This is a genomic window from Paenibacillus sp. LjRoot153, from assembly GCF_964253085.1.
Taxonomy (GTDB): domain Bacteria; phylum Bacillota; class Bacilli; order Paenibacillales; family NBRC-103111; genus Paenibacillus_E.
This window is the reverse complement of sequence record NZ_CAXUQH020000001.1, coordinates 3,401,613-3,862,985: the sequence shown is the minus strand read 5'-3', so window position 1 is coordinate 3,862,985 and position 461,373 is coordinate 3,401,613. Positions and strand designations below refer to the sequence as shown.

The following is a 461,373-nucleotide window of genomic DNA, read 5'->3' as shown; positions in this document are numbered from 1 at the left end:
AATGCTTTGCGCAGCCCAATTTCCATCTGCATTTTTTTGGTGACCGCTACATTCATCTCAGGTGTATAAAACTGAAAATTATTTTTACCTTGTTCTTTCACACGGTACATCGCGGTATCTGCATTTTTTATTAATGTTTCAATATCGCTTCCATCAGAAGGATAGAGACTAATACCAATAGAAGGTGTAACGAATAACTCATGTTCAAGGATGGTAAAGGATTGTGAGAAAATACGAACAATTTTATTAGCATTTTTTATCATCTCATCAGCAGTTGTATGCGCCCAAAGAATAATAAATTCATCGCCACCTTGGCGAGAAACCGTATCTCCTTTACCAATGCAAGCTTCGAACCGCTTCGCAACCTCAATCAATAATTTATCTCCCATAGCATGGCCAAGCGTGTCATTTATAAATTTAAAACGATCTAAATCAATAAACATGATCCCCATGCTTTGTTGGTTTTCATGCGCTTGGTCTAAAGCTAGCTCGAGACGATCGTTTAATAGAAGCCGATTCGGCAGACCCGTTAAGGGATCACGATACACCATCCGATTAATTTTTTCTTCGGTCCTTTTTCTTTCAGAAATGTCCCGAATTATGCAGCTAAAGCACGGGCTTTCTTCTTCTTTCCAAACTGCAAGCGAAAGTTCAATCGGAAACTCGCTTTGATCTTTTCGTAACCCTAGCAATTCATATGTCATTCCAAGTTCATTCGCTTCGCCAGTGGCAAGGAAACTCTCCAAACGCTCTTGATGTGCTGCTATGAACCGTTCTGGGAAAATACGATGTAATCCTTCTCCAATAAGCTCTTGTTCTTCATAGCCAAAAATGAGATGTGCACCCTTATTACAGGATATAATTGTCCGATTATGATCAGCTAGGATAATTGCATCATGAGCAGATTCTACAACGGAGCGAAATCTTTTCTCCGACATCATCATCTGTGATTCAAATCGTCTATCGATGAATGTACTGATGAACGCTAGCCCTAGAATGAATAAAATACCAAAACCTATCAAATAGGCCAGTAATTTCGTATCGAACGTAAGGTCTGAAACGATGTGCGCATGATCATGCTTGAAAGTTGCTGCTGCCATACCAGTGTAGTGCATACCACTTATCGCTAGGCCCATGACCAACGAACTACCTAGCTTCCGCAACATTATACGTGGTGAACTGGCATTCTGTTTTACCGAGAATAACAACAGGAGTGCAACTAAAGAGACAACGTATGCAATAATGGCAGAAAGAGCCCATAAATAAGGATTATATTCAATAGTTGCCCCCATCACCATTGCTTCCATGCCAATGTAATGCATGGATACGACCCCTGTAGCAATAAAAGTAGCTCCAATAAATACGTGTGGTTTGCGCATAATTGGTCTACTGATGATATATAAAGCTAACCAAGATGCAAGCAATGCCGGAACTATGGAATAAACCACAGTAGATAATTGGTATGTAACAGATATTGGTAAATGAAAAGCTAGCATTGCGACAAAATGCATCGACCAAATACCCATTCCCATTGCAAATGCACCGCCAGCTAACCAAGCATGCCTCGCTGATCTTTTTGCCTTATGGATTCGAATTCCGAGATCCAATGCAGCAAATGATGCAATGATAGCAATGAGAATTGAAAAAATGACAAAGGGAATGTGATACGTACTTGAGATTGTTTCCACAGTGATGTCTCCTAACTTAAGGCAATGATAATGATAGCTACAGGAGTCATTGAATCAAATCGATAAGCCTAAGCATAATTTTTTTATTTGAATCTATTATATTCATTTTACCATGATTTACTTGGTGCCTCTATACGTTTATGTCGGATATACTCGAAAATCTGCAATTCTTACATCATAACGTAATTTTCAAGTAAAAAATGCGCAAATAAGCATCCATTACAACGCATTGTAATGGATGCTTATTTCATATATTAACCTACTTAATAATTAACGCCATTAATATTATAACAAGAGTTCCGCTTCGTCACCTGTTTTTACGCCTGCTGCATTTCCTTCGTCTGTATCAATATGCATATCCAACGCAAACTGGTCTGATACTCGGGCAATCACATCTTCAAAAATTAAAGGCCTCTCTCCCCGCAAATGCACGCGTAGAAGCTGTTTATCTTGAATCCCCCATTGATTTGCATCGGAGGAATGGAAGTGAATATGTCTGGCCGCGACAATGACTCCCTGCTCCAAAGTAACTTCTCCTTTGGGGCCAATTACACGTAATCCTGGCGTTCCGTCAATTTGACCTGATTCGCGCACTGGCGGATGGATTCCTAGCATGAAAGCATCCGTGCGTGAAACCTCAATTTGCGTTTGTGGTCGAATCGGACCGAGAATTCGGACCTTATCGAATTGTCCTTTCGGCCCAATAATAGCAACAGTCTCATGTGCTGCGAATTGTCCTGGTTGCGAAAGATCTTTGAAACTCGAAAGCTCATACCCCTCACCGAAAAGTGAAACTAAATCGGTTTGCGAAAGATGTATATGTCTTGCTGAAACACCAATTGGAATCATGGGCATAGGTATACTCATCCTCTCATTTAAATCATAATTGTCAGTATTACCGATCAGCAAAAAAGACATACGGAATTTCACCCGTATGCCTTCTTAGGAAAATGTTATTTAAACTCAGTAAGCAATTTACTGAAGTCAGCTTCGGAAAGCTTAAGATCTTGTTTCGTTAGACCTTCTTTAGCAAAGCTAGGGATGGAATCTTCATAGCTCTTCTTATCTTTGTTTTGGTAGATGATACCTGTTAACATGGAGTTTGTTTCCATGATTTTTGTCATCGCCATCACGCGGTTTGTGTAATCATAGTCTGGAATCTCATCCAAATCTACGATATTCTCTTTGAACCAGTCATATGTGTTTACTTTGTTGAAAGTAACGCATGGGCTGAATACGTTGATCAAGGAGAACCCTTTGTGGTTCAAACCAGCTTCAATAACAGCTGTTAACTGTTTCAAGTTACTGGAGAATGATTGTGCTACGAAAGAAGCACCAGCAGCCATTGCAATTTCAAGTGGTGAAATCGCGGACTCGATTGTACCGGATGGTACACTTTTCGTTTTGAAACCTTCCGCACTACGTGGAGATGCTTGACCTTTCGTCAAACCGTAGATTTGGTTATCCATTACGATGTAAGTAACATCAATGTTACGACGAATAGCATGAACAGTGTGCCCCATACCAATTGCAAAGCCGTCTCCGTCTCCACCAGAAGCAATAACTGTCAAATCGCGGTTAGCCATTTTCACGCCTTGTGCGATTGGCAGGGATCTTCCGTGAATACCGTGGAATCCGTATGCATTGATATAACCTGAAATACGTCCCGAACATCCGATACCTGAAACGATTGCTAAGTTTTCTGGCTCTAAACCAACGTTAGCTGAAGCACGCTGAATAGCCGCTTGTACGGAGAAATCTCCGCATCCAGGACACCAGTTAGGCTTTACATTGTTACGAAAGTCTTTTAATGTTGCCATGCTAAAGTCAACTCCTTACATTTTTGTTCAATTTCTGCTGGCAAGAACGGGTTACCGTTATATTTAAGTACGTTTTTGATTTTATCTGCATGGCCAACATGTAATTTAATTTGATCTGCCAATTGACCTGTAGCGTTGTTTTCTACAACGATAACTTGTTTCGCTTTTTCAACAAGCGGGCGAAGTTGGTCAGCTGGGAACGGATGAATCAAACGTACAGTTGCATGGTTGGTTTTGATGCCTTCCAATTCAACACGACTTCTAGCTTCATCAATTGTTCCACCAGTGGAACCCATACCGATAATAAGAAGGTCAGGATTCTCGTGTGGTGCATCAAATTTGATAGCATCTGTCACTTGAATATGTTTCAACTTCTCAAGACGCTTATCCATCATGCGTTGACGATTTTCAGTGCTTTCGGAAGGACGACCTGTTTGGTCATGCTCTACTCCCGTAACATGGTGAATACCGTTCTTCACACCAGGGATTACACGAGGAGAAACACCTTTCTCCGTGAACTCATAACGTTTGAATAACTGATTAGGTTCTTGTTCAGGTGCTTCAGTTACAAGTGCACCGCGATCAATCACAATACGGTTATAATCCAGCATTTCTGCAGATTGTTTACCAAGGGAAAGCTGAAGATCTGTCATCAGAATAACAGGTACTTGGTATTGCTCAGCAAGGTTGAAAGCTTCGATAGTATCATAGAAGCACTCTTCAATCGTACTAGGGGACAATACGATTTTCGGGATTTCACCGTGCGTTCCGTAAACCATTGCGTTTAAATCAGATTGCTCCTGTTTAGTAGGAAGACCAGTACTTGGACCGCCACGTTGCGTATCAACGATTACTACTGGAGTTTCTGTCATACCTGCAAGACCAATAGCTTCCATCATTAGGGACAAACCAGGACCAGCTGAAGCTGTAAGCGCACGTGCACCTGCGTAGTTAGCACCGATAGCCATTGTACATGCTGCAATTTCATCTTCCGTTTGAATAACTGTTCCACCCAATTTAGGAAGTACTTTTTGCAAATACTCCATGACTTCGGATGCTGGCGTAATTGGATAAGCCGGCATGAAGCGGCAACCTGCAGCCACAGCTCCTAGAGCAATTGCATCATTTCCGATCATGAACAATTTTTGTTGTCCATCAGCAGGCTCAAGTTGGAAGTCAGCGATAGGTCCGCCAGCTAGTTCAAGTACGGATTCTGCACCTTTGCGAACTGCTTCAATATTCTTCTCAACGACTGCCGCGCCTTTACGGCCAAATTCTTCTTCAACAGCTTTATTAAACACGTCAATCGGCAAGCCAAGTAGAGCCCATGAAGCGCCTGACGCGGCCATGTTCTTAAATAGGGAAGTTCCTAATTCCTCTGCAATTGCAGTGATCGGTACTGGGAACAATCTAGCTTTGATTCCTTCTGGCAAAACAGGGTTAAATTTAGCATCCGCAACGATTACACCATTGTCGCGAAGTTCGTGTGCGTTGAAATCGATACTTTCTTGGTCAAACGCAACAAGAATATCCAAGTCGTCTGAAATTGCGCGAATCGGTTTGGTGCTGATGCGAATCTTGTTATTTGTATGTCCCCCCTTAATCCGTGAAGAGAAATGACGGTACCCATACAAATAGTAACCGAGACGGTTCAATGCAGTAGAGAAAATGCGGTCTGTACTTTCGACCCCTTCACCCTGCTGACCTCCGATTTTCCAAGATAACTGACTAATCACCGTACGTCCACTCCTTTTGATTGTAGCTGCGTGAAGAAAATTTGATAAGCTGATTGTTTAGTAATTTATGATGTTGCAATAAAAAAATTCTTTCACTTGTCATCCAAATTCTATGCCTTTACAGAGTAAATTGCAAGAGGTTTCACCGTTTCTAAAAGATAGAGTTTTTAGATTGTATCCATATCAATATTAGATTGATTTCCACTTATTCATTGCGGAAGGTTCCGCAACATGAAATTCCGCCAGTTCCCATACAAAAACGCATCCACTTGCGACTCTGTATAGTTTTTACACAAAGCTTCTATAATATTTCCGTAATCTCCAACATGTCTTAAATCTTTCACCCATTGTTCGATCCCATCAAAATCCGAACCAAAACCAATTTGGGACTCACCGCCTAATGCACAGATATGATCAATATGTTTCAGAATCGTTGAAATCTCTACTGTCGTTTTCAAGTTATCTAGAAAGTAAGGAACAAAGGTAATTCCCATAATACCTTTGCATTGTATGATAGTTTTAATTTGATCGTCTGATAAATTTCTTGGATGAGGACATAGGTGAAAAGCGTTAGAGTGTGAAGCGATAAATGGTTTTTTGTATACTTCTACAAGCTCCCAGAAACCAGCTACGGATAGATGTGACACATCGACTATTATACCCATAGTTTCTATTTCTTTTAACATGAGCTTCCCTTTTTTTGTAAAACCGCCCTTTCTTTGTTCCATGATGCCATCCGCCGCCCAATTTGCGTAATTCCAGGTGATTCCTGCACAACGAACGCCTAAGTAATCAAGAATTCGTAAGTAGGTTAGATTACCTGCGAGAGCATCCATACCTTCTATTGTCAAAATTGCACCAATCTCCTCAGATTGCTCCAAGTCTAACCAATCCGAAGCAGTTCGAATAAATCTCATTTGCGGATGGCTTAAAATCTTCCGATGAAATACATCAATCATTTGCAAAACATGCTCAAAGCTAGGGTTGGGGATGGATTCTGAAAGATAGATCGCAAAACATTGTACTTTAACACCTGCTTGCTGCAGCTTTGGAAAACTTACATCCAATTCTAATACATCCTGGTTAAATTCAAGTTTACCATTCTGATATAGCTTCGTTAATGCGTCACAATGTCCATCTACAATTTTCATTATATTACCCGCCTCCTGACATCGCACTTTATGTCTAAACAGCACAAAAACCTCTATACAGAGGTTTCATAGGTACTGTGATAACATTTCGATTTAACTGGCAGTCAGTCATGAAAGTCAACACTTATACAGTTGCCTTACCGTCTACCGAGGCTCGACAATCAATTTAATAGCTGTCCGGTCCTCCCCATCAATTACGATATCCGTGAAGGCTGGTACACATATTAAGTCGACTCCACTAGGCGCCACAAATCCTCTTGCGATAGCTACTGCTTTGATGGCTTGGTTCAATGCGCCTGCACCTATCGCTTGAAGCTCAGCGGCTCCACGCTCACGCAAAACGCCTGCCAATGCACCTGCTACGGAGTTTGGATTGGATTTTGCTGAAACTTTTAACACATCCATGAATAGTACCTCCTCGGAAATGATGGATAGCTTCCAATACCCATCATATTCACCAGGTACACGAAACATGCTACCTCATCCCATTAATACGGATATCACTAGCATTTTTACTACTAATCCATAAATACCTGATCCTCATCATATCTAATCAAGTTAATCCCTTTAGCTAATCCTGTCTGATCGTTTAATTCTATAACAACGGCATGGAAATGCCATTTTCCTTCATCTGTAATGAAACGAACGGGAAGCTGCGTCTTAAACTTCTGAAGCACCGCGTTACGTTCTACCCCTAGAATGCCATCACGAGGCCCTACCATCCCGACATCCGTCACATATGCTGTACCTTGAGGCAATACACGATTATCATTTGTTTGAACATGTGTATGGGTTCCAACGACCGCAGACACCTTACCGTCCAAATGCCAACCCATTGCGATTTTCTCCGAAGTAGCTTCCGCGTGGAAATCGACAAAAACAAATTTATGTTTTTTCTTATCGGCTTCCAATATTTCATCCACTTTACGGAATGGGCAATCAATTGGCGGCAAGAATGTTCGACCTTGTAAATTAATAATAAGAAGTTCTTGGTCCTTCACTTTGATGACTGTTTGACCTTTACCTGGTGTACCTGGCGGGAAGTTCGCAGGACGTACCATTTTATCGTCACGATCAATAAAATCGAAGATTTCTTTCTGATCCCATGTGTGGTTTCCCATTGTAATGGCCTGAATACCCATTTCGTATATTTCTTTGGCAATTGCTTGTGTAATCCCTTTACCAGCGGCTGCATTCTCCCCGTTGGCAATGAAGACAGCATGTGGATGTAATTGTTTTAGTCTTGGCATGATATTCTTCAATGCTTTTCTTCCTACAGAACCTACGATGTCACCAATAAACACAATTTTCATAACGCAAAACGAGCTCCTTTATATGACCAAATTTAACTATGTTGTCTTACTGATCTATTCCATTCGGCCTTGAAAATAAGGAAAAGTGGCTATAATAGCCACTTTTCGCATTTGGTTCTTATTTAGCGTATTCAACTGCTCTTGTTTCACGAATGACCGTAACCTTAATATGTCCAGGATAATCGAGTTCACCCTCGATTTTCTTCGTAATATCACGGGCTAAACGGAACGCTTCAGTGTCATCCACTTTCTCCGGCTGTACCATGACACGTACTTCACGACCTGCTTGAATGGCGTATGATTTCTCAACACCTTCAAATGATTCTGAAATCTCTTCCAGCTTCTCAAGACGTTTGATATACGTTTCTAGCGTTTCTCTTCGAGCACCAGGTCTCGCCGCTGACAATGCGTCCGCAGCACCGACTAACATAGCAATTACTGAAGTTGCTTCCACATCACCGTGATGTGAGGCAATACTATTAATTACGATTGGATGCTCTTTGTATTTCTTGCCTATCTCAACACCGATTTCGACGTGAGACCCTTCCACTTCATGGTCTAACGCTTTACCAATGTCATGAAGCAGCCCGGCACGTTTCGCCAAAGTTACGTCTACCCCGAGCTCTCCGGCCATTAAACCAGCCAGATACGCTACTTCCATGGAATGTTTCAACACGTTTTGTCCGTAACTTGTTCTGAACTTTAGGCGCCCCAAAATTTTGATCAAGTCAGGATGCAAACCGTGTACCCCAACTTCAAACGTCGCTTGTTCCCCATATTCGCGGATACGTTCGTCCACTTCTTTGCGAGACTTCTCAACCATCTCTTCGATACGTGCGGGATGAATACGTCCATCCGCTACAAGTTTCTCAAGTGATGTGCGAGCAATTTCACGACGGATTGGGTCAAAACCAGATAAGATTACTGCTTCAGGCGTATCATCAATAATAAGGTCAATACCGGTCAAAGTTTCCAAAGCTCGGATATTTCTACCTTCACGACCGATAATGCGACCTTTCATTTCTTCATTAGGCAACGAGACAACGGATACCGTGGTTTCCGCTACGTGATCTGCAGCACAACGCTGAATAGCAAGTGTGATGATCTCACGTGCTTTCTTATCGCCTTCTTCTTTGGCTTGTTGTTCAATCTCTTTGATTAGCTGAGCAGTTTCATGACGAACTTCTTGCTCTACATTAGTAAGAATGATACTCTTAGCTTCTTCCATTGTAAGACCAGAAATTCGTTCCAATTCGGAAACTTGGCTTTTATAGAGCTGATCAATTTGTGTTTGTGTATCCTCGATTCGCTTCTCTTTGTTGGCTACTAGCTCTTCTTTACGCTCGAGAGACTCTAATTTTTTATCCAGCGATTCCTCTTTTTGCAACAATCGTCTTTCTTGTCGTTGAATTTCATTCCGACGTTCACGAATGTCTTTTTCAGCTTCGGATCGTAGTTTGTGCACTTCGTCCTTTGCTTCCAGAACCGTTTCTTTTTTCAGTGCTTCTGCTTCCTTTTTGGCAGATTCTTTTATCTGCTCAGCGGCTGTTTCAGCACTGGAAATTTTCGCTTCTGCAAGAGATTTACGGATAAAATAACCAATCCCTAAGCATGCAGCTCCAACAACGAGAATGATCGCGATCCAGATGGCAGTCATCATCTTGTTCACCTCCTCGTTGGTTTCTCCAAGGTGTTAGCCTGGGGTACCTTCGGTTTTTTAATCCGATTCAATTGTTTGACTAGTCATACATACCCTTAAAATGTAAGAGTATGGCTTTTAAATGAATGCGCACAGTGCGTTAGGGCACTATAGTGCTAATAATCCATAATCAACAGTGTAAAAATTGGCGGTTTTTACATCTGTCTTCTCAAAATCAATGAAATTAGTATGATTTTGAATACATTATGAAAATATACACTGTTATTTTATCTTTTGTCGAAGAAGCTTGTCAAGCGAATGTCCAAGAGTTGATTATTTAGACCCAAAATCCACGAGCAGATAGTTAACAACATTAAGTAAATCTGAAATTAATTAACGTCGTTAATAATTATCGAAACCCTCATCCGAAAATGCCATTTCTTCCTCATCCGTTTCATTGCTTATGAGCCCCAAGACCTTAGTAACAGTGGCACCAGTGTAACCTCTTCGCATTAGAAATGCCGCAGTCTTCCGCTTTCTATCCATCAGTTTTCCTGAGGTTTGTTTCCATTTCGTTCTCGCTATTTTTAGTGCTCCCTCGTACTCATCTTCCGGATTTATCGACTCCATGGTACTTTTCACCACATCTTGATGAATCCCTTTTTGTTGAAGTTCTTGTCGAATCAGATTCCGTCCTTTGCGTTGAGAAATTACCCTATTGTCCGTCCACATCTTAGCGAATTCTTCGTCATTGATGTATTTATTTTCAATAAGCTTATCACTCGCCCAATCTATAATAGGCGCTTCAAAACCCTTCTCTTTCAATTTACGTTTCACCTCTGAGAGGGAATGGGGACGCCTTCCTACCATGTGAAGGGCCTTCACATAGGCCATATTTCGCTCTTCATCTAAAATGATAGCTTCAATCGCTTTCTGATATAGGGATTCCCCTTTGTTCAAACGGTGCTTGATCAGAATATCTTCATGAACAGAAAAAGCGTATTCCTCATTCAGATAAATGTTATAGCGATGTCTTCCTTGTTTTTGTTTTTCCACTTTGGTTATTACCTGTAATTCTTCCTCTTCATGATTCATCTCAACAATCCCCCAAATGGAGAAAAAGCACCCCAACACAAGGTTAAGGTGCTTCATCCATCCTATTTTTCAAACCTATTCAAAAGCTGTTTCCAACTCGTCTTCTTCTTCATCCGTGTTCGGACCAACTACTTTAATCAAGTTGCTATTTTCTCTAATTCTTAGTTCAATCGTTTCCGAGATCGCTTTGTTATCTTTCAAGAATTGTTTAGCGTTCTCACGTCCTTGACCAAGACGCTCACCTTCATAAGAATACCAAGCGCCGCTCTTATTTACGATATCCAACTCAGTTCCGATATCAATAATGCTACCCTCGCGTGAGATACCTTCACCGTACATAATATCGACTTCAGCTTGTTTAAATGGAGGTGCTACTTTATTCTTAACGACCTTAATTCTCGTACGGTTACCAACCATGTCGTTACCTTGTTTGATAGTCTCAATACGACGAACATCCAAACGAACTGAAGAGTAGAACTTCAATGCACGACCACCCGGAGTCGTCTCAGGGTTACCGAACATAACGCCAACCTTTTCACGTAATTGGTTGATGAAGATAGCGATAACTTTCGATTTATTGATTGCACCAGACAGCTTACGAAGCGCTTGTGACATCAAACGTGCTTGAAGACCTACGTGAGAATCCCCCATGTCGCCTTCAATTTCCGCTTTCGGTACTAATGCTGCAACGGAGTCGATAACAATAATATCTACCGCGCCACTACGAACTAGTGCTTCTGCGATCTCAAGCGCTTGCTCACCCGTATCTGGCTGGGAAAGTAACAGTTCATCTATATTAATACCAAGCTTGCTTGCATAAGAAGGATCCAACGCATGCTCCGCATCGATAAAGGCAGCTTGTCCGCCCACTCTTTGTACTTCAGCAATCGCGTGTAAAGCTACAGTTGTTTTACCTGATGACTCTGGTCCGTAAACTTCAATAATTCTTCCGCGTGGGAATCCACCTATTCCAAGTGCGATATCCAGAGCAAGCGCGCCCGAAGAAATCGTTTCAACTTGCATATGTGTAGATTCTCCAAGTTTCATAATGGAGCCTTTTCCGAACTGTTTCTCAATTTGACGTAATGCATTATCTAGCGCGGCACGACGATCTGACAAAACAACCACTTCCTTCTATCATTATAGGTATATGATAACTTGTTTTGGCATGTTTGCCAAGCATTTTTTCGAACATACATTCGTTTTTTTGCGAACAAACAAAAAACCGTAACAAAGTTATCGCTTTGCTACGGTTCTTCCGTTAACTAACTCTGATTATAGAGGATTTCTAGCTTTCTTTCAACTGTTTCCACAATTGATAGAGTGCACGCTTAGCAGCCCTATGTTTAATTGACTCTCTATTGCCTGATAGTTGGAGAGTAAATACTTCCGTCTTCGCATGCTTTTGTGCGAATCCAACGTAGACAAGACCTACAGGCTTCCCTTCAGACGGGCTTGGACCCGCCACACCGGTCACCGAGATGCCAAAGTCACTACCAGTCTTAACAAGCAACTGTTCGGCTAAAATGACAGCTGTTTCGCTGCTAACAGCTCCTGGGGCACCTTCCCCCTCCAATATCTCCATCGGCACGCCTAACAACTTATGCTTTAAAGCATTCGAGTAAACGATGATACCGCCTAGAAATGATTCTGAGCTACCTGGTACTGCCGTTATTAAATCACTGAGTAAACCTCCCGTACAACTTTCAGCAACCGCCAGTGTCTTCTTACTTCCTGCTAGTAACTGCAAAACAGTAGTCTCGATAGGGACGTCCTTAACGGCATAAAGATACTCACCAAGTCGATTCGTAATTTCAGCCTCCGTAGCTTGTAACTTCAATTCGCCTTCTACTTCCGTATTTGCACGCGTTGTTAAACGAATAGTTACTTCACCTTCTTTGGCGTAAGGGGCAATTGTCGGGTCGGTTTGCGCTTGAATCAAATCTAACAGCTGATGCTCCAAATTGGACTCACCTATACCTGCAAACTTCAACATTTTCGAATAAAGCGGAACTTCATCTGTCATTCGTAATTGAAGCCACGGCACCGCATATTTTGTAAACATTGGTTTCATTTCTTTAGGCGGTCCTGGTAAAAGCACGAAATGTACCCCCTCGAATGTGAGCGCATTTCCCACTGCCAAACCAGTCTCATTACGTAAGGGATCGCTGCCTTCTAGCATAAGTGCTTGGCGCCGATTACTTTCCACCATATGAATCCCTCTTGAAGCAAACATCGCAGATATGGCCTCCATCGAAGGCTCGTGAAGCACCAAATGACGTCCCGTCAGTGTAGCTAATACTTCCTTAGTCAGATCATCCTGCGTTGGTCCTAGTCCTCCTGTACAAATCACGACATCAGCTCGTGATGCAGCTAATCGAAGACTGTCTAACAAGCGCTGTTCATTATCCCCAACGACAGTTTGAAAGTAAATATCAATCCCTAGTGCTGCACATTCTCTAGAAATAAACTGCGCATTGGTGTTCACGATTTGACCAAGCAGCAACTCTGTTCCTACCGCAATGATTTCTGCTTTCATCTACGAAACCCTCCTTAAAATGAGAAAACCTCTAACGTGATCGCTCGTTATTGATCGACCGCGTTTAGAGGTAAGTTACATGTAACTATGACTTTTCCGAAAAATCTATGACGTGTTTATTTTTAACGAAATATTCCACACCTGAATAAACGGTAATAATTGCTGCAGCCCAACTAGCTATAACATCAAAGGGAAAATCTAGAAACGTAAATGGAAAATTATTAATTAGCAGTGCAATGATGGCTGTAATCTGAGCCGCCGTCTTCGCCTTACCCCATTTGCTGGCCGCCATGACAGTACCCTCTAAGAGAGCAATTTGACGAAGTCCAGTCACTGCCCATTCTCTGCTAATAATGACAATAACAATCCAAGCATCAACTTTATCCATTTCTACTAGTGAAACAAGTACAGCGGTAACAAGCAGCTTGTCTGCCAAAGGATCCAAAAGCTTGCCCAAATTCGTAACAAGATTACGTTTCCTAGCAATGTAACCATCTAAGCTATCGGTACTCGCAGCAATAATAAAAATTAAAGCAGCAATAATTTGATTATACGTTATGCTAAACTCCTCTATCCGTATTTGAGGAAATTTTACCTTAATCAACAAAAAGAACATGATGATCGGTACTAATAAAATTCTCGCTACGGTGATGCGGTTAGCTAAGTTCATGCAATTACCTCCCCGGATAAGTCAAACTCGTAGGAGTGGGTAACACGAACCTTCGCAAGTTCACCAATGTTCAATTTCGCATTCGAAACGAATACTTCACCATCAATTTCTGGTGCGTCGAATTGGGAACGACCGATATAAACATCGCTTCTTCCATCGTATCTTTCAATAAGCACGTCGATTTCTTGTCCAATTCGGCGACCGCCGCGGATATTCGAAATTTCACGTTGAATTTCCATTATCGCATTAGCACGGTATTCTTTCACATCATCCGGAACTTGATCCGGCAGTCTTGCTGCAGGCGTATCATCTTCCATGGAGTATGCAAACACACCAAGGCGATCGAACTGAACATCACGCACGAATTGTTTCAAGTTCTCAAAATCTTGTTCAGTCTCACCAGGGAAACCAACGATCAAAGAAGTACGCAAGGCAACATCCGGAATGGATTCACGAATTTTACGAACGAGTTCGCGCGTATCCTTCTGACGACCTGGTCTGCGCATACGTTTAAGAATGGAATCTTCACTATGCTGTAATGGCATATCAATGTACTTGCACACTTTAGGATTCGTTGCCATCACTTCAATCAACTCATCACTAAAGAAGCCTGGGTAGGCATAGTGCAGACGCACCCACTCAATACCTTCTACTTCACTTACTTTGTTCAACAAAGTAGGAAGCATGAAGCTGTCATAGATATCAGTTCCATAGTTGGTGGAATCTTGCGCAATTAAACTAATTTCCTTAACGCCTTGAGCTGCAAGGTTTGCAACTTCTGCAACGATCGATTCCATGCTTCTGCTCTTAAAGGCACCGCGCATAATTGGAATGGAGCAGAATGTACAAGCGTTATCGCAGCCTTCTGCAATTTTCACGTAGGCTGTGTAACGAGGTGTCGTCATCAGTCTTGGCAGGTCAGCGTCATAGTTAAATACCGGATTCCCAACTAGAACCGGTTTCTTCCCTCTAAGCGCTTCGTCCACAATGTGATTAATTTTATCAAAATCACCCGTACCTACAATCCCATCGATCTCAGGCATTTCTTCCATTAACTGCTTTTTGTATCGTTGTGTTAAACAGCCTGAAACGATTAGCGCCTTGAGATTCGCTGTTTGCTTCAGTTCTGCCATATCCAAAATTGTATTTACGGATTCTTCTTTAGCAGCATCAATGAACCCGCAAGTGTTCACGATAATGACTGTAGCATCTTCCTTGTTGTCTACAAGTTGGAAACCACGGCCATGAATTAAACCTGACATAATCTCGGAATCAACTAAATTCTTCTCGCATCCGAGAGTAACTACCTTAACCTTTTCTGTCATGAAAGAAACAACCTCCAATAGTCCTAAAAAACACTCCCTACCAGTATAATACAAGCCAATTGGGGTGTCAAAATGTAAAAACCCCCTGCAACCAGGGGGTTTTCCTTCAAGTAACCATATATTCCTGATTATTTCATATTAACAAACTGCAAATCCAATGGAATATCGGCTTTCCGAAGCAGAGCGATAACAGCCTGTAAATCGTCACGACTCTTCCCAGTTACACGAATTTGATCCCCTTGAATTTGAGTTTTCACTTTCAATTTTGAATCACGAATCAGTATATTAATTTTCTTGGAGTTGTCTTGATCGACACCTTGTTTCATGCTGATTTTCTGTCTAACTGTGGAACCAGCGGCTGGCTCTACTTTGGAATATTCGAGATTTTTAATCGAGATTCCACGCTTGGTCATTTTTGCATGCATAATATCAAGGACGTTCTGGAGCTTAAACTCATCATCCGAAGTGACAACAAGCTGATCTTTGTCTAGTTTAATGCTGCTTTTGCTTCCTTTAAAATCAAAACGTGTCAACATCTCTTTCTCTGCTTGTTGAATCGCATTATTTAGTTCTTGCATATCCACTTTGGATACAATATCAAACGAACTCTCTGAACTCATCTACATCCCAACATCCCTTCCATCAAATTACATTAGCATTATAGCAAGAACACGTAAAAAAGGAAATATCCTACCGCCAATGGCTTCGAATATTTCCCATCAAACTATTTAATTACCCGGGAAAGCGCAGGAACTGGCAAAATGCTAGCTTTTTTGCAAATTCAGCTGAACCCGCTTCGGATTCGGCGTATCGCCAACAGGAACGAGAGTGCCATTGACCATGAGCTGCAATGCACTAGCTGCTCCAACATTCAAAAAAGCTGAACTTGCTAAATCAAATGTATCCGTTTCACCGGCATTATACAGTTTCTGTCTTAGCAATGCCCCCTTATCACCCTCAGGGGTAAGTGCATTAACAGCGATCCAGCAAGATCCGGTAATTTTGAATTGAATATTCAAATTTGCAGTACCTGTAATGATGTAATTATCTACACCCTTCTCAGTAGCGCTAAATTTCACCTGCACAGCAGGCGGTGTAGGCGTCGGAGCTAGTGTTGGTGTTGGGGTTGGCGTTGATAACACGGTTGCTTTACCATCCCCAGTAGCATTAACAGACGTGCTCGGCGAAGGGTTCGTTGAGTCTGTAATACGCGGCGATTGCGTTTGCGTTGGCTTCTCATCCGCTGGCGTTCCCTTATAATTCTTATATGTATAATAGTATACGATCCCGAATATGAGCAAAATAAAACAGACAAACATTAAGCTCGAAGCCCATCGGCTCATTTTCTCTGTATTACGAACACTTGATCTATTTTTGCGAATCGCTTCGACAACAGGCTTCTCTATCGTTGGGGCAGGAAGCGTTGACTGATACATATTCAGAACTTCATTCGGATCAAGCCCCAATGCTTCCGCATAACTTTTAATAAAAGCCCTCACATAGAAACTCCCTGGCAGCACCTTGTAGTTTCCTTCTTCAATGGCTTCTAGATAGCGCTTGCGGATCTTAGTAACTTCCTGGAGATCATCCAGCGAAATCTTTTTTTCCAGTCGAGTTTTGCGCAAAATGTAGCCTAAGTCAGACATATGGTCACCTCCCCGAAGGAATTATTTATCCTGTTATTGACGTTTGAAACATTAAAAAGGTTCGGACGTATACGTAAACGAATCATAGTTAATTTCTTCATCCGGGCTGTTGCGAAGCTCGATGATATAATCGAAGTGATTATAGGTGTATTCCGATTCGCGAATAAAAATGTCAGGATGCTCGATAACTTTTGTTGAAGGCAGACCCATAATATCTTGCAAAAGACTGTAATGCTTTTCGTTGGAACGAATCGTCGAAACAATACCGTCAATGATATAGACATTATTTGGGGCCATTTCATCCTCAGAAAGCTGACTGCGAACGGTTTGTCTCAATAAAGTAGAGGAAACAAAAGTCCACCGTTTGTTCGCACAAACACTGCCTGCAATAATAGACTCCGTCTTCCCAACACGTGGCATGCCACGAAGTCCAACAACTTGATTTCCTTCACGCTTGAATATTTCACCAAGAAAGTCAACTAACAAGCCTAATTCATCACGCGTAAAGCGAAATGTTTTGCGATCGTCGGAGTCTCGTTCTATATACCTGCCGTGGCGAACAGCCAAGATATCAACTAATTTAGGAGGTCTCAAAGCAGTAATAGTAATATTATCTACTTTTCTCAACATTTTACCCATTAAATCAATTTTTTCTTCATCATTTGTTTGTAGAAGCATTCCACGTGTACGATCTTCAACCCCATTAATCGTCACGATGTTAATATCCAACATCCCCATCAATGAAGCAATATCACCTAATAAACCGGGACGGTTCTTGTGAATTTTGTATTCCATATACCATTCTTTTACGTCCAATTCTTCCACCTCATCATCATCTCTGTCACACATATCTTGTAATGAACCAGACTGTTCATGTCCATTTAATTAATTTCTACAAATTCCGCCATAATCCTGCTCAAAAAAACAAACAACTCTGACATTATTTCATTTTTAGTTCCTTTAGCTCTTGCGTATTGTAATTTTGGATACCTTTTTGCCAAGCATGTGTTTTCATCATTGCAAGCCGGTTATCAAAAATTTGCGTCCAATTGAGATCGGCGGTTAACGCTCCGGAAAAGTCTATTACTGATACACCCAAAGATTTCGCTTTCTGCAGTTGATCTTCACTCACTGGACTGTAAAAAATAACCCATGCTGCGTGATGTTGATGTACTTGGAAGGTCAATTGTTGAAACCACTGGTTGTTGTTTAGCAATACAATGTGATCGGCTTCTTCTGAAGGCGCCCATGCGGATGGAATCGGGCGGTCACTTTGTGTTACCCATTCTATGACCACATTTTGAAATAAAAGATCTTGAATGGCCTTATTCTTCATCGCATCCATCTGTTGAGAGTCCAATTGGAGCAAAGATGCCTGCTCATTCACGGTAACTGCGCTGCCCTCTGCAAATGGCTGACTTTGTAAAAAAGTCCATTTACTCGTAGTAGCTCCTAATGCCATCTTCTCGTTGGCTGATGGAAATAGTTCATTTCCAACAACGTATATATAATCATATGATTTCGATTTCAGTTTCGAAACCACATTATCATCCAGCGCATTCAAATCTTTAACCCAGTCGTAGGCAATCGAATTTGCGTCGCGCCAACTCTTTAATGTTTGACCTAGTACGTCCTTTGCTGATGCCGATAACCCGCTACTTGAGAGCATCAAAACAGACATTTTCTGATCAAGTATTTCTTGCTTAATGACTGGAATTCCACGATTTCCGCAACCAGCAAGCAGTGATAATAGGATTAAAATTAGTAATAATCGAGTCTTATGCATACAATAATAATTCCTTTCCAGCTTATAAAGCATGCAAAAGCCTCCGAAAGAGGAGGCTTTCACATCATACCCTATTGAATTGTAAAACGGTTATTAACCTTTGTCTACTAATTTTACCATGAGGCGCGCAAGAGTATGCTTTTCTTGTTCATCCCCAGCATCCCACAACTCTTTGAGAACTCGTTCTTGCTCATTTTGAGGATCCACCTTGTCTGCCAAAAACTCCCCAATTTGAAAAGCCAGCTTGGAGATGGTTTCATCACTCATCCCTGCATGTCCAGCCTGACTCACGCGTTCAGCCAAAAATTCTTTCCATTTGTCGAACACCTTAAGTACAGTAGCCATTGTAAGAAGCCTCCTTTGAGTTATGAGAAATGGTCATTACATACGTAATATGCGCTTCTCAATACAGAATTATGCGTGGGCTTCTTTGCAATGAATACAGGTAGGTACTAAGTAAGCCAACCTCCGTTGGGAGAAATGATTTGTCCAGTAATATAACCAGATTCAGGCAAGGCTAAGAAATAGACAAGCGATGCTACCTCATGTGGAGACGCGAGCCGTCCAACGGGAATATCGTTGGTAATGGCATCGATTTCCTCGGCCTGAAAGCCGGCCATCATATCAGTCTGAACAGCCCCAGGTGCTACAGCATTCACCGTAACACCGGATGGAGCAAGTTCTTTGGCTAGAGCTTTCGTAAACGCATTAAGTCCACCCTTGGCCGTTGAATATAAGACCTCACACGAGGCACCTGAGATGCCCCATATCGAGGATACGTTAATGATTCTACCATACTTTTGTTTGACCATCGCGGACATAAACGCTTGTGTACAAAGGAAGGAACCCTTGAGATTCACATTCATGACACGATCCCAATCTTCTTCCGTCACATCAGATAGCATCCCATAATGAGAAATACCTGCATTATTCACGATGATGTCTGGTATCATATTCATTTGTTCCAGCTTATCTCTCATTTTGAGAATCTGCTCATGCGATTGAATATCTGCTGATACAGTTAATACGGTTGCCCCTTGCTTCATGCAAGAACGAGCAATTTCATTGGCTGCTTCATGTGAATCCCGATAGTGAATGACAATCTGCATGCCTACCGCGGCGAAACGCTGGGCTATTGCAGCGCCAATCCCCCTGCTAGCTCCCGTAATCAGCACGGTCTGTTCACTAAATGGTTTTACAACACTCACGACGGTTCACGACTTTGTACGATAGAAACAGCTAGCTTACTCCAGTCAAAATGCTCGCGGAATCGCCGATTCACATCTTCCAGCGTTAGCTGCTCATATACCGGTAAGATATCGAAGAGATCGATCCCTTTGAACCGATATTTGGTATATTCATTCGCTATCGATTCAGGTGAGTTCATCATTCGGAGGAAACTGCCTATCTTCTTCTTCCGACTGCGTTCGAAAGTGACACTATCGAGTCCAGCTTCTTTTCTTTTTTCAACCTCGTCACGAATCCTTGCAATAAGCTGTTCCGGATCTTTGGTATCCCCCCCAACAATGGAAAAAGCATACCCATCACTACAGTTATATTCATGTCCGAAATTATCAGAAATTAACTGATCATCATAGAGTGTTTGATAAATATCAGAGCTGGAGCTAAATAAGATATCCAACATTAATTTGGTCGTCAATTCTCTTACCAATAAAGGCTTACCAGTAACTGCTGGTGCCGCTTCCTTGAAGCCCATTAAACATTTCGGCAACGAAACGGGAAGTAAAATAAGCCTGCGGGCTTCCTTGACTTCAACTGGTTCCTCAGGGAAGAACCTTTGGATTTCACCTTGTGGTGGAAAGGTTTTAGCCGCTTGATTGTCTTTGACTAAGGTTATAACCTCTTGCGGATCTACGCCTCCTACAACGAATAAACTCATGTTGCTCGGATGATAGAACGTGTTATAGCACTCATATAATGTCTCTTTTGTGATTTCTGCTATTGACGCAACAGTTCCGGCAATATCAATATGAATCGGATGCTTCGCATACAAGGATTCGATCAAGCCATAATAACTTCTCCAGTCCGCATTGTCCTCGTACATTTTAATCTCTTGTCCGATAATCCCTTTTTCCTTTTCTACATTCTCATCCGTAAAATAAGGGTTTTGCACAAAATTAATTAATGTCGTTAAGTTTTCTAAATAGCGATCTGTCGATGAAAATAAGTAGGCCGTTCGATCAAAGCTTGTAAAAGCATTGGCCGATGCACCATTCGTTGCAAACGTTGCAAAGATGTCTCCTTCGGGTTCCTCGAACATTTTGTGCTCTAGGAAATGTGCAATACCGTCTGGTACCCGCACTTCATCTTTACCTTGAACTTGAAAGTGGTTATCAATAGACCCATATTGGGTTGTAAACGTTGCGTACGTTTTCTGGAAACCTGCTTTGGGTAACACGAACACATGCAGCCCATTATCAAGCTTTTCATGATAAATGGTTTCGTCAAGATGTGGATATGGCATACTCTGCATGGTTTACTCCCCCTTCTGATCCCGTAAAAAGTATATCGTGTCCAATTGAACTCGTTTCGCAACTTCTGCTATAGCCGGTATATCTACTTGCTCGACTGCAGAAATTAAACCCGCTACCGTTCGTTCTTTTCCTGACAAAATGGCATTAAAATCAAACGAGATCAGCTCAAACGCTGAATCTTGTATTTCGCGCAATTGATTGGAAATCATCGCTCTTGTTTGACTCCATTCAATGTCAGAGATTTCACCTTGTTCCAAGGCTTTCAGTTGTTTACGTATGATATCCACGGCTTTCTCATAGTTCGCCATCTCAATACCAGACTGAATCGTCAAGATCCCTTTATGTCCATCAAAGCGAGAAGAGGCATAATAAGCTAGGCTCGCTTTCTCACGAACATTCGTAAATAATTTGGAATGCGGATATCCGCCTAGAACCCCATTATACATAAGTGCAGCAGGGTACTGATCGTCGCTGTATGAAAGGTTCGTTCGAAGACCCATATTCAGCTTACCTTGGTTAACATCCAATTGTTCTACTATCATTTTCACTTCACCTGTTACGCCACGCGGCGCTGATGTGACATAACTGACATCTGCATTCCGCTCAATCGCGAACGATTGCTTCACAATTTCTTCTACTTCACTAAGTGTTGTGTTGCCAACAACATAAATGTCCATTGGCGAAGTTTGGAGCCATTCTTTATATTGTTCGTAAAGCTGCTCCGCATTCATACCGTCGAGATCTTCTATTTTCCCTAATGGATGAAGTCGATAAGGTTCTCCGCTGCACATTTCTTCCATACAACGTTCAGCGGCATAGCGAATTTTATCATTTACGACCGATTCAATTCGTTTACGAAGTGTTTGCTTCTCTGCGTCTACATATTTCGTGCGAAAATGTTGATCCTCTAATGCTGGACGAGTTAACGTTTCTCCCACAAATTCAAGTCCTTGTTTCAGTAAAGAATCCGCTGATTTGACGAATCGATCATTGATAATGTCCATTCGCAACTGAACGATTTGGTAGTCACCACGCTTATAAATATCAAAGCCAAACCCTGCACCGTATAAATCATCTAAATACTCCCTGAATTGCTTCGTTTCAGGACGGAGCTCTGTACCCCTGCGAAGGATAAAAGGAGTTAATGCAGTACTTGTGACCGACTCTTCATCTAATTGACGTCCTATGTATACGGAAATGGCAAATGTTTTGAAACGATCTGTCGGTAGAACGTGAATACGGATATGCTTCCAACTGCTACGCTCAAATTGAATAGGCTTCAAAGGTCAGTCTCCCTTCTATGTCCGTGTAATAAATCCATTATATTCCTATACGAAGAGGAGAAGCAACCAAATCTGGTTCCTTCTCCTTGTCCAATTTACACACAGAAAATGTGTTTACCAATTTTTTTAATTTGTTTTCTTGTCCAAATCCATTTAGACGTTGCCGTTTCTGGGTTGAAGTAATAGATACAACCACCTGTTGGGTCCAATCCATTCAAAGCATCCCTTACGGCTTTTTTGGATGATTCATTCGGTGTTAACCATATTTGACCATCAGCTACGGCTGTGAAAGCACCCGGTTGAAAAATAACACCAGATACTGTATTCGGAAAACTTGCCGATTTCACTCGATTTAAAATAACTGCCGCTACAGCAACTTGTCCTATGTATGGCTCACCACGCGATTCACCATTGACAGCATTGGCCATTAAGTTAATATCCTGTTCCGAATAACCAAGATTGTTGGAGGGAGTTAAATTTGCAGGCGTATTCGTACCTGTCCCTTTATTGTTAGCCCCCTGATTGTTACTCGCCGTTTCTGGAGCTGAAGGTTTCCAGCTCTTCGTTGCTTCCCAGAGCCTCAATTTGGTTTTCGGTCCAACGATACCGTCTACCTTCATGCCAAACTCACCCTGGAATCGCTTCACTGCTGTTAAGGTCTTATACCCATAATCACCGTCTATGCTGCCATTATAAAATCCAATGAATTTCAACCTGCCTTGTAATTCATTCACATCAGAACCCGTGGCACCATAGCGTACTTCATTCTTACTAAATGTTTCTTCCGTTGGCGGATTGAATTTGCCCTTCAATTGAAAAGAAATTACCAAGACAAAAACGATACAAAATGTAATGACAATTAGTCGTTTATTCATTCCCCTTCTCAACCTCACTTTTCAAATTACAACCTTTTCTTGCTTATTATGAGAAAGTGAGTCAATGATTATACAAATAAAACACTCCCCATAGGAGAGTGTTTGGTTAATGCGAATTAAGAGCTAATCCTGTTATGATGATATTGTTCAAGTGAGATCAGTACTTCACGCGGTTTACTACCTTCATAGGGGCCTACAACCCCTTTAGCTTCCATTGCATCAACAAGCCTTGCAGCACGCGTGTAACCGACTCTCATTCGCCGTTGAAGTAATGATACGGATGCTTGCTTCGCTTCCAAAACAATTTGAACCGCTTGATCATACAACTCGTCCTCAAACTCATTCTGCTGCTCCGGCATTTCTTCAACCTGTGGTACGAGCTCCTCCCGATAATTTGCTTGTTCCTGCGTTCGTACGAAACCAACAACCTGTTCAACCTCGCCATCGGAGAGGAATGCCCCTTGAATACGTACAGGCTTGGATGCACCAACTGGCAAGTAAAGCATATCTCCACGACCGAGCAATTTCTCCGCTCCTACCATATCCAAAATCGTTCGCGAATCCACTTGCGACGACACACCAAATGCGATACGGGAAGGAATGTTGGCCTTGATAACACCAGTGATAACGTCGACGGAAGGACGTTGTGTCGCAATAATTAAGTGAATACCTGCAGCCCTCGCCATCTGAGCAAGACGACAGATTGAATCCTCGACGTCATTAGCTGCAACCATCATTAGATCTGCTAACTCATCCACGATAATGACATAGTAAGGCAGCGGTGCTGCAGTGCCACTCTCCGTTAACATCGCATTATAGCCTTCAATATTTCGTGTCCCACTCTTGGAGAATAGCTCATAGCGTTTCTCCATCTCGACAACGATTTTTTTGAGCGCTAGGGATGCTCGCCGTGGGTCCGTAACTACAGGTGCTAATAGATGCGGTATTCCATTATACACATTCAACTCAACCATCTTCGGATCGATCATTAGGAACTTCACTTCATTTGGCTTAGCTTTATACAAAATGCTGGTTATTATCCCATTGATACAAACTGATTTGCCTGATCCGGTAGCACCAGCAACTAGTAAATGGGGCATTCTTGCCAGATTGCCAACAATCGGCTGACCCGAAATATCTCGTCCAAGAACAACGGATAAGCGTGAGCTAGACTCCTGAAAAGCAGTCGTTTCCATGACTTCTCGCATCGTAACAATGGAAACTTCTAAGTTTGGCACCTCGATACCAATCGCTGATTTCCCTGGTATAGGTGCTTCCATCCGAATATCCTTTGCTGCTAGTGCTAGCGCAATATCATCAGTCAAAGAAACAATTCTGCTAACCTTCACACCAACATCAGGTTGGATTTCATATCTCGTTACCGCAGGACCTCTTACCACCTCAAGAACCTTAGCTCGAACACCGAAGCTTTCTAATGTGGCCTCAAGCTTCCTTGCATTGGCCTTGTAGTCCGCCATTTCGCTTCCCTTTCCTAGGGCTGGTCTTGCTAACAAATCAAGCGAGGGTATTTCATATGGACGAGTCGCGATGACTGGGGCATCTTGAAACTCAAGTGTTACTGGCTCATTCTCATCTCCATCCACACTAGTTGGAACAGTTGTAGTACCATTTGGCACTAAAGGAGCTGTTGGTCTAACCACTTGTTGTGCTTCTTGAATAACCTGTTCTTGGAAATCTCGAATAATAGGTGCACCTGCGGGATCACCTGTATTATGTATCGGTTCAGCCGTTGGATGTACAGTGCTCGAGTAAACAACTTCCTCCCCGACCAATTCAGCTTCTCCATCTGACAAATTATCCTCGATATCATCTCGTTCTCTTGCTGCAGATTTCTTGCGATTCTCCTTAATTGGTCGGAGGAGCTCCATAAACAATGGCGTTTTCTTTGCCCTCTTGACTGGTTGAAAAACTTCTTCATCAAATTCATCATCAACCGGTACATAGGCTGGTTTCTTCACCTTAGTAGGCGCACTTCCCGCTGACGCTGCCTGTGACTGTGGTTGACGTCCTTCTCGATCTTGTAACCATTCCTTCATTCTGTCTTTAAAATTTTGTCCTACATTACTGAAACGGCCCTTCACGATATTACCTAGATCCACATAAGAAACACCTGTCGCTAGAATAAAACCCATAACAAAAAGCATATATTGGATTAATCTGGCTCCAAGGTAATCAAATAAGAAATAGAGGATACTGTATAAAAAAGCGCCTACCATTCCTCCGCCAATACCATGTTCCAAGGCTGCTCTTCCAGCTTCTGTAGGGTGCAACCCCTCTAGCATGGCAGACCATGTCGAAGAAATGACTTTACCCGATGTAAAATCGTTGTTAGGATACAGCTGAGCAAATAAATCAATATGATTCTTGATTAATAATCCAAGAATGAACAACAAAATGCCCGCTTTCTTAGGAGTTACCATTTGTGGCCAAGCTCGTTTGATCATAGCGTATAAGGCCACATAAATGAAAATAAGCGGTATGAGTGAATACCATGTCCCCACAAAAAAACGAAACAAATAAACCAATGAATTTCCCACATGACCTTGATGTGCAAGGGCAATGACCGAGAAAATCAAGATGAGGATTCCATACAGCTCGAATAATAAGCTGGTCTTTACAGCCTTCGTCTTTTTCCTGCGTTTCGCCAAGATTGTCACCCCCAAGTCCACATTATACCATATTTGACTTGAGGGATGATACGGGAACAAAACCTATCGAGTTGAATTAAGCGCTAACTGAGGTTGGTAGGAAATGATACTGCCTGGCGTATAGTGTTCATTCAAATAGTCTTGTGGATTACAGCTATACAACCTTACAATACGTGCTTGATAGCCACTTAACGGCTCAATTTGCATCATAAAACCATCTACTTCAATATCTAAATATTGTGGGCTATAAGCATCGAATCCTTCAAAAATAACTTCCATCGGAATTACGGAGTAATGGATCACTGAACAAGCCCCCCAGAGTTCGCCACTTTCTTCGCTTCGATCCGGTTGTTCAGCTCACGAATGGCATCACCGATGCCACCTACTTGATTGATTAAACCATATTTGACGGCATCGATGCCAATTACCGTTGTACCGATATCTCTCGTCAGTTCACCTGTCTTAAACATAAGCTCTTTAAACTTCTCTTCCGTTACGTTGGAATGTTTTGTTACAAAGCGTACAACACGTTCTTGCATTTTATCTAAATATTCAAAGGTCTGCGGTACGCCAATTACCAAACCATTTAATCGAATCGGATGAATCGTCATGGTCGCAGTTTCGGCTATGATCGAATAGTCCGCAGAGACCGCAATTGGAACGCCAATGCTATGTCCGCCCCCTAAAACCAAAGCTATCGTTGGTTTAGATAACGTCGCGATCATTTCAGCAATAGCTAGACCTGCCTCCACATCGCCGCCTACTGTGTTTAAAATGATCATTACGCCTTCAATTTTGGAATTCTGCTCGGCAGCCACAAGTTGAGGAATTAGATGTTCATATTTGGTCGTTTTATTCTGAGGTGGTAGTACAATATGCCCCTCTACCTGCCCAATGATCGTTAGACAGAAAATATTCGATTCGCTAGAAACCGTATTCGTTTGTCCCAATTGTTGGATATTTTCGAGAACGGCATTTTTCTTGGCTTCCTCTGTCCCTTGTTCCTGTTCCTTCGAGCCTGGTGCTGATGCCACTTCATAATCCCCTTTCAAATTATGCTACAAAGACAAGTTGTTCAAGATCTTCCATAGTATGAATAAACTTGTATACTTTCATGCATACTTCACTTTGCAGCAACAAGAAAAAGCTCCCTCCAATTGGAGAGAGCTTTACTATTTGCATAGGCTCAAGTGACTTGTTCGAGTACCTAAACTTCCATAATGATTGGAAGAATCATTGGTCTTCTTCTGGTTTGTTCATATAAAAAGCGTCCGAGAACATCTTTCACATTAGTTTTTAAAGATGCCCATTCATTTACATTTTCATTCATAAGTTTAGTTAACGTATTGGTTACGATTCGATTGGCTTCTTCAAGAAGTCCTTCGGATTCACGAACATAAACAAATCCGCGTGAAATAATATCTGGACCGGACAAAATTTTGCCATCTTGTTTACTTAGAGTAACCACGACAACAAGAATTCCATCTTGCGACAGTAATTTACGGTCACGCAATACGATATTGCCTACATCCCCTACGCCTAGTCCATCAATTAGGATGTTGCCGCTTTGAACTTTCGAACCTTTGCGTGCAGCCCCATTTTGAATTTCTACCGTATCACCAATATCACACATGAAAATGTCTTCTTTAGGAATGCCGACAGATTCGGCAAGGATAGCATGTTGACGCAGCATGCGATATTCGCCATGAATTGGAATAAAGTATTTAGGCTTCATCAGGTTCAGCATAAGCTTTAATTCTTCCTGACTACCGTGACCTGAAACGTGAACACCAGTTACTGATCCTGGTCCGTAAATCACGTGGGCACCGATGCGCATAAGCTCATCAACCGTTCTGCCAACGTAACGCTCATTTCCTGGAATCGGAGTTGCCGCAATAATAACCGTATCCCCTGGTAAAATATCAATTTTACGATGGGTTGAACGTGCCATTCTTGTTAGAGCAGACATCGGTTCACCTTGGCTACCCGTGGAAAGGATAACTACACGATCAGCTGCAAGCTTATTAACTTCCTCTGGCTCAATTAACATGCCATCTGGAATATGCAGATAACCCAATTCGCTAGCAATCGAAACCACGTTTACCATACTGCGACCAATTACTGTCACTTTGCGATTCGTTGCTGCAGCTGCATCAAACACCTGTTGAACACGGTGAATATTGGATGCAAATGTCGCAATGACAACTCTTTGCTTCGCTTTACGAAACACTTCTTCAATCTCAATCCCTACACCGCGCTCAGAGCCTGTGTAGCCAGGACGTTCTGCATTCGTACTGTCTGAAAGCAAGGCAAGAACGCCTTTCTTTCCGATCTCAGCCATACGATGCAAATCTGCATATTGTTCATTAACTGGAGTCTGATCAAACTTAAAGTCTCCTGTATGAACAACAACACCTTCTGGCGTATCAAGTGCGACACCCACAGAATCCGGAATACTATGATTGGTTTTAAAGAAAGTTGCCGTAAGAACGCCTAGGGGAAGAACAGATTCCGAATTGATTAGAATTCGGTTCGTCGTTCCGAGCAAGTTCGCTTCCTTCAGCTTAGCTTCAATAAGCCCCATCGTTAACTTCGTAGCATAGAGGGGAACGTTAAGATGTTTCAGCACGTAAGGTAAGCCACCAATGTGATCTTCATGGCCGTGAGTGATGATGATGCCGCGTACTTTATCCCGATTTTCTGTTAAGTACCCGATATCTGGGATGACAATGTCAATTCCGAGCATGTCCTCCTCAGGAAATTTCAAACCACTGTCAATGACAATAATATCGTTCGCATACTGAACGCAATACATATTTTTTCCGATTTCGCCCACGCCGCCAAGAGCGAAGATCAAAAGTTTATCAATATTTTTTTTGGACAAGAATATACCTCCTTCATAGATTGGACGACGAATTTTAAATGAAAAAACCGAACTAGTCACTTGCAACCATTATACATGAAAAAAAACAGCAAATACAAGTTAATACTGAATACGTTTAGATTTCCCAAAAAAAGAAAACCGATGCCGGAAGCACCGATTCATTAGGCATGATCATACAAAAAGTGATTGAATGAATTGTCCTTCTTGCTCGGATACACGAACTAACGGAAGTCGAACGCCGCCTGTTTCAATGCCCTTAAGTGCCAAAGCATGCTTAATTGGTGCAGGGCTCGGTGCACAAAAGATACCAGTGAATACAGGATGAAGCTTACGATGAAGCTCAGCAGCTTGCTGAATGTTGCCTTCTAAATAATACTTTATCATAGTTTGCATTTCTTTTCCAATCACATGACTCGCGACACTGATAATCCCTTCACATCCAATAGCTAAAGAAGGCAAAGTATTACTATCATCTCCACTATATACGAGGAAATTAGGGGTAGCATGTGTAAGTATACGTGTCATTTGATCCGTATTCGAGCAATCTTTGGTCGCCACGATATTCGGTATTTGGGATAGACGAATCGTTGTATCCGCATCCAGGTTCACACCAGCTCTGCCAGGCACATTGTAAAGCACAACCGGCGTATTAACAGCCTCTGCTATGGCTTTGAAATGTTGATACAACCCCTCCTGTGAAGGACGGTTGTAATAAGGCGCAACGAGAAGTAAAGCATCCACGCCCAGCTGCTCTACTTTACGCGAAAAAGCGATTGTATGAACAGTGTCGTTGCTTCCAGTACCTGCAATAATTTTACAACGCCCAGCTGCTACACGAACGGAAAGTTCAATTAGTCGCAACTTTTCATCTTCTGATAACGTTGGCGACTCCCCTGTCGTCCCACAAATCACAAGGCTATCCGATTGTTGTTCTTCAATTAAATAATTAATTAATGGCTCTACTTGTTCCCAGTTGACCTGCAACTGATCATCAAATGGAGTAACCATTGCCGTGACTACTCTTCCAAAACTCACGTGGTACGCCTCCTGACTTTCTTGATTTATTTAAATAAATTGAATTTTCGATGAAGTGCACGAACTGACTTGATCATGTCCACACCTTGAACAAGCACCCAGATGGTTGTGTTCGAATCAGCAGATTGCAGAATTCGGATATCTTCCACGGTTAAGGCTTCAACAATATGCGCCATTATTCCAGGTACACCATTCATTCCGCCACCAATCACGGACACCTTTGCACAGCCACTCGTGTACTTGGGTTCGTAACCCTGCGCCTTTAGTAATTGAACTGCACGTTCAGCTTCATTATCAAAGACAGTATATACAACGCCTGAAGGGTTCACATTGATAAAATCAACACTAATCTGATGCTGGGCCATCGTTTTGAATACACGAAGCTGAAGATCAAATTCGCCATCAACGGCAGCGACCTGGATCTGTGTTATATTCGTGAAATGTGCAATCCCCGTAACAAAGCGATCTTTAACGTGATTAATGTCTGTTGACAAGTTGTCAGAAGCAGTGACCAGCGTTCCTTCTTCCTTAGTAAAGGTTGATCTCACACGAATCGGGATATTCGCTTGCATAGCAACTTCAACAGCTCGCGGATGAATGACTTTAGCACCATTGTGTGCCATATTACAAATCTCACTAAAACTCACACGTTGTAACGGTTTAGCATCTTCAACGATTCTTGGATCCGCTGTCAAAATACCATTGACATCTGTGAAGATATCCACAATTTCTGCCTTAAGTGCGGCGCCAAGTGCTGTTGCTGATGTGTCACTGCCACCGCGGCCTAATGTAGTTAACTCATCATTACTTGTTTTCCCTTGAAACCCTGTGACAATGACAACCTGATCTTGCTCTAACAATTCAATAATCCGATTAGGCTTCATCGCGATGATCTGAGCATTACCATGATTCTCGTTCGTGATCAGACCTGCTTGCCCACCGGTCAAAACCGTGGATCGAATTCCTGTTTTGTTCAATAAACTACACAAAAGTACTGCAGATATTAATTCTCCGCAGCCCATCAACATATCGAGTTCCCGTGCTGGTAGCCCCTCCCCATTCTTCCGAACGAGGTCTAGGAGCGTGTCAGTCGCATAGGGTTCCCCTTTTCTTCCCATCGCTGATACGACAACAACTAATTTATAATGTTGGATTAGTGCATCTTGAATATGTCCAATAACGTGTTCTCTAGCCTGTGCGGTGGAAAGCGAAGTACCTCCGAATTTCTGGACAAGAATTCGCATGAGTTTCCCCCATTTTCACTGCTCAAATAGGCAGTATGCTGATTATTGCTCTATAGCAATATATTCAGCAATTTGTACCGCATTCCAAGCAGCACCTTTTAACAAATTATCTGAAACAATCCACATGTTAAGCGCTTTAGAATTACTCAAATCACGGCGTACACGCCCTACGAATGTTTCGAGCTTACCTGCAGCATCTGTAGCAAGCGGGTACTGTTGTTCTGCCGGATTGTCAACGAGTACAATTCCAGGGGCATTTGCGAGTAGTGTTTTTACATCTTCAATATCAAAATCTTCTTTCAATTCTACATACACAGATTCAGAATGCCCGTAAACAACTGGAATACGCACGCATGTAGCTGTGACTTCAATGGACTCATCGCCCATAATTTTCTTCGTTTCAAGAATCATTTTCATTTCTTCATTCGTAAATCCATTATCTAAGAATTTATCGATTTGCGGAATAGCATTGAAAGCAATTTGATGCTTTACTGGCAAGGAGCCAACTGGTAAAATATCAGGATTTGCCTCATTACCTGCTAGTACTTCTTTAGACTGTCTAAGCATTTCATTAATTGCTTTCGCACCCGCACCGGAAACGGCTTGGTACGTGGAAACGATAATACGTGAAATCCCATAACGATCATATAGCGGTTTAAGCGCTGCAACCATTTGGATCGTAGAACAATTCGGGTTCGCTATAATCCCTTTATGTTCATTGATTTTCTCAACATTTACTTCAGGAACAACAAGTGGTGTGTCTGGGTCCATTCGGTACGCACTTGTGTTGTCAATACAAATCGCACCCACTTCAACTGCATGCGGAGCCAGTGCTTTCGTGACATCGCCTCCTGCACTAAAGAGCGCAAGATCAACGCCTTGAAAGCTTTCAGGAGTTGCTTCTTGCACAACTACTTCTTGACCTTTAAAAGCAATCTTTACACCCGCAGAACGAGCTGAAGAGAGTAATTTCAATTCCTTGATGGGGAAATTCCGTGCTTCTAGTAGACGGATGATTTGCTCGCCGACGGCGCCTGTAGCGCCTACAACTGCAACATTAAAAAGCTTCTGGTTGGACATATGCTGGTCTCTCCCCCTCAAGTTGACATTTATCAGTTAGTATTGAAATCTCTCAATAATCATGGGCTGCAATTGTTTGCCTTCCAGCGCAGCTTCACAAGCTTCCATAATCAAGTCCATCCGGGCCACCAACGAATTTGGTTTGGCTCCTGGTGCATCTTGACCATAAGGTACAAAGTAAATATTTTTCGTAATCAAAAGTTTCGCAATATTCATTGCATTTAGACCCAAACCATCATTCGTTGAAATCGCTAATACCAGCGGTCTCAAGTTTCTCATTTGTGCTTTAGCTGCCATAAGAACGGGACTCTCTGTCATCGCATTTGCTAGTTTACTAGTTGTATTACCCGTACAAGGAGCAATCACCATCACATCCAATAACTTGGATGGACCTAGCGGTTCTGCATCTACAATGGTAGAAATAATCTCATTACCCGTAATATCCTTCAGCATTTGCTGCCAATCAGCAGACTTACCAAAGCGAGTGTCGGTCGTCATAATTGTATTCGATACAATCGGAATAACACGAGCCCCCGCATCTACAAATCTCTTAATTTGAGGCATGACCTCTTCAAGTGTACAGTGAGAACCGGTTAATGCATAACCGACTGTTTTCCCTTGCCAATTCATTCCACATCGCTCCTGTCTTTGAAGTCTTCCTCGATCAGCTGACTTAAGGTGTTAGCCATAATACGACCAGCTGTTTTGGGGGCGACGATTCCAGGTAAACCGGGCGCTAGCATCGCTTTAATGCCTCTCTTCTCGGCAAATCGAAAATCCGTTCCGCCGGGTCTTGAAGCTAAATCGATAATAAGCGCGCGATGTGGGATATTGGTAATAACTTGCGCTGTGACTATCATAGTCGGAATTGTGTTAAAAAGCAAGTCAATATTCCCCACTTCCGGGTACAGATCCTTCGTATAAAAAGGCTGAAAACCCATCTCCCACGCCCTTGCATAATGCTCCGGCTTCCTGACGCCAACCTTGACGGTTGCCCCTAATCCTTGCAAAGTTTTGGCCATTGTGAACCCTGTTCGACCAAAACCCAAAACCATACAAACGGATCCATGAATTGTAATATCGGTGTTCTGGATGGCCATCATAAGCGCACCCTCTGCAGTTGGAATCGAGTTATAAATGGCAATATCATCACGATCTAATAACTCCACAAGCTCAATATCATGTGCTAAAACGAGCTTCTTCAAATAGCTCTTCGCCATACCTGTATATACCTTGGCATGTTTCGGCAATGAAGATATATGCTCATCTGTCAAAATCATCTCTTCACTTGAGAAAATAGATTCCACTTGTCCTGTCTCATCCGTACCTACGACTGGCAATATGAGTGCATCCACATGTTGAAACAATTCCGGATTTAACTTCACATTCGTAACACCGTGAAATTGCCTCCCGAGATTGTCAAATCCGAGTAATATAACGGTAGCGTCTAACTCAGTAAATTTCTGAATTACTTCAAGTTGCCGGGCGTCTCCCCCCATAATAGCAACCGAAATCCCAGTAAGCATTCTTGCTTACACCCCTTCCTCGGTCCGTTTCGATACGTTATAGTATGCGTTCGCCTAAGGATGGGTGACTTCCGTCTTTGTATCCTCTGAAACAAGAAAGAACCCCTTCCTAAGAAGAGGTTCTTTCTGTTTATGTAACTGGCAGTATTAGCGCCCCGTATGACCGAAGCCACCTGAGCCACGTACCGTTTCTGACAACTCATTGACAACGGTCAATTGTATATGTGGTACACGCTGGAATACCATCTGAGCGATGCGTTCATTCCGTTGAATAACGAATGGCTCCTGACCATGATTAATCAACAATACTTTTACCTCACCGCGGTAATCCGCATCAATGGTTCCCGGTGAATTAAGCGTTGTAATACCGTGTTTATAAGCAAGACCGCTTCTAGGGCGAATCTGTGCTTCCAGTTCAGGCGGCATGCTAAGCGCGAAACCAGTTGGAATCAATTGACGTTCACCAGGTGCAAGTACAATTGGCTCACTAACTGCAGCATGCAAATCATAGCCGCTAGCGGCTTCAGACATTTTCTGTGGTAGGAGAATGTCATCTTGACCTTCGATTCTTTTCATTTGCACTTCAAAATCAAAGAGAGACAAGCTGATCCCTCCTGAAGCCGCTAATTACATCATCCGCATTCCCGACCATGGACAGAGCAAACGGTGTTGCAAATAAAGTTTTCGTCAGTTGACGAATATGATCCATGTTCACACTTTCAATACGTTCAATCATTTCATCCAAACTATAATGCTTACCTGTCATCAATTCATTTTTACCAAAACGGTTCATCCGACTGCTTGTGCTTTCTAAACTCAGAATAAGGCTGCCTTTCAGCTGCTCTTTCCCCTTCTTAAGTTCATTATCTGTCATTCCGTTAACGGCAATATCATGAAGCAGTTCCATCGTCACTTTCAATACTTCTTCCGTTTGCTTAGGTGCTGTTCCTGTATAAATTGTAAACATCCCGCTATCAATATGTGAAGAGTGATAGGAATATACTGAATAAGCTAATCCACGTTTCTCACGAATTTCTTGGAACAGTCTTGAGCTCATACCGCCACCAATGGCATTATTCAATAAAACCATCGGATACAAATTTTCCTCTTGCAGCGACAGTCCAGGTAGCGACAAGCAAATATGATTTTGTTCTGTTTTCTTCGCATGGAAAATCAACTCGCTAAGGAAATCTGGAGCATCATAGCTTGTTTCAACACCTGATTGTGAGAAGTCACCAAAATGCTTTTCAATTAATTCCTTTACACTATCATCAATATTTCCGGCAATACTCAGGACTGTATTCTCTGTATTGTAATTTTGTTTGAGATAAGAACGAAGATCATCAGACTTCATTTTGGACAAATTGTCTTGCGTTCCTAGAATCGTATAGCCCAAAGCATGCGTGCCATATGAAGCCTTCGCTAGCAAGTCATGAACGAGATCATCCGGTGTATCTTCATACATGGAGATTTCTTCGTAAATGACGTTCTTCTCTTTTTCCAACTCACCCTCATCAAAGGTTGAATGAAAGAACATATCTGAAAGTACATCCATCGCTAACGGTAAATGTTCATCCAGTACTTTAGCATAATAGCACGTATATTCTTTGGACGTGAAGGCATTCACATTCCCACCGATGCCATCAAAGATTTCTGCGATATCTTTCGCCGAATGACGTTCCGTACCTTTGAACAACATGTGCTCGATAAAGTGTGAAATACCATTGTTCGTTTGTGATTCATTGCGTGAGCCTGTTTTTACCCAAATCCCGAATGTTACCGATCGAAATGTGGGGATTTGTTCCATAACCACTCTAAAGCCATTATGTAAGCGATATTTGATCACCAAGGTTCCTCCTCGAAATGGTACACCTAAAAGTCCAATTCTCCTATTATACTTCCTCAGTCTAACAAAAATGTGCCTAGGACTCAAATTAGAAGCAGTAAATCATGACTATTTCATGATTTGCCCCTGTCCGGTGATCCTTTTGGAGGAAAGAAGGTCTGATACGGTACCTAATACCAGCCCTTTTTTCTTAATCAGACTAATCATTCCTGGCAACGCATCACGTGACGACACCGTTGGGTGCATCAGGATGAGTGTCCCAGGTTCAACATTGTTGGATAATCGTTCAAGAATACGACCTGCTCCTGGATTTTTCCAATCTATCGTATCAAAGGTCCACAACACCGTTTGCAGCTTAAATTCTGAGGCAACTTGAATCGTTTCTTGATTGAAATAACCTGAGGGAGGAGCAAATAATGAGTTTTTAACACCGAGTTGCTTCAGTAAATCTTCTGTTTTCGAAATCTCTTCTACCGCCTTACTCCGCGATATCATACGCATGTCTTTATGTGAATAGGCGTGGTTTGATACCTCGTGTCCTTCGCTTAGAATACGTTTGGCCATCTCTGTATTTTTCTTTAACCAAGAACCATCAAAGAAGAATGTCGCATGGACATTTTCTTTACGCAGCGTTTCTAACATGCTAGGCAAAAATTCATTACCCCATGCGACATTAATCATAAATGAAACCATTGGTTTCTTCGAATTGCCTTTATACACAGGATTGGGAGCAAGGTCGTCTAATTGAATACTTGGCTCTACTTCCTTCATCACATAATCAATTTGATTGGGTGTCAATTGATGCTCCGCTAACTTCAGAGTCTCCTCAATATCCACTTCAAGTCCATTGTAACCAGGGATAGCTTTCCATACGGAATCTACTTTTGCATTTATTGGAGCGACCTTGCGGTTCTCTGCTTCTTTGGTTATCGTTTCTAATAATGTAGATTTATTGGTAGAAGCAAATACTGGACGTGTTTCAACCCTCGTTTCAACACTCCCACGATCATCATGAACCTGATTATTTTTTACACTATGTATATAGGTTCCAACACTTGGGATCGTGTTCACACTAATTAGAACCATAGCCAAAAAACTCCCAAGTAACATCCATTTTTTGTGGAGCATACACAGGTCCCCTTTCTTCATCACCTGATTGTATGAAGGTTTGGACAAGAGTAGAACCCGTGCATGTCCTCATAGATATAAAAAGCAAAAAAGAGACAGATAGATCTGACTCTTTATCCTGAACTATGAATGAAACGCACTCACGAATTACGAATCTCTAGCTTTGTGCAGAGACCTGTGAGGTTAACGTTGCTTTGCGTGAAAGATTAACTCTTCCTTGTTGATCGATTTCAGTAACTTTGACAGTAATTTGATCGCCAACGTTAACAACATCTTCTACTTTTGCTACACGCTCTGTAGAAATTTGTGAAATGTGTACTAGACCTTCTTTACCAGGTAGAATTTCAACGAAAGCGCCGAATTTCTCTACGCGTTTCACTGTACCAAGGTAAGTTTCGCCAACGATAACTTCACGCACGATACCCTCAATAATGGAACGAGCTTTCTCGTTCATTTCTTGATTCGAAGATGCAATGAATACGCGTCCGTCTTGCTCGATGTCGATCTTCACGCCAGTTTCCTCAATAATTTTATTGATGATTTTACCGCCAGCTCCAATGACATCACGGATTTTATCCGGGTTAATGTTCATTGTGAGAATTTTAGGTGCATATTGAGAAAGATTTTTGTTCGGTATGGAAATACGTGATACCATTTTATTCAAAATGTGCAAACGACCTTCTTTGGCTTGTTGCAATGATTGTTGCAAGATGCTGCGGTCGATTCCGTCAATTTTGATATCCATTTGTAAAGCTGTGATCCCCTCGGCTGTACCAGCAACCTTGAAATCCATATCACCAAGGTGATCTTCCATTCCTTGAATATCGGACAGAATAGAGAATTGATCACCGTCTTTGATGAGACCCATTGCAATACCTGCAACTGGCGCTTTAATCGGAACACCTGCATCCATAAGCGCAAGTATACTTGCACAAATACTTGCTTGGGAAGTTGAACCGTTAGATTCCAACACTTCAGACACAAGACGAATTGTGTAAGGGAACTCAACTTCGTTCGGAATGATCGGCTCAATAGCTCGCTCACCTAATGCACCATGTCCAATCTCACGACGGCCTGGTGGACGCAATGGTCTTGCTTCCCCAACGCTGAACGGCGGGAAGTTATAATGATGCATGAAACGCTTCGTTTCTGTCAGATCTAAGCCATCCAAGATTTGAACATCACCCAATGCACCTAACGTACAAATGCTTAGTGCTTGTGTTTGTCCACGTGTGAACAAGCCAGAACCGTGTGTACGCGGCAGCAAGTTGACATCACATTCAATCGGGCGAATTTCATCAGGTTTACGTCCGTCTGGTCTCACTTTATCATGTGTGATTAGGCGACGAACTTCCTCTTTGACGATATCATAAAGCGTTTCTTTCACGTCACCTAGAAGTCCTGGAGTTTCTACATATAACGCAGTGAAATGAGCTACAGCATCAGCATTCACTACATCAATAGCTTCTTGTCTTGCGTGCTTTTCAGGAATTTTAATCGCATCAACTAATCTAGCTTGGGCAAATTCGCGAACCGCGCTATTCACTTCAGCATCAACCGCATGGAGTTTCACTTCCATTTTCGGCTTACCAACCTGCTCAACTAGTGCTTCAATCGTCGCAACGATTTTGCGAATTTCATCATGACCGAACATGATCGCTTCAAGGACAACTTCTTCTGAAACTTCTTTCGCACCTGCTTCAACCATCATAATTGCATCTTTGGTACCAGCAACTGTTAGATGAAGATCACTTTTCTCCGCTACTTCACCAGTTGGGTTAATTACGAATTGACCATCAACGCGACCAACAATTACGCCGCCTACTGGTCCGTTAAAAGGAACATCAGAAATCGCAAGTGCCGCGGACGTACCGATCATTGCTGCCATTTCTGGCGGGCATTCTTGGTCAACACTCATGACGATAGACACAATTTGAACATCATTACGGAAGCCTTCTGGGAAAAGAGGACGAATCGGACGATCCGTTAAACGGCTCGCAAGAATCGCTTTCTCACTAGGACGTCCTTCACGCTTAATAAATCCACCTGGGATTTTACCAACCGCATATAATCTTTCTTCGTAGTTCACTGTTAACGGAAAGAAATCTAAATCTTTCGGTCCGCTGGAAGCCGTTACTGTGCTAAGCACAACCGTATCGCCATAACGAACAGTTACTGCTGCATTGGCTTGTTTGGCTAGTCGGCCTGTTTCAAGAATGAACGGCTTACCGCCAAGTTCCATTTGTACCCTTGTCTCCATAAAATCCTCCTAAGGCATGGTTTAAATTTCAAAATATGTGTTTGATAAACATGTACAGAAATTGTATGATCCAGAGACCAATCCGGATCTACTCCGTATGTATACAAAATAGACAAGCTATGGAGTTATCCTCTATTTCTGCGTTATGTCTAGTATTTCCTTCTTTTCCCGTTTTAAAAATACAAGAAAAAGCAACCTTTTGCTGCTCTCTGCCAGAGCTTTATTAAGCCTAGCAAAGGAGCAACAGGTTGCTTCTCATTGTCGGTTTTATCGACGCAAACCAAGCTTTGCAATCAAAGCACTATAGCGGCTTACATCTTTGTTTTTAACATATGCTAGCAACTTACGACGTTGTCCAACCATTTTAAGCAAACCACGACGGGAGTGGTGATCTTTCTTGTGTGTACGTAGGTGGTCTGTAAGGTTAACAATGTTTTCTGTAAGGATTGCTACTTGTACCTCAGGTGAACCTGTGTCGGTATCGTGTACTTTGTGTGTTTGAATCAGTTGCGTTTTGCGCTCTTGCGTAATTGCCATAATCGTTCATCTCCTAAATTCTAATTAGTATCCCCGCTAGCCTAGAAAGCGCCGATGAAAACGTCAATCCAAGCTAAGGTTCATGCCAAATGAACACGTCCATTCGACAACGTTATTCAGTATATCACAATTGACCAGTAGAAGTAAATGTATGATTACGTCTCTAACGTCAATTTCTGTCTTGCTTCTACCGCATCAAGTTTAATTTGAGCAACTAAATCTTCTAGTGAAGTGAATTTACGTTCTGGTCTAAGAAAAGCAATAAGCTCAACCATGACGGTTTCTCCATATATTTGCTCGGAAAATTCGAATAAATGCGCTTCAAATGATGGTTTTAGTTCTCCAGTCTCAAATGTTGGTTTCACACCAATATTCATGACACCTTGATAAATTTCCCCGCGGACGGTCGCTTTTATCGCGTAAACGCCGTTCGTCGGACTGACATACGGTTCTTCCAATTGGAGATTAGCTGTAGGGAAACCAAGTGTTCTCCCTCTCTTCGCACCATCAACTACAGTACCACTTATGCTGTATGGTCGTCCTAACAACCTAGTCACCGTTTCCAATTCTCCAAGCTGCAAAGCTTCACGTATACGCGTACTGCTCACTTTTTCACCATTCATATGAAAAGGTCTCACCACTTCAACAGAGAATTTCCCGTGACTCAACTCACAGAGTGAATCCGGAGTACCTTTACCTTGAAATCCAAAGGTAAAATCAAAACCACATATGACGCTATCCACGCCAAGACGATCAAGGACTTGATCGACAAATTGTTCCGGAGATAGTCGCATGAGCGAGGCATCAAACGTTACAATGTAAGCATGATTTATACCCATGCTTTCAAAAATCTCCATCTTCTTTTTCATGGGAGTCAGGAGATCCACGTATTTATCTTGACCCATTACCGCTCTAGGATGAGGATAGAAGGTCATGATGGCAGACTTGAGTCCAAGGTTCCTTGCCGTAAGCAAGGCTCGTCCAATAACCTCACGGTGACCTAGATGTACACCATCAAAGTCACCTATGGCCACCACTTGTTTTCCTACAAACTGTGCTAACTGATCCAAATCCATCGGATATGATATTGGTATTATTTGCATAAAAGTTCGTTCACCTACCCATTTCAACCCGTCCCGCGACGTTATGATTAAAGGAATACTTTGGCCGGGACCAAGACGTGGCTAGTGCTTTTCCATTCAAACAGACCAAGAAATCGTTCATCTGGTGAATAGGCCCGAAATATGGTTTGTGATGCATCTGCATGAGCCACTCGATTCGCAGCTAGAGCTATTTTCTTACCTTGCAAGGAATGAAGTGCTTCTTGATCAGTGAGGGTAATAGATGGAATGTGTGAGATGGCAATGTCCATCGGAATCATAAGCTGTTGTAATGATCCTTCCTCTTTCAATTGAACAATTTGCTCAAAAGTTAAACATTGCTCCTTACGAATATTCCCTGTTGACGTACGTATCAAACTTACCATAACCGCCGGATATCCGAGTGCTTTCCCTAAATCTACACACAACGTTCTAATGTAGGTACCTTTGGAGCACACGGCTCGGAAACGAATTTCAGGATGCTTCTGATCCAAGTTGAGCTCGAGAATCTCGAGTTCGAAAATCGTCGCTTTCCTAGCTTTTCGTTCAACTTCCTTACCTTCTCTCGCCAATTCGTAGAGACGTTTGCCATCTACTTTAACAGCAGAGAACATGGGAGGAATTTGCTCGATGTCTCCTACGAAGGATTCAAGTACGCCACGTATTTGACTTTCTCCGAGTGATACATGTGGTACTTCTTCCAAGACAGTCCCAGTCATATCTTCGGTATCTGTAGATAACCCGATACGTAAAACAGCTTCATATTCTTTTGGCAACTCTTGAATATATTCAACCATACGTGTAGCTCGACCAATGCAAAGCGGCAGTACACCTGTCACTTGTGGATCAAGCGTACCTGTATGACCAATTCTTTTAATACTTAGAATCCTTCTAACTTTGGCGACAACATCATGTGATGTAAAGCCCGCTGGTTTCCAAACAGGCAGTATACCTTCTAGCGTCATTTCAGCTTGTCCCCTACTTCCTCAACCATTCTAGCAATTGCTTCATCTAACGTACCATGGATTGTACATCCTGACGCTCGAACATGTCCTCCGCCGCCAAGTGACTGTGCAATAGCAGCAACATCGACTAGTCCGGAGGAGCGCAAACTTACTTTAATGACACCAGATGCTTTCTCTTTAATCAGCATGCCCACTTCAACACCCTCAACATTACGAGGATAATTCACTAACCCGTCCAAATCATCGCTTGACGCACCTGTTAACTCTAAGTCTGCAAGCGACACAGCAAGCCAAGCAAGCTTTCGGTCATATGCAAAGGAAAGTGTTGATAGCGCTTTTTGGAGAAGTACAATCTGTGCATACGTCATTCGTTCAAGTACAAGTTCAGCGATTTCAGCACCCTTGACTCCTAACTCCAACATGGAGGCTCCGATTTTCATAACCTCTGAAGATGTATTCGAGTATCGGAAGCCACCTGTATCTGTTAGCAAGCCAGTATAAATACACTCACCGAAAGAAATATCAGGTTGCAGTTTCATATGTAACGCCAAATCGTACAAAATTTGAACGGTTGCCGCGGCGTCATGCTTGATTAAATGACAGGAACCAAATTGATCATTCGTTGGATGATGGTCAATATTGAGCAAATGAACCTGCTCATCAAAAAGAGTGCTGATCCTACCCATTCTGGAGAAATCAGCACAATCAACACTTATGATGGTTTGATAAAGTCGGTTCGGTGCCTGTTCACTATAATCAATCGTATGTTTACTACCTGCTAAGTAGGAGAATTTAGAGGGCATAGCGCCCTCATTGATCATTGTGAATGACTTTCCAAGCCGACTTAAAATCCAACCTGTTGCATACGTTGAACTGGCAGCATCTCCATCCGGCTGGATGTGAGATACAACCAAGAAATCATCATGCTGCTCGATAAATGCAGCTGCTGCTGCCAGCTGCTGACAGTATTCGGTGGCATGGTTCATTCTGTTATTCATACGTTTGTATTTCCTTCCTGATTGAGCTTATACAACAATTGGTCAATGTGACTACCATAGTCGATAGAAGCATCAAATTTAAACTGAAGCTCTGGAATCTTACGTAAACGAATTCGCTTGCCTAATTCAGAGCGAATATACCCTGAAGCAACAGAAAGTGCCTTAAGGGTGGCAGCTTTCTCTTCTTCAGTTCCCATTACGCTTAAATAAACACGAGCAAGGGACAAATCATTCGTCACTTCAACACCTGTAACGGTCATGAAACCAATACGAGGATCCTTCAGCTCAGCTTGAATGATCTGACTAAGCTCTTTCTTAATCTGTTCGCCAACTCGACCTACACGAACTCTAGCCATTTATTATCACCTCTCAACGGACTCCATGATAAAGGCTTCGATGATGTCGCCCTCTTTAATATCATGATAACGCTCAAGAGATATACCACATTCATAGCCTTGTGCAACTTCTTTTTGATCATCCTTGAATCGTTTCAAGGAATCAATTTTGCCTTCATGAACAACAATTCCGCTACGTACTAAGCGAGTTTGTGCATTACGAGCAATTTTACCTGAAGTTACGTAACAACCTGCAATTGTTCCTGAACCTGTAATTTTGAATACATTACGTACTTCAGCTTGACCAAGAACAACTTCCTTGAAGATTGGATCCAGCATGCCTTTCATCGCTTGCTCGATTTCTTCGATTACGTTGTAAATGATGTTATGCAGACGGATATCAACTTTCTCTTGATCAGCTGTTGCTTTCGCAGCAGGCTCAGGACGAACGTTAAATCCGATAATAATCGCATTGGATGCAGAAGCCAGAATAATATCAGATTCCGTTACTGCGCCAACCCCATTATGAAGAATCTTAACGCGTACACCTTCAACTTCAATCTTCTCAAGAGAGCTTTTCAGTGCTTCTACAGAACCTTGAACGTCACCTTTGATGATCACATTCAGCTCTTTCACTTCACCGTCTTTAATATGCTTAAAGAGGTCTTCCAGTGTAACACGTGAATTAGCTGTCATCTCGGATTGACGAAGTGCAATCGCACGACGATCCGCGATGTCTCTTGCTTTACGCTCATCTTCATAAGCCAAGAACGGATCACCAGCTTGTGGAACTTCTGTCAGACCCGTGATTTCAACCGGAGTTGAAGGACCCGCTTCTTTCAAACGTTTACCTTTATCATTTACGATCGCACGAACACGACCGAAGCATACACCGGCAACGAAGCTATCTCCAACTTTTAACGTACCGTGTTGAATTAGGATTCTAGCTACTGGACCTCTTCCTTTATCCAATTCAGCCTCAATAACAGTCGCTCTAGCACGCTTGTTCGGGTTAGCCTTGTACTCTTGTACTTCAGCTACAAGCAAAATCATTTCAAGCAAGTTTTCAAGACCAATACGTTGTTTTGCGGAAATTTCGCAGAAAATCGTATCGCCGCCCCACTCTTCTGGAACTAACTCATAAGCCGTTAGAGCTTGCTTGATTTGGTCTGGATTAGCGCCTTCTTTATCAATCTTGTTCACGGCAACAATGATTGGTACACCAGCCGCTTTAGCATGACTAATTGCTTCTACGGTTTGTGGCATTACACCGTCATCTGCTGCAACAACGATAATCGTAATATCCGTAACTTGAGCACCGCGGGCACGCATCGTAGTAAACGCTTCGTGACCAGGTGTATCCAAGAATGTGATTTTCTTATGATTAACTTCAACTTGATAAGCACCGATATGCTGTGTGATTCCGCCTGCTTCGCCTTCTGTTACACTCGTCTTACGAATGGCATCAAGCAATGTTGTTTTACCGTGATCGACGTGACCCATGATTGTAACAACAGGTGGACGTTCGAGCAAATCAGCCTCGTCATCGATTTCTTCGAAAGTTTCGAAGTTATCTTCTTCGACTTTGATTTTGATTTCAACTTCAACACCAAATTCGGTCGCAATCAATTGAATGGTTTCCAAATCTAGTTCTTGGTTGATCGTTGCCATTGTACCAAGGAATAAAAGTTTCTTAATTACTTCAGAAGCATCTTTGTGAAGTAATTTCGCTGTCTCACCAACAGTCATATTACCACGAACGATGATCTTCTTAGGTGTGTTATCCACTTTTTCTTTCTTAACCATGTCTTGTTGGTAACGACCTCTGTTGTTTCCGCGTTGGTTGCCTCTGTTGTTGCCACCAGGACCACGATTACCACCAGATCGATTATCGTCAAAACGTTTTGGTGTTGGTTTGGATTTCTTCGTTGTGATCACGCCAGCTTTTGCTGCTGCATCATCCAACTCAGCCGCTGTTGCACCAACATGAAATTGTGGTTTAGCTTCTTGAACAACCGGTCTTCCACTTTGGTTGTTGTTGCGGTTCTCGAAAGGCTTGGACTGACGATTAGGGCCAGCACTGCGATTCGGACTAGATTGTGGACGTCCGCTGTTCGCGCTTTGACCACTACTTGCGCCAGCGCCGCCAGCGCCTTGATTCGGACGTGAGCCTGCATAGTTACTATTCGTGCGAGGTGCTCCGCCTTGTCCTTGACCTTGGCTATAGCCTTGGCTAGCTGGACGCCCACTATTGTTGTATCCACCGCTGCTTCCACCTGCAGGACGTTGTCCACCAGGATTAGAACCTTGGTAACCACCCGTACGTTGCCCACCTTGGCTAGAACCTTGGCCTGCTGGACGTTGTCCACCGGGATTGGAACCTTGGTAACCTGTACGTTGTCCACCTTGGCTGGAACCTTGACCACTAGGACGTCCACCGTTTGGATTAGATCCTTGATAGCCCGTACGTTGTCCGCCTTGGCTATTATTAGGACGATTTCCTTGGTAGTTGCTGCTTTGACCACTTGGACGTGATTGTGGTGGGCGACTTGACGTATTTTGTGTAGACTGACCTTGTTGTGGAGACGTAGCTCCAGTTGATGTAGTCGGTTGACTAGTTGATTGTTGCTCAGTAGTAACTGGCTTAGCGGCCGGGGTTACTGCACCTTTATTCTCTTGTGCTGGAGCCTGCGATGCAGGATTCTGATTCGTCGTAGATGAACTCACATTTCCTCCGTCCGTAGCTGCTCGTTTGGCAGCTGCATTAGCTTTGATATCTCTAAAAAACTTTTCCACACTGCTAACTGCGTCATTCTCCATAACACTCATATGGTTGTTAACAGGTATATTTAATCGTTTGAGAATGGTAATAATTTCTTTGCTGCTCATATTGAGCTGCTTCGCGTATTCGTACACGCGTGTCTTGTCTTTATTATCTTGTTTATTGGTCAATATGTTTCACCTCCGCAGGATTTTCTTGACTCTTCTGCAGCATCTGCGCGAAGCCTCCGTCCAATACACCTATGGTGACACGCATTTCTTTCCCAATGCTGCGGCCCAATTCATACTTCGTACCGACTTCCATGAGCTTAACCCCATAAAATAGGCATTTATCTTGAAATTTCTTACGTGTATTAGCAGAAGCATCTTCCGCCATAATAACTAGCTTGGCCTCACCCGCGCGAATGGCTTTGAATACACCTTCATCACCCGTTACGAGTTTCCCGGCTCTCATCGCTAATCCTAATTGATTTAAAAATTTAGGATTCATCTTCAGATTCCTCCTCCTCTTTCGAAGAAAGGAATTCATCTTCTACACGAATGAAATCTTGTTCCAGTTGGTCATAAATGTCTGCGCCTACAGCATGCTTCAGAGCTCTATCCAGGGCTTTGCTTTTCTTTGCCAATTTAAAACAAGAAACTTTACCGCACAGGTAGGCACCGCGCCCAGACTTCTTCCCTTTAAGATCAATGAGAATGTCATCCTCAGGCGTTTTGACGACGCGGATCAATTCCCTCTTCGGCATCATTTCCTGACAGGCAACGCATTTTCTCAGAGGGATTTTTCTCTGCTTCATTCCGATCACCCCTTGTTCCAAACAAAAACTTAATCGATGCTAATTGAATCTTGGTGCATCTCTTCCGAGTAAGTTTTCACTCTGCCATATTCTTGTTCTGCTTGTGTTTCACTCTTGATATCGATTTTCCAGCCTGTTAGCTTAGCAGCTAAACGGGCGTTCTGTCCTTTGATCCCAATTGCCAGAGAAAGCTGATAATCAGGTACAATGACTCGTGCCATTTTTTCATTTTCATGAATCTGAACTTCAAGCACTTTAGAAGGGCTTAGCGCATTCGCTACATACTCTTCTACGCTTTCCATCCAGCGAACGATATCAATTTTCTCTCCGCGCAGCTCGGTTACAATTGTTTGTACGCGAAGTCCTTTAGGACCTACGCATGATCCGACTGGATCAACCTCTGGATTACGAGAATGAACAGCAATCTTTGAACGGAAGCCTGCCTCACGTGCAACGGAACGAATCTCTACTACGCCATCGAAAATTTCAGGAACTTCAAGCTCAAATAGACGCTTCAACAACCCTGGATGTGTTCTCGACAGAATAATTTGAGGACCCTTTGTCGTGTTCTCAACTTTCGTAATATAAGCTTTAATACGATCTCCCTGTTTGAACTTATCCGTAGGCATAAGCTCCGTAAGTGGAAGAACAGCTTCTACTTTGCCAAGGTCAACATAAATATTACGTTGGTCTTGACGCTGCAGGATACCCGTTACGATATCTTCTTCTTTATCAATAAACGCATTATAAATTAAGCCACGCTCGGCTTCGCGGATACGTTGCGTTACAACCTGTTTAGCAGTTTGTGCTGCGATACGTCCAAAATCACGAGGCGTCACTTCAATTTCAACAATATCATCCAGTTGGTAGTTCGGATTAATTTCACGTGAAGCATGAACCGAAATTTCCAACCTTGGATCCAATACGTCCTCTGTTACGGTCTTCCGTGCATAAACCTTAATAAGACCCGTATGTCGATTGATATCTACACGAACGTTCTGTGCCGTGTTGAAATTACGTTTATAACTTGAAATCATCGCCGCTTCAATAGCATCAATGAGTAGCTCCTTGGAGATACCCTTCTCTCGTTCAATTTCCGACAGCGCTTCAATAAAATCCGTGTTCATTTGAACTGAGTCCCCCCCTTCAATAAGTAACGATTACTAAAATACGATAGCGAGACGTGCACTAGCTACTTTGGCAACCGGAATGCTGACTTTCTTTTTACCAATCTCGATCACGAGTACTTCCTCGTCATAAGACTGCAACAACCCTTCAAACTCCTTAGAACCGTCGATCGGTTCATACGAGGTAACAAATACGTGACTATTAACGGCCTTATAAAAATCTTGAGTTTTCTTAAGCGGACGTTCTGCTCCAGGAGAAGAAACTTCCAAGAAATAAGCATCAGTAATCGGATCTTTCTCATCCAATTGAACACTTAAGTATTCACTGATGCGGCCGCAATCATCTATATCAATTCCGCCTTCTTTGTCAGCATAGACGCGAAGGAACCAATTGCTGCCTTCTTTGACATATTCAATATCAACGATTTCAAACCCATTTTGTTCAACAAAATCCTTCAGCATGTCCTCAATGATGGATTTGATTTGCTCTTGTGTAGCCACAGATATGTGTACCTCCTAAATTGACTTCTCCTTGTCGTATCCCGAAAAGTCCTATATCAAAATGTAAAGAGTGGGTTTCCCCACTCTTTAATCACAAGATGATATCCTCATTATTGCCAATAAAAATTATACCATAACCATTCTTTGCATTACAATAGCAAACTTGTTAATCATTTTCACTTGACAGCTGATTTTTAGAACAAGGAAAGCTGATTGGATTCAGGCATACCACGGAAGCACCCCATAGAAGTCAGCAGCTCTATGACGGTTTTAGAAGCTTTAGATTTATTCTGGAAATCCTCAATTGATAGGAAATCGCCTTCTTCCTTGGCGGCAGCAATATTCTTAGCAGCATTTTCGCCAATTCCCGACATCGCAGCAAACGGTGGAATTAAAGAATTGCCATCAATAATAAACTTCGTTGCATCGGAACGATAGATATCGATCGGCTTGAAACTGAAGCCGCGTGACGTCATTTCCAGAGACATTTCAAGAATTGAAACCATGGCTTTCTCTTTCGGCAGAGCTTGGAAACCTTTCGCTTCGATCTCAACTAATTGTCTGAGAATCGCATCATATCCTTGGCAGAGCAGTTCAAGATCAAAATCAGCAGCACGAACACTAAAGTAAGTAGCATAGTAAGCAATCGGATGATACACCTTGAAGTAAGCAGTACGAACGGCTGAGATAACGTAAGCTGCAGCATGCGCTTTTGGAAACATATACTCAATCCGTTCGCAGGATTCAATATACCAAGCGGGAACATTACAACGCTTCATCTCATCTTTCCATTCGTCAGTCAAGCCTTTCCCTTTACGAACGCTCTCCGTAATTTTGAAAGCAAGACCTGCATCCATTCCCGCCTTATAAATCAGATAAAGCATGATATCATCCCGACAACCAATAACAGTCTTAATGTTACAAATCCCTTTTTTGATAAGCTCTTGCGCATTCCCCAACCAAACGCCCGTTCCATGTGACAAACCTGAAATTTGCAATAAGTCAGCAAAAGAAGAAGGCTGCGTTTCTTGAAGCATCTGACGGACGAATTTAGTACCCATTTCGGGAACGCCATACGTAGCCACCGGCGAACGAATCTGATCCGGTCTTACGCCTAATGCATCCGTGGAATTGAAGATACTCATGGCCTTGGCATCATTCATTGGAATCGTTGTTGGATCGACGCCAGTCAAATCCTGAAGCATTCTCATCATCGTCGGATCGTCGTGTCCCAGAATATCTAATTTGAGCAAGTTCGCATCGAAAGCATGATAGTCAAAATGTGTTGTCATCCATTCTGAATTCTTATCATCTGCAGGGAACTGAACCGGCGTAATATCATCGACCTCAATGTAATCAGGAACAACAACAATACCGCCTGGATGCTGCCCCGTACTTCTTTTGACCCCTGTACAGCCTGAAGCCAATCGAGCAATTTCTGCACCGCGCCATTTCTGGCCTTGTTCTTCTTCATATTTCTTCACGAATCCGAAAGCCGTTTTCTCAGCAACAGTACCGATAGTCCCTGCACGGAATACATTCTTTGGTCCAAAGATCTCCTTCGTGAAGTTATGCGCAACCGGCTGATAAACCCCAGAGAAGTTCAAATCGATATCGGGAACTTTATCCCCTTTAAATCCTAAGAATGTTTCGAACGGAATGTCATGCCCATCCCCTTTTAAATTCCCGCCGCAGGAAGGACATACTTTATTCGGCAAATCGAAACCACTTGGTACACTTCCGTCAAGGAACCATTCGCTGTGCCTGCAGGAAAGACATATATAGTGAGGTGGCAAAGGATTAACCTCTGAAATCCCCAACATCATGGCAACGACAGAGGAACCAACTGATCCCCGAGAACCTACCAGATAGCCATCCGCGTTTGATTTCTTAACCAGCCGTTCTGAAATCAAATAGTTGGCAGAAAATCCGAATTTAATAATAGGAACAAGCTCTTTCTCTAATCGAGCAATAATGACTTCAGGGAGCTCTTCACCATACATACTTTTCGCAGTATTATAACATGTCGTACGAATCTCTTCGTCAGCACCTTCAATAATAGGTGTGAATAGCTTGTCTGGGAAAAGCTCGATAGTTTCAAAACGATCAGCAAGATCATTCGTACTGCGAATGACAACTTCAATCGCCTTCTCTTCACCCAAAAACTTAAACTCTTCGAGCATCTCTTTCGTTGTACGGAAATGTGCGTCAGGCTTCTTCATCGATTTCAATGGGCTAAAACCTGTAATTCCATTAATCGTAATATCCCGACAAATTTTTTCACGTGGATTCAGATAATGAACGTTCCCTGTCGCGATGACCGGCTTACCCGTTTTATAACCGATTTCACATACACGCCGAACAGCATCCTCTAGATCTTCTTTAGAACCAACCAATCCTTTTTCTACGAGATGCATATTATAGCTAACTGGTTGAATTTCGAGAATGTCATAAAACTCTGAAACTTGCTCAGCCTCTTCAATTGATTTGTTCAGTACAGCTTCGAAAAACTCACCCTTTTCACAACCAGAGGTAACCAAGAGCCCCTCTCTGTGCTCAACTAACACACTCTTGGGAATCGTCGCAGCTCGCTGCAAGTATGTGGTATGAGACATGGAGATCAGTTTAAATAAATTTTTCTTACCAACTGGGTTTAATGCGTATATACAGCAATGAAATGGACGCTGATTAGATAAATCTTTACCTACATAATCATTCAATTTCGCAAGGCTCGTAATCTGACGATCATTAGCCTCATTAATTAAATGATAAAGCACATAACCCAGCGCAATCGAGTCATCAATCGCTCGGTGATGATTATCGAGACTTACTTTAAATTTATCAGACAATGTATTTAATCGATGATTTTTCATAGATGGGAAGAGAAATCTCGCAAGCTCTAACGTATCAAGTACCGAATTCGTAACCTCAGGTAGGTTCATGCGCTTTAAATTCGCTTGAAGAAAGCCCATATCGAAACGCGCGTTATGCGCTACTAGCACGCAATCGCCAATAAACTCTATAAACTTAGGAAGCTCGTCCTCTATATCTGGAGCATCCTTCACCATATCATCATTAATATTCGTTAACTGCTGGATGTTATAAGGAATTTTCTCGTGCGGATTAATGAATGTGGCGAAACGATCAATCTCTTTGCCATCTTGCATTTTCACGCCAGCCAACTCAATAATGCGATTATTTATTACCGAAAGCCCTGTGGTCTCCACGTCGAAAATAACATAAGTCGCTTGTTTCAGGTCAAGATCTCGACCATTCATAACAATAGGGACAGAATCATTCACGACATTCGCTTCAACACCATATATCACTTTAATGCCATGCTTTTTGGCCGCTTTCCCAGCGTCAGGGAAACATTGAATATTACTATGATCCGTAACAGCTATTGCTTTATGTCCCCATTTGGCCGCCATTTTCACATATTGGTCTATCGGCGTCAGTGCGTCCATCGTACTCATCGTTGTGTGCAAATGAAACTCTACACGCTTCTCAGCAGCGTCATCCATACGATCCCTTGGTGCCATCACTTCGTATAGATCATTCGGTATCATGACAAGCTCTGGGATTTGCATGAACCGATCATACTCTACTTTTCCTCTGGCCCGAATCCACGTACCATTGGCAAGTAGACTCATGATCTTCACATCGTCTTTCGTTTTCGCGAAAACCTTCATAGCTAGTGAATCACTGAAATCCGTAATATTAAAAGTAAATAACGTATTTCCATTTCTTAATTCTTTGACATCTAAGCCAAATACTGTACCTTGTACAGCAATTTTCTTCTCTTCTTCTTGGATATCTTTAAGTGGAGTTGGAACTTCCTTTATATCAATGCCCATGACTAGCTTCAAGTCACCCTCTGGTAAAGAAGATTCTTCTTCCTCCATATCGATGGACATCATGATTTCTTGTGTATATGTTTTTTCACCTTGTTCACGTTGCTTTGCAAATTTCTCATATTCTGCAACGATTTCTGTAGTGTCACTTATTGCATACTTGACAGATAGTTCTGTTTGAAAAAAATTATGAAAAAAATTCCGAATAAACATATCGATATTCTTTTTCTTCGCTAATTCTAGTCCTATAGCATCCAACATGATCAACGATAGTGCATTACCCTGTACCTCGAACCTAGCTTTCGACATCCAACCATTTACAGAAGGGACTTCTCGCTGTAACCATTCCATAAATAAACCCCAGTACTCCTCAACGAGAGCAGCAGGTTCTGTCTGTTCAAATTTCCAAATAAACCGAATTTTTGCGATCTGTGCGAACTTCTCTTGGATCATTTTACAAAATGAACGATAAATGTTCAGAGGCACAAGGTCATTTTTCACCAAATAGAACGTCCAGTCACGATTTTTCCGACTAATTTCTACTTGATCAATGTAGCCTTCTGTAAAATATGACCGTACAACATCGGCTGGAATCTCGGCTTGCTGCATCAAAAGCTCAAAGCGATTCCGTTTATCAGCCAAATTACTCATGAACAGCCTCCCCATAAAACATACCAAGGGCAATGGAGTTAGACCTCCATATGCCCTTGATTGTAATTAATAGCTTCGACCAAAGACAACTGTATGCTTGGAAGGATCACCACACACAAGACAAGTCGATTTGGTTTCGGATGGTGTGAACGGGATATTACGGCTTGTTGCTCCTGTTTCTTCCTTCACTTGCGATTCACAAGCGTTAGATCCACACCAGCCAGCCAAGGCAAATCCGCGTTTCGTCTCCAAAAATGTCTTAAATTCATCGATCGTATCTACCGCAATATAATGCTCGTCACGGAATTGCTTCGCTTTATCATACATCTGCTGATGAATCTCAGCAAGTAAATTTTGAACTTCTTGCACGAAGTCCGACTGTTGAATAATTTTCTTTTCTCCACTTACGCGAGAAACGAGAACAACTACACCATTTTCCATGTCGCGAGGACCGAGTTCTACACGAATAGGAACGCCGCGCATTTCGTACTCATTGAATTTCCAACCTGGACTTTGATCAGCACGGTCATCCACTTTAACGCGAACGCCAGCTTTCTTCAGATCCGCAAACAGCTCGTCAACGCGCCCAATTACTTGTTCACGTGTTTTGGGAGGTCCAATTGGAATCATGATGACTTGCGTAGGTGCAACCTTCGGTGGTAGCACTAATCCGCGATCATCCCCGTGAACCATGATAAGTGCGCCAATTAATCGCGTACTAACTCCCCATGAAGTTGTATGTGCAAATTGGTGTTGATTCTCACGATCTAAGAATTTGATGTCAAAGGCAACTGCGAAATTCGTTCCTAGATAATGTGATGTCCCTGCTTGAACAGCTTTGCCATCCTTCATCATAGCTTCAATGGAGAATGTATCTATGGCACCTGCAAATTTCTCAGATGGCGTTTTTTGTCCTACGATTACTGGAATCGCTAGGAAATCTTCCGCAAATTGACGATAGACATCTAGCATTTGCATCGTTTCACGGCGAGCATCTTGCTCATCTTCATGCGCAGTATGTCCTTCCTGCCACAAAAACTCAGTTGTACGGAGGAACGGCAACGTACGTTTCTCCCAACGAACTACGTTTGCCCATTGATTGATTAACAATGGAAGATCACGATAGGAGTTAATCCATTCGGCGTACATGTGCCCAATCATCGTTTCGGACGTAGGACGTATAGCCAAACGCTCTTCTAACTTCTCTCCACCTGCCTCAGTGACCCACGGAAGTTCTGGATTAAAGCCCTCGACATGCTCTTTTTCCTTTTGGAAAAAGCTCTCTGGGATAAACAACGGGAAGTATGCGTTGCGATGACCCGTTTCTTTAAATTTGCTATCCAACTCACGCTGAATATTTTCCCAAATTTCATAACCATCCGGTTTAAACACGATACACCCACGAACCGGGGAGTAGCTCATTAAATCTGCTTTCTTAATAACATCTATGTACCATCGGGAGAAATCTTCTCCTTGCGGTGTAATTTCTTTGACAAATTGCTTATCGTTTGACATAAACCCTCCCACAGATTAGGACTAACCCTTAATCAATCGTAAAATATCATTGTATGTAACAGCGACCATCAACAGCATTAGGAGTGCAAAACCAACAAAATGAACCATACTCTCTCGGTTCGGGTCTATCGGTTTCCCTCTCAATGCTTCTAAGCCCATGAAAAGCAGTCTGCTTCCATCTAGCGCAGGGATTGGTAATAAATTAAAAATACCTAGATATAAGCTTAATGTGGCTGCCCAAGAAATTAAGTAAGTCAGTCCCATTTTAGCAAATTCAGCAGATACCTGAGCTGTTCTCACAGGACCCCCGAGATCATCTAATTTGAATTGAAGCATAACCAGTTTTTGCAAACCTGTTACGATTCCAATGGTTGTACCCACAACCTGATCATAGGTCCCTGTAAATACTTCCCCCAACGTTGCACTTCTACGATCACCGCTAATGACAACACCAAGCTTCCCAGCTCCTGCTTCCATTTCTGGTGTTACTTGAAGTGTAATTGGATTACCTGCGCGATCTATCACCCATGTCATGGGCTTCCCTGCAGAAGATTGTATCGAGGTAACGAGTTTCTCCCGATCATCCCCTATAGGCTGCTTATCAATGGACATGATGATGTCGCCCTTCTGCAGACCTGACTTCTCACCTGCTTTGCCTGCAAGAACAGAATCCAGTTTCACATTCGTGAAGACACCAGACATAATCACCACAATGAAGAACAAGACAATGGCCAAGATAAAATTCATGACTGGTCCCATAACGATAGCAATGGCACGTTTCCCAACGGATTTAGAGCCAAATTGACGATCATAAGGAGCTATTTGCGTTTCTGTCCCCTTCGTCACCATCATGGCTTGCGGATCAATCGGATAAGTCACTTTCTCACCGTCAACATCAAGGGATATGCGGAGAGCTCTCTCTAAATCAATGTGTTCCACGACACCCATGATGACGTTAGAACGACGATCTAATTGATCAAGATATAAAAATGTAACTTCATTCTGTTTGTTTAATTTAATTGCAACCGTCTGTCCAGGATTTACTTGGACAATTTCCGGGTCTTCCCCTGCCATACGAACAAATCCACCAATCGGTAAAATCCTTAACGTATAACGGGTTTCCCCTTTTTTATATGAAAATATTTTGGGACCGAAGCCAATCGCAAATTCACGAACTAAAATACCTGCACGTTTTGCAAAGTAAAAATGACCCCATTCATGAATCGTAACAAGAACGAAAAACAGCAGAATAACCTTTAACCCAACTTCAATAGCCGACAAGTCGTATTTCCTCCTTCGGGTTTTCTTCAGAAAACTACCTTATGTAGTAGCAATGACCCGACGCTTTCGGTAAGTGAGCCTACCTTCTAAGCATCTACTTCAGATCAGCTGTTCTTGTTCTTAGATTACCACTATTGAACGGCCGAATACAAGCTATGCCCGCACAGGTCATTATACGAACTATGTGAAATATTTAGACTTTGCTTTACAAACTCGCTGTCGGAAATTGAAAAGAAGAGCTGAGCCATGCAAGCTGACCTCATCTCTTCCTGACATTTAGAAACGGATAGACGCTGCAAACGATCTAGCCCATTGATCTTGTTCGTGAATAACCTCAATTGTTGGGTTAGCATATGGCTCATGTTTTTGCAAAGATGCTTCGATAATGTCCTCAATCTGTAGAAATGAGATGTCACCCTTAAGGAAACGAGCCACCGCAATTTCATTAGCAGCATTATACACGGTTGGTGTAATTCCACCTTGTTTACCACTTTCAAATGCCATGCGCAAGCAAGGAAATCGTGTATAATCCATCTCACGGAAATGAAGTTTACCGATTTCGGCTAGGTTTAATCTTGTTGTTGGAGTTGGATAACGATCTGGATACGTTAACGCATACTGAATGGGAACCCTCATATCAGGATTTCCTAACTGAGCGATGACACTATGATCGACAAATTCAACATAAGAGTGAATCACACTTTCAGGATGAAGCAACACTTTGATATCCTCATAAGCCAACCCGAAAAGCCAATGTGCTTCCATGACTTCAAGACCTTTGTTCACCATCGTAGCGGAGTCAATCGTGATTTTTGCACCCATCGACCAATTCGGATGCTTCAGTGCATCCTCCACGGTAACACCAACTAATTGTTCCCGCATGCGATCACGGAATGAGCCGCCTGAAGCCGTAATCGTAATTTGAGCAATTTGAGAACGTTTCTCACCATTCAAACATTGAAATATCGCAGAATGCTCACTATCAATAGGTAATAAGGCAACCCCTTTACGAGAAACGGCTTCAGTTACAATGTGACCCGCACTCACTAGAGTCTCCTTGTTAGCTAGTCCAATATCTATACCTGCTTCAATAGCGGCTAATGTTGGTCTTAAACCTTGACTCCCCACTAGTGCACTTACAAGTAAATCCGCATCTGTGCCAGCAGCGACCTCCAACAATCCAGCTTCACCATAAAGAACCTTAATACTTGATGGAATTTGACTAGCAACAGTTTCGGCCAATTCCTTCGTAGCAACAGACACGAGCTTAGGTCGAAATTGTTTAGCCTGCTCAACGACAAGATCACTGTTATACCCAGCTGATATCGCTTCAACTTGAAACTTTTCTGGCGAATGTTGGACAAGATCCAAGGTTTGAGTACCAATGGATCCTGTTGATCCCAAGATGGCAATTTTCTTCATATGTTCAACTCCGCTCATGAGAATTAGTTAGGAATCAAATTGAGCAGATAGATAAAGGGGAAAACAATTAACCAACTATCCATCCGATCGAGTACGCCACCATGACCTGGCAGCAGAGTTCCCGTGTCTTTAATTCCTTTAACACGCTTATATGCGGATTGAATTAAATCACCAATTTGTCCTACTACAGCAATAACAAATCCTAATAATAGTGCTTTCCCTACACTTAAGAGATCCGGTGCGTACAAAGCAAAGCATACTGCCAATATCATCGCAATAACTACTCCACCCAGTGCTCCTTCGATCGACTTTTTAGGACTTATTTGTGGCCATAGAGGGTGCTTACCTAACTTCGAACCGACAAAATAAGCACCTGCATCGGATGCCCAAATACAAACGAACACCATGATCGTCCAGAACAATCCATTATCCGCCAGGCGAGCCTCGATCATATAGTTGAAACCAAACCCAATGTAAACGACACCTAGTAAAATCACAGAAACTTGATCAATCGTTATTTTGTTCTTGGAAGCTACTGTAATGAAAAGCAACAAAAACATGGCAAACCAAATAACAGCTGTAAACGAAAATGTCCATGTTATACCTAACAATCCCCATGGGATCGTTAAACATAGAAGTGCTAAGAGCCCAGCAACAGCTGTAAGTTTAAATGGCATATACCCATTCATTTGTAAGTACTCGCGGTAACCAATTATCGAAACGAGTACGATTAAGCCTGCATACCACAAATCACCAAGTATTAAAAGTGTAATAAATGCAAGACCGGCAATAACGCCAGTTATGATCCTTTGTTTCAAGTTGAATCCCCCTAGATGAACAACGTCTATCTCTAAGCCATCCCATTTAGTGAAAAACGATTACACAATCAGATGTTAAATACCGCCGTATCTTCTTCCGCGGCGCTGATATTCAGCAATGGCTTGCATAAATAAGTCCTCTGTGAATTCTGGCCAATAGGCATCTGTGAACCATAATTCCGAATACGCTAATTGCCATAGTAAAAAATTGCTCAATCGCAATTCTCCACTCGTACGAATCAACAAATCGGGGTCAGGTAAATCTGACGTTAACATATAGGATGAAAAGAGTGACTCGTCTAACTCATCCAGGTTCAAGTTTCCGTTTTGCAGATCCTTCATCATATCCTGAACACCTGTAATGATTTCCTTACGTCCGCCATAATTTAAAGCAAAATTCAAAATAAGACCCGTGTTATCTTTCGTTCGCTCGATCGCACCTTCTATAGCTTTCAACGTATAGTCAGGTAGACCATCTTTCCAACCGGTCATTCGAATACGCACGTTGTTCTGAATTAATTCTTCAATTTCCAAAGGGAAAAACTCTTGAGGCAGCTTCATTAGAAACTCGACTTCTTCTTTCGGGCGTTTCCAATTTTCAGTGGAAAAAGCATACATGGTTAATACTTTGACACCAATATCATTCGCTGCCATAGTAATCTTCTTTACATTTTTCATGCCCGAATGATGGCCCGCTACACGAGGCAAGCCTCTTTGTTTGGCCCATCGACCATTTCCATCCATAATAATCGCAACGTGCGCAGGTACTTTGTCCAGCTCTATTTCAGTTGTTCCATTCTCTGGCATACGTGTTGGATTTAACCATTTCTTAAATAGCTTGAGCACAGTTGTTCCTCCCAACTAGGGAAAGATGAAAAACCCCCAGCAAATGATTACCCGGGGGCATATCTATCTTATACTTCCATGATTTCTTTTTCTTTAGCAGCCAAAACTTTCTCAACTTCAGCTACGAATTTGTCGGTAAATTTCTGAATGTCCTCTTGATGCTTACGGGACTCATCCTCAGAAATACCTGCTTTCTCAAGCTTTTTAATTTCGTCGTTTGCATCACGGCGAATATTACGAATTGCGATTTTGGCTTCTTCGCCAAATTTCTTCGTCATTTTCACCAAGTCGCTACGACGCTCTTCTGTTAATGCAGGAATAACAATACGAATAACGATTCCGTCATTCGATGGTGTTAAGCCTAAATCCGACTTCATAATTGCCTTCTCAATAGAAGACATAGAGCTCTTATCCCATGGTTGAATGAGAAGAGTACGTGAATCTGGTGTTGTCAAATTAGCTAATTGATTAACAGGCGTCATTGCGCCATAGTATTCCACTTGAATACGGTCTAATAACGAAGGCGTTGCACGTCCCGCACGAAGAGAAGTCAAATCTCTTCTTAGCGCTCCAATTGCTTTGTCCATCCGATCTTCTGCGTTCTTCTTCACTGATTGAGGCATGGTTTATACGCTCCCTTTAACTGTAGTCCCAATTTTATCGCCAAGGACCACTCGTTTGATATTCCCTTTTTCCGTGATATTAAACACAACCAACGGAATGTTGTTATCCATACAAAGGGAAGATGCAGTGGAGTCCATGACACCAAGGTTATTGCTTATAACTTCCATATAGGTTAACGTTTCGAATTTCTTCGCTGTTGGATCTTTGAATGGATCAGCCGAATATACACCATCCACTTTATTTTTGGCCATAAGAATGACTTCTGCTTCAATTTCTGCAGCTCTCAAGGCAGCCGTCGTATCCGTCGAGAAGTAGGGATTACCTGTTCCCGCGGCGAAAATAACTACTCTACCCTTTTCAAGATGGCGCATAGCTCTCCTGCGTATGTAAGGTTCAGCAACTTGTTGCATAGTAATGGAGGACTGGACTCTTGTTGGTACCTCAAGGTTTTCCAATGCATCCTGCAAAGCAAGTGAATTCATGACAGTAGCCAGCATTCCCATGTAATCCGCTGTTGCCCGATCCATTCCTTTCTCACTACCCGCGATTCCACGCCAGATATTCCCACCGCCAACAACAATAGCAACTTCAACATTTAACTCTACAACATCCTTCACTTGTTGAGCAATGGAGGTAATCACTTCTGAATCAATGCCATATCCCTGCTGTCCGGCTAAAGCTTCGCCGCTCAATTTAAGCACTATTCTTTTATAAAAAGGTTGACCCAACTTGTATGACCTCCGTTTCCATGCATAACTCCATGTCTTTAAGGGCTAAAAAAGAAGGAACACCAAGTGTTCCAACTTTTTGAATACCTATTATAGTTTAACTTGGGACATAACTTCTTCCGCAAAGTTTTCTTGTTTTTTCTCAAGACCTTCACCAAGTCCGAAACGAACGAAACGACGAATGGAGATGTTCTCGCCGATTGCAGCGATTTTCTCGTTCAACAATTGGTCGATTGTTTTGTCTGGATCTTTAATGAAAGATTGCTCCATTAAGCAGAACTCTTCGTAGTATTTACCGATACGGCCTTCGACCATTTTATCGATGATTTTTTCTGGTTTACCTTCGTTCAAAGCTTGGTTACGAAGAATTTCTTTTTCTTTTTCCAAAGCTTCTGTTGGTACTTCTTCACGACGAACATACGATGGGTTTGCTGCTGCAATGTGCATAGCAATGTCTCTGCAGAACGTTCTGAATTGCTCTGTTTTACCAACGAAGTCAGTTTCACAGTTGATCTCAACAAGAACACCAACTTTACCACCAGCGTGGATGTATGATTCTACAGCGCCTTCTGTAGCAATACGTCCAGCTTTGTTAGCTGCTGCAGAAAGACCTTTCTCACGAAGAAGTTCACCTGCTTTAGTGATATCGCCGTTTGCTTCTTCAAGTGCTTTCTTGCAATCTAACATCCCTGCACCTGTTTTTTCACGTAATTCTTTTACTTGTGCTGCTGTAACTGCCATGTAAGAAACCTCCTGTGAAATAGTTATTGTTTATATGTAACACCAGTTTATTCTTTAAAAAAAGGGTGGTGACAGGCTGTTACACCTTCCAACCACCCTTTTCACATTGCTATAATTTAAGCTGTTGTTTGCTCGCCTTGGTGTGCTTCGATAACTGCATCAGCAATTTTCGCTGTTAACAATTTAACTGCGCGAATCGCATCATCGTTACCTGGAATCACGTAATCAATTTCGTCTGGATCGCAGTTTGTATCAACGATACCAACGATTGGGATACCCAATTTACGAGCTTCTGCTACAGCAATACGCTCTTTGCGAGGATCGATAATGAAAAGTGCACTCGGCAAACCTTTCATGTTCTTGATTCCGCCTAGGAATTTCTCAAGACGCTCTTTCTCTTTGCGAAGAATGATAACTTCTTTCTTAGGAAGAACTTCGAAAGTGCCATCCTCTTCCCATCTTTCAAGAGTTTTCAAGCGATCGATACGTTTTTGAATTGTTTGGAAGTTAGTCAATGTACCACCCAACCAACGTTGGTTGATGAAGTACATGCCACAACGTTCTGCTTCTTCAGCAACGGAATCTTGGGCTTGTTTCTTAGTTCCTACGAAAAGGATTGTACCATTGTCTTCGGATACGGATTTAACAAAGTTGTAAGCTTCCTCAACTTTTTTAACCGTTTTTTGAAGATCGATGATGTAAATACCGTTTCTTTCAGTAAAGATATACTTGTCCATTTTCGGGTTCCAACGACGTGTTTGGTGACCGAAATGTACGCCAGCTTCTAAAAGCTGTTTCATGGAGATAACTGCCATCCCCAATCCCTCCTCTAAATGGTTTATTTGGTATCCGCCGCCCCTCGCATCTTTGCATAAAACCTACCGAAGTAAGCACCATTATGCAAATTGACGGGCGTGAGTTTTTAACACCGTGAATAAATATACCACAACTGAAAACAAGGTGCAACCTTTTATCCTGAATGTCATTCTTCCCTTGAATTGGATAGTTTATGTATAAGCAAACAAAAAAAGATCTCTATACAAAGATCCTTTTGCTACGTAAACTATTGAACTGTAATAAGATTCGTTACAATTGTCGACATCTCCATTTTACCCTCAAACTCGTGGTATCCGACTTGAATTTTGGTGTTTCCACCTTGTTTATCGAGTTCAGTAATGAATGCCTTACGATCCGAAATTACACCTGCTCGAAACAATAAATCAGCAACTGTCGAAGCATCTAGGTTTTGCTGAACATAAAGAACGATCTTAGAAGAAGCCGCAGGCGGGGATGCTTTAGGCTGATCTTGTGGTTTCGTTGCTGCTAACTTATCCGATTCTTCTTTTAGCTTCTTCTGGATGGCTGCATCTAATTCCGCTTGGGTGTACATTTTCACATTTTTCTCAAGCACTAAATAGTATTTTGAGGCCTCTTCCTTGAGCTTCTGAGGATCCATCTCCTCCAAAGATATACCAGTCTTGCTTGGACTACTAGGACGAATCAGCATCACTTGAAGAAGAATACCGCCAACAATAATACCTATCCCAATACCAGTAACTAAGGCTCTATTTTTAAACACGGGTCCGTTCCTCCTGTCTTGAAAGCTGAAGGATCAAACTGACCTCGCCTTTATTCATACTTAGCTTTTTGGCAATAGCCTCCACGCTTTTCCCTTGATCATGTAAAGTAAATAATTCGGAATATCTGCTCTTCATACTTAATCCTACATACGCAGGCTCTTCTGGAAGAGGATCAGGAGCAATCTCGATTACGTTTACAGATGCAGGAATCCCATGATTAGGTGTGTTTAAAGCACTAAGCATTTCAGCCGGAGAAAGAACTGGTTGCTGATTCACATGAAGAGTCGTAAGTTCTTTGGACAGTTCGTGCTTTTGTCGCTCCAAAGTTTCCAAACGGCCAGCTAACTTAGCAAGCTCCACTTCATAATCTTGTTTTGTCTTTGAAAATAGATCAAGCATCGCTTGATTTTGTTCATCCATTTCAGCCGCGAAGTGTTCTATCGTATCTTCGATTTCCTGCACAACCGTAGCATTTGCGGATGAAGCCGTAATTTGTTCCTTCGGTATAAATCTCGCATAAACAATCATCACAAGACCGAGAAGGATGACATATAGCACCGGCTGCATAACCATAAAGTTCACCTTTTCCTATAGCAAGTTAGAGGGAGAAGTCAATGTGATGACCTTTATAAGGATGGTCTGGATGGTGTTCCGGACCCATAGAAAGATTATCTAATTGCCCTCTTTTCTTACTTTTACCTATTTCCGTTTTTTTCTGTTCACGACGATCCATAATATCAGCTCGCCCACTCTCTTCGAGTTTGCTTGCCCGCCCTCGATCACGTTCCGTTGTTTGTGTAGCTTGGTTTTCTAGAATTGTTCCATCTTGCCGCGGCTTCTGCATCAATTGATTCTGCTTAATACCAGCCTCATCGTTCTTGTGTACAGCGAATTGTAAATCGATGGCTTTAAAACTCATCGTCTACTCCCTCCACACTTACACATTTGCACTCATGACAATGTCGCCATCACTTAATCGGAATGTCATACGGTTCGTAGGATCTTTAATAAATTTGGTGTAACGACCAATGACGATTTTGGTACCACCATAAATCGTCGAAATAACTTGAACCTTGGCATTCTCAGAATCCTCTAGAGATTTCTCAATTTCCAAAATCCGCTCCTTGATCGATACTTGTTCGTCCACTGACTGCTTCTTCGTATTATTAAGTTTAATACGCATGGCTAGCTTATCAGGGCTGAGCTGACCCGCGGCAGCTAATTGATCCAACAAAGTAAGCGCTTTACTCGTTTTCTCCATATTCTCACTCAGTGACTTTAGTTGGTTACGAAGTTGAATCATCTCATTACGCAATTCTGGCAGAACACCGACTTCAATCACAGTTGCCGTTGACATTGAATTCCCAATTGTTCGAGCCGTAACGCGTTCTCCAGCTTGAATTGTCCCACCAACGATTAAACCTTTTGCCCCCACACAGTTGACACTTCTACCCGCTCTTACCGTCGAATGCATGATGCTTTGGGAAACGTTTAGGTCACCAGAAACTTCAATCGTTGCATCTTGAATGAAAGAACTCTTCACATTCTTCCCCGCTTTGATCAAAGCTTTATTTTGCCCAACAATGCCTGCCGAAATTTCAATTGATCCTTCTGCTTCAAGCTCCGCGGCTTCAACACCACCAGTAACACGAATGTCTCCAGCTGCACGAATTTTAAAACCAGGCAAAACATTTCCTCTTACAACAACTGTTCCGATAAAGTCAATGTTGCCAATATTATAATCGACATCCCCATTAATCTCATAAACAGGGAATACATTTATTTTATCTCGATCCGTTCGGACTACCATGCCATCAATCGTTGCGTATAGCCCCATCTGCTCCGCATCTGTTACAACATTTTTACCTACTTTGAATCTAGCTTCTTTGCCTGATTTTGAAAAAAGCGTTTCACCAGTTACAGCACGACCAGGCGTACCAGCTGTAGCTAAAAACCGTTGACCAATCAATTGACCTTTTCTAACATTATGAATGGATACGACTTCTTTATAATTGACCCGGCCGTCTTCCAGCTCCAAGGGTTTTTTTTCATTGTCATCGAAGTCAAAAGACAATTTAATATAGCCATTTTGACCATCAACCTGTTTAGTTCCTGTTGCAATTAATGTCTTTTTAAGTAAAAAAGATTTTGGATTTGCTGCAATTTCTGCAAGCACAACTTGATTTACACCATGAATAATACGATTTTTTTGAACCATGTCTAATAATTGCCCAATTGAGACTTTAAACGTATCTTCTGTATTACTGATAAGTAGATGAGCAGATAACTTGTCATCTGACACAGTAATACTAATGAAGAAATCCAAAGGCATGTTCCCTTCACTCACGGACATACCACCTTTCCATACTTTCAGAATAAGTTTAATTATCTTGAAAAAGTTGATTTTTAAATCGTCCGAGCACACCTTTTAGTCTTAAGATCGCTTTAGAATGCAATTGAGAAATGCGAGATGGTGATAAACACATGACCTCAGCAATTTCACTTAATGATAATTCTTCAAAATAAAATAGTGAAACAACGGTTCTTTCTTTTTCTGTCAAGCGATCTATTGCTTTCGCCAATGACTCTTTCAGATAAAACTCGTTTACTTGAGACTCTGGGTTTTTGGCTTTCTCATCAACAATGAGGGATAATCTGGTTTCTGATTCTTCTTCTCGTATGGGATCATCAATCGAACAAATCGTCGTAACAGAGATATCCTGTAACATCTGTTGAAAATCTTGCTCGCTAATTTGTAAAAATGTGCTTATCTCCGAATCTGTAACAGATCGAAGATATTGTTGTTCGAGTTTCTGATAAGCGTCTTCCACTTTTTTAGCTTTTTCTCTAACAGACCTCGGAACCCAATCTCCTTGTCGTAAGCCATCAATTATTGACCCGCGAATTCTCCATGAAGCATAGGTTTCAAATTGTAACCCTCTTGCATAATCGAACTTCTCAATAGCATCAATTAATCCCATAACTCCAAAGCTAGATAAGTCATCTTTGGATACACTTTTAGGAAGACCAATGGCTAACCTGCCAGAGACATATTCAACTAATGGTAAATAGTTCTCAATTAGAGCTTGTCTCGCAGCTATAACCCCTTGTTCTTTCCATTGTTTCCACAAATCAATATTCGCAAGCTGAACTTGCTTTTGATCAATCATAATTAATGATACACCATCCTTAATCTTCAGACATTCGCCTCAAGGCACCCGCCAGTTGTTCAGGGTCCAAATTATTCTTGGTGACTAGCTTAGGTGGATTCAATGGTGAAAATTGCATATCATTAGAATGTGCATCTTTTGTCTGATTCGTGTGGTTCGACTTCATTAATTGGCGTGTTTCCTCATCCTCATCGGGTGTGCTCAAATCTAAGTTTTGACCAACCTCGGATGAGGAGTTCTCGAGTGATGATACCTCAAGTGAAGAAACAGGTCCAATTAATAGTCCTAAGACCCATCTAAATCCAAATGTTACAACGAATAAAATGAGAAAGCTATATCCGGCTTTGATGCAGGATGACAAAAATAGATTGTTGCCTATCGACAAGGTGAACGTAAAAATTCCAACTAACAAAGCAACGATGAGATTTATTCGTATAGTTCCAATCATCATTAAATTTCCTTTACTCCTAATTGAACACTACGGATCAGGAGGATCCCTGTCGCACTAAAGAACTCAATCGTACGACCATAATTAGCTCCTGTATCCTCTGCCAGAATAGGAATCTTGTAACGATTTAACATTTCTTTACAAGATTCTACATTTCTCGGTCCGATTCTCATCGTATCATTATTTCCGGCAAATGCAAACATTTGAGCACCACCAGCCAGCTTGGCTTCAAGCTTGCTTATGTTGGCTCCTAACTTTTCCATTTTCGAAATAAGCTCTGGAATAGCCGTATCTGCGTACTTAGCAATGTTCAATGAACCTTCTCGCGCTATTTCAGATGAAGGCAGCATGACGTGTGCCATACCTGCTACTTTTGATCGGCTGTCGTATAGGGTAACTCCTACACATGAACCTAATCCTGTTGTCTTCAAAACTCCAATTTGATGAGCAACATTTAAATCAGCCATACCTACTTTAATTAAGTTTTCTAGCGTCATGGAGAGACTACCCCTAATGCCGAAAAGATTTTACCAAACGATTCAGGATCAGGGATTAAGAAAAAGTGCCCTTGCACTTCATTCTCCCCTTCCAAAAATTTAGTATCAATGAGAAGAGCCTGGTCTCCCATTTGACCAAATTGCAATAAACCATAGCTTAAAATTGCACCAGCCATGTCGATCGCCAGCGCTGGAACCGTCGGCTGCATATTTAAATTCGTAAAATCGGCAAGCGAGGATAAATAAGAACCGGCAAGTATGTTTCCAATTTCATTCAGTGCTGATAACTCTAACTCTGAATACTCTTCTTGATCAGGTATTGACAAACCAACCAAATCATGAAGCATATTTTTGGCAGCGTCCAAGTCAAGAATGAAAAACATATTTCCCGGGGCATCCCCTTCAACACGTAAGAAAATGGCTAATACGACAGTCTCAGCCCCGCCAACACTTTCGCAGATTTCTTCGAAAGGCAACATTCTTACTTTTGGAACCAACATATCAATCGGCTTATCAAGTAAGGTAGAAAGCGCAGTCGCTGCATGTCCTGCACCAATATTCCCTACTTCCTTAAGCACATCTAATTGAAAATCCTCTAATTGGCTAAAAACGTCCACAAGCTATTCCTCAAATCTTTCTAGTTGCTGAATTTCACTACGATTCAAAACTTGCTCTAGGTTTAGAAGTACCAATAATCGACTCTCGCCTACACGAGCGATTCCATCTAAGTATTTCGCTTTAATGCCACCAACAACTTCTGGCGGTGTATTAATATTATCTGTATCGACATCAATAACATCATTGGCCGAGTCAACAATCAAACCCACTTCAAATTCAGCTGCAGAAACGATAATAATACGAGTTGCATCCGTACTTGCTACCTCTTCAAGACCAAATCTAGCGCGTAGATCAATAATTGGAATTACGATACCTCGTAAATTAATAACACCTTTAATAAATTCTGGCGCTTTAGGTACACGTGTCATTGGTTGCATTCTTTCGATCGTTCTAACCTTTTCTACTTCAACACCATACTCTTCCGATCCAAGTGCGAAGACAATTACTTTTTTTTCTTCTCCCATTGTCAAATCCTCCTTAACGAATATGGTTTATTTAATCAATGCATTAGGATCAATGATCAAAGCAACTTGTCCATCCCCAAGGATGGTTGCTCCAGAAATTGCGAAAATACCCGTTAAATATTTACCTAGTGTTTTTAACACGATTTCTTGTTGACCAATAAATTCATCCACCATAAGTGCTACTTGCTTATCGCCTTTGCGAACAACAACGATTTCTGTTTCTTCTTCCAAATCCTCATTAAAATCAGGCACTTGGAATAATGTGCTCAAGGACAATAATGGAATGACCGTTTTGCGATAATCGATCATTTTTGTACCTTGGATGTTACGAATTTGCGACTTCTGAATGGCTGAAGTTTCAACAATAGAAGATAATGGGATCGCATATTTCTCGCTGCCTAAACGTACTAACATCGCCGAGATAATGGAGAGTGTCAGTGGCAGCTGCACGGAAAACTTACTTCCGAAGCCTGGTTTAGAATCTACCTGAACATGTCCGCCTAGCATCTGAATCTTTGTTTTCACGACATCTAAGCCTACACCACGTCCAGAAATATCTGAAATTTTCTCAGCCGTACTGAACCCTGATGCAAAGAGCAGGTTATACACTTCATGATCTGTTAATTTAGCTGCTTGCTCTGCCGTAACGAGACCATTTTTCAATGCAGTTTTCAAAACTTTATCTCGGTAAATCCCTTTACCATCTTCTTCGATTTCAATAAAAACATGATTCCCACTGTGGAATGCACGAAGTTGTATGGTGCCTTGCTCTGGTTTACCCACGGCTACACGTTCACTGATCGATTCAATACCGTGATCAACTGCATTTCGCAATAAATGGACTAACGGATCACCAATTTCATCAATGACAGTTCGATCTAACTCTGTCTCAGCTCCTGTAATCACAAGTTCTACTTTTTTGTCTAAGGATTTAGCTAGATCTCTAATCATACGTGGAAATCTATTGAATACCGAATCTACTGAAACCATCCGAAGCTTCAAAACGATATTTTGCAAATCACTGCTAACACGGGACATATGTTCAACCGTCTCGGTTAGATCATTCCGTTTCACTTCACTCGCTAATTGCTCGAGTCGAACGCGATCAATCAATAGCTCACTGAATAAATTCATCAGTGTATCTAAACGTTCAATATCAACACGAATCGTGCGGCTTGCAACAGGAGCTCCGCCTGCTGCTGGTTTAGCAGCACCTACATTCGTAGCAGGTTCTGAAGCTCTGGATGCAGCTCCTTCAGTTGAAGGCACCGAAGTCGCAACAGCAGAAGCAATTTCTTGGCGAGCTGTTTCAATCTCTGCCATCGGACGGGATAATTCTGCAAGAGATTCTGTATCTACGGTTATAATAACAGCAGAAGCAATTTCAGAAACATTTAAAATTTCTTTCTCAAGCGTTGCTTGATCAACTTTGGAGATAAAGTACAATGAGAACGAGCGATCAAACTTCTCTTGTTCGATTTCTTGAACGGAAGGCGTCGACTTAATAATTTCGCCCATTCTTTCCATAGCATCGAATACCATATAAGCACGTGCAGCTTTTAACACACAGTTTTCATTAACACTGACTTCGATATAAAACACTAAAAAGCCAGAATCGATCGACTGTTGAAGAATTGAGTATTGAAACTCATCCACTTCAATGCCTTTAGCTGGTTCTTTTACGGCAACTGTAGTTGTAACCGCTGGGCCTTTTTTGTAGTCACCTGTCACGATGGATCTTAGAGAGGTAACAATTGGACTTACATCCGCTTTGCCTGTTCCGCCTTGAATAATATCTTCAACCATGGATTCCAAGGAGTCCAAGCTTTTGAAAATACAATCAAATATGTAAGAATCCATATCAATTTTGCTATTACGGACAAGGTCAAGCACATTCTCCATATCATGCGTAAGTGCTGCGATGTCCTCGAATCCCATTGTTGCAGACATCCCTTTTAACGTATGAGCCGAACGAAAAATGTTATGTACAATGCTTATATCTTTCGGATTACTTTCTAAATTAAGAAGATTTTCATTCAATGATTGCAAATGCTCTTTTGATTCATCGATAAACATCGATAGATATTGACTAAGTTCCACTTCCACACACCTCCAATAGAATCATCCAGTAACCAATGTTTGCTTTAGTTCATTTCATTCTGTATGCACCTAGATAAACGAACCGCAATTTCCTGCTGAGGTAACACATGCATTGCAGCTTGATTTTCTACAGCGGCTCTTGGCATTCCATACACGACACAAGTTTCTTCCGCTTCGGCAATAGTTGTTGTAGCCCCCGATTGTTTCAACGCAAGCATCCCTTTGGCTCCATCACTTCCCATACCAGTCATCAAAACGACATGTCGTTTTAACTCATTCAAACTTAGTAAGGATTCAAACATCACATCTACTGATGGTCGATGACCTGAAACAGGTTCATCTTTTGTTAATCGAATTTTGTAAGTTCGGTTCGAATCTTTGTGAATAACCATATGCCATCCACCTGGTGCCACATAGGCAGTCGCTGTTTGAAGCACTTCACCATCAGCAGCTTCTACAACTCTAATTTGAGAAATATCATTCAAACGTTGAGCAAGTGATTTGGTGAAGTTTGGCGGCATATGTTGAACTATTAAAATTGGTGCTGGAAATCCTGCAGGAATATTGGAGATAACTTGATGTAATGCTCTCGGACCACCAGTTGAAGTCCCTATGGCAACTACATGAGTAAAATGTGTCGTAGTTGGGATAGTCTGAGCAGCTGAATCTGATTGTTTTAAATTGTCTTTCAGCATCTTGGATCTCAAAGACAATGGATTAACCTTTGTTACTGGCGACTGCACACTTGCTTGTTGGCTGACATTCATTTTCGAACGTACGGCGATTAGCAGTTTATCATGCAGCAATAGCTTAACTTTATACAAATCCAGAGAGATGGATCCCGATGGCTTTCGAATAAAGTCTACTGCCCCCAACTCCAATGCTTTAATCGTCTCAGAAGCGCCCTCTTGCGTTAAAGAGCTCAGCATAATAACGGGAGTTGGCTGCTCTTCCATGATGTGTTTAAGCGCATCCAATCCATTCATCACAGGCATTTCGATATCCATTGTGACAGCATCCGGTCGAAGCAGCTTAACTTGTTCAATTGCTTCTTGACCATTCTTAGCAGTACCAATAACTTTAAATTGCGGATTCTCTGAAATTAAATCACTTACTATTTTTCGCATAAAGACGGAGTCATCTACGACAAGAATGTTATATATTGCCAAGCTGCTTCCCCCCTCTATCTGCTTATTCGACACGTTTTTCAAAATTCCTATTTCAGAAGTTTCAACATTTTATTTAAAAAGCTCTTGACACCGGTTGAAGGCGTTTCAATTACGCGATATCCCTTAATATAATTATCCGTAAGCGTTTTGATGCTCTTTGTTGCCGTTGAATATGGAAATGCGATTGAGAAAGGAATTTGCCTTTTCACTGCTTTAGAAACAACCGGATCATCATCAACAAACCCTAAGGTTGGAATTTGAATATTTAAAAATTGTTTTGCTACTAAAGAAATTTTGTCAGCTGTCTGCTTGCCTTCTCGCGCATCTGTAACCCGATTAATAACTAGTTTAAATGAAACGTCGTGGCCCATTGAATTCACCATCTTGATAATGGCATAGGCATCTGTAATCGACGTTGGCTCAGGAGTCGTAACCACGATGGCTTCTTCAGCCGCAAGTATGAATTTTAGCGTTTCTTTGGATAGGCCTGCACCCGTATCGAAAATGATAAAATCCACATAGCCGTTCAGTTGCATAACTTGTTCAGCAAAATAATCTAATTCTTCTTCCGTTAATCGCAGTAAGTCATTAAAACCAGATCCACCCGCGATGAACTCTAAATCATTCGAACCCTTTTGGATGATTTCCCAAATCGTCTTATCTTTCTTTAATAGGTGATATAAACTATAAGTTGAAGATACACCCATTAATACATCAATGTTCGCGAGTCCAATATCTGCATCGAATACAAGCACCTTGTAACCCAAAGACTGCAGTGATAAAGCGAAGTTTAGCGTAAAATTGGATTTACCTACACCACCTTTTCCACTGGTTACGGTAATAATCCTGGTTGTTCTTGTGCCTTTATCACCTTGCGTCTGAACCAGATTCCGCAACCCTTCTGCTTGATCCTTCATGTTCTAGGCTCCTCCAATAACAAATCAATGATTTGCCACTCGTTCATTTCCGCAATATCATCAGGTACGCTTTGCCCAGTTGTCACATACGAAAGCTTGAGAGAAAACTCATGAACAACATTCAAAATGGCGCCATAGGAATCCGTTTCATCCATTTTGGTAAAGAGTACTTTGTCCAATTTGAATTTACTAAAATTATTTGTTATGGCCCGCAAATCACGATATTTGGTTGTTAGGCTTAATACTAGTATGGTTTCACTATTCCCTTGCGTCTTCAGTAAAGAATTCAATTCTGAAACATACATTTCGTTACGGAAGTTACGTCCAGCCGTATCCATGAAAATGATGTCGCATTCTGCCAGATTTTGAAATGCTTTCGTCAAATCCTGCGGTGAAAACACAACTTCAAGCGGCACATTTAAAATGGTTGCATATGTTTTTAGCTGCTCAATCGCAGCAATCCGATAAGTATCTGAAGTAATGAACCCAACTTTACGATGGTATTTCAATACTTGCTCCGCGGCCAACTTCGCTATCGTGGTCGTTTTACCAACACCAGTAGGCCCAACGAAATGAACAACTCGTGTTTGAGTAGAAATATGCTTACTATGATCCGTTTGAAAAATCTCGCCTAATTTCGAACGAACAAGTTGGTGAGCTGCTTCTTCTGTAACAGGTTCATCTGCAAGTTGAAAATCTGTCATAACCTCATCCATAATCTGTCGCACAAGCGTTGGATTCACCTCTTGGTCATACAGTCGCTGCTCAAGCTTTTGCAACGCTTCTGGAAGCTTATCCCCATCGGTCCCTTGTGTAAGCTTCTTCATCATTTCTTTCATTTGTTTGAGTTCATCCATCAATTGTTCATCTTTAACCGACGCCCTTGTTGATGGTTGTACAGAAGAAGGTGAATAAGCTTGATGTTGCGCAGGATTCATAACTTTCTCCCGCTGAGGCATGGCATTTACCGCTACTGGCTCGCTCTTTACTGCCATAGGCGCTAATACATCAGGAACATCTGGAAAATCAGATTGGTAACTTGTTTTAATTTGAGCTGCATGACTATTCACAATGGGCTGCGGAGGCGACTGCGGTGCTGCTCGTTGCGGAGCAGGCGCAGGTTTGGCATTAGCAGCATCAATGGCTGCAATGACTTCTATCTTTTTCTTCCCAAACATACCAAGAAAACCGCCAGTCCGAATTTCTTTCGTATTCAGAATAACCGCATCCTTGCCAAGATCCGTGCGGATTTTTTGCAAAGCGTCTGGCATGGAATCAACAACATATCTTTTTACTCTCATAAATTGACTACCCCCATGCTTTGGATTTCAACGCTAGGCTCTAATTCACTATACGAAAGAACTGGTATATCTTGCAGTGTTCGTTCTAAAAGCTGTCTAACATACATCCGAATCGTTGGTGAGGTTAAAATGACTGGTTGCTGCCCCGATTGGATTAATTTCGTAACTTGTTCAGTCACACGATGATAAATAATTTGTGATGATGAAGGATCTAATGCCAAATAGCTACCTTGATCTGATTGTTGCACGGAATCTGCAATTTTCTTCTCCACCGAAGGGCCTACGGTAATTACTTTCAATGAATCCCCATGTGAAGTAAACTGCTGTGTGATTTGACGAGATAGTGACTGCCTCACATACTCGGTTAAAATCTCAGGATCTTTCGTATACGTACCATAATCCGCAAGTGTTTCTAAGATTGTGACCAAGTCACGAACAGATATTTTCTCACGGAGAAGCTTAGATAAAACTTTCTGAATATCTCCTACTGATAACACGGAAGGAATTAGATCATCGACTAGCGCAGGATACGATTCTCTTACATTCTCGATAAGCGCCTTCGTTTCCTGACGACCCAAGAGCTCATGAATGTGTTTCTTAATGATTTCAGTTAAATGTGTTGCTACTACGGAAGGCGGATCTACGACTGTATAGCCGGATAGTTCAGCTCTCTCTTTGTTTGTTTCATCAATCCAAATTGCTGGTAACCCAAAAGCCGGTTCCGTTGTTTCAATACCTGATATCGAATCATCATCAAACCCTGGACTCATAGCCAGATAGTGATTTAAAAGTAGTTCGCCGCGTGCAACCGTATTGCCTTTAATTTTGATGATATACTCATTAGGTCTCAATTGGATATTATCTCGAATTCGAATGACAGGTACTACAACACCAAGCTCCAATGCACATTGACGACGTATTAAAATAATTCGATCTAATAAATCACCGCCTTGCTGTGTATCTGCAAGAGGGATTAGACCATAGCCAAACTCAAACTCAATCGGATCTACTTGAAGTAAGGAAATAACACTTTCTGGACTTCGTACTTCCTCAATCTGTTGTTCTTCAACCAACTGCTCTTCTTTAATTGCTTCTCTTTCCAAATTCTTTTGCATTTTGAATGCGGCATAAACCAATAAGCCAGCTATCGGATACGTTGTAAACCAATGGATCGGAGTAAAAGTACCTAATACAACTAATGTACCGGCAACGATATACAACAATTTAGGCTGAGCAGTTAATTGTTTAGTAATATCATGACCTAAGTTACCCTCTGAAGATGCGCGAGTAACAATGATACCTGCAGCCGTTGAAATTAGTAGTGCCGGAATTTGGCTAACCAATCCATCACCGATTGTTAATATCGAGAACGTTTGCAAAGCTTCTGCAAAATCCATCCCCTTCATGGTCATCCCGATAATAAATCCGCCAATTAAATTGATAACGAGGATAATAATCCCGGCAATCGCATCACCTTTGACAAATTTACTGGCACCATCCATGGCACCATAGAAATCTGCCTCACGCTCAATTTTTTGTCGTCTTTCTCTTGCTTGAACCTCATTGATCAAACCAGCATTCAAATCGGCATCGATACTCATTTGCTTTCCAGGCATTGCATCTAAAGTAAACCTAGCTGCTACCTCGGCCACGCGCTCAGAACCTTTGGTAATAACAATAAATTGAACTAAGACAAGGATGAGAAACACAACGAATCCCACGACGATATTGCCCTGTGCAACAAATGAACCAAAAGTTCTGACCACGTCGCCTGCTTCAGCATGCGCCAAAATATTACGAGTAGTAGAAACGTTTAGTGCCAATCGAAAGAGTGTAGTAATCAATAGTAAGGAAGGGAAAATCGAGAACTGTAGCGCTTCTTGTGTATTCATGGCAACCAAGATAATCATCAATGCTATAGATATATTAATAATTAGTAAAAAGTCCAGCAAAGGGATCGGAACCGGTACAATCATCATCAACACGATGCCAATAATACCGACTAGAACTAATAAATCCTTGATTTTCATCAGATTGCACCTCCCTCTACGTTAATTCGTCTTACCCTTCATCTTATATACATACGCTAGTACTTCTGCCACAGCTTGGAATAAATCTGCTGGAATCGCATCACCAATTTCCACCTGTGCAAAAATCGCTCGAGCAAGCGGCTTATTTTCCATTGTCATAACGCCATTCTGTTTGGCGACTTCCTTAATTTTTAATGCAACGTAATCTGCCCCTTTTGCAATAACCGTAGGAGCCTGCATGTTTTTTGCATCATATTTCAATGCAACAGCGAAATGAATTGGATTTGTAATAATGACATCTGCTTTAGGAACTTCCTGCATCATGCGTTGCATGGCCATTTGACGCTGTTTGGCACGAATCTTGCCTTTGATGTGAGGATCGCCTTCACTTTTCTTATATTCGTCCTTAATATCTTGTTTGGACATTTTGAGACTTTTCTCATGTTCATATTTTTGATAGATAAAATCAAAAATGGCTAAAACAATTAGAATAGCACCGATTTTGATTCCCAAGCTTAGCGTAACCGAAGCAATAAATGAAAATGTACTCTCCAAAGGCGTGTGACCTAACCCCAACAGCCTTGCTTTTTGTGCCATCAAAGTGGTATAGACTGCATACCCGATAATCAACATTTTCATAGTCGACTTTAGAAAGTCCATGACTGTTCGCATAGAAAAAATCCGCTTAAAACCACTGATTGGATTAATCTTGTCAAACTTCATCATTAACGGATCTCCGATAAACATAAAACCAATTTGTGCGTAATTCGCAATAAATGCGATAAGAACTACTAATAAAAAGATTGGAGCGACTATCGTCAGGCCTTGTACGATTAAATCCATGAATAACACTTGTACATTCCCTACGGTTAAATCCATGCCTAATTGATTCTCATAGACATCCCGAAAGATATGGATAATCCTACCTTTCATGAAAGAACCAAACATTAGAAAAGCTACGAATGAAAAAAGTAAAATGGAAGCCGCGGGCAAGTCCATACTTTTAGCAACTTGACCCTTTTTTCTGGCATCCTGTCTTTTTTTGGCAGTAGCAGGCTCCGTTTTTTCCCCAGCAAACCATTGTAAATCAAGTTGTAGACGAAGTTGTTGGGACACGGTTCTCCTCCTACTTAGGTGTAGTCTGCGGCGAACCGCCCATAATATGAAGCATTTGCTCCATATAGTCAAACATAGTTCCGAACAATTGTTGAAATTGTGAAATTAACTCTGGAAATACAATCACAAGCAGGAAAAAACCAAGAATCATTTTAAGTGGTGCGCCTATTACAAAAATATTGAATTGCGGTGCAACCCTAGTCAGAAGTCCTAAACCTAAATCAGTTAGAAATAATGCAGCAACTATGGGAGCTGCGAGTTGGAAGGATAGATAAAACATTTTGGAAAGCGATTTAAATAAAAAATCCGAAATTTGTCCGTCGTAAATGCGGCTAAATAATGCGTTATCAATTGGTACCCATTTGTAACTGTCAATGATCGCTCTAATCAAAAAATGATGACCGTCAAAAGACAGAAACAACAGTACAGCAATCATATATTTTAAATTGCCAAGCATCGGTGTTGACACACCCGATAAAGGATCAATAACGCTTGCCATACTAAAACCAATTTGCATATCCATAAATGAACCAGCTGTTTGAACAACGGTGAAAAATAGATAAGCGAGAAAACCTAATATGATCCCAATTAGCATTTCACGAATAATCAATAGCAGGTAAACACCATCAATCGGCATGGACTTCTCCATCCCCAATGTAGCGAAAATAATCAATGATATAAAAATGGATAGCCCCACCTTGAATATCATTGGAATATTTCTCGAAGAGAGAATAGGAACCACGACAAAAAATGATGTAATTCGACAAAAAATAAGCAGAAAAATAGGGATTGTTTGAATAATTGTTGGCATTTCACTCACAACCTAACCAACGAATTTGTAAAGATTGTTGAGTAGATTAAAGGTAAAATCAACTAATGTATTCATAATCCATGATCCGAAGATAAGGATTGAAAGCAGTACAGCAACGATTTTCGGAACAAAGGCAAGCGTCTGTTCTTGAATCTGTGTCGTTGCTTGAAAAATACTGATGGCCAAGCCAACGATTAATCCTATAAGCAGCATTGGCGCACTAGCTTTAAGCACGGTGTATACAGCCTCGCCAGCAATTCGTATTACAAACTCCGAACCCATCTAGATTCCCTCCGATATCTTGGTTATTAACCGTAGCTTAAGAGTAACGATCTCACCACAAGATACCAACCATCTACAAGAATAAAAAGAAGGATTTTGAATGGAAGTGAAATCATCACGGGCGGGAGCATCATCATCCCCATTGCCATTAACGTGCTAGATACAACCATATCTATGACCAAGAATGGAATAAATATCATGAATCCCATTTGGAAAGCTGATTTTAATTCACTAATGGCATAGGCAGGTACTAGTGATGTAAGAGGTATGTCTTCAACACCTGTAGGTGCTTTAGCTTTGGAGTAGTCAAGAAACAGCTTCAAATCCTTCTGACGCGTATGTTTAAACATAAATTTCTTCATCGGCAGTGATGCCGTTTGAAAAGCCTGCGTTTGATTGATTTCACCTTTTAAGTACGGCTGAAGTGCTGTTTGATTAACTTCCCCTAATGTTGGAGACATAATAAAAAAGGTTAAAAACAGAGCGAGTCCGATTAAAACCTGATTAGGTGGCATTTGTTGAGTTCCTAATGACGTTCGAACAAAACCCAAAACAATAACAATTCGTGTAAAACTCGTCATTAAAATAAGGAAAGAAGGGGCTAGACTTAATACCGTTAGCAACAAAAGGAGCGTTACGGTATTCGATGATCCCCCAGTAGCCGTGCTTGTCCCGATATTGACATTTAATCCTGGAATCGGATTCGTAAGATCAGTTTCGGCTGCAGAAGCAGTTAATGACAGTAGGAACATGGATATCACAGTGAGCAGTAATAAGCCAATTATTTTATTTCTTTTCATTCTTCATTCAACCGATCTGTTTGTTTTTGATCAGACAACCATTCTTCTACATGCTTATTTCGATCAGTTACACGTTTTAATTTATCATGAAATACTTGTTGAAACGAAGAAGTAATCTCTACTTCCTCTTCGATATCGTTCTTTTTGCGGGGGATCTTGTTGATCCACTTGCTAATTGTGCCAAAGCCCATTCGATCATCCTGCGATGATTGTAAGAGCTCTGTGATATAAGCCACTTCATCAGCGTCAATGATTTTATCCAATAGCTGAATGTTCTCACCAACGCCAACAACGAAGAGCGAATGTCCAACCTCTACAATTTGTATAGATTTGTTTTGACCAAGGGGAACTCCACCTAAAGAGCGAATCGAGTTCCCAAACATTGTACCTTTATTTTTCTTAGCCACATACCTCATCAATACATAGAAGAGAATAATAATAAATGCAAGAACTAAAATCACCTTAACAACCATCAATAATGAGTCCGCTGAGCCCATTGAACCAGGATAGTCAGAGATTGGAATCTCTTTATTCGGTTCAGTTTCGGCAAATACGACTTTATTTGTGCAGAACATGGCCATAAAACTGAGAATAGTTAAGTATGTTTTATTCGATTGAAGTCTTTTCATAAGAACAACCCTTTCGGTTTATGTAAGACTCAACCGAATCCAGACGGTTTAACCTAGAGTCTTTTTGATAGCTTCGATTACGCGGTCAGCTTGGAATGGTTTAACAATGAAGTCTTTCGCCCCTGCTTGAATGGCATCAATAACCATGGCTTGTTGACCCATCGCAGAACACATAATCACTTTCGCGTTTGGTTCAATTTTCTTGATTTCTTTTAAAGCTTGAATACCATCCATTTCAGGCATCGTGATATCCATCGTAATTAGATCTGGTTTCAACTCTTTATATTTTTCGATGGCTTGTGCTCCATCATTCGCTTCGCCACATACTTCATACCCATTTTTAGATAAAATATCACGAATCATCATTCTCATAAAAGCTGCATCATCCACAATTAGAATACGGTTAGCCATTGAAAATATCCCCCTAAAATTAAATTATTGTAATTTTTGAATTCGTTCCCATTGATTAACAATGTCAGTGACACGAACCCCAAAATTCTCATCGATAACTACAACTTCACCTTTGGCAATCAACTTATTATTCACCAAAATGTCTACCGGTTCACCAGCAAGCTTGTCCAATTCAATGATAGACCCCTGAGACAGTTCTAAGATGTCTTTAATCACCTTATTCGTTCTGCCCAACTCAACAGTTACCTTAAGTGGTATATCGAGAAGTAAATTTAGGTTTGTATCATCAGTTTGCGAGTACGAGCCTGATTGCAAATTACCAAACTGAACAGGCTGAACATTCACATTACGATTTGGCATACCACCAAACGCAGCTGGAGGCTGTTGTTGATACATCGGCTGCTGTGGAGGATACATCGGTTGTTGTGGTGGATACATCGGCTGACCCATTGGGGGCTGCTGATACATCGGCTGCTCATACATCGGTTGTTGGTATACAGGTTGCTCATACACTGGTGCTGGTTGTGATTTAGGAGCTTCTTGCACAGGTGGAGCTACTACTGGTGGTGCTTGCGCCGCCGGTGCAGCTTCCATTGCTGATTCAGTATCACCACCACCCATTAAGATCGATACCATTTCTTTGGCGAAAGGAACAGGCAATAACTGCATAATATTGGAATCAATAAGATCGCCAATGGCAAGTCGGAACGATATCTTTATAAATACGTCCTCGTCAGGCAGTTTTCCTTCTCCTTTCGACAAATTTAATATGTCGATTCCTGGTGGGGAGATATTGACAAATCGATTAAAGATAGTAGACATGGATGTAGCTGATGAACCCATCATCTGATTCATGGCTTCTTGCACCGCGCTGATATGAATTTCGCTAAGATTTTCATCACCGCCAGTGCCGTCTCCACCCATCATAAGATCAGCGATAACTTGAGCATCTTTGGTTTGAATAACAAGCAAGTTAATACCATCGAAACCATCAACATAATTCACATGTACAGCAACATGAGGTCTTGGAAACTGTTCTTCCAATTCTTCTTTACCAATTACAGACACCTTAGGTGTCGTAATATCAACTTTCTTTCCCAATAGCGTCGATAACGCTGTCGCCGCGCTGCCGAATGTTATGTTACCTATTTCCCCAAGTGCATCCTGCTCGAGCGGGGATAAAAAATCTTCTACTTGTGGAGGCCCATGAAATGAAGAGACAGAACTTTCTTCAGATGATTGTCTCAATAAAGCGTCGATCTCTTCCTGCGACAAATAATCTCTGTTATTCATCATATTCTTCTTCTCCTTCATTCACGATTTCTGTAATTTGTACAGCCATCTTCCCTTTTACGGTACCAGGGCTTCCGAGATATTTCAGCTTCTCGCCCACTTTGACTTGAAGCGAATCTTCGACGGATTTATGCAGAGGGATTACATCGCCTATTGTTAAACCTAAAAAATCACGGATAGAAATTTCAGACGATCCCAATTCTGCAATGAGAGGTAGCTTGGTTTTCTCCAAGCGTGATTGAAGTGCTTCCACTTCTTCAGGTGCTCTCGTCTTCTTCTGGGAAACAAACCAGTGATGTACAGAAAGCCGAGGCATGATAGGTTCAATAACAACATGAGGAATACATAAGTTGATCATACCTGTTGTGTCCCCGATTTTGGTGCTCAGCGATATTAATGCAATCGTTTCATTGGGAGAAACAATTTGCATAAACTGCGGATTCGTTTCTAGCGCCTCTAAACGAGGTTGAATATCAATAACGGTCTTCCATGCTTCTTGCAAGCTGTCAAATGCTCGACTAAAAATACGCTCCATAACAATCGTTTCAATCTCGGTTAATGCGTTAATTTTGGTTGGCGTCGTACCTGCTCCGCCTAGTAAACGATCCAACATAGCAAAGGCAACATTGGGATGTACCTCAAGTACCATTCGACCCTCTAAAGGCTCTGCTTCAAAGATGTTCAAAATGGTCATTTTCGGGATCGAACGAATAAATTCATCATAGGGCAATTGTTCAACCTGGACTACACTAATTTGCACGAAAGTACGCAGCTGCGCTGAAAAATATGTTGTTAAAAATCGCGCGAAATTTTCATGAATCCGAGTTAAGCTACGAATATGATCTTTAGAGAAACGTACTGCTCTCTTAAAATCGTAAGCCCTTACCTTCTTCTGAGTATCCTCCTTCTTAAGTTCATCTGCATCCATTTCCCCAGAGGACAACGCAGCCAGCAAGGCATCGATCTCATTTTGCGATAAAACATCAACCATTCGAGTCACCTCCTTTAAGCAAAATCATTTATGAGTTACTGCAGCACTTTATCAGTTATCCAAATTTGTTTGATTTTACCTTCATGCAATAATGGGTTTAGTTTGTTCATTATTGTAGAAGTTAAACTATCTGAACCTTTGCTTCCTTCAATTTGCTCCTTCGTCATATCACCAAGAATCTGGACAATTGTTCCCTTAACGGCAGAATCGAGCAAACTATCGAACTCAGTTTTAGCCTTTGAATTTTCCATTTCAAACGCAAAACTTATTTTAATAAAATTCTGACTGCCTGATAAGTTCGTTAAAATATCCTTAATGATAGAAGTATTCGCCTTAACAGTCTCCGCTGATGGCGCTTTCGTCGGTTTCACACTCGCAACTGCATCCTGTGCTTTCACAGCAGGATCTGTGGATTCATTATTCTTCTCCATAAAGTTCCACAACACGAACGCTGCAGTGAGAATTAGTGTGATAGCAATAAGGATGGAAACAATGAGTATAAATATTTTGTTCTTAAACACTTATGAACCCTCCGTATCCCTGGACTGTATTGTCGCTCGGACGGAACCAATTTCTTGCATGTAGGTCCGCACTAAGCTTACCACAACCTCTGCCTTTTCGAGAACTGTGATTTTCTTGCCTGTCGTCAACGTAATCATCGTATCCGGAGTTTCTTCGATAAGCTCAATTAGTATTGCATTCAAGATAAGCGGTCTGCCATTTAAACGAGTGAGAGAAATCATCGTTCTCCTCCTGAATCAGGGTAAGGGGAGCTGAGCTCCCCCTTCTATCATTCAACTACTGATTAATGCTTCAGATTAACAACTTCTTGAAGCACTTCATCTGATGTTGTAATAATTCTGGAATTCGCTTGGAAACCACGCTGAGCAATGATCATTTCAGTAAATTCACCAGTTAGGTCTACATTGGACATTTCTAGTTGCCCAGAGATGAGTGTACCCGTTCCCGCTTCAGGATCACCAGCAGAACCAACTGTAATTTCTGGCTCTGGATTTGCGTTTGCAGTCATTCGATACAAGTTACCACCGATTTTCTCAAGACCAGCTGGATTGATTACTTTCACAACGCCAACTTTTTGCCCTGTATTGATTGTTTCACCATCGGCATTTACGCCAATAATGTCACCATTTTGAGCAATCGAGAATGATACGATATCATCTGGAATGACAATGGGACCTGCATTTTCAGCGCCCATAACATGAAGCCCCTCAGAATTTACAAGGTTCCTATTCGGATCCACTGTAAAGTTCCCAGCTCTAGTCAAAAAAGGTACATCAACTTGATCGGCATTTCCAACTGCGAAGAAGCCGTCGCCATTCACGCGTAAATCTGTTACAACATTTGTCGTCATAGCGCTACCAGCTGTATGCACAGTATCAATAGCTGCCAAACTAACACCTAAACCAACTTGCTGTGCATTCACACCACCGCGGTTCTCATCCGGCGCACTTACGCCTGAAACTGTCTGGCTAAGAATGTCTTTAAACATAACACGGCTACCTTTAAATCCGATGGTATTTACGTTAGCGATATTATTTCCAATAACGTCTAACTTCGTTTGAAAACCACGCATACCTGAAACGCCTGAGTACAAAGATCTTAACATGAGTAGGCCTCCTAAATCGGATGTAAGTAATTTAAATGCGAGTTGCTTCTTTCGATCCACAACTCCAGGCTTCCTAAACGGTCGAGCCCTGTAAACCTATGAAATTATCATTGCGCTATCGATCTGAGTAAACACATGATCATTCATTGCTTGGCCATCTAACGCAGTTACTACGGTTCGATTGGGTACATTTACGATATACCCATTCCCTGCCAAGATCAGTAGTGCGTCTTTGGCACCCTTGGATGCAGCTTTATCAATGGCATTGTTCATTTTCTCAATTTGCTCTGGTTTAAGTTGAATGCCACGTTCTTTTAACCTGACCTCAGCATGATGACTAAACCTTACAAATTGATCTTGGAAAATTTTCTGAAAAGTAGGATTTCCGGTAATCGGTACCTGCTGCGATGGAGTTCTTCTTGTTGAACTGGGAGAAACCGCACTAGGATAAAGTTGGCCTATGGATATTCTCTCTGTCATTGACTATCTCCAGCATTTTCTATTTTCTTTAACTTATCTAGTGAAACTTCCACACCATTGACAGTGGCAAATTGATTCCCATCTTTAAAAGTTATCGAATCTACTATGCCAGACATCTCAGTCGCAGTACCTGATGAATCTGTTCCCGTCCACGAAATGGACTTACCAATCAAGCCTGACACGAACCCTAAGGATTGCCTCATCAGTTTCATTTCACTTGCCATATTCGTCAATTGCTCAACAGAAGTAAATTGAGCCATTTGTGCGATAAACTCTTTGTCCTGTAAAGGCTGTGTTGGATCTTGATTCTGAAGCTGTGTAATCAAGATTTTCAGGAAATCGTCCTTGCCAAGGGTCGTGCTATCCTTTTCCTTGGTTTTCGCGTTATTCCCTGTATTGATCAGATCAGATACATTACCAACAATTGGGTTTGTAGCCATACGTTCACCTCCAACAATTCATTCTACTTCAGTTTAGGCAATGACATCGAAGGAATTACCGTTTGCATTGTTGCGAAGCTGTGCGATTTGCTCCATATCTTCTTTAAACTCAATAGCATCCACTTCAATTTCACCCGAGCGATTTTTGGGTTGTCGTTGTGATTGATTAAAGGTTTGTGGTTGACGTTGTTCTTGGAACATGTTTGAAGACATATTTTGGCTTTGAGTAACTTCTAGTTTCTCAACCTGTAAGCCTTGTGTAAGTAACGCTTGACGTAATTGAGGCAACTGGCTTTCTAACATTTGTTTGCCTGCCAAGGTATCAGCTGCAAACTGAGCAAATAGTTGTCCATCATGCATAGAAATTTTCACATCAACATGTCCTAAGTTTTTAGGAAATAAAGATAGTTTAGCCTCAGAAAATCCTTCTGACATCGTAACTTTCATGTTCTTCAACACATGTGTAGTCATCTCTTCCGTGAAATTAGCGGCTGTTAACACAGGTACTGGTGTTTTATCTGCTGCAATCGTCACTTGCTGAGATTTCTGTAAATCAGCGATCGTTACGACCGAATTTGTTCCCGCAGTAGTCTCAATTGGCAGATCAACTAGTGGTCGAATTGCATTTTCCGAAATCTCATTTGACTGTTCACTTACAACTAATGGAATATGCTTAATTGCAAATTTCTCTTGTTTTGGCTGAAGCGATTGCAGATTTACGGAAAGACTAGTATCTAGCACCGATGAGTCATTTTCACGTTTGTTTATGTACTTGTTGGAAGCAATTCTCCCATTCGGTGAAGTGTGATCCTTAGCTCCAGTGACAGGCACGTTTGACTCAATTGAACTATTAGAAACGTTACCGACTGTTAACTTCTGAGCGTTTCCTACTCCTGCTAAAATTTCTGGGAGTATTGGTTGAATTGTACTCGCGAGTTCTGAATTCAAGAAGTTTAGAATCGGGTTGTCTGGCTGCTGTTTGGATAAAGTTGACAGTGTTAACAACGTGTTCTGTGCTTTCAGACTCAGAGATTCATTTGTTGGCTGTTGCCACAATGCAAGATTTCCTGCCGCGAGTGTGTTTGGCGTGTTACTGAGTGCAGCTAACAAATCTTCTGCATCATTAAACCACTTTTTCACTTTAGGCTCTTGCAATAATTTGTCAGCAAGTTCTGGATTAGTGTTCATTGCTTCTATAAGAAGTTCAGGTAATGTACCATCCGACGAAGTCAATTTTGATTCTTGAGGCACATCAGTTTGGATCGGCATCACCAAGGTTTGAAGCATTTGCAACATCATACTCATTGAAAGGTCAGTCTCTAAAGGTTGTCCTTCAACCGTTGCTACATTCTCCTGTGCGGTTTGGTCAGAAAGAAGTGCTGAAAAGCTGTCTGTCGTTCCATTTCCTTTAGAAGTCCCTTTACTTGCTGTTGTTGCAGTGGATGCAGTTGTTGCTCCTGGTTGCGCGACAGGTACTGAAGTCATTTGTACGTCCATTTTTTCACCTCCCTTCCTAATCTAACTGCAAGTTACGGAACAAGCTTTGCAGCAATCGAAGCTGCAATTTCCTTGTTCGCATCTGAGAGGGCGGACATCACTTTAGAACGTGATGAATTATCCATCCCACTTAAAATGGATAAAACTTTTGCTGGGTTTGATTTGTTCATCTCGAGCAGGACGTTTGATGCACTTTTTGGTGTCATATTTGCAAAAGTTTGTCCAAGATCCGACGTACTTACCGTACTTGTCGCTGCCTTGGCATCATTTGTGTTATTCGTGGCTAATCTTTCTTGTAGAGCAGCTATTTCTTTGTCACGAACTGGCACAATATCTTTTAAACCGATGGAAGCAGCGGCTGCTTTAGAAGCATCCATTTTTTCAAGAATCGCTCCTCGATTATCTGCTTTCATCATTGAGAACACCAGTACCATCTCACTTGGAGTCAATGCCTCAATGATAGGTGCTACTTTACTAGGAGTCATTTTTGCGTACATATTTGCAAGCTGTGTGATTTGATTCGTGTACTCTTCTTCCGATTGAGTTTTATCTTTTAATTTCTCCTCAAGTTCGGCAACCTTCGCAACTGCTGCCTTTAGAGAAACGTCTTTATTCTCCGTCGTCGAATCCGCTTTTTGCAATGCTGCTGTCAATTCAGTTACTCGGGCATTCAGCTTCGCTATCTCATCTTCTTTAAGCTTTACACTTTGCTCAGATGATGTTGCTTTACCTTCAGCTGTCACTGGTGCAGTTTCTTTTGGTGCTGGGACTATTAGCCCCACGACAGGTGTATTGTGCAATGCTTTTTGAATACTACTTTTGATATCATAATCAAAAATTGAAAGCAGCACGAAGAGTAGAACCGCCGTAAACACAAAGGGGATGACAAACCATATCAAAAATCGCTCCAGTGCACTATAAGATGCACCCTCTACGCTTGTATCGGCCATCTCTTCGTCCCTCCTTTTCTAGCTTAATACGATAAACGCCTGAAACGATTCGTAGCCATTTCATCAAGAGCATCCTGCTCTTTTTTTGCGATCAAGACTTGGAATTGGTTATGTGCTTTTTCTCTTGCTTTGGTCCATACTTTTTCATCTATCATTTTCACAGACAAATGCTCTTGCTTCTCAGTTACGATATGTTTAGCTTGTTTAACATCCTGATGCTTTCGAGCAATTTGTCTATCCACATGATTCATGTAGCTCTGCATGAGAAGCATGTTCGATATCGATACAGAATGACTCGTTGCTTGAATCATTTCATTGTGTAAGCTTTCCTTCTGCTCGAACAATCCATTTAAGCTCGTTTCTTCATTCCTTAACTGCCCCATTGCCTCAGATAAAATCCATTCTGCTTGAGTTCGTTCATTATTCTTCAAATCGACAATTTGCTGGAAAGAGTAGCGAAAACTCATCTAGGACCCTCATCCCTTATAAAATTCTTGGATTAATCGTTCTTGAGCTTCTTCGTATGTTAGCTTTTCACTTGTTCGTTGTTTCGTGAAATTCCAAATGGCTTCGATATTTTCCATAGCAATATCAATATTTGGATTAGAACCTTTCTGATACGCCCCAATATTAATAAGATCTTCCGAATCTTTATATATAGAGAGAAGACGCTTAAGTTGATCGGCAGCTTCCATATGTTCTGATGGTACAATTTCTTTCATAACTCGACTTACACTTGATAATACATCGATCGCAGGATAATGGCCTTTGTTCGCAATGCTTCGATTCAGGACGATATGACCATCTAATATTCCTCGGACCGCATCTGCAATGGGCTCGTTCATATCATCACCGTCGACAAGCACCGTGTAAAATGCAGTAATGGAACCCTTCGCACCTGTACCTGAGCGTTCTAACAGCCTAGGCAGCATAGCGAACACTGATGGCGTGTATCCACGTGTGGCTGGAGGTTCACCAACGGCAAGTCCCACTTCACGTTGCGCCATTGCAAATCGTGTTACGGAATCCATCATCATCATGACATTTAAGCCGCGATCTCTAAAATACTCAGCAATACTTGTCGCAATCATAGCGCCTTTAATTCGAATTAATGCAGGTTGGTCGGATGTTGCCACAATGACAACTGATCTCGCCAATCCCTCTGGACCTAGATCACGCTCAATGAAATCCAACACTTCTCTGCCACGCTCTCCAATGAGAGCAATAACATTGACATCGGCTGAAGTATTTCGGGCTATCATCCCCATTAAAGTACTTTTCCCAACGCCAGACCCTGCAAAAATACCAACACGCTGCCCTTTACCGATTGTCAATAATCCATCGATACAACGAACACCAACAGAAATTGGATTAAGTACACGTGGGCGTGTTAACGGATTACTCGGTGCATTGTTCGTCGAATATTGCGCCATCCTAGAAGGCAGATAGGAGCCATCTAAAGGTTGACCTAACCCATCTAAAACTTTACCCAATAACTCATGTCCAACCTGGACTGTTAATGGTTTCCCCGTGCCAACAACATCGCAACCAGGTCCAATGGCATCGAGATCGCCAAGCGGCATTAGAATAACTTTGTTGCTTCGGAAACCGACCACTTCCGCTTTTAATGGTTTATTTGATTTATGCGGATAGATATAACAGAGATCACCTATACTGACATCAGGACCTTCAGATTCAACCGTAAGGCCAATAACTTGCGTTACTTTACCGTTTACCCTAATTGGATCAATCGTTTGTAAAATTTCTTTGTATTTATCCACTTTCGGGATCGATGTCCGTGTCATTATGATTCCTCACTTTGCAAGGCTAGTTGCTGGAGCGCTGACTTAATCTCTTTCAGCTGAGTATCTAGTCTAGCATCAATGCTTCCGTACGAAGACCGGATAACACATCCTTGATCTTGCACCGAAGAATCCGGAATAATTTCGAGCTCAGCCTGCGAATCAATCGAAGTGATCAATTCTTCTCTTGCGTCCTGGATATACGCAAATTGAGAAGGTGCCACACATAAAGTAATAATCCCTTTTTCACGTCTGCGTGCCAGTATTTTTTGAATGAACTCTATCACCCAACCAGGCTCGAGAGAAAGTTGACGCGCAATAATTTTTTCAGCTATGGATGTGCTTAATTCAATTAGAAAAGGTTCCGACTCTTGGATGATTTGTTGTTTCAGCTTGTAAGATTGTTCAAGAATGGAACTAGCTTCAGCAAGCATATCATCATATTCTTTTCGAAGAGCACTCTCCGCTTGGACAACGCCTTGACGGTAGCCATCATCATAGCCTGCTTGTTTCGAGGCATTCACTAACTCAACATCTTCAGTGCGCTTACTTTCCCACCAGCTTGCAATGTCTCTTTCTGTTTCTTGGCGGATTAAGGCACACTCTCGCTTTGCCTCTTCAATCTGTTCACTGGCAAATGCTTCTGCATCCTCCAAAATTTGATTCTTTAGTAAGGTTGCATCATTGATTTCAAGTAGCATTTCCTCAGACATACCATCATCGACAGGTGGTGAGTCAGTATTAACGACTGTAAGAGCTGAAAGCGTTTCAACAATCTTTTTATCTTCTATCGGATAATATGCGAATGATTTAATGACATTAGACAATAATATCATCTCCTCCACCACGTGCGATGATGATTTCACCCGATTCTTCTAAACGACGTATCGTAGCCACGATACGGGTTTGTGCTTCTTCCACATCACGTAATCGAACAGGTCCCATAAATTCCATTTCTTCTTTGAAAGTCTCCGCCATACGCTTGGACATGTTTTTGAATAACACATCGCGAACCTCTTCACTCGCAACTTTAAGAGCAAGCTGCAAATCAGCATTTTCAATGTCGCGGATAATCCGTTGAATGGAACGATTATCAATATTAACAATATCCTCGAACACGAACATCCGTTTCTTAATTTCTTCGGCAAGTTCTGGATCTTGGATTTCTAATGAATCGAGAATCGTACGTTCCGTTCCACGATCAACACCATTCAAGATTTGAACGATAGATGCGATGCCACCAGCATTTGTGTAATCCTGTGTAACAGTCGAGGAAAGCTTCTGTTCCAACACGCGTTCAACCTGCGAAATAACTTCTGGAGATGTACTGTCCATTAGTGCAATCCGTTTAGCAACATCGGCCTGTTTCTCCTGTGGGAGTGACGACAAAATGATAGATGCCTGTTCAGCTTGCAGATAGGACAAAACGAGTGCAATCGTCTGCGAATTCTCATTTTGAATGAAGTTGAGAATTTGAGCTGGGTCTGCTTTCCGTGCAAAGTCAAATGGTCTTACTTGAAGTGTAGCTGTCAAGCGATTGATGATATCCAGCGCTTTTTGAGAACCTAGTGCCTTCTCCAAAATATCTTTGGCATAGGCAATACCACCTTGAGAAATAAATTCTTGTGCCAAACAAATTTGGTGAAACTCAGCTAGAATTGAATCCTTTTCCAAAGTGTCTACTTTACGCACATTCGCTATCTCGAGAGTTAATTGTTCAATCTCTTCTTCACGTAAATGTTTGAATATTTGAGCAGAAACCTCAGGGCCTAAACTGATCAAAAGAATAGCTGCCTTTTGTCGTCCGGTCAACCCTTGTAAAGCGGCTCTTGCCATACAAGTGCACCTCTATTCGTCTACTAACCAAGTACGCAGCAAGTTAACAAATTCTTCCGGCCGCTTTCTTGCAAGCGTTTCGAGCTGCTTGCGCACTTGATTGTCATTCGTTACATTTTCAATATCAATCGTTGGAAGTTCTGCCTTTTGAGAAGCAACATCCATTTCTTGTTGAACCAGAAGTTGTTGTGCTGCTTTTTTGCGTTTTCTAATTGCAAATCCAATAAATGCTCCAATTGCTAGTGCAGCAAGCGCTAATGCTCCATAAGTCAAGTAAGTAGATGTCTTAGTAGCATTCGCATCGGAAGTTCTTGCAAAAGAATGTGCAAAAACAGTAACTTTTTTCTGTAATTCATCGTCTGTATAAGTAGTTTTATTATCAGCTAGTGCAGTTCTCACGATATTCACTAGCGCATTCTGAATGGCTGTTTTCGTTTCAGCAGTTAAAGAGTTCGGATCATCTCTTACTGGAGGCTCGATGCCGACATTAATACTTACATCCTTCACTACATAAGGTGTTGAAATAATGTCATTTGTAATTCGGTCCACTTCGTAATTGACTGTTTTACTATTCTTCTCTGAGTTGGAGTTTCCATTGGTTGATGATCCTGGATAACCCGGAACATCCGTTTCACCAGTACCAGGAACCCCGCCTGTCTCTGTGCCTTTATTTTGATAGGACTCATTCGCTTCTTGAAGAGAAATTTCAATTCCTTTTTGATCCACTTGATTAGGCGCTCGTACAAGTTGTTCCTTGGTTTTCTTCTGATCAAAATTCATCGTTGTAAATACACTGACACTAACTTTATCTCGTCCAAACATCGTTCCAAGCATGGAGTTGATATTCTTCTGTAAATCATTTCGGAACTGCGTATTAATATCAGTATCTCTCGGCGTATTATTAGCTTCTCCACTAAACTTATATGAGAGTAAATTTTGATCCGAAATGGAGATATTCTCAATTGGGAGATTCTTTATACTATGTGAGACTAGATTATAAATCGTATCCACTTTGGGTTGATCTAACGAATAACCCTGCTTTATTTGCAAGACAACAGAAGCAGTTGCCTTCTCCGCCTGTTGCTGTAGAAATGGACCTTCTTCTGGAAGAGATATGTTAACCTTAGAGCTCGAAATGGCTTGGTTCGCATTAATAAGCTGTTGAAGTTCACCTTGAATGGCACTTAAATATTTCACTTTAAATTCATTATCCGTGATGCCGAATGAACTGCTTCCGCTAAACACCTCAAACCCCAAGGAGCCGTTCTTATTCAATCCTTGTGACTCTACTGCAAGCTTTACATTAGCGACTTCACTTGTAGGCACCTCTATACTTTTACCATCTGCACTCAAATGATAGGGTATTTTCGCTGTATCCAGATATGATTTAATATTAGCTGCATCACTTGGCTGCAGTTCTGTATAGGCCAATGAATAATCTGTCTTTGATAGATTAACACTAATAATTGCAGCTGTTAGAATCAACAAGAACACAGTAGCTATAAAAATAATTTTCGTCGTTCGATTATAACGATTCCAGTATTGCTTCACCTTTTCCCAGTACTGGAGCAGGTTCTCGTTCACTCTGTCACCTCATTGACCCAAATTTAGCAGCATCTCTATATAGTTACAGCTGCATTCTCATGATTTCTTGGTACGCCTCGATCACTTTATTTCTGACTTGAACAGTAAGTTCGAGTCCTAATGAAGCTTTCTCAGAGGCAATTGTCAATTGATGTACATCTGAAAGTTCCCCTTTAATGAAGCTTTCGTTCAACTGATCGACTTGCTTTTGCTGTGCATTTAAATTGGACATAGCATCATTCAGAAATGAACCGAATTTCTTACCAAGATCATCTGCTCCCTCACCCGCGTTATCCTTAGGCTGAATGGAACTCATTATATTTATTGGACTGTAACTAATTTTATCAATCATCCTGCAATCTCCTATCTACCAATTTCCAGTGCTTTGGTAATCATCGCTTTACTAGCATTTAATGCCGTTACATTGGCTTCATAAGATCTCGTTGCTGAAATCATATCAACCATTTCTTTGGTAATATCCACGTTGGGCATGTAGACAAATCCATTGGTATCTGCATCTGGATGAGAAGGATTGTACACTTGTTTTAACGGAGATTTATCTTCAAATATCTTATTCACTCGTACTCCCTCACCAGTTCCATCGGCCATCGCTGAATTCAGTGACTGGGCGAAACTCGGCTGAGCTTTCGTCTCGAATGATACCAACTTTCTCGTATAAGGCATCCATTTTCCATCAACAAACTTTGCTCTTGTCGTATCTGCATTGGCAATATTGGATGAAACAACATCCATACGCAGGCGTTGTGCAGTTAAAGCAGAGGCACTAATGTCAAATCCGTTTGTAAGTCTCATCGTTTATTACCTGCCCCCAATGACCGTACGTAGTTTTTTGAAATCACTGTTCATCTGTTGAATCATCGTATTGTATTTAAGTTGATTTTTGGCCATCAATGACATCTCGTAATCCATGTCCACATTGTTCAAGTTGTTGTTTATTGCCGTCGAATTATCTGATATAACTTCGGAATTTGGTAACTTAGTAGATTTCCCTATTACAAAATGCCTTGGATCTGTACGAAAGCCATCTATTGAATTTGTATTCGCATTCATTTGTCCTTGTAAGAGCTCTTCAAATGCAACATCGGAACGTTTAAAGTTAGGAGTATCCACATTGGCAATGTTATTCGCCGCCACTTTTTGCCTTAGCGTCGATGCATCCAGCGAACGCTCCATCATATTCCAACTAGGCTTGTCTAATATAGACATAAACGATTCCCCTTCACTCTAAATAATATACAGTTACTATTTCAACATCGGGAGAATCGATTCCTTCTTATTTCGACATTATTCTCAATTTCCGATACAAAATAGTTCTATATGTAGAATTATGTAAACCTTTGACTTATACTCTTTATCATCTAAGATATTACGTTAAGTTACAATAAGAAAAAAGCCCTATCTTTTTACCAGATAGGGCTTTACCATATATCATCACAATTTTGACTTCATCTGTTCAATACTTTGCATGAGTTGTTCATTTAAAATACGGATATAAGTGCCTTTCATTCCAAGTGATCGCGTTTCAATCACGCCAGCACTTTCCAGTTTACGCAGGGCATTTACAATAACTGAACGAGTTATACCCACACGATCTGCAATTTTACTCGCCACCAATAATCCTTCCTTACCATCTAACTCCTCGAATATATGTTCAACAGCTTCCATTTCACTGAAAGACAATGAGCCAATTGCTACTTGAACAACAGCTTTGCTGCGGGCTTCCTCTTCAATTTCTTCCGCGCGTTCTCTTAATATTTCCATTGCAATAACCGTTGAACCATATTCTGCAAGAACCAGATCATCATCAATAAAGTGACCTTCACTTCGACTTAGAATCAAAGTACCCAAACGATCGCCACCACCAATAATTGGCACCAAAGTTGTATGCGTCGCTGGAAACATATCTTTCATCTGGTCTGTATAATAAAAATACGGACTGTCTGGCTCCGATGTAGATGAGGTCTCCTCGATTTTAAGCAACAAATTATTAGATTCAATTGGGAATCTGCGCTCAATTAGAATCGTTTGATTCATTTCAGGAGATACAGGATCATTCGTAACCGCATAGCCCAAAATTTTACCTTTGCGGCTGACCACATAAATATTTGCGATGACGACATCTCTCAGTACTTCTGCCATATCCATAAAGCTAACCGCATTGCCCGCTTCTTTTTGGAGCAAACGATTCAGCCTTCTTGTTTTATTTAATAAACTCATGTAACTGCCTCCTACTAACTGCAACCTGCTTAGTTCTTATAAGATATACTGACTTAAATCTCTATTTTGAACAATACTGCTTAGTTTCTCACGTACATAAGCTGGATTGATCACAAGCGACTCTAATGTAATTTCAGGTGCTTCAAAAGATAAATCTTCAAGCAATTTTTCTAAAATTGTATGTAAACGACGAGCTCCAATATTTTCCGTTTGTTGATTGACTTCAACAGCAATACGAGCAATTTCATGAATAGCTTCCTCTGCAAACTCAACCGTTATACCTTCAGTTTGCAATAAGGCCGTATATTGTTTAGTCAACGCATTCTTCGGCTCTGTTAAAATCGAAACAAAGTCTTCTAATGTTAAATCGCTTAGCTCGACTCGAATTGGGAATCTGCCCTGCAGCTCTGGAATGAGATCAGATGGCTTTGCAATATGAAAAGCTCCTGCCCCAATAAATAACACATAATCTGTTTTAACAGGGCCATACTTGGTCACAACCGTGGAGCCTTCAACGATAGGCAGAATATCTCTCTGAACACCCTCACGCGAAATATCCGGTCCACTTCCACCGCGGCTGCTGCTTGCTATTTTATCAATTTCATCAATAAAAATAATACCACTTTGCTCTGCGCGGTTGATCGATTCCTGGATCACATCGTCCATATCAATTAGTTTCTGCGCTTCTTCTTGTGTTAGAACTTTTCTAGCTTCTTTCACAAGCAATCTCCGTTTTTTCATCTTTTTGGGCAGGAGACTCCCGAACATTTCTTGCATATTCATCCCTGCTTGCTCATTGCCTTGACCACCAAGCATATCAAGCATGGAAGGTGTTGCGTCTTCCACTTCAATTTCAACATGATCATTTTCTAATTTACCATTGGATAATTGTTCGGCGACTTGAGCTCTTTTAGAAGCCAGATTCGAATCAGGCGGCGTCTCTTCTTGCTCATCCTTGTTTTGCCCGCCAAACAACATCTCAAGCGGATTACGCTGTGTTTTGGTACGGGTAGGACTTGGAGCAAGCAAAGTAACTAATCGCTCATTAGCGAGCTTCTCCGCACGATCCTTGACCTTTTCCATTCGTTCTGCTTTGACCATACGTACAGATGTCTCAACTAAATCACGTACCATTGATTCTACATCACGACCCACATATCCCACTTCAGTGAATTTCGTAGCTTCAACTTTAATAAAAGGTGCGCCAACCAACTTCGCAAGTCTCCGCGCAATTTCTGTTTTCCCAACACCAGTAGGTCCAATCATGAGAATGTTTTTCGGCACAATCTCATCTCTCATGCTTTCATCAACAAGATTTCTCCGATATCGATTTCGCAATGCAATCGCAACGGATTTCTTCGCTTTTTTCTGCCCCACAATGTAACGATCCAGTTCATGAACAATTTGTTTAGGGGTAAGAGAGCTGTTTGCCATATGTGATACCCTCCTTAAATGTAGGCCAAAGTTAATTGATCAATTGAGAGCGTGTGCTATTTTTTTATACAAACATACGTTCTAGTTTATTCAATCTCTTCAACAATAATATTATGGTTGGTAAACACACAAATTTCAGCTGCTGTGGTCAACGCCGCGTGGGCAATTTCCTTCGCACTAAGCTGAGGTGCATGTCGGTGCAGCGCTCTACCTGCCGATAGTGCAAAACTCCCGCCAGAACCAATAGCCAAAATGCCATCATCTGGTTCAATTACTTCTCCATTGCCCGAAAGCAACAAAAGTCCCGAGGCATCCATGACAATCATCATGGCTTCCAGTCTCCGCAGCACACGATCCTGACGCCAATCTTTCGTTAGCTCAACTGCTGCCCGTTGAAGATTACCATGGTGTTCTTCCAGCTTGCCTTCAAACTTCTCAAAGAGTGTTATCGCATCTGCTACAGAACCGGCGAAACCAGCAATGACTTTCCCTCTATGTAAACGCCGTACTTTTTTGGCCGTGCTCTTCATGATCATACTATTGCCAAATGTTACTTGCCCATCACCGGCTATAGCTCCCTTACCTTGATGACGAATTGCAAATATCGTTGTCGCATGAAACGTTGCTTGATTGGGTTCCATTTCGATTCACCCCTCTATAAGAATCAATTCCGTTAAGAGATCTCTCCATGCCTATGGGTCGCAAAAATGAGAGAAACCTCTAGCGAGGTCTAAAGGTTGAGTAGACCGCATCTAGAGGTAAATGTATGATCAAACGAATGAAAAATGCAATAAAACATTAATTTATAGTAACACAGTGGATCATCTCATGACAACTTATTCAACGATTGTTTTCTCAAAATTCTGAATACTCTCTAAAGCGCGGTTTGCCAGCTTTTCGTATTTTTCTTTTTTGTTCCGAATACGCTCCGGCAGAGCAGGAAGTAAACCAAAATTTGCATTCATCGGTTGGAAATGTTTGAAGTCTGCAGTTGTAATATACTGTGCCATACTTCCTAATGTCGTTTCAGTTGGCAAGACTACACAGTCTTGTCCTTTCGCCATTCGACCTGCATTTAGTCCAGCAATCAAGCCAGAAGCAGCCGACTCCACGTACCCCTCAACACCTGTCATCTGACCTGCAAAGAATAGATTCTCACGACGTTTGTATTGATAAGTAGGCTCTAACAGCTTAGGTGAGTTAATGAACGTGTTGCGATGCATAACACCATAACGCACGAACTCTGCTTGCTCAAGACCTGGGATTAGCTGGAGGACACGTTTCTGCTCTCCCCATTTCAAATGCGTTTGGAAACCTACCAAGTTGTATAGGGTACCAGCTGCATTATCTTGACGAAGCTGCACTACTGCGTGAGGCATTTTACCTGTGTGCGGATTGATCAAACCAACAGGCTTCATTGGTCCGAATAACACAGTTTGTTTACCGCGTTTCGCCATCACTTCCAATGGCATACAGCCTTCAAAATAGATTTCTTTCTCGAATTCCTTTAATTCCGCGACTTCAGCTGTAATAAGAGCATCGTAGAACACGTTGAACTCTTCTTCCGTCATCGGACAGTTCAAGTATGCTGCTTCCCCTTTATCATAACGAGAAGCCAAGTATACCTTATTCATATCTATGGAATCTTTCTCAACAATAGGTGCTGCCGCATCATAAAAGTATAAATACTCCTCACCCATTAATGCTTTGAGTTCTGCAGCTAAATCTGGAGATGTCAGTGGTCCCGTAGCAACTACTGTGATTCCCTCTGGGAGTGTTTGAAGTTCTTCATTACGAACCTCAATCAATGGGTGATTGCGTAATGTGTTGGTGACTGCTTGAGAGAATCCATCGCGGTCAACCGCTAAAGCGCCTCCAGCAGGTACTGCATGCTCATCAGCACAAGCTAGAATGAGAGAGTCCATCCTTCTCATCTCTTCTTTTAGAACACCAACTGCATTCGTTAGACCATTGGAGCGTAGAGAGTTGCTGCATACAAGTTCAGCGAACTGATCCGTTATATGAGCAGGAGTTTTCCTTACATTACGCATTTCATATAAAGTAACAGGCACGCCTTGACGGGCAATTTGCCATGCGGCTTCACTGCCTGCCAATCCTGCGCCAATGACTGTTACTCTTTGATTTTCTGGCAAAATCAGACACCCCTAATCTTTCATATCATCTGTGTGATCGGATTCGTCAACTGCCTCTTCCTTATGATCACATTGTGTACATTGAATCATAACACCGTTCTTGCTTCGCTTCTCAATCATCATTGAGCTACATGCTGGACATGGCCGATTGACCGGTTTATCCCAGGAAACAAAATCACAAGTTGGATATTGATCGCAGCCGTAGAATACGCGCCCCTTCTTACTTCTACGCTCAACTATTTTACCCGCGTGACATGTTGGGCAAGTAACGCCGATATCCTTAATGATCGGCTTCGTATTCCGGCAGTCTGGGAAACCAGAGCATGCTAGAAATTTACCGAAACGCCCCATTTTATAAACAAGATGCTTTCCGCATTTCTCGCATATTTCATCCGAAACTTCATCTTGAATCTCAATTTCTTTCATTTCTTCTTCTGCAAACTCTAAACGCTTTTCAAAGGAAGTATAGAAAGTATCCAGTACTCGGACCCAATCCTCTTTCCCTTCCTCGACAAAGTCCAACTCTTCTTCCATATGAGCTGTGAACTCGATATCCAGAATCTCCGGGAAAAACTCTTGCATTAATTGAATGACGAGCTCACCTAACTCTGTGGGCACAAATTTCTTCTCTTCGATCGCCACATAGCCACGTTTCTGTATCGTTTCTAGTGTAGGTGCGTAAGTACTTGGTCGCCCAATACCCATTTCCTCAAGTGCACGAACTAAACGTGCCTCTGTATACCTTGGAGGTGGTTGCGTAAAGTGCTGCTTCGGTTCTACACTCTGTTTCGGCAATGAATCGCCTTTTGACAGCGGAGGCAGCAGTTTATCTTCTTCTGTCGTCCCGTCATCATTGCTTTCTACGTATACTTTCATGAACCCAGCAAACTTCATTTTCGATCCATTCGCTCTAAATACAGTCTCTCCTGCGTTTAAATCAATCGTCATCGTATCCAAGATCGCGGATGCCATTTGACTTGCAACAAAGCGATCCCACACCAGCTTGTACAATCGATACTGATCTTTACTCAAGAACGCTTTCATTTGATCAGGTTCACGAAGTACGGAAGTTGGTCGAATTCCTTCATGCGCATCTTGTGCATTCGCATTTTTCTTCAAATACTGACGAGGCGTCTCAGGGTAAAAAGTTGGGCCATACTTCGTCATAATAAAGTCTTTGGCTTCTTCTTGAGCAATAGGAGAAATCCGCGTAGAATCCGTACGCATATAGGTAATTAAACCGACGGTACCTTCTTTTCCTAAATCGATACCTTCATATAATTGCTGCGCCACAGACATCGTTTTGGAAGCACGGAAATTCAGTTTACGCGCCGCTTCCTGTTGCATAGAGCTTGTAATAAAAGGCGGGGAAGGGTTACGTTGACGTTCTTTCTCTTTCACTTCTTTTACAATAAACGCTTCGTTACCCATAGCAGCAAGAATCAAATCGACATCTTCTTGTGAGTGAAGTTCTTTTTTCTCACCATTGTGACTATGATACTTAGCTTCAAATACAGTTTTGCCCGCATCAAGAACCGCTGTAATCGACCAGTACTCTTCTGGTTCAAAAGCTTTAATTTCATTTTCACGGTCTTGAATTAACTTAACCGCTACCGATTGTACACGACCCGCTGACAGTCCTTTCTTCACTTTTTTCCAAAGCAAAGGACTGATTTTGTAACCAACAAGTCGATCCAAAATTCGACGTGCTTGCTGGGCATTTACTAAATCTTGATTGATGCGTCTAGGCGTTTTAAAGGCATCCTTAACGGCTTCCTTCGTAATCTCATTAAATACAACACGACAAAGTTCATCTGGACCAACGTCGAGATAATGGGCTAAATGCCAAGCAATCGCTTCACCTTCGCGATCCGGATCCGCCGCTAGATATATTTTTTTCACTTTTTTACTTGCGTCTTTGAGTTCTTTAAGGATAGAACCCTTTCCGCGAATTGTTATGTATTTAGGCTCAAAGTTACGGTCGACTTCTACGCCAATTTGGCTTTTCGGAAGGTCGCGAATATGACCCATCGATGCTTTCACGATGAACTTACTGCCTAAATATTTGCCGATGGTTTTGGCTTTTGCTGGTGACTCTACAATGACTAACGAATCTGCCATGGTTCGTCCTTCCTCCCCTCTTGGTTTCAAGGTAAGTTTACTTGGCGAGAAGCAAAACTTCGTGATTAGCCTATGCTCGAATGTATGTTGAACCCGGAAGCTGTTTAATCGCCTTTTTCAATACCAAAGATAACAGAACTCCATGCAAATGTCCAAACGTAAATTGAGTATCTTCTAATAGAGTGTCAATTGAGACAGGTGCATCTGACAACTTTCGTACAATTTCGACCTCATCTTCTGAGAGAATGAACGTCGTTTTTTGCTTCAAAGCAACATTTATTTCATCTACATTTATCATGTGTTTATACTCTTCGACAATCTCTTCAACACAGGTGACTAATTTCGCGCCATCCTGCAAAAGCTTGTGAACACCACTGCTTTGTCGTGAGTTAATTGGACCCGGAACCGCGAAAACATCTCGTGAAGCATCTAATGCACACTCAACCGTGATCAATGATCCACTATCCTCTGCTGCCTCTACAACCGTAACACCCAAAGATAATCCCGCGATAATTCGATTCCTCTGTGGGAACATACCTGGGTGCATACCAGTGCCAATCGGGTACTCAGAAATAATTACACCCTCTTGTTCTATATGGCGGTATAACAATGCATTCTCACGTGGGTAAATGGTATTAATCGCACAGCCAAGAACTGCAACAGTTTTCGCTTTTCCCTGCAGTGCGCCAATATGAGCTTTGCTATCTATTCCTCTTGCTATCCCACTTACAATACCAAATCCTGCTCGCGACAGTGAAGCTGCCCATTCCTCAGCAATTTTCTTCCCATACAGTGTAGGGGTTCGTGTACCCACAATACCAAGCAAGCGACCATGTAAGATCGAAGGATCTCCTTTTATATACAAAACCCATGGTGGCTGAGCAATTTCTTGCAGAATTAACGGATAATCCTCATCTAAACGTGTCATGATCCGGATCGCTTGACTTCTATATTGGTGTATCTTTTGTTCAATAAACGCAGGGGTCAATCGTGTCGCAATAGTTTCTGCTATGGTTCTCCGGATTCCACACGAGGCGATATCACCCGCTGTCAACTCCATTAAAACACGAAGTTCAGGGAAACGACTTAAGAGTTGGTGAATCGTTTTCCACCCAATGCCCTCAAGCTCGTGCAAGCCAATTAAACAGTTGCGATTATCCATTAGTATATACACTCCTTCCAAGAATGACAAATCTATGCATGTCGATAAAAATAAAAAAACCTCCCAAATCCCAATAAAGGGAAATGGAAGGTTGCTTACCTTCGTGAAACGAAGCTTATTTTTTTGTGATAACTTTATCAAGCATACCTTTTTCTTCAAGTACGCTAACAAGTGTTGAACCCATTTCGGATGGTGTAGCCGCTACGCGAATACCGCATCTTTCCATAGTTGCAACTTTCTCTGCAGCAGTACCTTTACCACCAGAAATGATGGCACCAGCGTGGCCCATACGTTTTCCTGGAGGCGCTGTTTTACCGCCGATGAAGCCAACAACTGGTTTCGTCATGTTTGCCGCAACCCACTCTGCTGCTTCTTCTTCAGCCGTACCGCCGATTTCACCAATCATGATGACAGCGTACGTATCTGGATCTTCGTTAAAACGTTTAAGAATGTCGATGAACTCGGATCCTTTAACAGGGTCTCCACCGATACCAACTGCGGAGGATTGTCCAATTCCGCGCGTTGTCAATTGGTGAACAGCCTCATAAGTCAATGTTCCAGAACGCGAAACAACGCCTACGTGACCTGGTGTATGAATGTATCCTGGCATAATACCGATTTTGCACTCGCCTGGTGTAATAACACCTGGACAGTTAGGTCCGATAAGAACTGTATTCTTACCTTCTAGGTAACGCTTAACGCGTACCATGTCAAGAACAGGAATACCTTCCGTGATACAGATAACCAATTCAAGCTCAGCTTCAATCGCTTCGATGATGGATTCTGCAGCAAATGCAGGAGGTACATAGATAACGGATGCCGTTGCACCAGTTACTTTTTTCGCCTCAACAACAGTGTTGAAAACAGGCAGCTTAACAAGCTCACCATTTTCCAACGTGATATCTACAGTAGTACCGCCTTTACCAGGAGTTACGCCTCCCACCATTTGCGTGCCGTAGTCTAGACCGCCTTTGGTATGAAACAAACCCGTAGCGCCGGTAATCCCTTGAGTAATGACTTTTGTATGTTTATTGACCAAAATACTCATGATCGATTGTTCACATCCCTTATATATTTTTCAAACCGCTCAGGTTTGATTATTTAACAAGTGCAACGATTTTTTGTGCGCCATCCGCCATGGAATCAGCAGCAACAATGTTCAAACCGGATTCGTTAAGAAGCTTTTTACCAAGCTCTACGTTAGTTCCTTCAAGACGAACTACGAGTGGACGGGAAAGTCCTAGCTCTCTTGCAGCAGCTACTACACCTTCAGCGATTACGTCACAACGCATGATACCACCGAAAATGTTAACGAAAATCCCTTTAACTTGCTCATCGGAAAGGATGATTTTGAAAGCTTCAGTAACTTTCTCTTTCGTAGCACCGCCCCCTACGTCTAGGAAGTTAGCAGGGTCTCCGCCGTAGTGCTTGATAATGTCCATAGTGGCCATAGCAAGTCCAGCGCCGTTAACCATACAACCGATGTTTCCATCAAGTGCGATGTAGCTCAGGTCATATTTGGAAGCTTGGATTTCTTTCGCATCTTCTTCTTCAAGGTCACGAAGTTCAACGATGTCTTTGTGACGGAATAGAGCGTTAGAATCAAAGTTTAATTTCGCATCTAGTGCCATAACGTCGCCAGAGCCAGTTACAACCAATGGGTTGATTTCAGCAATGGAAGCGTCTTTCTCAACGAATGCTTTGTAAAGAGCAAGCATGAACTTAACTGCTTTGTTTACAAGCTCATTCGGGATGTTAATTGCATAAGCAAGTCTACGTGCTTGGAAAGATTGAAGACCGATTGCTGGGTCAACCACTTCTTTGAAAATTTTCTCAGGAGAGTGCTCAGCTACTTCTTCAATTTCCGTACCGCCTTCTTCGGAAGCCATCAAAACAACGCTGCCTGTTGCACGGTCAACAACAACACCAACGTAATATTCTTTCTTAATGTCACAGCCCTCTTCGATCAAAAGGCGTTTAACTTCTTTACCTTCTGGACCTGTTTGGTGAGTGACAAGTACTTTACCTAGTATTTCGCTAGCATATGTACGAACTTCATCGAGGCTTTTGGCTACCTTAACGCCGCCTGCTTTACCGCGACCACCGGCATGAATTTGTGCCTTAACAACGACAACGGATGTTCCAAGTTCTTTTGCTGCTTCAACTGCCTCATCAACAGTAAATGCAACCTTTCCGTTAGGAACGCTGACTCCGTACTGTCTCAGGACTTCTTTGCCTTGATACTCATGGATATTCATTTCCTAAATCCTCCTATCAGTATGGACTTTCTATACGTGCTATACAGGGAAAAGTGTAATTTCCAATTGACGTTGTGCACGAGAATATATCTTGCTACCGGAATTAGTATCACACTTCTTCGCAAGCCCTAACCATTGTATCACATTATTTTCGACAGTTTCTTTATTTTTTTCGTGAATCCATTCAAATTTATCTTTCACTGTGAAAAAATTTAACTATCACGTCACAAATAAAAAAAACGTATTTCTCATGTACTGAAAAATACGTCATGCTTCAACTAGATTAATAAAACGATGTTGGTGTTGTATTTACCCGAGGTTCGCGCTCTGCTTGCTTAATAAAACGCATTTCATTCGCTGAAAAATTACAAATTAAGCACTGTATCGTTGGCTCAGGCTCAGGAATGACGCCAGGATCATGGAATTCGGTAATATTCCCGGATAGTGCATCCTTTAAAAAAGACTGCGAATAGCTCGTGATTACATTAAATTTAATGCGATTTGAACGGCAATTGGGACAAAAATATGGTTTTTCCTGCATATCATCACCTCATCTTCCAGTATGTGCATGTCGCACATTTTTAAAACGTGAAAGTGCATCGACAATATTTGCGTAATTTTACCAATTGCGATTATAATAAAAGAAATTAATCGATTAATGAGGAAGCACCTTTTATCCAATTCGAACTCAGTTCTTGCGACTGTGAATTCCATGGAGAAGAAGGTGTTTTTTATGTATGGCAAAGTTATGAGTGCTTGTTTACAAGGAATTGAAGGACGCACGATCGAAGTAGAAGTCGATATTTCGAGTGGCTTACCTCAAATAAACCTAGTTGGCCTCCCTGATTCAGCGATTCGTGAATCCGTGGAACGCGTTCGTTCTTCGATTAAAAATTGTGGTTTCACCTTCCCTATGGACCGGATTACTGTAAATCTCGCTCCAGCTGACTTGCGCAAGGAAGGCTCGTCTTTCGATCTTGCGATTGCTGTTGGCATTCTCATTACTACAGGCCAAGTGCATGTTGAAGGCTTCGCTTCCACATTATTTCTAGGAGAACTAGCGCTAGACGGTTCTCTTCGTCCTATTCCCGGTGTTCTGTCCATGGTCCATGCAGCCAAGAAGACGGGAATTAAGCGAGTTTGTCTATCAACTGCTAACGCACAAGAAGCTGCTTTAATTGAAGGTGTTGAGGTTTGTGTCATTACGAATCTATCTGATTTCAAAAATTGGAACAAATGTTCCCACGCCGAATTTATTTATCAATCAGCTGAGCGTGAATCAACCGATTTTTCTAACTCCGTCATTAGTCCCCTTGGTTATGTTGAAGATTATGCTGACGTTAATGGACAGCATCAGGTCAAGCGTGCCATGATGATAGCTGCCGCAGGCATGCACAATCTACTCCTCCTTGGACCTCCAGGTACTGGGAAAACGATGCTTATCAAACGTCTGCCTTCTATACTTCCGCCTTTAACAGACCGTGAAGCACTCGAAGTTACGAAGATTTACAGCGCTTCTGGCAAGCTGATAGACCGTTCCACACTGATGCGTGCAAGATCGTTCCGCGCTCCACACCACTCCATCTCAGCTGCCGGTCTCGTTGGCGGTGGAACCATCCCCAAACCCGGTGAAGTGAGTTTATCTCATCGTGGTATTCTCTTCTTAGACGAGCTTCCGGAGTTTACTCGAAACGCACTTGAAGTACTCAGACAGCCACTTGAAGATCGCTATGTGATGATTGCCAGAGCAAGAGCCGTGTACACATTCCCGTCCCATTTTATATTAGCCGCAGCCATGAACCCCTGCCCATGTGGCTATTATGGTGCTGAAACAGAAGCTAATGCTTGCATCTGCAGTCCCGCTAAGATCGTTCAGTATCGCTCCAAAATTTCAGGTCCGCTTCTCGATCGAATTGATCTCCATATTGAAGTCCCAAAGCCCAGCTATGCCCAACTTAAAGATAACGCTGCTAATTTGTCGTCTGGTGAAATGCGAGCTAGGGTCATGCAGGCCCATATGCGACAGCAGCAGCGTTATGCAGGAACAGATATTCAGCATAATAATGAATTGAGCGGAAGATTAATGCGTGAGATTTGTCAATTAACACCTGAATGTGATCAGCTATTGCGTACTTCATTTGACGCATTGGGCTTAAGTGCACGCGCGCATGATCGGATTTTGCGGCTAGCGCTCACGATTTCGGATCTAGACGGTTGTGATCGCATTCTCCCCGCTCATCTTGCAGAAGCTATCCAATATCGGAATTTAGATAAAAACCAACGAATTGATGAGATTGTGATCTAAGCAAATTTGTGGGTAGAGTCACATTGAATGAGAAAAGCCCTTTGACTTGTCATTGGCTAACTGACTGTTAAAAGGCTTCTTGTATATGTATAATTCTCGGATCCGTGTTACTTTCCGACATTTCAACTGCGATGACATCGAATTGAATCGATTGCTCGTATTTCTGAAAGCGATGCATATAAAATTGTGCAATTTCACGAACCTTCGCCTGCTTGCGGTAGTCCACGGATTCTTTGGCCGTACCGAATCGGTTAGACGGACGTCTTGTTCGCACCTCAATAAAAATGAGCTTATTCGACTTCTCTGCAATGATATCGATCTCGCCAGAACGACAGCGCCAATTCCGCTCAACAATCTGATACGCCTGCTCTACGAGATAACTGAACGCCAGTTCCTCACCTTGTCTTCCCAACATTTTGCGATCATCTTTATGAAGTTTGCTCATCAATCTAAACCTCGCGAAGGCTTCATCCGCTGATCGGATCGATAAATAAAACTTAGCACTTCAGCTACTAATTGGTAAAGTTCCGGCGGTATTTCTTGATCTAAATCAAGTTTGGATAGCACCTCAACTAACGATTTATCCTCTTGAATCGGAATGCCACTTTCCTTCGCCTTTTGCAAAATAGCTTCAGCCATATGCCCTTTCCCTTTGGCTATGAGGGTTGGGGCTTTCTGTGCCTCTGGTGAATACCGCAGCGCTACTGCTTTCTTTATCGGGGTAAGCTGTGATTCTCCGAGCGTTTTTTTTTGGGGACTCATGCGCGTACATCAACCCCTTTATAGGTCATAGGGCGATAAAGTTCACTTAAATCTACGCGACCGTCCAAAGATCCTATTTTAGTTACCTCTTCCTTACCTTCTTGAATTTCAGGAGGCTTTGGGTATGGCGAACATTTTAACGAAATAAACTGATAACCCACGCTATTCATGGCAGTGGCAATCTCATCTTTGGATGACTCCATCAAACCAGCTAGAGCCGGATGATCATTGTGAATGTTCAATGAAACAATTTTGTTCACTACTTGAACATCGAGTAACGTATTGCCCATCACCTTCATCTGAAGATCAAACAAAAGACGACAGTTGCTTGCATCTACCTCGCCACGGCTTCCTTTACGGGATTGTATATGAATAGCTGCTGTTTGCTGACCCGTGTTGTCCAGGAAGGGGACAAACATGGTCATTTGGGTAAACATTGCATTCTTGTCATTCGTCAACATAAGCTGCTGCCCCGTAATTTGACTGACCGCTTGCTGTGCCGCTTCTTTAAGTGGCGCAGGTGTATCGTCAGATGCTGTAAGTTGAAGCAAAAGGCTTTTCAGGGTTTCTGTGGCTGGCTTAGCGATATCGCCTTGTTGATCTTCAGAGGTGTTAGTGCGAATTAGCGAAAAGGAGTCATCCGTCGCTTGTTGGCGCACTGGCACAGCATTGCCGCGCTCGTCTAGCTTGGCGGCCACATGCGATTCATGCTCAACGCCAACGGCTTTGAGCATCTTGCTGATCCAGTTTGTCTCTAGATCAGTATTGGGCGTTTCTAGAGGCGCACTAACTTGCGCCTCTTTAGGGGCAAGCCCGCCCTCCTGCTTCGCAGGGGGGGCTTGCACAGGCACAGGCGCTGGCGAACCCGCTTGCAGCGGTTCGCCTTGTTTCACAGGCTCAGCGCCGTGCGCATGAGCATGGACGGTATCGGCCGCCGGCTTCGCCGAGGCGGCCAATGTCGCCGCGCCAGCAGGTGGCGGCGCGGGAGGCTCTTCGCCCGCTGCTGGCACGGCGGGCGGGGCTGCAATGGCAGCGGCCGCAGGCTCGCTGCCACGCGGCGCAGCCACGGTAGTGCCACCAGCCTGCGGAGCAGCTGGTGCATTCGCCTGCGGCGGCGCAGCCGCAGGCTCGTCCGCGGCGGAGGCTGGCGCAGCCGGCTCCGCAGGACGTACAGCGGCGGCCGTCGCCCGCAGCTCCTTGAGCAGCGACACAACCTGCTTGGCGGTATCCGCCGCAGGGTGTGTCGGGTCTTGCTCAAGCAGCGCGTTCGCCTGCTGCTCGAGCTTCTCCAACACCTGGCCCGCCGGAGGGCCAGTCGTCACTTGCTTTAAGGCATCCACTGTCGCAGGTGTAAGCGGCAACCCCTTTTTAGAGGCTAACACGGCCGCTTGCAGCCACTCTTCCTTATTGCCCCCTTGGGGCATCTCACGCATCACTGACTCAAATGCCTTTACATTTTCCTTGGACACGGGAATGCCTTCTTGCTGTATCTGCTGAACCATTTGACGATTGCCTGCCGTATCCTTTATCTCAAAAGCCTTCAAAAGTTCACCCAGCGAGTCATCCGCGATCTGCACGTCAGAAGCAACAAGCGGCTTCAAAATAATTTGACCGCCCTTAGATTCCGGTTGAACCTGCAGCATGGTAACATCACCTTGTTTGAGAGGAGTTTCCAATTTCGCACGAACTTGTGTTCCACCTATATTTACTAGCGCTTCTTGTTCACTCAGGAGCTGAAGCACGACACCTTTGACAATTTGTCCAACTTTTAATTCGAGCGTCTTCGGATCAGCCGCCGTTAAATCCCCTACCAAGTTACGAATTAATCCACTAATATTCACACAGCTCACCTCAAATCTAATTACACGTATGTATATTATCGGCGTTTGATGCCACTTTCGTTACATCTTAATATTTAGATGAAATCAAATAAGAGCTGTTCGTTTTGCACTTCGTTCTCTTGCGCTTCTAGCTGAGCCATAATTTTACGAATAAATAATTTCCTATGTAGCGGCGTCGGCCCGTATCTCATGAGCATCTCTCGATGGTGCTTTGTCGCATAACCTTTATGTACGGCAATTCCGTATTCTGGATACTGCTCGTCCCATTCCGCACACATTCGATCTCTCGTCACTTTGGCGATGATGGAAGCAGCCGCGATGGATTGACTTAACGCATCCCCATGAATGATGGCCGATTGCGGTAGATCTATGTCCACATTTTCAGCATCAACTAGTAAATAATCCGGTACTTGATCCAGTTTCTCTACCGCTCGCTTCATGGCTAGTCTTGATGCTTGTTTGATATTTATTGCTTCTATGTCATCTACGTTGACAATGCCAACACCAACCGATATAGCCTCATTCATTATCTGATCGAACAAAAGTTCGCGCTTCTTCTCCGATAGCTTCTTGGATTCATTTACACCTTCAAGTACATGTCCCATCGGAAGAATAACCGCGGCAGCCACGACATCCCCAAATAGGCAACCGCGACCAACCTCATCTATACCTGCTATTGCCGTGAAACCTTGCTGCCATATGTCTTTCTCATGTTCTAGCACTATCTCGGCCCCTTTCCCATGCCTTCATTATAAGGGATCACCACTTCTTCAAGCCACACCCATTTTTTTCAACTTTATCTCTACAAAAAAAGAAAAACCCAAGGCTCAGCCCCAGGTTCTTCCTGATTCATCATCATTAAAATGGTCGTTCCAATGAAATACGTCCCATTTTCCCTGCTCTCAGATCACGAATAATAATGAGGGAAGCTTTGTCCAAATCGACTTTTCCCCCGCTCACGATAGCGCCGCGCTTACGCCCGATCGCTTCCATGACCTTCACCATTTCTTGAATATTATCCATATCTTCCGGTAGTTCCTGAACACCAAAGCGCTCTTGGATACCAGCTCCATAATGCTGAACCATATATTTAATGGTAAACAAAGCTACGTCATCTAAATGCAGAAGCTCTTCCTTAATTGCCCCAGTTGCAGCCAAACGCATGCCAACCATCTGGTCTTCAAATTTAGGCCACAAAATCCCCGGTGTATCGAGCAGATCCATCTCGGTGCCAACCTTGATCCATTGCTGACCTTTGGTCACACCAGGCTTATCACCCGTCGCAGCAATCTTCTTACCCGCCAACTGATTAATAAGAGTGGACTTACCGACGTTCGGAATGCCAACAATGAGCGCTCTAATCGCACGGGGATTAATCCCTTTACGCAGCATCGTCTCAATTTTATGAGCCCACAGCTGTTTGACGCGAGGCAGAATCTCCTTGACATGCGTTCCGTTCGCAGCGTCAATTGGCAAGGCAGGTAAGCCTTGATCTGCAAAATATTTCACCCATTCTGCCGTTACTTGCGGGTCAGCCAGGTCATTTTTGTTGAGCAATACGAGACGCGGCTTGCCTTTTAAAATCTCATCAACCATCGGGTTCCGGCTGGATAGCGGGATTCGGGCATCCAAGAGCTCAATCACGACGTCAATCAGTTTAAGCTTTTCCTCAATCTGTCTGCGAGCCTTGGTCATGTGACCGGGAAACCATTGAATGGTCATTTCTCTTCACCTCAAAAATGTATGAAACTAATTTTCTTCACCGGCCAGAAAATCACTTCTGCACGGCCTACGATTTTATTGTAAGGCACAAAGCCAACACTTTTCGTACGACTATCTTTGGAATTCGGACGATTGTCACCCATGGCAAAAATCTCGCCTTCCGGCACTTTTGTTTCCGGGAAATCCAGTAAAGTATTGTAAGGATGGCCTTCTTTAACCGCTTGATCAATAGCAGCTTGAATAAATGGTTGTGCCAGTTCTTCACCGTTAATGTACACCTTGTCCCCAACTACCTTCACGGTTTCTCCAGGTAGGGCGATGACACGCTTAATATAATCTTTGCCTTCAGGTGCGTGGAAAACGATGACTTCGCCTCGCTTCGGATCACGAATATCGTACACAATTTTATTGACAATCAATCGCTCTCCCGTAAAGAAATTCGGATGCATCGAATCTCCATCAACAATAAATGGGGAGAAGAGGAACCAACGAATAATAATAACAAGCACACCTGCGATTACTAACGCTTTTATCCATTCCCACGTTTCACTTTTTGTTTGTACGGTCTTTGCTGGAGTAGCACTGATCGGCTGATTGGGTTGCATTTGATCGTTATGTTCCATCACTGACGGCCTCTCTTCCAGTTTTGGTATGATCTCTATTATGTCCTATTATGTACAGAAAAAATGAAAAGGAGACTTGACTGAACAAGCCCCCCATTTTACTATCGAATTTCTTTAATTCTTGCTGCTTTACCACGAAGACCACGCAGATAATAAAGTTTCGCACGACGAACTTTACCACGGCGAGCCACTTCAATCTTGTCAATCTTCGGAGAATGGAATGGGAAAGTTCTTTCCACACCCACACCGTAAGAAATTTTACGAACTGTAAACGTTTCGCTGATTCCACCGCCGTGGCGTTTAATAACAACACCTTCGAACAGCTGAATACGCTCACGTGTACCCTCGATAACTTTTACGTGTACTTTAAGTGTGTCTCCTGGACGAAAATTAGGAATATCCGTACGGAGTTGCTCTTTCGTAATCTCTTGAATAAGATTCATAGTTGACTCCCTCCTTCCACACAGGTGTTCATTCCGCTAATAGTTAGTAAAATCTAAGTTGTTATGCGTAGAGGACCACCAGACTCGAACTGTTGAAAAAATCACAACAGAATATATAATATCATAGTCCCAGGATTAATTCAATAGAGAAGATTCCGAGGACTTATATATTTTGTTCTTGCTTTTGCTTTTTCCACTCAGCCACCCATAGCTTTTCCTCTTTGGACAATATTCTGCCCTCAAGTAAATCTGGCCGGCGCTCTAAAGTCCGGATGAGTGACTCTTTGTTCCGCCATTTCTTCACATTGGCATGGTGACCCGATAAAAGCATCTCAGGAACTTCCCAATCTCTGAACTTGGCGGGGCGTGTGTAATGAGGATATTCCAGAAGTCCCGTTGAGAAAGAATCCGTCACAGCAGACATCTCGTTCCCGAGTACCCCAGGTAGAAGTCTCACTACACTGTCTATAATGACCATAGCGGGTATTTCACCACCGGTTAGTACATAATCACCTACAGACAGCTCGTCCGTCACTAGATACTGTCTAATCCGTTCATCATATCCCTCATAGTGGCCACAAATAAATACAAGATGCTCTTCACCAGCTAGTTCTTCCGCTTTCTTCTGGGTAAAGGTCTCCCCCTGTGGACATAACAAGATGACCCGCGGCTTGACAGCTACTCCTTCAGCTGTTTGATGCGTTGGCAAATCTTCAACGGCACCAAAAATCGGTTCTGGCTTTAGTACCATCCCCCCGCCGCCGCCATAAGGGTAATCGTCAACCGTATTATGCTTATTCGTGGAATAATCTCGAAAATTAACCGTGCTCAAGGAAACGATTCCTTTATCACGCGCTTTCCCTAAAATACTAGAAGAGAACACGCCTTCAAACATTTCTGGGAATAAGGTTAAGACATCAACTCTCATTCCAATAACCCTTCCATCAGATGAATTCGAATTGTTTTGTTCGGAATATCCACGTTAAGAATGACATCATCAATAACGGGAAGTAATAGCTGCTTACCTTTAGGTAAAGCAACCACCCAGACATCGTTAGCTCCTGGCGTTAGTATTTCAGAGATCAGCCCCAGCTCTTGCTCATCTTCTGTAACAACTTTACAACCGATGATTTCGTGATAATAATACTCTCCCTCTTCCAGCGGCTTTTGATCCTTAGCCTCAATCTTTAGCAGGGAGCCTTTAAATTTCTCAACATCATTAATATTCGAGAATTGACTGAACAAGACAATAAATACGTTTTTATGTAAGCGGGACGTTTTCACTGTCACCGGCGTTTGCTTATTTTGAGAGTCTACAATGATTAATGAATTTCCCACATCGAACCGTTCTGGAAAATCTGTTTCAGGCACGATTTTTAACTCCCCACGTATCCCGTGGCTATTTACGACTTTACCAACCGTCACTAATTTCTCCGTCATATGTGCTTGCCCAACCTCCACATTAAATTACCTTCTTTTCATATGCGAAAAAAGGCTAGGAATTGAATCCTAACCTCATTTCTTATGAAACGATTTCAACGGCTACCCGCTTCGTTTCTTTCACAGCTGCCGACGTGACAACTGTACGGAGCGATTTCGCAATCTTGCCTTGCTTGCCAATCACTTTACCGACATCGTCGGGATGAACAGAAAGCCTGTACTCGATCTTGTCCTCTTTCTCCACCACAGCGACACGTACCTCTTCCGGATGATCGACAAGAGCCTTAGCAATAACGGTGATAAGATCCTTCATGAACCCACCCTCCGAAAGATAACAGATTACTTCTGTAATTTCAGCTCGTGAAACTTAGTCATCAAACCTGCTTTTGAGAACAGGCTGCGAACTGTATCGGACGGTTGAGCGCCAGTTTGAAGCCATTTAAGCGCTTTTTCCTCATCAAGAACCACAGCTGCTGGTTCAGCAATTGGATTATAAGTACCGATTTCTTCGATAAAACGACCATCACGCGGGGAACGGGAATCCGAAACCACGACACGGTAGAAAGGAGCTTTATGAGCGCCTACACGTTTAAGACGAATACGTACTGCCATTGAAAAATCACCTCCTACTTAGAATAAACACCATTATTTAAAAGGGAAATTTAAATCCCTTGCCTAACTTTTTCATGCCTTTGGCACCTTTCGGTCCCATCATACCCGAGAATTGCTTCATCATCTTACGCATATCATCGAACTGCTTGATGAAACGATTGACTTCCTGCACCGTATTCCCGCTCCCTGCTGCAATCCGCTTGCGACGATTTGCATTCAGCAGCTCAGGCTTACGCTTCTCTTCGGTTGTCATCGACTTCACAATAGCTTCAACGCGAGCCATTTGCTTCTCGTCAACCTTCATATCTTTCATGCCTTTAATCTTGTTCGCTCCAGGCAGCATATCAAGAATTTGGTCAAGTGGCCCCATCTTCTTCACTTGCTCCATCTGCTCAATGAAGTCCTCGAAGGTGAATTCAGCGTTGCGCATTTTGCGCTCCATCTCTTTCGCCTTATCCATATCGATACCAGCTTGCGCTTTCTCAATTAAGGAGAGCATATCGCCCATACCGAGAATTCTTGAGGCCATACGGTCAGGATAAAATGGTTCTAAAGCATCCATTTTCTCACCGCTGGCTACGAACTTGATCGGACAACCTGTTACCGCCTTGACGGATAACGCAGCACCACCGCGCGTATCTCCATCTAGTTTGGTTAACACAACACCGGATAATTCAAGCTGTTGATGAAAGCTTTCTGCCACATTGACAGCGTCTTGCCCTGTCATCGCATCGACAACTAGCAAAATCTCATCTGGGCTCGTAGCTTCACGAATATTCTTGAGCTCGTCCATAAGGTTTTCATCAATGTGCAAGCGACCTGCTGTATCGATAATCACATAGTCATTACCGTTATCCTTCGCGTGTTGAAGACCCGCTTTGGCAATCTCGACAGGGCTCACTTTATCACCTAGTGAGAAAACCGGCACCTTCAGTTGTTCACCCAGCACTTCCAACTGCTTAATCGCCGCGGGACGATAAATGTCACACGCAACAAGAAGCGGTCTGTGATTCTGTTTCAACAACATTTTAGCTAATTTGCCTGAGGTCGTTGTTTTACCAGCCCCTTGCAAACCAGCCATCATAATAACCGTCGGCGGTCGATTCGAACGTGCTAGCTTACTTTGTGTACCACCCATAAGGGCTGTAAGTTCTTTGTTCACGATATCGATAACAACCATGCCCGGCGTGAAAGATTTCAGAACTTCTTGTCCGATCGCTTGCTCTTTCACTTTCGCAATAAAGTCTTTCACAACTTTAAAGTTAACGTCCGCTTCAAGCAGTGCCAATCGTACCTCGCGAAGCGCTTCGCCTACATCTTCTTCCGTCAGCTTACCTTTGCTTCTCAGCTTGCCGAACACATTCTGCAATCGGTTTGCTAATCCTTCAAATGCCATGCGCTTCACCTCCTGCTTCTAACTAAGGTTTCAATCCATGCCTACTATTGTATCAAAAAGCTCTGTCACTTTCCTCTTTAGCGCCGGATCACAATCACTCAATCCAGCATCTAAATCTTGACGCAGCTTCATGCGTTGTTCGTGCTTATGTAACAGCTTTAACTTACTCTCATATTCCTGCAGTGTCAATTCCGCACGTTTGATATGCTCATAGACCGCTTGGCGGCTGATCGTGAAGTTCTCAGCAATCTCCCCGAGGGAGTAATCATCATGGAAGTACAGTTCAAGAAATGTTCGCTGTTTATCGGTCAACAATGCTTCATAGAAATCAAACAGCAGGTTAATGCGATTCGTTTTCTCCAACATAGGATCGACAGTCATAATCTACCTCCGTAAAGGTTGCACACTTGACACCAGCACAACAGAACCTATCATACTGAATTCCAAGATGATTGTCAAGCATTATACCTTGTCAGTATTTTCACCTATCCATTTACCAAAAAGCGCATGCACAAACTGCTCGGAATCGAACTGCTGGAGATCATCCATCTTCTCACCAAGCCCTACATATTTAACCGGTAACGAGAGTTCTTGACGGATCGCCACGACGATCCCCCCCTTAGCTGTTCCATCTAATTTGGACAATACTAAGCCCGTTAGACCTGTTTTATCACCAAAAAGCTTAGCTTGGCTAAGTGCATTTTGACCAGTCGTTGCATCCAGAACAAGAATAACTTCATGGGGAGCATCAGGCACTTCGCGTTGGATCACACGATAAATTTTGTTAAGCTCCTCCATCAAATTCACTTTGTTCTGCAAACGCCCCGCCGTATCGCATAAAAGAATGTCTACACCGCGTGTTTTGGCTGCTTGTACAGCATCGTACATAACCGCGGCAGGATCTGCACCGGATTGTTGCTTAATCACATCAACACCTACGCGCTCACCCCAGGTTTCAAGCTGCTCAATGGCGCCTGCACGGAACGTATCACCAGCGGCCATCAGCACCTTCTTCCCTTGAGATTTGAACATGTGAGCCATTTTACCGATCGTCGTCGTCTTACCTACACCGTTAACACCAACGAACAGGATAACCGTCAAGCCATTAGGATTGATGTTTAGCCCGGCATCCGCATCCCCTTTTAACAACTCAATCAGTTTTTCTGAAAGGATCGGTTGAAGCTCGGCCGGATCTTCAATTTTACGTTTTTTTACCTCAGCACGAAGTTCATCAATCAACTTGAGAACCGTATTCACGCCAACGTCTGCGCCAATTAGGATCTCTTCCAGTTCTTCGTAAAAATCTTCATCTATTTTCTTGCGTCGGCTAAATAAATCATCGACACGGTTCACGAACGCATCCCGCGTTTTCGTTAAACCTTCCTTAAATTTATTGGTTACTGCTTCAGCTTTACCTGAAATGCTTTCTTTCAATCGTTTAAAAAAGCTCATAGTTCCTCCTAAATATATCCCCTATTTCTATTCTTATGACGCCGTCATCGTAGCTTCTTCGTCTTCTAGTCGAACCGATACAAGCTTAGAAACGCCGCCTTCTTGCATGGTGACGCCATACAACACATCTGCTTCTTCCATCGTTCCTTTACGGTGTGTAACAACGATAAATTGCGTCATTTCCGAAAATTCTCGCAAATACTCGGCAAAACGAGATACGTTCGCCTCGTCTAACGCGGCTTCTACCTCATCCAGTACGCAGAATGGCACTGGTTTTACACGAATAATGGAGAACAAGAGAGCAATCGCAGTCAATGCACGTTCGCCACCAGATAGCAATTGCAGGTTTTGCAGCTTTTTGCCTGGCGGCTGAGCCACAATCTCAATACCCGTGTCGAGCATGTTCTCAGGCTCCGACAGAATTAAATCTGCGCGGCCACCACCGAATAGCTTCGCAAAGACAACCCCAAAATGGGAGCGAATTGCATCGAACGTCGTTTTAAAGCGTTTGGACATTTCTTGATCCATCTCACGAATGACTTGGTACAAGGTTGTTTTCGCTTCGATCAAATCATCCTTCTGCGAACTCAAGAACTCAAAGCGTTCAGATACACGCGCGTACTCCTCAATTGCACCGAGGTTCACATCACCTAGCGATGTTATTTCTCGTTTCAACTCGCGTACTTTACTCTGTGTTCCCTGAATATCCTCAGGTACGGGATAACGCATTTTCGCCAGCTCGTAGCTAAGCTCATATTCTTCGGCAAGCTTTTTGAGCAGATTCTCAAGCTCCACATCTAATCGCGTCACGCGAACCTCGGTTTGATGAAGATTTTCTTCCACTTGCTTCAGCTGGATACGCTGCGTACGTGTCTCATTTTCGCCGAGTTCGAGCTTCTGTAACCAGTCCATACGCTCTGCACGCTTGAACTCGATACTTTCGGAGCATTGCTGCTTCTTAAGCTTCAAATCATTTAAGAGCTCAATTTGCAGGACAGTTTCTTGTTCAAGTGTTGCCATATCACTTTCTAACTGAGTTAATAGGCCGCGATTGACTTCTATCTCACGCTCCACATCACTTAGATCCTGTTGTAAACGTCTTTGTTGATCTTGAAGGGATTGCTTCTCTTGTGAAGTCGATGCCACTTTCACCTTCAAATCTGTCAATTGGCTTTGCAGCTCTTCTTTTTCGGATTCACTTGCTTTACGTGAGCTCTCGGCATCACGAATCGCTTGTTGAAGCGAAGCTTCCTCTTCTTGAAGCTGTGCGAGAGTTGCTTCGCTTTCGACCTTCTTGCGGCTAAAATCAGTTCGTTCACCCATGAGCGCGCCTCTGTCTTGGCTATCCAACGTCAACTGCTCTTCAACTGTACGGCTTTCCGATTCCAGCGGATTCAATTCCGCGCGAATTTGCTGCTCCGTAATGCGCTGCTGCTCACCCAGTTGTCGAAGCTGTTCGACCTTCAGCATTTCATCGGTAATTTCTCGCTTCAATGAGCTGGATTGACTTCTCAGACCACTAAGCTGCTCCTCAGATGTTGCGATCTCAGCATCAAGTTCTTCGATTTGACGCTGACGCCCCAACAAATTCGTCGATTTCTTCTGTAAGCTTCCGCCCGTCATGGAACCACCTGGATTAACAACATCTCCTTCGAGCGTCACGACACGGTAGCGATACTGCGCTTTAGCCGCGATATGGTTAGCATCTTCTAGACTCTCAGCTACGACGACATTCCCTAATAGGCTGGAGAATATATTTGTATACGTCGAATCGAAAGAAACGAGATCAACTGCAATCCCAACAAAGCCCTTCGAGGCTTTCAACGTCTGACTCTCATGGTCAGATATCGAGCGTCCGCGAATAACATTCATCGGCAAGAAAGTAGCTCGTCCCATTTGACGACGCTTCAAGAAGGCAATCGCCTCACGACCATCTGCTTCTGTCTCAACGATAATATTTTGCAGGGCACCACCTAGTGCTGTCTCAATGGCAATTTCCACATTTGCAGGCACTTTGACAAGCTCAGCAACCGCACCTCGAATACCGCGCAAATCTTTGCGTGTTTTCGCTTTAAGTACTTCCTTAACACCTTGTTGGAAGCCATCATAATCATTGGCCATTTCTTTCATGGTGTCGCGGCGGGAAATTAACGCATCGAGCTTTTGCTCCCATTTCCGCACCATCGACTGCGCTTCATCGAGCAACCCTTGCTTGCTCTTTAACGCTTGGGTAAATTGGACGTAGTCCTGCCTTGCTTTCTCAATGTCCCCTACTGTCTCTTGCAGTTTAGCTGTAAGCTCCTGCTTGCGTCGTGTTATACTCTCTCGCTGATCCGCCCACTTCTGACGTTCCTCATCAAGTCTTTCCAATCGGCGCCCGATGCTTTCAATTTGCTGCTCGGCGTAGCGAATTTCATTGCGTGACTGTGCCATACGGTTGAGGGTTTCCAACAATTCACCCTTCAATTGCTCTTCAGGCGAAGAACTGATGCCTCCGCTTACCCCTTGTAAGCGCTGTTCCTCAGCGGTTAGCTTGGCTTGGAATTCGAACAACTGCGCACCGATGTGAATGATTTTATCACGCTGTTCGCTCAAATCTGCTTCTTTATCTAGTTTTCGCTGCTCTTGCATAGCGATTGTGGTGCTTAGTTGCTGATGATTCGTCACATAGTTCTTCTTCCGTTCTTTGAGAACCTCACCGTGACCCTCACACTTCTCGAATTCCTCACTCAGACCTAACAAACTCTCTTGCAGCGTTTCTAATTCCTCTTCCAGCCTTCGCGTTTCCCAACGATGCTTTTCCAAATGCGCATCATGTTGGTTTACAATTGTAGACAGCTCCGTTTGCTCTTTCGTTAACTTCTCCAGCAGCTGTGTAGCGTCATTCCAAGCTACATAAATCTGATCGATCTGATGGACATACATTGAGATCTCGCTACTCTTGAGCGTTTCCTTCAATTCTTTAAAACGAATCGCTTTCTCCGCCTGATCTCGAAGTGGCTCAACTTGATCCTCGAGCTCTGAGACTAAATCATGAATCCGCAGCAAATTCTGCTCGGTATCGTTTAATTTCTTCTCTGCTTCGCGCTTTCGTGATTTATATTTAACAATCCCCGAAGCTTCTTCAAAGATGCCTCGACGATCTTCCGATTTCGTACTCAAAATTTCTTCAATTCGCCCTTGGCCAATAATGGAATACGCTTCTTTCCCGATACCGGTGTCCATGAACAATTCCGTGATATCTTTCAAGCGACAAGGTTGTTTATTGATCAAATATTCACTATCGCCATTACGATGTACTCTACGCGTCACCGTCACTTCGTTAAAGTCAAGCGGAAGCGATTGCGAAGAATTATCTAATGTGAGCGAGACTTCCCCATAATTCACTGCACGACGTGCATCGCTGCCAGCGAAAATAACATCTTCCATTTTACCGCCACGCAAGGATTTCGCGCTCTGTTCTCCTAACACCCAACGGATCCCGTCCGAGATATTACTCTTTCCACTCCCGTTAGGACCTACAACCGCGGTTATGCCTCGTACAAATTCGAGTTCCGTCCGATCCGCGAATGATTTAAATCCGGATAATTCGATCCGTTTCAAAAACATGGTCTCACCTCAAAAAGTATTGTAACATATCGTCTATCAAAATAAGAGAAAAAAACAAAAAAGGCAGCAGCTGCCGCCTCTTCTGGTTTTTCCACTATCGTAGTACGGTTACGTTTAATTTGGACAGTGCACCAGCAGCAGCCTGCTGTTCCGCCTCTTTCTTAGAACGACCTGCACCGGTTCCCAGAAGCTCGCCATCCATGTGCACTTCTGCAACGAACTCTCGCTCATGTGCAGGCCCACGTTCATTCACAATCCGGTATTCCAAGGAACCCATATTATGATGTTGGGTATGCTCTTGCAATTGCGTCTTGTAGTCAATCACAAGCAACTTGCCCTCACTGGAAATTTTGGCAAACACATGCTTCTGAAGAAACGTTTTTACCGTATCCAATCCTTGGTCTAGATATAAAGCGCCAACAAAGGATTCGAACACATCTGCCAACAGTGCTGGCCGAGAGCGTCCTCCCGTCAACTCTTCCCCTTTGCCTAGTAAGACAAAGGAACCAAAATCCAAATCTTCGGCAAATGTCACGAGCGACGGCTCGCAGACAATAGATGCCCTCAGCTTCGTTAATTCACCTTCTGAACGCCCAGGATAAGATTCATATAAAAATTCCGAAACTGTTAATTCAAGTACGGCATCTCCAAGAAACTCAAGCCGTTCGTTATCTTTATGTCCAGCAATACGGTGTTCATTCACATAGGAAGAGTGTGTGAATGCTTGCTTCAGCAGCTCCATTTTGCGAAACGAAACACCTAACTGATTCTGTAAATCCTTAATTTCACGGTTCACGTCGTACTTCACCACCCGGAGAAAATGATATTCCGTTATCTTTCGTCGCAGGCATGGTAATTATGCTTGAAATTTTTTCATGATGATCGTTGCATTGTGACCACCGAAACCGAAGGAGTTCGACATCGCAATACTTACGTTCGCTTCACGCGCTTTGTTTGGCACATAATCCAAATCACACTCAGGATCTTGATTGTCCAAATTGATTGTCGGGGCAATAAGGCTATTGGCAATTGTTAATCCACAAATGACAGCTTCCACACCGCCGGCAGCGCCAAGTAAATGACCTGTCATGGATTTCGTCGAGCTAACAGCAACCTTGTAGGCATGCTCGCCTAGCGCTTTCTTAATGGCAATGGTTTCTGATTTATCACCTACAGGCGTCGATGTGCCGTGAGCATTAATGTAAGAAATGGCGTCAGGCGTAATTCCTGCGTCCTTGATCGCTTTCACCATACAACGCGCAGCGCCATCTGGGTCTGGATCTGTCATGTGATAAGCGTCGCCGCTCATGCCGTAGCCGATAACTTCTGCGTAGATGCGTGCGCCACGCTTCTGAGCATGCTCAAGTGACTCCAGAATGAGTACACCAGCACCTTCACCCATAACAAAGCCATCGCGACCTGTATCAAACGGACGACTTGCCAAATGCGGCTCTTCATTGCGAGTTGACATCGCACGCAGTGCGCAGAAACCTGCTACACCAATCGGCGTAATCGTCGCTTCAGCACCACCGCAAATCATCACGTCTGCGTCACCACGTTGAATCATTTTGAAAGAGTCACCAATGGAGTGCGTCCCTGTTGCACAAGCTGTTACAGCTGTGGAGTTCGGCCCTTTCGCACCTGTGACCATGGATACATGGCCAGATGCCATGTTCGCAATCATCATCGGAATAAAGAAAGGAGAAACACGTTTAGGACCCTTTTCTAACAAAATCCGATGCTGCTCTTCCCATGTATTCAAACCGCCTATGCCTGATCCAACTGAAACGCCTACGCGCTCCGGATCAGTATCTTCATTCACATTCAAGTTCGCGTCCTTAAGTGCATTTAAAGCACCAGCAACTGCGAATTGAACGAAACGGTCCATCCGGCGAGATTCTTTGCGATCCACATAGTTCTCAATATTAAAATCTTTGATTTCGGCCGCAATCCGTGTTGGGTATTCGCTTACATCAAAGTTCTCAATCATACCAACGCCTGATTTACCTGAAGACAGGTTTCCCCAGAATGTTTCTAAATCTTGACCAAGGGCAGTAACTACGCCCATCCCTGTAATTACAACTCTGTTCATTTGTACCACCTTCTATGTAGTCATTCATATTTTTTTATTATTGAGAATGGAGAGAAGTCCCGTCTTTATTAGAAACGGGACTCTGTAGACTATTACGTATGAGATTTTATGTAATTCGTAACTTCTCCTACTGTCGTAATCTTCTCAGCATCTTCATCTGAAATTTCTAAATCGAACTCATCTTCTAATTCCATTACTAATTCAACTACATCGAGAGAATCAGCACCTAGGTCTTCTTTGAAAGATGCTTCGAGGGTGACTTCAGCTTCATCAACCCCTAGACGATCGACTACAATTCGTTTAACACGATCCAATACGTCGGACATCCGGTTCACCTCCTCATTTGGTATTATACGAGAATCTTTGACAGATTGCCAGTAGACAATTTTGAGATTCTCATTTTCCAGAAACTTACATGTACATTCCGCCGTCTACATGGAGAGTTTGCCCTGTCATGTAAGAGGCATCGTCAGATGCTAAGAAGCGAACTACCTTTGCAATTTCCTCTGGCTGCCCAAGGCGTTCCAGCGGGATTTGCTTCAGCATGTGTTCACGCATCTCAGCAGACAATTTGTCTGTCATATCGGTTTCAATAAAGCCTGGCGCAACCGCGTTCACGGTAATGCCACGCGAGGAAAGCTCTCTCGCTGTAGCCTTCGTAAGGCCGATTACACCTGCTTTTGCTGCTACATAGTTGGCCTGACCCGGGTTACCGAGCACACCAACTACAGAAGATATATTGATAATTCGACCGAAGCGCTGCTTCATCATCGGACGTGTAACGGCTTTGACACAGTTGAACACGCCTTTGAGATTCGTCGCGATCACTTGATCGAATTCTTCTTCTTTCATTCGCATGATTAAATTGTCTCTTGTTATGCCCGCATTATTCACGAGAATATCAATTTTGCCAAAAACTTCTAGCGTTTGCTTCACAAGGTCGTCAGATTCCTGATAGCTGCTTACGTCTGCACGCAATTTAATCGCTTTGCGGCCCATCGCTTCAATCGCAGCTACAACCTCACCAGCAGCAGCTTCACTACCTGCGTAGTTGACCACAACATCGGCCCCATGCTCGGCCAAATGCAAAGCAATCGCACGGCCAATGCCACGTGAAGCTCCTGTGACTAGCGCCACTTTACCCGTTAACATGATTGTGCACCTCCTGCGTGTACTTGTCCAGCGCCTCAAGGCTGCCAATCGACACGGTTTTCACCGTTTTGTCGACTTTTTTGATCAGACCGGCAAGCACGGTTCCCGAGCCCAGCTCGATGAATGTATCTACGCCTTGGCTGATCAGGTACGTGATCGTGTCTTCCCAAAGGACAGGGGAATACACCTGCTCCACCAGCAAGCCGCGAATATCACTCGGCTGAGTCACAGGACGAGCCGTTACGTTGGCTACAACGGGTACAGCAGCATCGCTCATTTTGATGGACGCAAGCACCTCAGCGAGGCGCTCCGAGGCTGGTTTCATGAGGGAAGAGTGAAACGGCCCGCTCACTTCAAGCGGGATGGCACGCTTCGCGCCAGCTTCCTTGCAGCGTTCGACAACCGCTGCAACGCCTTCCTTACTGCCCGAGACGACAATCTGTCCCGGGCAGTTCACATTGGCGAGCTCCACGACGGAGCCGCCGCTTGTAATTGCCGTGCAAAGCTCCGCCAGCGCTCCGCGCTCGGCTCCCAGCACGGCTGCCATGGCACCCAGGCCGCCTGGGACGGCCTGTTCCATGAACTCGCCGCGTGCGCGCACGGTGCGGACCGCGTCTTCGAACGCGAGCACGCCGGCTGCGACGAGCGCGCTGTACTCACCCAGACTATGTCCTGCGACATAGTCGGGAGTGATGCCAGCAGCCTTGAACGCCTCCAGACAAGCGATGCTTGTCGTTAGCAGCGCCGGCTGTGTGTGGTATGTGATCTTCAGTTGGTCCTCTGGACCTTGGAAGATCAGATCTGACAAGGAAAAACCTAGCGCTTCATTCGCGCGGTCGAAATAGTCCTTGGCAGCTGGCAACGCGTTGTACAGGTCTTGTCCCATACCAACGGATTGAGAGCCTTGGCCCGGAAATACAAATGCTATTTTACCCATACGAGAAAAGGATCCCCTTCCACGATATATTCAGTCATTTTTACACATACATAAGTTCATCAAACTAACTACCAAACTAAAGCTGTCGCACCCCAAGTGAGTCCGCCGCCAAATCCAACTAAGATAAGCCGATCACCTTCGTTTAGTCTGCCTTGTTCGGAAGCTTCTGCTAATGCAACCGGAATGGAAGCAGCTGACATATTACCGTACTTGTCCAAGTTAATCATACATTTGTCTTCCGACAATTCCAAACGATTCAGCGAGGATTGAATAATTCGCATATTGGCTTGGTGAGGTACAAGCAGATCAATATCTGTTTTCTCCCAGCCCGCTTTGCGAAGAGCTTCATCCGCTGCATTTCCCATAATGCGAACTGCAAATTTGAAAACCTCAGCGCCCGCCATGTAGATGTAATGCAAACGTTGGTCAAGAGAGTTCTGGGAAGCTGGATTTCGGGAACCGCCCCCCTCAATTTTCAGAAGAGGACCTCCGGTACCGTCAGCGCCTAATTCGAAGGATTTGAAGCCTCTTTCTTCCGGTACTTCGCCAATAACAACTGCGCCCGCTCCATCTCCAAATAGAATGCAGGTATTGCGGTCCGTGTAATCGGTAATTTTGGACAAACAATCTGCGCCAATGACAAGCGCGTATTTATATGTACCAGTTGCGATGAAATTAGCGGCATTCGCTAGTCCATAGACGAAACCTGAACAAGCTGCTGATAAATCGAACGCCGCTGCTTTCTTCGCTCCCAGCTTCTCTTGAAGAATACATGCTGTTGATGGAAATGACATATCCGGTGTAATCGTTGCTACGATGATCAAATCGAGTTGATCTGCTGTGATCCCTGCATTTGACAGCGCTACTACGGAAGCTTCATAGCAGAGATCAGACGTAGCTTGTCCTTCTGCTGCGATTCTTCTTTCACGGATGCCTGTTCGAGATACGATCCACTCATCATTCGTTTCCACCATGGTTTCTAGCTCTTGATTCGTTAAAATGCGTTCTGGTACATATTTACCCGTTCCGAGTACCCCAACTGGTATTAAGTTCATGTTGTTATATCTCGCTTCCCGCGGCTAATTTCGGCAGATATGGTGCCAACCAAATCATTTTGTAACGCGATTCTTGCTTGACGTACGGCATTCTTAATGGCATTTGCGTCGGAAGAACCGTGACTTTTGAGGACTAGTCCATCAATGCCTAAAAAGGGTGCTGCACCATGTTCATTATAATCCAGCTTCTTACGGAATTGCGTCAACCCTGGTTTCAAAACGGCTGCTGCAAGCTTGGTGAATATGGATTTCGTAAATTCCTGCTTTAAAGCTGAGAATATGGCGGACGCAGCGCCCTCCAATGTTTTCAACATAATATTTCCAGCAAATCCATCGCAAACAATGACGTCACATTGCGCGCGCAGCACCTGCGAGGACTCCACATTACCCACAAAATAAATCGGAGCTTGTTCCAATAAAGGATATGCTGTTTTGGTTAATTCATTCCCTTTGGTCGATTCCGTCCCTACATTCAACAATCCTACGCGAGGTTTATCAACACCATGCACTTTGGAACGATAAATGCTGCCCATAATCGCATATTGAATTAATTGCTCTGGGGTTGCATCCATGTTCGCTCCCAAATCCAAGGCAAGCACACCATGACCGTCCATCGTCGGGATCATTGGTGCTAATGCTGGACGTTCAATACCAGGAATTCTTCCTACAATAAGCAATCCAGTCGTCATTAGTGCTCCAGTATTGCCCGCAGAAATCATAGCTTCTGCTTCTTTCTCCCGAACTAGTCTTCCTGCCACAACCATAGAAGCGTCTTTTTTCCGACGAACCGCTTTAACCGGCTCATCTTCGGCTTCAATGACTTCTTCCGAATGTCGAATCGTTAGGTTATCCGGCCTCTCTGTGAGGTGAGCTTCTATCGCCGCGCTGTTACCGACTAGAATGATATGTACGTCCTTCCACTCTTTCGCCGCTGCGAGAGCACCCTCAACTACGATCTTAGGCGCATGATCTCCGCCCATTGCATCAATCGCGATCCGCATGGAGCTTGTCCTCCCTATCTAGATGTTGCTCTTTCTTCGAATGAAAGATGACAAAGTTGCCTCGAAACACCGTCTCTTCGCCCACATAAGTGAACACCTCTACACGTGCTTTCCCTTTGGAAACAGACCGCACATAGGCTTTGGCGACACACTTCTCTCCTAGCTTTACTGAGCGAACAAATCGGATATCAGCCGAAGCTGTTAAAGCAATCGGATCGTCGATGACAGCAACAGCCAACGAGTTGGCTTGTGAGAAAATATGATGTCCTCTGGCAATTTTGGTTCTGGAAAAAATATGGTCTTCTTTAATTTCAAAAATCGAAATACCGCTCTGATCCAACTGTAAGTCAATGACTTCCCCAATAACTTCATCAATTGGAAGTGAACGTACAGGATCATACGTTTTGACGGCCATATGCTTCATACGTTCCCGCAATTCAGGAATACCGAGTTCTAATCGATCCAATCGGACAGTTTGGATACTAACCCCAAACGTTCGCATCAATTCCTCATCCGTCATAAAGGGGTTCGCTTCAATGGCCTGCAACAGCTGCTGCTGCCTTTGTCGTTTAGGAAGGCGTTCGATGGTAAGCACCACCTTATCTCGTGAGATCTCATCTTATTACCAGATACTAAACTGTAGTATATTAAATTTACAACCAAAAAGAAAGCAAAAAAAATAGCACCTCACCTAGGATGAAGTACTATGTCCAATCTTATGCTTTTACGATCTCTCTGCTTTTGTAAGTTCCGCAAGACTTGCACACGTGGTGTGCTAGCTTCAGTTCTGCACATTGTTCACATTTCACCATGCCTGGAACTTCCAATTTAAAGTGAGTACGGCGCTTGTCACGACGAGTTTTGGACGTTCTTCTTTGAGGTACTGCCATCTTCAAAACACCTCCTTATACGAATTTCGGCGTTGCCTTATTCTTTGTTAAAAAAGTCCGCGAGACCTGCAAGTCTAGGATCAATCTTGTCCTGCTTACAGCCGCAATCACGATCATTGCGATTTTCTCCGCACACGGGGCAGAGACCTTTGCACGCTTCGTCACAAAGTGGTATGTACGGTAAACCAACCACTACATTCTCTATAACGTAAGGCTCCAAATCTACTTTATCCCCAACCACCAGATGAATGTCCTCGTCTAGCTCTGGATCTTCTTCTTCCGGCTTTTGCATGAAAACTTCCTTGAAAGGAAGTTTAATTGTTTGGTTCGTGTGCGTTAAGCAACGGGAACAGCTTAACTCCAAGTCTAGCGTTAACGTACCGTTAACTTTAACTAATCCTTCTTCATACTTTGCATGAAGATTCGCATGAACAGGTCCATGATTAAGAATGTCTTGACGACCCTCGAAAGGTTCTGTCAAATTCATAACTTCGCTCATAGGTACCGATTGTCCTTGCAGAGATAGCTCTCTAAAACGAATTTGCATGATATCACCCCAAACAAACAAAGATTATTATATCCATTATGCATACCTTTTGTCAATTTAAATAATATTATTTGGGCTTGATATGACTTATTTCGGAGGCAATGCTGCTAGATATTTCAAGGCATCTTCCATCGTGCCGATTTCGACAATTTTCATCTTGGTCTTGATTTGCTTCGCCCTTTTGACCGCATCCGAATAATTCTCGATCTTGGTCCCGTCTTTGTAGGTCATATTTTTGGGTGCAAAGAAAATTTCCGCCTTTTCCCGATCCGCGGCAATAATCTTGTGTTGAATACCGCCAATCGGCCCTACGGTGCCATCTGCTTCAATTGTTCCCGTTCCTGCAATACGATACCCCTTCGTAATATCCTCAGGTACAAGCTGATTGAATATCTCCAAAGAAAACATGAGGCCAGCTGAAGGACCTCCAATATCACCGGCTTTAATTGACACCTGCTGATCTTCCAAATCGGCTTTTACCGATTGCATTCCCGCTGGAACGACACCAATCCCTGCTCGCGGCACCGTTTCTCCCTCTTGAAGTGGCAGCGCACCCAACGTCAGCGTCGTCTGCATTTCTGTTTTCTTCCTAGCATACGTAATGGAGATGGTGTCTCCTGCTTTTTTGCCAGCGAGAGAGTCTAGTAGATCCTGCGCTACTTTCACCTCTTTGTCTCCGGCCTTCAAAAGCACATCACCCGGTTTAAGCACCTTCTCACCTGATAAACCTGGAACCGTTTGAAGGACCATCACACCCTCATGATCAATATGAAAAGGGACCTTGGCCTCCGTATAAGCTGCTTGGATCGCGCTGGCTTGTGAAGTTAGCATGACGTATTCCTGACGCTGTGAATACTCTTGCTCGGACTCTCCTTGCTTGAGAACAGCCTTTTTCGGCTGAATTTCTTCATACGGATGAACGAGTCCTACCAAGTAGTTCACCACATTGGCATCAGCTACGCGCACGGTAGTTAGCATGAGCTTCCCTTTTTCTAGGCCTGTGCTTTTGGAAATTGATACCATGGGCTTGATTTCTTCTGCAGTCCCTGGCATAAAAACAAAAAAGGGCAACCGCACAAAAAATAGCAAATATACAATGATGATCCCTACGAGCGCAGAAACTAAGTAACGTCTCGTCGCTGAGCTTCTCGGATATCGATATGAATCATTCGACCACGTACGTATCGTGCTCTCTTCTTCCTTATCCATACAGGTTCCCCTTTCCTGTTGCTTTCACTTGTTGTTTGGCCTACCTATTCTCGATGAAAGCTTGGTCTAATCGCCTGCCTACTTGCGTACAATGAAGCATGTTCGATGGACGAGGTGATGCTATGCCTAATGCAAGATTCCATGCCAAATTCACCACATTGGTATTGGGAGCTTTGGCTGGACTGGTCGTTATATCTGTCATTCTATTTCCCGACAAAGCTTTTCAGTCTTCTCTTGAAGGGCTGACTATTTGGTGGAAGCTCGTCTTTCCTGCCTTGATGCCTTTCCTTATTATGACCGAGCTATTGATCGGCTTCGGTGTCATCCAAGGCACAGGCGTGCTCCTAGAACCGCTAATGCGCGTCATTTTCCGCCTCCCCGGTGTTAGTGGCTGGGCATTGGCGTCAGGCTTTGTTGTAGGATTTCCAGCTGGAGCTAGAATTACTGCATCGCTACGCGAAAAAAACCTTCTTACACGCACAGAAACAGAGCGGTTAACAGCCCTCTCGCATGTGTGCAGTCCATTATTCCTTATCATGGTTATCGGGATTGGATTCCTTCATAACGCCAAGCTAGGGATCTTACTTGCGATTATTCATTATATTTCCGCTTTCGCAACAGGATTCTTGATGCGAAATAGCAAGCAAGCCATCGCTCCTCTTGAAGCGAAAACGCTAGTAACAAAACCGAAGGAAATGACTTCTATCGTGAGATCTGCCCTTATGGCCATGCGCCAAGCTTATTGGGAAGATGGACGCACTTTCGGTAAGCTTCTCGGAGATGCAGTAACCTCCGCTGTACAAACACTGATGTTGATTGGCGGATACATGATGATTTTTTCCGTGCTAATCAACGTTATCTCCATCACTCATTTTGCCGATATCCTTCGTCCCATCACACAATTTCTTCTTAGCTTCATGGGTATTTTCACAGATACTACACCGCAATGGATCAAAGGACTGATGGAAATTCACCTTGGTGCCTATGCTTTTAGCCAAGTAAATGATCTCTCGCTTCTGCCGCAAATGGCGCTGCTCAGTGCATTCCTCGGTTGGGGAGGTTTGTCCGCCCACGCACAGGTTGCTGGCTTCCATCAACAAACCGATGCTAGATATACGTTTTTCTTACAGTCCCGCGCGCTGCATGCTGTGCTCGCCCTATTCACTACAATTCTGCTCTGGAAACCATTGCAATTGCTCTTGCTAGATACAGAACCAAGTTTTCTTCGATTAGACTTAGCGACCAACTCAGCTGCCGCGGCACCCTTCCCCTTGAACGGGGAAACGGCATGGGGCCTATGGGGACCAATGCTGATGCAATTCCTTTTCATTTTAACCCTTATGCTGCTCGTTTCGGTTGGCCTGCGCTTGTTTCAGCGGAAAATGGTGAATTAACCAAACCGTAACTTGAAATTCCTTTCGATCTAGCTTCTAGGTCTGAGGGAATTTTTTGCGTAGTTCCTCTTCCACTTCTGCTGGTACCAGATCCTCAACAGGTCCATGGAATTTGGCAATCTCTTTCACGATGCTTGAGCTCAAATATGAAAACTGCGGCTTCGACGTCATAAAGAACGTTTCCACATCTGGGTTAAGCTTGTGATTGGTCGATGCCATTTGCAATTCATATTCAAAATCAGATACGGCCCGGAGTCCACGAACGATAAGTCTGACATTACGAGCTTTCATATAATTGACCATCAGATCCCGAAAACCATCGATCTCCACATTGGGAAGATCCGCTGTTACTTTGCGAAGCAGTTCCATGCGCTCTTCCAGGGTGAATAACGCATTTTTGGATGTATTGTTCAGCACCGCCACAATTAGTTTATCAAATACTTTTGCTGCTCTATGTATAATATCAAGATGACCGTAGGTAACCGGGTCAAAGCTACCTGGATATACCGCAACTGTAATACCATGTTCTTGCCTCATCATGCTGTTCATCTCCTTCAATTACTGAGTCCTATGGACGCGTTGTCGCGTTTAAATATGGTAACAGCCGTATCTCCATAGTCCGCTCTACGTAGCTGCTTGAATCCACCAATGGTGTCTAGCAGTACATCCTTAGCATCGTGCTCGACCACGATCGTGGCGTCCGGTTCTACAATGGCTTGCTCCTCCATCGTCGTCATCAGTTCTGCGATCCCTTTCATCCGGTAGGGTGGATCTAGAAATACAAGTTGGAACTTCTCCGCCCGCTTCGCCAATACCTTCAACGCTCGCGCCGCATCTGTACGGTAAATCTCTACCTGATCCTTCACTTTGGCTACTTCTACATTGTGTCCAATCGTGTCGATGCTTTTCTTCTCGATATCAATAAAAACCGCCTTATCCATCCCACGGCTCAGCGCTTCTATCCCCAGTCCGCCCGTTCCAGCGAACAAATCGAGCACCTGCCCTCCATCGAAATAAGGTCCGATCATACTGAAGATCGCTTCCTTCACTTTATCTGTTGTTGGTCGTGTACTAGTACCGGGTACAGCCTTTAACGACCTGCCTTTGGCCGTGCCTGAAATCACTCTCATCTGTGCCGTTTCCCTTCCATGCTGGTTCATTCTTTTGCTATCGTACCACAAGCACTAATCTGACACAAAAATTTTATCCCTGCGATGTATAAATTTACCGTAAAGCGGTCATCCTTGAACTATCGACATCAGAGAATGTCGTAGACAACCGCGGAGAAGGCTTACGTTTCCCCATAAGCTCTTCATCCGGTTTCTCCTCTCCCATGAGGCGGCTGCGCAAGCAGTCGCCGTTATTATTTTATAGGACAGTTTTCCAAACCCTTATAGTATAAGGGTTTATTTGATTATAACACTAAATAAAATTCATGTTTTACAGATCGTACAACCTTGGCTTGGGGACGAAAATTACCAATACTAAGAATAAAGCAACAAATATATTCCTAACACAACCTACTATATTCGGCTAAAAAACTGCACTATAAGATCCTGCAAAAAACAGAACCTCTTTGTTCAGTCAGTATAGATGAAAAAACTTCTCCCTAAATCGGTCTCTTTCAATAAACTTTTTTTGTCCAATTCTGTTCAAAACCCTCGAGTGTCAGCCCTTTGTTTTCAAAAATCGTATAAATAACTTCTATAATACTGTCTCTTATCGCATCTGAAGATAATTGATTTCATAGAAAAGAAAAACCGCTTAAGATAAAGCTGTTAATTGAACTATCGTTTTGAGTTAGTAAATCTCGTCTAAATCTCTATGTTATTGATATTACACATTATTTTTTCAACCCAACTGACGTTTAGAAAATTTTTATTACGTGCAAGTAGTTCATCCATAAATGCTCGCGTTTTACCTACGACCTCTTTTAAAAAAACATTTACTTCGACAGGCTGTTTGACCCAACGACCATTAATACAGTCACTTAATGGTTTTAGCAATATTGCACCGTGTCCTACTTTCTTTTCTGATACTATATGACTAATAAATACTTGTTCACCACTCCTTTGAATTTCTATCCATGAATTAAAAGATTCAATATCATTGATTATTACAAAGTCAGAAGTTTTGGAAATAATCATTGCTGCTTCAGATATTTGCTCGAACCATCTTGATAGCAAATCCAAACCTTGCAAATCAGCGGGGATTGGTAAATAGGGTATACATCCATAACTACATTCTTCATTACAAACTAACTCAAAGTAACCTGAAACACTTCCACCATTTTCAAGTTCATCTAAAGTTGCAACTGATTCTTCAGAGTCAAAGGTAATCAAATAGTTGATTTTCATAGTGAAAATTTACACCTCTTAATTTTTCCATAATTTAAAAGATCAACTCTCATCCTGCTCTCTTAGAAAGAAGATCAACATTCGGTTTTAACAGCAACAAATAAAATAAACACCCACGTAAATGTGAGTGCTTCTATTTTTCTTCTTTCTCAAACTCGATCGACCGTTTGACAGCTTCAATGAACTTCTCAACAAAATCCGGATCTCCGGGGTTGAGATCATCCATATATGCCTCGTCAAATCCCCCAATCTCTTGCTCTTGATGTTTCGAAGTCTTCGCCATGTAACCCCCCCAATTCTTCAATATCAGCTAACCTTGCTTAAGATAATACACTGTAAAAAATGCATCTTCATTGATAGTGAATTCTCTTGTGTCAACGTTATATTTTATACCAAAAATTTCAATGGCATCGCCTTTAATTAATGTTGGCAAAGGTACCTTCGTCTCCTGTTCAAACAAACATTGATTATCAACAAAGAAACGTGTAATGAAGAATTCTACAGGTGGAAACTCTGGTTCATATTTACTTATATGCATGCATACACCCACCTACTTAATAAAATTCTTGCGTTTATTTACTCCTATTCATTTTTAAAATACCACATTAAGAACTAACACAAAGAAGAACAAACTAAATTGACTAACTAATAAAACATTATGTAACTTTCTCTTTTTCTCCTTAGCGTTCATCCCCACCTACACGATTCACACTATTGAAAAACTACTGGTAGCCATTAAATAAAGCTTATCCAATTTAAAATCATACACAAGTTTCCGCGGCGAGAGAACACTAGCATTAAAATGCTGCTCTCCAAACTTCGGATCCGTATAGTCAAAATTAAAGCTCTGATCGAAACCGCTGTACATCACTTTCATTTCACCTGTTACTTCATTGTAGACACGAAAGATAAAACTCATCTCCGAAGCTGCATTTCGCTCTAAAATGTAGATCAGATTGTGATGATCAGAAGCCATACTGATCACATTCACATTTGGGCGTTCAACAAAAAAATTATACGTAAAACCCATACTCGAAGCCGTAAGTAAGTTGTCGATACGAATCTCCGCAGCTCTCGGATGAGGCGTTGTAATTGCAATGGTTTTCTTCTCATCATTGAAAGGAACCGTCTGATTCAAGCTTTCTGCAATAAACCGCAATGGCACTAGCGTAGTACTATTCATTATGACTGCTGGCTGCTCTAACATCTTACTTTGATTATCTATACGGACAATTTTCTGTTATCAATGGACAGCTTTATCGTGTGACCCGCATACTTGAGAGTGATTGACTGGTCCTCCGTATTCCATGTCAAATCTGCCTTCAAGGCATCTGCAATAAAACGAAGAGGAACCATTGTCGTATTATTTAACAGCACAGGCGGTGTTGAAAGTGTCATTTTCTGCCCATTTACTGTTGCCATTAGTTCGTTGATGGCCAATTGAATCTTTACTCCGACCGAGTTTTTCCCATCATTGGCATAACTCGTTAGGGGATAACTATTAAACAGCGTAGCCGCAATGAACAAAAAAATCACACAGACCCGATACAACACATCATATCCCCCTATAGTCTAGGCGCTTGTATTCGAAGATTTGACTTGCAAAAGTTCGTTATTCTTAAGTTGCAGTTCATGAATAATTGCATTTGTGTTGTTCAAGTTTTTTTGTGCTGCTCGCGTAGCGTTAAGCAGGCTGATGCCAAATTGTTTCTCGAATTCGGGCACGCTGTTTCCAGTAAGTTTAAACACGAGCAAACTCTTTGTTTGTTGAACATTGTTATATGCATCGCTGCTCACTCTTAATGATGGATTTAAGATCATCTGAATTACTTACTGTTTCTAAAAGCTTTAGTGCCATTTGGATGGATTCATTATATTGTTTCATTAAGTCTTCAAAATCCATATTTAATTGATTCATAAATTCATTACCGTTCGTTAAATTGGCATACTGCTGCAGTTGGTGTGAGAAAGTTAGTAAGGCTGTATCCGTATCCTTCAGCCATTGATAGACATTCATTAAGTTTTCTAACTCTTGTTTGGCAGGGTTTAATGGATTGGCAGAGGCGGATTGAGGCATTGTCACATTTACACTATACGTAGTAGGATTCCACGTCACGAGAACCCCAAGCTGTCGTAACATGGACAAGGGTACAACGGTGTGATCTTTATATATCATTGCGGGTAATTCATCAACTTTTAAACTTTGTCCATCGGATGTTACTTGTACAATAGGATTTCCTTCGAAATCTCCATTTAAAGTCGCAGCTCCCGCTACGCCAACTGGTATAGAGAGTACTAGTAAAGATAGTATAAACCTTTTCATTGTGCACCTCGTTAGGAATTTGTTTGACTACTACTTACATTCCACATTTACAACTCGCTCTCCTTCTGCTAGGCTTGATCCTCTCTTCCATTATATGCTATAATCAGAAACAAGAACATACATTCTCTATAGTTCACATTCATCCTACAGTCAGAAAAGAAGGTCAGCCATGAAAGATCAGCCTGTATTTGAGAATTTACGTGACAAGTATGCAGATGAAGACCGCGCCAAGCTTGTGATGTTGCAGTTACGAACATTAATGGGACAGAAGCAGAAGAAGAAATGGTATCAGAAATGGAAAACGCCGACAAAGACGAAGCCAACGAATTGGAACGACTAGAACGTCCCTGCTGGCGTGTAGATTTTGACAATAAAATAGAGGCTCCCCTTCGTAGCTGGTCTACGTGGAGAGCCTCTTCACTTTTATCGGTTTCTTTTGCGTGAATAATATAAGACCCCTAAGTAATGCGCTCCTGTGAATAGGGTGAGTATACCAAAGAACAATAAGAACCCGCCGTTACGATCACGGAAAAACAATTGTACAACGAACAACGCAAGGGAGATTTCGCTCCATAGAAGTGTTCTTTTCTTAAGCTGTGTCAAATCGGCTGTGGATTTGCTTATTTTGCGAAGATTCATGTAAGTCAGGCCAGCGAGTACGATAACACCAATGACGATCACGAGAATATAACTTGAATTGCCTGACATGTGACTCCCCCTAATTCTAGTAGATATTATATCTAAGATACATGGATTAGGACGGAATGTCTAATTGAAAATGTCATTTCGAAGAAGGAGATTAGCATCTCTGGTTGAACATATATTGTAAATTGTCTTCTAAACTCAGCGAGGTGCCATGTCATGTCTACCCTAACATTCAAACCATTAGAGACACCAGACATTCCGTTTTTGATGGATATTTACAATCATTTCGTTATTCATTCAACTTATTCTTTCCATACGGAGCCTGTTGCATTACCCGAGTTCACAGAAAGTGTCATCCACGCTAATCCGCGTTATCAGACCTATGTAATTCTGCTAGATGAGAAGCTCCAAGGCTATGTTCAAGTTATGCCCCATAAGAAAAAACAAGCCTATGATACAACGGGTGAGGTGACGATCTATCTTCATCCAGCATGCGTCGGCAAAGGGATCGGATCTGCCTCTATTCAATATGTAGAAGCGATCGCGAAGGAACGCGACTTCCATTCCTTAATTGCAACTGTTTGCGCAGATAATTCAGCTAGCATCCACATGTTCACCCGAAATGGCTACCAACAATGTGCATACTATCGCGAGGTTGGCTTCAAATGGGGTCAATTTTTAGATATTGTTACGTTTCAAAAAATAATTTCATAGTCCGTCCCAGCTTTTACCCGGCCCATCTCTTGAACGATCTATTTCCGTTATTTGCACGGGATAATTTCGCCTCCCCTTACAAAACCTAGAGCATAGTCATAATGCTCGGAGGGGATTGGTATGACCAAGCGGCTTTGGTCCTTTAGCATCGTTTGCCTGCTTGTAACCAGCTGCGGTGCGCCTTTAACGAAGCCTTTTCAAGATCAGAGTTCAACCCAACATTCTACTCCCGATGTCACTCAGACATCCATGGAGGCTAATAGGGACTTCGCGGTGTCCCCGTTCGTTACAGATGCTTCCGGTTCCAAGCGATTGAGCTTGTTGCCACCCGCTAGCACGCCCTCTGCTTCTGTGTTGCCATCAGCACCCACACGAGCTCCAAGCCATACACTTGCACCAAGTCCTACATTGACGCCTAGCTTGAAGCCTAAGGTCAACCCGAAAAAGTCAGTTGCACAACCTGAAGCCTCCAAGCGACCTTCCTTGCCCGTTCAAAAAAATCAAGGCCAAGTAAGAATTTCTCATAAAAAGCTTACACTCTCACAACTAGTTGTTAAATACCCCGACACGTTCAAGCTCCGCGGCTCAAGTCAGGAGAAGAAAGTCGCGTTAACTTTTGACGATGGACCCGATACACGGTTTACGCCGAAAGTACTCGATGCCTTAAAAGCAAATCAAGTGAAAGCAACCTTTTTCGTACTTGGCGCTATGGCTAACACGCATCCCGACGTCATCAAGCGAATCGTGAATGAAGGGCATGTCATCGGCAACCACTCATACAGCCATGAGAATCTTCCAAAGCTCTCTGTGGATAAATTTCAAAACCAGATTGAGAGTACAGAAACCATTTTGCAGAACCTCATTGGCTACGCCCCTAGGTTAATCCGTCCTCCCTATGGCGCAATTAACGAAGAACAGGTCAAATGGATTGCGGATCATCACTATTTAATTGTGAACTGGAATGTCGATTCCCTCGACTGGAAATCACTGAATTCCGATCAGGTCCTTCACAATATCATGCAGCAAACGAAGCCGGGGTCCATTATTCTCCAGCATTCTGGAGGCGCGGACAGCCAAGATCTATCAGGCACCGTGCAAGCAATTGGACCACTAATTAATAAGCTTAAAGCAGCAGGCTACACGTTCGTCACGGTTCCTGAGCTGCTACACGTAACCAAAAGCAAATAATGCACATAAGAAAAAAGCAGCTTACCGGGATCATCCCCAGCAGACTGTTTTTTTTCTTATGTGCATGTAACGTTAATTTACTCGCCCACCTGAACGGTAGGCATGGCTGATTTACAATCGGCACAATAGCCAAATATTTCAAACCGATGGCTTTGAATCTCAAAGCTCTCCGGCAAATCCTGCACAAGCTTCATCGGACAGAACTCAAACGTCACGGTTTTCTCGCAACTGACGCAAATCATATGATGATGATGATGTGACAAACAGCTCGCTTTAAACTTCAAGCCATCCGCCAAATGAAATTGCTCCAGAACACCCATCTCGCTCAACAATCGGAGATTACGATACACCGTATCGAAGCTTACGCCTGGATATTTCATTTTCATATGCTCATAAACATCCTTCGGCGATAAGTAACTGCCCGATTCTGCGAATAAGGTCGCTAAGCTTCTACGCTGCTCTGTAATACGCCAGCCCTTCTGCGACATCGCTCTTAGCATCTCATCGATCGTATCCGTATGCGTACTCACTTGCATTACCCCTCTGTGTTGAAATGTTCTCCTATTATAGTGCAGCAAATAGGCCACTGGCGTCAAGTGTAGAACGATGACGGAAATTGTATCCACCGGATTTAGGCATTTCGACTTTCACCGAAAAAATCTTCAACATCTGTTGAGGACTTACCATTTCGGCTAGTTGATCTTCTATGTATCGGACTCCGCTTCTAATTTCAGCAAGTTTGTGCGAATGACATCCTTGGCAAAGTTCTCCCCAATGAAGACCGCTACGTCAGGCACATCGCCTTTAGGCGTTATTTTTACAAAATCCATTTCTCTATAGGCGTATTGGAATAAGAACCGACTCGATGTATCTGAGAAGCTGAGAATCCCTTTGGCACGATACACTTCCTGAGGCAGTTGGCTCACGAATTGTTCAAATGCGTTACTATCTACGGCCCGTTCAAAAAAATGGGTATACGCCATTACATGGTTATGCGAATGATGATGATGATGATCATGCTCATGGTGATGCTCGTGGCTATGCAGAGGCGTCTCATCGTTCGATTCTACGTGCATAGGCGACCTATCAGAAGCCTCTGTGTGAATGTCTTCAATTAGCTTGATATCAATCTGACTGAACACGGTATAATGCAAATCCGCATAGGGATTCCATTCCTGTACGAGATCATGCACTTCTTGAAGCGCTGATTCCTGCAGCAGGTCCGTCTTGTTGAGCAGGAGCAAGTTCGCACAACGTATTTGATCCCGCATGAGCCGGTAGGTTTTTCCGCGACTTGTTCGATTTAATTCAAGCAGCTGTGGAGCATCCACAACCGTGATGATGGCTGAAAGCTCTATCGGAAGTATGAGCGAAGCGTCCGTTATCTCATCAATAATTTCCATAGGATTCGCAATCCCCGTCGATTCAACGAAAATTAAATCTGGCTGCTGCTCTGTCACTAATTCGTTCAATGCTGTGCCAAGATCACCACGACTCGAACAGCAGATGCATCCGCCAAGCAGTTCCGACATGGGAACTTCATTGGCGATTAACTGTCCATCCAAATTCACTTCACCTATTTCATTCATGATTACAGCCGGCTTGCGACCCGCTTCGGTGAAATAATCGATGGCCTTGGTGAGTAAAGTCGTTTTACCGCTCCCCAGAAACCCAGATAAAACATATACATGAACCCGTTTGTTTGCCATTTGTGTCACTTACCTCCATCCTTGGGCTAATTACACCCACGCTTACTCGGTCTTCACTTCAAATTTCGTGGCCAAGATGGGCCATTTCCCAACAATACCAGCCAAAAAAGGGAATAACTTTGCCCACAACAGACTCGTACTTGGATCTGCCGGCTTTAACGGAAGCTCTATGCGTTCGTAAAGGATTTTCGCTGCTTCTTGGACCAGCTCAAGTGCCAAGTCCGCAGGGGCCACCGCGGCTACTTGCTCTAATCTAGGAAGATAATAGTGTACGATCGATTCGGATAGGCGATGCTCCGCTAAGTTCTCTGAAGCCATTACCTCGCCCATGCCTAAGCTAACTAAACGTGCTGTTTCTTCCTCAAAAGCGTGCGGGATACAGTAAATCTCCAGCGCCAAAGCCGCTACGTAAATGTCTCTTAACAGTTCATCTTCTTTGGCCATCGTTAAGACAGGTTGTGGTAGATAGGCAATGATGGCCGGCTTCAACGTGTCCCAGCTATTTTCTATACTCTTCATCGTAAACTGCATCATCGCTGCCGCCAGCTCCACAGGTGTAATTTGTTTCTTTTCTAACTCTTGCATTGGTGTTACCCCTCTTCTCTATCGTTACTTGTAAAATGGATCGTCAGCTCAATGATTTCCGATTGGCTGCCTAATCGTATCGGCGGTCCCCATGTACCGAAACCCGAGGACACCATCGCATGTAGATTCTCTTTGCGTAAATAGCCCCAATCTAGTTCAAAGATCCGTCTAGTGAACAGATGATTCGGCGCTATTTGACCACGGTGTGTATGACCTGACAGATTCACATCAACACCCGCGGCTGCCGCTACGTCTAACTGATACGGCTGATGATCCATAACAATAATCGGCTGCGCAAGGTCTAGCCCCTCCATCAAGGACACTAGCGGTTTACGTCCAGCAGTGGAATGCTCCGCTGTTTTATCTTTACGCCCCACGAGATATAAGCGTTCTTGAACATGAACGACTTCATCCATCAACACGTGAACGCCGATTTGTTCCATTTGTTCCACGAAGGCTGGAATATGCCCACCAAAGTATTCATGGTTGCCAAGCACGGCATAAATACCTAATGGAGCCTGCAACTCTCGCATGGTCTGCCCCATTTGATAACGAATAAAAGGTTTAATGTCATCGTCAATGATATCACCAGGCAACAAAATCAGATCAGGTTTCATTGCATTCACATGCTTGACAAGCTTGCGCAAATGGCGGTTGCCGACGACGGCACCTAAATGAATGTCCGAAGCGACAGCGACCCGAAGCTGTTCCCAGTCCCCCGCTTGCTTGGGAATCGTAATCTCATATCTGCGGATCACTGGGGTTTGCGCCAGATAAGAGCCTACTAGGAGGAGAATAAGTACAATGGCTATAACGATCCACCCCAGTATAGGCACATAGCTGGCTGACGAAACAGACGTAGTATAAAGCACACCAATTACTACATCCGTGACTGGCAAAAGAAGGATACCGAATTGGATGAGAGCCAACCAGTAGGAACCCATGATGTTAAGCAGCCGTGTTAGCGTTGGAGGCAGCACCTTTGTCCCAAACCGCCCTATGACATAGGAGAACGCAACGATCCAAAACACAGGCCAATACAACCAGGGAAGAAATGAAGCACCAAATAGATGCGATAAAAAAACCTTCAAGTGCCATCCTATATAGCCGTTGATCGCCGCTACAATAGCAAGTATAATCGTGACCCTGAGCAACATACCATTTCTCATGTTTCTTGACGCTCCCATTCTCTACTACCCTCTAGCTTTTAAAGCAAAAGACTTATCGGCTCTATACATTGCTCATCATCATTGCGCACATTCCCCACTCGGCTAGACACCGGGTACGCTATCATGAGCTCCGAGGGATATGGCTGCAGTAGTGGACGAAGTTGATCCACATTCTTCATATCGCGATTTAACCAAATAGCTTCCTTCTCCCGTGGCAAAATGACCGGCATACGCTCATGAATATCCTTCATCATCTCGTTCGACTCCGTAGTAATGACCGTACATGTCGAGATGCGCACACCTTCGGGAGATGTCCATGTATCGTAAAGCCCTGCCATACTGAACAGTTCCTTGCTGCGCAGCATGATGCGCATCGGTTGCTTATGCTTGCCGCTTCCTTTCCAGTCATAGAAAGAATCTGCTGGGATAAGGCAGCGTTTACGTTCGAACGGCTTGCGGAAGGCAGGCTTGTCTGCCAAGGTTTCGGAGCGCGCATTGAGCATCTGATAGCCAACTTTCTCATCTTTGGCCCACTCTGGAATCAGTCCCCAGCGCAGTTCGCCTAGCTTATTTCGCTGCCCGTCATGGACGATCGCCATTACCTGCTGTCCTGGCGCAACATTATATTTAGGGCTATATCTCGGCATAAAAGTATCGTACATGTCGTAGCGCAGCATCAATTCTTCTAACGTTACGGTGATCGTATAGCGTCCGCACATAGCTAAACATCCTTCTCCTTCACACGGTTATCCATTCTCCTTTCTCCATTATGGAAAAAAGATAGGCTTACGTCAATTCGTAAAGCCCGAAGAACTGTTCTCCTTCAGGCTGTGCGAATGGGCGTTAACCCTATATTCAGACAAATTCACGATTTCTTCTTCGTTTCCTTCTCTAACACACTCACACGCGGATCCGTCCCATAAATGGTTGTGACCAGACTGTCGGCATATCGGCCGATTCTTGCACCAATTTCAGCACGCATGTAGTCCCTCGTCATCGTAAATCGATCTTCATGCTCACGACACCTATACCGGTAACGGATCATCTGATCGTCTTTCTCCTCTTCCGCGACATGCATGTCATTCTCGAGCATATGACGCTTTACTTTGGCTAAGTCGGCGTGCATATTCTTGGCCAGCACCTGGGCCACCTTCGAATAGAGTGTCCTTAGCATCTCGGAGGAACGCTCCACTTCGCGCGCCCTTCGCAAAATAATCGTATGCATCAGCGGCAGCAAAACAGACTCTCGTATAATGCTAATGTCATCCGCTGTCGGGCGTTTCGTATGGACCGGTTTGTCATGACGTTGGCTTTGAGCTGCTTCCCGGTGCTGGGGCAGCATCATTCGGCTTGACTCCCATAAACCGTTATTCTGCAATTTTTTGCTCATTTATAATGACCTCCGATTTTGAGCGAGCGAACCTTCGCTTGGCCAGCTGTCGTCAAGGAGGACGCGCGAACAATCGCCGCATTGCCGAACCGATCCTTAATGCTATCCGTTACCTTCTCCAATTCACGTGCCTTCACTTGATCTTCAAAAAGGGTGAGCTGATACGTTTCATCGTCCACGAACTGGCTTAACATAACACCTGCACGACGAACTGGCATCGTGTCCCAGAATTTATAGAAAAGCTGCTTCACAGCCTGGAAAACAGTGCCGGTATGATTCGTCGGGTCCGGCATCTTCATCTGTCGTGAGAAGCCTGTCGGCGCATCAAAGGGACTACACATACAGCTGACTGTCACGATAGAGGCCATATAGCCTTTGCGCCGACAATCCCGGCACACCTCCTCTGTCAGCTCCATGAGGATCGTATTCACTTCTGACGACTCTGCATAGTCCCTCGGTAGCGTCATCATATGGCCGATGGACTTCGGAGGCGTATCGAACGTGCCCGGCGTGACTGGACTGTCATCCAGCCCGTTTGCCGTTCGCCACATCACCTCTGCGTGAATATCCGACTGCTTACCGAAGCGCGCGCGAAATTTCTGCTTCAACTGAGGCAGTGGTGTTCGTGCCACTTCGCCGATCGTATACATGCCCAACTTGGCAAAATGCGCCGTCATTCGCGAACCAACACCGAACATTTTACTGACAGGTTGCTCCCACAGGTATTCCTCGATAGCGGATGGCAGCAGTGTGAAAATGCCAGTCGCATTCTTTTTGGCCCAAATATCTGTCGCTATTTTCGCTAGAATTTTATTCGAGCTAATGCCTACGCGAACTTTGACACCTGTTTGTTGAAGCACCTTATACTGCAAGGTCTCTGCAATTGTCATCGCATCTCCAAAATGCGGAATACTTCCAGTTACATCCAGAAACTGTTCATCAATACTGAAGATTTCAACTAGATCCGTAACTTCCTCGTAAATTTTGGTTATTTGCAACGAAACATTAATATAATGCTGCATCCTCGGCCGCATGACGATCAGCTCGGGGCACTTCTTCAACGCTTCACCCAACCGTTCGGCTGTCGATACACCATATCCTTTGGCAACAGGGCAGGCGGCTAAAATAATACCTGACCTTAACGCAGGGTCTCCTGCTACGGCAACCGGCTTATTCTCTAGACCTGGATGATCGGCCTTCTCTACACTTGCGTAGAAGCTCTGACAGTCCGCCAGGAAGATCGTTCGTTCCCCACCCTTGTTCCCCTTACTCATCGCAATTCCCCCCGCATATTCATCAGCATAGTCATAAGCTCAGCCTTGACCAAACTACGAAGCATCGTGAAATGATGAATGTAACCTCGAACTTTGTACTCGACTTGGATCCCTAAAGCATTCATTTCCGTGTGAATCACCTTAATCTCTCGCTGCTTCATCTTGCTTTTCAACTGTTGTAATTCTGGATAAATCCCCATCTCAACCTCTCTGAGATAGAAAAGAATATGATTATAAACGATTTTATCTTTATAAACCTTAAGCTCCTCCATATCTCTTGCCAGCATATCAAGCAAAATCGGCAACAGTGTGTATTCCTTAATCATTTGAACATCCTCTTCTGTCTCTACTCTTGAAGAACCACTCATGTTCTCACCACCATATGCGAACATATATTCGTTTTTCCATATTATATACCGAACACGTATTCGTTATGCAAGTGGTTTTTTAGAATTTTTTTTACTAATAAAAGGATGAAATACAGTTATTTTCAATTATTTTACCTCTTTTTACCTATTTATCGAAAAAATGCGCGAATCACCACAGACGAGTGCGTGTCCCCACACCTCGCTACGCAATTAGTTCTTAATCCCCACAAAAAAGCCACAAACAGAACACCACCGGCTCTGTTTGTGGCTTTTACAACATGCAGCTATCGAAATATAGACCATAGTCGAATCAAGTGAAACGTGTTGTTTGGATCAATCTTTTGCGCCAGAATAAACGTTAAAATCTGGTGTGTCTGGTTCCCGCTGAGTTTCTCACCGAAAATACCCGCGGCAAGACCGATTAGGCGCGTAACCTTCGCCGTGTTTTGTAAATCTGCTTTCGTGACGCCTTGCAGGAGCATTTTGATACGCTCCTTCACCTCGGGGTTTTTCATCTTGAACTTTACACGCTCCACGAGCGCAGGATCGATGCCATATTGCTGATAACTCATCCCCGCACCTCCGATACCCGTCATGCTCTATCTTATGAGTGAATGTAGGTAAACTTGACTGAGAGGGATGCATATAAGAAAAACCTATACGTTAGATTTAAGCGGTACAAGACATTTTGCAGCAAAATGATCGCTACTCGGCGGCTTTCCCCTCTATCCAAATGTGTAACGCGCGCAGCACGTGCGGATTAGGGGGGGGCATTGTGGCGCCGACGCATGGTGACAGTGTCATATAAATGGAAAAGGTACAGCTAAATTCGAGCTGTATATCGAAAAATAACAAATAACTGGATTTCCTGCATGTAATTTGATCGAAAATGCAAAAAAACTTCTAAAATCAAGGATTTTACCTACATAATATCCATCTAATCTTCAATTATGGAAGATTTCAGAGAAAATAGCTGGAGTTTTTCCCGTTAAATTGTTTAGGGGGAGGTGCGCGGCGGCCAGGTGGAAATTCAAAAAATTCGGGAGTTCGGGAGTTTGGAGTTCAGGAGTTCAGAATTCAGACCTCAGACTTCGGACTTCGGGGATTCGGGCTTCAGGCTTCAAAGGCTCAAGACTTCAAGGCTGCAACATGAGGCAGAGCCATCCCACCTAACAACCCCCAAAAAAACAGCCACCGTTCCCGGCAGCTGTCCCCTTCACTTACATATACATGGCGATGAAAATAACGCAAATGCAATTTAACGCAATGAGCAGCGGAAAGCCCACAACAAACGAAGTATGCTTCGTTTTGTGACGCCACATGCGCATGCCGAGCCAACCGCCTATCCCACCGCCGAGAGCAGCAAGTAGGAACAGGCGTTTTTCCGGTACACGGCGTCCGCCTTTTTTGGCTTGTCCTTTGTCATGTCCCATCTCAATAAACGTAATGATATTCATCAATAATAAATAAATAAGAAAATAAGTCACGGCTGTACACCTTCATTCCCATAAAATAGTGCAACTACTCCTATCTTAAAAGGGAACTCGCTAGGGGTCAACTTGTGTCGCAGTCCATAATCTACTAATCTAGCACTTCGCTGTCAAAAATATGAGCCCGCTCCAAATACGCCCTCAGCGGCATAAAAGAAGCCCCCGTCCAGAAGGACGAGTCGCCGACTAGCTCCGCTGCATCATCTCGCGCTTGCTCCATGATTTCGAAATCCGCCATCATATCGGCGATGCGGAACTCCGGCAGCCCGCTCTGCTTCGTGCCGAAGAAATCCCCCGGCCCGCGCAGCTCGAGATCGCGCCGGGCAATCTCGAAGCCGTCGGTGGTCTCCGTCATCGCCTTCATGCGCTCCTTGCCGACCTCCGTCTTCGGGTCGGCGATGAGCACACAGAAAGACTGGTGCTCGCCCCGCCCGACCCGGCCGCGCAGCTGGTGCAGCTGCGACAGGCCGAAGCGGTCGGCGTCGTAGATCACCATCAGCGTGGCGTTCGGCACGTCCACGCCCACCTCGATCACCGTGGTCGACACGAGCGCCTCCACGGTGCCTTCCTTAAAGGCGCGCATGATCGCTTCTTTCTCCTGCGCGCTCATGCGCCCATGTAGCAAGCCGATCCGCATCTGCGGAAAATGCTGCTGCAACTGAATGTGGACGTCGATCGCATTCTGTACGTCCAGCTTGTCCGACTCCTCGATGAGCGGACAAATGATGTACGCCTGACGGCCTGCAGCCACCTCCCGCTGGATGAAACCGAGCACACGCTCTAGCATCGCATGCTGAACTGCGTACGTCTTGATCGGCTTACGCCCCTTCGGCAGCTCACGCAGCGTCGAAACGTCCATGTCGCCGAACGCTGTAATGGCCAGTGTGCGCGGGATCGGTGTCGCCGTCATCGTCAGCACGTCCGGATTCATCCCTTTGCGCCGCAGGATGCTGCGCTGATTCACCCCAAAGCGATGCTGCTCGTCCGTTACAACTAGACCTAACTGGCGGAAATACACATCCTCTTGAATCAGCGCATGCGTTCCAACCAACACATGGATCAAGCCCATCTGCAAAGAGGCCAGCAGATCCCGTCGCTGGCGGTCTGTTGAGCTTCCGGTCAGCAAAGCGACCTGCAGCCCATAAGGCTCGAACAAAGTGCTGAGCGAGCGATTATGCTGCTCAGCGAGAATCTCCGTCGGCACCATCAGCGCGCCTTGGTAGCCTGCCTTCACCGTCGCGTAAAGCCCAATAGCCGCGACGATCGTCTTGCCCGCACCGACATCGCCCTGCAGCAGTCGGTTCATCGCGTAGGGCTCCTGCATGTCGTGCAGGAGCTCGCCAACGACCTTCTTCTGCGACTCCGTCAGCTGGAAGGGGAGCGCGCGCACGAAGGCGCGGACAGCAGGCAGATCGACCTGCTGCTTCAACCCATCCGTGCGGCTGCGCGTCACAGCCCGGTAAGCCTGGAGCTTGAGCTGGAATAGGAACAGCTCCTCATACACCATGCGCCTGCGCGCCTGCTTGCCCTCCTCCACGCCGCTCGGCGTGTGGATGACAGCCAGCGCCTTGCTGCGCGGCATAAACCCGTATCTGCTGGTAATGACCGCCGGCAGCACTTCACTGATCAATGCGCTGTACTGCGTCAGCGCCTGCCCTATTACTTTACGCATCCATTTCTGCGTAATTGAGCCCGCAACCGAATACACCGGCTGGATCGTGCCGGTATTCGACTCCCCTTGTCCGGGGAACTCTGAATCGGACACACTCATTTGCCGCCGCTTGGCGTCCCATTTGCCGGTCAGGATAATCTCCTGCTGCGGCCGCAAGCGATCCTTCAGGAAATGGCGGTTAAACCACACCGCCGTCAGCAAGAAATCATCGACCATCACCTTGCAGGATAGGCGAGATTTGCCGCTGTAGCGCTGCAAGACTGGCTCGCCGATGATATAGCCTTTCACGGTGACACGGTCACCATCCTTCACGCTAGCTAGGTCGCGAACCGTATAATCCTCATACCGGAAAGGAATATATTCCAGTAAATCCATAACCGTAAAAACGCCCATGGCGTTTAGCTCAAGTGCTTTTTGAGCGCCAACTCCATGGACTTCACGTACTTGACATTGATTTAAATCCATCTCTTACACCGTACTCACGAAGGCTGCAATAGTACCTGGTCCAGCATGTGCGCCAATGACAGGGCCTAGGGTAATATAATCCACGTGCTCCACAGCAAACCGCTGCACGATGGCCTCCCGCAGCTGCTCCGCACCTTCCAAATTATTAGCATGAGCAATATGCAGCGAGCGGATCGTCTTGTTCGACACATCCGCCGCTAACAGTTCAAGAATGCGTGCAATCGCCTTTTTGTTCCCACGAACCTTATCAACGACTGACACTTCACCTGCGCTATCCAAAGAAAGAATTGGCTTAATGTTTAATAGAGAACCAAAAAGCGCCGATGCCTTGCCAATTCGACCACCCTTCTGAAGAAACTCCAGCGTGTCGACAAGAAAGTATATATAAAAGTTCACTCTCATGGTCTGAACTAGCGCTACGATTTCATCGACGCTCTTGCCTGCCTGAACAGCCTCAGCAGCAGCCACAACGAGTGCGCCAATTCCATACGAAGCAGAGCAGGAATCAACGACGTGAACCTTGCCGAGCTGATCGCCCTCTAACAGCGTAGAAGCCAACTCAGCCGTTCTGTACGTTCCACTCAACACAGAAGACAAATGAATGGAGATGACCTCGGTATCGGGCTCTTCCAGCAAGCTTTGATAGACAGCCAGAAACTCACCAGGTGACGGCGTTGACGTTGTTGGAAAGTGTGAGGATGACGTTAGCTTCCGATAGAAATCCTCTGACTGAAGCGTCACCGTATCCAGATACTGTTCTTCACCAAAATTAATTTTGAGCGGCACCATTTCGATGTTCAACGCTTCTCTGACAGCCAATGGAATATCGGCCGTGCTATCCGTTACAATACGAATATTTGTCACAGGGCTCACTCCAATCACGAATTTAAACTACCTGCTTGTACGCTGTTATTCAACCGAGAATAGGTAAGCATACAAGGGTTGTCCACCAGGATGAAGCTCAATTTCCATATCCGGATACATCGTCTGAATAAAAGCTTCCAGCTCGTCCGTTCCTTCCTCCGTCGCATCTTCGCCTGTTAGGATCGTTACAATTTCGCTGCCTTCATCGATCATTTCCTCAAGCAGCTTCTTGCAGGCGTCCATCAGACTTGGCTGCGAAGAGACAATCCGGCCATCTTGAATACCGATGAAATGACCCTGTTTAATATCCATACCATCCATGTTCGTATCACGCACGGCATACGTCACTTGACCGGATCTCACACGTCGCAGTGATTCATTCATCGCGTCCGTATTCGTCCGTACATCCGCCTTCTCTTGGAAAGCCAAAATAGCTGCAAGTCCCTGCGGAATGGATTTCGAAGGGATGACGATAAGTGTTTTATTATCGACCAGTTCAACCGCTTGCTGCGCAGCCAAAATAATGTTCGAGTTGTTCGGAAGCACATAAATCGTATCCGCATCAATGCTGTTCACCGCGTTCACGATATCCTCAGTACTTGGGTTCATCGTTTGTCCGCCAGACAGCACGACATCCACACCTACACTGGACAAAATGTCTGTAATTCCGTCACCCAGTGCAACTGCAACGAAGCCATACGGCTTATTTGGTACTGTGATTACTGCAACAGCAGCAGGACTCACAACAGGAGCCTCATACCCATGCGTTACGTCTTCTAATATATGTGAATGCTGATCACGCATATTTTCGATTTTAATCCGGCTGAGTGCGCCGTAATTCATCGCTTGATTCATTACCTCGCCCGGGTATTCCGCATGAATATGCACCTTCACGAGCTCTTCATCAGCAACAACAAGGAGCGAATCTCCCAGCTTGCTAAGCTGCTCACGGAATACACCTTCATCAAACGTAAAGCCCTTGACCTTGCCTGGAGCAATCGTCAGCATAAATTCCGTACAATAGCCGAACTCGATGTCTTCTGTAGCTAGATGGGCTTGTGCAGGCAGATGTGCGTGCATTTCTTTCGCCAAATTCATACCTGGAAGAAGCGAAACCTCACCCGAAAGATTGGTATCCATCGTAGCAAAGTCCTCATCGACTTGTACCAATCCGCCGCTTAACGCCGTAACAAAGCCTTCATAGACGCATACTAGCCCTTGGCCTCCCGCATCTACAACGCCGACTTGCTTCAGAATCGCTAGCTGATCTGGCGTTTTCGCGAGTGCTTCCTTTGCCTTGCTCAACACTTCGTTCATCAGATCCAATACATCGTTGCTGCGACGATACTGAACGGCATGCTTAGCTGCTTCCTTGGATACGGTTAAAATCGTACCTTCAACCGGCTTCACAACAGCCTTATAGGCCGTCTCTACGCCTTGTTGCAAGGCAGCCGCGAATTGCTGGCCATTCACACTTTCGAAATCATGCACATGTTTCGCGAAACCGCGGAACAATTGTGACAAAATCACACCAGAATTGCCTCTTGCACCCATCAGTAGCCCTTTGGACAATGCATCAGCTGCTTTCCCAATATGAGAAGATGGCTTCTTCTTCAGTTCCTCACAACCTGCCGTGAGTGTTAAATTCATGTTGGTGCCAGTATCTCCATCGGGTACAGGGAAAACGTTCAATCCATTAACCTTATCTACATTCCTGCGAAGGTTATCCGCACCCGCCAAGACCATGGCAGTGAAGTCATTTCCATTTATTGAAATAAAGCGCTTACTCAAAGTGATTCCCCTTCCTGATTATCGGGCTATTATTTGGCCACTCGAACGCCTTGAACAAAAATGTTCACGTCGTCCACCTGCAGGCCAACTACATCATTTAAAATATATTTGACTTTCGTTTGGACATTACCTGCCACTACGGATATTTTGGTTCCATAGCTGACAATAATATAAAGATCAATTTCAAGTCGCCCGTTCTCTCTACGAACTTCGACACCGCGGCTCAAATTGTCTCGACCTAGCAGCTCAGCTATACCATCCTTCAATTGCTTTCTTGTTGCCATGCCTACAAGTCCATAGCAATCTAATGCAGCAGATCCGGCCAGAGTTGAAATCACTTCATTGGTAATATACACTTTTCCATACTCGGTTGTGAGTTCAATCGGCATTATGTAACAACTCCTTCAAGTTTCGCTTTAGCAAGACTAATCTTCATTGTACTATAACATACTTCATAAATAAACGGCAAAAATGCAGGCATAATTCGTTGACTCGACTCCTTTTGCTATGCTATTATGTTTAAGTGTGTTTTTGCTGGTTACGTTCACGTATCACAAGTAAAAATTTGAGGAATACTGTCATGTCAAGCTTAGGCTTGCCACCCAGGCTTCTTTGTATACTGCCGAAGGAGGTGTCAAACATGTCCCGCAAATGTTTCATTACAGGTAAAAGTCCTAGTTCAGGAAATCACGTGTCCCACGCTAACAATAAAAACAAGCGTACTTGGGGAGTTAACGTTCAAAAGGTTCGCATCCTCGTTGATGGTAAACCGAAACGGGTTTACGTAAGTACTCGTGCGTTGAAATCCGGAAAAGTGGCTCGCGTTTAATTCGTAGCTGCGGATACTTAACTTACTTATGTGAATGACAAAAAGCACCTTAATCGGTGCTTTTTTTGCATTCCTGGGGAGAATGACGTAAGTATGGGCAAACCTTAGTTTTTACTAAATGTATTAAGTACGGCTTTTACGAATCCTCCCAAAAATCTCGGCAGTTTGATTGTGTAGAATTTCATTCTCTACCCCTCCTTAGAATTATCGTCAGCTCACTAACCTCGTTCAAGCATTCACTTTGCGGCTCGTCAGCCACCTGATTTCACAAGCTTCTGCTTGTTCTAGCGCCAGTTTACTGACCTTCTTGAGCAAACGCTTCACAACGTGCATGACTGCTCCTAAACATCATTACAACAGTGTATGCCCAGAGCGTAGAAAAAGTGCCTTCTATTTTTACTTCCTCCCACAATTCAGTTGCTTCCAGAAAGCAAAAAAAGCTACAAGAGCGCATCACTCTTGTAACTATATGTATGCGGCTATGGAGCAGTTATGCCCACCTGAGTATACAGTGCAACAATTAAACTGAAAAGGAAATAGAAGAATACCGAGATCACAATAAACCATATGCGAAAGCTAATTTGTTCAAATCGACGGAAGAACCGCATCCCAACGTAGAGAGCGCCAAGCGAGAAAATGTACTTCACAAAATCGTCTATCGTTGAAAAACACGTCAATAATGCCGCGCAAAGCAGACTGTACATCAGTAGCCAGAGAAATCTCATTGTCCTTGGTCCCCTTTTAGCCGCGTATTCGTCTAATGGCCTCAGCACGGTTCTGTTGCCCGAATACGGCATTGCCGGCTACTAAGACATCAGCCCCCGCCTCTATGACCTGACGAGCTGTTATCTCGTTGATACCGCCGTCTACTTCGATGTGAAGCCCCGTGAGACCCTTCGCATTCGCCTGCTCACGCAGCGAGCGAATTTTATTCAGCATGCCAGGGATGAACGCCTGCCCACCAAAGCCTGGGTTCACCGTCATAATGAGCACGAGATCCAAGTGCTCATCAAGCACATGCTCAATGAGCGAAATTGGTGTAGCAGGATTCAATACAACGCCAGCCTTAATACCGCTTTGTTTAATAAGATCGAGCGTCCGGTGTAGATGCGTACAGGCTTCTACATGCACAGAAATCAGATCCGCACCAGCCTTTACAAAATCAGGAATATACCGGTCCGGCTTTTCGATCATCAAATGAACATCCAGCGGCAGCTTAGTGACTGGACGAATCGCGTCAACAACTAGGGGACCAATTGTAATATTGGGCACAAAATGTCCGTCCATAACGTCGACATGAATCCAGTCCGCTCCGCCCTGCTCCACTGCTTTAATCTCATCGCCAAGCTTGGCAAAATCGGCAGATAAAATAGAAGGTGCTACATATACCATTACGCCTAATACCTCCTCTTCCGATCCTTGATTTCAGTTAAAAATAACAAGTAATGATCATAACGAGAGGCTGCGATCGTCCCACTGGCAACGCCGTCCCGCACTTTACAGTCCGGTTCATGCAAATGCAAGCAGCCTCTGAACCTACAGCCCTCAGCAACAGCAGCGAACTCTCTGAAGCAGGAGCTAAGCCCTTCCGCCTCGACCTCCATGAAGTCCAGCTGGCTGAAGCCCGGTGTATCGGCTACAAGGCCTCCATTAGCAAGAGGCAGCAGCTCCACATGACGAGTCGTATGCTTTCCTCTTCCTAATCTTTGAGAGATCGCATTCGTCTCCAGATCAAGACCGCTAATCATTTTATTCAATAAAGAGGACTTGCCAACACCGGATTGTCCAGCAAACACACTCACTTTACCATCCAAATGCTGTAGAATCGCCTCTACGCCCTCTTCTAGTCTAGAACTCGTCGTAACGAAGGGATAACCGATTCCCTCATAAAGGGTCGTAATCCGCTCAAATTCGGTCGACGTCATTTCTTTGGCATGAGAGGCATTGTCATCCGTATCCGTCAGCAAATCGCTTTTAGTGAAGCATAAGAGCACATCAATCCCCGTATTTTCAATATGCACCAGAAACTTGTCCAATAGCTGCGTATTCAGAACAGGCTCTGTCACCGAAAAAACGAGCACAACCACGTTCACATTCGCGATCGGCGGACGAATAAGCTCCGAAGAGCGAGGAAGGATTTCCGTAACGGTTCCCTCCCCGTTCTCCGTGGCTTCGTACACGACACGATCTCCAACAAGCGGCGTTATATTTCTATTTTTGAACACGCCTCTTCCACGACAGGTAACCGTATTACCCTCCAGAAGAGCAGCCCCTTCAGGCAATACATAATAATAACCGCTAAGCGCTTTGACAATGAGTCCTTGCGGCATTAATTGGCCCCTCCAGCAGGTGGTTTAGAAGCTGTTCCACCGGTTTGACCTTGGCCATTCCCACCAACGGGTATAGCGGGTCCGGTATTTTGTGTCTTCGGAGTCGGGGATGGACTAGGAGATACGGTTTTCCCATTTTTTTGATCCAAATAATCCTGATAGGTACGTGTGATTGAGTTAACCAAGCTGTCTCCTTCTTTGATCAAGATTACGGCTTTTTTGTCCGGTGAAACAATGACTTTGACATCCAAATTTTGCGGCTTCGAGACTTTTTCCGTCAAGTATTCGAAGTTCTCATATTGGGCGTCGCTCACAATGATTTTGAACACAGAATCCTTGCCTTCTGTTGTAGGCTTCACAGGTACGCTAACTGTAAGTTGTCCAGCATCCTCTGGCAATCCATCACTAATGACTAACGACGAAATTTCAGATCCTGCAGAGACATCGGCATTTTTTTCGTAAGGAAATTGTGCAATAACTCGCCCTTTAGCGACCTTGTAGCTCTTCTCACGTGTAATACCATTGACAGCGAGTTTCAATCCCGCCTTGGTGATTTGAGCCTTCGCTTCTGCTTCCGTTAAGCCAACCAGATCCGGCATTTTGAACGTTTCCTTCGCTTTACTCACCGTAAAGGCAATGGCTGCCTTCTCCAATTCGAACTCTTCTCCCGCGAGCGGCGATTGCTGCAAGATGATATCTGGTGCATTCTCAGATGTCTCTTGGGTAATCGTAATTTGCTCATCCTTAATCCCGAGAGCTTTCAACTTTAATCGGACGTCCTTAAGGGGCTGCCCCGCGAAATTGTCCATTTTGACTTTGGGTATGCCTTTACTCACGTAAAGTATGACCTTAGTACCGACATTCAGTCTCATCCCGCTGGGATCTTGACGGATGACCGTATCTTTGGGCAGTTTGCTATCCGCGTCGTATTCGACCGTCCAGCCTAATTTGGCAACCGTTAGTTCAGCTTGCGCTTGTGTCAGTATCTTGTTCTCGACATTCGGGACCTCAACGGTCTCAATGGCGAACATCCCTTTCACATAACCAACCATATACCACATTGCACCCAGCACAATTAATAAAACAGCAATCCAGATGAGCGGCTTAATCCAGCCTTTCCCCTTCGAAGGAGCAGGCTCTTCTCGCCAAGCTGGCTTGTCTGGTTCATCATCGTCATCGTCATCGAATTGAGCTAGCTGATCAGCGCGAATGGCTGGCATAACCAGCGTACGCTCTTCATCCATGCCATAAGCATCCCAGAAAGCAACCTTCGCTTCATTCCGACGATCTGGAGCCAAGCACGTATCTAGATCCGCCATCATCAGCTTCGCAGATTGATACCGTTCTTCCGGCTTTTTGCGCATCGCCTTGAGTATAATGTTCTCTACACTTTGTGGAATCAGCGGATTCACCTTACGTGGCTCTTCCACATCCTCCTGCAGATGCTTCAGGGCGACGGAAATCGGACTTTCCCCTAGAAAAGGAAGTCGACCGGTCAGCATTTGATACATCACAATGCCAAGCGAATACAGATCCGATTTTTCACCCGTATTCGTGCCTTTCGCATGCTCAGGCGAGAAATAGTGAACAGAACCGACGACGGATCCGGTTTGTGTAATCGTAGATGATGTCGCAGCTCTAGCAATACCGAAATCCGTCACCTTCACACGGCCGTTTTTGCCGATTAGAATATTGTGCGGCTTGATATCGCGGTGAATAATTTCATTATGATGGGCGTGATCAAGTGCATCTGCAATTTGACTTGCATAATGAACCGCATCTTCCACCTGTAGTGGCGCCTTTTCCTTAATCAAATCATTCAGCGTCTTGCCTTCGATATATTCCATCACGATGTAATGGACATCTTCTTCTTGCCCAACGTCATAAATACTGACAACATTAGGGTGAGATAGGGAAGCGGCTGCTTGTGCTTCTCTGCGGAAACGACGAATGAATTCTTCATCGTGCACATACTGTGAACGCAGTACTTTGACAGCCACTTTACGATTCAAAAGCAAATCATGCCCTTTGTAGACTAAAGCCATGCCGCCTCCGCCAATACGTTCTAAGATCTCATAGCGGCCTCCAAGCTTTCTACCGATCAATTCCCATCACCCCTTTTTTCGTCCGAATCCTGATCATGTGCAAATAAAAGGACCGTTACATTATCATCTCCGCCTTCGCGAAGCGCGCTCTGGATCAACGCCTCTGCCGCATCTTCCAACTGCTCGTTTTCCCGAACAATTCGCAAAATATCCGCATCATCGACCAATCCGCTCAAACCATCCGAACAAATGAGAATAACATCGTCTGGACGCCACGTGTACTCATACAGATCCACTTCCACACTAGGCTCAGTGCCCAGTGCACGTGTAATCCAATTACGTCTTGGATGATGATCAGCCTCTTCCATCGTTAGCTGCCCATTCTTGACAAGCTCGTAAACTAAGGAATGATCCTCCGTCAGTTGCTGGATAGATTCCCCAGTCAGCTTATATGCGCGGCTATCCCCGATATGTCCGATAATGAGAAGCTCCTGTGAAGCAATAATGGCAACGACTGTCGTTCCCATGCCATGGTACTTTTCTTGATCCGACGCAAAAGCATAAATCTCCTCATTCGCCTTCTCAATCGCTTCCCTCAATATTTGCTTACAGGACTCCACCGACATTCCCCAATGGATGGATTGCAATTGCGCTCCAATCGTGTCAATAGCCATTTGACTGGCAATATCGCCAGCCTGATGCCCCCCCATACCATCTGCAACAATAGCCAAAGATAGACCATTAAGCTGATGGTGGATAGCGGCACGGTCCTCATTGACTTGACGGACTTTCCCTATATCGGTACGACTTACCATCTTCATCCGGTTCTCACCTCATTTACTGCTCTCCATATGCTTCGCTCGCAATTGTCCGCAGGCAGCAGCAATATCACTACCTTGTTCACGGCGTATGGTGGCATTAATTTTGCCCTTCTCCAGAATACGTTGGAAGGTAAAAATATCATCTCTAGGTGTACGCTTGAAATCACGTTCAGCAACAAAGTTAACAGGAATCAGATTCACATGACTGAGCGGCATGTCTTTCAAGACAAGCGCCAGCTCTTCCGCATGCTCAGGCTGGTCATTCACTTCGCCCATAAGGGCATATTCAAACGTAATCCGTCTACCTGTTTTGGCAATGTAGTACTTACAAGCTTCAATGAGATCAACGAAAGGGAACCTGCGATTAACCGGCATTAACTTCGATCGCAATGCATCATTCGGCGCATGGATCGAAATCGCCAAATTTACTTGCAAATTCTCATCCGCGAACTTATAAATGTTCGGTACGATTCCACTCGTGGATACCGTGATGTGACGCTGTCCGATATTCAACCCTTTCGGGTGAATCATGACACGCAGGAAATTCATGGTCGCTTCATAATTTTCGAAAGGCTCACCAATCCCCATGATCACGATGGAAGAGATACGCTCTCCCGTCTCATCAAGCAATTTCTGCGCTTTCACAACCTGAGCGACAATCTCACCTGGTCGTAGATCCCGCTTCAACCCGCCCAAAGTGGACGCACAGAACGTACAGCCGACTCGACAACCGACTTGGGTCGTCACGCAAATACTGTTGCCGTAATTATGCTTCATCACGACGGTTTCAATAGCGTTCTTATCTTCAAGTTCAAACAAGAACTTGACCGTGCCATCCTGGGATTGATATTTCGTAATCTCGGACAGGGTAACGAACTCAAACTGATCCTTCAACTTGTCGCGAAGTGTTTTCGGCAAATTCGACATTTCGTCGAAGCTGAAAACGCGCTTAATGTATAACCAATCAAAAATTTGACCGGCACGAAACGCAGACTCCCCATTTTCTTTGACCCAACTTTGCCACTCATCCCAATTCAAATCATATACAAACGGTTTATCTTTCTCATACGGCTTAATACCCACATTTATCACAACCTGTTGTTATTTCGTCTATTTTAAAATATTTTAACACAAAGCAGGAACGAACACACGTCCCTGTCTGTTACACGTCACGCTTACGCAGGCGAGCGATAAAAAAACCGTCCGAATGGAACTGCTGCGGCAAAATTTGCACCATGCCAGACGTAGCCGCCTTCGGGTCAATCTCCGTGAAAACATCCGCTGGCAGCGGAGCTAGCTCGAACTCGCTGTGTTCGGCAAGAAAACGCTCGACCATGCCCTCATTCTCTGCCTGTTCAATCGTGCACGTGCTGTACACCAGCACGCCGCCTGGCTTGAGCAGACGATGTACATGACTCAGAATCGCATACTGCGTTTCACTGATCGCCTCGATCTCCGCCTCCTGTTTCGCCCACTTGAGATCCGGCTTGCGGCGAATAACCCCAAGGCCTGAGCAAGGTGCATCAAGAAGGATGCGGTCGAAGGACTCCGCCGCAAAATGCTCATCCAGCTTCGCAGCATCCATCACGAGCGTCTGAATCGACGATAGTCCCAGACGCTCCGCTTGATCTGCGATTAATTTCTGCTTGTGCTCATGCAGATCACAAGCCCAAATCTGACCCACATCGTCCATTTTCTCCGCGATGTGGGCGGTCTTGCCGCCAGGGGCGGCGCAACAGTCCAGCACCTTCATGCCTGGACGCGGGTCAAGAGCCTCGGCGACGAGCATCGAGCTCTCGTCTTGAATCGAGAAGTCCCCTTGCTGGAAGCCGGGGACTAACGCCATGTTCCCGGCCCCCTGCACAAGGATGCCGGCCGGGGCCAGCTCTGACGCTTCCGCGCTGAGGCCGCTAGCTTGGAGCTGCTCCAGCAGCTCCAAGCGGCTGCGCCGCCTCGCGTTCGCGCGGATGCTCACGTGCGGCGGCTCGTTGTTCGCCGCACAGATCTGTTCCGTCAGCTCAGGGCCGAGCTGACGGATCCACCGGCGCACGAGCCATTCCGGATGGGAATGGCTCAGTGCGATGCGCTTCACGTCGCCGAGCGCAGTCGGCAGCGTGAGCTCGTCCTTGCTGCGGATGATCGCGCGCAGCACGCCGTTGACCATGCCCGAGATGCCTTGGTGGCCTCGGCGCTTCGCGATATTGACCGCTTCGCTCACGACCGCATGGTCAGGGATGCGGTCCAAGTAATGCAGCTGATAGAAACTCAGCCGCAGCAGACACCTCACCCAGGGCTCCAGCTTCGCAAGACCCTTGCTGACGAAGCGCTCCAAGAAGAAGTCAATCGTATTCTGGCGCCCTATCGTACCGTACACAAGCTCCGTGGCCAGTCCAGCGTCTGCACGCTCAAGGGCATGCTTCTGCAGCACTTGGTTCAACAGCAGATTACTATAGGACTGATTCTCTTCAACACGAATAAGTACATCCAGTGCCGCATCACGGGCAGAACGCTTAACAGCGCTGCTCTTCGCAGCGCCCGAGGATGATTTTGGCGCAGAAGGCTTACCCGATCTCTGCGAATTCGTATGTCCATGTTGCGGACGAGTTGGTTTAGTCGTAGACAAAATCAAATACCTCATTTTTTTAGGTGGCATTATTACTTGTTTTTCATAAAAAGTTGCTTTACGCGTTCCCCAGTACCGTACCCGCCGGAATTTGCGCTCCGCGAATGAATTCAGTTACTGGCATCGCCTTTTTGCCAGCAGGTTGAATCTCCGTTAGCCACAATGTACCTGCTCCCGTCATGACTTCAATTCCTTGCTCGCTGCAGCTAAGCACAGTTCCTGGTGCTGCGCCAGACCGATCCTGACCTGCTTGCTTCGGCTTCAAGCTCGCCCATACCTTCAGCACATCTCCATTCAAGAACGTATAAGCGCCTGGATACGGGTTTAACCCTCGAATATGATTCCACAGCTCGACAGCAGAGCGTGACCAGTCCAAAAGTTCATCTTCCCTGCGAATATTAGGTGAATAAATCGCATCAGCCTCATTCTGAGGAACAGCCTCGATTCGACCAGCCAGCAAATCTGGCAGCGTCCGCTTCAACAAATCAGCCCCAGCAATACTCAGCTTGTCAAACAACATCCCTGTCGTATCCGTATCCTCAATCGGAAGTTCAACACGCGAGATCATATCTCCCGTATCCAATCCAACCGCCATATACATAATGGTAACGCCAGTCTCAGCCTCACCTCGCATAACTGCGTGATGAATCGGCGCTCCTCCCCGATATTTCGGAAGCAGCGATGCGTGAATATTAATGCAGCCATACTTAGGCAAATCTAACACCGATTTCGGTAAAATTTGGCCATAAGCCGCTGTTACGATTAGATCTGGCGCAAGCTGGCGAATCTGCTCTACGGAATCTGCTTCACGCAGCTTCACTGGTTGAAGCACCGGAATGCCATGCTTCTCAGCCTCTACCTTAACCGGAGTCGGTGTAAGGACGCGTTTGCGTCCCTTCGGCCGATCCGGCTGTGTGACAACAGTTGTCACGTTGTAGCCTTCCTCCAAGAGTAAACGCAGGGAGGGAACAGCAAAATCTGGCGTACCCATGAAAATTATGTTCACGCTTCTTCTTCCTCTTCTTCATCGGCGGTATATGTTTTGACCGCAAGATCCGTAAACAATACGCCATTTAAGTGATCAATCTCATGGAAAATACAACGAGCAAGCAACTCCGTGCCTGTAACTTCAATCGGGTTCCCATTACGATCTTGTCCTTTGGCCGTTACGTTCAGCGCACGAAGGACATCACCACGAAGACCAGGAATACTCAAACAGCCTTCTGGCCCCATTTGCTCACCACTGGAAGTAACGATCTCTGGATTTATCATTTCGATGAGACCGCCATGTTCTTCACCGCAATCCATAACAATTACACGTTTCAGAATACCGATTTGCGGAGCAGCAAGACCCACGCCTTCCGCCTCATACATCGTATCTGCCATATCATCAAGCAATTTATGCAGATTGGAATTAAATTTCGTAACTGTGATCGCTTTCTCGCGCAGCACAGGATCTGGATCTTTTACAATAATACGAATAGCCATGAATGTGCACCTACCTTTAAGTCGTCTCGATTAGGGGTTATTACATCAAATATTGCGGGTCAACATCCACGCTTATTAACAGCTTTTCTTTGGCTGAGCGTTCCTCAAACCAAGCTACTGTCTTCCCAACGATCTCTGCAGCTCTATCTTCCCCACGATATTTTACCACGCATTGGAATCGATATCTATCTTTGATTCGGGAAATAGGCGATGCAACAGGTCCTAACACGTCAAAATGAAAGGATGAATCCATCGATACCGCTTCCGCAAACAAATCTACCTGCTGCCTCGTATAAGGGAGAGCGATTTCTTTCAACCGTGTAACAAAGGCTTCCGCCATGCGCACCAAGAGCGGTACTTGTTCGTGTGAGAACGTAATTAAAATCAATTTTTGATACGGTGGATAACCTAAATTAGCCCGAATATCCATCTCATGGTTCGCAAAAGCCACATAATCATGATGACTCGCATATTGCACGCTGTAATGGTCAGGTGTGTACGTTTGCACAAACACTTCCCCTTGCTTCTCATGCCGTCCCGCTCGACCTGCAACTTGTGTTAACAGCTGGAACGTCCTCTCAGCGGAGCGAAAATCAGGTATATTCAGCACGGTATCCGCCGCGATGACCCCAACTAAGGTAACATCCGGGAAATCCAACCCTTTTGCCACCATCTGCGTCCCCAAAAGAACATCCGCCTGTTTCTCACGAAACATCGTCAACCATTTCTCATGCGAGCCCTTTTCAGTCGTTGTATCCACATCCATGCGAATGACCCTAATGCCAGGAAATATCTTACTAAGCTCTTCCTCAACACGCTGCGTTCCGGTCCCAAAATGACGAATGTGCTCGGATTGACAGCTCGGACACTCCTTCACCTCACGCTCGGCATAACCGCAATAATGACAACGCAGTGCATGTGAGCTTTGGTGATACGTCAATGAAATGTCGCAATGCGGACACTGTGAAACGAAACCGCACGTCCGACACATCACGAATGTCGCGTAACCACGTCGATTCAGCAGCAATACGGTCTGTTCCTTCTTGTGTAACCGTTCTTCGATCGCTTTATACAACGATCTGCTAAACATCGACCGATTGCCGGTTTTCAGCTCCTCACGCATATCCACAATCGTCACAGGCGGCATAGGTCTGCTCGCAACGCGCTCTTTCATGGTCAGCAATGTAAAAGGAGGTTTAGAGCGATCTCTCCTGCGTCTCGTTTTCTCCATACTCTCTAGGGATGGCGTAGCGGAACCCAGCACCACAACGGCATCTTGCTGCTTCGCCCTTTGAACAGCCACATCTCGCGTATGATATTTCGGACTCTCTTCTTGTTTATACGAGGATTCATGCTCTTCATCTATAATGATCAAGCCAATGTTCGTAAAAGGGGCAAAAATCGCCGAACGTGCGCCGATTACGACCTTTACTTGCTTGCGTGTAATTTTACGCCACTCGTCATATCGCTCGCCATTAGACAGTCGACTATGCAGAACAGCAACAAGGTCGCCGAATCTCCCTTTAAAACGTTCCACCATCTGCGGCGTCAATGATATTTCCGGCACGAGAACAATGGCTTCCTTATCCATATCTAAGCATTGCTGGATGGATTGTAGGTATACCTCTGTCTTGCCGCTTCCCGTCACCCCGTGCAGCAGAAACACCTCATGCCGATCTTCAGCCACCGCATCGCGGATAGGGGCAAACACGCCGCTCTGCTCCTCCGTCAGAGTAAGCGGCTTCGTCCGCGCAAAAGCACGACCCATATAAGGGTCGCGCATCACTTCCACCTCGCGCAGCTCAATCCAGCCGCGATCCGCCAAGCTTTTGACTGTGCTTGCTCCGACCTCAACAGCTTCCATCAGCTCCGTCAATCGAATGGACTGCGGATGCTCAATCAAGTATCGCAGTACATCCTTCTGCTTGTTCGCTCTGGCCGGAAGCTCAGCAAGCGCCTCTTCCAAGCCATGACCACCTGCAGGTGGAAATACGGTTAGTGCCTTTTTGGTATTCATCCGGTCCTTCACTAGCTGTACTTCCGTCAGCCTACCCGATGACAGCAGCTCTTTGATCAGAGCGCCTTCCTTCGAAAAACGCTCCAACAGCACGTCCATGGAAACCGATTCCTTACTCTTCACAAAGCTAATAATAGCTTCAATATCTGGCATATCTAGAAAGGATTGATCCTCGGATTCATCCCCTACAATAATGACACGCTCATATTTCGCTTTAAGTGCTGCAGGAAGCATCGCTTGCAGAGCAGTTACTTCATGACACATATACATACGACTGATCCAGCGTCCAAGACTAACAAGTTCACTCGTCAAAGGCGGGACGAGATCCAACACATTTTGAATTGGCTTGATGCGCTTCGCGTCTACTTCCGTTTTCTCTTGCAGTTCAACCACAAAGCCTTGCAGGACACGTGGTCCAAAAGGTACACCTACTCGGCTGCCGACTTCGACCCACTTACTCAGAGATGACGGCACTTCATAGTCGAACGCCCGATTGGTTTGCTTGGCTGGGACATCGACAATGACTTTGGCGTACATCAGGATTCCCCCGCAGCCGCGGACGCAGCTATTCGTTCTGCAGCAAGCTCGAGCAGCTTACGTGCAACGTCCCATTTGCTTTGAATCGGTAGAGCTTGTACAAGTCCATTATGATCATAGAAGCGAACCACATTCGTATCCCCGCCAAAGCCTGCGCCCTCTTGTGACACATCGTTCCCTACGATGAGATCACAATTTTTGCGCTTCAGCTTGTCCATCGCATGCTCGTCTAGCCGCTCCGTTTCCGCAGCAAACCCAATAACGAACTGTTTACTTGTCTTCAGCGTTCCAATCTCCTGCAAAATATCGGGATTCTTAATGAGCTCGAGCGTCAGCGAGTCTGCTTTCTTTTTGATTTTCTGCTCGGCAACAACTGCAGGACGATAATCGGCCACAGCAGCTGCTTTAATGATGAGCTGGCTTTCTTCGAGCCTGCTTAACACCGCTTCGCGCATATCCAGCGCAGACTGCACAGGAACGAGCTGCACGCCTTCAGGTACGGTTAGGGCCGACGGCCCTGAAACCAATGTTACCTTCGCCCCCATCCGCACAGCTTCTTCCGCGATCGCATAACCCATTTTGCCTGAAGAGTCATTGGTCAAATAACGAACAGGATCTAGACGTTCTACCGTCCCTCCGGCCGTCACTAACACACGTTTACCTGCTAAGCGTCCAGGCTCCCCTTGAAAATGCCGCTCAACCGCGGCAAAAATCTCCTCCGGCTCAGCAAGACGCCCCTTGCCCACATAGCCACAGGCCAGTTGCCCTTCGCCAGGTTCAATGAAACGCACGCCGCGGCGACGCAATGTCTCCATGTTCGTCTGTACGGCTGGATTCGCGTACATATGCACATTCATCGCAGGCGCCACCCAGATCGGTGCCATGGTTGCAAGCAGTGTGGTGCTTAGCATGTCATCGCCTAGCCCTAAGGCTAGCTTGCCGATCGTATTCGCCGTAGCTGGGGCGATCAGCACGAGATCCGCGCTGTCCGCCAAATTGATATGAGACACGACGGCGGGATCCTTCTCATCGAAGGTATCGACAAAAACATGATGCCGCGACAAGGTTTGAAACGTTAACGGCGCAACGAATTGCACTGCCGAACGCGTCATAATCACCCGTACAACAGCTCCAGCCTGTGTTAATTTACTCGTTAATGCAGCAGCTTTATAAGCCGCAATGCCTCCACAGACACCGAGCACGATCGTTTTGCCTTGCAATACACCCATGGGAATCCCCTTTCGAAATACCAAATGAGAAAAAAATAACAACCACGAGGGTTGTTGGGTAAGGCGGTTTATTTCTTCGCGTATTTCTCGCTCTCGTTTGTGTTAATTTTCTCGTAACCGATGTAATTCCCGTACAGTTCTTCTAAAGCAACACCAACATGTTTATGAGCTTTCTGGCCTTTCAAATCCGATTTCGCACCATCACGAAGGGATCTAGCTCTTTTGGAAGCTGCAACAACCAGGGAGTACTTGCTGTCTACGATATCAAGCAGTTTATCAATTGAAGGGTATAACATTCAATTCACCTCATCCATCCATTGTACGATTTTTGGAAACATACGATCTTTTTTGCAATGCTCAGCGGCTAGTATCGCTTGTATTTTCGCACATGCGGTATCTACATGATCATTTACGATCGCATAATCATAGTGCTCCATCAGACGAATTTCATCGATGGCCACGGACATGCGACTGCGGATGACCTCATCCGTTTCCGTGCCACGTGTAACAATACGATTCTCAAGCTCATCTAGAGACGGCGGCAGCAAGAAAATAAATACACCTTCGTCAAACTTCTGTTTGACCTGCAGTGCACCTTGAACCTCGATTTCCAAAATCACATCGTGGCCTGAACGCAGCGTTTCCTCTACGAAACGTCTTGGTGTTCCATAGAAATTGCCCACATATTCAGCCCATTCCAGCACTTCATCGGTTTCGATCAACTGCTGAAATTGCTCACGGGTTTTGAAAAAATAATTAACACCGTCTACTTCACCTTGTCTAGGAGAACGTGTTGTCGCCGATACCGAGTAGACAATATCGGGAGCAACCTTGCGCAGCGCCGCACAAACCGTTCCTTTGCCAACACCAGACGGTCCGGATAAAACAATCAGAATACCTCTCTCACGCTCAAGAGTGTTCGTATTACTCGTCATGATCATCGTCCTTATTCGAAAGTCTATGCGCTACCGTCTCTGGTTGTACTGCCGACAAAATCACATGATCGCTGTCCGTGATAATAACGGCACGGGTTCTTCTACCATATGTAGCGTCAATCAGCATGTGACGATCACGCGCTTCTTGAATGATTCTCTTGATCGGAGCGGATTCTGGACTCACGATCGAGATAATGCGGTTCGCCGATACGATGTTGCCGAACCCGATATTGATTAATTTGATAGCCATCTAGGACTTCCTCCTCGCGAAGCACATGCAAGCTTCACTCGATATTCTGTATTTGTTCCCGCATTTTCTCAAGCTCTGCTTTCATCGCAATCACTCTAGACGTAGGCTCCGAATGATTCGACTTCGATCCGATCGTGTTCACTTCCCGATTCATCTCTTGAATCAAGAAGTCCAGCTTTCGGCCAACAGGCTCTTTGTCTGAAAGCAATGCCTCACATTGCCCAAAATGACTCTTCAGACGCGTTAATTCCTCATCCACATTAGAACGATCTGCGAAGAGAGCAATCTCAGTTGCTAGACGTTGCTCATCCACAGGTATCCCGTCGAGAACGAGGGACTGAATGCGAATCGTCATCTTCGTCGCATACTCCTGAACGACTTGAGGAGCAAGCGCTTCTAACTCGATATGAATTCGCTTCATCTCGGCTAGCCGTTCTCGGATATCCTGCTCTAAGAATTCACCTTCGCGGTGTCTCATCGCGGATAGCTGAGCGACAGCCTCCTGTAGACATGCGCATAGCTCCTGTTCAATCTCGTCATCAGGCTCTTGACGTACATCTTTCATTTGAATCAGCTCAGGAAGTTTCAATAAATCATTGAGATCTACCTGACCCGTGATCCCATACCGCTGCTTCAACTGCTCAGCTGCTTCCAGATAAGCATCTGCCAAAGCATAATTAACCGTTACGTTCTTCGGGGAAGCTGCTTCACGTTCCGCCGTGATGAAGACATCTACTCGTCCTCGCTTCACAGCATGCAATACCGTTTTCTTCAAAGCGTCCTCAAAAGCCGCCCATTCCTTCGGCAACCGAATCGACACTTCACTATACCTATGATTGACCGATTTCACATCGATAAACACGTTGTATCCCGCAAAAGAACGATTCGCTTGTCCGAACCCGGTCATACTGCAAATCATTCTAATCACATCCATTACCCTATTTTAATTCATTTTGAAAGTGGGTACAAGTGGAAATCATGCCTTTTCGACTTTTCCCACACATAGTTAGTCAGATCTACGCACATTTCATACGCCAAAAAAGGAGTCATCAGATAAATACCATTAAAGTATTGCATCGCGGTATCCAGCAATTCTTTGGCAATTTCCACACCCATTGCGCGACCTTCTGGACCTTTCAAACCATCCATCCGTGCTCTAACTTCATCCGATAAACGAATACCTGGAACCTCGTTGTGCAGGTATTCGGCATTGCCACCACTAGCCAGCGGGGCGATACCGATGAAAATAGGGATGGGCAAATGTTTGGTCGCTTCATAAATGTCTTCGATGAGCTTCGCATCGTACACGGGCTGCGTCATAATATAATCTGCGCCTGCCTCAATCTTGCGCTCCAAGCGCTGAACGGCTTTATCTAAATGCTTCACATTTGGATTGAATGCTGCACCAACTACGAAGTTAGCCTTCTGCTTCAAAGGTTTACCGGAGAAGGCGATGCCTTCGTTGAGCTGTTTGATCATTCGAATAATTTCGAATGAGGTAAGATCGTATACAGAGCTGGACCCGGGGAGATCGCCAAACTTGGCGGGATCGCCGGTCACGGCCAGCACGTGGTCTATTCCCAGCGCGTGCAAGCCCATGAGATGGGACTGGGTCCCAATCATGTTGCGGTCACGACACGCGATGTGGATGAGCGGACGCGCGCCCAAACGCTCCTGCACGAGGTAGCCGAGTGCTAGGTTACTCATGCGCGTCACAGCAAGGGAATTGTCGGCCATCGTAATGGCGTCGACATGAGCCTCCTGCAGGGCCTTCGAACCCTGCATGAACTTCTCGATGTCGAGATCCTTCGGAGGATCCAGCTCGACAATGACGGTTTTGCGCTGCTTTACGATGTCCAGCAGCGAAGGGATCCCCGCTGGAGGCGCAGGCTGCGCCGGTGCCGGCTCGATCACGAGCACGGCAGCTTCCGCTGGAGTTGTGCCAGGCGCAACCGGCACGTAGCCTTGCAGCGCCTTCGCCACAGCAGCGATGTGCTCCGGCGTCGTGCCGCAGCAGCCGCCGATGATGCGCGCGCCAAGATCGGCAAAGCGCAGCGCGCTTTCGGCGAAGTACTTCGGCGTCGCCGCATACGTATAGTGCCCGTCTACGTAGTCGGGCAAACCTGCGTTCGGAAACGCCGAGAACGGAATGCCAGGAATCGGCGCGATTTTCTCCATCGAACGCAGAATCCCGTTCGGGCCGACTCGGCAGTTAAAACCGATCACATCAGCGCCTTCATCACGCAGTCGTAGGAACGCTTCTTGCAGCGGAACACCGTCTTGCGTGCTGCCCGTGCCTTCATTGGCAAACTGGCAGATCACTGGGAGCTGACTCATGCTGCGAATAATTCGCAAAGCAAGCTGCAGCTCTTCCAAATCGTAGAAGGTCTCTAATAACAGCCCGTCCACCGGAGAGTCAAGCAGAATGCTGATCTGTTCGCGCAAAGATTGCTCAACCTCGGAGGTTCTCACATTTTTCCGCTTGCCAGCGCGAATAGATCCAATAGCTCCAACGACATACGCATCGTCGCCAACAGCGTTTCTAGCCAGCTCAACACCCGCACGGTTAATGGCTTCAACGTCGCCTTCCAGTCCGTACTTCGAGAGCTTCTCCCGATTCGCCGAAAACGTATTCGTTTCAATAAGACGAGCACCTGCCTCAAAATAACGGCGGTGCACGTCAGCGACCGTTTCCGGTCTTAGCAAATTCAATTCTTCATATGAAATGCCGACAGGAAATCCCATCTGATATAAGTATGTCCCCATAGCGCCGTCACCGGTCAAAATCTCCTGTTGCAGCGCTGCACGAAGATCCAATTTCATGCATCATTTCCCCTATCTATAGTTTCCCTGTAAACACTTCTTCAGCAGGCCCCGTCATATAAACGTGATTGTCCTCTTCCAGCCACTCGATGAACAAATCTCCACCTTTGAGTGAAACGGTCGCTTCACGATCAGATAGACCATTCAGCACGGAAGAGACTAGCGTAGCACACGCGCCTGTTCCGCAAGCAAGCGTTGGTCCAGCGCCACGCTCCCAAACACGCATATCTGTATAAGCGCGATCCCGAACAGTTGCGAATTCGACATTTATTTTACGCGGAAACATAGGATGCGCCTCAAGCTTAGGCCCCCATGTTGCCAGGTCAAAATTCACAGCATCCTCTACATAAATGACACAATGGGGATTCCCCATTGACACCGCCGTGAAACGAAACGATGTGCCATCTACCTCGATCGGATAATCGATCACTTCGTCGGCATCAACCGTCGTTGGCACCTGAAGCCCTTGCAGAATGGGCTCTCCCATGTCCACACGAGCAGTCACAACTCGGCCATCTTGCACATGTACTTGAACCTTCTGTACACCAGCACCAATGGTCTCAATGGTAATTTCTGTTGCATCAATCAGCTTATGATCGTATACATATTTGGAAACACAGCGGATCGCGTTGCCGCATTGCTCGGCCTCAGATCCATCCGAGTTGATAATGCGCATTTGAAAATCAGCTTTCTCAGAAGGAAGAATAAAGACAACTCCGTCAGCACCGATGCTAAAAAATCGATTACACAACTGAATGGCCAACTGGTCTGCCCCGGCAGGCAGCTCTTTCTCTCCGGCTACGACAATAAAATCATTACCAAGACCGTGCATTTTCGTAAACTTCATGTCAAGCACCCCTATGTGCGGTTTAGCCATTATCATAGCGTAAAATCGTCAGTATGCATAGCCCTGCGCCCTCGCAGCACGTCATAGTCGCTAAATCGCCATAGTAAGGAGAGCGAGGTAAAAGATCTTTCATAGCGCCGTATTAACCATGTTTTTCAAACAAGTTCATTGTAAAAATCTTATATCTACGTTTTTGATTTGGTGCAGTTGGGGTGGGGTTGCTAGTAGATGAGTTGGATGAGTTGGATGGGTATAGTCGCTTACTGTGGTGCTGGTGCAAAGGTATTTGTATTAATTGAACGTGACTTTATTTTCAGGAAGCCCCAGATTCGTAAGTAGCGGTAACTGGAAAATATAAATCTATTTAGTACAAATATAACTAAAAATTTATTTTAAATGGAAATTATGTAGTTAATTCCTTCGATTCTGTTCAAATTCAAAAAAAAACCTGAAAATAACTGCATGAAATCCATTTATTCTGAGTTCAAAGGAAAATTTCAACAAATTAACTGTATGAAATACATCTATTCGTATCCGGAGCAAGCACCAAGATGAGCACCCCATTTACTTAAACAGGAAAAAGCTGCCACACGGCAGCTCTTTCCATCTTTCCATGTCCCTTATCGGAAACTCGGTTTAGACGATTTATTATACACAGAGGCACTTGAACCTCTCGAACCTCTGGAACCTTTGGTTCGTTTTGGCGATAACACGCTGCCTAGCCCCATAAAGAAGGTCGGAATGCCCGCTGCAATTAAAACGAGAATCCAATCTTTCCAGCCTAGAGGAACGGTTTTGAAGATCGGTTGGAGTGCTTCGATATACATAACGCCGAGCATAAGAATGAGCGATGATAGCACAGCGAGAACTAAGTACTTATTTTGCAAAGGATTCCGGTGGAAAATGGAACGTGAACTGCGACAATCAAACACGTGGATGAGCTGTGCCATAACCAAGGTCGCAAACGCGACACTTTGTGCTTTCAATAAGGTCTCTGCATCCGTTGGATTCACGCGTAAGATGAGCCAGAAGGCCCCCAATGTGCATACCCCAATGAGGATACCACGGGAAATAATTTTCCAGCCTAAGCGTCTTGCAAAAATACTTTCCTTCGCCGAGCGCGGCTTGTGCTGCATGAGGTCTTTCTCTGCCTGATCCACACCTAGTGCCATTGCCGGCAGACCATCCGTTACTAAATTCACCCATAGAATCTGAATGGGCACAAGCGGGAGCGGAAGCCCCGCCATCATGGCAATGAACATCGTCATAATCTCACCAACGTTAGAGGCAAGCAAATAACGAATGAACTTACGGATATTTTCATATATACTGCGCCCCTCTTCAATCGCCGCAACGATCGTCGAGAAATTGTCATCGCTAAGGATTAAGGAGGATGCCTCTTTGGATACATCGGTGCCCGTAATCCCCATGGCAATTCCGATATCAGCAGCTTTAATTGCTGGCGCATCGTTAACGCCATCACCTGTCATGGCAACAACGTGTCCATTGCGCTGCAACGATTTCACAATACGCAGCTTATGCTCAGGGGACACCCTCGCATAGACATAGGTATCATTGACTTTGGCGTCGAGCTCATCATCCGAAAGCTGTCCGATCTGCTGGCCGCTCATGCTAACACCATTGGTTGGAATCATCCCAAGCTGCTTTGCAATGGCTTCCGCCGTCGTTTGATGATCTCCGGTAATCATGACGGTCTTGATGCCCGCCTTGCGGCATTTGGAGATCGCTTCACGCACTTCTTTGCGCGGAGGATCGATCATCCCGGTTAACCCTACGAAAACTAATCCATTCTCAACATCCTCAAAATCATCATAGCGATCACTTGCTTTAAGCTCCTTATAGGCAATACCCAACACCCGCAGCGCTGATTTGGCCATGCCTTCATTCGCTGAAATGACCTTTTGTTTCAGCGTTGACGTGAAAGGAATAACTTTACCATCCCACAAAATGTAACTGCAATGCTGCAGTAAGACATCCGGCGCCCCTTTGGTACAAGCCATGCGGCCATTCTCGGAGGACACCAGCACGGACATCCGTTTGCGTTCCGAATCGAAAGGGAACTCGGCGATCCGTTTATATTTTTCACTCAGCGAAACTTGCGTAATCCCGCTCTTGGCACTTAGAACAACTAAGGCACCTTCTGTTGGATCCCCTTTAATATTCCAAATCGAAGCTGGCCCCTCGCTGCCCTCTTTCCCTTTCTTTCTCTTCGTTTCTTGTTTTTCTTCAATTAAGGTTGCATTATTGCAAAGGGCTGACACGTGGAGCAGCTTCGAAAGAGTTGGATGCTTGTGTGCGTCCGTATGTTTGCCGCTCAGAAGAATATGACCGACCGGCGCATAACCGTCTCCTGTTACCTCTAGCACATCACCGCCGACCCACAAATGGGTCACTGTCATTTTGTTCTGAGTAAGCGTCCCCGTTTTATCTGAACAAATGACGGAGGCACAACCTAACGTTTCCACCGATGGCAGCTTCCGGACGATCGCTTTCCGCTTAATCATGCGCTGAACGCCGAGCGCTAGTGCAATCGTTACAATCGCTGGGAGCCCTTCTGGGATAGCAGCAACAGCTAAGCTGACGCCTGCCAAGAACATCGCATACGGTGGTTGTCCATGCATAATACCGGCTACAACAACAAGAATTGTCAACGCGATAGCAACGATAATTAAGATTTTACCTAACTGCTCCAATCGGTGCTGTAACGGTGTTTCCATGGATTCTGTATTTTGAATCAAATCAGCGATTTTGCCCATTTCCGTGCTCATTCCGATTCGAACGACAACCGCTTTCGCTGTGCCACGAGAAACCATTGTCCCCATGAAGCCCAGATTGCGCTGATCGCCAAGTGGCACTTCGTCGTGTGGAATAGCAGCAATCGTTTTACTGACGGCAATGGACTCCCCGGTTAGGGCAGACTCTTCGATATAGACGCCATTCGTCTCCAAAAACCGAACATCCGCCGGAACTCTGTCGCCGCTCTCCAGAAATACAATGTCACCAGGCACCAGATCTCGCGCCGGAATTTGATGAACGGCTCCTTCTCTCCACACATTCGCATTGGGCGCAGACAGCTCTTTCAGTGCACGTAGTGAGCGTTCCGCTCGAAACTCCTGTGTAAAGCCCAAAATCCCATTCATCACAATAATGACGACAATCGTAATCGCATCTAAATATTCGCCTAGCAAGCCGGATATTAGAGTCGCCCCCAATAGGACCAGCACCATGAAATCTTTAAATTGATTTAAGAGCAGTGTAATTGGTGATACACGCTGCCCCTCTGAGAGCTCGTTTCGCCCTACCTCAGCCTGACGTTTCCAAGCCTCTTCCCAGGGCAATCCTTGCTGTATATCCACCTGCTGCAATTGCAAGACATCCTCCGAGTTCAACTGGTACCACTTATTCTGACTCATCCGCCCTTCTCCCTCCCACATCCACTTGATCTTGTCTCACACTTATACGTATTTGTATTCAGACAAGCAGGAAAATATCCCTGAAATCATCTTTCCTGTCCAGAGCCCCTTAAGTTTTTGTTAAAAGTATGGCATCATAGAGATTAGCAAAGTTGTCAGCCACGGAATGAAGAGGTAACCGCAATGACAAATGACAACTAGCCTCAAAGAATGGAGTTGTATGCATCATGGCTTTAGACGGACTCGTCCTTCATGCAATTGTTCACGAGCTTCAAATGTATGTAGGAGGCCGCATTAATAAAATTCACCAACCGAGCGAAAATGACGTCGTTCTTCAAATTCGCACCCAAAGGCAGAACGTGAAGCTGCTCCTTTCCGCCAACCCTACATATCCACGCGTCCAAACGACAGAATCAATTACCATGAATCCAATGGATGCCCCTATGTTCTGTATGCTGCTTCGCAAATATTGTGAAGGTGGCGTAATTGAGGTCGTGGAACAAATCGGCATGGAACGTGTCATTCGTTTTCAGATTCGTCATCGTGACGAATTAGGAGATATATCCCTCAAGCATATTATTGTGGAAATTATGGGACGCCACAGCAATATCATTTTGCTTGATCCCGCTACAGGAACGATTCTAGATGGGATCCATCATGTGACGCCAGCTATCAGTTCTTATCGGGTAGTCATGCCAGGGAGTATTTATGTAACACCCCCTGAACAAGATAAGCTAAATCCACTTGAGGTTGATAGCGCAGCGTTCATCCAGGCATTAGAGCGGACATCGGCGTCAGATGAGGTTTCCGTATCTCCATCGCCAATTAAACCTGAGCAACAGTTGGTTGCTGCATTCAGCGGACTCAGTCCACTGATCGCCAAGGAAATTGTGTATCGCAGCATGCAAGGAAAAACGGAAGTCGATACCGCATCGCTTTGGCAGGCGTTCAGTGAAGTAATGACCGCCATGCGCGAGGATCACTATGAACCTGTCATTGTAGAACAAGAACCGACAGGCAAGCTATTCTTCGCGATGACACCACTTACACATATCAAGGGCACGTCGAAATCATACGCAACGCCAAGCTTGTGTTTGGAGCAATTCTATGGCGACAAAGCGGAAAGAGATACGGTTAAACAACGAGTATCTGATTTATTGAAATTTTTACAAAATGAAGTCAATAAAAATGTTAAAAAACTGGAAAAACTTCAGGATACGATCGAAGACTCCAAGGACGCTGATAAATACCGCATTCTCGGAGAGCTGTTAACCGCCTCGCTTCATACGATTAAGAAAGGCGACAAAGAAATTCAAGCCATTAATTACTACGATGAAGATCAGGCGATGATCACCATTACGCTGGACCCGCTTCTTGGCCCAGCGGAAAACGCACAGCGCTATTTTAAGAAATATAGTAAATTGAAAAATAGCACGGTGATCGTCGAGGAGCAAATTGCCCAAACGCACCAAGAGATTACCTATCTCACGACCCTGCTGCAGCAGTTGAGTGTTGCCTCCTTGCCAGATATTGAGGAGATTCGCGATGAGCTTATGGAACAGGGCTATGTGCGCGACCGCAACAAAAAGCAGCGTAAGAAAAAGAAAAAAGATAAGCCCGCTCTAGCCTGCTACGAATCCAGCGAGGGCGTTCCTATCTATGTTGGGAAAAATAATACACAAAATGAATATCTGACAAATCGTCTTGCTTCTTCAATGGATACATGGCTGCACACGAAAGATATCCCAGGCTCCCACGTCGTCATTCGCGGTGAGTTCAGCGACACCACCTTGCTTGAAGCGGCGCAGCTAGCAGCTTACTTCAGTCAAGCCAAAAACTCGAGTCAAGTTCCTGTGGATTACACAACGATCAAGCATGTCCATAAACCTAACGGCTCGAAGCCCGGCTTTGTCATTTATGTGAATCAGAAGACACTTTATGTGACACCAGAAGAAGAAGAAATCAAGCAATTGAAAGTGACCATCAAATAAACATGAAAAAAACCTATCAGAGTCTAGCCTAGCTCGATAGGTTTTTTCCTATGTAAATAATCGCTACTACAAGTCCAAGTCCCATTGCTTAATCAATGATAATAAATAAGCCTTTACTTGCTCTTGCAAATCTGGACGCTGTAAGGCCAGTTCAATGGTTGCTTCAATATACCCCAGCTTGTCCCCAACGTCATATCGCTTCGCTTGCATCAGGTAAGCCGCCATCTGCTGTTCCTTATTCAGCACGCGCAGTGCATCCGTTAATTGAATCTCACCGCCGCGGCCAGGCTCTTGACGCTCCAAAATGCGGAAAATTTCCGGCATAATAATGTATCGGCCAATTACCGCTAAATTCGAAGGCGCTTGATCACGATCAGGCTTCTCTACCAGATCCTCAATCAAGCGATAGTTCTCGTAGCTCGTCGCAGGTGAGATAATACCGTACTTGCTGACATCAGCCCAAGGGACCTCTTGAACCGCAATGACGGAAGTTTCCGTTTGCTCATAAATATTCATCATTTGTTTAAGCCCCGGCGGAGAAGATTGGAGAATATCATCACCGAGCAGAACAGCGAACGGTTCATCTCCAATAAATTTGCGCGCGCAGAGAATAGCGTGACCTAAGCCAAGCGGCTGCTTCTGACGAATGTAATGAACATCCGCTAGATTAGACACCGATTTCACAATCTCAAGCAGCTGAGTGCTCCCTTTTTCTTCAAGCATCATCTCTAGCTCGACGGATTTATCAAAATGATCCTCGATCGCACGTTTGTTACGCCCTGTAACGATGATAATATCCTCAATGCCGGACTCAATCGCTTCTTCTACAATGTACTGGATCGCTGGTTTATCAACGATTGGCAGCATTTCCTTGGGCTGCGCTTTGGTTGCGGGCAAGAAACGAGTACCAAGTCCCGCCGCGGGTATAATGGCTTTCCGAATTTTTTTCATGGATGATCCTCCTAAAAGTTTTGAGTAACCCGTGCAAGCGAAGTGTAAAATTACAACCTCAAAACTCGCTTCGGAAGCATGCGCTTGACTTTAAAAGTTCAACGACATCCATGCTGATGCGTTTCGAACCGATGGCCCCGTGGAAAGCCGTATCACCACGTACGCCATGGAAATCAGAGCCTGCCGTAATCAGCAGCCCCTTACGCTCTGCAAGAAGTCTATATCTTTCCTCATCTTCTGGCGAATGATCAGCATGATACGCTTCAATGCCATCTAATCCTTGTGAAGTAATGACCTCAACTAGAGCATCATCGTGATAAATACCGGGGTGTGCAAGCACCGCTTTGCCTCCCGCCTCATGAATCCACATTATCGCCGTGGCCGGCTCAATCCGAGGTGGATTGGCGTAAGCAGCCGCTCCAGAAGCTAAATAGCGATCAAACGCTTCCGTGATTGTGCTTACATAGCCTTTATTCATGAGCACAGCAGCAATATGTGGTCGCCCTACCGTATCACCTTTGCGCTTCACATTCGCAACTTCTTTGAGAACTTCCTCCATCGTAATGTCGATCCCAAGCTCCTGTAATCGTGCAATAATCATCTCATTGCGAGTATCCCTTGTTTCACGTAAAGACGACAAGCGTTGTAGAAATCGTTCATCCTCAATGTTCATGAAATAACCCAGAATATGAATGTCCTGGCCATTGGCAACCGTTGAGATTTCTACCCCAGGAACAACGACAATGCCCATTTCCAAGCCTGCTGCAAGTGCTTCCGTAACCCCCGAAATGGTATCATGATCGGTAATCGCAATTGCACCTAATCCTGCTTCTAGAGCCATTCTGACATTCGCTCTCGGCGACTGCGTCCCGTCTGAAGCTGTTGTATGTGAATGTAAGTCTGCTTCCATTCAATCCCCCGTCCTTCTTATAGAAAACGACTTAAATCTTCTTGTCTCAAAAAAGTCATGAAACTTACGGCCGAAATAGGCAGCAAGGTCGAGTTTAAGTAAATCGCATAAAAGCTGCGCTCAAACACGATATTCTCGATTTTCTTCACTTTAAAAAGGCCTAGCGTTACCTCATGCTTCACAGACGATTGCGAAAGAATAGAAATCCCTAATCCCGCTTCGACAGCCGATTTGATGGCTCCTGTGCTTCCTAGCTCCATAACAATCTTCATCGAGGAGCAATCCATGTTGCAGCGAGCGAATTCCTCCTCCATGACTCTCCGAGTACCTGAGCCCTGTTCACGCAGAACAAACGGATACTTCAATAATTCTTCCAATGTAACAACCGGAGCATCTGCTAAGGGATGGTCCGAAGGAACAATGAGTTTCAGCTCATCGCTAAGAATTGGTTCAGTATGAACATCCGGATGATGAATAGGTGCTTCAACAAGGCCAAAATTGAGTTGATGACTAAGCACCTCATCCAAGATTTGTGCCGTATTCATTACTTTCATAGAAACCGAGATGTTCGGGTAATCCTTGCTGAATGGACCTAGAAGCCGCGGTAAAATGTACTCCCCCATCGTTAAGCTGGCGCCTAGCTGAAGCCGCCCTTCGATCATCATTGTAAATTTCGACATCGCGACATCGGTGTCCCGAATAAGCTCAATGCTATTTTTGGCAAATGGCAGCAAAGCTCGTCCTGCCTCGGACAGTTCGATCTTCTTGGTGCTGCGATGAAAGAGCTTCACGCCAAAGTAATCCTCAAGTGACTGTACCTGCATCGTCACGGCAGGCTGTGTCATATGTAACGCACCGGCTGCATGTGAGAAACTGCCTTTTTCCGCTACGGTATAGAAAATGTGTAATTGATGAAAATTAAGTGCCATGATATACCGCCTCTCTTTGCTCCATTATATGAAATCGAACCCGTACAGTCCATCAAGACGACAAAAAAAGAGTATGTCTGCCTTAGCTCCAGACATACTCTGCTCAATGACATGATTAGCGCCGCTTGCGACTATTCTTGATTAAGGTCATACGACGAGAGTGCCTCAACCAGGAATAATACGATTTCAAATCGCGCAGCTCCATGGTCTCTGACATTTTACCAAGAAAGGTAACGATGATCATTTTGTGCAGAGGATTGCCTACAAGATCGGTCTCATGCTCCAAATGGGAGAATTCAGCCACAACCACCAAATCATCATCAATCAGATAGACGTCTTCTTCATTCCGATAATAAGGGACCATGCTATCATTTTTAAGCTTCTCCCAAAGAAACGCACAGATTTCCTCGAGTGAATTGTTATCGCTAGAAATACGATCGCTCCATCTCAGCTTAGCATGATTCGTGATCACGATATCCGCCACTTTCTTATCACCTAGCTGTACGAAGAATGGTTCGTAAGTACTCCATCTCCCCATAACCTTATCTTTCATGATCACATCCCCTTTCCTATTTAAATGGGACCGAATACCTACTCCCTGAAGTTCTGTAAGTTATATTTTACTGTATTATAACTTTTTTTCCCATGGAAGAATATATAAAATTATTAATAAGTATTTATGAAGACAACAAACTATGCCTAATTTTCGGAAAATTGAGAAAACTTCTAACAAAGTCATTCAAACATGAACGACCAAGGTCCATATGATCACAATAAAAAAGAAAAAAGCTTCTCACGAAGCTTTCATTTTGCACTGCAGCCTCAAAGCGTGTAAAATCTAGTTTTGTCAGGAACGTCACTGCTATATTCCGTTTTAATTTCATTACGATATGATTTCTCTACCTTCTTGACATAAGGCAACTTAAGTAGACTGCGTGTGGTCTCTTCCAATTTGCTGGCATGTATATAAAGAACTGCATAATTCATTTTCTTGGATATGTAATGAAGGGAACCGAACCGCTCCAAATTTCTGGCGGCTTTGATGTCGTTTACCCAAATGATTAATCCGCTTCGCTCAATCATCATGATTGCAACCTCTTTTCAATAATCCTAGTATGGAGTGATCTCACAACATGAAGCCATCAGACACTATTGTCCGCGTGTCTCGCGGACATATAACAGAAAGTATACATCGCATCCACCTTGCTGTCGTTGATAACCAAGGAACGCTCCTGCACGGTGCAGGCGATCCGCACCTGCTCACCTTCGCCCGTTCGACGGCGAAGCTGATTCAAGCCTTGCCGGTCATTGAATCCGGCGCGGCTGATCATTTCGGCCTGACAGAGGCCGAAATTGCCTTATGCTGCGCTTCCCACAATGGGGAAGCTGAGCATGTGAGCACGGCCCGCGGCATCCTAGGCAAGCTAGGTTATCATGCCAAGCATCTGCAATGCGGTGCGCATGAGCCGTACCATGCACCAACTGCTCAGGCGATGCGTGAACGGGGTGAATCCCCGTCAACTTTGCATAACAATTGCTCGGGCAAACATTCGGGTATGCTATCCCTAAGCAGCCATCTGGGTGCTTCGCCAGATACCTACATGAGCCCGGAGCATCCGGTTCAGGTCTTAATGTTAGATGCTGTGAGCGCCATGTCAGATGTGCCTAAGGAGCAGATGGAGCTCGGTATTGACGGCTGTGGCGTCCCGGTGTTTGGGATGCCGATCAACCATCTTGCGCTCGCTTTTGCCCGATTGGGCAGCCCCGAAGGGCTATCTGCAGAGCGTGCAAACGCTTGCCAGAGAATTGTCGATGCTGTGCGAAAATATCCTCAATTCCTCGCAGGAAGCGATCGCTTCGATACGCGATTAATCGAGGTAACAAAGGGCCGAGTCATAGGCAAAATGGGCGCCGAAGGAATCTTCGCCCTCTCCATACCCGATCAAGCTATTGGCTTCGTCTTAAAAGTAGAAGATGGTAACATTCGTGCCCTATATCCCGCAGTCACTGAGGCGTTAAAGCAGCTAGGCTATCTCTCGGAATCCGAGGTCAGTGAGCTCAAGGATTTCCATACACCTGCCGTTCACAACTGGCAAGGAACCGAGGTCGGACGCATCCGCCCCGATTTCTGCCTGTGAGACCGCCGCTTTTAATCACGAAGTAGTTCTTGAAGCATATTCGACATCGAAGTAGTCCTTACATTAACCGCAATTCCCACTGCAGCTCCCACCGGAGCTGCAGCCTTTGCCGGTTGGCAAGGGGTTATTGCTTGGCACTTTAATGGAATCGGACACCGCGTGAGCAATCGTCGTTGAAACGGTGAACAGCAAGTCGTCCAAGCGATCCTCAGCTTCTTTATACTTACGAACAGCCTCAACAGCTAGTAGCTTCTCTTGTACGTCATTTACAGCTGCTAATGCCTCGTGATAGCTCGGGTGGTAATGCCCAAAACGTTCGCACTCCTCAAAAGCATCCTTCTTCCTAGCAAAAACAGCTTTCAAATCTTTTACTTCTCTGCTGTTCTCAACTTCGGTCTTCCAATATAAATAATCTGCAACTTCCGCAGAAGAATTAATCATATCACCCATGTCGTAGGCCTGCATAAGGATAGCCGACATATCCAGTGTTTCTGTTTCCATTGTTTGTAACATTACGACAACCTCATCCTTCCTCGCGAAAAAGTCTATAACACTTCTATCATATCACAGTTCGCCAAGAGTTTCTTCCTTTTCTCTCACAGACCCATCGTTGATTCCTGGAAGTATGAGCTTCATCTCTTTCCAATCCTCGCTGGTCCAAGCAATCTCCTCGTATTCTTCCCAACCCTCCAGAATCCAACCTGTTCGATCTTCTCGAAGCAAGCGGGGAATAATGAAGCAGTCGCGTCCTTCTTTTCTCAACTGTAGCACACTTTTCCATTCTATAGCTTTACGGATCATATCCTTCCGTGTAGAGGCATGATAGTCGCGAAGCTCTTTGATCCAACTCATAGGAATTTGCTGCATATCTGGATATAAGTCCTCCCGTTGCGGCAAATAAGGATCTATTTCATATAATTGAATCGTATCTTTTGAGTAACAAAGGCCTAGTGCAGAATCAGTCCATGATGGAAGCTCCTGCTCTTCATCATTTGATAAATTCGGAATTAGACTCGGATTGGGATGGAAGCCCATCGCTTCCAAGCATTTCGTCAAATGTTTAACATGCACGCGAGAAATAATAAAATTGGTTACCCCAATGCGCTCTCCGAGCATGATACGGCACTTCTCATTCCGAAGCAAAGCTTCCGCAACTTCATTAGATTGACAACGAAGCAGCGTCACATCCGCTAGGTAGAGCTTGTCCTTCTGCTCCTCCCACTGCTGCAAAGTGATGATCACTTGTTCTGGAACTTCATAATAAGCATGATCTCGCAGAATTCGAATTACGTCTGGGCTCCTCAGACCATGATCTAACGCGCGCCTAAAGCTTTCTTTGGTTAAACGATAGGTACGAACTAGATCAGAGTTCTGCAGGTCAGCAAATGCCGCAACTCCCCACTCTAAGCTTAGAGAAGCATCGGGTGGTAAAAGCACTTCGAAATCGGGCTGGACATATAGAGAAGGGGCGATTCGGGGCGACAGCTCAATGTGTGAGTCTGGACTCGCACCTATACGTAGCCGAGGCGTAATCAACCATCTGAACCAAAGTTGTCCCTCTTGATCTTCTGCCAATTCGACAAAACGAAAGGTAGACAATGGCTTAATCCAGGTTGCCATCAGCTCCTGACAAAGAGCCTCCTCGTCCATCAGTTTATGTGCACTCGAACAGCAAGAGAGGATGGCTTGTAACAGCTCTGATAAGCTGTACCACTGCAAGATTGTCGCCCTTTCCATGAATGCGAGGCCATGCTCCAGCCAAACTGGCGCCGGAATCAAAGCCTGTCGCCAAATGCGATACAATTGAGCTTGTTGGTGTTCATAGGAGCTTTGAAGCCATCTCTCGAAATGTCGATGATGGAACAGGAAACGGTTGCCCGCCTCATTTTTATAGAGAAATCCCATTCGCATGCCCAATTCAAGCATTAACGCGGCAGGCTCATCATAAACGTCCGTAAATGCGTATGTAAGTCCTGACTGCGTGAGAATTCTTGCGGGTAAACTCACATGTTCCGTAATTTTCTGCAATTGCTTCTTATGTAAGGTTCCTTTGTTCGTAAGGGAAAGTTCGGGCTGCCGCGAGCAGCTGACCATGCAATGGAACAATTGCTGCGCTAATCCCCGTGGATTTGATAGAACACCTTCATCCATATCTGCAATGCGATCGCTGAGATCGCTTACCCTCTCTAAAGCACTTTGCTTGGGGGGCCATGAGGAAGGAAATACAAGGCTCTGCCACCCAGCGAATGCATCCTCAGGCAGCGAATACAACTGTTCTCCCCATGATTTACGGAATGCAACAATGACACCATAACGACGAAGTCCCCATAGCCCCAAACTGACTTGAGAACCAGCCATTTGGAGCACCGCTTCCTTTTCCAGCCTCTCGCTAGTAAAAGGCAGACAGCCGAACGTTGACATAACCAGGCGCAGCGTACGCCTCTCATCGGAGGAGAGCTCACGATAGAGTTCAGCTAAGTGAGTAGGAAGGGTCAGAATCTCTCCTAAAGACTCCCCTGACGTACGAAGTGCAGAGCACCACGGTTGTCTTAAAATAGACTCCTTTAACGAAACCGGCATTTTCCTTTCCACATGCTCGTACTTCATTTTCCATGCCTACCTCCTCATCTTATCGTTTGATCCCAGCTTGTAATCTCATATTGATAGCCTTGCTCTACAAGAAATAGCTGCCTCTTCATTGCGAAATCCTGTTCTTTCGTGTCCGCGCTAACGAGAGAATAGAAGATAGCTGTGTTCTCGCCATTTCGTTTCGGCCGAAGGATACGCCCCAGTCGCTGCGCTTCTTCTTGCCTCGAGCCATAACTTCCCGAAACCTGAATGGCGATTGCTGCATCTGGGAGGTCGACAGCGAAATTCGCCACTTTGGAAACGATAAGCAGTGGGAGCTGACCCTTTTTGAATCGCTCATATAGCTCTTCTCGACGTTCATGAGGAATACTGCCGCATATCATGGGAGCACCTGTATGAGCTGCAATCTCTTCAAGCTGATCAATATATTGACCAATAATTAACGTCGGCTCATCTGGATGAAGCTTCAGTAAATGATCAATGACCTCCAGCTTCGCTGTATTCTCCCCAGCAATCCGGAACTGGTGCCGAGATTCTGAGGCATGGTAACGATCACGGTCCATAATTGATAGAGGTACGCGCACTTCTTGGCAGGTCACCTTGGCCAGCCACCCCATCGTTTCAAGCTGCTTCCACGCCATGTCATATTTCTTGGGCCCGACCAATGAGAAAACGTCACCCTCTAAGCCATCTTCTCTAATTAGCGTTGCCGTTAAACCGAGCCTGCGCGTGGCTTGTATCTCCGCAGTCGCACGAAAAACGGGGGCAGGCAGAAGGTGAACCTCATCATAAATGATGAGGCCCCACTCCCTCTCGCTAAATATCCGTAAGTGCGAGAATTCAGCCTCCTTGCTCCCGCGGTGTGTTAGAATTTGGTAGGTTGCAATGGTGATGGGCCTAATCTCCTTCGTGGTGCCATTATACTCACCCACTTGATCGCTCGTTAGACCCGTCTTGCTTAATATTTCGCGCTTCCATTGCTTCACTGACGTTACATTCGAAGTAAGGATTAGTGTTGCACAGCTTGCTTTCGCCATTGCTGCGATCCCCACTACCGTCTTACCTGCTCCGCAAGGAAGCACCAGAACACCGCTCCCACCATGGCCTACCTGCTGAAAAGCGTCTACGGCTTGCTTTTGATAATCACGCAGCTGGAACGGCTCATCCATCTGATCTTCCTCTCGCCAAGGAATCTTCAGAAATTCACCGCTGCGGTAGGAGGCTAGATCCTCCACTGGATATCCAAGCTTCATTAGTTCTTGCTTCAAAATCCCCCGATAGCTCGGTGATATGGCAATAGCCCGTTCACCACGGGTATCCTTGAGATATTTTTGCAAGGATTCATAGGCACAAATTTCTTTGAAAACGACGGTATCCTCGCTTACCAAGAAGAGTTCCTTCCCCACATGCAGCATGCGTAGAATCCCATAGCGCTTTGTATATTTGCGAATCGTGCTAAGAACAGCAGAAGGTACACCGAATTTGGCATACTGCTGCAAGCAAGCTGTCATCTCTTCCAACCCCATGCCTGCTGCAGCTGCATTCCATAATGACAGCGGTGTAACCCGATAGGTGTGAAGATGTTCCGGACTTTTCACTAGATCTGCAAAGCGAGCCAGCTTACCCTGGAGCTTGTCAAATTCAGGATGATTCGTTTCGAGGAGGATAGATAAATCGCTCTGAACGATCAGAGGCTTTGAAGGATCCATAGTCAATCGCATATTCCCTCCTTTTTCCTTTAGTATGAAGGGAAAGTACTTGATTTAAACATGGACTCCATGCTAACGTATCTCAAAAGAGTTCATACACGGCAATAATCCCTACAATAATGACGGCAAAAAGAGACACCCAACTTGCAACTATGCCAGGTCGCACACCAACTTTCTCCTCTTTCGTGTACCAATGTGCTTTCCTCGCGCGCGCTTCAACATCTTTCACATGAGCCTCGAATTTTTTCTCTATATCGTATAAGTTCCACATGGTAATTCCCCCCATCCTTTGGTTGGAATTGATTTTAACATGGCAAGAAGTACCAGAGTTATCTATAAAAAATGATCGTTTCGATCGAAAATAGTGATGGTTGAGGAGTGCAAACAGATGGATCTTACCTTATACAAAACACTGCTCGAAGTAGCGAAATGGCAAAACTTTACGAAGGCTTCCGAAAAACTGGGATACGCTCAATCTAGTGTGACTTCCCAAATTCAAAAGTTAGAGATCGAATATGGGGTTGAAATTTTTGAACGCATCGATAAAAAGATGAGACCGACGCCTGCGGGGGATATTTTACTGCGATATGCAGCGAAGATTTTGAAGTTATATGAGGAATCCAAAATCAATGTGGCTGGTCAAACGACAGGAAGCTTCATGATTGGCACGCACGAAACAACGCTCTTCTCCTATATGCTGCCACCATTCCTCGGAGCTTTCAAAAAGTGCTTTCCAAACATTACGATCACCATTAATGAATTATTGGAAAATGATACGTCACGCGCGCTGAAAGCAGGCGAATGCGATTTAGGGTTCATCGTCGACAAGGAACTCAGCGATCCAGATTTAATCTTTAGGACGATCCAAGAAGAGGAATTTGTCATAGTGGCAGCACCTGATCACCCCTTAGCCGCGAAATCTGCTATTGTGCCGGAGGATCTTAATGGCGCTGAAATTCTGATGTCTGTCTCAGGAGGACGTTGCCGCAAATTATTTGAAACGATGCTGCGTAAGCATAATGTGCAGTATACACTCACGTATGAGATTAATAACTATGAAACGATAAAAAAATGCGCCATGCACGGGCTCGGCCTTTGCTTATTACCAAGAACAACCGTTACGACGGAAACACAAAACGGGCAGTTAGCGATATTACCGCTTAACTACCCGAATTTTAAATTGAATGTGCAATTATGCTATCATGCCAAAAGGCAATTATCTGTACCTTTGAAAAACTTCATCCAGCTGATGTGTGAAACTACTCCACACGAACGGCTTTCTCTTGGGCAATCAAGCACAATTCAGCCGCTTTGAACGTATGCGCTTGTGTCATCGCATTTTCCGTACGATGGATGCAATCCAAAATCAACTGACCGAAGAAAGGAAAGCCTACTTGTCCATGCAAACTGTAGTGCTTTTCTCCTTGTTGGTTGACAAGATACAACTGATCCCCTTGCGGATCGCGAGCAATATCAATATATTTACGCAGCTCGATATAACCCTCAGTTCCAAGAATCAATGTACGCCCGTCTCCCCACGTCCCTAAGCCATTAGGTGTCAGCCAGTCTACGCGGAAATAATTCGTCGCCCCATTGTCTCCGATCAGTGTCGCATCGCCAAAATCCTCTAGCTCCGGATAATCCTTCGCATGATAATTCGCTACTTTACTGCTAACGACCGTCGCATCTTTACAGCCCGAATAGAAGAGGAACTGCTCGATTTGATGGCTACCGATATCACATAGAATACCGCCATATTTATCCTTCTCGAAAAACCATTCCGGACGGCTTGAGGCATTCAAACGGTGAGGTCCTAAGCCAATAACTTGAAGCACGCGACCAATCGCGCCTTCCTCAATCAACTGACCCGCGAAAACCGCACTTTCCACGTGAAGTCGCTCACTATAGTAAACGGCATATTTACGTCCTGTTGCTTCAACTACGGCCTTCGCAGCAGCAAGCTGGTCCAAGGACGTAAATGGTGTTTTATCTGTAAAGTAGTCCTTGCCATGCTCCATCGCACGAATCCCTAAAGGACCACGCTCTGAAGGTACAGCAGCGGAAGCAACTAGCTTCACTTCTGGATCATGAAGAATCTCCTCTTCGGAAGCAGCAACCTGAGCCTGCGGAAACTTCGCGACAAATGCCGCTACTTTCGCTGGATCTTGATCGTACACCCATTTGAGTTCAGCGCCCGCTTCTAGAAGTCCGTTACTCATGCCATAAATATGACCATGATCCAACGCGATAACCGCAAAGGTAAATTCCCCTTTTTGAACAACAAGGTTCGGTTTCCCTTTTGGCGCATAATTCATGCCATCATTTTTTTGCATATCGAATTTCCCCCACGATCTTAGACATCAAGTGTTTTAAAGGAGCCAGCCTCTTTATTGTTTTTGGAATTTTTGATCTTCTCTTGCAAGTGCTGCTCGAAAAGATCTTCATCAATCGGCAAATCAACCCAGTTGTCAGTGAATGTGGATAACATGATCGCATTGGAAATCATTAAGCCTTTAATGCCTTCTGCTCCTGGAGCAATCAATGGTGTTCCATGAAGAATCGCATCAACAAAGTTCTGCGTGATCCCCATGTGGCCCGTTTCTTTACCTTCAACTGGGATTTCACATTTCCAACATTCCGGTTGACCAAAGCCGCCTTTGTATGTTTCATTGAATTCTCTTTCGGAAACGCGTAAACGCCAGAACGTCAATTTGCCATCCTCAATGACAATTTTACCGCGGTCGCCGGACAACTCAAAACGATTCGTCCCTGGTGCTTCACCTGTTGTAGTTACGAACAGTCCTGTTGCTCCATTTTCATACTCAACGAATGCAGTTACATCATCTTCAACCTCGATATTGCGGTGTTTCCCGAAATAACAGAACGCGCGAACACGCTTCGGCATCATGTCAATCGTCCACTGCCATAGGTCAAGTTGATGCGGATCTTGGTTAATAAGTACACCGCCGCCTTCTCCAGCCCAAGTTGCACGCCAGCCGCCTGAATCGTAATAGCTTTGTGATCTATACCAATTGGTAATAATCCAATTCGTTCTGCGAATCTCACCTAGTTCACCAGAAGAAACCAGATCCTTTAATTTTTTATATAGAGGATTTGTACGTTGATTGTACATCATGCTGAATACTTTACCTGAAGCTTCTGCTGCTTCATTCATTTGACGCACTTGTTTGGTATACACACCTGCCGGCTTTTCACAAATAACATGCAGGCCTGCTTGGAATGCGCGTACAGCTGTTTCAGGGTGATCATAGTGAGGCGTTGCGATCAAAACCCCATCAATCAAGCCAGAAGCCAGAAAATCATCAAGATTGTCAAATAACTTGACACCTTCACCAAGATTTTCCTTTGCCCACTCTAGACGATCTGCTCGCGGTTCACAAATAGCGGTAAGTACGCCGCCCTTGACTTCATTTTTCACTAAATATTTGGCATGTCCAGTTCCCATGTTTCCTAGACCAACGATACCAATCCTTACTTTCTCCACTGTACGTCACCTTTTTCTTGTCAGATTCACAATTATTAAGCACGTTTTCACTTTAGCATATTTAAGAGGAGGCATCTTGTCGCAGATTGACTACCTTATTGCGAACTTTGACAGTTACACGTCATTGGGACAAGTTTACTGAACATAAGCCGGTAATTGAATGTTTACCGTTGTTCCAACCCCAAGCTTACTTTGATAGCGGATAAACCCATGATGCTCCTCTATGATCGTAAAGCTTACCATCATACCAAGGCCCGTCCCTTTTTCCTTTGTCGTATAGAAAGGCTCACCAATTCGCGGCAGTCTATCCTCCGAAATGCCTTGGCCCTGATCGACAAACTCCAAAACGACGTCATTACCTTGCACTTGTGCTGCAATGATCAAAGTACCGCCAGAAGGCATTGCTTCGATCGCGTTTTTGATGACATTTACGAAAACTTGCTTTATTTGATTGCGCTCACATTTGACCACAGGAAGATGCGATTTAGCTCTTAGCATAATCTCAACATTATTCATGATGGCTTCCGTATTTAACAATTGAATCACTTCTTCAAGTATTGTTACAGGATCATGAGGCATGTAGGCAACTGCTTGCGGCTTCGCGAGGATCAGAAGCTCGCCTAGAATCAGTTCAATGCGAATAAACTCTTCTTGCATAATGTGATAATATCGCAGTTTACTCTCTTCGTTTGCATGGCACATCAGTTTCACAAAGCCCTTCAGCGCTGTCAGCGGATTGCGAATCTCATGTGCGATACCAGCCGCCAATTGGCCAGCCACATGCAATTTCTCCGTTTTCCTGAGTAGTTCCTCCGTCTGTTTCTGAACCGTAATGTCCTGAACAGTTCCGAATAAACACAGTGCTCTTCCCCACTCGTCATACGTCGTTCTTGCTAGGGTATGCAAAATTCGCACATCCTCTCCAATCACAACCCGATAGACAAGATCCAATGATCCTTCATGAAGAGCATTTTTGATAGCTGTCTTAGATTTAATCAGGTCATCGGGGTGAATACTTTCAAGAAGTCCTTCCATAGGCATCTGTTTCACAGGATCTTTACAACCGAATAATGCAGTCAACTCGTCCGATAAATACACCACATTATTGAGTACATCCCACTCATAATGCCCCAAACCTGCAATCTCTTGAGCAATTTCTAATTTGGCTTTACTTTGGATGAGCTCATGCTCAATTCGCTTGTGAATGGTAATATCATGAACCAGTCCCCGAACTGCCATGCGCCCCCCATCTAGCACCACTCGCTCAATTTGGGATCGTAAATGGCGCACTTCCCCATCATCACGTGTAATTCTGTATTCTATATCTGACGATCCACGCAGTACTGTTTGTTTGATTGAAAGTGCTACCTTCTCACGATCATCTAGCACAATGGGATCAATTGCTTTACTCAAATCAATCCTTAAAGCAGGTTCAAGACCATAAATCCTAAACATCTCGTCCGACCACGTAATCGAATCTTCTTCCAAATTTCGTTCAAAGCTGCCGAATTGACCTAATCGCTGAGCTTGTATGAATCGTTCTTCAACGATCTTTCGTTCAGAGATATCTCGCCAAATACCGACATTTTGGCTGCGTTCCCCCCATTCGTCCAACAACCACTTGAAATTGTTCTCGAACCATACATACCAACCCTTCTTGTGAAGGAATCGACAGGTTATTGTTCCTTGGTCTTCCATCGCGTACTCATTTTCTAACTTGAAAATTTTCTTCAGTCCATCGATATCCTCGGGATGGCAAAAAGCCATTACATTAGCTCCGTACATCTCCTCTAGTTCATATCCTAGAAGGCTTTTAATCGAGGCCGAAACATAAAGTAGAATACCTTCCTTAGCTGTCAATGTAATGAGATCTTGTACATAGTCTGTATATTTTTGATATAGATCATTTTCAATGGCTAAATGATTTGTAAGCATCTCTGTTTTACGGATAATAATTTGTAAGTTGTCACCAACCGGATACGCATTTACATAAATCCATTGGTTCGAAGGCTTCACATATTCCTTAAAAGCAATTTCTTTCCCATTTCTCCGCGCGTCATGAAAATGACTATACGTTGCATGCCTAATTGAAGCGGGAAATTCGGTCCAGGCCATTTTACCAAGAAGTTCTTCAGGTGATCGATTTAATACACTTGCGCCATATTCATTTGCGTATATAAAATGCCAGTTTGAATCTAGAATGATAAAACCAATAGAAGTATTGTCTTCAAACATGTCCATCTTTTCTATACGGACCCCCTTCACCCATTTCGCCTCTAATTATCGCTTACATGGATGTACCTCGTAAAGAGAATTAGAGAAAAAAAGCAGCCTTCCCACAGAATTTGGGAAAGCTGCTTTATATCTAGGATGAGTTTGTTTAATGACTACCCACGAGAGTGCGTTCTTGCGAAATTCGGCTTAGTGCTTCGCCAGCCTCGTCTTCAAAACTGCCTCTTACAGCCAAATCACCAATAGCTACAATACCGACAAGCTCACCATTTTCGACAACCGGCAATCGCCTAATTTGATTTTGTGCCATGATTTTCGCGGCCTCTTCAACAGACGTATTAGGATCAACGGTGACCATATTTTTCGTCATAACAGTTTCCACAGCCGTTGACCCTGAATGTTTCTCCGCATAGCCCCGGACAACCAGATCCCGGTCAGTTACTCCCCCTATGAACTTGTTCCCATCTAGAACCCCAACAAATCCAATGTCGTGCTGTTTCATTTTCAAAGCAATCTCAAACACATTATCCAGCAAGGTAACCGTCACGCAGTCTTTACTCATAATGTCCTTCACTTGTTTATCTGGCAATTTCATCATCCTCCTTGGTGTCATGTTAGGCAATACATAATTGCTACATTAGCATTCACCAAAGTACGGAGGGTATTCATTCCATATAATCCAAGGCCATAGACAGGAGTAAATTCGCTGCATTTAGCATAGATCTTTCATCTATATCGAACTTCGGATGATGGTGGGGATATACGATGCCCGCTTCCACATTACCAGCACCTACGAACATAAAGCAGCCTGGCTTCTCTTGCAAATAATAGGAAAAGTCTTCTCCGGCCATAATAAGAGGGGATTCATGTACAGCCTCCTCACCAAACAAAGCTGTGCCTACTTGAAAAAAACGAGCCGCTTCGTTAGCATCATTTATTACGGTCGGATAGCCAAGCTTATAATCCAGCTCGTAAGTTGCTTGAGACATGTCACAAGTAGCCTGTACAATTCTTTCCATGCGTGTTCTCACTTCTTGTCTTAACTCTGGATTGAAGGTCCGTACAGTTCCATTCAGTACACTTGTTTCAGCAATTACATTGAAGCTAGTACCGCCATGGAATGAGCCTACGCTGACAACACAAGGCTCAACAGGGTCAACTTGACGGCTCACAATCGATTGCAAATTAACGACTAATTGTGAGGCGACGTACACACTATCAATCGTTTGGTGGGGCAAACCGCCATGTCCGCCTTTCCCTTGTATGCGAATGGTAAATTCATCTGGCGCGGCCATAAAAGCCCCGGATCGCGTGTAGACATGACCAACTGGGAAGGGTGTCCATAAGTGAACGCCGAACACAGCATCTACACCATCCAGCGCGCCGTCTTTGATCATCGAGTCAGCTCCACCTGGTGAAATTTCTTCGGCATGCTGGAATAGAAAGACCAAATTCCCTTTGAGCTCCGTCCGATGCATGCTTGCAACCTTGGCAATTCCGAGCAAAGTTGATGTATGTGCATCATGTCCACAGGCATGCATGATCCCGTTCTTAGTTGATGTATACTCACAGTTCTTCTCATCTTGAATTGGTAGAGCATCCATGTCTGCACGCAGAGCAACCGTCGGTCCCTCGCCGTTGCCGCGAAGCAAACCAACAACACCGTTCCCGCCTACGCCAGTACGCACTTCAATGTCCCAGCTTAGCAAATGCTTCGCTACAAATTCTGCAGTCTGATATTCATGGTAGGAAAGCTCAGGATGCTGATGTAAATAACGTCTCCATCCCACCATCTCTTCATAAATGGCTTGGAGATCTTCATGAAAATGATTCATAAGTTCATCCACCTCCTAAGGCGTGATCACCTAACTATATATCTAAAATGATCTCTTGAAACCTATTCTATCAAATATCAATCATGGTTTCATCTCTAAAGTGCCATCAAATATTAGAATTTACAGATGGCAATCGACTTGCAGAACTATTAGAAACATACTATCATGAGAAAAGAATGCATACGTACAATATGGAGGCGTTAAAATTGATTATTGAAGCAACTGGCTTAAAAGGCCTGAAAAGCGATTTGGCTCACTTGGACGAAGTAACAACTAAACTTGGTTTCGTTCGCTGGCAATGGGAATATACCCGTGCTACTTACGATTTTAAAATGGAAGATAAAGCAAGCAAAGCTGTTTACTTCTTACGTGTAAATGCACGAGTAGAAACAGGTAAGCTAGAATCTCCTTATGCGGTATTATATCTAGAGGAAGCTTACATAGGCAAAGAAACGTTCCCACATGGCTTGGACTACAATTCTCCAATCCCAGAGAACGTATTAAAGATCTCCAAACAAAAATTAGACCAACTGCAACAATTATTAGCAGACTAGGCGAGAATCAGCATGAATCCCCCTCGAAGAGGAACGCCGGATTTTCTGCTGCTCTTATTAACCTTTGTGTTGGTCTGTTTTGGTTTAGTTATGGTGTTCAGCGCAAGCTCAATGACAAGTGCCTATCGGTGGGACGACCCATGGTTCTTTACGAGAAAGCAGATAGTTGCTGTCGGGATCGGCACGATTGGCATGTTATTTTGCATGAATATCCATTACACGAAGTTAAAGAAGCTCGTTATCCCTGCTTTCTTCTTCATTGTACTTGGCTTAATCTTCGTCGTTTTTACGAGTAAAGCGAATGGGGCAAGCAGCTGGTACTCACTTGGCAGATACGGGATACAACCGACGGAGTTTGCCAAATTAATTGTCGTTCTCTACTTAGCATCGCTGATCAGTAATAAAGAAGAGAAATTTAGAAATTTTCGTAAGGGATTACTCCCTGCTATCTTGATTGTAGGCTTCGTGTGCGGTTTGATCCTCTTACAGCCCGATTTCGGTTCCTGTATGATTCTCTTAGCGTGCTCAGCCATTGTCATCATGGTCGGTGGTTCTAACCTCAAGCATATCTTTTATCTTGGAACTATTCTTACGATTTTTCTTGGTATTGCCATTCTCTTGTACTTGTTATTAGGCGACACTGACTCTAACTTTAGACTCAATCGAATAACATCATTTATGGATCCATTCGCTGATCCACAAGGCTCAGGCCTGCAAGTTGTGCAATCCTTGTACGCATTCGGGCATGGCGGATTAACTGGCGCCGGATTCGGACAAGGTATCCAGAAGCTTCACTATTTACCGGAAGCACATAACGATTTCATCTTTGCAATTATTGGCGAGGAGCTCGGATTTATTGGCAGCTCTCTCTTCCTTCTCATCTATTTAATCTTCATTTGGCGAGGGATTCTAATTGCAGTACGTTGCCCAGACATGTTCGGGATGTTATCCGGTGTAGGAATCATGGTCATGTTCGCCATACAAGCCTTTATTAATATCGGCGGCGTCACCAATACGATTCCACTTACAGGTGTAACACTGCCATTCATCTCAGCAGGCGGCTCTTCTATGATGGTCTCTCTCATCAGTATGGGGGTTATTCTCGGGATTTCTCGTGAACAATCCTACAAAGAATTACCAGCTTCACAAAAAACGCAGAAAACCCATAAAAAGAGACCCTTATCGACATAATATAACGTCGATAGGGTCTTTTTTTTCACTGGGCTTATTTAACTCGAAGCTGATCTTCTGTTTCTTCTTCGGTAAATGCGACACCCTCTACCTTCACATTGACTTCCACAACATTTAACCCCGTCATATTTTCAACGGCTTCCCGAACGTTCTCTTGGAGATCTCTGCAAACATCCTGAATTCGGGAGCCATATTTAATGATCACTCGTAAATCAATCGCTGCTTCAACTTGTCCTACCTCAACAGAAACGCCTCGCTGCACATTTTTACCACTTAGACGCTTAGCTAAGCCTTCTGAGATACCACCTGACATGCCCGCGATGCCTGCTGTTTCCAAGGCCGCTAGCCCTGCAATTGTCGATACTACGTCATCAGAAATTCGAATTAAGCCGGTTTGATTGTCTTCGGACATACGGATCACTCCCTAAACTTGGTATAAATCTATTGTAATAAGAACAAAAGCTTAAAGCAAGAACTGCCTGCTTGTATCCATTTTAATTTACTTTGGTACGCAAAGTAGGTATATTAAAAGAAGTGAAAAATTTCCATTACATTAGAGTCGGAGGGTTCCCATTGAAAGGAAAATTGTTCTACATAGGCTTGCTAGTTTCTTTCGTAGCAGCCGGAATCGTGCATTACATGCACCTAAATACAACACTGCAATTCGTAATCGCATGTATCGCCATCGTTTTTGTGGCTGGTTTCTTAGGAAAAGCAACAGAAAGCGTTGCTCATTATGCGGGAGACCGCATGGGTGGCTTCCTCAATGCAACATTCGGAAATGCTGCCGAACTCATCATCGCCTTCTTTCTAGTACGAGATGGTCTGTACGATGTAGTCAAGGCTAGCCTCACCGGTGCCATTATCGGAAATTTACTACTTGTTCTTGGTTTGAGTATATTCGCAGGTGGACTCAAATTCAAAGAGCAATCTTTCAACATTAAACTCGCTTCTCACAATTCCTCGTTGATGATCCTTGGTGTTGTCGCTCTTTTCATACCTGCTATCTTTACAGGCGGTTTGACGACCAAAGAAACATCCTCCATGAGTATGATCGTAGCTATTATCCTTATAGTCGCTTATCTACTCTGGCTGTTCTTCTCCATGGTGACGCACAAGAATGTACTTTCCGATGAAGCCATTGAACACGGTGAGGCGGCTTGGTCCAAAGGCACTTCCGTCCTTTTCCTTATCTTGGCTACTGCAATGGTTGCCTTTACGAGTGAATGGTTAGTAGGAACACTTGAAGAAGTAACGCATAAATTTGGGCTTTCCGAATTATTTGTCGGTGCTTTCCTGATTGCCATTATCGGTAATGCGGCTGAGCATAGCGCAGCTGTCATGATGGCTATGAAGAATAAAATGGGCGCAGCTGTCGAGATTGCGATCGGAAGCTCTTTACAAATCGCCTTATTCGTCGCGCCGGTGCTGATTATTCTAAGCTTCTTCATGAGTGGAACACCAATGAACATTGTCTTTACCACTTACGAGATCGCTGCAATCGGCGTCGCCGTTTTCATCACAAAATCCATAACACAAGATGGATCTACAAACTGGTATGAAGGACTTCTTCTCTTGTTCGTCTATATCATCCTTGGTGTCGTATTCTTTTTAGTATAATGACATATACACAAACAAAAAAAGTAACCCCTCGGGGTTACTTTTTATTGTTCAACGCTTCATACAGCTGCGCAAGATTACGTTCAAGCTTATTGAGAATTTGTTTGCCTGGTGATTCGGAGATCAGTCCCGCTCGAATGGCAAAATCAATTTCTCTCGATAGTCCGTACATTTGCGTATCTAGTACCTCTTCGTAAAGTGGACATTGACGTGTCGTCAAGTTTTCCATCTGAACTTCGATCAGCTTTTCGATTTTATCTGCATCTTCTTGAAGAAGATTAAGCGCCTTTTGATTCATATCCAGCAATAAATCAGATGAAGACATTCCCAACTTCCCCCTATACGCAAAGTCATCCGTCCTTATATGATCTATATTAAGCGAAATTGCCGTAATATACAAGAGAAGGTACCCTCAGAGATTCTGAGAATACCTTCTCTCGTTTCAAAACTAATCTTGAACGACGTTTACGCCTAGATTATGCTTAGCAAATACTTCAGCCATAGCTGCTTTCGCTTCATCAGCATCCGGCCCATGAACGTGTAAATCATAGTTGCTGGAGCTAAGTAGCGTTGTAAACAAACCAAGGATACTTTTTACATCGATATACTTATTGTCGTATTGAAGAACGATAGATGATCTGAATTTATTAGCTGTTTGGGAAATCTCAACAATTGCTGCATTATTGGCACTTGGCATATTTCATTCCTCCATTATAGTCGCGTAATGAGTTGGTTGTCTTGCTTCCTCTATGATAACTTGGAATAGGAAGGGAAAGCAACTACAAAATTTCCTGCATTCTCCATGTAAGCCCTTTATTTCGTCTTTGGCGCTAGTGCCCTCTTCACACTATTTCCTAGGAATACTAACAAGACCAATATCCCAAGCAATAAGAGCAATCTCCCCTTATATCTCTGAAAATGAAATAGATCATGCGCGATCATCGACTCGAGGAATACAATTGGGAGCTTCCCCAGTAGTGTGCCCCATAAGAAATGCCGAAATTTCATTCGAGTTAGACCTGCGGAGAAGTTAATCGCAGAAGATGGCAATATCGGGATCAAGCGTCCGATTAATACATAGAAAAAGCCGTGCCTCTCCATCCGCTTACTAAATTGCGTTACGATCGGAAAACGCTCCAGTTTCTTTTCTACCCAAGCATGTCCATAATAACGTGCAAAATAAAAGGAAGCAACGGCTCCTAAGCACGACATTACATAGTTCACAAGAAATCCCATTTTAATTCCAAATATCGCAACGTTAGTACCCGCTACGAGAACGAACGGAATAAAAGGAAAGAATGTTTGGAAGAAAATCAAACTCATTCCAATTATTTTGCCAGGCCAGCCGATGTCCCTCAAATGTCCGGACAATTGCCGCATATTACTATGTGCAAGTTTAATGCCTACAGGATTAAAGAAGAAGAAATATAGCAAGCCAACGAGCACAATAAAAATACAAATAAGCAATCCTGTACGTTTACTTTTTAATGCCGACAAAATTCGACCATCCTCCCTTAGACCAAATCATTGTAACATGTTACAACAGGTTCAGGAAGAGCAAACAAGTGATCGTCATCCTCTCACATTGCTCATTGGATTGAGAAATACCTTCAACTGGATACATCCGATTGTATTCTCCACTTCGCCTACCTGATGTATAAAGAAGAAGGTGCCTGTCCGAAGACAAGCACCAATATGCGTCAACCGATTTGAATTTGATTACGGCCATTATGTTTGGCCTGATAAAGAGCCATATCTGCTCGGTAAAAGAGTGACTCTACACTTATCTTATCCTCTTCCCAATTCCAATCCGATACACCGCAGGACACCGTAACTTGAGGCTGCGTCTCCTCCATTACACGCCTCCGAATACGCTCAGCAATCCGAATCGCCTGATCCTTGGACACTTGAGGCAAATAGACAGCTAGCTCTTCTCCACCCCATCTAGCCGCGATATCCCTCTCTCTAATACTGGACTTGATGATCTGGCTAACATGAATAAGTATCTTATCACCAATTTGATGACCATACGTGTCATTCACTTTCTTGAAGTTATCAATATCAACGACAATAAGAGACCCGCAGAAGTCTTTCTTCTGCATCAAATTCGCTTGTTCATCCAAATAATGCCGCGCATAGAGCCCCGTTAAATTATCCGTAATCACCATTCGTTTCACTTCAGCATGTAAGGAGGCGTTCGTCATGGCTAATCCGATATGGCTAGAGAGCACTTGCAAGAGCTTATAATTGTCATACGAGAAGAAGTTGGGCAAACGATGTACGATGAGGATTACTCCTTCTACGTTACCGTTTACAAGAATGGGTGAACCAATAAGTGAGCGAGAATTCGTTCGTTGCATCAAGCTAGAATTCACTTTATCATTACTCCAATAATCGGAAATAATGATCGGTTCTTTAGTCGAGTAAATCAGACCTGAGAAACCTTGATCAAGTGTAAATGTCTCATGAAACATGGCAGGTAAGTTCGTAGCTTGAACAATAAGTTGATCGCTATCTTTGGCGTTTTGAAGGATACAGCTATAATCAGCACCAAAGATATTTAAAATTTCACTAGAAGCTGAATTGAAAATTTCATTTAGACGTAAACTTTGATTAAGCTGTTTGGTAATTTCATTAATGAGTCGCAATTCGTTAATCATCAGGTTCGATTGCTCGTACAATTTCGCATTTTCAAAAGCTGTACCTGCAGAGTCCGCCAATAACGAAATGAATTGTAAATCCGACGCATCAATCTGTTCATCCGTAAACTCCATGTACAGAACACCATACACGCCTTGTTTCCCTGATAATGGTGCCGCGATGTTGCCCGAGCTTGAAGCGCTCCCCAATGTGGTTGGCTCAAAGATTACTTGACCTTCCATGAAAGCTCGCGTTCGAATATCTGACTCTGTCCGTTGGAAATTCAACGGCTTAACGGACAAATTCGTTGAATCATTATCTTGTGAGAGAAGTAAATCAACACGCGTGTTGGGGTATACACGCCCCAGACAATCAATAACTTCTGTCAAAACAGAATGTACATCAATCTTCGCAAGGAGTTTCTTCGATGCTTCAAAAAGAATTACATGCTTCTTGGATTCCATTTCCTTCAAATGATGAAGGTTATTTAAACGATCATACTTTCTACGTTCCTCAACAATTTGGATGGAGCTTTGAAAGGAAAGTGCAAGACTATATAGCAACTGCGCTAAATTTTCCATATTTGTACGAGATTGGGTAAAAAGACCTAAATAAAATTGAACCTTGCCATGATTATCCAAAATGGGTGTAACAGCAATCAAATACGCTTTAAGTTCTCGAACGTGCCAGTCATCGCCATTCATCAATTGCAAATGACCTGCACTTTCACAACGGGCAAGCGGATTATCTCCTTGATCTGCAATTTTCCACGAGATACCTGGTTGCAAGTAATTGCCTATCGAAGGCGTGTCATTCATACAAGAGTCGATCACACAGAGATGTTCGTTTGCGCACAACAGCGCAGTTTGCGAAGGCAGCATGTTCGGACCGAATTGCTGATTCCAGTTTTCAAATACTTGGTGTAAGTTTGGGGTTGCCTGCAAACCCTCGTAAGAAAAGTTGCCAGAAAGTATAAAGCCTTGCCGAAGAAACACGTCAAAGTGTTCTGCGCGGCTATGCTTTTGTATACTGCGAAGTTCACTCATAGGCTCTCCTTCACTCTCTAACAAATAGTCCTGAAGTACCAATTTAAAAACCACTTTCCCCTATCATACTATTTTTTCACATCTATTGCACGATATTTTCCTCTCATTCTGACGATGAGAGACTTGACACTTGCCCCTGTTTTTAATAAAATTAGAAGTCGAGTAACACCATGATTTCGGTGAATGCCATTTGTGATCACCCTCACTGCTTTTGCTCCTGACAAGACAGCGGCTGAACTACTCTTGACAGGGAATCACTTTATGATTCGTAAGCAAAATCGGGCACTTGTCTTCACCCTGACATCTAGATGCTATTTACAAACTAATTGTCATGAGAAGGAGTTTTCCCCATATGTCACGTTATACAGGACCTAAATTCAAATTAAGCCGTCGTGTTGGTATTTCCTTGAGCGGTAACGGTAAAGACTTGAAACGCCCATTCCCTCCAGGTCAGCATGGCCCAGGACAACGCAAAAAAATGAGCGGTTACGGTGTACAATTGAACGAGAAGCAAAAACTTCGTCACATGTACGGTTTGAACGAAAAACAATTCCGCAACTTGTTCGACAAAGCTTCCAAGCTTAAAGGTATTGCCGGTGAAAACTTCATGGTATTGCTTGAAAGCCGCCTAGACAACTTGGTTTACCGTCTTGGTCTTTCCAACTCCCGTGCAGGTGCACGTCAACTCGTTGCTCATGGTCACGTAACTGTGAACGGCAAAAAAGTTGACATCGCTTCTTACATCGTATCCACTGGTGATGTGATTTCACTTCGTGAAAGAAGCAAAGGCCTTTCCACTGTGAAAGAAGCTCTTGCTAACCGTAACTACCTTCCAACTTACCTTGAGTTTAACGACGCAAGCGTAGAAGGTAAATACATCCGTTTACCAGAACGTTCCGAGCTTCCACAAGAAATTGACGAGAAACAAATCGTCGAGTTCTACAGCCGTTAATAAAAGCAACCCCCTTAGGGATTTCCCTAAGGGGGTTATTTTGTTATACAAGCCTATTCAAATTTGACGAGGAAGTAATTCTTTTTACCGCGGCGAATAATGAGATAGGAATCACCTAGTCGACCCAATTGTTTCGTCGTCGCTTCCAGATCAGTCACTTTAACACCATTTACCGTAACCGCTCCACTTTCAATGTCTTGACGCGACTGGCGCTTAGATGGTGCAGCACCTACAGAAATAAGAAGATCAATCAAAGCGACGTCATCTTGTTCTAATGTTGTTGAAGGTACATCTTTGAACGCTTCTTCGATTTCAACACGTGATAGTGATTGAATATCACCACTGAATAAGGCAGATGTGATATTAAGCGCACTCTCTAGCGCCTCTCCCCCATGAACAAGCTTCGTTACTTCGCGAGCCAGCACTTTCTGAGCTTCTCTCATCCCCGGCTGCGCTAACACTTCAGCTTCAAGTCGTTCAATTTCTTCATGAGATTCAAATGTGAAATATTTCAAGAATCGGATGACGTCATTATCAGCTGTTCCTAACCAGAATTGGTAGAACTGATACGGTGATGTTTTGTTAGCATCCAACCAGATAGCTCCGCCTTCTGTTTTACCAAACTTCTGCCCATCGCTCTTCGTAACAAGCGGCAATGTTACACCGAAAGCGCGACGATCCGTTGATTTGCCAATAAGCTCAAGTCCAGCTGTAATATTCCCCCATTGGTCACTTCCCCCAATTTGAACGGAACAGTTCTTCGTTTCATTCAACTTCAAGAAATCATAAGATTGGAGAATCATGTAACTGAACTCCGTAAACGAAATTCCTTTCGTAATACGTGAATCCACAGAATCCTTAGCCAACATATAGTTCACGGTAAAGTTTTTACCTACATCGCGTAAAAATTCAATCACATTCAGGGAGCCTAACCAATCATAATTGTTCACCAACTCAGCACTGTTTTCAATTTCAGTTGAGAAATCAAGAAAACGAGAGAGCTGGTTTTTAATACTTTGAGACCAAGCCTCAACGACTTCAGGTCCGTTCAGAGTACGTTCATTCGCCTTACCACTCGGATCACCAATAAGCCCCGTCCCACCGCCTACCAAAGCTAAAGGAACATGTCCAGCAAGCTGGAATCTTCTCAATGTTAAAATGGGAAGCAAACTGCCGATATGCAAGCTATCTGCTGTCGGATCAAAGCCGCAGTATAGGACAACGCGCTCTTCGCTCAGCTTTTTGTCCAGACCTTCTCTATCCGTAATTTGATGCAGCAAACCGCGAAACTCTAAATCCTTTAGAATACTCATGTGCAACCATCCTTTATTATGAAATGAAAAAACAAAAAAGCCTTCTTATCCCAAAGGGACGAGAAGACTTGACTCGCGGTACCACCCTAATTAAAACAGCAGTTACGTACATCTATAACGAAAGTCGTAGACACGGCGTGCTATTTTCACTCAAGAACCGATAACGAGGTTTAATCGGTAAATACTACTAGTGCAGGCAAATTCCTGCAGGTTCCCATTTACTGCTCAAGACCGTAATTCACTAACCTGCAGGTACCGATTCACACCATCCACCGGCTCTCTGAAAGCATCCACAAGCTACCTACTGCTGATCCATCAACGCATTTGTTCTTGTTATAACACAGGAATCTGATGCTTGTCAAACCAAGAACTGAACCCTTCTCCCATCAGCATTACCGCAAAAGGTGCAATTATGATATACTATTAGGGTTCATGTAAGGAGGATATTGGAACTTATGCGCAATTTTTTCGCGAAATTGAATCGTCCCTGGGTTAGAACAACATGTAAAGTAATTGGAATTTCATTAAAATGGGCCATTATTTGTGTATTTCTGGCTGGCCTGCTTGGTGGATCCGCCGCTTTCGGATATGTAAGTGCACTTGTCAAAAAAGATCCGATCCGCAGCGAAGATGCGATTCGACAACAAATGCAAGAGAATGCCATCACAGGATTCGCCTATTTTAATGATGATGCTGTGATTGGACAATTACGAACCGAAGAAGATCGACGTCTTGCACAACTCGAAGACATCCCGCAAAACCTGTTAGACGCCGTCCTTGCAATTGAGGATAAGGATTTCTACAATCACCGCGGCATCGATTTCCGTGGTCTCTACCGCGCAGTCACACAGAAGCTTCTAAATGAAGATGTGCAAACTGGTGGCAGTACCATCACGCAACAGCTAGCTAGACGTGTTTTCCTAACACTAGATCGCGATGACGGTCGAAAGGCAAGAGAGTTGCTGCTTGCACTTCGGATGGAACGGATCATGTCGAAGGATGAAATTTTACTTGCTTACCTAAACAAAATCCCATATGGCAATGGGGCAACTGGTTATAATCTATATGGCATTAAAGCCGCTGCCAAAGGTCTATTCAATATTGACGATTTAGCCAAATTGAATACTGCACAAGCCGCATATTTAGCCGGATTACCTCAATCTCCTTCGCAATATTCGGCTTTTACAAGTAAGCCGGCTTTCGATGAGGAAGGTTTCAAAAAAGCGGTAACGCGACAGCAGTTAGTATTAAAGCGGATGATGGAAGAAAACAAAATCACCAATGATCAATATCAAGACGCCTTGAAATTCGATCTCAAAGCTTCCATGCCAGCAGCAGCTCAAAAAGCGTATACGACCTACCCTTATCTAATGATCGAGACTGAGCAGGAAGCATCTGAAATTTTATTGAAGCTTCAACATCCTGAACTCGATCCGAAGACGAACCAAGCCGCTTATAATGAAGCACTCAAAAACATACATACACAACTGTTACGCGGCGGTTATCAAATCTACACCACGATTGATAAAACGATTTATGATTCGATGCATGAAATTTCAAGCAACGAGAAGAATTTTGCACCAACGGATGAGAAGAAAGGCGGCATTGAGCAGGTCGGCGCCATTATGATTGATTCCAAAACGGGAGCCATCCAGGGAATGATTGAAGGTCGTGACTTCTTCGATGAGCAGCTGAATCATGCTACACAAGCCTACAGACAGCCTGGATCTACAATGAAGCCAATTGCCGCTTATATCCCTGCTCTCGAAAAAGGGGTCTTGCAGCCAGCCTCCATCGTAGATGATATCCCAATCATTCTCAAAGACGGCGTTAAAGGCTTCCATCTGCCAGAGAACTGGGACCATAAATTCCATGGTCTAATGACTGCGCGAAGAGCTTTAAATCAGTCCTATAATATCCCAGCTATCGATGTATTCCTCAATAAAGTCGGCATCACGCAGGCATGGGATTTCGCTAAGAAATTAGGCATTACGTCTCTTACCAAAGAAGACAACACTGCACAAACCGGTGTTATAGGTGGTTTGAGTCGCGGAACCTCTGTCAAGGAATTAGCAGGTGCTTATGCGTCTATTCCGAATAAAGGTGTGTTTAATGCACCGTACTTAATTCGTGAAATTAAAGATTCAAATGGCAAAACCATCTATGCTCATGAACAGAAGCCCCAAACGGTGTACTCACCGCAAACTGCTTACCTAATAACGGATATGATGAAAACCGTCATTAGCAATGCTAGCCAAGGGACAGCTACTGATCTCATGAAAAAATTCAAATCATACGGCAAAATCGAGATCTCCGGGAAAACAGGATCCACACAGGATGACGCTGACGCTTGGTTCATGGGCTTTACCCCTGATGTAACAGTAGGTGTATGGATTGGTTATGATCAGCCGATTAATAAACTGTCATCCAAAACGGGCCAAACCAACCATGCAAAAGATATCTGGGCGCTCATCTTAAACAAAACAATTGAGCAAAAACCAAATCTTTTCCCGAACAAAACATTTGCAAAACCAGATGGTATCGTTTCAGCAACCGTCTCCAGCTTATCAGGCATGCTTCCGAGTGAACTGACAACAAGCTCCGAGCATCTGGTAACCGATATTTTCAACAAAAAGTTTTTACCTACAGAAACAGATAATGTCATGGTTAAAATGAAAATCAGCTCGCTGAATGGGCTCAATTACGTAGCTCAAGAAACAACACCTGCTGATTTCGTGCAAGAGAAGGTCGTTATTAAACGACAAAAATCAATCACGCAATTATTAAAAGAAATCGATGCAGCGATGCAAAAACTTCCTGAGAAAAGCAGAAAGCCTATCGATTTCTATAAGCCAACTGATTATGACGTAGATGCTCCTTCCGAAGTCGATCCAAGGGTTGATGATGGGAAAGTGCCTCCAGCGCCTCTCAACGTCGTGACAGTCAAATCAGGTGATACGGCGACAATTTCTTTCCAACCGAACGCAGACGCAGATATCGTAGGCTATCGCATTTATCGCTCAGATAATCAAGGCAAGTTCCAGCTCATGGGTGGAAAAGTCGTGCTTGCAGGCGCTGAAGCGAAGTTTGTTGATCAGCTTCAAACAGCAGCTATAACAGGCTACTATGTCACTGCTGTTGATGTAGCAGGTAAAGAATCTACACCAAGCCGATCCTCTTATACGGATGGAAGTTCTCTAGATTCATTAATAATCCCTGGTGTCGATAGCAATGGCAATCCACTGACAGATATTACCCTCCCATCGCCAGGAACTACAAATGGTGGAACGGGCACTGGTACTGGCACACCTACAGGCAAACCTGCATCAAAGGATGCTCCTTCTGCACCTACGGGCATCAAGGCAAAGGCTGAACAAGCTTCACTTGTCCTGACATGGAAAGCTAATGATGCCAAAGACAAGGTCAAACAGTATGTCGTGTACTTTAGTGATAAAGAAAAGGGCACTTACACGAAGCTAGGCACCGTTGAGAATGGAACTGAATTTCATTACTACGCTGCAGCGTTCAATGGCTATTACAAAATAACAGCCATCAATGAAGCCGGAGAATCAAAATTCTCTGCCACCATCGCTTATAACAAATAAGAGTAATTGAAGAAGAACCTGGCTGCTGCCAGGTTCTTCTTTTTTGATGTACAAAAAAAGCTTTCTCTGCACCACTGAGAGTACGGAGAAAGCTTTCAACGAACTTAATTAATCTTCAATTGTCGATAAGTCACCTGTCGGAAGGTTAAGCTCCCATGCTTTAAGCACACGGCGCATGATCTTCCCACTGCGTGTTTTTGGCAGTTTGTCCTTGAATTCAATCTCACGCGGTGCTGCGTGCGCAGAAAGACCTTCCTTGACGAACTTAGAAATTTCAGCTTTCAGTTCATCAGAAGCAACAAAGCCCTCACGCAACGCGATAAACGCTTTGATGATTTCTCCCCGCATAGGGTCTGGTTTCCCAATAACCCCAGCTTCAGCAACAGCTGGATGCTCAACAAGCTTGCTTTCTACTTCAAATGGACCAACGCGCTCTCCTGCTGTGTTAATCACATCATCAACTCGACCTTGGAACCAGAAATAACCATCCTCATCTTGATAAGCGGAATCACCGGAAACATACCAGCCTGTCAAACGGAAGTACTCTTCATATTTAGAGGGGTTGTTCCAAATTTTACGCATCATCGATGGCCAAGGCGTTTTGATGGCAAGATTCCCCATCCGATTCGGAGGCAGAACGTTCCCAGCATCATCGATAATGGCAGCATCAACACCCGGAATTGGACGACCCATAGAGCCTGGTTTAATCGTCATGGATGGATAGTTACAAATCAGCTGTCCGCCTGTCTCTGTCATCCACCACGTATCGTGAATACGTTGATTATAAACCTTCATACCCCATCTGACGACTTCCGGATTCAATGGTTCTCCAACACTCAATACATGACGAAGTGCCGACAAATCATAGCTCGCAGAAACATCATCGCCTGCCCCCATCAACATACGGAAAGCAGTTGGCGCACTGTACCAAACGGTTACTTTATATTTCTGAAGTGTATTGTACCAATCCTGTGGACTAAAACGTCCTCCGCGGATCACATTCGTCGCGCCATTCAACCATGGAGCGAAGATCCCGTAGGAAGTCCCTGTTACCCAACCCGGATCTGCCGTACACCAGTAGATGTCATCTTCTTTCAAATCAAGGACAATTTGTCCCGTATAATAGTGCTGCAACATCGCATTTTGAACGTGGAATACACCTTTCGGTTTCCCTGTTGACCCAGATGTATAATGAATAATTAATCCATCTTCACGGTCCAACCATTCAATTTCAAGCTCTGTAGAGGCGTTCGCCATTTCTTTATGATAATCAACTTGTCCTTCACCAAGCTCGATGTTCTCCCCAACTAGGATCACATGCTTCAAATGTGGAAGTTCATTGTAAGGCACACGTGATAATTGGCTAGGTGTAGTGATAATAGCAACCGCTTCACTATCCGCCAAACGATCTCGAACCGCTGTTTCCATGAAGGCTTCAAAAAGCGGTCCAACAACCGCGCCTACTTTGAGCGATCCAAGTAAAGAATAATACAGTTCAGGTGTCCGTGGCATGAAAATGAAAACTCTCTCACCTTTGCCAATGCCTAGATTTCTAAGCACATTTCCAAACTGATTGGATCTTTCTTTCATTTGTCCGAATGTAATCGTTTCATCACGCGTGCTGTCGCTGTAATATAAAGCAATTTTGTCCTTCTTGCCGCTTTCCGCATGACGGTCAATGGCTTCATATGCCATATTCACTTTGCCTGTTTCGTACCAGGAGAAGTTTTTCTCGATGTCTGCCCAATCAAATGTCGCATGTGTTTGTTCGTAATTAGCCATGTTTGGATTAAGGGATACTGATTTAATGAGTTCATCTTTAATTTGATCCATAAACGTAAAACCCTCCTCACGAAATAAACCGCTTTCACTTTACTGATGAATTCGAGCAAAATGTGATCGATTTTTGACATGTTCTATTATAACACACTCAGAATATTTCGCCTATGTTTAAGTTTTGCTATGATTTCAAACAAAAGTTTGGTATAAAAATACTATGAATCTTCGTAAAGGAAACGCCCATCATGCTGTTTTTTAGAAGGAGAGCCAAGGTTATGCAGCATATCAAAATCTACCACTCACAAAGCTTGCGCACTGCTCCCGATCAACCTGAAATTATAATTGAGGGTCCCGTTTCACCAGAAAAATTGCAGGAACTCACGATGCACACGAAGCTCGATGCCTTCCGTCGGCCGAAAGAACAACTCGAAGCACTCATCGAAATTGCTGGGTTACCTGAAGGACGAATTATTCTTGCGAGGGATGGAACCACCATTGTGGGTTACGTCACTTTCCATTATGCAGATGAAATTGAGCGATGGTCGCAAGGAAATATGAAGGATTTAATTGAACTCGGCGCCATTGAGGTCGCAGATGATTACAGATCGATTGGTTTAGGCAAAAAAATGATTCAGCTGGCATTTGAAGAAGAACAAATGGAAAATGTCATTTGCTTCACAACGGAATATTATTGGCATTGGGATTTGGAAACGAGTAAATTAACCGTTTGGGAATATCGTCAAATGATGGAGAAGCTCATGAAAAGCGTCGACATGATCTGGTTTGCAACCGATGATCCAGAGATTTGCTCACATCCCGCCAACTGTCTTATGGTGAGAATTGGGAAGCATGTCCCCATCTCATCCGTCGAGCAGTTTGATCGTGTGCGTTTTCAGCAGCGCTTTATGTATTAGCTCCATGAGATGCAGTTAGTAGCAGATCTTCAAACGAAATTGTTAGCCAATTCGGGGGAATTTGGAAATGAACATGAAGTTTACGCAACCTGTGTTTATCTATGATGATCAAGAAATTCAATATAAATTTAATGATACGCATCCCTTCAATCAAGATCGTCTCATTATGACAGTGGATCTGCTTCGCAAGTCTGGTGCGCTTCCTGACAGTGCACTTCTCACTGCTAACCCAGCCACAGACACGGATCTTCTGCGCGTGCATGCAGCCCCTTATATCGAGGCTGTGAAAGCGCTAAGTGCAGCCGTTCCTGACGAGCGCTGGGTGCGTGAAGCTACACGTTTCGGACTCGATACCGACGATACGCCTTACTTCCCAGAGATGCATGAAATCACAGCAAAGGTCGTAGGCGGCTCTATCCTTGCCGTAGACCTCGTTATGTCCGGTCAGGCACCTCATGCCTTACATTTAGGCGGCGGCCTCCACCATGCCCTGCAGAGCAAGGGTGCGGGCTTCTGCGTCTATAATGACGCATCTGCGGCGATTGCCTACGCCAAAGAGAAGTATGGCGCTAAAGTGCTCTACATCGACACGGACGTACATCACGGCGATGGCGTGCAGTGGAGTTTCTACGCCGATCCGCAGGTCGGCACGCTGTCCATTCACGAGACGGGGAAATATTTATTCCCCGGCACTGGGGCTGTGAACGAACGCGGAGAAGGCGACGCGTTCGGAACGAGCGTAAACATCCCGGTGGAGCCCTACACCGAGGATGATTCTTGGCTGGAATGTTTCAGCGAGGTCCTAACCGAGCTGATCGCCCGCTTCCAGCCGGACGTCATTATCTCGCAGCATGGGTGCGACGCCCATGCTTTCGACCCGCTCGCGCATGTGCATTGCTCCATGCGCGTGTACAAGGCCATGCCCGAGCTTATCCATCGACTTGCGCACCAATGGTGCGAAGGTCGGTGGGTCGCGCTCGGGGGCGGCGGGTACGACATCTGGCGTGTCGTACCGCGGGCTTGGAGCCTGCTCTGGCTCGTGATGAGCGAGCAGGCGGTTGTGAGCCAGCTGGAGGCGGAGCCACAGCTGAGGCTGCCCCAGGCGTGGCTGGACGCCTGGCAGGACAAGAGCCCAGTCCCACTCGTGGAGACGTGGCTCGACCCGGTTGAGGCTTGGGCGCCGATTCCAAGGCGCCAGGTGATCACGGAGAAGAATCGGCAGACGAAGGAACTCGCGATGATGTATTTGAAATAAGTCTTTCAAGAAAAAAAGCTCAGGTCACCGCCAACTAGGCGATGCTCTGAGCTTTATTCATAGAAAGCTAATTTACAGCTGCTTCACCATATCTTCAACCATTCTATACGAATTCTCCGATGCAATCACCGTAAACTCGGCGAAATTCACATGCGCAGAGCCATCTGCTTTGTCAGACATGGAGCGCAAGACAACATAAGGGATACCATTCATCGCACATACTTGTGCAACTGAAGATCCTTCCATCTCCACACAGACACCATTCAGCTCTTGATACAGACTAGCTACCACTTCTCGGCTTGCAATGAACTGGTCACCTGATAATACTCTACCCTGCTTCACTTTACCTGCAAACAATTTCTCTCCGGAAGCTACGGCTAACTCTACGAGTTTGCGATCAGCCGCGTACACGGAGTTCTCAGCGTAAGGAATAACGCCGCGCGGAAATCCAAGTGCTGTCACGTCCATATCATGCTGAACACATTCCGTGGAAACAACTAGATCACCTATTTGCAATTCAGGGTCTAACGCCCCTGCTACACCCGTGAAAATAACAGCCTCTACACCAAACTGATCAATCAGAATTTGCGTGGTTACCGCAGCATTCACTTTCCCCACGCCTGTGCGACATACAACTACATCTTTACCGAAATATGTACCTTCTCGGAATGTGATGCCTGCTTTTACCGTTTCACTTATATCTGTCATATGAGCTACGAGCAGCTCAATTTCTTCGTTCATTGCTCCGATTAGTGCGATTTTGTTCCAAGTCATACTGATTTCCCTCTCTCTCTCTTCCTACATGAGAAAACCTCTATCGCATCTCTTCCAGGAGGGAAGGATACGATTAGAGGTTTATTTTTCACTTAAGCTTGAGCTTTAACCGAGTGACGGTTAATGATTTCATGCGGTAAAATAACTTGCATATTTTCTGTTGATTCTTTATTCATCAGCTTCGTCAGAAGTCGCATCGACACAGCTCCGATATCATACATCGGTTGAGCTACAGTCGTTAATGTCGGTCTCACCATAGATGCCATACGGATGTTGTCCACACTGATTACAGCGATATCTTCTGGAACGCGAAGCCCATTGTCTTGAATCGTATGAATGGCACCAATAGCCATTTCATCCGTTGCCGAGAAAATGGCGGACGGTCTCGGAGAAAGCTCCAAGAAATAGTTGACAGCATCTACACTTGACTCATAACGGTAATTACCAATCCGTACATACTCATCACGTACTGGAATACCAGCCGTTTCAAGCGCACGTTTGTAGCCTTGGTATCTAGCAAAGCCATTTGCTGGATCCTGTAAAGTTCCAGAAATCATGGCAATATCGCGATGCCCTGCTTCAATTAGTACGTTCACAGCATCAAATGCAGCCATCTCATGATCAATATCGACAGATGCCATTGCTTGGTTCTCATCCTTCGTGCCACATAGGACAACCGGAACGGATGAAGTACGGAAAGCTTGAATATGTTCTTCCGTTACAACACCACCCATGAAGAGCAGCCCATCTACTTGTTTCTCAAGCAATGTATTGATAACGCGAATTTCTTTCTCTTTCTTCTTGTCCGCATTACACAAAATAATGTTGTAATGGTACATATTCGCAATATCCTCAATTCCACGCGCTACTTCAGCAAAAATAGAATTGGATATATCGGGAATAACGACGCCAACCGTTGTCGTTTTCTTACTTGCTAAACCTCTTGCTACCGCATTTGGACGGTAACCCAATCGTTCAATGGCTTCAAAAACCTTCTTACGTGTTTGTGGCTTCACGTTCGGGTTATTATTGACGACCCGGGATACGGTTGCCATGGAAACGCCTGCTTCTCTCGCTACATCATAAATGGTTACGGTCACGGTTACTCTCTCCATTTTCACAAGTATTCTGCGAACCTAGTATATTATCGTTTATGATACGACAAATTAATCCATCTTGCAATGCAAAATGAAAATGCTTTGAAAATAATTTTCATTTTATTTTCAAAAGGGTCACAAATAGAATAAAAGCCAACCTCCTATCGAGATTGGCCGCCAATTTTTAGGTTGAAATTGCGCTTTGAGTGATTTGAGATAATCGTTTACGAATTTCCTCAGCCCATGGTTCATCTCCGAGCGATTGTGCTAGCAATAAGATGTCCAATAGCTCATTGATTCGTTCCTCCACAATTTTCTCCATAGAATCATTCATACGCTCTTTTTCTGTTACTTTTAATAGCAGAAAGGCAACCTCCGAAACTTCATGGAAGAAGAATTGCTGCTTCTCTGGTTTACTCCCCAACCTACCGATCAGACCGGTAAGTTCAGGCTTTACATGAGGTACGACCTCACTTCGTCCACAGGCCTCACAGGAATAGATAGGAACATTCTCGATATCTACTTTACTTTGATAAATAACCGTGCGCAGACGAAGGTTCATCGTGCGTCCGCACTTACAATACTTTTGCATTCTAACACTCCTTCACTGACAGGCGGCATGTACATTAGTTGCTTGTACTAAGTTATTCTACGATGCCATCAGATTTCCTTCTGATCTATGCATAGTAGTTTTTGCCACCTTTGGAAGCGAAATGTTACTTTTCCTGTTGTTTGCTAAACGAGATAAGCTCATCCACAAATCGTTTTGAAAATGCTGGAAGATCCGGTGGTCTACGCCCTGAAATGATATTGCGATCCACGACCACTTCTTCATCAAGCCAAGTTGCGCCAGCATTTTCGATATCATCGCGAATGCCTGGCGTGGACGTCATCGTGTAACCATGAACGATTTTGGCAGAAATCAAAACCCAGCCTGCATGACAAATTTGCGCGATAGGCTTCACATCCGCATGAAACTCCTGCGTAAGTCTAAGTACATCGGCATAACGACGAAGCTTGTCAGGCGCCCAACCACCAGGTACATAAAGTCCAACGTAATCCGATGATTTCACCTCATCGAACGCATAATCCGTCGTGATGGGTACGCCATATTTGCCATGATATACGGTCTTCGCTTTAGGTCCAACGATATCTACAACTGCACCTGCTTCACGCAATCGGTAGACAGGATACCACATTTCCAAATCTTCAAATTCTTCATCAACAAAGGCTAGCACCTTCAAACCTGCTAATTCCATACTAATTACCTCCTACAATGGATTCCGTTTGTTCCGTTTGAGCGATGAGCTCCAAGATTTCATCACTCGTTTTGCAAATTAAAATACGATCTACTAATGCCTTGCATGTCGCGGCATCACTGCTAAGCAATCTGTGCTTGACTTGCAAGAGCGTCTGTACCGAAATGCTCAGCTCCTCAATACCCAGTCCTAGCCAAATCGGCAGAGCCCGAATATCTCCAGCCATTTCCCCGCATACGCCAACAGGAATGCCAACACGCTTGCCTGCGTCGATCACGAGTTTGAGTAATCGAATAACAGCCGGATGAAAAGGATTATATAAGTGCGCGATATTCTCGTTCATTCGATCAACAGCTAAAACATATTGAACTAGATCATTCGTACCGATACTCATGAAATTCACTTCGCTGGCAAGAACATCAGCAATGATAGCAGCAGCAGGCACTTCAATCGTAAGTCCGACCTCAATATTAGCATTAAAAGGCACACCAAGAGTACTAAGCTCGAGCTTCGCTTTTTCCAAGTGCGCTTTCGCTTGACGCACCTCTTCTATGGAGGTCACCATTGGATACATGATCTTCACATTCCCATAATGACTAGCTCTTAAAATCGCTCTTAGCTGCGTCATAAAGAGATCCGTTCGATCCAGAGAGATACGGATGGCCCGGTAGCCTAGGAAGGGATTATCTTCTTTGGCAAGCGGCATGTAGTCCAGCTTCTTATCACCGCCGATATCCAGGGTTCGGATCACGATCGGACGCCCTTTGAGCTGCATCGCCGCGTGGCGATAGACCTCAAATTGCTCATCTTCACTAGGCAATGAATCTCGATCCATATACAAGTATTCTGTACGAAATAGCCCTACACCTGATGCGCCATTTCGCAATACTTGGTCAATTTCCATGACAGAATTAATATTCGCATGCAGATTCACTAAGCTTCTATCTAATGTCAGTGGAGCTACATCAGCAATTTCTTGCAAGCTTTCTTTGAACTCCAGCCAGTTTTTCTTACGCGCTTGATAACGTTCTATTGTGATCTTGTCCGGGTTAATATACAAAGTGCCTTCTTGCCCATCAATAATCAAGAAATCACCATTCTGAATAGGTCTCAGCAGCTTACCTTCTAATCCAAGTACATAAGGAACAGACATCGCTCTGGCCATAATCGACACGTGTGAGTGCGTGCCACCCAGAATGGTCAAAAGTCCTAGCACATTCGTAGGATCTAGATGAGCAAGCTGTGAAGGGGTAAGCTCTTTCGCAACTAAAATGTAGGGATGGTCAATTGGCGGTACCGTTGTGCTTGTATCCCCCAATAAATGCTTCAAGAGACGATTACCGACATCTTTAATATCTAATGCACGTTCTTTCATGTATTCATCATCAATTAAATTAAACATGCCTACAAATTTATCAATGACTTCTTTCACCGCAACTTCTGCGGCTTTATATTGCAGCTCGATAATACCTTGAATCTCATTCATGAAAATGGGGTCTTCCAAAATTGCCAAATGTGCATCAAAAATATAGGCTTGTTCTTGCCCAACAACTTCTTTGATCTCTTGTTTGATTAGCTCTAGCTCATCCTTGGAATGCCGGATGCCATCATACAATCGCTCGAATTCGTAGGCTAAATCCGTCACATCTATCATTTTCTCTGGAAAATCCCATTCCCAAGTGGGAATAACAAACGCTTGACCCATTGCAATTCCCGATGATGCACCTACACCTCTAATCATCCGTTCGTCCCCCCCTCGGATTTAGTTGGCTTAAGGACTACGGACATAACAGAGCCTTGGCCTTTCTTAACCGGCTTAAACGGAGCAAAGCTCCATGATTTCACAATATCTGGATTCGTAATAATCATTGGTGTCGCTAAGGAAGAGGCGAATTTCTTAACTTTATTATAATTGAACTTCACTAGCAGCTGACCTGCTTCCACACGATCGCCTTCCTTCACCACCGCATTAAAGCACTTACCTGGTAAGCTGGACGTGTCAATTCCGATATGCAGCAGAACTTCAAGCCCTTCATCCGTTAGAATCCCAAGCGCATGCATCGTCGGGTAGATATGCATAATGGTACCTGCAACAGGGGAAACCAACTCTCCTTTTTCAGGGATAAAAGCAACACCATTCCCGACTAGTCGGGAGGCGAAGATTCGATCAGGCACTTCTTCAATTGGAATCATTCGTCCCTGCATTGGAGAAGTGAATAATACGACATGAATATCTTTGCGTAATACCTTCATAATTTCTTCACGTATAAGCTCTGAAAATGTTCCAAACACGACTTGAACATTGCCTCCTCCAAGACGTATGACGCCTGCTGCTCCTAAGTGTCGTAATGCCGTGATGTCCATCAGACGATCATTGACAAGTGTAAGTCGCAATCGAGTAATACAGGCTTCAATCTTCTTAATATTGTCTTTCCCACCAAGTGCCTGCAAAATTAATGGAGATCGATACGGTATGTCTCCAGCCCACTCTTCTAGCGATGAGCCTTCTTCCCTACCCGGAGTAGGAATTCGGAACTTCTGAATCGCCCATCGAAATAAGAAATAATACAGTAAACCATAGACCAGCCCAATCGGAATCAATAACAAGCCATTGTGTGATAAGTGCAGATTAATGATGTAGTCAATAGCCCCAGCTGAATAAGAGAATCCGTGGTGGATATTTAACTCATAAGCGATCCACATAGCTACGCCCGAAAGGATGGCATGGATAACAAACAAATAAGGTGCTACAAAAAGAAAAGCAAATTCAATCGGCTCTGTCACACCAGTTAAAAAGGAAGCTAATGCAGCCGTTAGGAATGTAGCTTTGATCTTCGGCTTTAAATCTTCCCGCGCTTCTCCGATAATCGCAAAAGCTATAGCTGGCAATGCAAACATCATAATCGGGTACAAACCAGCCATATACATGCCTGCTGACGGATCGCCAGCGAAGAATCTCGGCAAGTCACCATAAGCATATTGTCCAGATGGCGTCTCGTAAACCCCCACTTGAAACCAGAAAAAGTTATTCAGAATATGATGCAATCCCGAAGGTACGAGCAAACGATGTGCAATCCCATATACGAATGCACCGAATCCGCCTAATCCAAGTAATCCGCTTGATATTTTGCCCATAAGCGTCTCTAAATAAGGACCAATCCCGATCATAATATAAGAGACAATGAGCGTTGCGAGGCCCATAACGAGCGGTACCATCCGAGGTCCACCGAAAAATTGTATATACTCCGGAAGCTTAATCTCCTTGCAGCGATGATAGATGATTGCGGCCAGTAGGCCAATCATGATCCCGCCAGAAACGCCTAATTGAAATTGTGTGCCCAGCCCATGCTCGATGAGTCGGGTAAACATGAAATACCCTAACATGGCCGACAAACCAGCTATTCCAGCACTTTCTGTTAATCCCAATGCCACACCAACAGCGAAGATTATTGGAATATAATCAAAGATTGTATTTCCAGCCAATGACAGCATTTCCCCAAAGCCTGAAGCATGTATGACATCCCAAGGTAAATCCCCTAGACAAAGCAGCACAGCAGCAATAGGAAGCGCAATGGTAGGCAGCATTAAGGAGCGGCCAAGCTGTTGTAAGTTCCCCATCCAGTTCAAACGAATGCTAACCTCCTAAAAGTTTTCGTCAGAAAACTGACTTCGTAAGCATCTTACCTTAGCAAGTTCGAAGAGTATCTTCCTCATAATCATAAGATTCTCTTATCAAATCGTAAAGCTTGTTCGTCCTTTTGTCAAAAAAAATAAGCGGATCGCCTGTTCCATCAAGGTTATTCTACATAGTAAACGCAAAAGTTGACTAAGTCCCCTGAAAGCTGTCATACTTTACTTGTACCCCAAATTCATGATTCAAGGAGGAAATACGCTTATGTCTTATGATGTTATTATTATTGGTGCAGGTCCTACCGGCGCGAGTGCTGCACTTTTCACTTCAAAAGCAGGCAAGAAAACGCTCGTCATCGACAATGAGCAAAGTGTTACGAAGCGTGCATGGATCGAGAATCACTATGGTGTTGAAGCGATTGGCGGGCCAGACTTAGTTGAAATCGGCAAGAAGCAAGCAGCTAAATTTGGAACAGAATTCGTGCAAGGCAAAGCGACTCAGCTTGTAAAGAACGAAGATAGCTTTGAGGTCACCACCGAAAATGGTACATATACAGGGAAGCACGTTATACTAGCAACTGGTTTATCCGTTGAACTTGCGGAAGCTGCTGGTATCGAGACAAAAGAAGGAACTGAACCACGAATTAAATCCATCGTTGACTGCGATGCGCAAGGAAATACAAGTCTCAAAGGTGTATGGGCAGCAGGCACGACGGCTGGTGTCAGCATGCATACGATAATCACAGCTGGTGATGGAGCCAAAGTCGCTATCAATGTAATTAGTGAGCTTAACGGCGCGCGTTATGTGGATCACGATGTACTAAAATCTTAATTCCTACGTATGAGAAAACCGCTAGTCGGTCCCCTGCACAGGTGATCAACTAGCGGTTTTATTTGATTTACGTTTACGCGACCTGCATTAATTGTTTCGCGGGTTCAGTATCGCATCTTCCACTTTAATGCAGCGATCCATGATAACTTCTAAGCCAGCTTCACTAGCAATACGTCCTGCTTCTTCATTCACGATATCTAACTGCAACCAGAATACTTTCGCCCCAATCTTAACTGACTCTTCAGCGACTGGAACAACCTGATCAGCACGACGAAATACATTCACGATATCAACAGGCTCAGGAATGTCCGATAACGATGGATAGCATTTCTCACCTAGAATTTGATCCGCATTCGGATTAACAGGAATAATCCGGTATCCTCTGCTTTGCATAGCGGCTGATACCATATAAGATGTGCGATCTGGTTTATCGGATAAACCTACTACAGCGATATTTCCTGCATTGGCAAGCAATTCTTTGATATGTTCCCTAGACGGATTCTCAAATGTCATGTGGATCTCTCTCCTATTTATTCAAGTAGGTTAGACCTTGTTTCCCCATTGCTTCCCAAGTTTCAACAAACTGTGCTTTACTCACTTTCACTTGCTTTTTGCCACTCAATGGGTCATTTAAGTAAACATTCGTTTCGTCAAATCCTACAAGGACAACAGCATGTTCCGAATACGTTGTCTTTAGAGGACCGATTGGCGTATCCCACGTTACCCATTTGTAAGGTAGATTATAGTCAATTGTCGTCCAGACGATAACTGGGATCCCATGAGCCACTTGCTGCTCATACAATTCAAAAGCTTCCCCTGTTATATTAATTGCTTGAGGGATATAGTCTTTCATAAGCGGAAACAATCCTGCGGAATAGATGCCAAAGCCTCTTTTCTTACGTGTTACGTCCCCAACGAAGCCGGAATTCGGATTGCCCCAGTAAGCGATGTTGCCGCCCGCATCCAAGGTTGCTGGTGTCATGTCTGTAGGCATTTCGGCGACTAATTCCATCTTTGTTTTGTTTACACCATAGTATTTCAGCAGCATCGTGAGGCTTGTGATCTCACAGCCAGCCGGCAGCTCAGGCAGTTGTTGTACGATGGGGACATCCAACAGCGCTGATTTGACTTGTGCAGGCGCTGGCGACGGTGTCGGCTTCACGGTGGCCTTCAACGTAGCGCCGGGTTTATCAACTGCTAAGACTACTGGACCAGAAGCGAATAAAGCTGGTTCTTTCCCTGTGGCCTTCGCATAAAGCAATACAGCAAATACGCTGCTCGCAAATGTAAGACCTGCTACGAGAAACAATCCAAACGTCACTTTCAATCCTTGCCAAATAATCCTCATGCTGACTCACCCATTCAATGTAATTGAGATTCTAGGACTCGCTCACTAGCTCAACCTGTGCGCCAATGGAGCGCAAGTGGTCGAAATATTGTGGATACGACTTCGCCACGTGGTGGGCATCCCGAATCGTTAAACCCTTCTCAGAGCGTAGACCAACTACAGTTAATGCCATGATGACCCGATGATCGAAATGCGCGTTGATTTCTACGCCACCTTCAACGCCTTGTGGTTTACCATGAACAATAATTTCACTCTGACGCTCTTCTACATCAGCTCCAGCCTTGCGAAGCTCATTCAAATAATCTGTGATACGATCACACTCTTTATACCGTAGGTTCTCAACATTGTAGAAACGCGAAGTACCTTCTGCAAATACGGCTGCAGCAACCATAGCAAGAACAGCATCCGTGAAATGATCACCATCGAATTCTCCAGCAACTAGACGCTGATTCCCACGAACATGTACAACACCGTTGTCGTGCGTAAGATCTACGCCCATTGCCTTCAGAACATCCACACAAGCCTTCTCACCTTGCTTGCTGTTCTCTTCCAGACGAAGTACACGCACATCGGAATTCGTAACCGCAGCGGCAGCTAGAATAGCTGCTGAACCCGGATAGTCGCCTTGGATGACATATTCTTTGGCTTCATAGGATTGTCTACCTGGAATACGGTAGTGCATCAAATCTTCACTTGCATGAACGACGATGCCAGCCTGCGCTAATACTTCAAGCGTTTGCCCTACAATAATTTTGGACTTCAAATCATGCAGAACTTCAATTTCACTGTCTTCTTCCAACAATGGCGTCATAAACAATAAAGAACTCAGGAACTGGGAACTGACATTACCCGAAACGGTGATTTTGCCGCCGCGAGGTTTTCCCCCTTTAATTGTTATCGGCAGACGACCGTTATTATGTTGTACTTCTACACCCATTTGTTGCAAAGTATCGATTAAATCATCGTGAGGACGTTTACCCAATGATTCCGGATACGTATTAACAAATGTCACTTCCGGACAGAAAGCAGCCGTAGACATCAAAAAGCGTAGAACAGCACCAGCATTCCCAACATTCAATTCAGACACATGCTTAGGGTTCTTGCCGAAGCCTGTGATTATAATTTTCTCATCATCTTCTTCTATAATAGCGCCAAGATCACGTACACATCGTCTCATAGCATCACTATCTTCACTATGAGCTGGGTAATAGATTGTGCTCGTCCCATTAGCTAGTGCACCGATTAGCAAGTAGCGTGTCGTGTAGTTTTTGGAGGATAAAGCATTAATTTCCCCTTCAAGATGGGAGGTTGGTTTAACGATGGCTTTCATGTCGTTTGTTAACTCCTTCGCAAGTAGTTTATATGTATATCCAGCAGAATGACTGACAAAAACCAATCATCAGCAGGATGATAGAGATCCTAAGATTTATTGACAGTGTACCATACGGAATCTAACTTGGGAACCTTCTCCCCTAGCAGATGTATCAAGGAAAAGCTAGATAAAGAAACACTTCGTTTGACATCACGTCGTTATATTTCTATCATACTAAGTAAGAAGCTATCTTCTGAAAATACAAACATGGAGGCGTATCATGGACACGATTCTACCATCTGAGATCAAAGCAAGACTCGCGCAAGGAGAGCAGCTAACACTTATCGACGTTCGCGAAGATGAGGAAGTAGCAGAAGGTATGATTCAAGGCGCAATACATATTCCATTAGGCCAATTGCCAGAGCGGCTTAGCGAGATCCCACAAGTCGACGAAGTCATTTTAGTATGTCGTAGTGGAAATCGAAGCGGACGCGCACTAGGCTATCTAGAAGCCAACGGTTATAAAGGTCTTAAGAACATGACCGGTGGCATGCTGGAGTGGGAAGATTAAGCTGAAGAGCTTATCTTCTCCTTAATGGCGTACCGCTTGCTGAATGATGCGATCTGCAATTTCATCCTCGCTTAAGTCCGTCGTATCAATAGACGTATGAGCGAAATCATAGGCATGCTTTCTTTGTTCCATTAACGTATGAACACGTTCTTCCAAATTACCTTGCAGCAAAGGCCGATTCGTATCCGCACTCACTCTTTGGATAATCGTTTCCGCCGTTGCGTTCAACGCAACAACAAAGCCATGCTGTAACATGCAAATTCGATTAGACTCTGCAAGTACCGCACCGCCACCCGTTGCGACAACTTGTCCTTCACTATCTAATATACGTGCCAGCGTTTCTGTTTCCAGAGCGCGAAAATGTGCTTCTCCATGATCTCGAAATAATTCGGGTATACTTGTCTGTTGTACTTCTTCTAACACTGCGTCAGAATCACAAAAACTCCATCCTAAACGCTCTGCAAGTTTCTTGCCTACGGTTGATTTCCCAGTTCCCATGAATCCAACAAGCACAATATTTCTGACTGTCACACAAATCCCCTTTTCCCATATGCTAGTCATACAAACTTTCCCAACATCATACCATAGCCCTTCCAGCATGAATACATTCCATTAAAAAATCATATAGTAGTGTGAATAAATTCTAGCACAAACAGTTAAGATTTTAGAGAGACCACGCCGATAAGGAGAGATGGAGCTTTGAACCCAACTGTGCTGAAGCCAAACCAAACTACCGCCTTTACAAATCGCACACAACGCAAACTGGAGCAAATTTTGCACCCAAGCTATACGCTATGCAAAGAGGATGTTGTCTGGATTCTAGAATTTATTAAGAAAAAAGTGGCTGAAGAAGACCCGATGTTGCAAGGTCTAACTCAACCACGATTATTAAGAAATTTCCGTTATTTTGCCGAGATATCCCTCATGCTCATCCACAAACGCAATGGCTTCGATCAAGAAGCTGATCGACTGAAGATGTGGCTGAGAGAAGCGGCCTACGGCTTACAAGATGAGAAATAACTACTCGTTACCCATCCAGTTGAAGTGGAAGGATCCTTCTTTGTCTACACGTTGGAAAGTATGAGCGCCGAAGTAATCACGTTGTGCTTGTAACAAGTTAGCTGGCAATCTTTCTGTACGGTAGCTGTCATAGTAAGCAAGTGCGGATGCGAAAGAAGGAACTGCGATACCACGAGCAACCGCTTCTGCAACCACTTGTCTCCACGAACCTTGGTAGTTATGAACTACGTCTGTGAAGTAAGAATCAAGCAACAAGTTTTTCAATTCAGGATTGCGATCATACGCATCCTTGATATTTTGAAGGAAACGAGCGCGGATAATACAACCACCACGGAAGATCATTGCGATGCTGCCGTATTTCAAATCCCATTTGTATTCTTCGGAAGCTGCTCTCATTTGAGCGAAACCTTGCGCATAAGAACAAATTTTGCTTGCGTAAAGAGCTTGACGAACAGCCTCAATAAACGCTTTGCGATCCCCTGTGAATGCTGGAGCATCAGGTCCTTTGAGTACTTTGCTTGCTGCTACGCGTTCTTCCTTCATGGCAGAAATGAAACGGGAGAATACGGATTCTGTGATGATTGAAAGCGGCACGCCAAGGTCCAGAGCACTTTGACTGGTCCATTTTCCTGTTCCCTTTTGTCCTGCGGAATCCAGAATCACGTCAACCATTGGTTTGCCTGTTTCAGCGTCATATTTCGTGAAAATATCACGCGTGATTTCGATCAAGTAGCTGTCCAGCTCCCCGTTGTTCCACTCCGTGAAGATCTCATGAAGCTCTTCTGTGCTAACGTTAAGTACATCTTTCAGCAACTGGTAGGCTTCACAAATCAATTGCATATCTCCGTACTCAATACCGTTGTGCACCATTTTTACATAGTGGCCCGCGCCGTCTGGCCCGATATACGTACAACAAGCATCTTCGCCAACTTTTGCAGAGATTGCTGTTAGGATAGGCTCTACCAATTTATACGCGTCTTCTTGGCCTCCTGGCATGATCGAAGGTCCTTTAAGCGCGCCTTCTTCACCACCGGAAACACCTGTTCCAACGAACCGAATTCCGTGAGCTTCAAGCTCTTTGTTACGACGTTGAGTGTCTGGGAAGAAAGCATTTCCGCCGTCGATCAAAATATCGCCTTTATCCAAATGCGGAAGCAATTGGTTGATTGTATCATCTGTAGGTCCGCCTGCTTTGACCATGATCAAAATTTTGCGCGGCACTTCAAGGGATTGAACGAATTCTTCAACCGTATATGTACCTACAAGTTGTTTGCCTGGTGCTTCATTAAGAAGCTCCTTCGTTTTCTCAGCAGAACGGTTGAATACAGATACCGTAAAGCCTCTGCTTTCAATGTTTAATGCTAAGTTTTTCCCCATTACTGCTAAACCTACAACACCTATTTGTTGCTTAGACATGTCTCTCATACACCCTTCCGATATATAAATAGTTTAAATCGTCATCGCGCCAAAACCGCCGTCTACTCTCAAAACTGTTCCTGTTACAAAGCTCGAAGCTTTCTCTGAAGCCAGGTACACCGCAGCACCTTGAAGCTCTGCAGCTTCACCAAATCGATTCATTGGCGTATGACGCATAATGGATTCGATCCGCTCAGGTGACAAAATCTTACGATTCTGCTCTGCTGGGAAAAAGCCTGGAATAATCGCGTTCACACGTACACGGCTCGGAGCGAACTCACGGGCTAGGTTTTGTGTGATATTATTCACAGCTGCTTTAGAAGCGGAGTAAGTGAACACACGAGAAAGTGGTGGATCCGAGGAAACGGATGAAATATTAATAATGCTTCCGCCTTCGCCTCGTTCAACCATGTATTTCCCGAACACTTGGCAGGCTAGCACGACGCTTTTCAAATTTACCTCCATAATAGAATCCCATTCTTCCATGGAAATGTCAAAGAAAGGAGTCGCACTATTTTTACCTGGACAATTCATAAGAATATCCGCACTGCCTGACCAAGCGATAACATCTTGAAGTACTTGCTCTAAATCTTCACGTTTGGTTGCATCCGCTTGGAAAGTCTTAGCTTCGCCGCCAATCGCAGCAATACTCTCTTGAACCTGCTCGCTTTTCTCTTGATTCCGCCCGACGATAGCTACTTTAGCGCCATGTCCAGCAAGGGCTAAGGCCATTGAGCCACCAAGTGTACTATTACCGCCAATAATTACTGCTGTTTTCCCAGAAAGATCGAATAAGTTCATTGTCGTCATCCTCTCGAATAATAGTGCTTTGTCTAAAATGAATTATGATTGAGGACTCCGTAGGTGCTGACTTTGAAAAGCGGTGATCGCGTCGAATTGATCTTTTAACTGATGATATACGCTCGTATAAATAGATGTCAATTGTTGATATATGCGATAATCGTTTTCATTCACCTCGTGAGCCTTTCCTACCCCGATCCATTTATGTGCATGCGATAAGTCTTCGATCTCCCCCATAGCGAGTAGACCAAGCAAAGCTGCGCCAATTCCTGAGCTCTCAATGGAATCTGGAACGGTAACGGCCGTACCGAGCATATCGGTCATCATCTGACGCCAGAATTCTGAGCGAGCGAAGCCGCCTGATGCACGAATGACGGTTGCAGGTCCCATCATCCGTTCCAACGACGTGGCAACGGCTTGGATGGAGAACATGACTCCTTCCAAAGCGGCACGGATCATATGCTTCTTCTGATGACTCAGCGATAGACCGAAATAAACGCCACGTGCATTGGCATTCCAATAAGGTGCACGTTCACCAGATAGCAAAGGCAAGAAAAGCAATCCTTCAGAGCCTGCTCCCACTTCAGCAGCAAGAGCCGTCAAGTAATCGTAAGGATCCATGCCCATACGTCGTGCTTCCTCTGCTTCTGCTGTCGCGATCTGGTCTCTCACCCAACGGAAAACGATTCCTCCGTTGTTAATCGGTCCACCAACGACCCAGAAGTTTTCAGTTAACGCGTAACAGAATAACTTGCCCTCGGGGTCGGTTTGCGGTTTGTTCACGACGCTGCGAACTGCGCCGCTTGTACCAATCGTAACCGCGACAACGCCGGGCTCGAAGGCGCCTACGCCTAGGTTGGCAAGTACACCATCAGAAGCGCCGACAATAAACGGCGTGTCTGTGGACAAGCCCATCGCAGCAGCATGAGCTGAGCTCATACCTTCTACACGATGTGTCGTGGGCACAAGCGAGGATAGCTGTTCAGGGGTTACCCCTGCATAAGCAAGCGCACCTGCATCCCAATCCAATTGCTCGAGATTGAATAATCCTGTCGCACTCGCCAGGGAATGGTCGATCAGATATTGACCAAACAACTTGGCAAACACATACTCTTTAATCCCTATGAATTTATGGGTATTTCGAACGAGCACTGGTTCATGCTCCCCAAACCACTTCAATTTCAAAAGTGGTGACATGGGATGAATCGGTGTGCCTGTTCTCGCATAAATCTGTTGACCAAGTCCATTCTGCTTCAATTCCTCCGCATATTTCGCGGCACGATTGTCAGCCCATGTAATACATTGGGTTAATGGCTTATTGTTCTCATCTACGGCGATTAAGCTGTGCATTGCCGAGCTGAAGGACACGCAAAGCACTTGTTCAGGCGAGATGCCTTGCTTGCGAACAACGGCGCCAATCCCCTGCACCACTGCATCAAAGATTTGATCTGGATCTTGCTCAGCCCGATCTGCAGCAGGTGTGAATAGCGGGTATTCGATGGAATGGGAGGCAAGTACCTGTCCGTCCCGATCAATGACCAGCGTTTTGGTACTCGTTGTTCCAATATCGGCAGCTATGATATAGGGCTTCTGACTTTCCGTCATTTGCAAATATTCCCCTCTGCATCGAATGTTAGCTCAAATGGCTCCGATAAAATTTCGATGTCCGGATGCTGACGAGCAGCTTCAAGGAGGTTCACCGAAATTTCAATTTCACCTAAGTGAAGTGTATCTTGGATGCGTACAAGCTTACAGGTCGTGTAATCTAAGATATTACAAGTTTTCACGGCTGCTTTGATCGCATAGAAATCATTTTCTAATGTAGTCGCGATTTTCGTAGGAGCACAAACCGTTGAAGTTAAACCATTGGCGTAAGTGAATTCTAGATTTGTCTTATCAACTAGACGTTGTGTAGTGAAATCCGCTGTACCCACGCCATTGGCATTCCCTTTGGTTTCATGTGTCAAATCCAGGACAACCATCTTCGACACTTCGGGACCGCCATGCGCATACGGGGTAGGATAACGTCCCGTTACGTTAGGATCCATACCGTCACCGCTAATATTTTTACCGATGTAATCAATCACAAGGACATCGATTTCATCGAACAAAATTTTCGGCAGACGTGACTTCGCTTCTACCAGTAAAACTTCCTCGCGTGCTTCAATCTCCGCGGCAGGAAGAACCTCAACCTGGCAAGTCTCATCATAAGCATTCTCTACGAGGGCTACGCCAAAGACGATCGGCAGCTTCTCAATCATCAAATTCGCCATAGCAGGAACATTCTCTGCCATGTATTTAAAGCCAAGCTGATGGCAAGCTTCAGCGCCTTTTTGCTTACCGAGTCCAATCGCGATCATCTTCATGATGCCGCTCTCAATGCGTCCACGGAATGCCGTATGTGGCTTCACACGATTAATAACGACAATTGCATCTGCTTCTGATGCAATGCGATCTACATAAACCGGTAAACCGTTTGGCAGTTGATCGATTTTAACCACGTCCATCGATGAACGAATCGGCGCTCCCATCGTTTCTTCCGTAATGCCAAAGTGCTGGAGCACCTCCGTCTGACCTTCTGCCGTCGCCCCGCCATGGCTTCCCATACATGGTACGATAAACGGATGTGCACCTCTTGCCTTAATGGCATCCAAGGTTGTCTTCGTGAAACCCGCAATATTGGCAATTCCTCTGCTTCCTACCGCAACAGCTACTTGCTGTCCTGGCAGGATGCTGGGCATAACACCACTACTTTCGAGCTTATCGGCAAGTTCCTGCAAAGGATTTTCCAAAATCGAGCGATCAAACTTCTGACGAATTTTGACCATTTGCGGAATCGGAATGTCATTTAACAATTCTCTTAGAATACTCATCGACTTTTCCCACTTTCTTATGCTTGTAATAATTGCACAGATTCACGGATAATCAGTTCCGTTCGCAAAAGCAGCTGCTCTGTAGCATTCAATTTATTTTCTATATTACCTAGTAGACGCAGGGCGCCTTCTTTGCTAATTTGTTCAATCGGCCTGCGTACGGTCGTTAAGGCTGGCGTCACGTATGCTGCGAAAACCGTATCGTCAAAACCGACTACTGATATGTCTGCAGGGACTTGTAACCCCGCTTCAAACACGGCTTTAATGGCTCCTAATGCCATCTCATCATTGCAGCAAAAAACCGCTGTCGGTCTCTCTTCGAGGCTCAAAAATTGCTGCATCGCTTTATGACCGCTTTCCAAATCGTAAAGTCCCGGCATGCGAAACGCAGGTGGAATCGAGATCCCATAATGCGCCATTGCTCGTTCAAAGCCATCCTTGCGATTCTGCGCAGATTTGAAGCCCTTACGTCCTTCGATTAAGGCGATTCTCTTATGCCCTTGATTTACAAGGAAGGCTCCTGCGTGAAAAGCACCTTGCTCCTCATCAGAGAGGACATTCAGAACACCAACGGTGTCCACAGGCCGATTCAATACAACGAGCGGAATCCCTTTGTTCGCAATGTGCTCAATGATCGGTTGGTCGTCGTCACTTTGGCTAACAATGATAATGCCATCAAAGCTCTTCTTGGTGATGGAATGAAAGCTAGTGTAATCATCAATACCCTTGACAATCAACTGATAGCGATCTCTTATCACCGAGTTGACCCCTCGAATCGCTTCGTAGAAGAATCCAGCGGAAGTTCCATTGCTTAGTGTGGTAAAGAATAGCCCCAAGTTATACGAACGATCCAGCACTAAACTTTTCGCGTTATAATTCGGCGTGTAATCCAGCTGTTCAGCGATGATGCGAATGCGCTCCTTCGTCTCCTCTTGGATGAGCGGACTGTTGTTCAACGCTCTGGAAACTGTCGTGTGGGAAACACCCGCAAGCTTCGCAATATCCTTAATAGTTGCGCTCATACATTCACCTCTAATAGAAGCATATCACATCTATGCACACGTTAACAATAGTCTTTTCACAAGACAAAAAAACTCCCTTCTTAGGGAGTCCACTACCTATTTATGTATGATTTCTCCTTGCAGTGGATTCTCTCACCACTAGCTCTGGCAGCAACTTTATCGTGGGATAGGTGTCTGACACACCATCAATCTTACGTATTGTTTCATCTACAGCGGAACGCCCTACCGTCAACGATTCTTCTCCCCCTATAAACACACAAAAGAGAGTCCCGTATACGTTCATACAGGCTCTCTTTCATCCCAGCACACTATTCATTCTCACATCTCCAATAGAAGCATTTCTTGTCTCAACTCGATCAATTTAACTTTACTTTCCATCGCGGCTTTGGTATCACCTGACGAGAGTGCATCTTGCAGCGTAGCTAATTCATAATCAAGCTCCATTCGCAAAATAGGGATGCGTTCGTCTGTCCTCTTCGATCTTAGTGCTTGCATGACTTCTTCTACGGTCACAGCAGGCTCCTTCTGATACAGCACCTTATGTTCAATTCCGCTAATCTCCACCATGCGGATGATTTCCCCGAACATAATATTCTCAATGAGAATTTGCCGATCCTTAAATCTTTTAACAACAGCATGACCGCGTGTATCCCCGATCAGCTTCTCCATCATTTCAGCAAGCTTCTCATCTTTGAATGAATAATTGCCAACAATCTTATACTTCTCGCCAATTCGTTCGAATTTCAGCTTAATCAGCTTGCGTCCAGTGCGAATCGAAATAATAAACTGGAGCTCACTTTCGTTCCAATACAGAGAATATCCTTCTTGAATGAGCGCTTTAATGAAGTTCCGGATTAGCCGGCGATCAAATCGTAACTCTAGGTTGCAATACTCCACTTCATGACTCTTACTCACGGCAATCCCCTCCATAATTGGTGCATATTCATTTATTTAAATATTCAGACAACTTGTGTTCTTACAGTTATCTTATTATGAATTCTATGTTTTAGCAACTTGGATTATGGATATTTTTTTAAAAGAAAGCGCACAAAAAAGCCGATGCCTGTTTGCCATCAGCTACAGCCCATGTTCACTCCAACCTATGATTAATGCCAGCCCCAGAAAAATCCATCGCGTTCCCACGCGGCTCTACCGCCGTGCAATTTCTTGAAGATTTTCTTAACTTCTTTGGAAATGGCTTGATTTCCATTGTCATTCACATAAATATAGGATTCCCCAAAATGCTTAAGAATATAGTCAACGGCATCTTTTTGATACAAAATACCTGCTGATTTCAATTCATTCAGCATCCATTCTGCAATTTCATTCTCTGTCATTCTCCACCCATTCCCCTTTCAATGTCCATTCGAACATTATACCATATATCCATGCAAATTCCGCACATGACTAGGGACATCCGCACAATCATTTCAGAAGTCTCGAATAGCCCATTCCATCTTACCCATTGCTCCATATGCTATGTCGAAAGTCAATGAACAGGTCTTAAGACAGAGAGGGTGAATGAAATGGGTTATGGTGTAGGTGGAGTTGGCGGTGTAGGTGGTTATTCGTCTTCTGCAGCGATCTTGGTACTTTTCATCTTGTTGGTTATTATCTCTAGCGCTTTCGTCATTTAATAATTTACAGATATCAAAGGGCAGCCCCGTACTTTAGGAGCTGCCCTTTGAATTTAATAACCTGCTTCAGTCTCCGTTGGCTTGAGAATAACTGAGCCAATACTCATAAGTATAAGTCCGAATAAGGCCAATACCCCCATATTCATCCACATGTGCGACAATGGTTGACCTGCAGACATACGCTCGATAGCATCGAGTGCCCATTTTTGCGGGACAAAGTTTGCGAGCTTTTGCATCCATTCCGGCATTAGACTAATCGGCCAGAAACAACCACCAAGCATACAGGTTGGGGTGACAACGAGTGAGTTAATCACGTTCATATTGGTTGCATTTTTAACCATACTCGCTACTGTGCTGGCAATCCCCATGCTCGCCAGTAAGAAAAATTCTAAGATTACAAACTGCGATACGAACGGGAGACCGTACTCATATCCAGCTACGTATCTGGTAATTAACAGGATAACCAGCACTTGAAGTGTACCTACAGCAAAGCTGCCCAAGAAATTCCCTGTTACAATTTCAAAGGCGCGGACTGGCGCCGTGTACGTTCTTGCTAATGTACGAAGTTTTCGATCCTCCATAACTAAGGAGACTGTATTATTGATTAAACTCATCATAAAGATCAGCATCAAACCAATCACGATGTGCATATTGGGATTTGTGTAAATATGCAAATCAGTTATTTCAGGACTAATTTGGTGCTTTTGAATTTGAGTGATTGTTTGCAAGGTGGTATCTCGCAAAACAGTATCTGTCAGCCCTTGTTTACTAAATAAAGTAATCGTATCTTGATACCTAGATAAGATGCCATCCAGGCTTATTTGAAGTGTAACTGTCGATTCATTCGAATTGAGTTGATACATATCAAGCTGCGGCAAAGCCCCCCCTGTTAATAACTTTTCACTTAAGTCTGCAGGAATGATAAAGGCGCCACTGACCTTCTGTTTGATAACATCGTTTTTGAGTTCGGCTTCAGATGCAGCCAATGTCAATCGATAATCAGGAAATGCGTTTAGCTCTTGTACGACCTGAGCGCCCAATGTACCTTGGTCCAAATTAAGATAAGCGATGTCAGCTCGATTCTCACTTTGTTTACCAAGAACAGTAATGATCAATGAAACCGCGGCAGCCGGAATAACCAAATACATAAGAAGTCCTTTTCTTTGAAAAAGGGAACGGCGCAGCATATTTAGAGCGATCGCCAGACTATTCATGATATCCCCCTTTACGGTAAATAAGAAATGCGATTAGTGATAAGCCCATAGCCATACAACCTAAAATTAATAAGTGATGCCCAACTATCGCAGTTTCGCTCCCTAGCATGAGTTGAAACATGCTTTGCATCCCCCAATAGTTTAATGTGTATGAACCGAGTTGCTTAAGAAAACCGTCTGGAAGCTGTGTAAATCCACCACTTAAGAATGTCATGATCAAAATAATCATTTGGAATATTGTTGCGATCGTTTTATCTGATTTAGAAAAAAGCATGACTATGATGGCCAAACTCATAGAAGCTACAATCATACATAAGCAAATAAGAAACAACGTGAGTATATGCGAACCCCAATCTACACCATAGAAGAGCCTCGTGGCACCAACGATAACTGCGACCTGACCGATGGATAGGAACATATTTCCTATAATTTTGCCTAATAAAATTTGATACTCATGAATAGGCATGCCATTTAAACGAGATAACGTGTGATTCTCCTTTTCACTTTGTAAGCTAAAAGCAGTAATCATTCCCGAATATAATAAAAACATGACGAGAATCGACGCCGCATAATATTGCATAGCCGTGTAGTTGCTATTTGAGGCTGCTAATTGGCCTACACGAACGAATGAAGGGCTTGCAGAAGTGATTTGTGAAGATTCACCAACGGCTTGCTTTAGAGGCTCCAAAGAAGATGTACGAGCCGTAATCTGAATGGCCTGAATCTGATTAACTTTATCAAAATAGGTGCGAAACACCATTTGAGCTGTTAGATTCTGCAAATAATCATGACCCAGTATCATTTCCCATGGGGCTGCTTTCCCAGCCTGCACCTGAGCACTGAAATCGATCGGGACGATTACTGCAAATTCAGCCTCTCCATCCTTCAACCGCTTTATGGCTTCCTCACGCGATGAAATCACATGTGTTTGCAGGTGCTTTTGAGTCTCAGGAGACTCCAAGAAACTTTGAAAACTTTCACGCAAGGCACCAGTATCCGATTGAACAATATCAACCTTCACCGATTTTAGTTCTTTATCCTCGACCTTAAATGCGCCTGAAAGTGCTGACCCCAAAATAAAAATAAGCAGCAATGGCATTAAAAATTGGATCAACAGCACATAGCGAATCCGCAGTTTTCTTATGATTTCATACTTAGCGATGGTCCAAATTGGCATGCGAATTTCCCCCTAATCCCTTAAGGTTCTTCCGGTCAATGACAGGAACAAGGCCTCAAGATCAGGCTCCACCTGCGTGAGCGATTGAATCTTAACCTGATGTTTAGACAAAATGAAGAGGACATCTTGTAAATAACTTTGTGACGCACTTACGATCAGTTCAAGCGATTGATTATTTACATTTAGCTGTTTAGTCAACGGATGCTCTCTCAACTCTTTGACAGCTTGATCAGTGAGGTTCGTAATTTGAAGCACAATTTTATTGTCTTGAGAAACCTGATCGCGTAGCTCCTCTTGCGTTCCACAAGCGATGAGACGACCATGATCCATGATGCCGACTCTTGTCGAAATTGCCGACACTTCCTCCATATAATGGGAAGTATATATGACAGTTGAGCCCAATCGATTCAATTCTCTAACGGATTCCAGAATATGATTACGTGATTGCGGGTCGATCCCGACAGTTGGTTCATCCATAATAATGAGCTTCGGTTGATGCATGATTGCACAAGCGATATTTAGTCTTCGCTTCATACCGCCTGAGAATGAACTGGGTTGATCACTCGCACGATCAAGTAGTCCAACAAAGGCTAAGGATTCCTCTACCCGCTCCTTGAGCAGTTTCCCCCTCAACCCATATAGTTTAGCGAAAAAAGTGACATTCTCCCGAGCTGTTAAGTTCTCATATATCGCTAAATCTTGAGGTACGAGCCCCAAATTACGCTTGACTTCCATGGGGTATTTAGCAACGGATTTGCCACCCACCAGAATGTCACCTTGATCGATTTTCAGCAGTCCGCTCAGCATTTTAATGGTTGTACTTTTACCCGCTCCGTTAGGTCCTAACAGGCCAAATACTTCACCTTCTTGAATCGTCAGATTTAGATGATCTACAGAAATACGATCGTCATATTTCTTAACTACATGCTTCAATTGAACAAAGCTCATACATTCTCTCCCTTTCTTCACTGCACTTATACCGTAATTGTACGCTTTTGCGAGCACGTTGACAGGTAGATGAAGTCATTTTGCAAAGTGACGAAAGTCACTTTCTTTCTCATAAGAAAAGTGTTATCCAATGAAAAGTCGTATGCTATACTTTCTTTACTAAGTTAAAGGATGCGAATCTCGATTGATAAACCAACTCTTACTCACACGCTATCTTCTCATACTCGTACCTGCGATCGCTTCCATGTATTTGGAAACCTACCGATCTAATGACACCTATGCCCTCTTCGTACTCCTATTCATTGGGCTGACCGAAATTAGGCGAACACACTTGCCGAACACGGGCTGGATGCTCCTCCTTGAAATAGGCTGTACAGGCTGGATGAGTTATCACTATGAAGGAGTGTGGTTTATTTCATTCTTTTCCACTCTTCTTACATATATATCCAACCTGAATCGGCAGCAGCAATTTGGTGTACTCCTGTTACAGCTTTTTGTCCTTAATCTTTCTTTGCAAAATCAACCATCTATGTATTTCACCATTGCCAACGTGTTGTTTATTGCGCTCGCTATCCTCTCTTTCCAATTTCAGCGAATGAAAAAAAATAAAGATGATGTCGAGCTGCTCTATGATCAACTCCGAAAGCAGCACTATGAATTAGATGAGGCCCGCCTTCAATTGATGGATTATGCCCGAAAAGTAGAGAATATTGCCCAAACGGAAGAACGTAATCGCATCTCACATGATCTGCATGACGATTTAGGACATAAGCTTATCCGACTCAAAATGATGATGGAGGCCTCACTTACCATCCTTCCCTCTCAACCAAACAAAGGTACCGAGATGTTACGCTCTGTACGCGATCAGCTCGGAGAAAGTATGGAACTCCTTCGTTCGACTGTACGTCGTTTGAAGCCGAACGAGCGTTCACTTCAAAGTTATTCCTTGTCTAAGTTAATTGAAGGACTAACACGAGAGAACGCAATCGACATTGAACTCGATATTCAGGGAATGCCTTATGACTTGTATCCTAGCCTTGAATACATTCTTTACCGAAATGCGCAGGAGGCTATCTCTAATGCGATTCGGCATGGTGCTGCTACGCACATTCAGATCACGTTACACTACGCAGCCAATCAAGTGACCATGCAAGTCTCCAATAATGGCACAAGAGTGCTTGAGCCTACGGTTAAAGGGTTAGGTTTATCCGGTATGGAAGAACGAATTAAAGTGATTGGCGGGCAACTTCTAATTTCGAATGAGGAACATTTCACGGTAACTACAGTACTGCCAGCTTTTCGACACAATGGAGTTAATTAAAGGGGGTTACTTTTGATGATTCATGTACTCATAGCCGACGACGATCCATTTATTCGCGAAAGCTTACAATTAATTATTGGACTTGATTCTGAAATCACTGTCGTTGGCACTTGCACAAACGGGAATGAAGCTCTCACCTATATTCAAAATGGAACACAAGTGGATGTCGTCCTCATGGATATCCGAATGCCTCTCTGTGATGGTGTACAAGGTACGAAACAAATCAAGGAAGCGTACCCGGAAATCGCGATACTGATTCTGACTACCTTCGATGATGATGCCTATATCATTCAAGCATTAAGAAACGGCGCCAGCGGCTATTTATTAAAAAATATTTCCCCAGATCATATTATTCAAGGCGTTAAGACAGTGAAGCAAGGGAATTTGCTTATTCATCCTGATATCGCTAAGAAGCTAACCTCTTTCATTCAAGAAAGTCCCTTCAATGCTGAAGCGTCCGCTCCTCCACTTGATGGTTATGGCTTGACAGCTAATGAGCAGACTATCATTGCTAAAATCTCAGATGGCCTTTCGAATAAAGAAATCGCCCAGGAGCTATTCCTGAGCGAAGGTACGGTGAAGAACTATGTCACTGAAATATTAAGTAAATTGAATCTTCGAGATCGTACTCAAATCGCCATATTTTACCTGAAGAGGAAACAAGGATGAGAAAAACTAGTTCACGACCTTACCCGCCTCGATATCTTCCACCGAAGTACTGGCGACTAAATAATCAGAAATTTCATTGCTATAATTGATAAAAGGCGTTAACTTGATCGTGGTTTTGAAGAAATGTCCGTTATTATTCAACAAGTAATAATAGGTGTTTTCTTCCGGCAGCTTATCAATAATTACCGGATTCCAGGAGTAACTTACTTTATCTACGACAAAATATCGATAAGATTCAACATAAGTCTTCAATGCCTTCAATTTAAGTGGATCTGTCTCACCTGACACGACTAACGACTCATAATTGGAATAAGACATTTGCGGGGGCTCTTTCCCCCACACATTTCTCAGTTCAGTTTCACTCACGTACACTTGACCGGTAAATTTTTCTTTTGCCTTGCGTAAACCATCTGTACGGATCCCCATTCGTTCAATATCGCTTAGCCGATAATACGTTTGATCTGTATTATTCATTAAGACAGAGTAGGTTGCTCCCTGATAATCCATATATTGCGCATAGGGATATTGCAGGATAATCTCCGTATAATTCGACTCATTCCCCACAGTCGGCTGATTCGGATTCACACGTGGAACTACAAATATAGTTTTCGTGTTTTCCTGCCAATTCACGACAGCGCCTAAATAACCAGCCAACTCCTTTACAGGCAAATAACTTGAATTATTATAAATTAATGGCGGATTCGCTAGTTGAACAGCTTGACCATTCACGACAACCTTATAATCATTCCTGAGATACGCATCGACACGATGCAGTACATCTTGTGCGTATACACCTGCCCCAAAGCAAGTTCCCATCAGTGTTCCGACGATTGCAACTTTTGACCATTTAGGCATTTTCTTCATTTCAATTCCTCCTGTACCTTTCCTTGCTTGTTAAGTTAACTCATTCGACAACTACCTTAATTTACCTCTTTGTTTCGACAACATCGAACTATTGAACTATAAAAGGCAGCCAACATTACACCCTATTCATTGCGGGATATACGAAATTGCTTTAGAATAGTTGAAAAACAAGAATGTGAAATGAGGACCTGCCATAATGAGTTTTACAGGATTTACACAACACGATTTCGATACCTTCTCTATTGAAGGCTTAGACGGACGTATGGCCGCCATTCGCGAGCGAATTCAACCTAAATTTAAAGCACTTGGCGATGTGTTAACAGCCGAATTATCCGTACAGTCTGGAACCGAAATGTTCCTTCATATTGCCAAACATTTACGCCGTAAAATCAATCCGCCTGTCGATACCTGGATGGCTATCTGTCCTAACAAACGCGGCTACAAGCAGGTGCCTCACTTCCAGGTCGGTCTTTTCGATGATCGCGTTTTCATCTGGCTTGCACTCATTTATGAGCTGCCGAACAAAGGCAATATCGCTACTACATACATGAATAATTTGAAGCAGATTCAAGCCGAAATTCCAACAGATTTCCAGATTTCCTTTGATCATATGAAAAAAGATACAATTCCCGTGTCTCAGCTCGACACAACTGGCTGGAACGAAGCCCTAACTCGCTTCCGCGATGTTAAAAAAGCAGAGCTGCTCATCGGTCGAAATCTCCGCTTCGATGACCCTGTGTTAGCAAATCCTGCTATACTTACGCACTTAATCGAACAAACTTTCGAGAAGCTGATTCCATTGTACAAACTTGCGGTCGACACACCATCGCTCTAATTCATTAAAAATTTATGTTAAATTAAGGTTGCTTTCAACTAAAACGTGGCTTTCCTGCGCAAACTAAATCCTGTAATTCCCAATAATCAGGAAAGGAGGCCTCGAATCCCTTGGAAACAACAAACATAAGGAAGCTGCTCATCAGCTCCATTGCACTCACCTGTATCTTGGGTGGTAGCCTCTCTGCTGTTGCACAAACCCCTGATACTGAAGATCAGCCAACCGTTACATGGCAACAGGCAGATGAAGATGGGCAAAGCGGACACCATAAACGGAAATGGCCGATTATTGAAGAATCCGCAACGGTTATCGGTGTCGACAAAGAAGTTCTCTTCAAATCGCTGAAGAGCGGGAAAAGTATTGTGGAAGTCGCCGCTGAAAAAGGCATCTCGGAAGCCGATCTAACTGCAAAGCTGCAACAACTTCGAACGACGAAGATTGATACCGCTGTGAAAGATGGTAAGCTTACTGCCGATCAAGGCGATCACATGAAACAAAAGCTTGGCGAGCATTTAAAGTTCATTCTCAATGAGAAGAACCTATTAGCCCACCATCCTGGGCATGGCAAGCATAAGTTCGGCTTAAAGCCAGACACCGAAAAGCTCGCAAAATCGCTTGGCATGAGTAAAGACGAACTCCGTGCACAACTGCATGCAGGTAAGTCATTGACCGAAATTGCGCAAGCGAAGGGTATTTCCAAAGACAAGCTAGTGGTATCGATTAAGGATCAATTAACGCCTTCTATTGAGAAGTGGGTTGATCACAAAATGGAACCTAAAGCGAAAAAGTAGCTATTAGCGTTAACAGAGGGGCATTCTATGGAATGCCTCTTTTTCATTAGCACCTCATTTTATAAATGAGTGATTACTCACTTCTCAACTGCATAAATTTATCGTATGATGGGATTAGATTCAAAAATGAGTGATTACTCACTTTAATACTTATCGAAAGAGGTGCAGACCATGACGTCCGCCACATCGATTCAAGTGCAAGGAGTCAGCAAGCAATTTGGTGAGAAAACGGTTCTGAAGGACATCACTCTTGCTGTTCCTAGTGCACAGATTTTTGGACTCCTTGGTCCTTCCGGTTCAGGTAAAACAACTTTAGTACGCATGATCGCAGGTATTGATGCCCCCACATCCGGTCAGGTAACCGTACTTGGCCAGAAGATGCCACAGCTAGCTATGCTCTCCCAAATCGGCTATATGGCACAATCTGATGCCTTATACACCGAACTAACCGCACAAGAGAACCTGGCGTTTTTCGCAGCCTTGTATGGCCTCAAAGGAGCCAAATGTAAGCAGCGCATTCAGGCAGTCATGGAGCTCGTTGATTTGAGCGATCATCTGAAGAAACAAGTCAGCAACTACTCTGGGGGCATGAAGCGACGGTTATCGCTTGCCATTTCCTTGCTCCATGAGCCGAGCATACTTATTCTCGATGAACCTACCGTAGGGATTGACCCTGTCTTGCGCAAATCGATCTGGCAGGAGCTGACGAATCTGAGTCTGAAAGGAACAACCATTCTTTTGACCACACATGTGATGGATGAAGCAGATAAATGTCATCAACTAGGCATGATCCGTGACGGTAGTCTCACCGCGATAGGCACGCCAGAGGAATTGAAACAGGCTACCTCTTCCTCCACAATTGAAGAAGCATTCTTAGTTTACGGAGGTGCTGGAGCATGAGAATTCGGGCCATAGTGATTCGCATCCTTCGCCAATTTTTCCATGATAAACGAACACTAATGATGATGCTGGTAGCTCCCATGCTCATCTTGTTCATGATGTCCCTAGTATTCAATGGCAACACCTATGTACCCAAGCTTGGCGCCGTAAATGTCCCTGCCCCGCTCATTCAGAAACTGCAGGATTTGAACGCTGAGGTTGCGATCTACTCGGCAGAAGAAGCGCAAACGGAGCTGGACAACGTTCATTTAGACGCTGTGCTCGTCATGAATGGAACTACGCCGCAACTAACACTGGAAGGCAGTGACCCAAGCAAGAACAAAGCTGTACTCTTCCTATTGCAAAAGGCGTTGCAGAGCTCAGCCCCAACTGGCACCGCAACAGCACTTGCGCCGACGATTACGTATTTACATGGCGGGGCTGATATGGCCGCTTTTGACAATTTCGGACCGGTACTTATTGGATTTTTCGTCTTCTTTTTCGTCTTCCTATTGTCCGGCGTGTCCTTCCTGAGAGAACGTACAGGCGGAACCTTGGAACGATTGCTCGCTACACCATTGCGTCGCTGGGAGATTGTTGTTGGGTACATCCTCGGCTTTGGGATCTTCACCACCTTGCAGGCTACACTCATTGCTTGGTTTGCAACGAGCGTCCTTGGCCTAATGATGGTAGGTTCCTTTTGGTATGTACTGCTGATTACCCTGTTGCTAGCTCTGGCTGCGCTCTCCTTGGGAACGTTGATTTCTGCCTTCGCAAACAATGAGTTCCAAATGATTCAATTCATTCCGCTTATCATTGTGCCTCAGGTTTTCTTCTCCGGCTTGTTCAGCCTGGATACGATGTCTGTTTACCTACGCTGGATAGGTCATTTGATGCCGCTATATTATGGCGCTGACGCACTGCGGAATATTATGATTCGCGGCGCGGGCTGGGATCGCATCTGGCTTGATGTGCTTGTGCTTGCTTCATTTACTCTCGTCTTTATGATCTTGAATATTGTGGCATTAAAGAAGCATCGTAAGATATAATGGATGGATGTCTATGAACTGAGAAAGAGGTGAATGCAATGTCCGATATCGAGCCATGGTTAACTGAACTGCTGCGTCTGAACGACGAAGAAGAGAAAATGACCGATAAACAGATTAAGATTGTTCAAGCGGCTGTGGAGATTTTCTCTGAAAAAGGTTTTGCAGGCTCCTCTACAAGCGAGATTGCCCAGAAAGCTGGCGTCGCTGAAGGTACAATCTTTCGCCATTACAAAACAAAAAAAGAGCTTCTCCTCTCGATCGTAGCCCCGATGATGTCCAAGCTCATTGCGCCATTCGCGGTTAAAGATTTTACAAAAGTTTTGGAAGCTGACTATCCAACTGTTGAACAATTCCTGCGCGCCATAACCGTGAATCGCTTAGAATTTGCTCGCAAGCACTTTCCAGTAATCAAAATCTTCATGCATGAAATACCGTTTCACAACGAGCTTCGCGAGCAATTTAAGGAGACGGTGGCTGTTCTGGTGCTGGAGAAAGCTTATAAAGCGATTCGGCATTTTCAAAAGCAGGGTCAGCTCATTGAGCTCCCTGAACCCACTGCGATGCGGCTGATCGTTTCCACGATAATGGGGTTTCTCATTACTCGGTTTCTTCTAGTTCCTGATGCTGAGTGGGATGAGGAGAAAGAAATCGACTATACGATTAAGTTCATTTTGTACGGTCTCTCGCCTCGTTAGAAAGCTGAAAATAACAAAAAGCTGCACATCCCTCTCCTTCTGGAGATATGGATGTGCAGCTTTTCTATGTTAGCTAAACCGCTCGTTGCGCGGTTGTTTGGCGATCAACCATAATGAAGCGCTGCAGCAGCAAGATCGCAGCTAGGCAAAGCACGCCGCCGATGATGAACGGCAGCGAATGTGCGATCGCGAACACCGCTCCGCCAAGGAGCGGGCCTGCAATGCGGCCCAGGCTGTCCATGGAGGAGCTGAGGCCTGTCGCGACGCCTTGTCCAACCTTCGTACGCTGCGTAATCAGCGACGTCACGCATGGTCTGATCAGCGCGTTCCCTGCGCCGAAGACCGATAAGTAAATCGCAGCGGTTACGACGCTGCTGGAGTACAGCAGCAGGAAGAAGCCAGCTGCGGAGAGCAATAACCCGATGCCGATGACGAACTGTTCGGCACCTTGTTTCACTAGGCGGCGTACGACGCCGCCTTGGATCAAGGCACCAACGATGCCGCTCGCGAGGAACATCATGCCGATGTCAAACGGCGTGGCGCCGATTTTGTCCATTTGATAATACTGAAGCGTTGCTTCAAGCCCTGCCAATGTGAACGACACGAAGAAGGACAACACATACAAATACTTAGAAGCACCGTCGAAAGCAGTCCAGCGCGAAGGCGCTTTTTCTTTGGAAGATCTGCGCATGTCCGACGTTAAGGACTCTTTAAGAATCGCAGCCGCAAAGAGGAATGAAGCAAATGAAAGTGCAGCAGCTACAAAGAATGGCGTGTACGTTCCCCATTTGCTGACAATCCCGCCAAGAGCTGGTCCGAAGATAAAGCCTAGCCCAATCGACATCCCTACCATGCCCATGCCCTTCGTTCGATTCTCTGCGGTTGTAATATCGGCAACATAAGCTACCGCACATGCCGTTGCTGCACCTGAGAATAAGCCACCTAAAATACGCGATACATACATGATCCATAGTTGATCATTTGCAAAGCCAAAAATCAAGAAACTCACACTAAAGCCTAGCAGTCCGATTAAAATAATCGGTCTACGACCAATACGATCTGATAAGCCTCCCCAGATGGGAGACATCAAGAAGGAGGCTGCTGAGTACACCGACAAGAGTACGGCATTATGAAACTTCGCTCCTGCTCCAGTCACGACTTCTGGCAACACTGGAATGATAATTCCGAAACCAATAAAGATCGTCATCAGCAACAACATGATGATTCCAATCTGTTTATTCATGATGCATTAAGCCTCCAAACCAATTCTTTTTCCTTATCGTACCACACCTTTTTTGGGGATGGAAATGAACATTTGAAGAACAAGCAACAAGATAAGTACAAATCCACTCGACAGGAATGGCGCATGATACCCATATACGTCCCAAAGCTTACCTGACACGATAGGGCCTACAATCATCCCAAATCCTTCAATTGTGAGGAAAAATCCCCAGACTGCCCCTCTTTTCTCAGGCGGAATAGCCGAAGCAATCAACGCATTCCAAGAAGGAATAATGAAAGCATAACCCACACCAAGCAGCGCCACTAAGATGTACAGCATGCCCATCGATTTCACGTAAGTAAAGAGCAGCAAGGCTGCTGCACTAAGTGTAAACCCGATAAGTAAAAATGGGCGAATCCCTAAACGATCTACCATTTTGCCCATTGGAACCAGAAAAATAACCGTGACCGCTCCTCCAGCGACTAAAAATAGGCTGTATTGAAACGAAGACAGCATCAATACTTCTTTGGCATACAGCGTTAGAATCGGCGTTAATATCCCTAGCGCAAATGTCTGAGCAAACATAGCCGGAAACATCAACGGACTGATCGACATCGATCTCCGAACTTCGCTTAAATAAGTAGATACACGTTGCAACCAAGATCGCCTTTGTATTTGATGCGACTTGAGGGCAACCTCTCGCTCTTCTATACCACGATTAGATATATTCACCTTCTGTTTGCGAGGAAGCATGAGTGCGACGAGGACGACTACCGTCATACAGCCAATTAACAGCTTGAATGCAAAGGTATAGTTATTTTCACCGACGAAGAAGTTAATTACAACAGGACCTAACCCTACCCCAGACAACCACGCCATGTATACCACGCTCATGATCGTCGCTTTGCCCTCATCCCCCGCCACTTCAGTCGTTCCCGTGATTACACAAGGCCAAAGTGGGGCTGTCCCAAATCCGAGCAGTGCACAACCAACGATCATCCACACATATTGGGTTGAGATTGCCATGATGATAACGGAAAGGAAAGTCAACAACACACCTGTTAACATGGTCACACGATAGCCAAGCCGATCAATAATCCAACCCACAGGTGTACGTAATACATTATCGCCAATATATTGGGCGGCCAACGTCCATCCGATAACAAATGCAGAGGCACCGAGCGATGTTGTCATATAAACTGGCAAAACGGTTAAAAGCAAGGCTCCCTTTACAAATTCTACGACAAACATAATTATTAACAATTCCATCACAAATGGTGAGAATAGCCGATTTTCCCGCCATTTTCGCATCCAAATCATCCGATTTCTCCTTTTATTTACCTAATTATACATCTTCGTGTTAGTTTGACCCCATTTAGTGCAAACTATTTTGAAAAAATTAACTTGCATCAAATCTCTAGTTTGATATACTCATTTTGTTTGTTGCAACTTTTGGACAAGCAATCCACGATAGAAGGGAAGCGATAATCAGGTGGATCATACCCGTACACCCCTGTTCTCTGCATTGCTTGCGCATGCGGAAAGAAATCCAATTCAGTTTCACATTCCTGGCCATAAAAAAGGAGTCGGCATGGACCCGGAGTTTCGTGCTTTCATAGGCGATAACGCCCTTTCCATCGACCTCATCAATATAGCACCGCTAGATGATCTCCACCAGCCGATGGGCGTCATTGAAGAAGCTCAGAAGCTGGCTGCGCATGCATTTGGCGCGGATCACACGTTCTTCTCAGTGCAAGGCACGAGCGGAGCGATTATGACAATGATTATGACGGTTTGTTCCGAAGGCGATAAAATTATCGTGCCGCGGAATGTCCATAAATCCGTACTAGCCGCGATTATTTTCGTTGGAGCTAAGCCTGTTTTCATTCAACCTGCTCGCGATAAAAATCTAGGGATTGATCACGGTATTCCGACTCGTTCGGTTCGCCGTGCACTCGAAAAGCATCCGGATGCGAAAGCCGTGCTTGTCATTAATCCTACCTATTATGGCGTGTGTACGAACCTCAAGGAGATCGTAGATCTCGTTCACAGCTACAATATGCCCGTTCTTGTTGATGAAGCGCACGGTGTGCTTATTCATTTCCACGAGAAGCTGCCGATGTCCGCTATGGAAGCTGGCGCTGATATGGCGGCTACGAGTGTACATAAGCTTGGTGGTTCCATGACGCAAAGCTCCGTCCTTAATGTCAAAGGAAATCGCGTGAATCCGAAACGTATTCAGACAATCATTTCGATGCTGACAACGACTTCAACCTCGTATATTTTACTAGGCTCGTTAGATACATCGCGACGTCACCTCGCTCTGAATGGACGTGAAATGGCAGAACGCACGATTGAGCTTGCTCATTATGCGCGTAAGCAAATCAACGAGATTCCGAACCTCTATTGCTTCGGGGAAGAAATTCTCGGAGATGAGGCCACTTTCGCCTATGACCCTACCAAAATCTGCGTACACGTCCGTAAGCTAGGTGTCACGGGCTTTGAAGTAGAGAACTGGCTACGTGATCACTACAATATCGAAGTCGAGATGAGTGACATGTACAACATCCTCTGTCTCTTCACACCAGGAGATACACCAGAGAATGTAGAGATTCTACTAACAGCTTTGCGTGAGTTATCTCACATCAATGATGATGTTGTAGAAGTTAAAGAAGTTGTCATCAAGGTCCCTGCGATTCCACAACTGACTTTGACGCCACGTGATGCTTTCTACGGAGAAACGGAAATACTGCCTTTTAAAGACTCTGCTGATCGTATCATTGCTGAATTCATCTATGTTTACCCGCCAGGTATTCCTATTTTGCTCCCAGGTGAAGTTATTACACAAGAGCTAATTGATTATATTATTGAGCATGTTGAAGTCGGATTGCCTGTCAAAGGGCCTGAGGATCGCAGTGTCCAACAGGTGAAAGTTATCGTAGAAACACAAGCCATCTTCTAAGCTCTCTACCCTGAGGGATATATTGTAAAACCGTTTACATGATGCTATGATATGGGTGATGTTTTGCGAATGAGGTGATCAAGGAATGGCTCAAAGCGCTTATATTAAATTCGTAACAGGATCCGCTGTTGCTGCACTTACCCTGGATGAAATCAAGGACAAGCTGCTGCATTATCGCGATCAACTTAGTCTAACAGCCAAACAACTTGGTTGGGAGTATGACGAAGCTGGATTCCCTTATACGATTGAGACGAAGCCTGAAGGCGAAGGCAAATGGTTTTATTTGAAAGGCACCAACGCTTTATATCATACGATCGTAGTTGGGGTCGGTACTGAACAAAACCAGGAGCAAGAGCGTCAGTTCGTGCAATTCGTATTACCTGACAATGCCACACATGGTGACAAGAGCAAAGGCAATGAATTCTGCAAATATTTGGGCAAACTTCTGAAAGCTGAACTTCATCTATTTAACGGTAGAATCATGTATTTCAATCCTAGAAAATGAATGAACACAAACAGAAACCCCCTAACAGATCACTCTGCTAGGGGGTTCTTATGTATAGCTCTTATTCTTCGCCTTCTTGAGCCACGATTTCATTGTAAATCGTTACTACACGTTCCCACTCTTCTTCATCTTCAATGTTAACGAGGAAAGCATCTTCGTCCTCTTCTTCAACACGGAAAATCACGCCATCTGCTTCAGGATCATTACGATCGAGTAAAACAGCATACGCTTGCTCCTGAGATTGGAAGGTATATACCATGACCATCTCATGTTCTACACCGTTCTCGTCCGTTACGATAAAAACATCTTCCCCTTGCTCGTCGTGATCGTGGTCACAGTCCGGGCCGTGCACATGATCATGCTTCTCATCGCTCACAGGCAGAACCTCATTTCATTTAGTAATAAGTTACTTAAATATCCTAACATTTTCATATTAAGAGGTCAAACCAGATAATCCCTGCTTGACTTACTCCGATTGAATTTGTTTTTCCGAAACGACTGAATACTCGCTGCTTCCACTTTGCTGCATAGCAAATTTAACAACATACGTACCCGCTTCATCGAATGAAACGCCATAGACAGGAACCTTCAACCAGAACGATTCTTTGGAATCTGAAATTGATTTCTCGACAGGCGCAATCACACTTTTTCCACTTGGAGAAACAATGGATACACGAACAGAATTAATGTTCGTTTTCAAGTTGTCTACCTGTGCGAACACGATAAAATCCGCTTGCTTGCCGCGTTCAACAACGCCGAAAGGGACTATTGCCGAATCTTTCCGAACTTCCGTTGTAAAGAACATATGTACATTTGGCTTGAACAAATAAGCTGTTTTACTCGCATCATCCCATCTGAGCAAGGACTGTAAAGCATCGCTCATTGCACGTAATGGAAGCACCGTCTTGCCATCCACAATAAGCGGCGGAACATCGGAATCCGCGAATTCCTTCGTTTGATTGTTTACGACTAATCTAGCAATGCTATACCCTTTATAATCCCCCCATATCGATGAGGCTACCACCGCAGCCGTACTTAAAACAAAGAACACAACCATCAACGTAAAAATGCGCTGAACTTTCATCTCTTTTTAACCTCCAACCTCGTTAGTCATCTGTCTGTCTGCATCTTTATACGCCGATGATTAAGAAGAGTTGCGATGAATTTAACATTTTGCAATAAAATTCAGTACACGCTTTATATAAGCTTCTGATTCAAGCTGAAAAGAGCCGACATGCCCTGCTTTCTCTGTGATCCATAGCTCAAAAACCGTTGGATGACGCTTGTACATCTGGGCACTATTCGTATAAGGAATAGCTTGATCATCTTTACTGTGAATGAACAAAATCGGCCTTGGCACAATCCTGTCAACGGCAGCTAATGCATCAACGGCATGCGGGTCCACACCAATCAGTTTTGGCAAAATAAATAGGATCAGCGGAGTAAACGGGTAGCGTGGAAGCTTTGACCATACAGGTAAATTCTCATTGAGATAAGGGATTAATTGGCTAAACGCACTGTCCGTAATGACACCTGACACAGCTTTCGCCTCTGCAGCGGCTAATATGGACGACGTGCCTCCCATGGAAAATCCAAGTAATATAATTTCCGTTGGATTGCTAGTATACGTCAGTACCCAATCGATAGCGCCGAGGATGTCATCCTTCTCCAGAAAACCTATTGTCGTTGTGTTCCCTTCTGATCGCCCTGAATTCCGAAAATCAAACATGAGAACATGATAGCCTGCGTTCACAAGTGCTTGGGCTAATGACAAGGCTGGGAGACCTTTTTCAAGTCGTGTACCCGCATAGCCGTGTGACATGATCACCGTCTTAGTTTTGGGTGTAGATGCTGCATAGGGCGACTCCAGGTACCAACCATCTAACATAACCCCATCTGTTCGGCTTGGGAATGAAACATCCTTTCGGTGCAAGTTATAATTCTCAGGAGTATCGTCCACGATCTTCCGTTTAGGATGTGTTAACTGCCAACCCACATATGTTGAAAGTCCCACTACACCAAGCAGTATAAGCAAAAGAATAATACTTACAAGTAACCCAATCATTATGAAATCAACACCTTCTATTTGTTTACTTTAACTTTACGGTTTCTTTATTTCTATATATAGTGGTTGAAAGTCGGCAACCTCCCATGTTACATTAGAAAAAGATGGATTTTTGTCGAAAATTGGAGGACGCTGAATGAGTTTGCAAATTCAAATGTTGGGAACCGGCAGTGCCTTTTCCAAATTATATTACAATACAAGTGCAGTAATTCGATCTACCGATGCCACTATGCTTATTGATTGTGGACCCACTGTGCCTAAATCACTTAACGAGATCGGGTTAGAGCTCGATCAAATTGATGGTATTCTCATTTCACATATCCATGCTGATCATATAGGCGGGCTTGAAGAAGTAGCCTTTCGTTTATTCTATCAATATAACCGCAAACGCGTGCAGCTTTATGTTACCGAGGCATTAGCTGAAGTTCTTTGGGAGAATAGTCTGAAAGGCGGACTCTATAATCCAGAGGAAGGTTTTCATCAGCTTCAGGATTATTTCGAACTTGTTTTTCTACAGGAGCGAGTGCCTTATCAAATCTCACCAGGGCTTACAATTGAAATCATCCCTACCTTGCACATTGCCCAGAAGCTTAACTATTCAATCTTTATAAATCACCGGACATTCTATAGTGCTGATTTGAAATTTAATAATGACTTCCTCATCAACGAAGTTGTCCATACCAGAAATTGTCACACCATTTTTCACGATTGTCAATTAATCGGACCCGGTTATGTACATACAACATTGGATGAACTACTTACCCTTCCAGATGATATTCAGAAGCTCGTGTATCTGATGCATTATGACGATCACATGCCAGAATTCATTGGTAAAACGGGTCACATGACCTTTATCCATAAACATGAAATCATCGAAATCACCGAGTGATCTTGCTGCACGCCGAAGCCTTGAGAATTAACTTTCTCAAGGCTTCTTTCGATTAATTCCCCCATCGTTTTTCATTTTTTTTTGAAGAACAGCAGGGATTTTATGACAAGTATAGAACATGTCACAAGAGTATGAGAACTGCGGAAATTTCCAATCGGGAGCTGATATGGTGATTATCAATGTGGTTTATTATGTTTATGTGATCTTGTATGGCCTATATACGATTTATCTGCACTCGGTCTTGAATATCCCTTTGTTTCTTCTAGCTGTTTGTCTATTTGTCTTATCTGTTCGCTTCCACTCTTCACATCCTGCTATGCCTTGGTTTCAACTACTCCTCATTGCTTCAATTCACGTACTTGGACAATCGGCCTTATGCTATCCTTTATATTTATTAACGCTATCACACTATTCCTACAAGGAAGAAAATAAGTGGAGAGCATGGCTATTATCCGTGAGTTCCATGATCATTTATTTGAATACGGTTAATTTCATAATGCAATCTGCTTCGAGAGAATCCATGTTTGGATTCATGAGTATTCTCGACTTTGCTGCCGTCACTTGGCTAACACGAACAATCCATCTCCGTAGCGGGAAAATGGAGCGCATCCGCAATGAGCGTCATTTATTAACGCAAAAAGACTCCCTTACTGGTCTCTATAATTATGAAGAATGTCATCGAAGACTCGAACAGCAAATCAAACTACATCAGCCCCTTGTGCTGTTTCTTATTGACTGTACAGATCTGAAAGCAATGAATACCTCTGGCGGCTTTCAAGCAGGTAATTTCGTGCTAAAACAAATGGCTGATCTCCTTCAAATCCTATTCAAAGAAGCGCTATTTATCTCGCGATATGGCGGTGATGAATTCGCTGTCGTCATGCCGCTTCACAAGGATTTTCTGACAACAGCCTCTTACCAGCAGAAGTTGGATTCTGAACTCCCTAAGCTTACTGGCATCCAAAATACGTATGGGATCGCCATATTTCCTCAAGACGCGTTGACGAAAGATGATCTTATTTTGCACGCGGAGCATAATCTATTTATGAAGAAACGTGAATCTTGGTTAAAACGCGAAGAACAAATGCAGCGCTCAGAGAAACTACGTGTCGTCGGAGAACTAGCTTCTGGCATGGCTCATGAGATTCGCAATCCCTTAACAACCGTCAAAGGTTTTCTGCAATTATCAAAAGCAAACGATTACAATATTGAAAGTTGGTATGGCCTCATCATGGATGAGATTGATCGGATGAGTGATTTGACGGGTGAGTTCCTTCAATTCTCCAAGCCGCACCAAACTATCTTTCAAACCCATTCGTTAAATGAATGCGTGCTCAAAGTTATTTCGCTTATTGAATCCGAAGCCACCAGCTCAGGACATGAGATACATTTTCATGAGTCAACCTATGCCGTTCATATGCTTATGGATCAAGATAAAATGATACAACTCTTGTTAAACATGATGAAAAATGCTTGTGAAGCCATGGAAGCAAACGGTTCCATCCATATTAAATTAAGCCGCGATCAGAAGAACGCGACTTTAGTTATTGCGGATAATGGTCCCGGCATACCGAGTGATCAACTCGAGAAGATTTTCCATCCCTTCTTCACTACCAAAGAAACAGGTACAGGTTTAGGGCTATCGATTTGCTATAAAATCGTACAAGATCATCAAGGTACATTAGAAGTAGAGAGCGAGCTCGGTATAGGAACACGATTTATTCTTACTTTCCCACTTGCCATTAGCATGATCACTGGAAATGACAATTCAGCTGTAAGTTAAAGTGTTTTCTTCATTCTGACATGCAGGATTCCAGCATCATAGAAAGGCTCATCTGAGATCACCGTATAGCCTAACTGACTGTAGAAGCCTTCTGCTTGACATTGCGCATCAAGAATCGCATATTTGCAACCAAGCTCGAGAGCCTGTTGTTCCATAGCAAGTATGAGTTGCTTCCCAAGCGAACGTCCTCTATAATCTTTTAAGACAGCAACACGTTGTAATTTGGCTGTTGCTTCTTGGTATTCATACCATCTGGAAGTAGCAATCGGAACTTCGCCATCCATAATGAGAAAATGATGGCAGGCTTCAGGAGACTCATCTTTTTCATCCATTTCAAGATGTGCGGGTACTTGCTGTTCATCAACAAATACGTTAAATCGCACAGCAAAACAAGCTTTCAGTTGATCCATTGTTGTAACACGAATAGTTTCCATGTGGGCTTCTTCCTCTCTAAGATCGTTTCTTGATCTTATCCCATTCCAGAAATGTTGTCCACATGTACAAAATTCGCGTCATCATTTTCTTTCCAACAAATAACTGCAAGCACCAATCGCAAACCCTAGGAGTGCGCCAGCTGCAACTTCCCTTGGTAAATGACCTAATCGTTCCTTAAGAGCTTTGCGTCTTCTTGCGTGATATATCCCAGGATGCTGCTGAGCAATCCGCTCAACCTTTTCGTCTAAATCATTCACTTCTACCGCAATCTCGCCAGCTGATCTACGAATGCCCATCGCATCATACATGACGACAGCCCCGAATACGGAGCTCACTGCGAAATCAATGGCTGAGAAACCTCTTTTCATCCCGATGTAGGTAGCGAGTGCCGTAACACCTGAAGAATGCGAACTCGGCATTCCACCTGTTTGAACCAATTGTGACCAATCCCATTTTTTGCTGAACATATACGTTAAAGGTACTTTGATGGCTTGAGCGGCACCCATACCAATCACAGCTGTAGTCAATGCTCGATTCATTTCCATTCACCTCACTACTAGCATCCATCACAGGTTTAGATTCTATGCGCAAAGTTTGATATACTAGACACATTGATTCTTTTGTAAGGAGTGTGACTGATGAATATCGCTTTTTTCCTGTTACCTAAATCCGAGGTCATTACCGCGACTCCACAAGCAACCCTTCGTCAAACATTGGAGCGTATGGAGTATCATCGATATACCGCTGTCCCGATACTTTCTGATGATGGTCATTATGTAGGAACCGTTACAGAAGGAGATTTACTTTGGTATCTCAAAAATTCAGCGCATATTGGCTTTGAGAACGCTCATCGCCATGTACTTGAAGAGGTTCCTCTTCGTGTTAAAAATAAACCCGTTCATATTCATGCTGACATGGTGGACCTGATTGATTTGGCGAAAGCACAAAACTTCGTACCTGTCGTCGATGACTCCGACAAATTCATTGGGATAGTCAGACGTAGCGAAATTATTGAGTATTGCGCCAAACAAATGAACCTACAACCCAAAGCTGTACAGTCCTAATTAATCCATTATAGAAAAAGTAAAAAGGCTGAGTGCTCTCAGCCTTTTTTTGCTGTTTCTCATATGTTTCCGTTATTGAACTTGACCATTAGAAGAAGCCTTAGATGAGACAAATTCGCTCGCCCAGTCAACCATCCCATTCATTAACGTCAAAATGAGATTCACCGCATCCTTTTCCGTTAGCGAGCCATTTGATTGACTGCTGACGTACTGCGATGTCTTTTGTTCCAGTTTCACGACTAAATCTTTAATTTTCAAAAGTTCATTCGCCAAATCAGTTACCTGCTGATTATTAGTGTTTCCTTGGTTTGATTTCATATTCTGACCTTGATTTTGTGCTTGATTCTGATTTTGGCCTTGTGATTGACTCTGGCCCTGATCTTGGCTTTGATTTTGGGACATATCTTTCGCCGACTCATTTGGCGCGGCATCTCCATTACCAGAAGCTGCTTGCTGCTGCCCCTGGCTGTCTTGTGAGCCTTGCGCACTTGAGATCAACATTTTTTTGACCTGCTCTAGTTCAATGAGTACCATATCATTTTGTTTAGTTAATTCATCCATTTGCAGCTTGAGATCCTGTGTTTTGATCATGTTGTCGAAACCCTTCCTTCCCTTATTTCACAGCACCGCAAGCAATCCGCTTACCCGAATTGCCAGATGGATCTGTTTTCAAATCATCTGCTTTCTCATGGACAACTAAACTAGATCCGCCCGGTTTAAACAGCGAGTTAGGCTTGTCCTTTTGTAAGACTACTGACTTCGTAACACTACTAAATCGTCCATTACCTTGCGCATCCACAATGAGATTTGGCAGATCGCCTGCATGTGCCCCCTTCGGATTTAGGAAGCCATGCTCCTTCTTATGTGGATTGAAATGCCCACCTGCTGAATCAAACGTTGGCGCTTCACATATAGCCTTCTCATGAATGTGCAGACCATGAACACCAGGCGTAAGCCCGCTGACTTGTACATCCATCTGTACACCATCTCTGACAGCGGTTAATTGCGCTGAACCTACCGATTGGTTATTGGATCCTATTAGCGCAACACTTATCGTTTCCGGCGATGTGGTGGCCTCTGATACTGAGGTACTTTTAACTGTTTGGCAACCTGTCAACATCATGAGACCCAAGCAGGTCGTCATCATAATTTGAACTGATTTCATTTTGTACAATCCTCCTGTAAAACCATACATTGGTATATGCTACCCTTAGGATGCACAACTGCCCTTCACGATAACCACATGACAACTAACAAATTTTCTAAACCATCCGTTTCAAATGCAAAAAACCTGCAATCTTTCGATTACAGGGGCATCCTCTTCTTCCATGCGTTTTAAATGAGATTACAAAATAGTCATGAGCTTGGCGATGATTTGTAGGTTTTCTAATTTCCGTTTGTAAAAGTGAAACTCCACCTTCGTATGCTCAACCGCATCTTCCATCTGTAGAACCTGTTTTTGTAGTTCTTTCGTGTGTGGCCATAATTCCGCTTGCCGCTGAAGCTCATTCTTCCCTGTTACGAGGCCTTCACCAATTACTTCATACTCCTTCGTTAGAAGCATATGCTTTGCCCAATTCAATTCAGATACGGCATCGACATAAATAGCTTCCGCTTGTTTCAGCAATTCCGGTACAAGTTGTAGCTCTAAAATAACATCCGACCGATTCATTCGGATTCCTCCTATGAGTTTTCATAGAAACTCAGCATAGTAAAACATTGAATATTGTTGCTTAGCCTCATTTATATTCATAGTAAAACAAAACATGCATACAAGCTGAAACCCTTGAAAATAGTAGGTTTTCTCCTTTCATTCGACTTACTTCGCATGATAATTTCCCTATAGAATGACAAAACAATTAAGTCTACATTAAATCTGATAGATTCGCTTTCATCCTACTTGTATAACCTATTAGAAATGCTACAATGTTACTATACGTATCGGAGGAGGTGACAAACATGAGCCAAGAAGAAGAAGTTGTTTCACAAAACGAAGAAGAAATCTCTGCTGAATCCACTGAAGAAGTGGTAAGTCAAGAGGCTGAAGAAGTGATCGCAGAAGCGATTGAAGAAGCAGCTGCTGCAGAGGAAGAAGCAGAACAATCCGAAGAATAATGAAACCGTTATCATACATGATCAAATATCCCCCTCAACTTCACAGTTGGGGGTTTATTGATTTTAACATACTAAAAATTATTTTTTTTTGATTTCAGCGAATAAATATTCTGAACATTCAAATAATACTGGTGTACCAATAAAAAGGAGATGATTTTGAATGGCTAACAGATCAAACACTTTAGTCGTACAAGAAGCAAAGGCAGCACTTGATCAAATGAAGTATGAAGTCGCTCAGGAAATTGGTGTCCCTCTCTCCCCTTCTGGTTACAACGGTAATTTGGCAACACGTGATGCTGGCTCAATCGGTGGCAACATCACAAAAAGATTAGTGCAAATGGCTGAACAATCTTTAGGCGGCTACAAACGCTAATCCTTTGATGTAGGAGCAAGCTCAAAAAAGACTGAATCACTCGATCCTCCTTAGAGTGACCTTCAGTCTTTTTTCTATTTCCTTCAAATTCCTCCGGTTTCCCTTGAATTTCCTCACCAGTTTCTGCAAACGTCTATAATTAATCCTCTAGTTTTAGTATGATTATCTTGCCCCTAACTAGAAAAAGGAGTGTTGAATCCATGAATACGCAATATGAAATTTTCCGCGATCCTTTCCGCATGTTAATTCTACTGGCCACATTAGTGAGCGAAAAGCAAAACGAACCTGCCCTTCAATTTGACAAAGTTCCTTTTTTCGAAAACGATACCTTTCTTATTCAGCATGACAAGTTTGTGTATAAAAAAAATCTTACAGAAATCACTTGGTTCCAATTTCTAGGAAGAGACATCGCTTGCAGTAAAGATCTCTCACGTGAAGAGTATAATAAAATGTTCGTTGATTGCCTTGCGTCCTTATATCACATTGCATAAAAAAACGAAGGAGCTGATCACTTAGATCTGCTCCTTCGCCTATTTCAGTTACTTTTTCTTTACTTCTTCTACAAATACGTCACTCGCATCACGCGTGCTGCCGAGCTCAAGAATCGTATATTTCTTCTCACCGATCATGATCACATCTTCCACTTCAGGTAGTGGATCGCCCAGATATACAGTTCCTAAATACATATTACTACTCTTCAAACGTAAATTCCAACGATGTTGTTGTTTCGTCATAGCCTAATCCTCCCAAACTCTAATGATCTCAAGTTACCATAAATTCACGCAAGATGAAAGCCATACTAGGAAACATCGCATAGTTATGATACATTAACTTCACATTCATGACTAGAGAGGCTGACAACTTGCAATGACATCACGAGGAATTACACCAGATGAGCTATCCCTTCTACTCGCAAAAGAAAAAAAATCTTCAAACGAAGAAACCGATTCAATCTCCTTTATTCCGCGTTCCAAAAAGAAACGAAAGCCTTATTCCATCCTGCATAAGCTGATCTTTTTCTGGCGTAAGTAACACAGCCCAACAATTGACAATATCTCGATTTTTTGTTATATTACTACCTGTATCCATAAACGACTTGTTAGCTCAGCTGGGAGAGCACTATCTTGACAGGGTAGGGGTCAGTGGTTCGAGCCCACTACAGGTCATATAACACAGAAACCCGTGAAGCCTTCTGCTTCACGGGTTTTCTTTTTTTTAATTACAATACCTAACGGACTACTTCAACATCTTCCGTTCACTTCTCGCCAATGCAAAAAAAGAACCCCTCCCAGGGTTCTTAAACAAAAGACTTCACACCTTAAATCTATCAACCACATTTTGCAAGCTTGTCATCTGATCATGAAGCTCTATCGATTCTTTATGTACTCGATCGAACATTTGTCCCAGCGTCTCGACGTTGGCCAAAACTTCCTGGGAACTTGCTGCCGTTTCTTCGGTACTCGCTGAGGAAAGCTCGATAAATCCAACGATTATGTTTTTACGGTTATCGACATGCTCCATATCTGCCGAGATACTTTCAATGGATTCGTGAATTTGCAGCAAAGAGGAATTAATGAAATCAAATGTATCCGATGTCTGTCCTGCGTTCTCTTCTTGTGAACCAACGATGTGAAGCGACTGCTCCATCGCTGCGGATGTTTGCTGTGCAGAGTGCAAAACATTCTCAATCAACGTCTGAATATGCTCAGATGCCTCGCCTGCTTGAACTGAAAGTGTTCTCACCTCAGCAGCGACTACGGAGAATCCGCGGCCGTTTTCTCCAGCTCGTGCTGCCTCAATTGAAGCGTTAAGCGCAAGTAAATTCGTTTGTCTCGAGATGGCGTGAATCGTGGTGACCATCTCTTTAATGGCGTCAATATCCTGCATAAGTTTGCTTACGCTAGACGCTACTTCTTTGGTCACGTAAACGTTATTGCGGATCAACTCGATCATCGCTCGCATCGCTTCAGCGCCACGCTCCTCCTTCTCGCGAATAATCGCACTATTATTCTGTAGAATTTGAACATGTCCCTTCGTGTCATCAATTAATTCCGCCAATTCGTGAACGCCATTTAATCCATCCTCTACTACCTCTGCCTGACTTGAAGCGGCCGTCGCCAATTCGTGGATGGTCGTATTAATTTCATAGGAAATCATATTGGTTTGCTTCATCGAATCTTTAATATGATCGGCATTACCTTTACTCAGACTTGCAGATTGTTTGACATCCTTGACAATCACATGAATTTTCTCAATAAATTGATTGGTCGCCATCGACAGTCTGCCGATTTCATCCATCGAGCTATCGGGAAGCCTTCTCGTTAAATCTCCATCCCCCTGAGCAATAGCAACCATGGCTGATTGTAGTCTCTCCAACCTTTTAAACTGGCGACTAACAATATAAAATAATATACCCCATGCAATTAGTAAGCCTGCCAATGTGGCTATACATGTCGTGTAGAAGAAGTTTGTCAAGACTTGCTCAGACAACGTCAGTACAAGCACTTGACCCGTCGACAAAGCTCTAAAGTAATACTTCGCTTTCGTACCATTGTACGACATCGTCTGATATGCTTTGTGGTCCCCGGTTAGACTAACGCTAAGGGAGTCTAGCAGCTTCGCGTCTAACTGCGTAATGGCATCATCGGATGAGGCAACGAGTTTGCCCGTGGAATCAACGACTCCCGCGAATAGCACATCTCCGCCCAGCTCTGACTTTAATTGCGTCAGCACCGGCTTCGCCCCTATTTTACTATCGAGTTCAGTTAGCGTAGCTCCATCTCTTCCCGTTTGTACAATGCGTGGAGAAGACCAACCGGACACTCCGACATATTTATACACTTTAGGATCGACACTTCGCTGTTGAGCCGGCTGTGTTACGATTTTCTGCTTACCAGAAATTAAATCCATAAACTCGTAAGCTTGATTTTTAGGATCAGCACCGAAATTGAAATCAATCTTTTCGCCCGCATTCGTTAGTACTAACTGACCCTGTGCATTGGTAATCCAAAACTCATCTATACCGGAGCGCTCAGCTATTTCGACTGCTTGCTTATAATTCATCGGGATTTTATCATACATATACGACAGAAGGGCTGCTTGTCCGACCATCTCCTTCTCCATCACACTTTCCGTTGTCTTTCTCGCAATTATTGCGTTTTCAATACCAATTCTAGCCGTTTCTAGCGTCGTAAAGCCTTTTTCATGAAGACTTTCTGCCGTCTGCTGATACGTAAGTGTCGCTGTCCCTACGGACACAGCAAACAATACGACCATTAAAGGCCAAATGATTTTGTACTTGATTGATTTGATAGCCATCTTGTTCTCCCTTTTCTGTAGTTTCAATAATTCTAAATATTCTACTTCGTCATTTACCAACATATTCCTGCAAAAATACCTATATTTCGACGTAAAGTTGTGATTTTATAGGTCGATAGCACTAAAAAAGCTCTCCAGAAGTAGCATAATCTACTCCCAGAAAGCCCTTAAACACCAAATTTACAGATTCAGCATGCTTCGTATTGAACGTCTCGTTTCCTCTATCGCCATTCTCAGTGGCTGCGTCTCTCCTTGAAACGGGTGTACACTCCCAAAGGTATGGTTGCCCCCAGGAATCTTCACCCATTGAATAGCTGCGTTGTTCGCGACTAGCTTCTCAGAACCTTTGATCAACCGTTCCCCATCTTCCGTGCCTTGAACAAGTGTAATTGGGAAGGTCGCTTCACGAATTCTGCCAACAATATCAAATCTCTCTTCGTTGCGTTCCATATCTTCTAGGATTTCAAGATCAAGCGGCATCATCTGCTTCGTTCGCCCATTTAAGGTGTAGGAGCGTCCCGTTTCCCTCATCTCCGCTTTATTCTCCGGTGTTAGCAAATCTACATGAGCAATACCATTCCAGCTGATGACGCCTGCAATTTCCGCAGGATGATCCAATGCATAGATCAAGCTCACTCCCGCTCCTCTGCTATGACCCAGTAATAAGATTGGCTTATCAGTGCCCGCTTGTTTGTGAATATCCGCAATAACAACTTGTAAGTCCTCTAGATCTTTTGTATACGTATCACCTGCGAATTTCTCAAGCTCTGTAAAATCCATCAAATTGTCACCCACACCATTATGGGAAAAATTCAAGGCGACAACATCAACAGTTTCCGCTAATTCGCTTGCTACATAGGGAAACATCCCCCAGTTTTTGAAGCCTTTATAACCATGCAAGAGCAATAATGTGCCCTTACTCGGTTCATACTTGGCTTTATAAATATCGCCTCGTACGACTCGCTGCTCTGACATATGTAATTCAAAAGGTATTCCTTTATAGTCCTCCATCCGTCTCTCCTTCCTTTCGTTACTAAATCATTGATCCATCGTATACTTTTGTTATTTTATCACAATCTAAATCAGACAAGAGAACTTTAGACAACCAAGCTTTTCAAATTTCATGCAAAACAGCCAACACGTATCTTTGACAAGAATGCCATACGAAAAAGGAGGAAGCTCCAATGTTATCAAGTCGAAATCGCAGTAAGCTGCGACTACTATTTCTCACCTTCCTTCTAACTCAGCTTTTGAGTCAAGGAATTAGCAGTAGTTCGCAAGCACAGCATACGGAACCGTTACACAAAGAGATGGCTGTCGAGACGGGAACCATTCAACTTCAAGTCAAAGCATCGCCAGGAGCTCTTTATCAAACAGAACTTACCTTCGTCAATAAAACATTACAACGCGCATTGGAAGAGAGCACGGCAGGCGATATTTCTGCAGAAGCGATTCCTCCGGACACCAGGCTCATGTATGACAAAAAGGGGCAAACAATCCTTCTAGGGGTCACCCCAAGCGGAGATGTCGTTGATTGGACTTCGAAGCAACGTATCATCCTGCCAAGATCGGCTCAGGAAACATTGATGACACAAGTACAATCCCTTCGCGCCAAACACTATGGCGAGCTGCTGCCTTGGGAAGAAGCAAGTCTTGTTCTTCCCAAATATAGTTCATTCACCGTCCTTGATGTGATGAGCGGACTTAGCTTCGAAGGGCAGCGTCGCGCGGGCTCCCACCATGCGGATGTGCAGCCGCTAACGAAAACCGACTCCGCGACGCTCAAAAGCATTTATGGCGGCCAATGGAGCTGGGACCGCCGAGCGGTCCTAGTGAAGCTGAATGGCCGCACGCTCGCCGCCTCCATGCATGGCATGCCGCATGGCGGTGATGGTATACCGGGAAATGACTTCAACGGTCATTTCTGTATTCACTTCCTCGGGAGCGTGACCCACGGCTCCCGCTCCGTTGACCCAGCGCACCAGGTCATGGTGCACCGAGCCGCAGGCTTGCTGCTGGACTACGTCAGCAAGCTCTCGCCCTGGGCGCTGATCGACGTATGGATCAGCGCCGCACACCAAGGTGACCTGCAGCTGTTGCAGGTCACCACTGGGCAAGAACAGGCGATGCATGTGCGAAGCATGCGCCGCCTGTCCAAGTTCAAGGAGCAGGACGTGTCCCAGCTCCTGAAGTTCGACACGGCAGTCGACGTGACGATGACAGCCGCTAGGGCTTCCGCGGTGTCCAGTCGCCACGTGATTTTCCATCTTGAACGTGCCTCTGTACAAGATCGATGGTACATACGCAGTGCGGTAATCCAATGAGTAAAGCCCGGCGCACTATGGAAATATCCATAACTGCCGGGCTTTCTTTTATATTATTGCAAGGATTGACCTGAAACCTTACGTAATTCATTAGCGAGTCGATGAAACTCATTTTGTGCAGGTACGGATGAGGTTGCTCCATATCCCGCTGAAAGGAAGGGAATGATCGCATTTGCATCATTAACAGTAAGCGGATAGCTAGGTGGTTCTGGCGCAATCCTTTTATTCCACCAACCTTCATTCCCATACGATTCATCATAATCAACAGCTATACCATTCGCCATGACATCGTTTAGATATTGATAAATCTGAATAAACGTCGATTTCTTACCTGCGCTCCAAGCATAGGTTTGCCAGAACCGAGAGCAGGCTCCTGCGGCATATACGGCCTCCATGACGGCGTATGAACCATACACACCCGTCGTGTAAGCAGGCGTAGCTTCACTCGCCGCTTTGATATATGCGATAACCGTTGGCATTTGTGCAGCCGACACGTCAAAATCAACAGCAAAATAGATACAGCTGCCCTCCGGTTGACCCACTTCCGCTGCAACCTGCAAAGCAGTTGCACCGTCAGCCAAACCAGCACTTCTACCGCCAAGAGCACGACTCGCCGTTGTCTCAAAAACAGAAACCAACTCTAAGCCAGCTGCACTAATTGCGTCAGATTCTGATTTCGTTAATGCCTTTGCACCACTTGGAACCAAATATCTGGCGACAAATGTATAACCCTGTCCGACGAAAGCAGCCGCTTTTTGTGCCGTAAGCGGTGTTGAACAATCAAACCCTTTCGTCACTTGCCATCACCTACTTTCCATTTGGTATTTACAGCATATGCCAAAAGAACGAGACCTGACACCATCAGGCAACTAAAGTCCCGTTTTCGGGCATGAAAAAAGGCTATTCTCCATAGAGAAAAGCCTTTTCCTTCAATCAATTAAACTTCCTTCGTTCCAAAGCGGATTGCATTTCGTTCTTTGGCTCGCTGCGCTTCTACTTCTCGATTCCGAGGTTCCGCATGCGTAACCAAAGAATCCATTAGCTTCTGTGCTGCCAAAGCTACCTCTTGAACAGCCAACTGGAATGCTGCTTCATTCACTTTAGAAGGCTCGGTAAACCCCGATATCTTGCGCACAAATTGCAGGGACGCCGCCCGAACTTCATCTTCTGTCACAACCGGTTCATAGTTGAAAAGTGGTTTAATATTTCGGCACATGTCTTACTCCTTCGGGCTATGCAACCCATTTACATACACTGTTCTCAATATAATAGATGCTATGTATTTTATCAAGATAGCGAACACTTAGGCACTAGTCATTCTTAGGTTCATACCATAAACCTATACCCGGATCCCCAAACAGTTCCTATATACTGAGGTTTAGATGGGGTTTCCTCGATTTTCTCCCTAATCCTGGCAATATGAACCGTTACCGTGGAGGCGTCACTCATCGCATCCATTCCCCAGATCCGCTCAAACAGCTCTTCCTTGCCAAATACCCGATTCGGATATTGCACAAGAAACAGAAGCAGGTCAAATTCCTTTTGAGCCAGAACAACTTCGTTTCCGTTCACAAACACGCGTCTAGCTTCCTTTTGAAGCTCAAGACCCCTAATCTGGATAGTGGTGCTTCCTTCCATACCTTTTCCAAATCGCTCTTTCATCCGCTCGAACTTTTTCAGATGGGCACCTACTCGAGCCACGAGCTCCCCTGAGCTGAACGGCTTTGTAATATAATCATCCGCACCGAGGCCTAAACCATTCACTTTATATATTTCCTCTGCTCTCGCCGATACCAAAAGCACAGGAATATCATCATTCTCACGTATCGTTCTCAACACTTCAAACCCATCTATATCGGGCAGCATGATATCTAAGATAACAAGCTCAAACGCTTCCTCTTTGAGCGCTCTCAGACCATCATTGCCGTTGTTTACCATCCGAACTGAATAACCGCTTAACTCCAGATAATCTCTTTGCAAATTGGCAATACTCTGGTCATCTTCGACGATCAAAATTCTTTTCATCATAACCTCCAAACCTAGTTAGAACTTTTTAAGAGAGATCATAATCCCGGTTCCCTCACCTACAGCGCTTTTAGCCCATATTTTCCCATCGTGCCCTTCAATAATTTGCTTAGCAATGGCTAGACCCAGTCCACTTCCGTTCTTTCTTGAGGGATCTACCTGATAAAATCGTTCAAATATGAAAGGAAGTTTGTCCTCGGGTATGCCATTTCCATTATCCTTTATTTCAATAATCGCTGATGTTCTAGTTTCCCTAAGTATAATATCAATCTTACCATTTGCTTTTCCGGCATACGTCATGGCATTGTCAATGATGTTTTGCACAACCCTCTTTAATCTTTCGCCATCAATTAAAACTTTGACAGGCTCTTTTAATTCATTTATTAATGATATGGCTACGTTCGCCTTTTCACATTCATATTTATGATCTGCAACACAATCCTCGAAATAACTGGCCAAATCGCTCTTCTCAAAATGGTAAGGAAGCTGATTCAAATCGAGTTTGGAATATAGAAGTAGATCATCAATCATCGCATTGACCAATATAGCTTTGGAACGGGCTGTTTCCAGATACTCCTCCATCTTCTCAGGCGTCTTCGCAACCCCATCAATAATGCCTTCGATATAGCCTTTAATGGAAGTCACAGGCGTCTTTAAATCATGAGAAATACTTGAAACTAGAAACTTTCGATTATCGTCATATTTTTGCTGGATATAAACCGATTCCTTCAGCTTGATCCGCATTAACTCCAAGGTTATCCCTAATTCCCGAATCTCCCCTTCGCCATCTTCTGAAATTTCACTGCTTAGATCGCCTTCCCGAATTTTGATCGCAGCTTCCGTTAGTCTGGAGATCGGTATAATAATTCTACGTGAGAACTTATAGGAGATCCAAACATTCATCAGCAAAAAAACTACTGTGAAAAAACTAATCGTAAAGATGCCAAGCATCCAATATACCTCGGTATTCACCTTGATTGGTGCAAGCAGCAGCAGAATACCCGAATCGCCTGACGGGAGTTTAAAATCTGCTCGATTAAACATATATGTTTTACCATCAAGTTCAATCTCATTGCGATTTGACTCACTGGAGAGCATTAAGCTTTTCTCAATATCTATCTTATTAAAATGTTGTGTGGCGAACCTAACCTCTCTACCCACGATAAGGATCGCACTGGCATTCAAAACGTTCACGCGATCAGTGAGCTCTTGTTGATACTTCGTATCCAGGAGTCCCTCGAACCCCAGGATCAGCGCTTCTCTTTTTATCTCACTGATGGCTGCACGAACCTCAAACGCTCGTTGAAACTGCTCTATACCGACTTCGCGGCCCAAAACTTTCGTATACGTAGCAACAAAAATAATGACAGCCAAGATCGTCAAACCAATGGAAAGCAGCACAGCCAGCGTATTCATCGTGAAAAAACGTTTTGTTAAGTGCATGTAGATTCCTTTCTATATGTCCTTTCTGTCAAACAAGTAATACCCCATCGTAAATAACATGATACCACAACCAAATATAATTAGAATCTGGCGGCTTATTTTGAAGACATTGATGGATTCAGATATCCAAAGGGTATACCAGTCAAACATCGACGTGATAAAAAAACTGGAATAGGATGAGAATACAATGCCCAGAAAATTAAATCCAATAAATACAAGAATGGACAGGAAAAATACGGCTAGTCCTCCCTGAATGAGATTGGATAGCAGCACAACGATAAGCGCAAACACAAATACAGGAAAAAAAGTTAAGCCATATGACACAAAAACCTTTACAATCCCAATGAAACTGGCGGATGAAGGGTTAAAAATAAAGCCAGCTAGCAACGAAAGAACCATAATAAACAATAAGTTGCCAGCAATAAACAGCGCTAAATTCAAAACCTTAGCAGTAAACACGCCAAATCTGGAAACCGGTCGTAAAAGTGTTATTTTCATCGTATTCGATGAGGACTCACCATTAAACATATCAATGGCTATAAATACTGCAAATAAAGGTAACAGCGTATACGTTACAAACGACAGTACGGCTATGGGAAATTCAACGCTCCCTACAACTCTTAATCCAAGGCCATGTTTAATCGTCGTTACAGCAATTTGACCGATCATGACGGCAAGAATGGATAATATCGCGGCTGCCATGATTTTTTTCTTTTTAAGCAGCTTCACGGATTCATTCATAAATGCAGCTTTAAACCCTACCATTCCTGTCCACCTCACTAACAAAATAATTCTCAAGCGACGAATAAAATGACAGAATATGTTGGGTATATTCTACATTAACCAGCTTGCCTCCGTAAATAATCCCGATTCTCGAACACGTTAATTCCACATCGTGAATCAAGTGGCTGGATATAAAGAAAGTCGTGCCTTCCTGGGAAAGTTGTTTGATCAACTTCCTCATCTCCAGCATCCCTTCGACATCCAGTCCGTTTAAAGGCTCGTCCAAAATTAACAGTTTCGGTTTCGACAGAATCGCCGCCGCTATCCCCAGTCTTTGTTTCATCCCGAGCGAAAATTTTTGTGATTTCTCATTTTTATATTTCAGCATCCCCGTGATTTCAAGACATTCATCAATTCTTCGCTGATCGATTTCAGGATAAAATCTTGCAAACAGTCTCAAGTTTTCATTTGCCGTCAAATAGGGATACGATTCCGCTGTTTCAATGATACATCCGACATGTTTCATTGCGTTGACATAGTCTTCTGCCACGCTCGCTCCGAAAATCTTCACATCGCCACGATCCGGCTTCATGAGTCCTGTAATCATCTTCATCGCTGTTGTCTTCCCTGCACCATTAGGTCCTAGAAAACCGAAAATATCACCTTGATCTACGTCTAAATTCAAATCGCTGATTCCTCTGCCATTCGTAAATGACTTGGTTAAGTCCGTTATTTCAATCGCCTTGACTGTCAATTCATCATCTCCCTAAAAAATCTCAGGAAGCCGCTATCCGCCGCCTCCTGAGAATCATTTCTATTCAAATACGCGACTAAATTCTCCATCATAGAAAGGCTTCATACTATTGCTTTGTTTGTAACCATTTTTATCGCTAATCTCTAGATTCATTTCAAAATAAATCTTACCTGCCATGCTTGGATGAATCATCCCTTGCTTCTGTTCACCCTTCGAGTCCGTGTAAGTAAACGTTGGAGACGTCGACAGATTGTACTCGAAATTAAATACATCCTTGTTTGGATACTCGCCCTCAAAACCAGGATTTACGGTTTCGGAATACGTACCTGATACTTTGTCGCCATTTACGCTTGTGATTTTAACTGTTCGCTCGCCGATCTTCATGAACTTACCGTCTTTGTCCAAAATAATATCATTTTGATAGGTTCCTACATATTTAGAGCTGAATCCACTAGAACGACTAACCTTCTCAACCTTGGCTGTAGTTAAATCAGGCATAGTAATCTTTGTACTGCCAATCTCAGACAGCTTTAACATAACATTGAGGTTTAAGTCATGCTGAACCCCATTTTTATCTTTTCCTGACAGCGTGATCTCACCCGTCAGATTTTCTAGATAACCATCTTTACTTTCATTTGCCGTACCTACAACCTTTTTCACAAAAATATCGCTCTCTATAGCTGGTAAATCTCTTTCATTATCCAGCATTTGCTTGATACCGAAGGAGGAGACTGCATTCACGATGGCCGGCACTTGTGCCTCTGACAAACTACCTGAGAACACTTTACCTCCATTTGCGCTTTCTTCAACTTGTACATAATCTTTCAAAGAGCCAACAACAGCGTCAACGATTTTCTCAACCTCAGTTGCTCCCTTTTCTTTAAAAGGGTTATCGAAATCGGCTGGACCTTTACGGTTTTGGTTCACTTCCGCCGAATGATCAAATACATAATATGTATTGTCCAATTCGTTTTTGTCAATCGTTTGATTCTTGTCGGCATACGAATATCTGGAGGTCGTTTCACCTTTGCCGTTTTTCGTTACTTCGTTATTCTCTTTTACTTGATTTACCGTATCCATTTTCATGAAATTGGACGATTGCAGCAAAATTTTATCATTGTCTTTCAGTGTATACATCGTCTCAACCGTATAGTTGTTAAGACCCTTTTCCATCACCGACGCCGTATTTTTCACTGAATCCTTCAACCGATCGTATCCGGATCCAAGCAGCGCATCAGCGAATGCTGTAGATACAAATAGACAAGCTCCAACCGTAAAAAAAAGTACTGTAATTGATTTTTTGCTAAGTTTCATTTCTCTTCTCCTTTTTTAAAACAATTTGCGGGAAACGTTTCCTTACTAGTTATTTTAGTATACGCTTATTGAATCCATCTAAATGGATTATTAACAAAGTATTAACTCTTTCGGAGACAGCGCAGAAACTAAAATTAAATGATAGGAGTCTGATGAATAATGAGTGAATTTGTAAAATTGTCTAAATCAGCTGTCATAGGAGCAGCGAATGGCGTCATGTTCATGACTTTCTTTGGTGCACTCTGGGCTTCCATTGGTATTGTTGGTTCACATCAACTTGTAGCTCAATGGCCACTTGTTCTTTCAGCAATAATAACATTGATCTTACTGAGCGGAGCCATTTCACTATTTGTTAAATCTCGTAGCATAAATCATACTGTAACACCGAAGGAAAGAGAAGACTGGAAACGAATTAATCGAAAATTCGGCTTGATATTTGGTTTGGAAGGACTTGCGATCTTTCTTGCAAGTGTCATTTGCAATACACTCGATCATTTTGAAGTCTTTTTCCCTATTATGGCGATCATTGTTGGTATCCATTTTTTCCCTTTAGCCTCATTGTTTCGAGAAAAATTTTATTATGGTACGGGTATTGTAATGAGTATACTAGGCATCATTTCATTATTTTTACCTATTAACGCCACGATCGGTGATGTATCTCTCATTGCGATTTCTACGTTTATCGGTTTTGGCTCCGCTGTGACGCTCTGGGTGACAGGTTTGAGAATCTGGGTAACCATACTTAAAAAGTTGAAGCAATAATGATAAACGCATGTGCGCACAAGTGTGCACAAACAAAAACAAGCCCCTCATTCCCATCAAAGCTTGATGAGAGCGAGAGGCTTGCTTTCGTCGCTAAAATAAATAAAAACCCTTATATACCAAGGGTTTCCGTACTATGGGCCCAGAGGGACTCGAACCCCCGACCAATCGGTTATGAGCCGACCGCTCTAACCAACTGAGCTATAGGCCCTAATGAAATTTGGTTGCGGGGGCAGGATTTGAACCTGCGGCCTTCGGGTTATGAGCCCGACGAGCTACCGAGCTGCTCCACCCCGCGTCATGTATGCCGCTCAACAGCGACAAAAATAAATATACACCAACGGAGATGGCTTAGTCAAGCGTTAATTTTATGCATAATCAAATCATTTATGTGTTGTATCTAACGCCAAAGCGTCCTTTTTTCGACTTATAAACCTCAACTTCCTGCGGGCACTCATACCCATAGATCCACCAATCTTCTTCCATACGTTTCGCTAAACAGCCCGCTTGAAACTTCGAATCGTATAATTTCGCCCAATATATCCAGTTCATGCGTGTCCCTCCATTATAGTCAGATCGTTACTTTTAGCTTATCCATATAAAGGATCTCTTATTAGCAGTATTGTCCAAAGATGATCTCAAATATGAAGAAAGCCGTTCTAATTGACCAAATAACAAATAAAATGTGACGGTTTACAGGAATAGCAGGAATTTCCCTGCTTTTGGGGAAGTTAAGTGATGTAGACCATTTTGTCAGTTGAAAAAAGGAGAAAACACCCATGATTGAAACAATCAAAAGCTACCTACAATCGCATAGGGATGAACACATAGAAGAACTCATGGCTTTCTTGAGGATTCCAAGCATAAGTGCAGTTGCCCAGCATCAACCGGATATACTGAAATGCGCGGAGTGGACTGCCCAGTCTTTACAAAAAGCCGGACTTGAAAATATTGAAATCATGCCTACGAAAGGTCACCCTGTGGTTTATGCGGATTGGTTGCATGCCCCTGGCAAACCGACAGTGCTGATTTATGGTCATTATGATGTGCAGCCCGCTGAGCCATTAGAGTTGTGGGAAACGCCTCCTTTTGAACCCCTAATCCGTGATAATAAGCTGTTCGGTCGCGGAAGTACGGATGACAAAGGCCAATTGTTACTTTACGTAAAGGTTGTTGAAGCTTTTCTACAAACACATGGGTCGATTCCGGTTAACGTGAAATTCTGCATAGAAGGTGAAGAAGAGATTGCTAGTAAGCATCTACCATCCTTTGTTGAAGAGCATGCTGCTAAATTGCAAGCTGATTCCATCGTACTATCCGACACACAAATGCACGGTCCTGGTAAACCAGCACTCATGTATGGACTTCGCGGCTTAGCCGGATTCGAAATCACGATCGATGGCGCTAATAGTGATCTCCATTCTGGTCTTTTCGGCGGTGCGGTACAGAACCCAATTCACGCAATGACTAAGCTATTAAGCTCCTTTCATGACGAGAATGGACGTGTAGCTGTACAAGGATTCTATGACCGTGTTATCGAACTCTCGGACAAAGAGCGCGAAGCGTTCAAGCAGGTTGAGCCTGATGAAAGCAAGGTTCGCACGGATTTGAACGTCACGGAGCTTTATGGGGAGAAAGGTTTCTCCTTTTACGAACAAACGACGTCCCGGCCTACTCTTGAAATTACATCAGTTAGTGGCGGCTTCCAGGGGGAGGGAATTAAACCAATCATTCCGAATCGTGCTACTGCCAAAATTGCATGTCGCCTAGTCGCTGCGCAGGTTCCTGAGGAAATCATGGATCTGGTCCAAGCCCATATTCATGCACAATCTCTTCCTGGTGTGTCGATTACGTTAGATCGTCAATTGCGAGGGAATCCCTTCATTACACCTATTGATGAGCCAGTTATGGTTGCGGCGGCAGAAGCTTATGAAGAAACTTTCAGTAAATGGCCTGTATATACACGCAGCGGAGGGTCGATTCCGATTGTTGAAGTTTTGGGGCGCGTATTGGATGCGCCTGTCGTGCTTATGGGCTTTGGCCTGCCAGGGGAGAATCTCCATGCTCCAAATGAGCATTTCCATTTGATGAATTGGGACAATGGGACTGAGACGATTAGTCGTTACTGGATGAAGCTAGCTGCATTGGCTGCAACTGCAACAGAATCTAACTAAGTTAGGGTAAAAGGAGTAATTTCTATGGGAAGTCCATTACACATGCGTGATGCACAATTGGAAGATTTAGCAGAAATCGTACGTATCTACAATTCCACGATTGCAGGACGCATGGTTACTGCCGATACAGAGCCCGTCACAACAGCTTCACGCGAGCTCTGGTTTCACGAACACTCTGCCGATTTCCGCCCACTATGGGTGCTTGAAAATGAGAACGGCATTTGTGGCTGGCTGAGTTTTCAGTCCTTCTATGGACGACCCGCTTATAACGCAACTGCGGAAGTCAGTATTTACGTGGATGAAGCATGTCGCGGCCAAGGCATTGGACGCTACTTGATGGAACAAGCGCTTGAAGCTAGTCCCAAGCTGGGGCTCAAGTCTTTGTTAGGTTTTATTTTTGGGCACAATGAGCCGAGCTTACAGCTATTCCGCAAATTCGGATTCACGAATTGGGCGCATTTGCCTGGCGTTGCTGAGTTAGATGGCGTTGAGCGGGATTTAATCATTTTGGGTAAACGTGTAGGTTAGTCGACACTCGTAAAATAAAAAGCGCTACACCTCTCTACCCGCGAAATCAATTTCGCGATGCTAGTGAGTTGTGGCGCTTTATTGTTGATCGCTTGGAGGACAAGGCTATTTTCTATAGTTCCACTTCCATTTAAATGGAATAAATACAGCTAAATTACGCTATTCGGCCTCGAATTTGAAATAAATGGATTTTCTACAGCTAAACCAGGCGAATCGGAGGATTTTGTTCGAACCAACTGAAATTAGCTGCACATTTTCCATCAATTCTATAAAAACATCAGAAAGCTGCGATAATAGATGGATAAAATCCATCTATCCGCTATTCGCTACACACTACTCTCTAAACACAACTCACTACAGACTACTCTACTCTACTCTACTCTACTCACCATTCATTCCTTGATCACACACTGCCACTCTCTACCCAGCCTCCGTCACAATCGCTTCTACCTCTATCTCAATCAACAATTTCGGGTCAATCAGCGCCTTCACTTCGACCATCGTCGCAACAGGCTGCACATCTCGGAAATACTCCCCATGCGCCCTGCCGAACTCTTCCCATAACGATATATCCGTCACGAACATCCGCGTTCGCACCACATCAGATAGCTGTGCGCCGAGCTCTTGGAGTGCCTTTTCAATCGTTTGAAGGATGAATCGAGCTTGCTCATAGGCATTGCCCACGCCAACAACCTCTCCGTCTTTCATCGCTGTCGTCCCAGCGACCTCGATTCGGTCCCCTATGCGAATGGCTCGACAGTACCCGACCACAGGCTCCCAGGGTGAGCCCGTAAACACTCTTGTTCGATTCATTTCGCAATCGCTCCTTACTTCTTACAAATAAGTTGATAATCTCGCTTGTAACCCCTCAGTCACCGGTAATAGCGGCAATCGTAATGCGCCTGAGCCGATAACTCCTTGTTGGTGAAGCAGCCATTTGATCGGAGCCGGATTAGGCTCTTGAAAAAGGAGACGAATCAGCGGAAGCAGCTCCTCGAACTCTCGTCGACTGTCTTCATGTGCCCCGGCAACGAAGCTGCGGATAAACGAAACAAACCTCTCCGTCTCCACATTCGCTGAAGCACTCATAACCCCTTTGGCGCCAGACTGCAGAGCTGCATACAGCAAAGTATCCTCGCCACATAGAACTGGTTTGGAACCCAGTCTTGTCAGTTCCGTGACCAGCTCAATGTTCGGTGTACTGTCCTTCATCCCAATGACCCCATTGATGTCAAGGATGGTTCGAACCGTATCAAGCTCAAGCGTCACACCTGTGCGATGCGGCACATCATACAAGATCACCGGCACTCCAACCCCTGCTACCTGACGAAAATGTTCAATAATCCCCTGCTGACTTGGCTTGTTGTAATAGGGAACTACAACTAATGCAGCTTCTGCACCAAGTTTACCTGCTTCTTCTGTTTTTCGAACTGTTGAACGCGTATCGTTCGTTCCTGTCCCTACAATTAAAGGCACCTCAACATGAGCTGCGTCGCGAGCGGCTTGTGCTGTAGCGAATAACACCCCAAGCTCGTCTTTAGTGATCGTTGGTGATTCTCCCGTTGTTCCATTGACAACCAATCCATCTATTTCATCTTGAAACAAATTATAAGCCTGATTATAAAAGGATGCCGCATCCACTTCAAACTCTTCATCAAAAGGTGTGACGATGGGTACATATAACCCCTGTAGGTCTTGTTCTTTTAGCAAAATAACCATCTCCCTGCCTCGTTTGTTTGTACATTTACTTTAGCATGGAACTCTTCATCACAGTTAGCTATAATAAATGATAGAACTCATCAAAAATATTGATAATAAAGCGAGGCAAATATATGGATCTAACGTATTTCCGCACCTTCCGGGAGGTTGCCCGTAGGAAAAGCTTCACTCGTGCTGCTGAAGAATTAGGGTATGCCCAATCGAGCATTACCATGCAAATTCAAAAGTTAGAACGTGAATATGGTGTCCCCTTATTCGAAAGGTATGGCCGACAGTTACGCCTAACTCCACCTGGAGAAAGCTTACTAGTAATAGCGCAACAATTGTTGGAACTCTATGACCAATCCAAGGAAATGATCGCCAATCAAGTTAGCGGAACGTTGACCATCGGGACCATTAACTCGTTAGCAGCGTATTATCTGCCGCCATTTTTACATAAGCTTAAACAGCTGTATCCAGGGTTAAATATTCAGCTTTTTCCTGACAGTGAAGCCTCTATTCTCACTAAGGTCAAAGAAGGAGATTATGATATTGGCCTTCTGTTAGATCAATATCCGGCAGATCCCTCTCTCGCTTGTACAAGTGTCCGAGAAGAACAACTCGTCTTCGTTGCACCACTGGATCACCCTCTAACTCAACAATCGGATATTAAGCTCGCTGACCTGGGGAACACGGAATTTATCGTCACAGAAGAAGGATGTATCTATCGAGGGAAGTTTGAAAGATTGCTTAAAGACAATGCCGTCGCCTTACAAATCGGTTTCGAGTTAGGCAATGTTGAAGCCATCAAACAATGTGTGATGAGCGGCTTAGGCATCGCCTTGTTACCTCGAATCACGGTAGCGAATGAGCTGGCAATCGGAAAGCTTGCACAGCTTCCTTTTACGCATAAACAACTTTCCATGGACTTACAGCTAGTGTTGCATCCGAAAAAATGGATGTCCCAACCCTTACAAGCATTCATACAATTGTTGACTAAACAACTCGCGGAATGAAAAAAAGAAGCTCACCTTTGCGAAAAGGTAGAGCTTCTTCTAATATATATGCCAATTTCAAGATTTGCACCCCAGTGTGGCGCCGATTGTACGGTAACCTGCACGGTTTCGCAAAATCTTGTCGTCTGTTGCAAGACCACTTTAGTATAGAGGAATCCTACACCGTTCGTCAAATCTCGTCACAGAAGCAACCGATTATACGCCGTAAGCGGATGGATTAACTCTCCAAGAACGCAGGAGCTCCATATCATCTGGCTGGATCTTCCCTTTTTCCAAAGCTACCTCAAGCAAGGTTGAGTAGTTAGAAAGTGTGTGAAGAGGCATTTCAGCCGCCGCGAACGCATCCGTCGCTTTATCAAGCTGATAAGAGAAAATCGCAAGAACGCCAAGAGCTTCAGCTCCTGCATCTTTTACCGCAACCGCTGCTTTCAGCGAGCTGCCTCCTGTGGAAATCAAGTCTTCGATAACGATGACTTTTTGTCCTGGTTTCACGGAACCTTCAATCAAGTTCTCTTTGCCATGACCTTTCGCTTTATCGCGAATGTAGATCATCGGAAGACCTAGCTTCTGAGCTACCCAAGCCGCATGAGGAATTCCAGCTGTTGCTGTTCCTGCCACAACCTCAGCTTCAGGGAATTTTTCCTTGATCAGGGCTACGAAGCCATCGGCAATCGCATCACGGATCGCAGGGTGTGACATGGTCAAACGATTATCACAATAAATCGGAGATTTCAGTCCCGATGTCCAAGTAAAAGGTTGCTGTGGACGAAGAGCCACTGCTTCAATATCTAATAACGACGCTGCAATATGCTGTGCGATTGTTTCGAGCTTACTCATACGCTCACCGTTCCTTTCAAAGTTAGATCGATTCTAGTGAACCTACAACCTAGACGATTGAATCAATAATCGCTTCAATCGCTGCTCTTGGGTCCGCTGCGCCCGTGATCGGTCGCCCGATCACGACGTAGTCCGTCCCCTGCGCAAACGCCTCAGCCGGCGTCATAATACGCGACTGGTCGCCGATGTCCGCTCCCGCCGGGCGGATGCCTGGCGTCACGGTGACGAAGCCGTCACCGCACGCCGCCTTAATCGCTGTCACCTCAAGCGGTGACGCGACAACCCCTTGAAGCCCCGCGGCATGCGCCAAGCGGGCATACCGAATGACGGCCTGCTCGGTTGTACCGGCAAGGCCGATCTCGTCATTCAGCACCTGCTGCGAGGTGCTGGTCAATTGCGTCACACCGATGACGATCGGACGTGATGCTCCTACAGCTAGCCCCTTGTCGACACCCTCCAAGGCGGATTCCATCATGTACTTGCCTCCGGCTGCATGTACATTGAACACATCAACCCCAAGGCGCGTCACGCTCTCCGCGCCACCCTTGACCGTGTTCGGAATGTCATGCATCTTCACGTCGAGGAACACCTTATAGCCGCGATCCTTCAGACTCGCGACAAAGGTAGGACCTGCAGCATAAAACAGCTGCATTCCTACCTTAACATAACACGGAATGCCTTCGAGCTGCTTAAGCAGCCCTTCAGCACTTTCCGCGTTCGCGTAGTCCAAGGCGACCATGATGCGTCCGGTAACATCGTTTCGAGTTAACGTACTCATGTTTGGCACCATCCTTTAGACATGTATTGGCATTGCACGTGAGGAGAAGTTGATTGCTTCAAGCATATTCACTAGCGCTCTTACAGTATCAAGCGATGTCATACACACAACACCGTTTTCTACTGCTTCACGACGAATACGGAAGCCGTCACGCTCAGGCGTTTTGCCCTTAGTCAAAGTGTTCACGACGAACTGAGCATCACCACTGCGGATGAGGTCAAGAATGTTCGGTGAGCCTTCGCTAAGTTTGTTGACAGTTGTAACTGGAAGACCTGCTTGTGCAATCGCTTCGGCAGTTCCACCTGTTGCAATGATTTTGTAGCCTAGACGGTAGAAGCCTTTGAGAATTTCAATCGCTTCTTCTTTATCTTTATCCGCTACGGTTACCACAACGGAACCAGCAGCAGGGATCTTCATACCAGCACCGATGAGACCTTTGTACAGGGCTTTTGCAAAATTCACATCACGACCCATAACCTCACCCGTGGACTTCATTTCAGGTCCGAGTGTTGTATCTACACGGCGAAGCTTCGCGAAAGAGAACACTGGCACTTTGACAGATACGTATTTATCTTCTGGCCATAGACCACTTTGATAACCCATATCCGCAAGTGTTTGACCCATGATCACGCGTGTTGCAACGTTTGCCATTGGAATGTTCGTCACTTTGCTTAAGAAAGGCACCGTTCTTGAAGAACGCGGGTTAACCTCGATCACATACACTTGATCGTTATGAATAACGAACTGGATGTTTACTAGACCAACAACGTTAAGCTCTAATCCGATTTTCGTCGTAATCTCGATGATTTGTTGCTTGATCTCATCGGAGATGGATTGTGGCGGATAGACCGCGATGGAGTCACCGGAGTGAACCCCTGCGCGTTCCACGTGTTCCATGATCCCTGGGATCAGAACCGTTTCTCTATCGCAAATGGCGTCAACCTCTACCTCTTTACCAAGCATGTAGCGGTCGATTAGAACCGGATGCTCAGGGTTAATTTTCACCGCATATTCCATGTAGCTCAGAAGTTCTTCATCGGAGTAAACGATCTCCATCGCGCGCCCACCAAGTACATAGGAAGGACGAACGATAACCGGATAACCGAATTTCGCTGCTGTACCTACCGCTTGATCGACGGAAGTTACGGTACCGCCTGGAGGCTGTGCAACCGAAATTTTGCTTAGCAAAGCTTCGAATTTCTTACGATCTTCGGCTGTGTCGATACTTTCTAGGTCAGAACCTAGGATACGAACGCCAGCTTTGTGTAATGGTGCTGCCAAGTTGATCGCAGTTTGTCCACCAAATTGAACGATAACACCGATCGGTTGCTCACGCTCAATTACGTTCATAACGTCTTCGAAGAATAATGGCTCGAAGTACAGACGATCTGATGTATTGAAATCTGTAGATACTGTTTCTGGATTGTTATTGATGATGACCGCTTCATAGCCAGCAGCTTGGATCGCCCACACCGCATGAACCGTGGAGTAGTCGAACTCAATCCCTTGACCGATACGAATTGGACCCGATCCGAGAACAACAACCTTTTCTTTCGTCGTTTCTGTTACTTCATCTTCTTGCTCATAAGTGGAGTAGTAATATGGCGTTGAAGCTTCGAACTCAGCCGCACATGTATCTACCATTTTGTAAACAGGCTTGATGTTGTTTTGCAAACGGAATGTTCTTACGTCCGCTTCTTTCGTGAAGGTCGAGCAGCCTGCCAATGTACGAATTTCCGCTACAGCACGGTCTGTGAAGCCTTTGCGCTTGATTTCGAAAATAAGCTCAGCTGTCAAATCCTTCGCTGCAATTTCCTTTTCATACGCGATAAGTGCGCTTAATTTGTTCAAGAACCACCAGTCAATTTTCGTCAAATTCTGCAGTTGTTCCACGGTGTAGCCTCTGCGATAAGCTTCTGCTAGTAAGAACAGACGCTCATCATCTGGCTTTTGCAAACGTAATTCTAATGTTTCTTTATCAAGTAAATCCGTTTCTTTCAAGAACAAGCGGTGAACGCCGATTTCAAGGGAGCGGACTGCTTTGTGAATGGACTCTTCAAAAGTACGGCCAATCGCCATAACTTCCCCTGTCGCTTTCATTTGTGTTCCTAACTTACGGTTAGCTGCTGTGAACTTATCGAACGGCCAACGTGGAATCTTGGATACGATGTAATCCAATGCTGGCTCGAAGCAAGCATATGTTTGTCCTGTAACTGGGTTAACAAGTTCATCAAGTGTATAACCAATCGCAATTTTCGCTGCCATTTTCGCAATTGGATAGCCAGTTGCTTTGGAAGCAAGCGCCGAAGAGCGACTTACACGCGGGTTAACTTCGATAACATAATATTGGAAGCTATGTGGATCTAGTGCATATTGAACGTTACATCCGCCTTCGATGTTCAGAGCACGAATGATTTTCAAGGAAGCGGAACGAAGCATTTGGTACTCACGGTCTGACAATGTTTGGCTTGGTGCTACTACGATACTGTCGCCTGTATGTACACCAACTGGATCAAAGTTCTCCATGTTACACACAACGATACAGTTGTCGTTCGCATCACGCATGACTTCGTACTCGACTTCTTTCATACCCGCGATACTGCGCTCTACGAGACACTGACCGATTGGGCTATAACGAATACCGGAAGCAACGATTTCCACTAGTTCTTCCATCGTGTTACAAATACCGCCGCCTGTTCCACCTAGTGTGTAAGCAGGACGAATGATGATCGGGAAGCCGATTTCATTTGCAAAATCAACCGCTTGAGCCACTGTTGTAACGATAACGCTATCTGGTACTGGCTGCTCTAGCTCTCTCATCAAGTCTCTGAAAAGGTCACGATCTTCCGCTTTCTCAATCGCAGTAAGCTGTGTTCCTAGAAGCTTAACGTTCTCGCTCTCTAGCACACCTGCGCGAGCAAGTTCAACGGCCATGTTAAGACCCGTTTGTCCACCTAGTGTTGGAAGCAAACCATCGGGACGCTCTTGACGAATGATTTGCGTAACGAACTCAAGCGTGATCGGCTCGATGTATACTTTATCAGCCATGTTCGTATCTGTCATGATCGTAGCTGGATTGCTGTTGATCAGGATGACTTCCATGCCTTCTTCTTTCAATGCTTGGCAAGCTTGCGTACCAGCGTAGTCGAACTCCGCCGCTTGACCAATAACAATCGGTCCGGAACCGATAACGAGAATCTTTTTGAGTGTATTATTTTTTGGCATATTGCAGTTCCTCCTTCACAGATGTCGATGCCGTGGAAGCATTCCACTGAGCAAGCATTTGCGCTTGGCGCGGCTGCTGTGGGTTATCTAGTTTGTGCTGACGAATCAGCGAGATGAAATCATCGAACAGGTAGCTGGAGTCAAATGGTCCAGGTGCTGCCTCTGGGTGATATTGAACCGAGAATGCTGGGTATTGCTTGTGGCGTAAGCCTTCGATCGTGCGATCGTTATTGTTAATGTGCGTCACTTCAAGGTTCGTTCCTTGGATGGAATCTTCCTTTACCGTGTAGCCATGGTTTTGTGATGTAATGTAGCAACGTCCGGAGATTAAATCTTTAACCGGGTGGTTACCGCCGCGATGACCGAATTTCAATTTATCTGTATCGGCTCCGCAAGCAAGTGCGAACAATTGGTGTCCCAAGCAAATTCCGAATAATGGAATGTCGCCTAGCAAGCCTTTAATCATTTCTACAGCGTGTGGAACATCCTTCGGATCCCCAGGGCCGTTAGACAGCAATACGCCGTCTGGTGCTAAGCGACGAATTTGTTCAGCTGTTGCATTCTGTGGAACAACCACAACATCACAATCGCGCTTGCTAAGATCACGGATGATTCCGCTTTTTGCACCGAAGTCGACAAGTACAACGCGTTCTTTGTGCCCAGGAGCACCGAATACGCTTTTCGTAGACACACGGGAAACTTGATCCGTCATCAGAGGCGTGCTCTTCAGCGTTGCCATCAATTCCTCAACGGATTTATTCGAAGTTGTGATGATACTTTTCATTACGCCATAGTGACGAAGTTTGCGAGTCAACATACGTGTGTCAATGCCGCTGATCCCAACGATGCCATATTCTTTCAACAGGCTGCCGAGCGTGTACTGAGCTCTCCAGTTACTTGGGATTTCTTCATGCTCACGCACAACGAAACCGTGGATGAATGGACGCACAGACTCGAAGTCATCACGAATCACACCGTAGTTCCCTTGTAGTGGATACGTCATCGTTACGATTTGTCCACAATATGAAGGATCCGAAAGCACCTCCTGATAACCTGTCATTCCTGTATTGAATACTACCTCGCCGACGGATTCACCTTCACTACCGAACGATTTTCCTGTAAAAAGAGTGCCGTCTTCCAGCAACAATCTTGCCTGCATGTTCTTTCAACTCCTTCGCTATTGTCAGGCGGTTCTCACGAACCGCAGATGTCATGTTTACACTTTAACGCTTCACGGACTTGCATAAAGATAAATCTTCTTGTATAAATATACACGATTTTTCATTCATCGTATAGATGCTTCTCGTGATTTGGGCTTTAAAATTAAGGCTATTTCTTGAACTCAGGAGTAAACAACTTTACCCGAAGCAATCGTGACAACCGGCCAACCTTGCAGCTCCCAGCCGATGAACGGAGTGTTCTTGCTGCGTGATACGATTTCTTCTTTCAGAACTGCTTTCGTTGTATCTAGATCAACGATTGTAATGTCTGCCGCGCTGCCAACTTCTAAAGTTCCGTATGGAAGACCGAATACTTCAGCAGGCTTTTTGGTCATACGATCCACAAGGAAGCCAAGTGTCCATTTGCCTGTAAGTACAAATTTCGTATACAGCAAGGAGAATGCTGTTTCGAAACCAAGGATTCCGAATGGTGCCATCATCATGCCTTTGGCTTTCTCTTCTTCCGTATGCGGCGCATGATCCGTTACGATGATGTCGATCGTGCCATCTTCCAAACCTTCGATAACAGCCTGTACATCACGTGGTGTGCGAAGCGGCGGGTTCATCTTCCAGTTCGCGTCCATTCCTGGGATGTCTTCTTCAGAAAGAAGTAAATGATGCGGACACACTTCAGCGGTAACCTTGATGCCGAACTGTTTTGCATGACGGATCAATCGAACCGACTGCTCTGTGCTGACGTGACACACGTGGTAGTGTACCCCAGTTGCTTCCGCTAGTAATACGTCGCGGCCAACATGAATCGCTTCGGATTCGTTCGGGATACCTTTCAAGCCATGTTTTGTCGCGAAAGTTCCTTCGTTTACCGGCGCTCCTACTACCAAGGTATCGTCTTCACAGTGTGCGATGATTGGCATACCAAGTGATGCAGCTAGTGACATCGCATCCTTCATCATTTGTGCGCTTTGAACGCCAACGCCATCGTCCGTGTACCCGATAACGCCCGCTTCTTTCAACGCTGCGAAGTCAGTTAGCTCACGACCAAGCTCGTTCTTCGTGATAGTTCCGTAAGGAATGACGCGCACAACACCTTCTGTTGCTGCTTTATCTAATATGTAATTTACCGTATCTACGGTATCAATAACCGGTCTTGTGTTTGGCATGCAGGCAATCGTTGTAAAACCGCCTCTTGCCGCAGAACGTGTTCCAGTTGCGATGTTCTCTTTATGTTCGAAACCAGGTTCTCTCAAATGTACGTGCATATCAATGAATCCCGGTGATACAAGCTTGCCAGCAGCGTCAATGACTTCATGACCCGCGGTTTGCGGCACTTCACCATTAGTAGCGTCAAGTACCTGTGCAATTTTATCATTTTCGACTAAAACATGTTTCTTCGTTTGTACATTATTCGCATCAACGGTTAGTCCGTTTAGAATCCAAATTCCCATCTTGTGAAATCCTCCTCAGATTTATGATAAAGCTCGTTCGATGACAGCCATACGAATCGGCACGCCGTGAGCAATTTGTGTAAAGATTTTGGACTTCTCATGTTCCACGAGTTCATCATCAAGCTCCACATTGCGATTAACTGGTGCTGGATGCATGATGATTGCATGAGGAGCCATGCGGCTTGCACGTTCAACGGTTAACCCGTACTGCTCGCGGTATTCCTCAGCTGATTTAATAAGCCCTGTATCGTGACGTTCCAGCTGTACACGAAGCATCATAACTACATCAGCTTTCAAAGCCTCCTCGAAGGAAACATAAGGTGCAAACTGTGCCAACTCAGGAGCCTGCATACTTGCAGGAGCACAGAACTGAACTTTCGCTCCTAGGGCGATTAAGCCCCAGAGGTTTGAGCGTGCTACACGGCTGTGAAGAATGTCTCCGATAATGGAGACTGTCAAACCTTTGATAGCGCCGAATTGCTTACGCATTGTATAGAAATCAAGCAACGCTTGCGTTGGATGCTCGTTGTTGCCGTCCCCCGCGTTGATGAGCGGGATTTTGATTTTCTCAGCCAGCTCCTGCAGTACACCGTTAGGCTTCAGTCGAATCACACCAGCGTCAATCCCCATAGATTCCAGCGTGCGAACTGTATCGTAAATGGACTCGCCTTTTTGCACACTGGATTCAGCTGATGAGAAGTTCAGCACATCTGCACCTAGTCGCTTTTGCGCTAGTTCGAAGGAGAAACGGGTTCTTGTACTATTTTCAAAAAATAAGTTGGATACGAATTTGCCTTGGAATTGGTTATTTACTTTGTTAGGGCTTTGTTCCCAATAGGCTGCACGATCAAGAATGCTTGTGATCTCCTCTGCACTTACGCCTTTCAGTCCCAAGAAATGTCTAGTTGTATATGTACTCACGCTACTCACTCCTGTTTCCCCCTTTGGATAACAACTTCATCTTTATCATCAATTTCCGTTAACATCACTTCAATGCTCTCACTCTTGGACGTTGGTACATTCTTACCCACATAATCAGGCCGAATGGGAAGCTCCCGATGCCCTCTGTCCACAAGTACAGCCAGTTGAATCATTTGCGGTCTGCCTAAATCAATTAGCGCATCCATCGCGGCTCTTACCGTTCTTCCGGTATATAGCACATCATCGAAAAGGATGATTTTGCGATCTTGAATTTGCATTTTGCCGCCTTCTTGCACGTTCTCCACCGATCTGACTTTCACGCGATCATCGCGATAAGACGTGATGTCAATCTCTCCTACTGGAATCGGTACGCCTTCAATTTCTAAAATCCGTTCTGCTACTCGCTTCGCTAAGTAAATGCCTCGGGTCCGAATACCAATCAAGGTACAATTCTCTACACCTTTATTCTTTTCCAGTATCTCGTGTGCAATCCGCGTAAGTGCTCTACGAATTCCCATTTCATCAATAATGGTGTGTTCGGTGGTCTCATTCATCGTTTCCGCCTCCTGGCAAAACTGTCATCGTCAGCATTCACATACGTTTTCTGGTGGTAAAACCAAAAAACTCCTTGCCCAATTCTTGGCAAGGAGTTTACGAGTGCATAAAGAGATAGAGCGGGGCTGCTGGATGCGCACATCCTTAAGCTTACTGAATGCTCGATTCAGTATTACCCGACTTTTCTTATCGTTTTACCTTGCCAGCCTCTCTGGACTGTTTTTAAAGGCACATATGTAATTAAAAGAATTATGCCACTTTCGACATGATAAGTCAATGTTTTTTGATCTTCTTTTTTTGAGCAAATTCGAGACCATGTGTTATAATTTACATATAAACTCGCTTTTCCACCTAGTAAATTCCAATTCAACGAGGGTACAAAATGAAGGAGGAAACTATGTTCAAATTGTTTAGGTATTTGAAGCCTTACCGGGTTTCCGTTGTTGCAATCATTACATTAATGCTCTTGCAATCGCTCGCACAACTGTACTTACCAACGCTACTTGCGGACATTGTAGATGTCGGTGTAGTGAAAGGTGACGTAAGCTACATTCTTCGATTTGGTGCTTATATGCTTCTGGTTGCCATGGGGGGCATGGCCTGTGTCATGGTGGCCAGTTATTTGCTCGCTAAGACAGCAACTGGCTTCGGGAGAGATTTACGACGTACACTCTTCTCTCATGTCGAGAGCTTCTCCTTGCATGAATTCGATAAGCTTGGAACGTCTTCTCTGATTACTAGAACAACGAATGATATTGCGCAGGTACAACAATTAGTTGTCATGATGCGAATGTTCATTGGTGTACCTACCATGCTCGTTGGTGGTGTCATAATGGCCTCATACAAAGATACGAATCTCGCAATTGTACTATACGCTGTCATTCCTATCCTTGTTCTTGTTATTGCCGTTATTATGCGTAAAAGTCTTCCATTATTCAAAACTCTGCAAATTAAAATCGATGGCATCAATCTTGTTCTGCGAGAACATTTAACAGGTATTCGTGTCATCCGAGCTTTTAACCGATCCCATCACGAGAAAACGAAATTCGAACGAGCGAATCAAGATTTCACGCAAATTGCCATCAAAGTCAATACGATCATGGCTACGATGATGCCGATCATGATGCTTGTATTTAATCTTGGTATCGTTGTCATCCTTTGGTATGGCGGCATTCGAATTGATAACAATCAAATGCAAATTGGAGATTTGATGGCTTTCATCCAATATGCGATGCAAATCATGTTCAGCATGTTCATGATGACCATGATATTCATGATGATTCCACGAGCTTCAGCATCCGCTGTACGAATTAATGAGGTCCTTGCCATTCAGTCCAACATACATAGTGCAGACAACGCACAAACACTCCATGACGACCAAACCGTCGTTGAATTCAATCATGTAACTTTCAGTTATCCTGGTGCCGAGCAACCTGCTATTCAAGATATTTCTTTCCGAGCAAAGCCTGGAGAGGTTACAGCCATAATTGGAGGAACGGGTTCAGGTAAAACGACCCTCATCAATTTGTTACTTCGATTCTATGATGTGGAGTCTGGCACAATTACGTTGAATGGCCAACCGCTACCTTCGCTTTCCTTGGAAAGTGTTCGGAATCAAATCGGCTATGTGCCTCAGAAAGCTGTCCTATTTTCAGGTACAGTTGCTGATAACCTCCGCTTCGGTAATGATCACGCCACAGATGAAGAGCTTGCCACTGCAGCTTCTACAGCGCAAGCGGCTGATTTCATTCAAGGTATGAAAGATAACTTCCAAGCTACCCTCGCACAAGGCGGTACTAATCTATCAGGTGGTCAGAAGCAGCGCCTTGCCATTGGACGAGCACTTGCTCGTAAACCGAACATTTATATTTTCGATGACAGCTTCTCTGCCCTTGATTTCAAAACCGATGCTAAGCTTCGCGCTGCGCTTAAATCAGAAACGGCACGTGCGACCATGATCATTGTCGCTCAGCGTGTAAGCACCATTATGGATGCGAATCAAATTATCGTTTTAGATGAAGGAAGAATCGCAGGTATAGGTACGCATAGTGAGCTTATGAGAACCTGTGAGGTTTATCAAGAAATTGTTGCTTCTCAGCTATCAGAGGAGGAAAGTGCATGAGTGAGAAACCCAAAGAACCACAAAGACCCGCTGCTGGTGTCCCCATGCCAGGAAATTTCGGCCGTGGCGGGATGGCTGGCATGGGGATGCCTGTCCAAAAAGCTAAAGATTTCAAAGGCACACTGAAACGACTTCTAACGTATATGCAGCCTTTTCGCGTTTCAATTTCCGTAGTACTCCTTGCCTCCATTTTGAGCACGTTGTTTAGTATCATTAGCCCGAAGTTGATGGGTAACGCAGTTACGAAGTTATCCGAAGGCGCTATTGGCAAGCTCAAAGGCATCGCAGGTGCCAAAATTGATTTCGATGCAATCCTTCAGATCGTACTTATCCTAGCTGCCCTATATGTATTCAGCTCAGTCCTAATGTACATTCAACAACGGATAATGGTTGGGGTTACACAGCGCATCGTCTTCAATTTACGCCGAGATATCAGTGAGAAGCTCACGCGTGTTCCTCTCTCCTTCTTTGATGCAAGAAGCCATGGCGACACCATGAGCCGAGCTACGAATGATGTGGACACGATTAGTTCCACGATGCAGCAAAGCTTAACGCAGTTGATTACATCTATTGTCACTTTAATCGGTATCATTATCATGATGCTGACAATAAGTCCTCTACTCACTTTAGCTACAATTGTTACCCTGCCGCTAAGCATATTAGGAACCAAAATGATTGCTACCCGTTCTCAGAAATATTTCAAAGGGCAGCAACGAACGCTAGGCGAGCTCAATGGACATGTCGAAGAAATGTATACAGGACATACGATCGTCAAAGCTTTTGGAAGAGAAAAACAATCGGTTGATAAATTCAATGAAATTAATGATCGACTGTATCACTCTGGCTGGAAAGCACAGTTTATTTCAGGGCTCATCTTTCCTTTGATGTCTTTTATCGGGAATATTGGTTATGTGCTTGTTAGTGTCATCGGTGGCATCATGGTAACCCATAACGCAATTAAAATAGGAGACGTTCTCGCCTTCATTCAATATTCTGGTCAATTTGGCATGCCGATCACACAAGTTGCGAATATCGCGAACGTGATTCAGTCTACGATCGCAGCGGCAGAGCGCATTTTCGAATTATTAGATGAAACAGAAGAAGTTTTGGAGAAAAAAGTGACGGATTCCGTTGCTCACGTTAATGGGCATGTCCAGTTCGAGGATGTTTCCTTCGCCTACAAAACAGATACACCACTTATCGCCAATATGAACATTGATGTGAAGCCAGGACAAACTGTAGCTATTGTGGGGCCAACTGGTGCAGGCAAAACAACGATTGTCAATTTGCTCATGCGCTTCTATGAATTACAGAGCGGCCGGATTTCCATCGATGGCGTCGATTCAAGGAACATGACTCGCAGTCATCTTCGTGGACTATTCGGAATGGTACTGCAAGATACTTGGCTCTTTAACGGCACCATCCGCGACAATATTGCTTATGGTCGTCATGGCGCTACCGAGGAGGAGATCGCATCCGCCGCACGCGCGGCTTACGCAGATCATTTCATACGAACGCTGCCGGATGGGTATGATACGATTTTGAATGAGGAAGCGTCCAATCTATCCCATGGTCAAAAGCAATTGCTCACCATTGCACGTGCGGTCCTCGCTGATCCAGCGATATTGATTCTTGATGAAGCAACGAGTAGTGTGGATACGCGGACGGAAGTTTCTATTCAACGAGCTATGAACAATTTGATGGCAAATCGTACTAGTTTCGTCATTGCTCACCGGTTATCCACGATCCGAGAAGCTGATCTTATCCTTGTGATGAATCAAGGAACGGTCATTGAACAAGGCACTCACGGGGAGTTGCTCGAACAGCAAGGCTTCTATGCCGAACTCTATCAGAGTCAATTTGCACAAAAAGCTGTATGAAACAGATTGGCTCAAACGCCCCCTTTCTGCTAATATAGGAGAGTCAATCATAAATTTGAAGGAGATGTCACCATGACCGAAATGAATACCCTAGAAATTATCCAGTTTATTAAAGAAAGCAAAAAGAAAACTCCGGTGAAAGTATATGTAAAAGGTAACCTTGAAGGCCTTGAGTTCGGCGAAGGCAGCCAAGCATTTATCACTGGCGGCAGCGGTGTCGTTTTCGGTGAGTGGAGCGTGCTTCAACCTATTCTAGAAGCTAACAAAGATAAAGTTGTTGATTTCGTAGTTGAAAACGATCGTCGCAACTCTGCTATTCCTATGCTAGATTTGAAACACATCAATGCTCGCATCGAGCCAGGCGCAGTTATTCGCGATAAAGTACATATTGGCGATAACGCGATTATTATGATGGGCGCGCTTATCAACATCGGTGCTTCCGTTGGTGATGGCACGATGATCGACATGAACGCAGTTCTAGGCGGTCGTGCACAAGTAGGCAAAATGTGTCACATTGGCGCTGGCGCTGTTGTTGCTGGTGTTATCGAGCCACCTTCTGCACAACCTTGTGTGATCGAAGATGACGTTCTAGTTGGCGCTAACGCTGTTATCCTAGAAGGCGTACGTATCGGTAAAGGTTCAGTAGTAGCTGCTGGAGCTATCGTAACACAAGATGTTGAAGAGTACACTGTAGTTGCAGGCGCACCTGCACGTGTCATCAAAAAAGTAGACGATAAAACGAAATCCAAAACCGAAATTCTAGCAGACCTACGTACCCTATAAGGTGATCTAGATCTGGAGGAAATCGTTATGCTTAGCCCTTTTGTAGAGCTGCGACGTCAGTTGCATCAAATCCCGGAGCCGGGATTCCAAGAGTTCAAAACGCAGCAGCTTCTGCTTGAGCAGTTGGCCAAGCTGCCGCAGGATCGTCTTACGATCCGCACATGGCGTACGGGCATTTTAGTCTATATCAAAGGCTTAAACCCGACTAAACGCTTTGGTTATCGCGCAGATATGGATGGGCTTCCGATTACGGAAGAGACGACGTTGCCATTCCCTTCTCAGCATCCAGGCTATATGCATGCGTGCGGGCATGATTTTCACATGTCCATCGGCATGGGGGTTGTGACTCACTTCACGGAGAATCCTATGCAGGATGATCTCATTGTGTTGTTTCAACCCGCTGAAGAAGGCCCTGGTGGTGCGTTACCGATGCTTGCTGCTGAGGAATTGCAAGATTGGATGCCTGACCAGATGGTTGCGCTCCATATTGCGCCAGAGTATCCTGTTGGTACGATCGCTGTGAGACCTGAAATCTTGTTCGCCAACACATCAGAACTGTTCATTGACCTGCTTGGAAAAGGCGGCCATGCGGCCTACCCCCATCAAGCGAACGATATGATCATCGCGGCAACACAGATGGTTGGGCAGCTTCAAACCATCGTATCCCGCAACGTGAATCCTCTGGATTCCACTGTAATTACGATTGGCAAAATGGAGGCTGGAACCAAGCAGAATATTATCGCGGAGAAGGCCCGCTTAGAGGGTACGATTCGCACTTTATCTGCTGCTTCAATGAACAAGATCAAAGGACGTATCGAAGCGGTTGCCGCGGGCATTGAAGCTTCCTTCGAATGCCAAGTCACGATTGACTGGGGCTCGAATTATCGCCAAGTGTATAATGACCCTGCATTAACCGTTGAATTCATGGATTGGCTTCGTGAACGTGACAACGTTACATTGTTCGAATGTACGGAAGCCATGACCGGTGAAGACTTTGGTTACTTTTTAGAGAAAATCCCTGGTTTTATGTTCTGGTTAGGGGTTGATACACCTCATGGCCTGCATAATGCCAAGCTTGATCCAGATGAGCGCGCCATTGATGTAGCCATCGATACGATTACGGCTTATCTACGATATAAGTCTAGCTAAAAATGATTAAGCCTCTCGATCAACCACTGGGTTGATTGGAGGCTTTTTTGTATGATGAATGTTTGGACCACCCCAACTTTGACATACCGTCATTTACTACCTCACCTTTTTAACTTTCAACCACCTCAAATTTCCCGCTACCTTTCCAATCTAACTTTACTCCACCTCATTTGCCACTGCCCCATCATTGCAACTTACTGCCACCGATAGAGCAAATAACTGGATTATATGTAGCTAATTTCACCAAAAAACACTCCAAACACAAATAACTGGATTTCTTGTAGCTAAATTTGCTCATTTTGTTTGAAACTAGCATTTCCTTTGAAATTAAATGTAGGTTATCCATCTAAACAATAAATTTGGTTAAAACATAGGGGATTAACAGTATATTTTCCATTTATTAATGAATAGTTGGGGGGTTCGGCAAACTCAGGGAGGTAACAGTATTTCTGGCGGTAATTTGCGGGGTGCGGGGTGTGGGTTTTTGTTCACGGGTTACGGTTGGTTGGAGTCGACTCAGTTAGGTCGTGGGCGTTTACGGCCAGCAACCACTGTTCTAACAGGCGTTCTTCCAATAAAAAAACCACCGCTGCTACCAGCGATGGTCCCTTTCTACAACTTGCTAACAAACCGCTGAAGACGATCCAACGATTGCTCCAACACATCTTGTGCATAGGCATATGAAATCCGAATGTACCCTTCCCCATAGGAAGTGAAGGCATCACCCGGTACAACGGCGACATGCTCTTCATGCAGCAGCCTCATCGCAAATTCTTGCGAGGACAAGCCAAACTTCGCAATTGATGGGAATAAGTAGAATGCACCATCTGGCTTTTCTAGTTCAATTCCCATTGCGATCAAACGATCATAGACATAATCCCGACGGGCTACATAAGCTTCACGCATCGGAAGTGCATCGTCGATACCTACCGTCAACGCCTCTAAGGCGGCATACTGGCTTACTGAGCTAGCACAGGTCACGTTATATTGATGAACCTTCACCATGTGCGCTGTGAGGTACGCAGGAGCCATTGTAAAACCTACCCGCCAACCTGTCATTGCATGAGATTTGGACAAGCCGTTAATGACGATTGTCTTTTCACGTAACTTACCGACTGTCGCAATGGAACGATGCTGAACGCCATACACCAACTCGCTATAGATTTCATCGGATAAAACAAATAGTTCACGATCTGCCAATAACTCCGCCAAATCAGCAATTTCTTTCTCCGTGAGTACCTGACCTGTAGGGTTTGACGGATAACATAGAATGACACAACGTGTTTTCTCAGTCAGGTAGGGTGCCAACAACTCAGCTGTTAATTTCAAGCCATTCTCTCTGGTATCCACATAGATAGGAACTCCACCCGCTAAGTGAATTAAGGGCTCATATCCAGGATAAATCGGAGCTGGAATAATAACCTCAGCACCTGGCGTCAAAATCGTTCGTAACGTAATATCAACCGCTTGACTAGCACCTGCTGTGACGATAATTTCATCCGCCGCGCGATACTCCTGGCCATACTTGACCTTCACAAAGTTAGAAACAGCTTCTCTTAGCTCAATTAAGCCAGGGTTTTGCGTGTAGACCGTTTTGTTTTGATCCAAAGCTCTTTGTCCCGCTTCGATAATATGCCGCGGCGTAGGGAAATCAGGTTGCCCTATCGTTAAGGTCAAAGCTCCAGGAATCGTGCTGACTAGATTCGAAATTTTACGGATACCTGATATTTGAATATCTTTTACTTGTGGGTTAATCAAATGCTCCAACATGAGTAGCTCTCCTCTCTCCATCGAACAAGAACTATGTTGTCCGTATCGTTGAAATTAGGTTCTCCATATCAGGTGGAATCGGCGCTTCGAACTGCATCCATTCCCCTGTTCGTGGATGTGTAAAGCCTAGAATAGCCGCATGTAAGGCTTGACCGTCCATCAACATGCCTTTGCTCTTGCCATACATCGGATCTCCAACTAGCGGATGGCCAATGAACTTCATATGCACGCGGATTTGGTGCGTACGACCGGTTTCCAGCTTTAACTCTACCAAAGTAAAGTCACCAAATCGTTCGATAACGACAAAGTGTGTTACCGCGGTTTTGCTGTTTTTCTCCGTAACGGTATACATCTTACGATCATGAGAATCGCGTCCAATTGGTGCATCGATCGTCCCTTGATCATGCTGAATATATCCGTGCACCAAGGCAATGTACTTGCGGTTGACGGTATGTGCCTTCAGTTGCTCGGCAAGGCTAGCGTGAGCCTTATCATTTTTTGCTGACATAATTAAGCCTGAGGTGTCCTTGTCAATCCGATGCACAATACCTGGACGAAGCTCGCCATTAATTCCGGATAAGTCCTTGCAGTGATACATTAACGCATTCACTAAGGTACCCGAGTAATGTCCAGGTGCTGGATGAACAACGAGTCCTCTTTGTTTATTGATGACGATCACATCACTATCCTCGTACACAACATTCAGAGGAATGTTTTCAGCCAACAACTCCACGCCTTGAGGCTCTGGAATCACTAACGCAATCACATCTTGTAAGGACAATTTATAATTGGGCTTTACTGCTTTCCCATTCACCTTAACGTGACCATCTTTGACCCATTGTTGGACGAGTGTGCGAGAAATATCTTCTTCCAACGCTTCTGTAATAAATTTATCAATCCGTTCGCCCTCAAATTGATTTTCCACTGTCCATTCAATTGGCTCTTGCGTCACGGACTCAGGTGAGGTCTGGTTTGTGTTCATGTGTTGCTCCTTTTTTCTCTTTTCGTGAAGCTAGAATCGACTCGATAAAGATCAGGATAACCCCGACAACAATACATGAATCCGCTACATTGAAAATTGGGAATATGTAATCGACTTCTTTACCAAAGAAGTTAAAATCAAATGTAAACTGGAAGAAATCCACAACTTCTGCGAATAAGGCGCGGTCAACAAAATTGCCGAATGCTCCTCCAAAAAGTAAACACAATGCGAATGGTAACAATACCTTGCCTTCACGAATGGTTCGCTGCATGTACCAGATAATACCGCACAGCACGAGAATGGTTACAATGATGAAAAACCAACGTTGATTTTGTAAAATGCCGAAGGCCGCTCCACGATTACGATGGGATGTGATCATGAAAAAATCCCCAATGACAGGGCGTTCCTCGCCAAGCGGAACCTTTTTCACAATGATCCATTTCGTAACTTGATCTAGAATGAATGCAAGAAGTGCATACAAGTAATATTTCAAATATTTCATCTAAGTGTACCTCCTACAATGTGAAAAGCATGTACATTCCTATTTTTCAAGGAATTACCTCACTAAAAAAAGCGGTCTATCGGCATCATAAACGGTATGAATGAGCTGTTAGAAGGGAGCTGTATGACCTATGAGCCATTTAACCGATGAGCAATTACAATCATTATATGTACAACTGTTGGAGGAAAAGGTTGCACTTGAAAAGCATTTCGCTTCGAATGATCAATTTGGACTCGCAAATTCGTTCTCAGATTCCATAGGCGAGCTCTCCATGTATGATAATCATCCCGGTGATATCGGGTCCGAAGTTTTTGAACGAGCGAAAGATATTTCGCTTAATGAACACGCTGAGATGCATTTAGAACAAGTCAATGAAGCATTAGCCCGTATGGAAAGTGGCGAATATGGCGTTTGTATTTTTAGCCATCAACCCATACCATATGAACGCCTACAAGCCATTCCTACAACGTTATACAGCATAGAACATGTGCCTGATCCCGACCAATCATTCCGACGCCCTGTTGAAGAACAGGTTCTTTACCCACCTTTCGGGCGTACGAGCTTCGATGAGAAAAACAATGAAACAGAATTCGATGGTGAAGATGCCTGGCAAATTGTTGAAAGCTGGGGAACCTCAAATACGCCAGCTTTCGCTGAAAGCAACCAAGTGGAAAGCTACAATGACATGTACATCGAAGCCGATGAGTTGGAAGGCTATGTAGAGTCTTTCGAAAGCTTTGTGGCCACTGATCTTTATGGTGAACATGTTACCATTGTACGAAGTAAAGCTTATAACGAATATATGCACAGTGATGAAGGCGATCCTTTTCTTGAGCCTGACAGAACTGCCGATTTGGACGAGGATTAAATACAATAATTACCCTTATTAAAAACAGGACAAACGAGCTTCGCATTTAGCGTAAGCTCGTTTGGTTCCTCTACTCGTGATAATGAGCAGTCACAACATCATTACATCTGACGCAGAGTGTTGGATGCTCTTTACTGTGCCCAACCTCTGGTGTCACTATCCAACAACGCTCACATTTCTCACCATCTGCAACAGCGATAGCAATGGCAACATCTTTGGACTGAAGTGCACCTTCAGGTACAGAAGTACCTACTGGGTGTAGGTTAACAGCGGACACGATGAACAACTGATCCAATTGCTCAAATTGTGTCAACAAAGCAAACATCGCTTCATTCGGATACAAATTCACTCCTGCCCCTAAGGAATTGCCAATGACTTTCTCCTTACGCGCTTCTTCTAGCGCCTTCAGAACATCATCACGTACTTCCAGGAATGAATTCCATTTATTTTCCAATTCTTCGTTGTACACGCCAGTCTCTACTTCCGGCAACTCAGCAAGCTGAACACTGCTTAGTTCGACTCCTGGAATGTACTTCCAAACCTCATCCGCGGTATGTGGAAGGATAGGTGAAATCAACTTCGTAATTGCAGTTAGTGCTGCATATAGCACAGTTTGTGACGCTTTACGAGCTGGATCCTCAGCCGCATTCGCATAGAGACGATCCTTAATGATGTCCAAATAGAAGGAGCTCATTTCCACCGCACAGAAGTGATGGATGGTTTGATATACAACATGGAATTCGTAAGCTTCATAAGCTTTGATAACTTTCTCGATCATACGGTTCAAACGAATCAACGCATAACGATCAAGTTCGGATAAACTCGTATAAGCAACACGATCCGTAGCTGGATTGAATTGACTCAAATTCCCAAGTAAGAAACGCATGGTGTTTCGAATTTTACGATAAACTTCAGTCGTTTGGTTCAAAATATTGTCCGAAATCCGGTGATCGGATTGATAATCCACGGAAGAAACCCATAGACGAAGAATATCAGCGCCTAGTTTTCCGCAAACCACATTCGGATCAATGGTGTTACCAATGGATTTGGACATTTTGCGCCCTTCGCCATCTAGTGTAAAGCCATGACTCAGAATGCCTTTATACGGTGATTTCTCTCTCGTTGCTACACCAGTGATCAGGGAAGAGTTGAACCAACCACGGTACTGGTCAGAACCTTCCAAATACAGATCAGCTGGCCATTGAAGCTCTGGACGCGACTCGAGAACCGCAACATGACTGGAACCGGAATCAAACCATACATCCATAATGTCCGTTTCTTTGCGGAATTCACCGTGACCACATTTCGTACAGCTAGTGCCGTGTGGAAGTAGATCCTTCTCATCCTTGATGAACCAAGCATTCGAACCTTCTTGCTCAAATAACTGGGCAACATGTTCAATTGTTTGCTCATTTACGAGTGGCTCATTACAGCTGCGGCAGTAGAAAATAGGAATTGGAACGCCCCATGCCCGCTGTCTAGAAATACACCAGTCTCCACGATCAGCGATCATGTTGTGAAGGCGTACTTCGCCCCATTCTGGCGTCCATTTCACTTGCTTGATTTCATCCAGCATCTCTTGTCTGAACTTATCGATCGACGCAAACCATTGCTCTGTTGCACGATAAATAACAGGTTTCTTCGTACGCCAGTCGTGTGCGTATTGATGCTGAATGTCAGCAGCTTTCAGCAATAAACCGGACTCCTTCAGCTGCTCAATGATCAGCTTGCCGCCTTTTTCATAGAACAAGCCTTCATAACCTGGTGCTTCAGCCGTAAAATGTCCTTGATCGTCAACTGGACAAAGGACACCGATGTTATAACGTTGACCAATTGCAAAGTCGTCTTCCCCGTGTCCAGGAGCTGTATGAACACAACCTGTACCCGCTTCTAACGTCACGTGCTCGCCAACCATAACAAGGGATTCGCGATCGTAGAAAGGATGTTGGCATGTAGCAAACTCCAACTCACTTCCTTTTACGGTCGATAATACTTCGTATTCGCTCCAGCCGATTTCTTTCGCTGCTGTTGCTAGAAGTCCTTGTGCCAGCACATATTTCTTCCCATTCGCTTGAACAACTGCGTACTCGAATTCAGGGTGCAGTGAAATCCCTAAGTTCGCTGGTAACGTCCAAGCAGTAGTTGTCCAAATGACAATAGCCGCATCCTCTGGCAGCTTGCCTTTACCGTCTTTTACTGGGAACGCTACGTAGATCGATGTAGATGTTTTCTCTTTGTACTCGATTTCTGCTTCAGCCAAGGCGCTCTCAGACGATGGGGACCAGTAGACAGGCTTCAACCCTTTGTAAACCAAGCCCTTATGCACCATTGTACCGAAAACACGGATTTGCTGTGCTTCGTAGCCCGGTTGCAGTGTGATATACGGGTTTTTCCAATCTCCGCGGATACCAAGGCGCTGGAATTGACTCTTTTGCTTCTCAACAGATTGCAATGCGTATTCTTTGCAATATTCACGGAACTCTGGAACCGTCATCTTCTTACGATCGACTTTCCCGCTATTCGTAATCACTTGCTCGATCGGCAAGCCATGTGTATCCCAACCTGGAACGTAAGGCGCGTCGAAGCCTTGCAGTGTTTTGAATCGTACGATAATATCCTTAAGCACTTTGTTTAGTGCGTGACCGATATGAATATCTCCATTCGCATAAGGAGGCCCATCGTGTAAAATAAACTTCGTTCTGCCCTTACGGCTTTCTTGCACTTTGGCATAAATGTCTTCGGCTGCCCAATGTTCTTGCATCTTTGGTTCCGCTTGAGGTAAATTACCTCTCATCGGAAACTCCGTTTGTAATAAATTTAATGTTTTGCCATAATCCATGCTTTCCACTCCATCCCTACTTCAATCTGTGAGAAAAACAAAAAAAAGCCTCTCATCCCAAAAGGGACGAGAAACTCAACTCGCGGTACCACCCTCGTTAACAAGCATCATGAACACACGCCATAAGGCGAGTCGGACAGAGCTTCTTCACTCGATCATGTGTAACGGCATGACCCGTTTCTCTCTACTCAATTCAAGAGACGCTCCTGGGGGATATTCGGTACGCTGCAGAGATTAGGCTCACACCACAACCCTAATTCGCTGACACTGCTCATAACGCCCTACTCGTTCCAGTCATAGCTTTATTGCGATACTTTTAACAGGAGTATACCCAATCTGGCAGGCATAGTCAATATGATACCTTCCTACTGCTCCATGCCTACTCTTCCTTATGTTCAAACTGCATACTTTGCCAGCCTTCTGTGTTCAATAATTCAAGTTGTGCTTCAAGCAAAGTCCGGAAGCGTGTACGATAAATGGAAGCTTGTTTCTTGAGTTCTTCGATCTCAAGAGCTACTTTGCGAGAGCGCGTCAATGATTCGTTAATAATCCGATCTGCATTTTTCTCCGCTTCTTTCAGTATTAACTGAGCTTCTTTCTTCGAATTGCTTCTGACTTCATCAGCAGCCTCTTGAGCAACGATGATTGTTTTGCTCAGCGATTCTTCAATATGCGTAAAATGATCCAAACGCTCCTGCAAGGCCATCGATTGGTTCTGCAAATCCTTATTCTCACGAATTAGCGCTTCATAATCCTTGATGACTTGATCTAGGAATTCATTCACTTGATCCTCATCATAACCACGAAACGAACGTGAAAACTCCTTATTATGTATATCTAGCGGTGTTAATGGCATCAGTGCCCCTCCTTAGCGTTTTGCGCAGCAAAACTGACTTCGTAAGCATAAGCTGAGCTTGTCTGCAAGCTAGCATACACCCATGTCTATACAGTTCAGTTCGACAGAAAATTAGCAATTCCTGCAAAGTTCGTGGATAAATTATCCACGATCATGCAAACTTGCCGATCTTCACACGAATTCGACCTTTTTTCGATACGCCTTCCACTTCAAGCACTTTAAACCTGCCAAAACCCTGCAAGGAGATCATATCGCCTTCTTTCAGTGGCTTACTTGGATCTTCCTCCAATTTCCAGTTCACGCGGCAACGACCGGCTTGGATCGGTATCAGCACTTTGGCTCGGCTAAGCCGGAATACATCGCTTACAATTCCATCCATACGCATGGAGGCAACGGAGAGATGAAGCTCATCCAATTGCACTTGCGCTAATTCCAGCTTATCTAACGAGAGCAATTCCGTTTGGACATGTACTCTATGTACTTGTGACAGATTCAAATGCAAATAATCGGCTGCATCCTGGGTTACCAAGCAATGGCAGCCACCCTCTATAACATGAATATCGCCAACCTTGTCTCGCTTCATACCGAGTCCAAGAATGGCGCCCATATAATCTCCATGTTCTAACGTAAGAAATTTGCCATCTCCAGAGGATACAGCTAACACGGCCATCGCCATGTCTTCACTATCCAAGCTGCGGTAGTCAGGAGCAATAATTGCACGTTTACGTTCTGCTGCTTCATAGCCGCCATCCAGTCGGCAATGTACATCGGGGTGTCGGTTAACGAGTGAATTTAGAATGAAAGCTTGTCTGGGATCGAGAAAATCGGTTAACTTCACGGCATGCTGCTGCGCAGCCCGCTCGACCCAATCCCAGGCTTTATCAACAAAATGATGCTCGTCTTGGTGAAAATGTCCATAAATATCTTTCGTCAAGACTAGAAAATCCCCACGATGAAATCAAGTACAGCAAAGATACCCATAACAACGAATTTCAAAGCGATCAACGCCACGATTGGCGAGAGATCAATGAAACCGATGCTTGGTATGATTTTGCGGAATGGTGCCAAATACGGTTCAACCAGCTTCGAGAGCAGTCCACCGACAAAACTGCCACGCGCGTTTGGAAACCAAGATAAGATCAAGTAACCAATAATCATGAAATAATAAATTTCTGTCAAAACGCTTAAAAAAGAGTAAACGTTATCCACGTTGTTTCCCACCTCTGTCTATGTGTTTGGGGATATGCGTCTATTCCTCGCCCATCATCTCAGAGATATGACCATGAATATCTACTGAGTCTGGTGTACAGAGAAAAATATTCGGTCCAAGCTTAGAGATAGACCCATTCAATGCGTAAACTGTACCACTCAAGAAATCTACGATTCGGATTGCTTGATCGCCGCGAACTCGTTGCAAATTAACGACAACCGCTCTACGAGCGCGTAGATGGTCTGCAATGTCCTGTGTTTCCTCATAAGTGCGGGGTTCACTTAGGACAACGCGTGAATTCTTCTGTGAATGAATACTGACGACATTCGCCTTATTTTTATTACGTAATTCGTATGGATTGGTTTCAGGTTCTTCTGTCGCTTCCACAATCCGTTCACGCTCTACTATTTCTTCCTCTTCCTGAAGTCCCAGAAAGTTCATAAATCGGTTATACACACCCATTGCGCTTCCCTCCTAACGAAATCATACATAGGAATCATATCCCCTAATCTCTAATACCCACTAGCCCTCTTTACCTACCAAAACTGTACCTAAGCGAACCCAAGTTGCACCTTCTTGAATGGCCACATCGAAGTCGCCTGACATCCCCATAGATAACTCATTCACTTCATAAGGGAACACCCTTCGTTCGTTCAATTGATCCCGCAGCTCACGTAATCCTCGAAAAACAGGCCTCGTTTCTTCGGATTCTAACTCATAAGGTGCCATCGTCATCAATCCACACACGCGAATATGTGCTAGCTTGCTTACTTCTTCAGCAAATTGAAAGAACTCTTGAGGCGATACGCCGTACTTCGTTGCTTCACCGGATATATTTACTTGCAAGAAACAATTGACTACTATCCCCAAAGCGGCAGCTTGCTTGTCCAGCTCCTTGGCAAGTGACATCCGATCTAGCGAGTGAATATAGGCGAATTTACCGATGACATCTTTCACCTTATTCGTCTGCAAATGACCTAGAAAATGCCATGTTCCACGTTCATGCAGAGCTTCCCATTTCGGCTTCACATCTTGCCAACGATTTTCCCCAATATGCTGTAGACCCGTGTTCAATACTTGTTCTGTCGTTTCTAAAGATACATATTTGGTTACTGCGATGATCTTAATGTCATTTTCTTGACGGCCTGACTGCCGACATACCGTTGCTATCCGTGCTTCAACCTCTTGTTTGCGTTCCAATACGCTCATTCTCTCTACACCTCAATTCAAACACATTGCCAGTTCCTTTCAGCGAAGACCAATCCAAGCGATCATTCGCCCTGTGGAACCCCCTTCCTTTCGATGCGAAAAGAAGAGATCAGTTCGGCAACTCGTACATAACTGAGTTACTTCGATATGGGACGACAAAATTCCTGCTTGCTCGATCAATTTCTGATTTAATAATTGCAAATTCAACATGTACTTCTCGTTGCCTCTATCGGTGATAATAGCTTCTTGTGCCTCAGGTGATATCTGTGTTTCCTCAAAAACTAACTTAACGCGCGATGCTACCGTCTGATCAACCTCATAGCAACAGACGCCAATTGACGGACCTATGGCTGCTCGGATATCGGATGGCTGGCTACCAAAAGTATGTGTCATTAAGGATATTGTAGCCATGGAAATGTTTAACACAGTACCTTTCCAGCCGGCATGGGCAAGACCCACCACACGCTGAACGGGATCATAGAAATACAACGGTACACAGTCCGCAAATTGCGCACAGAGTACGATGCCTTTCTCCTTAGTAATAAATCCATCCTTCGCTTGAAGAGCTGTTTCTCTGCTATCACGCCCCATGCCTTGCTCGATCAGACTGACGATAGCGATGTCTTTCCCATGCACCTGCTCTGCATATGTAAAGGACGCAAATGGCTGCCCTACAGCGTCAGCAACGCGCTTTCGGTTACAAACGACATCATCTTGGTTATCATTCACATGCAAGCCAAGATTTAGCGTTGAAAATGGCGGCTGACTTACTCCACCTAAACGAGAGCTAAAGCCAGCAGTAATCTCAGGAAATGATACCATCCACGGGGCTATTGGTAAAAGGACCGGCTGATCCTCATTTGAATGTAATGATGGTTGTACGACGAATGGTTCCATTGCAAATCCCTCCAACCCAGTTTGTATATCTCTACTTTAGCACAAAACAAAAAGACACACGATGTCTGATCAGCTGCTAGAGTGCTGATACAGCGTCCCCGTGTGTCCAACGTCAATTTTTAAATTGACGATTAAACTCATATACCACTTCGGTGTCGTCCGTTTGTCGATATGGCCGTACGTCTTCTAGCTTCACGAGCACAACGTCAGCACCAATTTTTACGATATGCTTCCAAGGAATGATAACATCAGTCCCTGTTCCAAACAGTCCAAAAAATCGACTCTGGTTCGGAACAACAATGGATTCAATTCGTCCTTGGCGCAGATCGAGCTCCAAATCACTGATTTGTCCAAGCTTTTTGCCGTCCACAATATTGATTACGTCCTTCGTCTGGAAATCAGATATTTTCATGAGGCCTATCACCACATATCTCATTAGAATTTGTACTGATTTTTTATTAGTATATGTGTCTTATGGGCAAAATGTCCTGAACTACAAAAAAAGACCTTCACGGCTTGTCTACCAAGGCCGTTCCAGTCTTTGTTAATTGTACTTAGGATTTCACATGTTTCTGCATCTGACAAATAGCCGATTTCTCTAACCTTGAAACCTGTGCTTGAGAAATGCCAATCTCATCGGCTACTTCCATCTGGGTCTTCCCTTCAAAGAAGCGCATAGAAAGGATCATCTTCTCTCTAGCATTCAACTTATGCATCGCTTCACGCAATGCGATACCCTCGATCCATGACATGTCTTTATTACGCTCATCGCTTATTTGATCCATCACATAGATCGGATCGCCTCCATCATGATAAATGGGCTCAAATAAGGATACAGGATCTTGAATTGCATCGAGTGCGAACACGACATCTTCTTTTGGCACATTCAAAGCTTCGGAAATTTCATAAATAGATGGCTCGCGTGAGTTTTGATTCGTTAGACTGTCTCTAACTTGTAATGCTTTGTAAGCAATATCTCTCAAGGAACGAGAAACGCGAATCGGGTTATTATCTCGTAAGTAGCGGCGTATCTCACCTATAATCATCGGTACAGCATAGGTCGAGAATTTGACATTTTGACTTAAATCAAAGTTATCAATGGCTTTCATCAAACCAATACAGCCAACTTGGAAGAGATCGTCCACATACTCTCCACGATTGTTGAACCGCTGAATCACACTCAGTACCAACCTCAAGTTGCCATTGACCAATTTCTCTCTTGCAGTTCGTTCTTGTTTAGTTTGCAGGTCAGTGAACAACTCACGCATCTCTGCATTGGTTAGCACAGGCAGTTTGGCGGTGTCAACTCCACATATCTCAACTTTATTTCGGGTCACCGTGATTACCTCCCAAGGAGAAACATTACTGTTAATTATCCCCGTGAGCGGTCGATTTATTCCTGTCACATCCCTTGCTCAGCCACTTGACAAAAGGGTACTGACTCGCTCCCTCCCGTGACTGCTGAACAATTTCGACATTTACTGCCAAAAAAATTTTTCAGACCATCTTGTTAAACTCTTTGCGAAGCCGTTTAATAATCCGTTTTTCCAATCTGGAGATATAAGATTGTGAAATACCTAACAGATCTGCAACGTCTTTCTGTGTCTTTTCTTCCCCATCCTGCAATCCAAACCGCAGCTCCATGATAATACGTTCACGTTCACTAAGCTTATCAAGTGCCTTATGTAAAAGCTTCCGATCAACTTGTTCTTCGATGTTCCGGTAAATGGTATCATTCTCTGTCCCCAATACATCAGACAAAAGAAGCTCATTACCATCCCAATCAATATTCAATGGTTCATCAAACGATACTTCTGTTCGGATCTTACTATTTCTGCGTAAATACATCAGAATTTCATTCTCGATACAGCGTGAAGCGTAGGTGGCCAGCTTAATCTTCTTCTCGGGGTCAAATGTATTTACGGCTTTGATGAGACCAATCGCTCCAATCGAAACCAAATCCTCGATGTTGATACCGGTATTTTCGAATTTCCTCGCTATATAGACAACCAATCTCAGGTTGCGTTCAATCAGCATTGCTCGGATAGCCGCATCCCCGGATGGTAATTTTTCCAATAAGTATTCTTCTTCTTCACGAGTAAGCGGCGGTGGCAATGCTTCACTACCACCTATGTAATAGATTTCCTCACCTTTGAGTCCTAGCAACATCAAAATACGATAATACGTTAGTTGAAAAAGCAGTTTCCACTTCAAGAACATGTTAGTTTCCTCCTAAGAGTTTTGCCATGGCAAAACTTTCATCGTAAGCTAAGCTGCGTTTTCCAATGGAAAACTGACTTTGTATAAATGAACCATCTAATGCCGTTGAAGTTCTCTTGAATCTTCTACTAGCAACTTATCTTTGAAGCATTAAACAGCTTGAATCAATGCAGGATGGATAATGGCTTGGTAGGAACCATCGCTGCACAGCTTTCCTCCGTCAAGCCCTATAAGCACCTTCGTAGCCTCCAATTGCGATTCATTATGCATGATCACCACCTTATCGGGTTTAATAGCCAGCATAAATTGGGTATTCCGGTTGACCCCACGGTAAGGTACGAGTCGCAAACGGTCCTGCCAAATAAACTCCTCTACACCTAAGCCGCTTATGATTTGATCCACATCTGATGAGCGTATTCTTTGCAGCCATTGCTCAGGCAGCACATCTCCCCATTCCGATACTTCCATAACCATAACTGGTGTTCGCGTCAATGGATCATACAGTTGGTTGCCTGTATCAATCAAGCCTTTGCAGGTAGCACGGAAATCCCCAATATGAATAGTGACCTCGGCCAAATAGGTTGTCATAACCTCGCGTTGTTTACTGCTTTGGAACACCGTTCGAAACCACCAAACTAGAGGAAGCAGCAGAAGGACCACAAACATGATGCTACCAATTTGAAATTGAAAAACTGCGACACCAGATTGTGTAAATACGATTCCCTTCATAACATCAGAGGAAGAGGCAAGCACATAATGGATGCCAAACATCCCTCCAGCAACAGCAAAATTAATGAGTAAAAACGTTCCCATATTCCGCAATGAATTTTGTAAGGAACCGTAACCAAAAGCAGTCATAATCATACCTGTACAGAACATACATTTCACAGAAAATGTAAAAAGTAACGTTGGAACTGGTAAAAACATCATGACGACATACGATGCCCCTAATGCTGCAGAAAGTGCAATTCTCCACCATTTGAACGCTATTTTCCGCGTTTTTGCAGTAACCAAAAGTAAGGCTGCATCCACCAGAAAGTTCAACAGGAAAATGAGATCCGCATAGACGACCATGCCATGCCTCACCTCCAAGAAGGGCACTATCTAGCAATTTCGTGACGAAACTTTAAGGTTCTAAATCAGTATATTGGATTCCAAGTTCAAAGTCTGTCTAAACATGCTAGTAGGAAGCTACTTTTTTTGTCAGTTAACGCGGCCCCGTCCACAAGAGAAAAGCTTACGGAACAACAAAAAACCGAAGCTTCTACATCAAGTAGGGCTTCGGTCTCTAGACAATTATTATGTAATTATTTGTCAGTATTGCGTCCGCGATTTCGTAAGAAAGTCGGAATATCTAATTGATCGTTAGAAGGTTGTGCGCCAAATGGTTTAAGATTATTTAACCGGTTGTCAGGTGCTGACGTCTCTGGTTGTCCTGGTGAAACCGGACGTTTGATAGACTGATGAATAGGAGCCGCTTTATGTTCGAAACCAGTTGCAATTACAGTAACTAAGATCTCATCTTTTAACTTCTCATCAATTACAGCACCGAAAATCATATTTACCTCAATGTCAGAAGCAGATGCCACAATATCAGCAGCTTCATTTACTTCGTACAAGCTAAGGTTCATACCGCCTGTGATATTCATCAAAACACCACGTGCGCCTTCGATAGATGTTTCCAGCAATGGACTAGAAATCGCTTTTTTCGCCGCTTCTGCTGCGCGATTCTCACCTGTAGCTACCCCGATCCCCATAAGGGCGGAACCGCGTTCAGTCATAATCGTTTTGACATCTGCAAAGTCCAAATTGATAAGTCCTGGTACTGCGATCAAATCAGAGATCCCTTGAACACCTTGGCGAAGAACATTATCCGCTTCGCGGAACGCTTCAAGCATCGGAGTCTTTTTGTCAACAATCTCAAGTAGACGATCGTTCGGGATAATAATGAGTGTATCTACTTTCTCTTTCAATGCAGCAATCCCTTGCTCCGCTTGTAAAGAACGCTTACGCCCTTCGAAAGTAAACGGTCGCGTCACTACGCCAACCGTAAGTGCGCCTACTTCTTTTGCAATTTCCGCAATGACTGGAGCAGCTCCTGTACCTGTACCGCCGCCCATACCTGCCGTTACGAACACCATATCTGCGCCGCGAAGCGTATTCAGAATCGTCTCCCTTGACTCTTCTGCTGCTTTCTTCCCGACTTCAGGATTTGCACCTGCACCTAGACCGCGGGTCAATTTATCGCCAATTTGCAATTTATGAACGGACTTGGCCAAATGAAGCGCCTGTGCATCCGTATTTACGGTAATAAATTCAACACCTTTAACACCGTTTTCAATCATGCGATTAACTGCATTACTACCGCCGCCACCAACACCAATGACTTTAATTTGAGCCAATTGGTCTAAATCCATATCAAATTCAAACATATGAGCCATATCCCCCTAACTTAACGTTCACTAAATGAATTCACTGAAGAAATTTTTAACTCGATCAACCCAACCTGGCTTTTGACTATCGGAGGATTTTTTGGTAGTCTTGACAGCCAGTTTTTTGGTGATGCCTGAATTACGATTCTTCATGTATTTGGAGACAAATTGAATAATACCAACACCACTTGTGTAGGAAGGATCACGTACCCCGATGAAATCAGGCACTGCAATGCGTACAGATGTGGCCAGTTCGGATTGTGCAATCGCAAGAATACCTGGCATACAAACTGTTCCACCAGTTAGTACATAACCACCTGCAAGATTCCCAAATCCCAAACGATGAACTTCGGCACGAATTAATTGGAAAATCTCTTCGACACGAGGCTCAACGATATTTGCAAGATCAACTTGAGAGAACTCTTTTTCAACATTGCTGCCCATTCTCGTCACTTTAAACACTTGATCAGGCGCGGAATCTTCCACAGATGCACAGCCATATTTCAATTTGATCTTCTCAGCAATTTCCAGCTGCGTATGCAAGCCAATAGAAATATCATTGCTGATAAATTCTCCGCCAATCTGAATCGTTGACGTTGCAACTAAATTACCTTCGTCGAAGACAGCAATTGTTGTTGCGCCAGCACCGATATCAACTAATACGGTTCCAACAGCCTTCTCATCTTTGGAAAGTGCTAAATTACCAGATGCAAGCGACATTAAAATAAGTCCTGCAACCTTCAATTCGGATTTTTCCACAACACGCATTAAATTATGTATGCCCGTTTTCGCTCCAGTAATAATCGTCGCTTCTACTTCCAAACGAACACCGATCATACCGCGTGGATCATTAATACCTTCTTGCCCATCAACCAAATATTGCTTAGGTACAACTCCAACTATTTCACGTTCGGGAGGTAATGCGATGACCCTTGCCGCTTGAATGACGCGATCAATATCTTCTTCTCCGATTTCTCGGTCATCATTGGAAACAGCAACAACGCCGTGACTTGATTGAAGAGAAATATGATTTCCTGAAATTCCAACGTAAACCTCGGAAATTTGTATACCGACCATTCGTTCAGCATGATCAATAGCACTTCGAATTGAATGTACAGTTTGATCAATGTCAACGATTGCGCCTTTACGAATACCCTCTGACTCGGCAGATCCCACTCCTATTATATTAATGGTTCCGTTAACAACTTCCCCAATAATAGCTCGAACTTTGGATGTACCGATGTCTAAACTAACAATGATATCATTGTTGCTCAAGCCCCTGGCACCTCCTGTAACTTAGGTAAAATTGCAAAATCTTCACAAATACTTTTATACGTATTCCACACAACCGCCATATTCCCTCTTTTTTCTACATTTTTTTTGCATTTAAAAACCAACTTCAACTTCTCATTTCAATGTTGTAAAATGCAAACAATTTTGTCTAGTAAATACAAGAAAAAATAGAGTATGCAGATAGAGCCTATTTAACCATAAAACTAATTTTAACATTTTTTTCAGAGATTGAGTAGTATCTGCTACGATTTTTTGTGAGTCCCTCCGCACGATGACGGTTATTATGGCTTTGGTGTTGATTTCGGCGTAGGTTTCGGGCTGGACTTAGGTTCCGTTTTGGAATCCCCTTTGGAATCTCCACTTACTGCAAAAGGTGTGTGATATTCAACTTCTAGCATCGTGATGACCCCATTCGTAATGTGGTCCTCTGCTAAACCAGCAATATAACCCGGCAAGTTATCAATTCTATCTGGCAGATAAGCAATGGTTGTATGGATTTCGAATTGTGACCGTGTGTAAATCTTAATTTTGTCTGGGTACGATTCCGAAGGATCCGGCTTAATCTCTGAAACGTCTGACAAAGCACTCTGCGGAATTTCTCCTAGTATTTTACAAAGTGCCGCTTTATTCGGATCCGTATCGGTCCAACCCGTTAAGATTGGCATGTCGAGCGGGATACTGCTGCCAGCTGGCAGGTCAATGACATTGCCATCTGCGAGCACAGCTTGCTTTTTACCATTAGGATCAATTTGGAAAGCTACTTTAGGGAATTCTTCGACTTGAATGTGAATGACACCCGGGAACATCTTCTTCACGGATGCACTCTTGATCATAGGCATCTCAGAGATCCGCTGTCCAATCGTCTTGGAGCTCACTGCAAAAAAACGATCTCCCACTGCAACTTGACTAGCTTGTCCAATTGCATCCGAGGCTAATAGCACATTTCCCTCAATATCAATCCGACTAATCCGACTAAGTGAAGATTGAAAAAACAAAATGATTAGCACAGTTAGGAAAAAAATGATCAAAAAAGAGAGCAGCTTCCGATTCGTACGCGTACGCGGCTTAGGTACAGGCAGCGTTGGTACTTTGTTATCTTCGGACAAGAGGGGCACCACCTAATTATATTTCTGACGAATCGAGTGAATATCGTGAATCCCCTCCTGCTTACAGGAAGGGATACGCGATAGCCAAACAAGATTTTACTCACTGGGAACCGGAGCTTGTCGACGCACAGAAGCCCCAAGTCTGACTAGCATATGTTCGATCCTATCATAACCTCTATCGATGTGATGAATTTGCTCAACGATCGTCGTGCCATGCGCAGCTAGACCGGCGATTACAAGAGCAGCACCAGCCCGTAAATCAGTTGCTTCAACTGTAGCTCCATACAACCTTGGCACACCACGGATAAAGGCTGAACTCATATCTACGCGAATATCCGCCCCCATCCGGGACAATTCATCCACGTGCTTAAATCTACCTTCAAATATCGTTTCTTTCATCACACTTAGTCCATCTGCTAGAGATAAAAGTACCATAACTTGTGATTGTAAATCCGTTGGGAAAGAAGGATGAGGCGACGTCACGATACGTTCAACTGCTTTGGGTCTTGTCTTGCAGCTTACATGTATTATATCACCGTCTGCGATGATTTGAACACCTGCACGCTTAAGCACATGGATAACAGAGGTTAAATGAGCAGGGTTTACTCTTTCCAAAGTAATGTTTCCTCTGGTTGCCGCTGCAGCAACTAGAAAGGTCCCAGCTACAATACGATCTGGAATAATCCGATATGTGCAAGGAGACAACGTATTAACGCCACGAATCGTGATCGTATCTGTTCCTGCTCCGATAATGTCAGCGCCCATCGCATTCAAGAAATTTTGCAAATCCTGTATCTCTGGCTCGCGTGCAGCATTATATATCGTTGTCGTGCCCTCCGCTCTCACTGCGGCCATCATAATATTCTCGGTCGCACCGACGCTTGGAAAGTCCAAGAAGATCTCATTGCCTTGCAATGTTTCTGCGGTACAAACGATTCTATTGGCATATTCTTCAATCTCGGCTCCAAGAGCCTGCAAACCTTTGAGATGCAAATCGATTTTACGTTCGCCGATTGCACAGCCGCCAGGTTGATATACAGTGACAGTGCCGAATCTAGCGAGCAGCGGACCCATGAGAAAGATGGAAGAACGCATCTGACCCATCAATTCTTCGGGGATGTGGGAGGAATGAACTGTGGAAGTTGTAATGGTTACCGTATCTCCTTGCTGCTCGGCTCGACAACCTAGTGAACGAAGAATATGCAGCATGGTGTCGATATCGAGCAGATTAGGAACATTGTGTAAAGTATGCGTACCACTAGCAAGTAAGCACGCAGCTAATATGGGTAATGCGGCGTTTTTAGCGCCGTGTATCTGGATGGCTCCCGTAAGAGGTCTTCCACCTTCGATAACGAGCTTCTCCAAAATTCCACCTCCGATTTACCTCTCACCCATTACCAGAACCTCAGGTACTAGCTTAATACCGTACGATTGCTCTACGATCTGCTGCACTTCGTTGATAAGAGTGAGAACGTCCTCGGCTGTAGCTTCTCCCGTGTTAACAATGAAATTGGCGTGAAGCATAGAGATCTCTGCTCCACCGACACGTTTGCCTTTCAGGCCTGCTTCTTCGATGAGCTTCGCTGCGAAGCCCCCTTCGGGGTTACGGAATACGCTTCCTGCGCAAGCTAATTGCAGAGGTTGGGTACGCAGTCGCCGATCTCGGTAAGCGGCCATGGCCCCTGCGATTTCGTTGCGGTCTCCAACCTGTAATTCAAAGACAGCTTCTGTTACAATGCCAGGCAATGTGTGCAAAATAGAATGTCGATAAGCATATTGTAAATCTTCTGCCTGCATGACGACCAATTCCCCTGTATCCAGGATGACTTCAGCCTGCTTGAGTATGCGTGACACATCGGACCCGTGAGCCCCTGCATTCATGTAGACGGCGCCTCCCACAGAACCGGGGATCCCTGAAGCAAACTCCAGTCCGGTCAAACCTTCTCTGGCTGCGAGTACAGACAATTTAATGAACGAATAGGACCCTCCTGCGTAGACCATCGCACCTTCAAAACGAAGGGTATCTAGCGCCTGACCTAACTTAATCACGACGCCTCGAATTCCTTTGTCTCCCACAAGCAAGTTGGAGCCCCTTCCGATAACGGTCCAAGGAACGCCACGCTCATGAAGAAACTTGATGGATGCAGCTACCTGCTCTTTGGAGTGGGGAATAATCAAGCAATCAGCCGGACCGCCGATTTTCCAAGTGGTGTAAGGAGCCAGTCGTTCATTCGTTCTTATCTCGCCAATATTTGATGCCTTTAAGTCGGCTATTAACTTCTGCATGGGAAAACCTCCTTCACAGAACGTAGGGCGAAATGTAGAAATGTAAGATCTAAGACATACAAGTTCTGACATTTCATTCATAAGGAGTTTAACGAAGTCGGCCGTTCTTCGTTCCTTGCTCACTTATGAAGCCTTAGGTGTCTGTCACGGTTATAGTGTAGTTTATGTAAAATCGGTTAGAGTGTGACAATCGCCTATACGCTTTAACAAATTCAAAACGAATTACTATGCGCTTCGATTAATTTCACGATGGCAGCTACAGCATCACTCTCATTACGTGATTGCATAGCTGCTTTATAAGTCTCACGGTTCTTGTAAAGCGCTTCGACATGATCGGCAAGTCCGTCAGCGGTTAAATCTTCTTCCTGAATCACATCGGCGTAACCTGCCTTCTGAAAGGATGCTGCGTTCAGAATCTGATCTCCTCGACTGGCTTGACGGGATAGCGGTATTAACAGCATTGGTTTCTCTAAACCTAGAAACTCAAAAATAGACGTTGCGCCTGCACGGGAGATGACGAGTTCCGTCATTGCCAGTACATCAGGAAGCTCCTCGTTCAAATACTCAAATTGCTTGTATCCACGGGTAGGAAGATGCTCTGTAGACACATTTCCTTTACCACACAAATGCACAATTTGAAATTGTTGGAGTAATCGACCTAAGTTAGCGCGTACAGCTTGATTCAGCACCTGCGAACCTAAGCTTCCACCCATGACTAATATTACCGGCTTCTGAGAATGGAAATCACATAGCTGATGCGCACGCGAAGCTTTACCACTATTGATATGTTCACGGATCGGCAAGCCCGTAAGAACAGACTTCCCGCCCTTAATATGCGAAAGGGATTCAGGAAAGGTAACACAGACCTTCGTTGCAAAAGGAATCGAAATTTTATTCGCCAGTCCTGGTGTCATATCGGATTCATGGATAATAACAGGAATATTGTTCATACGGCTCCCAAGAACGACAGGAACGGAAACGAACCCGCCTTTCGAAAAGACAATGGCGGGCTTCAAACGTTTAAGTAACCGATACGATTCATAAACACCTTTCATGACTTTAAATGGATCTTTTATATTTTTGAGATCAAAATAGCGACGCAATTTCCCTGAAGAAATCGGGTAAAAGGGAACCCCTTCTCGATCAATGATCTCTTTTTCAATACCTGTAGCCGAGCCTATGTATTTGACATCCCAACCTTGCTGCTTCAACTTATGAATCAGAGCTAAATTAGGGGTAACATGGCCAGCGGAGCCTCCTCCGGTAAATACAATTGTCTTCATTCCCCTGTCACCTCGAATAGCGGGATATATTAAGCAGGATGCCGACGGATGTCAGCATGAGTGTCAGTGAAGACCCCCCTGCACTTATGAAAGGCAGCGTAATGCCAGTTACCGGAAACATCCCAATAACTACGCCAATATTAATAATAACTTGTACGGCGATCATGCCGATAATTCCTACTGCAATTAAGCTGGCAAATGTGTCAGGTGCTGTAATAGCTGCACGCATCCCCCGCCATACTAAGATGGTAAATAGCAGTAGAACCAATGTGCCTCCAATAAAACCAAGTTCTTCAGCGATGATGGAAAAAATAAAATCAGTTTGCGGCTCTGGTAAGTAACTATACTTTTGCCGGCTCATTCCGAGTCCAAGTCCTACTAGTCCGCCTGGTCCAATCGCATATAAAGATTGAATAGATTGATAACCAGCGCCAAGTGGATCCTGCCACGGGTCTAGAAAGGCTGTTATCCTTTTTAGACGATATGGAGCGGCAATAACGAGTCCAATAAAACCCGCAACCCCTATCATACCTAGATAGGATAGATGAAGCAATCTTGCGCCAGCCGTGTAAATGATTAAGAGCGACGCACCAACAAGTACGACCCCAGTTCCTAAGTCAGGCTGCAGCATGATCAGACCGAATGCCAACCCCATAATACCTAAAGGCGGCATCAACCCTTTGGTTAGCAGTGTAATCTTGGACTGATTTTCAGATAGCATTTTGGAAAGAAAGAGAATCATCCCTATTTTCATAAATTCAGACGGTTGAATCCCGAAAGCTCCGATACCTAGCCAACTTCTGGCTCCGCCACGAATCACGCCGATACCAGGAATCAAAACAATGACCAACATACCAAAGCAAACAAACAAGGCCAACTTAGCAAATCGTTTCCACACCAAATAATCCACATTCATCGTGAAGAACATCGCTACAATTCCTAGTACGGCGAAAATCAGTTGTCTTTTTAAATAATAAAAAGAATCACCAAACTCACGAAACGCAAGTACACTACTAGCGCTGTAGACCATAATAACGCCGATTGTCAAAAGCAGCAAGGTTGGAATAATAATCCAAATGTCAGGAGCGGAGCGTGCTTTACCCATTACAGACACCTCTTTGTCAGTTGTGGGCTCCCTCCTACTGGCTAGTTTACAGACATCGGTCTGTTCACCTACTAGTCCATTAGAGTGGATAAGCCCTACTTAAAGGTTATGCACGGACTCCTTAAACATGCGTCCCCTGTCCTCATAGGATGGAAACATATCCCAACTTGCACAAGCTGGTGATAGAAGCACAATGTCTCCTTGCTCACTCATTTGCCAGGCAAGCTGCACGGCTTGTGAAACCGCGTCCGCTGCATCCTTAGCAGTATCGACGGTTTGTACCTTGCTAATCCCTGCCAACTCGGCAATATGCTTGATTTTCTCTTTGGTTTGCCCTAAAGTGACAATTCCTTTGATGCGTTCACGAAAAGTTGGTAACAATTCCATGTAATCCGAACCGCGATCCAAGCCGCCAGCTATCAAGACAACAGGTTGATTGAAAGCCTCAATGGTCACTATGGTAGCGGCTGCATTCGTTGCTTTAGAGTTATTATAAAAACTTACACCATCAAGTTCTCTCACAAGCTCTAGGCGGTGTTCTACGCCTTGGAACTTTCTTAACACATCAGCAATCACAGGCAGTGCTACGCCAGCTGTAATGGCCGCTGCAGCGGCTGCTAACGCATTGCCAACGTTAAAGCTTCCCGGTATGCCCATTTCAGAAGCCGGCATTATAGACTCGATATAATTCTGTCCGTTCGCATACACAAGACAGTCCGTCTCCGCATCCAAGTAGACACCATATGCAAGCTTTTCTTCCAGTGAGAAATGAAATTGTTTCGCTTTCAAACTTGGCATGAGACGTCGACACACTTCGTTATCCCAATTCAAAATAGCGGTGTCAGTCTCTGTTTGATTCTCAAAAATTTTTGCTTTAGAGGCGATATAATCGTCCATGGAGCCATGATAATCTAGATGTGTTTCGTAAACATTTAACAATAAGCCAATGTTTGGACGGAACGCTGTTGTGCCTTTTAATTGGAAAGAACTTAATTCAACAACCATCCAATTCTCAGCCGTCACCTCAGGTGTAGCTTCAGTCAAAGCACGGCCAATGTTCCCTGCGACAACTGGCTGCAAACCTGCCACATCCAGCATTAAGCCGATCAGCGTTGTAGTCGTTGTTTTCCCGTTAGAACCAGTGATCCCAATAATGGGTGCTTCACAGAATTGATAAGCTACCTCAACTTCTGTCACAACCTCAATACCCAATTCTTCTGCTTTACGAATCGGATCTACCGAATACGGAATCCCTGGATTTTTGACAACCAGCGCAACCCCTTCATGCACGAGGGACTCCGGATGAAACCCGCATACAACAGAAATACCCAGAGCCTCCAATTCGTCGGCTTCAGGGCACGCACTTCGTTCCTTTTTGTCATTGACTGTGACGAGAGCTCCTTTTTGATGAAAAAGCTTAGCTGCAGCGACACCGCTGCGAGCCAAGCCAAGTACAATCACTTCAAGTCCACGATAATCCCGCGGATGCTTCATGTTCTACAACACCTCATTCATATATAATCCGAGCACAGCAAGCACTAGACCTACAACCCAGAAAGTAATTACGACTCGCCACTCAGACCATCCAACCAACTCAAAGTGATGATGGATCGGACTCATTTTGAACACGCGTTTCTTCCTTGTTTTGAAAGAAACAACTTGGATGACAACAGATAGGATTTCAACTAAGAAAACTCCGCCAATAATAGCAAGAAGTAATTCTGCTTTCGTTAAGATGGCAACGGCCACAAGCCCACCACCGATTCCCAAAGAGCCGGTGTCACCCATAAATACTTTGGCAGGATGCGCATTGAAGACGAGGAACCCGAGTACGGCACCAACCATCGCCGCTGAGAAGATGGCAGCTTCTGGCTGTGTATTATTCATAGCAATAATGGTGTAAGCCCCAAATGCAATTGCACTTGTCCCCGCTAATAAGCCGTCCAAGCCATCTGTAAAGTTAACCGCATTCGAAGCGCCTAGCATCAAAATGGCCATTAACGGGAAATACAACCAACCCGCATTCATATGATACGAAACGAACGGTACATAAATATCAGTGCTATGTCCTTGCATAACGAGTAAATAACAGACAATGGCTGAAATCAATAATTGACCAAAAAGCTTTTGCTTTGCTGTAAGTCCCAATGAACGCTTAAAAATAATTTTGATATAGTCATCAAGGAATCCAACAAGTCCGTAACCTAATGAAGCTAATAATAAAATGAGTAAATCTGTATTTTTGTCAGCAAAACGAAGTGTTGCCAAAGAAAGGGCGAGTAAAATTATAACGCCGCCCATCGTTGGTGTTCCTTGTTTTTTGAGATGCCCCTGCGGGCCATCCTCACGAATTTGCTGACCAAATTTCATACGTCGTAAAATAGGTATACATAATGGCCCCATGATTAGCGCAAGCACAAATGCCACACCCATTGTTAATAATACTGCGTTTTCCACGTTGGTTCCCCCTGCTCATTTCCGTCACTCTATTTCATAAATTGCAATCTATTACGCTAATAAGCTTTGGACAACATGCTCGAGACGCATCCCTCGCGACCCCTTCACGAGCACGAGATCCTCGGCGCTTGCGAGAGCTGCGAGCTCATCCGCGAGCTGCGCCTTATCGTCGTAGGCGCGCACCTGCGCCTGCGGGAACCGCTTCGTCGCTTCATCCGCGATGAAGCGGCCGAGACGCCCGAACGTGAAGACGTAGTCTACACGTTCCGGCGACAGCATCGCACCAATGCCGCGATGGAACTGCTCTTCGTGCTCGCCAAGCTCCAGCATGTCGCCGAGCACGAGGAACTTCCGACCGAAGCCGCTCAGCTGCTCGGTCAAGGCAATCGCCGCCCGCATGGAGGCGGGGCTGGCGTTGTACGCATCGTTAAGCACGGTCAGCCCAGAGGCTGCCGTGAGCTTCTCGATGCGCATGCTTGTCATCTGCAGCGCGCGAAGCCCCGCTGCAACGGCACTTGGCGTGACGCTGAAGGCCTCGCCGACGGCAATGGCCGCGAGCGAGTTCACGACGTTATGCGTGCCAAGCAAGGGAACAAACAATTCCGCGTACCCAGGAGAATTGATGGTGAAGTAAGCCCCTTCCGCATCCATGCGGATATCCGTTGGGTAACGATCATTATCGTGTCCTTGGCCGAAACGAATACGACGCAAGCCCTCTGGCAGATCCAACTCGCCCAGTGCTTGTTCAATTAACGGCTCATCCCCGTTATAAATGATCAAGCTGCCACTCGGCATGCCGGTAACAATCTCCGCTTTCGCACGGGCGATCTCATCTCTAGAACCAAGTTGAAGCATATGCGACTCACCAATCATGGTGATGATTGCGGCTTCCGGCTCAGCAATTTCAGACAATAAAGCAATTTCGCCACGTCCACTCATGCCCATTTCGACGACTGCAAATTGCGTCGTTTCTTCAAGAAGAAGGAGCGTAAGCGGTAAACCAATATGGTTATTCAGGTTTCCCTTTGTTTTATGAACCTCGTAAGTGCTTCCTAGGACAGCTGCAACCAAATCTTTGGTCGTCGTCTTCCCATTACTTCCTGTTATGCCGATGATTCGCACAGAGAGCTCTTTGCGATAAGCTTTTGCCAACCCCTGAAGCGCTGCAAGTGTATCCTCGACTTGAATGTAAGGGATACCGCTTGGCACCGTACCGTGGTCATCTTGCCAGAGAATAGCCGCAGCCCCTTTCTGATAAGCATCTTCCGCATACTGGTGACCATCAAAATTCTCTCCGATAAGCGGGATAAACAGACTGCCAGCTTGAATCGAACGTGTATCTGTAGATACTCCTTTAATCAAAATGTCACCATAAACACCAGACACCTCGCTGTGGAGCATCGTTGCTATTTGACCTAATGTACGTTGAATCACTGTGTTCTCCCCCTTATCGCAGCCTTAGCCACCAAACGATCGTCGAAATCATGCTTGACACCCATGATATCCTGATACGTTTCGTGGCCTTTTCCCGCTATCAATATTACATCTTTAGGGCCTGCCTCTTCAATAGCCTTTTGTATCGCTTTTTTACGATCAGCTAGTAAAATGTACTGATTTTCTGGGTAATGGACATCCTTAAGCCCCGGCTCGATATCTGCCAAAATGGCTTCAGGATCTTCCGTCCGAGGATTGTCAGACGTCACAAACACATAGTCACTATAGTGTGCTGCAACTTTCCCCATGATTGGACGTTTTGTTCTATCACGATCACCGCCACAACCGAAAACGGTAATAATCTTACCCTCCGCGAATTCACTTACCGTAGAAAGAGCATTCTCTAAACCATCCGGCGTATGTGCATAGTCGACCAACACCAAATAATCCTGACCCTCGTTGACAACTTCCATTCTGCCTTCCACTACAGCGATACGCTCTAAACTAATACGGATGGCCTCCAAGGGAATCCCTTCTGCTAACGCCGCAGCGATTGCCCCCAGCACATTATACACATTGAATTTCCCTACCAATTGCATGCGAAAGAAAGCTTCCCCTGCAAAGGAATGCAGCTGAAATTCCGTCCCCTGTGAAGTCATCCGAATATCGGAGGCCCGCACATCACAATCGTTTTCGATACCATACGTAATGACTTGTGCAGCTGTCAAGCGATGAAAAGTCTGTGAAGCCTCATCATCAGCATTAAGAATAGCATACTGGCGAGCATTCGGATCCTTTGAGAAGCCATTGCCAAGTCGAGAGAATAGCAATCCTTTCGCTGCCGCATAGCCTTCCATCGTTTTGTGATAATCCAAATGATCCTGTGTCAAATTCGTAAAAATACCTGAACGGAATTGAATCCCCTTCACTCTTCCCATATCTAGACCATGAGAAGAGACCTCCATAATACAATAATCGGTCCCTGCATCAGCCATTTTTCTTAGAATACGTTGGAGTTCCAAAGCTTCCTGTGTATTCGTGGCTTTATTTTCTATGTATTCATCACCAATTTTGATATGGATATTGCCCATTAACCCTGTCGCATAGCCTTGATCCGCGATGATTTTCTCCAATAAATACGTAGAGGTTGTTTTACCGTTCGTTCCCGTAATACCGATAATCTTGAGTTCTTTGCTGGGATATCCGAAGAAATGGGCGGAAAGCGCCGCCATCGCATATCTGGCATCTTTTACAACGAGTTGAGGGACAGGTACGTCCAGCACTCTTTCCGTAACAAGCGCAGAAGCCCCGAGCTCAATCGCTTTGGGGGCATAGTCGTGGCCATCAGCTGTCAATCCAGGGATACAAAGAAACAAATCCCCTTTTTTTATTTTACGAGAGTCTGCCTCAATTCCCGTGATCTCCGTGTCTTTATCGCCATGTATATCGGTAATGAGCAGTGCGGAAGCAAGCTCCTGCAGTTTCATAAGCAACCCTCTCTTCCTTGATTTCCCTATCTATTATGGACAATTTTATGCGAGTAGAAAAGCCAAACATGTCTTCTTTGTAATTCTTTTTTTATTTCTGTGAGAATCCCTACTTCTCAGGATCAACATCTGATAAGAAAATACGTATGGTTGAGCCTTGATCAACACGTGACCCGGCTTTAGGTGCTTGAGAGATGACATACTTCCCATTCCCTGATTTGGCCAACTTAAAATTCATGTTCAGGTCTTCTAATATATCATCAACTGACGCTCCAACCAAGTCCGGAACTTCAACAACTGGAATTTCACCGTAGCGATATTCTTTATCAAGTTGATTTTTGTCTGGTTCAACCTTCATGTAACGCAGGGCATCGGCCATGATATCTCTGACTAAAGGAGCTGCAATCAAGCCTCCGAATTGAATGCCTTTCGGATCATCCACAGCCGCATAAACAACAATCTTCGGATTATCCGCTGGCGCAAAGCCAATGAATGACACGATATGCTCATCAGGTGAATAACGTCCATTGATAACCTTCTGGGCTGTTCCTGTTTTTCCGCCGACACGGTAGCCGTCAATAAATGCATTGCGACCTGTCCCCTTTGCAACAACGCTCTCCAGCGCTTCACGAACTTGTCTGGACGTATCCTCCGAGATGACATTTCGGACTAACTCTGGCTCAACAACATCGACAACTTCACCCGTATCTGGATTGGAAAAGGATTTGGCAACATATGGCTTAAATAGCTTGCCGCCATTGATCGCTGCAGAGACCGCGGTAATTTGCTGGATTGGTGTAACCGAAACCCCTTGACCGAAAGCTGTTGTTGCCAACTCCACTGGACCTACTTGCGATGGTTTGAACATAATCCCATTCTCTTCACCGCCAAGATCAATACCTGTCTTTTTACCAAAACCAAATCGTGAAATATAGTCAAACAATTTTTCTTTCCCTAATCGCTGTCCCATCACGACGAACCCCGGGTTACATGAATTTTGAACAACTTGCAGCATCGTTTCACTGCCATGTCCACCACGTTTCCAGCACCGCAACCGTGCGCCCCCAACTTCAATTGCCCCTGGGTCAAAGAACTGCTCATTCTTTAGATCTACTTTCTTTTCTTCCAGTGCTGCGGCTAGCGTAATAATCTTGAATGTAGACCCTGGCTCATACGTTTTCCAAATCGGTAAATTGCGGTTATAGGTTTCGGCTGGGGACTCCATATATTTGCTAGGATCATATGTGGGACGGCTGCCCATCGATAAGATTTCGCCGGTATTCGGATCCATCATAATTGCAATGACATTCTGCGCTTGATATTGCACCATCGCTTGGTCCAACGAACGTTCCATTACCGATTGCAAATGGCTGTCAATGGTTAACTTTACATTCAACCCGTCTTTTGGCGGTGTGTAGGTATCCGTTGTGCCAGCTAATTTCCGGCCAGCCGCATCTGTCATATAGGCAATATTTCCTGCCAGGCCTGTCAGTTGTGAGTTGTATTTTGACTCAATCCCCGTTAGCCCTTTATCGATCCCTGCGAAGCCAAGAATATGTGCAGCAAGCGAACCATAAGGATAATATCGTTTATTATCTTCCGCTACAACGATACCTGGTAATTCTAGTTTTCTAACCTCTTGCGCCTTCTCAATCGAAATTTTACGACCAGAAGGTCTTATATTGTTTTGCGAGGTTTTTTTGGTAATTTGTTTGTAAATATCTTCTTCATTGCCTTCTAGCACTTCTGCAAGCTTAGCAGCTGTACCACGGGCATCTTGAATTTGCACGGGAATGGCAATAATCGTGGGCGTACTCATACTATACGTTAAAGTCAACCCGTTTCGGTCTTGGATTTCCCCTCGTTTAGGTGCGAAAGCAATCTCTCTTCGCCAACTATCTTCCGCCTTTTTCGCGAGGTCTTGTCCAATCCAAAGTTGAACATAGGCTAAACGGATGATAAGTGCTGTAAAGATGACAGTTCCAATGATTATCGCCGTAAACAATCTGCGACGAACGGTAACGTTAGAAGCCCGCATGTACGTTCAGTCTCCCTTCCCACTATTGTCATGTTCATTCCTAACATGACTATTCGGGACAAACAGGGGTTAGAACAAGCTGTTCACTAACGTTGCTTATTTGCTGTCGTTCGTTGTGTCTCCGTTTTGGAGGTAGGCGTAGGTGACGACGCAAGTGAACCTGTAGGCGTTGCAACAGGGGTTGATTCGCTTGCAGCGTCTGTTTTATCACTTAACGCCTTAAGTTGCAGCGTAACTCCTCGACCTTCTCCAGCAGCAGTTTGCTCAGATACATAGCCTTCCCCTGAGGTTTGACAATCAATTTTGAAGAAGGAACATGTCTCTACGGCATCTCGCAGAGATTTGCCAACTAGATTCGGAAGCGGCATTTCCTCGACTGGTTGCATCGCCACGTAAATATGCTGGGTTGATAAAATTTGAGTGCCCGCCTTCGGGAACTGATCAACTACTTTCTCACCTTTACCAAACACTTCAAGTGATAGCCCAATGTCTTTGGCAGTATCTTTCGCGCTGGTAGAAGTAATATCTAACAAGTTCGGAACATTGAGACGATTCGCTTCTTTGGTGATCGTTTTCGGCTTTTTACTCGATGCTACGCCCATGTATTGCAAAGACTCACCCACGATTTCTTTGAAAGCAGGCGCTAGAACCTGTCCGCCTAAATGATAGTTTCCGCCAAGATCAGGCTGATCTGCGATAAGTGTAATTAGAATCCGTGGATCCTCTACTGGCGCATAGCCAATAAATGAGATTACCCACGTATCGGATGAGTACGTTTTTTCACCAGGAAGTACGATATTCGCTGTCCCTGTTTTGGCTGCTATTCGATAATCCTCCATATAGGCAAGTTTACCAGTCCCTACTTCTTGGTCGGATACGACTTGCTCTAAATAACCACTTACTTGCGTTGCCGTTTGCGGACTCACAACTTGTCGGATTACTTGGGGTTCATATGCCGTGATTACTTTACCTGTTTTAGGATCAAGAATGTCCTTGACAATGTGCGGCCACATCAATTTACCACCATTCGCAATGGCTGCATAAGCAGCAGTTTGTTGGATGGCCGTCACAACGACTTTCCCTTGCCCGTAGGTTGCCGTTGCGTACTCAGACGGATATTTCATGTCAATGAGCCCTTTAACTTCTCCAGGCATATCGATGTTCGTTTTTTGATCAAATCCAAACTTATTAATATAATCGCGTAATTTATTCTGCGTTAACTTCTCAATTCCCAGCTTTACAAAAGCAACGTTACTAGACCTCTTCAGACCTTCTAAGAAGGTGATTTTCCCCCAACCGACTAGATTGTGGTCATGGAGAATGCGATCCGAGACTTTAATCGAACCCGATTGATAGGTTTCTGTCGGATTAAACAATCCCTCTTCCACAGCTCCTGCAAGGGTCACTAACTTAAAAGTAGATCCAGGTTCATATCGGGAAGCGACGGCGCCATTTCTAAAATCTTTCTGTGGATCATAATTCCAATACGTATTCGGATTAAAGTTTGGCGTATTCGCCATCCCAAGAATTTCCATCGTTTTCGGATCAACCGCGATCGCAGTCAAGCTCTTCGGATGCCATTTGTCGTTAACTTTGGCTAACGCGTTCTCTAAATAAAACTGTATGTTCTTGTCGATAGTAAGTCTAACATTATTTCCGTCTTCCGCTGGTTTAAAGTTGACTTTTGCATCGGGAAGTTCTACACCTTTACCATCCTTTTCATAACTTAACATCCCTGGAACACCCTTAAGTGTATCGTTTAAATTCAGCTCCAAGCCAAGCGCTGCTTCACCTTCTTTGTTGGTATACCCTAGAATATGAGATGCCAACGTTTCACCCGGATAGTATCTCTTTTCATCTTCAAGAATCGAAATCCCTACGCTCGCTCTAGTCCCCAACTTGAGCTTCGTTTGTAGATTAGTAATGAGCATGCGAACTTGATCCGCCTTCTCTTTATCAATCTTCCAACCTTCGTTGCGCACTTCTACATTGGCAGCGAAGTCTGTCCCATCAAGATTTTTTTTCGTTGCTCTTTCGCGAATCTTATTTACTAGCTCAGCGCGCTTCGCCTCAGATTCCTTCAAAATATCAGCCAGCCCCTGAGTCACATCCTCAGCAATGTGCAAAGCATCAATCACTTTCGGATTTAGGGCTATCGTATAAGCCGTTGCCTCTACAGCAAGCACCTTATCATTACGATCCAAGATCGAACCGCGTACGGGAGCCAGCACTTTATCCGTTTCCCATCTCTTCTCAGCCTTCTCTAGCAACCATGCTGCTTCTACGACCTGAATCCAATAGACTTTAACCATGAGGACAACAAAAAGAAGGGTGAAAAACCCTCCGAGTAGCAAAGAACGTAGCTTAATTTTTTTTGTCATATGAGTACCTGCCTGTTACGGTTTAGAAGCTGCTTTCGTACTTTTACCACTCGTTGTAGCTGTCGTTGTACTAGATTTCGCTTTCGTAGTTGTCGTCGTTTGAGCTACGGCATTACCTTGTTTCTCATCTTGTAAATTAAACCCGAGGCGTACGGCTTCCTCTTTTAAACGATCTGGACTTTGCAGCTTCTCAACTTCTTGCTTGAGCGCACTGTTCTGTGCTTGAATTTCACGGATTTCACCTTGCATTTTCAAAATATTCGCATTCATCTGATAGATCGCCGCAAACCGCCAAATGATCACGCCAGCAACAATAACACACAGAACAACTGTGAATAAGTAGAGCATTTTCTCTTGTGCAGGCAATGAGGAATTTCGATAAACAACCTTGGTAGTTTCTTTTATCTTAACACGCTGCCCAGGATTCGGTTTACGTTTCGGATCAAGTGCCAAATTGCCTTGAATATATGATGCCATCGCTTATTCCTCCCTTGGTCAAAGCTTTTCTGCAATTCTTAATTTCGCCGATCTTGCTCTTTGATTGACTTCTAATTCATGTTCACTAGGTAGAATTGGTTTACGTGTAACGAGCTTCAAATCTCCAGCCTTATCACAAACACACATTGGAAAAGCTGGCGGGCACGTACATTTCTCCACATTTTTCACAAAAAATTGTTTACAAATGCGATCCTCCAAGGAGTGAAACGTAATGACTGCAATGCGACCCTGTGGCGCTAAACAGTTAAGTGATTGCTGAAGCGCTTCTTCAAACGCGCCTAGCTCGTCGTTCACTGCAATTCGTAATGCTTGGAAGCTGCGTTTGGCCGGGTGTCCCCCTGTCCGCCTTGCGGCAGCTGGGATACCCTCTTTGATCAATTCCACGAGTTCACCCGTTGTTTCAATCGTTTTCTTCTCTCTCGCTTCTACAATGACACCCGCAATTCGTCTTGAGAACTTCTCTTCCCCATATTCGAATAAAACTTTAGCAATTTTGTCAGCAGGCCATTCATTGACGATCGTTTTGGCGGTGAGCAGCGTATCCCGGTCCATTCTCATATCAAGCTCGGCATCATGGTTGTAACTGAATCCGCGATCACCATCATCCAACTGCGGAGAAGATACGCCTAGATCGAACAAAATGCCATCAACCTGGGGTCTGCCATCCTTCATAACTTTGGGTACACCACGTAGTACATGCTCGATTTCTCTGAAGTTGCTTTTGATAATTGCTACGCGATCTAGATAGGGTGCAAGCACCGTTTGCGCATTGGCTAAGGCAACATCATCTTGATCAAGGGCAATAAGCAACCCTTCTGGTCCTAGTTTGGAAGCGATCAGCGAGCTATGGCCCGCACCACCCATTGTACAATCCACGTAAACGCCATCTGGTTTTATATGTAAACCTTCTACAGATTCTTCTTTAAGTACAGTCACATGATGAAACACTCGTTGTCCTCCTAAAAGTTTTGCCTTGGCAAAACTATCTTCGTAAGCATAATCTTAGTTTTGCTTAAGCAAAACTAAACTCAAAATTTCTATAAATCAAAATTAAAATCGACCAGCTTCTCCGCTATTTCATTGAATGACTGTTCAGACTCATTGGCATAGCTTTCCCAAACTTGCTTACTCCAAATCTCCACACGATTAGAAACACCGATTACGACACAATCTTTCTCTAACTTGGCATGGTCGACGAGATTGCTTGGAATGTTGGCTCTCCCTTGCTTATCAAGCTCACACTCTGTTGCACCGGAGAAGAAAAACCGGGTAAAAGCACGTGCATCTGACTTCATTAATGGCAATGCTTTCAGCTTCTGTTCGAGAATTAACCATTCGGATTGCGGGTATACAAATAAGCACTGATCCAAACCACGGGTGATGACAAAAGCTTCGCCAAGGGCTTCACGAAATTTTGCCGGAATAATCATTCGGCCTTTCTCGTCAATGCTATGTTGATATTCACCCATAAACATAGCATCAAGCCCCCCTTTCCCTCCACTTTGTACCACTTTTCACCACATTTGAATCAATATTCGCTAAAAATAAAAGAAATCCTGCTTAGTTAGCAGGATTAATTAAATTTATTTCATTATTTGGGTCTATTCTGTGCCTTTTGTTCCTTGTTCCGTATCTTCAAGTGTATTTTCAGTTACTTGTTGCTCCTTCAGCTGTAAGCGCAATTCCTTCAATTGCTGGTTCCGCTTGCGTCTGTATACCCAAATCGGGATGGCAATGAGGAGTAAAATCACCAGAACTGGCACCGCGGCTGCTAGGAAAACAAGGACACCTTGAAGCACTGCGACTAGGACATTCAGGCTAGAGCCCCATGCTTTTTCAACGCGCTCCGCTAAAGTTAGTTCATTCGGGTCAGATAGCAACGGTTTTTTACCCGTTTGTTGATACATGCGCAGCTCGATGGTGGAATACGAAACATTTTGATCCAAATAACGCATTCTGCCTTTGATTTGCTCAATCGCCTCTTGTACCTTGGCTAGCTCATTAGAAAACGCTAGTAAATCATCCGTCTTCGATGCTTTCTCCATAAAGCTTAGCAACCTGGCCTCAACTAGCTGTTTGGCCGTCAGACGAGAGCTAAGATCCACATACTCTTCCGTTACATCCTGCCCTTGTACATTTCTTTGGAGCGAAGGGCTTATCTTTTCTAGGCCATCCAGCATGGATACAAAACCATTCGCAGCGACTTTAATCGTATACGTCCCGCCCTTTTCACCTGTATTCGCACTCTCTGAAAACTGCAAGATATAAGCACCGCTTAATGCAACGAGATCCCGCAGCTGGGTTTGAGCTTTGCTATAGTCTTCAACTGGCATCACGAGATTAGCCCGATAAATGAGTTTGCGATTAAAACCAGCTTCTTGATCGTTTCCGCTAGCAGGCATCACAACATTTGGTGCAGCTGTCTTACCATCCACCGCAGGTGCTTTGGTCGTTGATTCCTTCGCCATTGCTGCTGGAGCGGCATTACTTGTGTTTACATCTTTGTTGGCAAATTGATCCGCTGTCGCACCTGACGTTTGTACACTGTTCATTTCACCTTTTGAATCTGCCATGGACGCGGCTTGTTCGCTCTTGGAGGAGGAACTACATCCTGCTAACACCCCCAACACCAACATACACATGACGATCATTAGCGCTAAGCTTGCTCTTGTCTTTATCCTCATTTCAACACGCCCCCAATTTCCATTTATAGGTTATACACCCTTCAAACGGAATGTTGAACTCGAAAGTTGCATGGAAACAACGCGGAATGAATAAAAGAGATAAAGATTTTTGTGACATATGGGATGGTTCAGTTTATTGGAGTGAAGCTTGAACGGGTGACGCGACTGTGATGTGGGGGTTCTTAGGAGTAGAGTATTGGTGGGGCTGTGGGTTCATCGGGCTCGGGTGCAGAGTTAGCTGGAAAAAATACAGTTATTTCAGTAAAATATCACTGAATTTTTGATTTAGATGTATTTTATGTAGTTAATTCTCCCCCATTGCTCAGCTTGACGAAAAACCCTGAAATTACCTGCTGAAAATCCAGTTAACACTATTAATTAGTCCATTTCCACTAAATTAGCTACACAAAATCCATCTATTCGCTCCAGACTCCTCACCTGCCACCTACCTCCCACCAACAACAAGCTCAAACAAAAATACCCTCCAATCCACATCCGTGGACTAAAGGGTATCTTTATCACTTCATATCACATCATGTATATTCTAGTGCTCATCCCAGCTATCTAAGTAAGCTTTTTGCTCATCTGAGAGAGCGTCTACACTCGTACCTAGGGACTCAAGCTTAAAGCGAGCAACTTGCTCATCCAATACATAAGGAACATTGACAACTGTATTGCCTAAGGATTGATAAGTATCATTCACATGTTTCAAGGACATCGCTTGAAGCGCAAACGTCATATCCATGATTTCTGCCGGATGACCGTCCCCAGCAGCAAGGTTAACTAAGCGGCCTTCAGCTAAGATATACACTTTGCGACCATCCGTTAGTTGATACTCTTCAATGTTACGTCGAACTGTACGCTTGGAGGAAGACAATGCCTCTAGCTCAGGTTTGTTCACTTCAACATCAAAATGACCCGCGTTCGATAGAATCGCGCCATCTTTCATCACTTTGTAGTGTTCGCCACGGATGACATCGCGGTTACCTGTAACGGTAACGAAAAAATCTCCCAATTTCGCAGCTTCAATCATCGGCATAACAGCGAAACCATCCATATACGCCTCAACACCTTTTATCGCATCAATTTCAGTTACGATTACGTTAGCGCCTAAGCCTTTAGCACGCATAGCCACACCTTTACCACACCAGCCGTAGCCAACTACAACTACGGTTTTACCTGCAACCACCAGGTTTGTTGTACGGTTGATGCCATCCCAAACGGATTGACCTGTTCCATAACGGTTGTCAAACAAGTATTTACAGTATGCATCATTAACAGCAACCATTGGGAAACCAAGCTTCCCTTCTTTCTCCATCGCTTTCAAGCGAAGAATACCTGTTGTTGTTTCTTCTGCACCACCGCGCACATTAACCGCCAAATCCTTACGCTCGGAGTGAAGAAGTGATACTAAGTCGCCACCGTCATCAATAATGAGATCTGGTTTGGATTCCAATGATTTTATAAGAAGCTCTTTGTATTCTTCAGGACTCGGATTGTATTTTGCAAATACAGTGATTCCATCTTCAACAAGCGCCGCGCATACATCATCTTGCGTGGAAAGTGGGTTACTACCCGTGATGGTAACTTCAGCTCCACCAGCTTTAACAACCTTCGCTAAGTAAGCTGTTTTAGCTTCCAAATGCAAGGAGATTGTTACTTTCAAACCCTTGAAAGGCTGTTCTTTCTCAAATTGCTCACGAATTCGATTCAAAACAGGCATATGCGCCTGAACCCAATCAATTTTCAAATGACCATCCGGTGCTAGCGCCATGTCAGTTACAATACTGTTTGTTGCAGTTGTCATCTTCGTTCCTCCTACAAATAATAGATACGATGCATGCCGTCTACGGGTATTGGCGTCTCAAGCAAATGATGCAGCCAAACATTCCCATAACGATTCAGATAAGCACACCCATTATACACTCTTTCTTGGGGCTTGGCTAACGGAAAAATAGTTAGTCGAACACGGTCCAACTGACGGATCGCTGCTTCGAATTGTGTATGTGACGCTTCGCTTGCCTTATGATGCAAATAATCGATCTGTTCCACGATTTTAGCCAGATTTGTATCTCCCAGCTTTTTGACACCAGGATTAATCCCACTTAGAGATTCAACAAGAGGTGCGTAGGTGCTAAGGAACGACTCCTTAACGGCTTCAAATCGTTCATTAAGCTGAAGCGTATCTTGCGCATCCAACCAAGCTTGTTTCTTCTCATCAAATCGCTCTAAAACGTCTGTCAACGTGAGCTCATATTTGTCCATCTGCTTCTTTATCGTACCCTCAATCAAGGTGAATTCTAATCGCGGCACCACAATCGGCATACGCATACGGAAATGCTCGAACGCTTGCTTCGTTAGCGCCCAATAAGCAATTTCCCCAGGGCCCAGCACTGTCGCCAGAACAGGAAACAAGTATTCCTGCATGAGCGGCCGAGACATGACATTATTACTCAGCTGTTCCGGTGTTGACATCGCTTTATCACGAAGTCCCGCCTTCGTGTAACTAACTGTTTTTTTCTTATCCGTAAATTGCTCACCCTCACGGTGGAGCAGCAACCTCGCACCTTCGGCAAAAACAAAGAGGTTCGCAGCATCCTCATGGATTTCGGCTTGAATCCCATAACCCGCTTGACTGACTTCAGCTTGACTGTGCATTAAGGATGCGGTAAATGACTCATTCTGCTCCACCATGTCTTCGAACATAGTTGACTCTAGTGCACGAACCGAAGGCTCATCCGCATCAATTAAGACAAGCCCATACTCGCCAAACAGCATCGCCATCCAACGAGCAAAAGCATCGGAAAGCGTCGCTCCATCTTCTGCAGCTGAACGCATTTTATCTAACAAGGACGCTTTGAATTCCGTATCCATTAACGATTGATCCAACTTATGCAATGCCTCTTCCCACGCCTCAGAGGACAGTGGCAAGCGACTCACGGACGTTCTTATACCTGTAGGATGCTCCACCTTCAGCTTCTCAATCTGCTGCGTATTCGAAAGAACATGGACGTGATTGACTTCATCGAAGTCGTGATCCTCACCAGCAATCCAGAAAATCGGGACGACTGCGCGTTGCAGCTTGGTACGCCACTCCCGAGCCAATTGAATAATCGTGATGGCTTTATATAGAATCATCAACTGTCCGCCAAACAATCCCGCTTGTTGACCACCAACGATCACTAGCGTTTGCTGATCACTTAGAGCTGCTATATGCTCGAAAGCTACTTCCGTATTCCCTACACGTCTATTATAGGCTTCTAGCGCCTCTACAAGCCGCTCACGATGGACATGCGGGGCATCTTTAGCACCGTCCAGCCAATCGACACGAGCTTGCCAATCTTCCACGTTTCCAAAATGATAAGGGAACAAAGACTTCGCGTTTCCTTTACCTGTTATATAATCTTCTGCCAATGTCTGATTTTTCTTCCAATGAAAAGTTTCCATTTGCATATGCGACTAGTGTCTCCTCTTCATAACAAATAAAACAACTATCCTTTGATTGTACACGGTAGGCCTGAAATCGTCAAAACTGTATTTTTTCTAATTACAATTATGCAGCGATTAGGTTAACGAGAAAAAGCCGCCCCTATCGGGACGGCTAGGCTTATTAGTATAAATGACAAGCAACGAAGTGATTCGGTTCCACTTCTTTGCTAGGCGGCATAGAATCTGCGCACTTTGCCATTGCTTGTGGACAACGTGTACGGAACGGACAACCACTTGGCGGATTGAGCGGACTCGGTACATCGCCTTGAAGAATGATACGTTCACGTGTACGCTCAACCTCAGGATCTGGAATCGGAATCGCAGAGAGAAGAGATTGCGTATACGGATGTAACGGTTTGGCATAAAGTGCATCAGATGTCGTAACCTCTACAAGGTTCCCTAGGTACATAACCCCGATACGGTCGGAGATGTGCTTCACCATCGCCAAATCATGCGCGATAAATAAGTAAGTTAAGCCCATTTCCTTTTGTAATCTTTTGAAAAGGTTAACGACTTGCGCTTGTACGGAAACGTCCAAAGCAGAAATCGGCTCATCCGCGATAATGAATTTCGGTTCAATCGCAAGCGCTCGGGCAATCCCGATACGTTGACGTTGACCACCGGAGAATTCATGCGGGAATCGGCTAGCATGCTCATCATTCAAACCAACTGCACGAAGCAATTCCATAACACGTTCTTTACGCTTTGCACCTTTGTATAAGCCATGGATATCAATACCTTCAGCGATGATATTCCCGACAGTCATACGCGGGTTCAGGGATGCGTAAGGATCTTGGAATACCATTTGCATATTCCGGTTGAATTCCTTCAACTTTTTCCCAGTCAGCTTATGAACATCTTCGCCATCGAAAATAACTTCGCCTTCCGTCGCGTCATATAGCTTAATGATGGTTCTTCCTGCTGTGGATTTCCCGCAACCGGATTCACCAACAAGACCAAACGTTTCACCACGTTTAATTTCTATTGAAAAGTTGTCAACGGCTTTCAAGATCTTGCCGTTTCCAAGATTGAAATGCTTCTTCATATTGCGAATTTGCAATATCGGTTGTTCAGACTTGGCCAATGTTTTAGACATGCCTATTACCTCCCACTCCTACAGGACGTTCAACCTTCGGCGCATCCGGGTGAAGCAACCAGCAAGCCGCTGAATGTGTTTCAGACAGCACGGAATGTGCCGGATCTTCTTCCAGACAGTGATTCATCGCATATGGACATCTAGCTGCGAAGGCACACCCTTTCGGCGGAGCGAACAAATCTGGAGGCGTACCAGGAATCGGTACAAGCTCTTCATTCGCGTTCGTATCCAACCGCGGCACTGAACGAAGTAAGCCCCATGTATATGGATGCTGCGGCTCATAGAATATTTCATCTACGGTACCTTGTTCAATAATTTTACCTGCATACATAACTACAACGCGTCCAGCCATGTCAGCAACAACACCAAGATCATGTGTAATCAAGATAATGGATGAGTCCGTTTCCACAGAGATCTTCTTCATCAAATCAATAATTTGAGCTTGAATCGTAACGTCTAGCGCTGTCGTCGGCTCATCAGCAATAAGAAGCTTTGGCGAACACGCAAGAGCGATCGCAATCATGACACGTTGGCGCATACCACCGGAGAGTTCGTGTGGATATTGATGAATACGACCTTCAGGCGAGTTGATACCAACTAGCTTGAGAATTTCAATCGCTCTTTCTCTTGCAGCGTTTTTACTTAAACCTTCGTGCTTGATCAAACCTTCCGTGATCTGATCACCGATTTTCATTGTTGGATTCAATGAAGTCATTGGATCCTGGAAAATCATACCCATTTCTGAGCCACGAATTTTCTCCATTTGTTTATTGGAAAGCTTAGTAATATCCACTTTTCCATCAAACATAATAGAGCCGCTTTTTATATAACTAGGCGGAGTAGGAATTAAACGCATGAGCGTTTGTGCCGTTACGGATTTACCGCAGCCGGATTCACCTACAATCGCCAACACTTCACCTTTTTTCAAAGAAAAAGATACGCCGCGAACAGCTTGAACTTCACCCGCATAAGTTTGGAATGAAACTCTCAAATCTTTCACTTCTAGTAAATTGTCTTTGGTGCTCATCATTATTCACCCCTTCTTACTTGCGCATTTTTGGATCTAGCGCATCACGAAGCCCATCGCCGAGTAGATTGAAGCTCAATAAGATTAAACTGAACACAATCGTCGGGAAAATAAGGCGATGCGGATATAACCGAATATAGTTAGCACCATCTGACAGCAAGTTACCTAGCGATGCCAGCGGTGGCTTTACACCTAGACCAATGAAACTCAAGAATGCTTCAGTAAAGATCGCAGATGGCACAACGAATGTGATCTGTACGATAATTATACCAAGTGCATTCGGGATCAAGCTACGCATAATTATTCTCATGGGAGAAGCTCCCAATGTACGAGAAGCCAGTACGAACTCTTGCTCTTTGAGTGTCAACATTTGTCCGCGAACAAGCCGCGCCATCGGTACCCACCCTGTGATACTGTAGGCGATAATAATGGACGATACCCCTGAGCCGATAACCATGATCAATAGAATGGCAATCAACAAGAACGGAATCGCATAGACAATTTCAATGGAGCGTTGCATAACTTCATCAACTTTTCCGCCGTAATAAGCAGAAATACCGCCGTAAATAACACCAACAATTAAGTCAATTAAAGCAGCTGTTATACCAATAAATAGGGAGATACGAGTACCCCACCATACCCTCGTCCAAACATCCCGACCGAAGTCATCCGTTCCAAAGAAGTGTGAACTGCTTGGTACCGCATTTTTAAGCTTTAAGTTTTGCGTCTGATAATCGTAGCTTGAAACAAATGGTACGATAATCGAAAGTACGATTAAAGTTACCAATATAATTAAGCCAGCCATAGCCAGTCTATTTTTCTTAAGTCGTCTCCATGCGTCCTGCCAATAATTAAGTGAAGGTCGTACAATAACTTCACCAGTTAGAGATTTATTTGAAACGGGAGCAAACTTGTAGTTAGTCTCTGTTGATTCATTTGGAGTTTGCATGAATTATTTCCCGCCTTTCCCAAGACGAATTCTAGGGTCTACTAAGCCATATACAACGTCAGTAATAAAGATAACGACAATCAAAATTGCTGAGTAAAATATAGTTAATCCAGAAATCATCGTATAATCATTCGAATATACAGATGACACAAAATGTTTACCCAAACCTGGTACACTAAAAATTTGTTCAACAACTAACGTACCTGTGATGACGTTTACAAATATTGGACCGATAATCGTGATAACCGGCAATATCGCATTACGAATTGTATGCTTAACTACAACTGTTATAGTTGACAAACCTTTTGATTTCGCTGTTTTAATATAATCTTGATTCAAAACGTCTAACATGGACGTACGCATTAACCGCGCCAAAATAGCAATTGTACCGAAGGACAAAGCAATAGCTGGTAAAACCTTGTATTCAGGGCCTTTCCATAAACCAGCAGGCAAAATCCCCCACTTCACCCCCACGTAATAAGAAAGCATTGGCCCAAGTACGAAGGATGGAATGGAAACACCTAGGATCGCAATGAACATAGCTGTGTAATCGCCAGCTTTATTATGTTTCAAGGCTGCAATAATCCCTAAAGTTAAACCAACAACAATTGCGATTACAATTGAAATTAATCCAAGTTCTAAGGATGAAGGGAAAGCTTGTTTGATAATATCAGTTACTTTGTGAGCAGGGAATTGAAAGGAAGCTCCTAGATCGCCATGGATGATATTGTTCATGAATGTCAAGTACTGTTCCCATAGTGGCTTATCTAGACCATATTGCTTCATCAACATATCTCTCGTAGCTTTCGGAATCTTCTCAGCGCCTTCTCCTAGTGGATTACCTGGCAAGTTTTTCATCAGTACGAAAGTAAATGTTGCAATTAGCCATAATGTAATAAGCGCATATAGGAAACGGCGAAGAATGAACTTAATCATATTGCTCCTCCTTTATTAAAATATAAGACAAGAAAGTTAGAAGAGGCCGCTCCCACGAGGTGCGAACGGCCCCTTCTGCTCTAAACTACTTTTAAAGATTACTTAACTGAAGCCCATTTCAATTCCCATTCTTGTCCAAACGAAGGAAGAATCAAACCGTTAATTGTTGCTTTTTTCAGGTACGCACGAGTACGGAAGTACAATGGAGCTACACCTTGATCATCCATAAGGATTTTCTCAGCTTCAACCAAAGCTTTAGCACGTTTCGTAGTATCTGTTTCTGTTTGAGCGGACTTCACAAGTTTATCGTACTCTGGATTGCTGTAGTCACCTTCATCAAACTCGCCGCCAGTTACCCACATATCCAAGAACGTCATTGGATCGTTGTAATCTGCGCCCCATAGGGAAAGAACGATGTCGAAATCTTTTTTGGAGGAAAGCTCGATACGCAATGCGTGAGGAACTGGGTTCGCTTCAGCTACGTAACCAAGGTTTTGTTTCCATTGTGCAAGGATGAACTCAAGTGATTTTTTCGCAGTTTCTGTATCATCCGCATTCACTTTCATTTTCGGAAGAGCTGTTAGACCAAGCTCTTTCAAACCTTCAGCAAGCAAAGTTTTTGCTTTAGCAGCATCGAACTTCGGTTGTGTTTCTCCAGCTGTTTTACGGAATTCACCGCCAGCACCGTCAGAAGTACCACCTGGTACAAGACCAGTGGAAGCAACGGAACCGTTAGCTAGAACTGTATCTACGTAAGCTTGACGATCGATTGCCATACCAAGTGCTTGACGAATCTTTTTGTTCGCAAGAGCTGGTTGTTTCTTCACTTGATACATCAAGTAGGAGTTCGTCAACTCTGGTTTTGGCAGGTTGTCCGGTTTACCTTTGTAAAGTGTTAATTGGTCACGGTTGATTTCAGTCAAATCAGCCGCATCTGTTTCATATAGGTTAAGGCCTGTATTTGTGTCTTTAACGATATTGACTGTTGCTTTTGTTAACTTCACATTTGCAGCATCCCAATATTTTTCATTTTTAACAAGTTCAAGTGTTTGGCCATGATCCCATTTGCTCAAAATGAACGGACCAGCACCGATAACTTTGTCAGCTTCAGCGCCATATTTGTCGCCAGCTTTAGTTACGAAATCTTCACGTTGCGGCAAGAAAGTTCCGAAAGCAAGCATTTGTGTAAAGAAGGCAACTGGTTTTTCAAGTGTGATTTGAAGTTGTTTGTCACTAAGAACTTTAACACCTAGAGCGTCTTGTGCTTTTTTAACTTCTTCAGGAGTTTTAGCTTTAGTAACAGCTTCTCCACCTTTAATCCATGCTACCACAAAGCTATATTGCCCTTTTGTAGCAGGATCCAATGTACGTTTGAAGGAATAAGCAAAATCTTGAGCTTTAACCGGCGTACCATCCGACCAGTTCGCATTGTCACGGATGTCGATCGTGTAAGTTAGACCATCTGCAGAAATTTTAGGGAAATCTTTTGCAAGACCAGGAGTTGCTTTACCATCTTTATCTGTACGATATAGACCTTCGTTAAATGCGCTAATGAAAGTAAAAGCAGCATTTGCTGTTGCCTTGGAGCTATCCATAACAGGCGGTTCAGCTGAGAAATTGATTTTAATTTCTTGCGGCTTGTTGGAAGCAGGAGCTGTTGTTCCTGTTGCTCCACCAGCTGGTGTTGTAGTTGGTGTTGTTTCCTCGTTCTTACCACAACCAACTGCTACGCTACCCATGAGCGTTAGTGCTACTGCTGTAGAAACCCATTTTGTCGTTTTCATAAAAACTCCTCCTTTAAAATATGTATGTCTAGACATCTATGGCTAGGTGTTTTGTCAGTTTTAATAACATGAACCTTACACCTTCAACCCGGAGATCAATGAAACCGCTTCTTTAATGTTATATAACATTACTTAAATCTCTGGTAAAAAAATTTACTAGAGTCTACGCAAGGAATTATAACATAAACGATGAGTTTGTCCACAATTAATTTACCTGCGACTAAATAACTGGTAAAAAAATTTACTCTCACGGTTTTTAATTATACAACCAACGGTCAATAAAATCTAGACGATTTTGTTTGTTATTTTCTACAAATCTCAAATAAATATTACAAACATCCACTTAATTATTCCCCATAATATCCAATTTCAGGTAACCACAAAGAAAACTATGTTGAAAAAAGGTAGTTTTTACCTATATGAACGAAAAATAGCAGAATATATAAGGCCGATAAGCCTACAAAGCTAAGTCGCCATACCAGCCTGCCTACTTTAATTAAATTAGTTTCCCCTTTCAAATGATTTTGATAACCACCTATGATACCAAAAGCAATTAATAAGATCAGAATAATTAACCAAAAACCAAATTGGGTATGAAAAAGTTTGTTCCACATTAAGGATACGGATCCTAGTAGAAACATAGTTGTGACATCCATAGTAAACCTCGTGGTCATCTTCTTATCCTTTAGAAATAGAAAGATGAGGAACCACACTAAAACAAAAGTGATAAATGGCGCTACCGCCAATATGGCATAAAAGGTAGATAATAGACTAACGAAACTATTCAGCAAAAAGTTTCACCTCTTAATTTTCTATCGCTTTAATTATTCTATACACCAGGCTATTTGCAGGTAGCTCGATGCCTATTTCATTGCCCATATTCACTAAACTGCCATTTAAATAGTCAACTTCCGTACGGCGCGAAGCCTCGATATCTTGCAACATAGATGAATGATTCGTTTTTGTTGCTTCGCATACAGCCATAATGGTATCCCATAACTCAACCGGAAGTTCAACTCCTTTGGCAGCAGCCAAACGAAGCGCTTCTTGGTAAAGATCTTGCATAAGTGAAAGAGTCCATGTCGATCGAAGCAATTCACCATTTTGAACACGTAGAATGGCTGTGAGTGGGTTAATAACCACATTGATGACTAACTTACTCCAGATTCTGACATCCATATTTTTCGACAATTCTGCACGAAATCCTGCTAACTCTAACATCTGCACAATGAAAATATGTTGATTATTTGGGGTAGCAACATGATACGGTTCTAACGCCCCCAAATAGGTGATTCCATGCCCTGTATGACTGACAGATGTAGGACCAATTCGCTTAGCCCCTTCTGTTGTTACGGCAAATAAGAGCTTATCCCACCCGATGGCTTGGCTTAATTTCACTTCGTGACCAACACCATTTTGAAAGCAAATAAGGTAGGTGTGATGTGTCATTTGGCTTTGTATATAGTTGATAAGTTCTGATGATAGGGCTGTCTGCTTCACCATAAGAAAGATATAATCGGCTTGCCGGGCTAGTGGAACCATATTTCCGCTAGTCTCCTCGGAATAGCTTTGAAATATGATCGACTTCTCCAGCTCCGGCTCTTGCGACTCCGCCCGAACGATTTGAATGCCATACTGCGCCAATTCTCTAGCTTGTCCATCAGACCTTGTTACTACTGTTAACTGCGAACAAACAGGGGCAAGTTTAGCGGCAAAAAGAAGTCCAAGAGAGCCTGCACCGATGATCATGATATGCATGCAATAACCACCTTTATCTATGTACCCTCTATTATACAGGAAAAAAGCCACAGACCAAGGCTCACCTTGATTTGCGGCTTTTCATTTTTAAGTTATAACGATTATTCTACTCTTTCCAAATTACCATTTGCATCCATTTTGAAGCGCGGCTTCTCTTCTTCCTCTTCTTCAACGAGAAATGCCATTTTTCTGGCACGGTCCATGATTTGAATAAGCGCTTTATAATCATCATTCACGACGCGATAATCCGTTTCAACTTCATTTACTTGTTTATTCAGCTTATTATTTTCTCTGCCAAGTCTATCGAGTTCGTCCTCTTTATCCTGCAGTTCTTTTTCTAACGTTTTAATATGACGATTCATATCCTGATAGGTACTGCGCCATTGCCGTAAGAAACGAATGACTGCATCAATAGATAGCGTTTCTTCAGTAAACACTTCATTCTTGCCAGTCGATACATCTGGACTATCAAGTAAACCAATGGAAGAAGATCCGGAAATCGAAACAGGCGCATGCTTTTTCAGCTGTGTCCGTTTCTGACGCTGTGCTTTCGCAATTTGAATGGCTGCTTCATATTTCTTCCGAACAAAGCTGTTCCAGCGAAATCCGCACGCGGCCGCGGTTCGTCCAATGCGCTCCCCAACTTCTTCAAACGCAGATAATTGTGTACTTCCTTCTCGGATATGACGCAATGTCAACTCCGCTAAAATTAAGTCGTCTTCATCGCTCCAAGCATCTTGTCTAATTGCCGACATAAGGCCAAACCTCCTAACAAATTATAGGGATCTTTGGTCGGAGAGCAAAGTCTCTCCTTTTCGGGAGCTTCGATTCCTGATCAAATTCTCTCCTACCTGCGGATACATCATAAAGAAGAATCAATTAGTCAGACAGGTATCAATTGATTCGTTGCCATTATTACTATTTCTATGCCCGTACTAGAGTTCATAGAATCTATTTGATACTAAATGGTATTGCCAAATTTTTTGACCCTCATACATGGGATTCGTATAAAAAGACATACTACGTCTATATGATGAAATGTTTTCAATTTCGTCACCGTTTGACGGTTTACACCACTTGGATCAAACGGTATAATGTGTTGTAGTTATTGTGCAACGTGGTACGAGAGGGGGATGTAACGAGAATGGATCGCATGTTTCGGGTTCTAGGTTTTTGGACACTTGTTATCGCACTAATGAGCTTAGCTGGCGATATGATACCTATGTCTCTGATTTTCTTTTTTCAAACTGCCGTATTCGTCATTCTAGGCTATATGCGCTTGTCAGAACGTACTTACATATTGCTGTTCTGGGGATACATGATTATCTCCTTCAGCGGATTTACGTATTGGTCATTTTTCAAAATGTCCGTCTAACGCAGATAACGAGCAAAAAGGTGAATCGGCAATTATGCCGGTTCACCTTTTTTAATGGCAATAAACACTTTAAACAATTCACTCATTCCATCGCTTAACAATAATTGTCGGATCGAACGATTTCTTTTGGACACATCACTAAATGGATTGGGATCGAAATGATTTTGCAGCTTTTCCAAAATGCCCTGCTCAACCAAGAACTGACGCTGCGTCTGAAATACATATGGCTCAAATCCCGCGGAAACCGCGGCCTCTTGACACAAGCTGAAATTAACATGCGCGGTAATGTCCTGTTCACCCGGTTCGATAAAAGGATTATCATGCGCTTCGTGCTTACGATAGCACATTAATGTCCCCTGATGCCGATGAGAGGCGTACAACTCCTCTTCTACATCGCCATAATCAATGGCAATAACGCACCCGCTTAGGATCCGTTCTGAAAGTCGGGCATACCAATCTATTGCCTCTAGATTTATTTCAATCATCTGTCCCTCTTGCCATTGAACTTCTAACGCGTTTAGATAGTCTAATATGCGTCCAGGCCCCAGAGGTAACCAGATCTCTTGCCAATGAGGCTCATGGTCCTGCCAGATCACGTGCGATTCATGAAAGGTCTGATCCTTGTATTGCAGGCGGTGAATCGGGAAAGCATCCAGCAATTCATTGGCCAACACATACACATCATCGCGTGGCGGCTCACTTAACCACGCTGTTTCATCCAAGAAACGAATTCGCTCCGCGTGTTCGACCAGCCTATCTTTTTGCAGCTGGCGATGATAGGCGCTCGATTCAATTAACGTATATGTCAAACGTTCATATACTCCGGGTGCATCCCGCTTCATTTCATCTAGCAACTGGAGCGCCATTCGCCCATTGCCTCCCCCCCATTCAACGATTTCGATGTATGGCGGCAGATTAGATGAATGCAACAGATGCTTATGTATGAACGAGGCAACCATTTCACCCATTACGGTTCCTATCGAAGAACTGGTATAGAAATCTCCTTGCTTACCTATCTTTATTTGATCCTTCCGGTAATAACCGACTGTATCTTGGTATAAGCATATCTCCATATAGTCTCGAAAGGAGATTCTTTGATCTACTGCCGAGCAAATACGTTCCTTCAGTACTGCGACAACGCTAGTAGGCACTAGTTGATTCACGATTGTAAAACCCCCAGTTCTTTACTTACAGACAAATGAATAAGAAACCCTTATAATGATAAAGGATTATGGAAGGAGAGACAGCCCAGCATGACAAAGAAGTGGATTACCCTAACAGCGATAACGGCAATTGGCCTAGTCTCGTTGACCGCTTGCACAGACAATACGCAAGTTAAAGAAGCATTTCAACAATCCGTAAACAAACAGTCGGAATTGAAATCTTATACTTTCGATGGAAGTACGACTCTCGCAATCAGTGATGGTCTAATGAAATCAGCTAACCCTCTTACGAATGGTTTGTTATCTTTGATCAGAGAGAGCACGATTACGTGGAAGGGAATTAGCCAAGTAGATTCCCTCCAATATCAATCAGACTTACGTATAACACCCAAGGGATCAACCTCCCCCATTGATATACCAATTCTCATTAAAGATAGCAAATTGTATTTTAATATGCCAGCCTTAAATAAGACAGCTGATGAGTTCTACGCGATTGATTTACAAAAAATGAGCGGAACAACAGCTAGTCCACTTACGGCTGACACGTTGAAAAATACACCTCAAGTTTCTACTACACTTACAAAATTGATATTCGAAGGTTTGGATGCGAAGTGGTTTAAGCAAGCCAAAGACCCCATTAAACTAACTGACGGATCCACAGCTAAATCGATTCAAGTTGATCTAACTACGAAAAATGTAAAAGAAATCAATACGCAATTCCAAGCCAAATTACCAGAGTTCATTGGTACTTTACAAACAAATGGCTTATTAGCAGCCGACAAAGCAGAAGCACTCAAGAAAAATGGGATGGCTTCAATAGCGCTTAAAGCACCGAGCAGCATGAAGATCGCAATAGATGATCAAGGCTTTATTCGTGATCAGACACTGGATATCACGTTCACGGTGACGCTAGATGGTAAAGTCCTCGATAATCATATTACACTTCATCAAACCAATGATGCTATTAATCAAAACACACCTCTGACAAAGGAAATCCCTGCTAAAGTGAAGAGTTTTGATGACATTCTCAAGCTCTTAACACCGGCCGCAAAAAAATAGGCATGGAGTTAAATACTTACCTTTCCCCAAAGGTAAGTATTTTTTTGTGCTTCATTTAATAGAAATATGATAATCTATTCATAGGGGGAGAATACCATCAATGAATTCTAAAAAACTCACAGCCTTGCTGTTGTCCATTGTTTTGCTATTACAAATCACATTGCCTACAGGAGGGGCTTTGGCCGAAGAAACCAAATCTTCTCAAGACGAAGCCAAGGAACTGCTCCAAAAAGGGCTCACTATTTTCGAAATCGATAAAGAGGTCGCTCGTCTTAACGAGCAGGATGCCACAATCGGCGAGCAAATCAAACAGAATGAACAAGATATCGTAAAGCAAAGCGGTAATGTGGATGCAACTCGCAAGCATGCCGGCAAAGTGCTTCGAGCGTACTATACAGGAGATCGAGACTCGATCTGGATGCTTCTTTTCGCGGCAAACTCCTTCACCGACGTCTTGCGCATGTTCGAATACTTACAGATGATCATCACGAATGACCATCGCTCACTAGCGAAGTTTACGGATTCCTTTCAGAAACTCACCAAGTTGCAAACGGAACTAGCGAATTCTCGGACTGAGCTGCAAGTTACCAAAGATAAATTTCTCCAGCAGCGCGAGAGACTCGTCAAGCTTCAAGAAGAACTGGACAAACAACTGGCCATAAGTGCACAGGCACAAGTCATTGCTGCTCAAATCAAAAACTTGAATGATCAATGGAAGCAGGAAGGTTTACCTTTGGCCAGAGATTACTTAGACAATTTATCCATGGCTTTCCGTGAGCTGCCACAATTCTTGATGCAGGACAGCAAGTATATTAGCATGACTTCTACAACGCCAGTCATCAATCTCACGGATGCTGATTTTAATACGTATCTTCACTCAAAGAGCGAGCTTTTGAAAACGTTGAATTTTGAATTCAAAGATGGATCTATGGTCGCCACAGGCAAAAAGGGCGAATTGCAGATAGCCATACAAGGGAACTTCGTCCTTCTTACGAACGCTGAAAATTTGAATGAAATACGATTTGTTGTTGATAATCTTGAATTTAATAGCTTTAAGCTGCCGGATACGACCATCGAAGACTTTACGAAGGAATTTTCACTAGGTTTTGTACCGAAAAAAGTAGTAAGTTACCTCGATGTGATCAGTGTCGAAACCAAAAAAGGCGTGGCAGTTGTGAAACTCAAGTTATCTCTGTAAACTAGTAGGGATAATGCATGGAAAAGTGAGGAACAACAAAAATGGAATCTAAAATTGGTCTAATGATGGATCTACCCGATGGAAAAACACCTGGCTTCTATGCCCAAATCGTCAAAGCACTTGCCGGCAAAGTCGAGTTATTCGATCGCGATAAAGAAATGCTGATTGTCAGTAATGAAGAACAGCAACGCGCTGCACTTGAAGTGATGGCTCATTTTAATATAGAGACCACAATTATGGAGCTTCGCTTGCTAGGTGAAGAAGCAGAATTGACGGATCTGTTCAGTGACTACGGGTTCACTAGCCGTGCAGAACATAACTATTTGTACGATAAAATCGTGATCCCTTTCCGCTTTACTGCGAATAGCCCCGCTGTCGAGGTTGATCAAGCGACCCTTCAGGTAGAAGAGCATCTCATCGCCCAGTATAAAGATGGTGACCACGACGTATATGTCGTTGATCGACAGTACGAAGAACTCATGCATGGCATTGCCAAAGCGTATCGCTGCAGCATCGAAATCCTTCGATAAATGCAGCAAAAAGCCCACATCGGCTGATGTGGGCTTTTCTCTATTCAGAGCAAATCTGCTGCCAATTGTGCCAGATGCGAGCGTTCACCGCGTTCTAACGTGATATGCCCGCTTATACCTTCCTGTTTAAAGCGTTCTACCACATACGTAAGCCCATTGCTCGATGCATCTAGGTACGGATGGTCAATTTGATCCGGATCGCCGAGGAGAACGATTTTACTTCCCTCTCCAACACGAGATACGATCGTTTTCACTTCGTGTTTCGAGAGGTTCTGTGCTTCATCGATAATAATAAATTGCCCAGGTATGGAGCGTCCGCGAATATACGTTAATGCCTCAACTTGAATACTACCTAGACCGGCAAGTATTTTTTCAATATCACCTGGTTTTTTGGTATCAAATAAGTATTCCAAATTATCATAGATCGGCTGCATCCAAGGACGCAGCTTTTCATCTTTTTCACCAGGCAGGTAACCGATATCCTTGCCCATCGGGACGACCGGACGAGCAATTAACAGTTTCTTATATTTACGATCATCTTCAATTTTCATGAGCCCCGCAGCTAGCGTAAGCAGCGTTTTACCTGTACCCGCTTTCCCAGTTAGGGTGACGAGCGGGATATCGTCATTGAGCAGAAGCTCAAGAGCCATTCGCTGCTGCGCATTGCGCGCGGCAATTCCCCAGATGGGATCATTACTCATATAAAGCGGCTCAAGCTTTTTGGCATCCGGTGTAACTTTGAGCAGTGCGGACTTGGAAGAGCCGAGCTCATCGCGCAGGATCACGAATTCGTGCGGATGCAGCATATAGCTCAAATTAAGTGATGTAACGGTCAAGAAGCGGTACGAATAGAACTCATCAATGATTGAAGGATGAACAAAGAGCGTGATATAACCAGTATACATATCGGTTTGAGCCACAATTCGATCTGTTAAGTAATCCTGTGCAGGAATACCCAGTACATCCGCTTTAATTCGGACCAACGTATCTTTACTAACAATTACAACAGGTCTAGCCACATCATTTTCTTGCTCTTCCAAATGGTAATTAAGTGCAACCGCTAGAATGCGATTGTCGTTCGTTAATTCAGCAAACGTATCTTGCAATTTCGCAAAGCTGCGATGGTTAAGCTCCACTTTAATACTGCCGCCATGCCCAAGTGTAATACCGTCGGATAAATTGCCTTTGGCTCTTAATCCATCTAGCAATCTCGAAACATGTCTGGCGTTGCGACCGATTTCATCCGCATTTCGTTTCTTAGAATCGATTTCTTCCAACACCACGGCGGGTATGACCACTTCATTATCTTCAAATGCGAATAAAGCATTGGGGTCCTGAAGCAGTACATTGGTATCTAACACGTAAATTTTTTTCATTGGTGTGTCCCCTCCCAGATTTGGCGTTAGATCATTGGTTATATTCATACATACAACCTAACTGTACAGGACAAACTAAACGCGAGATTCAGGAAAGAAGGGAACGATTCTGGTGAGACTAATATACGTATGCGGACTGATACTGATCCTCGCGGTAGGCTGCAGTCAAGCGCCGAAAAGTGGTGCCCCCTCTCAAGATACGAATCAAAAGCAAGTAAAAGTTCAACAAATCGCTCCGCAAAAGCTAGAAATCAAAGATTCTAAGGCGGTTGCAGCGCATTTGGAAAACCTAGCATTGGGTATCCCTCAGGTTGAAAGCGCACATTGCGTCGTCTTCGGCAATACAGCTGTCGTCGGCATTAATATTAAGAAGGAACTTGATCGAGCCAGAGTCGGAACCATTAAATATTCGGTGGCCGAGGCACTCAAGAAGGATCCTTATGGTGTGAATGCGATCGTAACGGCTGATATGGATTTAGATCAACGCTTACGCAACATCCGGGATAACATTCAAGCGGGAAGACCGATCACAGGCTTTGCAGAACAAATGGCTGATATCGTCGGTCGTGTAATGCCACAACTGCCACGTGATATCCGCAATGATCCAGATATCGATAACGCCGGTCCTAATGGGGATAGCCCGCAGGTTCCAGCCCGATAAATCACTGAATATGACAAAAAGCCTGACTGCATACGCAGATCTAGGCTTTTTTTATCGCATCAAAAACTTGGCCGAGTGAAAAAAGGGCATCTCGGCTCTCACAAGCTTTCGCATATTCAGCTTTATTGTTCATGTGGGCGCTATCTATCCATTGCATCGGTGCAGCTGTAAGATGTTCAGCCATATCGTTTGCGCCTCCTACTAGGTGGTTGAAAACGCTCCTTACACTTACAGTATAGCATAGCGAGTGCCAAGCGTTCCACCATTATGTATCTATTTTCAAATCAACGAACACTCCTTTTTTTAGGGGATATACTTTAGTGTACGTTGATTTGGTAAAGTTATGTCCATAGATGTCCATAGCATTAAACCGCTATTGATTATTGTAAATGGGATTCGAGTTGATATCAGCTAACAGCTTCTCCGCACTCTCGCGATCGAAACAATGCTTATGATATTCCCCTTCATGGTCATAACCAATCCATATTTTCATTGGATCTTCAACTGGCAGCACTTCAAGATTACTAACCCCATGATCTTCGACTAAAATAAGTGCAAAAAAATCCAACGTATCCTTTGCCGCTTCATCCTCAGGACGAGCCTGGGACACAATATGCATTTGCAGCCAATTGAAAAAGGCATCACCTAGCTTCATCTCAGCGTCCATCCTCTCTTAGTAGAACAATATCATAGCCAGCCTCTATCCATTTCAACCATTGGTTTATCCATACTTCATGCATCCCCTGGCTAGCTTCCCTATGTTCAACCATTGCCATTAGCAGTGCCTTCGATTCCTGCCTAGTCAGTAAACGATCCAGGAAGGCTTCTGCGCAGTGCGAAAGATGAAATGGCTCACCATTAAATACAATGTTACCATCATGCGTTAAATCTAATTCTACGAGGTCTGATCCACATATCTCTTCTTCATCACTCAGCAGCAGGCTCGATTTAAACATCGGGAGCAAGCGAGGATGTTGATGGCCTGCAAGCTGGCGAAACGATTCAAATTCTTCGTCAGGAAAACAGCTTATACGCTCAGCACCTAACATGAGCGGCGAATAACTGAGAATGGGTGTTATCCAATATCGGGTCATAAGGCATGGCTCCTTACTAGTTAAGTCGGCCTCTTACCGGTTCTTTTTTCAATAAAATAACGGATTCTCACCATGAACATTAGAGAGATTGCTACAGCCAAGCAAAGTACGATAGGCAAGCCTACGATTTGGAATACGAGTAGCATCACGGATCCGATCGCTAACAGCACATAGATTAGAGCCGTTTTGAGAACAGGTAACTTGCGTGTACGAAACACTTTATTGTACACATAGGACATGAATACAAAAATTAATAGATACGTAATCAAGAGGTGATTGGCAAACCATTCATTCAGGGCAGTCAACGAACATACACTCCATTTCATTAATAAGTTAAGTCATCCCAGATAAGTCATTCCTCATTATCCCTTAAAACGACAATAAAATAAAGGGAAATGCGGCTGGAAAGCCCACATTTCCCTTTATTCGAAAACTTTGTGAATTAAACGTTAGCTTCTGCTGTTTTGCGGTGCTTCTCAGCACGTTCGCGTTCGCTCTTGTTCAAAATCTTTTTACGGATACGAACTGATTTCGGTGTAATTTCACAATACTCATCATCATTCAAGTACTCAAGAGCTTGCTCCAAAGAGTACGAGCGAGGTGTTTTCATTTTTACTGTTTCTTCTTTATTTGCGGAACGGATGTTGTTTACTGCTTTTTCTTTACAAATGTTAACGATGATATCATTGTCACGTGTATGCTCACCAACAACCATACCTTCGTAAACTTCTGTTTGCGGATGAACGAACAAGATACCGCGATCTTCGACTGAAAGAATTCCATATAGTGTAGATACGCCGGATTCACTGGAAACGAGTACGCCTTCGTGACGTCCGCCAACGCCTGCTCCTTGATATGGACCATAGCTGTCAAAAGCATGGTTCATAATTCCGTAGCCGCGAGTAAGCGTTAGGAAGTTCGTTCTGTAACCGATCAAACCGCGTGCTGGGATCTTGAACTCTAGACGAACGTTACCGCTGCCGTTGTTGATCATGTTGACCATTTCGGCTTTACGAGAACCTAAGCTCTCCATAACGGAACCCATACTGTCTTCTGGAACGTCGATGATCAAATGCTCAATCGGCTCCATTTTTTGTCCGTCAATTTGACGAATGATAACTTCTGGTTTAGAAACTTGCAATTCAAAGCCTTCACGGCGCATGTTTTCGATCAGAATCCCTAGGTGAAGCTCACCGCGGCCTGATACAATGAATGCATCCGGGCTGTCTGTATCTTCAACGCGCAAGGAAACGTCTGTTTCAAGCTCTTTGTATAGTCGCTCACGGATTTTACGGGAAGTAACCCATTTACCTTCACGCCCCGCGAATGGCGAGTTGTTTACGATAAATGTCATTTGAAGCGTTGGCTCATCGATTTTCAAGACTGGCAATGCTTCTGGGTTCGCAGGATCTGCTACCGTTTCACCAATGTTAATATCTTTGATACCTGCAATGGCAATGATATCCCCTGCAGCTGCTTCTTCAATCTCAATACGTTTCAAACCACTGAATCCGAAAAGTTTCTCGATTCTAGCTTGTTTTTGTCCGCCTTCACGAGTCATAACCGCAACGGTTTGACCTTGACGGATTTTACCACGGTTCACACGGCCTACACCGATACGACCTAGGTACTCATTGTAATCCATCAATGTAACTAGGAATTGAAGCGGTTGTTCAACATCTTCCGTTGGAGCTGGAATGTGTTGTACGACTGTTTCATAGATAGCTTCCATGTTATCATCTTGTTTCTCTGGATCAAGACTTGAAGTTCCTTGCAGTGCGGAAGCATAAACAACGTGGAAATCAAGTTGCTCGTCAGTTGCACCAAGCTCGATGAACAAGTCAAGAACTTCATCAACAACTTCTTGTGGACGAGCGTTCGGACGGTCAATTTTGTTTACGACAACAACTGGAGATAGGTTGCTCTCAAGTGCTTTACGTAGAACGAATTTCGTTTGTGGCATTGTACCTTCGAAAGCATCTACAACCAACAATACGCCGTCTACCATTTTCATGATACGTTCAACTTCTCCGCCGAAGTCAGCATGTCCTGGTGTATCTACAATGTTAATCAAGTAATCTTTATAGTTAATCGCCGTATTTTTGGCAAGGATGGTAATACCGCGCTCTCTCTCTAGATCATTGGAGTCCATCGCTCTTTCTTGAATAGCTTCGTTATCGCGGAATGTTCCGGATTGTTGAAGCAATTTATCTACGAGTGTTGTTTTACCGTGGTCAACGTGTGCGATAATGGCAATATTGCGAATCTTGTCTCTTGCATGCATGAATGTCAAACCCTCTCTACCCTATAATTTTCGTCTCTGTTCATAAAACAAGCGTCGGACATAAGCGCCGACGCTTGACATTTACCCTTAGTATACGCAGTTTCTCGACATTATGCAAGAAAAAAGGCACACAAAACAAAACTTTTAACTGGAAAGAGGCGAGATCACCATAATCTCCGCTTTCGGAAAATCATGGAAAGTCCTGCTACGACAAGGATCAAAGCGATTACATAAATCCCTAATTTGACTAGTAAAGTCAAAGCAAAAAGCGCTGCTGAAATGATTCCTAATACCACAGCAGCGATCCAAACGCCGCGATCACTCCCCCGATCAAACAAGTGAAGTTCGTATAAACCAATGGCAGGACCTAGAATGAAGCCCGGCCAAATATAGGCCATGGAGCCCCAGCCAAATAAATTGCAGAAGAAAAACATAAGGGCATATACGGTTAAAATGCCACCAGGAACGAGTACACCTGCTGGTAATCGACGGTTGAAATACAAGAAATGAAAGAGCATTCCAGGCACGAGTAATACAAGCGGCCAAAAAAAGGAAAGCAGCAACTGGAAGACTCCTAATTTGCCTAGCAACAATAAGACAGCCAAGCCAATAAATAAAATACCAATGGAGTAGCTATTTCTAGCGATACGAATCCCTCCTAAAATGGACATATGTTGAATAGGCGTAAATCGGCCAACAAATCGACACCCTTCAACAAATATTTTAGCTCACATGACATGAAATTGCTAGGTGTTTATGATGGGACCTCTTTGCGTTCGATTCCATTTAACTGGGTATACTAAAGCTCGCACAGAACCCTTTTGCCTTGGCGACTGGTCGTCTGATGTTCAACCGGGGAGGTATCATGGAACGAACTCTGAGAAGCAATAAACCACAACGGAAACCACTTTGGACCAAAGCTTTTCTGATCACATCACTCGCAAATTTACTGCTTTTTTTTAGTTTTCAAATGCTTATTCCTACGATACCTACTCATCTTTCACAATTAGGTGGAGACAATGTCCAGGTTGGACTTGTCATTGGGATCTTCACCATTTCCTCGCTCCTGACACGACCGTTCGCAGGCAGAGCATTAGACCTTTTAGGTAGAAAACATGTTCTGCTAGTTGGTTTAGCGATTTGCGCACTTACGATTGCCGGTTATTCGTATATCGCAGCAATTACACTTATTCTAGCGGCACGCTTTGTTCATGGCATTGGCTGGGGGTTGTCGACGACATCACTCGGAACCGTCATTGCAGATATCATTCCCCCTGAACGCCGCGGTGAGGGAATGGGCTATTATGGGTTATCCAACACCTTGGCCATGGCAGTCGGTCCATTAACAGGTCTGTGGATCATGCAGTCGATTGGATTTTCTTATGTGCTTTTAATCTCAACCATTCTTGCGATTTTATCTTTGTTTAGCTCGCTTTTCATTACATATCCGAAGCCCCTTCTACCAGTGAAATCTCGTCAGAGACTACGCTTTGTAGATCGCCTATGGGAACAGAGCGCACTCCTCCCCTCTGCCCTGCTGCTATGCACCGCAATCTGTTACGGTGGAATCGTGACCTTCATTACCTTGTTCGGCTTAGAGGCAGGTATTCCAAATGTGGGTTTATTCTTCTTATGCAATGCCAGTATGGTTCTACTCGTACGTCCCCTCACAGGTGTGCTCTTTGATCGCAAAGGGCCTGAGTGGGTTCTGCTACCTGGCGCAGCTTTCACGATAACAGGATTATTATTGCTTTCGTATGCGCACTCCAATACTAGCCTCGCTATTGCAGCCTTATGCTATGGCGTTGGGTTTGGCTCGATACAGCCTGCCTTGCAGGCGTGGACGATTCAGCGTTCTTCCCCTGAACGGCGAGGTGCCGCCAATGGAACCTTCTTTTCAGCCAACGATCTAGGCATTGGATTAGGCGCAATGGTGCTAGGAGCCCTCGCTAACTGGAGCGGCAGTTATGCCTTAATGTACCGGTATTCCACAGCATTAATCATCCTATTCCTCTTGATCTATGGTTGGTCCTTCTGGGCTTTCACTTGGCACAAAAAAAACAGCACACTGACCTAAGGTCAGCGTGCTTATAACTCATTCATTCCTTGTCTTGAATTGAAACATTCGTACCCCTTTGGCGATAACTCCAGCGGCAATAACGACAATGGTCGCCATGATCGGGATCCAAATATGTAAAAACTCATAATCATGCAGCAGCCAATCAATCATCTTCTCATCTTTCACAAACATTTCCCCTGCTGTATAACCAAGTATACCCGCTCCGATAAACACTAGAATCGGGTATTTCTGCAATAGATTCATCACAAGTGTACTTCCCCAAATAATAATTGGAATACTCAGTCCAATACCTAGAATAATGACCGTGTTATTGCCATTTCCTTTGGCTGCAATGGCCAATACATTATCCAAACTCATGACGAAATCTGCCACAATAATGGTCCAAATTGCTTTGCCAAGCGTTGAAGCTTCTTTGACATTCGAATGCCCATCTTCATCCGTAAGGAGCTTAATGGCAATCCATAAGAGCAAGATAGAGCCGCCAGCTTGAATAAAAGGAATTGAAAGTAGACTCACGGCTACAAGTGTCAGTATTAGTCGCAGGGCAATAGCGCCGAATGCCCCCCACCATATCGCAAGCTTTCGCTGCTCCAGCGGGAGATTCTTGCTAGCTAACGCGATGACAACAGCATTATCGCCGCTCAGAACGATATTGATTAACATAATTTGCAGAAATAATAAAAGCGCATCAATCATTGCTTCACGACCTCCTGACGAACATGGAGAGCAAGTGATTGGAAAGAGTGCGATCACAGCGGCATCAAGGAGTTAGAATAAATGGGCGTTAGTTTCCTGTTTCAATTGTCCATGTACGATTTCAATAGTTTCAGTTTCTAAGACCGCTCTGTCAATAAGTTCATTTAGAAATTCCATGCTGTCTTCCAGCTTTTCCACAAGACGTAAGTTAGGATTCGTACTTGGTGATGGCGGAAGAAATAAGGAGCAGCAATCTTCATAGGGTAAAATCGAAATAGGAAAAGTTCCAATCGATTCAGCAAGCCCAATAATTTCTTGCTTGTCCATCATCATCAGCGGTTGCAGAAGCGGCAGCGTAACCACACGTCCAATGGCATGCAGGCTTGGCAGGGTTTGACTCGCTACTTGCCCCAAGCTCTCGCCTGTAACTAGTGCTCCAAGTCCTTCCCGTTCCGCAATTCGTTCTGCAATTCGATACATGGCCCTCCTAATGAGAGTGACCAGCAGATTATCTTGATACGCACGGTGAATGGAGGTTTGAACTTCTGTGAAGGACACCATGTGAAGCTTTAAGGAGTCTGTATAGCCTGCTAACTGATGCGCAAGTTCAATAACCTTATCCTTTGCGCGCTCACTGGTATAGGGGTAACTATGGAAATGAATCGCCTCCATCGTCAAACCTTTCCGCATGGCTAACCAACCTGCAACAGGACTATCAATACCTCCGGACAGCATTAGCAGCGCTTTGCCACTTGTACCTGACGGGAATCCCCCAGCACCTTCTATGACTTCAACGTATAAAAGCACCTTATCCTCTCGGATTTCTACTCGCAATTCAACCTCAGGCTTTCGAACATCCACCTGTAACCCCGGAATCGCTTGAAGCACATATCCGCCCACCAAGTAATTCATCTGCTGTGAGTCATGTGGAAATGCCTTATTGACCCTGCGAACTGTCACCTTAAAGGTCGCCGGTTGCTTAGGTAATGCCTGCATCATCCGCAGCGCTGTCTCTTGAATAGACTCTAGTTCTAATGGCGCATGATAAGCCGGACTGAAAGATGCAAGTCCAAAAACACGCTGTAAGGAAGCAGAAGCCTGTTCATAAGCGGCACCCCCTAGCTCCACATATACGCGTCCAAACTCAGGAATATACCTAACATCAGGAAAAGAACTTAAAACTTTACGAATTTGAATCATGACACTTCGTTCAAATCGTTTGCGATTTTTACCTTTTAACATCATTTCGCCAAAACGCAATATTAAACAATCAGGTTTCAATTTCGCTTCCCCCTATGGATGACAGATGGATTTCTCATGGGAGCAAGCTCCTTGACCACCTCATGTAATGAGCGCAGGAATAGTGCTATGTCTTGCGCTTGATGTTCATCAGAAAAGCTTATTCTTAAGCCGCTAGCCGCCAAATCTCGCTGATAACCCAAAGCCAGCATGACCTCACTAGGCTCCGACTCGCCAGATGTACAAGCTGATCTCGTTGAGATGTAGATCCCCCTCTGCTCAAGCGCATGAACAACGACCTCTGCTTTCATTCCTGCAAAAGTAAAATGAACAATGTGAGGAGCCATCTCCTGCTCAACCTCAGAGCCTGAAATCGTTAGCTCAGGTATTGCAGCGATACCAGCCAACAATTGCTGCCTTAGGGCAATTTTACGAGCTATTTTCGATGCTTGATTGTCCATACTGATTCGGAGTGCTTTGGCCATGCCCACGATCAAAGGGACGTTCTCCGTACCTGAACGAACACCAAATTCTTGTCCCCCTCCTGCAAGCAGTGGTTTGAGCTGTACGCCTACTCTCCGATACAAGAATCCCGCACCCTTCGGACCTCGAAATTTATGCGCAGAAGCACTGCATAGATCGATTCCCCATGCCTTCGGCTCTAGAGGAAGCTTAGCAACACCTTGCACGGCGTCCACATGAAACATGATTTTCGGAAAACTCGCGAGGTATTGACCTATTTCTTGAATCGGTTGAATCGTGCCTATCTCATTATTCACATACATAACGCTAACAAGGATCGTATCCTCGCAAATCGCGGCTTGAAGATCCTCTAGCTGTACTCTACCAGTCTTAGAGACAGGCAGATAGGTAACGCGAAAGCCCTCCTGCTCAAGTCCCGCAAATACTTCCTTAACGGATGCATGCTCGATTTGTGTCGTAATCAGATGCTTACCTCGTTGCTGATAGTTGTAGGCTACGCCTTTGATCGCTAAGTTATTACTCTCAGTTCCACCGGAAGTACAAATGATTTCACTCGGAGATACCTTTATCGAGGAAGCTATGACTCCCTTCGCACTCTGCAGAAGCTTTTCTGCTTCTACACCAAGCCGATGAATCGAGGATGGATTTCCGTAATGGGATTTCATTACTTCCGCGATGGTCTCAATGACTTCTTCATAAAGCGGCGACGTTGCCGCGTAATCCATATAAAGCATGGTTTGCCTATTCCCCTTCATACCCCTAAACTAATTATCTCTTATTTCATGAGATGCTTTTCCTATTAAAACTTATATCTGATGAGAACTCAAGTAAGTAGGCCACAATGCGAAAAGCCGATCTCCGCATAGCACATGCGAAAACCAGCTCATTGTTACCGTATTTATTGAGATAAATTAGTACGATGATCGAGCACTTTAGAAACATACTCTTGTGTCTCTTTAGGCAAGAACTCAAGCTTAGCGACCAAATCCTGATCTGTCTTAATCCCTAAGCGATCGACACGACCAGGCCCAGCATTATAAGCAGCAAGCGCAACGCCTTCGTTCCCATTATATTTCTTCAGCAATCCACTAAGGAAATGTGTACCTGCATCTATGTTCTGTTTGGGATCAAATGGGTTCGTAACCCCATAACCACTGCTAGTCCCATCCATAAGCTGCATTAATCCTTTGGCACCTGCAGATGAAACAGCTTGATGGTTGAACGAAGATTCTTGCTGAATAACCGCCTTAACCAAAGAGGAGTCTACGCCATATTTCAAACTAGCTTGTCCAATGAGTCCTTCAAATTGCGTAATAGATGTTGACTGTGAGACGGACTGCAACGGTGTATATGATTTATTCAAAGCGCCTAACGCGCTTGGCAGGTTGCTTTGCGATTGGTTAAGTGCAGTTGTGTCTAGCGGGTCAGTCCCCGTACCCACACCTTGGCCCATCAATGTGTTCAAAAGCTCACTAAAATCACTGGATTCGTCTGAGCTTGAAGATGAGGGGGTGTCTGCGAAAAGACTTAATTTACTCATCGTCTGAAGCTGAAGCAACTCCTTCAACACTCTAGGGTCAATTCCTTGCGTATTCGTGATGCTGTTCATACTCAGACCTCGCTTTTTCATTTTCGATGTTTTCATTGTACACGTTTTGAGCCCTGACGACTATACTTTTATTCGCTGACATTGAAAAAAGGACAGTCTATTGACTGCCCCCTCTTGCCTTTCAAGAAATATTCTGTTGAAGCATTTCATTGTCATTCAATGATCTTCTCACTGTGACACGTGATATACGCAAATGATCGGTTTCTTCTACGATAAACATAAACTCGTCGTTGTAACTTACCTGTTGATTGCGACTAGGAGGAATTTCCGTTTGGGAATAAATCCAACCACCGATTGTATCATAGTCATCCGACTCAATCTCAAGTCCGAAGTACTCATTCACTTCATCAATCAACAACAGTCCATCAATCGAGAACGTATTCTCATCTTTCATTTCGATCGTTGGGCGCTCCTCGTCAAACTCATCTTGGATTTCACCAACAATCTCTTCCATAATGTCTTCCAGCGTCACTAGACCTGAAGTACCGCCGTATTCATCAATGAGCAAAGCCATTTGGCTCTTGCGTTTCTGCATCATTTTCAACAAATCACTGATATGAATGGAATCCGGTACCGTGGTAATCGGTCGAATAATTTTCTTAATGCCTTTCAGGTTGGCATCTGGCTTCAGCAAATCCTTAATGTGAACGAATCCGATAATGTTATCCTTATCCGGATCACACACGGGGTAACGTGTTCGCATTTCTTTGATCGCGATAGCTAAGTTCTCCGCATAAGAAAGTCCTGCATACAAGCATTCCATTTCTGTACGTGGAATCATAATTTCGCGTGCTGTCGTCTCAGCAAATCCGAATATATTATCAACAAGCGTGAGCTCTGTGTTATCAATTAGTCCGTTTTTGTGGCTTTCCTGCATCAGGACTCGAATTTCGTCCTCCGTATGCGCAGATTCATGTTCCGTTGTAGGCTCGATCCCAGCACGGCGCAGCATCCAATTCGAAATGCCATTTAATGTCCAAATGAACGGGTACATCATTTTATAGAATAATACCATGGGTCCTGCAGAGAGCAACGTAATTTGTTCCGCTTTACGAATCGCATACGTCTTAGGAAACTGTTCACCTAATGTGATATGAAGAGTAGTCATTAAGGAAAAAGCGATAATAAATGTAATCGTGTGAAAAACTGTGTCTGGTAATCCCAGCGGAGCAAATAAAGGCTCTAAAATTTTGGCGAACGTCGGTTCACCTACGTAACCAAGTCCTAATGAGGTGAGTGTTATCCCTAATTGACACGCGCCAAGGTAAGCATCAAGATTATTCATAATTCCTTGAGCAAACTTCGCATTTCGCCGTCCTTCACCGACAAGCGATTCAATCCGACTTCCACGCACTTTCACCATTGCAAATTCTGCTGCGACAAAAAAACCGTTTAACAACACTAGTCCAAACATTAACAGAAAACTGATTAACGTTTCGGGCAAAGGATCTTCCAATACCTTACCTATCCCCTAACAAGTGCAAAAGCTGCACCCAGGAGAGTAGGTACACCTCCCTTAATTTTCGATTTTAATTTTTTAAATATCACTACTCATTATATAATAATACTGTAATCATTCAAAGGTGCGAATATGACACTTGAAGCCAAATAGTACGAGCAAATGGGCGTAAACACATTATAATGAGCCCTTCTTGCGCTTTTACAATGGAATAATGGCATTCTTAAGCCCTTTTTAACCTTTTTTTCTGAAAATAAATAAAAGCAAGCCGATTTCTCGGCTTGCTTCAAAAGCTATGAATAGTAGGGAATCAATAAAAAATAAGCGGCAACGGCAATAAAACCAAGAGCAACGGACCAAGAGCCCAAGCTCTTATTTCCCATTACAAAAGCGATCACACCGAGAATAATACCCGAAATCCCAAGTAATACCGGCCATACGAATAGCGAGGCCAGAGCAACAAACAGCGCAACGTAACCCACTGCTTTATTGCGTGTTACAGCTTCTACAAGCTCAGTGACTTCCTCATCAGAAACTGTCGAGGCAGATTCATAACCTCGATTTATTCTGGTGTGAGGTACAGCAATCTCAGCTGCATATTCTTCTTGGGCATGGAGTCCGCTTTCGAGATGAAGCTGACTCTTCTGGAATCGCTCCTTGGTGGCATTGTCTAAAGAACTATCCTCTTTATTCATGCTACCTCCGCGTTACACATACCTAGTGTTTAGTCGCAGGCTTAAACGTGTGGCAACACGTATTAGCCGCTTTGGTTGCAGTATCGTGATGAGTAGTATCAAACGATTCCTCTGAAGCAAATTCTTCATTGTAGCTAGCATTAGCGTGTTGATCAATTTCAATCATAATCGTGTCCGCATGACAGTTGTTTCCTTGTGTCCAATATTCACAATTCGCTACTGCGCATTTAACTGCTGGCATCATTATCACCCCCTTAACAATTTGCCCGCCTCAGGAGTGATCTATGCTTAGTTAAGTCTGTCAGATAAGACCAAGAACATGGCGTGCGACCACAACAGCGGAAGCGCAGGATCACCATGTTTCTCAATCCATTCCGCATATACAGCCGATTCGCGAAGATGGTCATCTACTTGCTCTGGTAAACGTCCCAGCTCATCTGCTTTACTTGCTATCCATGCTAAGCAACGGTTAGCTTCGTCTCGATTTCCAAGCTCAAGCTGGATCCAACCATACCAAGCGGTCAGTAACAGCCACTCACCACCTCCGTAATATCGATCCTCAATGTAGCGCCCAATCCCATCATGTTTGAGATCAGCTTCAATCGCTCCCACCGTTCGAAGCATAATCGGGTCATCTGGTTCACAAACACCAAAAGGTAAGGCGAGCCACATTAGGCTTGCATCAACACCAAACAGAGCAGGCTGCCAGACTTCATTCACACAATGAATGGACTTCACGAAACGTCCGTCATGAACAGCATGGGTATGTATAAAATGTCGGATGAGTTCGGCTTTCTCGATCAAGGCTGGACGTTCTTCTAGTTCACCTAGCGCCTTCAGTCCCCCATATAAGCAAGCCAACGTTGCTGGATGGACATATTCGGGATACTCCTCCCAACAATCAAAATTCGGATAGTGCCAGAATGTCATTACATAATCTACTGTTATCTCAATGCTTTCCCTGAACTCTTCCAGAAGTGTAGTATGACCAGTCAAACGTATGTGTTCTACAAGCCCCCAGATCCAAGCGCCGTAGCCATCCAATTGGAAGTGACCCCATTCGGAAAGATCATCTCGCCCATCCAAGTGATACCTTGTCCCTAAAAACTCTGACCGATCAATCCATTCCCTATTCTCGTGTTTTCGCATGAGCTCCGTTAGCCGCGGGCGTTTGTCCTTTAATACACGATGTACCCAGCGGTAGAATTGTTCCGCACTTTTCGTTTCTCCTACACAATCCATCGCATTTGCTATAAAAGTACCATCACGTAGCCAACTATAGGAATAGGTTGAAAAAAGAGGAGAAGCCACGTAACCTCCGCTAGGATGTTGATTCAGCTTAATGATGTCTTTGCTTACGCTGACTAAATGTTCTAGCTCCATAACTATGTCCTCCCTTTTATATGAAAAGGGATGCGTTGTGGCCGCATCCCTTTGTTGGTTTCATTTTTGATTGATTAAACTTTTTCGCCTTGCATACGGCGTTGTGTAATGTAATCTGTCTCATAGTAAGCAAGATCTTCACGAAGCTCTTCGAATACCTTAGACAATTCGATCGTTAAATCGCGTACTTCACGTGATGGTTTCTTGCGGAAACGAATCGCATCTTGTCCTGTATAAGCGTAGCGACCATCTTCGGAGTAGCACTCATTCTTAGGATAGAAAAAGGTATTAACACATGTATGATATACCTCATAGAGTACTTTTTCCGAAAAATCAACATTAAATGTAGGACGTCTTAAGCTAACGCCCAATTTCTCATAAGCCACTTCACAAAAAACTAGAAGATGACGAGTGTCCTGTAAATACCCGCGGTAAAATTCATCCATTGCTGGATCATTTTCCACATTTAACAGTGAGAGCGAATGTTGATTAAGAAACAGTTCCATTTTGGCCGTCGTTTCTTTAAGTTTCGTACGCGTGGAATCACAAACATTTTTCACATTAAAAACAGCCATGTTAGAAGACCTCCTATAATTGCGCTACTTCTATCCTACCATAATTTATCCCGAAGTGGTATATGTAAAACACCAGTTACCATGTATAAAAGATAACCGCTCGCCTAACCCTACTCTTAGATAATATGTTTTTCATTAACGAGTTGACCTTTTTCTACAAACAAAAAGGAGGGCATGATCATGTGGCGTTATCTCTCCACCGTTGCGGTTGTTTTAGGATTAGGAGTTATCCTTTTTCCTGCGCAGCCTCAACACCGCACCAAGCCTGGTCCAGAGGTTTACAGTGCGAAGTATGAAACAACATCTAAACTTGCGTTGCTAGAACAAGACGTAAAACTTACAGATGAACTTTGCAGAAGTCAATGTGCACTCGATTATTCAACCATGCTCAGTCAGATCGAAGGCGGTGAGCCTGTAACCAATGTTTTGAAAAACATGCGAAACCACCATGAGAAAATGGATGTGCTTGTATGGTCCAAGCGCGGTCAAACTTGGGAGCAAGGCATCAAATCGGGAGAACTCCCTTCTTCTTATAAAGACCAGGCCGCAACATATTTAAAAGAAGCGAAATCTACCGTTGATGGTGGCAAGCATTACCAGTCGCCTAAATTCGGTGCTGGACATCACGTTTATTTCGTCCAAGGAACTCCTTCCACCAATGGTCAAGATTCACTTATCGGGGTCATTCATCAAGATGTGCTTGCGCAAGTGACCGATCATCAAATGAAAAATTTAAGACTTGAACCTTATCCCAACGAGAACCGATGGAAAGTAAAAGCCGTTGAAACGAATACGCTAAATGAGAAGATTGTCGATCATCCCGAAGATAATCAAGGGACTAGCCATTATCAACAGAATGAAGTCGTTGTACGTTTCAAAACGGATCCAACAGAGGCACAACTCAATCAAATCAAAAAAGAGATCAACGCAACTTCAGCAAAAAAATTAGGCTACACGTACGTTTTCCGTACGAATGATAGAGACGCCAAGTCATTGATCGCCTATTTCGGCAAATGGAATGTCGCGTATGTTGAACCACATTTTCTCTATATGACCAATGATTACTATGATGATCAAGAACGAACAGATTCAAACCCATCCAGCACCAATTCAGATAGCAATCAAACACCAGTCTCATCAAACTTCATGCCCAATGACAATTTATATCAGAAATATCAATGGAATCTGCCTTTGATCGAAACGTTACAAGGCTGGCAATTGAACCGCGGTGCCAATAATGTGATTGTAGCTGTTGTAGATACTGGTGTAGATCTGGCACATCCCGACCTGCAAGGACAATTACTGCCTGGTTACAATGTCATTAGTGGAAATGATAATCCACAGGATGATGTAGGTCATGGCACGCATGTTACAGGCGTTATTTCTGCTCTTGTTAACAATCAGCTAGGTGTTGCGGGGATGACTTGGTTTAACAAAGTATTACCCGTAAAAGTTCTGGATCAGACAGGTGCAGGCAGCACGTATTCAGTAGCTCAAGGGATTATTTGGGCAACAGATCACGGCGCAAAGGTCATGAACCTCAGTCTTGGCAATTATGCAGATTCAGGTTTTCTTCATGATGCTATACAATACGCCTATGATAAGGATGTCGCACTCATCGCGGCTAGCGGAAATGATAACACAGAGCAACCTGGATATCCGGCCGCCTATCCCGAAGTATTCGCTGTTGCTGCTATTGATTCACAGAATGAGAAAGCGCCCTTCTCGAATTACGGTGACTATATTGATGTGACTGCGCCTGGTGTCACCATCGCCAGTACGTATCCCAATAACCAGTATGCTGCCTTGTCTGGTACATCCATGGCTAGTCCGCATGTGACAGCACTTGCTGCGCTAATTCGATCTGCTAATCCTAATTTGAAAAATACAGACGTCTATGAAATTATGAGGCAATCTGCTCAAGATCTAGGCGACAAAGGTCATGATAAATACTTTGGTTATGGCGTCATCGATGTCGTCAAAGCGCTTGAAATGGCGAAGCAGGAAACGGCTCCATTGTCATACTGGCCACAGGATTTAGCGCGCCAATTACATCTTGTACCGAAGAAGTATGCAGGCAGCTTGGGACTTGAGAATTAGAACAGTTTAAACTTTTCAATGGCAGTTAAAAAACCTTCAATCCGCTTTCTATGGCGGATTTGAAGGTTTTATTGATTTTTAAATGAAATACCCGCAAAGCCGAAGCTTGCGGGTAACCGACTGAGTGGAAAGTTTGCCGTAAGCCGGGTTCTGTACTTCCAGTGGTCATAACGGGCGTCTGCTCCCCTGCCACTATTGAAGCGACAATCATCTATCTAGGCTGTACATTACTGCACAGCTCAAGCGACCAACCCGAACGCGTCTCAGGCGAAGACTGCTGCCTCGAAAGCAGCTAGCGTTCCATTAGGTCTTGCTCCAAGTGGGGTTTACCAGGATCTATGTCACCATAGAACCTCGTGGTCTCTTACACCACGGTTCCACCCTTGCCTGTGCTATATTTCAAGCCATCGGCGGTCCATTTCTGTGGCCCTATCCTTCAACTCGCGTTGACTGGACGTTATCCAGCACCCTGCCTTATGAAGCCCGGACTTTCCTCTCGCTATGGCTTACCCATAGCCAGCGATTGTCTGTCAAACTTTCCTTTGCATAGGCTAGTATACTAGGAATGTCTTCGAATTACAACACATGGAACGTTTCCTTTTTTTCCAGATGCAGGCTAATCATCTAGACGAATTGAAACGGTTCTGTGTTAATCGCGGATGCAAGCACCTGCGTATCCGTCTTTGAAAGCTGCGCGGCGAGATAATCCGCGACGCCGCGCTTCATGATCTTCTCGACGTTGTGCCCAACGTCGAGAAGGGCTAACCCCGCCGCGAGCGCATCGTGCGCGGTGTGGTAGTCGATGTCGCCGGTGACCAACACATCGGCGCCGGCATACATGGCGTGCCGCATGTAGCGGCCGCCAGAGCCACCCAGCACGGCCACCTTGCGGATGGGCCGTGATAGCTCGCCGACGACGCGAACCGTCGGCACGTCGAACACAGCCTTCGCGTGCTCCGTGAGCTCGCGAAGTGTCATCGCCGCGGGCAGCTTGCCCACGCGGCCCAAACCGAACACTCTACCCTTGAGGTCCATCGGGTAGAGGTCATAGGCCACCTCCTCATAGGGGTGGGCCTTCAGCATGGCAGTAACCGCTTTGCGCTGCACGCTAGCGGTTACGATCGTCTCTACGCGTACCTCTTGTACGCGTTCCAGCTTCCCGACTTCCCCGATAAACGGTGTCGCCCCTTCCTGCGGCAGGAACGTCCCAGTCCCGGGGATATTGAAGCTGCAGGAGCTATACTGGCCAATGCCGCCAGCTCCAGCCTTAAATAGGGCATCCAGCACGACTTGATGATGCGTCTCCGGTACAAAGACGACAAGCTTCTGCAGCTTCTCCGTATGCACATCTTCCAGGTGCGTCATCTCAGTTAAGCCGAGTTGCTCCGACAATAGATCATTAACGCCGCCTTCTGCCACATCGAGGTTCGTATGGGCTATATACACAGCGATATCATTCTTAATTAATTTTTCATATAAACGACCTGCTGGTGTTTCTGTCTGAAGATGAGCCAAAGGTCTGAAAATAATCGCATGATGCGCTATAATAAGGTTCGCCCCAACTTCAATGGCCTCATCAACAACGGCATCTGTCACATCAAGAGCAACGAGAACTTTCGTGATCTCTTTCTGAAGTGAGCCAAGCTGCAGGCCGATCTTATCCTCTGCCATCGCGTAATGCTTAGGAGCCAGCTGTTCAAAAAGCTGGATTACGGTTTGACCTTTTGCAAGCACGCGAGTACCTCCTTTATTTCATGCATTTCTTGGCTTACTTGCTCCGCCTTCGCAATGGATGCTTCTGCAGTAGATAGCTTCAATTGGTTTACGATCATTGCTAGCTTCTTCAGCTCACTTTCCCACTTCACAAACCAGACCTCAGGCGCCTCATTAATCAAATAAGGACCCATCTGTTGCAAGCGTTCCTTCGATAAGGTAACTCCGCCTGAAAGTTGACGCTCTTCATATAGTGCTCCTAAAGAACCGCGTTCCGATTCAGCAACGGCCACTGCCGTTAATATCTCATAGATTTTGCCGTCTTCTTCAAGAATAGCCTCTGATTCCAACTTCCAACCATTGTCCAACAGCCAACGGCGCACATGATCTTCACCTACGTTCGGCTGTAAAATCAAATGCTGAACTCCCGGAAGCTTCGATTTACCAGCCTCCAAAATACTCGCCATTAAGCTGCCACCCATGCCAGCGATCGTAATGACATTCACTTCGCCTGCCTCAATTACTGCAAGTCCGTCACCCAATCTTACTTGAATGACCTTGGATAAACCACTTTCGAGCACTTGCCTTTGCGCTGCCTCGAAAGGTCCGGGGTTTACTTCCCCTGCTACTGCGGCTACAATAATCCCCTGCTGCGCCAAATACGTTGGCAATAAAGCATGATCCGAACCGATGTCAGCTACTTTCGAACCAACAGGTACACGATCAGCGATCATTTGAAGTCTTTTCGATAATTTAACCATATGCTACATTACCCACTCTACCCATTTTTTTCGCAGCAAAAATAATGCTACACCTACTGAAACTAATTTTGCCGTAAATGATATTTGAATGAGACGCGAGCTCATTTCTATATCCACAAGAAAGGTCATGGCTTCAGGAATAAACCAAACCAAGCCTCCTACTAGCATGAGCACGCTAGCCGCTTGTTTATTCGTGTGATGTGCAAGCCAAGCCATCCATATGAGTACAACACTTACGGGTACCCAGCTTAATTCAAGTGAAAACCAAGCAGGATGCTCTAACTTCTGCATCAACAACCAACTATAAGTCCCTACAAGTCCTAGCCATCCACAAATTTGGAAAATCGCCATTCGACCGATCAAACCATTAAATAACCAAATACAACTACAAAATGCCAAATATCCGATATATGTAGTTGACGTGTGAATACCCGACAAATCCATAATATGTAACCCTAAAAGTAACATAGCAATAGATGCTAAGCCACACAAGACATAAGCAATGACAGGCGTACGACTAAATTGTCTATATGCGACTGCATAACAAATGATGACAAAAAGTGTGGAAATACCAATTTGCATTGGCAATCCAAAAGAGTTAAAATTAAGAGCAGATAAGGCAAGAGCGGCAATTACCGCTAATGCGAACAACCATATTTTCCAGTTACTGTTTGTTACAGCCGTAGCCGAAACACCTAAAAGTGAAGCCGGTTTAGGGGTTATATCATCCACATACAAATTCATTAGAAAATCGCAATAATGCTCGGGAAGCAATTTGCTCCGGCGCCAATGATCGATTTCTCTTACTATCACTTTTCTTCTCTCAGCATCCATCTATTCGCTCACCTTCCTAGCTACTTTATCGGTGATTCAATGCTCAGAATTTAGTAAATTTTATTGAAAACCGCAAAAAAAGACCCCGCCGAATTTGGCAGGGCCCACTCCAAGCGATTTTATTCCAAGAAGTCCTTCAAACGTTTGCTACGGCTTGGATGTCTTAATTTCCGCAAAGCTTTTGCTTCAATCTGACGAATCCGTTCCCTTGTAACACCGAATACTTTACCGACTTCTTCTAATGTTCTTGTACGTCCATCATCAAGTCCGAAACGCAACCGAAGTACATTTTCTTCTCTTTCAGTTAACGTATCCAGCACGTCTTCAAGCTGTTCTTTCAGAAGCTCGTAAGCAGCGGCATCAGCTGGCGCGAGCGCCTCTTGATCCTCGATAAAATCCCCTAAATGTGAATCATCTTCTTCACCGATCGGTGTTTCTAAGGAAACAGGCTCTTGTGCGATTTTCATGATTTCACGAACTTTATCCGTACTTAAATCCATCTCTTTAGCAATTTCTTCTGGCGTTGGTTCGCGCCCCAGTTCTTGCAGCAATTGACGTGAAACACGAATCAATTTGTTAATCGTTTCAACCATATGTACCGGAATCCGAATCGTTCTCGCTTGGTCCGCTATTGCGCGAGTAATTGCTTGACGAATCCACCAGGTCGCATAGGTACTGAATTTGTAGCCTTTGGTATGGTCGAACTTCTCCACAGCCTTAATAAGACCCATATTTCCTTCTTGAATCAAATCAAGGAACAGCATGCCGCGGCCTACATAACGTTTGGCGATACTTACAACAAGTCGAAGGTTAGCTTCTGCTAAACGACGCTTCGCTTCCTCATCCCCATTTTCAATACGTTTAGCCAACCCCACTTCGTCTTCTGCGGAAAGAAGCGGTACGCGACCAATTTCTTTCAAATACATCCGAACTGGATCATTAATTTTAATCCCCGGCGGCAAAGCCAGATCATCATCGAAGTTAAATTCATCGCGCTCGTTTTCTTCTGGATTCATCGAATCTTCATCCGATTCATTCCCCACATCAATACCTTGCTCGGAAAGTTGTTCAAAGAACTCATCGATTTGCTCAGGATCCTGATCGAAGGGAGCTAATTTCTCCATGATATCCTTGTAAGTTAGTGAGGACCGTTTTTTCCCCTGCTCTATAAGTTGGTCTTTCACCTGGTCCAGGGTCAATTCTGTCTCTAGTTCTGTACGCTGATCATTCGCCATGGTACGGACTCCCTCCTCCCTAGTCATGTCAGTCTAGCTAAGATGACTTCAACCGTTTTTCTAGGGCAATAATTTCAATTGCAATTTGTGCAGCTCTAAGATGGTCTCCCTCGCGTACTGCGCGAGCTTGTTCTTCCTTCTTACGTTCAACTTCTTCTTGCATTGGAACTTTGCGAATTTGGCGAATATAGTCGTCAATCACTTGTTCGTTCATTCCATGACCAGCTCCCATCATAACGATGGAACTAGCCAAGCTCTCCAGCTGTTCGTCTTGCAGCATGGCAATGTATCGGCTTGCATCGGGCTCTAAATACTGAGCGTAGTAAGCATATAAATAAGCAGCTAAGACTGCGTGAGCTTCAACATTAAACTGGTCGCCCAATTGCGCTTCAACATGGGCACATACATCACGATCGTGCATCATTACGGCTAAAATCAAACGCTCTGCATTATGATATGCGGGTAGTAACGAAGGCGTTTTTTTCTTTGTTCGTTCCGCTGGTCTCCCATTATTCATAACATTATTCCACAGAATTGGTTTATTATCCCCATCTGGTCGGTTTTTTTCCGATTGCAATAAGATTTCATGGAGATCTAACTTCATGGCTTCATAGGAAGAATCCGGAAACTCTGAAGCTAACTGTTTGAGATAATGTTCGCGTTCCATAGGAGATTGCAATTGGCTAATTAATTTCACAGCGGATTGCAGATAACGTAATCGTTCACCGTCCTCATGCAATTTAAAATTTTTGCGGATATATAAGAGCTTATATTTCATCGATGGCACGGAAGCTCCAATAATCTCCCTTGCGAATCGGTCAAACCCATATTGACGAACGTAATCATCAGGATCTTTGCCATCTGGCAGCATAGCAACCGTGACTCGACTTCCGGTTTCTTCCAACAAAGGAATACTCTTGAAAGCAGCAGATTGTCCTGCATTATCACCATCATAGCAAATGACGATTTCATCCGCGTTGCGGTTCAGTAAGGCAGCATGCTCTTTGGTTAATGCCGTGCCCATCGTCGCAACACCATTGGTAATGCCCGCTTCCCACGCTTTGATCAAATCCACATACCCTTCAAAAATAACGGCTTGTTGAAGCTTTCGCATATTCGGCCGAGAAAGGTGCAGATTGTACAAAGTCCTACTTTTATTGAAAAGGATGGATTCGGGACTATTTAAATATTTGGGTTGCGCATCCCCCATAGCTCTGCCAGCAAATGCGATGACCTTGCCCGTAGAGTCGCAAATAGGGAACATGATACGTTCACGGAATTTGTCCACGTAGCCATGACCTTCATGTTTAGCGGAAATCAAACCGCCTTTTTCCATTAGAGCTAAATCAAATCCTCGTTTGTCCAATTGTTGAACGAGCGTGTCCCACATTAAGGGTGCGTAACCAATCTGAAACGTATCAATCAGCTTATCGGAGATCCCTCTAGAGGTTAGATAGCCTTTGGCCGCTTTACCTTGATCCGTATTACCCACGACATAATGATAGAATTTGGCAGCAAACTCATAAGCCTTTAAAAGGATAGCTTTTTCTTGCTGCTGCTCATTCTGCTCGTCAGATACCTCTTCCCAAGTTATTGGGATATCTGCATCTTCTGCAAGCTTCGTGATCGCTTCGGCAAAGCTTAAGCCCTCGATTTCCATAATGAAACGAATTAAGTTCCCGCCTGCCTGACAACCAAAGCAACGATAGATCTGTTTCTCTGGTGTAACAGTAAACGAAGGACTTTTCTCCGAGTGGAAAGGACATAGTCCCTTCATATAATGCCCTTGTTTGCTTAAATGTACGTGCCTGCCGATGATATCTACGATATCATGGCGCTTCAGTACAGCCTCAATAACCTCTTCAGGTATGCGTCCGTACCTCATTTTAATCCACCTACAATTCAGGTCGCTTTTCCGACTAATTACTATTCGCTACTTGTTTTCGATTTCCTGCAAATTTTTTAAAAGATTTGTCAAACCATGTAGAAAATTTTTGCGATCCGTCTCTGTAAAGGGTTTGGGCCCTTTCGTATGCTTACCATTTCTTCGCATTTTGGCGGAGGCATGGCGGCGTTCCAACAGATAATCAATCGAACTATCGGTATATTCCTGCCCCCGATTCGTCAAACAAATCGAACCCTTCGCTAGACCTAAAGCAGCGAGTCCAAAGTCTTGTGTTACCAGAATATCACCTGACCGAATCTGATTGGCAATATATAAATCGACAGATTGATCGGAACGATCTACTTGAACTACCTTCACACCTGGATTTTCCTTCATCTTATGATCGAATGAAGCAACTAGAACAACTTGTACACCAAACTGTCTACCTGCCTGCTCAATTTCCGACTTTACAGGACAAGCATCGGCATCAACGATAATACTTCTTACTCTCAAGTGTCAGCCCCTGCCTTTAGATGAAATCTCACCGTATTATTATATACGATGGACTTGCAAAAAATCCTGCAAGCCAGAACATAAAAGCTTACTAGATATGTTCAATGTGATCCATAATTAAACTCGCTGTTTCTTCAACAGCACGATTCGATACATCAAAGATGACACACCCGATTTTACTCATAATTTTATCAGCAAAATCCAGTTCTATTTTAATACGTTCTACATTCGCATAGGTTGCATTTTCTGCAAGTCCAAGTGTACGAAGCCGTTCCTGACGAATCACATTTAACTTATTAGGATCAATGCGTAAGCCAATAATCTTATCCTTTTGCACGGTATAAATGGCAGCAGGCGGCTGCATCTCCGGTACTAATGGCACATTCGCCACTTTCAATCTTTTGTGCGCTAAGTACATGGATAACGGTGTTTTGGACGTACGTGATACACCTAATAGAATAATATCGGCTTTCTGAATGCCGCTAAAATCTCGACCATCATCATATTTAACTGCAAATTCAACAGCTTCGACCTTCTTAAAATAGTCTTCATCCAGTGGATGGATCATCCCAGGTTGTCTACGCGGTTCTTGGCGCAAAGCGTTCCCTAGCGTCGTTACAACAGGTCCAAGTAAATCTATATAGGGAATATCATATTGTTTCGCTTTCGTAATTAAATCATCCCGCAGCTCGGGAATAACTAGTGTAAATACTACGATTCCGCCATGCGTTCGAATCCCATTGATCACTTTATCTATACCCTCGAAATCGTGAATAAACGGAGCACGTACGATTTCAACAGGTACTGGATGGAATTGCATAGCAGCTGCCCGAACGACAGATTCACCTGTTTCACCGACAGAATCCGAAACAACATAAACACGAGTAGGTTGTGGGTGTTCCATTATCCTAACCCCTTTCAGCAGGGACAGACCCTACACTAGCATTTGTATGTAAAGAACATCAGAACAGAACGACAGCATGAGAAAAACCTCACCGATATGCGGACAGCACAAGGGCGAGGTGTTTTCCACCAAATCATATCAAAGGGAGAATCACATGTCAAATGGACCCTTTTGACTTAAATATTGTATTTCTCCATTTGCTCAATAAAACCTCTTGATTTCCATTGTACACCGATATGAACGTCCATGTAAGCACGCATGCATTGCTTAAGCTGCTCTTTCGTCTCAGCTTTCACTTGAACAGAACCAAGTCTGCGCATATCCATTCTCGGAAAAAGTCTAAGCAGCTTATGTGCGCCTTCACCAATGGCAATTGCAGAGGCATCTTTAAAACGACAACGACTACATAACGTACCGCCCATATTTGGCCCAAAAGTCGTGATTCCAGCTGTTTCACCACAGGCAACACAGGCATCCGTTATTGGTAAATAGCCGGCTAGTTCAAACATTTTCATCTCATATAAATGGGTGACAATTTGCATGTCCTTATTTTCTTCGATCGCCATTAAACCAGCCTTGAGCTGTTCAAATAAGTAGTTATTACCTTCTTCATCACCCAGCATGCGATCCGTCATCTCCGCTAAATAAGAAGCATAGGCCGATTTATGTAAATCTTTGCGAAGGGCATGATGCGCCTCAATAATTTCGGCTCCGTTGAGAGATCCCATCTGACCTCGTTGTTTAAAAAAAACAAAATCGCCGTACGTAAACAGCTGCGTAACGGCGCCATGTTTGCTCTTCAGTTTCTTCGCACCGCGAGCCATCACTCCAACTTTCCCCAGCTCGGGGGTGAATAAACGAATAATTTTGTTGCCTTCTCCGTAGTCCATGCTACGAATGACTATACCTTGAACGCTATGCAGCAAATAGCTTCCCCCATGAATGCCGCTCTGAATACACGAATTCTTGCTGTCACATATTCAGACCATCGAGCGGCTCTTCGTTACTTTGATCCTCTTCTTGCACTTCCGAATCCATGCCAGGTTCTCCCGTTACTTGTTTGTACAGCAGATAGGCGTCCACATCACCGGTCTTTGAAAAATACGTCCACGAAAAATCTTTCATGTTCAGCATCCTCCCCATCGAACGTGATGTTCATAGGATGTGCATTAGGCGCCTCAGTATGCGATGTAAAAACTGGTACTCTTAGGAAAAAATGATTTACTCGTGACGGAAACCAAGATCGCGAAGGACTCTATCTTGATTTCTCCAGTCTTTCTTGACTTTTACCCATAATTCCAAGAAAGTTTTGGAGCCTAAAAGGGTTTCAATATCTCTACGGGCTTGTCGTCCAATTTCCTTCAGCAACGCACCTTGTTTACCGATGACGATTCCTTTTTGCGACTCACGCTCCACGAAAATAACCGCGGAGATATGAACGATCCCATTCGGTTCGACACGCATATCTTCAATCTGAACGGCAATAGAGTGTGGGATCTCTTCCCGTGTCATATGCAAAATTTTCTCACGCACAAGTTCCGCACAAACGAATTGCTCCGGGTGATCCGTAATCTGATCCGCAGGGTAGTATTGAGGTCCTTCCGGCAAATAGCGAATAATTTGTTCGAGAAGTGTCGTTACATTGTTCCCTTTCAATGCAGAAACAGGTACGATTTCAGCGAAATTGTACAGGTCTTTGTAATTCGTAATAATGGCAAGCAGTGCCTCAGGTTGAACGAGGTCGATTTTATTCAAGACTAAAATAACTGGCGTTTCAATATGCTTTAACTGCTCGATAATATAACGGTCTCCACCGCCAATACCATCTGCAACGTCAACCAAAAATAATACGGCATCTACTTCACCAAGTGTTCCATGAGCAACTTTACTCATGTAATCGCCTAGCTTAGACGTTGGTTTATGGATACCTGGTGTGTCTAGAAATACAATTTGTCCATTATCCGATGTATATACACCATGAATCTTATTTCTTGTTGTTTGAGGCTTATCCGACATGATCGCAATCTTTTGTCCGATAATTTGGTTCATTAATGTTGATTTTCCGACATTCGGGCGTCCGATAATCGCGACAAATCCTGATTTAAATTCTTTTTTGGCCACTTCTATTTTATCCTCCATTTGTGTGCAAATCTTTCGTTGTAAAAGCGCCTGGCAATAAAGCAGCCACCGTCGTTTGAACGAAAGCTCCTTTGAGATTACTCAAATAAACAGGCATTTCCGGTTCGCACAATTCAATTAATACTTGTCGACATACGCCGCATGGCGAAATCGGCCCTTCTGTATCTCCAGTTACCGCGATTGCTTGAAAAGATCCCCTCGGATGCCCATCTGCAATAGCACGGAATAACGCAGTTCTCTCAGCACAGTTCGTCGGTCCATAGGCAGCATTTTCGACATTACACCCTACATGCACGTGTCCATTCGCGTCCAATAACGCGGCACCGACCTGAAAGTTGGAATAAGGCGTATAGGCTCGCTTCATCGCTTCCTTTGCGATTTCAATGAGTTCTTGCGGATTCATAGCCATCCACCCTTTTATGAGAAATGTAAGTAATAGTTAAGTTATAGCATGTTTAAGCAGGAAAAAGCGAGGAGCGTCACGACAATGCCAATCATTGCTCCCAAAAAGAGTGCCGGGAACGGCCTTGTTTTCTTATCATACAAGACAATAAGGATAATAATAGACAGCGTGTACCCAAGTAACGCGGCTATCGTTTCTGTGACTAAAACCAAGATGACGGTAGCAATTGCAAAGGCAATCGCTGTTAATAAACTTGGTCTAACTAGTTTCCCTTTGTCCGAGAACCTTGTTTCAATCACGATGACTGTAAGCATGACAAGTGCAATTAAGATCCATATCGCACCCGCTGACATCGGTGTTTCTTGGAGTCTGGTGTGCCGTAACAATTGATCGATAGGCTCATAGAAAACAACTAAGCCGACAACGATTGCAAACATAGCAGACACCAATACGGACGCCGCGGCGACGTCCTTCGCAATTTTGGCTAACGGATGGCGGTCTGGCATAGCTAGATCCACCGTTTTCTCGACAGCCGTATTAATTAATTCCGTGACAATCATGAGTGTGACGGCCAACAAAATAAACAAAATATCAGTTTTGGATAAATGAACAAAAAGAGCTGCTAATAACACAAGAAACGCAACGGAAAAATGAAACTTCATATTTCGCTGCGTATCTAGTGCATATTTGATTCCTTCATAGGCATACCGAAAGCTTCTACGCCATTTACGGAAGCCGCCCGACATTAGCGTGTCAAGCCTGCCTTCTGTAAAATGTCCTCCTGTTTAGCGAACATCACTTTCTCTTCTTCTTCACTCTGGTGATCATATCCAATCAGATGCAAGAAGCCATGGACAAATAAGAAGCCAAGCTCACGTTCAACGGAATGACCATACTCTTCCGCTTGCGCAATTGCGCGTGGAACGGAAATGATAATATCGCCAAGCGGTTCGATGAACGCCTCTGATACGGTTTCACCTTCTTCAAGCTCTCCCTCAGAATCGTCACCATCATCTTCATAGTTAATTTGAATCTCGTCATCACCAAATTCACTCATGGCAAAGGATAGGACATCTGTAGGCTTGTCTAAATTGCGGTACTGCTTGTTCAAATCTTGGATCGTCTCGTCATCAACGAATGTGAGGGCAACTTCACCTTCAGTTACGCCTTCAATCTCACCTGCAAGCTTGAGAAGTTCCTCGAGCTTCTCAATGAACGCTGGCGAAATTTCTTTCTCTTCCTGCTCACTGCTCCATGCTAATGTCAAATCTACACTTGCCATAGGGATAAACCCTCCTTCTTATGCACCTGGCTTCTTAGCCGTTAATTCACTTGGATATTCAATGCGAGAATGGAAGATGCCTAACAAAGTTTCATTCAGCGTTTTGGCAATCTTATCAAGTTCCTTCAATGTGAGGTCACATTCGTTGAATTGACCATCGTCCAAGCGCGATTTAATAATTTTGGTTACCATGGAATCGATTTGTTCAAGGGTCGGGTTACGCAATGAACGTACCGCTGCCTCCACACTATCTGCAATTCCGACAATAGCCGCTTCCTTCGATTGTGCTTTAGGCCCAGGATAACGGAAATCTTCTTCACGTATCCCTTTCTCACTATTCTCTTCTTCAGCTTGCTTCTTCGCTTTATGATAGAAAAAGTGCAATAGCGTCGTCCCATGATGCTGTTCAGCGATATCGCGGATTGGCTTAGGCATTTTATAATCCTTCAACATATCAACACCATCGCGCGGATGCGCAATAATAATAGACTTGCTAAGATTCGGATCTATACGATCATGCGGATTCTCGATATTCGTTTGATTTTCAATAAAGTAGCTAGGCCGCTTGGTTTTGCCAATATCATGATAGTACGAACCTACCCGGCACAAAAGCCCGTCTGCTCCAATGGATTCAGCAGCCGCTTCGGAAAGGTTGCCTACCATCACACTGTGATGATACGTACCTGGTGTTTCTGTTAGCAGCTTGCGGAGCAGTGGATGATTCGGATTTGAAAGCTCGACCAGCTTAAGCGGGGACAGGATTCCGAAAGAAGCTTCAAAAAACGGAAGCAGCCCGATGACGAAAACGACCGTTACAAGTCCTCCAGCAGCAGCGAATGACAAGGACATAAGTACTTCTCTTTGTTGAAAGTGGTCTTCCATCAACAGCATCGCCGTTATCATTAACATGGAGAAAAAGGCGATCATAAGACCCGCTTTCAAAATAGTAGCACGTTGACTTGCACGTTGAATCGTAAATACACCGCTAAAACAAATAACTAAGCTAACTAAGCCAAACCGAAAATCGAATAACGAGTCGTGCTCCGTATTAAAAATAATACTCGCTATAATAGCGAATAACACGGATGAAATAAAAGCAAGAGGTGCATCCAACAAAATTGCGATCAAGATGCTGCCTAATGCTGTCGGAGCCAGATACCCGATAAATGGATAATCAAAATTCTGGAGAAGTGAAATAATTTTCATCCCAGCAATATTCATCACAAAAATCAGTACAAGCATGACCAGTTGTGAATTATTGTATTTGACCTGCAAGTTACTCTGTCTAACAAACATAAAGATCACAAATGATAATAGCGCACAAAGGATGCCAAGTCCAAGCTGAGGCAAATGATTCGCCTTATCCTTTAATAGCTTCAGCTTTTCTAACCGCGTGTATATTTCTTCCGTAATGACATCTCCAGCTTTAACCAGGACATCATTCTTATTAATATAAACGGTCTTCATATTGCCCCTTGCTTGACCTTTCGCATCATCGGTACCTTTTTGATCAAAAAATTTATTCGGGGTAATCAGCGCTCTGGCAATCTCGGTTACCATTTCACGGGATGTGTTCTTCGCTAACGTAGACGTGTTTACGACCTCAGCTACCTTTGCCCGGGCAGTCTGCGCATCCAGAATCTGATCATTCATGAGCTTAGTAACGATTTCTTTCGTCACGGGACGCATGTCCGCAAGGTCTTCCTTGGTCAACCGCGGCAGTTTAAAATAAATTTCCTCTGGAAGCGGATATTTCTGATCCGATAGACCAAGTTGAATTTGTTCCAGCAATAAATCGTTATATTGCCCGCTATTGCGCAATGTTTTGATGGCATCATTCGTCAAGTCACTTATAAGCTGCGGAATGACACGACGGTAAATGCTAACCTTATCATCGAACTTCACTTCTTCATCCGCATTGATCTGTGATAATTTATCAAAAATAGCATCACTAATGACTTCATTCTTGAGATTAACGATCCGATAAACAGGCTGAACGCGCTTAGCAGCATCTTCCTTGGCTTGCTCCGTTGCAACAGCGTTCTCAATCTGCTCAGGTGCATAAATCGTCTTCTCACTCTTCATACCCAACGTAATATCGAAAACTTGTGGAACGAGCTTAGCATACAGGGTGGCATAGAAAATCAATCCCAATATGAGAAACAAGAGTACTCTTAAGCCTGTATTGTATTTCCATCCGCTCAGCCGGTAATGAAATTTGCCCTTCATTTGCACTTCATTTTTCATTACGGAGGTCATTCCTCTCTATCTATCCAACCTAGCATCGTTACTTATCCATTTCAGCATTATAGGCAACAATTATTTTCTGAACGAGTGAATGACGTACAACATCGCCTTCATCAAAATAAATAAAGCCCAGTTCTTCAATACCACTTAGAATACGGGACGCTTCAACCAAACCAGAAGACTTCCCTCTAGGTAAATCAATCTGTGTCACATCGCCTGTAATGACCATTTTGGAACCGAAACCAAGCCTCGTTAGGAACATTTTCATTTGTTCTGGCGTCGTATTCTGCGCCTCATCCAGAATGATGAAGGAATCATCCAACGTACGCCCTCTCATATAGGCTAATGGAGCGATTTCGATGAGTCCGCGCTCTAGTGACTTCGCAACTTGCTCAGGCCCTAGGACGTCATTAAGAGCATCATACAATGGGCGTAAATAAGGGTCAACTTTTTCCTGTAAGTCCCCTGGTAGAAACCCCAAGCTTTCCCCTGCTTCGACGGCTGGACGGGTCAGTACAATGCGTTTTACTGCCCCTTCTTTCAATCGCGTCACGGCAAGAACAACAGCTAAATACGTCTTACCGGTCCCTGCTGGACCTATCCCAAAGACGATATCTTTCTTCTTGATCGTATCCACATACTTCTTCTGCCCAATCGTTTTGACACGAATCGGCTTTCCTTTATGTGTGGATGTAATTTCACCTTTGAATAAATCCAGTAATTGCTCTGCTTTCATTTGCTTCGCAAGTTCAATCGCATAGAGCACATCTCGCTCAGTTACCGTGTAATTATTGCGGATAAGCTGCAACAGAACTTCAAAGAGCTGCTGAAGTGAGTTCACTTCCGCAGCCCTGCCTTGAATAGTTATTTCGGCTTCGCGCGTAAAGATTTGAGCTTCAATTTCCCGTTCGATGACATGTAAGAATTTATCCTGCGGACCAAACAAAGCTAGTCCTTCATTTGGATTTTTTAATGTAATTTTTACAGATTGCGCATTTTCTATCAACAGGGCCTCATTCTCCTTGTGTCACAATTGGTTGTTCTTCAGCAATATTCTCTTCGACCTCAAAATGAACGTCTATATAAATTTTACCATTCTCTGTTTTTTCATGCAAAATTTTTTCTCCGACGATCCTCGCATCCTCGCCTGCAGCCCCTAATAATTTGGCTCTAGCTTGCTCGATACCCACCTTTTTCGCGTTCGCCGCTTCCACCGGCTCTTCAACGACATGTACCTCCATTATCTTCTCATGAAGCCAACCGAGAGGGATTGAAAATGAGCGCCAAGCTAGTGTTTTACGCTCAGGTATGGTTTCAAAATGTTCGAATTCCGTCTTCCCATACCCTGTAAGCTGCAGCGCTCTTGACCCTACTACGAGATAACTTCGATGTTCGGTTTCGCCTGTGAATACTTTATATTGTTTCGTAAGCGGGACTTCGATTCGTGAGGTATACCACACGACTCCTTTTATCTTACCATCTGCGACGACGATTTGACTATTTTGCTCATCACCAATCGTACCTGAGATCAAAATAGCCCCTTTGCGAACATACGTATTCGGTTTAACCATCGGCTTTCCTTTAACCGATTGAATTTCGGTCACGAGCGCACTTTTGGAAGCCACAATATTGCGCGGATTTTTCAATGGATCTTTTCGGGGGATGGTTGCCTCAACAACCTTAATTGTGATGTGCGTTCCTCGAATTTCGACGCCAACCCACGCAGCACTTGGCAGTTGCTGCTGAATAGCACGTGAGAGCTCCTCCGTCTTGTCCAACCTAAATTTCCACTGAAACTTATGAATGCCTTGCTTGGAGGCGGCCTGTAAAATTTCAGACGATGCAATTCGGTCATTGCCGTCCACCGTCACTTGCCACACCAATGACGTCAGCAGATAGAGACTAACAATGAAAGCAGCTATACCGCCAAACAAAACTTTCCTCCGACCAATTTTATCCATAAAAAATGGCAGCCCATAACGCTCCACCACATGTATTCTGCAGCCTGTCCGTTTCAAAAGCGGCCGAAGTCGGAAGAAATCCTTGATAAGGATGTACATCTCCAGCTTCCCATCTTTGCCAGCTTGAATATCCCAAATGGAGTAGCCACCCTCCACCATGGGACGAATCAACCTTTCGCTGTCCTTGCCTCTAATTTGTATGCGTACATAGCCACGCAAACGGGCAATGAATAGGGATTGTTTCATGACTCAGCCTCCAGTTCTCATTCGCACTACCACTACATTAAGGCATATATTTCACATGATCGATGATACCTTCAATGAATACCTCTTCTGAAAGAATCGCTCTAATGACCAATTGTTGGCCGCATACTTCCAGCGTTCCTTTCGCTAACTCCAGCTTCAAAATCTCACTGGAAAAATGCAGTACGCCCCGGTGATTCTCAACATAAAGCTGTACGTTGCCGATCATCGTGATTCGCGGCAAATCCTGTACAACATCTTGAGGAAGATCAAGGATCTTGGCCGTGAACTGGTTCCATTTGCGGGTCAAGCGACGCATAGCTGGGCAGTACCCCCTCTAACTAGAAGATCGAGAATGCAGAAAAGGCGCATAGACTTTCTACCAAATTATGCGACAGAAGCCGCTTTTATGCAGAATAAACCACTGCGCCGTCCTCTTTGGACGTATGCGTTTTACCAGAAATGCAGCCAACTTAATGATCGAAACCTAAGCATGCTTGTTTTTAACAAATGAGCACAAAAAAAACGCCTTTTCGCATTTGCAAAAGGGCGTTACATTACTTACTTTGTATCATCTACCGTATGGTTTTTTGGCGCGTGGCGGGCCTAATATCTCTGCCCAAACAACGCCTTGAAGAACTTGATCCCGATTCGGTCGATCTGGAAATTGACTTGCAGTTGAGATCTCGTCTGCATAAATAGGCGAACTCGCTGTTGTCACACTTTTCACCACTTGTGGTGTAAAGGGTGAAGGCTTCTGTTTCTGCGTTGCTGCAGTTGATTTACCAAGCCCAGACTGATTAAACTCGTCTCGTGTGCGTTCCGAACGACTGGATGGAGCTACTTGACCTTGCTGTACTTTCTTCGCTTCTACAGGCCTTCTAACGTCGCCTGGGCCGCTGCCAAAGGTCGGCATTCCTTTTCTTGCCGCACTTTGCTCAGCTCGCTTGCGTCTGCTTTGTATTTGATAGAAGAAGGTTAACGCAATAATGACCAAATACCAGTTCTTAAATAAGAATGCGATAAGCAGCTCCATTTGATCACCTCACAAATCTTATTCTTTTTCATTTTTTCCATCGTTTGTTTTACCTAAAGAGGAACGCATTTGCGTATCGGATTCAATATTTTTGAGATTCATATAATCCATGACTCCTAATTGACCATTTCGTAGAGCTTCAGCCATGGCAAGAGGTACTTGCGACTCCGATTCAACAACTTTAGCACGCATCTCAACGACTCGCGCCTTCATCTCTTGTTCAGCTGCAACAGCCATCGCGCGGCGTTCCTCTGCTTTCGCCTGGGCGATCCGTTTGTCTGCCTCCGCTTGCTCTGTTTGCAAATGTGCACCAATATTTTTACCAACATCGACATCCGCAATATCAATAGACAGAATTTCAAAAGCTGTCCCCGCATCCAATCCTTTGCCTAAAACTGTGCGAGAGATCATGTCTGGATTTTCTAAAACATCCTTATGAGATTCGCTGGAACCCACGGTTGTCACGATCCCCTCTCCGACGCGGGCAATAATCGTTTCTTCACCAGCCCCACCTACGAGTCGATCAATGTTCGCACGAACCGTTACCCTCGCGATTACCTTTACTTCAATTCCGTTTTTAGCTACGGCAGATACATTCGGCGTTTCAATTACGCGTGGATTTACACTCATTTGGACAGCTAGCAACACATCACGACCCGCCAAGTCAATAGCCGCCGCGCGCTCAAACTCCAAATGAATTTTTGCACGATGTGCAGCAATTAATGCGTTCACAACACGGTCAACGTTTCCGCCTGCTAGATAGTGACTTTCCAGTTGGTTCACACTAAGATCAATACCCGCTTTTGTTGCTTTAATCATTGGGTTCACAATGCGACTTGGTGTAACCCGACGGAGTCTCATCGCAATCAAGGTAATAATGCTGATTCTTACACCGGAAGCCAGCGCAGAAATCCATAGCATGACCGGAACCACACTGAGTAAAATCGATAACACGATAATAATGATCGCTGCAAGCAGCACCAAATATAAGCCTGGTTCAATCGTCATTTGTTTGTATCCTCCTAATTATTCGATTGGTCATCCACAGCTTTCACTACAACACGAACTCCTTCAACTTCTACAACGATAATTGCTTTATTGACCGCAATAAAACTACCATGCGTTACAACATCAACACGCTCTCCTTGAATCAATGCTGTACCTGCTGGTCGTAATGGCGTTATGGCTTCACCCGTCAAACCAACTAAATGAGATCGATCGGGGCTCGATGTAAAGCCCTTGCTCGTGGTTAGCTGCTCCTTCAGAATGAAACGGTTCCAAATGCCGCGATGTTTAAACGTCCTAATTGCTGCAATGATAACCACAATGGCGACTAGCAATGCAATAATTAACATGAACGCTGCTTCCTTAGGATCTGAAGAAGCCATCAGTACGCCGCCAAATAGGCAAATCGCCCCTAGAACACTTAGAATACCGAAGCTAGGCACAACCAATTCTAAAATTAAGAGAACCAAACCAAGTCCCAAGACGGCTAAGTCGCCAAAACTCGCAAAACCAGCTAAGTAAAAACCTAAGAAATATAAACCAAAGCCAGCAACCCCCGCCAAGGCCAACAATCCACTACTGAAAAAAAGCAGCTCAAGCGCAATCCCAATAATCCCAACCATCAATAATACGGTACCTGTCACAGGGTGAGTCAGAAACGCGGATAGATTATCAAGAAACATCGTCGTTCACTCCTTCCCGTCATACTTCGTACTCAAAAGGTATGTACGTATTAAATTATGAACTGTTTCGGAAAATATTAGAAATATTAAAAAATTACCTCAAGATAGAAAAAAGACCGAGCAGAATGATCCACTCGGTCTTCACAAAACATATTTGGTATTAACCTAATAATTGTTGAACTAACTGATTGATAAGTTTACCATCAGCGCGTCCTTTAACCTGAGGCATCAATGCCGTCATCACTTTGCCCATATCCGCTTTGGAAGAAGCACCAATTTGCTGGATGGTCTGCTGTACAATGGCTTTCACTTCTTCCTCAGAAAGCTGTTGCGGCATGTACTCAGCTAGAATAACAAGTTCAGCCTTCAGGTTGTCGGCTAGATCATCACGACCTGCCTTGGCAAATTCTTGGAGGGAATCCTTACGCTGTTTGATCTCACGAGTTAGAACATCAAGCACTTCATTGTCGTCTAAGGGTCTTTTCAGATCAATCTCAGAATTCTTAATCGTAGAACGTACCATTCGAATTACAGAGAGCTTAAACTTGTCCTGACTCTTCATCGCTTGTTTCATATCTTCGTTCAATCGATCGCTTAAGCTCATGTTGCCTCCTAGAACTTTCTTTTACGAGCAGCCTCAGATTTAAGCTTACGCTTAACGCTAGGCTTGTCATAATGCTTACGTTTCTTAACTTCTGCAAGAACGCCATCCTTAGCGATGGAACGCTTAAAGCGACGAAGTGCAGCATCTATAGTTTCGTTCTTACGAACTCGAGTTTCTGACAACAGTTTTCCCTCCCTCCGAACAGACCATCTAAGACAAAACGGTTCATCAAATCTCATTATAGGTGATAGTAATTAGGGTGTCAATCGCAAAACTGATCTTTCCTACTAGAAAGATTAGTTATGGACCCCAAGCGGTGCCAATCTAGCACCTGCCATCAAATGATAATGCAAATGGTGAACAATTTGACCAGCGTTTGCTCCAATGTTCGTGATCACACGATAACCGGATTCTTCTACCTCTAGCTCTCTAGCAATTTGCGCAGCCACACGCTGCATTTGCCCCACGACTGCCCAATCTTCCGGCTGTCCTGCCGCTAAAGAAGCAAAGTGTTTCTTCGGAATGATCAGGACATGAATCGGTGCTGCAGGCTGAATATCATGAAAAGCTATAATCTGCTCATCTTCATAGACTTTCTTAGAAGGAAGCTCCCCTGCAATGATTTTACAAAAAATACAATCACTCATTGATCCATTCGTCCTCCCGACATTGTTATCCTACTTACCTTTAAGTTTATCGGAAAGCGCTCAAAAAATCCAATCCAAATCTTATCGAAATTAGCGATGAGGTTGACTTTTGAGGGATTGATGGATCTTCTTCCATTTTGCTTTCTCAGCTGCTTGAAGCCCTTTGTCTTCTTTGCGAGCCAAATATGCCAGTTCCTTCTGTAATTTCACATAACTCTGAAAACGCTCCGCGGACAAAGCTCCCGAATCTAGCGCGGATTTCACCGCACATTTCGGTTCATTCTCGTGCTTACAATCTTGAAAGAAGCATTGCTCCGCAAATTCCTCAATATCCTGAAAGGATGTACTCAACCCCTCGGAAGCGCTCCAAAGCTGCAGCTCCCTCATCCCTGGGGTATCGATTAAAATACCGCCATCCGGCAATAAAATCAGCTCACGATGCGTTGTCGTATGCTTTCCTTTGTCATCTCCTGATCGAATATCTCCTGTGTTCAAAATATCTCTGCCATAAATACGGTTCACCAAGGTAGATTTTCCTACACCTGACGACCCTAGCAGCGCAACTGTTTGTCCGCGAGTCATATAGCTAGCAAGTTCTTCTAAGCCACGATTTTCGGCTGAGCTAATAATATGAATGGGTACACCAATGGCAACAGCCGCCACTTCAGCAGCCAGCTCATCTGGATTAGCGCATAGATCAGACTTGCTTAATACGATGACAGGATTAGCGCCGCTCTCCCATGCTAGGACTAAGTAGCGCTCTATTCGGCGAACATTATAATCTTGATTCAAAGCGTTTACAAGAAATACGGTATCTACATTGGTTGCAACAATTTGCTCTTCCGTGACTTGTCCCGCCACTTTACGGGAAAACTTACTTTTACGAGGAAGCACGGCATGGATCACAGCACGCTGCTCCCCTTCTCGGATTGATAGCACTACCCAATCCCCTACCGCAGGGTAATCCTCGCGACGTAGAGCTTGGTGACGCATTTTACCAGATACTTCAGCTAACACTTCGCCAACTTCCGTCTGAACGCGATACATATGTTTATGTTCTAAGGAGACGCGGCCTGCGACAAATCCTTCTTCGTTTAGAAAGGGTTCAAATGCTTTTTCAAAACTTACATGCCATCCTAAATCTGCTTTATTCAAGTCCATATTACATCCTCTCAAGGTGTTCTAATGTGAAGTATATACCGATCTGATTAGCCTCACACGGGAAAGAATGATTTAGATTATTTAATCCGCGGATCCTATTTGACACCGGTCAATTCACTTGTAGACTGTAAGTCTATTTTTGCATATAATAAGTGTAAATGGATCGTTTGAATGGAGTGAGCGGATGAGTCAATTCATGAGAGCCTCGACCCGCAAAAAGCGTGATGTGATGATGGAAGTTGCTTTAGCGATGTTCATGGAGAAAGGCTACGAAAATGTTTCTGTCGATGATATTATCGCAGCAACCAGCACCTCCAAAGGAACCTTCTATCATTATTTCAAAAGTAAGGATGCCATTATTTCAGCGTTATTCAGCAAACAAACTCAATTGATTCAGGACTGGGTGAAACAGCCCCCTTCGAAGGTACAATCGCTAGAAGGACATATTAATCGTCTCTTTTTAGACTTAGCGTCGAATATCCAAATGTCACCTAGACTAATTCGTAGTTTGCAGGCACTTTCTTTACAAAATGATACGGTTAAATCAGAAGAACTCCGGCAATTGAAAGTCCTGACTGAAAGCTTGATGCACTGGCTCCCGGAGCCTAAAAAGATTGAACTGCTCGTATGCATGTATACCGGAACGATCCTCACTTGGTGCAATCAAGATGATGCCGACCTGCTCTCCATGATGAAAAACAACTTAGCCTGGCTTTGGGTAGGTCTTCGTTCTGAAGAACCTTACGCATCGCTGCAGGTAGAACCCGTCCCCAAGGAGGAAAAGCGAATGAAAGTAGCCATTATCGGCGGAGGTTTAGCTGGATTAACAGCAGCCGCGTATTTATCAGAAAATCCACACGTAGAAGGTATTCTATTTGAGCGCAGTCCCCAGCTGGGAGGGCGAGCCTTTACGTATGAGAAAGCCGGGTTCACACTCAACTACGGAGCACACGCGATCTACGGGATTGATCGTCATACACTGACTACGATGGAACGCGAGCTTGGGCTATCCTTCTCCTCTAAACAAGTGGATAAACGCAAAGTCGTCTATGCGAAACATAATCAACTTACAACCGCGCCGCTGGATGCCATTAACCTCCTCAAAACAGATCTGCTAAGCACGATTCAAAAAGTTCGATTTGTAGGTGAAATCGCGGCCATTATTGCTAATATTCACAATATTAAAAATTACGCTACCTTGGCCGACTATCTAGCTGAATCTAACGCTGACGAAGATGTTAAAGAGCTATGGGAGCATTTGGTCTGCTCCAACTTCTTCATTACACCTGAGGATGCTCGCAACGTGTCTGGCGCTGTTATAAGCGAGTATTATCACAACTTGTTCTTGTCTAGTAAACCTGTTAATTATGTCTTGGGTAGCTGGGCTGTTATAACCAATCAACTAAAACAGAAAATGACCACTTCCGGCAAATGGGAAATCGCCTTACAGGAAGGTGTCGACGGACTTCGTTATGAGGATCGTAAATTTGTCATAAAAACGAAAGCGCGCGAAATGGCGTTTGATAAAGTGATCTTCGCAATGCCGGTTCAACAAGTAGTAAAACTACTCAAAGGTACGGCATGGGAGCCATTCTTAGCACCGTACGAGTCCAACACAGCAACTGAGGTTATGGTTTATGACATTGGATTAAGCCGCGTCGTTGCTAGACCGTTTAGTTACATTAGTGATATGGATAATAAACTATTCATCAGTGATGTTTCTGCTACGGATCATACCCTGGTTCCAGAAGGTGGGCAACTACTGCAAGGTATCGCATACCTCAGTGATAAGTTCGATAACGACGAGGATCGCAAAGCCTATTTGGACAATAAAACCTCTCAAATGGAAGCCCTATTCGACATGCATTATCCAGGCTGGCGCGATGTTACTGCGGTTAAGCGTGTGTCGAAGAAAGCTATGGTTTCGAGTGTGAAAAACATTGCGACCAACCGACTTTTGCCAACTCGTGTGGAAAATATTCCATTCTATTTCTGTGGAGACGGCTGCACAGGTAAAGGCGAACTTGCTGAACGCGCATTTTCGAGTGCACGCAGCGCGGCATTATCCATCGTACAAGAAGTTCAACAAGCTTTACTGAACGTATAAATTCGTGAATAGGAACTAACAAACAAAAAGCTGTTCAAGATCTGACCTGTCGTCAGAAATTGAAGCAGCTTTTTTTCGCGTTATTTGCCAGTAATGGTTACCGTTCTTAAAGACCCATCCCAATTGACGATACCGCCAAAGGTTTCTCCTACGAATCTAGCAGGAGCTAGTGTGTAACCATTCACTAGTCTGGCCGGCTCTTCCAGTTGAACAGCCTTGCCATTGACATATACGGTGCTTTGATCAAGAGTCAGCTTCACGGTTGTACTCCCTTTGGTTGCCGTGACAGATCGTGTTGACGCTTCATAGTCCACCTTGGCTCCCATGGCTTCAAAAATGGCACGAAGAGGCGTAAATGTCGAGCCATTTACAATGACAGGGGCTTGTTCAAATTGCTGTACAGTACCATTGATATTCACTGAAACTTGCGATGAAATTCCAAACGTACGGAACGCCACTTGTTGCCCGGATTTATTCAAGATACGAAGCTGCAGAACAGAGCCTTCTGGCACTTCGCCAGCTTTAAGATCTAACCCGTAAGGCAAACTCGTTTGGGAAGCAATAACCTTCCCATTTAGTAGATACTCCACTTTTCCAATGTATACTTCAGGTATTTTGATAAAAGGAATGACCCTCGTTTGTTTCGTAAATGTTTGATGATCAGCATCAATCGGCACATAACCTATACGATCCGCTGGTTTAGCTGCGTCCTTCACTTCAGAAAGAAGATAAGGATTAGCAATCAACTGGCTGTAATAGCTTTGAATATCAGAGGACGTCGATAACGAGTAATCGTTCTTTGCGTTATTCATTTGCTGATCCACATTAAAATACGTAATAGCTTTCAATCTTGGATATTTGTAAGGCATTATTTCATACAACCGTTGCAGATTCAATTTAGCCCATTCTGTGTAATCTTCACTCGCCGAATGCGAGTAATGTGGAACGCCAGTCTCACTAAGCATCAACGGCTTGCGGTCCGCATAGGTGTTGTACAATCTTGTAAGTCTTTCTACGTTGCTTGTCGCAAGCATGGATGGCAGTGATGGATCTCCATTTTCGTAAGGCTCGATGTATAAACTGACACCAACCCAATCTACATACGCATCACCTGGATAGTAGGGATCGATATCATTGGCCGGTACATCCCCCGGACTCCACACCATAGCCACGTTAGGCGCGTCCGTCGCAAAAACATCATGAAGCATTCTAAACTTCGCGATATACTGCGCAGGATTCCCATGCCATTTCACCCAAGCGCCATTCATTTCCCCTGCAAATCGTAGAAAAATTGGAATTCCAGCGGCTTTCGCCTCTTTAGCCCAACTCCGTAAATACGCTCCATCCGTCACAGGATCTAGACCATTGTCTGGTTCCCAAGCGATTTGAAGTGCTCCGCCAGCATCTTTGGCGCGTTTCGCATAGGAGGAAGGAAATCCCTGTCCCCAGTGTGCATAAGCTAAGTAAATCGCATGCTTCTTGCCATAGACCGATTGCATTTTCGTGAATACATTCCCGACTTTAGGATCTTGCTCGGAATAAATGCCTAGATATGTACCGTATTCCGGTTCAAACTTAGCCAAGCGCGAGCCGTCTGGGCGGGTACGCTCCTGGACAATGTTCTCGATATTTTCTTCCCGATACAATTCAACTGTTGTCCGAATTTGATCAGCGCGCTGTAATTTGACAGCTCCCCAATCCTTGCCCGCATTCACCCAATATTGATTTTCCTGCTCATAATAATGAATAGCTTGATCATAATCACCGATATCGTCAAAATACTTGTCTAATTTGCCGCTGAAAAGGGCCGCATTCTCCCAGTCCCCTGCACCCGCATAGTAGTCAGCCAGATATACCCAATGGGGAACGGCAGCTTTGGAATTCCCAGAGGCTTGCAACGTCTCCGCTTGTGTCCAATGATCCCACACGACATCAGCACGCGCTGGTGCAGGAGACCCCGCCATACTCGCTGCAAGAATGCCAACAGCTAGTGATAAAATTCCTATTCGTTTATTCATTTTCAAGAGATACAGACTCCCTTTCCTGATGTTCTAAAATATTCGGTTGTACTTGATACGTTATGAGACGGGGAAAAGTAGCAGTAATTTCAAAAAAAATTACAAAATCCCCTACCAATCCGACAAAATTGAACCGAAATTCATGATTTCAGCACGATGGTTCGATGCCTTCTGCAATTCACAATTGTTAAAATATAGAAAAAAGAGCGTGAAAGGGTTTATACCTCATGAAAAATACGAGGGCAGTTTTCCTCATGGCAGTTTGTATAAGTTCGCTATTTGTTGGTTGTGAAGCTGCACTGAACCCCTTCTCTAGTAGAATGAAGTCTATTCCAATTGAATCAAAATCAACTGAAGTTACACAGGACTTAAACAATCAACACGTTTTGGAACCCTCACCGACGGTCAAAATGACAGAATTAATCGAAGATAATAGTCACACACCTCCATCTGATTTAAGCACAAACGGTAGTGAAATTTCTTCAAATGTCGTATATGTACAACCAACTCCAACCAAACAAGATAGATCAGAACCCTTGCATATCCTCTATGCCGGGGATGCAATGTTCGATTGGTCAGTCAAAGAAGCGATTAATCGATATGGCCCTGATTATCCCTTCCTACATATTCAATCCGATATCGCACAAGCTGATTTCTCTTTCGTCAATCTTGAAACGGCGGTAACCCTGGAGAACGAGAAGGATACCAATCAGATCTATAATTTCAAATCGAATCCTGAATCCCTTACTGGTCTGAAAAATGCTGGTTTCGATATGGTATCCGTTGCAAATAATCATTCCATGGATTTCTTACAAAAGGGTTTTCTCGACACACTTACCCATCTAGATACAGCTGGCCTACTGTATGTGGGAGGCGGTCTGAATGCACAAGAGGCGTACCAAGCAAAGAGCGTTAATCTGAAGGGAAAAACAGTAAAATTTCTCGCCTTCTCTCGGTTCATACCAACCGGAGATTGGTTTGCAGGTTCGAACAAACCCGGTATTGCTCAGGCCTATGATAGAAAGCCCGTGCTCGATGCGATCGCTCGGGAACGCGAGCGTGCCGATTATGTTCTCGTTTATCTGCATTGGGGGGTAGAGATGAATAATCGCCCTGAAGCTTGGCAGCGAGAATTCGCAAAACAAATGATAGATGCAGGTGCAGATGCAATCATCGGGAGTCACGTGCATGTGCTGCAAGGTTTTGAGTATTACAAAGGAAAACCCATTGCCTATTCGATCGGTAATTTCCTTTTCCCTGACTACGTAACAGGCCCAAAAGCGGACACGGGTCTGCTCCATTTGAAGCTCGAAGAAGATCAAATCGAGATGTCATTTCAACCTTTTTACATTCAAAAAAATCAAATCGTTTCCAAAGGTTCCGTGTATGAAGATAAGCAATTAGCTTATTTGAAGTCTATTTCTTATGGGGTGGCACTCGAGGGGCAGACGATTCGACCAGATATCGGGATCGCCAGTAGGTGATTGTCATTTGAAAGTATGTAAAAGGAACTACAGACGTCATTCACCTTAGAAACAAGGATAACGATCACCTCGTTTTAAGTGTACACTCATCGTAGTTCCATTGCTTATCCTGCTTGCACAATGTTAGCTATTGAGATGATCTACCCTTCCATCTACCTATGTGATTTCACCAAAATTGCTCTAGTACGCTTCCGTTGCTGCTGCGTCAAAGGCTGTACATAAGAAGCATCACCACGTGGTGCAGTTCCTTTTACTTTACCTTCCCTATAAGTGCCACCTGCAGCTGGAACAGCCGTGCGTACGCCATAAGAGGTCATAACCACACCGATCGGATTACTAATGGAACGAGAGCCATCCGCTGGACCGGCAAAATTGAGAGCTACCGCATAGCGGTCACTGGCTCGGAGCCAAACTGAGCCTGAATCACCTGGAAGTGAAACTGGTCCCGAATTTCCTACAATGACAGTCTGATTACGAAACAGCAGCGTACCCAAGCTACCGCCATAAGATACACGCACATCCACATTATTAGACTCCACGGTTCCCCTAACAGCTCCTGAAGTGCGACCTGATTTAAACACTTGAAGTCCAACTGGATAGCTCAAAAGATGGCCTGGCACTGTAATTAAGGCGCCAGATGCACTACGTAAATACCTTGGGTTTAATAGGCTGTTTGAGGTTGGAAGGGAAATAGACGAATCCTGAAAATTATCTTTACCAGGGCGTAAAGGGACAAATTTATACGCTCTTCCTACACGATCAGTTCCGGATGTTCCGCCATCTGCCGGTCCAGGTTGTACCGTTTCAGAGAAAGCTGAAGAATTATTTCTGATCAACACATGGTTGTTGCTTAGGATGTAAAGTTGATTATTTTTGATCACGATTAAGCCAGCGGTACCTGTCGAGAAGGGATTCGTCTTGCCAATGCTCACCCCGCCAGGTACTGGCCGATTTCTACTTTGAAATGTAGTTACTTTGTAGACTTTGGGCTTGGAAGCCTTTAATACATGTGCTTTGAACGAATCTGCAGAGAGAAAGCGCACGGGAACAGACGAACCTAATTTAGAGGCAACACTTTTAAGATTATTTAATCCTGATGGCACGATCTTTTGATGGGTGTACACAATGACACTCGCACCTGCGGTTGGTTTTTTGGGATCTGCGTATCCGACGCCTACACCCATAACCTCTGCCCTTTTCAATAATACAGGCGAGAGACGATTCTTATGTTTCAGTGCTTCCTGAAATGTTGCCATGCACATTCCCCTTTTCGTCATGTTGGTGCAGTGTATGCTACCATGTACGATTCGGCTTGATGCCTTTACCTAAGGGGCAGGTAGGAAATAAAAAAAGGCTAATGACGGGTAGTCCGTCATTAACCTTCATGTTGGCGATAGGTGAAATCTTCTTCATGAAGTCGTTCATCTATAACTGATTTCAATCATCTTGCTTTTAGTGCGTGTTCAAAAAGTCCGATTTTCAGCACCGAGAAGATTGAAAGAAGCTAGAAAAAGAGGAGCGGAGCGTAGTGAAAGCTACGTGAGCACCGGAGTTTCCGGCTGAATTCAATATTCGATGTCGAATACGCTTCTTGGACTACTACGTGATCAAAAGTGGACTTTTTGAACAACCTCTTAAAGTTCTTCAAGTGAAATGCGACTCCCGCGACCTGATGGCTCTGCGGGTTGGACAATTAATTTGCGTACGAGCCTGGCGCGTAGCTCGGGCACGTGAGAGATGACACCTACAGCTAATCGATCTGTATGAAGCTTTTCTAGCGCACCAATGACCATGTCTAGCAACTCCTGGTCCAGGGTGCCAAAGCCTTCATCAAGGAAGAAGAACTCTAAAGGATATTCGCCTTTCAGTTGAATCTGAGCGGACAAGGCTAACGCTAATGCTAACGAAGTAAGGAAGGTCTCCCCACCAGATAGTGTGCCAACTGGACGCTTCACCCCGCCATTCGCATCGTCACGAATGACGAAGCCACCACCAGAATCGACTTCAATGCCATAACGTCGACGCGTCAACTCACCAAGTCGCTCGGATGCCGCGCGACTTACTTGCATTAACTGCTCTTCGGCGAGGTACTCGACGAAGGCATTGGCTTTGAGCACGGCTTGGAGCTTGCCAAGCCGTTCCAGCAGCGTCGCCTGCTCAGCGCGCTGCGCTTCGAGCTCGCACCAGCGCAAGTGCCGCGCAGCGAGCTCGCTGGCGCCCTGCGCCGCTTTGGCCCGCGCCTCCAGCGCAGCCTCGGCGCCGGCCTTCGCGTCGCTCAGCTGTGCCTGCGACTGCGCCCACTCGGCCGCGCTCAGCACGCGGCCCTGCAGCTTCGCTGCCAGCTGCGCCAGCTGGGCGCGCAGCGCCTGCTCGCGCTCGCGGTGCTCCGCCGCGAGCTGCGCCCATTGGCGGCGCTGCTCAGGCGCCAGCGCCGCTGCCTCTGCGGCTTCGCGCGACGCGAAGCCGCCTTTCTCGAGCGCGCCGGCCAGCGCGCGCTCGGTTTGCGCCAGCTGCCGCGCCGCGGCGGCAGCGGCTTCGGCGGCGGCGCTGTAGCGCTGCGCCGCCAGGGACTGCTCGCGCTGCGCAGCCGCGTGCGCGAGCTTGGTCTGCTGCGCGAGCTGCCGCAGCTGATCTAGCGCGGAGGTCGCCTCCGCGATGAGCTGTGGCACCGCAGCGCCAGGCGCGCGCAGAGCGAGCTGCCGCGACTTGTCGGCGGCGAGCTGCCCGAGCCCTTGCAGCCGCTCATGGAGCTGCAAGGACGTACGATCGCGCTCCTGCGCAGCAAGCTGGAGCTTCTCAATGTTGACGAGCAGCTCCTCGAGGAAAGGGATGCTTTTCTCGATGCGTCCACGCAGCTCATCGGCTATCCGTTCATTATCAAGAAACTGTTGGAGTTGCTCCTCAACAACATCCCAGATCATCTCAGCAAATCGCTCTTGCCACTGACGAACTTGAACTTGGATGGCCTCCGTTATCCCAGTTAATCTGCTTTCTGCTTCAACGATCAAGCTAGCAGCGGCTTGCGCTTGCGCAGCTAAGACTAGATCTTGTTGTGTCAATTGAACATGTTCTTTGAGCAAATCCTGATATGCCCTCTCAGACGCTTCCACTTGAGAAGCAACTGCTTGAGAGGCTGAGTTCACACTCTCCCATGCCTTTTGCCAATCCTCCAAACGCATGACCGAAAGCGGGCTAAGTGAACTTACTTGAGCACCTATTTCTTGACCTGCGGCAGCCTCTCGAAGCGCAAGATCATGCCCAGCCTCATCAGCCTGTTTCTGTAGCTTACTTATTACTTCATCTGGGAAACTCAATCCAGCAGCCTGCTTGTGTTGATCCACCATTCTTTGAATCAGTTGCAATCCTTGATACTGTCGTTCTTTGGCTTGCTGCAGGAAAGTCTCGATATGATGGAGTAAGCTTTCAGAAACACTTGTTACATCCGAAACTATTGCGTTCTCGTTGTTCTTATGCAACGCAGGATGCTCCTTCGAGCCACATACAGGACATGATTCACCTAATTCCAATTCTGCTGCCAACAAGGCTGCCAAGGCATGACGTTCTTGATGCTTCAATTGCTTTCTTTGCTCCTCTAACCACCCTTGCAGGCCTGTCGAGAAAGCTGTAAATAAACCTTGTTGTTTCTGTAATTGCCATTCACACGAAGCACAAGTTTCAATCCAACTTACAAGCCGAGAATACAACATTCTCTGTTTGTCCAAAATCAAATCTCTCGACTGTTCCACAGTCTTGAAAGCATTCACTTTGTCAGCTTTATTTTTTTTCGCTTCCAGCTCTTGAGCCTGAAGAAGAAGTATCGCCTTTTTCTCCTGCACAGCGTTTTGCAGCTGTTGCCTCTTCACAGCATCCGTCTCAACAAGTTTTAATTGAGCTTTTAATTCTGTCTGTTTGGCTACAGCTTTTTGTTTCGTTTCATGCGCTTTAGACATATCCGCTTGCAAACTCAATAATGCTGATTTCACCTCAGCTTCTTGTGTTTGTGCTGTTTGGATTTGCGACTTTACTTGTTCAAGCTCCTGCCCAATCACAAGTGCTTGTTCCAACTGATCCAAACGCAGCAATAATGGCCCTTCCTGCAAGACTAGATCCTGCCCTGCTTTTTCAAAAGCAAGCGAAGCTTGCTGATAATCAGTTTCCGTGCTCGCTAAGGTTGACGTTGCTTTTTCAAGAAGTGCTTGGCTTGACAACACATCTTTTGCAGCTAATTGATGTTGATCCAAGAACGGAATAACCCGTTCCGCTTGTTCAGCCAGCTTCAGGATTTGTTCCTTCTCAGCAATAAGCCCTTCTTGTTCATGATGCTTCTGCTGCTCAAGTTCCAGTCCTTCCGATTCCTTAATCCACTGATAGACTTGTTTGTTTTCTTCATATGACTTCTCTTGTTGTTCCAAAAGAAGCCGACTACGAATAGCTTCTTGTTCCGTTTCAAGAAGTCTTCTATTCGCTTCTTCCAAAGCCGCTGTGGTCGCATCACCTAAGCCCTGCTGTTCAGCAGCAAGCTGTTTAACAACACTGTCCGTTTCCTTTACTTTAGAGCTGACCTTTGCGCTCAATTGGTCACCATAGGTTTCAAGATGGAAAAGTCGCTGCAGCATTTGCCTGCGATCTTTACCTGTCAAAGTCAGAAACTCCGCGAACTTCCCTTGCGGGAGTACTACTGCTCTTGTAAAATCCTGCATCGACAGACCGAGAATGTTCTGGACCTGCTGATTGACTTCGCCTGCCTTATCCGCCAGCACAATTGTTTCGTTATCGCGAATATGTAAAAGTCGTGAAATCGTTCCGTTGATGGACATCTCAGCCCCACGCTTGAATTGCCTCTCTACCCGGTAACGCTCTGTGCTCGACGCATTAGTCAGTTCAAATGTAAAAGAAACGAACAATGTTTGCTCCGCATGATTCATGATTGCTTGCGTTCCGCCGCTTGCTCTTTCTACTTTGCCATATAGGGATAGCGTAATCGCATCTAAGATCGATGATTTACCGCTGCCCGTTGGTCCAAAAATACCAAACACACCCGCATCCACGAGTTGGCTAAAATCAATCGTTTGCAGCTCTCGATAGCTTTGCAAACCGGACATTTGTAACTGAATTGGACGCATTGCACTTTCCTCCTTTCATTCACATCACAAAGTTATCCACAAGCATTAGTTGGGGAAAACAATTTGCTTACTACCTTTTCACGTACATCCATCCCTGCTCAATTAATCGCCGCCAGTGGTATCCCCAAGATCTTTCTCTTGCAGCAGCTCCAAAAATAATTGAACTAACGCAGGCTCAGGCTGCGCACCTCCTGTTTGGCGCGCATAGAAGCGCGTGAAATGCTCTTCCATCGAAAAAGCTGCTCTCGGCATCGCCGAACGTACAACTTCCATTTCCGGATAGATTGGGCGAATGTGAATGAATCCTTCGTACGCTTTACGTAACGATTGTATTTGTTCAATGGACATAGCAGATGTCATCGTAATCTCCAAATCGATCCATGCTGTGCTATCCCGTTGCTCATCTAACCATTGATGCACCTGTCCAATACCTTCCTTCGCCTTCCAGCTCACAAGTTGGCGTCCGGAGGTTAAGAAAATCTCCTTGGGTTCGGCTGCCTGCCCTGGGGAAAGATCAAGTATCGTAACCGATTTGGCTTGACCCGCTTCTGAGAAGCTGTAGGCTAGCGGTGATCCACTATATCGAATGGGGGATGCAGCCTTCACATTCTGTGGGCGATGCAAATGACCTAGCGCAACGTATTGCGCCCCCGCTGTCAAAGCCGTTGTATCAACCGTATAGGCGCCGCCAACCTGGATAGGTCGTTCGGATTCCGTTTCATACCCTCCCAGAACATACAAATGACTCATAATCAAATTCACTGTGCCAGCTTCAAAGGAAGCAGCCTGTTTGCGAATGAGTGCCCCAACTCGCTCTGAATATTTGCTGCGCAGTACTTCTTCCTCCGCAACCTCAGACAACAACTCCTTCAAACGTGACTCTGAAGGGTAAGGCAAAGCGATTAGCCTGGCAAGCTCACCTGTTCGTGAAATTCCAATCGATTGAATTTCCTGAATCGGCAAACCTATTAGGGTGATACCTTGCGTTGCTGCTAGCGGACCGGAAGCCGCAAGCCGATCCGGATGATCATGATTACCTGAAATAATCGCCACTTGCCTTTTCCCGCCATCAGCCAATTGGGCAATTCCTTCATAAAACAACTGCTCCGCTGCAGCTGGAGGATTCACACTGTCATAAATATCTCCTGCAATCAACACCAGATCTATAGCTTGATCTTCCACGATGCGTACGAGCTCATCCATAAAAGCGATCTGCTCCTCCATCCGGCTTCGACCTTCCAAAGCTCGTCCAAAATGCCAATCTGCAGTGTGTAAAATTCGCATGTCTCATCTCCTTCCTGACCCTGTGTCGGCATTCGTTTCTATGATCTCATCCTACATTTCTACTAATTTGGCTCCATCAAAGAAATAGAGGAATTTTCCGTGAACTTGACGTTTCCAGATGTGTTCCACAGCTCGAGCATACAACCCTATTTGCTTCTCATAGCGAAGCTGAAGTTCTGATTCCGTGCTTCCTCTAACTGCATCCGTTTTATAATCTACGAGAACGAGTCCCAGTTCATCTTCAAATAGACAATCAATGACCCCTTGAATGAGCACTGTCTCACCAAGCGTTGATGGATCCGTCTCGGAATAAACCTCATCTGCAGGGAGTCCATAACTAAATGGAACCTCTCGCTGAACATGACGTGACTGGATCATTCGTTTGCCAACCGATGTTTCAAAAAACTTCAAAATAACAGGAATATCAACCACATCCCGTTGGTCTTGCGTCATTGTTTGTTTGTCCAACATCTCCTGAAGTGTCGATTGGATACTTGCCTCTGTAGGTAATTCCGATAGGGACATATTTTGCATAACGGCATGAACAACAGTCCCCTTCTCTGCCGCCGTTAGCTTCTTCTCTTCCATAAATCTCGGTCTACGCCAAATCGAAGTAGCTGGTTTACTGGTTACTGACGCTTGCCCCAGAATAGATGCAGTTTCTACAGAGTTCGGTGACTCCAACTCATCTGCGATCCGGTTAACCTCAGATAATCGTTTCATCTCCGAAACTGTCGTTTTGGCAAAATGTTTAGGTGCATCTGGGAAATCATATTGCCAGGATAAACGCTCTCCTAAAGCATCTTTCCATTTTCCCGATGTAGTAACCACCTCTCGTTGCTGAATCGCCAGAAATCGATCTTGATCTGGCTCGAAAGCCGCATCTTCTAGTACATCCAGCTGCTGCAAGCTTTCAGGCGTAATCACAGACAGTTTCCATTGCGAGGAATCACGCAGCAAGCGTACATCAGAAGACATATCGCTAATACCAAGTCTTTCTCGCCACAAGGCTGCATCAGGATGACGAAGCAACGCCGGTCCGACCCAATCCAGATAGCTCTTCGCTTTAGCCAACTCAAAATCAGGCAAGTACCATGCCTCTCTTGATAGGTGACGTCCCCAACCACGCAGAAGCTTGTCGAGAGATTTCACAGTGCCCAATAGGTACAATTTCTCGCGCGCTCTCGTAAGTGCTACATAAAGGACGCGCATTTCTTCAGCTAGAAGTTCTAGCTTCAGCCTCTTTTTAATGGCAAGTGAAGGTAAAGTCGGATAACTGACACGAAGCGTCGTATCTACAAATCGCGGTCCAAAACCTAGCTCTTTATGCAATAAGAATGCCTCATTCATATCGCGCTGATTAAACATTTTCGCCATTCCCGCCACGAAAACTACTGGAAATTCCAAGCCCTTACTCTTATGAATGGACATAATTCGTACGACGTCTTCCTGTTCACCCAGCGCACGCGCGGTTCCAAGATCGCCTCCGCTCTCTTTCATACGCTCAATAAACCGTAAAAAGCGGAATAATCCACGCAACGATGTACTCTCGTATTGTCTAGCTCTATCATATAACGCTCTTAAATTAGCTTGTCTTTGCATGCCGCCAGGCAAACCGCCAGCGAAATCATAATAGCCGGTTTGTCTAAAGATACACCAGATCAAGTCAGCAAGAGAGCCCTGCCTCGCGTCATTTCGCCATTGTTCTAATTGTGCAAGAAACACTGTCAATTTATTGGACAACTCGTCATTCTCATCAAGTGTACTTTGCTGGGCTGTTTGCAGTACAGACTCATAGAAAGCTACAGATTTATCCGCAACTCGAATTTGTGCTAAATGCTCAGCTGTCAGCCCCACCATAGGTGATCGCAAAACAGCAGCCAGAGGTACGTCCTGATACGGATTGTCAATAACCTTCAATAAGGAGAGCATCGTCTCGACTTCTGTTGCCGAGAAGTACCCTGTGCTAAGCTCGGCATAAGCAGGTATTCCCTGTTTCTTGAGCTCGTCGATCAAAATGGGAGACCAAGCTTGGGTTGCTCGCAATAAAATCACGATATCCCTATAGGTTGCCGGACGATTGCCACCCGTTCTTTTATCAAACACTTGAAAAGGGTCTTGATTCTCAGCACCTAACAAACCCTTGATTTGACGAGCAATGGTACGTGCTTCCAATTGTGCGGTTTCCAGCTCTTCTGCTTCCAAGGCAGGATCAGTCCCGCTTTCAGCACCATCGACGTTCAATTCGTCACCGTTTTCATCCGATTCTTCCGTAAACGCATCACTTTTGTCAGCACCGTCTTTCGCACGGTCTATTAATAGCATCTCCACAGAACAATCGGATAGCGAAGGAGGATACCCAGCTCCATACACTAGTTCAGCACGCTCATCGTAAGCAATTTCACCGACAGTTTCATTCATCATTTGTTTGAAAATAAAGTTAACCGCATCGACGACTTGAAGTCGACTGCGAAAATTTCTCGCTAAGTCAATTCTTCCACCGTTCATTTCACGATCAGACACATCATCTTTGTTGGAACGATACGCTTTGTATTTTTCTAAAAATAGACCTGGCTCTGCCAGTCGAAACCGATAAATACTTTGTTTCACATCGCCAACCATAAACCGATTCCCGGGCTTTGCTGTTGAAATCAGCTCAACAATGGCTTCTTGGACACGATTCGTATCCTGGTATTCGTCCAGCAGCACTTCAGCAAATTGTTTTCGATACGCTTGCGCTGCTTCTGAAGGATACAATTCACCAGGCATTGAACCAGGGGCACTTAGAATTTGCAAGCAGAAATGCTCCAAATCGGCAAAGTCTATCAGACCCTTCGCTGCTTTAGCCGCTTGATACCGCCCGCCAAAATCAACGATGAGATCGACAAGAACGTGTAGCAAAGGAGCCATTACTGCAATTTCTTCATGAAACTGCTCTGGTGTCCGGCCGAACAATTCTTCTTTTAACTTGTTAATTTGATCCTTTGCCTTGTTTCGCAGCTCTTTGACTTCTTCTTGCAGCCCTTTATCATAATCATCGCCTTTGCAGGCTTTGAGCTTACCGAACTCGACCGTTTGAAAACCAAGATATAAGACAGACCAGGGATATGTCGTTGTTTCCAGTAAATTCTGAACGAGCAGTACATCATCACGTAAATTATCTAAATACGGAGCAGGTCCTCCCGGGGATTCCGCAATATGGATGGCTTGTCCTAGTAAGTCTGCTGCCCCTTCTAACTCAAGGGATAGATCACGAATAAGACTTTGCTCCCATAATGAATAATCCACAGGTGCAGATGCCGCGGCAACATAAGGTAAGGCTTCTTCAACTATCGCCGTTGCCTCATCCATACTCACTTGGTCAGCTTGATGTGCTGGCGGCCCAAACATTGAAGCTGTTCCTCTTAACCAATGCTCTGGCCAAGGATGACTGCGAGATACATCGTATAGCTTCTGAATGAGCTGCATAATCGCATTATCATTACGTTCACCACTGAATGAGTCAACCAATTTCCAAAAGGCACTGTTCTCATCACTCGCAGCATAATATTCTTCCAGCATCTCGCCAAGCAGATCTTGACGAAGCAAATCAGCTTCTGTTTCATTCGCTATCCGAAAGCCAGGGTCTAATTTGATGAGACTAAAATAACGTTGTACAACCTCTAAACAAAAGGAGTGCAAAGTGGTAATGGACGCCTTCCCCATAAGTGCAAGCTGCTTTCGCAGATGTTGGGAATGCGGCTGTTTCATTAGTTCTTTCTCAAGTGCTTCTCGAATCCGATGCTTCATTTCGGAAGCTGCAGCCTTCGTAAAAGTAGCAACGAGTAATCGGTCTACATCGATTGGCTCCCACTCATTGGAGATCCGTCGAATGATACGTTCAACGAGTACGGCTGTCTTGCCAGAGCCCGCAGCAGCGGCAACTAGCATATTCTGACCCTTGAGGGTTATCGCGTCCCATTGATCATCCGTCCATGTACTACCGATAGGTTTAGGTACTTGCTGTTGTGTCACCTTGTACGCTCCTTTCTACCTTCACGACTGGCCAACCTGTGCAGCCAAATCCGTCCATACTTGATCCTTCGCACGTGGTCGAAAGACTTGGATGTCATTTCCTTCAAATAAGGGATCTATTTGACAAATCGACGTATACGAGCAGTGCTGGCAGGCTGATTTTTTCCCTAACCGATAAGGAGCGATATCAACATGCCCGTCCGTAATGTTCGTACCAATTTGTTTCACTTGTTTGCGTACATAGCTCCGCAGCGTATCCCACTGCTCGTCCGTAGCTACCGATGAAGTCGAGTAAAAACTCCCATCTTTCTTTAAAGCAACTGGGATAAGTTGTGAATGCCCCGAGCTGTGGATGAGCTCATCATCCATCAATCCAGCTACCTCAGCATCAGCAGTAATTAAACCCTTCATTTTGAAGCGTTTACGCAGCTCTTTCTCAACGGAGGCCGGATCAAGCGCATTTTTCTGCTGCAGCATCGGATTATGCACGTGGAAATAAAGCACGCCTGCCGGCTTCGCGTGGGCACCAAGCCATGTCTCCGCATGTGTAAGAATAACGTCCAAGTAAGTCAACATTTGTAGGGATAATCCGTAGTACACTTCTGAGAGCTGCAAAGCTGTTTGACTAGATTTGTAATCAATTACTCGTAAAAGTACACCGTTCTCACCATCCGCTCGATCCACACGGTCGATTCGGCCGATAATCTCCATGGTACAGCCGTTTTCCAATTCAAATGTTAGCGATGGTAAATCCTTGCCTGGTCCAAAATCAATCTCCAGACCGAGTGGTTGAAATTGACCATGCTTGGCATGCTCTCCGAGAATGACCGCTGCTCTGCCAACCACTTGCTTTAGTTTTCTAGCTATATACGCATAGCGGCTTGAACTCAATAGAATTTCACCTTGCAGCCTCGGTGCGAGTTCGTCCACAACTTGTGCAGACCTCTCCATACATTGTTCAGCGGAAAGTGAACCCCAATCTAGTTGGTCCTGCTGCAGCTTCTGAACGAATTGATTCAATGCTGCATGAAACAATTGCCCGATATCCGGAGCATCTAAGCGATAGACGCGACGCTCTTGCAGCCTTAGGCCATGAGAAATGAAATGCGAGAACGGACAAGCCACATACTTCTCCATTCGTGAAACGCTGGCACGTAAGTGCTGCCCATATAACATTTTGCTAGTAGGGATGGAAAGCCCCTTCTCTTTGTTCGTATATTGTAATGCCTGCACAACCGATTGCAGTTTCATCTGCCAATCAGGTTGTTCCGCGTACCAATTGTACGCATCCCACCATAGCTCTGACATACGGCCGCCTAGCATCCAATGCTTCATGCGAACAGCCAAATAAGAGATCGCCTGTGTCGGATGCGCCAGATAGGCAGCTTGCTCACTTTCGGAAGCTTCCGCTGAAGGTTCTGCAAGAAGCAGAGATTCTTCCGTTCCCGGGAAAAGCTGTCGCATCTGTCTGATCAGCTCCGAAGGCAGCAACGATTTCCCTTCTTCATCTGCTAACGGATAACTCATCCAAAGCCGCTTCCCTGGTACGGTCAACGATGTATAGACGATAAATTGCTCATCCAACAGCTTTCGGCGGCTTCCATCCGCCATTGGTAATCCGGAGTCCATGAGAACACTGCGTTCTGCTTCTGTGAGCACACCTTTTTCAGCCATCTGTGCAGGAATAACCCCGTCATTTACACCTAAAATATACGCATACCTAATCCCGCTTGAGCGAGTTCGATCCATACTTCCAATCAGCAATTGATCCATCGAGGGCGGAACTAAGCCCAGTTTCATGCTTTCCATCCCTGTTTCGATCAGACCGTTAAACAGCTCTAAGGAAAGTTCATCATCGCCCATGGTTTCCACCAACTGATCAAGCATATCCATGACACTGTTCCACATTTGACCGTGCTCGCGAGCCTTTTCTGGCTTTCCATCGAGCGTTGCTTGCTGCGTCCATGCTTCTAATTTCTCTGGCGCTTGAACGGTTACCAATAACTCATAAACCGCTTCGACCTGAGCTTTGACCGTACGTGCTTGTGAAAGGCGATTGGATAACGCCAGCAATGGACCGACGACCCACGATTTGCTCGTATTTAACGCTTGAAGCTCCGCTGTTTGTTCATTTACAAGATCTTCTGCTTGCTCCAAATTGGCACGAAATTTATACGTCCATGGCTTGCCATCCGTCCATCTATAGCCTTGAATCCCGAATGCAAGCACATAATTCTCTAATTTATCTAGCTCAGTCCTTTGAGTTGTCGCTCCCGGAGGCAGCAGTAAATCCGTTTTGATACAACGAAATACCGCATCGTAATGCCAATTATGCTGAATAACCTCGAGTGCTGAGCGAATGAATTCCACGAGTGGATGATGAAGCACCGAACGCTTCTGATCGAAAAAGTGTGGGATCTCATAATCCGTAAGCACCATGTTTAACAGATCCTGGTACCCTTCCATATTTCGCACCATGATGGCCATTTCACGCCACCGCACACCATGCTCTCGAACCAGCTGAAGCATGTCACGCACTGCGCCTTCAACTTCCGCACGACGATGAACGGCTTCCCTAATAACGAGCTGGTCGGCGATTTTCTCTCCAGGAGAAGGCTTATATTTAGGCGCTCCGCCACCTATTCGGCGATCAAAATTTTGCTCCAAATAGGAAAGCGCAGGACTATCCTCATATCTAGGCGAACGCTCTTGAGCGAGATGAAGAACTTCAGCCGTACCAAGACCTAGCTGCCAAATCATATCCTGCAAACGTACCATCGTCGTAGCTGTAGGATGAAATAAATCCAATTCATCCGGGGTATCCCCCGCCTGTAGTTCGCGATCCAGACATAACGTAATTGTCACTTGCTTACAAGCAGCAAATAGCGCACCAAGCACCTTGAATTCTTGAGGAGTAAAGCCATGAAACCCATCAATCCAAAGTGACGCTGAACGCAAATAATCTGAGTTAGGTACTTGTTCTGCGAGCAGTGTGAGGTAATCTTCGCCGTCCAAATACTGCCTTGCAAGCTCTGCCTCAAATTGGCGGTACACGAGTTGGATATCATGCATTTTGTCACGCAGCAAGCCGTGTTCTCCAAGGGTAGTCACTCGTTTATTCTCATGCGTTTCCAGCTGTTCCGCCGTCACGCAATAACGTTTCATTTCCGTAAAAAGCTGATTCAGTCGATCAACAAAACCCATTTGCTCAGCAGAATGACCAAAAAGTCGGAGTTTATCCTTATATTTATGTAAAATGCTCGTTAACAGCAATTTCTTGCCAGTATCATCAATCGGCAGACGTGCTGTCCCGCCTTCTTCTTGCATGACACGCCAGGCTAAACGGTGGAAACTTAATACTTGCGCGCGGATCATCCCTCGAATATTTGGATCCGAAACCAGCGCATGCTCAGCTTGAAATGTGGCTTGTTCAGGGACGAGCAAAATCAACGGATCACCTTCAGGGGCCGATGCTAGCTGCTCTTTCATTTCAGTCAGACAACGTTCACTCTTGCCGCTTCCGGCTCTACCAATCACGAATCGAATGGACATTCAAGGCCTCCTAACACTTTCCGTCGGAAAGCTTGCTTCGTAAGCAATTCTCGTTTTCTATCTCTCTATTCTATCATATTTCTAGTGATGAGTCGGCGTGGTAGATGATGGAGGGGGAACTGAGGGGTTCAATCGGGATTAATATACGAACATATATTCTATTAGTATAGCATGGAAAGCAAAAAACAAAAAGGCATTCGCTATGAAAACTATCTAATACACGACTTTCAAGTACCAGCCCCCTCACACCAACACCCGTAAACACAACAAAAAAAGCAAAGCCAGATTAACCGGCTTCGCTCACTTAAATCAGCTTATTTGCTGCGCACTTCAAAAATTGCAAACTTCAAATAATGTCCTTCATCCACGCCAAGAATACGCGGGTGATCCATCCCTGCTCCACGGAACTCAATTAAGCGTAACAGCTTACCCGCATCGGTTGCAGCCGCATGAATCGTTTCAAGGAATAACTCTGGATGCATGTGGTACGAACAGCTTGCTGTGACGAGATAACCGCCTTCATTCACAAGTTTCATTCCATGCAAATTGATATCCTTATAGCCGCGGCAAGCTCCTTCCACCGCACTTTTCGTCTTGGCAAAGGCAGGTGGATCGAGAATAACGACGTCCCAAGTACGCCCACCAGTACCTACAGGCTTCGAGGTGTCTACTTTGGCTTGTCCTGCCGCACCAGCCACAGAACGAAGCTTGCGCTTATCCAAGCCCTTCACTTGCGTACGTAAGTACTCGAAGGCATCCGCGACAACGAATTCGACGCGATCCTCGAAGCCATTCAAAGCAACGTTCGTACGTGCACTTTCAATCGCATGCTCGGAGATATCGAGACACGTTACTTTTTTCGCTCCGAATTGACAAGCATTCAGTGTAAAGCTTCCTGTATGAGAGAAACACTCCAGCACAGAAGCGCCATCCCACAGAGGGAACGTTACTACTTTGCCATTCGCGTTCACAGGGAGCATTTGCGTTACGCCATTCTCTTCGATTTCCGTCAAATTGATTCCGCTGCGGTGACCCCAGCCAGTCATCAACGGAGCTATGGCCGCGCGATTCTCACGTTGGTCGAAGAAGTAACCTGTCTTCTGACCTTCTTCAATATCGACGCGAATACGAAGACCATTTTCCAAAATATCAACATGCTTCGCACAATCGCCATACAGAAGTCCCTTCGTCTGCTTCAGACCTTCCAGTTCACGAATGGAAACGTCACTTCGCTCATAGATCCCGACTGGCTTCATAACTTGTACCAGCGCTTCAACGATATTGTCTCGGCAGAGGTCCATCCCCAAGGTCAAAAGCTGAACAACCAGTGTGTTCTCGAATTTATCAACAATTAGTCCTGGCAGGAAATCAGCTTCTCCATATACCAACCGATAAGACTGCGCTCCTTTCACAAAGCGCTGACGATGTAGGAAACAACGTGTAAAACGTTCGACGAAAAACTCCGTCGTCATCGCTTCAATCGGGCTATACGATACAATACGTACCGTAAGCTGTGAAGCTTCGTTGTAATAGCCGGTTGCTAGATATTTGCCTAGGTGGTTCTGAACGGATACAAGCTGTCCAGGCACAATTTCCCCATCCGTGCGCTCAATTTCACTCTTATACACCCATGGATGTCCTTGCTCCAAGCGGGGTTTGCGTTTCTTATGTAAAAATACTGCTGCCATTGTTTTAGCCGTCCTTTGCGTGAAACCGTTCACCTATACCATCTGGCTTGTCATGCTTGTCTTTACGGTCACATATATTGGTTGAAAACGTCGTACGCACACGAAAAGGAGATCCTCTCATGATTCATGCTATTATTCTGCCTGTTGCTACAGGCTTTATCTTATTTCTGCTCGGGATGAAGCTCATGGAAACCTCGCTTCAAACCTGGGCTGGCCCCCGCCTCCAGCTGTGGCTGGAGCGGTTTACCCGAACACCGGTGCGCGGTCTCATCACCGGCACCGTGCTCACCGCGGCGCTGCAGAGCAGCACCGCAATCACAGTCATCGCCATCGGCCTCGTCGGCGCTGGCGTCCTCTCCTTCCCGAGAACACTTGGCGTGATTCTCGGAACGAACATCGGCACGTGCCTCACCACTGAGTTGATCGGGCTCAGCTTGGGTGGCATCGGCGTGCCGATCCTAATCGCCAGCGCCAGCGTGTGGCTGGCGAGCTGGCTGGCTGGGCCGCTGCCTCAGGCAAGCGAGCCCCGCTCCAACGCCGCGCAAGCAGGCGCGGCACTACCGCAGACCGCCGCACATGACGGCAGTCGCCAATGGCTGCGCAGCGTCCGCTACGGCTCGCTCGCGGCGGCTGGCTTCTCTCTCGTGCTGCTCGGCATCGAGATCATGCAAACCATCGGGCCTGCGCTGCAGTCCCGCGGTCTGTTCGCCTGGTTCGTACATCAGGCGCAAACGAGCCTGCTCTGGGGCATCCTCGCAGGCGCAGCGGTGACCGCGCTCGTGCATAGCAGCGCAGCCGTCATCGCGATGGCGATGAGCCTCGCCGCCACCGGGGCGATCCCCGTCGAGCTCGGGGTTGCTATTACTATTGGTGCCAACGTCGGCACCTGTGTCACTGCAGTGATCGCAGGCATGAGCAGCTCACGCGCCGGGCGTTATGTAGCCTGGTCACATGTGCTGCTGAATGTCGGAGGTGCGATCCTCTTTTACCCGTTTATCCATGTGCTCGTTAGTCTTTCAGGACTGCTTGCTGATGACGCCGCTTCACAAATTGCCCGCTCCCAAACCATTTTCAACATCGTAGGCTCCCTAATTGCGCTGCCTCTCTGCTATCTTAGTATGTGGAAGCGCCTTGAGTTCCGTTCACAATAGCTACACCAGAGCTAGTCCCTAATCTCGTTGCTCCGGCTTCAATCATCGCAATCGCCGTCTCTACGTCGCGAACGCCGCCAGATGCTTTCACGCCAATCGTGCTGGACACATTTTGACGCATCAAGCGAACATCTTCTACCGTAGCTCCACCAGGTCCAAAGCCAGTGGATGTTTTCACAAAATGAGCTCCCGCTTCTTCCGAAAGACGGCAAGCTGTTGCTTTCTGCTCATCATTCAGAAACCCTGTTTCCATGATTACTTTGACGATAGCTTTCCCTTTTACCGCATCTACGACTTGCTTAATATCCGAACGAACCGCATCCAATTGTCCTTCCAAAAGCAATCCAATCGGCAAAACAGTATCGATTTCAGCAGCGCCGTTTTCAACAGCTTTTGCCGCTTCGAATGCTTTCACTTCACTCAAACTCGCGCCAAGTGGGAAGCCAACTACAGCTGCAACCTTCACACCTGTTCCTTCCAATGCTTTGGCAGCTGTTGCTACAAACTGCGAATTCACACACACACTGAAAAATTGATGCTGCGCAGCTTCCTCACACAATTTGTGAATCGCCGCTGTGCTCGCATCTGCTTTCAATAACGTATGGTCAATATAACTAGCAATTTCTTTCGCGTTCAATGTCATTATGAAGCACCTCATCTAATTTAGTCATTTCATCTATAACTCTGAGCTCCCGTGTAATCGAGAAAACCTCTAGCGCAGTCATTGAGAAAACCTCTATCGAGGCCATTCAATGATGAGCGACCGCGTTTAGAGGTAGGTTTTATCGCCAATATGAAAGCAGTTTTCGGATACCGAAAACTTATACTCTCCTATGTGGTCGAAAGGAACGACCACGCGTAGAGGTAGGTAATTGCCTTACAACTTCACTTACAAATTCACTACGCCTTCAAGAATGCGTACGAGTTGACCTTTACTTTCATTTACACCGGCTTCCGTAACTTTCACACGGCACACTTGACCGATCATCTCTTCTGAGCCTTCAAAAACTAACTGCACATAGTTATCGGAATAACCACTGTACAACCCACTGTCTGGAGCGCCTTTGTAAGTACGTTCCGGAATGACTTCCAGGACTTGCCCAACAAATTTCTGCGCATATGCTAATTGCATTTTCTCAGATAGATCAATGAGTTCGTGAACACGCGCGTTTTTGATTTCCTCATCCACCTGATCTTCCATCCGCGCAGCAGGTGTACCTGTCCGCTTGGAGTAAGGGAAAACGTGCATTTCAGAGAATTTCATTTGCTCCATGAACTTGTAACCGTCACGGAACATCTCTTCTGTTTCACCTGGGAAACCAACAATAACATCCGTCGTGATGGCGACATCCGGCATAATTTCGTGCAGACGCTCAATTTTACGAGCGAACTCAGCAGTCGTATATTTCCGACGCATCCGCGCAAGCACCTGATCATCGCCCGCTTGTAACGGGATATGCAGATGACGGCACATTTTGTCCGAAGATTTCAGAACATCAATCACTTCATCTGTAATTTGACTAGCTTCAATGGAAGAAATCCGAATGCGCTTCAAGCCTTCCACTTTATCCAAATCTTTCAAAAGCTTCGCCAAGCTGTAGTCTTCAATATCTTCGCCATAGCCCCCAGTATGAATACCTGTGAGTACGATTTCTTGATAACCTGCTGCAACCAGCTGCTCCGCTTGTGCAATTACACTTTGCGGTTCCCGACTGCGCATGAGTCCACGTGACCACGGAATAATGCAGAAGGTACAGAAATTGTTACAGCCTTCTTGAATTTTCAGAAAAGCCCTTGTACGATCAGCAAAATCAGGCACGTCCAACTCTTCGAAAGTCCGGGTTTTCATGATGTTACGTACTGCGTTAATCGGTTGACGATCCGACTCAAATTGCTTCACAAGCGGAATGATTTTCTCACGATCTTGCGTCCCGATCACCATGTCTACGCCCGGAATCGCCATAATTTCAGCTGGTGATGTTTGTGCGTAACAACCCGTTACAGCGACAATTGCTTCTGGATTACGACGAATCGCACGACGAATCATTTGACGACTTTTCTTATCCCCTGTATTCGTAACCGTACATGTGTTAATCACATAGACATCAGCTGTATTTTCGAAATCAACTTGCTCATAGCCCTCATTTTTAAAAAGCTGCCAAATTGCTTCTGTATCATAAAAGTTTACTTTACATCCTAGTGTATGAAACGCTACCGTTGCCATTTTCGCTTATCCTCCCATTTCTCCGGTTTCATAGAACAGACACGTAAGGCCGACCATCGCAGCCGTCTCCGTCCGTAAAATACGATTCCCCAGCGAAACCGAGCGAAAGCCAGCTTCTTCAGCTTGCTTAATTTCTTGCTCTGTGAATCCACCCTCGGGGCCTACCGCAATCAACACTTGCTTTCCTGGTCCAATCTGCCCGGCTGCTATCGCGGACTGAATCGCAGGTTTCAGTTGTTGACCATCTTCTTTCTCATAACAAATCCAAGCGACATCCGCTTCCTTCGCCCGCTGCAGCAATTGCTTCCACGAGTAGACGGATTCAATCTGCGGAACTCGGTTACGATGAGCTTGCTCTGCCGCTTCCTTTGCGATTTTCTGCCAGCGCTCTGTGCGCTTAGCTTCTTTCTTCGCATCGTATTGTACAATGGTTCGTTCCGATAAAAAAGGAAGAAACCGGGCTGCCCCGATCTCGGTCCCTTTTTGAATAATAAGCTCCATCTTATCGCCTTTGGGTAAGCTCTGCGCAATCCACACGTCAACAGCCGCTTCCGCATCCATCGCAAGCTCTTCCACGATTTCCGCTGTAACAGCTCCCTTATCCAAGTGAGTGATACGAACGAGCACCTCACGATCCACACCATTGCTGCAGATCACTTTATCTCCTATTTCTGCTCGCATTACTCGACCCAGATGATGAGCGTCGTCACCCTGAATGGTGACTGTTTGTGTAGAAGCATGGAACTGCTCAGGCGGGAGAAAATAACGCTGCATAGTCAAAGCCTCTCTATCTTCGTTCATTTGAACATCATTTATCTGGTGAAACTTCCACACACCATCATACCTCGTTTGAGTCCGAAAATCCATAAGGAAGTAACTGGTTAGGGTTACATGCCCAAGATGGGAGCAATCACAATGGCAAACTGGTTGATAATGCTATCTCCTAAGCGTAAATAAGGATCTAATGTTACCTGACGTAGTGGTCTGATAAAGACGACTAATAGGAAAATCACAGAAGCCCATTGTTCAAACTTTTGAAGTGTTTCTGTGTATCTAAGGTTTACTAAATCTTGAATAATACGGTATCCATCAAGAGGTGGAATTGGGATCAAGTTAAAGAGGAACAAAGTAATATTAATATTCAACATTAGTTTCAAAAAAAGAACAATCGCATCTCCGCTGCCTTTGGACATCCCATCTAACCAGCCATATTTCTGGAATAGCGCGAAAATAAATAAAGTAATAAAGGCAATAATCAAGTTACTAATCGGCCCAGCCGCGGTCACAATAATCCCAAACAAGCGGGGACGCTTGAAATTCCCACGGTTTACAGGCACCGGTTTTGCCCAACCAAAACCAGCAATCAACAGCATAATCGTCCCGAAGAGATCTAGATGGACCATCGGATTCAAGGAAACGCGGCCAAATTTATAAGCCGTATCATCTCCTAATTTATAGGCGCTATACGCATGCGCCCATTCATGAATCGTAAACGAGAGCACGAGCACTAGGATTACAAACGGCAATGTATTCCAATCGTAAAATAATAAGCCTCCCATGAATCAACACCTACAGCTTTCTAGCTACGATCACAACCCAATTCGAATCATAGTTTTTCTCTACGATCGTGAATTTTGCTGCAACCAGTGCTTTTTCTACATCCGCTTCTTTGTTCGTAATGATCCCTGAAGTTATGTAATAACCGCCTTGCTGCAACACCTCGTACACATCATCAACGAACATGACAATGACCTCAGCCAAAATATTCGCAACAACGAGCTGAACAGGAATTGACACACCTAATCCCGCATCCCCTTCGGACTCGCTTTCTTTAAGTACGCCAAGAAGGTCGCTAAGTTTCACCGTAATTTGTTCTTCCAGCTGGTTCTGCTTTGTATTATCCAACGCACTTGTAACCGCTACGGGATCTAGATCCACAGCGAGTACATGTTTTGCACCAAGCTTTGCTGCAGCAATGGAAAGAATACCTGAGCCGGTTCCTACATCAATCACATCGTCACCTGGCTGAAGTACCTTCTCCAACGTTTTCAAGCACAGTGAAGTGGTTGCATGTGTACCTGTTCCGAAGGCCATACCCGGGTCGAGTTCCAAAATCAATTCACCTGGCGAAGCCGTGTATTCTTCCCAAGTAGGTTTAATCGTCAAGCGATCGGACACGCGAATTGGTTTGAAATATGTTTTCCACGCATGCGCCCAGTCTTCATCATCGACTTCAACAACCTCAAACGTCGGGTTCCCCGTATCAATATCAAAATCTGCCAATTGTTCCACAGAAGCCTTCAAATTCGCCAAGACAGGCTCCATGTCGGTGCCGTGGTAGAAGTAACCTTTGATTACAGCTCTACCTTCCGGGATATCGTTAAATGGCGTTTCGTATAATTGACCAAACGAAGTATCTCTCTCTTTATTTAAGGTACCGGATTCTTCAATGGAAACACCTCCGGCTCCCAATTCATGAACAAAGTTGGTTATCATTTCAATCGCTTCTTCTGTCGTATATACAGTTAATTCTTGCCAAAGCATCGGTATTGCTCCTCCTGTCGGTTATTCCCTATGCGAAATATCAGCCTAAAGGGCTATTTTCACAAAGAACATTGTACTACACTTCGCTTCTGGGGTAAAATGGAGTCATCAATGTAAGCGCTTTTTTATTTTTCTTAACACAGTTCTAACACTTCGGTGCTACATTGAATTAGTCATCATTATTATGTATCGTAAGAACGGAGACATCTTATGCGCAAAACACTCATGGTTCTTCCAGTTTTCCTTGCAATGGCACTTATCGCACCACTGACTACCCAAACCATGATGGCTGATAATTACAGTCAAGTTACAGCTCATCGCGGAAGCTCAGGGGATACACCTGAGAATACGCTAGCTGCGTTTCAACAAGCCATTACGGATCACGCTGGATACGCAGAGTTAGATGTTCAAGAAACGGCTGATGGCATCGTCATGCTTATGCATGACAATAGTGCGAATAGAACGACTGGTATTAACAAAAATATGTGGGAAGTCACGTCTACGGAGCTCAAACAAGCAAGCGCAGGCAGTTGGTATCATAAGGATTTTAAAGATGAGCATGTTCCTACCCTAGATGAAGTCATTTCACTCGTCAAAGGTCATTTAAAGCTGAATATCGAGTTGAAAAATAATGGCCATGAGGTGGAGCTTGCACAAAAAACAGTGGATATCATCCAATCGCATAATTTTGTAAAAGAATGTACGGTGACCTCTTTCGATGCGGAGCTTTTACATAAAGTGAAAACGCTTAACGCCTCCATAAAGACAGGCCTCATCGTCGGCCAAAACACAGAAGATATCGATGAACTAATGAAAAGCTCTGATTATGAAGTCATTTCTGCGGCCTACCCCCTTGTGAATGAATCGTTCATGAGGCTGGCTGAGAATCACCATAAAGAAGTTTATGTTTGGACCGTTAATGATACGAGGATGATGAGACGCATGTTGGCGCTTGGTGTGTCCAGCATTATTACAAATTATCCGGATAAGCTCGTCAAATTGATGAGCGTTGAATAAATTTTTGCTATTTTACTATGTTAAAAAAGCACCTGTCCCGTCGACCCCGAAATTTGAGGTCCAATGGAACAGGTGCTTCTTATTTAAACCGAGCCACCTGCTGTTTCAATCACGCGGATAGCTTGTTCATAACACTGCTCATCAATGACTGCAGCCAATACAATATCAAGTCCCACAGTATCAACCTCATGATCTTGACTAATCATGCTATCCGCCATGGACATTTCAATTCCACTGCCGATATCATTTGTAAAACGATCAACCTGCACATCCACAGCGCGCAATGCTTTCAATTTGGAAGCAACACCTTCCGCTTGTTCGGGGGAATGAAAATAGGCAAGAATCCCTTTTTCCGCCATTACTGATCTTCCTGTCGATCATCCGCCGCTTGTGCGCGCTCCGCAGCCTCGAAATCATCCCTATCCGCTACTTCCGCTGAAAATTCAACATCCTCTTGCTTTGCAACGGGTAGATTGCTTTGTCCTTGATTGTTTTTCTTCTGATTCATGTATCCAACCTCCAAATATTCCTAATTTCTTTCATGATAGCCCCATATATCGTTTGCAAACCCACAACCTTTTATGCAAAAGCCGATCATGTTTATTCCTTCATTTTTTCAAAAGAAGCATCATATAAACGAAACATCGTTTTGTAGCCCGATTCATCAAGCTTAATGCCAACATCAAGCCTCCCTGTGAGTAACAAAGGACCGGAGGTATATCTGAGTTTCATTGAATCAGGCACGTAAACAATCATGATCTTATTCCAGTACGTTTCATCGCCATTATCAAAGGGACACTCTGCACCAGGTTTAGGAATCAGTAGGAACCAATGTTTATCAAAGGAAAGCACCTCCCCCATAAATCCTTTGATCTGGACAGTTTTCCCATTCAAATCCCAAAACTTATTAGAAGGTGTATCTTGCTTAACCGAATCGAAAAACTCATCCCATTTCAGTTCGTTCGACAGCTGCTGTTGTTTCGAGGGAGACGCAGCAACAGGCTCTGGAGGCTTAGTTGTTGCCACTGCGGGTGTTGACTTACTACTTTCGATCTGTGCCTGTGGAGAAGATGTTGGAGGTATGGATGGATTAGCATTGGGCGGTGCTGATGCCGCATCTTTTTGAACAACAACGCTAGGGCTTGGAGTCACGTTGGGTATTACAGCAGGAGGCGTCTCGGTAGGCTTTCCGACAGGTGTCTCCTTGGAGGAGACAGGGTCGTTCGGCATCGAAGATGCGACAGTCTCCACATTCGACACGATACTTCCGAAGGATTGACCTGGGAGCTCAGCCTGATTTTGACCACAGCCCGAAAGGATAATGAACAAGGCAAACAAACTCAGCCCAGTAATTCTATGTGTATTTTTCATCCTCATTCACCTCAAGAACGGAATAATTGCAATGGATCCACACGATAAGCTTGAATTGCCGGGCCAATAGACGCTACAATCGCAATCACCAAGGTAACAATAACTAGTATGGATTCCCCTGGCACGATAGCCCCCGCCTGTATTTGTAGCCCTGTACTGGCAAAGACCACATCACGGCTCACATATCCTCCAATATGTCCGGCAGCAATCCCTAGCACTAATCCAAACAAGGTTAAAATAACTCCTTCACCAATAAGCGAAAGCCAGATGAAATACTTAGATTTCCCGATGAGTCGTAACAGTGCGACGTCTCTTTTGCGTTCATGTACCGCTGCAGTCAGCGATAATAGAATGGATCCCGCCGCAAGCAAAATGCATATCATCGTCACAAACTTCACTGCCTGTGTCCCTTGATCAACAACATTGACAACATCGGCAATCGCCTTGCTTGTATAAACAGCCTGCACATTGTTGTATTGTGCGAATACCGTTTTGATTGACTGGGCTCCTAGCAGTGATTTCGGTTTAACAACGATCGCAGTGATCTCTTTTGCTGTATTTGGCTGACTTTCGTGAACAGCCCACGCATAGTCCAACGTTGTGAAAACAGCTCGATCATCCGATGTGTGAAATGGTGGCAATATCCCCACTACCGTATAGATGAAGGCAGGATGATGTTCCTCATCCTCTCCATCTCCCTCTGCTTCTTCCAAACCTTGAATAAGCCCATGTGCACCCGCGAATGTGTCTCCCACATGAAGACCCAAAGAGCTTGCCACATAGGAACCAACGATGGTTTCTCCTAATGTACCGTATAGCTTACCTTGTGCCATTTGTTTCCCAGCACCATATCGAGTTAAGAAATAACCGGGTTCCATACCAACAATCGGGAAACCATTATAATTATCCCCCGTGGTCATCGCGTAAGCAGACTCGACGAACTCATTTTTACGAACATCTTCTAAAACAGTAATGGGAATATTCCCTGTCGGTGCGCCAATACGGTAGTAGGTATTAAGCGCAAGCTGTGACGCGCTGCCTTTAGCGCCAATTGTGACTTCGAAGGGTCCGTAGCCTTTTTCAGCGCCTTGCTCCACACCTTGGCTGCATAACAGAAGAAAAACAACAAGTGCGGCTGTAATTGCCACAGAGCTAATGGTCAAGAGTGACAAGGTTTTGCGATGCCAGATGTGACTCCAAAGCAAGGAAATTACTTTCATATAGAAACACTCCTAAGAAGTTCATTCAACTCTTGCATGTATACACGTTTGGGGAACATCTCAGCGATATGTCGGTCATGCGTAACTGTCAGTAAAGTCAATTGCTCATCTCTGCAAATATCAAGCAGCAACGTCATCATTTCGCTCGCCGTCTCCCAATCCAAGCTACCCGTAGGCTCATCCGCTAATAGCAAGGGAGGCTTGCTAATTAACGCCCGGACAATTGCGGCTCTTTGTTGTTGACCTCGAGATAGTTGAGATGGTAGATGCTCTCCACGATCCTCCAAGCCCACACGCTCCAGCCAATCGTCGAGCTTCTTCTTTCTCTCCTGCTTCGTACCGGTGTGAGGCATGATTAAATCAATATTTTGCCTAACCGTTAGCGAAGCTATGAGATGAAAATCCTGAAAAATATAACCGATATTCTCCGCTCGGAAGCGATCTCGTTTACTTTCGGTGAGCAGATGAACGGGGTGTCCAGCCACCCAAATCTCTCCCTGATCAGCTGTTATGACTCCGCTAAGCAGATGTAAAAGCGTACTTTTTCCACAGCCGCTCGCTCCCATCAGCGCAATTCTTTCGCCTTTTTGAATTTGCCACTGTGCTACCTGTAAGATAGGTAAGCTTTGACCATGCAGTCGGAATGATTTCGATATTCCTTGTAGACTAATCATCTGTAAGCCCCTCGCTTCAATTCGACTCCAAAAGAAAAGAGGACACAGGGAAGGAGCTCCCCATGTCCGTCTGCTCCCATGTTTAATTTTTTACAATACGCTCATTAAAGGAATCCCACGTGTACGTTTTGCCAGTCAGTTGATTAAAGGCTTCTAGCGGCAAATACAACTTGCCATTATCTACATTGCCAACCCATGCGCTTGCTGTACCATTTACCGTGATCGCTCCGGATGATACCAGCACAGAGACCTTTTGATTATCCTTCGTAAAAGTAACAGTACCCGTCGCTTCATCCCAAGCTACTTGAATTCCTAGGGATTCCGCTAATGATCTTGCAGTAAACAAAGTTTTGGAATCACGTGTAACTTTGAACATTGGGTATAAATATTTATCTTGTAGCTCTTTCGTTACCGCTGCTAAATCAGCGCCAATCACTTTCGCACCGCTTTTAGCAATATCCGTATTATCTATATCACCTTTGACGAGATCAGCGATCGGACCATAAGCCCATACACCGACGTCAACCCCTGTGTGACCATGCCCCGTCCAGCCTACCGCTAAACGCTTCGACACGACTGCATTATAACCGCCGCCACGACCGTAGGAGGAGCCATCACCATTCAGAATCAATTGTACTTCCTCGTCAGATAGATCCGTGAAGCCAATGTTGTCTGCTACGATTTTGCGGATATCATCTGCCGTTTGAGCTTTTTTCAAGATGCCATCAATATACTCGTACGAATGCTTCTGTTTGTTAAACAAATCTACGTTCAATTCATAAACGTTGTCTCTTGCAAGTGACAAGCCGCCTGTTTCATGATCCGCCGATACGACAACAGATGTATTACCATCTTTTTTAGCAAAATCCACTAACGTTTTGAACGTCGCATCCAACTCTAGCATCTCCTGAATATTCGCAGGAAGATCGTTCGCATGACCCGCGTGGTCAATACGACCTTGCTCAACTAACAAGACGAAGCCATTTTTATTTTGAGATAAAATATCGATTGCTTTTTGTGATAATTGCGGTAATGACGGCACCGAATCCGTACGGTCAAGTACATAAGGAATCTCAGCATCTGCAAAAAGTCCAAGCGCCTTGCCTGCGGTTACAGGGATTGCATCTAAGCCTTTTTTATCAAAAGCCGTCTGATACCCCTTTGCTTGAAAATCAGGAATGATATTCTTGTCGGTACGCTTACCTTTGTCCTCTTTCGTCGTGAAGTTAACTTTCCCCCCGCCGAAGATCACATCAACACCACTGTTCAAATATTGCGAAGCAATCGCGTTTTGGTTGCTGCGTTGGCGAACATGTGACGCCCATACAGCAGGAGTTGCCCCAGTAATATTGTCAGTTGATACTAAACCAGTTGCTTTGCCTTGCTTCATCGCCGCTTCAATAACAGAAGCATAAGGCTTAGCTACATCACCATTGGATACACTGATCGCATTGTTGTACGTTTTATTTCCTGTTGAAAAAGCAGTAGCAGCTGCCGCTGAATCCGTTACCGCACCTGACTCCGTTGTGTAAGGACTTGCTTGCGAGTATGTAGTCGCTTTCCCCACATAATAACCGCCATCTAACTCGAGACGATCTTTACCCAGGAATTTCTTCGCGTAAAAACGAGCAGCTGTTACTTCAGCTGGCCCCATCCCATCGCCAATGAGAACGATCAAATTTTTAGAAGGAAGTGATGACGGAACTGTAGATGGAGTTGCTGAATCTGCAGCGGATACTGTGCCTGCTAAACTTAGAGTTAATAAGGAAACTGCCATTCCTGAACCCATGAATTGTTTTAACCCTTTTTTCAAATGTTTTCCCTCCAAAAATAGTATTTCACCTTACACCTAACTAGCATAAGGCTCGTAGATTTGGAGAACGTCAAAGTCATATGAAGGTCTTGTAAATTTGATAGGATTTGTAAAGGGATGATCAATAGGCTATGAGAAGGAGAGCTTTCGTTCGGTGACGACTGTGTCCGTTAGCGTTCCAAATACCATGATTAAAACAAATAGTGTCTACTATGTCCGTTAGGTGGTGGTGTGGGGATGGGGGATGGGTGGTGAGCGGTGGCGGTGGTGGTGACGGGTGGTGAGCGGTGGCGGTGGGCGATGGTACGAGGTACCTGGTGGTTGCTAATATGTTTTGGGTTGTCCAAATAGTCGATAGCATCTCATAACGGATACAGTGAACGCTAATTCGGTTAGAGATCACCTTTTCATGAGCTAACGGACACTGTTGCAGCTATTTCGGCAAAATTGCCACATATAAGCTGATTTTCACCACAATAGTGACATCTGTGTCCGTTAGCGCTCCAAATTCCCTGATTTTAAACAAATAGTGTCTTCTATGTCCGTTAGACGCGGTGGCGGTGGTGTTGGCTGGGTGCGGGTGCTGGGTGTCTTCTGAGGGGGTTCCAGTCAGGGGTTCGGGTTCGGGTTCGGGTTCGGGTTCGGGTTGGGTTCGGGTTCGGGCTCGGGTTCGGGTTCGGGTTCGGGCTCGGGTTCAGGTTCAGGAGAAATCACTAAGTAGTGCACACTGGATAAATCCACTGAAATGATAAAAATTCACCTTCAAAGCAAAAAGCACCTCAAACGCGTGAATGCACAGATTAAATCTGTCATCCACACACTCGGGGTGCCATAGTTAGCTAGTCGCCTAAGAAGGCTCTCTTCATACGTTCAAAAATAGACTGGCTTTGCTCATGCGTATGCTCGCCGCTTTGCTTGCCGAACTGACGCAGCAAATCCTTCTGATCTTCTGACAAGTTCGTTGGTGTCATCACGATGACCTTAACGTGCTGATCCCCTTGACCGAAGCCGCGCAGATGCGGAACACCTTTGCCTTTAAGACGGAAATACGTATCTGTTTGTGTACCTGCTGGAATCTTGAGCTTCACTTTCTCAGTAAGCGTTGGAATTTCGATTTCATCACCAAGCGCCGCCTGCATGAACGTCAATGGAACTTCACAGTACACATCATTACCTTCACGTTGGAAGAATTCATGAGACTTCACACGAATCACAACATAAAGGTCACCTGATGGGCCTCCACGTGTTCCGCCTTCACCTTCACCAGAAACGCGAAGTTGAGCGCCATCATCCACACCTGCTGGAATCTTAATGTGAATTGTGCGAGTCTTTTTCACCTTACCAGCGCCATGACATGTTCCACATTTTTCTTTAATGATTTTACCGGAACCATTACATGACGTACACACGCGGCGATTCACAATACGGCCAAATGCTGTATTCTGAACAACTTCTTGTTGCCCGCTACCATGACATCCGCCACATGTTTCTGGCTTTGTTCCTGCTTTAGCACCCGAACCATGACACGTATCGCAATTTTCAGTTCGCGGAATGTTGATATCCATTTCTTTACCAAAAATGGCTTCTTTAAATTCCACTGTCATCGTGTATTGCAAATCGTTACCGCGCTGCGGTGCATTCGGATTACGACGATTTCCACCACCGCCGCCGCCAAAGAACATATCAAAGATATCCCCGAAGCCGCCACCGAAGTCTTGACCGCCGCCAAACCCTTGATTCGGATCTACATGACCGAACTGATCATATTGAGCTTTCTTCTGATCATCGCTCAGTACATCATAGGCATCCTTCGCTTCTTTGAACTTATCTTCAGCGTCTGCCGCTTTATTCACGTCAGGGTGATATTGACGTGCCATTTTACGGTAAGCCTTCTTGATCTCTTCCTGTGAAGCATTCTTCCCGAGACCTAACACCTCGTAATAATCACGTTTACTCACTTGTTCCACTCCCATGTTCAAGACTACAAACGGAAAGTCAAAGCCACGGAGAACCTCCCCTTGGCTTTGACTCTTACGTTAATTGATAACAAACAGTGTTTAAAAAACTTCTTTAAACTTCTATTTAGTTAGAATATGTTTATTTTTTAGGTTCGTCAACCACTTCGTAGTCAGCGTCAACAACATTTTCTCTACCTTTTGGAGCTTCGCCTGCGCCGCTACTCGCATCAGGACCTTGATCTTGTGAAGCTTGCTCATATAATTTAACAGAAAGCTGTTGAATCACTTCTGTCAATTCTTCTGTTGCTTTTTTGATCGTTTCAAGATCGTTGCCAGCAAGAGCAGCTGTAACTTTCTCTTTCGCAGCATTCGCTTTGTCGATCTCGCCTTGGTCTACTTTGTCGCCAAGATCTTTGATCGTTTTGTCAACGGAGTATACCAATTGATCAGCTTCGTTACGAGCTTCTACAAGCTCTTTACGTGCGCGATCTTCTTCAGCATGTGCTTCCGCATCCTTCACCATTTGTTCAACTTCTGCATCGCTCAAGCCGCTGGAAGAAGTGATCGTGATTTTTTGGCTCTTGCCTGTTCCTTTATCCAAAGCCGACACGTTAACGATACCGTTCGCATCGATATCGAAGCTAACTTCGATTTGTGGAACGCCGCGTGGAGCTGGAGGAATGTCACCTAGCATAAAGCGACCAAGTGTTTTGTTACCACTAGCCATGGAGCGCTCACCTTGAAGAACATGAATCTCAACGCTAGTTTGGTTATCTGCATAAGTGGAATACACTTGTGATTTCGTAGTAGGAATCGTTGTATTGCGGTCGATCATTTTCGTGAATACGCCGCCTGCTGTTTCGATACCAAGGGAAAGTGGTGTTACGTCAAGAAGAACAACGTCTTTCACTTCACCAGTTAAAACACCAGCTTGAACAGCTGCGCCAAGCGCAACAACTTCATCCGGGTTAACACCTTTGTGAGGCTCTTTACCTGTTAACTTCTTAATCGCTTCAACAACTGCAGGAATACGCGTGGATCCACCAACAAGAACAACTTTATCAATTTGGCTTGTGGACAAACCGGAATCTTGAAGCGCTTGACGAGTTGGTCCTAGTGTTCTTTCAACAAGACCAGCTGACAATTCTTCGAACTTCGCACGAGTCAAGTTCAACTCCAAATGCTGAGGAACGCCGTCTGCTACCGTGATGAACGGAAGGGAAACTGTCGTTGTCAAAACACCGGAAAGTTCTTTTTTCGCTTTTTCTGCAGCATCTTTCAAACGTTGAACAGCCGCTTTATCTTTGGAAAGGTCAATGCCTTGCTCTTTTTTGAATTCAGCAACGAGGTAATCGATGATCACTTGGTCAAAATCATCGCCGCCCAATTTGTTATCGCCGCTTGTTGCTTTAACTTCGAAGAAACCATCGCCTAACTCAAGGATGGATACGTCAAATGTACCGCCACCAAGGTCATAAACGAGAATCGTTTGGTCTTCTGTTTTTTCCAAACCGTAAGCAAGTGCTGCTGCAGTTGGCTCATTGACGATACGAAGAACTTCAAGACCAGCAATTTTACCAGCATCCTTCGTCGCTTGACGTTGGCTGTCGTTAAAGTAAGCAGGAACCGTGATTACCGCTTGTGTAACGGTTTGGCCAAGGTAAGCTTCCGCATCCGCTTTTAGCTTTTGCAGGATAATTGCAGAGATCTCTTGTGGCGTGTAGTCTTTGCCATCAATGTGCTCTTTGTGGTTCGTACCAATGTGACGCTTGATGGAGCTGATTGTTTTGTCTGGGTTTGTGATCGCTTGACGCTTAGCAGTTTCACCAACTACGCGCTCGCCATCTTTTTTGAAACCTACAACGGATGGCGTTGTGCGGTTACCTTCTGGATTTGGAATTACGACAGCTTCTCCGCCTTCCATAACGGCAACGCAAGAATTTGTAGTACCTAAGTCAATACCAATTACTTTACTCATGTAAAGATGCCTCCTTATGTTCCCTAGGAACGTGATTAGATTTAGTTAAAAATGATAAGATCTCTAAACGCTAACTTTAACCATCGCAGGTCGGATGACCTTATCTTTTAAGATATAGCCTTTTTGCAATTCTTCTACGACGATACCTTCTTCATGCTCCTCAGATTCCACTTGCATAACCGCTTGATGGAATTCAGGATTGAATGGTTGGCCAACCGCTTCGATAGGCTTAAGGCCTTCAGCAGTCAATAGTTGATCAATGCCGCGGTACGTCATATCCAAGCCCTTCACCAATGCGTCGAAATCCTTCGTCTCTTTGCTTGAAGACAGCGCGCGATCAAAGTTATCCACAATCGGTAATAGCTGTTCAATCAATTTAAGCGAAGCGTATTTCGCGAAATCTTCCTTCTCCGCTCTTGCACGGCGACGGAAGTTGTCGAAGTCCGCTTGAACGCGTAATAAACGCTGATAGTTTTCTTCGGCTTGCACACGCGCCTGTTCCAATTCGCTCGATACCTCAGCATCATTGGAAACTTCTACGTCAGCTTCACCAGTCGTTGCTTCGTTGTCGGCTGCGTATGTAGTGTTGATGTCTTGTTCGACTGTTTTGTTATCTCCAGTACTCAATTGTCCTTCACCTCCTAAACATAATACACGACTTATTTGGGTTTAGTTTGCCCATCTTTAGTTCTCTTCAAAAGGCTGCTTCATCTTAATCACTGTATGGATACGCAGCACCGCGGCAGCTACTTCACCGGCCGCTTGCAGAGCGTGAATTTTCACATCTGTCGGATCCATGATCCCTGCTTCCACAAAATCCGTGATCAGCCCCGTATCACAATCGATCCCTAGGCTGTCCGTATCCTGCGCAAGCTGGGCCGCTTTCAGCTCTTCAACCTTCTCGAGTGGGTTGTAGCCTGCATTCACGACGATTTGTGATAATGGCTTGCGCAGTGCTCCCGCGACAGCGGCCACACCAAAGCCCTCCATGCCCTTCATCGTCTCGCGCACACGCTCCAGATCATGCGCGACGGCCATCTCCGCAGCGCCGCCACCGGGCAAGTACCCGCCGCGCACGGCGGCTTGGACGGCTGACGCAGCGTCCTTCGCGATGCGCGAGCGCTCATGCGCCGCTTCGCGCGTCGCGGCGCCAACGATCACGGTCACGTGCTGCTCACCGTGACCATGCGCCACGCGCACGCGCTCCAGCCGCTCGTCATACGCGGCATAGCCCGCGTGACCGAGCGCAGCGCTCAGCTCCGGCGCGCTCTTGCGCAGCGCCGTGCGCCGCACCGGCCTAGCGCCGGTGTGCTCGCTCAGCAGCTGCAGGTCCCGGCGGGACAGCCGCTGCAGCACGAGGATGCCATGGTCGGAGCAGAACTGCTCCGCCTCAGGGTCAACCCCGCGGTCTGATGCGATCAGACCGACGCCGAGCTCCTGCAGCGAGCCAAGGCTGCTGCGGAAGAGCTCCCGGAGCTGCATGTAGCGCTGGAAGCCTGCCTCGGTGACCAGCGATTCCTCGCTGACCGCCTCAGGCTCCAAGGCATCATGCAGCACGAGAATGCGGGCATCTCGGCGCTCGTGCCCCGGATGCAGGTTCATCGGCTTCTGGTTCAGCAGAATGCCGGTCCAGACCTCGCTGCTCGCCTCTTCATGTGCGAGCACACTGTCCGCGAAGCGATAGCCCTCTTCGCGAAGCTTCTCTTCACCCACCGCTTCGGCCGCTTGAATAATAAGCTTAGCAATGTCAGTTTGCTCGCGCCCCGCTGTATAAGCAATTCGCTGCAGTGCGCGATCTGCAAGACCTGCAATCTTACGACTGCGACCTTGTAAGCTCGCTACGGCTAATTCGATGCCCTGTAGCATGCCAGTGACAACCTTGGCAACAGGGACGCCGCGTGTAACTTGCGCGACACCTTCTTGCACCATGGCTCCGGCAAGCACAGTCGCTGTCGTTGTACCATCGCCAATTTGGCGTTGTTGACTCCGAGCGACTTGAATCATTAACCTAGCAGCAGGATGGGTAACATCCATCTTTTCCAATATGGTCACACCATCGTTGGTAATAATGACATCACCTTGGCCGCCGACTAGCATGGTATCTAGCCCTTTAGGACCTAAGGTTCCTTCGACAGCCGAACAAATCGCTCTGACAGCCGCGGCATTATTCACTAACGTAGAGTACCGTTCTTCGCCTTCACCATGCATGGGTTTGACTCCTGTCATTTGCCATACCAACGTCCTAGGACCAATTCCATATGTTTCGATAGATGCTCCATTAAGCCAATAACTCTACCGTACTCCATGCGTGTAGGTCCCAAAATACCAATCGTTCCAAGCGGTGTACCACCTATGGAATAGGAAGCTGTAATTAAACTGCAATTCGATATGGCTTCAATGCTATTCTCAGCACCAATTTTAATCTCAATGCCTTCATTTGACGGAGTAAATAACTTGATAAGGGTTGGTGCTTCTTCCAGCAGATCAAAAATGCTCTTCACTTTCTCCACATCCTTGAACTCAGGTTGTGTGAGCATATTCGTCATCCCACTGAGGAACACACGGTCCTTCTCATCGCTTTGAAGCACGCTTTCCACCAAACCAAGAAGCTCTTGATAGCCAGTAACATATTTGCTTAACTCATTAGAAATCTCATTGTAGAGCTTCGATTTAAACTGAACCAATGGCACATTCTTCAGCCTAGTGTTCAGAATATTAACGACCTTCTCGATTTCCGACATCGGAATTCCTTCGGGTATCGTTACCGTCTTATTTTCAACATGCCCAGTATTCATCACCAGGATCGCAACAGCCGTCGTATCCGAGATCGGAATGATTTGGATATGTTTCAATGTCGTGCTAAAAACCTCAGGACCGAGCACAATAGACGTGTAATTCGTAAGACTGGAGAGCATGCCAGCAACGTGCTGAATAACACCTTCCATCTCCTGAATCCGTTCTGCGAAAGCCCCTTTCATGGAGTCCAAATCATGACTATGCAAGGAACCGTGCTTCAACAAATGATCGACATAATAGCGATAACCTTTGTGTGAAGGAATACGACCTGCGGACGTATGAGGCTGCTCAAGATAGCCCATTTCTTCGAGATCAGACATTTCGTTACGTATGGTTGCTGGACTAAACCCAACATTCCCACGCTTCGAAATACTTCGCGAACCAATTGGCTCCGCTGAACGAACGTAATCATCAATGATTGCACTTAAAATCATGCGTTGGCGCTCTGTCAACATGAGTACCCCTCCTCCTCACTTCTCACTATTTGCCACCGTCGTTAGCACTCGTATTTAGTGAGTGCTAAATCCTAATACAAAAATAACAGACCCTAAGGTCTGTTGTCAAGTCAATCCAAACGTTTAAGTACGGCGATTTCGTCGCAACAATACTGTTTTTTGCAATGCATGCAGTCTCTCCAAACCTTCTCCGGAAAAATCTCCTTCGGAACGAGCGTAAAGCCGTTTTTTTGGAAGAAAGCTACTTCATAAGTAAGTGCCATAACTTTAATAATACCTTGACTTCTTGCCTCTTCAACTAAGAAATCAACAAGCTTACCACCGATCCCTTGACCCTTGTAACCAGGCGTCATCCCAAGTGAGCGAATCTCAACAAGATCTGGCCCCAATCTCGTCAATGAACCGCAGCCAATTAATAAGCCATCGAATTCAGCGACAACAAACGTGTCAATTTGATCTTGGAGCATTTCCCTACTCCGCGGTAGCATGATGCCTTGCTTGGCATACCCCTGTATAATTTCGTAAAGCTTATCAATATCATCTACCGAAGCTTTTCTTACGGACACCGTAGTTGATGTATTCACGTTTCCCCACCCACCATTCGCACAAAAATGCATAAAAGCCACGCTAGCGCCCTGCGGCTTTCCGCTGTTTCGCTTGTGGATTCATGTATAAATATACAACGAAACGTATAAATGCACAAGCGTTTTTTGCGCTATTTTGGTTTAGCTTAAGAACGAGGCAAAGACTTCATTTCCTAACAAAATGCCGTGTTTGGATAGACGATATCCTTCTGGCGTTTGCTCGATCAGCTTTTTGTTTATCCAGCTTTGCAGGGTAGCTCCAAAGTGGGATTCGATCGTCTCTCCGAATTGATCCATGAAGTCCTTGCTTCGCACACCCTCTAGCAGTCGCAAGCCAACCATCATAAAGTCTTCCATAGCCTCTTGAGGAGTTACGTCGAATTGCTCCATGATCGGTAACCCAAGCTTCGTTGCGTCAATGTAAGGTTGAATGCCCTTTACATTCACATGGCGCTTACCATTCATATACCCGTGTGCACCTGCTCCTAATCCGTAATATGAGCGGTTGCGCCAATACATCGTATTATGTCTGCTTTCGCGGCCCGGCTTGGCAAAGTTACTGATTTCATATTGCTTGTAACCCGCTCCCTCCAGCCTTTTCATGATCAACTCATACATATCGACTTCCTCATCTTCACTCGGGAGCGGCAGTTGATTTTTATTGAATAAGGTGTGGAATAAGGTGTTTTCTTCTACTTTCAAGCTATATATCGAATAATGCTGCAAATCGAGTGATAGCGCCTCATCTAATGTTGCCTGCATGATATCCACCGTTTGCTTCGGAAGCCCGAACATGAGGTCGATGGATAAATTATCGAAGCCTAGCTTCTTCGCATTGGCAATGCTTCTATGAACATCATCTGTATTATGAATACGGCCGATCGCCGCAAGGATGTCATTATTAAAAGATTGCACACCGAAGCTAATGCGATTCACACCGCCGGCTTTCATCACAGCTAGCTTATCTTCGTCCGTTGTTCCCGGGTTCGCTTCCATCGAAAATTCAACTTCCGCACTGTCCGCAGGGAAATAGGTGCGTACAATGCGCAAGAAGCGATCCATTTGATCTGGAAGCAACACGGTTGGCGTTCCACCGCCGACGAAGATCGTCTCCACCTTCTGAGGTGGATTGTTCCGAACCGTGAGTTCCATTTCACGCTCAAGCGCATCTAAATATTCCATCACAGGTTGGCCCTTGAGCACGTACGAGTTGAAGTCGCAATAATGACATTTATTTGTGCAAAAAGGGATATGAATGTACACCGCTGTAGGCGTTGTATAAGTAACTAACATAAGGGTATTCCTTTCCACGGTCACAATTGACAAAAAGCCAAGGGACAGCGTACGCTGCCACCCCAGCTTTGAGTTCCATGCATCTATTCGTCGATTTTCAAAACAGCCATGAACGCCTCTTGCGGCACTTCTACGCTACCGACCTGCTTCATGCGTTTTTTACCTTCTTTTTGCTTGTCTAACAATTTACGCTTACGAGAGATGTCACCGCCGTAACACTTCGCAAGTACGTTCTTACGCATAGCTTTAACCGTCTCACGAGCCACGATCTTCTGTCCAATTGCCGCTTGAATCGGCACCTCAAACATTTGCCGCGGGATGAGCTCCTTGAGCTTATCACAAATGATTTTGCCGCGATGATAAGCGGTATCACGGTGAACGATGAAGGAAAGTGCATCCACTTGCTCGGAATTAAGCAAGATGTCCATTTTCACTAGATTGGATTTCTTATAGCCGCTAACTTCATAGTCAAAGGAAGCATAACCCTTCGTCCGTGATTTCAGCATATCGAAGAAATCGTAAACAATCTCTGATAGCGGGATCTCGTAAGTCAATGTAACACGATTCGTATCTAAGTATTCCATATTCATATATTCACCGCGTTTACCTTGGCAAAGTTCCATGATTGTTCCTACATAATCGTTAGGCACGATAACAGAAGCTTTCACGTAAGGCTCCTCAACGAAATCGATTCGTTGTGGATCCGGATAGTTCGATGGATTGTCAATTTCCATGACATCACCATTCGTTAACGTAATCCGATAAATAACGCTCGGTGCCGTTGTAATCAATGGGATGTTGAACTCACGTTCAATCCGCTCCTGAATGATTTCCATGTGCAAGAGTCCTAAGAATCCGCAACGGAAGCCGAAGCCTAATGCTGTCGAGGTTTCAGGCTCAAAACGCAAGGATGCGTCATTCAGCTCAAGCTTTTGCAGCGCTTCACGAAGATCATTGTAATCGGTGGTTTCAATCGGATACAATCCGCAGAAAACCATTGGATTAATCCGACGGTAACCTGGCAATGCATCAGGTGAAGGGCGATCCGCTTCCGTCACCGTGTCACCGACACGAGTGTCTCCGACATTTTTAATACCAGCAACGATAAAGCCAACATCTCCGACCTCTAGGGAAGGAACCGATGACATTCTTGGTTTGAACGCACCCACTTCAATGACTTCAAACACTTTGCCTGTCGCCATCATTTTGATCTTAGATCCTGCTTTGATCGCGCCATCTACAACACGCACATACACGATTACACCTTTGTAGCTATCGTAATGGGAGTCGAAAATCAAAGCCTTCAAAGGTGCATCAGGATTACCTTGTGGAGCCGGTACCTTTAGGCAAATTTGCTCGATGATCTCTTTAATGCCGATCCCCGCTTTGGCTGATGCATGTACGGCATCGCTAGCGTCAAGCCCGATCACATCTTCGATCTCTTGCTTAACTTTATCTGGGTCTGCGCTTGGTAAATCGATTTTATTAATGACTGGTAAAATTTCTAAATTATTTTCCAATGCAAGATATACGTTTGCTAATGTTTGAGCTTCAATCCCTTGAGCCGCATCAACAACCAGCAACGCGCCTTCACAAGCTGCAAGGCTTCGTGATACCTCATAGGTAAAGTCTACGTGTCCTGGTGTATCAATCAAGTTAAGGATGTAATCTACGCCATCGTCAGCGCGGTAAGCCAATCTCACCGCTTGAAGCTTGATGGTAATCCCCCGTTCACGCTCCAGATCCATCTGGTCGAGAACTTGCTCTTGCATCTCACGTGAAGACAATGCACCTGTATATTCCAGAATGCGATCAGCTAGTGTTGATTTACCGTGATCGATATGAGCGATAATTGAAAAGTTGCGAATTCTTTGTTGTCTTTCTCGAATGTCCGTCATGCTAAAGACTAACCCCCACTACATGCAAATAATTTTCATTATAGCAGTTGTGGGAAGTCGGAGCAATGCACACCTAGCCTTTGCCTAAAACAGCATCAAACAAAGAAATAAACAATTTAATGCCATGGTGTGCCGTTATCTGTAAAAGCTCGCCTAATTTATTCCCTACACGGTTCAATGAATTATCATGAATAGCAACAGGTTCGGCTTTTGACTCATCGGATTGTTTGCCTTTCACTGCTGTGTTTTGAACAGCTGGTGTAGGCGTTGCGTTGGCAACCGTCGTCACTACTTTTCCTGGTACTTTGGTTGGAACAACTTGTGGGGCTGCTTTGGAGGAAGGCTGAGGACCTTCTATTCGTTCCATGCCGCTGGATGCTAGACTGACGCCGAACAAAATACAAAATAACAGCAAGAGTCCAAACAAGCCAACCTTGATATAAAAGTGCCTCAGCCTCATTCTATTTCCTCCTTCAGTTTTAAGCTCGTTTATGAGTTTTTAGGTGTAGTAACTGGTGCATCCACTTTTTTCGCGTTCAAAATAACTTCCGATATCGCTTCAGCCAGCCAATCTGTCGTCCGGTAGCATTCCTCGAGGGTATTGTAAGGCCCTCCCACCTCGATCAAAATACTGTTAGGTGAAATGTTTTGGTTATACAAACCATTGCCCTCACTAGCCTCTTTCGCATGAATCCCCTTTGAAACACCTGGGTGCTTCGCTTCCAGCACTTGATGAATTTTACTTGCAAATTCCTCGTTCTTTTTCCAGTTTGGGTTTTTTCCGCCAATTATAAAATACACTTGTGCGACATCCTTGCCTTCGATCGTGGCCGTTGTTTTATTACGTGCTGCTGAATCGCGATGAATATCGAAGAAATATTGCAAATCCTTATGCGAAGTGATCGCTTCCTGGAGCGTTTTGGCCGAATATTTGTAGGAGTACGGATATTCAAACCCTTTGACAGTACTAGGATAAACGGTAGAGGAATGCACAGCGCCGATGCCATCTCTCTCTAAATTCTGTGCTAAACGTTGCCCAACGGAGATGATATTCACTTTATCGCTATAAGCTTTATCTGGGTCTGTCACACCTTTTAGCTCTGGTAGAAATGACTCATTACTGTGCGTTTGATAGATAAATGCGATATTATCGCCAGCCGTTTTCGGTGGTTGTGCAACTGCATTAGGAGAAGGGGTTGCACTGCTAATTGGCGTCGGCTCCACGGACGGCGATGGAAGTGGAAATCTAGCTTCTGCTTCCAAATTATTTGATCCTGGATTTAGATCGTAGGGGGCACTCGGATTCGTTTCGCTCCCTTTTACCAATACCGTCGACTTATTCAGGTCCATGCCAGGCACTTCACTTGCGACTAGGCTCTTAGGATCACTTGGATTAATATCCGTCATCATTTGAAAAGCGAAGTGAAACACGTTGTGCTGGGAGAAAGTGAACTTCTTCTGATCCTTATTTAAATGAGGGACTTCCATACCCAACATATCGATAAAAAACTGATTCGTGACAGATGCGGCGAGACCTTTCATGGATGAAACAGGCGATGTTGACATTAATCGGCTTTGCAGGACGCCACCCAGACCAATGAGTACGAATAGCGCTAAGGTCGAGGTGCTGAGGACGATAAACGTTTTCCCGACGGAACTGGCGCTCTGAAAGGTTTTGCGAACTTGGCTGAAATTCCATGTGGCAGATGTCCATTTCATAGTTTCCATGCCTCCTAAACTATCTTAATTCAATCTATGAAACGAGCCCGAACGATAGAACTAGTTTTCGCTAGATTTTTTTAATAGAGAAGGATTAGGAAGCAGGCTGCCATTTTTTTTGGTAGGCACGAACGCCAAAAAGAACTGCCCCCACGTTAGTAGGGCTCAGTTCTCTCGTTTCATTAATGGGTATAGGCTGCTACGTTATCGATATCTACCGCGTCATGTAAAGCCGCATTTAAGCCGCTGGCAATGATATTGGCAATATCCTCAATAAACTGATCAATCTCCTTCGGTGTCACGAGTAGATCGTGTCCTACGGGGTTTAGCACCTCTTTTACAAGCTGCAGCCGCTCATCTTCGTTGATGTTATCCAGAAGTCCGAAGATCTGACCCGTATTGCTCGTTTGACCGCTAAAATGCTTCTGCATCAGATCAAAAGCATTATTCACAATCGTTGAAGCATATACAACGGTAGGAACACCAATCGCAATAACTGGAATACCCAATTGCTCCTTCGTCAAGCCTTTGCGCTTGTTGCCGATGCCTGATCCCGGGTGTATGCCGGTATCCGCAATTTGTATGGTCGTATTAACACGATCCAAGGATCTTGAAGCAAGCGCATCGATGGCGATGATGAAATCAGGCTTAGATTTATCTACAATCCCTTGCACAATGTCGCTGCTTTCAATCCCCGTTGTACCAAGTACTCCTGGCGCAACAGCACTCACAGCTCGATAGCCTGGGCTCACATCCTCAGGAACCAGTTCAAAGTAATGACGCGTCACCATTATATTTTCAACAACGAGAGGTCCCAAGGCATCGGGAGTCACATTGCCATTACCCAGTCCAATAATCAGGGCTTTTGCATTTTTGGGAATACCAACTTGCCGCAAAAACTGCTCAAACTCCTGAGCTAGCTTTGTCGCCACACGATCCTGCAATTGGCTGTCTTTCTCCCGCAACGCAGGTACTTCAATCGTTATATAATGACCCAGAAGCTTACCAAGCGCTTTGGAGCCTTCTTCGTTAAGAACGTTTATTTTGGTTACGCGTATCCCGTTTTCCCGTGTGAACTCCTGTTCAATACCAGGAATCGGTTGCCCCTGGTTGGCTGCATGGGCCATATCCCTTGCATCGAGTGCAAGATCGGTCTGTGTGTTAAATATGCCTAAGTCCATTGGAGGTCCCCTTTCATACTTGCGCTGTGTTGCTTATTGTGTGACAGATGCCGCGGCGTTATGCAAAGATAGAGACCACTGAAAACCTATTGACAGCTCTTGCAATTTGAAATATTGCGTGGTAGAATACTTAAAGTTGTCAGCAAACATACAAATGTAACGTTGAACGTGTTTTGTAAGTAGGAGGTGAATTTCATGCCAAACATTAAATCCGCTATTAAACGAGTAAAAGTTAGCGAAAAGCGTCGTCTTCGCAACGCTTCCCACAAGTCCGCTTTGCGTACTGCTGTGAAAGCTTTCGAAACAGCTTTAACCCCTGAAGCTTTAGTTTCTGCTTCTAAGAAATTAGACAAAGCTGCTTCTAAAGGTTTAATTCATAAAAATGCCGCTAACCGCAAGAAGTCCCGTCTAGCTAAAAAGCTAAACGCTCTTTCGGCTCAAGCGTAATTCACGGACATAAAGCAAAAGACTAATTCTCCTAGGAGAATTAGTCTTTTTTCCATTGTTCTTCCTAGGCAGCGAGCCTAAGAAGAAACAATTCCAACCCTAAAACCTTATCGATTTTCCCCGTTTTCATCTGCAAATCAAGATCCGCCAGCTCTCCCATAATTCGGCTCAGCTTCTCCCCATCGTACTTTCGCGCCTGCCCTTCGGCAACTTTGACCGCAAAAGGGTGTAAGCCAATCTGTGAAGCCATCTGTTGCTGCGAATAACCCTGCTTTCCAAGTTCTTTCACCTGTAACATGATCCGGAACTGTCTGGCGATGAGCGAAGCGATTTTGATTGGCTCCTCACGCTGCTTCAGAAGCTCCTCTAAGATCACAAAAGCCCGCTCCAACCGCACATTCACGATATCTTCAATAAGTATGAATACGTTCTGTTCCGTGCTCCGAGCGACCAATTGATCAATAACGTCAGGTGAAGCTACTCCTTCGGCACCTATAAACAGGGAAATCTTCTCTAGTTCTGCCGATAACGATTGCAAATTGCCTCCTGTATACAGGATCAACTGGTCTGCCGCTCCACTTGAGAATGTAAAGCCTAGCGTACTCGCTTGTTTAGCTACCCATTGCGTCAATTCCTCTGGGCTCAAAGAAAGGAACGGCACAGCAGCCTCCATGTCCTTAAGCGCTTTGACAATCTTCTTACGCTCGTCCAATTTATCGGCATCGACTGTGAACACCACGACCGTATGTTCCGCAGGTGACTTTAAATAGGCTGTTAAGCGATCCATATTGTGCTCTAGCTTCGTATTTTCCTTCGCACCAGTGAAAAACAACGCATTTTTAGCAATAACCAATTTTTTCGGCACCATAAAAGGTAACGTTTCCGCATCATCTAACGCAGATGAAAGTGGCATTTCACTCAAATCGAATTTACTCACTGCAAATTCCCGATCTTCCGGCCCCATTAATGAATCCGTTAAAATCTGAATAAATTCGCGCATTTTATATTTCTCAGGTCCATAGCACAAGTAAACGGGAGCTGGGCGGCCTGCTTGTATATCTTTTAATGCTCTTTTTGCGTCCATGACTAGCATTCACCCCTCCTGTTTATTTTAACAACAACAAAGGGATTACGTCAAAGCCCGAAGACTTTGAAGCAATCCCTTTGCCAGTCTATTTAAACACCGATTCAAGGCCCTAGAAACCTTAACTCGTGTGGATGAATGAACTGTCCCTTGTTTCCTAAGATAGTTTACGCAATTTCAGTCAAATTGGTGCAACGAATTTTACGTTTATTTATTGGCTTCTGTTTTCTCTTTGACATCGATAAGAATCGTTTGAAGCAATCCCTTACTAATGACTTCATAAAACAGCTTGTCATCCTTCGACCATTCCAACAACCTGATTTGATCCTCTGCCTCCCATACATGCTTGGAAGCAAAGACAAGCTCATGTGTGGTACTGTTTCGAATGACAACATGTGCGTCTTCAATCGTTGCCTCATAAGTACCCGTTGTAGACTTCAGTATAGGCTCACTTTGAGGAACTGTTATTGAGAGAATACCTTGACTCGCACTTATTCGGTCTGTACTCGATGGGTCGACGGAAGGAACCGGAGCCGTTTTCTTTGTTGGTGACTCCGTCGACTTCGGTTCTAACGATGATTTCGGAACGTTTAAGCCAGCAGCAGGGGTAGTAATAGCTTCTGCATTTGGATCAACCTTATCCGTCTTTGGAACGGACGTGTCCGGATCCCTCAACCGCTCTGGAGCCGATGTAGATGGTGATACCTTGTTCGTCTGCATGTCACTCCCATTGGTTGGTGAACTATATGCACCTGGTTTTTCTAACTGCGCTTTGGAAGTAGCTTGCGGCGAATTCCCAGCGTTGCCTGTAGAAGAGTTAGCAGTGTCTGTCCCTTTTGCAAACGAATCCGTCGTTGGCGCGATTGGTGATCCTTCAATAGATGTAGCGTTTTCCTGGTTTTTAGCAATGTCATCGTTCCCTAGCTTTTGATTCGACTCTGAAGTTCCGGTTACACGCTGCTCAGCTGGGCTTTTGGAATCAGCACTTGAACGAGACATAATTCCGTCCGCATTGTCGATAACAGGATTCCCCATGTTAAATGCGAAAAATCCAATAATCAATCCCGCGGCAACGACGCCGCTTGCGAATTTCCACGAGAACTGTTCTTTAAATCGGCTCAATCCTGTGAGCTTAGGTATGTCTTCTTCCGATTCTGCCCTAGCAACCCTGGATGGGAAAACAACGACATTGTCCGTCTGTGGTGTCTCATTTTGTTTATCCAATTCAAGCAGTTGTGGCATAATAGCATCAACCAAACTGAAAGGCGGCATAACCTTAGGAAGCTGGGACAATTCGTTCGACAATGCCTGCAGACGCTCAAACATCTGGGCACAGTCCAAACAATGCATAAGGTGAGCATGCAGCTCATTTTCTTCTTTTGGAGCTAAATCTCCATCTAGCTGTCTTTGCATGTACATCATCACCTCTTGACATTTCATCCCCGAACACCTCCTTTCTGATAATCTTGGAGTAACGACTGTAAGGTGTGTCTAGCTCGAAATAAGTAAGACTTCACCGTATTGAGTGGTAAGTTTAGCGATTCTGCAATTTCATGATACGAAAAGTCCTGCAAATAACGTAGAACAACTACAGTGCGATGGTGTTCGGGAAGCTTCTCAATAGCCTCTCTAATATCCTGAGCTAGGTAACTAGTCAATATTTCCTGTTCTACATCATTATCAGCTGTAAAAGTCATTTCATGCTCATCCATAGAAACCGTTGGTTTCGCTCTGCGAAATTTATCGATGCAGATGTTCGTAACAATCCGCTGCACCCACGTTTTGAACAAAGCTTTTTCTTCATAGGAATTAATTTTGGTATAAATCCGAAGAAGAGCTTCTTGCGAAGCATCAAGCGCATCCTGTTCATTATTCAAAATATAAAAAGCCGTCCGATAAACGTGAGACTCAATCTCTCGCAATAGGGTAATGAGCGCATCACGGTCACCGGCTTGTGCTGATCTTACCAGTTCGGGTGCTATCACTGGGATCCCTCCCCCTTGCATTCTTACAGACGCAATCACATCTCATAAGGTTGCAATTTTTTTAGAATTAATATATTGATAACTTTCATCTATCAGAATAACAAATAATGAGTCACATAACATCTTTTAGACGTAAAAAATGAAAATTAGTTTCACAATAGTTGATTTTTACAACAGAAAAAGCCTTAGACGAACATTCCCGCCAGGAAATGATGCTTCTAAGGCCTGTAACCTACTTCGTTTGTGCGATCGTCATTCCTAGTTCCGTAACTTCATCCGTGTGAAAACCCCCGAATTCCGCACCTCCATCTGTACTTCCCCCATTCGATCCGTGCGAAAAATGGCCACGTTCGCATTGATCAAGCGATCCGTAATTTCTGGAGAAGGATGGCCATACGTATTCATGACGCCCACCGAGATAACTGCCACAGCTGGCTTCCAGTATGTCAACCACTCCGAGGTGGTTGAGGTTTTACTGCCATGGTGAGCAACTTTAAGAACATCGATTTTGTTGTTCCCGCCGCCAGTGGGGATGGGGGCGAAATTCCTCTCATCGGCTACTAATGCAGAGTGATCACGCAAATAATCCAGCACGGCCGCCTCGGATTCTTTCTCCATATCTCCCGTAAAAAGCCAACGTGTCCCTTGCATCTCGAGTAAGAAAACAACGGATCTCGCATTCTGCTCTTTGACAATTTCAATCATTGTCGGATTCGTTTCAAGCGGGTAAATCACCTGCAATTTCGTAACAGGGTCGATGTCGATCCAGTTATCAACTTGCGCTGGTAATAAGGGGACTTTCTTTTGAACAAGTGTGGAAAAAAAGGTCGTCATAGAGCTGCTTTCCTTAAATGTTCCGTTAAATAGAAATTGCTTCACTGGAATTTGTTCAATAACAGCCTGCAAACCGCCGCTGTGATCAGCATCCTCGTGTGTAAGTACGACAAGATCTAGACTTTGAATACCCCGTTTTTTCAGGAGAGGAACTAGCAATTTTTGCCCCACTTCAAACGGATCCTTGCGGATTTTCCAATCATCACCTGCCTTACGGAACGTGAGTGTCCCTCCTCCATCGATTAATAAATGGCGACCATAAGGCGTTCGAATCAGAATGGCGTCACCTTGCCCAACATCGATAAATTGGACAAGACCTGTTCGTTGAAAGCGATTCGGCGAATACCCCATCCATAACAGCATGAGAAAGCCTCCTATTGCAAGGAGTAAACTGAGCTTTATACGCATTCCCTGTGTACTTTCCCTAGTGTTGATCTCCAATATTATGGGAAGCTCACCTTTCGAATTTAGGTAACAGCGATGCCAGAGCATATAAATAATAACTAGGAATCCGTAGTAAAAACAGATCCAAGGTATACTTGGAGATGGCCATATCATTGTGAGATGAGGAATCTGCTGAAGTTGATCAGTAATCCAGAATATTGCTTGATTCAGCCAAGCGATAATCTGGCCTATTCTTTGACCTAACGGAATGTAAATTATACCTAACGCCAGCGCAACCAAGCCTGCTGGAAACACGATCATACTGATTACAGGGACTAATACAGCATTCGCTAACCAAGATAACAAAGAAAACTGATTGAAATAGTAAATCGAGACCGGAAAAGAGACGGATTGGGAAACGAGTGTGATGGCGAGGGTGTTTTTGAGTGTGGGAGAAGTCATCCAAGGAGAAAGTAAGGTCGTCACTCTTTGTACGCCGATGATGAGTCCAAGTGTGACTAGGAAGGAAAGCTGGAAACTTACATCAAGCAAAAAATAAGGATTCCAGAAAAGCATGGCCCATGCGGCAACGGCTAGAATGTGCAACACCTCTTTCATTCCTCCACGCCGAGCGGCGTATAGAGCAATCATCGACATAAGTCCAGCCCTGACAATGGACGGCGATGCCCCAGTGACGAGGACGTAGAACGGTAGCAAGCACATACAGATGAGCAGATAGTTTTCCTTCGTGACTTTAAAACGGCGCAAGATCCAGATGCACACGCCTAGGAAAACGGCAATATTCAAGCCTGAGATTGCCAAAATATGCGTAAGTCCCAGCTCCGAAAATTGCTGGAAGCGGTCTGGATCCAGATCGTCCGTGATGCCGATCAACATGCTTTTCATGAATCCCGCCTGCGACGCGGGAAAGATCAGGTCCATACGCCTGCTGAGCGCAGCGCGCAGCTCGTCGTTCCAGCGCAGCAGCTGGACGACGCTGAAGTGCGCTGCCGCAGGCTGCACCTGCGCCTGATCCACCCCTTTGGCTGAAATCAGCCAATGGGTGTGGTGAAGGCGCAGATATCGGCGGTAGTCGAAGCCGCCGAAGTTGCGGGCCGGGGACGGGCTGCGCAGCGTCCCCGTTAGCGTCAAGGCGTCGCCTCGGCGCCAGCCCGACGCCACGGATTGCTGCGCCTGCTCCATCAGGCGCAGCGAGACCTGCACGCTTTCCCCGCCGAGCGGGAAAGCGCTGGTTTCTGGGAAGCGGATGGACTCCGCTTCCAGGGTGAAGCTAGCCCTGTCACCGTCAATGGTGACAGGGCTGGCAAACCGGCCGAGCAGCGTGACCTCGCTGCCGTCAGGGCTTATCTGCTGCTGCTGCGCCAGCGGCAGCGCAGTGATGTTGCGCTGGTCGGTCCCTTGATAATAGCCGTAGGCTATAACGACCAGCAGCAGCGCCCCTATCGGCTGCCGGCCAGGCAGTCGCAGCGTGTAGAGGATGACGAGCGCGGCTAACAGCAGCGCGCTTGTCATCCAGGAGAGCCACGGGAGTTCGGTATAGATAGCGAGCACATAGCCACTTATCCACAGACAACAACCTTGAACAACTGGTCTTTTCATGGGAGATCACTCCTTCATTTTCACTTTCTTACGATCCAAACAAAAAACCTCTTTCTAACGCACCCACAATGGCTGCACTAGAAAGAGGTTCTTCCCCTTAATTACATTCAGTTCACATTTCTAGATCCATCTTGTTTAATAAATACAATTGACAGGTAAAAACACATGGATTATATTCGTTGTACATACAAAATAAGAGGAGAACAAAATATGGCTAACAAACCTCAAGTAACAGATACGGATGACAATGAAGCTTTTTTGCATCAATGCTTATACTTCACGACTAATCGGCTAAGTCGGGTAATTAGCCGAATGGCCGACGATGCATTTGCAACAACAGGGCTTGCACCTGCTTACGGTTATTTACTCAGACTGGTTGTTGCAAAACCTGGAATTCCTCAGAAAGAGCTTTCAGAAAAGCTCTATATTACGCCCTCTACTCTCACCAGATTTATCGATAAGCTGGAAAACAAACGACTCGTGGAGCGCCAAGTAAAGGGAAAAACTGTACTCGTCTTTCCCACGGAAAAAGCTATTGAACTCGAGCCATCAATTCGTGCAGCTTCGAAGGAGCTTCTTCGGACTTATAAGGCTATTCTTGGAGATGAAATCGCTACAATATTGACTCAATCTTTGGAATCAGCCAGTGAGAAATTAGAAATATAAGATGAGGTGTAGATTATGAACCAAACAACTAGCAAGTTTTATTACGGCTGGATTATTGTCTTGCTAACGTTTGTCACATTACTTGTGTCAGCAGGCATACGTTCCATGCCAAGCGTCTTGATGATCCCTTTCCAAGAAGAATTCGGTTGGAGCCGAGGGGCTATATCAAGTGTTGCCTCTATCGGAATTTTACTATATGGACTTGTTGGTCCGTTTTCTGCAGCACTGTTATTGCGCTTCGGTATCCGCAAGGTTGTATTGCTCGCATTGTCCGTTCTAGGTGCTAGCCTTGCCGTCACGCCGCTTATTAATTCCTTATGGCAGTTCGATTTGCTGTGGGGAGTCGTTTCCGGACTTGCAAGTGGAATGATGGCCAACGTGCTTGGTATCACTGTCAGCAATCTATGGTTCGTCAAACGTAAGGGGCTCGTAGTTGGCATACTAACAGCAAGTGCGGCAACGGGTCAGTTACTATTTCTCCCATTAATTGCAAAGGTAACTTCCGATTACGGTTGGCGGTATGCGATGTATGCAGCGGTAGCCGCTATCGTAGTTGTCTTTATTCTGGTAGCCATATGGATGAAGAATAATCCTTCAGATGTTGGTGCAGCGCCTTACGGTACCACAGAGGTTGTAAAGCCAGAGCCTTTCAGGGGTAATGTATTTCTTACCCCTATCCAGAACCTCGTTATTGCAAGTAAAAATAAAACATTTTGGCTGCTCGCGGGCACCTTCTTCATTTGTGGATTCTCGACAAATGGTTTGATAGGCACACACCTCATTGCCGCTTGCGGAGATTACGGGATGATGGAAGTCGCCGCTGCCGGACTTCTAGCCATGATGGGCGCTTTTGATTTATTCGGAACAACGATATCTGGCTGGTTAACTGACCGATTCGACAGCCGCTGGCTACTTTTCTGGTACTACGGTCTGCGCGGTTTATCCCTCATATTTTTACCGTATGCATTGGCTACTACTCCGTACATGCTAGTCGTGTTCTCGGTATTTTACGGACTCGATTGGATCGCAACCGTACCGCCAACTGCTAAACTTGCAGGAGAAACTTTCGGTAAAGAAAAATCTGGCATGATATTCGGCTGGATTGTAGTGGCTCATCAGATCGGTGCCTCCTTTGCCGCGTACGGTGCAGGTTTAATGCGTGACTGGCTTGGCAGCTACTCGCAAGCTTTCTTCATTGCTGGTCTTACCTGCTTCATTGCCGCTTTATTCGCTATTCGTATACAGCGACAACTTACAAAACACAAAGAACAGGCCGTACTGTTGTAAAACCCTTATATGTAGTCGCTCAAGCATAGGCACTGCCGTATAAGCAGCTAGGGGAGTTTTCAACACAATGACTAATTCCCTAGCTGTCGAATACGAATCCAACAAGCACATTTGCATGAACCCGTGTTTTCTGGGCTTCGTCAAAATCTGGCAGCGTGCTAATTAATTCACTACCTCCGATACCGTACCTGCAGGCGGCTCATATGTGGTCATCTGACGGAACGCGATGCCTCTAGCTCCCATTAACTCGCTAACTTTCTCATGATCCTTCGGATACCCCCGATGAAACACGATCTCTGTCACCCCGCTGTTAGCTAGCATATTGGCACAGGTCCAGCAAGGTTGATCCGTCACATAAACGGTAGAACCCTCACGATCTTCCCGATCGGTAAACAGCAACAAATTCTGTTCCGCATGAATAGTGCGAATACAACGGTGCTTCCTTACGACTTCCTCTACTTCAGCAACGACCTTCAGCTCGATTTCCTCAACAAGCATACAACCTGCTTCCGTGCAGTCCGCTACGCCCATCGGTGCGCCATTATACGCTGTTCCAAGCAGCTTTTTCCCTTGAACAAGTACCGCTCCAACATGTCTACGATTACACCGCGAGCGTGTGGAGGCCATATAGGCAATATCGAGGAAATACGTATCCCAATCTTTCCGGATGTTCATGATGATTGACTCCCTCCTGCTGACTAGGTTTTCATTTACTATTCTCGAAGTTAAAACTATTTCTAGTATTTTCTCATATTTCGTTAGAAATGAAAAGATGAGCTAGATTGAACCCACAAACAATAGCCCTTTTAGCTTCTCGAACATTTTCTCTCCGATTCCTTTCACTTCCATAAGTTCTTCGACTCGCTTGAAGCGTCCCTTCTTCGAACGGTACTCGAGAATGGCTTTGGCTTTACTTTCGCCGATCCCAGGCAGTTTATCTAACTGCTCTAATGTAGCGGTGTTTAAATCTAGAAGTCCATTCTGAGCTCCAGTCGATGGAGGTGCAGTTGACGGTGGAAGTGCAGAACTAGCAGCGGAGGTTGAAGGAGGCTCCGAGGAAGGCGGAGTTTGCGTGTTCGTTCCCATAGAGGTTGGTGGTGAGGATATCATTTCTGCTGATGATGATGTTCCATTCGAACTCGCCTTTGGCGTTACTTTCGTTTTTTCAGTAACAACTGGCCCAGCTTTCCCTAGTTCTGCTTTTCTCTCATTCTCCCCTTGCAAAAGCAATTCTTCCATCTGCGAATTGATCGGCATGAATGCTGTTTGAATGATTGGCTGTCCACCACGGATAAATGGCCACACAACCCAGACAAAAAGCGAGACAGCGCCAAGAATCAACAGGATTCTCTTTATTTTATTTCCAAAAAAATCCACATACTACCTTCTTTCTTAGCATATTTGCGTTTGGGCAACCATATACATGAAAAAGCGTCCCAATGACTACACGACTAGTCACTATTCAAATGCGACGATGCTTGGATCTCTATCCATGCCATTCATGGCTGAGCGACCACGATTATAGGTTGGTTTTCGTATACAGACTGATTTTATCGGGAGGGATTACTTGATGAAAGCTGGATTCATCGGTACTGGGAGTATGGGAAGTATACTGATTGAAGCATTCATTCATTCCGGGGCATTCAATCCCGAGCAAATTATCGCTAGCAATCGAACATTACGTAAAGTTGAACTACTTGCGGAGAACTATCCTGGCCTGCAGGTGGCAGAAACGAATCGTGAAGTCGTGCTTGGAAGTGATTTGATTTTCCTATGTGTGAAACCATCTGAATTCAAAAAGGTTATTGATGAAATCAAAGAGGACGTGCTTTCCTCTCAATTTATAATATCCATCACAAGTCCTATTCTGATTAAGCATTTGGAAGGTCTTTTACCAGCTAAAATAAGTAAAATCATACCGAGTATCACGAACTATGTTTTAAGTGGTGCTACGTTATGTATTCATGGAAATCGCATGCAGCCTGAAGATAAAGAATGGCTTGAAAATATTTTCACACATATCTCTACACCAATACGTGTATCTGAGAGCTATACAAGAATTTCATCTGATTTGTCTAGTTGCGGTCCTGCCTTTCTAGCTAGTTTTATTCAAGCATTCATTGATGCGGCTGTGGAGGAAACGGGTATTTCTGCTGAGGAGGCCACATTACTGGCAAGTGAAATGACGTTAGGTACAGGGAAATTACTTACAACGGGAGGCTTTAACCCTGTTAGCTTACAAAAGCGGGTATCTGTTCCTGGAGGCATTACGGCAGAAGGTTTGCGTATTTTGGAAAAGGAACTTTGCGGAGTTTTCTCTCAAGTGATTAGTGCCACGCATACTAAATATGAAGAAGACATCGAGAAGGCTGAGCAGCTCTTTACATTAAAGCAGCAGTAGCCCTCTCAATGCTTATATCTTTATGTTCTTAACCTACAACGATATTGACTAATTTACCCTTCACAACAATCAACTTGCGAACGGCCTTTCCGGCGGTCGCTTCTTTGACTTTGTCGAGTTCAAAAGCCATTTTCTCCATAGCTGCTTCATCTGTATCTTTAGAAATCATAACACGGTCAACGATTTTACCATTGATCTGCACAACGATTTCGATTTCATTATCCACGGTCCATGCTTCATCATAAGCGGGCCATGCTTCATACGTAATGGATTCCACGCCGCCTAATTTCTCCCAAAGCTCTTCTGCTAAATGCGGAGCGATCGGGGAAAGCATTTGCACGAAATTTTTCATCGCTTCTAGTGGTAGACGCTCAGTTTTGTAAGCTTCATTGACGAAAATCATCATTTGGCTAATCGCTGTATTGAAGCGAAGTGCATCAAAATCCTCGGTAATTTTCTTGATCGAACGATGCCACGTACGTTTGAAGCTATCGCTGCCAAGCGTTTCATCCCCGCTAATTTTGGCATGCACCTGACCGTTATCATCAACGAACAGTCTCCACACACGGTTCAAGAAACGGTAGATCCCGTCTACACCCGTTGTATTCCATGGTTTTGTCGCTTCCAATGGTCCCATAAACATTTCATAAATACGAAGCGTATCCGCACCTTGATCACTCACGATGTCATCTGGATTCACAACATTGCCACGTGATTTACTCATCTTCTCCATGTTTTCGCCAAGAATCATCCCTTGGTTAACAAGCTTATGGAAAGGCTCTTTGGTATGCACAAAACCTAGATCATACAGCACTTTATGCCAGAAACGCGCATACAGCAAGTGAAGAACTGCGTGCTCCGCTCCACCAATGTATAGATCAACAGGCAACCATTGCTTTTGCAGCTCATCCGAACAGAAGGCTTGATCATTCTTCGGATCGATGAAACGCAGGTAATACCAGCAGCTTCCTGCCCATTGTGGCATTGTATTCGTTTCACGGCGCGCTTTCATACCCGTTTCTGGATCAATCGTGTTCACCCATTCAGAAACGTTCGCAAGCGGTGATTCTCCTGTACCGGACGGTTTAATTTCATCCACTTGCGGAAGCAATAATGGCAGTTGATCCACAGGAACAGGCTTCATTGTGCCGTCTTCAAGGTGAAGAATCGGAATCGGCTCACCCCAGTAGCGTTGACGGCTGAACAGCCAGTCTCTCAAGCGATACGTTACTTTGCCGCGGCCTTTGCCATTTTGCTCCAACCAAGCGATCATGTGGCTGATGCCTTGTTCAATGTTCAATCCATCGATAGGACCGGAATTCACATGCTTACCATCGCCTGCATAGGCTTCCTTCTCCACATCCCCACCTTGAACAACTTCAATAATCGGCAAATCGAATTGTTTCGCAAATTCCCAGTCGCGTTGATCATGACCTGGTACCGCCATAATCGCGCCAGTACCGTAACCGCCAAGGACATAGTCTGCGATCCAGATTGGTACTTTTGTGTCATTAACCGGATTGATTGCGTAAGCCCCTGTGAATACACCGGATTTGTCTTTCGCCAAATCGGTACGCTCCAAGTCGCTCTTACGTGAAGCTTTCTCTTGATATTCTTTAATCGCAGCTGATTGCGCTTCTGTTGTAATCTGAGCTACAAGCTCATGCTCTGGCGCCAATACACAATAGGTTGCACCGAACAGTGTATCTGGGCGCGTTGTGAAAACAGTTAAGCTTTTCTCAGCATGGCCTTCAATCGCGAATTGAACCTCAGCTCCTGTGGATTTCCCAATCCAGTTGCGCTGCATATCCTTAATACTTTCAGACCAGTCAAGTTCCTCAAGATCTTCAAGCAAACGCTCTGCATACTCCGTAATTCTCAAAATCCACTGACGCATCGGCTTCCGAATAACCGGATGGTTACCACGTTCGCTCAATCCATCAATGACTTCCTCATTGGCCAAAACCGTACCTAACGCCGGACACCAGTTAACTGGAACTTCATCAACGTAAGCAAGTCCTTTATTGTACAACTGGATGAAAATCCACTGCGTCCATTTGTAGTACTCAGGATCCGTCGTACTAATTTCCCGATCCCAATCGTAAGAGAAACCAAGTGATTTAATTTGTCGACGGAACGTATCAATATTTTTCTTTGTAAATTCGCGCGGGTCATTCCCTGTATCGAGGGCGTACTGCTCAGCAGGAAGTCCGAACGCATCCCAGCCCATTGGATGAAGTACGTTAAAGCCTCTCATCCTTTTGAAACGGGAAACGATATCTGTTGCTGTATAACCTTCTGGATGTCCTACGTGCAAGCCTGCGCCTGAAGGATATGGAAACATATCCAAGGCATAGAATTTCGGTTTATCCGAATTTTCCAATACCTTAAATGTTTTCTTCGCATCCCAATAAGCCTGCCATTTGGGTTCAATCGCTTGCGGATTATAGCCCTGTTGTTCTTTCGTTTCTTTCAATTCCTGTGTCATGACCTTCCATGCCTCCTTCAAGTTAATTCTCTGCTCATGTATGCCTATACGCACAAAAAAACCTCACATCGCTAGCGGATATCGCTAGGGACGAGAGGTATAATTCCCGTGGTACCACCCTAGTTAACACAAGGCGTTCTTCACCTGTGTTCACTCTGCCCCTTAACGCGGGTGAGACGATCCAGCTAGCGCATCTGATCTAGGATCAGGCGGTTCACCTTCTAGCTCCGAGGCGAGTTCTCAAGACTAACATCTGTCGGCTCACACCCTAGCTCCGACTCTCTGAAAGATGCTGTACAAGGTACTATTCCTCATCTAAGCTTTCCATACAACTGATTAGCTTTGATTATATGTAAAATAATGCCGCACTGTCAAGCCGAGAGCAAATCCCTTTGGAATTATTTTTTCGCAATAAAGAAAGCACGCTCTGTCTTATCTGTAGGCCTCTCCCACGTAAAGTCAGCAGCTTGAAGAACCTCGCAAAAACCTACTTCGATCAGCATCTGTTCCAGCCACTGCAAAGGATACGCTCTTTGTTCATGCGTCTCATCAATGCGACGGAAGGTTTCCTGCTGGCCACTGTCTTTGACGAAGATCGTTAACTCATGTTCAATCTGAACACGTTCCTCATCTAACTCACTTGTCCAAATGTAAGCAACATCGTCCTCATTTAGAAAAAAGGGCTGAGATTCCGCATAGGCAAACAATTGCTCAGGCGTATGTACATCAAAGAGGAATAACCCACCTGGCTTGAGTCCTGCCCATGTTTGACGGAAAGCATCCACGATGTCCTCTTCCTCTAATAAATAGTTGAGGCTGTCACAAAAAGAGATCGCGACATCGACTTCCTCGCCAAGCTCCCATTCGCGTATATCCTGTTGAATCCAACGAAGACCACCGCCGCGAAGCTGGCTGGGTTGTTCGCTATACTTCTGCTCGGCGACAGCCAACATATCCTCGGACAGATCAATGCCAGTCACCTGAATGCCTTCCGCAGCCAATGGAATCGACAAATTGCCTGTCCCGCAACCTAAATCAACGAGCGTCGCAGGCTTTACGCCAAACCGTTCGAAACCTTCCTTGGCAAAACGAAGCCAGTCTTCATACGGCATGCTGTTCATCAAGCGATCGTACGTGTAGGCGAATTTTTCGTAACTCATCTCAGCCTTGCGTCTCCTCTTGCTTCAGATAGGTCCAGTCCGCTTCCTGATAGATGAGCCCATCTTTCATAAGTTTACCTAAGGCACGTTTGAAAGCGGCTTTACTTAGCCCGAATTTATCTTTAATAATATCTGCCTGCGTTTTATCCGAAAATGGCATCGCATTCCCTGGACGTTCACGCAGCACTTCTAGAATACGATCCGCATCCTCATCGCGTCCTTTTTCCTTAGGAAGCCTCATGGATAGATTAACTCGTCCATCTTCTTCACGGACGAAGGCAATCCTTACATCCACTTGCTCACCTACGCGAAGTAAACGTGTCCGCTCTTGTGGGATGATAAGACCGATGACGCCATACCCAAGAACGCCTGCTTCACAGATCACGAATGTGCCCATTTGTAATGGACGATACACGCGTGCTTTCACCCATTGGTTGGTCCAACTTGAAGGAGCTCGTACACAAAGTGGTGCCAAATCTTCTTCAAGTGCCAACTTGGCGATTAATCGGCCTTGTCGGTCATGCGCAAGTGTTGCAAACACTTTGTCACCTACTTGAGGACGAAGCTCCTCAAGTTCGGGCACGTGCCGATAAGGCAAGAGCAGATGACGCCCTAGACCCATTTCTAAGAAATAGCCGAAACGCGGATGAATATCAACAACCTCTAGAAGCCCTACCTGACCCATGGTCAGAAGCGGACGTTTCATGGTGGCCATGATTCGATCCTGTGTATCGTGGAATAAGAAAACTTCCACTTTATCTCCCGGACTAATGCGATTACCTACGATTTCTGCGTAAGGGAGCAGAAAATCCTGATAACCATCGCTCAGGAAAAAGCCGTTTGGTGGAACTTCCCTTGCTACCTCTAGGGTAACAAGGGATCCTGCTTCCATTCTCATACGCGCTCCACAACTTTAGCATCGGACCAAAGTCTTTCGATGTTATAGTATTCACGGTCATCACGATGGAAAACGTGGAGAACAACATCCCCTAGATCAAGCAGTACCCATCTTGCAGTATCAACGCCTTCAAATCCTCGAATATGAACACCATGTTCGTGCGCTTTTTTACGAGCCTCGCCCGCAATAGCTTGAACTTGTGTTTCCGAATTCCCGTGACAAATAACAAAATAATCAGCGATTAAGGATACGCCTTTCAAATTCAGGCTAACGATATCTGCCGCTTTCTTGTCTTCCGCTGCCTCAACAACGAATGCTAATATTTCTTCTGGGTTTTTACTCATGCAATCATCCTCCATGTCATTAGGTGTGTAGTTTAATTTGTTCCAATAAATCATTCCGCGTCAGAATTGTTAATGGATAAATGCGCTTTCCTTTGGAAATTAAGAAGTTGATCGTGGAGTCAAAACCGGCAATCAACGCGCGTTCAAGACTCGTCTTTGCCAGTTCACGAATAGATTCGACCCCTGGGAAATCACGTCCTGGCTCCATGTAATCCGCCAAGCAAACAATTTTGTCGAGCAGCGTCATCTGTTCTCGCCCAGACGTATGATACCGAATCGCATCTAAAATTTCCTCGTCGACGATTCCGAATTGCGTCTTCGCGATACAAGCCCCTGCGTGTGAATGCCATAGCTCCTTATCGAAAACTAACAAATCTTGTGGCAAATCGTTCTCACGAATAATCTTAGCTTGCTCCCCAATAGGCCAATACTTGCAATAGTCGTGCAAAATCGCTGCAACATCCGCTTTGACCGCATCCCCGCCAAATCGTTCAGCCAGCATGACACTCGTTTCCATCACGCCAAGTGTATGCTGCCAACGCCGCTCCGGCATTTGCTCCTTGACAGCTGCCATGAGGTCTTCACGTTTCATATAAGCCATTCACCTCCATGAAGTGCCCTACCTTATCTGGTACAAGATACCTGACGGGATCTCTTTGCTGCCGCAACGCTCGAATAGCCGTAGATGAAATTTCCACGAGTGGCATTGGTACAAGCATCACTCGGTTTCGAATACGCTCGGGCAGCTGTTGCAGGTCCAGCTCATAACCAGGTCTGGCTAATCCAATAAAATGAATATGCCGCACGATGTCATCGATGCGATGCCACTGCGGCAAATACTGAACCATATCCGCGCCAATAATGTAAGTGAACGCGATGTCCGGATATTGCGATTTCAACAGCTCGATCGTATCGATACTATATGATACGCCGCCTTTGTTAATTTCGATATCGACAGGACGAAAAAAAGGATTGCCTTCTGCAGCCAGGCAAACCATCTCCCAACGCTGCTGGCTCGTTCCCTTCGGGGCATTAGGTTTATGCGGCGGGACGTTCGCTGGCATTAGCCAAACCTCGTCCAAGCCCCCTTCCACCCTCGCACGTTCAGCTGCGATTAAATGACCGGTATGAATGGGATCGAACGTGCCTCCCATAATTCCGACAAGCATACGTCCACCTCATTAGCGCGGCAGTTCAATCTTCTTATTGTCACGCGATTCTTTGTACAACACTACGATTTTACCGATAACCTGAACCAGCTCTGCGCCTGATTTCTCAGCCAGTTCTGTTCCAACTTCTTGGCGATCTTCACCGCTGTTGTTGAGCACGGTGATTTTAATCAACTCACGTACTTCAATAGCCTCTTGAATGTGGCGAATTAAATGCTCGTTTACGCCACCTTTACCAACTTGAAAAATTGGATCTACGTGGTGCGCCAATGAGCGCAAATGTCTCTTCTGTTTGCCTGATAACATGGATGTCCCTCTATTCATTCTTATTCAGTTAATGACTGTTCTACCACCTGTCTCATTGCCGCAACCGGCGCAGGGGTACCCGTCCAATACTCGAAGGCATAAGCGCCTTGATAAATAAACATGCCGAGCCCGCCATGAATGCGAGCCCCTATAGCTTCCGCTTCACGAAGAAATCTCGTGATTCGCGGATTATAAATAAGATCACTAACCAGGTGGTGCGGTCGAAGCAGGTGAAGCGGTAAAGGGAGCTCATCTACGTTAGGATGCATACCAGCCGACGTCGTATTCAGCACGAATTCAACATTGTCCACAACGTTCTCCAACTCGTCCATCCCTAAACCAACGGTTTCGGTGAAGGCGCCAATTGTGGCTGCTAATTCGACAGCACGCTCTTTGGTACGATTCGCGATATAAATACAGCTCGCGCCTTCTTTAGCTAATGCATAGGCCACACCTCTCGCCGCGCCGCCTGCCCCAAGTACAAGAACTCGTTTACCTTTGAGCTCAATTCCCGTCTCTTCTTTCAAAGAACGGACATACCCGATCCCATCTGTATTAAAGCCTTTGAGCTTACCATTTTCATTCACAATGGTATTGACTGCGCCAACGATTAAAGCCCCTTCATCGATCTCATCGAGGTAGTTCATGACATCTACTTTATGTGGAATTGTCACATTCACTCCACGGTATCCTAGTGCCCTAATTCCCCGAACTGCCTCTCCAAGCGCTTCCGGCTTTACGTGAAAAGCTGCATATACCCCATTGATTCCCGATTCCTGGAAAGCACGATTCAACATAATTGGGGAACGAGAATGTCTGATCGGATCCCCGAAAACCCCGTATAGAACTGTATGACTATCGATCGGCGTCACTAGTTTCTCCATGATCTCCCACCATGCCCCCCTAAATCAACGACTCCCGTGTAATGACTTTAATGCCTTTCGGTGCATGAACAGCAAGCCCCGCACCCGCTAAACTATTCACTTTAATCCAGCCTAAACCAGAGATCAGCACATCCATCTGTTTCCCCTTAGGAATGTGCAAGGGATGTTTGACCAGCTTCGGAAGCTCTTCAAGATCCGCCTGCGCCGGAGGCGTCAGCATGACACCCTTGTGTTCTTCATATAACTGATCCGCTCGCTCTAGCTTCGTACGATGAATCTGAATCGCATTCGACGCGAATATCGTGAAGGACTGATGCTCACCTTGGATAAAATCAAAACGAACTAACGCGCCAAAAAATAAGGTTTGTGCCTCATTAAGTTGAAATACCATCGGTTTAAGCGGTTTGTCCGGCATGAGAGGCGTTAAATCACGCTTCTTCACTACCTCTGTTAGACGATGCTTGTACACAATCCCAGGCGTATCAATAATGAATTTCCCGTCATCGAGCGGGATTTTGACTAGATCGAGCGTAGTTCCCGGATATTGCGACGTCGTCAATTCGGCTTCTAGGTCACTATAATCACTGATCAGACGATTAATGAGCGTCGATTTCCCTACGTTCGTTGCACCAACCACGTACACGTCCATGTTGCCACGGTATTCTTGTACAGCCGAAATAACACGATCGAAACCGATGTTTTTCTTCGCACTGCAAAGCACGATATCAACAACCTTGAGGTTCTCTTCCTTGACTCTGCGCTGCACCCAATTAATAATTTTGTTGGCATTCGTCACTTTCGGAAGTAAATCAATTTTGTTAACCACGAGTAGTACGGGATTATTACCAATAAATCGGGCAAGTGAGCTAATCATACTGCCTTCAAAATCAAAAATATCCACGATTTTCACGACTAACGCCTTCGTTTGACCAACATGTCCTAATAATTTCAGGAAATCGTCCTGTTGAAGGGTAATGCTCGAAGATTCATTATAATGCTTAATCCGATAACAGCGCTGGCAAATCAAAGGTTCCTTTTGCAAGGCAGCCTCTGGAATAAAGCCCAGCTTACTTTTGTCTTCTGTTTGCAGCTGAATGCCGCAACCCGCACAATGTTGTATTGTTTCTGTACTCATGAAACCTCCCTATTTCTTCATCCTTGCTAGTGCCCATTTCTCAATTTGGCGGTTCACTTTCGTGAAGAAGCCTTCATCTTTTCTTGAGATGGGTTGAACGAGGATCGTATATAGCCCCATTCGATTGCCGCCAAGCACATCTGTCAGCATTTGATCCCCGATAACAGTAGTCTGTCGCGCATTCGTTCCAAGCAACTTCATCGCTTTATGGAAGGAAGCATTCGTCGGTTTTTTGGCACGGTGAATAAACGGAATGCCCAGTGGCTTAGCAAAAGTCGAAACCCTGTTATGGTGGTTGTTTGACACAATAACAACTTTGAATCCGATCTGCTGCAAATGATTCAGCCATTCTATTAACTCAGGTGTCGCATGTGGATCACGTGCACCGACAAGTGTATTATCAAGATCCGTTATAATTCCGCGAATACCGAATCCCCACAGGTGATTGGCATCAATATCATAAATTGTATGAACAGACTGTCTGGGTACAAGCTTTTTCAGCAAACAAATTCCCTCCAACTGCTTCCTTGACATATACGTGAAACTATATCATAGTGCCTCGTTTGTTGCAAAAAGAAAAGAACATATTTTCCTTCCACATAAGAATTTATAAGTTTCCGATACACGGAGAACAAATTCTTATTGGCGATAAAAACAACATTTAAAACGCGGTCGATCATCCTCGAACGACTTCGATAGAAGTTTTTCTCACTAGGCCCTCGCAGGCAACGGCAACCACTCTAAAACACGCTGAATTTTGAGATCCCAGTAACCCCATTCATGTGTGGCGGGCTCTTCTTCATAAGTAATCTGCAATCCCTGAGCTTGGCAATAATCTCGGAATCGAATGTTATCCTCATACAAAAAGTCTTCCGTGCCACAGCATTGATAGAGCTTAGGTCGTTCTTGTTTACTAGCAACAAGCTGATTAGCGAGATAGAACAAATCGTTTGGGGTATTTTTTATCGTCGTCACATCGCCATAAATCAATTGAAAGTCATTTGGAAAAGCAGTAGCCCTCGTTACGATATCTACGGCACCAGATAAGCTCGCTCCCGCTGCATAACGATTCGGATGCGAAAGTGCCAGTTTCATCGCGCCATATCCCCCCATGGATAGTCCTGCCACGTAGTTCAGCTCTCGCTCTTCGGCTAAAGGAAAGAAGGATCTTGCTAACACAGGTAATTCTTCACTAATGAACTCCCAATACTTCGGACCTGACGCCATATCTGCATAAAAGCTGCGATTAACCGCCGGCATGATGACGGCAATTCCATGCTGAGAAGCATAACGTTCAATGGAGGTTCTCCGCATCCATATGGTATGGTCATCCGACAAGCCATGCAGCAAAAGTAAGGTAGGATGCTTCCCGCCAAAGGCATGCGAGGCTAGTCCAATCTGACTTTTGGCAGCTTGAGGTAATATGACATGCATAGAAGCTGAAACACCAAGGGATTCTGAGTAAAAATGACAATCAATAAACGCCATCTGAATAAATCTCCTCTCATAGGAAGCCACCCTCCTAGATGGGAGAGTGGCTTCGGCTCATCATTTTATTTGTTCTTTTACACGAATAATTAATTGGTTCGCTTGTTGATATTCGACTTCAGACACAGCTGATTGACTGTATTTTGCGCGTTCGAACAGTTCAATTAATGCGTCCAGTTCTTTCTTCATCCATTTGCTCTGAGTTGACCACCTGGTTGTTGCTTCACGTACCGTTTCGTACTCGTATCGCGTGTATCCTTTACGACGGCAAGCACGGAGCATTCTTTCAAATTCAACGATAATTTTCTGATTGAAATTCACGACTTGCAGCTGTTTCCTGCGAGCACGCCAATTATGCCACGCTTCACTTCTTACTAAGAAAAATACAGCGACTGATAGAAGACCAACGCCAACTACACTACTTAATGTCAGCCAGAGCCATGTGAAACTTGGCGCTTCTGTTGTTTCTTCAGGCAGTGTGCTAGTTTCTGTGTCTGTAGGTAAATCTTCTACGACAGGTGTTGCTTCAGGGAATACATTAGGCAGCACAAAGCCTGAGGTTGGCTCAAAGGATATCCAGCCAAAGCCTTCAAAGTAAACTTCTACCCATGAGTGCGCATCTGAGTTGCGAACTGTATAAGTGCCTGCGCCATCTAAATCAATCGTTGCACCTAACTGGCTCAAGATACCCTGCTCCCGAATGTCATCCGCAATCGACGAAGCTCCTGAGGAGTATCCCTTCACCCAGCGAGTAGGCAATCCAAGCGATCGTGTGAGTACTGCCATTGCTGTCGAGTAGTAGTCACAATATCCTTGCTTCACTTCGAATAAGAAACGATCCACGAAATCTTTGCTCTTCCCTTTCGTTTCATCCGGTGTATTCGTATAAGGATAATGTTCGGATAAATACTTCTCAATCAGCTTAGCTTTATCATAGGGATTGGTCGCAGTCTTCGTAATATCAAGCGCTAACTGCTTCACACGCTCAGGTAAATCAACAGGCACTTGTAAATATTCTGCCCATTCCGGCTTGTTGGCAAAATCTTGCTGCGTTTGCCGCAGTAGATCTTCCTCTAAAATCGGCTCTTGGACAACGATCGAATAGTCTTTCGGATAATTAGAACGTCCCGTAAATCGAAGTTCCGATTGTCGGGGTGTCCAAATGATTCTTTGGAACGGGTTCTCACCTTGATTGATTTCAACGATTTTCTGAATAGCATAGCCCCCGAATAATACCGGGAATGTCTCCTCTCGATCCATCACAACGCTTTGTGTAACTTCTTGCGTTTTCAATAGGGACACATCAAATCGTGGATCTAATGGTAACGGATTTAAATTTACCCGATACGCAGGTAATCTCTTCTCCGTTGGCCCAAGCTCCCATCCTTTACCGTTGTACATCGATCGAGTTTCCCCACGGAAGTAGGTACGTTTGGTAGATTCAATGGTCATTACCGGTGTGTAATCAAACCGAAACCCGCCACCGAGTCGACTGTCATCTCGGCTATAGCCAGATGAGGCATCTGCGGTCGATGTAGCAATGCTAACGCCTTTACCAAGCAAAGGCACCGATTCCCCACGACTTACTTTCCAAGCTGTGTAAGGATCTGTCAGTATGGGATTTACTGTCGGAGCAAATACGCCAGCTAAAGTAATCACACCAATTAGAATAAGAATAGGAACGGTAAAAGAAGACGGGTAATCGGAAATCGTTTCCCAAACGTCTGGGGCTTTCTTCTTCAATTGGGAGAAATGTCTTACAATTAAGAGCAAAAATCCACAAAGTAGAATCATCGCCACTTGAGGCCATAGAAAAATCGTACTGAAGGAATCACGAACAGCGAAAAACAAAATACTTACAAAGATAAGGACAACAATGCGGAATCGTGATTGAACGGACCACATTGCGAATAAATAAATGATCCATGCTCCCAAGCTAAACCAAATATAAGGTTCGAACTGCCCCGCGTTAAGTCCAATGAAGCGAAGCGCTTCTTTCCAGTTTGTAATATGTACAGCTACCCAATGATAGCCCATGCCCAAACCATGAAACCAGATAATGATAACGAATTGGAGAAACCCTCGCCATCCGTCCTTTATTTTGGGAATACAGTAGGTCGCTGTAGTGAGGACTAAGGTCCAGGTAACGAACGAAACCGTCTCTGGAAGCCACAAGCCATCTTCTTTCATAATCCAAATCAAAAATTGGTAAAGGAATATCCCTACGAATATCGCAGAAACACGCATCGCCCAATCTTTGAGCAGGATTCTGCTCCACCATGTGTTAGGCATACCGTTTCGCCCCTCCCAGAAGGTTAGGCAAGTCCGTTAATTGACTTACTTCATACCCCATATAACCTTGCGAGCGAATGGCCTTAATATAATCCTCATGTGAGGAAATGTGTTCCACCCCTTGTGGGCCTAAAGCTTGATCTGCTTGGGTATGAACCCAAATATGACATGGCTTCATTTGAAGCAGCGCCATTTGCTGAAACATCTGCAGCATTGCGCTCCCTTTTTGCGGAGAAATGAGCACAATTAAACTGCCAGCTGGCCAATCCTGTGAGCGCTCCTTCATAATCTGGCTGAGTGATTGATACCCATCCGCATCAACACCAACGAGATGTTTAACAATTTCCTTGTAATGATGCTGACTGTGCTTCGGTTCAAAATAAGTAAACTCCTTGCCGATCGACAGTAAGCCAAGCGACATTTCGCGTCCAGTTCCGTATCGGAACAGGGAAGCTGCAACAGACACCGCTAGTTCAAATTCGGCCGCATCTCGGTAAGCTCGAGCAGTTCGGTCCAGTAGAACGATGGTTTTCGGCAAAGATTCTCGCTCGAACTCCTTCGATTTCCAAGTTCCTGTCTTCGCCGTCGCGTTCCAGTGAATACGCGAAAGTCGATCGCCATAAATGTATTCACGCACTCCATTTATTTGTGTTGTTTCGCGGTGTGCACTCGTCGCTGTTGAGTGATGCTGCATGCCTTTGAGCATTTGATGAAATTGCGCCCATTCGCGGATCGTAACAGTCTGCGGATACACAGTAATCGGCTGTTGCAGATCTAATCGGCCCTTATGCTGAAAAAAGCCGAAAATATCTTCAGTTAAGCATTCGGTTTCTCCGAAACGATAGTACCCTCGCCGAAGTGGCGGCGTGCTATACGTGAATTCACCCCGACGTTTCCAGTCTGGAACGATCGATCCTTCGAAAACAGATTCTTCCCCATTCTGACGTATAAGCTGATCTTTAATCATCACGTAGGGAACTGGCCAATAGCCTGGTAATTGGACACCGAGCTGAATTTGTAAAGATTGTCCTGCCTCCAGTTTGGCTTCTACGCTTGCATTGGTAAGCTTCCGCGTCCCTTGCACACGTCTGATGCCGCTCCAATTCCCAGATAGTAAATAGACAGTTAAAAATGTCATCGTAATGAACAACATGGAAGCCAGCTTTCCACCTTGAAATAGCATGAATAACAAACTAGCCGCCAAGCAAGTTACAAGTAGCCAAAAAGCTGCCGGAAGCCGGGTGAGTTCCCCGAATCGTTTGAATACCGGTCGTTTCATAGGCTCACTTCTCCAATCTGACCGGAACCCGTACTTGCTCAAAAATCGTCGCGAGCACAGAGGCTATGCTGACACCATCCATGCGCGCTTCCATTTGAAGGATCATACGGTGACCCAATACAAAAGGAGCTAAATATTTAATATCATCTGGGATGACATAATCGCGACCATGTATGAAGGCATACGCTTTAGATGCTAACACTAATGACAGTGTAGCCCTTGGACTCGCACCGAGGAAGACCGCGTGATGTTCCCGTGTTTTTCTCGAAATCGTAACTAAGTAATCAGCCACTGCTTCATCCAAATGCACATGGCGAACCTGCTCTTGAATCTCAAGCACTTGCTTCGTATCCACAATGGCATGCAGCGCTTCCATCGGATGTACCTTGCTTTGGGAAGCTATCATCATTTTCTCGGCAGCTTCACTTGGGTAGCCTAAGCTCAACTTGATCATAAATCGATCTAATTGTGCCTCTGGCAATGTATACGTACCCTCAAAATCAATCGGATTCTGAGTTGCTAGCATGAGGAACGGGGATGGCAGTTCATGCAAATCACCATCTACCGTAATATGTTGTTCTTCCATCGCTTCAAGAAGAGCTGATTGTGTTTTGGTCGTCGCACGGTTGATCTCATCAACAAGTAAAATATTGGTCATAATTGGCCCAGATCGGAAAAGAAACTTCTCTTCTTTGGGGTGATATATAGATACGCCAGTTATATCTGTTGGCAATAAGTCCGGGTTACATTGAATACGGCGAAATTGCCCGTTAATAGATTTCGCCAGCGCTTTAATGAGTACAGTTTTACCTGTCCCTGGAACATCCTCAAGCAGAACATGACCACCTGCCAACATCGCAGTAAGCAACAATTCAATTTCGGCACTTTTGCCAAGAATACATGATTCTAAATTTGCTTTTAGCCTAGCTAGTACTTCTACATGATGCTGGGTGGCAGTTTCCATGTGTTGATCCTCCTTAGAGTTTTGCTTGCAAAACTTGCTTCGTAAGCACTACTGAGTTTTCGTAGACAGCTTGTATGCGTAAACATCGCTTTTTTGTACGAACCTATTTCATCTTCTGTTTCGCTCAGAAAACAAACAAAATGTACGTAATTCTAGTTTACAGGAAAGTATTTCTTCCGTATACTTGTAAATCCTCTAAAGTTATTTGTTAAAATTACCCACGCAACTGAGCTCAGGATGAATTGCGGCAAAGGTAAGGAGGATAAAAGGTTGTTTGATTACGAAAGTGGAGGAAATGGGTGGATTTTCCGGCGATTTTGGTGAGTAAGTGAGCTGCGCATGTGGCGTTTGAAACGGGGCTAACTGAGGGAGTTGGGTGTGCTCCGATTGGGGTTTTGAGTGCAGCTAGATGAGGCATTTTTGGATTAGATGTAAAATGTACACGAAATAGAAAAAGACGCCTTTTGGGCGTCATTTTCACACACTGTTCGGCCTTTCCGCTCATGAAGCTTCAACCCTTGGGTTTCACAAACAAAGCAGCTAAAAAGGAGAAGATGATCGCGGCGGAAATCCCCGCACTGGTCACCTTGAAAATACCTGTAATAATGCCTATATAGCCATCCTTATGCAGCTCTTCTAATGCACCATGAACAAGGGCATTCCCGAAGCTCGTGATTGGCACCGTTGCACCAGCGCCAGCAAAGGCAATCAACGGCTCATATAAATTGCAGCCATCGGCGATGGCACCAAGAACAACCAACGTGCTCATGGTGTGGGCTGGTGTTAATTTGCCAACGTCCATCATCAGCTGCCCCAGCACACAGATGGCTCCTCCAACAACAAATGCCCAAAAAAAGCTCATACGTATAAACCTCCAGACTCTATGGAAACAGCATGTGCGATACAGGGTATACTTTCACCTTGTTGGAATGAAATTGGTGAAAGTAAGGCTCCTGTCGCGACAACGAGGATTCGCTTCAATTCTCCTTTTGCCATGCGCTTTAACAAGTGCCCATAGGTAACCGTAGCAGAGCAGCCGCAACCACTTCCCCCTGCTTGAACCGTTTGTGTTTCTCGATCAAAGATCATTAATCCACAATCACTATAGGTTGTCTGCTCGATTGGGAACTGATGCTTCTGGAAGAGCTCGCGTGCAATGCTCGTTCCTACTGTAGCTAGATCGCCTGTTACGATGAGATCGTAATAGGAGGGGTCGCGATTCAATTCGCGGCAATGTGTTTGGATCGTATCCACTGCGGCAGGCGCCATCGCAGCGCCCATATTAAACGGATCCGTGATCCCCATATCCACGACGCGTCCGATCGTGGCCGCGGTGACGACCGGGCCGTCACCGGACTTCCCGAGCACGGCGACACCAGCGCCAGTGACGGTGTACTGCGCCGTCGGCGGCTTCTGCGACCCATATTCCGTTGGATAACGGAATTGCTTCTCCGCCGTGCAGTTATGGCTGCACGTGCCAGCCATGACATAGTTGGCTGCGCCAGAATCCACCAGTTGAGCGGCTAGCGCAAGCCCTTCCATCGACGTAGAGCAAGCACCGAATATCCCTAGATAGGGGATATTCAGTGTCCGCGCAGCGAACGTGTTGGAGATGATCTGATTCATCAGATCCCCTCCAACATAGAATTGGATTTGGCCGTCGGTAAGACCGGCTTTGGCCAGTGCAAGCTGAGCAGCTTCCTCCAGCAACGCTTTCTCTGCTTTTTCCCACGTTTTTTGACCAATTGTCAGATCACCATGAACGATATCAAAATCTTCATTGAGCGGTCCTTTTCCTTCATCAGGACCCACTATAGTGCCTGTTGAAAGAATGACAGGCCGATTTTCAAAAAGCCAGCTTTGGTGTCCCTTCAGCATCTCGTCAGCCCCCCGTGAAGATCAGATGTGCAATCCCTACAAAAAAGGCCGCCACTGTTCCGAAAACGATGACTGAACCCGCTAATTTAAACATATTACCGCCAACACCAAGAACGAGTCCCTCTGCACGATGCTCAATAGCAGCGGAACAGAGGGAGTTCGCAAAACCAGTAACCGGGACAGAGCTTCCGCCACCTGCCCACTGTGCGATTTTGTCGTAAATACCTAAGCTTGTTAAGATAACCGAGATAATAATCATGACAGCAACGGTCGGATTGCCGGCGGTCTTTTCTGTAAATCCAAACCAATTTATGAACATATGCATAAAGCATTCACCAATCAAGCAGATTGTCCCACCTACCAGAAAGGCTCTGCCGCAATTTTTGAGTACAGGTCTTTTGGGTTCTTGCTGCTTAGCTAATTTTTGGTACTCCTGTTGTGTCATTGTTAAGTTTTTCTTCTTGTTGTTAGGCATGACTTACTCCTATTCCCTCAAAACCTAAGCTCTGAGAATCGTATGTACCTGCTGGATAATTTTAGTTAACTGAATGGAACATCTTTCATACATCTGTTTCGCCTCAGAATTGTGCGTCGTTAACGAGTACAGCTCCAGGTCTGCTTCACATTTCTTCAAGCACGCAAGTACGGCAGGTCGATCGGTAGATGCCGGAATTACTATTTTGTCATCAAAAAGGTCAATGGTTAATTCACCATGCGTATCGACCTGTCCAAGAAATACATTTTCTTTCGCAACACCTAACTTTTCAAGCTCATCTTGCAGCCAGCCTCTACTTTTACCAGCGTCAGCTAAGAGCTCATTTTGAATAACACCGTCCATTATAACGGCTTGAGTTGGTTTCTCTATGGCCATCTTTAGCCCTATATGCTTAGGTGTTAAAGGTTGATTCTCACTCTTCAGTAGAATACTCAAATCACCACTGGACTCCAGAATCGCGAATTCCACATCCGCCACCCGAAATACACCTTTTGTACGCAACTGTTCGAGTAATTCATCACCTGTGTAGCGTTCCTTTTTTAAATTCCCCTCCAAAATCTTGCCATCCTTAATGAGAACTCTGCCATTGCCTTCGAACCAGACTCGAAGGGTTTTGCTCTTTAACGTCAATATTTCCAGCACTAATGGCACAAACACCCATATTAGAATCGCGATAACACCATGAACATAATTTGCTTCGACGTCAGTCGAGATGTTCCCAGCCAAATCCCCAAGTGTTATTCCAATGACATATTCAAAGAAAGTGAGCTGAGAAATTTGTTTTTTACCTAGGATCCGCGTCAATACAAACAGAAACATCAAGGTACTTAATGCTCTTATCGCAATAAGTATCCAGTCCGGCACATCATTCCTCCCCCTTCTCCAGCTTTCAATATCTACATTATGTGCCATTTGAACCCTAACTATTATTGCTCTAAATTGGATTTATTTGTTAACATGAGCCACTTACAATGCGGGCATATTAACAACCGCAAACCAAAGCAGATGCCATACATCTGTTTTAATCCATGCTCACAAATGAAGAGGAGTGTTTACGATATGACAGTAGCAGCACAAGTTAAAACCACCTTGGCATCGTTAAAGAGTGCCCAAGCCAGCCTTGAAACCTTCGCCCTAAGCACGCAAAATCAAGAGGCCAAGCAATTATATGAGACTGCGGCCCAATCGACCCAACAAATCGTTGATCAAGTTGCCACTCGCGTCCAGCAATTAGAAAATGAAGAACCGCAATACAAAGGCTTTTAACGCCAAACAGCCGCTGCATTAAATCGCAGCGGCTGTTTATTCTTTTTCATACTAACAAACAAAGAAATATAATTAGCAATACAAATAAAATGAGAATGAGCAATTTCAGTTGGTCCTTTGGCATGTGCGCCGTCCCTCGTTTCATTGAAATTCCATGCGACACACTCATTCTAGCGGCTGCCCTGAAGCTTTCCTCACTTCATTCGCTAACCGATTAAATTCCTTCCGTGCTTCCGCATCTGAGGTCGCGAAATAGGCTGCTGATAAGAAAGCTATAATCTTGTTCGCATCTTCCACACTTAACATCGCTGCAGGTCTCCTTTATTTATACATTTATTTGCCAGTCCAGTAATCAAAGGTCAACGATTTATTTCTGAAAAAAGAATAAGGAATATAACAATAGCCTGCGTCTCCCCATGCGGTTCCCCATGAGTTTCGAGCAATAATAACACCCTTTCCTTTTTCCTTACCATCCTTATAGCCAACTGCGAGCAGCGCATGACCGCCCAGAAGTCTTTCCTTTTTCCGATTAGGATAGGGGATTTTACCCGTCTTAGAAGCTGTCTTATTCTCAAATGAGGCATAAAGCCAAATACCAAATACAACAGGTGATCCATCTGCGAGCGCAGCCTTCATCCCTGCTAAATCATAAATACGATGATAGCCTTCAATGCGATAATATCTTGCAAGTGCTTCCGCTTCATAATTAGGTGTGTTGCGAAAATTAGCAATCTCATAGGGCCATACTTCCTCTGGGCAAACACCGGTTTTCTGAAGTACTTTGAGCCCATCACGGATCGTAGCTCCTGCATCCTGGTCAATTGTATTCTCCAGCTCACGTTCATGCCAATAGTGGAAAAGACGTGATAATCGAGTTGGGTTCTCTTCTTCGGTTCGCAGCCAAAACTCTCGCAGTCCACTTACTATCGCATTGGACGTGCATGAACCTAACGAACCTTGGTTGACAACCGGCGATAGTTTGCCCCGCAAATCGATTTGCCCCGGCAATTGAGATTCCCGAATATAATTGACACTCCTGTATGTGAAATCACGAAAATCGCGAGGGTCCTGTTTGACTGTATATTTCCGCATACTGTACCTCCTAAGAAGCCTAATCGCTGAGTACTCCAGTGTATTCACCCATAGGCAGGAGCGTGCAAAAAAGAGCCCGACCTTCAGAAATTGAAGTTCGAGCTCTTTCATATTTACCTACTTTATTCCGTTATTGTAACCGTCACTGGCGACCACTCGCCGATAATCGTCTGTCCATGTAAGGAAACACTACCTTGTGGCGTCAAATCCTTCTCTGTCATCATGCCTAGGGCAACTGTGAAGCGATTGAATTTGATCGGCACATTCTTTTCACGTCGCACTTCCTCCCCATTCACATAGAAAATGACTTCGTCATTACCGCGGTGGTACGTAATTTTGTACGTATTGAATTCACGTGGATGGAAATTCGTTTCCTCCTTGAAAATACAGAAGAAGCGCGTTTTGTCCGTCTCAGGAACTTGTACGCCCGGGAATGGAAGCACGGCATACACACTTGCATATTTATCGTTGCCAGCAAAGAAATCTAGCGCAGCCCCTGTTGTAAAATCAAGCAAATTCAAGGAGACGAAGCCATCATATAAATCGTTAGGCTCTGTGTTCTGCGTGCGGGCACGGATTTGAAGCTCAAAGGAAATTTCTCCTTCTTCGGGTACTTCAACATCTTGAGCCGAATAATACATATGCTTTGCGTTATCTAGAAACTGCACATAGTCATTTTTGCGGCTAAGCGGCGCACGTGCATACAGAATACCATTTCGAACAATAATCGTGGCATTCGGTTCTCTGAACTCCCAGAACGATCCATCCGGCATTGGGAACCCACCTATTTTCCAAACTTCGCCCTCAGATAGGATGGTGTGAAAATCACCAATTGTAAATTGCTTGCTCATCGCTTATGACCTCACTTTGTTGTGATATATTTTTATTGAAAAATAGCTTGGACTACCAAAGCTAGCATCATGATCAAGCCGCCTCTGATTGTTGCTTTTAGGGAAGCACCCATTAAAGGCAGATAGGCTGGAGAAGGATTCTCTGACTTCAAATTACCATATACCCGATAAAAAGGAACGGCTGTCACTAAAGCAAGCAGGGCATAGTAAGGGAACACGCCAATAATCACACAGAAAATCAAAGCCAAGTACGATAGTACGAATAGACATTTAGAGAATATGAGCGCTCGCTTCTCGCCCCAGACAACAACTAGCGTTCGCTTACCCGCACTTTGATCTGATTTCCAGTGAAGGAAATGATGATTAAATAGAATTAATGTGGTCAATAAACCGATTGGCAAAGAAAGCAAAATAGGTCGATAATCTACTTGCATGGTCTGCACATAATAACTACCTAAAGTAGGTAGAACACCAAATGAAAGCAAAATAGCAATCTCGCTATATCCTTTGCCACGATAGCCAAATTTAATAGGCGGGGCCACATAGAAGTAGGCAATCAAAGCACCTAAACCTCCGAAAACGAGTACGAGCCAACCGCTGTTTATACTTAAGATAAGACCACAAATAAGAGCTACAGCAAATAATGACCATGTCAACAAGCTAAACGTTCGCTCTGCAATGGTGCCATTTGCTAGAAACCCTGAATTCGTCGAAATCGTTGAAGCTGTTTCCTTGGCAGCCGTATCGATGCCATTTCGAAAATCCCATAAGTCATTAATCATATTCGAGAATAAGTGCGCTGCAATTGACCCAATGAAGGTTAGGACAAATAAGATAGGATGAAATGTATCGTTCCATACGATTGCTCCTAATCCACCTAAAACGACAGGAATAACCATGACTGGAATAACCCGAAATCGTGATGCTTTCAATAATAAAGTTAAGTTGAGGTTATTCATTTCTCACGTCCCTTTCAACAAAAATTGCTCTGCTATTCATACTATCCCAATCCTAGTAGCACTTCAAGTAGGTTTCTATTCCCCAAGAACCACGGTATTCCAGCTCTGGTAAATAGCCGGAAAATAAAACAAGGATGCTAGAGTAATCTCTAGGCATCCTTCTTCGTTATATCACTTATTTCAGATAGAAAACTTCACGCATCGGCGTAATTGGAACTGCTTCACGGAAATCGAAGGAGCCTACAACCATTTTGGATGTAATGGCATTCCACCGATTACATGCTTCACTCTCTGCGAGATAGGCGAAAGCAGCATCTAAATCATCACACAAGAATACATAGAAAAATTGCGCGCCATTTTGAAAAATGGAGTAATCTCGGATTCCAGCTTTACTATGCTCTTCCATAATCTCTGGCCAAGGAGCCAAGTGCATCTCCACATATTCCTCAAGAACTTCTTCGCGAATCGTCCATGTCCAAGCAAATTTACCGCTATTTTGCATAAGGCTCAACCCTTCCTGTATCACATATGGTAGATTTCATCATTTCAACTTTACTTTGCCGACAATCGCCAGTCAATACTGATCTTCACAATCAACAATTCTAAAAAAACTACAAAAAAAACTAAAAACTATGGCGTACCTGCCCAAGAGACCGACCGCTATACTAAAGACATCGCAAATGGAAGCACTTACAAATAGAGAAAGGAGGTCCGTTTCACTATGCGATTGTTCCGAAAAATAGCTCTTGGTATCGATACCTTTATCGAGTCGGCTTCACTTATTGGTTTACTGAGTATGATCATCATTGTCACCGCTCAGGTCATGACGCGTAAGCTATTCAATTTCGTTTTCTACTGGTCCGAAGAAGTCACTATGTTACTGCTTGTCTGGTTCTCATTCATGGGAATCGCGATCGGTTTTCGAGAGAAGCTTCATCTAGGGATTGATTCATTTACACACAAGCTTCCAGCTTCATTCAATAAAGTGCTTGATAAGCTCATTGAACTCACTATTCTCGCATTTGGCATCTATCTCCTGCTATACGGCTGGGATTTCACTGTCATGATGCATGAATCCGAACTGCCAGCAACGGGTATGCCCAACAGTACGTTGTATGTCATTATGCCAATAACGGGCTTCATGACTTGTGCTTATGCACTTCTGCAGCTATTTGGCGTTGAAACGAAACGGCATGTCAATATGAAGGAAGGAGGCACCCACTAATGGACTCGACCATTGCCATTCTCATCTTATGTGTCACCTTCGTTGGTCTGATCGTCCTGCGTTTTCCGATCTCCTTAGCGTTGGCAGGCTCATCACTGCTTACCCTTGTTTACTTGAAGGTTCCACTTGCAACTGTAGGCCAAACCATGATTCAAGGCATGAACTCTTACTCCTTGTTGACGATCCCCTTCTTCATCCTTGCTGGCCAGATCATGAGTGAAGGACAAATGGCTCTTCGACTCATCAATCTCGCTCAGGTTCTTGTTGGGGGGATTCGCGGTGGTCTTGCCATGGTGAACTGTGTGGCATGTATGTTTTTTGGCAACATTTCAGGATCCGCAATAGCCGATGTCTCTTCCATAGGCTCTGTCATGATTCCCATGATGAAAAAGAAAGGATATGACACGGACTACGCCGTAGGCGTCACGGTTTCTGCAGCCATCCAAGGCGTTGTTGTTCCACCGAGTCACAACCTTGTCTTATATTCCCTGGCAGCAGGCGGCGGCATCTCCATTGCCTCTTTATTCCTAGCAGGCATTGTTCCTGGTCTGATTCTCTGTGTATCCCTCATGGTTACAAGCTATATCATCGCGATTAAACGCGGTTATACCAAGAGTGAAAAAGTTCCCTTACGTGATATTCCAAAAATCGTCCGCGACGGACTTCTGTCACTTCTGACTGCGGTCATTATTTTAGGCGGCATATTCACTGGATGGTTTACAGCAACAGAAAGCGGCGCGCTCGCTTGTTTATATGCTTTCATCCTTACGTTTCTCGTCTATCGGGATATTCCAATAAGCCGTATGTGGATCATATTGAAGCGAACCTTTCGAACGGTTTCCATGGTACTCTTTTTAATTGCAGCTTCAGCTACCTTTAGTTGGGTACTTGCTTTTCTCAAGGTTCCTGGCATGTTGACTGATTTGCTGCTTGGCATAACAGATAACCCCATTATCATCTTGTTAATTATCAATGTACTTTTGTTAGTACTAGGCGCTCCGATGGATATGGCACCGCTTATCTTAATTATGACTCCAATTTTACTTCCAGTCGTTACTGCACTTGGCATGGATCCTGTTCACTTCGGCATCATTATGATGTTAAACTTAGGCATCGGACTTCTGACCCCGCCTGTCGGGACCGTCTTGTTCGTTGGATCCGCGATAGGCAACATTTCGATTTCTGAAGGCACGAAGGCGATGATGCCATTCTTCTATGTCATGTGTATCGTCCTTATGATTCTGACCTACATTCCTGGCCTCGTCATGTGGCTGCCCAATCTTCTCAAATAGTTTGAATGGATCTACTAAACTTTCCGACAAAGGGTGATTATCGACATGCATATAAATAGAAAATATTTCTCCATCCTCAGTACAGTCATTGGTACAAGTTTGTTACTTTCAGCTTGCGGCAGCACGCCTACCAACAGCTCAACTGCAGCACCAGGAACAGCTGCTCCCGCTTCAGCAACGAAAAAAAGTGATGGACCTAAATTAAATTTCCGTTTAGCTGAAACACACCCGGCTGATTACCCTACAACAATTGGCGATAAGAAATTCGCAGAGTTGGTCAATCAAGCGTCGGATGGTCGCATCAAAATCGATGTTTTCCCCGCTTCCCAGTTAGGTGAAGAGAAAGCAGTTATCGAGCAAGTCCAACTCGGAGCCATCGAATTTACTCGCGTCAGCACAGGAGCTCTCGGAGGTTTCAACAAGCAATATGAAGTGTTCAGCTTGCCCTATATTTTCGACAATGACGCTCATCAATGGAAATTTCTAGAGAGTGAGCAAGGGACGAAGCTCCTTGACAGTCTAGAGACTTCCCGCATGAAGGGGCTTGCCTACTATAGCTCTGGTGCGCGACATTTCTACTCGAAGAAACCAATTAAAACTTTAGCCGACCTTAAGGGACTCAAAATACGTGTCATTCAAAATAAAGTCAATATCGATCTCATGGCTGCACTTGGCGCAAACGCAACACCAATGCCATACGGTGACGTCTTCAATGCTTTACAGACCGGAATCATTGATGCCGCAGAGAACAACTATCCAAGCTATTTCTCTTCAAATCATTTCCAACAAGCCAAAAATCTCCTTCTAGACCAGCATCAACGTGTACCTGAAGTTTTGCTGATTTCCAAAGTAGCTTGGGATAAGCTATCTAATGAAGACAAGGATTTGATTAAGAAAGCAGCTCAGGAATCCGTCAAAACACAAAAAGCCGAATGGGATAAATTCGAGAAGGATTCCGAAGCTAAAGTAAAGGCAGCAGGCGTCACGATTACCGATGTTTCCGACCTCAAACCTTGGCAGGATGCGGTTAAACCTGTTATTGAGAAATATCGCAGTGAATATAAAGAAACACTAGAAGCGATCGAGAAAGCGAAGAAGTAAACCCGATAAAAAAAGGATACATGGAGGTGAAATCCGCCTCACATGTGTCCTTTTTCTTTGGGCATTCCGCCGCATTTACGATATTCTAAAGGTGAAATAGAGATTAGCTTCTTGAACGTGGTACTGAAGTAAGAAATATCTGAATACCCCAGTCTTTCCGCGATTTCAGAAACGCGCAAGGATGTTTTTACAAGCAATCGTTTCGCCTCTTCCATGCGCATTTCAATTACAAAATCAACGAACTTGCCTCCGGTTTGCTGCTTGAAAAGCTGACTTAAATAGCTAGGATTGAGATGTACCAGTGTCGCCGCATCGGTCAACGAAATCTCTTTATGAACATTCGCCACAACGAATTGCTGTACACGTGCTATCGCGGACAGTTCATCTGAATTTAATACAGCAGTATCCGCACGTAATGCCTCTTCCCGCGTTTCACGTTCTTGAATCCATCTGCGTAAACAATCAGCCATCGCTTCCGATTCCACAGGCTTTAATAAAAAATCCTTCACGCCATGCCGAATTGCTTTCTGAGCTAATTGGAAATCATCATACCCACTAACTAATATGACATTTACTGCCTTATAGGCTAATTGCTCCGCTAATCCAATTCCATCCATAATTGGCATTTTAATATCAGAAATCACGAGATCAGCTTGATGATGCTGAATCGCGTCGAGCGCTTCTAGCCCATTTCCACACTCCTGCATAATAGCTACAGGCAGCTTGGTCTGCTCAACAGCTTTCCGCAACACAACACGGACCCATTTCTCATCATCAACGAGTATGATTTTATACACGACTAGCCCCTCCCTCTCCTTGTAGCTTTAGCGGCAGCTTAATTCTAACTGTGGTTCCAGCACCAACGCTACTTTCCAGTTCAAGACCAGAATCCTCCTCAAATAAGTATGAAATTCGACGATGTACATTGACTATGCCGATCTGTGAGACTGCTGTGACCATATCTTTTTGCTGCAAATCGAGCTGTAAGGATCTCAGTCTATCATCAGGTATTCCGGTTCCGGTATCTTTGATTTCTAATATAAAATGCTTCTCATCATATTTTTTTGCAGAAATATCAATATGGACGGGCATCGCACTCGTCTCCAAGCCATGAATGACACAATTCTCAACAAGTGGCTGGAGAGCGAACTTGGCAATCCACTGTGTCTCCGCCCATGATGGAATCTGAAACGAATACGTGAGCCTCTCTTGAAACCGATATTGTTGAATCCGCAAGTACATGTCACAGATATGAACTTCTTGTTGCACGGAAATAGTTGCGCCTGCATGATTCAAATTGTAACGCAGTAGCCGCGCCAATGAGGCAACCAATACGGAAATATCCGTCATATCCTTTTCCAATGCCATACCTCTGACCGTTTCTAACGCATTCATCAAAAAATGGGGGTTCACTTGGGATTGCAGCACTTTCAGTTCCGTCTCTTTCTGGCGTAGCTGAAGATCTTTCTCGCGAAGTTCAGAATAGTAAATTTCATCCATGAGTACCTGCAGCTTCTCGACCATTTTATTAAAATCATTCGTTAACTGACCTATCTCATCTTTGGACTCTATATCTACACGGGACTGGAAGTCCCCTGCTTTCACTCTTTTCATAAAAAATTGAAGTGATCGTATCGGTCGAACGATGCTAGTCGCGAAGCCAATACCGATTAAATAGGCGATAAGCAGTGTAAAGACAACGGTCCACCAAATGGTTTGCCTAATATATTGTGTACCATGCGTTAATTCGGATTCCGGGATCATCGTTATTAATCGCCAATTCAAATATGACGACTTGCTCCATGTATAGAACGGTTTCTCTCCTGTTGATGCTTGGTAAGAGCCACTATCTCGCGTGAGAATAATCGGTAATTGTTCAAGCTCTGATAAATGACCAATCTCCTCATTGGCTGGGGAAAATATATAATGGCCCGCGGGATCGATGATGGAGAGATATCCCGTACGCCCAATCGTCACGCGATCAGCAATTTCTTGAATGCGTTTGAAATTAACTTCCATGATCAAGGTCGCAACAGGTTCCAACGTATTCGGACTCACTAACCTCTTCACAATGGAGAGGACTGGCACATATTCGAGCTCATAGCGAGGTGAAGGCGGACGAATGATAAGCCGAATATCACTATTGGAAGGAACGTTAGAAAACCATGGTTCTTGAATTAATTCTATGGCTGGTGTTACGTTTTTGTTGAAGCTTGTATCCAGAACTGCTTTATCCTCCATAACAAGCAGGATACGCGAAATATCTGATCGCGAGTACGCGGTGTCGTGAAATAACTGCATCATGGGTTCGCGGATACCCGATTCCTTCACTTCTTGTTCACTCGTCATCCGAAGGAACTGCTGCATGGCCGGATGGTTCTGCATACGAATCGAGTCAATTTCGAAATCGCGTATGTAATACTCAATGTGGAGCTTGACCTGCTCAATAATTTGTTCATTACTTAAATTCGCTTCTTCCCGCAGCACCTCAGACGATTTCTGATAGGAGATGAATCCAACAACACATAACGGAATCACAACTAGCATAGCTGAATAGACAAGCAATTTAACAGTCAGTGGACGATCACGTAAAAATAAGCTGCGGTGAAACCAATTCCACGCTTTACGTCCCCTTTTTCGCATAATCAGCCTCCATCTAACATATGTAAACGCATTCAAATCTCTTACTAAAGTAAAACCAGTTGCGGGAGCAACTGGTTATCTTTTCACCAAATCTTCTCTAATCGGTGTAAATACATCTAAGAGTGCAGAGTCTTCCAACGCGGTAACGCCATGCTTAGCTCCACTAGGTATATAAACCGTTTGGCCTTGTTCAATAACAGTAACGACGCCATCGATTGTAAATTCGATTTTACCCTTCAAGCAATACGACATTTGTTCGTGAACATGACTGTGCTGATAACCAATGGCCCCAGGTTCAAAGTGAACCTCCATCATCATTAAACCTACTTCAGCTTTCAAAATACAGCGAGTCACGCCTGGTTCTGCAGCTTCCCATACGCCAATATTAGACATCTGACTGTCCCCTTTCGTTATAAAACGCTTCCACCTAAAATTAAAAAAAGAAGGACCGCAAGCGGCCCTTCACTTACCTACTAATTATACCCGAAAAGAACCCAAATGAACATACTTGAAAATAAACGAACCTCACGCCGTTGTTGTCGCGCGATCCTTTCCTTTGTCAGCTTCTCCTGCGTTCTTGTTCGCTGCTTCACGATCCTGCTGCATATCAGCGACTGTTTTCACTTTCACACGAGCAGCACCCTCATAGTCACGCGTCGGAATGAGGTTCCCAGCTGCAAGACGCAGTTTGGCCTCAGCAATCGCCGCACCATATTGCGGCAGCCAAGCCTCTTGGGCAACCAGCATTTCATCAACCATTTGCCAAATTTCCTTCGGATTGCAGACAGCTCCAACGAGAGGATCCATCATAAAGGCTTGACGCAGCAGCTTATCATCCCCATGAACAGCCGCTTCTACCGCTAAGCGCTGAACGGAGATGCTGACATTGCACACCGCCGCTGGCCCCAATGGCAGATCACCGACATGCGGCATCGAAATGCCGTTGCGATCCACATAGCCTGGCGCTTCGATAATGGCGTCCGCTGGTAAATTCGAGATCACACCTTGATTAACCAAGTTGAAATGTCCACGGTAGACGCGTCCTGTTTCCAAGCCTTCAATGATATAGGAGCCATGCTCTTCACTGCGCTTCTCGCTCGCATAGACGAATGCCGGATCGTTCATCCAGTTCGGGAAATCGGTTTCGAACCAACGTCGTCCCTCCGTGCACACACGTAAGTATCCACCTGTTTCTCCATTAATCCAAGACCCCATATCAATCCAATCCCCAATTTCACTTGCCCTTTTCCGATACCAAGGAACATACTCACTCAAATGTCCATTCGACTCTGTGCTGTAGTAGCCAAAGCGGCGCAGCATATCAATTCGAACTTTCTCTGTTCGTGCATACTCGGCATGATTCTCAAATGCTTCTAGTAACCCTGCCGTCAAATCCTTACCCTCGTGGGAAGCCTGAATATACCATGTTTGATGATTAATGCCAGCGCATATAATGTCCACGTCTTTCTTATCCAATCCATAAACAGCTGCGATTTGATGATGACCGTGCTGTACACCGTGGCAAAGGCCTATCGTGCGTACACCGCCGTATTTATTACAAGCCCAAGTCAGCATTGCCATAGGGTTCGCGTAATTCAATAGTGTGACATCTGGCGCAGCGACCTCGCGAATATCTTGGCAAATGCGAAGCATTTCGGAAATGCCACGTTGGCCGTACATGATGCCACCTGCACACAATGTATCGCCTACGCATTGGTCCACACCATATTTCAAAGGAATGTCAACATCTGTTGCAAAAGCCTCGAGACCACCAACACGTATTGTGCATAGCACGTATTTC

The 461,373-nt window shown here is 44.5% G+C and carries 450 protein-coding genes, 3 tRNA genes, 1 other RNA gene and 3 other annotated features (2 of these 457 running past the window's edge); of the genes, 65 read left to right on the top strand and 389 right to left on the bottom strand.

What is annotated here, in order from left to right; translation table 11 throughout:
* The 101 genes from ACSQ8P_RS16400 to ACSQ8P_RS15900 form a co-directional block, all read right to left on the bottom strand.
* Positions 1–1,688, bottom strand: partial view of an EAL domain-containing protein gene (locus tag ACSQ8P_RS16400; RefSeq protein ID WP_436236120.1) — the 5' portion only. Its footprint begins 745 nt before the window's first position; the window shows 1,688 of its 2,433 coding nt (coding positions 1–1,688); the start codon lies at positions 1,686–1,688; its stop codon lies beyond the left edge, outside the window.
* A gap of 285 nt (positions 1,689–1,973) precedes the next feature.
* On the bottom strand, positions 1,974–2,543 hold the full coding sequence (locus ACSQ8P_RS16395; protein WP_436239537.1) for a phosphate propanoyltransferase: 570 nt from the start codon (positions 2,541–2,543) through the stop codon (positions 1,974–1,976).
* Between the two features lie 98 nt (positions 2,544–2,641).
* Positions 2,642–3,508, bottom strand: coding sequence for a 2-oxoacid:ferredoxin oxidoreductase subunit beta (locus ACSQ8P_RS16390; protein ID WP_057315638.1), 867 nt, complete (start codon positions 3,506–3,508; stop codon positions 2,642–2,644).
* The gene (locus ACSQ8P_RS16385; protein WP_173108323.1) at positions 3,496–5,244 is read right to left on the bottom strand and encodes a 2-oxoacid:acceptor oxidoreductase subunit alpha; all 1,749 of its coding nucleotides are present in this window, start codon (positions 5,242–5,244) and stop codon (positions 3,496–3,498) included. Before ACSQ8P_RS16385 ends, ACSQ8P_RS16390 begins: the two co-directional genes overlap by 13 nt.
* 209 nt (positions 5,245–5,453) lie before the next feature.
* Entirely contained in the window at positions 5,454–6,395 is a 942-nt protein-coding gene (locus tag ACSQ8P_RS16380) for a dipeptidase (protein ID WP_436236119.1), read from the bottom strand.
* Positions 6,396–6,539: 144 nt separating this feature from the next.
* A complete protein-coding gene (locus ACSQ8P_RS16375; protein WP_028558349.1) occupies positions 6,540–6,800 on the bottom strand; it encodes a stage V sporulation protein S in 261 nt (86 codons plus the stop codon).
* 113 nt (positions 6,801–6,913) lie between these two features.
* A complete protein-coding gene (locus ACSQ8P_RS16370) occupies positions 6,914–7,708 on the bottom strand; it encodes a TIGR00282 family metallophosphoesterase (protein WP_436236118.1) in 795 nt (264 codons plus the stop codon).
* Positions 7,709–7,826: 118 nt separating this feature from the next.
* Positions 7,827–9,368 carry a ribonuclease Y gene (gene rny, locus ACSQ8P_RS16365; RefSeq protein ID WP_056625130.1) on the bottom strand — a complete coding sequence of 514 codons (1,542 nt, stop codon included), beginning with the start codon at positions 9,366–9,368 and terminating at the stop codon, positions 7,827–7,829.
* A 381-nt stretch (positions 9,369–9,749) separates the two neighbouring features.
* Entirely contained in the window at positions 9,750–10,442 is a 693-nt protein-coding gene (locus ACSQ8P_RS16360) for a regulatory protein RecX (RefSeq protein ID WP_436236117.1), read from the bottom strand.
* A gap of 75 nt (positions 10,443–10,517) precedes the next feature.
* A complete protein-coding gene (gene recA / locus ACSQ8P_RS16355) occupies positions 10,518–11,561 on the bottom strand; it encodes a recombinase RecA (protein ID WP_436236116.1) in 1,044 nt (347 codons plus the stop codon).
* Positions 11,562–11,730: 169 nt separating this feature from the next.
* Entirely contained in the window at positions 11,731–12,981 is a 1,251-nt protein-coding gene (locus ACSQ8P_RS16350; RefSeq protein ID WP_436236115.1) for a competence/damage-inducible protein A, read from the bottom strand.
* Between the two features lie 85 nt (positions 12,982–13,066).
* Entirely contained in the window at positions 13,067–13,651 is a 585-nt protein-coding gene (gene pgsA / locus ACSQ8P_RS16345; protein ID WP_056625118.1) for a CDP-diacylglycerol--glycerol-3-phosphate 3-phosphatidyltransferase, read from the bottom strand.
* Entirely contained in the window at positions 13,648–14,976 is a 1,329-nt protein-coding gene (gene rimO, locus ACSQ8P_RS16340) for a 30S ribosomal protein S12 methylthiotransferase RimO (RefSeq protein ID WP_436236114.1), read from the bottom strand. Before rimO ends, pgsA begins: the two co-directional genes overlap by 4 nt.
* Before the next feature lie 128 nt (positions 14,977–15,104).
* Positions 15,105–15,596: a YajQ family cyclic di-GMP-binding protein gene (locus tag ACSQ8P_RS16335; protein ID WP_056625112.1), complete on the bottom strand. Its 492-nt coding sequence runs from the start codon at positions 15,594–15,596 to the stop codon at positions 15,105–15,107.
* A gap of 144 nt (positions 15,597–15,740) precedes the next feature.
* Positions 15,741–16,622 carry a RodZ domain-containing protein gene (locus tag ACSQ8P_RS16330; RefSeq protein ID WP_436236113.1) on the bottom strand — a complete coding sequence of 294 codons (882 nt, stop codon included), beginning with the start codon at positions 16,620–16,622 and terminating at the stop codon, positions 15,741–15,743.
* Positions 16,623–16,673: 51 nt separating this feature from the next.
* Positions 16,674–17,471, bottom strand: coding sequence for a DUF3388 domain-containing protein (locus ACSQ8P_RS16325; protein ID WP_436236112.1), 798 nt, complete (start codon positions 17,469–17,471; stop codon positions 16,674–16,676).
* Between the two features lie 91 nt (positions 17,472–17,562).
* Positions 17,563–18,441 (bottom strand): hypothetical protein, encoded by an 879-nt coding sequence (locus ACSQ8P_RS16320; RefSeq protein WP_436236111.1) that lies wholly within the window; start codon positions 18,439–18,441, stop codon positions 17,563–17,565.
* A gap of 60 nt (positions 18,442–18,501) precedes the next feature.
* Positions 18,502–18,753, bottom strand: coding sequence for a DUF3243 domain-containing protein (locus ACSQ8P_RS16315; RefSeq protein ID WP_028558337.1), 252 nt, complete (start codon positions 18,751–18,753; stop codon positions 18,502–18,504).
* A gap of 107 nt (positions 18,754–18,860) precedes the next feature.
* The gene (gene ymfI / locus ACSQ8P_RS16310; RefSeq protein ID WP_436236110.1) at positions 18,861–19,616 is read right to left on the bottom strand and encodes an elongation factor P 5-aminopentanone reductase; all 756 of its coding nucleotides are present in this window, start codon (positions 19,614–19,616) and stop codon (positions 18,861–18,863) included.
* A complete protein-coding gene (yfmH, locus tag ACSQ8P_RS16305; protein WP_436236109.1) occupies positions 19,613–20,902 on the bottom strand; it encodes an EF-P 5-aminopentanol modification-associated protein YfmH in 1,290 nt (429 codons plus the stop codon). Before yfmH ends, ymfI begins: the two co-directional genes overlap by 4 nt.
* 3 nt (positions 20,903–20,905) lie before the next feature.
* Positions 20,906–22,186: an EF-P 5-aminopentanol modification-associated protein YfmF gene (gene yfmF / locus ACSQ8P_RS16300; protein ID WP_436236108.1), complete on the bottom strand. Its 1,281-nt coding sequence runs from the start codon at positions 22,184–22,186 to the stop codon at positions 20,906–20,908.
* Between the two features lie 95 nt (positions 22,187–22,281).
* Positions 22,282–23,061 carry a spore cortex-lytic enzyme gene (gene sleB / locus ACSQ8P_RS16295; RefSeq protein ID WP_436236107.1) on the bottom strand — a complete coding sequence of 260 codons (780 nt, stop codon included), beginning with the start codon at positions 23,059–23,061 and terminating at the stop codon, positions 22,282–22,284.
* Between the two features lie 116 nt (positions 23,062–23,177).
* Positions 23,178–25,730: a DNA translocase FtsK gene (locus ACSQ8P_RS16290; protein WP_436236106.1), complete on the bottom strand. Its 2,553-nt coding sequence runs from the start codon at positions 25,728–25,730 to the stop codon at positions 23,178–23,180.
* Between the two features lie 63 nt (positions 25,731–25,793).
* Positions 25,794–26,033, bottom strand: a complete 240-nt coding sequence (locus ACSQ8P_RS16285) for a YlzJ-like family protein (protein ID WP_436236105.1) — start codon at positions 26,031–26,033, stop codon at positions 25,794–25,796.
* Positions 26,030–26,764 (bottom strand): ClpP family protease, encoded by a 735-nt coding sequence (locus ACSQ8P_RS16280; protein WP_436236104.1) that lies wholly within the window; start codon positions 26,762–26,764, stop codon positions 26,030–26,032. The genes ACSQ8P_RS16285 and ACSQ8P_RS16280 overlap by 4 nt, the downstream gene beginning before the upstream one ends.
* A gap of 173 nt (positions 26,765–26,937) precedes the next feature.
* A complete protein-coding gene (locus ACSQ8P_RS16275) occupies positions 26,938–28,614 on the bottom strand; it encodes a ribonuclease J (protein ID WP_310500268.1) in 1,677 nt (558 codons plus the stop codon).
* A gap of 171 nt (positions 28,615–28,785) precedes the next feature.
* On the bottom strand, positions 28,786–29,649 hold the full coding sequence (dapA, locus tag ACSQ8P_RS16270; protein ID WP_436236103.1) for a 4-hydroxy-tetrahydrodipicolinate synthase: 864 nt from the start codon (positions 29,647–29,649) through the stop codon (positions 28,786–28,788).
* A gap of 26 nt (positions 29,650–29,675) precedes the next feature.
* Complete coding sequence (gene dapG, locus ACSQ8P_RS16265) at positions 29,676–30,893, bottom strand: aspartate kinase (RefSeq protein ID WP_436236102.1); 1,218 nt, start codon at positions 30,891–30,893, stop codon at positions 29,676–29,678.
* 42 nt (positions 30,894–30,935) lie between these two features.
* Positions 30,936–31,973 (bottom strand): aspartate-semialdehyde dehydrogenase, encoded by a 1,038-nt coding sequence (locus tag ACSQ8P_RS16260; protein WP_436236101.1) that lies wholly within the window; start codon positions 31,971–31,973, stop codon positions 30,936–30,938.
* Between the two features lie 36 nt (positions 31,974–32,009).
* Positions 32,010–32,603 carry a dipicolinate synthase subunit B gene (locus ACSQ8P_RS16255; protein WP_056625070.1) on the bottom strand — a complete coding sequence of 198 codons (594 nt, stop codon included), beginning with the start codon at positions 32,601–32,603 and terminating at the stop codon, positions 32,010–32,012.
* Entirely contained in the window at positions 32,600–33,499 is a 900-nt protein-coding gene (gene dpsA / locus ACSQ8P_RS16250; RefSeq protein WP_436236100.1) for a dipicolinate synthase subunit DpsA, read from the bottom strand. Before dpsA ends, ACSQ8P_RS16255 begins: the two co-directional genes overlap by 4 nt.
* A 147-nt stretch (positions 33,500–33,646) precedes the next feature.
* Positions 33,647–34,075, bottom strand: coding sequence for a dUTP diphosphatase (dut, locus tag ACSQ8P_RS16245; RefSeq protein WP_436239536.1), 429 nt, complete (start codon positions 34,073–34,075; stop codon positions 33,647–33,649).
* 13 nt (positions 34,076–34,088) lie between these two features.
* Complete coding sequence (locus ACSQ8P_RS16240; RefSeq protein ID WP_436236099.1) at positions 34,089–35,345, bottom strand: M16 family metallopeptidase; 1,257 nt, start codon at positions 35,343–35,345, stop codon at positions 34,089–34,091.
* Positions 35,346–35,453: 108 nt separating this feature from the next.
* Positions 35,454–36,431 carry a polysaccharide deacetylase family protein gene (locus ACSQ8P_RS16235; protein WP_436236098.1) on the bottom strand — a complete coding sequence of 326 codons (978 nt, stop codon included), beginning with the start codon at positions 36,429–36,431 and terminating at the stop codon, positions 35,454–35,456.
* 199 nt (positions 36,432–36,630) lie between these two features.
* Complete coding sequence (locus tag ACSQ8P_RS16230) at positions 36,631–38,733, bottom strand: polyribonucleotide nucleotidyltransferase (protein WP_436236097.1); 2,103 nt, start codon at positions 38,731–38,733, stop codon at positions 36,631–36,633.
* Between the two features lie 267 nt (positions 38,734–39,000).
* A complete protein-coding gene (rpsO, locus tag ACSQ8P_RS16225) occupies positions 39,001–39,270 on the bottom strand; it encodes a 30S ribosomal protein S15 (protein ID WP_028558319.1) in 270 nt (89 codons plus the stop codon).
* 155 nt (positions 39,271–39,425) lie between these two features.
* Complete coding sequence (locus ACSQ8P_RS16220; protein ID WP_436236096.1) at positions 39,426–40,373, bottom strand: bifunctional riboflavin kinase/FAD synthetase; 948 nt, start codon at positions 40,371–40,373, stop codon at positions 39,426–39,428.
* Between the two features lie 47 nt (positions 40,374–40,420).
* Positions 40,421–41,335 carry a tRNA pseudouridine(55) synthase TruB gene (gene truB, locus ACSQ8P_RS16215; protein WP_436236095.1) on the bottom strand — a complete coding sequence of 305 codons (915 nt, stop codon included), beginning with the start codon at positions 41,333–41,335 and terminating at the stop codon, positions 40,421–40,423.
* Positions 41,332–42,333, bottom strand: coding sequence for a DHH family phosphoesterase (locus tag ACSQ8P_RS16210; protein ID WP_436236094.1), 1,002 nt, complete (start codon positions 42,331–42,333; stop codon positions 41,332–41,334). Before ACSQ8P_RS16210 ends, truB begins: the two co-directional genes overlap by 4 nt.
* Entirely contained in the window at positions 42,330–42,689 is a 360-nt protein-coding gene (gene rbfA / locus ACSQ8P_RS16205) for a 30S ribosome-binding factor RbfA (RefSeq protein ID WP_056625044.1), read from the bottom strand. Before rbfA ends, ACSQ8P_RS16210 begins: the two co-directional genes overlap by 4 nt.
* Positions 42,690–42,695: 6 nt before the next feature.
* The gene (gene infB, locus ACSQ8P_RS16200) at positions 42,696–45,620 is read right to left on the bottom strand and encodes a translation initiation factor IF-2 (protein ID WP_436236093.1); all 2,925 of its coding nucleotides are present in this window, start codon (positions 45,618–45,620) and stop codon (positions 42,696–42,698) included.
* Positions 45,610–45,939: a L7Ae/L30e/S12e/Gadd45 family ribosomal protein gene (locus ACSQ8P_RS16195; protein ID WP_239696555.1), complete on the bottom strand. Its 330-nt coding sequence runs from the start codon at positions 45,937–45,939 to the stop codon at positions 45,610–45,612. Before ACSQ8P_RS16195 ends, infB begins: the two co-directional genes overlap by 11 nt.
* On the bottom strand, positions 45,929–46,246 hold the full coding sequence (gene rnpM, locus ACSQ8P_RS16190; protein ID WP_056625035.1) for an RNase P modulator RnpM: 318 nt from the start codon (positions 46,244–46,246) through the stop codon (positions 45,929–45,931). Before rnpM ends, ACSQ8P_RS16195 begins: the two co-directional genes overlap by 11 nt.
* Positions 46,247–46,275: 29 nt before the next feature.
* A complete protein-coding gene (gene nusA, locus ACSQ8P_RS16185) occupies positions 46,276–47,373 on the bottom strand; it encodes a transcription termination factor NusA (RefSeq protein WP_068662546.1) in 1,098 nt (365 codons plus the stop codon).
* A gap of 36 nt (positions 47,374–47,409) precedes the next feature.
* Positions 47,410–47,874, bottom strand: coding sequence for a ribosome maturation factor RimP (gene rimP, locus ACSQ8P_RS16180; RefSeq protein WP_436236092.1), 465 nt, complete (start codon positions 47,872–47,874; stop codon positions 47,410–47,412).
* Positions 47,875–48,068: 194 nt separating this feature from the next.
* Positions 48,069–52,379 (bottom strand): PolC-type DNA polymerase III, encoded by a 4,311-nt coding sequence (locus ACSQ8P_RS16175; protein WP_436236091.1) that lies wholly within the window; start codon positions 52,377–52,379, stop codon positions 48,069–48,071.
* Positions 52,380–52,445: 66 nt separating this feature from the next.
* Complete coding sequence (gene proS / locus ACSQ8P_RS16170; RefSeq protein ID WP_436236090.1) at positions 52,446–53,894, bottom strand: proline--tRNA ligase; 1,449 nt, start codon at positions 53,892–53,894, stop codon at positions 52,446–52,448.
* 21 nt (positions 53,895–53,915) lie between these two features.
* The gene (gene rseP, locus ACSQ8P_RS16165; RefSeq protein ID WP_436236089.1) at positions 53,916–55,175 is read right to left on the bottom strand and encodes an RIP metalloprotease RseP; all 1,260 of its coding nucleotides are present in this window, start codon (positions 55,173–55,175) and stop codon (positions 53,916–53,918) included.
* Between the two features lie 276 nt (positions 55,176–55,451).
* Complete coding sequence (locus tag ACSQ8P_RS16160) at positions 55,452–56,597, bottom strand: 1-deoxy-D-xylulose-5-phosphate reductoisomerase (RefSeq protein WP_436236088.1); 1,146 nt, start codon at positions 56,595–56,597, stop codon at positions 55,452–55,454.
* A 23-nt stretch (positions 56,598–56,620) separates the two neighbouring features.
* Positions 56,621–57,415: a phosphatidate cytidylyltransferase gene (locus ACSQ8P_RS16155; protein ID WP_436236087.1), complete on the bottom strand. Its 795-nt coding sequence runs from the start codon at positions 57,413–57,415 to the stop codon at positions 56,621–56,623.
* A 75-nt stretch (positions 57,416–57,490) separates the two neighbouring features.
* Positions 57,491–58,261, bottom strand: coding sequence for an isoprenyl transferase (locus ACSQ8P_RS16150; RefSeq protein WP_436236086.1), 771 nt, complete (start codon positions 58,259–58,261; stop codon positions 57,491–57,493).
* Between the two features lie 68 nt (positions 58,262–58,329).
* Positions 58,330–58,884 carry a ribosome recycling factor gene (gene frr / locus ACSQ8P_RS16145; protein ID WP_056625017.1) on the bottom strand — a complete coding sequence of 185 codons (555 nt, stop codon included), beginning with the start codon at positions 58,882–58,884 and terminating at the stop codon, positions 58,330–58,332.
* Between the two features lie 3 nt (positions 58,885–58,887).
* Positions 58,888–59,613 (bottom strand): UMP kinase, encoded by a 726-nt coding sequence (pyrH, locus tag ACSQ8P_RS16140; protein ID WP_056625013.1) that lies wholly within the window; start codon positions 59,611–59,613, stop codon positions 58,888–58,890.
* Positions 59,614–59,703: 90 nt separating this feature from the next.
* Positions 59,704–60,354, bottom strand: a complete 651-nt coding sequence (tsf, locus tag ACSQ8P_RS16135; protein WP_436236085.1) for a translation elongation factor Ts — start codon at positions 60,352–60,354, stop codon at positions 59,704–59,706.
* Between the two features lie 116 nt (positions 60,355–60,470).
* Positions 60,471–61,169: a 30S ribosomal protein S2 gene (rpsB, locus tag ACSQ8P_RS16130; protein ID WP_056625008.1), complete on the bottom strand. Its 699-nt coding sequence runs from the start codon at positions 61,167–61,169 to the stop codon at positions 60,471–60,473.
* Between the two features lie 248 nt (positions 61,170–61,417).
* Positions 61,418–61,933, bottom strand: a complete 516-nt coding sequence (locus ACSQ8P_RS16125) for a hypothetical protein (protein WP_436236084.1) — start codon at positions 61,931–61,933, stop codon at positions 61,418–61,420.
* Positions 61,926–62,501 carry a hypothetical protein gene (locus ACSQ8P_RS16120; RefSeq protein ID WP_436236083.1) on the bottom strand — a complete coding sequence of 192 codons (576 nt, stop codon included), beginning with the start codon at positions 62,499–62,501 and terminating at the stop codon, positions 61,926–61,928. The genes ACSQ8P_RS16125 and ACSQ8P_RS16120 overlap by 8 nt, the downstream gene beginning before the upstream one ends.
* A gap of 31 nt (positions 62,502–62,532) precedes the next feature.
* A complete protein-coding gene (locus ACSQ8P_RS16115) occupies positions 62,533–62,853 on the bottom strand; it encodes a hypothetical protein (protein WP_436236082.1) in 321 nt (106 codons plus the stop codon).
* 18 nt (positions 62,854–62,871) lie between these two features.
* Entirely contained in the window at positions 62,872–64,287 is a 1,416-nt protein-coding gene (locus ACSQ8P_RS16110; protein ID WP_436236081.1) for a DUF342 domain-containing protein, read from the bottom strand.
* A 28-nt stretch (positions 64,288–64,315) separates the two neighbouring features.
* On the bottom strand, positions 64,316–65,104 hold the full coding sequence (locus tag ACSQ8P_RS16105) for a FliA/WhiG family RNA polymerase sigma factor (RefSeq protein ID WP_171635824.1): 789 nt from the start codon (positions 65,102–65,104) through the stop codon (positions 64,316–64,318).
* A 19-nt stretch (positions 65,105–65,123) separates the two neighbouring features.
* Positions 65,124–65,555, bottom strand: coding sequence for a hypothetical protein (locus ACSQ8P_RS16100; RefSeq protein ID WP_436236080.1), 432 nt, complete (start codon positions 65,553–65,555; stop codon positions 65,124–65,126).
* Entirely contained in the window at positions 65,555–66,049 is a 495-nt protein-coding gene (locus ACSQ8P_RS16095) for a chemotaxis protein CheD (protein ID WP_436236079.1), read from the bottom strand. Before ACSQ8P_RS16095 ends, ACSQ8P_RS16100 begins: the two co-directional genes overlap by 1 nt.
* Complete coding sequence (locus tag ACSQ8P_RS16090) at positions 66,046–66,666, bottom strand: chemotaxis protein CheC (protein ID WP_057315683.1); 621 nt, start codon at positions 66,664–66,666, stop codon at positions 66,046–66,048. The genes ACSQ8P_RS16095 and ACSQ8P_RS16090 overlap by 4 nt, the downstream gene beginning before the upstream one ends.
* Before the next feature lie 3 nt (positions 66,667–66,669).
* Positions 66,670–67,131: a chemotaxis protein CheW gene (locus ACSQ8P_RS16085; RefSeq protein ID WP_057315684.1), complete on the bottom strand. Its 462-nt coding sequence runs from the start codon at positions 67,129–67,131 to the stop codon at positions 66,670–66,672.
* A 27-nt stretch (positions 67,132–67,158) separates the two neighbouring features.
* Positions 67,159–69,231, bottom strand: coding sequence for a chemotaxis protein CheW (locus ACSQ8P_RS16080; RefSeq protein WP_436236078.1), 2,073 nt, complete (start codon positions 69,229–69,231; stop codon positions 67,159–67,161).
* Between the two features lie 44 nt (positions 69,232–69,275).
* A complete protein-coding gene (locus tag ACSQ8P_RS16075; protein WP_436236077.1) occupies positions 69,276–70,400 on the bottom strand; it encodes a protein-glutamate methylesterase/protein-glutamine glutaminase in 1,125 nt (374 codons plus the stop codon).
* A gap of 47 nt (positions 70,401–70,447) precedes the next feature.
* Complete coding sequence (locus tag ACSQ8P_RS16070; RefSeq protein ID WP_436236076.1) at positions 70,448–71,317, bottom strand: MinD/ParA family protein; 870 nt, start codon at positions 71,315–71,317, stop codon at positions 70,448–70,450.
* Positions 71,314–72,618 (bottom strand): flagellar biosynthesis protein FlhF, encoded by a 1,305-nt coding sequence (gene flhF / locus ACSQ8P_RS16065; RefSeq protein WP_436236075.1) that lies wholly within the window; start codon positions 72,616–72,618, stop codon positions 71,314–71,316. The genes ACSQ8P_RS16070 and flhF overlap by 4 nt, the downstream gene beginning before the upstream one ends.
* Positions 72,615–74,648 carry a flagellar biosynthesis protein FlhA gene (gene flhA / locus ACSQ8P_RS16060; protein WP_436236074.1) on the bottom strand — a complete coding sequence of 678 codons (2,034 nt, stop codon included), beginning with the start codon at positions 74,646–74,648 and terminating at the stop codon, positions 72,615–72,617. Before flhA ends, flhF begins: the two co-directional genes overlap by 4 nt.
* Positions 74,649–74,669: 21 nt before the next feature.
* Complete coding sequence (gene flhB, locus ACSQ8P_RS16055; RefSeq protein WP_436236073.1) at positions 74,670–75,764, bottom strand: flagellar biosynthesis protein FlhB; 1,095 nt, start codon at positions 75,762–75,764, stop codon at positions 74,670–74,672.
* A 10-nt stretch (positions 75,765–75,774) separates the two neighbouring features.
* The gene (gene fliR, locus ACSQ8P_RS16050; RefSeq protein ID WP_436236072.1) at positions 75,775–76,575 is read right to left on the bottom strand and encodes a flagellar biosynthetic protein FliR; all 801 of its coding nucleotides are present in this window, start codon (positions 76,573–76,575) and stop codon (positions 75,775–75,777) included.
* Positions 76,576–76,587: 12 nt separating this feature from the next.
* Positions 76,588–76,857, bottom strand: coding sequence for a flagellar biosynthesis protein FliQ (fliQ, locus tag ACSQ8P_RS16045; protein ID WP_028558285.1), 270 nt, complete (start codon positions 76,855–76,857; stop codon positions 76,588–76,590).
* 26 nt (positions 76,858–76,883) lie between these two features.
* Positions 76,884–77,657, bottom strand: coding sequence for a flagellar type III secretion system pore protein FliP (gene fliP / locus ACSQ8P_RS16040; protein ID WP_057315692.1), 774 nt, complete (start codon positions 77,655–77,657; stop codon positions 76,884–76,886).
* Positions 77,654–78,286: a flagellar biosynthetic protein FliO gene (locus ACSQ8P_RS16035; RefSeq protein WP_436236071.1), complete on the bottom strand. Its 633-nt coding sequence runs from the start codon at positions 78,284–78,286 to the stop codon at positions 77,654–77,656. Before ACSQ8P_RS16035 ends, fliP begins: the two co-directional genes overlap by 4 nt.
* A gap of 48 nt (positions 78,287–78,334) precedes the next feature.
* Positions 78,335–78,697, bottom strand: coding sequence for a response regulator (locus tag ACSQ8P_RS16030; protein WP_028558282.1), 363 nt, complete (start codon positions 78,695–78,697; stop codon positions 78,335–78,337).
* A gap of 24 nt (positions 78,698–78,721) precedes the next feature.
* Entirely contained in the window at positions 78,722–79,990 is a 1,269-nt protein-coding gene (fliY, locus tag ACSQ8P_RS16025) for a flagellar motor switch phosphatase FliY (RefSeq protein ID WP_436239535.1), read from the bottom strand.
* The gene (gene fliM, locus ACSQ8P_RS16020; RefSeq protein ID WP_057315694.1) at positions 79,983–80,981 is read right to left on the bottom strand and encodes a flagellar motor switch protein FliM; all 999 of its coding nucleotides are present in this window, start codon (positions 80,979–80,981) and stop codon (positions 79,983–79,985) included. Before fliM ends, fliY begins: the two co-directional genes overlap by 8 nt.
* Before the next feature lie 35 nt (positions 80,982–81,016).
* Positions 81,017–81,502, bottom strand: coding sequence for a flagellar basal body-associated FliL family protein (locus ACSQ8P_RS16015; protein WP_436236070.1), 486 nt, complete (start codon positions 81,500–81,502; stop codon positions 81,017–81,019).
* Positions 81,503–81,724 carry a flagellar FlbD family protein gene (locus ACSQ8P_RS16010; protein ID WP_056624951.1) on the bottom strand — a complete coding sequence of 74 codons (222 nt, stop codon included), beginning with the start codon at positions 81,722–81,724 and terminating at the stop codon, positions 81,503–81,505.
* Between the two features lie 62 nt (positions 81,725–81,786).
* Positions 81,787–82,608: a flagellar basal body rod protein FlgG gene (gene flgG / locus ACSQ8P_RS16005; RefSeq protein WP_436236069.1), complete on the bottom strand. Its 822-nt coding sequence runs from the start codon at positions 82,606–82,608 to the stop codon at positions 81,787–81,789.
* A 96-nt stretch (positions 82,609–82,704) separates the two neighbouring features.
* Positions 82,705–83,088: a TIGR02530 family flagellar biosynthesis protein gene (locus ACSQ8P_RS16000; RefSeq protein WP_436236068.1), complete on the bottom strand. Its 384-nt coding sequence runs from the start codon at positions 83,086–83,088 to the stop codon at positions 82,705–82,707.
* Positions 83,085–83,528, bottom strand: a complete 444-nt coding sequence (flgD, locus tag ACSQ8P_RS15995) for a flagellar hook assembly protein FlgD (RefSeq protein WP_436236067.1) — start codon at positions 83,526–83,528, stop codon at positions 83,085–83,087. The genes ACSQ8P_RS16000 and flgD overlap by 4 nt, the downstream gene beginning before the upstream one ends.
* A gap of 33 nt (positions 83,529–83,561) precedes the next feature.
* Positions 83,562–85,025, bottom strand: a complete 1,464-nt coding sequence (locus tag ACSQ8P_RS15990; protein WP_436236066.1) for a flagellar hook-length control protein FliK — start codon at positions 85,023–85,025, stop codon at positions 83,562–83,564.
* A 32-nt stretch (positions 85,026–85,057) separates the two neighbouring features.
* Positions 85,058–85,975: a MotE family protein gene (locus tag ACSQ8P_RS15985; RefSeq protein ID WP_436236065.1), complete on the bottom strand. Its 918-nt coding sequence runs from the start codon at positions 85,973–85,975 to the stop codon at positions 85,058–85,060.
* A 23-nt stretch (positions 85,976–85,998) separates the two neighbouring features.
* On the bottom strand, positions 85,999–86,442 hold the full coding sequence (gene fliJ, locus ACSQ8P_RS15980) for a flagellar export protein FliJ (protein ID WP_436236064.1): 444 nt from the start codon (positions 86,440–86,442) through the stop codon (positions 85,999–86,001).
* 9 nt (positions 86,443–86,451) lie between these two features.
* On the bottom strand, positions 86,452–87,780 hold the full coding sequence (gene fliI, locus ACSQ8P_RS15975) for a flagellar protein export ATPase FliI (RefSeq protein WP_436236063.1): 1,329 nt from the start codon (positions 87,778–87,780) through the stop codon (positions 86,452–86,454).
* Positions 87,780–88,613 carry a FliH/SctL family protein gene (locus ACSQ8P_RS15970; RefSeq protein ID WP_436236062.1) on the bottom strand — a complete coding sequence of 278 codons (834 nt, stop codon included), beginning with the start codon at positions 88,611–88,613 and terminating at the stop codon, positions 87,780–87,782. Before ACSQ8P_RS15970 ends, fliI begins: the two co-directional genes overlap by 1 nt.
* Positions 88,597–89,613, bottom strand: coding sequence for a flagellar motor switch protein FliG (gene fliG / locus ACSQ8P_RS15965; protein WP_068662580.1), 1,017 nt, complete (start codon positions 89,611–89,613; stop codon positions 88,597–88,599). Before fliG ends, ACSQ8P_RS15970 begins: the two co-directional genes overlap by 17 nt.
* 12 nt (positions 89,614–89,625) lie before the next feature.
* The gene (gene fliF, locus ACSQ8P_RS15960; RefSeq protein WP_436236061.1) at positions 89,626–91,197 is read right to left on the bottom strand and encodes a flagellar basal-body MS-ring/collar protein FliF; all 1,572 of its coding nucleotides are present in this window, start codon (positions 91,195–91,197) and stop codon (positions 89,626–89,628) included.
* A 43-nt stretch (positions 91,198–91,240) separates the two neighbouring features.
* Positions 91,241–91,549: a flagellar hook-basal body complex protein FliE gene (fliE, locus tag ACSQ8P_RS15955; protein WP_436236060.1), complete on the bottom strand. Its 309-nt coding sequence runs from the start codon at positions 91,547–91,549 to the stop codon at positions 91,241–91,243.
* 11 nt (positions 91,550–91,560) lie between these two features.
* Positions 91,561–92,010, bottom strand: a complete 450-nt coding sequence (flgC, locus tag ACSQ8P_RS15950) for a flagellar basal body rod protein FlgC (protein ID WP_436236059.1) — start codon at positions 92,008–92,010, stop codon at positions 91,561–91,563.
* A gap of 6 nt (positions 92,011–92,016) precedes the next feature.
* Complete coding sequence (gene flgB, locus ACSQ8P_RS15945) at positions 92,017–92,424, bottom strand: flagellar basal body rod protein FlgB (protein ID WP_436236058.1); 408 nt, start codon at positions 92,422–92,424, stop codon at positions 92,017–92,019.
* A gap of 225 nt (positions 92,425–92,649) precedes the next feature.
* On the bottom strand, positions 92,650–93,435 hold the full coding sequence (gene codY, locus ACSQ8P_RS15940) for a GTP-sensing pleiotropic transcriptional regulator CodY (RefSeq protein WP_056624907.1): 786 nt from the start codon (positions 93,433–93,435) through the stop codon (positions 92,650–92,652).
* A gap of 36 nt (positions 93,436–93,471) precedes the next feature.
* Positions 93,472–94,869, bottom strand: coding sequence for an ATP-dependent protease ATPase subunit HslU (gene hslU, locus ACSQ8P_RS15935; RefSeq protein ID WP_436236057.1), 1,398 nt, complete (start codon positions 94,867–94,869; stop codon positions 93,472–93,474).
* Between the two features lie 86 nt (positions 94,870–94,955).
* Positions 94,956–95,510 (bottom strand): ATP-dependent protease subunit HslV, encoded by a 555-nt coding sequence (gene hslV / locus ACSQ8P_RS15930; RefSeq protein WP_057315711.1) that lies wholly within the window; start codon positions 95,508–95,510, stop codon positions 94,956–94,958.
* Between the two features lie 195 nt (positions 95,511–95,705).
* Positions 95,706–97,022: an FADH(2)-oxidizing methylenetetrahydrofolate--tRNA-(uracil(54)-C(5))-methyltransferase TrmFO gene (gene trmFO / locus ACSQ8P_RS15925; RefSeq protein WP_436236056.1), complete on the bottom strand. Its 1,317-nt coding sequence runs from the start codon at positions 97,020–97,022 to the stop codon at positions 95,706–95,708.
* Positions 97,023–97,034: 12 nt separating this feature from the next.
* Positions 97,035–99,143, bottom strand: coding sequence for a type I DNA topoisomerase (gene topA / locus ACSQ8P_RS15920; RefSeq protein WP_436236055.1), 2,109 nt, complete (start codon positions 99,141–99,143; stop codon positions 97,035–97,037).
* A gap of 70 nt (positions 99,144–99,213) precedes the next feature.
* Positions 99,214–100,305, bottom strand: coding sequence for a DNA-processing protein DprA (gene dprA, locus ACSQ8P_RS15915; RefSeq protein ID WP_436236054.1), 1,092 nt, complete (start codon positions 100,303–100,305; stop codon positions 99,214–99,216).
* 115 nt (positions 100,306–100,420) lie between these two features.
* A complete protein-coding gene (sucD, locus tag ACSQ8P_RS15910) occupies positions 100,421–101,353 on the bottom strand; it encodes a succinate--CoA ligase subunit alpha (RefSeq protein WP_057315715.1) in 933 nt (310 codons plus the stop codon).
* Positions 101,354–101,402: 49 nt separating this feature from the next.
* Complete coding sequence (gene sucC / locus ACSQ8P_RS15905; RefSeq protein WP_056624886.1) at positions 101,403–102,563, bottom strand: ADP-forming succinate--CoA ligase subunit beta; 1,161 nt, start codon at positions 102,561–102,563, stop codon at positions 101,403–101,405.
* A 283-nt stretch (positions 102,564–102,846) separates the two neighbouring features.
* Positions 102,847–103,104: a hypothetical protein gene (locus tag ACSQ8P_RS15900; RefSeq protein WP_056624884.1), complete on the bottom strand. Its 258-nt coding sequence runs from the start codon at positions 103,102–103,104 to the stop codon at positions 102,847–102,849.
* A 192-nt stretch (positions 103,105–103,296) separates the two neighbouring features.
* Here ACSQ8P_RS15900 and ACSQ8P_RS15895 point away from each other — a divergent pair, with 192 nt between their 5' ends.
* Positions 103,297–104,868: a YifB family Mg chelatase-like AAA ATPase gene (locus ACSQ8P_RS15895; RefSeq protein WP_436236053.1), complete on the top strand. Its 1,572-nt coding sequence runs from the start codon at positions 103,297–103,299 to the stop codon at positions 104,866–104,868.
* Positions 104,869–104,935: 67 nt separating this feature from the next.
* Here ACSQ8P_RS15895 and ACSQ8P_RS15890 read toward each other — a convergent pair whose 3' ends face one another.
* From ACSQ8P_RS15890 to ACSQ8P_RS15765, 26 genes are all read right to left on the bottom strand, one after another.
* Positions 104,936–105,313, bottom strand: a complete 378-nt coding sequence (locus ACSQ8P_RS15890) for a YraN family protein (RefSeq protein WP_436236052.1) — start codon at positions 105,311–105,313, stop codon at positions 104,936–104,938.
* Complete coding sequence (locus ACSQ8P_RS15885; protein ID WP_436236051.1) at positions 105,313–105,630, bottom strand: EscU/YscU/HrcU family type III secretion system export apparatus switch protein; 318 nt, start codon at positions 105,628–105,630, stop codon at positions 105,313–105,315. The genes ACSQ8P_RS15890 and ACSQ8P_RS15885 overlap by 1 nt, the downstream gene beginning before the upstream one ends.
* Positions 105,627–107,471, bottom strand: coding sequence for a hypothetical protein (locus ACSQ8P_RS15880; protein ID WP_436236050.1), 1,845 nt, complete (start codon positions 107,469–107,471; stop codon positions 105,627–105,629). The genes ACSQ8P_RS15885 and ACSQ8P_RS15880 overlap by 4 nt, the downstream gene beginning before the upstream one ends.
* 74 nt (positions 107,472–107,545) lie before the next feature.
* Entirely contained in the window at positions 107,546–108,193 is a 648-nt protein-coding gene (locus tag ACSQ8P_RS15875) for a ribonuclease HII (RefSeq protein WP_436236049.1), read from the bottom strand.
* A 136-nt stretch (positions 108,194–108,329) separates the two neighbouring features.
* Positions 108,330–109,193: a ribosome biogenesis GTPase YlqF gene (gene ylqF / locus ACSQ8P_RS15870; protein ID WP_056624869.1), complete on the bottom strand. Its 864-nt coding sequence runs from the start codon at positions 109,191–109,193 to the stop codon at positions 108,330–108,332.
* Between the two features lie 11 nt (positions 109,194–109,204).
* Positions 109,205–109,816 (bottom strand): signal peptidase I, encoded by a 612-nt coding sequence (gene lepB, locus ACSQ8P_RS15865; RefSeq protein WP_056624856.1) that lies wholly within the window; start codon positions 109,814–109,816, stop codon positions 109,205–109,207.
* A 101-nt stretch (positions 109,817–109,917) separates the two neighbouring features.
* Positions 109,918–110,259, bottom strand: a complete 342-nt coding sequence (gene rplS / locus ACSQ8P_RS15860) for a 50S ribosomal protein L19 (protein WP_028558249.1) — start codon at positions 110,257–110,259, stop codon at positions 109,918–109,920.
* 163 nt (positions 110,260–110,422) lie between these two features.
* A complete protein-coding gene (gene trmD, locus ACSQ8P_RS15855; RefSeq protein WP_436236048.1) occupies positions 110,423–111,187 on the bottom strand; it encodes a tRNA (guanosine(37)-N1)-methyltransferase TrmD in 765 nt (254 codons plus the stop codon).
* The gene (gene rimM / locus ACSQ8P_RS15850) at positions 111,184–111,699 is read right to left on the bottom strand and encodes a ribosome maturation factor RimM (protein ID WP_436236047.1); all 516 of its coding nucleotides are present in this window, start codon (positions 111,697–111,699) and stop codon (positions 111,184–111,186) included. The genes trmD and rimM overlap by 4 nt, the downstream gene beginning before the upstream one ends.
* A gap of 82 nt (positions 111,700–111,781) precedes the next feature.
* Positions 111,782–112,012 carry a KH domain-containing protein gene (locus ACSQ8P_RS15845; protein WP_028558246.1) on the bottom strand — a complete coding sequence of 77 codons (231 nt, stop codon included), beginning with the start codon at positions 112,010–112,012 and terminating at the stop codon, positions 111,782–111,784.
* Positions 112,013–112,038: 26 nt separating this feature from the next.
* Entirely contained in the window at positions 112,039–112,311 is a 273-nt protein-coding gene (rpsP, locus tag ACSQ8P_RS15840; RefSeq protein WP_028558245.1) for a 30S ribosomal protein S16, read from the bottom strand.
* A 37-nt stretch (positions 112,312–112,348) separates the two neighbouring features.
* Positions 112,349–113,707 carry a signal recognition particle protein gene (gene ffh / locus ACSQ8P_RS15835; protein WP_436236046.1) on the bottom strand — a complete coding sequence of 453 codons (1,359 nt, stop codon included), beginning with the start codon at positions 113,705–113,707 and terminating at the stop codon, positions 112,349–112,351.
* Positions 113,708–113,737: 30 nt separating this feature from the next.
* Entirely contained in the window at positions 113,738–114,088 is a 351-nt protein-coding gene (locus ACSQ8P_RS15830; RefSeq protein ID WP_436236045.1) for a putative DNA-binding protein, read from the bottom strand.
* A gap of 81 nt (positions 114,089–114,169) precedes the next feature.
* On the bottom strand, positions 114,170–115,159 hold the full coding sequence (gene ftsY / locus ACSQ8P_RS15825) for a signal recognition particle-docking protein FtsY (protein WP_436236044.1): 990 nt from the start codon (positions 115,157–115,159) through the stop codon (positions 114,170–114,172).
* 33 nt (positions 115,160–115,192) lie between these two features.
* Entirely contained in the window at positions 115,193–118,768 is a 3,576-nt protein-coding gene (gene smc / locus ACSQ8P_RS15820) for a chromosome segregation protein SMC (protein WP_436236043.1), read from the bottom strand.
* A 94-nt stretch (positions 118,769–118,862) separates the two neighbouring features.
* Positions 118,863–119,564 carry a ribonuclease III gene (rnc, locus tag ACSQ8P_RS15815; protein WP_436236042.1) on the bottom strand — a complete coding sequence of 234 codons (702 nt, stop codon included), beginning with the start codon at positions 119,562–119,564 and terminating at the stop codon, positions 118,863–118,865.
* A gap of 60 nt (positions 119,565–119,624) precedes the next feature.
* On the bottom strand, positions 119,625–120,860 hold the full coding sequence (gene fabF / locus ACSQ8P_RS15810) for a beta-ketoacyl-ACP synthase II (RefSeq protein ID WP_436236041.1): 1,236 nt from the start codon (positions 120,858–120,860) through the stop codon (positions 119,625–119,627).
* Between the two features lie 92 nt (positions 120,861–120,952).
* The gene (gene acpP, locus ACSQ8P_RS15805; RefSeq protein WP_028558238.1) at positions 120,953–121,186 is read right to left on the bottom strand and encodes an acyl carrier protein; all 234 of its coding nucleotides are present in this window, start codon (positions 121,184–121,186) and stop codon (positions 120,953–120,955) included.
* Between the two features lie 85 nt (positions 121,187–121,271).
* Entirely contained in the window at positions 121,272–122,012 is a 741-nt protein-coding gene (gene fabG / locus ACSQ8P_RS15800) for a 3-oxoacyl-[acyl-carrier-protein] reductase (protein WP_056625525.1), read from the bottom strand.
* Positions 121,999–122,949, bottom strand: coding sequence for an ACP S-malonyltransferase (gene fabD, locus ACSQ8P_RS15795; protein WP_436236040.1), 951 nt, complete (start codon positions 122,947–122,949; stop codon positions 121,999–122,001). Before fabD ends, fabG begins: the two co-directional genes overlap by 14 nt.
* A gap of 68 nt (positions 122,950–123,017) precedes the next feature.
* The gene (locus tag ACSQ8P_RS15790; protein WP_436236039.1) at positions 123,018–124,004 is read right to left on the bottom strand and encodes a beta-ketoacyl-ACP synthase III; all 987 of its coding nucleotides are present in this window, start codon (positions 124,002–124,004) and stop codon (positions 123,018–123,020) included.
* Entirely contained in the window at positions 124,001–125,005 is a 1,005-nt protein-coding gene (plsX, locus tag ACSQ8P_RS15785) for a phosphate acyltransferase PlsX (protein ID WP_436236038.1), read from the bottom strand. The genes ACSQ8P_RS15790 and plsX overlap by 4 nt, the downstream gene beginning before the upstream one ends.
* The gene (gene fapR, locus ACSQ8P_RS15780) at positions 124,989–125,603 is read right to left on the bottom strand and encodes a transcription factor FapR (RefSeq protein WP_164483581.1); all 615 of its coding nucleotides are present in this window, start codon (positions 125,601–125,603) and stop codon (positions 124,989–124,991) included. The genes plsX and fapR overlap by 17 nt, the downstream gene beginning before the upstream one ends.
* A 118-nt stretch (positions 125,604–125,721) precedes the next feature.
* A complete protein-coding gene (rpmF, locus tag ACSQ8P_RS15775; RefSeq protein ID WP_056624823.1) occupies positions 125,722–125,895 on the bottom strand; it encodes a 50S ribosomal protein L32 in 174 nt (57 codons plus the stop codon).
* Positions 125,896–125,932: 37 nt separating this feature from the next.
* Positions 125,933–126,442: a YceD family protein gene (locus ACSQ8P_RS15770; protein WP_436236037.1), complete on the bottom strand. Its 510-nt coding sequence runs from the start codon at positions 126,440–126,442 to the stop codon at positions 125,933–125,935.
* An 87-nt stretch (positions 126,443–126,529) separates the two neighbouring features.
* A complete protein-coding gene (locus tag ACSQ8P_RS15765; protein WP_436236036.1) occupies positions 126,530–127,651 on the bottom strand; it encodes a SepM family pheromone-processing serine protease in 1,122 nt (373 codons plus the stop codon).
* A 122-nt stretch (positions 127,652–127,773) separates the two neighbouring features.
* Between ACSQ8P_RS15765 and ACSQ8P_RS15760 the strand changes: the two genes are divergently transcribed.
* Positions 127,774–129,045 (top strand): nucleoside recognition domain-containing protein, encoded by a 1,272-nt coding sequence (locus ACSQ8P_RS15760; protein WP_436236035.1) that lies wholly within the window; start codon positions 127,774–127,776, stop codon positions 129,043–129,045.
* A gap of 36 nt (positions 129,046–129,081) precedes the next feature.
* On the opposite strand, the gene coaD is transcribed toward ACSQ8P_RS15760, so the two are convergent.
* The 8 genes from coaD to ACSQ8P_RS15720 all read right to left on the bottom strand — a co-directional run bounded on the left by coaD (position 129,082) and on the right by ACSQ8P_RS15720 (position 133,725).
* On the bottom strand, positions 129,082–129,594 hold the full coding sequence (gene coaD / locus ACSQ8P_RS15755; RefSeq protein WP_414813329.1) for a pantetheine-phosphate adenylyltransferase: 513 nt from the start codon (positions 129,592–129,594) through the stop codon (positions 129,082–129,084).
* Positions 129,595–129,599: 5 nt separating this feature from the next.
* Positions 129,600–130,175 carry a 16S rRNA (guanine(966)-N(2))-methyltransferase RsmD gene (gene rsmD / locus ACSQ8P_RS15750; protein WP_436236034.1) on the bottom strand — a complete coding sequence of 192 codons (576 nt, stop codon included), beginning with the start codon at positions 130,173–130,175 and terminating at the stop codon, positions 129,600–129,602.
* A gap of 684 nt (positions 130,176–130,859) precedes the next feature.
* Positions 130,860–131,402: a hypothetical protein gene (locus tag ACSQ8P_RS15745; RefSeq protein WP_436236033.1), complete on the bottom strand. Its 543-nt coding sequence runs from the start codon at positions 131,400–131,402 to the stop codon at positions 130,860–130,862.
* A gap of 133 nt (positions 131,403–131,535) precedes the next feature.
* On the bottom strand, positions 131,536–131,685 hold the full coding sequence (locus ACSQ8P_RS15740; protein WP_436236032.1) for a hypothetical protein: 150 nt from the start codon (positions 131,683–131,685) through the stop codon (positions 131,536–131,538).
* Positions 131,686–131,712: 27 nt separating this feature from the next.
* The gene (locus ACSQ8P_RS15735; protein ID WP_436236031.1) at positions 131,713–131,940 is read right to left on the bottom strand and encodes a hypothetical protein; all 228 of its coding nucleotides are present in this window, start codon (positions 131,938–131,940) and stop codon (positions 131,713–131,715) included.
* 168 nt (positions 131,941–132,108) lie between these two features.
* A complete protein-coding gene (locus ACSQ8P_RS15730; protein WP_436236030.1) occupies positions 132,109–132,585 on the bottom strand; it encodes a stalk domain-containing protein in 477 nt (158 codons plus the stop codon).
* A gap of 38 nt (positions 132,586–132,623) precedes the next feature.
* Positions 132,624–132,956: a copper amine oxidase N-terminal domain-containing protein gene (locus ACSQ8P_RS15725; protein WP_436236029.1), complete on the bottom strand. Its 333-nt coding sequence runs from the start codon at positions 132,954–132,956 to the stop codon at positions 132,624–132,626.
* Positions 132,957–133,179: 223 nt separating this feature from the next.
* Positions 133,180–133,725: a hypothetical protein gene (locus ACSQ8P_RS15720; protein ID WP_436236028.1), complete on the bottom strand. Its 546-nt coding sequence runs from the start codon at positions 133,723–133,725 to the stop codon at positions 133,180–133,182.
* Between the two features lie 169 nt (positions 133,726–133,894).
* Between ACSQ8P_RS15720 and ACSQ8P_RS15715 the strand changes: the two genes are divergently transcribed.
* A complete protein-coding gene (locus ACSQ8P_RS15715; RefSeq protein WP_157257142.1) occupies positions 133,895–134,065 on the top strand; it encodes a hypothetical protein in 171 nt (56 codons plus the stop codon).
* 83 nt (positions 134,066–134,148) lie between these two features.
* Here the strand turns inward: ACSQ8P_RS15715 and ACSQ8P_RS15710 are convergent, their stop codons facing one another.
* A complete protein-coding gene (locus ACSQ8P_RS15710; protein ID WP_056624777.1) occupies positions 134,149–134,433 on the bottom strand; it encodes a hypothetical protein in 285 nt (94 codons plus the stop codon).
* Positions 134,434–134,586: 153 nt separating this feature from the next.
* On the opposite strand from ACSQ8P_RS15710, the gene ACSQ8P_RS15705 reads away from it, so the two are divergent.
* Entirely contained in the window at positions 134,587–135,084 is a 498-nt protein-coding gene (locus tag ACSQ8P_RS15705) for an N-acetyltransferase family protein (RefSeq protein WP_436236027.1), read from the top strand.
* A gap of 239 nt (positions 135,085–135,323) precedes the next feature.
* On the opposite strand, the gene ACSQ8P_RS15700 is transcribed toward ACSQ8P_RS15705, so the two are convergent.
* Positions 135,324–135,557, bottom strand: a complete 234-nt coding sequence (locus ACSQ8P_RS15700; RefSeq protein WP_436236026.1) for a hypothetical protein — start codon at positions 135,555–135,557, stop codon at positions 135,324–135,326.
* Positions 135,558–135,567: 10 nt separating this feature from the next.
* Between ACSQ8P_RS15700 and ACSQ8P_RS15695 the strand changes: the two genes are divergently transcribed.
* A complete protein-coding gene (locus ACSQ8P_RS15695; RefSeq protein WP_436236025.1) occupies positions 135,568–136,272 on the top strand; it encodes a polysaccharide deacetylase family protein in 705 nt (234 codons plus the stop codon).
* A gap of 77 nt (positions 136,273–136,349) precedes the next feature.
* Here ACSQ8P_RS15695 and ACSQ8P_RS15690 read toward each other — a convergent pair whose 3' ends face one another.
* From ACSQ8P_RS15690 to ACSQ8P_RS15625, 14 genes are all read right to left on the bottom strand, one after another.
* Positions 136,350–136,808 (bottom strand): Fur family transcriptional regulator, encoded by a 459-nt coding sequence (locus tag ACSQ8P_RS15690; protein WP_436236024.1) that lies wholly within the window; start codon positions 136,806–136,808, stop codon positions 136,350–136,352.
* A gap of 168 nt (positions 136,809–136,976) precedes the next feature.
* Positions 136,977–137,981 carry a CobW family GTP-binding protein gene (locus ACSQ8P_RS15685; protein ID WP_436236023.1) on the bottom strand — a complete coding sequence of 335 codons (1,005 nt, stop codon included), beginning with the start codon at positions 137,979–137,981 and terminating at the stop codon, positions 136,977–136,979.
* A 42-nt stretch (positions 137,982–138,023) separates the two neighbouring features.
* Positions 138,024–138,566 carry a hypothetical protein gene (locus ACSQ8P_RS15680; RefSeq protein ID WP_436236022.1) on the bottom strand — a complete coding sequence of 181 codons (543 nt, stop codon included), beginning with the start codon at positions 138,564–138,566 and terminating at the stop codon, positions 138,024–138,026.
* 5 nt (positions 138,567–138,571) lie between these two features.
* Entirely contained in the window at positions 138,572–139,735 is a 1,164-nt protein-coding gene (locus tag ACSQ8P_RS15675; protein ID WP_436236021.1) for a metallophosphoesterase, read from the bottom strand.
* 38 nt (positions 139,736–139,773) lie between these two features.
* Positions 139,774–140,454: an SOS response-associated peptidase gene (locus ACSQ8P_RS15670; protein ID WP_436236020.1), complete on the bottom strand. Its 681-nt coding sequence runs from the start codon at positions 140,452–140,454 to the stop codon at positions 139,774–139,776.
* 146 nt (positions 140,455–140,600) lie between these two features.
* Positions 140,601–141,125: a hypothetical protein gene (locus tag ACSQ8P_RS15665; protein WP_436236019.1), complete on the bottom strand. Its 525-nt coding sequence runs from the start codon at positions 141,123–141,125 to the stop codon at positions 140,601–140,603.
* Positions 141,122–142,399, bottom strand: a complete 1,278-nt coding sequence (locus ACSQ8P_RS15660; RefSeq protein ID WP_436236018.1) for a DNA polymerase IV — start codon at positions 142,397–142,399, stop codon at positions 141,122–141,124. Before ACSQ8P_RS15660 ends, ACSQ8P_RS15665 begins: the two co-directional genes overlap by 4 nt.
* Entirely contained in the window at positions 142,396–142,767 is a 372-nt protein-coding gene (locus tag ACSQ8P_RS15655) for a hypothetical protein (protein WP_063795520.1), read from the bottom strand. Before ACSQ8P_RS15655 ends, ACSQ8P_RS15660 begins: the two co-directional genes overlap by 4 nt.
* 284 nt (positions 142,768–143,051) lie before the next feature.
* The gene (locus tag ACSQ8P_RS15650) at positions 143,052–143,339 is read right to left on the bottom strand and encodes a stage VI sporulation protein F (RefSeq protein WP_171635563.1); all 288 of its coding nucleotides are present in this window, start codon (positions 143,337–143,339) and stop codon (positions 143,052–143,054) included.
* Between the two features lie 648 nt (positions 143,340–143,987).
* Positions 143,988–144,254 carry a DUF1294 domain-containing protein gene (locus ACSQ8P_RS15645; RefSeq protein WP_236287748.1) on the bottom strand — a complete coding sequence of 89 codons (267 nt, stop codon included), beginning with the start codon at positions 144,252–144,254 and terminating at the stop codon, positions 143,988–143,990.
* A gap of 94 nt (positions 144,255–144,348) precedes the next feature.
* A complete protein-coding gene (gene recG / locus ACSQ8P_RS15640; protein ID WP_436236017.1) occupies positions 144,349–146,394 on the bottom strand; it encodes an ATP-dependent DNA helicase RecG in 2,046 nt (681 codons plus the stop codon).
* Between the two features lie 3 nt (positions 146,395–146,397).
* On the bottom strand, positions 146,398–147,258 hold the full coding sequence (locus ACSQ8P_RS15635) for a DegV family protein (RefSeq protein WP_436236016.1): 861 nt from the start codon (positions 147,256–147,258) through the stop codon (positions 146,398–146,400).
* 45 nt (positions 147,259–147,303) lie between these two features.
* Positions 147,304–149,049, bottom strand: a complete 1,746-nt coding sequence (locus ACSQ8P_RS15630) for a DAK2 domain-containing protein (RefSeq protein ID WP_436236015.1) — start codon at positions 149,047–149,049, stop codon at positions 147,304–147,306.
* Positions 149,050–149,078: 29 nt separating this feature from the next.
* A complete protein-coding gene (locus ACSQ8P_RS15625; RefSeq protein ID WP_310499088.1) occupies positions 149,079–149,438 on the bottom strand; it encodes an Asp23/Gls24 family envelope stress response protein in 360 nt (119 codons plus the stop codon).
* Positions 149,439–149,689: 251 nt separating this feature from the next.
* Between ACSQ8P_RS15625 and rpmB the strand changes: the two genes are divergently transcribed.
* Entirely contained in the window at positions 149,690–149,878 is a 189-nt protein-coding gene (rpmB, locus tag ACSQ8P_RS15620) for a 50S ribosomal protein L28 (protein ID WP_029197753.1), read from the top strand.
* 104 nt (positions 149,879–149,982) lie between these two features.
* Here the strand turns inward: rpmB and spoVM are convergent, their stop codons facing one another.
* From spoVM to ACSQ8P_RS15525, 19 genes are all read right to left on the bottom strand, one after another.
* Positions 149,983–150,063, bottom strand: a complete 81-nt coding sequence (gene spoVM, locus ACSQ8P_RS15615; RefSeq protein ID WP_036634233.1) for a stage V sporulation protein SpoVM — start codon at positions 150,061–150,063, stop codon at positions 149,983–149,985.
* Positions 150,064–150,357: 294 nt separating this feature from the next.
* Positions 150,358–150,603, bottom strand: coding sequence for a hypothetical protein (locus tag ACSQ8P_RS15610; RefSeq protein ID WP_436236014.1), 246 nt, complete (start codon positions 150,601–150,603; stop codon positions 150,358–150,360).
* A gap of 16 nt (positions 150,604–150,619) precedes the next feature.
* Positions 150,620–151,270, bottom strand: a complete 651-nt coding sequence (rpe, locus tag ACSQ8P_RS15605; RefSeq protein ID WP_436236013.1) for a ribulose-phosphate 3-epimerase — start codon at positions 151,268–151,270, stop codon at positions 150,620–150,622.
* Positions 151,271–151,275: 5 nt separating this feature from the next.
* Positions 151,276–152,208, bottom strand: coding sequence for a ribosome small subunit-dependent GTPase A (rsgA, locus tag ACSQ8P_RS15600; protein WP_436236012.1), 933 nt, complete (start codon positions 152,206–152,208; stop codon positions 151,276–151,278).
* Complete coding sequence (gene pknB / locus ACSQ8P_RS15595; RefSeq protein WP_436236011.1) at positions 152,208–154,313, bottom strand: Stk1 family PASTA domain-containing Ser/Thr kinase; 2,106 nt, start codon at positions 154,311–154,313, stop codon at positions 152,208–152,210. The genes rsgA (ACSQ8P_RS15600) and pknB overlap by 1 nt, the downstream gene beginning before the upstream one ends.
* Positions 154,310–155,074, bottom strand: a complete 765-nt coding sequence (locus tag ACSQ8P_RS15590; protein ID WP_436236010.1) for a Stp1/IreP family PP2C-type Ser/Thr phosphatase — start codon at positions 155,072–155,074, stop codon at positions 154,310–154,312. The genes pknB and ACSQ8P_RS15590 overlap by 4 nt, the downstream gene beginning before the upstream one ends.
* A 12-nt stretch (positions 155,075–155,086) precedes the next feature.
* Positions 155,087–156,157 (bottom strand): 23S rRNA (adenine(2503)-C(2))-methyltransferase RlmN, encoded by a 1,071-nt coding sequence (rlmN, locus tag ACSQ8P_RS15585; RefSeq protein WP_436236009.1) that lies wholly within the window; start codon positions 156,155–156,157, stop codon positions 155,087–155,089.
* A gap of 79 nt (positions 156,158–156,236) precedes the next feature.
* Positions 156,237–157,712 (bottom strand): 16S rRNA (cytosine(967)-C(5))-methyltransferase RsmB, encoded by a 1,476-nt coding sequence (gene rsmB / locus ACSQ8P_RS15580; RefSeq protein WP_436239534.1) that lies wholly within the window; start codon positions 157,710–157,712, stop codon positions 156,237–156,239.
* Positions 157,713–157,755: 43 nt separating this feature from the next.
* Positions 157,756–158,703, bottom strand: a complete 948-nt coding sequence (gene fmt, locus ACSQ8P_RS15575) for a methionyl-tRNA formyltransferase (protein WP_436236008.1) — start codon at positions 158,701–158,703, stop codon at positions 157,756–157,758.
* Positions 158,700–159,185: a peptide deformylase gene (gene def / locus ACSQ8P_RS15570; protein WP_436236007.1), complete on the bottom strand. Its 486-nt coding sequence runs from the start codon at positions 159,183–159,185 to the stop codon at positions 158,700–158,702. Before def ends, fmt begins: the two co-directional genes overlap by 4 nt.
* A gap of 40 nt (positions 159,186–159,225) precedes the next feature.
* Entirely contained in the window at positions 159,226–161,739 is a 2,514-nt protein-coding gene (gene priA, locus ACSQ8P_RS15565) for a primosomal protein N' (RefSeq protein ID WP_436236006.1), read from the bottom strand.
* The gene (gene coaBC / locus ACSQ8P_RS15560) at positions 161,739–162,968 is read right to left on the bottom strand and encodes a bifunctional phosphopantothenoylcysteine decarboxylase/phosphopantothenate--cysteine ligase CoaBC (protein ID WP_436236005.1); all 1,230 of its coding nucleotides are present in this window, start codon (positions 162,966–162,968) and stop codon (positions 161,739–161,741) included. The genes priA and coaBC overlap by 1 nt, the downstream gene beginning before the upstream one ends.
* Positions 162,969–163,036: 68 nt before the next feature.
* Positions 163,037–163,264, bottom strand: coding sequence for a DNA-directed RNA polymerase subunit omega (gene rpoZ, locus ACSQ8P_RS15555; RefSeq protein WP_056612362.1), 228 nt, complete (start codon positions 163,262–163,264; stop codon positions 163,037–163,039).
* Entirely contained in the window at positions 163,265–163,903 is a 639-nt protein-coding gene (gene gmk, locus ACSQ8P_RS15550; protein WP_056612367.1) for a guanylate kinase, read from the bottom strand.
* Complete coding sequence (gene remA / locus ACSQ8P_RS15545) at positions 163,893–164,153, bottom strand: extracellular matrix/biofilm regulator RemA (RefSeq protein WP_009672664.1); 261 nt, start codon at positions 164,151–164,153, stop codon at positions 163,893–163,895. The genes gmk and remA overlap by 11 nt, the downstream gene beginning before the upstream one ends.
* A gap of 34 nt (positions 164,154–164,187) precedes the next feature.
* Positions 164,188–165,060 (bottom strand): YicC/YloC family endoribonuclease, encoded by an 873-nt coding sequence (locus ACSQ8P_RS15540; RefSeq protein ID WP_436236004.1) that lies wholly within the window; start codon positions 165,058–165,060, stop codon positions 164,188–164,190.
* 41 nt (positions 165,061–165,101) lie between these two features.
* Positions 165,102–166,976 carry a bifunctional homocysteine S-methyltransferase/methylenetetrahydrofolate reductase gene (locus tag ACSQ8P_RS15535; protein ID WP_436236003.1) on the bottom strand — a complete coding sequence of 625 codons (1,875 nt, stop codon included), beginning with the start codon at positions 166,974–166,976 and terminating at the stop codon, positions 165,102–165,104.
* 16 nt (positions 166,977–166,992) lie between these two features.
* Positions 166,993–167,823 carry a diaminopimelate epimerase gene (gene dapF, locus ACSQ8P_RS15530; RefSeq protein WP_436236002.1) on the bottom strand — a complete coding sequence of 277 codons (831 nt, stop codon included), beginning with the start codon at positions 167,821–167,823 and terminating at the stop codon, positions 166,993–166,995.
* Positions 167,824–168,443: 620 nt separating this feature from the next.
* Positions 168,444–171,257 carry a calcium-translocating P-type ATPase, SERCA-type gene (locus ACSQ8P_RS15525; RefSeq protein ID WP_436236001.1) on the bottom strand — a complete coding sequence of 938 codons (2,814 nt, stop codon included), beginning with the start codon at positions 171,255–171,257 and terminating at the stop codon, positions 168,444–168,446.
* Between the two features lie 227 nt (positions 171,258–171,484).
* Between ACSQ8P_RS15525 and ACSQ8P_RS15520 the strand changes: the two genes are divergently transcribed.
* Positions 171,485–173,248 (top strand): Rqc2 family fibronectin-binding protein, encoded by a 1,764-nt coding sequence (locus tag ACSQ8P_RS15520; protein ID WP_436236000.1) that lies wholly within the window; start codon positions 171,485–171,487, stop codon positions 173,246–173,248.
* A gap of 66 nt (positions 173,249–173,314) precedes the next feature.
* On the opposite strand, the gene galU is transcribed toward ACSQ8P_RS15520, so the two are convergent.
* The 5 genes from galU to ACSQ8P_RS15495 all read right to left on the bottom strand — a co-directional run bounded on the left by galU (position 173,315) and on the right by ACSQ8P_RS15495 (position 177,124).
* Entirely contained in the window at positions 173,315–174,199 is an 885-nt protein-coding gene (gene galU, locus ACSQ8P_RS15515; RefSeq protein WP_436235999.1) for a UTP--glucose-1-phosphate uridylyltransferase GalU, read from the bottom strand.
* A 58-nt stretch (positions 174,200–174,257) separates the two neighbouring features.
* Positions 174,258–175,109, bottom strand: a complete 852-nt coding sequence (locus tag ACSQ8P_RS15510) for a PHP domain-containing protein (RefSeq protein WP_436235998.1) — start codon at positions 175,107–175,109, stop codon at positions 174,258–174,260.
* 17 nt (positions 175,110–175,126) lie between these two features.
* Positions 175,127–176,038: a selenium metabolism-associated LysR family transcriptional regulator gene (locus ACSQ8P_RS15505; RefSeq protein WP_056612395.1), complete on the bottom strand. Its 912-nt coding sequence runs from the start codon at positions 176,036–176,038 to the stop codon at positions 175,127–175,129.
* Positions 176,039–176,153: 115 nt separating this feature from the next.
* Positions 176,154–176,591 (bottom strand): hypothetical protein, encoded by a 438-nt coding sequence (locus ACSQ8P_RS15500; protein ID WP_056612399.1) that lies wholly within the window; start codon positions 176,589–176,591, stop codon positions 176,154–176,156.
* A gap of 269 nt (positions 176,592–176,860) precedes the next feature.
* Positions 176,861–177,124 (bottom strand): YlbG family protein, encoded by a 264-nt coding sequence (locus tag ACSQ8P_RS15495; protein ID WP_056612401.1) that lies wholly within the window; start codon positions 177,122–177,124, stop codon positions 176,861–176,863.
* Between the two features lie 47 nt (positions 177,125–177,171).
* Between ACSQ8P_RS15495 and ACSQ8P_RS15490 the strand changes: the two genes are divergently transcribed.
* Positions 177,172–178,176: an asparaginase gene (locus ACSQ8P_RS15490; protein WP_436235997.1), complete on the top strand. Its 1,005-nt coding sequence runs from the start codon at positions 177,172–177,174 to the stop codon at positions 178,174–178,176.
* A 63-nt stretch (positions 178,177–178,239) separates the two neighbouring features.
* Here the strand turns inward: ACSQ8P_RS15490 and ACSQ8P_RS15485 are convergent, their stop codons facing one another.
* The 4 genes from ACSQ8P_RS15485 to ACSQ8P_RS15470 all read right to left on the bottom strand — a co-directional run bounded on the left by ACSQ8P_RS15485 (position 178,240) and on the right by ACSQ8P_RS15470 (position 182,745).
* Positions 178,240–178,689, bottom strand: a complete 450-nt coding sequence (locus ACSQ8P_RS15485) for a YlbF family regulator (RefSeq protein WP_436235996.1) — start codon at positions 178,687–178,689, stop codon at positions 178,240–178,242.
* A gap of 51 nt (positions 178,690–178,740) precedes the next feature.
* A complete protein-coding gene (locus ACSQ8P_RS15480; RefSeq protein ID WP_436235995.1) occupies positions 178,741–180,756 on the bottom strand; it encodes a helicase-associated domain-containing protein in 2,016 nt (671 codons plus the stop codon).
* A gap of 44 nt (positions 180,757–180,800) precedes the next feature.
* Positions 180,801–182,486, bottom strand: coding sequence for a DNA repair helicase XPB (locus tag ACSQ8P_RS15475; protein ID WP_436235994.1), 1,686 nt, complete (start codon positions 182,484–182,486; stop codon positions 180,801–180,803).
* Between the two features lie 70 nt (positions 182,487–182,556).
* Positions 182,557–182,745: a hypothetical protein gene (locus ACSQ8P_RS15470; RefSeq protein WP_436235993.1), complete on the bottom strand. Its 189-nt coding sequence runs from the start codon at positions 182,743–182,745 to the stop codon at positions 182,557–182,559.
* Positions 182,746–182,862: 117 nt separating this feature from the next.
* On the opposite strand from ACSQ8P_RS15470, the gene ACSQ8P_RS15465 reads away from it, so the two are divergent.
* Positions 182,863–183,789, top strand: coding sequence for a LysR family transcriptional regulator (locus ACSQ8P_RS15465; protein ID WP_436235992.1), 927 nt, complete (start codon positions 182,863–182,865; stop codon positions 183,787–183,789).
* Here the strand turns inward: ACSQ8P_RS15465 and ACSQ8P_RS15460 are convergent.
* From ACSQ8P_RS15460 to ACSQ8P_RS15440, 5 genes are all read right to left on the bottom strand, one after another.
* Positions 183,734–184,807 carry a Gfo/Idh/MocA family protein gene (locus ACSQ8P_RS15460; RefSeq protein WP_436235991.1) on the bottom strand — a complete coding sequence of 358 codons (1,074 nt, stop codon included), beginning with the start codon at positions 184,805–184,807 and terminating at the stop codon, positions 183,734–183,736. The two genes, ACSQ8P_RS15465 and ACSQ8P_RS15460, sit on opposite strands and share 56 nt — an antisense overlap.
* A 20-nt stretch (positions 184,808–184,827) precedes the next feature.
* Positions 184,828–185,979 carry a Gfo/Idh/MocA family protein gene (locus ACSQ8P_RS15455; RefSeq protein ID WP_436235990.1) on the bottom strand — a complete coding sequence of 384 codons (1,152 nt, stop codon included), beginning with the start codon at positions 185,977–185,979 and terminating at the stop codon, positions 184,828–184,830.
* A 135-nt stretch (positions 185,980–186,114) separates the two neighbouring features.
* Positions 186,115–188,220 carry a PAS domain S-box protein gene (locus tag ACSQ8P_RS15450; RefSeq protein ID WP_436235989.1) on the bottom strand — a complete coding sequence of 702 codons (2,106 nt, stop codon included), beginning with the start codon at positions 188,218–188,220 and terminating at the stop codon, positions 186,115–186,117.
* Positions 188,221–188,359: 139 nt separating this feature from the next.
* Positions 188,360–188,809, bottom strand: a complete 450-nt coding sequence (locus ACSQ8P_RS15445; RefSeq protein WP_436235988.1) for a CBS domain-containing protein — start codon at positions 188,807–188,809, stop codon at positions 188,360–188,362.
* Between the two features lie 67 nt (positions 188,810–188,876).
* Positions 188,877–190,046: a M20 family metallopeptidase gene (locus tag ACSQ8P_RS15440; RefSeq protein ID WP_436235987.1), complete on the bottom strand. Its 1,170-nt coding sequence runs from the start codon at positions 190,044–190,046 to the stop codon at positions 188,877–188,879.
* A 206-nt stretch (positions 190,047–190,252) separates the two neighbouring features.
* Between ACSQ8P_RS15440 and ACSQ8P_RS15435 the strand changes: the two genes are divergently transcribed.
* Both ACSQ8P_RS15435 and ftsW read left to right on the top strand, forming a co-directional pair.
* A complete protein-coding gene (locus tag ACSQ8P_RS15435) occupies positions 190,253–190,600 on the top strand; it encodes a YugN family protein (RefSeq protein ID WP_056612435.1) in 348 nt (115 codons plus the stop codon).
* Between the two features lie 12 nt (positions 190,601–190,612).
* Positions 190,613–191,791, top strand: a complete 1,179-nt coding sequence (gene ftsW, locus ACSQ8P_RS15430) for a putative lipid II flippase FtsW (protein ID WP_436235986.1) — start codon at positions 190,613–190,615, stop codon at positions 191,789–191,791.
* 34 nt (positions 191,792–191,825) lie between these two features.
* Here the strand turns inward: ftsW and ACSQ8P_RS15425 are convergent, their stop codons facing one another.
* The gene (locus ACSQ8P_RS15425) at positions 191,826–192,203 is read right to left on the bottom strand and encodes an Asp23/Gls24 family envelope stress response protein (protein WP_436235985.1); all 378 of its coding nucleotides are present in this window, start codon (positions 192,201–192,203) and stop codon (positions 191,826–191,828) included.
* A gap of 161 nt (positions 192,204–192,364) precedes the next feature.
* Here ACSQ8P_RS15425 and cax point away from each other — a divergent pair, with 161 nt between their 5' ends.
* Positions 192,365–193,411 (top strand): calcium/proton exchanger, encoded by a 1,047-nt coding sequence (gene cax / locus ACSQ8P_RS15420; RefSeq protein ID WP_436235984.1) that lies wholly within the window; start codon positions 192,365–192,367, stop codon positions 193,409–193,411.
* 37 nt (positions 193,412–193,448) lie between these two features.
* Here cax and ACSQ8P_RS15415 read toward each other — a convergent pair whose 3' ends face one another.
* From ACSQ8P_RS15415 to ACSQ8P_RS15400, 4 genes are all read right to left on the bottom strand, one after another.
* The gene (locus ACSQ8P_RS15415) at positions 193,449–193,736 is read right to left on the bottom strand and encodes a DUF1507 family protein (RefSeq protein ID WP_436235983.1); all 288 of its coding nucleotides are present in this window, start codon (positions 193,734–193,736) and stop codon (positions 193,449–193,451) included.
* Between the two features lie 123 nt (positions 193,737–193,859).
* On the bottom strand, positions 193,860–194,108 hold the full coding sequence (locus ACSQ8P_RS15410; protein WP_436235982.1) for an HPr family phosphocarrier protein: 249 nt from the start codon (positions 194,106–194,108) through the stop codon (positions 193,860–193,862).
* A gap of 116 nt (positions 194,109–194,224) precedes the next feature.
* The gene (locus ACSQ8P_RS15405) at positions 194,225–194,908 is read right to left on the bottom strand and encodes a TVP38/TMEM64 family protein (protein WP_436235981.1); all 684 of its coding nucleotides are present in this window, start codon (positions 194,906–194,908) and stop codon (positions 194,225–194,227) included.
* Positions 194,909–195,111: 203 nt separating this feature from the next.
* On the bottom strand, positions 195,112–197,097 hold the full coding sequence (locus ACSQ8P_RS15400) for a sensor domain-containing diguanylate cyclase (protein WP_436235980.1): 1,986 nt from the start codon (positions 197,095–197,097) through the stop codon (positions 195,112–195,114).
* 352 nt (positions 197,098–197,449) lie between these two features.
* Here ACSQ8P_RS15400 and rpsD point away from each other — a divergent pair, with 352 nt between their 5' ends.
* Positions 197,450–198,049: a 30S ribosomal protein S4 gene (rpsD, locus tag ACSQ8P_RS15395; RefSeq protein ID WP_056612460.1), complete on the top strand. Its 600-nt coding sequence runs from the start codon at positions 197,450–197,452 to the stop codon at positions 198,047–198,049.
* A gap of 53 nt (positions 198,050–198,102) precedes the next feature.
* On the opposite strand, the gene tyrS is transcribed toward rpsD, so the two are convergent.
* Positions 198,103–199,362 carry a tyrosine--tRNA ligase gene (tyrS, locus tag ACSQ8P_RS15390; protein WP_436235979.1) on the bottom strand — a complete coding sequence of 420 codons (1,260 nt, stop codon included), beginning with the start codon at positions 199,360–199,362 and terminating at the stop codon, positions 198,103–198,105.
* Positions 199,363–199,413: 51 nt separating this feature from the next.
* Positions 199,414–199,690: a binding site (T-box leader), on the bottom strand.
* Between the two features lie 127 nt (positions 199,691–199,817).
* On the opposite strand from tyrS, the gene ACSQ8P_RS15385 reads away from it, so the two are divergent.
* Positions 199,818–202,967 (top strand): transglycosylase domain-containing protein, encoded by a 3,150-nt coding sequence (locus ACSQ8P_RS15385; RefSeq protein ID WP_436235978.1) that lies wholly within the window; start codon positions 199,818–199,820, stop codon positions 202,965–202,967.
* Between the two features lie 108 nt (positions 202,968–203,075).
* Here ACSQ8P_RS15385 and acsA read toward each other — a convergent pair whose 3' ends face one another.
* A complete protein-coding gene (acsA, locus tag ACSQ8P_RS15380) occupies positions 203,076–204,800 on the bottom strand; it encodes an acetate--CoA ligase (protein WP_436235977.1) in 1,725 nt (574 codons plus the stop codon).
* A 221-nt stretch (positions 204,801–205,021) separates the two neighbouring features.
* Between acsA and ACSQ8P_RS15375 the strand changes: the two genes are divergently transcribed.
* Together ACSQ8P_RS15375 and ACSQ8P_RS15370 are read left to right on the top strand one after the other, a co-directional pair.
* Complete coding sequence (locus tag ACSQ8P_RS15375) at positions 205,022–205,660, top strand: GNAT family N-acetyltransferase (protein WP_436235976.1); 639 nt, start codon at positions 205,022–205,024, stop codon at positions 205,658–205,660.
* Between the two features lie 73 nt (positions 205,661–205,733).
* Positions 205,734–206,915: an acetoin utilization protein AcuC gene (locus ACSQ8P_RS15370; protein WP_436239533.1), complete on the top strand. Its 1,182-nt coding sequence runs from the start codon at positions 205,734–205,736 to the stop codon at positions 206,913–206,915.
* A gap of 72 nt (positions 206,916–206,987) precedes the next feature.
* On the opposite strand, the gene ACSQ8P_RS15365 is transcribed toward ACSQ8P_RS15370, so the two are convergent.
* The 6 genes from ACSQ8P_RS15365 to ACSQ8P_RS15340 all read right to left on the bottom strand — a co-directional run bounded on the left by ACSQ8P_RS15365 (position 206,988) and on the right by ACSQ8P_RS15340 (position 213,672).
* A complete protein-coding gene (locus ACSQ8P_RS15365) occupies positions 206,988–207,689 on the bottom strand; it encodes a 5'-methylthioadenosine/adenosylhomocysteine nucleosidase (RefSeq protein ID WP_436235975.1) in 702 nt (233 codons plus the stop codon).
* Between the two features lie 92 nt (positions 207,690–207,781).
* On the bottom strand, positions 207,782–208,804 hold the full coding sequence (ccpA, locus tag ACSQ8P_RS15360) for a catabolite control protein A (RefSeq protein ID WP_436239532.1): 1,023 nt from the start codon (positions 208,802–208,804) through the stop codon (positions 207,782–207,784).
* Between the two features lie 166 nt (positions 208,805–208,970).
* Positions 208,971–209,378: a hypothetical protein gene (locus tag ACSQ8P_RS15355; RefSeq protein ID WP_056612481.1), complete on the bottom strand. Its 408-nt coding sequence runs from the start codon at positions 209,376–209,378 to the stop codon at positions 208,971–208,973.
* 124 nt (positions 209,379–209,502) lie between these two features.
* On the bottom strand, positions 209,503–210,045 hold the full coding sequence (locus tag ACSQ8P_RS15350; RefSeq protein WP_436235974.1) for a type 1 glutamine amidotransferase domain-containing protein: 543 nt from the start codon (positions 210,043–210,045) through the stop codon (positions 209,503–209,505).
* A gap of 1 nt (position 210,046) precedes the next feature.
* On the bottom strand, positions 210,047–211,786 hold the full coding sequence (gene ptsP, locus ACSQ8P_RS15345) for a phosphoenolpyruvate--protein phosphotransferase (protein WP_436235973.1): 1,740 nt from the start codon (positions 211,784–211,786) through the stop codon (positions 210,047–210,049).
* A complete protein-coding gene (locus ACSQ8P_RS15340) occupies positions 211,783–213,672 on the bottom strand; it encodes a glucose PTS transporter subunit IIA (RefSeq protein ID WP_436235972.1) in 1,890 nt (629 codons plus the stop codon). Before ACSQ8P_RS15340 ends, ptsP begins: the two co-directional genes overlap by 4 nt.
* 268 nt (positions 213,673–213,940) lie before the next feature.
* On the opposite strand from ACSQ8P_RS15340, the gene ACSQ8P_RS15335 reads away from it, so the two are divergent.
* Positions 213,941–214,507 (top strand): NAD(P)/FAD-dependent oxidoreductase, encoded by a 567-nt coding sequence (locus tag ACSQ8P_RS15335; RefSeq protein ID WP_436235971.1) that lies wholly within the window; start codon positions 213,941–213,943, stop codon positions 214,505–214,507.
* Between the two features lie 87 nt (positions 214,508–214,594).
* Here the strand turns inward: ACSQ8P_RS15335 and ACSQ8P_RS15330 are convergent, their stop codons facing one another.
* From ACSQ8P_RS15330 to aroA, 3 genes are read right to left on the bottom strand one after another with little or no spacing between them, the layout of a single operon-like run.
* A complete protein-coding gene (locus ACSQ8P_RS15330) occupies positions 214,595–215,020 on the bottom strand; it encodes a CoA-binding protein (RefSeq protein WP_236287677.1) in 426 nt (141 codons plus the stop codon).
* A gap of 13 nt (positions 215,021–215,033) precedes the next feature.
* Positions 215,034–215,855, bottom strand: coding sequence for a C39 family peptidase (locus tag ACSQ8P_RS15325; protein ID WP_436235970.1), 822 nt, complete (start codon positions 215,853–215,855; stop codon positions 215,034–215,036).
* A gap of 31 nt (positions 215,856–215,886) precedes the next feature.
* Complete coding sequence (gene aroA / locus ACSQ8P_RS15320) at positions 215,887–217,185, bottom strand: 3-phosphoshikimate 1-carboxyvinyltransferase (RefSeq protein WP_436235969.1); 1,299 nt, start codon at positions 217,183–217,185, stop codon at positions 215,887–215,889.
* Positions 217,186–217,447: 262 nt separating this feature from the next.
* On the opposite strand from aroA, the gene ACSQ8P_RS15315 reads away from it, so the two are divergent.
* A complete protein-coding gene (locus tag ACSQ8P_RS15315; RefSeq protein ID WP_056612497.1) occupies positions 217,448–217,738 on the top strand; it encodes a rhodanese-like domain-containing protein in 291 nt (96 codons plus the stop codon).
* Positions 217,739–217,759: 21 nt separating this feature from the next.
* On the opposite strand, the gene ACSQ8P_RS15310 is transcribed toward ACSQ8P_RS15315, so the two are convergent.
* A complete protein-coding gene (locus ACSQ8P_RS15310; RefSeq protein ID WP_436235968.1) occupies positions 217,760–218,299 on the bottom strand; it encodes a shikimate kinase in 540 nt (179 codons plus the stop codon).
* A gap of 138 nt (positions 218,300–218,437) precedes the next feature.
* Here ACSQ8P_RS15310 and ACSQ8P_RS15305 point away from each other — a divergent pair, with 138 nt between their 5' ends.
* Positions 218,438–218,758 (top strand): hypothetical protein, encoded by a 321-nt coding sequence (locus ACSQ8P_RS15305; RefSeq protein WP_436235967.1) that lies wholly within the window; start codon positions 218,438–218,440, stop codon positions 218,756–218,758.
* Here the strand turns inward: ACSQ8P_RS15305 and gndA are convergent, their stop codons facing one another.
* The 7 genes from gndA to ACSQ8P_RS15270 all read right to left on the bottom strand — a co-directional run bounded on the left by gndA (position 218,759) and on the right by ACSQ8P_RS15270 (position 226,207).
* On the bottom strand, positions 218,759–220,174 hold the full coding sequence (gene gndA / locus ACSQ8P_RS15300; protein WP_436235966.1) for an NADP-dependent phosphogluconate dehydrogenase: 1,416 nt from the start codon (positions 220,172–220,174) through the stop codon (positions 218,759–218,761).
* A 33-nt stretch (positions 220,175–220,207) separates the two neighbouring features.
* The gene (locus tag ACSQ8P_RS15295; protein WP_236287811.1) at positions 220,208–220,975 is read right to left on the bottom strand and encodes an SDR family oxidoreductase; all 768 of its coding nucleotides are present in this window, start codon (positions 220,973–220,975) and stop codon (positions 220,208–220,210) included.
* A gap of 42 nt (positions 220,976–221,017) precedes the next feature.
* Positions 221,018–222,580: a gluconokinase gene (gene gntK / locus ACSQ8P_RS15290; RefSeq protein ID WP_436235965.1), complete on the bottom strand. Its 1,563-nt coding sequence runs from the start codon at positions 222,578–222,580 to the stop codon at positions 221,018–221,020.
* Positions 222,577–223,848 carry a lactate racemase domain-containing protein gene (locus ACSQ8P_RS15285; RefSeq protein WP_436235964.1) on the bottom strand — a complete coding sequence of 424 codons (1,272 nt, stop codon included), beginning with the start codon at positions 223,846–223,848 and terminating at the stop codon, positions 222,577–222,579. The genes gntK and ACSQ8P_RS15285 overlap by 4 nt, the downstream gene beginning before the upstream one ends.
* Positions 223,849–223,865: 17 nt before the next feature.
* Positions 223,866–224,870 carry a LacI family DNA-binding transcriptional regulator gene (locus ACSQ8P_RS15280; protein ID WP_436235963.1) on the bottom strand — a complete coding sequence of 335 codons (1,005 nt, stop codon included), beginning with the start codon at positions 224,868–224,870 and terminating at the stop codon, positions 223,866–223,868.
* A 318-nt stretch (positions 224,871–225,188) separates the two neighbouring features.
* Complete coding sequence (locus ACSQ8P_RS15275; RefSeq protein WP_056612513.1) at positions 225,189–225,785, bottom strand: hypothetical protein; 597 nt, start codon at positions 225,783–225,785, stop codon at positions 225,189–225,191.
* 191 nt (positions 225,786–225,976) lie between these two features.
* The gene (locus tag ACSQ8P_RS15270; RefSeq protein ID WP_436235962.1) at positions 225,977–226,207 is read right to left on the bottom strand and encodes a DUF6953 family protein; all 231 of its coding nucleotides are present in this window, start codon (positions 226,205–226,207) and stop codon (positions 225,977–225,979) included.
* Positions 226,208–226,396: 189 nt separating this feature from the next.
* Here ACSQ8P_RS15270 and ACSQ8P_RS15265 point away from each other — a divergent pair, with 189 nt between their 5' ends.
* The gene (locus ACSQ8P_RS15265) at positions 226,397–226,507 is read left to right on the top strand and encodes a YjcZ family sporulation protein (RefSeq protein WP_436235961.1); all 111 of its coding nucleotides are present in this window, start codon (positions 226,397–226,399) and stop codon (positions 226,505–226,507) included.
* A 53-nt stretch (positions 226,508–226,560) separates the two neighbouring features.
* Here the strand turns inward: ACSQ8P_RS15265 and ACSQ8P_RS15260 are convergent, their stop codons facing one another.
* Genes ACSQ8P_RS15260 through ACSQ8P_RS15250 form a run of 3 tightly spaced genes read right to left on the bottom strand, consistent with a single transcriptional unit; the run spans position 226,561 to position 229,846 of the window.
* Positions 226,561–227,721 carry an ABC transporter permease gene (locus ACSQ8P_RS15260; protein WP_436235960.1) on the bottom strand — a complete coding sequence of 387 codons (1,161 nt, stop codon included), beginning with the start codon at positions 227,719–227,721 and terminating at the stop codon, positions 226,561–226,563.
* Positions 227,714–228,898 (bottom strand): ABC transporter permease, encoded by a 1,185-nt coding sequence (locus tag ACSQ8P_RS15255; protein ID WP_436235959.1) that lies wholly within the window; start codon positions 228,896–228,898, stop codon positions 227,714–227,716. The genes ACSQ8P_RS15260 and ACSQ8P_RS15255 overlap by 8 nt, the downstream gene beginning before the upstream one ends.
* Before the next feature lie 12 nt (positions 228,899–228,910).
* Positions 228,911–229,846, bottom strand: a complete 936-nt coding sequence (locus tag ACSQ8P_RS15250; protein WP_436235958.1) for an ABC transporter ATP-binding protein — start codon at positions 229,844–229,846, stop codon at positions 228,911–228,913.
* A gap of 184 nt (positions 229,847–230,030) precedes the next feature.
* Here ACSQ8P_RS15250 and ACSQ8P_RS15245 point away from each other — a divergent pair, with 184 nt between their 5' ends.
* Positions 230,031–231,167 carry a sensor histidine kinase gene (locus ACSQ8P_RS15245; RefSeq protein WP_436235957.1) on the top strand — a complete coding sequence of 379 codons (1,137 nt, stop codon included), beginning with the start codon at positions 230,031–230,033 and terminating at the stop codon, positions 231,165–231,167.
* A 15-nt stretch (positions 231,168–231,182) separates the two neighbouring features.
* Positions 231,183–231,836, top strand: a complete 654-nt coding sequence (locus ACSQ8P_RS15240; protein ID WP_436235956.1) for a response regulator transcription factor — start codon at positions 231,183–231,185, stop codon at positions 231,834–231,836.
* A 6-nt stretch (positions 231,837–231,842) separates the two neighbouring features.
* Here the strand turns inward: ACSQ8P_RS15240 and ACSQ8P_RS15235 are convergent, their stop codons facing one another.
* Positions 231,843–232,700 (bottom strand): stalk domain-containing protein, encoded by an 858-nt coding sequence (locus tag ACSQ8P_RS15235; RefSeq protein WP_436235955.1) that lies wholly within the window; start codon positions 232,698–232,700, stop codon positions 231,843–231,845.
* A gap of 196 nt (positions 232,701–232,896) precedes the next feature.
* Between ACSQ8P_RS15235 and ACSQ8P_RS15230 the strand changes: the two genes are divergently transcribed.
* The 5 genes from ACSQ8P_RS15230 to ACSQ8P_RS15210 all read left to right on the top strand — a co-directional run bounded on the left by ACSQ8P_RS15230 (position 232,897) and on the right by ACSQ8P_RS15210 (position 236,949).
* The gene (locus ACSQ8P_RS15230) at positions 232,897–233,535 is read left to right on the top strand and encodes a DUF1054 domain-containing protein (protein ID WP_436235954.1); all 639 of its coding nucleotides are present in this window, start codon (positions 232,897–232,899) and stop codon (positions 233,533–233,535) included.
* Positions 233,536–233,645: 110 nt separating this feature from the next.
* Positions 233,646–234,326, top strand: a complete 681-nt coding sequence (locus ACSQ8P_RS15225) for a hypothetical protein (protein ID WP_436235953.1) — start codon at positions 233,646–233,648, stop codon at positions 234,324–234,326.
* Positions 234,327–234,497: 171 nt separating this feature from the next.
* Entirely contained in the window at positions 234,498–235,226 is a 729-nt protein-coding gene (locus tag ACSQ8P_RS15220) for an ABC transporter ATP-binding protein (RefSeq protein WP_436235952.1), read from the top strand.
* Positions 235,223–236,254, top strand: coding sequence for an ABC transporter permease (locus tag ACSQ8P_RS15215; RefSeq protein WP_436235951.1), 1,032 nt, complete (start codon positions 235,223–235,225; stop codon positions 236,252–236,254). Before ACSQ8P_RS15220 ends, ACSQ8P_RS15215 begins: the two co-directional genes overlap by 4 nt.
* Positions 236,255–236,292: 38 nt before the next feature.
* Positions 236,293–236,949 carry a TetR/AcrR family transcriptional regulator gene (locus ACSQ8P_RS15210; RefSeq protein WP_436235950.1) on the top strand — a complete coding sequence of 219 codons (657 nt, stop codon included), beginning with the start codon at positions 236,293–236,295 and terminating at the stop codon, positions 236,947–236,949.
* 73 nt (positions 236,950–237,022) lie between these two features.
* Here ACSQ8P_RS15210 and ACSQ8P_RS15205 read toward each other — a convergent pair whose 3' ends face one another.
* On the bottom strand, positions 237,023–238,192 hold the full coding sequence (locus ACSQ8P_RS15205) for an MFS transporter (protein WP_436235949.1): 1,170 nt from the start codon (positions 238,190–238,192) through the stop codon (positions 237,023–237,025).
* A 33-nt stretch (positions 238,193–238,225) separates the two neighbouring features.
* A complete protein-coding gene (locus ACSQ8P_RS15200; protein ID WP_436235948.1) occupies positions 238,226–239,491 on the bottom strand; it encodes an MFS transporter in 1,266 nt (421 codons plus the stop codon).
* A gap of 172 nt (positions 239,492–239,663) precedes the next feature.
* Between ACSQ8P_RS15200 and ACSQ8P_RS15195 the strand changes: the two genes are divergently transcribed.
* Together ACSQ8P_RS15195 and ACSQ8P_RS15190 are read left to right on the top strand one after the other, a co-directional pair.
* Positions 239,664–241,133: an aminotransferase class I/II-fold pyridoxal phosphate-dependent enzyme gene (locus ACSQ8P_RS15195; RefSeq protein ID WP_436235947.1), complete on the top strand. Its 1,470-nt coding sequence runs from the start codon at positions 239,664–239,666 to the stop codon at positions 241,131–241,133.
* 85 nt (positions 241,134–241,218) lie between these two features.
* The gene (locus ACSQ8P_RS15190; RefSeq protein WP_436235946.1) at positions 241,219–241,638 is read left to right on the top strand and encodes a DUF1885 family protein; all 420 of its coding nucleotides are present in this window, start codon (positions 241,219–241,221) and stop codon (positions 241,636–241,638) included.
* Between the two features lie 61 nt (positions 241,639–241,699).
* Here ACSQ8P_RS15190 and ACSQ8P_RS15185 read toward each other — a convergent pair whose 3' ends face one another.
* From ACSQ8P_RS15185 to ACSQ8P_RS15175, 3 genes are all read right to left on the bottom strand, one after another.
* Positions 241,700–242,014 carry a DUF1292 domain-containing protein gene (locus ACSQ8P_RS15185; protein WP_056612546.1) on the bottom strand — a complete coding sequence of 105 codons (315 nt, stop codon included), beginning with the start codon at positions 242,012–242,014 and terminating at the stop codon, positions 241,700–241,702.
* A gap of 90 nt (positions 242,015–242,104) precedes the next feature.
* Positions 242,105–242,722 carry a stalk domain-containing protein gene (locus tag ACSQ8P_RS15180; RefSeq protein WP_436235945.1) on the bottom strand — a complete coding sequence of 206 codons (618 nt, stop codon included), beginning with the start codon at positions 242,720–242,722 and terminating at the stop codon, positions 242,105–242,107.
* A gap of 81 nt (positions 242,723–242,803) precedes the next feature.
* Positions 242,804–243,703, bottom strand: a complete 900-nt coding sequence (locus tag ACSQ8P_RS15175; protein WP_436235944.1) for an alpha/beta hydrolase — start codon at positions 243,701–243,703, stop codon at positions 242,804–242,806.
* Positions 243,704–243,839: 136 nt separating this feature from the next.
* Here ACSQ8P_RS15175 and ACSQ8P_RS15170 point away from each other — a divergent pair, with 136 nt between their 5' ends.
* Both ACSQ8P_RS15170 and ACSQ8P_RS15165 read left to right on the top strand, forming a co-directional pair.
* Entirely contained in the window at positions 243,840–244,592 is a 753-nt protein-coding gene (locus tag ACSQ8P_RS15170; RefSeq protein WP_436235943.1) for an MBL fold metallo-hydrolase, read from the top strand.
* A gap of 118 nt (positions 244,593–244,710) precedes the next feature.
* Positions 244,711–246,375 carry an ATP-binding protein gene (locus ACSQ8P_RS15165; RefSeq protein ID WP_436235942.1) on the top strand — a complete coding sequence of 555 codons (1,665 nt, stop codon included), beginning with the start codon at positions 244,711–244,713 and terminating at the stop codon, positions 246,373–246,375.
* Here the strand turns inward: ACSQ8P_RS15165 and ACSQ8P_RS15160 are convergent.
* Both ACSQ8P_RS15160 and ACSQ8P_RS15155 read right to left on the bottom strand, forming a co-directional pair.
* Positions 246,372–246,809: a GNAT family N-acetyltransferase gene (locus tag ACSQ8P_RS15160; RefSeq protein WP_436235941.1), complete on the bottom strand. Its 438-nt coding sequence runs from the start codon at positions 246,807–246,809 to the stop codon at positions 246,372–246,374. The two genes, ACSQ8P_RS15165 and ACSQ8P_RS15160, sit on opposite strands and share 4 nt — an antisense overlap.
* Positions 246,810–246,890: 81 nt before the next feature.
* Positions 246,891–247,355, bottom strand: coding sequence for a divergent PAP2 family protein (locus tag ACSQ8P_RS15155; protein ID WP_436235940.1), 465 nt, complete (start codon positions 247,353–247,355; stop codon positions 246,891–246,893).
* A 93-nt stretch (positions 247,356–247,448) separates the two neighbouring features.
* Between ACSQ8P_RS15155 and ACSQ8P_RS15150 the strand changes: the two genes are divergently transcribed.
* Positions 247,449–247,874, top strand: a complete 426-nt coding sequence (locus tag ACSQ8P_RS15150) for a CBS domain-containing protein (RefSeq protein ID WP_436235939.1) — start codon at positions 247,449–247,451, stop codon at positions 247,872–247,874.
* A 72-nt stretch (positions 247,875–247,946) separates the two neighbouring features.
* Here ACSQ8P_RS15150 and ACSQ8P_RS15145 read toward each other — a convergent pair whose 3' ends face one another.
* The 3 genes from ACSQ8P_RS15145 to ACSQ8P_RS15135 all read right to left on the bottom strand — a co-directional run bounded on the left by ACSQ8P_RS15145 (position 247,947) and on the right by ACSQ8P_RS15135 (position 249,546).
* Positions 247,947–248,465 (bottom strand): hypothetical protein, encoded by a 519-nt coding sequence (locus tag ACSQ8P_RS15145; protein ID WP_436235938.1) that lies wholly within the window; start codon positions 248,463–248,465, stop codon positions 247,947–247,949.
* A 22-nt stretch (positions 248,466–248,487) separates the two neighbouring features.
* Entirely contained in the window at positions 248,488–249,039 is a 552-nt protein-coding gene (locus ACSQ8P_RS15140) for a superoxide dismutase family protein (protein ID WP_436235937.1), read from the bottom strand.
* A gap of 180 nt (positions 249,040–249,219) precedes the next feature.
* Complete coding sequence (locus ACSQ8P_RS15135) at positions 249,220–249,546, bottom strand: hypothetical protein (RefSeq protein WP_173108545.1); 327 nt, start codon at positions 249,544–249,546, stop codon at positions 249,220–249,222.
* A 287-nt stretch (positions 249,547–249,833) separates the two neighbouring features.
* Between ACSQ8P_RS15135 and ACSQ8P_RS15130 the strand changes: the two genes are divergently transcribed.
* From ACSQ8P_RS15130 to ACSQ8P_RS15120, 3 genes are all read left to right on the top strand, one after another.
* On the top strand, positions 249,834–249,989 hold the full coding sequence (locus tag ACSQ8P_RS15130) for a hypothetical protein (RefSeq protein WP_436235936.1): 156 nt from the start codon (positions 249,834–249,836) through the stop codon (positions 249,987–249,989).
* A gap of 160 nt (positions 249,990–250,149) precedes the next feature.
* Complete coding sequence (locus tag ACSQ8P_RS15125; protein WP_056612568.1) at positions 250,150–250,362, top strand: alpha/beta-type small acid-soluble spore protein; 213 nt, start codon at positions 250,150–250,152, stop codon at positions 250,360–250,362.
* A 200-nt stretch (positions 250,363–250,562) separates the two neighbouring features.
* Positions 250,563–250,853: a hypothetical protein gene (locus ACSQ8P_RS15120; RefSeq protein WP_436235935.1), complete on the top strand. Its 291-nt coding sequence runs from the start codon at positions 250,563–250,565 to the stop codon at positions 250,851–250,853.
* A 48-nt stretch (positions 250,854–250,901) separates the two neighbouring features.
* Here the strand turns inward: ACSQ8P_RS15120 and ACSQ8P_RS15115 are convergent, their stop codons facing one another.
* Positions 250,902–251,096 carry a hypothetical protein gene (locus ACSQ8P_RS15115; RefSeq protein WP_056612572.1) on the bottom strand — a complete coding sequence of 65 codons (195 nt, stop codon included), beginning with the start codon at positions 251,094–251,096 and terminating at the stop codon, positions 250,902–250,904.
* 359 nt (positions 251,097–251,455) lie between these two features.
* Between ACSQ8P_RS15115 and ACSQ8P_RS15110 the strand changes: the two genes are divergently transcribed.
* Positions 251,456–251,528 (top strand) — tRNA-Val (locus tag ACSQ8P_RS15110).
* A gap of 145 nt (positions 251,529–251,673) precedes the next feature.
* On the opposite strand, the gene ACSQ8P_RS15105 is transcribed toward ACSQ8P_RS15110, so the two are convergent.
* On the bottom strand, positions 251,674–253,680 hold the full coding sequence (locus ACSQ8P_RS15105) for a methyl-accepting chemotaxis protein (protein WP_436235934.1): 2,007 nt from the start codon (positions 253,678–253,680) through the stop codon (positions 251,674–251,676).
* Between the two features lie 180 nt (positions 253,681–253,860).
* Complete coding sequence (locus ACSQ8P_RS15100) at positions 253,861–254,691, bottom strand: alpha/beta hydrolase family protein (RefSeq protein WP_436235933.1); 831 nt, start codon at positions 254,689–254,691, stop codon at positions 253,861–253,863.
* A 173-nt stretch (positions 254,692–254,864) separates the two neighbouring features.
* Here ACSQ8P_RS15100 and ACSQ8P_RS15095 point away from each other — a divergent pair, with 173 nt between their 5' ends.
* Positions 254,865–256,004, top strand: coding sequence for a hypothetical protein (locus tag ACSQ8P_RS15095; RefSeq protein ID WP_436235932.1), 1,140 nt, complete (start codon positions 254,865–254,867; stop codon positions 256,002–256,004).
* A gap of 53 nt (positions 256,005–256,057) precedes the next feature.
* Here ACSQ8P_RS15095 and ACSQ8P_RS15090 read toward each other — a convergent pair whose 3' ends face one another.
* The 7 genes from ACSQ8P_RS15090 to ACSQ8P_RS15060 all read right to left on the bottom strand — a co-directional run bounded on the left by ACSQ8P_RS15090 (position 256,058) and on the right by ACSQ8P_RS15060 (position 262,263).
* A complete protein-coding gene (locus tag ACSQ8P_RS15090) occupies positions 256,058–256,801 on the bottom strand; it encodes a DUF1906 domain-containing protein (protein ID WP_436235931.1) in 744 nt (247 codons plus the stop codon).
* Between the two features lie 140 nt (positions 256,802–256,941).
* Positions 256,942–257,220, bottom strand: a complete 279-nt coding sequence (locus tag ACSQ8P_RS15085; protein WP_057314704.1) for a DUF2277 domain-containing protein — start codon at positions 257,218–257,220, stop codon at positions 256,942–256,944.
* A gap of 110 nt (positions 257,221–257,330) precedes the next feature.
* A complete protein-coding gene (locus tag ACSQ8P_RS15080) occupies positions 257,331–258,029 on the bottom strand; it encodes a response regulator transcription factor (protein WP_436235930.1) in 699 nt (232 codons plus the stop codon).
* A gap of 18 nt (positions 258,030–258,047) precedes the next feature.
* Positions 258,048–259,472, bottom strand: a complete 1,425-nt coding sequence (locus ACSQ8P_RS15075; protein ID WP_436235929.1) for a sensor histidine kinase — start codon at positions 259,470–259,472, stop codon at positions 258,048–258,050.
* Between the two features lie 12 nt (positions 259,473–259,484).
* Positions 259,485–260,237 (bottom strand): ABC transporter permease, encoded by a 753-nt coding sequence (locus ACSQ8P_RS15070; RefSeq protein ID WP_436235928.1) that lies wholly within the window; start codon positions 260,235–260,237, stop codon positions 259,485–259,487.
* The gene (locus ACSQ8P_RS15065) at positions 260,224–260,949 is read right to left on the bottom strand and encodes an ABC transporter ATP-binding protein (RefSeq protein ID WP_436235927.1); all 726 of its coding nucleotides are present in this window, start codon (positions 260,947–260,949) and stop codon (positions 260,224–260,226) included. Before ACSQ8P_RS15065 ends, ACSQ8P_RS15070 begins: the two co-directional genes overlap by 14 nt.
* 60 nt (positions 260,950–261,009) lie before the next feature.
* Positions 261,010–262,263, bottom strand: coding sequence for a hypothetical protein (locus ACSQ8P_RS15060; RefSeq protein ID WP_436235926.1), 1,254 nt, complete (start codon positions 262,261–262,263; stop codon positions 261,010–261,012).
* A 159-nt stretch (positions 262,264–262,422) separates the two neighbouring features.
* Here ACSQ8P_RS15060 and ACSQ8P_RS15055 point away from each other — a divergent pair, with 159 nt between their 5' ends.
* The gene (locus ACSQ8P_RS15055) at positions 262,423–263,025 is read left to right on the top strand and encodes a DUF7010 family protein (protein WP_436235925.1); all 603 of its coding nucleotides are present in this window, start codon (positions 262,423–262,425) and stop codon (positions 263,023–263,025) included.
* 137 nt (positions 263,026–263,162) lie between these two features.
* On the opposite strand, the gene ACSQ8P_RS15050 is transcribed toward ACSQ8P_RS15055, so the two are convergent.
* From ACSQ8P_RS15050 to ACSQ8P_RS15040, 3 genes are all read right to left on the bottom strand, one after another.
* A tRNA-Ile gene (locus tag ACSQ8P_RS15050) sits at positions 263,163–263,236 on the bottom strand.
* Between the two features lie 10 nt (positions 263,237–263,246).
* Positions 263,247–263,323 (bottom strand) — tRNA-Met (locus ACSQ8P_RS15045).
* An 89-nt stretch (positions 263,324–263,412) separates the two neighbouring features.
* Entirely contained in the window at positions 263,413–263,577 is a 165-nt protein-coding gene (locus tag ACSQ8P_RS15040; RefSeq protein WP_167356966.1) for a hypothetical protein, read from the bottom strand.
* A 227-nt stretch (positions 263,578–263,804) separates the two neighbouring features.
* Here ACSQ8P_RS15040 and ACSQ8P_RS15035 point away from each other — a divergent pair, with 227 nt between their 5' ends.
* A complete protein-coding gene (locus ACSQ8P_RS15035) occupies positions 263,805–265,199 on the top strand; it encodes a dipeptidase (protein WP_436235924.1) in 1,395 nt (464 codons plus the stop codon).
* A gap of 24 nt (positions 265,200–265,223) precedes the next feature.
* Complete coding sequence (locus tag ACSQ8P_RS15030) at positions 265,224–265,727, top strand: N-acetyltransferase family protein (protein ID WP_436235923.1); 504 nt, start codon at positions 265,224–265,226, stop codon at positions 265,725–265,727.
* A gap of 420 nt (positions 265,728–266,147) precedes the next feature.
* Here ACSQ8P_RS15030 and ACSQ8P_RS15025 read toward each other — a convergent pair whose 3' ends face one another.
* Together ACSQ8P_RS15025 and dapA (ACSQ8P_RS15020) are read right to left on the bottom strand one after the other, a co-directional pair.
* Positions 266,148–266,540, bottom strand: a complete 393-nt coding sequence (locus ACSQ8P_RS15025; protein WP_436235922.1) for a RidA family protein — start codon at positions 266,538–266,540, stop codon at positions 266,148–266,150.
* 21 nt (positions 266,541–266,561) lie between these two features.
* A complete protein-coding gene (gene dapA / locus ACSQ8P_RS15020) occupies positions 266,562–267,446 on the bottom strand; it encodes a 4-hydroxy-tetrahydrodipicolinate synthase (protein ID WP_436235921.1) in 885 nt (294 codons plus the stop codon).
* A gap of 113 nt (positions 267,447–267,559) precedes the next feature.
* Here dapA (ACSQ8P_RS15020) and ACSQ8P_RS15015 point away from each other — a divergent pair, with 113 nt between their 5' ends.
* Positions 267,560–268,441: a LysR family transcriptional regulator gene (locus ACSQ8P_RS15015; RefSeq protein ID WP_436235920.1), complete on the top strand. Its 882-nt coding sequence runs from the start codon at positions 267,560–267,562 to the stop codon at positions 268,439–268,441.
* A 195-nt stretch (positions 268,442–268,636) separates the two neighbouring features.
* Here the strand turns inward: ACSQ8P_RS15015 and pyrE are convergent, their stop codons facing one another.
* From pyrE to pyrR, 7 genes are all read right to left on the bottom strand, one after another.
* Entirely contained in the window at positions 268,637–269,278 is a 642-nt protein-coding gene (gene pyrE, locus ACSQ8P_RS15010) for an orotate phosphoribosyltransferase (protein WP_056612602.1), read from the bottom strand.
* A 49-nt stretch (positions 269,279–269,327) separates the two neighbouring features.
* Positions 269,328–270,056 (bottom strand): orotidine-5'-phosphate decarboxylase, encoded by a 729-nt coding sequence (gene pyrF, locus ACSQ8P_RS15005; RefSeq protein WP_436235919.1) that lies wholly within the window; start codon positions 270,054–270,056, stop codon positions 269,328–269,330.
* A gap of 15 nt (positions 270,057–270,071) precedes the next feature.
* Positions 270,072–273,281: a carbamoyl-phosphate synthase large subunit gene (gene carB / locus ACSQ8P_RS15000; protein WP_436235918.1), complete on the bottom strand. Its 3,210-nt coding sequence runs from the start codon at positions 273,279–273,281 to the stop codon at positions 270,072–270,074.
* Positions 273,268–274,440, bottom strand: coding sequence for a glutamine-hydrolyzing carbamoyl-phosphate synthase small subunit (carA, locus tag ACSQ8P_RS14995; RefSeq protein ID WP_436235917.1), 1,173 nt, complete (start codon positions 274,438–274,440; stop codon positions 273,268–273,270). Before carA ends, carB begins: the two co-directional genes overlap by 14 nt.
* Before the next feature lie 183 nt (positions 274,441–274,623).
* Complete coding sequence (locus tag ACSQ8P_RS14990; RefSeq protein ID WP_436235916.1) at positions 274,624–275,907, bottom strand: dihydroorotase; 1,284 nt, start codon at positions 275,905–275,907, stop codon at positions 274,624–274,626.
* 21 nt (positions 275,908–275,928) lie between these two features.
* On the bottom strand, positions 275,929–276,828 hold the full coding sequence (locus tag ACSQ8P_RS14985) for an aspartate carbamoyltransferase catalytic subunit (RefSeq protein WP_436235915.1): 900 nt from the start codon (positions 276,826–276,828) through the stop codon (positions 275,929–275,931).
* Positions 276,829–276,833: 5 nt separating this feature from the next.
* Entirely contained in the window at positions 276,834–277,382 is a 549-nt protein-coding gene (pyrR, locus tag ACSQ8P_RS14980) for a bifunctional pyr operon transcriptional regulator/uracil phosphoribosyltransferase PyrR (protein WP_436235914.1), read from the bottom strand.
* Between the two features lie 398 nt (positions 277,383–277,780).
* Here pyrR and ACSQ8P_RS14975 point away from each other — a divergent pair, with 398 nt between their 5' ends.
* The 4 genes from ACSQ8P_RS14975 to ACSQ8P_RS14960 all read left to right on the top strand — a co-directional run bounded on the left by ACSQ8P_RS14975 (position 277,781) and on the right by ACSQ8P_RS14960 (position 283,317).
* Complete coding sequence (locus ACSQ8P_RS14975) at positions 277,781–279,505, top strand: ABC transporter ATP-binding protein (RefSeq protein ID WP_436235913.1); 1,725 nt, start codon at positions 277,781–277,783, stop codon at positions 279,503–279,505.
* Positions 279,502–281,385, top strand: a complete 1,884-nt coding sequence (locus ACSQ8P_RS14970; protein ID WP_436235912.1) for an ABC transporter ATP-binding protein — start codon at positions 279,502–279,504, stop codon at positions 281,383–281,385. The genes ACSQ8P_RS14975 and ACSQ8P_RS14970 overlap by 4 nt, the downstream gene beginning before the upstream one ends.
* A 72-nt stretch (positions 281,386–281,457) precedes the next feature.
* Complete coding sequence (gene dapD / locus ACSQ8P_RS14965; RefSeq protein ID WP_436235911.1) at positions 281,458–282,168, top strand: 2,3,4,5-tetrahydropyridine-2,6-dicarboxylate N-acetyltransferase; 711 nt, start codon at positions 281,458–281,460, stop codon at positions 282,166–282,168.
* Between the two features lie 27 nt (positions 282,169–282,195).
* Positions 282,196–283,317 (top strand): N-acetyldiaminopimelate deacetylase, encoded by a 1,122-nt coding sequence (locus ACSQ8P_RS14960; RefSeq protein WP_436235910.1) that lies wholly within the window; start codon positions 282,196–282,198, stop codon positions 283,315–283,317.
* Positions 283,318–283,929: 612 nt separating this feature from the next.
* Here ACSQ8P_RS14960 and ACSQ8P_RS14955 read toward each other — a convergent pair.
* The 3 genes from ACSQ8P_RS14955 to lspA are packed head-to-tail and all read right to left on the bottom strand — an operon-like array spanning position 283,930 to position 286,562.
* Positions 283,930–285,084, bottom strand: coding sequence for an aminotransferase A (locus ACSQ8P_RS14955; protein WP_436239531.1), 1,155 nt, complete (start codon positions 285,082–285,084; stop codon positions 283,930–283,932).
* 34 nt (positions 285,085–285,118) lie between these two features.
* On the bottom strand, positions 285,119–286,069 hold the full coding sequence (locus ACSQ8P_RS14950) for an RluA family pseudouridine synthase (protein ID WP_436235909.1): 951 nt from the start codon (positions 286,067–286,069) through the stop codon (positions 285,119–285,121).
* Positions 286,044–286,562, bottom strand: a complete 519-nt coding sequence (gene lspA / locus ACSQ8P_RS14945; RefSeq protein ID WP_056612699.1) for a signal peptidase II — start codon at positions 286,560–286,562, stop codon at positions 286,044–286,046. Before lspA ends, ACSQ8P_RS14950 begins: the two co-directional genes overlap by 26 nt.
* Positions 286,563–286,701: 139 nt before the next feature.
* Between lspA and ACSQ8P_RS14940 the strand changes: the two genes are divergently transcribed.
* Positions 286,702–287,439: a TraR/DksA C4-type zinc finger protein gene (locus ACSQ8P_RS14940; RefSeq protein ID WP_436235908.1), complete on the top strand. Its 738-nt coding sequence runs from the start codon at positions 286,702–286,704 to the stop codon at positions 287,437–287,439.
* 70 nt (positions 287,440–287,509) lie between these two features.
* Here ACSQ8P_RS14940 and ileS read toward each other — a convergent pair whose 3' ends face one another.
* The 38 genes from ileS to ACSQ8P_RS14750 form a co-directional block, all read right to left on the bottom strand.
* Positions 287,510–290,278, bottom strand: coding sequence for an isoleucine--tRNA ligase (gene ileS / locus ACSQ8P_RS14935; protein WP_436235907.1), 2,769 nt, complete (start codon positions 290,276–290,278; stop codon positions 287,510–287,512).
* Between the two features lie 59 nt (positions 290,279–290,337).
* Positions 290,338–290,585: a binding site (T-box leader), on the bottom strand.
* 72 nt (positions 290,586–290,657) lie between these two features.
* Positions 290,658–291,134 (bottom strand): DivIVA domain-containing protein, encoded by a 477-nt coding sequence (locus ACSQ8P_RS14930; protein ID WP_171635339.1) that lies wholly within the window; start codon positions 291,132–291,134, stop codon positions 290,658–290,660.
* A 151-nt stretch (positions 291,135–291,285) separates the two neighbouring features.
* Positions 291,286–292,068: an RNA-binding protein gene (locus ACSQ8P_RS14925; RefSeq protein WP_436235906.1), complete on the bottom strand. Its 783-nt coding sequence runs from the start codon at positions 292,066–292,068 to the stop codon at positions 291,286–291,288.
* 2 nt (positions 292,069–292,070) lie between these two features.
* Positions 292,071–292,343: a YggT family protein gene (locus ACSQ8P_RS14920; RefSeq protein ID WP_157256863.1), complete on the bottom strand. Its 273-nt coding sequence runs from the start codon at positions 292,341–292,343 to the stop codon at positions 292,071–292,073.
* Positions 292,344–292,383: 40 nt separating this feature from the next.
* Positions 292,384–292,806: a cell division protein SepF gene (locus tag ACSQ8P_RS14915; protein ID WP_056612633.1), complete on the bottom strand. Its 423-nt coding sequence runs from the start codon at positions 292,804–292,806 to the stop codon at positions 292,384–292,386.
* Positions 292,807–292,866: 60 nt separating this feature from the next.
* Positions 292,867–293,553: a YggS family pyridoxal phosphate-dependent enzyme gene (locus tag ACSQ8P_RS14910; protein WP_436235905.1), complete on the bottom strand. Its 687-nt coding sequence runs from the start codon at positions 293,551–293,553 to the stop codon at positions 292,867–292,869.
* Between the two features lie 39 nt (positions 293,554–293,592).
* On the bottom strand, positions 293,593–294,450 hold the full coding sequence (pgeF, locus tag ACSQ8P_RS14905) for a peptidoglycan editing factor PgeF (protein WP_436235904.1): 858 nt from the start codon (positions 294,448–294,450) through the stop codon (positions 293,593–293,595).
* A gap of 112 nt (positions 294,451–294,562) precedes the next feature.
* The gene (locus ACSQ8P_RS14900) at positions 294,563–294,862 is read right to left on the bottom strand and encodes a YlmC/YmxH family sporulation protein (RefSeq protein ID WP_056612638.1); all 300 of its coding nucleotides are present in this window, start codon (positions 294,860–294,862) and stop codon (positions 294,563–294,565) included.
* Between the two features lie 142 nt (positions 294,863–295,004).
* Positions 295,005–295,787: an RNA polymerase sporulation sigma factor SigG gene (gene sigG / locus ACSQ8P_RS14895; protein ID WP_056612640.1), complete on the bottom strand. Its 783-nt coding sequence runs from the start codon at positions 295,785–295,787 to the stop codon at positions 295,005–295,007.
* A 160-nt stretch (positions 295,788–295,947) separates the two neighbouring features.
* Complete coding sequence (gene sigE, locus ACSQ8P_RS14890) at positions 295,948–296,670, bottom strand: RNA polymerase sporulation sigma factor SigE (RefSeq protein ID WP_028558083.1); 723 nt, start codon at positions 296,668–296,670, stop codon at positions 295,948–295,950.
* Positions 296,671–296,820: 150 nt separating this feature from the next.
* Positions 296,821–297,744 carry a sigma-E processing peptidase SpoIIGA gene (gene spoIIGA, locus ACSQ8P_RS14885; RefSeq protein ID WP_436235903.1) on the bottom strand — a complete coding sequence of 308 codons (924 nt, stop codon included), beginning with the start codon at positions 297,742–297,744 and terminating at the stop codon, positions 296,821–296,823.
* Positions 297,745–297,977: 233 nt separating this feature from the next.
* Positions 297,978–299,102 (bottom strand): cell division protein FtsZ, encoded by a 1,125-nt coding sequence (gene ftsZ / locus ACSQ8P_RS14880; protein WP_436235902.1) that lies wholly within the window; start codon positions 299,100–299,102, stop codon positions 297,978–297,980.
* Positions 299,103–299,132: 30 nt separating this feature from the next.
* A complete protein-coding gene (gene ftsA / locus ACSQ8P_RS14875; RefSeq protein ID WP_436235901.1) occupies positions 299,133–300,377 on the bottom strand; it encodes a cell division protein FtsA in 1,245 nt (414 codons plus the stop codon).
* A 299-nt stretch (positions 300,378–300,676) separates the two neighbouring features.
* Positions 300,677–301,501, bottom strand: a complete 825-nt coding sequence (locus ACSQ8P_RS14870) for a cell division protein FtsQ/DivIB (protein WP_436235900.1) — start codon at positions 301,499–301,501, stop codon at positions 300,677–300,679.
* A gap of 96 nt (positions 301,502–301,597) precedes the next feature.
* Entirely contained in the window at positions 301,598–302,866 is a 1,269-nt protein-coding gene (murA, locus tag ACSQ8P_RS14865; protein ID WP_436235899.1) for a UDP-N-acetylglucosamine 1-carboxyvinyltransferase, read from the bottom strand.
* Positions 302,867–302,881: 15 nt separating this feature from the next.
* A complete protein-coding gene (gene murB, locus ACSQ8P_RS14860; RefSeq protein ID WP_436235898.1) occupies positions 302,882–303,787 on the bottom strand; it encodes a UDP-N-acetylmuramate dehydrogenase in 906 nt (301 codons plus the stop codon).
* A gap of 212 nt (positions 303,788–303,999) precedes the next feature.
* Positions 304,000–305,070 carry an undecaprenyldiphospho-muramoylpentapeptide beta-N-acetylglucosaminyltransferase gene (locus ACSQ8P_RS14855; RefSeq protein WP_436235897.1) on the bottom strand — a complete coding sequence of 357 codons (1,071 nt, stop codon included), beginning with the start codon at positions 305,068–305,070 and terminating at the stop codon, positions 304,000–304,002.
* 7 nt (positions 305,071–305,077) lie between these two features.
* Complete coding sequence (gene spoVE, locus ACSQ8P_RS14850; protein WP_236287551.1) at positions 305,078–306,175, bottom strand: stage V sporulation protein E; 1,098 nt, start codon at positions 306,173–306,175, stop codon at positions 305,078–305,080.
* 99 nt (positions 306,176–306,274) lie between these two features.
* Positions 306,275–307,669, bottom strand: coding sequence for a UDP-N-acetylmuramoyl-L-alanine--D-glutamate ligase (gene murD / locus ACSQ8P_RS14845; protein ID WP_436235896.1), 1,395 nt, complete (start codon positions 307,667–307,669; stop codon positions 306,275–306,277).
* A 3-nt stretch (positions 307,670–307,672) separates the two neighbouring features.
* Positions 307,673–308,608, bottom strand: a complete 936-nt coding sequence (gene mraY, locus ACSQ8P_RS14840; RefSeq protein WP_436239530.1) for a phospho-N-acetylmuramoyl-pentapeptide-transferase — start codon at positions 308,606–308,608, stop codon at positions 307,673–307,675.
* Positions 308,609–308,683: 75 nt separating this feature from the next.
* Complete coding sequence (locus ACSQ8P_RS14835) at positions 308,684–310,066, bottom strand: UDP-N-acetylmuramoyl-tripeptide--D-alanyl-D-alanine ligase (protein WP_436235895.1); 1,383 nt, start codon at positions 310,064–310,066, stop codon at positions 308,684–308,686.
* Positions 310,063–311,553: a UDP-N-acetylmuramoyl-L-alanyl-D-glutamate--2,6-diaminopimelate ligase gene (locus tag ACSQ8P_RS14830; protein WP_436235894.1), complete on the bottom strand. Its 1,491-nt coding sequence runs from the start codon at positions 311,551–311,553 to the stop codon at positions 310,063–310,065. The genes ACSQ8P_RS14835 and ACSQ8P_RS14830 overlap by 4 nt, the downstream gene beginning before the upstream one ends.
* Positions 311,554–311,662: 109 nt before the next feature.
* Positions 311,663–313,591, bottom strand: a complete 1,929-nt coding sequence (locus ACSQ8P_RS14825; RefSeq protein WP_436235893.1) for a stage V sporulation protein D — start codon at positions 313,589–313,591, stop codon at positions 311,663–311,665.
* 86 nt (positions 313,592–313,677) lie between these two features.
* Positions 313,678–315,972 carry a penicillin-binding transpeptidase domain-containing protein gene (locus ACSQ8P_RS14820; RefSeq protein ID WP_436235892.1) on the bottom strand — a complete coding sequence of 765 codons (2,295 nt, stop codon included), beginning with the start codon at positions 315,970–315,972 and terminating at the stop codon, positions 313,678–313,680.
* A 15-nt stretch (positions 315,973–315,987) separates the two neighbouring features.
* Complete coding sequence (gene ftsL2, locus ACSQ8P_RS14815; RefSeq protein WP_436235891.1) at positions 315,988–316,449, bottom strand: cell division protein FtsL; 462 nt, start codon at positions 316,447–316,449, stop codon at positions 315,988–315,990.
* An 18-nt stretch (positions 316,450–316,467) separates the two neighbouring features.
* Complete coding sequence (rsmH, locus tag ACSQ8P_RS14810) at positions 316,468–317,418, bottom strand: 16S rRNA (cytosine(1402)-N(4))-methyltransferase RsmH (RefSeq protein WP_436235890.1); 951 nt, start codon at positions 317,416–317,418, stop codon at positions 316,468–316,470.
* Positions 317,419–317,507: 89 nt separating this feature from the next.
* Complete coding sequence (mraZ, locus tag ACSQ8P_RS14805) at positions 317,508–317,945, bottom strand: division/cell wall cluster transcriptional repressor MraZ (protein WP_056612672.1); 438 nt, start codon at positions 317,943–317,945, stop codon at positions 317,508–317,510.
* 126 nt (positions 317,946–318,071) lie between these two features.
* Positions 318,072–319,154 carry a DUF4349 domain-containing protein gene (locus tag ACSQ8P_RS14800; RefSeq protein ID WP_436235889.1) on the bottom strand — a complete coding sequence of 361 codons (1,083 nt, stop codon included), beginning with the start codon at positions 319,152–319,154 and terminating at the stop codon, positions 318,072–318,074.
* A gap of 544 nt (positions 319,155–319,698) precedes the next feature.
* Complete coding sequence (locus ACSQ8P_RS14795; RefSeq protein WP_436235888.1) at positions 319,699–320,961, bottom strand: adenosylhomocysteinase; 1,263 nt, start codon at positions 320,959–320,961, stop codon at positions 319,699–319,701.
* A gap of 11 nt (positions 320,962–320,972) precedes the next feature.
* Positions 320,973–322,607: a bacillithiol biosynthesis cysteine-adding enzyme BshC gene (gene bshC / locus ACSQ8P_RS14790; protein WP_436235887.1), complete on the bottom strand. Its 1,635-nt coding sequence runs from the start codon at positions 322,605–322,607 to the stop codon at positions 320,973–320,975.
* Positions 322,608–322,764: 157 nt separating this feature from the next.
* The gene (locus ACSQ8P_RS14785) at positions 322,765–323,739 is read right to left on the bottom strand and encodes an ABC transporter ATP-binding protein (RefSeq protein ID WP_056609662.1); all 975 of its coding nucleotides are present in this window, start codon (positions 323,737–323,739) and stop codon (positions 322,765–322,767) included.
* Positions 323,732–324,766 carry an ABC transporter ATP-binding protein gene (locus ACSQ8P_RS14780; protein ID WP_436235886.1) on the bottom strand — a complete coding sequence of 345 codons (1,035 nt, stop codon included), beginning with the start codon at positions 324,764–324,766 and terminating at the stop codon, positions 323,732–323,734. The genes ACSQ8P_RS14785 and ACSQ8P_RS14780 overlap by 8 nt, the downstream gene beginning before the upstream one ends.
* A gap of 16 nt (positions 324,767–324,782) precedes the next feature.
* Positions 324,783–325,715, bottom strand: a complete 933-nt coding sequence (locus tag ACSQ8P_RS14775; RefSeq protein WP_436235885.1) for an ABC transporter permease — start codon at positions 325,713–325,715, stop codon at positions 324,783–324,785.
* A 3-nt stretch (positions 325,716–325,718) separates the two neighbouring features.
* Positions 325,719–326,651, bottom strand: coding sequence for an ABC transporter permease (locus tag ACSQ8P_RS14770; RefSeq protein WP_236287527.1), 933 nt, complete (start codon positions 326,649–326,651; stop codon positions 325,719–325,721).
* A gap of 98 nt (positions 326,652–326,749) precedes the next feature.
* Positions 326,750–328,435 carry a peptide ABC transporter substrate-binding protein gene (locus tag ACSQ8P_RS14765; protein ID WP_436235884.1) on the bottom strand — a complete coding sequence of 562 codons (1,686 nt, stop codon included), beginning with the start codon at positions 328,433–328,435 and terminating at the stop codon, positions 326,750–326,752.
* A 389-nt stretch (positions 328,436–328,824) separates the two neighbouring features.
* Positions 328,825–329,181, bottom strand: a complete 357-nt coding sequence (locus ACSQ8P_RS14760) for a DUF3397 family protein (RefSeq protein ID WP_436239529.1) — start codon at positions 329,179–329,181, stop codon at positions 328,825–328,827.
* 58 nt (positions 329,182–329,239) lie between these two features.
* Positions 329,240–330,193, bottom strand: a complete 954-nt coding sequence (locus ACSQ8P_RS14755; protein WP_436235883.1) for a ketopantoate reductase family protein — start codon at positions 330,191–330,193, stop codon at positions 329,240–329,242.
* A gap of 101 nt (positions 330,194–330,294) precedes the next feature.
* Positions 330,295–330,948 carry an RsfA family transcriptional regulator gene (locus ACSQ8P_RS14750; RefSeq protein ID WP_056609674.1) on the bottom strand — a complete coding sequence of 218 codons (654 nt, stop codon included), beginning with the start codon at positions 330,946–330,948 and terminating at the stop codon, positions 330,295–330,297.
* Positions 330,949–331,337: 389 nt separating this feature from the next.
* Here ACSQ8P_RS14750 and ACSQ8P_RS14745 point away from each other — a divergent pair, with 389 nt between their 5' ends.
* Complete coding sequence (locus tag ACSQ8P_RS14745) at positions 331,338–331,568, top strand: DUF2626 domain-containing protein (protein ID WP_029196536.1); 231 nt, start codon at positions 331,338–331,340, stop codon at positions 331,566–331,568.
* 32 nt (positions 331,569–331,600) lie between these two features.
* Here the strand turns inward: ACSQ8P_RS14745 and ACSQ8P_RS14740 are convergent, their stop codons facing one another.
* Complete coding sequence (locus ACSQ8P_RS14740) at positions 331,601–332,731, bottom strand: class I SAM-dependent methyltransferase (RefSeq protein ID WP_436235882.1); 1,131 nt, start codon at positions 332,729–332,731, stop codon at positions 331,601–331,603.
* A 90-nt stretch (positions 332,732–332,821) separates the two neighbouring features.
* Here ACSQ8P_RS14740 and ACSQ8P_RS14735 point away from each other — a divergent pair, with 90 nt between their 5' ends.
* The 3 genes from ACSQ8P_RS14735 (at position 332,822) to ACSQ8P_RS14725 (ending at position 335,518) form a co-directional block, all read left to right on the top strand.
* Positions 332,822–333,790, top strand: a complete 969-nt coding sequence (locus tag ACSQ8P_RS14735) for a hypothetical protein (RefSeq protein WP_436235881.1) — start codon at positions 332,822–332,824, stop codon at positions 333,788–333,790.
* Between the two features lie 100 nt (positions 333,791–333,890).
* The gene (locus tag ACSQ8P_RS14730) at positions 333,891–334,988 is read left to right on the top strand and encodes a hypothetical protein (protein WP_436235880.1); all 1,098 of its coding nucleotides are present in this window, start codon (positions 333,891–333,893) and stop codon (positions 334,986–334,988) included.
* Between the two features lie 41 nt (positions 334,989–335,029).
* A complete protein-coding gene (locus ACSQ8P_RS14725; RefSeq protein WP_436235879.1) occupies positions 335,030–335,518 on the top strand; it encodes a hypothetical protein in 489 nt (162 codons plus the stop codon).
* 44 nt (positions 335,519–335,562) lie between these two features.
* On the opposite strand, the gene ACSQ8P_RS14720 is transcribed toward ACSQ8P_RS14725, so the two are convergent.
* The gene (locus ACSQ8P_RS14720) at positions 335,563–336,894 is read right to left on the bottom strand and encodes a PhoH family protein (RefSeq protein WP_056609685.1); all 1,332 of its coding nucleotides are present in this window, start codon (positions 336,892–336,894) and stop codon (positions 335,563–335,565) included.
* 112 nt (positions 336,895–337,006) lie between these two features.
* Between ACSQ8P_RS14720 and ACSQ8P_RS14715 the strand changes: the two genes are divergently transcribed.
* Complete coding sequence (locus ACSQ8P_RS14715; protein WP_436235878.1) at positions 337,007–337,555, top strand: YhcN/YlaJ family sporulation lipoprotein; 549 nt, start codon at positions 337,007–337,009, stop codon at positions 337,553–337,555.
* A gap of 40 nt (positions 337,556–337,595) precedes the next feature.
* Here ACSQ8P_RS14715 and ACSQ8P_RS14710 read toward each other — a convergent pair whose 3' ends face one another.
* The 6 genes from ACSQ8P_RS14710 to ACSQ8P_RS14685 all read right to left on the bottom strand — a co-directional run bounded on the left by ACSQ8P_RS14710 (position 337,596) and on the right by ACSQ8P_RS14685 (position 341,604).
* The gene (locus tag ACSQ8P_RS14710; RefSeq protein ID WP_436235877.1) at positions 337,596–337,739 is read right to left on the bottom strand and encodes a hypothetical protein; all 144 of its coding nucleotides are present in this window, start codon (positions 337,737–337,739) and stop codon (positions 337,596–337,598) included.
* Between the two features lie 189 nt (positions 337,740–337,928).
* A complete protein-coding gene (locus ACSQ8P_RS14705; RefSeq protein ID WP_436235876.1) occupies positions 337,929–338,222 on the bottom strand; it encodes a hypothetical protein in 294 nt (97 codons plus the stop codon).
* On the bottom strand, positions 338,212–338,649 hold the full coding sequence (locus ACSQ8P_RS14700; protein WP_436235875.1) for a hypothetical protein: 438 nt from the start codon (positions 338,647–338,649) through the stop codon (positions 338,212–338,214). The genes ACSQ8P_RS14705 and ACSQ8P_RS14700 overlap by 11 nt, the downstream gene beginning before the upstream one ends.
* A gap of 20 nt (positions 338,650–338,669) precedes the next feature.
* Positions 338,670–338,945 carry a YlaH-like family protein gene (locus ACSQ8P_RS14695; protein ID WP_056610118.1) on the bottom strand — a complete coding sequence of 92 codons (276 nt, stop codon included), beginning with the start codon at positions 338,943–338,945 and terminating at the stop codon, positions 338,670–338,672.
* A gap of 146 nt (positions 338,946–339,091) precedes the next feature.
* Complete coding sequence (gene typA, locus ACSQ8P_RS14690; protein ID WP_436235874.1) at positions 339,092–340,933, bottom strand: translational GTPase TypA; 1,842 nt, start codon at positions 340,931–340,933, stop codon at positions 339,092–339,094.
* A 164-nt stretch (positions 340,934–341,097) separates the two neighbouring features.
* The gene (locus ACSQ8P_RS14685; RefSeq protein ID WP_436235873.1) at positions 341,098–341,604 is read right to left on the bottom strand and encodes a hypothetical protein; all 507 of its coding nucleotides are present in this window, start codon (positions 341,602–341,604) and stop codon (positions 341,098–341,100) included.
* Between the two features lie 194 nt (positions 341,605–341,798).
* Between ACSQ8P_RS14685 and ACSQ8P_RS14680 the strand changes: the two genes are divergently transcribed.
* Positions 341,799–343,010: an MFS transporter gene (locus tag ACSQ8P_RS14680; protein WP_436235872.1), complete on the top strand. Its 1,212-nt coding sequence runs from the start codon at positions 341,799–341,801 to the stop codon at positions 343,008–343,010.
* A gap of 18 nt (positions 343,011–343,028) precedes the next feature.
* Here ACSQ8P_RS14680 and ACSQ8P_RS14675 read toward each other — a convergent pair whose 3' ends face one another.
* The 9 genes from ACSQ8P_RS14675 to ACSQ8P_RS14635 form a co-directional block, all read right to left on the bottom strand.
* Entirely contained in the window at positions 343,029–343,709 is a 681-nt protein-coding gene (locus ACSQ8P_RS14675) for a TerC family protein (RefSeq protein ID WP_436235871.1), read from the bottom strand.
* Positions 343,710–343,781: 72 nt separating this feature from the next.
* A complete protein-coding gene (thiI, locus tag ACSQ8P_RS14670; RefSeq protein WP_436235870.1) occupies positions 343,782–344,990 on the bottom strand; it encodes a tRNA uracil 4-sulfurtransferase ThiI in 1,209 nt (402 codons plus the stop codon).
* On the bottom strand, positions 344,987–346,165 hold the full coding sequence (locus ACSQ8P_RS14665) for a cysteine desulfurase family protein (RefSeq protein ID WP_436235869.1): 1,179 nt from the start codon (positions 346,163–346,165) through the stop codon (positions 344,987–344,989). The genes thiI and ACSQ8P_RS14665 overlap by 4 nt, the downstream gene beginning before the upstream one ends.
* A 164-nt stretch (positions 346,166–346,329) precedes the next feature.
* The gene (locus ACSQ8P_RS14660; RefSeq protein ID WP_436235868.1) at positions 346,330–347,040 is read right to left on the bottom strand and encodes a lytic transglycosylase domain-containing protein; all 711 of its coding nucleotides are present in this window, start codon (positions 347,038–347,040) and stop codon (positions 346,330–346,332) included.
* 121 nt (positions 347,041–347,161) lie between these two features.
* Positions 347,162–348,454, bottom strand: a complete 1,293-nt coding sequence (locus ACSQ8P_RS14655; RefSeq protein ID WP_436239528.1) for a hemolysin family protein — start codon at positions 348,452–348,454, stop codon at positions 347,162–347,164.
* A gap of 338 nt (positions 348,455–348,792) precedes the next feature.
* Entirely contained in the window at positions 348,793–349,194 is a 402-nt protein-coding gene (locus tag ACSQ8P_RS14650) for a hypothetical protein (RefSeq protein ID WP_436235867.1), read from the bottom strand.
* Positions 349,195–349,216: 22 nt separating this feature from the next.
* A complete protein-coding gene (locus tag ACSQ8P_RS14645; RefSeq protein ID WP_436235866.1) occupies positions 349,217–349,435 on the bottom strand; it encodes a DUF1540 domain-containing protein in 219 nt (72 codons plus the stop codon).
* 47 nt (positions 349,436–349,482) lie between these two features.
* Positions 349,483–350,577: a glycoside hydrolase family 15 protein gene (locus ACSQ8P_RS14640; RefSeq protein WP_436235865.1), complete on the bottom strand. Its 1,095-nt coding sequence runs from the start codon at positions 350,575–350,577 to the stop codon at positions 349,483–349,485.
* 74 nt (positions 350,578–350,651) lie between these two features.
* Positions 350,652–351,152 carry a YpuI family protein gene (locus ACSQ8P_RS14635; protein ID WP_028558040.1) on the bottom strand — a complete coding sequence of 167 codons (501 nt, stop codon included), beginning with the start codon at positions 351,150–351,152 and terminating at the stop codon, positions 350,652–350,654.
* Positions 351,153–351,332: 180 nt separating this feature from the next.
* On the opposite strand from ACSQ8P_RS14635, the gene ACSQ8P_RS14630 reads away from it, so the two are divergent.
* Positions 351,333–353,252, top strand: coding sequence for a S8 family peptidase (locus ACSQ8P_RS14630; RefSeq protein WP_436235864.1), 1,920 nt, complete (start codon positions 351,333–351,335; stop codon positions 353,250–353,252).
* 124 nt (positions 353,253–353,376) lie between these two features.
* On the opposite strand, the gene rnpB is transcribed toward ACSQ8P_RS14630, so the two are convergent.
* The 25 genes from rnpB to rsgA (ACSQ8P_RS14505) all read right to left on the bottom strand — a co-directional run bounded on the left by rnpB (position 353,377) and on the right by rsgA (ACSQ8P_RS14505) (position 374,508).
* Positions 353,377–353,791, bottom strand: an RNA gene (rnpB, locus tag ACSQ8P_RS14625) — RNase P RNA component class A.
* A gap of 85 nt (positions 353,792–353,876) precedes the next feature.
* Positions 353,877–354,986 (bottom strand): Nif3-like dinuclear metal center hexameric protein, encoded by a 1,110-nt coding sequence (locus tag ACSQ8P_RS14620; RefSeq protein ID WP_436235863.1) that lies wholly within the window; start codon positions 354,984–354,986, stop codon positions 353,877–353,879.
* A complete protein-coding gene (locus ACSQ8P_RS14615; protein ID WP_436235862.1) occupies positions 354,962–355,726 on the bottom strand; it encodes a tRNA (adenine(22)-N(1))-methyltransferase in 765 nt (254 codons plus the stop codon). The genes ACSQ8P_RS14620 and ACSQ8P_RS14615 overlap by 25 nt, the downstream gene beginning before the upstream one ends.
* Before the next feature lie 3 nt (positions 355,727–355,729).
* Positions 355,730–356,560, bottom strand: a complete 831-nt coding sequence (locus tag ACSQ8P_RS14610; RefSeq protein ID WP_436235861.1) for a hypothetical protein — start codon at positions 356,558–356,560, stop codon at positions 355,730–355,732.
* A gap of 119 nt (positions 356,561–356,679) precedes the next feature.
* On the bottom strand, positions 356,680–357,795 hold the full coding sequence (gene rpoD / locus ACSQ8P_RS14605; protein ID WP_028558036.1) for an RNA polymerase sigma factor RpoD: 1,116 nt from the start codon (positions 357,793–357,795) through the stop codon (positions 356,680–356,682).
* Positions 357,796–357,832: 37 nt separating this feature from the next.
* Positions 357,833–359,680 carry a DNA primase gene (dnaG, locus tag ACSQ8P_RS14600; protein WP_436235860.1) on the bottom strand — a complete coding sequence of 616 codons (1,848 nt, stop codon included), beginning with the start codon at positions 359,678–359,680 and terminating at the stop codon, positions 357,833–357,835.
* A gap of 48 nt (positions 359,681–359,728) precedes the next feature.
* Positions 359,729–360,193: a YaiI/YqxD family protein gene (locus tag ACSQ8P_RS14595; protein ID WP_436235859.1), complete on the bottom strand. Its 465-nt coding sequence runs from the start codon at positions 360,191–360,193 to the stop codon at positions 359,729–359,731.
* Between the two features lie 91 nt (positions 360,194–360,284).
* Positions 360,285–361,097, bottom strand: a complete 813-nt coding sequence (locus tag ACSQ8P_RS14590) for a pyruvate, water dikinase regulatory protein (protein ID WP_436235858.1) — start codon at positions 361,095–361,097, stop codon at positions 360,285–360,287.
* 176 nt (positions 361,098–361,273) lie between these two features.
* Positions 361,274–362,023 (bottom strand): DNA repair protein RecO, encoded by a 750-nt coding sequence (gene recO, locus ACSQ8P_RS14585; protein ID WP_436235857.1) that lies wholly within the window; start codon positions 362,021–362,023, stop codon positions 361,274–361,276.
* 46 nt (positions 362,024–362,069) lie between these two features.
* A complete protein-coding gene (locus ACSQ8P_RS14580) occupies positions 362,070–362,222 on the bottom strand; it encodes a YqzL family protein (protein WP_082593664.1) in 153 nt (50 codons plus the stop codon).
* Positions 362,223–362,318: 96 nt separating this feature from the next.
* Entirely contained in the window at positions 362,319–363,218 is a 900-nt protein-coding gene (era, locus tag ACSQ8P_RS14575) for a GTPase Era (protein WP_056609724.1), read from the bottom strand.
* 7 nt (positions 363,219–363,225) lie between these two features.
* Positions 363,226–363,639: a cytidine deaminase gene (gene cdd, locus ACSQ8P_RS14570; RefSeq protein ID WP_436235856.1), complete on the bottom strand. Its 414-nt coding sequence runs from the start codon at positions 363,637–363,639 to the stop codon at positions 363,226–363,228.
* Between the two features lie 41 nt (positions 363,640–363,680).
* Positions 363,681–364,385 carry a diacylglycerol kinase gene (locus ACSQ8P_RS14565; protein ID WP_436235855.1) on the bottom strand — a complete coding sequence of 235 codons (705 nt, stop codon included), beginning with the start codon at positions 364,383–364,385 and terminating at the stop codon, positions 363,681–363,683.
* Positions 364,385–364,921, bottom strand: coding sequence for an rRNA maturation RNase YbeY (gene ybeY, locus ACSQ8P_RS14560; RefSeq protein ID WP_436235854.1), 537 nt, complete (start codon positions 364,919–364,921; stop codon positions 364,385–364,387). The genes ACSQ8P_RS14565 and ybeY overlap by 1 nt, the downstream gene beginning before the upstream one ends.
* An 18-nt stretch (positions 364,922–364,939) precedes the next feature.
* The gene (locus tag ACSQ8P_RS14555) at positions 364,940–367,168 is read right to left on the bottom strand and encodes an HD family phosphohydrolase (RefSeq protein ID WP_436235853.1); all 2,229 of its coding nucleotides are present in this window, start codon (positions 367,166–367,168) and stop codon (positions 364,940–364,942) included.
* Positions 367,169–367,208: 40 nt separating this feature from the next.
* Positions 367,209–368,174, bottom strand: a complete 966-nt coding sequence (locus ACSQ8P_RS14550; RefSeq protein ID WP_436235852.1) for a PhoH family protein — start codon at positions 368,172–368,174, stop codon at positions 367,209–367,211.
* A 7-nt stretch (positions 368,175–368,181) separates the two neighbouring features.
* Positions 368,182–369,375, bottom strand: a complete 1,194-nt coding sequence (gene yqfD / locus ACSQ8P_RS14545) for a sporulation protein YqfD (RefSeq protein WP_436235851.1) — start codon at positions 369,373–369,375, stop codon at positions 368,182–368,184.
* A 37-nt stretch (positions 369,376–369,412) separates the two neighbouring features.
* Positions 369,413–369,691, bottom strand: a complete 279-nt coding sequence (yqfC, locus tag ACSQ8P_RS14540; protein ID WP_056609736.1) for a sporulation protein YqfC — start codon at positions 369,689–369,691, stop codon at positions 369,413–369,415.
* A gap of 252 nt (positions 369,692–369,943) precedes the next feature.
* Positions 369,944–370,408, bottom strand: a complete 465-nt coding sequence (locus ACSQ8P_RS14535) for a hypothetical protein (RefSeq protein ID WP_436235850.1) — start codon at positions 370,406–370,408, stop codon at positions 369,944–369,946.
* Positions 370,409–370,426: 18 nt separating this feature from the next.
* Positions 370,427–371,416: a flotillin-like protein FloA gene (gene floA, locus ACSQ8P_RS14530; protein WP_436235849.1), complete on the bottom strand. Its 990-nt coding sequence runs from the start codon at positions 371,414–371,416 to the stop codon at positions 370,427–370,429.
* Between the two features lie 14 nt (positions 371,417–371,430).
* Entirely contained in the window at positions 371,431–372,096 is a 666-nt protein-coding gene (locus ACSQ8P_RS14525; RefSeq protein ID WP_436235848.1) for an NfeD family protein, read from the bottom strand.
* 160 nt (positions 372,097–372,256) lie between these two features.
* Positions 372,257–372,700 (bottom strand): GatB/YqeY domain-containing protein, encoded by a 444-nt coding sequence (locus tag ACSQ8P_RS14520; RefSeq protein ID WP_436235847.1) that lies wholly within the window; start codon positions 372,698–372,700, stop codon positions 372,257–372,259.
* An 8-nt stretch (positions 372,701–372,708) separates the two neighbouring features.
* Complete coding sequence (gene rpsU / locus ACSQ8P_RS14515) at positions 372,709–372,882, bottom strand: 30S ribosomal protein S21 (protein ID WP_028558020.1); 174 nt, start codon at positions 372,880–372,882, stop codon at positions 372,709–372,711.
* Positions 372,883–372,996: 114 nt separating this feature from the next.
* On the bottom strand, positions 372,997–373,347 hold the full coding sequence (locus tag ACSQ8P_RS14510; RefSeq protein WP_436235846.1) for a histidine triad nucleotide-binding protein: 351 nt from the start codon (positions 373,345–373,347) through the stop codon (positions 372,997–372,999).
* 90 nt (positions 373,348–373,437) lie between these two features.
* Positions 373,438–374,508, bottom strand: a complete 1,071-nt coding sequence (rsgA, locus tag ACSQ8P_RS14505; RefSeq protein WP_436235845.1) for a ribosome small subunit-dependent GTPase A — start codon at positions 374,506–374,508, stop codon at positions 373,438–373,440.
* A 184-nt stretch (positions 374,509–374,692) separates the two neighbouring features.
* Here rsgA (ACSQ8P_RS14505) and ACSQ8P_RS14500 point away from each other — a divergent pair, with 184 nt between their 5' ends.
* Complete coding sequence (locus ACSQ8P_RS14500) at positions 374,693–376,615, top strand: FAD-dependent oxidoreductase (protein WP_436235844.1); 1,923 nt, start codon at positions 374,693–374,695, stop codon at positions 376,613–376,615.
* A gap of 80 nt (positions 376,616–376,695) precedes the next feature.
* Here ACSQ8P_RS14500 and ACSQ8P_RS14495 read toward each other — a convergent pair whose 3' ends face one another.
* On the bottom strand, positions 376,696–378,633 hold the full coding sequence (locus ACSQ8P_RS14495; RefSeq protein ID WP_436235843.1) for a stalk domain-containing protein: 1,938 nt from the start codon (positions 378,631–378,633) through the stop codon (positions 376,696–376,698).
* Positions 378,634–379,019: 386 nt separating this feature from the next.
* Here ACSQ8P_RS14495 and ACSQ8P_RS14490 point away from each other — a divergent pair, with 386 nt between their 5' ends.
* On the top strand, positions 379,020–380,117 hold the full coding sequence (locus tag ACSQ8P_RS14490) for a CapA family protein (protein ID WP_436235842.1): 1,098 nt from the start codon (positions 379,020–379,022) through the stop codon (positions 380,115–380,117).
* A 152-nt stretch (positions 380,118–380,269) separates the two neighbouring features.
* Here the strand turns inward: ACSQ8P_RS14490 and ACSQ8P_RS14485 are convergent, their stop codons facing one another.
* The 6 genes from ACSQ8P_RS14485 to ACSQ8P_RS14460 all read right to left on the bottom strand — a co-directional run bounded on the left by ACSQ8P_RS14485 (position 380,270) and on the right by ACSQ8P_RS14460 (position 395,778).
* Positions 380,270–381,373, bottom strand: a complete 1,104-nt coding sequence (locus ACSQ8P_RS14485; RefSeq protein ID WP_436235841.1) for a hypothetical protein — start codon at positions 381,371–381,373, stop codon at positions 380,270–380,272.
* Positions 381,374–381,751: 378 nt separating this feature from the next.
* Positions 381,752–385,240: an SbcC/MukB-like Walker B domain-containing protein gene (locus ACSQ8P_RS14480; RefSeq protein WP_436235840.1), complete on the bottom strand. Its 3,489-nt coding sequence runs from the start codon at positions 385,238–385,240 to the stop codon at positions 381,752–381,754.
* 102 nt (positions 385,241–385,342) lie between these two features.
* The gene (locus ACSQ8P_RS14475) at positions 385,343–386,524 is read right to left on the bottom strand and encodes an exonuclease SbcCD subunit D (RefSeq protein ID WP_436235839.1); all 1,182 of its coding nucleotides are present in this window, start codon (positions 386,522–386,524) and stop codon (positions 385,343–385,345) included.
* Between the two features lie 51 nt (positions 386,525–386,575).
* The gene (addA, locus tag ACSQ8P_RS14470; protein ID WP_436235838.1) at positions 386,576–390,538 is read right to left on the bottom strand and encodes a helicase-exonuclease AddAB subunit AddA; all 3,963 of its coding nucleotides are present in this window, start codon (positions 390,536–390,538) and stop codon (positions 386,576–386,578) included.
* 21 nt (positions 390,539–390,559) lie between these two features.
* Positions 390,560–394,090 carry a helicase-exonuclease AddAB subunit AddB gene (addB, locus tag ACSQ8P_RS14465; RefSeq protein ID WP_436235837.1) on the bottom strand — a complete coding sequence of 1,177 codons (3,531 nt, stop codon included), beginning with the start codon at positions 394,088–394,090 and terminating at the stop codon, positions 390,560–390,562.
* Positions 394,091–394,404: 314 nt separating this feature from the next.
* Positions 394,405–395,778, bottom strand: coding sequence for a class I SAM-dependent rRNA methyltransferase (locus tag ACSQ8P_RS14460; RefSeq protein ID WP_436235836.1), 1,374 nt, complete (start codon positions 395,776–395,778; stop codon positions 394,405–394,407).
* A gap of 119 nt (positions 395,779–395,897) precedes the next feature.
* Here ACSQ8P_RS14460 and ACSQ8P_RS14455 point away from each other — a divergent pair, with 119 nt between their 5' ends.
* Positions 395,898–396,929: a Na/Pi cotransporter family protein gene (locus ACSQ8P_RS14455; RefSeq protein ID WP_436235835.1), complete on the top strand. Its 1,032-nt coding sequence runs from the start codon at positions 395,898–395,900 to the stop codon at positions 396,927–396,929.
* Here the strand turns inward: ACSQ8P_RS14455 and deoC are convergent.
* The 5 genes from deoC to prmA all read right to left on the bottom strand — a co-directional run bounded on the left by deoC (position 396,892) and on the right by prmA (position 401,697).
* Entirely contained in the window at positions 396,892–397,572 is a 681-nt protein-coding gene (deoC, locus tag ACSQ8P_RS14450; protein ID WP_236287448.1) for a deoxyribose-phosphate aldolase, read from the bottom strand. The two genes, ACSQ8P_RS14455 and deoC, sit on opposite strands and share 38 nt — an antisense overlap.
* 246 nt (positions 397,573–397,818) lie before the next feature.
* Positions 397,819–399,153, bottom strand: a complete 1,335-nt coding sequence (mtaB, locus tag ACSQ8P_RS14445) for a tRNA (N(6)-L-threonylcarbamoyladenosine(37)-C(2))-methylthiotransferase MtaB (RefSeq protein ID WP_056609765.1) — start codon at positions 399,151–399,153, stop codon at positions 397,819–397,821.
* Positions 399,154–399,159: 6 nt separating this feature from the next.
* Positions 399,160–399,927 (bottom strand): 16S rRNA (uracil(1498)-N(3))-methyltransferase, encoded by a 768-nt coding sequence (locus ACSQ8P_RS14440; protein ID WP_436239527.1) that lies wholly within the window; start codon positions 399,925–399,927, stop codon positions 399,160–399,162.
* A 113-nt stretch (positions 399,928–400,040) separates the two neighbouring features.
* Complete coding sequence (locus ACSQ8P_RS14435) at positions 400,041–400,712, bottom strand: site-2 protease family protein (protein ID WP_436235834.1); 672 nt, start codon at positions 400,710–400,712, stop codon at positions 400,041–400,043.
* Between the two features lie 10 nt (positions 400,713–400,722).
* Entirely contained in the window at positions 400,723–401,697 is a 975-nt protein-coding gene (gene prmA, locus ACSQ8P_RS14430; RefSeq protein WP_436235833.1) for a 50S ribosomal protein L11 methyltransferase, read from the bottom strand.
* 210 nt (positions 401,698–401,907) lie between these two features.
* Here prmA and ACSQ8P_RS14425 point away from each other — a divergent pair, with 210 nt between their 5' ends.
* On the top strand, positions 401,908–402,714 hold the full coding sequence (locus tag ACSQ8P_RS14425; protein ID WP_436235832.1) for a glycerophosphodiester phosphodiesterase: 807 nt from the start codon (positions 401,908–401,910) through the stop codon (positions 402,712–402,714).
* Positions 402,715–402,797: 83 nt separating this feature from the next.
* On the opposite strand, the gene ACSQ8P_RS14420 is transcribed toward ACSQ8P_RS14425, so the two are convergent.
* From ACSQ8P_RS14420 to gpr, 17 genes are all read right to left on the bottom strand, one after another.
* Positions 402,798–403,073 carry a hypothetical protein gene (locus tag ACSQ8P_RS14420; protein WP_436235831.1) on the bottom strand — a complete coding sequence of 92 codons (276 nt, stop codon included), beginning with the start codon at positions 403,071–403,073 and terminating at the stop codon, positions 402,798–402,800.
* Positions 403,073–403,222: a YfhD family protein gene (locus tag ACSQ8P_RS14415; protein WP_436235830.1), complete on the bottom strand. Its 150-nt coding sequence runs from the start codon at positions 403,220–403,222 to the stop codon at positions 403,073–403,075. The genes ACSQ8P_RS14420 and ACSQ8P_RS14415 overlap by 1 nt, the downstream gene beginning before the upstream one ends.
* A 92-nt stretch (positions 403,223–403,314) precedes the next feature.
* Complete coding sequence (locus tag ACSQ8P_RS14410; RefSeq protein ID WP_436235829.1) at positions 403,315–404,085, bottom strand: hypothetical protein; 771 nt, start codon at positions 404,083–404,085, stop codon at positions 403,315–403,317.
* 11 nt (positions 404,086–404,096) lie between these two features.
* Positions 404,097–405,305: an ABC transporter permease gene (locus ACSQ8P_RS14405; protein WP_436235828.1), complete on the bottom strand. Its 1,209-nt coding sequence runs from the start codon at positions 405,303–405,305 to the stop codon at positions 404,097–404,099.
* Complete coding sequence (locus ACSQ8P_RS14400; RefSeq protein WP_436235827.1) at positions 405,302–405,979, bottom strand: ABC transporter ATP-binding protein; 678 nt, start codon at positions 405,977–405,979, stop codon at positions 405,302–405,304. The genes ACSQ8P_RS14405 and ACSQ8P_RS14400 overlap by 4 nt, the downstream gene beginning before the upstream one ends.
* A gap of 82 nt (positions 405,980–406,061) precedes the next feature.
* On the bottom strand, positions 406,062–407,792 hold the full coding sequence (locus ACSQ8P_RS14395) for an alkaline phosphatase (RefSeq protein ID WP_436235826.1): 1,731 nt from the start codon (positions 407,790–407,792) through the stop codon (positions 406,062–406,064).
* 839 nt (positions 407,793–408,631) lie between these two features.
* Positions 408,632–409,765 (bottom strand): molecular chaperone DnaJ, encoded by a 1,134-nt coding sequence (gene dnaJ, locus ACSQ8P_RS14390; protein WP_436239526.1) that lies wholly within the window; start codon positions 409,763–409,765, stop codon positions 408,632–408,634.
* A 124-nt stretch (positions 409,766–409,889) separates the two neighbouring features.
* Positions 409,890–411,728: a molecular chaperone DnaK gene (dnaK, locus tag ACSQ8P_RS14385; protein WP_436235825.1), complete on the bottom strand. Its 1,839-nt coding sequence runs from the start codon at positions 411,726–411,728 to the stop codon at positions 409,890–409,892.
* A gap of 63 nt (positions 411,729–411,791) precedes the next feature.
* Positions 411,792–412,355, bottom strand: coding sequence for a nucleotide exchange factor GrpE (gene grpE / locus ACSQ8P_RS14380; RefSeq protein WP_436235824.1), 564 nt, complete (start codon positions 412,353–412,355; stop codon positions 411,792–411,794).
* A gap of 57 nt (positions 412,356–412,412) precedes the next feature.
* Positions 412,413–413,936: a TCP-1/cpn60 chaperonin family protein gene (locus tag ACSQ8P_RS14375; protein ID WP_436235823.1), complete on the bottom strand. Its 1,524-nt coding sequence runs from the start codon at positions 413,934–413,936 to the stop codon at positions 412,413–412,415.
* A gap of 14 nt (positions 413,937–413,950) precedes the next feature.
* Entirely contained in the window at positions 413,951–414,979 is a 1,029-nt protein-coding gene (hrcA, locus tag ACSQ8P_RS14370) for a heat-inducible transcriptional repressor HrcA (protein WP_171635204.1), read from the bottom strand.
* Positions 414,980–415,089: 110 nt separating this feature from the next.
* Entirely contained in the window at positions 415,090–415,563 is a 474-nt protein-coding gene (locus ACSQ8P_RS14365) for an N-acetyltransferase (protein ID WP_436235822.1), read from the bottom strand.
* A 141-nt stretch (positions 415,564–415,704) separates the two neighbouring features.
* Positions 415,705–416,856, bottom strand: coding sequence for a radical SAM family heme chaperone HemW (hemW, locus tag ACSQ8P_RS14360; protein WP_436235821.1), 1,152 nt, complete (start codon positions 416,854–416,856; stop codon positions 415,705–415,707).
* An 83-nt stretch (positions 416,857–416,939) separates the two neighbouring features.
* A complete protein-coding gene (gene lepA / locus ACSQ8P_RS14355) occupies positions 416,940–418,754 on the bottom strand; it encodes a translation elongation factor 4 (protein ID WP_436235820.1) in 1,815 nt (604 codons plus the stop codon).
* 73 nt (positions 418,755–418,827) lie between these two features.
* The gene (locus tag ACSQ8P_RS14350; RefSeq protein WP_436235819.1) at positions 418,828–419,214 is read right to left on the bottom strand and encodes a hypothetical protein; all 387 of its coding nucleotides are present in this window, start codon (positions 419,212–419,214) and stop codon (positions 418,828–418,830) included.
* Positions 419,215–419,243: 29 nt separating this feature from the next.
* A complete protein-coding gene (spoIIP, locus tag ACSQ8P_RS14345; RefSeq protein WP_436235818.1) occupies positions 419,244–420,473 on the bottom strand; it encodes a stage II sporulation protein P in 1,230 nt (409 codons plus the stop codon).
* Positions 420,474–420,655: 182 nt separating this feature from the next.
* On the bottom strand, positions 420,656–421,654 hold the full coding sequence (gene gpr / locus ACSQ8P_RS14340) for a GPR endopeptidase (RefSeq protein WP_436235817.1): 999 nt from the start codon (positions 421,652–421,654) through the stop codon (positions 420,656–420,658).
* 195 nt (positions 421,655–421,849) lie between these two features.
* Here gpr and rpsT point away from each other — a divergent pair, with 195 nt between their 5' ends.
* On the top strand, positions 421,850–422,101 hold the full coding sequence (gene rpsT, locus ACSQ8P_RS14335; protein ID WP_056609803.1) for a 30S ribosomal protein S20: 252 nt from the start codon (positions 421,850–421,852) through the stop codon (positions 422,099–422,101).
* Between the two features lie 64 nt (positions 422,102–422,165).
* Here the strand turns inward: rpsT and holA are convergent, their stop codons facing one another.
* The 4 genes from holA to ACSQ8P_RS14315 all read right to left on the bottom strand — a co-directional run bounded on the left by holA (position 422,166) and on the right by ACSQ8P_RS14315 (position 428,008).
* A complete protein-coding gene (gene holA, locus ACSQ8P_RS14330) occupies positions 422,166–423,185 on the bottom strand; it encodes a DNA polymerase III subunit delta (protein ID WP_436235816.1) in 1,020 nt (339 codons plus the stop codon).
* A 207-nt stretch (positions 423,186–423,392) separates the two neighbouring features.
* Positions 423,393–424,625 (bottom strand): zf-HC2 domain-containing protein, encoded by a 1,233-nt coding sequence (locus tag ACSQ8P_RS14325; RefSeq protein WP_436235815.1) that lies wholly within the window; start codon positions 424,623–424,625, stop codon positions 423,393–423,395.
* A complete protein-coding gene (locus ACSQ8P_RS14320; RefSeq protein ID WP_436235814.1) occupies positions 424,622–425,191 on the bottom strand; it encodes an RNA polymerase sigma factor in 570 nt (189 codons plus the stop codon). The genes ACSQ8P_RS14325 and ACSQ8P_RS14320 overlap by 4 nt, the downstream gene beginning before the upstream one ends.
* 237 nt (positions 425,192–425,428) lie before the next feature.
* Positions 425,429–428,008 (bottom strand): DNA internalization-related competence protein ComEC/Rec2, encoded by a 2,580-nt coding sequence (locus ACSQ8P_RS14315; protein ID WP_436235813.1) that lies wholly within the window; start codon positions 428,006–428,008, stop codon positions 425,429–425,431.
* Positions 428,009–428,218: 210 nt separating this feature from the next.
* Here ACSQ8P_RS14315 and ACSQ8P_RS14310 point away from each other — a divergent pair, with 210 nt between their 5' ends.
* Positions 428,219–428,674 carry a MarR family winged helix-turn-helix transcriptional regulator gene (locus ACSQ8P_RS14310; RefSeq protein WP_436235812.1) on the top strand — a complete coding sequence of 152 codons (456 nt, stop codon included), beginning with the start codon at positions 428,219–428,221 and terminating at the stop codon, positions 428,672–428,674.
* Between the two features lie 15 nt (positions 428,675–428,689).
* Entirely contained in the window at positions 428,690–429,961 is a 1,272-nt protein-coding gene (locus ACSQ8P_RS14305; protein WP_436235811.1) for an MFS transporter, read from the top strand.
* Positions 429,962–430,123: 162 nt separating this feature from the next.
* Here the strand turns inward: ACSQ8P_RS14305 and ACSQ8P_RS14300 are convergent, their stop codons facing one another.
* Both ACSQ8P_RS14300 and ACSQ8P_RS14295 read right to left on the bottom strand, forming a co-directional pair.
* Entirely contained in the window at positions 430,124–430,636 is a 513-nt protein-coding gene (locus tag ACSQ8P_RS14300) for a deoxycytidylate deaminase (RefSeq protein ID WP_436235810.1), read from the bottom strand.
* A 102-nt stretch (positions 430,637–430,738) separates the two neighbouring features.
* Complete coding sequence (locus ACSQ8P_RS14295; RefSeq protein WP_436235809.1) at positions 430,739–431,338, bottom strand: ComEA family DNA-binding protein; 600 nt, start codon at positions 431,336–431,338, stop codon at positions 430,739–430,741.
* A 193-nt stretch (positions 431,339–431,531) separates the two neighbouring features.
* On the opposite strand from ACSQ8P_RS14295, the gene comER reads away from it, so the two are divergent.
* Positions 431,532–432,362: a late competence protein ComER gene (comER, locus tag ACSQ8P_RS14290; protein WP_436235808.1), complete on the top strand. Its 831-nt coding sequence runs from the start codon at positions 431,532–431,534 to the stop codon at positions 432,360–432,362.
* Positions 432,363–432,390: 28 nt separating this feature from the next.
* Here the strand turns inward: comER and leuS are convergent, their stop codons facing one another.
* The 18 genes from leuS to ACSQ8P_RS14200 form a co-directional block, all read right to left on the bottom strand.
* A complete protein-coding gene (gene leuS / locus ACSQ8P_RS14285) occupies positions 432,391–434,850 on the bottom strand; it encodes a leucine--tRNA ligase (RefSeq protein WP_436235807.1) in 2,460 nt (819 codons plus the stop codon).
* 83 nt (positions 434,851–434,933) lie between these two features.
* Positions 434,934–435,177: a binding site (T-box leader), on the bottom strand.
* A gap of 71 nt (positions 435,178–435,248) precedes the next feature.
* Positions 435,249–436,010, bottom strand: coding sequence for a class I SAM-dependent DNA methyltransferase (locus tag ACSQ8P_RS14280; RefSeq protein ID WP_436235806.1), 762 nt, complete (start codon positions 436,008–436,010; stop codon positions 435,249–435,251).
* A 1-nt stretch (position 436,011) separates the two neighbouring features.
* On the bottom strand, positions 436,012–436,908 hold the full coding sequence (locus ACSQ8P_RS14275; RefSeq protein WP_436235805.1) for a CvfB family protein: 897 nt from the start codon (positions 436,906–436,908) through the stop codon (positions 436,012–436,014).
* Positions 436,905–437,252 carry a ribosome silencing factor gene (gene rsfS, locus ACSQ8P_RS14270; protein WP_028557974.1) on the bottom strand — a complete coding sequence of 116 codons (348 nt, stop codon included), beginning with the start codon at positions 437,250–437,252 and terminating at the stop codon, positions 436,905–436,907. Before rsfS ends, ACSQ8P_RS14275 begins: the two co-directional genes overlap by 4 nt.
* A 19-nt stretch (positions 437,253–437,271) precedes the next feature.
* Complete coding sequence (yqeK, locus tag ACSQ8P_RS14265; protein ID WP_436235804.1) at positions 437,272–437,844, bottom strand: bis(5'-nucleosyl)-tetraphosphatase (symmetrical) YqeK; 573 nt, start codon at positions 437,842–437,844, stop codon at positions 437,272–437,274.
* Positions 437,834–438,421, bottom strand: a complete 588-nt coding sequence (locus ACSQ8P_RS14260) for a nicotinate-nucleotide adenylyltransferase (protein ID WP_436235803.1) — start codon at positions 438,419–438,421, stop codon at positions 437,834–437,836. The genes yqeK and ACSQ8P_RS14260 overlap by 11 nt, the downstream gene beginning before the upstream one ends.
* Positions 438,422–438,433: 12 nt before the next feature.
* The gene (yhbY, locus tag ACSQ8P_RS14255) at positions 438,434–438,727 is read right to left on the bottom strand and encodes a ribosome assembly RNA-binding protein YhbY (RefSeq protein WP_436239525.1); all 294 of its coding nucleotides are present in this window, start codon (positions 438,725–438,727) and stop codon (positions 438,434–438,436) included.
* Between the two features lie 20 nt (positions 438,728–438,747).
* Complete coding sequence (gene aroE, locus ACSQ8P_RS14250) at positions 438,748–439,611, bottom strand: shikimate dehydrogenase (protein WP_436235802.1); 864 nt, start codon at positions 439,609–439,611, stop codon at positions 438,748–438,750.
* Positions 439,612–439,630: 19 nt separating this feature from the next.
* Positions 439,631–440,746 (bottom strand): ribosome biogenesis GTPase YqeH, encoded by a 1,116-nt coding sequence (yqeH, locus tag ACSQ8P_RS14245; RefSeq protein WP_436235801.1) that lies wholly within the window; start codon positions 440,744–440,746, stop codon positions 439,631–439,633.
* A gap of 9 nt (positions 440,747–440,755) precedes the next feature.
* A complete protein-coding gene (locus ACSQ8P_RS14240; protein WP_200963571.1) occupies positions 440,756–441,250 on the bottom strand; it encodes a YqeG family HAD IIIA-type phosphatase in 495 nt (164 codons plus the stop codon).
* 207 nt (positions 441,251–441,457) lie between these two features.
* Entirely contained in the window at positions 441,458–442,234 is a 777-nt protein-coding gene (locus ACSQ8P_RS14235) for an alpha/beta hydrolase (protein WP_436235800.1), read from the bottom strand.
* A gap of 60 nt (positions 442,235–442,294) precedes the next feature.
* Positions 442,295–444,526 carry a DUF4129 domain-containing transglutaminase family protein gene (locus ACSQ8P_RS14230; protein WP_436235799.1) on the bottom strand — a complete coding sequence of 744 codons (2,232 nt, stop codon included), beginning with the start codon at positions 444,524–444,526 and terminating at the stop codon, positions 442,295–442,297.
* The gene (locus ACSQ8P_RS14225; protein ID WP_436235798.1) at positions 444,519–445,805 is read right to left on the bottom strand and encodes a DUF58 domain-containing protein; all 1,287 of its coding nucleotides are present in this window, start codon (positions 445,803–445,805) and stop codon (positions 444,519–444,521) included. The genes ACSQ8P_RS14230 and ACSQ8P_RS14225 overlap by 8 nt, the downstream gene beginning before the upstream one ends.
* 4 nt (positions 445,806–445,809) lie before the next feature.
* Positions 445,810–446,769 (bottom strand): AAA family ATPase, encoded by a 960-nt coding sequence (locus ACSQ8P_RS14220; protein WP_436235797.1) that lies wholly within the window; start codon positions 446,767–446,769, stop codon positions 445,810–445,812.
* Between the two features lie 511 nt (positions 446,770–447,280).
* Positions 447,281–447,631, bottom strand: a complete 351-nt coding sequence (gene spoVAE, locus ACSQ8P_RS14215; protein WP_068670930.1) for a stage V sporulation protein AE — start codon at positions 447,629–447,631, stop codon at positions 447,281–447,283.
* Positions 447,628–448,647, bottom strand: coding sequence for a stage V sporulation protein AD (spoVAD, locus tag ACSQ8P_RS14210; RefSeq protein ID WP_436235796.1), 1,020 nt, complete (start codon positions 448,645–448,647; stop codon positions 447,628–447,630). Before spoVAD ends, spoVAE begins: the two co-directional genes overlap by 4 nt.
* Positions 448,648–448,651: 4 nt before the next feature.
* The gene (gene spoVAC / locus ACSQ8P_RS14205; RefSeq protein WP_436235795.1) at positions 448,652–449,122 is read right to left on the bottom strand and encodes a stage V sporulation protein AC; all 471 of its coding nucleotides are present in this window, start codon (positions 449,120–449,122) and stop codon (positions 448,652–448,654) included.
* A gap of 24 nt (positions 449,123–449,146) precedes the next feature.
* Positions 449,147–450,055 carry a DUF421 domain-containing protein gene (locus tag ACSQ8P_RS14200; RefSeq protein ID WP_436235794.1) on the bottom strand — a complete coding sequence of 303 codons (909 nt, stop codon included), beginning with the start codon at positions 450,053–450,055 and terminating at the stop codon, positions 449,147–449,149.
* A 147-nt stretch (positions 450,056–450,202) separates the two neighbouring features.
* Between ACSQ8P_RS14200 and ACSQ8P_RS14195 the strand changes: the two genes are divergently transcribed.
* Entirely contained in the window at positions 450,203–450,409 is a 207-nt protein-coding gene (locus tag ACSQ8P_RS14195) for a DUF1657 domain-containing protein (RefSeq protein WP_436235793.1), read from the top strand.
* 165 nt (positions 450,410–450,574) lie between these two features.
* Here the strand turns inward: ACSQ8P_RS14195 and ACSQ8P_RS14190 are convergent, their stop codons facing one another.
* The 5 genes from ACSQ8P_RS14190 to ACSQ8P_RS14170 all read right to left on the bottom strand — a co-directional run bounded on the left by ACSQ8P_RS14190 (position 450,575) and on the right by ACSQ8P_RS14170 (position 453,813).
* Positions 450,575–450,715 carry an N-acetylmuramoyl-L-alanine amidase gene (locus ACSQ8P_RS14190; RefSeq protein ID WP_436235792.1) on the bottom strand — a complete coding sequence of 47 codons (141 nt, stop codon included), beginning with the start codon at positions 450,713–450,715 and terminating at the stop codon, positions 450,575–450,577.
* 27 nt (positions 450,716–450,742) lie between these two features.
* On the bottom strand, positions 450,743–451,501 hold the full coding sequence (locus tag ACSQ8P_RS14185) for a C1 family peptidase (protein WP_436235791.1): 759 nt from the start codon (positions 451,499–451,501) through the stop codon (positions 450,743–450,745).
* Positions 451,502–451,623: 122 nt separating this feature from the next.
* Positions 451,624–452,352 carry a DUF6081 family protein gene (locus tag ACSQ8P_RS14180; RefSeq protein WP_436235790.1) on the bottom strand — a complete coding sequence of 243 codons (729 nt, stop codon included), beginning with the start codon at positions 452,350–452,352 and terminating at the stop codon, positions 451,624–451,626.
* Positions 452,353–452,384: 32 nt separating this feature from the next.
* A complete protein-coding gene (locus tag ACSQ8P_RS14175; protein WP_436235789.1) occupies positions 452,385–453,284 on the bottom strand; it encodes a prenyltransferase in 900 nt (299 codons plus the stop codon).
* A 202-nt stretch (positions 453,285–453,486) separates the two neighbouring features.
* Positions 453,487–453,813, bottom strand: coding sequence for an L-rhamnose mutarotase (locus tag ACSQ8P_RS14170; RefSeq protein WP_436239524.1), 327 nt, complete (start codon positions 453,811–453,813; stop codon positions 453,487–453,489).
* Between the two features lie 219 nt (positions 453,814–454,032).
* Here ACSQ8P_RS14170 and ACSQ8P_RS14165 point away from each other — a divergent pair, with 219 nt between their 5' ends.
* Genes ACSQ8P_RS14165 through ACSQ8P_RS14155 form a run of 3 tightly spaced genes read left to right on the top strand, consistent with a single transcriptional unit; the run spans position 454,033 to position 456,929 of the window.
* On the top strand, positions 454,033–454,536 hold the full coding sequence (locus ACSQ8P_RS14165) for a TRAP transporter small permease (RefSeq protein ID WP_436235788.1): 504 nt from the start codon (positions 454,033–454,035) through the stop codon (positions 454,534–454,536).
* Positions 454,536–455,828, top strand: coding sequence for a TRAP transporter large permease (locus tag ACSQ8P_RS14160; protein WP_436235787.1), 1,293 nt, complete (start codon positions 454,536–454,538; stop codon positions 455,826–455,828). Before ACSQ8P_RS14165 ends, ACSQ8P_RS14160 begins: the two co-directional genes overlap by 1 nt.
* Before the next feature lie 45 nt (positions 455,829–455,873).
* Positions 455,874–456,929, top strand: coding sequence for a TRAP transporter substrate-binding protein (locus ACSQ8P_RS14155; RefSeq protein WP_436235786.1), 1,056 nt, complete (start codon positions 455,874–455,876; stop codon positions 456,927–456,929).
* A gap of 38 nt (positions 456,930–456,967) precedes the next feature.
* Here the strand turns inward: ACSQ8P_RS14155 and ACSQ8P_RS14150 are convergent, their stop codons facing one another.
* The 4 genes from ACSQ8P_RS14150 to ACSQ8P_RS14135 form a co-directional block, all read right to left on the bottom strand.
* Positions 456,968–457,726, bottom strand: coding sequence for a response regulator transcription factor (locus ACSQ8P_RS14150; protein WP_436235785.1), 759 nt, complete (start codon positions 457,724–457,726; stop codon positions 456,968–456,970).
* On the bottom strand, positions 457,719–459,572 hold the full coding sequence (locus ACSQ8P_RS14145; RefSeq protein WP_436235784.1) for a sensor histidine kinase: 1,854 nt from the start codon (positions 459,570–459,572) through the stop codon (positions 457,719–457,721). The genes ACSQ8P_RS14150 and ACSQ8P_RS14145 overlap by 8 nt, the downstream gene beginning before the upstream one ends.
* Before the next feature lie 75 nt (positions 459,573–459,647).
* Positions 459,648–459,965 (bottom strand): cupin domain-containing protein, encoded by a 318-nt coding sequence (locus tag ACSQ8P_RS14140; RefSeq protein ID WP_056609861.1) that lies wholly within the window; start codon positions 459,963–459,965, stop codon positions 459,648–459,650.
* 132 nt (positions 459,966–460,097) lie between these two features.
* Positions 460,098–461,373 carry the 3' portion of an alpha-glucosidase/alpha-galactosidase gene (locus ACSQ8P_RS14135; protein ID WP_436235783.1) on the bottom strand. 230 nt of this gene lie beyond the right edge of the window, so the window shows 1,276 of its 1,506 coding nt (coding positions 231–1,506); its start codon lies off the right edge, out of view — the gene reads right to left on this strand; its stop codon occupies positions 460,098–460,100.

Bases quoted from the DNA above. Each gene is read 5' to 3' on its own strand.
- ACSQ8P_RS15180 (WP_436235945.1), bottom strand. From the start codon at position 242,722: ATGAAAGTTCAGCGCATTTTTACGTTGATGGTTGTGTTCTTTGTTTTA.
- ACSQ8P_RS14275 (WP_436235805.1), bottom strand. From the start codon at position 436,908: ATGAGAATGGAAGCAGGATCCCTTGTTACCCTAGAGGTAGCAAGGGAA.
- ACSQ8P_RS14425 (WP_436235832.1), top strand. From the start codon at position 401,908: ATGCGCAAAACACTCATGGTTCTTCCAGTTTTCCTTGCAATGGCACTT.
- ACSQ8P_RS14720 (WP_056609685.1), bottom strand. From the start codon at position 336,894: ATGAAAAAAATTTACGTGTTAGATACCAATGTACTGCTTCAGGACCCC.
- mraY (WP_436239530.1), bottom strand. From the start codon at position 308,608: ATGGGTGTGGCATTTGTGCTTGCGCTAATCATGGGGCCATTATGTATA.
- spoVE (WP_236287551.1), bottom strand. From the start codon at position 306,175: ATGGGTAAAGCACGCTCCGCTCCTGACATTTGGATTATTATTCCAACC.
- ptsP (WP_436235973.1), bottom strand. From the start codon at position 211,786: ATGATTAGAGGTGTAGGTGCATCATCGGGAATTGCAATGGGTCAAGCG.
- ACSQ8P_RS15060 (WP_436235926.1), bottom strand. From the start codon at position 262,263: ATGAAACTTAGCAAAAAATCAATTACAGTACTTTTTTTTACGGTTGGA.
- ACSQ8P_RS15900 (WP_056624884.1), bottom strand. From the start codon at position 103,104: ATGCAGGAAAAACCATATTTTTGTCCCAATTGCCGTTCAAATCGCATT.
- ACSQ8P_RS15205 (WP_436235949.1), bottom strand. From the start codon at position 238,192: ATGAATAAACAGATTGGAATCATCATGTTGTTGCTGATGACGATCTTT.
- ACSQ8P_RS15095 (WP_436235932.1), top strand. From the start codon at position 254,865: ATGTTATCAAGTCGAAATCGCAGTAAGCTGCGACTACTATTTCTCACC.
- rsfS (WP_028557974.1), bottom strand. From the start codon at position 437,252: ATGAGTAAAAACCCAGAAGAAATATTAGCATTCGTTGTTGAGGCAGCG.
- pyrF (WP_436235919.1), bottom strand. From the start codon at position 270,056: ATGAGTACGTTAACTCGAAACGATGTTACCGGACGCATCATGGTCGCC.
- smc (WP_436236043.1), bottom strand. From the start codon at position 118,768: ATGTTTTTGAAACGGATCGAATTATCCGGATTTAAATCATTCGCGGAT.
- ACSQ8P_RS15070 (WP_436235928.1), bottom strand. From the start codon at position 260,237: ATGGTAGGGTTTAAAGCTGCATTTATGAATGAATCCGTGAAGCTGCTT.
- dapG (WP_436236102.1), bottom strand. From the start codon at position 30,893: ATGCGAATTCTTGTCCAGAAATTCGGAGGTACTTCGCTTTCCACCGCA.
- ftsW (WP_436235986.1), top strand. From the start codon at position 190,613: ATGAATCCCCCTCGAAGAGGAACGCCGGATTTTCTGCTGCTCTTATTA.
- gpr (WP_436235817.1), bottom strand. From the start codon at position 421,654: ATGGACTTAGGCATATTTAACACACAGACCGATCTTGCACTCGATGCA.
- ACSQ8P_RS14900 (WP_056612638.1), bottom strand. From the start codon at position 294,862: ATGAAAATATCTGATTTCCAGACGAAGGACGTAATCAATATTGTGGAC.
- spoVAD (WP_436235796.1), bottom strand. From the start codon at position 448,647: ATGCTGAAGGGACACCAAAGCTGGCTTTTTGAAAATCGGCCTGTCATT.
- ACSQ8P_RS14325 (WP_436235815.1), bottom strand. From the start codon at position 424,625: ATGAAATGTCAAGAGGTGATGATGTACATGCAAAGACAGCTAGATGGA.
- sucD (WP_057315715.1), bottom strand. From the start codon at position 101,353: ATGAGTATTTTGGTCAATAAACATACAAAAGTCATTACTCAAGGGATT.
- flhF (WP_436236075.1), bottom strand. From the start codon at position 72,618: ATGAGAGTAAAAAGATATGTTGTTGATTCCATGCCAGACGCTTTGCAA.
- dpsA (WP_436236100.1), bottom strand. From the start codon at position 33,499: ATGCTTACTGGGATTTCGGTTGCTATTATGGGGGGAGACGCCCGGCAA.
- ACSQ8P_RS15890 (WP_436236052.1), bottom strand. From the start codon at position 105,313: ATGAGCAAACTTCATAAAGATGATCGCAAAATGTTGGGAAGACAAGGT.
- ACSQ8P_RS14675 (WP_436235871.1), bottom strand. From the start codon at position 343,709: ATGATTGATGCGCTTTTATTATTTCTGCAAATTATGTTAATCAATATC.
- ACSQ8P_RS15680 (WP_436236022.1), bottom strand. From the start codon at position 138,566: ATGCAAGAGTTAGAAAAGAAACAAATTACACCTGTGGAGCTGGCGGCA.
- ACSQ8P_RS16230 (WP_436236097.1), bottom strand. From the start codon at position 38,733: ATGGAGACAAGGGTACAAATGGAACTTGGCGGTAAGCCGTTCATTCTT.
- yqfC (WP_056609736.1), bottom strand. From the start codon at position 369,691: ATGCGTCGCTTGACCCGCAAATGGAACCAGTTCACGGCCAAGATCCTT.
- ACSQ8P_RS15715 (WP_157257142.1), top strand. From the start codon at position 133,895: ATGAAAGATCAGCCTGTATTTGAGAATTTACGTGACAAGTATGCAGAT.
- ACSQ8P_RS16260 (WP_436236101.1), bottom strand. From the start codon at position 31,973: ATGTCCAACCAGAAGCTTTTTAATGTTGCAGTTGTAGGCGCTACAGGC.
- ACSQ8P_RS14225 (WP_436235798.1), bottom strand. From the start codon at position 445,805: ATGAAACGACCGGTATTCAAACGATTCGGGGAACTCACCCGGCTTCCG.
- ACSQ8P_RS15730 (WP_436236030.1), bottom strand. From the start codon at position 132,585: ATGAATAGTACTACGCTAGTGCCATTGCGGTTTATTGCAGAAAGCTTG.
- ACSQ8P_RS15255 (WP_436235959.1), bottom strand. From the start codon at position 228,898: ATGCCAATTTGGACCATCGCTAAGTATGAAATCATAAGAAAACTGCGG.
- holA (WP_436235816.1), bottom strand. From the start codon at position 423,185: ATGGACGCAAAAAGAGCATTAAAAGATATACAAGCAGGCCGCCCAGCT.
- rpmF (WP_056624823.1), bottom strand. From the start codon at position 125,895: ATGGCAGTACCTCAAAGAAGAACGTCCAAAACTCGTCGTGACAAGCGC.
- ACSQ8P_RS15485 (WP_436235996.1), bottom strand. From the start codon at position 178,689: ATGTTACAAACAATGGAAACAGAAACACTGGATATGTCGGCTATCCTT.
- ACSQ8P_RS15265 (WP_436235961.1), top strand. From the start codon at position 226,397: ATGGGTTATGGTGTAGGTGGAGTTGGCGGTGTAGGTGGTTATTCGTCT.
- fliI (WP_436236063.1), bottom strand. From the start codon at position 87,780: ATGACACGGACATCGATCCCGAAAGTGGATAAATACAAAGAAATTTTA.
- pgeF (WP_436235904.1), bottom strand. From the start codon at position 294,450: ATGGAACCATTCGTCGTACAACCATCATTACATTCAAATGAGGATCAG.
- ACSQ8P_RS15650 (WP_171635563.1), bottom strand. From the start codon at position 143,339: ATGAGTTATCAGCAATATGGCATCGATCCTGCGCTCGTGGAGCGTGTA.
- sucC (WP_056624886.1), bottom strand. From the start codon at position 102,563: ATGAATATCCATGAGTATCAAGGCAAAGAAGTCCTGAGACAGTACGGA.
- ACSQ8P_RS14165 (WP_436235788.1), top strand. From the start codon at position 454,033: ATGCGATTGTTCCGAAAAATAGCTCTTGGTATCGATACCTTTATCGAG.
- rpsB (WP_056625008.1), bottom strand. From the start codon at position 61,169: ATGGCAGTTATCTCCATGAAACAGCTTTTAGAAGCTGGCGTACATTTC.
- ACSQ8P_RS14420 (WP_436235831.1), bottom strand. From the start codon at position 403,073: ATGGCGGAAAAAGGGATTCTTGCCTATTTTCATTCCCCCGAACAAGCG.
- ACSQ8P_RS14765 (WP_436235884.1), bottom strand. From the start codon at position 328,435: ATGAAAACGACAAAATGGGTTTCTACAGCAGTAGCACTAACGCTCATG.
- rpsO (WP_028558319.1), bottom strand. From the start codon at position 39,270: ATGGCAATTACGCAAGAGCGCAAAACGCAACTGATTCAAACACACAAA.
- ACSQ8P_RS15105 (WP_436235934.1), bottom strand. From the start codon at position 253,680: ATGGCTATCAAATCAATCAAGTACAAAATCATTTGGCCTTTAATGGTC.
- addB (WP_436235837.1), bottom strand. From the start codon at position 394,090: ATGTCCATTCGATTCGTGATTGGTAGAGCCGGAAGCGGCAAGAGTGAA.
- ybeY (WP_436235854.1), bottom strand. From the start codon at position 364,921: ATGGCAAGTGTAGATTTGACATTAGCATGGAGCAGTGAGCAGGAAGAG.
- ACSQ8P_RS14160 (WP_436235787.1), top strand. From the start codon at position 454,536: ATGGACTCGACCATTGCCATTCTCATCTTATGTGTCACCTTCGTTGGT.
- ACSQ8P_RS15170 (WP_436235943.1), top strand. From the start codon at position 243,840: ATGAGTTTGCAAATTCAAATGTTGGGAACCGGCAGTGCCTTTTCCAAA.
- ACSQ8P_RS15475 (WP_436235994.1), bottom strand. From the start codon at position 182,486: ATGCGATTGACTATGGATCCTTCAAAGCCTCTGATCGTTCAGAGCGAT.
- ACSQ8P_RS15790 (WP_436236039.1), bottom strand. From the start codon at position 124,004: ATGAACTTAATACCAGTTGGGGTACTCGGAACGGGTAAATATGTACCA.
- ACSQ8P_RS15720 (WP_436236028.1), bottom strand. From the start codon at position 133,725: ATGAAAAGGTTTATACTATCTTTACTAGTACTCTCTATACCAGTTGGC.
- ACSQ8P_RS15075 (WP_436235929.1), bottom strand. From the start codon at position 259,472: ATGCACTTAACAAAACGTTTTTTCACGATGAATACGCTGGCTGTGCTG.
- ACSQ8P_RS15260 (WP_436235960.1), bottom strand. From the start codon at position 227,721: ATGAATAGTCTGGCGATCGCTCTAAATATGCTGCGCCGTTCCCTTTTT.
- ACSQ8P_RS15375 (WP_436235976.1), top strand. From the start codon at position 205,022: ATGCAGCATATCAAAATCTACCACTCACAAAGCTTGCGCACTGCTCCC.
- ACSQ8P_RS14855 (WP_436235897.1), bottom strand. From the start codon at position 305,070: ATGAAGACAATTGTATTTACCGGAGGAGGCTCCGCTGGCCATGTTACC.
- ACSQ8P_RS15120 (WP_436235935.1), top strand. From the start codon at position 250,563: ATGAATACGCAATATGAAATTTTCCGCGATCCTTTCCGCATGTTAATT.
- ACSQ8P_RS14770 (WP_236287527.1), bottom strand. From the start codon at position 326,651: ATGATTAAGTTCATTCTTCGCCGTTTCCTATATGCGCTTATTACATTA.
- rpsP (WP_028558245.1), bottom strand. From the start codon at position 112,311: ATGGCAGTACGTATTCGTCTTAAACGTGTAGGCGCTCATAAAGCTCCT.
- ftsY (WP_436236044.1), bottom strand. From the start codon at position 115,159: ATGAGCTTTTTTAAACGATTGAAAGAAAGCATTTCAGGTAAAGCTGAA.
- ACSQ8P_RS16220 (WP_436236096.1), bottom strand. From the start codon at position 40,373: ATGCAAATAATACCAATATCATATCCGATGGATTTGGATCAGTTAGCA.
- ACSQ8P_RS15080 (WP_436235930.1), bottom strand. From the start codon at position 258,029: ATGAAAAGAATTTTGATCGTCGAAGATGACCAGAGTATTGCCAATTTG.
- sigE (WP_028558083.1), bottom strand. From the start codon at position 296,670: ATGTTCTTGAAGTGGAAACTGCTTTTTCAACTAACGTATTATCGTATT.
- ACSQ8P_RS16195 (WP_239696555.1), bottom strand. From the start codon at position 45,939: ATGAATCCTAAATTTTTAAATCAATTAGGATTAGCGATGAGAGCCGGG.
- truB (WP_436236095.1), bottom strand. From the start codon at position 41,335: ATGACGCTAGAAGGTATACTGCCTGTTTGGAAACCAGCGGGCTTTACA.
- ACSQ8P_RS15270 (WP_436235962.1), bottom strand. From the start codon at position 226,207: ATGACAGAGAATGAAATTGCAGAATGGATGCTGAATGAATTGAAATCA.
- ACSQ8P_RS16395 (WP_436239537.1), bottom strand. From the start codon at position 2,543: ATGCCCATGATTCCAATTGGTGTTTCAGCAAGACATATACATCTTTCG.
- hslU (WP_436236057.1), bottom strand. From the start codon at position 94,869: ATGGCAAACAGCTCTCTTACCCCTAAACAAATTGTTCATGAACTGGAT.
- ACSQ8P_RS15355 (WP_056612481.1), bottom strand. From the start codon at position 209,378: ATGCAAAAGTATTGTAAGTGCGGACGCACGATGAACCTTCGTCTGCGC.
- ACSQ8P_RS15490 (WP_436235997.1), top strand. From the start codon at position 177,172: ATGAAGCCATCAGACACTATTGTCCGCGTGTCTCGCGGACATATAACA.
- ACSQ8P_RS15895 (WP_436236053.1), top strand. From the start codon at position 103,297: ATGTATGGCAAAGTTATGAGTGCTTGTTTACAAGGAATTGAAGGACGC.
- rpsD (WP_056612460.1), top strand. From the start codon at position 197,450: ATGTCACGTTATACAGGACCTAAATTCAAATTAAGCCGTCGTGTTGGT.
- ACSQ8P_RS14730 (WP_436235880.1), top strand. From the start codon at position 333,891: ATGAATTCTAAAAAACTCACAGCCTTGCTGTTGTCCATTGTTTTGCTA.
- codY (WP_056624907.1), bottom strand. From the start codon at position 93,435: ATGAGTTTATTAAATAAAACAAGAAGGCTGAATCGTTTGCTCCAAAAA.
- ACSQ8P_RS16325 (WP_436236112.1), bottom strand. From the start codon at position 17,471: ATGTGTGACAGAGATGATGATGAGGTGGAAGAATTGGACGTAAAAGAA.
- rimO (WP_436236114.1), bottom strand. From the start codon at position 14,976: ATGACAGAAAAGGTTAAGGTAGTTACTCTCGGATGCGAGAAGAATTTA.
- ACSQ8P_RS14305 (WP_436235811.1), top strand. From the start codon at position 428,690: ATGAACCAAACAACTAGCAAGTTTTATTACGGCTGGATTATTGTCTTG.
- ACSQ8P_RS14780 (WP_436235886.1), bottom strand. From the start codon at position 324,766: ATGAGCACCAAAGACAATTTACTAGAAGTGAAAGATTTGAGAGTTTCA.
- ACSQ8P_RS15125 (WP_056612568.1), top strand. From the start codon at position 250,150: ATGGCTAACAGATCAAACACTTTAGTCGTACAAGAAGCAAAGGCAGCA.
- ACSQ8P_RS15470 (WP_436235993.1), bottom strand. From the start codon at position 182,745: ATGTGGAACTTATACGATATAGAGAAAAAATTCGAGGCTCATGTGAAA.
- ACSQ8P_RS14685 (WP_436235873.1), bottom strand. From the start codon at position 341,604: ATGTCCATTTTAGGAGGGATTCGTATCGCTAGAAATAGCTACTCCATT.
- ACSQ8P_RS16335 (WP_056625112.1), bottom strand. From the start codon at position 15,596: ATGAGTTCAGAGAGTTCGTTTGATATTGTATCCAAAGTGGATATGCAA.
- ACSQ8P_RS15660 (WP_436236018.1), bottom strand. From the start codon at position 142,399: ATGAGTAAGGGGAACAAGGGTGGGGAACGAACGATCTTCCTGGCGGAC.
- ACSQ8P_RS14535 (WP_436235850.1), bottom strand. From the start codon at position 370,408: ATGGAGCTGCTTATCGCATTCTTATTTAAGAACTGGTATTTGGTCATT.
- typA (WP_436235874.1), bottom strand. From the start codon at position 340,933: ATGCATGCAAGAGACAAGATTCGCAATATTGCCATTATCGCACACGTT.
- ACSQ8P_RS15165 (WP_436235942.1), top strand. From the start codon at position 244,711: ATGTCACAAGAGTATGAGAACTGCGGAAATTTCCAATCGGGAGCTGAT.
- ACSQ8P_RS14645 (WP_436235866.1), bottom strand. From the start codon at position 349,435: ATGCCAGCAGTTAAATGCGCAGTAGCGAATTGTGAATATTGGACACAA.
- ACSQ8P_RS14460 (WP_436235836.1), bottom strand. From the start codon at position 395,778: ATGGCAGCAGTATTTTTACATAAGAAACGCAAACCCCGCTTGGAGCAA.
- fliM (WP_057315694.1), bottom strand. From the start codon at position 80,981: ATGGTTGATGTTTTATCGCAAAATGAGATCGATGCCTTGCTGGCTGCG.
- bshC (WP_436235887.1), bottom strand. From the start codon at position 322,607: ATGCAAATGGAAACTTTTCATTGGAAGAAAAATCAGACATTGGCAGAA.
- carB (WP_436235918.1), bottom strand. From the start codon at position 273,281: ATGCCAAAAAATAATACACTCAAAAAGATTCTCGTTATCGGTTCCGGA.
- yfmH (WP_436236109.1), bottom strand. From the start codon at position 20,902: ATGCAGAGTATGCCATATCCACATCTTGACGAAACCATTTATCATGAA.
- ACSQ8P_RS15710 (WP_056624777.1), bottom strand. From the start codon at position 134,433: ATGTCAGGCAATTCAAGTTATATTCTCGTGATCGTCATTGGTGTTATC.
- ACSQ8P_RS14415 (WP_436235830.1), bottom strand. From the start codon at position 403,222: ATGAATCAGAAGAAAAACAATCAAGGACAAAGCAATCTACCCGTTGCA.
- ACSQ8P_RS15770 (WP_436236037.1), bottom strand. From the start codon at position 126,442: ATGCAAATTCGTTTTAGAGAGCTATCTCTGCAAGGACAATCGGTACCT.
- ACSQ8P_RS16115 (WP_436236082.1), bottom strand. From the start codon at position 62,853: ATGAGTTTTAAAGCCATCGATTTACAATTCGCTGTACACAAGAACGAT.
- ACSQ8P_RS15190 (WP_436235946.1), top strand. From the start codon at position 241,219: ATGGCTCAAAGCGCTTATATTAAATTCGTAACAGGATCCGCTGTTGCT.
- ACSQ8P_RS15765 (WP_436236036.1), bottom strand. From the start codon at position 127,651: ATGGATAAGGAAGAAGAGAGCACGATACGTACGTGGTCGAATGATTCA.
- dapA (WP_436235921.1), bottom strand. From the start codon at position 267,446: ATGGTTATTTTGCTAAAAGAACAAGACCTACAGGGGTTATATGTACCC.
- fabF (WP_436236041.1), bottom strand. From the start codon at position 120,860: ATGAACAGAGTTGTAATTACAGGGATGGGCGTAGTTACTGCCCTTGGT.
- ACSQ8P_RS14700 (WP_436235875.1), bottom strand. From the start codon at position 338,649: ATGACCCGATATTGGATAACACCCATTCTCAGTTATTCGCCGCTCATG.
- ACSQ8P_RS15885 (WP_436236051.1), bottom strand. From the start codon at position 105,630: ATGAGTCCCCAAAAAAAAACGCTCGGAGAATCACAGCTTACCCCGATA.
- sleB (WP_436236107.1), bottom strand. From the start codon at position 23,061: ATGAATAAACGACTAATTGTCATTACATTTTGTATCGTTTTTGTCTTG.
- ACSQ8P_RS14750 (WP_056609674.1), bottom strand. From the start codon at position 330,948: ATGTCGGCAATTAGACAAGATGCTTGGAGCGATGAAGACGACTTAATT.
- ACSQ8P_RS15625 (WP_310499088.1), bottom strand. From the start codon at position 149,438: ATGCCGATTGAACTCACAACCGAGTATGGAAAAGTGTATATTACCAAT.
- rnpM (WP_056625035.1), bottom strand. From the start codon at position 46,246: ATGAAGCAGAGAAAAATCCCTCTGAGAAAATGCGTTGCCTGTCAGGAA.
- fabG (WP_056625525.1), bottom strand. From the start codon at position 122,012: ATGTTAACGGGTAAAGTGGCGCTAGTCACAGGAGCTTCACGTGGCATT.
- ACSQ8P_RS15055 (WP_436235925.1), top strand. From the start codon at position 262,423: ATGAGTGAATTTGTAAAATTGTCTAAATCAGCTGTCATAGGAGCAGCG.
- ACSQ8P_RS15155 (WP_436235940.1), bottom strand. From the start codon at position 247,355: ATGGAAATGAATCGAGCATTGACTACAGCTGTGATTGGTATGGGTGCC.
- ACSQ8P_RS15250 (WP_436235958.1), bottom strand. From the start codon at position 229,846: ATGAGCTTTGTTCAATTGAAGCATGTAGTTAAGAAATATGACGATCGT.
- ACSQ8P_RS16380 (WP_436236119.1), bottom strand. From the start codon at position 6,395: ATGAAAATTGTAGATGGACATTGTGACGCATTAACGAAGCTATATCAG.
- ACSQ8P_RS16100 (WP_436236080.1), bottom strand. From the start codon at position 65,555: ATGATGATTGGAACTATACGAATAAATCTCATCGTTGCTTTGTTAGTT.
- ACSQ8P_RS14260 (WP_436235803.1), bottom strand. From the start codon at position 438,421: ATGCTTGTCGGAATTATGGGAGGCACGTTCGATCCCATTCATACCGGT.
- ACSQ8P_RS14610 (WP_436235861.1), bottom strand. From the start codon at position 356,560: ATGGATGCTGAGAGAAGAAAAGTGATAGTAAGAGAAATCGATCATTGG.
- rpoD (WP_028558036.1), bottom strand. From the start codon at position 357,795: ATGGCGAATGATCAGCGTACAGAACTAGAGACAGAATTGACCCTGGAC.
- ACSQ8P_RS14960 (WP_436235910.1), top strand. From the start codon at position 282,196: ATGCTTAGCCCTTTTGTAGAGCTGCGACGTCAGTTGCATCAAATCCCG.
- ACSQ8P_RS15520 (WP_436236000.1), top strand. From the start codon at position 171,485: ATGGCTTTAGACGGACTCGTCCTTCATGCAATTGTTCACGAGCTTCAA.
- ACSQ8P_RS14635 (WP_028558040.1), bottom strand. From the start codon at position 351,152: ATGGCTGTTTTTAATGTGAAAAATGTTTGTGATTCCACGCGTACGAAA.
- mraZ (WP_056612672.1), bottom strand. From the start codon at position 317,945: ATGTTTATGGGTGAATATCAACATAGCATTGACGAGAAAGGCCGAATG.
- tsf (WP_436236085.1), bottom strand. From the start codon at position 60,354: ATGGCAGTTACAGCAGCACAAGTAAAAGAATTACGTGAAAAAACAGGT.
- flhA (WP_436236074.1), bottom strand. From the start codon at position 74,648: ATGAAAATCAAGGATTTATTAGTTCTAGTCGGTATTATTGGCATCGTG.
- ACSQ8P_RS15350 (WP_436235974.1), bottom strand. From the start codon at position 210,045: ATGGAATTAGCAGGTTTGAAGGTGCTAGCCTTTGTTGATGAAGAATTT.
- ACSQ8P_RS14565 (WP_436235855.1), bottom strand. From the start codon at position 364,385: ATGTCGGGCGGCTTCCGTAAATGGCGTAGAAGCTTTCGGTATGCCTAT.
- ACSQ8P_RS14795 (WP_436235888.1), bottom strand. From the start codon at position 320,961: ATGACAACTGCAACAAACAGTATTGTAACTGACATGGCGCTAGCACCG.
- dapF (WP_436236002.1), bottom strand. From the start codon at position 167,823: ATGAAGTTTACGAAAATGCACGGTCTTGGTAATGATTTTATTGTCGTA.
- fliP (WP_057315692.1), bottom strand. From the start codon at position 77,657: ATGAAAAGAAATAAAATAATTGGCTTATTACTGCTCACTGTGATATCC.
- ACSQ8P_RS15670 (WP_436236020.1), bottom strand. From the start codon at position 140,454: ATGTGCGGACGCTATACGATCACCGTAACGTTAGAAGAATTGATGCTG.
- ACSQ8P_RS15675 (WP_436236021.1), bottom strand. From the start codon at position 139,735: ATGAGAAATGGTATGTTGCTCAGGGTCACGATTATACTTGCTATTGTA.
- ACSQ8P_RS15240 (WP_436235956.1), top strand. From the start codon at position 231,183: ATGATTCATGTACTCATAGCCGACGACGATCCATTTATTCGCGAAAGC.
- ACSQ8P_RS14170 (WP_436239524.1), bottom strand. From the start codon at position 453,813: ATGCAAAATAGCGGTAAATTTGCTTGGACATGGACGATTCGCGAAGAA.
- ACSQ8P_RS15425 (WP_436235985.1), bottom strand. From the start codon at position 192,203: ATGTCCGAAGACAATCAAACCGGCTTAATTCGAATTTCTGATGACGTA.
- ACSQ8P_RS14195 (WP_436235793.1), top strand. From the start codon at position 450,203: ATGACAGTAGCAGCACAAGTTAAAACCACCTTGGCATCGTTAAAGAGT.
- ACSQ8P_RS15160 (WP_436235941.1), bottom strand. From the start codon at position 246,809: ATGGAAACTATTCGTGTTACAACAATGGATCAACTGAAAGCTTGTTTT.
- dprA (WP_436236054.1), bottom strand. From the start codon at position 100,305: ATGGATAATCGCAACTGTTTAATTGGCTTGCACGAGCTTGAGGGCATT.
- murD (WP_436235896.1), bottom strand. From the start codon at position 307,669: ATGAAGCATCCGCGGGATTATCGTGGACTTGAAGTGATTGTACTTGGC.
- ACSQ8P_RS14375 (WP_436235823.1), bottom strand. From the start codon at position 413,936: ATGCATGGTGAAGGCGAAGAACGGTACTCTACGTTAGTGAATAATGCC.
- ACSQ8P_RS15535 (WP_436236003.1), bottom strand. From the start codon at position 166,976: ATGAAATTGGATCTTCGTGCAGCGCTGCAACAGGAGATTTTGACCGGT.
- leuS (WP_436235807.1), bottom strand. From the start codon at position 434,850: ATGACACAGGAATTGAAAGAAACGAAAGAACAACAGGGCTATAATCCG.
- ACSQ8P_RS15135 (WP_173108545.1), bottom strand. From the start codon at position 249,546: ATGAATCGGTCGGATGTTATTTTAGAGCTACAACTTGTACCGGAATTG.
- recG (WP_436236017.1), bottom strand. From the start codon at position 146,394: ATGGATTTAAATCAATGTCAAGTACGTGAAGTCCATGGAGTTGGCGCT.
- ACSQ8P_RS15030 (WP_436235923.1), top strand. From the start codon at position 265,224: ATGGGAAGTCCATTACACATGCGTGATGCACAATTGGAAGATTTAGCA.
- ACSQ8P_RS15460 (WP_436235991.1), bottom strand. From the start codon at position 184,807: ATGCAAAAAAATGATGGCATGAATTATGCGCCAAAAGGGAAACCGAAC.
- rsmD (WP_436236034.1), bottom strand. From the start codon at position 130,175: ATGAGAGTGATTTCAGGCACGGCCAAAGGCAGGTCGTTAAAGGCTGTA.
- ACSQ8P_RS14235 (WP_436235800.1), bottom strand. From the start codon at position 442,234: ATGGCGTTTATTGATTGTCATTTTTACTCAGAATCCCTTGGTGTTTCA.
- ACSQ8P_RS14820 (WP_436235892.1), bottom strand. From the start codon at position 315,972: ATGACAAAAAAAATTAAGCTACGTTCTTTGCTACTCGGAGGGTTTTTC.
- ACSQ8P_RS15450 (WP_436235989.1), bottom strand. From the start codon at position 188,220: ATGGACATGTTTGAAGACAATACTTCTATTGGTTTTATCATTCTAGAT.
- ACSQ8P_RS16010 (WP_056624951.1), bottom strand. From the start codon at position 81,724: ATGATTTCTCTCACTCGTTTAAATGGCAGACCGCTTATCTTGAATGCA.
- ACSQ8P_RS14975 (WP_436235913.1), top strand. From the start codon at position 277,781: ATGTTCAAATTGTTTAGGTATTTGAAGCCTTACCGGGTTTCCGTTGTT.
- ACSQ8P_RS14230 (WP_436235799.1), bottom strand. From the start codon at position 444,526: ATGCCTAACACATGGTGGAGCAGAATCCTGCTCAAAGATTGGGCGATG.
- ACSQ8P_RS15215 (WP_436235951.1), top strand. From the start codon at position 235,223: ATGAGAATTCGGGCCATAGTGATTCGCATCCTTCGCCAATTTTTCCAT.
- ACSQ8P_RS15745 (WP_436236033.1), bottom strand. From the start codon at position 131,402: ATGAAAATCAACTATTTGATTACCTTTGACTCTGAAGAATCAGTTGCA.
- ACSQ8P_RS14705 (WP_436235876.1), bottom strand. From the start codon at position 338,222: ATGGACGCTGAGATGAAGCTAGGTGATGCCTTTTTCAATTGGCTGCAA.
- ACSQ8P_RS14300 (WP_436235810.1), bottom strand. From the start codon at position 430,636: ATGAACATCCGGAAAGATTGGGATACGTATTTCCTCGATATTGCCTAT.
- ACSQ8P_RS16350 (WP_436236115.1), bottom strand. From the start codon at position 12,981: ATGAAAGCAGAAATCATTGCGGTAGGAACAGAGTTGCTGCTTGGTCAA.
- plsX (WP_436236038.1), bottom strand. From the start codon at position 125,005: ATGCGGATCGCGATTGATGCAATGGGCGGAGATCATGCGCCTAAGATC.
- ACSQ8P_RS16390 (WP_057315638.1), bottom strand. From the start codon at position 3,508: ATGGCAACATTAAAAGACTTTCGTAACAATGTAAAGCCTAACTGGTGT.
- fliY (WP_436239535.1), bottom strand. From the start codon at position 79,990: ATGAATAACAGAGATTATTTGTCGCAGGAAGAGATCGACGCTTTATTG.
- galU (WP_436235999.1), bottom strand. From the start codon at position 174,199: ATGAAAAAAATTCGGAAAGCCATTATACCCGCGGCGGGACTTGGTACT.
- ACSQ8P_RS15235 (WP_436235955.1), bottom strand. From the start codon at position 232,700: ATGAAGAAAATGCCTAAATGGTCAAAAGTTGCAATCGTCGGAACACTG.
- ACSQ8P_RS15985 (WP_436236065.1), bottom strand. From the start codon at position 85,975: ATGGCCGATACAAGCGTAGAGGGTGCATCTTATAGTGCACTGGAGCGA.
- yqfD (WP_436235851.1), bottom strand. From the start codon at position 369,375: ATGAAACAATCCCTATTCATTGCCCGTTTGCGTGGCTATGTACGCATA.
- flgD (WP_436236067.1), bottom strand. From the start codon at position 83,528: ATGGCTACAAACCCAATTGTTGGTAATGTATCTGATCTGATCAATACA.
- ACSQ8P_RS16160 (WP_436236088.1), bottom strand. From the start codon at position 56,597: ATGAAGAAAATTGCCATCTTGGGATCAACAGGATCCATTGGTACTCAA.
- proS (WP_436236090.1), bottom strand. From the start codon at position 53,894: ATGTCAAACGATAAGCAATTTGTCAAAGAAATTACACCGCAAGGAGAA.
- ACSQ8P_RS15015 (WP_436235920.1), top strand. From the start codon at position 267,560: ATGGATCTAACGTATTTCCGCACCTTCCGGGAGGTTGCCCGTAGGAAA.
- fliQ (WP_028558285.1), bottom strand. From the start codon at position 76,857: ATGGGTTCGGAGTTTGTAATACGAATTGCTGGCGAGGCTGTATACACC.
- ACSQ8P_RS14200 (WP_436235794.1), bottom strand. From the start codon at position 450,055: ATGGCACATAATGTAGATATTGAAAGCTGGAGAAGGGGGAGGAATGAT.
- ACSQ8P_RS16095 (WP_436236079.1), bottom strand. From the start codon at position 66,049: ATGACGCTAGAAAACTTAATTAAAGTAGGTATGGCTGATTTAAATGTT.
- acpP (WP_028558238.1), bottom strand. From the start codon at position 121,186: ATGTCCGACGTATTGGATCGTGTTAAACGAATTGTAGTCGATCGTCTA.
- pgsA (WP_056625118.1), bottom strand. From the start codon at position 13,651: ATGAACTTAGCTAACCGCATCACCGTAGCGAGAATTTTATTAGTACCG.
- flgG (WP_436236069.1), bottom strand. From the start codon at position 82,608: ATGTTAAGATCTTTGTACTCAGGCGTTTCAGGTATGCGTGGTTTTCAA.
- spoIIGA (WP_436235903.1), bottom strand. From the start codon at position 297,744: ATGGTCGTCTATGCGGATCTCATTTTCCTGTTGAACTTTCTGGTGGAT.
- ACSQ8P_RS14640 (WP_436235865.1), bottom strand. From the start codon at position 350,577: ATGGAGCTAGAACATTTAGTCAGCGTAAGCAAAGACATCATTAAGCTG.
- deoC (WP_236287448.1), bottom strand. From the start codon at position 397,572: ATGACATTGAACGCGAAAGAAATTGCTAGTTATATTGACCATACGTTA.
- ACSQ8P_RS14500 (WP_436235844.1), top strand. From the start codon at position 374,693: ATGAGTCAATTCATGAGAGCCTCGACCCGCAAAAAGCGTGATGTGATG.
- ACSQ8P_RS14910 (WP_436235905.1), bottom strand. From the start codon at position 293,553: ATGAGCGTATTGGAACGCAAACAAGAGGTTGAAGCACGGATAGCAACG.
- ACSQ8P_RS15100 (WP_436235933.1), bottom strand. From the start codon at position 254,691: ATGGAGGACTATAAAGGAATACCTTTTGAATTACATATGTCAGAGCAG.
- ACSQ8P_RS15085 (WP_057314704.1), bottom strand. From the start codon at position 257,220: ATGTGCCGAAATATTAAACCACTTTTCAACTATGAACCGGTTGTGACA.
- ACSQ8P_RS15330 (WP_236287677.1), bottom strand. From the start codon at position 215,020: ATGACATTTGAGAATCCGTCTAGGGAACATATCAAAGAATTGCTTGCC.
- dut (WP_436239536.1), bottom strand. From the start codon at position 34,075: ATGAAAAGAATCGAAGGTCAAGATGACATTCTCCTACCACAGAAAATG.
- ACSQ8P_RS14785 (WP_056609662.1), bottom strand. From the start codon at position 323,739: ATGTCTAAAACATTGGCCAAGTCTGAACAACCGATATTGCAAATTCGC.
- ACSQ8P_RS16375 (WP_028558349.1), bottom strand. From the start codon at position 6,800: ATGGATGTGTTAAAAGTTTCAGCAAAATCCAATCCAAACTCCGTAGCA.
- floA (WP_436235849.1), bottom strand. From the start codon at position 371,416: ATGACGATTGAACCAGGCTTATATTTGGTGCTGCTTGCAGCGATCATT.
- ACSQ8P_RS14480 (WP_436235840.1), bottom strand. From the start codon at position 385,240: ATGCGTCCAATTCAGTTACAAATGTCCGGTTTGCAAAGCTATCGAGAG.
- ftsL2 (WP_436235891.1), bottom strand. From the start codon at position 316,449: ATGGCATCATATATTCAAGGCAATTTGGCACTTGATCCGAAACGTAAA.
- lepB (WP_056624856.1), bottom strand. From the start codon at position 109,816: ATGGAACATAACGATCAAATGCAACCCAATCAGCCGATCAGTGCTACT.
- rsmB (WP_436239534.1), bottom strand. From the start codon at position 157,712: ATGAGGTATTTGATTTTGTCTACGACTAAACCAACTCGTCCGCAACAT.
- tyrS (WP_436235979.1), bottom strand. From the start codon at position 199,362: ATGAGTATTCTAAAGGATTTAGAGTTTCGCGGTTTGCTGCATCAAATT.
- ACSQ8P_RS16175 (WP_436236091.1), bottom strand. From the start codon at position 52,379: ATGAGTAATTTGGCTGATAAACGGAATCGCTTTGAGCTTTTGATGCAG.
- ACSQ8P_RS14440 (WP_436239527.1), bottom strand. From the start codon at position 399,927: ATGCAGCGTTATTTTCTCCCGCCTGAGCAGTTCCATGCTTCTACACAA.
- ACSQ8P_RS15740 (WP_436236032.1), bottom strand. From the start codon at position 131,685: ATGGCGAAGACTTCGAAACATCAAGAGCAAGAGATTGGGGGATTTGAC.
- ACSQ8P_RS15280 (WP_436235963.1), bottom strand. From the start codon at position 224,870: ATGAGCGCAACTATTAAGGATATTGCGAAGCTTGCGGGTGTTTCCCAC.
- carA (WP_436235917.1), bottom strand. From the start codon at position 274,440: ATGCAGGCAAGATTGTTGCTGGAAGACGGCACTCTTTTTACAGGAAAA.
- fliG (WP_068662580.1), bottom strand. From the start codon at position 89,613: ATGGCAAGAGCCGCTTTACAAGGGTTGACCGGACGACAAAAGGCAGCT.
- acsA (WP_436235977.1), bottom strand. From the start codon at position 204,800: ATGGATCAAATTAAAGATGAACTCATTAAATCAGTATCCCTTAATCCA.
- ACSQ8P_RS14665 (WP_436235869.1), bottom strand. From the start codon at position 346,165: ATGCTTTATATGGATTACGCGGCAACGTCGCCGCTTTATGAAGAAGTC.
- ACSQ8P_RS15540 (WP_436236004.1), bottom strand. From the start codon at position 165,060: ATGACCGGGTTCGGACAAGCGAATCGTTCTTTTGCGGGATACAACGTG.
- ACSQ8P_RS14280 (WP_436235806.1), bottom strand. From the start codon at position 436,010: ATGAGTTACGAAAAATTCGCCTACACGTACGATCGCTTGATGAACAGC.
- ACSQ8P_RS15500 (WP_056612399.1), bottom strand. From the start codon at position 176,591: ATGAAAGATAAGGTTATGGGGAGATGGAGTACTTACGAACCATTCTTC.
- ACSQ8P_RS14725 (WP_436235879.1), top strand. From the start codon at position 335,030: ATGGAATCTAAAATTGGTCTAATGATGGATCTACCCGATGGAAAAACA.
- ACSQ8P_RS16235 (WP_436236098.1), bottom strand. From the start codon at position 36,431: ATGGTTCTAATTAGTGTGAACACGATCCCAAGTGTTGGAACCTATATA.
- ACSQ8P_RS14590 (WP_436235858.1), bottom strand. From the start codon at position 361,097: ATGGAACACCCACAACCTACTCGTGTTTATGTTGTTTCGGATTCTGTC.
- ACSQ8P_RS14970 (WP_436235912.1), top strand. From the start codon at position 279,502: ATGAGTGAGAAACCCAAAGAACCACAAAGACCCGCTGCTGGTGTCCCC.
- ACSQ8P_RS15845 (WP_028558246.1), bottom strand. From the start codon at position 112,012: ATGAAGGATCTTATCACCGTTATTGCTAAGGCTCTTGTCGATCATCCG.
- ACSQ8P_RS15685 (WP_436236023.1), bottom strand. From the start codon at position 137,981: ATGGCAAACAAACGGGTTCATGTATATGTTTTATCTGGGTTTCTGGGG.
- pyrE (WP_056612602.1), bottom strand. From the start codon at position 269,278: ATGAGTAAGCTCGAAACAATCGCACAGCATATTGCAGCGTCGTTATTA.
- ACSQ8P_RS14940 (WP_436235908.1), top strand. From the start codon at position 286,702: ATGAGCCATTTAACCGATGAGCAATTACAATCATTATATGTACAACTG.
- coaBC (WP_436236005.1), bottom strand. From the start codon at position 162,968: ATGGGTGTATTGCAAGGCAAAACGATCGTGCTCGGTGTCTGTGGAGGC.
- ACSQ8P_RS14190 (WP_436235792.1), bottom strand. From the start codon at position 450,715: ATGTTAAGTGTGGAAGATGCGAACAAGATTATAGCTTTCTTATCAGCA.
- ACSQ8P_RS14520 (WP_436235847.1), bottom strand. From the start codon at position 372,700: ATGAGCTTAAGCGATCGATTGAACGAAGATATGAAACAAGCGATGAAG.
- ACSQ8P_RS16360 (WP_436236117.1), bottom strand. From the start codon at position 10,442: ATGAATCATGAAGAGGAAGAATTACAGGTAATAACCAAAGTGGAAAAA.
- ACSQ8P_RS14220 (WP_436235797.1), bottom strand. From the start codon at position 446,769: ATGGAAACTGCCACCCAGCATCATGTAGAAGTACTAGCTAGGCTAAAA.
- aroE (WP_436235802.1), bottom strand. From the start codon at position 439,611: ATGGAGAAACTAGTGACGCCGATCGATAGTCATACAGTTCTATACGGG.
- ACSQ8P_RS15130 (WP_436235936.1), top strand. From the start codon at position 249,834: ATGAGCCAAGAAGAAGAAGTTGTTTCACAAAACGAAGAAGAAATCTCT.
- rpe (WP_436236013.1), bottom strand. From the start codon at position 151,270: ATGGTATATGTAGCACCTTCTATTTTATCTGCCGATTTTGCCAAGCTT.
- ACSQ8P_RS14755 (WP_436235883.1), bottom strand. From the start codon at position 330,193: ATGCATATCATGATCATCGGTGCAGGCTCTCTTGGACTTCTTTTTGCC.
- ACSQ8P_RS15140 (WP_436235937.1), bottom strand. From the start codon at position 249,039: ATGAAATCAGTTCAAATTATGATGACGACCTGCTTGGGTCTCATGATG.
- ACSQ8P_RS15445 (WP_436235988.1), bottom strand. From the start codon at position 188,809: ATGATGAAATTGCCAGATAAACAAGTGAAGGACATTATGAGTAAAGAC.
- frr (WP_056625017.1), bottom strand. From the start codon at position 58,884: ATGCCTCAATCAGTGAAGAAGAACGCAGAAGATCGGATGGACAAAGCA.
- ACSQ8P_RS16105 (WP_171635824.1), bottom strand. From the start codon at position 65,104: ATGATTGATCAAAAGCAAGTTCAGCTTGCGAATATTGATTTGTGGAAA.
- fabD (WP_436236040.1), bottom strand. From the start codon at position 122,949: ATGGGTAAAATAGCATTTGTATTTCCGGGCCAAGGCTCTCAATCCGTT.
- ACSQ8P_RS16000 (WP_436236068.1), bottom strand. From the start codon at position 83,088: ATGACAGAGAGAATATCCATAGGCCAACTTTATCCTAGTGCGGTTTCT.
- dnaJ (WP_436239526.1), bottom strand. From the start codon at position 409,765: ATGGGAGTGGAACAAGTGAGTAAACGTGATTATTACGAGGTGTTAGGT.
- dapD (WP_436235911.1), top strand. From the start codon at position 281,458: ATGACCGAAATGAATACCCTAGAAATTATCCAGTTTATTAAAGAAAGC.
- ACSQ8P_RS14180 (WP_436235790.1), bottom strand. From the start codon at position 452,352: ATGAGCAAGCAATTTACAATTGGTGATTTTCACACCATCCTATCTGAG.
- hemW (WP_436235821.1), bottom strand. From the start codon at position 416,856: ATGTTAGTTACTTATACAACGCCTACAGCGGTGTACATTCATATCCCT.
- ACSQ8P_RS16120 (WP_436236083.1), bottom strand. From the start codon at position 62,501: ATGCAGCCGGTGCTATATGTCATCCTTCTCGGTCTTGTGATGATTGTT.
- ACSQ8P_RS15480 (WP_436235995.1), bottom strand. From the start codon at position 180,756: ATGCCGGTTTCGTTAAAGGAGTCTATTTTAAGACAACCGTGGTGCTCT.
- fliR (WP_436236072.1), bottom strand. From the start codon at position 76,575: ATGCCAACAATTATTCAAACAATCCCTATTTTTCTGCTTATTTTTTGT.
- ACSQ8P_RS14630 (WP_436235864.1), top strand. From the start codon at position 351,333: ATGTGGCGTTATCTCTCCACCGTTGCGGTTGTTTTAGGATTAGGAGTT.
- ACSQ8P_RS14475 (WP_436235839.1), bottom strand. From the start codon at position 386,524: ATGCGAATTTTACACACTGCAGATTGGCATTTTGGACGAGCTTTGGAA.
- ACSQ8P_RS15365 (WP_436235975.1), bottom strand. From the start codon at position 207,689: ATGACTTGGAACAAAATCGCACTAATCGGAGCAATGAACGAAGAAATT.
- ACSQ8P_RS14555 (WP_436235853.1), bottom strand. From the start codon at position 367,168: ATGAAAAATGAAGTGCAAATGAAGGGCAAATTTCATTACCGGCTGAGC.
- gndA (WP_436235966.1), bottom strand. From the start codon at position 220,174: ATGTCTAAGCAACAAATAGGTGTTGTAGGTTTAGCAGTAATGGGGAAA.
- flgB (WP_436236058.1), bottom strand. From the start codon at position 92,424: ATGTCTATATTAGACAAGCCTAGTTGGAATATGATGGAGCGTTCGCTG.
- trmD (WP_436236048.1), bottom strand. From the start codon at position 111,187: ATGAGAGTTGATGTCTTAACCTTATTCCCAGAAATGTTTGAAGGCGTG.
- ccpA (WP_436239532.1), bottom strand. From the start codon at position 208,804: ATGGAGAGAGTAACCGTGACCGTAACCATTTATGATGTAGCGAGAGAA.
- ACSQ8P_RS15505 (WP_056612395.1), bottom strand. From the start codon at position 176,038: ATGGCACTTAATTTTCATCAATTACACATTTTCTATACCGTAGCGGAA.
- ACSQ8P_RS14155 (WP_436235786.1), top strand. From the start codon at position 455,874: ATGCATATAAATAGAAAATATTTCTCCATCCTCAGTACAGTCATTGGT.
- ACSQ8P_RS15665 (WP_436236019.1), bottom strand. From the start codon at position 141,125: ATGAGCAAAAAATTGCAGAATAACGGTTTATGGGAGTCAAGCCGAATG.
- ACSQ8P_RS16035 (WP_436236071.1), bottom strand. From the start codon at position 78,286: ATGAAAAGACTTCAATCGAATAAAACATACTTAACTATTCTCAGTTTT.
- ACSQ8P_RS15400 (WP_436235980.1), bottom strand. From the start codon at position 197,097: ATGAGTGAACTTCGCAGTATACAAAAGCATAGCCGCGCAGAACACTTT.
- ACSQ8P_RS15025 (WP_436235922.1), bottom strand. From the start codon at position 266,540: ATGAATCGAACAAGAGTGTTTACGGGCTCACCCTGGGAGCCTGTGGTC.
- ACSQ8P_RS15230 (WP_436235954.1), top strand. From the start codon at position 232,897: ATGAGTTTTACAGGATTTACACAACACGATTTCGATACCTTCTCTATT.
- ACSQ8P_RS14145 (WP_436235784.1), bottom strand. From the start codon at position 459,572: ATGCGAAAAAGGGGACGTAAAGCGTGGAATTGGTTTCACCGCAGCTTA.
- prmA (WP_436235833.1), bottom strand. From the start codon at position 401,697: ATGCTTTGGCAAGAATTAACTGTATATACGACAGAAGAAGCGATTGAA.
- ACSQ8P_RS14615 (WP_436235862.1), bottom strand. From the start codon at position 355,726: ATGGTTAAATTATCGAAAAGACTTCAAATGATCGCTGATCGTGTACCT.
- ACSQ8P_RS16210 (WP_436236094.1), bottom strand. From the start codon at position 42,333: ATGAATAACAGAATGAACCATGCCACCGAATACTGTCAGCAGCTGGCA.
- spoVAE (WP_068670930.1), bottom strand. From the start codon at position 447,631: ATGAGCTTTTTTTGGGCATTTGTTGTTGGAGGAGCCATCTGTGTGCTG.
- spoVM (WP_036634233.1), bottom strand. From the start codon at position 150,063: ATGAAATTCTACACAATCAAACTGCCGAGATTTTTGGGAGGATTCGTA.
- fliE (WP_436236060.1), bottom strand. From the start codon at position 91,549: ATGATTGATAAAATTAGTTACAGTCCAATAAATATAATGAGTTCCATT.
- ACSQ8P_RS15325 (WP_436235970.1), bottom strand. From the start codon at position 215,855: ATGAGGATTATTTGGCAAGGATTGAAAGTGACGTTTGGATTGTTTCTC.
- ACSQ8P_RS14800 (WP_436235889.1), bottom strand. From the start codon at position 319,154: ATGAGGATAAAGACAAGAGCAAGCTTAGCGCTAATGATCGTCATGTGT.
- ACSQ8P_RS14495 (WP_436235843.1), bottom strand. From the start codon at position 378,633: ATGAATAAACGAATAGGAATTTTATCACTAGCTGTTGGCATTCTTGCA.
- ileS (WP_436235907.1), bottom strand. From the start codon at position 290,278: ATGGATTATGGCAAAACATTAAATTTATTACAAACGGAGTTTCCGATG.
- ACSQ8P_RS14525 (WP_436235848.1), bottom strand. From the start codon at position 372,096: ATGTTTCTTGATAATCTATCCGCGTTTCTGACTCACCCTGTGACAGGT.
- ACSQ8P_RS16030 (WP_028558282.1), bottom strand. From the start codon at position 78,697: ATGGCTAACCGTATTCTAATTGTGGATGATGCAGCTTTTATGAGAATG.
- comER (WP_436235808.1), top strand. From the start codon at position 431,532: ATGAAAGCTGGATTCATCGGTACTGGGAGTATGGGAAGTATACTGATT.
- yhbY (WP_436239525.1), bottom strand. From the start codon at position 438,727: ATGTTATCAGGCAAACAGAAGAGACATTTGCGCTCATTGGCGCACCAC.
- ACSQ8P_RS14140 (WP_056609861.1), bottom strand. From the start codon at position 459,965: ATGTCTAATATTGGCGTATGGGAAGCTGCAGAACCAGGCGTGACTCGC.
- ACSQ8P_RS15510 (WP_436235998.1), bottom strand. From the start codon at position 175,109: ATGGAAGCAGACTTACATTCACATACAACAGCTTCAGACGGGACGCAG.
- ACSQ8P_RS15210 (WP_436235950.1), top strand. From the start codon at position 236,293: ATGTCCGATATCGAGCCATGGTTAACTGAACTGCTGCGTCTGAACGAC.
- ACSQ8P_RS15040 (WP_167356966.1), bottom strand. From the start codon at position 263,577: ATGAACTGGATATATTGGGCGAAATTATACGATTCGAAGTTTCAAGCG.
- ACSQ8P_RS16315 (WP_028558337.1), bottom strand. From the start codon at position 18,753: ATGGCTACTGTACTTAAGGTGTTCGACAAATGGAAAGAATTTTTGGCT.
- ACSQ8P_RS15415 (WP_436235983.1), bottom strand. From the start codon at position 193,736: ATGTCTTCATCTGATTTATTGCTGGATATGAATCAAAAGGCGCTTAAT.
- ACSQ8P_RS16330 (WP_436236113.1), bottom strand. From the start codon at position 16,622: ATGTCTGACTTAGGCTACATTTTGCGCAAAACTCGACTGGAAAAAAAG.
- lepA (WP_436235820.1), bottom strand. From the start codon at position 418,754: ATGACGGACATTCGAGAAAGACAACAAAGAATTCGCAACTTTTCAATT.
- ACSQ8P_RS14825 (WP_436235893.1), bottom strand. From the start codon at position 313,591: ATGCGGGCTTCTAACGTTACCGTTCGTCGCAGATTGTTTACGGCGATA.
- ACSQ8P_RS15310 (WP_436235968.1), bottom strand. From the start codon at position 218,299: ATGACTAGCATATGGGAAAAGGGGATTTGTGTGACAGTCAGAAATATT.
- mtaB (WP_056609765.1), bottom strand. From the start codon at position 399,153: ATGGCAACGGTAGCGTTTCATACACTAGGATGTAAAGTAAACTTTTAT.
- rpmB (WP_029197753.1), top strand. From the start codon at position 149,690: ATGTCCCGCAAATGTTTCATTACAGGTAAAAGTCCTAGTTCAGGAAAT.
- ACSQ8P_RS14650 (WP_436235867.1), bottom strand. From the start codon at position 349,194: ATGAATAAAGAGGATAGTTCTTTAGACAATGCCACCAAGGAGCGATTC.
- gntK (WP_436235965.1), bottom strand. From the start codon at position 222,580: ATGACGGAAAGTCAGAAGCCCTATATCATAGCTGCCGATATTGGAACA.
- ACSQ8P_RS14350 (WP_436235819.1), bottom strand. From the start codon at position 419,214: ATGAGGCTGAGGCACTTTTATATCAAGGTTGGCTTGTTTGGACTCTTG.
- yqeH (WP_436235801.1), bottom strand. From the start codon at position 440,746: ATGAGTACAGAAACAATACAACATTGTGCGGGTTGCGGCATTCAGCTG.
- ACSQ8P_RS14655 (WP_436239528.1), bottom strand. From the start codon at position 348,454: ATGTTTGGACTAGTGTTGTTAAACGGTTTTTTTGTCGCAGCAGAATTT.
- spoIIP (WP_436235818.1), bottom strand. From the start codon at position 420,473: ATGAAATGGACATCTGCCACATGGAATTTCAGCCAAGTTCGCAAAACC.
- ACSQ8P_RS15610 (WP_436236014.1), bottom strand. From the start codon at position 150,603: ATGAGATTTCTCTGGCTACTGATGTACAGTCTGCTTTGCGCGGCATTA.
- rbfA (WP_056625044.1), bottom strand. From the start codon at position 42,689: ATGGCTAGAGTTCGTGTAGGTCGAGTTGGCGAACAGATTAAGAAAGAG.
- ACSQ8P_RS14680 (WP_436235872.1), top strand. From the start codon at position 341,799: ATGGAACGAACTCTGAGAAGCAATAAACCACAACGGAAACCACTTTGG.
- ftsZ (WP_436235902.1), bottom strand. From the start codon at position 299,102: ATGTTTGAATTTGATATGGATTTAGACCAATTGGCTCAAATTAAAGTC.
- ACSQ8P_RS16110 (WP_436236081.1), bottom strand. From the start codon at position 64,287: ATGTCCGTGAGTGAAGGGAACATGCCTTTGGATTTCTTCATTAGTATT.
- ACSQ8P_RS14930 (WP_171635339.1), bottom strand. From the start codon at position 291,134: ATGCCATTAACACCGCTAGATATACATAATAAGGAGTTTTCACGTTCG.
- ACSQ8P_RS14185 (WP_436235791.1), bottom strand. From the start codon at position 451,501: ATGCGGAAATATACAGTCAAACAGGACCCTCGCGATTTTCGTGATTTC.
- ACSQ8P_RS15220 (WP_436235952.1), top strand. From the start codon at position 234,498: ATGACGTCCGCCACATCGATTCAAGTGCAAGGAGTCAGCAAGCAATTT.
- ACSQ8P_RS15690 (WP_436236024.1), bottom strand. From the start codon at position 136,808: ATGCAAGTGAGTACGCATACGGATACGATCGATGAGATGCTAAGAGCG.
- ACSQ8P_RS15705 (WP_436236027.1), top strand. From the start codon at position 134,587: ATGTCTACCCTAACATTCAAACCATTAGAGACACCAGACATTCCGTTT.
- ACSQ8P_RS14310 (WP_436235812.1), top strand. From the start codon at position 428,219: ATGGCTAACAAACCTCAAGTAACAGATACGGATGACAATGAAGCTTTT.
- ACSQ8P_RS15440 (WP_436235987.1), bottom strand. From the start codon at position 190,046: ATGAATCATTTTCATGAAGATCTCCAAGCCATTTATGAAGAGATGGTG.
- ACSQ8P_RS14455 (WP_436235835.1), top strand. From the start codon at position 395,898: ATGATTCATGCTATTATTCTGCCTGTTGCTACAGGCTTTATCTTATTT.
- ACSQ8P_RS15830 (WP_436236045.1), bottom strand. From the start codon at position 114,088: ATGACTGTCGATCCTATGTTGGAGAAAACGAATCGCATTAACCTGCTG.
- coaD (WP_414813329.1), bottom strand. From the start codon at position 129,594: ATGAACAGCATGATGAGGCAAGAACATGGTATTACAGTTGCGGTATAT.
- rsgA (WP_436236012.1), bottom strand. From the start codon at position 152,208: ATGCCGCAAGGACTCATTGTCAAAGCGCTTAGCGGTTATTATTATGTA.
- ACSQ8P_RS14320 (WP_436235814.1), bottom strand. From the start codon at position 425,191: ATGCAAGGGGGAGGGATCCCAGTGATAGCACCCGAACTGGTAAGATCA.
- aroA (WP_436235969.1), bottom strand. From the start codon at position 217,185: ATGAAAGCCATCGTTAAACCAACCTCCCATCTTGAAGGGGAAATTAAT.
- ACSQ8P_RS15525 (WP_436236001.1), bottom strand. From the start codon at position 171,257: ATGAGTCAGAATAAGTGGTACCAGTTGAACTCGGAGGATGTCTTGCAA.
- ACSQ8P_RS15145 (WP_436235938.1), bottom strand. From the start codon at position 248,465: ATGATCAAAACACAGGATCTCAAGCTGCAAATGGATGAATTAACTAAA.
- ACSQ8P_RS15035 (WP_436235924.1), top strand. From the start codon at position 263,805: ATGATTGAAACAATCAAAAGCTACCTACAATCGCATAGGGATGAACAC.
- ACSQ8P_RS14410 (WP_436235829.1), bottom strand. From the start codon at position 404,085: ATGAAAAATACACATAGAATTACTGGGCTGAGTTTGTTTGCCTTGTTC.
- ACSQ8P_RS15760 (WP_436236035.1), top strand. From the start codon at position 127,774: ATGCCTAATGCAAGATTCCATGCCAAATTCACCACATTGGTATTGGGA.
- ACSQ8P_RS15735 (WP_436236031.1), bottom strand. From the start codon at position 131,940: ATGCATATAAGTAAATATGAACCAGAGTTTCCACCTGTAGAATTCTTC.
- ACSQ8P_RS15200 (WP_436235948.1), bottom strand. From the start codon at position 239,491: ATGATTTGGATGCGAAAATGGCGGGAAAATCGGCTATTCTCACCATTT.
- ACSQ8P_RS14315 (WP_436235813.1), bottom strand. From the start codon at position 428,008: ATGAAAAGACCAGTTGTTCAAGGTTGTTGTCTGTGGATAAGTGGCTAT.
- ACSQ8P_RS15370 (WP_436239533.1), top strand. From the start codon at position 205,734: ATGAAGTTTACGCAACCTGTGTTTATCTATGATGATCAAGAAATTCAA.
- ACSQ8P_RS15655 (WP_063795520.1), bottom strand. From the start codon at position 142,767: ATGAGTGGTTCTTCAAGAGTAGAGACAGAAGAGGATGTTCAAATGATT.
- ACSQ8P_RS15590 (WP_436236010.1), bottom strand. From the start codon at position 155,074: ATGAAGATGGTAAGTCGTACCGATATAGGGAAAGTCCGTCAAGTCAAT.
- remA (WP_009672664.1), bottom strand. From the start codon at position 164,153: ATGGCTATCAAATTAATCAATATCGGGTTCGGCAACATCGTATCGGCG.
- rny (WP_056625130.1), bottom strand. From the start codon at position 9,368: ATGATGACTGCCATCTGGATCGCGATCATTCTCGTTGTTGGAGCTGCA.
- ACSQ8P_RS15385 (WP_436235978.1), top strand. From the start codon at position 199,818: ATGCGCAATTTTTTCGCGAAATTGAATCGTCCCTGGGTTAGAACAACA.
- yqeK (WP_436235804.1), bottom strand. From the start codon at position 437,844: ATGAAACGTGAAGACCTCATGGCAGCTGTCAAGGAGCAAATGCCGGAG.
- dnaK (WP_436235825.1), bottom strand. From the start codon at position 411,728: ATGAGTAAAGTAATTGGTATTGACTTAGGTACTACAAATTCTTGCGTT.
- priA (WP_436236006.1), bottom strand. From the start codon at position 161,739: ATGTACGCCAAAGTCATTGTCGATGTCCCAGCCAAGCAAACCAATCGG.
- nusA (WP_068662546.1), bottom strand. From the start codon at position 47,373: ATGAACACGGATTTTATTGAAGCGCTGTCGGAAATTGAACGAGAGAAG.
- ACSQ8P_RS14830 (WP_436235894.1), bottom strand. From the start codon at position 311,553: ATGAAACTGCAGGAGCTTGCTTCCGCACTGCTCATTACCGATATACAT.
- ACSQ8P_RS15175 (WP_436235944.1), bottom strand. From the start codon at position 243,703: ATGATTGGGTTACTTGTAAGTATTATTCTTTTGCTTATACTGCTTGGT.
- rsgA (WP_436235845.1), bottom strand. From the start codon at position 374,508: ATGGACTTGAATAAAGCAGATTTAGGATGGCATGTAAGTTTTGAAAAA.
- rpsT (WP_056609803.1), top strand. From the start codon at position 421,850: ATGCCAAACATTAAATCCGCTATTAAACGAGTAAAAGTTAGCGAAAAG.
- topA (WP_436236055.1), bottom strand. From the start codon at position 99,143: ATGGCAGATTCGTTAGTCATTGTAGAGTCACCAGCAAAAGCCAAAACC.
- hslV (WP_057315711.1), bottom strand. From the start codon at position 95,510: ATGGAACCCAATCAAGCAACGTTTCATGCGACAACGATATTTGCAATT.
- ACSQ8P_RS16255 (WP_056625070.1), bottom strand. From the start codon at position 32,603: ATGAATTGGCAAGGGAAAACAGTCGGTTATGCATTAACCGGTTCTCAC.
- flgC (WP_436236059.1), bottom strand. From the start codon at position 92,010: ATGAGACTTACAAACGGATTTGACATTAGTGCCTCTGCTTTAACTGCA.
- ACSQ8P_RS14400 (WP_436235827.1), bottom strand. From the start codon at position 405,979: ATGATTAGTCTACAAGGAATATCGAAATCATTCCGACTGCATGGTCAA.
- ACSQ8P_RS14745 (WP_029196536.1), top strand. From the start codon at position 331,338: ATGGATCGCATGTTTCGGGTTCTAGGTTTTTGGACACTTGTTATCGCA.
- ACSQ8P_RS15285 (WP_436235964.1), bottom strand. From the start codon at position 223,848: ATGAGTATTCTAAGAGAATTGTTAAATGACATTCCGATTCCGCAAATG.
- ACSQ8P_RS16320 (WP_436236111.1), bottom strand. From the start codon at position 18,441: ATGCTTTATAAGCTGGAAAGGAATTATTATTGTATGCATAAGACTCGA.
- murB (WP_436235898.1), bottom strand. From the start codon at position 303,787: ATGCAGAAGTTAATAGCCGACTTAAAGGCATCAAATATTGGCGAGATA.
- ACSQ8P_RS16085 (WP_057315684.1), bottom strand. From the start codon at position 67,131: ATGGGAGAAGAAAAAAAAGTAATTGTCTTCGCACTTGGATCGGAAGAG.
- spoVAC (WP_436235795.1), bottom strand. From the start codon at position 449,122: ATGCCTAACAACAAGAAGAAAAACTTAACAATGACACAACAGGAGTAC.
- rpoZ (WP_056612362.1), bottom strand. From the start codon at position 163,264: ATGTTATACCCTTCAATTGATAAACTGCTTGATATCGTAGACAGCAAG.
- ACSQ8P_RS15315 (WP_056612497.1), top strand. From the start codon at position 217,448: ATGGACACGATTCTACCATCTGAGATCAAAGCAAGACTCGCGCAAGGA.
- ACSQ8P_RS15970 (WP_436236062.1), bottom strand. From the start codon at position 88,613: ATGATATTATTGTCTAATGTCATTAAATCATTCGCATATTATCCGATA.
- ACSQ8P_RS14580 (WP_082593664.1), bottom strand. From the start codon at position 362,222: ATGAAAGATTTTTCGTGGACGTATTTTTCAAAGACCGGTGATGTGGAC.
- fliJ (WP_436236064.1), bottom strand. From the start codon at position 86,442: ATGAGTTTTCGCTACTCTTTCCAGCAAATTGTCGATTTGAAGAATAAT.
- ACSQ8P_RS14735 (WP_436235881.1), top strand. From the start codon at position 332,822: ATGACAAAGAAGTGGATTACCCTAACAGCGATAACGGCAATTGGCCTA.
- ACSQ8P_RS14710 (WP_436235877.1), bottom strand. From the start codon at position 337,739: ATGGCTGAACATCTTACAGCTGCACCGATGCAATGGATAGATAGCGCC.
- ffh (WP_436236046.1), bottom strand. From the start codon at position 113,707: ATGGCATTTGAAGGATTAGCAAACCGATTGCAGAATGTGTTCGGCAAG.
- ACSQ8P_RS15335 (WP_436235971.1), top strand. From the start codon at position 213,941: ATGTCTTATGATGTTATTATTATTGGTGCAGGTCCTACCGGCGCGAGT.
- ylqF (WP_056624869.1), bottom strand. From the start codon at position 109,193: ATGACCATTCAATGGTTTCCCGGTCACATGACCAAGGCTCGCAGACAG.
- ACSQ8P_RS14405 (WP_436235828.1), bottom strand. From the start codon at position 405,305: ATGAAAGTAATTTCCTTGCTTTGGAGTCACATCTGGCATCGCAAAACC.
- hrcA (WP_171635204.1), bottom strand. From the start codon at position 414,979: ATGTTGACAGAGCGCCAACGCATGATTTTAAGTGCAATCATTGATGAT.
- ACSQ8P_RS15295 (WP_236287811.1), bottom strand. From the start codon at position 220,975: ATGAACTTATTCGATCTTTCTGGGAAAACAGCAGTAATTATTGGCGGT.
- ACSQ8P_RS14775 (WP_436235885.1), bottom strand. From the start codon at position 325,715: ATGCAAACTCCAAATGAATCAACAGAGACTAACTACAAGTTTGCTCCC.
- ACSQ8P_RS14915 (WP_056612633.1), bottom strand. From the start codon at position 292,806: ATGGGTGTGTATAACCGATTTATGAACTTTCTGGGACTTCAGGAAGAG.
- dnaG (WP_436235860.1), bottom strand. From the start codon at position 359,680: ATGAGGTACGGACGCATACCTGAAGAGGTTATTGAGGCTGTACTGAAG.
- rimM (WP_436236047.1), bottom strand. From the start codon at position 111,699: ATGACGGAGAAATTAGTGACGGTTGGTAAAGTCGTAAATAGCCACGGG.
- ACSQ8P_RS15465 (WP_436235992.1), top strand. From the start codon at position 182,863: ATGGATCTTACCTTATACAAAACACTGCTCGAAGTAGCGAAATGGCAA.
- ACSQ8P_RS15495 (WP_056612401.1), bottom strand. From the start codon at position 177,124: ATGATGATTGAGCGAAGCGGATTAATCATTTGGGTAAACGACATCAAA.
- ACSQ8P_RS15410 (WP_436235982.1), bottom strand. From the start codon at position 194,108: ATGCCAAGTGCCAATAATGCAGCAATTGTTGAGATTTCCCAAACAGCT.
- cdd (WP_436235856.1), bottom strand. From the start codon at position 363,639: ATGAATCCGCAAGAACTCATTGAAATCGCAAAGGAAGCGATGAAGCGA.
- ACSQ8P_RS15115 (WP_056612572.1), bottom strand. From the start codon at position 251,096: ATGACGAAACAACAACATCGTTGGAATTTACGTTTGAAGAGTAGTAAT.
- gmk (WP_056612367.1), bottom strand. From the start codon at position 163,903: ATGACGAGTAATACGAACACTCTTGAGCGTGAGAGAGGTATTCTGATT.
- ACSQ8P_RS14990 (WP_436235916.1), bottom strand. From the start codon at position 275,907: ATGGGAATTTGGATTCTAAACGGACTAACCGTTGATGCGAATAATGTA.
- ACSQ8P_RS15990 (WP_436236066.1), bottom strand. From the start codon at position 85,025: ATGGACGTACAAATGACTTCAGTACCTGTCGCGCAACCAGGAGCAACA.
- ACSQ8P_RS14950 (WP_436235909.1), bottom strand. From the start codon at position 286,069: ATGAACACAAACCAGACCTCACCTGAGTCCGTGACGCAAGAGCCAATT.
- ACSQ8P_RS14435 (WP_436235834.1), bottom strand. From the start codon at position 400,712: ATGGGAGGCTTATTATTTTACGATTGGAATACATTGCCGTTTGTAATC.
- pyrR (WP_436235914.1), bottom strand. From the start codon at position 277,382: ATGAATGAGACCACCGAACACACCATTATTGATGAAATGGGAATTCGT.
- ACSQ8P_RS14485 (WP_436235841.1), bottom strand. From the start codon at position 381,373: ATGGCAACATTTCAGGAAGCACTGAAACATAAGAATCGTCTCTCGCCT.
- ACSQ8P_RS14660 (WP_436235868.1), bottom strand. From the start codon at position 347,040: ATGAACAGCATCACGAATACGCAAGGAATTGACCCTAGAGTGTTGAAG.
- ACSQ8P_RS16070 (WP_436236076.1), bottom strand. From the start codon at position 71,317: ATGAAGGATCAAGCAGAAGGGTTGCGGAATCTGGTTCAGACGCAAGGT.
- ACSQ8P_RS15150 (WP_436235939.1), top strand. From the start codon at position 247,449: ATGAATATCGCTTTTTTCCTGTTACCTAAATCCGAGGTCATTACCGCG.
- ACSQ8P_RS14510 (WP_436235846.1), bottom strand. From the start codon at position 373,347: ATGAGTGATTGTATTTTTTGTAAAATCATTGCAGGGGAGCTTCCTTCT.
- ACSQ8P_RS16370 (WP_436236118.1), bottom strand. From the start codon at position 7,708: ATGAAAATTGTGTTTATTGGTGACATCGTAGGTTCTGTAGGAAGAAAA.
- rplS (WP_028558249.1), bottom strand. From the start codon at position 110,259: ATGAATCTTATTCAAGAGATTACGAAAGAGCAACTCCGTACGGATATT.
- def (WP_436236007.1), bottom strand. From the start codon at position 159,185: ATGGCTATTCGTATTATTGTAAAAGATCCAGATCCTGTGCTGCGCGAG.